At 72.1% G+C, this 461373-nt stretch carries 371 protein-coding genes, 6 tRNA genes, 3 rRNA genes, 4 pseudogenes and 2 riboswitches (2 of these 386 running past the window's edge); of the genes and pseudogenes, 129 read left to right on the top strand and 255 right to left on the bottom strand.

Annotated features, from left to right (window positions below):
• Positions 1 to 230, top strand: partial view of a DUF3093 domain-containing protein gene (locus tag F7Q99_RS19110; RefSeq protein ID WP_407697803.1) — the 3' portion only. Its footprint begins 220 nt before the window's first position; only the last 230 of its 450 coding nucleotides appear in the window; its start codon lies beyond the left edge, outside the window; the stop codon is at positions 228 to 230.
• A 202-nt stretch (positions 231 to 432) separates the two neighbouring features.
• Here the strand turns inward: F7Q99_RS19110 and F7Q99_RS19105 are convergent, their stop codons facing one another.
• The 4 genes from F7Q99_RS19105 to F7Q99_RS19090 form a co-directional block, all read right to left on the bottom strand.
• Complete coding sequence (locus F7Q99_RS19105) at positions 433 to 732, bottom strand: DUF4193 domain-containing protein (protein ID WP_030285479.1); 300 nt, start codon at positions 730 to 732, stop codon at positions 433 to 435.
• Between the two features lie 550 nt (positions 733 to 1282).
• Positions 1283 to 2263 carry an acyl-ACP desaturase gene (locus F7Q99_RS19100; protein WP_326846864.1) on the bottom strand — a complete coding sequence of 327 codons (981 nt, stop codon included), beginning with the start codon at positions 2261 to 2263 and terminating at the stop codon, positions 1283 to 1285.
• 250 nt (positions 2264 to 2513) lie between these two features.
• Entirely contained in the window at positions 2514 to 3806 is a 1293-nt protein-coding gene (locus F7Q99_RS19095) for a sensor histidine kinase (RefSeq protein ID WP_153463037.1), read from the bottom strand.
• Positions 3807 to 3869: 63 nt separating this feature from the next.
• Positions 3870 to 4523: a response regulator transcription factor gene (locus F7Q99_RS19090; RefSeq protein WP_030057689.1), complete on the bottom strand. Its 654-nt coding sequence runs from the start codon at positions 4521 to 4523 to the stop codon at positions 3870 to 3872.
• 440 nt (positions 4524 to 4963) lie between these two features.
• Here F7Q99_RS19090 and F7Q99_RS19085 point away from each other — a divergent pair, with 440 nt between their 5' ends.
• Positions 4964 to 5149 carry a hypothetical protein gene (locus F7Q99_RS19085; protein ID WP_153463035.1) on the top strand — a complete coding sequence of 62 codons (186 nt, stop codon included), beginning with the start codon at positions 4964 to 4966 and terminating at the stop codon, positions 5147 to 5149.
• Positions 5150 to 5282: 133 nt separating this feature from the next.
• On the opposite strand, the gene F7Q99_RS19080 is transcribed toward F7Q99_RS19085, so the two are convergent.
• Both F7Q99_RS19080 and F7Q99_RS19075 read right to left on the bottom strand, forming a co-directional pair.
• Positions 5283 to 6101 carry an inositol monophosphatase family protein gene (locus F7Q99_RS19080; protein WP_326846863.1) on the bottom strand — a complete coding sequence of 273 codons (819 nt, stop codon included), beginning with the start codon at positions 6099 to 6101 and terminating at the stop codon, positions 5283 to 5285.
• Positions 6102 to 6126: 25 nt separating this feature from the next.
• Entirely contained in the window at positions 6127 to 7269 is a 1143-nt protein-coding gene (locus F7Q99_RS19075) for a ferrochelatase (protein ID WP_153463033.1), read from the bottom strand.
• A 130-nt stretch (positions 7270 to 7399) separates the two neighbouring features.
• Between F7Q99_RS19075 and F7Q99_RS19070 the strand changes: the two genes are divergently transcribed.
• The 3 genes from F7Q99_RS19070 to sepH all read left to right on the top strand — a co-directional run bounded on the left by F7Q99_RS19070 (position 7400) and on the right by sepH (position 11728).
• A complete protein-coding gene (locus F7Q99_RS19070; protein WP_326846862.1) occupies positions 7400 to 8656 on the top strand; it encodes an MFS transporter in 1257 nt (418 codons plus the stop codon).
• A gap of 138 nt (positions 8657 to 8794) precedes the next feature.
• On the top strand, positions 8795 to 10117 hold the full coding sequence (locus F7Q99_RS19065; RefSeq protein ID WP_153463031.1) for a D-arabinono-1,4-lactone oxidase: 1323 nt from the start codon (positions 8795 to 8797) through the stop codon (positions 10115 to 10117).
• A 537-nt stretch (positions 10118 to 10654) separates the two neighbouring features.
• Positions 10655 to 11728 (top strand): septation protein SepH, encoded by a 1074-nt coding sequence (gene sepH, locus F7Q99_RS19060; protein ID WP_326846861.1) that lies wholly within the window; start codon positions 10655 to 10657, stop codon positions 11726 to 11728.
• 57 nt (positions 11729 to 11785) lie between these two features.
• Here the strand turns inward: sepH and F7Q99_RS19055 are convergent, their stop codons facing one another.
• Complete coding sequence (locus F7Q99_RS19055; protein ID WP_153463027.1) at positions 11786 to 12661, bottom strand: sulfurtransferase; 876 nt, start codon at positions 12659 to 12661, stop codon at positions 11786 to 11788.
• A gap of 161 nt (positions 12662 to 12822) precedes the next feature.
• Between F7Q99_RS19055 and F7Q99_RS19050 the strand changes: the two genes are divergently transcribed.
• Positions 12823 to 13566, top strand: coding sequence for a VOC family protein (locus F7Q99_RS19050; RefSeq protein ID WP_326847231.1), 744 nt, complete (start codon positions 12823 to 12825; stop codon positions 13564 to 13566).
• On the opposite strand, the gene F7Q99_RS19045 is transcribed toward F7Q99_RS19050, so the two are convergent.
• The 4 genes from F7Q99_RS19045 to F7Q99_RS19030 all read right to left on the bottom strand — a co-directional run bounded on the left by F7Q99_RS19045 (position 13563) and on the right by F7Q99_RS19030 (position 19168).
• The gene (locus F7Q99_RS19045) at positions 13563 to 14219 is read right to left on the bottom strand and encodes a thymidine kinase (RefSeq protein WP_153463023.1); all 657 of its coding nucleotides are present in this window, start codon (positions 14217 to 14219) and stop codon (positions 13563 to 13565) included. The two genes, F7Q99_RS19050 and F7Q99_RS19045, sit on opposite strands and share 4 nt — an antisense overlap.
• 95 nt (positions 14220 to 14314) lie before the next feature.
• A complete protein-coding gene (locus F7Q99_RS19040) occupies positions 14315 to 15502 on the bottom strand; it encodes an alkaline phosphatase family protein (protein WP_153463020.1) in 1188 nt (395 codons plus the stop codon).
• 109 nt (positions 15503 to 15611) lie between these two features.
• Positions 15612 to 16208 (bottom strand): DUF5998 family protein, encoded by a 597-nt coding sequence (locus tag F7Q99_RS19035; protein WP_153463018.1) that lies wholly within the window; start codon positions 16206 to 16208, stop codon positions 15612 to 15614.
• Between the two features lie 92 nt (positions 16209 to 16300).
• Positions 16301 to 19168 carry a GNAT family N-acetyltransferase gene (locus F7Q99_RS19030; protein ID WP_326846860.1) on the bottom strand — a complete coding sequence of 956 codons (2868 nt, stop codon included), beginning with the start codon at positions 19166 to 19168 and terminating at the stop codon, positions 16301 to 16303.
• 178 nt (positions 19169 to 19346) lie between these two features.
• Here F7Q99_RS19030 and F7Q99_RS19025 point away from each other — a divergent pair, with 178 nt between their 5' ends.
• Positions 19347 to 19628 (top strand): HPr family phosphocarrier protein, encoded by a 282-nt coding sequence (locus tag F7Q99_RS19025; RefSeq protein ID WP_153463014.1) that lies wholly within the window; start codon positions 19347 to 19349, stop codon positions 19626 to 19628.
• A 58-nt stretch (positions 19629 to 19686) separates the two neighbouring features.
• On the opposite strand, the gene F7Q99_RS19020 is transcribed toward F7Q99_RS19025, so the two are convergent.
• The 3 genes from F7Q99_RS19020 to F7Q99_RS19010 all read right to left on the bottom strand — a co-directional run bounded on the left by F7Q99_RS19020 (position 19687) and on the right by F7Q99_RS19010 (position 23915).
• Positions 19687 to 20880: an RtcB family protein gene (locus tag F7Q99_RS19020; protein WP_153463013.1), complete on the bottom strand. Its 1194-nt coding sequence runs from the start codon at positions 20878 to 20880 to the stop codon at positions 19687 to 19689.
• Positions 20881 to 21186: 306 nt separating this feature from the next.
• Positions 21187 to 22554 (bottom strand): M16 family metallopeptidase, encoded by a 1368-nt coding sequence (locus F7Q99_RS19015; RefSeq protein WP_153466381.1) that lies wholly within the window; start codon positions 22552 to 22554, stop codon positions 21187 to 21189.
• A gap of 20 nt (positions 22555 to 22574) precedes the next feature.
• Positions 22575 to 23915: a M16 family metallopeptidase gene (locus tag F7Q99_RS19010; RefSeq protein WP_153463011.1), complete on the bottom strand. Its 1341-nt coding sequence runs from the start codon at positions 23913 to 23915 to the stop codon at positions 22575 to 22577.
• Positions 23916 to 24177: 262 nt separating this feature from the next.
• Between F7Q99_RS19010 and F7Q99_RS19005 the strand changes: the two genes are divergently transcribed.
• Positions 24178 to 26628, top strand: coding sequence for a DNA gyrase/topoisomerase IV subunit A (locus tag F7Q99_RS19005; protein WP_153463008.1), 2451 nt, complete (start codon positions 24178 to 24180; stop codon positions 26626 to 26628).
• Between the two features lie 84 nt (positions 26629 to 26712).
• Entirely contained in the window at positions 26713 to 27615 is a 903-nt protein-coding gene (locus F7Q99_RS19000; protein WP_326846859.1) for a sucrase ferredoxin, read from the top strand.
• A gap of 74 nt (positions 27616 to 27689) precedes the next feature.
• Here F7Q99_RS19000 and F7Q99_RS18995 read toward each other — a convergent pair whose 3' ends face one another.
• From F7Q99_RS18995 to F7Q99_RS18985, 3 genes are read right to left on the bottom strand one after another with little or no spacing between them, the layout of a single operon-like run.
• Positions 27690 to 28748, bottom strand: a complete 1059-nt coding sequence (locus F7Q99_RS18995; protein WP_153463006.1) for an ABC transporter substrate-binding protein — start codon at positions 28746 to 28748, stop codon at positions 27690 to 27692.
• Positions 28749 to 28781: 33 nt separating this feature from the next.
• The gene (locus F7Q99_RS18990; RefSeq protein WP_326846858.1) at positions 28782 to 29657 is read right to left on the bottom strand and encodes an ABC transporter permease; all 876 of its coding nucleotides are present in this window, start codon (positions 29655 to 29657) and stop codon (positions 28782 to 28784) included.
• Positions 29647 to 30456, bottom strand: a complete 810-nt coding sequence (locus F7Q99_RS18985; RefSeq protein ID WP_153463004.1) for an ABC transporter ATP-binding protein — start codon at positions 30454 to 30456, stop codon at positions 29647 to 29649. The genes F7Q99_RS18990 and F7Q99_RS18985 overlap by 11 nt, the downstream gene beginning before the upstream one ends.
• A 309-nt stretch (positions 30457 to 30765) precedes the next feature.
• Between F7Q99_RS18985 and F7Q99_RS18980 the strand changes: the two genes are divergently transcribed.
• The gene (locus F7Q99_RS18980; protein WP_153463002.1) at positions 30766 to 32361 is read left to right on the top strand and encodes an ATP-binding protein; all 1596 of its coding nucleotides are present in this window, start codon (positions 30766 to 30768) and stop codon (positions 32359 to 32361) included.
• Positions 32361 to 33050 (top strand): response regulator, encoded by a 690-nt coding sequence (locus tag F7Q99_RS18975; protein WP_153463000.1) that lies wholly within the window; start codon positions 32361 to 32363, stop codon positions 33048 to 33050. Before F7Q99_RS18980 ends, F7Q99_RS18975 begins: the two co-directional genes overlap by 1 nt.
• A gap of 90 nt (positions 33051 to 33140) precedes the next feature.
• Here the strand turns inward: F7Q99_RS18975 and F7Q99_RS18970 are convergent, their stop codons facing one another.
• The 6 genes and pseudogenes from F7Q99_RS18970 to F7Q99_RS18945 form a co-directional block, all read right to left on the bottom strand.
• Positions 33141 to 34835 carry a solute symporter family protein gene (locus F7Q99_RS18970; RefSeq protein WP_230210259.1) on the bottom strand — a complete coding sequence of 565 codons (1695 nt, stop codon included), beginning with the start codon at positions 34833 to 34835 and terminating at the stop codon, positions 33141 to 33143.
• Positions 34832 to 35353, bottom strand: coding sequence for a DUF485 domain-containing protein (locus tag F7Q99_RS18965; RefSeq protein ID WP_326846857.1), 522 nt, complete (start codon positions 35351 to 35353; stop codon positions 34832 to 34834). Before F7Q99_RS18965 ends, F7Q99_RS18970 begins: the two co-directional genes overlap by 4 nt.
• A 125-nt stretch (positions 35354 to 35478) precedes the next feature.
• The gene (locus tag F7Q99_RS18960; protein WP_153462998.1) at positions 35479 to 36171 is read right to left on the bottom strand and encodes a response regulator transcription factor; all 693 of its coding nucleotides are present in this window, start codon (positions 36169 to 36171) and stop codon (positions 35479 to 35481) included.
• Positions 36168 to 37328, bottom strand: coding sequence for a sensor histidine kinase (locus F7Q99_RS18955; protein ID WP_326846856.1), 1161 nt, complete (start codon positions 37326 to 37328; stop codon positions 36168 to 36170). The genes F7Q99_RS18960 and F7Q99_RS18955 overlap by 4 nt, the downstream gene beginning before the upstream one ends.
• Before the next feature lie 44 nt (positions 37329 to 37372).
• Entirely contained in the window at positions 37373 to 37858 is a 486-nt protein-coding gene (locus F7Q99_RS18950) for a CcdC protein domain-containing protein (RefSeq protein ID WP_153462996.1), read from the bottom strand.
• A gap of 154 nt (positions 37859 to 38012) precedes the next feature.
• Positions 38013 to 40123, bottom strand: a pseudogene (locus F7Q99_RS18945) (DNA gyrase/topoisomerase IV subunit B).
• A 538-nt stretch (positions 40124 to 40661) separates the two neighbouring features.
• Between F7Q99_RS18945 and F7Q99_RS18940 the strand changes: the two are divergent.
• Positions 40662 to 40892 carry a DUF7455 domain-containing protein gene (locus tag F7Q99_RS18940; protein WP_326846855.1) on the top strand — a complete coding sequence of 77 codons (231 nt, stop codon included), beginning with the start codon at positions 40662 to 40664 and terminating at the stop codon, positions 40890 to 40892.
• A gap of 193 nt (positions 40893 to 41085) precedes the next feature.
• Here the strand turns inward: F7Q99_RS18940 and F7Q99_RS18935 are convergent, their stop codons facing one another.
• The 7 genes from F7Q99_RS18935 to F7Q99_RS18905 all read right to left on the bottom strand — a co-directional run bounded on the left by F7Q99_RS18935 (position 41086) and on the right by F7Q99_RS18905 (position 50786).
• Positions 41086 to 41898 carry a S1 family peptidase gene (locus tag F7Q99_RS18935; protein WP_407697863.1) on the bottom strand — a complete coding sequence of 271 codons (813 nt, stop codon included), beginning with the start codon at positions 41896 to 41898 and terminating at the stop codon, positions 41086 to 41088.
• 299 nt (positions 41899 to 42197) lie between these two features.
• Complete coding sequence (locus F7Q99_RS18930; RefSeq protein ID WP_153462994.1) at positions 42198 to 43856, bottom strand: RNA polymerase sigma factor; 1659 nt, start codon at positions 43854 to 43856, stop codon at positions 42198 to 42200.
• 435 nt (positions 43857 to 44291) lie between these two features.
• Positions 44292 to 45224 (bottom strand): FadR/GntR family transcriptional regulator, encoded by a 933-nt coding sequence (locus F7Q99_RS18925; RefSeq protein ID WP_326846853.1) that lies wholly within the window; start codon positions 45222 to 45224, stop codon positions 44292 to 44294.
• Positions 45225 to 45369: 145 nt separating this feature from the next.
• Positions 45370 to 46275: a hypothetical protein gene (locus F7Q99_RS18920; RefSeq protein ID WP_153462990.1), complete on the bottom strand. Its 906-nt coding sequence runs from the start codon at positions 46273 to 46275 to the stop codon at positions 45370 to 45372.
• Between the two features lie 3 nt (positions 46276 to 46278).
• The gene (locus F7Q99_RS18915; protein ID WP_153462988.1) at positions 46279 to 47565 is read right to left on the bottom strand and encodes an ATP-binding cassette domain-containing protein; all 1287 of its coding nucleotides are present in this window, start codon (positions 47563 to 47565) and stop codon (positions 46279 to 46281) included.
• A 217-nt stretch (positions 47566 to 47782) separates the two neighbouring features.
• Positions 47783 to 48541, bottom strand: coding sequence for an NUDIX hydrolase (locus tag F7Q99_RS18910; RefSeq protein WP_153462986.1), 759 nt, complete (start codon positions 48539 to 48541; stop codon positions 47783 to 47785).
• Positions 48542 to 48662: 121 nt separating this feature from the next.
• Positions 48663 to 50786, bottom strand: a complete 2124-nt coding sequence (locus F7Q99_RS18905) for an amylo-alpha-1,6-glucosidase (protein WP_230210743.1) — start codon at positions 50784 to 50786, stop codon at positions 48663 to 48665.
• Positions 50787 to 51482: 696 nt separating this feature from the next.
• On the opposite strand from F7Q99_RS18905, the gene F7Q99_RS18900 reads away from it, so the two are divergent.
• Positions 51483 to 52796: an alpha/beta fold hydrolase gene (locus F7Q99_RS18900; RefSeq protein WP_153462984.1), complete on the top strand. Its 1314-nt coding sequence runs from the start codon at positions 51483 to 51485 to the stop codon at positions 52794 to 52796.
• Positions 52797 to 52839: 43 nt separating this feature from the next.
• Here the strand turns inward: F7Q99_RS18900 and F7Q99_RS18895 are convergent, their stop codons facing one another.
• On the bottom strand, positions 52840 to 54303 hold the full coding sequence (locus tag F7Q99_RS18895) for a DUF4192 domain-containing protein (RefSeq protein WP_153462982.1): 1464 nt from the start codon (positions 54301 to 54303) through the stop codon (positions 52840 to 52842).
• Positions 54304 to 54532: 229 nt separating this feature from the next.
• Here F7Q99_RS18895 and F7Q99_RS18890 point away from each other — a divergent pair, with 229 nt between their 5' ends.
• Together F7Q99_RS18890 and F7Q99_RS18885 are read left to right on the top strand one after the other, a co-directional pair.
• Positions 54533 to 56731, top strand: a complete 2199-nt coding sequence (locus F7Q99_RS18890) for a RecQ family ATP-dependent DNA helicase (RefSeq protein WP_153462980.1) — start codon at positions 54533 to 54535, stop codon at positions 56729 to 56731.
• 378 nt (positions 56732 to 57109) lie between these two features.
• Positions 57110 to 57781 (top strand): hypothetical protein, encoded by a 672-nt coding sequence (locus F7Q99_RS18885; RefSeq protein WP_326846852.1) that lies wholly within the window; start codon positions 57110 to 57112, stop codon positions 57779 to 57781.
• A 154-nt stretch (positions 57782 to 57935) separates the two neighbouring features.
• Here F7Q99_RS18885 and F7Q99_RS18880 read toward each other — a convergent pair whose 3' ends face one another.
• From F7Q99_RS18880 to F7Q99_RS18870, 3 genes are all read right to left on the bottom strand, one after another.
• Entirely contained in the window at positions 57936 to 58619 is a 684-nt protein-coding gene (locus tag F7Q99_RS18880) for a hypothetical protein (protein WP_153462978.1), read from the bottom strand.
• Between the two features lie 100 nt (positions 58620 to 58719).
• On the bottom strand, positions 58720 to 59418 hold the full coding sequence (locus F7Q99_RS18875; RefSeq protein ID WP_153462976.1) for a ribonuclease HII: 699 nt from the start codon (positions 59416 to 59418) through the stop codon (positions 58720 to 58722).
• A 190-nt stretch (positions 59419 to 59608) separates the two neighbouring features.
• On the bottom strand, positions 59609 to 60208 hold the full coding sequence (locus tag F7Q99_RS18870; protein ID WP_326846851.1) for a TetR-like C-terminal domain-containing protein: 600 nt from the start codon (positions 60206 to 60208) through the stop codon (positions 59609 to 59611).
• Positions 60209 to 60551: 343 nt separating this feature from the next.
• Between F7Q99_RS18870 and F7Q99_RS18865 the strand changes: the two genes are divergently transcribed.
• On the top strand, positions 60552 to 62105 hold the full coding sequence (locus tag F7Q99_RS18865) for an MFS transporter (RefSeq protein WP_407697802.1): 1554 nt from the start codon (positions 60552 to 60554) through the stop codon (positions 62103 to 62105).
• A 131-nt stretch (positions 62106 to 62236) separates the two neighbouring features.
• Here F7Q99_RS18865 and F7Q99_RS18860 read toward each other — a convergent pair whose 3' ends face one another.
• The 13 genes from F7Q99_RS18860 to nrdR form a co-directional block, all read right to left on the bottom strand.
• Entirely contained in the window at positions 62237 to 63814 is a 1578-nt protein-coding gene (locus F7Q99_RS18860; protein ID WP_153462974.1) for a DUF4153 domain-containing protein, read from the bottom strand.
• 182 nt (positions 63815 to 63996) lie between these two features.
• Positions 63997 to 64929, bottom strand: coding sequence for a carbohydrate ABC transporter permease (locus F7Q99_RS18855; protein ID WP_153462972.1), 933 nt, complete (start codon positions 64927 to 64929; stop codon positions 63997 to 63999).
• Entirely contained in the window at positions 64926 to 65948 is a 1023-nt protein-coding gene (locus F7Q99_RS18850) for a carbohydrate ABC transporter permease (protein ID WP_153462970.1), read from the bottom strand. The genes F7Q99_RS18855 and F7Q99_RS18850 overlap by 4 nt, the downstream gene beginning before the upstream one ends.
• Positions 65949 to 66083: 135 nt before the next feature.
• Positions 66084 to 67472: an ABC transporter substrate-binding protein gene (locus F7Q99_RS18845; RefSeq protein WP_230210258.1), complete on the bottom strand. Its 1389-nt coding sequence runs from the start codon at positions 67470 to 67472 to the stop codon at positions 66084 to 66086.
• Positions 67473 to 67728: 256 nt separating this feature from the next.
• A complete protein-coding gene (locus tag F7Q99_RS18840) occupies positions 67729 to 68943 on the bottom strand; it encodes a cytochrome P450 family protein (protein WP_153462966.1) in 1215 nt (404 codons plus the stop codon).
• 36 nt (positions 68944 to 68979) lie between these two features.
• Positions 68980 to 70224, bottom strand: a complete 1245-nt coding sequence (locus F7Q99_RS18835) for a cytochrome P450 (protein WP_326846850.1) — start codon at positions 70222 to 70224, stop codon at positions 68980 to 68982.
• Positions 70221 to 70904, bottom strand: coding sequence for a GTP-binding protein (locus F7Q99_RS18830; protein ID WP_153462964.1), 684 nt, complete (start codon positions 70902 to 70904; stop codon positions 70221 to 70223). The genes F7Q99_RS18835 and F7Q99_RS18830 overlap by 4 nt, the downstream gene beginning before the upstream one ends.
• Entirely contained in the window at positions 70885 to 71253 is a 369-nt protein-coding gene (locus F7Q99_RS18825; RefSeq protein WP_153462962.1) for a DUF742 domain-containing protein, read from the bottom strand. The genes F7Q99_RS18830 and F7Q99_RS18825 overlap by 20 nt, the downstream gene beginning before the upstream one ends.
• Entirely contained in the window at positions 71250 to 71693 is a 444-nt protein-coding gene (locus F7Q99_RS18820; RefSeq protein ID WP_153462960.1) for a roadblock/LC7 domain-containing protein, read from the bottom strand. Before F7Q99_RS18820 ends, F7Q99_RS18825 begins: the two co-directional genes overlap by 4 nt.
• Entirely contained in the window at positions 71690 to 73366 is a 1677-nt protein-coding gene (locus F7Q99_RS18815) for an ATP-binding protein (RefSeq protein ID WP_230210257.1), read from the bottom strand. Before F7Q99_RS18815 ends, F7Q99_RS18820 begins: the two co-directional genes overlap by 4 nt.
• A 270-nt stretch (positions 73367 to 73636) precedes the next feature.
• Positions 73637 to 74404 (bottom strand): SDR family oxidoreductase, encoded by a 768-nt coding sequence (locus tag F7Q99_RS18810; RefSeq protein WP_153462958.1) that lies wholly within the window; start codon positions 74402 to 74404, stop codon positions 73637 to 73639.
• 165 nt (positions 74405 to 74569) lie between these two features.
• Positions 74570 to 77482, bottom strand: coding sequence for a vitamin B12-dependent ribonucleotide reductase (locus F7Q99_RS18805; protein WP_326846849.1), 2913 nt, complete (start codon positions 77480 to 77482; stop codon positions 74570 to 74572).
• 212 nt (positions 77483 to 77694) lie between these two features.
• Positions 77695 to 78192, bottom strand: coding sequence for a transcriptional regulator NrdR (gene nrdR, locus F7Q99_RS18800; RefSeq protein WP_326846848.1), 498 nt, complete (start codon positions 78190 to 78192; stop codon positions 77695 to 77697).
• Between the two features lie 561 nt (positions 78193 to 78753).
• On the opposite strand from nrdR, the gene lexA reads away from it, so the two are divergent.
• Positions 78754 to 79416 carry a transcriptional repressor LexA gene (gene lexA, locus F7Q99_RS18795; RefSeq protein WP_230210740.1) on the top strand — a complete coding sequence of 221 codons (663 nt, stop codon included), beginning with the start codon at positions 78754 to 78756 and terminating at the stop codon, positions 79414 to 79416.
• Positions 79417 to 79491: 75 nt separating this feature from the next.
• On the opposite strand, the gene F7Q99_RS18790 is transcribed toward lexA, so the two are convergent.
• The 5 genes from F7Q99_RS18790 to F7Q99_RS18770 are packed head-to-tail and all read right to left on the bottom strand — an operon-like array spanning position 79492 to position 87220.
• On the bottom strand, positions 79492 to 81642 hold the full coding sequence (locus F7Q99_RS18790; RefSeq protein WP_153462956.1) for an ATP-dependent DNA helicase: 2151 nt from the start codon (positions 81640 to 81642) through the stop codon (positions 79492 to 79494).
• A 12-nt stretch (positions 81643 to 81654) separates the two neighbouring features.
• Positions 81655 to 83478, bottom strand: coding sequence for an IucA/IucC family protein (locus F7Q99_RS18785; protein ID WP_326846847.1), 1824 nt, complete (start codon positions 83476 to 83478; stop codon positions 81655 to 81657).
• Positions 83456 to 84844, bottom strand: a complete 1389-nt coding sequence (locus F7Q99_RS18780) for a lysine N(6)-hydroxylase/L-ornithine N(5)-oxygenase family protein (RefSeq protein ID WP_326846846.1) — start codon at positions 84842 to 84844, stop codon at positions 83456 to 83458. The genes F7Q99_RS18785 and F7Q99_RS18780 overlap by 23 nt, the downstream gene beginning before the upstream one ends.
• Positions 84845 to 84854: 10 nt before the next feature.
• On the bottom strand, positions 84855 to 85529 hold the full coding sequence (locus F7Q99_RS18775; protein ID WP_230210738.1) for a GNAT family N-acetyltransferase: 675 nt from the start codon (positions 85527 to 85529) through the stop codon (positions 84855 to 84857).
• Positions 85421 to 87220: an IucA/IucC family protein gene (locus tag F7Q99_RS18770; RefSeq protein WP_153462952.1), complete on the bottom strand. Its 1800-nt coding sequence runs from the start codon at positions 87218 to 87220 to the stop codon at positions 85421 to 85423. Before F7Q99_RS18770 ends, F7Q99_RS18775 begins: the two co-directional genes overlap by 109 nt.
• 399 nt (positions 87221 to 87619) lie before the next feature.
• Here F7Q99_RS18770 and F7Q99_RS18765 point away from each other — a divergent pair, with 399 nt between their 5' ends.
• Together F7Q99_RS18765 and F7Q99_RS18760 are read left to right on the top strand one after the other, a co-directional pair.
• Entirely contained in the window at positions 87620 to 88804 is a 1185-nt protein-coding gene (locus F7Q99_RS18765; RefSeq protein ID WP_153462950.1) for a trypsin-like serine peptidase, read from the top strand.
• Positions 88805 to 88850: 46 nt separating this feature from the next.
• Complete coding sequence (locus F7Q99_RS18760; RefSeq protein ID WP_153462948.1) at positions 88851 to 89984, top strand: trypsin-like serine peptidase; 1134 nt, start codon at positions 88851 to 88853, stop codon at positions 89982 to 89984.
• A gap of 60 nt (positions 89985 to 90044) precedes the next feature.
• Here the strand turns inward: F7Q99_RS18760 and hflX are convergent, their stop codons facing one another.
• The 5 genes from hflX to miaA all read right to left on the bottom strand — a co-directional run bounded on the left by hflX (position 90045) and on the right by miaA (position 96755).
• Positions 90045 to 91547 (bottom strand): GTPase HflX, encoded by a 1503-nt coding sequence (gene hflX, locus F7Q99_RS18755; RefSeq protein ID WP_153462946.1) that lies wholly within the window; start codon positions 91545 to 91547, stop codon positions 90045 to 90047.
• A 48-nt stretch (positions 91548 to 91595) separates the two neighbouring features.
• Entirely contained in the window at positions 91596 to 93923 is a 2328-nt protein-coding gene (locus F7Q99_RS18750) for a RelA/SpoT family protein (RefSeq protein ID WP_153462944.1), read from the bottom strand.
• Between the two features lie 170 nt (positions 93924 to 94093).
• On the bottom strand, positions 94094 to 95002 hold the full coding sequence (gene dapF, locus F7Q99_RS18745) for a diaminopimelate epimerase (protein ID WP_326846845.1): 909 nt from the start codon (positions 95000 to 95002) through the stop codon (positions 94094 to 94096).
• 44 nt (positions 95003 to 95046) lie between these two features.
• Positions 95047 to 95556: a hypothetical protein gene (locus tag F7Q99_RS18740; protein ID WP_195911107.1), complete on the bottom strand. Its 510-nt coding sequence runs from the start codon at positions 95554 to 95556 to the stop codon at positions 95047 to 95049.
• A gap of 254 nt (positions 95557 to 95810) precedes the next feature.
• On the bottom strand, positions 95811 to 96755 hold the full coding sequence (gene miaA, locus F7Q99_RS18735) for a tRNA (adenosine(37)-N6)-dimethylallyltransferase MiaA (RefSeq protein WP_326846844.1): 945 nt from the start codon (positions 96753 to 96755) through the stop codon (positions 95811 to 95813).
• A 187-nt stretch (positions 96756 to 96942) separates the two neighbouring features.
• On the opposite strand from miaA, the gene F7Q99_RS18730 reads away from it, so the two are divergent.
• Complete coding sequence (locus F7Q99_RS18730; RefSeq protein ID WP_153462939.1) at positions 96943 to 97200, top strand: antitoxin; 258 nt, start codon at positions 96943 to 96945, stop codon at positions 97198 to 97200.
• Positions 97201 to 97215: 15 nt separating this feature from the next.
• On the opposite strand, the gene F7Q99_RS18725 is transcribed toward F7Q99_RS18730, so the two are convergent.
• Both F7Q99_RS18725 and miaB read right to left on the bottom strand, forming a co-directional pair.
• Positions 97216 to 97914 (bottom strand): class III extradiol ring-cleavage dioxygenase family protein, encoded by a 699-nt coding sequence (locus F7Q99_RS18725; protein WP_153462937.1) that lies wholly within the window; start codon positions 97912 to 97914, stop codon positions 97216 to 97218.
• Positions 97915 to 97990: 76 nt separating this feature from the next.
• Positions 97991 to 99502: a tRNA (N6-isopentenyl adenosine(37)-C2)-methylthiotransferase MiaB gene (miaB, locus tag F7Q99_RS18720; RefSeq protein WP_326846843.1), complete on the bottom strand. Its 1512-nt coding sequence runs from the start codon at positions 99500 to 99502 to the stop codon at positions 97991 to 97993.
• Positions 99503 to 99588: 86 nt separating this feature from the next.
• Here miaB and F7Q99_RS18715 point away from each other — a divergent pair, with 86 nt between their 5' ends.
• Positions 99589 to 100608: a TAXI family TRAP transporter solute-binding subunit gene (locus F7Q99_RS18715; RefSeq protein WP_153462935.1), complete on the top strand. Its 1020-nt coding sequence runs from the start codon at positions 99589 to 99591 to the stop codon at positions 100606 to 100608.
• 41 nt (positions 100609 to 100649) lie between these two features.
• On the opposite strand, the gene F7Q99_RS18710 is transcribed toward F7Q99_RS18715, so the two are convergent.
• Positions 100650 to 102077: a sensor histidine kinase gene (locus F7Q99_RS18710; protein WP_326846842.1), complete on the bottom strand. Its 1428-nt coding sequence runs from the start codon at positions 102075 to 102077 to the stop codon at positions 100650 to 100652.
• Positions 102078 to 102083: 6 nt separating this feature from the next.
• The gene (locus tag F7Q99_RS18705) at positions 102084 to 102839 is read right to left on the bottom strand and encodes a response regulator transcription factor (RefSeq protein ID WP_153462933.1); all 756 of its coding nucleotides are present in this window, start codon (positions 102837 to 102839) and stop codon (positions 102084 to 102086) included.
• A gap of 474 nt (positions 102840 to 103313) precedes the next feature.
• Between F7Q99_RS18705 and F7Q99_RS18700 the strand changes: the two genes are divergently transcribed.
• From F7Q99_RS18700 to F7Q99_RS18680, 5 genes are all read left to right on the top strand, one after another.
• On the top strand, positions 103314 to 104042 hold the full coding sequence (locus tag F7Q99_RS18700; RefSeq protein ID WP_230210734.1) for an amino acid ABC transporter ATP-binding protein: 729 nt from the start codon (positions 103314 to 103316) through the stop codon (positions 104040 to 104042).
• A 122-nt stretch (positions 104043 to 104164) separates the two neighbouring features.
• A complete protein-coding gene (locus F7Q99_RS18695) occupies positions 104165 to 105064 on the top strand; it encodes a glutamate ABC transporter substrate-binding protein (RefSeq protein WP_153462929.1) in 900 nt (299 codons plus the stop codon).
• Between the two features lie 51 nt (positions 105065 to 105115).
• Positions 105116 to 105766, top strand: coding sequence for an amino acid ABC transporter permease (locus F7Q99_RS18690; RefSeq protein ID WP_153462927.1), 651 nt, complete (start codon positions 105116 to 105118; stop codon positions 105764 to 105766).
• A complete protein-coding gene (locus tag F7Q99_RS18685) occupies positions 105763 to 106614 on the top strand; it encodes an amino acid ABC transporter permease (RefSeq protein ID WP_153462925.1) in 852 nt (283 codons plus the stop codon). Before F7Q99_RS18690 ends, F7Q99_RS18685 begins: the two co-directional genes overlap by 4 nt.
• A gap of 122 nt (positions 106615 to 106736) precedes the next feature.
• On the top strand, positions 106737 to 108467 hold the full coding sequence (locus F7Q99_RS18680; RefSeq protein WP_153462923.1) for an FAD-dependent monooxygenase: 1731 nt from the start codon (positions 106737 to 106739) through the stop codon (positions 108465 to 108467).
• A 417-nt stretch (positions 108468 to 108884) separates the two neighbouring features.
• Here the strand turns inward: F7Q99_RS18680 and recX are convergent, their stop codons facing one another.
• From recX to F7Q99_RS18660, 4 genes are all read right to left on the bottom strand, one after another.
• Positions 108885 to 109922 (bottom strand): recombination regulator RecX, encoded by a 1038-nt coding sequence (recX, locus tag F7Q99_RS18675; RefSeq protein ID WP_407697801.1) that lies wholly within the window; start codon positions 109920 to 109922, stop codon positions 108885 to 108887.
• A 4-nt stretch (positions 109923 to 109926) separates the two neighbouring features.
• Complete coding sequence (gene recA / locus F7Q99_RS18670) at positions 109927 to 111042, bottom strand: recombinase RecA (protein WP_153462921.1); 1116 nt, start codon at positions 111040 to 111042, stop codon at positions 109927 to 109929.
• Positions 111043 to 111252: 210 nt separating this feature from the next.
• Complete coding sequence (locus F7Q99_RS18665; RefSeq protein WP_153462919.1) at positions 111253 to 111447, bottom strand: DUF3046 domain-containing protein; 195 nt, start codon at positions 111445 to 111447, stop codon at positions 111253 to 111255.
• A gap of 86 nt (positions 111448 to 111533) precedes the next feature.
• A complete protein-coding gene (locus tag F7Q99_RS18660; protein WP_153462917.1) occupies positions 111534 to 113063 on the bottom strand; it encodes a S8 family serine peptidase in 1530 nt (509 codons plus the stop codon).
• 164 nt (positions 113064 to 113227) lie between these two features.
• Here F7Q99_RS18660 and F7Q99_RS18655 point away from each other — a divergent pair, with 164 nt between their 5' ends.
• Positions 113228 to 117949 carry an ATP-dependent helicase gene (locus tag F7Q99_RS18655; RefSeq protein WP_153462915.1) on the top strand — a complete coding sequence of 1574 codons (4722 nt, stop codon included), beginning with the start codon at positions 113228 to 113230 and terminating at the stop codon, positions 117947 to 117949.
• 142 nt (positions 117950 to 118091) lie between these two features.
• On the opposite strand, the gene F7Q99_RS18650 is transcribed toward F7Q99_RS18655, so the two are convergent.
• The 9 genes from F7Q99_RS18650 to F7Q99_RS18610 form a co-directional block, all read right to left on the bottom strand.
• Positions 118092 to 118394 carry a hypothetical protein gene (locus F7Q99_RS18650; RefSeq protein ID WP_326846841.1) on the bottom strand — a complete coding sequence of 101 codons (303 nt, stop codon included), beginning with the start codon at positions 118392 to 118394 and terminating at the stop codon, positions 118092 to 118094.
• Between the two features lie 54 nt (positions 118395 to 118448).
• Positions 118449 to 118817, bottom strand: a complete 369-nt coding sequence (locus F7Q99_RS18645; RefSeq protein WP_030290911.1) for a helix-turn-helix domain-containing protein — start codon at positions 118815 to 118817, stop codon at positions 118449 to 118451.
• Positions 118818 to 119120: 303 nt separating this feature from the next.
• Positions 119121 to 119615, bottom strand: coding sequence for a CinA family protein (locus tag F7Q99_RS18640; RefSeq protein ID WP_326846840.1), 495 nt, complete (start codon positions 119613 to 119615; stop codon positions 119121 to 119123).
• Positions 119616 to 119629: 14 nt separating this feature from the next.
• Entirely contained in the window at positions 119630 to 120268 is a 639-nt protein-coding gene (gene pgsA, locus F7Q99_RS18635; RefSeq protein WP_153462913.1) for a CDP-diacylglycerol--glycerol-3-phosphate 3-phosphatidyltransferase, read from the bottom strand.
• Entirely contained in the window at positions 120265 to 121773 is a 1509-nt protein-coding gene (rimO, locus tag F7Q99_RS18630; protein WP_153462911.1) for a 30S ribosomal protein S12 methylthiotransferase RimO, read from the bottom strand. Before rimO ends, pgsA begins: the two co-directional genes overlap by 4 nt.
• 107 nt (positions 121774 to 121880) lie before the next feature.
• Complete coding sequence (locus F7Q99_RS18625; RefSeq protein ID WP_326846839.1) at positions 121881 to 122738, bottom strand: helix-turn-helix domain-containing protein; 858 nt, start codon at positions 122736 to 122738, stop codon at positions 121881 to 121883.
• 261 nt (positions 122739 to 122999) lie between these two features.
• The gene (locus F7Q99_RS18620) at positions 123000 to 125711 is read right to left on the bottom strand and encodes a DNA translocase FtsK (protein ID WP_153462909.1); all 2712 of its coding nucleotides are present in this window, start codon (positions 125709 to 125711) and stop codon (positions 123000 to 123002) included.
• Between the two features lie 146 nt (positions 125712 to 125857).
• A complete protein-coding gene (locus F7Q99_RS18615) occupies positions 125858 to 126493 on the bottom strand; it encodes a response regulator (protein ID WP_153462907.1) in 636 nt (211 codons plus the stop codon).
• Between the two features lie 289 nt (positions 126494 to 126782).
• Positions 126783 to 131465: a HAMP domain-containing protein gene (locus F7Q99_RS18610; protein WP_456114934.1), complete on the bottom strand. Its 4683-nt coding sequence runs from the start codon at positions 131463 to 131465 to the stop codon at positions 126783 to 126785.
• A gap of 413 nt (positions 131466 to 131878) precedes the next feature.
• Between F7Q99_RS18610 and F7Q99_RS18605 the strand changes: the two genes are divergently transcribed.
• Both F7Q99_RS18605 and F7Q99_RS18600 read left to right on the top strand, forming a co-directional pair.
• Complete coding sequence (locus F7Q99_RS18605; RefSeq protein WP_326846838.1) at positions 131879 to 134437, top strand: SpoIIE family protein phosphatase; 2559 nt, start codon at positions 131879 to 131881, stop codon at positions 134435 to 134437.
• Between the two features lie 316 nt (positions 134438 to 134753).
• The gene (locus F7Q99_RS18600; protein WP_326846837.1) at positions 134754 to 135317 is read left to right on the top strand and encodes an acetate uptake transporter; all 564 of its coding nucleotides are present in this window, start codon (positions 134754 to 134756) and stop codon (positions 135315 to 135317) included.
• On the opposite strand, the gene F7Q99_RS18595 is transcribed toward F7Q99_RS18600, so the two are convergent.
• The 4 genes from F7Q99_RS18595 to F7Q99_RS18580 form a co-directional block, all read right to left on the bottom strand.
• On the bottom strand, positions 135310 to 136185 hold the full coding sequence (locus F7Q99_RS18595; protein WP_153462903.1) for a phosphatase PAP2 family protein: 876 nt from the start codon (positions 136183 to 136185) through the stop codon (positions 135310 to 135312). The genes F7Q99_RS18600 and F7Q99_RS18595 overlap by 8 nt on opposite strands.
• Positions 136186 to 136282: 97 nt before the next feature.
• Positions 136283 to 136399, bottom strand: a 5S ribosomal RNA gene (gene rrf, locus F7Q99_RS18590).
• Positions 136400 to 136471: 72 nt separating this feature from the next.
• Positions 136472 to 139591: ribosomal RNA gene (locus F7Q99_RS18585) — 23S ribosomal RNA — on the bottom strand.
• Between the two features lie 277 nt (positions 139592 to 139868).
• Positions 139869 to 141392 (bottom strand): 16S ribosomal RNA (locus F7Q99_RS18580).
• Together the 16S, 23S and 5S rRNA genes form the textbook arrangement of a ribosomal RNA operon.
• 708 nt (positions 141393 to 142100) lie before the next feature.
• Here F7Q99_RS18580 and F7Q99_RS18575 point away from each other — a divergent pair.
• From F7Q99_RS18575 to F7Q99_RS18565, 3 genes are all read left to right on the top strand, one after another.
• On the top strand, positions 142101 to 142886 hold the full coding sequence (locus F7Q99_RS18575; RefSeq protein WP_153462901.1) for a hypothetical protein: 786 nt from the start codon (positions 142101 to 142103) through the stop codon (positions 142884 to 142886).
• Positions 142883 to 143647 (top strand): DUF4166 domain-containing protein, encoded by a 765-nt coding sequence (locus F7Q99_RS18570; protein WP_153462899.1) that lies wholly within the window; start codon positions 142883 to 142885, stop codon positions 143645 to 143647. The genes F7Q99_RS18575 and F7Q99_RS18570 overlap by 4 nt, the downstream gene beginning before the upstream one ends.
• 117 nt (positions 143648 to 143764) lie before the next feature.
• Positions 143765 to 144409, top strand: coding sequence for a TetR/AcrR family transcriptional regulator (locus tag F7Q99_RS18565; RefSeq protein ID WP_153462897.1), 645 nt, complete (start codon positions 143765 to 143767; stop codon positions 144407 to 144409).
• Positions 144410 to 144533: 124 nt separating this feature from the next.
• Here F7Q99_RS18565 and F7Q99_RS18560 read toward each other — a convergent pair whose 3' ends face one another.
• The 3 genes from F7Q99_RS18560 to F7Q99_RS18550 form a co-directional block, all read right to left on the bottom strand.
• Positions 144534 to 146057, bottom strand: a complete 1524-nt coding sequence (locus tag F7Q99_RS18560) for a CoA-acylating methylmalonate-semialdehyde dehydrogenase (RefSeq protein ID WP_153462895.1) — start codon at positions 146055 to 146057, stop codon at positions 144534 to 144536.
• Positions 146058 to 146290: 233 nt separating this feature from the next.
• On the bottom strand, positions 146291 to 147070 hold the full coding sequence (locus tag F7Q99_RS18555) for a hypothetical protein (RefSeq protein WP_153462886.1): 780 nt from the start codon (positions 147068 to 147070) through the stop codon (positions 146291 to 146293).
• Positions 147071 to 147130: 60 nt separating this feature from the next.
• Positions 147131 to 147562 carry a hypothetical protein gene (locus F7Q99_RS18550; protein WP_153462884.1) on the bottom strand — a complete coding sequence of 144 codons (432 nt, stop codon included), beginning with the start codon at positions 147560 to 147562 and terminating at the stop codon, positions 147131 to 147133.
• Positions 147563 to 147782: 220 nt separating this feature from the next.
• Between F7Q99_RS18550 and F7Q99_RS18545 the strand changes: the two genes are divergently transcribed.
• Positions 147783 to 149435, top strand: coding sequence for a PucR family transcriptional regulator ligand-binding domain-containing protein (locus tag F7Q99_RS18545; RefSeq protein ID WP_153466356.1), 1653 nt, complete (start codon positions 147783 to 147785; stop codon positions 149433 to 149435).
• Between the two features lie 78 nt (positions 149436 to 149513).
• On the opposite strand, the gene F7Q99_RS18540 is transcribed toward F7Q99_RS18545, so the two are convergent.
• Together F7Q99_RS18540 and F7Q99_RS18535 are read right to left on the bottom strand one after the other, a co-directional pair.
• Positions 149514 to 150872 (bottom strand): aspartate aminotransferase family protein, encoded by a 1359-nt coding sequence (locus F7Q99_RS18540; RefSeq protein ID WP_153462882.1) that lies wholly within the window; start codon positions 150870 to 150872, stop codon positions 149514 to 149516.
• Between the two features lie 140 nt (positions 150873 to 151012).
• A complete protein-coding gene (locus tag F7Q99_RS18535) occupies positions 151013 to 152458 on the bottom strand; it encodes a gamma-aminobutyraldehyde dehydrogenase (RefSeq protein ID WP_326846836.1) in 1446 nt (481 codons plus the stop codon).
• A 300-nt stretch (positions 152459 to 152758) separates the two neighbouring features.
• Between F7Q99_RS18535 and F7Q99_RS18530 the strand changes: the two genes are divergently transcribed.
• The 4 genes from F7Q99_RS18530 (at position 152759) to F7Q99_RS18515 (ending at position 156769) form a co-directional block, all read left to right on the top strand.
• Positions 152759 to 153232, top strand: coding sequence for an Lrp/AsnC family transcriptional regulator (locus F7Q99_RS18530; RefSeq protein ID WP_030243538.1), 474 nt, complete (start codon positions 152759 to 152761; stop codon positions 153230 to 153232).
• Entirely contained in the window at positions 153229 to 154623 is a 1395-nt protein-coding gene (locus F7Q99_RS18525; RefSeq protein WP_153462880.1) for an aspartate aminotransferase family protein, read from the top strand. Before F7Q99_RS18530 ends, F7Q99_RS18525 begins: the two co-directional genes overlap by 4 nt.
• Positions 154624 to 154834: 211 nt before the next feature.
• Positions 154835 to 155590 (top strand): ABC transporter ATP-binding protein, encoded by a 756-nt coding sequence (locus F7Q99_RS18520; RefSeq protein ID WP_153462878.1) that lies wholly within the window; start codon positions 154835 to 154837, stop codon positions 155588 to 155590.
• 27 nt (positions 155591 to 155617) lie between these two features.
• A complete protein-coding gene (locus F7Q99_RS18515; protein WP_153462876.1) occupies positions 155618 to 156769 on the top strand; it encodes a hypothetical protein in 1152 nt (383 codons plus the stop codon).
• A 4-nt stretch (positions 156770 to 156773) separates the two neighbouring features.
• Here F7Q99_RS18515 and rlmN read toward each other — a convergent pair whose 3' ends face one another.
• The 6 genes from rlmN to rpsB all read right to left on the bottom strand — a co-directional run bounded on the left by rlmN (position 156774) and on the right by rpsB (position 162938).
• Positions 156774 to 157874, bottom strand: coding sequence for a 23S rRNA (adenine(2503)-C(2))-methyltransferase RlmN (gene rlmN, locus F7Q99_RS18510; protein WP_153462874.1), 1101 nt, complete (start codon positions 157872 to 157874; stop codon positions 156774 to 156776).
• 90 nt (positions 157875 to 157964) lie between these two features.
• Positions 157965 to 159446, bottom strand: a complete 1482-nt coding sequence (locus F7Q99_RS18505; protein ID WP_407697800.1) for a phosphatidate cytidylyltransferase — start codon at positions 159444 to 159446, stop codon at positions 157965 to 157967.
• Positions 159446 to 160003 carry a ribosome recycling factor gene (frr, locus tag F7Q99_RS18500; protein ID WP_326846835.1) on the bottom strand — a complete coding sequence of 186 codons (558 nt, stop codon included), beginning with the start codon at positions 160001 to 160003 and terminating at the stop codon, positions 159446 to 159448. The genes F7Q99_RS18505 and frr overlap by 1 nt, the downstream gene beginning before the upstream one ends.
• A 98-nt stretch (positions 160004 to 160101) precedes the next feature.
• Entirely contained in the window at positions 160102 to 160866 is a 765-nt protein-coding gene (pyrH, locus tag F7Q99_RS18495; protein ID WP_153462872.1) for a UMP kinase, read from the bottom strand.
• 260 nt (positions 160867 to 161126) lie between these two features.
• Complete coding sequence (tsf, locus tag F7Q99_RS18490) at positions 161127 to 161966, bottom strand: translation elongation factor Ts (protein ID WP_153462870.1); 840 nt, start codon at positions 161964 to 161966, stop codon at positions 161127 to 161129.
• 129 nt (positions 161967 to 162095) lie between these two features.
• Positions 162096 to 162938: a 30S ribosomal protein S2 gene (rpsB, locus tag F7Q99_RS18485; protein WP_153462868.1), complete on the bottom strand. Its 843-nt coding sequence runs from the start codon at positions 162936 to 162938 to the stop codon at positions 162096 to 162098.
• Between the two features lie 554 nt (positions 162939 to 163492).
• Here rpsB and F7Q99_RS18480 point away from each other — a divergent pair.
• Positions 163493 to 163975, top strand: a pseudogene (locus tag F7Q99_RS18480) (peptidoglycan DD-metalloendopeptidase family protein); the annotation flags it as partial.
• Positions 163976 to 164110: 135 nt separating this feature from the next.
• Here F7Q99_RS18480 and F7Q99_RS18475 read toward each other — a convergent pair.
• The 18 genes from F7Q99_RS18475 to proS form a co-directional block, all read right to left on the bottom strand.
• Positions 164111 to 164698 carry a TetR/AcrR family transcriptional regulator gene (locus tag F7Q99_RS18475; RefSeq protein ID WP_326847228.1) on the bottom strand — a complete coding sequence of 196 codons (588 nt, stop codon included), beginning with the start codon at positions 164696 to 164698 and terminating at the stop codon, positions 164111 to 164113.
• Positions 164699 to 164774: 76 nt separating this feature from the next.
• On the bottom strand, positions 164775 to 165659 hold the full coding sequence (whiG, locus tag F7Q99_RS18470; protein ID WP_326846834.1) for an RNA polymerase sigma factor WhiG: 885 nt from the start codon (positions 165657 to 165659) through the stop codon (positions 164775 to 164777).
• Between the two features lie 567 nt (positions 165660 to 166226).
• Positions 166227 to 167384: a DNA-processing protein DprA gene (dprA, locus tag F7Q99_RS18465; protein WP_153466352.1), complete on the bottom strand. Its 1158-nt coding sequence runs from the start codon at positions 167382 to 167384 to the stop codon at positions 166227 to 166229.
• A gap of 8 nt (positions 167385 to 167392) precedes the next feature.
• Positions 167393 to 169153, bottom strand: a complete 1761-nt coding sequence (locus F7Q99_RS18460; protein ID WP_153462864.1) for a YifB family Mg chelatase-like AAA ATPase — start codon at positions 169151 to 169153, stop codon at positions 167393 to 167395.
• Position 169154: 1 nt separating this feature from the next.
• A complete protein-coding gene (locus F7Q99_RS18455) occupies positions 169155 to 169634 on the bottom strand; it encodes a YraN family protein (RefSeq protein ID WP_407697799.1) in 480 nt (159 codons plus the stop codon).
• A gap of 159 nt (positions 169635 to 169793) precedes the next feature.
• Positions 169794 to 170120 carry a DUF2469 domain-containing protein gene (locus tag F7Q99_RS18450; protein WP_148642766.1) on the bottom strand — a complete coding sequence of 109 codons (327 nt, stop codon included), beginning with the start codon at positions 170118 to 170120 and terminating at the stop codon, positions 169794 to 169796.
• Between the two features lie 55 nt (positions 170121 to 170175).
• Positions 170176 to 170649, bottom strand: coding sequence for an NUDIX hydrolase (locus F7Q99_RS18445; RefSeq protein ID WP_153462862.1), 474 nt, complete (start codon positions 170647 to 170649; stop codon positions 170176 to 170178).
• Positions 170650 to 170761: 112 nt separating this feature from the next.
• The gene (gene lepB, locus F7Q99_RS18440) at positions 170762 to 171445 is read right to left on the bottom strand and encodes a signal peptidase I (protein ID WP_326846832.1); all 684 of its coding nucleotides are present in this window, start codon (positions 171443 to 171445) and stop codon (positions 170762 to 170764) included.
• A 217-nt stretch (positions 171446 to 171662) separates the two neighbouring features.
• On the bottom strand, positions 171663 to 172664 hold the full coding sequence (lepB, locus tag F7Q99_RS18435; RefSeq protein ID WP_326846831.1) for a signal peptidase I: 1002 nt from the start codon (positions 172662 to 172664) through the stop codon (positions 171663 to 171665).
• Between the two features lie 239 nt (positions 172665 to 172903).
• The gene (lepB, locus tag F7Q99_RS18430; protein WP_326846830.1) at positions 172904 to 173749 is read right to left on the bottom strand and encodes a signal peptidase I; all 846 of its coding nucleotides are present in this window, start codon (positions 173747 to 173749) and stop codon (positions 172904 to 172906) included.
• A 58-nt stretch (positions 173750 to 173807) separates the two neighbouring features.
• Positions 173808 to 174614 carry a signal peptidase I gene (gene lepB, locus F7Q99_RS18425; RefSeq protein ID WP_326847227.1) on the bottom strand — a complete coding sequence of 269 codons (807 nt, stop codon included), beginning with the start codon at positions 174612 to 174614 and terminating at the stop codon, positions 173808 to 173810.
• A 168-nt stretch (positions 174615 to 174782) separates the two neighbouring features.
• Positions 174783 to 175133, bottom strand: a complete 351-nt coding sequence (gene rplS / locus F7Q99_RS18420) for a 50S ribosomal protein L19 (protein WP_030306736.1) — start codon at positions 175131 to 175133, stop codon at positions 174783 to 174785.
• A gap of 154 nt (positions 175134 to 175287) precedes the next feature.
• A complete protein-coding gene (trmD, locus tag F7Q99_RS18415) occupies positions 175288 to 176106 on the bottom strand; it encodes a tRNA (guanosine(37)-N1)-methyltransferase TrmD (protein ID WP_153466349.1) in 819 nt (272 codons plus the stop codon).
• 125 nt (positions 176107 to 176231) lie between these two features.
• Positions 176232 to 176807 carry a ribosome maturation factor RimM gene (rimM, locus tag F7Q99_RS18410; protein WP_326846829.1) on the bottom strand — a complete coding sequence of 192 codons (576 nt, stop codon included), beginning with the start codon at positions 176805 to 176807 and terminating at the stop codon, positions 176232 to 176234.
• 163 nt (positions 176808 to 176970) lie between these two features.
• Positions 176971 to 177210 carry an RNA-binding protein gene (locus F7Q99_RS18405; RefSeq protein ID WP_188301732.1) on the bottom strand — a complete coding sequence of 80 codons (240 nt, stop codon included), beginning with the start codon at positions 177208 to 177210 and terminating at the stop codon, positions 176971 to 176973.
• A 2-nt stretch (positions 177211 to 177212) separates the two neighbouring features.
• On the bottom strand, positions 177213 to 177641 hold the full coding sequence (gene rpsP / locus F7Q99_RS18400; RefSeq protein ID WP_326846828.1) for a 30S ribosomal protein S16: 429 nt from the start codon (positions 177639 to 177641) through the stop codon (positions 177213 to 177215).
• 459 nt (positions 177642 to 178100) lie between these two features.
• Complete coding sequence (locus tag F7Q99_RS18395; RefSeq protein WP_280685330.1) at positions 178101 to 178679, bottom strand: hypothetical protein; 579 nt, start codon at positions 178677 to 178679, stop codon at positions 178101 to 178103.
• A 475-nt stretch (positions 178680 to 179154) separates the two neighbouring features.
• Positions 179155 to 180567 (bottom strand): proline--tRNA ligase, encoded by a 1413-nt coding sequence (gene proS / locus F7Q99_RS18390; protein WP_153462854.1) that lies wholly within the window; start codon positions 180565 to 180567, stop codon positions 179155 to 179157.
• 452 nt (positions 180568 to 181019) lie between these two features.
• Here proS and F7Q99_RS18385 point away from each other — a divergent pair, with 452 nt between their 5' ends.
• Positions 181020 to 181742 carry a class I SAM-dependent methyltransferase gene (locus F7Q99_RS18385; protein WP_153462852.1) on the top strand — a complete coding sequence of 241 codons (723 nt, stop codon included), beginning with the start codon at positions 181020 to 181022 and terminating at the stop codon, positions 181740 to 181742.
• Between the two features lie 129 nt (positions 181743 to 181871).
• Here the strand turns inward: F7Q99_RS18385 and F7Q99_RS18380 are convergent, their stop codons facing one another.
• From F7Q99_RS18380 to nsdA, 6 genes are all read right to left on the bottom strand, one after another.
• Entirely contained in the window at positions 181872 to 182417 is a 546-nt protein-coding gene (locus tag F7Q99_RS18380) for a GNAT family N-acetyltransferase (RefSeq protein ID WP_153462850.1), read from the bottom strand.
• A 110-nt stretch (positions 182418 to 182527) separates the two neighbouring features.
• Positions 182528 to 184093: a signal recognition particle protein gene (ffh, locus tag F7Q99_RS18375; RefSeq protein ID WP_326847226.1), complete on the bottom strand. Its 1566-nt coding sequence runs from the start codon at positions 184091 to 184093 to the stop codon at positions 182528 to 182530.
• Between the two features lie 100 nt (positions 184094 to 184193).
• Positions 184194 to 186641 carry a [protein-PII] uridylyltransferase gene (locus tag F7Q99_RS18370; protein WP_153462846.1) on the bottom strand — a complete coding sequence of 816 codons (2448 nt, stop codon included), beginning with the start codon at positions 186639 to 186641 and terminating at the stop codon, positions 184194 to 184196.
• Between the two features lie 136 nt (positions 186642 to 186777).
• Entirely contained in the window at positions 186778 to 187116 is a 339-nt protein-coding gene (locus F7Q99_RS18365) for a P-II family nitrogen regulator (protein WP_153462844.1), read from the bottom strand.
• Positions 187116 to 188480, bottom strand: coding sequence for an ammonium transporter (locus F7Q99_RS18360; RefSeq protein WP_153462837.1), 1365 nt, complete (start codon positions 188478 to 188480; stop codon positions 187116 to 187118). Before F7Q99_RS18360 ends, F7Q99_RS18365 begins: the two co-directional genes overlap by 1 nt.
• A gap of 289 nt (positions 188481 to 188769) precedes the next feature.
• Positions 188770 to 190224 carry a transcriptional repressor NsdA gene (gene nsdA / locus F7Q99_RS18355; protein ID WP_153462835.1) on the bottom strand — a complete coding sequence of 485 codons (1455 nt, stop codon included), beginning with the start codon at positions 190222 to 190224 and terminating at the stop codon, positions 188770 to 188772.
• Between the two features lie 629 nt (positions 190225 to 190853).
• Between nsdA and F7Q99_RS18350 the strand changes: the two genes are divergently transcribed.
• Complete coding sequence (locus F7Q99_RS18350) at positions 190854 to 191531, top strand: bifunctional DNA primase/polymerase (protein ID WP_153462833.1); 678 nt, start codon at positions 190854 to 190856, stop codon at positions 191529 to 191531.
• A 120-nt stretch (positions 191532 to 191651) separates the two neighbouring features.
• On the opposite strand, the gene ftsY is transcribed toward F7Q99_RS18350, so the two are convergent.
• The 5 genes from ftsY to F7Q99_RS18325 all read right to left on the bottom strand — a co-directional run bounded on the left by ftsY (position 191652) and on the right by F7Q99_RS18325 (position 199117).
• Entirely contained in the window at positions 191652 to 192878 is a 1227-nt protein-coding gene (gene ftsY / locus F7Q99_RS18345; protein ID WP_153462831.1) for a signal recognition particle-docking protein FtsY, read from the bottom strand.
• 47 nt (positions 192879 to 192925) lie between these two features.
• Complete coding sequence (gene smc / locus F7Q99_RS18340; protein ID WP_326846827.1) at positions 192926 to 196573, bottom strand: chromosome segregation protein SMC; 3648 nt, start codon at positions 196571 to 196573, stop codon at positions 192926 to 192928.
• A 179-nt stretch (positions 196574 to 196752) separates the two neighbouring features.
• On the bottom strand, positions 196753 to 196956 hold the full coding sequence (locus F7Q99_RS18335; protein WP_045702518.1) for a hypothetical protein: 204 nt from the start codon (positions 196954 to 196956) through the stop codon (positions 196753 to 196755).
• Between the two features lie 400 nt (positions 196957 to 197356).
• Positions 197357 to 197656 carry an acylphosphatase gene (locus tag F7Q99_RS18330; protein ID WP_153462829.1) on the bottom strand — a complete coding sequence of 100 codons (300 nt, stop codon included), beginning with the start codon at positions 197654 to 197656 and terminating at the stop codon, positions 197357 to 197359.
• Between the two features lie 111 nt (positions 197657 to 197767).
• Positions 197768 to 199117 carry a DUF4381 domain-containing protein gene (locus F7Q99_RS18325; protein WP_153462827.1) on the bottom strand — a complete coding sequence of 450 codons (1350 nt, stop codon included), beginning with the start codon at positions 199115 to 199117 and terminating at the stop codon, positions 197768 to 197770.
• Positions 199118 to 199429: 312 nt separating this feature from the next.
• Between F7Q99_RS18325 and F7Q99_RS18320 the strand changes: the two genes are divergently transcribed.
• The gene (locus F7Q99_RS18320) at positions 199430 to 200350 is read left to right on the top strand and encodes a hypothetical protein (RefSeq protein WP_326846826.1); all 921 of its coding nucleotides are present in this window, start codon (positions 199430 to 199432) and stop codon (positions 200348 to 200350) included.
• Between the two features lie 9 nt (positions 200351 to 200359).
• Here the strand turns inward: F7Q99_RS18320 and mutM are convergent, their stop codons facing one another.
• The 10 genes from mutM to F7Q99_RS18270 all read right to left on the bottom strand — a co-directional run bounded on the left by mutM (position 200360) and on the right by F7Q99_RS18270 (position 210317).
• Complete coding sequence (gene mutM / locus F7Q99_RS18315; RefSeq protein ID WP_326846825.1) at positions 200360 to 201250, bottom strand: bifunctional DNA-formamidopyrimidine glycosylase/DNA-(apurinic or apyrimidinic site) lyase; 891 nt, start codon at positions 201248 to 201250, stop codon at positions 200360 to 200362.
• Between the two features lie 51 nt (positions 201251 to 201301).
• The gene (rnc, locus tag F7Q99_RS18310; RefSeq protein WP_153462824.1) at positions 201302 to 202090 is read right to left on the bottom strand and encodes a ribonuclease III; all 789 of its coding nucleotides are present in this window, start codon (positions 202088 to 202090) and stop codon (positions 201302 to 201304) included.
• Between the two features lie 20 nt (positions 202091 to 202110).
• Positions 202111 to 202284, bottom strand: a complete 174-nt coding sequence (rpmF, locus tag F7Q99_RS18305; RefSeq protein WP_030275709.1) for a 50S ribosomal protein L32 — start codon at positions 202282 to 202284, stop codon at positions 202111 to 202113.
• Positions 202285 to 202286: 2 nt separating this feature from the next.
• Complete coding sequence (locus tag F7Q99_RS18300) at positions 202287 to 202931, bottom strand: YceD family protein (RefSeq protein WP_153462822.1); 645 nt, start codon at positions 202929 to 202931, stop codon at positions 202287 to 202289.
• 160 nt (positions 202932 to 203091) lie between these two features.
• The gene (locus tag F7Q99_RS18295; RefSeq protein ID WP_153462820.1) at positions 203092 to 204276 is read right to left on the bottom strand and encodes an ATP synthase F0 subunit B; all 1185 of its coding nucleotides are present in this window, start codon (positions 204274 to 204276) and stop codon (positions 203092 to 203094) included.
• Between the two features lie 196 nt (positions 204277 to 204472).
• Entirely contained in the window at positions 204473 to 204964 is a 492-nt protein-coding gene (coaD, locus tag F7Q99_RS18290) for a pantetheine-phosphate adenylyltransferase (protein ID WP_153462818.1), read from the bottom strand.
• A gap of 53 nt (positions 204965 to 205017) precedes the next feature.
• On the bottom strand, positions 205018 to 205602 hold the full coding sequence (gene rsmD / locus F7Q99_RS18285) for a 16S rRNA (guanine(966)-N(2))-methyltransferase RsmD (protein ID WP_153462816.1): 585 nt from the start codon (positions 205600 to 205602) through the stop codon (positions 205018 to 205020).
• Positions 205603 to 205702: 100 nt separating this feature from the next.
• Positions 205703 to 206236 (bottom strand): hypothetical protein, encoded by a 534-nt coding sequence (locus F7Q99_RS18280; protein ID WP_153462814.1) that lies wholly within the window; start codon positions 206234 to 206236, stop codon positions 205703 to 205705.
• A gap of 104 nt (positions 206237 to 206340) precedes the next feature.
• Positions 206341 to 208569, bottom strand: a complete 2229-nt coding sequence (gene recG / locus F7Q99_RS18275; protein ID WP_153462812.1) for an ATP-dependent DNA helicase RecG — start codon at positions 208567 to 208569, stop codon at positions 206341 to 206343.
• A gap of 65 nt (positions 208570 to 208634) precedes the next feature.
• Positions 208635 to 210317, bottom strand: coding sequence for a DAK2 domain-containing protein (locus tag F7Q99_RS18270; RefSeq protein ID WP_153462810.1), 1683 nt, complete (start codon positions 210315 to 210317; stop codon positions 208635 to 208637).
• Between the two features lie 250 nt (positions 210318 to 210567).
• On the opposite strand from F7Q99_RS18270, the gene rpmB reads away from it, so the two are divergent.
• On the top strand, positions 210568 to 210753 hold the full coding sequence (gene rpmB / locus F7Q99_RS18265) for a 50S ribosomal protein L28 (RefSeq protein ID WP_035846000.1): 186 nt from the start codon (positions 210568 to 210570) through the stop codon (positions 210751 to 210753).
• Positions 210754 to 210895: 142 nt separating this feature from the next.
• Here the strand turns inward: rpmB and thiD are convergent, their stop codons facing one another.
• The 3 genes from thiD to F7Q99_RS18250 all read right to left on the bottom strand — a co-directional run bounded on the left by thiD (position 210896) and on the right by F7Q99_RS18250 (position 213943).
• Complete coding sequence (gene thiD, locus F7Q99_RS18260) at positions 210896 to 211723, bottom strand: bifunctional hydroxymethylpyrimidine kinase/phosphomethylpyrimidine kinase (protein WP_153462808.1); 828 nt, start codon at positions 211721 to 211723, stop codon at positions 210896 to 210898.
• 24 nt (positions 211724 to 211747) lie between these two features.
• Entirely contained in the window at positions 211748 to 212773 is a 1026-nt protein-coding gene (locus F7Q99_RS18255) for an ATP-dependent 6-phosphofructokinase (protein ID WP_153462806.1), read from the bottom strand.
• 204 nt (positions 212774 to 212977) lie between these two features.
• Positions 212978 to 213943 (bottom strand): thiamine-phosphate kinase, encoded by a 966-nt coding sequence (locus tag F7Q99_RS18250; RefSeq protein WP_153462804.1) that lies wholly within the window; start codon positions 213941 to 213943, stop codon positions 212978 to 212980.
• A 213-nt stretch (positions 213944 to 214156) separates the two neighbouring features.
• Here F7Q99_RS18250 and F7Q99_RS18245 point away from each other — a divergent pair, with 213 nt between their 5' ends.
• Positions 214157 to 214390 carry an Lrp/AsnC family transcriptional regulator gene (locus tag F7Q99_RS18245; RefSeq protein ID WP_218205768.1) on the top strand — a complete coding sequence of 78 codons (234 nt, stop codon included), beginning with the start codon at positions 214157 to 214159 and terminating at the stop codon, positions 214388 to 214390.
• A gap of 20 nt (positions 214391 to 214410) precedes the next feature.
• A complete protein-coding gene (locus F7Q99_RS18240; RefSeq protein WP_195911104.1) occupies positions 214411 to 214929 on the top strand; it encodes a DUF3515 domain-containing protein in 519 nt (172 codons plus the stop codon).
• 61 nt (positions 214930 to 214990) lie between these two features.
• Here the strand turns inward: F7Q99_RS18240 and F7Q99_RS18235 are convergent, their stop codons facing one another.
• From F7Q99_RS18235 to F7Q99_RS18225, 3 genes are all read right to left on the bottom strand, one after another.
• Positions 214991 to 216136 carry a D-alanine--D-alanine ligase family protein gene (locus F7Q99_RS18235; RefSeq protein ID WP_153462800.1) on the bottom strand — a complete coding sequence of 382 codons (1146 nt, stop codon included), beginning with the start codon at positions 216134 to 216136 and terminating at the stop codon, positions 214991 to 214993.
• A 73-nt stretch (positions 216137 to 216209) separates the two neighbouring features.
• On the bottom strand, positions 216210 to 217211 hold the full coding sequence (locus F7Q99_RS18230; protein ID WP_326846823.1) for an NAD(P)H-dependent glycerol-3-phosphate dehydrogenase: 1002 nt from the start codon (positions 217209 to 217211) through the stop codon (positions 216210 to 216212).
• Entirely contained in the window at positions 217208 to 218035 is an 828-nt protein-coding gene (locus F7Q99_RS18225) for a lysophospholipid acyltransferase family protein (RefSeq protein WP_326846822.1), read from the bottom strand. Before F7Q99_RS18225 ends, F7Q99_RS18230 begins: the two co-directional genes overlap by 4 nt.
• Positions 218036 to 218263: 228 nt before the next feature.
• On the opposite strand from F7Q99_RS18225, the gene cofC reads away from it, so the two are divergent.
• Positions 218264 to 218947: a 2-phospho-L-lactate guanylyltransferase gene (gene cofC / locus F7Q99_RS18220; RefSeq protein WP_153462798.1), complete on the top strand. Its 684-nt coding sequence runs from the start codon at positions 218264 to 218266 to the stop codon at positions 218945 to 218947.
• An 84-nt stretch (positions 218948 to 219031) separates the two neighbouring features.
• Positions 219032 to 219253 carry a hypothetical protein gene (locus tag F7Q99_RS18215; protein WP_153462796.1) on the top strand — a complete coding sequence of 74 codons (222 nt, stop codon included), beginning with the start codon at positions 219032 to 219034 and terminating at the stop codon, positions 219251 to 219253.
• A 166-nt stretch (positions 219254 to 219419) separates the two neighbouring features.
• Here the strand turns inward: F7Q99_RS18215 and F7Q99_RS18210 are convergent, their stop codons facing one another.
• The 4 genes from F7Q99_RS18210 to leuC form a co-directional block, all read right to left on the bottom strand.
• Positions 219420 to 220130 (bottom strand): HU family DNA-binding protein, encoded by a 711-nt coding sequence (locus F7Q99_RS18210; RefSeq protein ID WP_326846821.1) that lies wholly within the window; start codon positions 220128 to 220130, stop codon positions 219420 to 219422.
• A 133-nt stretch (positions 220131 to 220263) separates the two neighbouring features.
• The gene (locus F7Q99_RS18205; RefSeq protein WP_153462794.1) at positions 220264 to 220611 is read right to left on the bottom strand and encodes an SCO5555 family protein; all 348 of its coding nucleotides are present in this window, start codon (positions 220609 to 220611) and stop codon (positions 220264 to 220266) included.
• 182 nt (positions 220612 to 220793) lie between these two features.
• Positions 220794 to 221390: a 3-isopropylmalate dehydratase small subunit gene (gene leuD / locus F7Q99_RS18200; RefSeq protein WP_153462792.1), complete on the bottom strand. Its 597-nt coding sequence runs from the start codon at positions 221388 to 221390 to the stop codon at positions 220794 to 220796.
• A gap of 3 nt (positions 221391 to 221393) precedes the next feature.
• Positions 221394 to 222833, bottom strand: a complete 1440-nt coding sequence (gene leuC / locus F7Q99_RS18195) for a 3-isopropylmalate dehydratase large subunit (RefSeq protein WP_153462790.1) — start codon at positions 222831 to 222833, stop codon at positions 221394 to 221396.
• A 231-nt stretch (positions 222834 to 223064) separates the two neighbouring features.
• Here leuC and F7Q99_RS18190 point away from each other — a divergent pair, with 231 nt between their 5' ends.
• Positions 223065 to 223778 (top strand): IclR family transcriptional regulator, encoded by a 714-nt coding sequence (locus tag F7Q99_RS18190; RefSeq protein WP_030246527.1) that lies wholly within the window; start codon positions 223065 to 223067, stop codon positions 223776 to 223778.
• Positions 223779 to 223949: 171 nt separating this feature from the next.
• Here the strand turns inward: F7Q99_RS18190 and F7Q99_RS18185 are convergent.
• The 8 genes from F7Q99_RS18185 to F7Q99_RS18150 all read right to left on the bottom strand — a co-directional run bounded on the left by F7Q99_RS18185 (position 223950) and on the right by F7Q99_RS18150 (position 227428).
• Positions 223950 to 224024 (bottom strand) — tRNA-Gln (locus F7Q99_RS18185).
• Between the two features lie 44 nt (positions 224025 to 224068).
• Positions 224069 to 224144 (bottom strand) — tRNA-Glu (locus tag F7Q99_RS18180).
• 27 nt (positions 224145 to 224171) lie between these two features.
• Positions 224172 to 224244, bottom strand: a tRNA-Glu gene (locus F7Q99_RS18175).
• A gap of 27 nt (positions 224245 to 224271) precedes the next feature.
• Positions 224272 to 224344: transfer RNA gene (locus F7Q99_RS18170), tRNA-Glu, on the bottom strand.
• 39 nt (positions 224345 to 224383) lie between these two features.
• Positions 224384 to 224455: transfer RNA gene (locus F7Q99_RS18165), tRNA-Gln, on the bottom strand.
• A 237-nt stretch (positions 224456 to 224692) separates the two neighbouring features.
• Positions 224693 to 226192, bottom strand: coding sequence for a glutamate--tRNA ligase (gene gltX, locus F7Q99_RS18160; RefSeq protein WP_326846820.1), 1500 nt, complete (start codon positions 226190 to 226192; stop codon positions 224693 to 224695).
• Complete coding sequence (locus F7Q99_RS18155; protein WP_326846819.1) at positions 226185 to 226985, bottom strand: fumarylacetoacetate hydrolase family protein; 801 nt, start codon at positions 226983 to 226985, stop codon at positions 226185 to 226187. The genes gltX and F7Q99_RS18155 overlap by 8 nt, the downstream gene beginning before the upstream one ends.
• A 221-nt stretch (positions 226986 to 227206) precedes the next feature.
• Entirely contained in the window at positions 227207 to 227428 is a 222-nt protein-coding gene (locus F7Q99_RS18150) for a hypothetical protein (RefSeq protein ID WP_153462786.1), read from the bottom strand.
• Between the two features lie 642 nt (positions 227429 to 228070).
• Between F7Q99_RS18150 and F7Q99_RS42615 the strand changes: the two genes are divergently transcribed.
• The 8 genes from F7Q99_RS42615 to F7Q99_RS18110 all read left to right on the top strand — a co-directional run bounded on the left by F7Q99_RS42615 (position 228071) and on the right by F7Q99_RS18110 (position 238749).
• Positions 228071 to 231628, top strand: a complete 3558-nt coding sequence (locus F7Q99_RS42615; protein ID WP_326846818.1) for a sensor histidine kinase — start codon at positions 228071 to 228073, stop codon at positions 231626 to 231628.
• 10 nt (positions 231629 to 231638) lie between these two features.
• Positions 231639 to 232052: a roadblock/LC7 domain-containing protein gene (locus tag F7Q99_RS18140; protein WP_030057391.1), complete on the top strand. Its 414-nt coding sequence runs from the start codon at positions 231639 to 231641 to the stop codon at positions 232050 to 232052.
• A gap of 164 nt (positions 232053 to 232216) precedes the next feature.
• Positions 232217 to 232642, top strand: a complete 426-nt coding sequence (locus tag F7Q99_RS18135) for a DUF742 domain-containing protein (protein ID WP_153462784.1) — start codon at positions 232217 to 232219, stop codon at positions 232640 to 232642.
• A complete protein-coding gene (locus tag F7Q99_RS18130) occupies positions 232623 to 233201 on the top strand; it encodes a GTP-binding protein (RefSeq protein WP_326846817.1) in 579 nt (192 codons plus the stop codon). The genes F7Q99_RS18135 and F7Q99_RS18130 overlap by 20 nt, the downstream gene beginning before the upstream one ends.
• A gap of 414 nt (positions 233202 to 233615) precedes the next feature.
• Positions 233616 to 236933: a sensor histidine kinase gene (locus tag F7Q99_RS18125; RefSeq protein ID WP_326846816.1), complete on the top strand. Its 3318-nt coding sequence runs from the start codon at positions 233616 to 233618 to the stop codon at positions 236931 to 236933.
• Positions 236934 to 236943: 10 nt separating this feature from the next.
• Positions 236944 to 237357, top strand: coding sequence for a roadblock/LC7 domain-containing protein (locus tag F7Q99_RS18120; protein ID WP_097236138.1), 414 nt, complete (start codon positions 236944 to 236946; stop codon positions 237355 to 237357).
• A 161-nt stretch (positions 237358 to 237518) separates the two neighbouring features.
• Positions 237519 to 238184, top strand: a complete 666-nt coding sequence (locus tag F7Q99_RS43180; protein WP_326846815.1) for a DUF742 domain-containing protein — start codon at positions 237519 to 237521, stop codon at positions 238182 to 238184.
• Complete coding sequence (locus F7Q99_RS18110) at positions 238165 to 238749, top strand: GTP-binding protein (protein ID WP_326846814.1); 585 nt, start codon at positions 238165 to 238167, stop codon at positions 238747 to 238749. The genes F7Q99_RS43180 and F7Q99_RS18110 overlap by 20 nt, the downstream gene beginning before the upstream one ends.
• A 67-nt stretch (positions 238750 to 238816) precedes the next feature.
• Here F7Q99_RS18110 and cimA read toward each other — a convergent pair whose 3' ends face one another.
• From cimA to F7Q99_RS18090, 4 genes are all read right to left on the bottom strand, one after another.
• On the bottom strand, positions 238817 to 240421 hold the full coding sequence (gene cimA, locus F7Q99_RS18105) for a citramalate synthase (protein WP_153462780.1): 1605 nt from the start codon (positions 240419 to 240421) through the stop codon (positions 238817 to 238819).
• A gap of 440 nt (positions 240422 to 240861) precedes the next feature.
• The gene (locus F7Q99_RS18100; RefSeq protein WP_153462778.1) at positions 240862 to 241974 is read right to left on the bottom strand and encodes a branched-chain amino acid aminotransferase; all 1113 of its coding nucleotides are present in this window, start codon (positions 241972 to 241974) and stop codon (positions 240862 to 240864) included.
• Positions 241975 to 242225: 251 nt separating this feature from the next.
• On the bottom strand, positions 242226 to 243290 hold the full coding sequence (locus tag F7Q99_RS18095; RefSeq protein WP_153462776.1) for a 3-isopropylmalate dehydrogenase: 1065 nt from the start codon (positions 243288 to 243290) through the stop codon (positions 242226 to 242228).
• Positions 243291 to 243349: 59 nt separating this feature from the next.
• The gene (locus F7Q99_RS18090) at positions 243350 to 243913 is read right to left on the bottom strand and encodes a Uma2 family endonuclease (protein WP_153462774.1); all 564 of its coding nucleotides are present in this window, start codon (positions 243911 to 243913) and stop codon (positions 243350 to 243352) included.
• 156 nt (positions 243914 to 244069) lie between these two features.
• On the opposite strand from F7Q99_RS18090, the gene F7Q99_RS18085 reads away from it, so the two are divergent.
• Positions 244070 to 246556: a YfhO family protein gene (locus tag F7Q99_RS18085; protein WP_153462772.1), complete on the top strand. Its 2487-nt coding sequence runs from the start codon at positions 244070 to 244072 to the stop codon at positions 246554 to 246556.
• A 211-nt stretch (positions 246557 to 246767) separates the two neighbouring features.
• Here the strand turns inward: F7Q99_RS18085 and F7Q99_RS18080 are convergent, their stop codons facing one another.
• From F7Q99_RS18080 to F7Q99_RS17990, 19 genes and pseudogenes are all read right to left on the bottom strand, one after another.
• A complete protein-coding gene (locus tag F7Q99_RS18080) occupies positions 246768 to 246929 on the bottom strand; it encodes a hypothetical protein (protein ID WP_153462770.1) in 162 nt (53 codons plus the stop codon).
• Positions 246930 to 247260: 331 nt separating this feature from the next.
• Positions 247261 to 248844: a phosphoglycerate dehydrogenase gene (gene serA / locus F7Q99_RS18075; RefSeq protein ID WP_326847224.1), complete on the bottom strand. Its 1584-nt coding sequence runs from the start codon at positions 248842 to 248844 to the stop codon at positions 247261 to 247263.
• Positions 248845 to 249098: 254 nt separating this feature from the next.
• Positions 249099 to 250097, bottom strand: a complete 999-nt coding sequence (gene ilvC / locus F7Q99_RS18070; RefSeq protein ID WP_326846813.1) for a ketol-acid reductoisomerase — start codon at positions 250095 to 250097, stop codon at positions 249099 to 249101.
• Positions 250098 to 250248: 151 nt separating this feature from the next.
• Entirely contained in the window at positions 250249 to 250773 is a 525-nt protein-coding gene (ilvN, locus tag F7Q99_RS18065) for an acetolactate synthase small subunit (protein WP_097236150.1), read from the bottom strand.
• Between the two features lie 29 nt (positions 250774 to 250802).
• Positions 250803 to 252656, bottom strand: a complete 1854-nt coding sequence (locus F7Q99_RS18060; RefSeq protein WP_153462767.1) for an acetolactate synthase large subunit — start codon at positions 252654 to 252656, stop codon at positions 250803 to 250805.
• A gap of 329 nt (positions 252657 to 252985) precedes the next feature.
• On the bottom strand, positions 252986 to 256015 hold the full coding sequence (locus F7Q99_RS18055) for a putative bifunctional diguanylate cyclase/phosphodiesterase (protein ID WP_407697798.1): 3030 nt from the start codon (positions 256013 to 256015) through the stop codon (positions 252986 to 252988).
• Positions 256016 to 256409: 394 nt separating this feature from the next.
• The gene (locus tag F7Q99_RS18050; protein ID WP_230210255.1) at positions 256410 to 259475 is read right to left on the bottom strand and encodes a helix-turn-helix transcriptional regulator; all 3066 of its coding nucleotides are present in this window, start codon (positions 259473 to 259475) and stop codon (positions 256410 to 256412) included.
• A gap of 134 nt (positions 259476 to 259609) precedes the next feature.
• Positions 259610 to 259768 (bottom strand): hypothetical protein, encoded by a 159-nt coding sequence (locus F7Q99_RS18045; RefSeq protein ID WP_153462763.1) that lies wholly within the window; start codon positions 259766 to 259768, stop codon positions 259610 to 259612.
• 234 nt (positions 259769 to 260002) lie between these two features.
• A complete protein-coding gene (gatB, locus tag F7Q99_RS18040; RefSeq protein ID WP_153466335.1) occupies positions 260003 to 261502 on the bottom strand; it encodes an Asp-tRNA(Asn)/Glu-tRNA(Gln) amidotransferase subunit GatB in 1500 nt (499 codons plus the stop codon).
• Positions 261503 to 261588: 86 nt separating this feature from the next.
• Entirely contained in the window at positions 261589 to 261828 is a 240-nt protein-coding gene (locus F7Q99_RS18035) for a hypothetical protein (protein WP_326846812.1), read from the bottom strand.
• On the bottom strand, positions 261825 to 263333 hold the full coding sequence (gene gatA, locus F7Q99_RS18030; RefSeq protein ID WP_153462761.1) for an Asp-tRNA(Asn)/Glu-tRNA(Gln) amidotransferase subunit GatA: 1509 nt from the start codon (positions 263331 to 263333) through the stop codon (positions 261825 to 261827). The genes F7Q99_RS18035 and gatA overlap by 4 nt, the downstream gene beginning before the upstream one ends.
• Positions 263334 to 263338: 5 nt before the next feature.
• A complete protein-coding gene (gene gatC, locus F7Q99_RS18025) occupies positions 263339 to 263635 on the bottom strand; it encodes an Asp-tRNA(Asn)/Glu-tRNA(Gln) amidotransferase subunit GatC (RefSeq protein WP_045302923.1) in 297 nt (98 codons plus the stop codon).
• Between the two features lie 165 nt (positions 263636 to 263800).
• A pseudogene (locus tag F7Q99_RS18020) lies at positions 263801 to 265522 on the bottom strand (putative bifunctional diguanylate cyclase/phosphodiesterase); the annotation flags it as partial.
• Between the two features lie 375 nt (positions 265523 to 265897).
• Positions 265898 to 268165, bottom strand: coding sequence for an NAD-dependent DNA ligase LigA (ligA, locus tag F7Q99_RS18015; protein ID WP_326847223.1), 2268 nt, complete (start codon positions 268163 to 268165; stop codon positions 265898 to 265900).
• Between the two features lie 21 nt (positions 268166 to 268186).
• Positions 268187 to 269197: a methionine synthase gene (locus tag F7Q99_RS18010; RefSeq protein ID WP_326846811.1), complete on the bottom strand. Its 1011-nt coding sequence runs from the start codon at positions 269195 to 269197 to the stop codon at positions 268187 to 268189.
• Positions 269198 to 269286: 89 nt separating this feature from the next.
• Complete coding sequence (locus tag F7Q99_RS18005; RefSeq protein WP_153462757.1) at positions 269287 to 269976, bottom strand: SDR family oxidoreductase; 690 nt, start codon at positions 269974 to 269976, stop codon at positions 269287 to 269289.
• A 13-nt stretch (positions 269977 to 269989) separates the two neighbouring features.
• Complete coding sequence (locus F7Q99_RS18000) at positions 269990 to 270514, bottom strand: LOG family protein (RefSeq protein ID WP_153462755.1); 525 nt, start codon at positions 270512 to 270514, stop codon at positions 269990 to 269992.
• A 120-nt stretch (positions 270515 to 270634) separates the two neighbouring features.
• Entirely contained in the window at positions 270635 to 271777 is a 1143-nt protein-coding gene (gene mnmA / locus F7Q99_RS17995) for a tRNA 2-thiouridine(34) synthase MnmA (RefSeq protein WP_153462753.1), read from the bottom strand.
• A gap of 82 nt (positions 271778 to 271859) precedes the next feature.
• On the bottom strand, positions 271860 to 273041 hold the full coding sequence (locus F7Q99_RS17990; protein WP_153462751.1) for a cysteine desulfurase family protein: 1182 nt from the start codon (positions 273039 to 273041) through the stop codon (positions 271860 to 271862).
• A gap of 183 nt (positions 273042 to 273224) precedes the next feature.
• Between F7Q99_RS17990 and F7Q99_RS17985 the strand changes: the two genes are divergently transcribed.
• On the top strand, positions 273225 to 274001 hold the full coding sequence (locus F7Q99_RS17985) for an IclR family transcriptional regulator (protein WP_153462749.1): 777 nt from the start codon (positions 273225 to 273227) through the stop codon (positions 273999 to 274001).
• Here F7Q99_RS17985 and F7Q99_RS17980 read toward each other — a convergent pair.
• Positions 273907 to 274566, bottom strand: a complete 660-nt coding sequence (locus F7Q99_RS17980) for a trimeric intracellular cation channel family protein (protein ID WP_326846810.1) — start codon at positions 274564 to 274566, stop codon at positions 273907 to 273909. The genes F7Q99_RS17985 and F7Q99_RS17980 overlap by 95 nt on opposite strands.
• Before the next feature lie 92 nt (positions 274567 to 274658).
• Between F7Q99_RS17980 and F7Q99_RS17975 the strand changes: the two genes are divergently transcribed.
• Complete coding sequence (locus F7Q99_RS17975) at positions 274659 to 275996, top strand: acyltransferase family protein (RefSeq protein WP_153462747.1); 1338 nt, start codon at positions 274659 to 274661, stop codon at positions 275994 to 275996.
• Between the two features lie 68 nt (positions 275997 to 276064).
• Here the strand turns inward: F7Q99_RS17975 and F7Q99_RS17970 are convergent, their stop codons facing one another.
• The 7 genes from F7Q99_RS17970 to F7Q99_RS17940 form a co-directional block, all read right to left on the bottom strand.
• The gene (locus F7Q99_RS17970; protein WP_153462745.1) at positions 276065 to 277162 is read right to left on the bottom strand and encodes an ABC transporter ATP-binding protein; all 1098 of its coding nucleotides are present in this window, start codon (positions 277160 to 277162) and stop codon (positions 276065 to 276067) included.
• A 34-nt stretch (positions 277163 to 277196) separates the two neighbouring features.
• On the bottom strand, positions 277197 to 278267 hold the full coding sequence (locus F7Q99_RS17965) for an ABC transporter ATP-binding protein (protein WP_326846809.1): 1071 nt from the start codon (positions 278265 to 278267) through the stop codon (positions 277197 to 277199).
• Positions 278264 to 279274, bottom strand: a complete 1011-nt coding sequence (locus tag F7Q99_RS17960; protein WP_326846808.1) for an ABC transporter permease — start codon at positions 279272 to 279274, stop codon at positions 278264 to 278266. The genes F7Q99_RS17965 and F7Q99_RS17960 overlap by 4 nt, the downstream gene beginning before the upstream one ends.
• Positions 279275 to 279372: 98 nt before the next feature.
• Positions 279373 to 281127, bottom strand: a complete 1755-nt coding sequence (locus tag F7Q99_RS17955; RefSeq protein ID WP_153462743.1) for an ABC transporter substrate-binding protein — start codon at positions 281125 to 281127, stop codon at positions 279373 to 279375.
• Between the two features lie 54 nt (positions 281128 to 281181).
• Positions 281182 to 282177: an ABC transporter permease gene (locus tag F7Q99_RS17950; protein WP_153462741.1), complete on the bottom strand. Its 996-nt coding sequence runs from the start codon at positions 282175 to 282177 to the stop codon at positions 281182 to 281184.
• Positions 282178 to 282615: 438 nt separating this feature from the next.
• Positions 282616 to 283548, bottom strand: coding sequence for an enhanced serine sensitivity protein SseB C-terminal domain-containing protein (locus F7Q99_RS17945; RefSeq protein ID WP_153462739.1), 933 nt, complete (start codon positions 283546 to 283548; stop codon positions 282616 to 282618).
• A 117-nt stretch (positions 283549 to 283665) separates the two neighbouring features.
• On the bottom strand, positions 283666 to 284457 hold the full coding sequence (locus F7Q99_RS17940) for an enhanced serine sensitivity protein SseB C-terminal domain-containing protein (protein ID WP_326846807.1): 792 nt from the start codon (positions 284455 to 284457) through the stop codon (positions 283666 to 283668).
• 223 nt (positions 284458 to 284680) lie between these two features.
• Positions 284681 to 284786: riboswitch (glycine riboswitch) on the top strand.
• Between the two features lie 231 nt (positions 284787 to 285017).
• Here F7Q99_RS17940 and gcvT point away from each other — a divergent pair.
• From gcvT to F7Q99_RS17915, 5 genes are all read left to right on the top strand, one after another.
• Positions 285018 to 286139 carry a glycine cleavage system aminomethyltransferase GcvT gene (gcvT, locus tag F7Q99_RS17935; protein ID WP_153462735.1) on the top strand — a complete coding sequence of 374 codons (1122 nt, stop codon included), beginning with the start codon at positions 285018 to 285020 and terminating at the stop codon, positions 286137 to 286139.
• 98 nt (positions 286140 to 286237) lie between these two features.
• Complete coding sequence (gene gcvH, locus F7Q99_RS17930) at positions 286238 to 286618, top strand: glycine cleavage system protein GcvH (RefSeq protein WP_153462733.1); 381 nt, start codon at positions 286238 to 286240, stop codon at positions 286616 to 286618.
• Positions 286619 to 286747: 129 nt separating this feature from the next.
• Entirely contained in the window at positions 286748 to 288016 is a 1269-nt protein-coding gene (gene glyA / locus F7Q99_RS17925; protein WP_153462731.1) for a serine hydroxymethyltransferase, read from the top strand.
• A gap of 156 nt (positions 288017 to 288172) precedes the next feature.
• Complete coding sequence (locus F7Q99_RS17920) at positions 288173 to 289540, top strand: L-serine ammonia-lyase (RefSeq protein ID WP_326846806.1); 1368 nt, start codon at positions 288173 to 288175, stop codon at positions 289538 to 289540.
• A gap of 480 nt (positions 289541 to 290020) precedes the next feature.
• Positions 290021 to 290854, top strand: a complete 834-nt coding sequence (locus tag F7Q99_RS17915; RefSeq protein WP_153462729.1) for a hypothetical protein — start codon at positions 290021 to 290023, stop codon at positions 290852 to 290854.
• Positions 290855 to 290872: 18 nt separating this feature from the next.
• Here the strand turns inward: F7Q99_RS17915 and F7Q99_RS17910 are convergent, their stop codons facing one another.
• The 5 genes and pseudogenes from F7Q99_RS17910 to F7Q99_RS17895 form a co-directional block, all read right to left on the bottom strand.
• Positions 290873 to 291697 carry a hypothetical protein gene (locus F7Q99_RS17910; protein WP_153462727.1) on the bottom strand — a complete coding sequence of 275 codons (825 nt, stop codon included), beginning with the start codon at positions 291695 to 291697 and terminating at the stop codon, positions 290873 to 290875.
• Between the two features lie 66 nt (positions 291698 to 291763).
• Positions 291764 to 292225 carry a nuclear transport factor 2 family protein gene (locus F7Q99_RS17905; protein WP_153462725.1) on the bottom strand — a complete coding sequence of 154 codons (462 nt, stop codon included), beginning with the start codon at positions 292223 to 292225 and terminating at the stop codon, positions 291764 to 291766.
• A gap of 548 nt (positions 292226 to 292773) precedes the next feature.
• A complete protein-coding gene (locus F7Q99_RS41220; RefSeq protein ID WP_326846805.1) occupies positions 292774 to 293349 on the bottom strand; it encodes an EamA family transporter in 576 nt (191 codons plus the stop codon).
• A 25-nt stretch (positions 293350 to 293374) separates the two neighbouring features.
• A pseudogene (locus F7Q99_RS43670) lies at positions 293375 to 293614 on the bottom strand (EamA family transporter); the annotation flags it as partial.
• Positions 293615 to 294150: 536 nt separating this feature from the next.
• Positions 294151 to 294549 (bottom strand): ATP-binding protein, encoded by a 399-nt coding sequence (locus F7Q99_RS17895; protein ID WP_153462723.1) that lies wholly within the window; start codon positions 294547 to 294549, stop codon positions 294151 to 294153.
• 193 nt (positions 294550 to 294742) lie between these two features.
• Here F7Q99_RS17895 and F7Q99_RS17890 point away from each other — a divergent pair, with 193 nt between their 5' ends.
• The 3 genes from F7Q99_RS17890 to F7Q99_RS17880 all read left to right on the top strand — a co-directional run bounded on the left by F7Q99_RS17890 (position 294743) and on the right by F7Q99_RS17880 (position 296800).
• Positions 294743 to 295555, top strand: coding sequence for a helix-turn-helix domain-containing protein (locus tag F7Q99_RS17890; RefSeq protein ID WP_153462721.1), 813 nt, complete (start codon positions 294743 to 294745; stop codon positions 295553 to 295555).
• Complete coding sequence (locus tag F7Q99_RS17885; protein ID WP_153462719.1) at positions 295552 to 295740, top strand: DUF397 domain-containing protein; 189 nt, start codon at positions 295552 to 295554, stop codon at positions 295738 to 295740. The genes F7Q99_RS17890 and F7Q99_RS17885 overlap by 4 nt, the downstream gene beginning before the upstream one ends.
• 208 nt (positions 295741 to 295948) lie before the next feature.
• Entirely contained in the window at positions 295949 to 296800 is an 852-nt protein-coding gene (locus F7Q99_RS17880; protein WP_195911102.1) for a hypothetical protein, read from the top strand.
• Between the two features lie 354 nt (positions 296801 to 297154).
• On the opposite strand, the gene F7Q99_RS17875 is transcribed toward F7Q99_RS17880, so the two are convergent.
• The 4 genes from F7Q99_RS17875 to F7Q99_RS17860 form a co-directional block, all read right to left on the bottom strand.
• Complete coding sequence (locus F7Q99_RS17875; protein WP_230210254.1) at positions 297155 to 297700, bottom strand: ATP-binding protein; 546 nt, start codon at positions 297698 to 297700, stop codon at positions 297155 to 297157.
• 218 nt (positions 297701 to 297918) lie between these two features.
• Positions 297919 to 299130 carry a L,D-transpeptidase gene (locus tag F7Q99_RS17870; protein WP_326846804.1) on the bottom strand — a complete coding sequence of 404 codons (1212 nt, stop codon included), beginning with the start codon at positions 299128 to 299130 and terminating at the stop codon, positions 297919 to 297921.
• A gap of 240 nt (positions 299131 to 299370) precedes the next feature.
• Positions 299371 to 300663 (bottom strand): L,D-transpeptidase, encoded by a 1293-nt coding sequence (locus tag F7Q99_RS17865; protein ID WP_326846803.1) that lies wholly within the window; start codon positions 300661 to 300663, stop codon positions 299371 to 299373.
• A gap of 193 nt (positions 300664 to 300856) precedes the next feature.
• Positions 300857 to 302098, bottom strand: a complete 1242-nt coding sequence (locus F7Q99_RS17860) for a L,D-transpeptidase (RefSeq protein ID WP_153462713.1) — start codon at positions 302096 to 302098, stop codon at positions 300857 to 300859.
• Positions 302099 to 302360: 262 nt separating this feature from the next.
• Between F7Q99_RS17860 and glgX the strand changes: the two genes are divergently transcribed.
• The 3 genes from glgX (at position 302361) to F7Q99_RS17845 (ending at position 308386) form a co-directional block, all read left to right on the top strand.
• A complete protein-coding gene (gene glgX / locus F7Q99_RS17855) occupies positions 302361 to 304586 on the top strand; it encodes a glycogen debranching protein GlgX (protein WP_153462711.1) in 2226 nt (741 codons plus the stop codon).
• Between the two features lie 117 nt (positions 304587 to 304703).
• Positions 304704 to 306533 carry an ABC transporter ATP-binding protein gene (locus F7Q99_RS17850; protein ID WP_195911101.1) on the top strand — a complete coding sequence of 610 codons (1830 nt, stop codon included), beginning with the start codon at positions 304704 to 304706 and terminating at the stop codon, positions 306531 to 306533.
• Positions 306530 to 308386, top strand: coding sequence for an ABC transporter ATP-binding protein (locus tag F7Q99_RS17845; protein ID WP_153462707.1), 1857 nt, complete (start codon positions 306530 to 306532; stop codon positions 308384 to 308386). Before F7Q99_RS17850 ends, F7Q99_RS17845 begins: the two co-directional genes overlap by 4 nt.
• Before the next feature lie 24 nt (positions 308387 to 308410).
• On the opposite strand, the gene glgP is transcribed toward F7Q99_RS17845, so the two are convergent.
• A complete protein-coding gene (gene glgP / locus F7Q99_RS17840) occupies positions 308411 to 311089 on the bottom strand; it encodes an alpha-glucan family phosphorylase (RefSeq protein ID WP_326846801.1) in 2679 nt (892 codons plus the stop codon).
• Between the two features lie 1078 nt (positions 311090 to 312167).
• On the opposite strand from glgP, the gene F7Q99_RS17835 reads away from it, so the two are divergent.
• From F7Q99_RS17835 to F7Q99_RS17795, 9 genes are all read left to right on the top strand, one after another.
• Positions 312168 to 314123 (top strand): alpha-1,4-glucan--maltose-1-phosphate maltosyltransferase, encoded by a 1956-nt coding sequence (locus F7Q99_RS17835; protein WP_326847222.1) that lies wholly within the window; start codon positions 312168 to 312170, stop codon positions 314121 to 314123.
• Entirely contained in the window at positions 314120 to 315844 is a 1725-nt protein-coding gene (gene treS, locus F7Q99_RS17830; RefSeq protein WP_326846800.1) for a maltose alpha-D-glucosyltransferase, read from the top strand. The genes F7Q99_RS17835 and treS overlap by 4 nt, the downstream gene beginning before the upstream one ends.
• Before the next feature lie 242 nt (positions 315845 to 316086).
• Entirely contained in the window at positions 316087 to 317577 is a 1491-nt protein-coding gene (locus tag F7Q99_RS17825; RefSeq protein ID WP_195911100.1) for a maltokinase N-terminal cap-like domain-containing protein, read from the top strand.
• A 61-nt stretch (positions 317578 to 317638) separates the two neighbouring features.
• On the top strand, positions 317639 to 319942 hold the full coding sequence (gene glgB / locus F7Q99_RS17820; protein WP_326846799.1) for a 1,4-alpha-glucan branching protein GlgB: 2304 nt from the start codon (positions 317639 to 317641) through the stop codon (positions 319940 to 319942).
• Between the two features lie 217 nt (positions 319943 to 320159).
• Positions 320160 to 322319 carry a phosphate acetyltransferase gene (gene pta / locus F7Q99_RS17815; RefSeq protein WP_326846798.1) on the top strand — a complete coding sequence of 720 codons (2160 nt, stop codon included), beginning with the start codon at positions 320160 to 320162 and terminating at the stop codon, positions 322317 to 322319.
• Positions 322316 to 323593, top strand: coding sequence for an acetate kinase (locus F7Q99_RS17810; RefSeq protein ID WP_153462701.1), 1278 nt, complete (start codon positions 322316 to 322318; stop codon positions 323591 to 323593). Before pta ends, F7Q99_RS17810 begins: the two co-directional genes overlap by 4 nt.
• Before the next feature lie 94 nt (positions 323594 to 323687).
• Positions 323688 to 325115, top strand: a complete 1428-nt coding sequence (gene pyk / locus F7Q99_RS17805; protein ID WP_153462699.1) for a pyruvate kinase — start codon at positions 323688 to 323690, stop codon at positions 325113 to 325115.
• Positions 325116 to 325752: 637 nt separating this feature from the next.
• On the top strand, positions 325753 to 326163 hold the full coding sequence (locus F7Q99_RS17800; protein WP_153462697.1) for a hypothetical protein: 411 nt from the start codon (positions 325753 to 325755) through the stop codon (positions 326161 to 326163).
• A 60-nt stretch (positions 326164 to 326223) separates the two neighbouring features.
• Positions 326224 to 326490 carry a hypothetical protein gene (locus F7Q99_RS17795; RefSeq protein WP_153462695.1) on the top strand — a complete coding sequence of 89 codons (267 nt, stop codon included), beginning with the start codon at positions 326224 to 326226 and terminating at the stop codon, positions 326488 to 326490.
• Positions 326491 to 326617: 127 nt separating this feature from the next.
• Here F7Q99_RS17795 and F7Q99_RS17790 read toward each other — a convergent pair whose 3' ends face one another.
• The 3 genes from F7Q99_RS17790 to F7Q99_RS17780 form a co-directional block, all read right to left on the bottom strand.
• Positions 326618 to 327199 (bottom strand): DUF6114 domain-containing protein, encoded by a 582-nt coding sequence (locus F7Q99_RS17790; protein ID WP_153462693.1) that lies wholly within the window; start codon positions 327197 to 327199, stop codon positions 326618 to 326620.
• A gap of 133 nt (positions 327200 to 327332) precedes the next feature.
• Positions 327333 to 328004 (bottom strand): DUF6230 family protein, encoded by a 672-nt coding sequence (locus F7Q99_RS17785; RefSeq protein ID WP_153462692.1) that lies wholly within the window; start codon positions 328002 to 328004, stop codon positions 327333 to 327335.
• A gap of 735 nt (positions 328005 to 328739) precedes the next feature.
• Positions 328740 to 329732, bottom strand: coding sequence for a tetratricopeptide repeat protein (locus tag F7Q99_RS17780; RefSeq protein ID WP_153462690.1), 993 nt, complete (start codon positions 329730 to 329732; stop codon positions 328740 to 328742).
• A 389-nt stretch (positions 329733 to 330121) separates the two neighbouring features.
• Here F7Q99_RS17780 and F7Q99_RS17775 point away from each other — a divergent pair, with 389 nt between their 5' ends.
• Positions 330122 to 330751 carry a TetR/AcrR family transcriptional regulator gene (locus F7Q99_RS17775; RefSeq protein ID WP_326846797.1) on the top strand — a complete coding sequence of 210 codons (630 nt, stop codon included), beginning with the start codon at positions 330122 to 330124 and terminating at the stop codon, positions 330749 to 330751.
• Positions 330752 to 330821: 70 nt separating this feature from the next.
• On the opposite strand, the gene F7Q99_RS17770 is transcribed toward F7Q99_RS17775, so the two are convergent.
• The 3 genes from F7Q99_RS17770 to F7Q99_RS17760 all read right to left on the bottom strand — a co-directional run bounded on the left by F7Q99_RS17770 (position 330822) and on the right by F7Q99_RS17760 (position 333631).
• Entirely contained in the window at positions 330822 to 332507 is a 1686-nt protein-coding gene (locus F7Q99_RS17770; RefSeq protein WP_153462687.1) for an acyl-CoA mutase large subunit family protein, read from the bottom strand.
• 166 nt (positions 332508 to 332673) lie between these two features.
• On the bottom strand, positions 332674 to 333015 hold the full coding sequence (locus F7Q99_RS17765) for a DUF3817 domain-containing protein (RefSeq protein ID WP_153462685.1): 342 nt from the start codon (positions 333013 to 333015) through the stop codon (positions 332674 to 332676).
• A gap of 76 nt (positions 333016 to 333091) precedes the next feature.
• Positions 333092 to 333631: a MarR family winged helix-turn-helix transcriptional regulator gene (locus tag F7Q99_RS17760; RefSeq protein ID WP_326846796.1), complete on the bottom strand. Its 540-nt coding sequence runs from the start codon at positions 333629 to 333631 to the stop codon at positions 333092 to 333094.
• A 491-nt stretch (positions 333632 to 334122) separates the two neighbouring features.
• Between F7Q99_RS17760 and F7Q99_RS17755 the strand changes: the two genes are divergently transcribed.
• Positions 334123 to 335760, top strand: a complete 1638-nt coding sequence (locus F7Q99_RS17755; RefSeq protein ID WP_326846795.1) for a M4 family metallopeptidase — start codon at positions 334123 to 334125, stop codon at positions 335758 to 335760.
• Positions 335761 to 335891: 131 nt separating this feature from the next.
• On the opposite strand, the gene F7Q99_RS17750 is transcribed toward F7Q99_RS17755, so the two are convergent.
• Positions 335892 to 336203, bottom strand: coding sequence for a DUF3817 domain-containing protein (locus tag F7Q99_RS17750; protein ID WP_407697797.1), 312 nt, complete (start codon positions 336201 to 336203; stop codon positions 335892 to 335894).
• A gap of 266 nt (positions 336204 to 336469) precedes the next feature.
• Here F7Q99_RS17750 and F7Q99_RS17745 point away from each other — a divergent pair, with 266 nt between their 5' ends.
• The 5 genes from F7Q99_RS17745 to F7Q99_RS17725 all read left to right on the top strand — a co-directional run bounded on the left by F7Q99_RS17745 (position 336470) and on the right by F7Q99_RS17725 (position 340145).
• Complete coding sequence (locus F7Q99_RS17745) at positions 336470 to 337267, top strand: DUF2127 domain-containing protein (RefSeq protein ID WP_153462678.1); 798 nt, start codon at positions 336470 to 336472, stop codon at positions 337265 to 337267.
• A 102-nt stretch (positions 337268 to 337369) separates the two neighbouring features.
• Entirely contained in the window at positions 337370 to 338008 is a 639-nt protein-coding gene (locus tag F7Q99_RS17740; protein ID WP_326846794.1) for an AIM24 family protein, read from the top strand.
• Positions 338008 to 338658 carry an AIM24 family protein gene (locus tag F7Q99_RS17735; protein WP_153462676.1) on the top strand — a complete coding sequence of 217 codons (651 nt, stop codon included), beginning with the start codon at positions 338008 to 338010 and terminating at the stop codon, positions 338656 to 338658. Before F7Q99_RS17740 ends, F7Q99_RS17735 begins: the two co-directional genes overlap by 1 nt.
• A gap of 92 nt (positions 338659 to 338750) precedes the next feature.
• Positions 338751 to 339590, top strand: a complete 840-nt coding sequence (locus F7Q99_RS17730; RefSeq protein ID WP_153466319.1) for an AIM24 family protein — start codon at positions 338751 to 338753, stop codon at positions 339588 to 339590.
• A gap of 39 nt (positions 339591 to 339629) precedes the next feature.
• A complete protein-coding gene (locus tag F7Q99_RS17725) occupies positions 339630 to 340145 on the top strand; it encodes a MarR family winged helix-turn-helix transcriptional regulator (RefSeq protein WP_153462674.1) in 516 nt (171 codons plus the stop codon).
• A gap of 50 nt (positions 340146 to 340195) precedes the next feature.
• Here the strand turns inward: F7Q99_RS17725 and meaB are convergent, their stop codons facing one another.
• Together meaB and F7Q99_RS17715 are read right to left on the bottom strand one after the other, a co-directional pair.
• On the bottom strand, positions 340196 to 341152 hold the full coding sequence (meaB, locus tag F7Q99_RS17720) for a methylmalonyl Co-A mutase-associated GTPase MeaB (protein ID WP_153462672.1): 957 nt from the start codon (positions 341150 to 341152) through the stop codon (positions 340196 to 340198).
• 80 nt (positions 341153 to 341232) lie between these two features.
• Positions 341233 to 342426 carry an acetyl-CoA C-acetyltransferase gene (locus tag F7Q99_RS17715; RefSeq protein WP_153462670.1) on the bottom strand — a complete coding sequence of 398 codons (1194 nt, stop codon included), beginning with the start codon at positions 342424 to 342426 and terminating at the stop codon, positions 341233 to 341235.
• Between the two features lie 267 nt (positions 342427 to 342693).
• Between F7Q99_RS17715 and mce the strand changes: the two genes are divergently transcribed.
• The 3 genes from mce to F7Q99_RS17700 all read left to right on the top strand — a co-directional run bounded on the left by mce (position 342694) and on the right by F7Q99_RS17700 (position 349216).
• The gene (mce, locus tag F7Q99_RS17710; RefSeq protein WP_326846793.1) at positions 342694 to 343137 is read left to right on the top strand and encodes a methylmalonyl-CoA epimerase; all 444 of its coding nucleotides are present in this window, start codon (positions 342694 to 342696) and stop codon (positions 343135 to 343137) included.
• Between the two features lie 482 nt (positions 343138 to 343619).
• On the top strand, positions 343620 to 348179 hold the full coding sequence (locus F7Q99_RS17705; RefSeq protein WP_153462668.1) for a hypothetical protein: 4560 nt from the start codon (positions 343620 to 343622) through the stop codon (positions 348177 to 348179).
• 107 nt (positions 348180 to 348286) lie between these two features.
• Positions 348287 to 349216 (top strand): coiled-coil domain-containing protein, encoded by a 930-nt coding sequence (locus tag F7Q99_RS17700; RefSeq protein ID WP_153462666.1) that lies wholly within the window; start codon positions 348287 to 348289, stop codon positions 349214 to 349216.
• Between the two features lie 80 nt (positions 349217 to 349296).
• Here the strand turns inward: F7Q99_RS17700 and F7Q99_RS17695 are convergent, their stop codons facing one another.
• Positions 349297 to 349608 (bottom strand): hypothetical protein, encoded by a 312-nt coding sequence (locus F7Q99_RS17695; RefSeq protein ID WP_153462664.1) that lies wholly within the window; start codon positions 349606 to 349608, stop codon positions 349297 to 349299.
• Positions 349605 to 350402 carry an alpha/beta fold hydrolase gene (locus F7Q99_RS17690; protein WP_153462662.1) on the bottom strand — a complete coding sequence of 266 codons (798 nt, stop codon included), beginning with the start codon at positions 350400 to 350402 and terminating at the stop codon, positions 349605 to 349607. The genes F7Q99_RS17695 and F7Q99_RS17690 overlap by 4 nt, the downstream gene beginning before the upstream one ends.
• A gap of 92 nt (positions 350403 to 350494) precedes the next feature.
• Here F7Q99_RS17690 and F7Q99_RS17685 point away from each other — a divergent pair, with 92 nt between their 5' ends.
• Together F7Q99_RS17685 and F7Q99_RS17680 are read left to right on the top strand one after the other, a co-directional pair.
• Positions 350495 to 351502, top strand: coding sequence for an ABC transporter ATP-binding protein (locus F7Q99_RS17685; protein WP_153462660.1), 1008 nt, complete (start codon positions 350495 to 350497; stop codon positions 351500 to 351502).
• A gap of 1 nt (position 351503) precedes the next feature.
• Positions 351504 to 352271, top strand: coding sequence for an ABC transporter permease subunit (locus F7Q99_RS17680; protein WP_153462658.1), 768 nt, complete (start codon positions 351504 to 351506; stop codon positions 352269 to 352271).
• A 39-nt stretch (positions 352272 to 352310) separates the two neighbouring features.
• Here the strand turns inward: F7Q99_RS17680 and F7Q99_RS17675 are convergent, their stop codons facing one another.
• Entirely contained in the window at positions 352311 to 352631 is a 321-nt protein-coding gene (locus tag F7Q99_RS17675) for an ATP/GTP-binding protein (RefSeq protein ID WP_326846792.1), read from the bottom strand.
• Positions 352632 to 353021: 390 nt separating this feature from the next.
• On the opposite strand from F7Q99_RS17675, the gene F7Q99_RS17670 reads away from it, so the two are divergent.
• Positions 353022 to 354170 carry an LLM class flavin-dependent oxidoreductase gene (locus F7Q99_RS17670; RefSeq protein WP_326847220.1) on the top strand — a complete coding sequence of 383 codons (1149 nt, stop codon included), beginning with the start codon at positions 353022 to 353024 and terminating at the stop codon, positions 354168 to 354170.
• A gap of 68 nt (positions 354171 to 354238) precedes the next feature.
• Here the strand turns inward: F7Q99_RS17670 and F7Q99_RS17665 are convergent, their stop codons facing one another.
• Positions 354239 to 354631, bottom strand: a complete 393-nt coding sequence (locus F7Q99_RS17665) for an SCO5389 family protein (protein WP_153462654.1) — start codon at positions 354629 to 354631, stop codon at positions 354239 to 354241.
• A gap of 480 nt (positions 354632 to 355111) precedes the next feature.
• Here F7Q99_RS17665 and nucS point away from each other — a divergent pair, with 480 nt between their 5' ends.
• A complete protein-coding gene (nucS, locus tag F7Q99_RS17660) occupies positions 355112 to 355771 on the top strand; it encodes an endonuclease NucS (RefSeq protein WP_030057515.1) in 660 nt (219 codons plus the stop codon).
• Between the two features lie 4 nt (positions 355772 to 355775).
• Here nucS and F7Q99_RS17655 read toward each other — a convergent pair whose 3' ends face one another.
• The 5 genes from F7Q99_RS17655 to F7Q99_RS17635 form a co-directional block, all read right to left on the bottom strand.
• Positions 355776 to 358076 (bottom strand): ATP-binding protein, encoded by a 2301-nt coding sequence (locus F7Q99_RS17655; protein ID WP_153462650.1) that lies wholly within the window; start codon positions 358074 to 358076, stop codon positions 355776 to 355778.
• A 193-nt stretch (positions 358077 to 358269) separates the two neighbouring features.
• Complete coding sequence (locus tag F7Q99_RS17650; protein WP_153462648.1) at positions 358270 to 358593, bottom strand: STAS domain-containing protein; 324 nt, start codon at positions 358591 to 358593, stop codon at positions 358270 to 358272.
• 382 nt (positions 358594 to 358975) lie between these two features.
• A complete protein-coding gene (locus tag F7Q99_RS17645; RefSeq protein WP_153462646.1) occupies positions 358976 to 359845 on the bottom strand; it encodes a 3-hydroxyacyl-CoA dehydrogenase family protein in 870 nt (289 codons plus the stop codon).
• Positions 359846 to 360092: 247 nt separating this feature from the next.
• Entirely contained in the window at positions 360093 to 360743 is a 651-nt protein-coding gene (locus F7Q99_RS17640) for a response regulator (protein ID WP_153462644.1), read from the bottom strand.
• Positions 360740 to 361951 (bottom strand): sensor histidine kinase, encoded by a 1212-nt coding sequence (locus F7Q99_RS17635; protein ID WP_153462642.1) that lies wholly within the window; start codon positions 361949 to 361951, stop codon positions 360740 to 360742. Before F7Q99_RS17635 ends, F7Q99_RS17640 begins: the two co-directional genes overlap by 4 nt.
• A 148-nt stretch (positions 361952 to 362099) precedes the next feature.
• On the opposite strand from F7Q99_RS17635, the gene F7Q99_RS17630 reads away from it, so the two are divergent.
• A complete protein-coding gene (locus F7Q99_RS17630) occupies positions 362100 to 362684 on the top strand; it encodes a hypothetical protein (RefSeq protein ID WP_326846790.1) in 585 nt (194 codons plus the stop codon).
• Here F7Q99_RS17630 and F7Q99_RS17625 read toward each other — a convergent pair.
• The 26 genes from F7Q99_RS17625 to F7Q99_RS17500 form a co-directional block, all read right to left on the bottom strand.
• A complete protein-coding gene (locus F7Q99_RS17625) occupies positions 362681 to 363253 on the bottom strand; it encodes a cob(I)yrinic acid a,c-diamide adenosyltransferase (RefSeq protein ID WP_153462640.1) in 573 nt (190 codons plus the stop codon). The two genes, F7Q99_RS17630 and F7Q99_RS17625, sit on opposite strands and share 4 nt — an antisense overlap.
• Before the next feature lie 21 nt (positions 363254 to 363274).
• Entirely contained in the window at positions 363275 to 363775 is a 501-nt protein-coding gene (locus tag F7Q99_RS17620; protein ID WP_153462638.1) for a DUF2550 domain-containing protein, read from the bottom strand.
• 148 nt (positions 363776 to 363923) lie between these two features.
• On the bottom strand, positions 363924 to 364307 hold the full coding sequence (locus F7Q99_RS17615; RefSeq protein WP_153462636.1) for a F0F1 ATP synthase subunit epsilon: 384 nt from the start codon (positions 364305 to 364307) through the stop codon (positions 363924 to 363926).
• Positions 364308 to 364491: 184 nt separating this feature from the next.
• On the bottom strand, positions 364492 to 365937 hold the full coding sequence (gene atpD, locus F7Q99_RS17610) for a F0F1 ATP synthase subunit beta (RefSeq protein WP_153462634.1): 1446 nt from the start codon (positions 365935 to 365937) through the stop codon (positions 364492 to 364494).
• A gap of 2 nt (positions 365938 to 365939) precedes the next feature.
• Positions 365940 to 366854 (bottom strand): F0F1 ATP synthase subunit gamma, encoded by a 915-nt coding sequence (locus F7Q99_RS17605; protein WP_153462632.1) that lies wholly within the window; start codon positions 366852 to 366854, stop codon positions 365940 to 365942.
• Positions 366855 to 366886: 32 nt separating this feature from the next.
• On the bottom strand, positions 366887 to 368461 hold the full coding sequence (atpA, locus tag F7Q99_RS17600; RefSeq protein ID WP_153462630.1) for a F0F1 ATP synthase subunit alpha: 1575 nt from the start codon (positions 368459 to 368461) through the stop codon (positions 366887 to 366889).
• Between the two features lie 156 nt (positions 368462 to 368617).
• Positions 368618 to 369433, bottom strand: a complete 816-nt coding sequence (locus F7Q99_RS17595; protein ID WP_326846789.1) for a F0F1 ATP synthase subunit delta — start codon at positions 369431 to 369433, stop codon at positions 368618 to 368620.
• Entirely contained in the window at positions 369430 to 369990 is a 561-nt protein-coding gene (locus F7Q99_RS17590; RefSeq protein WP_153462628.1) for a F0F1 ATP synthase subunit B, read from the bottom strand. Before F7Q99_RS17590 ends, F7Q99_RS17595 begins: the two co-directional genes overlap by 4 nt.
• 36 nt (positions 369991 to 370026) lie before the next feature.
• Positions 370027 to 370263: an ATP synthase F0 subunit C gene (atpE, locus tag F7Q99_RS17585; RefSeq protein ID WP_153462626.1), complete on the bottom strand. Its 237-nt coding sequence runs from the start codon at positions 370261 to 370263 to the stop codon at positions 370027 to 370029.
• A 90-nt stretch (positions 370264 to 370353) separates the two neighbouring features.
• On the bottom strand, positions 370354 to 371169 hold the full coding sequence (atpB, locus tag F7Q99_RS17580; protein ID WP_326846788.1) for a F0F1 ATP synthase subunit A: 816 nt from the start codon (positions 371167 to 371169) through the stop codon (positions 370354 to 370356).
• Positions 371170 to 371453: 284 nt separating this feature from the next.
• Positions 371454 to 371897 carry a hypothetical protein gene (locus F7Q99_RS17575; protein WP_153462625.1) on the bottom strand — a complete coding sequence of 148 codons (444 nt, stop codon included), beginning with the start codon at positions 371895 to 371897 and terminating at the stop codon, positions 371454 to 371456.
• 305 nt (positions 371898 to 372202) lie between these two features.
• A complete protein-coding gene (locus F7Q99_RS17570) occupies positions 372203 to 373483 on the bottom strand; it encodes an MraY family glycosyltransferase (protein WP_326846787.1) in 1281 nt (426 codons plus the stop codon).
• 171 nt (positions 373484 to 373654) lie between these two features.
• Positions 373655 to 374935 carry a serine hydroxymethyltransferase gene (locus F7Q99_RS17565; protein WP_153462623.1) on the bottom strand — a complete coding sequence of 427 codons (1281 nt, stop codon included), beginning with the start codon at positions 374933 to 374935 and terminating at the stop codon, positions 373655 to 373657.
• A 118-nt stretch (positions 374936 to 375053) separates the two neighbouring features.
• Entirely contained in the window at positions 375054 to 375731 is a 678-nt protein-coding gene (locus F7Q99_RS17560; protein ID WP_407697796.1) for an arsenate reductase/protein-tyrosine-phosphatase family protein, read from the bottom strand.
• The gene (locus F7Q99_RS17555) at positions 375728 to 376375 is read right to left on the bottom strand and encodes an L-threonylcarbamoyladenylate synthase (protein WP_153462621.1); all 648 of its coding nucleotides are present in this window, start codon (positions 376373 to 376375) and stop codon (positions 375728 to 375730) included. The genes F7Q99_RS17560 and F7Q99_RS17555 overlap by 4 nt, the downstream gene beginning before the upstream one ends.
• A 93-nt stretch (positions 376376 to 376468) precedes the next feature.
• On the bottom strand, positions 376469 to 377335 hold the full coding sequence (gene prmC / locus F7Q99_RS17550) for a peptide chain release factor N(5)-glutamine methyltransferase (RefSeq protein WP_153462618.1): 867 nt from the start codon (positions 377333 to 377335) through the stop codon (positions 376469 to 376471).
• 61 nt (positions 377336 to 377396) lie between these two features.
• Positions 377397 to 378473: a peptide chain release factor 1 gene (gene prfA, locus F7Q99_RS17545; RefSeq protein ID WP_153462616.1), complete on the bottom strand. Its 1077-nt coding sequence runs from the start codon at positions 378471 to 378473 to the stop codon at positions 377397 to 377399.
• Between the two features lie 111 nt (positions 378474 to 378584).
• Positions 378585 to 378806: a 50S ribosomal protein L31 gene (gene rpmE, locus F7Q99_RS17540; RefSeq protein WP_153462614.1), complete on the bottom strand. Its 222-nt coding sequence runs from the start codon at positions 378804 to 378806 to the stop codon at positions 378585 to 378587.
• 138 nt (positions 378807 to 378944) lie between these two features.
• Complete coding sequence (locus F7Q99_RS17535; RefSeq protein ID WP_153462612.1) at positions 378945 to 380045, bottom strand: LCP family protein; 1101 nt, start codon at positions 380043 to 380045, stop codon at positions 378945 to 378947.
• Between the two features lie 124 nt (positions 380046 to 380169).
• A complete protein-coding gene (gene rho / locus F7Q99_RS17530) occupies positions 380170 to 382248 on the bottom strand; it encodes a transcription termination factor Rho (RefSeq protein WP_326846786.1) in 2079 nt (692 codons plus the stop codon).
• A gap of 588 nt (positions 382249 to 382836) precedes the next feature.
• Positions 382837 to 383775 (bottom strand): homoserine kinase, encoded by a 939-nt coding sequence (gene thrB / locus F7Q99_RS17525; protein WP_153462610.1) that lies wholly within the window; start codon positions 383773 to 383775, stop codon positions 382837 to 382839.
• 396 nt (positions 383776 to 384171) lie between these two features.
• Positions 384172 to 385317, bottom strand: coding sequence for a threonine synthase (gene thrC / locus F7Q99_RS17520; RefSeq protein WP_153462608.1), 1146 nt, complete (start codon positions 385315 to 385317; stop codon positions 384172 to 384174).
• A gap of 9 nt (positions 385318 to 385326) precedes the next feature.
• Positions 385327 to 386619: a homoserine dehydrogenase gene (locus F7Q99_RS17515; RefSeq protein ID WP_153462606.1), complete on the bottom strand. Its 1293-nt coding sequence runs from the start codon at positions 386617 to 386619 to the stop codon at positions 385327 to 385329.
• A 138-nt stretch (positions 386620 to 386757) separates the two neighbouring features.
• A complete protein-coding gene (gene lysA, locus F7Q99_RS17510; protein WP_153462604.1) occupies positions 386758 to 388149 on the bottom strand; it encodes a diaminopimelate decarboxylase in 1392 nt (463 codons plus the stop codon).
• 89 nt (positions 388150 to 388238) lie between these two features.
• On the bottom strand, positions 388239 to 389900 hold the full coding sequence (gene argS / locus F7Q99_RS17505; protein ID WP_326846785.1) for an arginine--tRNA ligase: 1662 nt from the start codon (positions 389898 to 389900) through the stop codon (positions 388239 to 388241).
• Positions 389901 to 389984: 84 nt separating this feature from the next.
• A complete protein-coding gene (locus tag F7Q99_RS17500) occupies positions 389985 to 390413 on the bottom strand; it encodes a response regulator (RefSeq protein WP_153462602.1) in 429 nt (142 codons plus the stop codon).
• A 174-nt stretch (positions 390414 to 390587) separates the two neighbouring features.
• Here F7Q99_RS17500 and F7Q99_RS17495 point away from each other — a divergent pair.
• Positions 390588 to 390659: transfer RNA gene (locus F7Q99_RS17495), tRNA-Arg, on the top strand.
• Positions 390660 to 390802: 143 nt separating this feature from the next.
• Here the strand turns inward: F7Q99_RS17495 and F7Q99_RS17490 are convergent.
• From F7Q99_RS17490 to F7Q99_RS17475, 4 genes are all read right to left on the bottom strand, one after another.
• Complete coding sequence (locus F7Q99_RS17490) at positions 390803 to 391780, bottom strand: trypsin-like serine peptidase (protein WP_153462600.1); 978 nt, start codon at positions 391778 to 391780, stop codon at positions 390803 to 390805.
• 121 nt (positions 391781 to 391901) lie between these two features.
• Positions 391902 to 392816: a carbohydrate kinase family protein gene (locus F7Q99_RS17485; protein WP_326846784.1), complete on the bottom strand. Its 915-nt coding sequence runs from the start codon at positions 392814 to 392816 to the stop codon at positions 391902 to 391904.
• An 81-nt stretch (positions 392817 to 392897) separates the two neighbouring features.
• Positions 392898 to 394454 (bottom strand): MFS transporter, encoded by a 1557-nt coding sequence (locus F7Q99_RS17480; protein WP_326846783.1) that lies wholly within the window; start codon positions 394452 to 394454, stop codon positions 392898 to 392900.
• A 205-nt stretch (positions 394455 to 394659) separates the two neighbouring features.
• Entirely contained in the window at positions 394660 to 396366 is a 1707-nt protein-coding gene (locus F7Q99_RS17475) for a DUF885 domain-containing protein (protein WP_153462598.1), read from the bottom strand.
• Positions 396367 to 396528: 162 nt separating this feature from the next.
• Between F7Q99_RS17475 and F7Q99_RS17470 the strand changes: the two genes are divergently transcribed.
• Entirely contained in the window at positions 396529 to 397281 is a 753-nt protein-coding gene (locus F7Q99_RS17470; protein WP_153462596.1) for a TetR/AcrR family transcriptional regulator, read from the top strand.
• A gap of 52 nt (positions 397282 to 397333) precedes the next feature.
• Here F7Q99_RS17470 and F7Q99_RS17465 read toward each other — a convergent pair whose 3' ends face one another.
• Entirely contained in the window at positions 397334 to 398188 is an 855-nt protein-coding gene (locus tag F7Q99_RS17465; protein ID WP_153462594.1) for a fumarylacetoacetate hydrolase family protein, read from the bottom strand.
• A 257-nt stretch (positions 398189 to 398445) separates the two neighbouring features.
• Between F7Q99_RS17465 and F7Q99_RS17460 the strand changes: the two genes are divergently transcribed.
• Positions 398446 to 399144: an MBL fold metallo-hydrolase gene (locus F7Q99_RS17460; protein ID WP_153462592.1), complete on the top strand. Its 699-nt coding sequence runs from the start codon at positions 398446 to 398448 to the stop codon at positions 399142 to 399144.
• On the opposite strand, the gene F7Q99_RS17455 is transcribed toward F7Q99_RS17460, so the two are convergent.
• A complete protein-coding gene (locus F7Q99_RS17455; RefSeq protein ID WP_153462590.1) occupies positions 399100 to 400344 on the bottom strand; it encodes a serine/threonine-protein kinase in 1245 nt (414 codons plus the stop codon). The two genes, F7Q99_RS17460 and F7Q99_RS17455, sit on opposite strands and share 45 nt — an antisense overlap.
• A gap of 229 nt (positions 400345 to 400573) precedes the next feature.
• On the opposite strand from F7Q99_RS17455, the gene F7Q99_RS17450 reads away from it, so the two are divergent.
• Positions 400574 to 402871: an FdhF/YdeP family oxidoreductase gene (locus F7Q99_RS17450; RefSeq protein WP_153462588.1), complete on the top strand. Its 2298-nt coding sequence runs from the start codon at positions 400574 to 400576 to the stop codon at positions 402869 to 402871.
• 73 nt (positions 402872 to 402944) lie between these two features.
• Here F7Q99_RS17450 and F7Q99_RS17445 read toward each other — a convergent pair whose 3' ends face one another.
• Positions 402945 to 404576 (bottom strand): NlpC/P60 family protein, encoded by a 1632-nt coding sequence (locus F7Q99_RS17445; RefSeq protein ID WP_153462586.1) that lies wholly within the window; start codon positions 404574 to 404576, stop codon positions 402945 to 402947.
• A 347-nt stretch (positions 404577 to 404923) separates the two neighbouring features.
• On the opposite strand from F7Q99_RS17445, the gene F7Q99_RS17440 reads away from it, so the two are divergent.
• Positions 404924 to 406105: an inorganic phosphate transporter gene (locus F7Q99_RS17440; RefSeq protein WP_153462584.1), complete on the top strand. Its 1182-nt coding sequence runs from the start codon at positions 404924 to 404926 to the stop codon at positions 406103 to 406105.
• 26 nt (positions 406106 to 406131) lie between these two features.
• On the top strand, positions 406132 to 406380 hold the full coding sequence (locus F7Q99_RS17435; RefSeq protein ID WP_153462582.1) for a hypothetical protein: 249 nt from the start codon (positions 406132 to 406134) through the stop codon (positions 406378 to 406380).
• Between the two features lie 75 nt (positions 406381 to 406455).
• Here F7Q99_RS17435 and F7Q99_RS17430 read toward each other — a convergent pair whose 3' ends face one another.
• Positions 406456 to 408009 (bottom strand): MDR family MFS transporter, encoded by a 1554-nt coding sequence (locus F7Q99_RS17430; protein WP_230210252.1) that lies wholly within the window; start codon positions 408007 to 408009, stop codon positions 406456 to 406458.
• A 149-nt stretch (positions 408010 to 408158) separates the two neighbouring features.
• Positions 408159 to 408617: a MarR family winged helix-turn-helix transcriptional regulator gene (locus tag F7Q99_RS17425; protein ID WP_326846782.1), complete on the bottom strand. Its 459-nt coding sequence runs from the start codon at positions 408615 to 408617 to the stop codon at positions 408159 to 408161.
• 146 nt (positions 408618 to 408763) lie between these two features.
• Here F7Q99_RS17425 and F7Q99_RS17420 point away from each other — a divergent pair, with 146 nt between their 5' ends.
• Positions 408764 to 409801: an ABC transporter permease gene (locus F7Q99_RS17420; protein WP_230210251.1), complete on the top strand. Its 1038-nt coding sequence runs from the start codon at positions 408764 to 408766 to the stop codon at positions 409799 to 409801.
• 54 nt (positions 409802 to 409855) lie between these two features.
• Here the strand turns inward: F7Q99_RS17420 and F7Q99_RS17415 are convergent, their stop codons facing one another.
• The 4 genes from F7Q99_RS17415 to F7Q99_RS17400 form a co-directional block, all read right to left on the bottom strand.
• Complete coding sequence (locus F7Q99_RS17415) at positions 409856 to 411100, bottom strand: ROK family transcriptional regulator (RefSeq protein WP_230210250.1); 1245 nt, start codon at positions 411098 to 411100, stop codon at positions 409856 to 409858.
• Positions 411097 to 411660, bottom strand: coding sequence for a GtrA family protein (locus F7Q99_RS17410; RefSeq protein WP_153462578.1), 564 nt, complete (start codon positions 411658 to 411660; stop codon positions 411097 to 411099). The genes F7Q99_RS17415 and F7Q99_RS17410 overlap by 4 nt, the downstream gene beginning before the upstream one ends.
• An 85-nt stretch (positions 411661 to 411745) precedes the next feature.
• Entirely contained in the window at positions 411746 to 414154 is a 2409-nt protein-coding gene (gene lon, locus F7Q99_RS17405) for an endopeptidase La (protein ID WP_153462576.1), read from the bottom strand.
• Between the two features lie 133 nt (positions 414155 to 414287).
• Positions 414288 to 415082, bottom strand: a complete 795-nt coding sequence (locus tag F7Q99_RS17400; RefSeq protein WP_153462574.1) for a rhomboid-like protein — start codon at positions 415080 to 415082, stop codon at positions 414288 to 414290.
• A 559-nt stretch (positions 415083 to 415641) separates the two neighbouring features.
• Here F7Q99_RS17400 and F7Q99_RS17395 point away from each other — a divergent pair.
• From F7Q99_RS17395 to F7Q99_RS17375, 5 genes are all read left to right on the top strand, one after another.
• Entirely contained in the window at positions 415642 to 416379 is a 738-nt protein-coding gene (locus F7Q99_RS17395) for a response regulator transcription factor (protein WP_326846781.1), read from the top strand.
• Between the two features lie 94 nt (positions 416380 to 416473).
• The gene (locus F7Q99_RS17390) at positions 416474 to 417604 is read left to right on the top strand and encodes a sensor histidine kinase (protein WP_153462572.1); all 1131 of its coding nucleotides are present in this window, start codon (positions 416474 to 416476) and stop codon (positions 417602 to 417604) included.
• A 318-nt stretch (positions 417605 to 417922) separates the two neighbouring features.
• On the top strand, positions 417923 to 421669 hold the full coding sequence (locus tag F7Q99_RS17385) for a multifunctional oxoglutarate decarboxylase/oxoglutarate dehydrogenase thiamine pyrophosphate-binding subunit/dihydrolipoyllysine-residue succinyltransferase subunit (protein WP_326846780.1): 3747 nt from the start codon (positions 417923 to 417925) through the stop codon (positions 421667 to 421669).
• 253 nt (positions 421670 to 421922) lie between these two features.
• A complete protein-coding gene (locus F7Q99_RS17380) occupies positions 421923 to 423935 on the top strand; it encodes a serine/threonine-protein kinase (RefSeq protein WP_153462571.1) in 2013 nt (670 codons plus the stop codon).
• Between the two features lie 32 nt (positions 423936 to 423967).
• The gene (locus F7Q99_RS17375; RefSeq protein WP_030057990.1) at positions 423968 to 424147 is read left to right on the top strand and encodes a DUF6104 family protein; all 180 of its coding nucleotides are present in this window, start codon (positions 423968 to 423970) and stop codon (positions 424145 to 424147) included.
• A gap of 75 nt (positions 424148 to 424222) precedes the next feature.
• Here F7Q99_RS17375 and F7Q99_RS17370 read toward each other — a convergent pair whose 3' ends face one another.
• Complete coding sequence (locus F7Q99_RS17370) at positions 424223 to 425446, bottom strand: IS30 family transposase (RefSeq protein WP_153460101.1); 1224 nt, start codon at positions 425444 to 425446, stop codon at positions 424223 to 424225.
• 227 nt (positions 425447 to 425673) lie between these two features.
• Between F7Q99_RS17370 and F7Q99_RS17365 the strand changes: the two genes are divergently transcribed.
• Complete coding sequence (locus F7Q99_RS17365) at positions 425674 to 426597, top strand: DUF4097 family beta strand repeat-containing protein (protein WP_153462569.1); 924 nt, start codon at positions 425674 to 425676, stop codon at positions 426595 to 426597.
• 1 nt (position 426598) lies between these two features.
• The gene (locus F7Q99_RS17360) at positions 426599 to 427633 is read left to right on the top strand and encodes a PadR family transcriptional regulator (protein WP_153462567.1); all 1035 of its coding nucleotides are present in this window, start codon (positions 426599 to 426601) and stop codon (positions 427631 to 427633) included.
• A 129-nt stretch (positions 427634 to 427762) separates the two neighbouring features.
• Here F7Q99_RS17360 and F7Q99_RS17355 read toward each other — a convergent pair whose 3' ends face one another.
• Both F7Q99_RS17355 and F7Q99_RS17350 read right to left on the bottom strand, forming a co-directional pair.
• Positions 427763 to 428725: a zinc-binding dehydrogenase gene (locus F7Q99_RS17355; RefSeq protein WP_153462565.1), complete on the bottom strand. Its 963-nt coding sequence runs from the start codon at positions 428723 to 428725 to the stop codon at positions 427763 to 427765.
• A 106-nt stretch (positions 428726 to 428831) separates the two neighbouring features.
• Positions 428832 to 430028 carry an NAD(P)-dependent malic enzyme gene (locus tag F7Q99_RS17350; protein ID WP_326846779.1) on the bottom strand — a complete coding sequence of 399 codons (1197 nt, stop codon included), beginning with the start codon at positions 430026 to 430028 and terminating at the stop codon, positions 428832 to 428834.
• Between the two features lie 584 nt (positions 430029 to 430612).
• Here F7Q99_RS17350 and F7Q99_RS17345 point away from each other — a divergent pair.
• From F7Q99_RS17345 to F7Q99_RS17325, 5 genes are all read left to right on the top strand, one after another.
• Positions 430613 to 431539, top strand: a complete 927-nt coding sequence (locus tag F7Q99_RS17345) for an ABC transporter substrate-binding protein (protein WP_153462563.1) — start codon at positions 430613 to 430615, stop codon at positions 431537 to 431539.
• Between the two features lie 420 nt (positions 431540 to 431959).
• Positions 431960 to 432886, top strand: coding sequence for an ABC transporter substrate-binding protein (locus F7Q99_RS17340; protein ID WP_153462561.1), 927 nt, complete (start codon positions 431960 to 431962; stop codon positions 432884 to 432886).
• A 34-nt stretch (positions 432887 to 432920) separates the two neighbouring features.
• Positions 432921 to 433895, top strand: coding sequence for an amino acid ABC transporter permease (locus F7Q99_RS17335; RefSeq protein WP_326846778.1), 975 nt, complete (start codon positions 432921 to 432923; stop codon positions 433893 to 433895).
• A 47-nt stretch (positions 433896 to 433942) separates the two neighbouring features.
• On the top strand, positions 433943 to 434695 hold the full coding sequence (locus tag F7Q99_RS17330; RefSeq protein ID WP_153466303.1) for an amino acid ABC transporter ATP-binding protein: 753 nt from the start codon (positions 433943 to 433945) through the stop codon (positions 434693 to 434695).
• Positions 434696 to 434852: 157 nt separating this feature from the next.
• Positions 434853 to 435443, top strand: coding sequence for a CGNR zinc finger domain-containing protein (locus tag F7Q99_RS17325; RefSeq protein ID WP_326846776.1), 591 nt, complete (start codon positions 434853 to 434855; stop codon positions 435441 to 435443).
• 36 nt (positions 435444 to 435479) lie between these two features.
• Here the strand turns inward: F7Q99_RS17325 and sodX are convergent, their stop codons facing one another.
• Complete coding sequence (gene sodX, locus F7Q99_RS17320) at positions 435480 to 435845, bottom strand: nickel-type superoxide dismutase maturation protease (protein ID WP_153466302.1); 366 nt, start codon at positions 435843 to 435845, stop codon at positions 435480 to 435482.
• Between the two features lie 258 nt (positions 435846 to 436103).
• Between sodX and sodN the strand changes: the two genes are divergently transcribed.
• The 5 genes from sodN to F7Q99_RS17295 all read left to right on the top strand — a co-directional run bounded on the left by sodN (position 436104) and on the right by F7Q99_RS17295 (position 439309).
• Entirely contained in the window at positions 436104 to 436499 is a 396-nt protein-coding gene (gene sodN / locus F7Q99_RS17315) for a superoxide dismutase, Ni (protein WP_153462557.1), read from the top strand.
• A 121-nt stretch (positions 436500 to 436620) separates the two neighbouring features.
• Positions 436621 to 437004, top strand: a complete 384-nt coding sequence (locus F7Q99_RS17310) for a nuclear transport factor 2 family protein (RefSeq protein ID WP_153466301.1) — start codon at positions 436621 to 436623, stop codon at positions 437002 to 437004.
• Between the two features lie 10 nt (positions 437005 to 437014).
• On the top strand, positions 437015 to 437491 hold the full coding sequence (locus tag F7Q99_RS17305) for a GNAT family N-acetyltransferase (RefSeq protein ID WP_153462555.1): 477 nt from the start codon (positions 437015 to 437017) through the stop codon (positions 437489 to 437491).
• Between the two features lie 242 nt (positions 437492 to 437733).
• Positions 437734 to 438144 carry an ATP-binding protein gene (locus F7Q99_RS17300; protein WP_326846774.1) on the top strand — a complete coding sequence of 137 codons (411 nt, stop codon included), beginning with the start codon at positions 437734 to 437736 and terminating at the stop codon, positions 438142 to 438144.
• 169 nt (positions 438145 to 438313) lie between these two features.
• Positions 438314 to 439309, top strand: coding sequence for an RNA polymerase sigma factor SigF (locus F7Q99_RS17295; protein ID WP_326846773.1), 996 nt, complete (start codon positions 438314 to 438316; stop codon positions 439307 to 439309).
• A gap of 46 nt (positions 439310 to 439355) precedes the next feature.
• Here the strand turns inward: F7Q99_RS17295 and F7Q99_RS17290 are convergent, their stop codons facing one another.
• Complete coding sequence (locus tag F7Q99_RS17290; protein WP_153462551.1) at positions 439356 to 439775, bottom strand: hypothetical protein; 420 nt, start codon at positions 439773 to 439775, stop codon at positions 439356 to 439358.
• 50 nt (positions 439776 to 439825) lie between these two features.
• Between F7Q99_RS17290 and F7Q99_RS17285 the strand changes: the two genes are divergently transcribed.
• On the top strand, positions 439826 to 440797 hold the full coding sequence (locus F7Q99_RS17285) for a diacylglycerol/lipid kinase family protein (protein WP_153462549.1): 972 nt from the start codon (positions 439826 to 439828) through the stop codon (positions 440795 to 440797).
• Between the two features lie 370 nt (positions 440798 to 441167).
• Positions 441168 to 441419: a WhiB family transcriptional regulator gene (locus F7Q99_RS17280; RefSeq protein WP_014138019.1), complete on the top strand. Its 252-nt coding sequence runs from the start codon at positions 441168 to 441170 to the stop codon at positions 441417 to 441419.
• A 446-nt stretch (positions 441420 to 441865) separates the two neighbouring features.
• On the opposite strand, the gene F7Q99_RS17275 is transcribed toward F7Q99_RS17280, so the two are convergent.
• From F7Q99_RS17275 to F7Q99_RS17250, 6 genes are all read right to left on the bottom strand, one after another.
• Positions 441866 to 443386 (bottom strand): sensor histidine kinase, encoded by a 1521-nt coding sequence (locus tag F7Q99_RS17275; RefSeq protein WP_326846772.1) that lies wholly within the window; start codon positions 443384 to 443386, stop codon positions 441866 to 441868.
• 438 nt (positions 443387 to 443824) lie between these two features.
• Entirely contained in the window at positions 443825 to 444883 is a 1059-nt protein-coding gene (locus tag F7Q99_RS17270) for an SIS domain-containing protein (RefSeq protein WP_153462547.1), read from the bottom strand.
• A 191-nt stretch (positions 444884 to 445074) separates the two neighbouring features.
• On the bottom strand, positions 445075 to 446628 hold the full coding sequence (locus F7Q99_RS17265) for a glycoside hydrolase family 3 protein (protein ID WP_326846771.1): 1554 nt from the start codon (positions 446626 to 446628) through the stop codon (positions 445075 to 445077).
• A 5-nt stretch (positions 446629 to 446633) separates the two neighbouring features.
• Entirely contained in the window at positions 446634 to 447464 is an 831-nt protein-coding gene (locus F7Q99_RS17260) for a carbohydrate ABC transporter permease (RefSeq protein WP_326846770.1), read from the bottom strand.
• A complete protein-coding gene (locus F7Q99_RS17255) occupies positions 447461 to 448465 on the bottom strand; it encodes a carbohydrate ABC transporter permease (protein WP_153466296.1) in 1005 nt (334 codons plus the stop codon). Before F7Q99_RS17255 ends, F7Q99_RS17260 begins: the two co-directional genes overlap by 4 nt.
• 111 nt (positions 448466 to 448576) lie before the next feature.
• On the bottom strand, positions 448577 to 449863 hold the full coding sequence (locus F7Q99_RS17250) for an extracellular solute-binding protein (protein ID WP_326846769.1): 1287 nt from the start codon (positions 449861 to 449863) through the stop codon (positions 448577 to 448579).
• Between the two features lie 338 nt (positions 449864 to 450201).
• Here F7Q99_RS17250 and F7Q99_RS17245 point away from each other — a divergent pair, with 338 nt between their 5' ends.
• From F7Q99_RS17245 to F7Q99_RS17200, 10 genes are all read left to right on the top strand, one after another.
• Entirely contained in the window at positions 450202 to 450993 is a 792-nt protein-coding gene (locus F7Q99_RS17245) for a GntR family transcriptional regulator (RefSeq protein ID WP_153462545.1), read from the top strand.
• 260 nt (positions 450994 to 451253) lie between these two features.
• The gene (locus tag F7Q99_RS17240) at positions 451254 to 451553 is read left to right on the top strand and encodes a DUF3311 domain-containing protein (RefSeq protein WP_326846768.1); all 300 of its coding nucleotides are present in this window, start codon (positions 451254 to 451256) and stop codon (positions 451551 to 451553) included.
• Positions 451550 to 453163 (top strand): monocarboxylate uptake permease MctP, encoded by a 1614-nt coding sequence (gene mctP, locus F7Q99_RS17235; protein ID WP_153462543.1) that lies wholly within the window; start codon positions 451550 to 451552, stop codon positions 453161 to 453163. The genes F7Q99_RS17240 and mctP overlap by 4 nt, the downstream gene beginning before the upstream one ends.
• A 156-nt stretch (positions 453164 to 453319) precedes the next feature.
• On the top strand, positions 453320 to 454102 hold the full coding sequence (locus F7Q99_RS17230; protein WP_153462541.1) for a histidine phosphatase family protein: 783 nt from the start codon (positions 453320 to 453322) through the stop codon (positions 454100 to 454102).
• 93 nt (positions 454103 to 454195) lie between these two features.
• Positions 454196 to 454690, top strand: coding sequence for a GNAT family N-acetyltransferase (locus tag F7Q99_RS17225; RefSeq protein WP_153462539.1), 495 nt, complete (start codon positions 454196 to 454198; stop codon positions 454688 to 454690).
• A gap of 53 nt (positions 454691 to 454743) precedes the next feature.
• Positions 454744 to 455859: a DUF2510 domain-containing protein gene (locus tag F7Q99_RS17220; RefSeq protein ID WP_153462537.1), complete on the top strand. Its 1116-nt coding sequence runs from the start codon at positions 454744 to 454746 to the stop codon at positions 455857 to 455859.
• A gap of 264 nt (positions 455860 to 456123) precedes the next feature.
• Positions 456124 to 458184, top strand: coding sequence for a glycosyltransferase family 2 protein (locus F7Q99_RS17215; RefSeq protein WP_326846767.1), 2061 nt, complete (start codon positions 456124 to 456126; stop codon positions 458182 to 458184).
• Positions 458184 to 459515 carry a glycoside hydrolase family 26 protein gene (locus F7Q99_RS17210; RefSeq protein ID WP_153462535.1) on the top strand — a complete coding sequence of 444 codons (1332 nt, stop codon included), beginning with the start codon at positions 458184 to 458186 and terminating at the stop codon, positions 459513 to 459515. Before F7Q99_RS17215 ends, F7Q99_RS17210 begins: the two co-directional genes overlap by 1 nt.
• Positions 459516 to 459577: 62 nt before the next feature.
• Complete coding sequence (locus F7Q99_RS17205) at positions 459578 to 460810, top strand: ricin-type beta-trefoil lectin domain protein (protein ID WP_153462533.1); 1233 nt, start codon at positions 459578 to 459580, stop codon at positions 460808 to 460810.
• Between the two features lie 78 nt (positions 460811 to 460888).
• Positions 460889 to 461018: riboswitch (cobalamin riboswitch) on the top strand.
• A 261-nt stretch (positions 461019 to 461279) separates the two neighbouring features.
• Positions 461280 to 461373, top strand: the start of a protein-coding gene (locus F7Q99_RS17200) for a ribonucleoside-diphosphate reductase subunit alpha (RefSeq protein WP_230210705.1). It continues 2240 nt past the right edge of the window; only the first 94 of its 2334 coding nucleotides appear in the window; it begins with the start codon at positions 461280 to 461282; its stop codon lies off the right edge, out of view.

Raw genomic sequence — 461373 nt, 5'->3', positions numbered from 1 at the left:
TGGACGCCCTGGGCGCCGCGCACGCGCTGAGCCCGGCCGAGGCGGTCGCCTGGCGCGGGCCGAAGTCCGACGCGCGGGCCTTCATGCTGCTGCGCAGCTACGTCCCGACGGCGCTGCGCGTCGAGGTGACCGACCCGACCGACCCGACGCCGTACCTCTATCTGTCGACGCGCTCGCCGATGAAGCTGGCGGAGGCGCTGGAGGAGGCCCGGCGCGGCGCCCGGGCGTAGCACCCCAGGACAGGGACATACGAAGAGGGACGGTTCCGCTGCTGCGGGACCGTCCCTACGACTTTGTCCTGCCCGGACCTGCCGGTGCCGTCCGCCCGGACGGCCACCGGACCTGCCGTCCGGCTCCGCTGCCCGGAGCCGGAAGGGGCGGGGTGCCGGTCCCGCGTGAGCCGCGGGCGCCGGGCCATGTCCGCCGCGGTGCTCAGGCGCCGCAGTCCCGGCAGATCGGGTTGCCGTTCTTCTCGCTGTAGAGCTGGCTGCGGTGGTGCACCAGGAAGCAGCTCATGCACGTGAACTCGTCGGCCTGCTTCGGCAGCACCCGGACGGCGAGCTCCTCGTTCGAGAGGTCGGCGCCGGGGAGCTCCATGCCCTCGGCCGCATCGAACTCGTCGACGTCGACAGAGCTTCCGCCCTTGTCGTTCCGTCGAGCCTTGAGTTCCTCGATGCTGTCCTCGTTGAGCTCGTCGTCGGTCTTGCGTGGGGTGTCGTAGTCCGTTGCCATTTTTCGCTCTCCCCCTCCGGGTTGTGCGGTGTGCGGTATCTCCAGCGCACGTAACGCATGGGGGGCCGGTCTTGTGCCCGACCCGAGGCGGAGATTTTGCCTTACTTCAAGCCCTGTTACTCAATCGACACTCAGCCAGGGGTCCGTTGGGGTGATCCGCCGGGGTGTGGGAGGCCTCACGCTGGGCCATCTCCGGCCTCGGTCGGGTCCTGCTCGACGGCCACTCACAGTGAGCGTAGGCCGTACCGGTACCTGCCATGTCCCTTGCCCGCCAAGGGGTCGGGTCAATCCCATGGGCGGCCCCAGGGCAGGGTTCCGGTCACGGACGGCAATCGAACCCATCGCGAAGATCATCACTCTCCGGGATCGGCCCACGTCACGGAGCGACACGGTGTGAGCTTGCTCACGTTCGGAATCTTCCGGGACAAATCGCGGAAAATCTACCCAGCCCGGTCGGGCGGCCGCCGGGCCCCGGGGCGGTCCCCCGCCCACGCGCCCCCGGAGCGGCGACGCCGCGGCGGACGGCCGCCCCGAGGGCATGCCAGGCGTGCTAGGCGCTCTTGCGCGCGGCCCGGCGGGCCAGCATCGCGGCCTGCCGCTCCTCGAACTTGCGGGCCTGCCCGTCCAGCTCGTCCAGGAAGACGCCGAGCTCGTCCTGGGCCATCAGGCCCTCCGCGCCGAGGCCGTCGATCTCCATCACCCGCAGGTGCCGCAGCACCGGCTGGAGCACGTCGTCGTGGTGGATGCGCAGGTTATACACCCCGCCGAGGGCGATCTGGGCGGCCGCGCGCTCGAAGCCGGGGATGCCGTGGCCGGGCATCCGGAAGTTGGTGACCACGTCGGCGATGGCCCGCATGGCCTGGTCGGGGGCGATCTCCAGGGCGGCCTTGAGCAGGTTCCGGTAGAAGACCATGTGCAGGTTCTCGTCGTTGGCGATCTTCGCCAGCATCTGCTCGCAGAGCGGGTCGCCGGCGTACTTGCCGGTGTTGCGGTGCGCGATGCGGGTGGCGAGCTCCTGGAACGCCACGTACGCGACGGAGTGCAGCATGCTGTGCGCGTTGTCGGACTCGAAGCCCTCGGACATGTGCGACATCCGGGCCCGCTCCAGCTCGACCGGGTCGACGGCCCGGGTGGCGAGCAGGAAGTCGCGGATGGCTATGCCGTGCCGGCCCTCCTCGGCGGTCCAGCGGTGCACCCAGGTGCCCCAGGCGCCCTCGCGGCCGAACATGCTCGCGATCTCGTGGTGGTAGCTGGGCAGGTTGTCCTCGGTGAGCAGGTTGACCACGAGCGAGACCCGGCCGAGCGGGGTCACCTGGGACTGCTCCACCGCCCAGGCCTCGCCGCCGAGCACGCCGTCGAAGTCGCGGCCCCGGCTCCACGGGACGTACTCGTGCGGCATCCACTCCTTGGCCACGCCTAGGTGGCGGTCGAGCTCCTTCTCCACGACCTCTTCGAGGGCCAGGATCAGCCGCGTGTCGGTCCAGGCGCTCGATCCGAGCGAGGTGCTGCGCTGCGCGGGGGCGATGGTCACGGGTCTTGCTCCAGGGGGACGGCACGCTCGGGGACGGGCGCGTTGGGCGGGAAGTCGGCGGACGCACGGACGGACGCACTTACGGTTGCGTAGGTTACGACACCGTAAGTTGCCGGGCCAGGAAAAGACAAGCCGCCCCCGCCAGGCCTTATGTCGTCTTGACGGCCTGGCGGGGGCGGCTGGAAACGGTCGCTCACGGAGGGCGACGGCGCGGCCGCGCGGTGGGCCCCGGAGCGGCCCGCGGGCGGGGTCAGGGGCCGGGGATGCGGACCCGCATGGTGAGGCCGCCACCGGGACGCGGAGTGGCCTCGATGGCGCCTCCGTGGGCGCGGACCACCGAGCGGACGATGGACAGGCCGAGCCCGACCCCCTTGTCGCTACGGGTGCGGTCGGCGCCCTTGATCCGGCGGAACGGCTCGAAGATGTGCTCCAGCTCGTACTGGGGCACCACCGGGCCGGTGTTGGAGACGACCAGCTCGCCGCCGCCCGGCACCTCGGCGGTGGTCAGCTCGACCCAGCCGCCCGGGGTGTTGTAGCGGACGGCGTTCTGCAGCAGGTTGAGCGCGAGCCGCTCCAGCAGCACGCCGTTGCCCGCGACCACGGTCGGATAGAGCGTGGAGCGCAGCTCGACCTCGCGTCGACCGGCCTCGGCGCGGGTCTGTTCCAGCGCCCTGGTGGCGACCTCGGAGAGCTCCACCGGGCGGCGCTCGGTCAGCTCGTTCTCGCTCCGCGCGAGCAGCAGCAGGCCCTCGACCAGCTGCTCGCTGCGCTCGTTGGTGGCCAGCAGGGTCTTGCCGAGCTGCTGGAGGTCGGGTGAGGCCTCGGGGTCGGAGAGCTGGACCTCCAGCAGCGTGCGGTTGATCGCCAGGGGTGTCCGCAGCTCGTGCGAGGCGTTGGCGACGAAGCGGCGCTGGGAGTCGAACGAGCGGTCCAGCCGGTCGAGCATGTCGTCGAAGGTGTCGGCGAGTTCCTTGAGCTCGTCGTCCGGCCCGTCCAGCTCGATCCTCCGGTGCAGGTCGGAGGAGGCGACGTCGCGCGCGGTGCGGGTGATCCGGCCGAGCGGGCGCAGCACCCGGCCGGCCATCGCGTAGCCGGCCGCGAAGGCGATCACGGCGAGACAGACGAGCATGGTGAGCGACTTGCGCAGCAGGGTGTTGAGCGCGGTGTGGGAGCGCGCGAGGTAGTCGCTGGTCAGGCCCTGGTTGAACTGCCCGCTGTTCACCTGGACTCCGTCGACCGTGATGTAGCCCGAGAAGTCGAACTTGCGCGGTGCGAGGGTCTGTACGGAGTCCTGGAAGAAGACGTACATCAGCAGCAGCAGGACGACGCCGGCCATCAGGAACATGCCGCCGTAGAGCAGGGTGAGCCGCATGCGGATGGTGGGGCGGAAGGGCAGCCAGGCGAGCATGCCGTCGCCGGGGGTGTGGTGCGCGGGCTGGTGCAGCCGCGGCGCACGCGGCGGGTGGGCGGGCTTGGGCGGTAGGGCGCGCGGGCCGCCGGCGGGCGCACCGGAGGGCCCGCCGGCCGGGGGCGGGGTGGTCATGACGGTCCTCTCGGGGCGTCCGCCGGAGCGGGCGCGGTGCGGGAATCCGGGGGCGGATTCCGGTCAGATCCGGTAGCCGGAGCCCGGGACGGTAACGATCACCGGCGGGTCGCCGAGCTTGCGGCGCAGCGTCATCACGGTGACGCGCACAACGTTGGTGAACGGGTCGGTGTGCTCGTCCCAGGCCTTCTCCAGGAGTTGCTCGGCGGAGACGACGGCGCCGCCGGCCCGCATCAGCACCTCCAGGACGGCGAACTCCTTGGGCGCGAGCTGGACGGTGCGTCCGTCGCGGATCACCTCGCGGCGGCCCGGGTCGAGCGAGATGCCGGCGCGCTCCAGGACGGGCGGCAGCGGGATGGTCGCGCGGCGGCCCAGCGCCCTTACCCGGGCGACGAGTTCGCTGAAGGCGAACGGCTTCGGAAGGTAGTCGTCCGCGCCGATCTCCAGGCCCTCGACGCGGTCGCTGATGTCGCCGGAGGCGGTCAGCATGATCACCCGGGTCGCCAGGCCCTGCTCGACCACCTTGCGGCAGACGTCGTCGCCGTGGACCAGCGGCAGGTCGCGGTCCAGCACCACGACGTCGTAGTCGTTGACCGCGATGCGCTGGAGCGCGGCCTCCCCGTCGTACACCACGTCGACGGCCATCGCCTCGCGGCGCAGGCCGGTGGCGACGGCCTCGGCGAGCAGCTGCTCGTCCTCGACGACGAGAACCCGCACGGTCGTTGTCCCTTCTCAAGGCCGGCCCCGGAAGCGGACGCGCGGCTCCGACGGTGCCTCCATCCTGCCTGGTCCTTCGGTAAAGCAGCGATAAACTGCCGCCCGGGCACGCTCGGGTGGGGGCCGCGGGTCGCCGTTCGTGTCCTGACCAGTCCGGTTGGACTGTGACACGGGCAACTTTCTCGCACGGGCAGGTTTCCCGGCGCCCGGGGTGGGGAGGACAGCTGCACACCCGCGATCTGGCTGTTGGCCGATCGCACCCACCCGCCGTGCGTTCATCCGCGCCGGCCCTGGGGCTGGGACGTCACCGGGAGCGGCCAAGGCCGTCTCCGCGCCCGACCGGAGCAGCAGACCCGCCGGCTCGGGCGCTTCCGTCGACCGGACCACCACAGGGCGGAGAGCGCACGACCGTGCACGTCCGACACAGTAAGGGGGCCCGTATGGACGCCTTCAAGGCCGGAATCCTGCAGCGCATAGCCAACGCCGAGCAGGATCTGCACCGCGCGATCGAGGCCGGGGACGACTACCTCGCCGAGGTGGAGCAGTCCGAGCTGGACGACCTCCGCCGACTCGCCGCCGAGCACGGCGTGGACACCACGCTGGAGCGCCACCGCACCGCCGCGTGACGCGCCGAGCCGCCTGACCCGACGCCGGTCCTCCGGCACCAGCGGCCCTGAGGGGGCCGTGCGAAACCCCAAGCCCTGGCATCCCGTGCATGCCAGGGCTCTTCGTTTGCCCGTGATCCGGGGGTGACCCCGCTCAGTCCGCCCAGGCGCGCAGCGCGGCCAGGCGTTCCTGGAGCGGCTCGTACACACCGGGGACGGCGGCGACGGTCAGTTCGCCGTCCGGGCCGTGCCCGGGCCGGCCGCCGATCAGGGCTCCGGCCTCGGCGGCGATCAGGCAGCCCGCGGCCCGGTCCCAGGCTGCCAGGCCGCGCTCGTAGTAGCCGTCCAGCCGCCCGGCGGCGACGTCGCACAGGTCCACCGCGGCGGCGCCGCCCCGGCGGACGTCCCGCACCTCGGGCATCAGGGCCAGCAGCACCTCGGCCTGCCGGACCCGTACCGTCTGGACGTAGTTGAAGCCGGTGCCGATCAGCGCCTGCCCCCACGGCGGGGCCGGGCGCGCCGAGATCGGCCGGCCGTCCAGGCGGGCGCCCCGGCCGAGGACGGCGTGGAACAACTCGCCGCGCGCCGGGGCGTACACCACGCCGACGGCCGCCCGGCCGTCCACCTCGGCGGCCACGCTCACCGCCCAGGACGGCAGTCCGTACAGGTAGTTGACGGTGCCGTCGAGCGGGTCGACGACCCAGCGCACCCCGCTGGTGCCGGGGCGCTCGGCGCCCTCCTCGCCGAGGTAGGCGTCCTGCGGGCGGCGCTCGGTGATCAGTTCCAGGACCAGCTTCTCGGAGGCGATGTCCATCTCGGTGACCACGTCGACCGGGCTGCTCTTGGTGCCGGCCACGCCCAGGTCGACGGGCCGGCCGTCGCGCAGCAGGGCGCCGGCCCGGCGGGCCGCGTCCAGGGCCACGTCGAGCAGGTCGTCGAGCAGCCGGTCGTCGGGCAGGGCGGGGCTGGGCACGGGGTTCTCCTCCGGTACGGGTCAGTCAGCGCTCGGCGGCGGCCGGGCGGGGGGCGCGCGGGTTGGGGCAGCAGGCCACCGCGCACACGTCGTGGCTGGGGCCGAGCGCCCCGAGGGCGCAGCGGGCGACGGGCTCGCCGCGCTCGGTGGCGGCCCGCTCCAGGACCAGCTCGCGCACGGCGGCGGTGAACCGCGGGTCGGCGCCGACGGTGGCGGCCCGGGCGACCGGCAGACCGAGGTCGGCGGCCTTGGCGACGGCCTCGGTGTCGAGGTCGTACTTGACCTCCATGTGGTCGGAGACGAAGCCGATCGGGACCATCACGACGGCCGGTGCACCGTCGGCGTGCTGGGCCTCCAGGTGGTCGCAGATGTCCGGTTCCAGCCACGGGATGTGCGGGGCGCCGCTGCGGCTCTGGAAGACCAGCTCCCACGGCCGGTCGGCGACCCCGGTGCGCTCGGCGACCGCCTCGGCGATCAGCTGGGCGACGTCCAGGTGCTGGGCGACGTAGGCGCCGCCCGGCCGGCCGCGGGCCGGGTCGTCCGGGGCCCCGGAGGTCTCGGCCATCGCGTCCGGGATGGAGTGGGTGGTGAACGCCAGCCGCGCACCGGCCCGCACCTCGGCGGGCAGCTCCGCCAGGGCGGCGACGGTGGCGTCGATCATCGGCTCGACGAAGCCGGGGTGGTTGTAGAAGTGCCGCAGCTTGTCGACCCGCAGCTCGGGGTGGCCCTCCTCGGCGAGGGTGGCGAGCGCGTCGGCCAGGTTCTCGCGGTACTGGCGGCAGCCGGAGTAGCCGGCGTAGGCGCTGGTGGCGAGGACGGCGATCCGGCGGTGCCCGTCGGCGGCCATCTCGCGCAGGGTGTCGACCAGGTAGGGCGCCCAGTTCCGGTTGCCCCAGTAGACCGGCAGGTCCAGGCCGTGCTCGGCGAAGTCCTTGCGCAGCGCGGCCAGCAGCTGACGGTTCTGCTCGTTGATCGGGCTCACGCCGCCGAACAGGAAGTAGTGCTTGCCCACCTCCTTCAGGCGTTGCTGCGGGATTCCCCGGCCGCGGGTGACGTTCTCCAGGAACGGCACGACGTCCTCGGGGGCCTCGGGTCCGCCGAAGGACAGCAGCAGGAGGGCGTCGTAGGGGGCGGCGCCGGTGAGGGAGGGTTTGCGCGCGTCGGACATGGCACCGATCCTGCCATTGAGGGGCGGTATGCCGTCGGCGGGGCGGCGCGGGTGTCCGGAAAATACCGTTTGCCAACGCACGTAAGCTGTGTTCACCAGCCATGTTCCTTACGCCCCACGGAGCTCCCCCGTGCTGTCCAGCTACCGCCAGATCTTCGCCGCCCCCGGCACGCTGGCCTTCTCCTCCGCCGGCTTCATGGCCCGCCTGCCGATCTCCATGGCGGGCATAGGCATCGTGACCATGCTCTCCCAGCTGAGAGGGTCGTACGGGGTGGCGGGTGCGGTCTCGGCGACGCTGGCACTGGCCGCCGCCGCGCTCGGGCCGGCGGTCTCCTGGCTGGTCGACCGGCACGGGCAGCGCCGCGTCGCCCTCCCCGCCGCCGCGCTCACCGTCGCCGCCGCGGCCGGACTGCTGCTCTGCGCCCACTTCGGCGCGCCGTCCTGGACGCTGTTCCTGTTCGCCGTCGGGATGGGCGTGATGCCCAGCGCCGGCGCCATGGTCCGCGCCCGCTGGGCCCACCTGTACCGGGAGGACCCGGCCAAGCTGCACACGGCCTACTCGTTCGAGGCGGTGGTCGACGAGTTCTGCTTCATCGTCGGCCCCATCCTCGTCATCGGCCTGGCCACCAACCTCTTCCCCGAGTCCGGGGCGCTCGCGGCCGTCATCGCGCTCACCGTCGGCATCGTCCTGTTCACCGCCCAGCGCCGCACCGAGCCGCCGGTCCACCCGGCCGCGGCCCGCAGCGGCGGCAGCGCCATCCTCAACGGCGGCCTGGTCGTCCTGGTGCTCACCTTCATCGCCACCGGCGCGATCTTCGGCTCCGTCGAGATCGTCACCGTCGCCTTCGCCGACGCCCAGGGCCACAAGGGGCTCGCCAGCTTCGTCCTCGCCGTCTGGGCGCTCGGCTCCGGCCTCGCCGGCATCGTCTACGGCACGCTCAAGCCCACGAACCCGCTGGCCACCCGGTTCTTCGCGGGCGTGGTGATGATGGCGCTCACCATGGTCCCGATCCTGCTCGTCGCCGGCGGCATGCACGGCATCGGCGGGCTGGTCGCGGCCGGCGCCGCCCTGCTGTTCGCCGGCGTCGCCATCTCCCCCACCCTGATCTCCGCGATGGCCCTGGTCGAACGACTCGTCCCAGCCGCCCAGCTCACCGAGGGCATGGCCTGGACCACGACCGGGCTCGCCCTCGGCGTGGCCTTCGGCTCCTCGGCCGGCGGCTGGGTGGTCGACGCCTCCGGTGCCGCCGCCGGCTACTGGGTGCCGCTGGTCGCCGGGGTCTTCGGCGTCCTCGTCGCCCTGGTCGGGCTGCCCCGCCTGCGGGCCGGCGTCCCCGCCACCGAGCCCCACGAGCCCGCCGCGCAACCGGTAGACCTCGAACGGTGAACTGACTACTCTCCTCCCTACTCGCGGGCCTACCCGCGGGTAGAGGGGCGCGCGCCCCCCTAGGACAGGCCCCACGGGCGGCCCCACCGCCCCGGACCCCCGCCGACCCCGTTCGGCCACGGAGCAGGAGGCAGCACGATGCCCCAGGCCAGTACCGCGACCCGCACCCGCTGGACCAACTGGGCCGGCAACCAGAGCGCCCACCCCGCCCGGGTGGCCACGCCCGGCACCGCGGAGGAACTGGCCAAGGAAATCCTGCGCGCCGCCGACCAGGGCCGCACCGTCAAGGCCGTCGGCTCCGGTCACTCGTTCACCTCGATCGCCTCCGCCGGCGACGGCGTCCAGATCCGCCCCCACGCGTTCACCGCCGTCCGCGAGATCGACCGCGCGGCCGGCACCGTCACCGTCGAGTCCGGCCTCCCGCTCCACCGGCTCAACCGGCTCCTCGCCGCCGAGGGCCTCTCCCTCACCAACATGGGCGACATCGAGGTCCAGACCGTGGCCGGCGCCACCAGCACCGGCACCCACGGCACCGGCCGCGACTCCGGCTCGCTCGCCGCCCAGATCCGCGCCCTGGAGATCGTCCTCGCCGACGGCACCGTCCGGCGCTGCTCCCCGACCGAGCACCCCCGGCTCTTCGAGGGCGCCCGGCTCGGCCTCGGTGCGCTCGGCGTGATCACCGCGCTCACCTTCGCCGTCGAACCGGCCTTCCTGCTCACCGCACACGAACAGCCGATGCGCTTCGACGAGGTGCTCGAACGCCTCGACGACCTCACCGCCGTCAACGAGCACTTCGAGTTCTACTGGTTCCCGCACACCGACCGCTGCTCCACCAAGCGCAACAACCGCAGCCAGGGCCCGGCCGCCCCGCTTCCCCGCTTCAAGGAGTGGCTGGAGGACGATTTCCTCTCCAACACCGTCTGGGAGGGCGCCTGCCGGGTCGGCCGCCGCTTCCCCGGCAGCATTCCCGCCATCGCCTCGCTGGCCAGCCGCGCCTGGTCCGACCGCAGCTACACCGACGCCTCGCACAGGGTGTTCACCAGCGCGCGCAAGGTCCGCTTCGTCGAGATGGAGTACGCGGTGCCGCGCGCGGCCGTCGCCGACGTGCTGCGCGAGCTGAAAGCGCTGATCGAACGATCCGACTGGCGGATCAGCTTCCCGGTGGAGGTCCGCTTCGCCCCCGCCGACGACCTCTGGCTCTCCACCGCCTCCGGCCGCGACAGCGCCTACCTCGCCGTCCACCTCTACCGGGGCACCCGCGACCAGGGCTACTTCACCGGCGTCGAACAGCTGATGACCGCTCACCAGGGCCGCCCGCACTGGGGCAAGCTCCACACCCGCGACGCCGAGTACCTCGCCGGTGTCTACCCGCACTTCGGCGACTTCACCGCGCTGCGCGACGAGGTCGATCCGCAGCGCGTCTTCGGCAATCCCTATCTGCGCCGGGTGCTCGGGGACTGATCCGCCGTCCGCTCCGGCATCAACATCCCCCGGTTCATACGACTGTTCTTCAAACACGACACTCCCCCCTTGCCCAAAGAAGGACACAAGGGACGAAAATGCGGCTCTCCGCTCCCGTTTTATGTGAAGATGATCACCGTTCATCCGGCGGCGATCCGCCATTGGGGGCGCGTGCTCTTGAGATTCCCGTGAATCGCGGGAGACTTGAGCGGCGAGCCGCCCCTTCGGATGCCACGAATGGAGTACTGTTCGTAAAGCCTGAGCCTTGGGTCGACTTGTCGACTGCGCCTTCACCGGCAGACTGACGAAGAGCCACGACACAGGCACGCACGGCGACGCCCTTCCCGGATCGTCGCGAGCACTCCGCGTGCGGGGACGGCGGGACACCGAGGCGCGACGTCGACGGATGGCGTGGCAAAAAGGCAACCGTGCCACAGTGGCGTGCCCGGGCGTAATCCCGACACGCCGGGGAACTCAGCAAGGTTGTGGCCAGTCGCGAGCGGGCAGGCCACACTCAGTACGGGAGCAGCGACGCAGGTGACGTCGGCAGGCACCACCCGGGAGGTAACCGTGCCCGAACTGCGGGTTGTGGCCGTCAGCAACGACGGCACACGGCTGGTGCTCAAAGCTGCCGACAGCACGGAGTACACCCTCCCCATCGACGAGCGGCTGCGCGCCGCCATCCGCGGCGACCGGCCGCGCCTCGGCCAGATCGAGATCGAGGTCGAGAGCCACCTGCGCCCCCGGGACATCCAGGCGCGGATACGAGCCGGTGCCTCCGCCGAGGAGGTCGCGCAGGCCGCCGGCATCTCCGTCGACCGGGTCCGCCGCTTCGAGGGGCCGGTCCTCGCCGAGCGCGCCTTCATGGCCGAACGCGCCCGAAAGACCGCCATCCGCCGCAACGGCGAATCCACCGGCCCGCAGCTCGGCGAGGCCGTCGCCGAGCGGCTCGCGCTGCGCGGGGCCGAGAAGGACACCGAACGCTGGGACTCCTGGCGGCGCGACGACGGCACCTGGGAGGTCATCCTCTCCTACCGGGCCGACGGCGAGGGCCGCAGCGCCTCCTGGACGTACGACCCGCCCCGGCGCCTGGTCCAGCCCAACGACGACGAGGCCCGCGCGCTGATCGGCGAGAACGTCGAGCGCGAGGAGGAGTCGGTCTTCCCGTTCATCCCGCGGATCGCCCGGCTCCCCCAGGACCGGCCGCCCCGCCCGATGATCGACCGGCCCTCCGCCGACCGCATCATGTCGGCCCGCGAGGTCCGCGAGTCGCGCGAGGCCACCGCCGAGGGCCGGGACTCGCTGACCAGCCTGCTCGACGTGGTCCCCGCCTTCCGCGGCGACCTCGCCATCGGACCCAACGCGATCGAGCCGGTGCCCGCCGAGGTCGCGGAGGAGGGCGAGGAGCCGGCCGCCGCGGCACCCGCCGTGGGCGCGGGCTCGGCGTACGCGGACATCCTGATGCCGCGCGCCGTCGCCCCGCACCGCGAGCGCCTGGTCGGCACCACCGACCGGCAGGCCGAGGCGGACGGCGTCCGGCCCGGCCGCCGGGCCACCGTGCCCAGCTGGGACGAGATCGTCTTCGGCAGCCGGCGCAAGAAGCAGGAGTAGTCAGAGGTGACGAAGGGGCGGGAGGCCCGGCCTCCCGCCCCGTCGCCGTGCCCGGGCTCAGCCCGGCTGGTCGGTCACCGCCACCGGGCGGGTCTCGTCGCTCGACCACTCGCTCCACGACCCCGCGTACAGCGTGGCCGGGAGGCCCGCCACCTCAAGCGCCAGGATCTGGTGCGCCGCCGTCACACCCGACCCGCAGTACACGGCCGTCTCCGTCTCACCCGCGCCCAGCGCACGGAACCGCGCGGCCAGCTCCTCGGTCGGCCGGAACCGCCCGTCCGGGCCGACGTTCTCGGCGGTCGGCGCCGACACCGCGCCCGGGATGTGCCCGGCCCGCGGGTCCACCGGCTCCGTCTCACCGCGGTACCGCTCCCCCGCCCGGGCGTCCAGCAGCAGACCGCTGCGCGCCCACGCCGCCGCGCCGTCCGCGTCAACCACCGGCAGCTGACCCGGGACCGGCTTGAAGTCTCCCGCCTCCGGCGCCGGCACCTCGGCCGTCACCGGCAGCCCGGCCGCCAGCCACGCCGCGTACCCGCCGTCCAGCACCCGGACCTCCCGGTGCCCGGCCCAGCGCAGCAGCCACCACGCCCGGGCCGCCGACAGCGACGGCCCGCCGTCGTACACCACGACCGGGCGGTCGGCAGCGACGCCGAAGCGGCGCATCGCCGCACCGAACACCTCCGGATCCGGCAGCGGATGGCGACCACCCCGCCCCGGGGCACCGGGCGGGGCCGCGAGATCCCGGTCCAGGTCGACGAAGTGGGCGCCGGGCAGATGCCCCGCCGCGTACTCCTCGGCCGCGGTCGGGCCGGACGTGGCCGCGCCCACGAGCCGGTAGCGCACGTCCAGCAGCACCGGCGGACGCGCGCAGGCGAGCGCCTCCCGCAGCTTGGCCGCGGAGATCAGCGGGGAAGCGTCGTTGTAGGTGGTCATGGCGGACATTCTCGCGCAGCGCTCCCGAACCGCCGCTCTTTGTGCGGTCTTTGCCGGATTTTCCGCGCGGCCCGAGGGTTCGGCACGCGCCGGAGTGGAAGCATCACCCTGCGCACACCCCGTGCGCCCAACCGCCCCCGAGGAGGCGCGCATTGCCCGCGGTGACACTCCGGCTGGCCCAGGGCACGCCGTGCTGGGTCAGCCTGCTGACCGACGACCTGGCCGGCGCCCGCGCGTTCTACGGCGACCTGGTCGGCTGGACCTACTCCCCCGGCCCCACTCAACTCGGCGACTACGTCCGGGCCGAACTCGACGGGGAACCGGTCGCCGGTCTCGGCGTCTCCACCGCCACCGGCTTCCCGGTGCAGTGGACCACCTACTTCGCCGTGGACAGCGCCGACCACACCGCCCAGCTGGTCCGCGCATGCGGCGGCACCGTCGCCGTCGGACCGCTCCAGGCCGAACGCGCCGGGCGGATGGCCATCGTCGCCGACGTCTCCGGCGCCGTCTTCGGCCTCTGGCAGGGCGAGGAGCTCACCGGCCGCGAGGCCGTCCCCGAACCCGGCGAACTGGCCTGGGCCGAACTGCTCACCCCCGACGCGGAAGGCGCCTCCGCCTTCTACGGCGCGGTCCTCAACCGGCCGGTCCGGCCCACGGACAGCGATGAATCCGCACTGCTGGTGGACGGGCGCCCGGTCGCCGGCATCCGGCACGGCGCCGAACTGCGCGGCCACCCGCCCCGCTGGCAGGTCCACTTCGCCGTACGCGACGCCGACCTGACGGCCCGTCGCGCCGCCGACCTGGGCGGCCGCGTCCTGGTCGAACCGCACGACACCGCCCGCGGCCGCGCCGCCCGGCTGGCCGACCCGCAGGGCGGGCACTTCTCCGTGCTCGAAACGCCCTAGGCCTGCTGCTCCTCGAAGGGCAGGACGTCCGGAGAGAGCACCGAGGCGCCGGAGGTCGCCGAGGTCAACCGGCGGCGGTGATGCCGACGGCACAGCACCTCGTAGCCGACCTCGTCCTCGTTCACCGAGATGTCACCCACCACGACCTGCGCGCCCTCGACCACCATCACGCCGCCGACCGTCCGCGCGTTGTGGGTGGCCCGCGCGCCGCACCAGCACAGCGCCTCCACCTGGAGCACCTCGACCCGGTCGGCCAGCTCGATCAGCCGCTGCGAACCCGGGAACAGTCGGGTGCGGAAATCCGTGGTGATGCCGAACGTGTAGACGTCGATCTCCAGTTCGTCCACCACGCGGGCCAGCTGGTCGACCTGCTCGGCGGCGAAGAACTGGGCCTCGTCGCAGATCAGGTAGTCCACCCGGCCGCCCGCCGAGAGCAGGTGCACCACATGGGTGTGGAAGTCGAAGTCGTCGGTCACCTCGACCGCGTTCGCACGCAGGCCCAGCCGGCTGGAGATGGTGGCCGCGCCGGCCCGGTCGTTCCGGGTCAGGATGATCCCCTGCCGGCCGCGGGCCGCGTGGTTGTGGTCCATCTGCAGCGCCAGCGTCGACTTGCCGCAGTCCATCGTGCCCGAGAAGAACACCAGTTCAGCCATGAGTGGAGCAAGGGCCTTTCACATCAGGGGAGTTCGAGCACAGAAGAATCGGCGGCGGGGCCTTCGTGCACACGTCGAGCAGGCGCGCACCACGCTCAGGCACGCACTTCGAGCAGCGGCACGAACTGCTCGACCGGGGTCATCGAACCGTGCAGGCCGACCATCGCCGACTCACCCGGCTCGTTCCGGGAGGCGATGATCGCCACATCGTCCCGGGCCGCGGCGACCACGTCGCCGATCCGCCGGTACACCCGCTCGTCCACGGCCGGGCCGAACCAGCCCGCCGCGATCGCCTCGTCCCGGGTCGCCACCCACATCCGGTCGCCCAGCACCTCGCTCCAGACCGTGTACACGTCGGCCGCCGCCCCCGGCACCGCGTACACGTGCCGGGCCCGGCCCTCGCCGCCCAGCAGGGCCACGCCAGCGCCCAGCTCCCAGTCCTCGTCGAAGTCGATCCGGTCCTCCGGCGCGATGTCGATCATGCCGTGGTCGGCCGTCACGTACATCGCCGAGCGCGGCGGCAGCTGCTCGGCCAGCCGCCGGGCCAGCCGGTCCACCGCGTCCAGCGTCATCCGCCACTCGTCCGAGTCGACCCCGAAGCGGTGGCCCGCGCCGTCCAGCTCGCTGACGTACGTGTACACCAGCGCCCGGTCGTGCTCGGCCAGCCAGGCGGCGGCCTGGTCCATCCGCTCCTCGCCCGTGGTCCGGCCCAGGAACGTGCCACCGGACAGCGCCACCCGCGTCAGCGGCGTCTGTGCGAACAGCGGGGACGAGACCTGCGCCGTCGCCACCCCGGCGGCGTGCGTGCGCTCGAAGACCGTCGGGTACGGCTGCCAGGCCGCCGGGTCCGTCGGCGGCTGCCAGCGCAGCTGGTTCATCAGATAACCGGCGTCGGGGACCGCCACCGTGTATCCGGCCAGACCGTGCAGCCCCGGCGGAGTGCCCGTGCCGACCGAGGCCAGCGAGGTCGCCGTGGTCGACGGGAAGCCGGCGGTCAGCGGGCGGCCGGTGCCGCCCAGCGAACTCCCCGCCAGCGAGGACAGGAACGGCGCGTACTCGGGATGCCGCAGCAGCAGCTCCCAGCCGAGACCGTCGACCAGGAAGACCACCACCCGGTCCGCCGGGGCGATCGGCAGCGTCGCGGCGAAGCCCTCGACGCCCAGCCCCGCCGCCACCGAGGGCAGCAGGTCGCAGAGCGAACCGCTGCCGTACGCGGGCGCGGGGGCCGTGGCGGGATCGAGGATCTCGAAGGCGTCGTAGCCGTCGGAAGGTGCGAAAGACATGAATCCGGTTTCGTGGCGGTCGTCGGAGGGCGTCAGTGGGGGCGGTCGTCGGCGGTAGCGGTCGTCAACGGAGGCGCTCAGGAGCGGCGGTGCCCGGGAGCCGTGACGCTCAGGCTCGCGGACCGTTGCTGATCGTCGCGTCCGACAGCGCCCGGGCGAACACCAGCGCCTGCGCGACCGTCTCCGGACCGTCACCGGCCTCGCTCACCCGCAGTGACAGATCGTCAGCCGTCGCCGAACCGGTGTATCCGTGATCCGCCTCACAGTTCGGGTCCGAGCAGCCCGCCGGCTCCAGGTCCAGCCGCTGCACCGCGCCCCAGCCGATCGTCAGCACCACCTCGCGCGGCAGCGTGCCCGGCGTGTACGTCTCCGGGTTCGCCACCATCCGGCTCACCACGACCGAGCCGATCCGGTCCAGCCGGACACTCTCCGTCGACGTCGTCGCGAACGGCACCGACGGGCTGCCCGCGTCGCCGGACTGCTCGTCCGTGTGGCTCACCACGAACCGGGTCGGGGTCAGCACCAGCACCGTGACGTGCCGGCGCACCTCGTTCGCGTCGAACGTCGTCTCCTGGTGCACCAGGTAGGAGCCGATCGGCTCCGGGCCCACCGCGGACTCCACCGCCTCGGACACCAGGGCCGGGTAGTAGCCGCTGCGCTCGATCGCCGAACGCAGGTCCTGAGTGGTGGTACCGGTCTTCGCCATAACTCCATCCTGGCATGGTCCGCCGACGAAGCGGGCGGTGCGGCGCCGAGCTTCGGACAACAGCGCCCACGGGCAGGCGCAACCAAGGAAGGTTACAGGGTGCTCATGGCGCGCGGGCCCAGATCGCTGCGGACGGGAAGCGGCGCGATCCGCACGCGCGCCCCCAGGATCGCCAGCCCGTGCGGTGCGACGACCACCGGTTCGAGATCCACCGACGCCACCTCCGGCACGTCGTCCACCAGCTGCGACACCCGCAGCAGCAGCACCTCCAGCGCGTCCGTGTCCACCGCCTCCGCGCCCCGCCAGCCGAACAGCAGCGGAGCCGCCCGGACCTCCCGGATCAGCCCCGCGACGTCCTGATCGGTGGCCGGAACCAGCCGGTGCGCGACATCGCCCAGCAGTTCGGCCGGCGCTCCGGCCAGGCCGAAGGACAGGATCGCGCCCACCGCCGGGTCCACCGTCGCACCGATCACCGTGTCCACCCCGCGCGGGGCCAGCCGCTGCACCACCAGCTCGGCCTGCGCCGCACCGCCGAGCAGCGCGTCCAGCTCGCGGTGGGCGCGGCGCAGGCCCGGCTCGCCGGTCAGGTCCAGCCGGACGCTGCCCAGGTCCGGGCGGTGGCGCAGGTGCGGGGCCGTCGCCTTGAGGGCCACCGGGTAACCGAGCGTGGCAGCTGCCGCGACGGCCGTCGCCTCGTCCGGCGCGGGCAGCGTCGGCGACACGTCGATCCCGTAGTGGGCCAGCAGCTCGCGGGCCTGTGCGTCCGGCAGGGTGATCCGGGCGCCGCCTGGCTGGGTGCGGATCAGGAGCGAGCGGCGCGTGGCACCTCGAACGAGGGTGGTGGTGGGCGACGGGCGGGAGGCCGCGGCACGGGCGCTCAGCGCCGCCTCGACCAGGGCGCGGGCGCCGGGCTCGTCGATCCGGTCCAGCTCGGGGACACGGGCCGTCTCCTCGGCCTCGGCCATCCGGCGGCGCCACTGCGCGTAGTGAACGGCGTGCGCGAGGGCGTGCACCGCCCGCTCGGGCGCCGCGAACGCGGGGATGCCGCCCGGGCGCAGCCGGGCCGGCAGGTCGGTCAGCGCCAGGTGGGCCAGCAGCAGCGGCTTACCCAACTCCCGTGCCCGCTCTCCGGCTTCGAGCAGGGCGGCGGCGATCTCCGGATCGTCCGAGCCCATCTCCGGATCGTCCGAGCCGGTCAGCCGGCCGCCCATGAACGCGTGCGCGGACGTGCCGATCGGCGGGATCGCCACCGCGATCACCGCGTCCACCGCGGGGTCGCCGAGCGCCACGTCCAGGGCGATCCGGAAGTTCTCGCCGGTCGCCGCGGTGCTCAGGTCGACGGGGGTGCGTGGGCGCAGGCCCGCGCTCAGGCAGGCGTCGTACGTCAGAAGGCCGAGCGAGTCCGAGTTGCCGACCACCGCGACCCGGTCCCCGGGCGGCAGCGGCTGGAGGCCGAGCAGCTCGCCGGTGTCGTACAGCTCCGTGATCGTCTCCACCCGGATGACCCCGGCCTGCTGGAACAGCGCGTCCACCGTCGCGTCGCTCAGCCCGGTGGCAGTGCCCGGGACGGCGTGGCCGGGCGGCAGGCTGCCGGTGTGGCGGGCGCCCTTCACCACGACGATCGGCTTCACCGCGGCCAGGCGGCGGGCGATCCTGGTGAACTTGCGCGGGTTGCCGAAGGACTCCAGGTAGAGCAGCACCACCTCGGTCGCGTCGTCCTCCGCCCAGTACTGCAGGAAGTCGTTGCCGGAGACGTCCGCCCGGTTGCCGACCGAGGCGAACGAGGAGACGCCCAGACCCCGGCGGTGGGCGGCCTCCAGCAGCGCCACCCCGATCGCGCCGGACTGGCAGAAGATCCCGAAGCCGCCGCGCCGGGGCAGGTGCGGCGCGAGCGAGGCGTTCAGCGGGAGACCGGGGTCGGTGTTGATCAGGCCGAACGCGTTCGGACCGATCACCCGCATCCCGGCCGCGCGCGCCTGGCGGACCAGCGCCCGCTGCCGGTCGCGGCCCTCCGCGCCGGTCTCGGCGTACCCGGCGGTCACCACCACCAGGCCCTGCACCCCGTGCGCACCGCACTCGGCGACGGCCGCGGGCACGGCACCCTCGGGGACGGCGATCACCGCCAGATCCACCGGGCCCGGGACGTCCAGGATCGAGCGGTGCACCGGAACGCCGTCCAGCTCGGTGCCGGGCGGGGCGTTGCGGTTCACCGCGTGGACGGGACGCGTGCTGTCGAAACTCCCCAGCAGGTCGCGCAGGATCGCCCGGCCGACGGTCTGCGGATTGCGCGAGACGCCGATCACCGCCACCGAGCGCGGAGTGAGCAGCCGCTGGACCGAACGTGCCTCCGCACGGTGTTCGCGCGCCCGCATCACGGCCAGCGAGCGGGCGGTCGGTTCGAGGTCGAACTCCAGGTGCACCACGCCGTCGGCGAAGCTGCGGCGCTGGGTGTAGCCAGCGTCGGTGAAGACCTTCACCATCTTCCGGTTCTCCGGCAGCACCTCCGCCTGGAACCGGCGGATCCCGCGCTCCTGCGCCACCGCCGCGATGTGCTCCAGCAGCGCCGACGCGACCCCGCGGCCCTGGTGGGCGTCCTGCACCAGGAACGCCACTTCGGCGTCGGTGCCGGTGTCGGACGGGCGGCCCTCGGCGTCGATCCGGTCGTAGCGGACGGTCGCGATGAAGCGGTCGCGGATGACGACGGCCAGCGCGACCCGGTTCACGAAGTCGTGGTGGGTGAAGCGGCGGACGTCCTTCTCGGACAGCTTCGGGTACGGCGCGAAGAAGCGGAAGTACTTGGACTGGTCGGAGACCTGCTCGTAGAACTCCACCAGCCGCGCGGCGTCGGCGGGCGTGATCGGCCGGATCCGGGCCGTGCCGCCGTCGCGCAGCAGGATGTCGGCCTCCCAGTGCTGCGGATAGTCCGGTTGCTCGGGGTGCGCTACCGCGGAGTCGTCCACATTCGTCAGGTTATCCGGCGGCGGGCCGCATCGCGCCGGGCCTTATGGCCCGGAAAGAAACAATCACAAGTCCCGAACGCGGCGCCTCGGAGGGGTGACCCGCATGCAACACTGGTCTAGACAACATGGCCGCTTCCCGAGCACGGCCGTGACCAGCTTCACCGGAAAGGCACGTCTCATGGCCGAGCGCCGCGTCACCATCGGTTGGGCCGAGGGCCTGCACGCCCGTCCCGCCTCCGTCTTCGTCCGGGCCGTCGCGGCGACCGGCGTGCCGATCACCATCGCCCGGCCCGGCGGCAACCCGGTGAACGCCGCCTCCATGCTCGGCCTCCTCGCCCTGGGCGCCCAGGGCGGCGACGAGGTCATCCTCGCCTCCGACGCCGACAACGCCGACGACGCCCTCGACCGCCTCGCCAAGCTCGTCCAGGAAGGCCTCGACGAGCTCCCCGCCGCCGCCTGAGCGAGCTCGATCAACCGACAGGGGTGCACCGCCGAGCGGTGCACCCCTGTCGGCATGATCAGCCCTTCACGCAGACGACCTGCTTGAGGTGCGCGACCACCTCGACGAGGTCCTTCTGCTGTTCGATGACCTTCTCGATGGACTTGTAGGCGCCCGGGATCTCGTCCACGACACCGCTGTCCTTGCGGCACTCCACGCCCTTGGTCTGCTCGACCAGGTCGTTCGTGGTGAACCGCTTCTTCGCGGCGTTGCGGCTCATCTTGCGGCCGGCGCCGTGCGAGGCGGAATTGAACGCCGCCTTGTTGCCGAGACCGCGGACGATGTACGAACCGGTGCCCATCGAGCCCGGAATGATCCCGTAGTCGCCGTTGCCGGCCCGGATCGCGCCCTTGCGGGTCACGAGCAGGTCGACGCCGTCGTAGCTTTCCTCCGCCACATAGTTGTGGTGGCAGCTGATGACCTCGTCGAAGGTGACCTTCGCCTTGGCGAACTCGCGGCGGACGACGTTCTGGAAAAGGGCCATCATCACCGCGCGGTTGTGCTTGGCGTACTCCTGCGCCCAGAACAGGTCCTGGCGGTATGCCGCCATCTGCGGCGTGTCCGCGATGAAGACAGCGAGATCCCGGTCCACCAGGCCCTGGTTGTGCGGCAGCGAGCGAGCGACGTCCATGTGGTGCTCCGCCAGCTCCTTGCCGATGTTGCGCGATCCGGAATGCAACATCAGCCAAACAGAACCGGTCTCATCGATGCACAGCTCGCAGAAGTGGTTGCCGGATCCGAGCGTTCCCATCTGCTGCATGGCCCGCTCGCGGCGCCACTTCACCTCCGACGCGACTCCGTCGAACCGCTGCCAGAAGTCGTCCCAGCCGGCCGTCTGGAAGCCGTGGAGCTTGCGCGGGTCGACGGGGTCGGTGTGGAGGCCGCGGCCGACGGGGATGGCCTGCTCGATCTTGGAGCGGAGGCGGGACAGGTCGTCGGGGAGGTCCTTGGCGGTGAGGGAGGTCTTCACCGCGCTCATTCCGCAGCCGATGTCCACGCCGACCGCCGCCGGGCAGACGGCGCCCTTCATGGCGATGACGGAGCCGACGGTCGCGCCCTTGCCCAGGTGGACGTCGGGCATCACGGCGAGGCCGTGCAGCCACGGCAGCGAGCTGATGTTGCGCAGCTGCTGCATGGCCTGGCCCTCGACGGTGGCCGGGTCGGTCCACATCCGGATCGGGACCCGGATACCGGGCACCTCGGTGTACGACATGGGTGTTCGACCTCCAAGGTCGGTTGGTTCACAGGGAGTTGCCGCGCGAAGAGAATCCCGGCGTGGCTCGGGGAAGACCGGAAGGGCTCAGGCGCCCAGGGCATAGAGGGAGAGCGGCCTTGGGGAGCGTCGTCGTATGGTTCGCTCGACCCGCATGGTGACCGCCTCCCTTCACTCGTCGGAGTTCGTACGTGTGTGCCGGGGGATATCTATCCACGGAACACGTCGGGCCCGCAACGGATTTAAAAACGCGACAGGCCCGGAGGAGCGGGTGCTCCACCGGGCCGTGCCGGGAAACCGAATGGATCAGGCCGTGACGACCGTGACCTCGCCGATCCCCAACGCGCGCACGTCGGCCTCGATCACGGCGGCGTCGCCGACCAGCACGGTGACCAGGCGGTCCGGCGGGAAGGCGGCGACGACGGCCTCGGTGGCCTCGGCGGTGGGCAGTTCGGCGAGCCGGCGGTAGACCTCGGCCTGGTAGTCGTCGGCCAGCTGCTGCTCGACCTGGTCGGCGAGGGTGCCGGCGACCGAGCCCGCGGTCTCGTACTTCAGCGGGGCGACGCCCACCAGGAACTGGACGGCCTCGTCCCGTTCGGCGTCGGTGAGGCCCTCGGCGGCGAGGGTGCGCAGGATCGTCCAGGTGTCGGCGAGCGCGGGGGCGGTGGAGGCGGTGTCCACCGAGCCGCTGATGGCGAGCAGCGAGCGCCCGCTGCCGTGGGCGGCGGAGCGCAGCGGCTGGGCGAAGGCGCGGACGCCGTAGGTGTAGCCCTTCTCCTCGCGCAGGACGCGGTCGAGGCGGGAGGTGAGGGTGCCGCCGAGGCAGTAGGTGCCGAGGATCTGGGCGGCCCAGGAGGGGTCGTGGCGGTCGGGGCCGACGCGGCCGATGAGGAGCTGGGTCTGAACGGAGCCGGGGCGGTCGACGATGAGGACCCGGCCGCGGTCGTCGGCGGTGACGGGAGCGTGGACGGACGCCTCGGCGGAGGAGCCGCTCCAGGTGCCGAGGGTGCTCTCCAGGAGGGCGGGCAGGTCGGTGCCGGTGAGGTCGCCGACGACGACGACGGTGGTGGTGGCGGGGCGGACGTGGGCGTCGTAGAAGGCCTTGACGGCGGCCCGGTCGATGGACTTGACCGTGTCGGCGGTGCCGCTGCGGGGGCGGGAGAGGCGGTCGGTGGCCTCGAAGAGTTCGGCGTAGAGGGCCTTGGCGGCGCGCCGGGCGGGGTTGGCCTGTTCGTGGACGATCTCGTCGAGGCGGTTGGCGACGAGGCGCTCGATCTCGTCCTCGGGGAAGGCGGGGGCGCGCAGGGCGTCGGCGAGGAGGGCGAGTCCGCGCTGGAGGCGGGAGGCGGGGACCTCCAGGGAGACGCGGATGCACGGGTGGTCGGCGTGGGCGTCGAGGGTGGCGCCGGCGCGCTCGAGTTCGGCGGCGAACTCCTCGGCGGTGAGGGTGTCGGTGCCTTCGCTGAGGGCGCGGGCGAGGATGGCGGCGACGCCGTCGAGGCCGTCGGGTTCGGCGGCGAGGGTGGCGTCGAGGAGGACCTCGACGGCGACGAGCTGCTGGCCGGGCCGGTGGCAGTGCAGGACGGTGATGCCGTTGCCGAGGGCGGCGCGCTCGGGGGAGGGGAAGGCCCACGGGCTGGGGGTGCCGGGCTCGGGCTGGGGGTGGAACGTCATGGCGGGGACGTAGTCGGTGCTCATACGGCAGCGCCCTCCTCATCGGTGGCGGCGGAAGCGTCGGTCTCGGCGGCGGTGGGCTCGTAGACGAGGACGGCCCGGTTGTCGGGGTGGAGCCGGGCCTCGGCGACGGCCCGGACCTCCTCGGCGGTGATGTCGAGGACCTTGGGGAGGGCGTCGTTGAGCAGCTTGGGGTCGCCGAACAGGACGGCGAAGCGGCAGAGTTCGTCGGCGCGGCCGGCGACGGTGGTGAGCCGGTCGAGCCATTCGCGCTCGATCTGGGCCTGGGCGCGTTCGAGTTCGGCGGGGGTGGGGCCCTCGGCGGCGAAGCGGGCGAGTTCCTCGTCGACGGCGGTGTCGATCTGCGCGATGGTGGCGTCGCCGGAGGTCTTGACGTCGAGCCAGCCGAGGCTGGGGGCGCCGGCGAGGCGCAGCAGGCCGAAGCCGGCGGCGACGGCGGTGCGGTCGCGGCGGACGAGCCGGTTGTAGAGGCGGCTGGACTCGCCGCTGCCGAGGATGGTGAGGGCGAGGTCGGCGGCGTCGGCTTCGCGGGTGCCGTCGTGCGGGAGCCGGTAGGCGGCCATCAGGGCGCGGGAGGGGACGTCCTCGCGGACCTCCTCGCGGAGTTCGCGGCCGATGGTGTCGGGGAGTTCGCCGGAGCGTGGGGGCCGCTTGCCGTCGTGCGCGGGGATGCTGCCGAAGTACTTCTCGACCCAGGCGATGGTCTGCTCGGGGTCGATGTCGCCGACGACGGAGAGGACGGCGTTGTTGGGGGCGTAGTAGGTGCGGAAGAAGGTGCGGGCGTCCTCGAGGGTGGCGGCGTCGAGGTCGGCCATGGAGCCGATGGGGGTGTGGTGGTAGGGGTGGCCGTCGGGGAAGGAGAGCCCGGTGAGCTTCTCGAAGGCGGTGCCGTAGGGGACGTTGTCGTAGCGCTGGCGGCGCTCGTTCTTGACGACGTCGCGCTGGTTCTCCATGGACGTCTCGTCGAGGGCGGCGAGCAGCGAGCCCATGCGGTCGGCCTCCAGCCAGAGGGCGAGCTCCAGCTGGTGGGTGGGCATGGTCTCGAAGTAGTTGGTGCGCTCGAAGCTGGTGGTGCCGTTGAGCGAGCCGCCGGCGCCCTGGACGAGTTCGAAGTGGCCGTTGTTGGAGACGTTGGCGGAGCCCTGGAACATGAGGTGCTCGAAGAGGTGGGCGAGTCCGGTGCGGCCCTTGACCTCGTGCCGGGAGCCCACGTCGTACCAGAGGCAGACTGCGGCGACCGGGGTGAGGTGGTCCTCGGAGAGGACGACGCGCAGGCCGTTGGCCAGGCGGTGCTCGGTGATGGCGATGCCTCGGCTGGAGGCGGGGGCCGGGTTGGCCATGCGCTCGGGTCCTTCCCGTCGTCGATGTCGGGGGTTCGTGTGGCGTCCCCCATTGTGGTGCAACGCGCGGGAGCCGTGGATGTGTCCGCGCGGACGGGGCGTTCGCCAGGGGCGGAAGAGGGCCGCTGGCCGGGAGTGTCGGCGCGAGGGTCCACAATGGGGGCGCCGCACCCTGCTCGACGGGGCCGGCGGCTGGACGACAGAGACAGCGACAGAGACAGTCCGAGACACAGCAAGCGAGACGTAAGGGAGCCCCGCCGCGATGGCCCGCCGCAGTTCGCAGACCCCGCCGCCCGGAGACTTCGAGGAGCGGATCCTCGACGTCGACGTCGTGGACGAGATGCAGGGCTCCTTCCTGGAGTACGCCTACTCGGTGATCTACTCGCGTGCGTTGCCGGACGCGCGGGACGGTCTGAAGCCGGTGCACCGCCGGATCCTCTACCAGGCCAACGAGATGGGCCTGCGGCCGGAGCGCGCGCATGTGAAGTGCGCCCGTCTGGTGGGCGACGTGATGGGTCGACTGCACCCGCACGGGGACGCGTCGATCTACGACTCGGTCGTCCGGATGGCGCAGCCGTTCTCGATGCGGTTGCCGCTGATCGACGGGCACGGGAACTTCGGTTCGCTGGGCAACGACGACCCGCCGGCGGCGATGCGTTATACGGAGTCGCGGCTGACGGCGGCGTCGATGGCGCTGGTGGAGTCGATCCACGAGGACACCGTCGACTTCGGGCCGAACTACGACGGCAGTGAGCAGGAGCCGCTGGCGCTGCCAGCCGCGTTCCCGAACCTGCTGGTGAACGGCGCGACGGGCATCGCGGTGGGCATGGCGACGAACATGCCGCCGCACAACCTGTCCGAGGTGGTGGCGGCGGCCCGGCACCTGATCAAGCACCCGAACGCGGATCTGGACACGCTGATGCGGTTCGTGCCCGGTCCGGACCTGCCGACGGGCGGGCGGATCGTGGGTCTGTCGGGGATCCGGGACGCGTACGAGTCGGGCCGGGGCACGTTCAAGATCCGGGCGACGACGACGATCGAGGCTGTGACGGCGCGCCGCAAGGGCATCGTGGTGACGGAGCTGCCGTACAACGTCGGCCCGGAGAAGGTCATCTCGAAGATCAAGGACCTGGTCAACGCGAAGAAGTTGCAGGGCATCGCGGACGTCAAGGACCTGACCGACCGCGAGCACGGGCTGCGGCTGGTGATCGAGGTGAAGAACGGCTTCGTGCCGGAGGCGCTGCTGGAGCAGCTCTACAAGCTGACGCCGATGGAGGAGACCTTCGGCATCAACAACGTGGCGCTGGTGGACGGCCAGCCGCTGACGCTGGGCCTGAAGGAGCTGCTGGAGGTCTACGTCGACCACCGGTTCTCGGTGGTGCGCAGGCGCAGCGACTTCCGCCGGCGCAAGCGCCAGGAGCGGCTGCACCTGGTCGAGGGCCTGCTGGTGGCGCTGCTCGACATCGACGAGGTCATCGCGATCATCCGGTCGAGCGACAACGCGGGGCAGGCGAAGGAGCGCCTGATGGAGCGCTTCTCGCTGTCGGAGACGCAGACGGCGTACATCCTGGACACGCCGCTGCGGCGGCTGACCCGGTTCGACCGGGTGGAGCTGGAGCAGGAGCAGGCGAAGCTGACCGCGGAGATCGCGGAGCTGACCGAGATCCTGGAGTCGGACACGCGGCTGCGCAGTGTGGTGTCGTCCGAACTGGGCGCGGTGGCGAAGCAGTTCGGGACGGAGCGGCGGACGGTGCTGCTGGAGGCGGGAGCGGTGCCGTCGGCGGCGCTGTCGGTGCCGCTGGAGGTGGCGGACGATCCGTGCCGGGTGCTGCTGTCGTCGACGGGTCTGCTGGCGCGGACGGCGGACGGGGAGCCGTTCGAGGTGTCGGAGCGGCGGTCGAAGCACGACGTGATCGTGTCGGCGGTGCCGGCGACGGCGCGGGCGGACGTGGGTGTGGTGACGTCGGCGGGCCGGGTGCTGCGGCTGCCGGTGATCGATCTGCCGGCGCTGCCGCCGACGCCGTCGCCGACGCTGGCGGGCGGGGCCGCGGTGGGCGAGTTCCTGCGACTGGAGGCGGGTGAGCGGGTGCTGGCGCTGACGACGCTGGACGAGTCGTCGCCGGGGCTGGCGCTGGGCACGGTGCAGGGTGTCGTGAAGCGGGTGGTGCCGGAGTGGCCGGCGAACAAGGACGAGTTCGAGGTGATCGCCCTCAAGGAGGGTGACGAGCTGGTGGGCGCGGTGGAACTGCGCACCGGCGAGGAGGACTTGGTCTTCGTCACCTCGGACGCGCAGTTGCTGCGCTACCCGGCGGGCCAGGTGCGTCCGCAGGGCCGCCCGGCGGGTGGCATGGCGGGCATCAAGCTGTCCGACGGCGCCCGGGTGCTGTCGTTCACGGCGGTGGATCCGGCGGTGGACGCCGTGGTGGTGACGGTGGCGGGTGCCTCGGGCACGCTGACGGGCGCGGAGCAGACGACGTGGAAGGTCACGCCGTTCGAGCAGTATCCGCGCAAGGGCCGGGCGACGGGCGGTGTCCGCTGCCAGCGGTTCCTGCGCGGTGAGGACGCTCTGACGTTCGCCTGGGCGGGCGCGGCTCCGGCGCTGGCGGCGACGGCCAAGGGCGCTCCGGTGGACCTGCCGGAGCGGGATCCGCGCCGGGACGGTTCGGGCTCGCCGGTGACGACGCCGATCGCGGTGGTCGCGGGCCCGGCGTAGCCGTGAACCGAGGAGGGGTACCCGCAGGGTGCCCCTCCTCGGTCGTTCCGGGGCACGGCGGCAGGTGAGGGTAGCCTTGCCCGCGTGAGCACCTGTACGACGTTGTCGCGTGAACTGTCGGAGCCGTTGGCCGCCACCGCGGCCGTGGCCACCACGTGGCTGCTGGTGGAGCAGAACGGGCCGTGGGGCGCGAAGGCGGTCGGCGAGAGTCATCTGGACCCGGCGGTGGGGCGGGCGCTGGAGGCGGCCGCGGCGGGGACGGGTGTGCGGGTGGCACTGATCCGGCGGCCGGGGCGGCACGCGGACTGCCCGCCGACGGCACGGCACGAGGTGATCGTGGCGCACGCGGTGCCGGGTCGCGGCTGGGTGCGCCGGGCGGAGGTGGCTGATCCGGCGGAGCTGCTGGGGCTGGACTTCGCGGCGCTGGGCGTCGGTGACCACGGCGGCTTCGGGGCGGAGCACGTCGGCGGCCCGGTGGCGCTGGTGTGCACGAACGGGCGGCGGGACCGCTGCTGTGCGCTGCTGGGCCGTCCACTGGCGGCGGAGCTGGCGGCGGCCGGGCACAGCGAGGTGTGGGAGGTGACGCACCTGGGCGGGCACCGCTTCTCCCCCACGATGCTGGTGCTGCCGTACGGCTACGCGTACGGGCGGTTGACGCCGGAGACGGCCAAGGAGGTGCTGGCGGCGACGGCGGCCGGGCACATGGTGCCGGAGTGGTCGCGGGGCTGCTCGGGCTGGGAGCGTCCGGGTCAGGCGGCCGAGCACGCGGTGCGGCTGGCCATCGGGGAGACCAGGGTGGGCGCGCTGACGCTGACGCTGCGGCCGGACGGCGAGGGCCGTTGGCTGGTCTCGGTGCTGCACGAGGACGGCAGAGCCTGGGAGGTCGACGTGATCGAGGGCGCGAGCGAGCCGCCGCGTCCGGAGAGCTGCGGGAAGGCGGCGGGCAGGCCGTCGCGGATGGACGTGCTGTCCGTCCGGGGGGTCTGACGGTCCGGGCGCGTCGTGCGCGAGCGGGCCCGCGCCCGTGGGGGTGAGCGCGGGACCGCCGTACCGGGGCCGGATCAGCCGGCGGCCTTGCCGACGAACTCGGTGGTGTAGGTGCGGGAGAGGTCGATCGTGCCCTCCTTGCCCTTGACGTCCGGGTGGAAGGCGGCGAGCACCGCGAGGACGGTCTTCGGGCCGTCGGCGGGCATCACGCCGTCGGTGGTGAACATCGGCAGGGTCGCCTTGATCGCGGCCGCGTACTGCCCGGCGCCGCCCTGCGCGTAGTCGGCGGGCATCTTCGCGGCGATCTCCTCGGGGCTGTGCGTGGACATCCACTTGAGGGTCTTCACGAAGGCGTTGGCGAGCTTCTGGGTGGTGTCCTTGTTCTTCTCCACCCAGTCGGTGTTCATGTAGAGCGAGGACGAGGGGTAGAGCCCGCCGAGCGCCTGGCGCGAGCCCTCGGGGGTGCGCATGTCGTAGAGGATCTTGCCGAGGCCCTTGTCGAGGACGTTGGCGACGGTCGGGTCGGTGGTCATCCCGGCGTCGATGCTGCCCTGCTGGAGCGCGGCGACGAAGGTCTGGCCGGCGCCGACCGCGATCGGGCTGAACTCGCTGACGGCGGTGCCGTTCTTGACGGCGAGGTACTTGGTGAGGAAGTCGGTCGAGGAGCCGAGGCTGGTGACGCCGAGCTTCCTTCCCTTGAAGTCGGCGCCGGACCTGACGGCGTCGGCCTGCTTGGTGGAGACGATCTCGACCTCGCCGGGGGCCTGCGAGAACTGCACCACGGACTGGACGTTCTTGCCCTTGGCCTGGAGGTCGATGGTGTGGTCGTAGAAGCCGACGGCGCCCTGGACGTCCCCGGCGAGCAGCGCGGTGGTCGCGTTGACGCCGGCGGGCTCGCTCATCAGCTCGACGTTGACGCCGGCCTCGGCGAAGAAACCGAGCTGCTGGGTGAGCATCGCGGGCAGGTAGATGACCTTGTCCAGGCCGCCGACCATGATCTTGACCTTGGGCCCGTCGACCTGCCGGCCGGCCGGGGCGACGGCGCCGTGGGTGGACTGGGCGGCGTCGTTGGCACAGGCGGAGAGCGGGAGGAGCAGGACGGCGGCGAGGGCGGCTGCGGCGGATCTGCGCATGGGTGGGGGTACCTCTCTACTACGGGTTCGGGTTCAGCGGCCGTCGCCCGCGTCGGCGGGCTTCCAGCGGAACAGCTTCTTCTCGGCGAAGGTCAGCAGCCCCTCGGTGAGCAGCGCGACGACGGCGAGGATGGTCATGGCGGCGTACACGCCGGCCGCGTTGAAGGTGCCCTGGGCGGCGGCGACGAGCAGGCCGAGGCCCTTGGTGGCGCCGATGTACTCGCCGACGATGGCGCCGATCAGCGCGAAGCCGAAGCTGACGTGCAGGCTGGTGAAGATCCAAGTGGTGGCGGCGGGGATGACCACCTGGAGGGTGACCTTGCGGTTGTCCGCGCCGAGGATGCGGGCATTGGCGACGAGGTTGCGGTCCACCTCGCGGGCACCCTGGAAGGCGTTGAAGAACACCGGGAAGAACACCAGCACGACGGCGGAGGCGACCTTGGAGGCCGGGCCGAGGCCGAACCAGATCAGGAAGATCGGGGCGAGGACGATGCGCGGAATGGCGTTGAGCACCTTGATGTAGGGCCCGAACACGTCGGCCAGGAACCGGATCCGGCCCAGCGCGATGCCGAGCAGGACACCACCGGTGACGCCGATCACCCAGCCGGTGAGGGCCTCGTAGAGGGTGTAGCCAATCTGCTCGCCGAGCGAGCCCTGCGCGGTGCCGTGGGTGACCCACTGCCAGATCTGGTCCCAGATCCTCGACGGCTGCGAGAAGTTGAACGGGTCGACGACGCCGGTGCGGGCGCAGACCTCCCAGAGCCCGAGGAAGCCGAGCAGGACCGCGATCCGGGCGCCGAGGACGCCCAACTTCCGGTTGCGGGCGGCCCGTTCGCGGGCCTCGGTACGGGTGGCGGGGGCGGCCGCCGGGGGCTTGCCGGCGACGGCCGGCGCGGTCTCAGGCGGCACGACCCGCTCCTCTCTCCCTGGTGATGCGGACCTCTTCGCCGAGCGAGGTCCAGATCTCGCGGTACAGCTCGACGAACCTCGGCTCCAGCCGGACGGCCTCCACGGTGCGCGGTCGCGGCAGGTCGACGGTGAAGATCTCCTTGACGGTGGCCGGTCCGGCGGTCATGACGACGACCCGGTCGGCGAGCGCGATGGCCTCGTCGAGGTCGTGGGTGACGAAGACGACCGACGAGCCCGTGCCGGCCCACAGCTCCATCAGCTGGTCGGACATCAGTGCGCGGGTCTGCACGTCCAGTGCCGAGAACGGCTCGTCCATCAGCAGGATGTCCGGGTCGTTGACGAAGGTCTGGGCGAGCGCGACGCGCTTGCGCATACCGCCGGACAGCTGGTGCGGGTAGCGGTCCTCGAAGGCGCCGAGGCCGACCCGGCCCAGCCAGTCCCGGGCGCGCTGCCTGGCCTCGGCGGCGGGCACTCCGCGGAAGCGGGGGCCGGCCATGACGTTGGACAGGACGGTGCGCCAGGGGAAGACGGCATCCTGCTGGAAGACGAAGCCGACCTTGGGGCTGATCCCGCGGACCGGCTCGCCGTACACCCGGACCTCGCCCTCGGTAGGCTCCTCCAGGCCGCTGACCAGGGTCAGCGTGGTGGACTTGCCACAGCCGGTCGGTCCGACGACGGCGACGAACTCGCCCTGGGCCACGCTCAGATGGAGATCGCGGACGGCGGTGTGCAGGGCCCCGGACGGGGTGCGGAACCGTTTGGTGGCGCCGGTCAGCTCGATCGCCGGCGTGGTGCTCATGCCCCCGCCTCCCGCCTGCGGTGTCCCGACCGCTCGGCGGGTGCCTCGCAGGATCGGCACTTCGTGATGATCGGCTCGCTGCGCTCGCTCATGGTGACCTCCGGGTCTGTGCTTGCCCAGGAAGGTAGGAGCGGGCCCGGCCCCGGCGGGAGGCTTCTCGGCGTACTGCGGCTTCTCCGCGTTGAGGGCTGTTCTGCTCGTTTTGCTTCCGCTACAACTGCGGGGACGCGGCTGACAGAAACACGCGGGAAACGTAGGGTGTCCCGACCCCCGCCCGCATGGACCCGAAGCCGCCGAGAGGAGGCCCGGATGAAGCTGCCCCGCTGGCCCCGCCGGGTCTTCGCGCAGCTGCTGCTGAGCCAGACCGTCGTCACCGTCGGTGTCACCGCGGTGACCGCCGGGCTGTTCCTGGCTCCGGTCAGCAGCGAGCTGGACCACGACGCGATGCAGCGCGCGCTGTCGATCGCCCAGGCCACCGCCACCGACGAGGTGATCGCCCGGGCTGCCGAGACCCGCGACTCGGCGACCGCGCAGCGCAACGCCGAGCAGATCCGGCTGGCCACCGGCGCCAGCTTCGTCGTGGTCACCGACCTGGACGGGATCCGGCTCTCGCACACCGATCCGGGCCGGATCGGCCACCGAGTCAGCACCGACCCGGAGCCCGCGCTCAGCGGGCGCAGCGTGACCGCGATCCAGGAGGGCACGCTGGGGCGCACCGCACGCGGCAAGGTGCCGCTGCGGGTCGCGGACGGCCGGATCGTCGGCGAGGTGTCGGTGGGCATCAGCGACGACTCGATCCGCCGCCGCCTGCTGAAGATGCTGACCGGGATCCTGCTGTGCGCGGGCGCCGGCCTGGCCGCGGGGACGGTCGCCACGCTCGCCCTGGCCCGACGGTTGAAGCGCCGCACGCACAACATCGCGCTGGCCGACATCTCGGCGCTGCTCGTGGAGCGGGAGGCGATGCTGCACGGCATCCGCGAGGGCATGGTGGCGCTGGACGAACGCGGCCGGATCCGGCTGGCGAACGACGAGGCGGTCAGGCTGCTGAGCCTGCCCGAGGGCTGCACCGGCCGTCCGATCGACGCGGTGCTGCCGCCGGGGCGGCTCGCGGACGTACTGACCGGGCGGATCACCGGAGCCGACCTGCCGGCCGTCCGCGACGACCGGGTGCTGGTGGTGAACCGCATGACCACGGCCGAGGGCGGCGCGGTCGTGACGCTGCGCGACCGCACCGAACTGGAGTCGCTGGTGCGGGAGCTCGACACCACCCGCAGCCTGACCGAGGCGCTGCGGGCGCAGGACCACGAGCATGCCAACCGGATGCACACGCTGCTGGGCCTGCTGGAGCTGGGCCGGCACGAGCAGGCAGTGGCGTTCATCTCGGAGCAGTCCGGTTCGCACGCGGCGGTCGCGGCGCGGATCGCCGAGCAGGTACAGGACCCGCACGTGGCGGCGCTGCTGGCGGGCAAGTCGGCGGTGGCGGGCGAGCGCGGGGTGCGCCTGCTGCTGGCCCCGGCGGCACACCTGCCGGATGCGGTGGTGGACGCGCGGGCACTGGTGACGGTGCTCGGCAATCTGATCGACAACGCGGTGGACGCGGTGGCGCCGGGCGGGGGCGGCCGGGTGGAGGTGACGCTGGCGGCGGCCGGCTCCACGCTGCTGGTGGAGGTCGCGGACAGCGGCCCGGGCGTGCCGGAGGAGCTGCGCGAGCAGGTCTTCGAGGAGGGGTGGACCAGCAAGGACGCGCCCGCGCACCGGCCGCGCGGGCTCGGGCTGGCGATGGTGCGGCGGCTGGTCGAGCGCACCGGCGGCCGGATCGTGCTCGACGCGGGGCCGCTGGGCGGCGCCCGGTTCACGGTCGAGCTGCCGGAGGCCCTGCTCACCCAGCGACTCGTGGAGGCGTGATGATCGACGTACTCGTGGTGGACGACGACTTCCGGGTCGCGGACGTGCACGCCGCCTACGTGGCCAAGGTGCCGGGGTTCCGGGTGACGGGCACGGCACACTCGGCCGGTGAGGCGCTGGCCACGCTGGAGCGCCGCCCGGTCGACCTGCTGCTGCTCGACCACCACCTGCCGGACGAGACGGGCCTCGCCCTGGTACGCCGCCTGCGGGAGCGGCAGGTACCGTGCGACGTGATGATGGTGACGGCTGCCCGGGACGTGTCGACGGTGCACGCGGCGATGCAGCACGGCGCGCTCCAGTACCTCGTCAAGCCGTTCACGTTCGCCGGGCTGCGGGAGAAGCTCGTCGCGTACGCGCAGCTGCGGCACGCACTGGCCGCACCGGCCCGGGAGGCGGGCCAGGACGAGGTGGACCGGCTGTTCGCCACACTGCGCAGCGCCGTCTCCCCGGCCGGTCCGCTGCCGAAGGGCCACTCCGCGCCGACCACCGACCTGGTGCTGGGCGTGCTGCGGAAGGCGGGCCGTCCGCTGTCGGCGCAGGAGGTGGCGGACGCCACCGGGCTGAGCCGGTCGACGGCGCAGCGCTATCTCAAGCAGCTGGAGCGCGACAGCCGGCTGCGGCTGACGCTGCGCTACGGCGACACCGGTCGGCCGGAGCACCGGTACGGGCTGGCCACGCGCGGCCGGTGAACCACGGCCGGTGAACCCGCTGAACCACGGCCGCTGGACATGGGGGAACCCCGGCGGCCCCAGGCCCGCCGGGGTTCCCCGGGGCACGGCTCAGACCGCGCCCGCACCGGTGAGGGCGCGCACCTCCAGCTCGGCGAAGCGATCCGCGTCGGCCGGTTCGGGCGAGATGAGCGTCCCGATCCAGCCGGCCAGGAAGCCGAGCGGGATGGAGATGATGCCGGGGTTCTCCAGCGGGAACCAGTGGAAGTCGACGCCGGGGAAGAGCGCCTCCTTGGTACCGGACACGACGGGTGAGAAGGTCACCAGCACGATGGCCGGGATCAGTCCGCCGTACACCGACCAGATCGCGCCGCGGGCGGTGAACCGCCGCCAGAACAGGCTGTACAGCAGCACCGGCAGGTTCGCGGACGCGGCCACCGCGAAGGCCAGGCCGACCAGGAAGGCGACGTTCAGGTGCTGTGCGTAGAGGCTGATCACGATCGCCGCCGCGCCGATGCCGACGGCGGCGATCCGGGCGACGACGACCTCCTGCTGCTCGCTGACGTCTCCCTCGCCCGAGAGCCGGGAGGCCGGGGCTGCATCGGCGCGCCGACGCCGGCGCCGCGGCCGGCCGCGCCAGACACCGGCCCAGATGTCGTGGGCGAAGGCGGCCGAGGAAGCCAGGGTGAGCCCGGCGACGACGGCGAGGATGGTGGCGAAGGCGATCGCGGAGATCAGCGCGAACAGCACCACCCCGCCGGTGCTGCCGTTGCCGCCGCCAAGCACCAGGGCCAGCAGCGGAACGGCGGTGTTCCCCGCCGAGTTGGCGTGCCGGACCTCCGCCGAACCGATCAGCGCGGTCGCGCCGAGGCCCAGCGCGATCGCCATCAGGTAGAAGCCGCCGACCAGGCCGATCGCCCACACCGTGGAACGGCGGGCGGCCCGGGCGGTGGGCACCGTGTAGAAGCGGGACAGGATGTGCGGCAGACCTGCGGTGCCGAGCACGAGGGCGAGACCCAGGCTGAAGAAGTCGAGCCGGCTGGTGAGGGTCGTGCCGTACTTGAGCCCGGGTTCGAGGTAGCGCTGCCCGGCGCCGCTGTGCTGGGCGGCCTGGCGCACGAGTTCGCCGAGGTCGCCGTGGAAGCGCACCATCAGCAGCACGGTGAGCACCACCGAGCCCACGACGAGCAGGAACGCCTTGACGATCTGGATCCAGGTGGTGGCCCGCATGCCGCCGACCGTGACGTAGACGATCATCAGGCCGCCGACCGCGATGATGCTCCAGGTCCGGGCCTGCACGCTGTTGGTGCCGAGCAGCAGGGCGATCAGCGAGCCCGCACCGACCATCTGGGCGACCAGGTAGAGCAGGGTGACGACGACGCTGGCGCCGCCGGCCGCGGCCCGGACGCTACGACGGCGCAGCCGCAGCGCGAGCACGTCGGCGAGGGTGTACCGGCCGGCGTTGCGGACGAGTTCGGCGACCAGCATCAGGACCACCAGCCAGGCGACCAGGAAGCCGATGCTGTACAGCACGCCGTCGTAGCCGTAGAGGGCGATCAGCCCGGCGACGCCGAGGAAGGAGGCGGCGGAGAGGTAGTCGCCGGAGAGTGCGAAGCCGTTCTGCAACGGGGTGAAGTCCCGGCCGCCGGCGTAGAAGTCCTCGGCGGCGCTGCCACGGCGGCCGACCAGCACGGTGATCCCGAGGGTGACCAGGACGACGACGGCGAAGAGCACGATCGCGAGGTCGTGGTGGTCGCCGGTGGGGGCGACGGGGGGCGGGGTGGCTGTTGTCATCGAGGTCGTCATCGCAGCTGGTCCTGGGTGTCCCAGCGCAGGCCCCGGGCGGCGCGGTCGCGCTTGGTGCGGGCGTTGCGGGCGTAGAGCCAGGTGAGCAGGAAGGTGGAGGCGAACTGCAGCAGGCTGAGCAGCCAGGCGACGTTGAGCGGGCCGGCCACCGGGGTGCGCATCAGGCCGGGCGCGGCGGCCTGGGCGGCGACGTACGTCAGGTACCAGCCGAGGAAGGCGAAGCTGGCCGGGAAGACGAACGCCCGGTAGCTGCGGCGGATCTCCTGGAAGACCTCGCTGCGCTGGACGGCCCGGTACACCTCGGTACTGTCGGCGGCTTGCGCGGTGGGAGCGGGCACTGCGAGGACAGCGGGGACGACGGCCGCGACGGGCGCGGGCTGAGCCGGTACCAACTGCTCCGTCCGGACGGGGGCCGACGGGACGGCCTCGATCCCCTGGACGGCGGAGGTGGCGACCGGTGCGGCCCACCAGTCGAATTGCTGCCCCTGCTCGGGACTGCTTGTTTGCTGCTGTGGCACTGCTGCTCCTGAACCGGAGGGCACTCTGACCCGAACCATCATGGGGGCCCCTGAGCAGCGTCTTTGGCCATTGCAGATACGTTCACTCGATGAGGGGGTCGATCATCCGACGGACATTCATCCGACTACTGCTGCGTACCGGTGATTCCGTGTCGGAAGGCGTACGCGACGGCCTGCGCGCGGTCCCGCACGCCGGTCTTCGCGAACAGGTTGTTGATGTGCGTCTTCACGGTGGCCGGGCTGACGAACAGCCGCTGGGCGATCTCGGTGTTGGAGAACCCCTCGGCGATCAGCGCCAGCACCTCCGCCTCGCGGGCGGTCAACCCGTCGGGCAGCTCCCGCGGCCGGGCGGACGCGGTCGGCTGCTCGGGCGGGGCTGCGGATGGCGTCTCCGACAGCCTTTCCAGCAGCCGGAGTTGGACCTGGGGCGAGAGCCCGGCCGCGCCCGAGCGCACGTCCGCGATGGCCCGGGCGATCTCCTCGCCCCCGGCGTCCTTGGTGAGGTAGCCGCGCGCCCCGGCCTGGAGCGCCGGGAACAGCGAGTCGTCGTCGGCGAAGGTCGTGAGCACCACGACCTCGGTCTCCGGGTGCGCCGCCCGGATCCGCCGGGTCGCCTCGACGCCGTCGCAGCGCGGCATCCGCAGGTCCATGAGCACCACGTCGGGGCGATGCCGCTCCACGAGGGCAACGGCCTCCTCCCCGTCCGCCGCCGCGCCGACCACCTCGATCCCGGGCAGCAGCCCGAGCAGCATCACGATGCCCTCGCGCACCACCGTCTGGTCGTCCGCGACCAGCACTCTGGTCGACTCACCGGTCATGCCGGCACCCGCAGCAGCACGCGCCACCCTCCGTCCTCCGGGCCCGCCAGCAGGGTGCCGCCGAGCAGTTCCGCGCGTTCGCGCATCCCGAGCAGACCGTACCCGCTGCCGCTGGCCGCCAGCTCCCCGGGCGCTTCGCCGCGCGGCGCCCGGGTGTTGCTCACCTCCAGCTCCACCGCGCCCGGCAGGTACCGCAGTTCGATGGCGCACCGGGCACCTGGCGCGTGCTTGCGGACGTTCGTCACCGCCTCCTGCGCGGTGCGCCGCACCGCCAGCGCGGCCTCGGCGGCGATCGGCCGGGCCGCGCCGGTGACGGTGAGCGCGGCCCGTTCGCGCCCGGTCAGCTCGACCAGGAAGTCTCCCACCGGGGTGAGTTCGCCGCGCAGCGCGGACAGCGCCTGCCGGGTCTCGGCGAGGCCGTCCTGGGCCATCCGCCGCGCGGCGACGACCCGTTCGCGGATCTGCTCGCGGTCGGTGCCGGCGTCCAGCATCAGCCGGGCCGCCTCCAGGTGGACGAGCTGCGCGGAGAGGCTGTGGGCGAGCACGTCGTGGATCTCCCGGGCGATCCTGGCCCGTTCGGCGAGCGCCACGCTCTCCGCCTCGGCGGCCCGGGCGGCGCGTTCCTGGGCGAGCAGCCGGCGGGCGGTGCCGCGCGCCTCGATGTCCAGCCGCAGCAGGAAGCCCAGCAGCGTGAGCCCGCCGACCGATGAGACGATGCTCAGCCAACTCGCCCAGCTGACCGCGGTGTAGGAGCCCAGCGCCGCCGCCGCGACGGCCAGGGCGGGTGCGGGCGGCAGCCGGACCAACGCGGTCACGGCCAGCCCGAACCAGGTGAAGTCGGCCAGCGGGTAGGCCTGGCCCCAGTCGGCCAGCCAGGCGACACCGAGCAGCGCGGCGGCTGTGACGAGCGAGGACGCCAGCCGCTGTTCCCGCGTGGCGCGCAGGTACAGGGTGCTCAGCCCCACCACGGCGACCAGTCCGGTGGCGACGGCCGCGACCGCCCAGCCGTGGTAACGGCCGTCGGAGAACGTCCCCCAGGTGACGGTGACGAGCAGCACGATCCGCCCGAGCAGGGTGAGGACCCGGCGCGGCCGGCTCTCGGCGTCGCGCTCCAGCCCCTCGCGGGACGGCCAGCGGGTCCAGTACCACCCGGTCACGGGTGCCTCCTCGGCGATCTCGAACGTGGACGGCCGAAGTCCGGTCAGCCGATCGCGGTGGCCTGCCGGGGCAGCTCCATGGTTCGCGCCCTCCAGTTCACCACGAGCGACCGGGTCAGCAGCAGGACCGCGAGGCTGAGGAGCAGCGCGCTGCCCGCCTGGTGGACGTGCAGGACCGTGCCGAGGCCGTACAGGCCGACCCGGACGGCGATCATGCCGGACCAGGCGGCCACGGTGGCCTTGGTGCCCTTGGCCCACACCGAGCCGTCCGCGGCCTGCCAGAGCCGGACGGTCCAGCCCCAGACGGACCCCATGGCGAGCACCGCCACCAGCCCGCAGGCGAGCAGGGCGGCGGAGACCGCCGTGTGCTGGTGGTCGATGAGCTGCGGGTCGCGCAGGGCGAGCACACCGAGGATGAGCGGCAGCAGCCAGAAACGGCGTTCGGTGTCGAGGCGCCGGGCCCGCATCTGGCGCTGCGCCACCAGGGCCATCACCACGAGGATGACAACGACGTTGACGAGGGCGGTCATCGGACTCTCCGTCCCGACGGGAAGCTTGGGCTGACCTCTCCGACGCTACGGATCCGGCGCCGCCCGGTGATCGGAGCCGGGGTGGACCGGGGGTGGAGGCGCAGCCGCGAGGGCCCTCCACCCGTGGGTGGAGGGCCCTCGCGGCAGCAGAGCGTCAGGCGTCGATGCGCGAACGGTCCAGGGTGGCCGCCGAGTCCACGATGAACTCCTTGCGCGGGGCGACGTCGTTGCCCATCAGCAGGTCGAAGATCTTCTCGGCCTGTTCCAGGTCGCCCAGGTTGATCCGGCGCAGGGTGCGGTGGCGCGGGTCCATGGTGGTCTCGGCCAGCTGGTCCGCGTCCATCTCGCCCAGACCCTTGTACCGCTGCACCGGCTCCTTCCAGCGCATGCCCTTGCCCTGGAACTCCAGCAGGGTGGAGCGCAGTTCGGCGTCGGAGTAGGTGTAGTGGTACTTCTCCTGGCCGCGCTTGGGGTTGGTGAGCTCGATCCGGTGCAGCGGCGGCACCGCGGCGAACACCCGGCCCTGCTCGACCATCGGCCGCATGTAGCGGTGGAAGAGGGTGAGCAGCAGGGTGCGGATGTGCGAGCCGTCGACGTCGGCGTCGGCCATGAAGATGACCCGGCCGTAGCGGGCCTGGTCGATGTCGAAGGTGCGGCCCGAACCGGCCCCTATCACCTGGATGATCGCGGCGCACTCGGCGTTCTTGAGCATGTCGCTCACCGAGGCCTTCTGCACGTTCAGGATCTTGCCGCGGATCGGCAGCAGCGCCTGGAACTCGGAGTTGCGGGCGAGCTTGGCGGTGCCGAGCGCGGAGTCGCCCTCGACGATGAAGAGTTCGCTGCGGTCCACGTCGTCGCTGCGGCAGTCGGCCAGCTTGGCCGGCAGCGAGCTGGTCTCCAGCGCGGTCTTGCGGCGCTGGGCCTCCTTGTGCTGGCGGGCGGCGACCCGGGTGCGGGCCGCGGCGACGACCTTCTCCAGCACGGCCCGGGCCTGGAGCTTGTGGTCCTTCTTGGCCGAGGTGAGGAAGGCCTTGAGCTCCTTGGCAACGACGGCGGCGACGATCCGGTTGGCCGCCGAGGTGCCGAGGACCTCCTTGGTCTGGCCCTCGAACTGCGGCTCGGCGAGCCGGACGGTGACCACCGCGGTGAGGCCCTCGGTGGCGTCGTCCTTGGTGACGTCGTCCTCGGCGACGCGCAGCAGCTTGCTGGCGCGCAGCACCTCGTTGAGGGTCTTGGCGAGCGAGCGCTCGAAGCCGGTGATGTGGGTGCCGCCCTTGGGGTGGCGATGATGTTGACGAAGGAACGCAGGGTGGTGTCGTAACCGGCGCCCCAGCGCAGCGCGATGTCCACCCCGAGGTGGCGGGTGACCTCGGTGGGCGTCATGTGGCCGAGGTCGTCCAGGACGGGCACGGTCTCCTTGAAGGTGCCCTCGCCGCGCAGCCGCAGCACGTCGCAGACCGGCTTGTCGGGCGCCAGGAACTCGCAGAACTCGGCGATGCCGCCGTCGTAGTGGAAGACCGCCTCGTCGATCTGCTCGCTCTCGGTGAGGCGTTCGTCACGGACGACGATGGTCAGGCCGGGCACCAGGAAGGCGGTCTGCCGGGCCCGGTTGTGCAGGTTCTCCAGGGAGAGCTTGGCGTCCTTGAGGAAGATCTGCCGGTCGGCCCAGTAGCGGATGCGGGTGCCGGTACGGGTCTTCGGCACCTTGCGGGCCTTGGTCAGGCCGCTGGCGGGCTCGAAGGGCGCGTCGGGGCTGGTCTCGGTGAAGATGCCGGGAGTGCCGCGGCGGAAGCTGATCGTGTGGGTGTGGCCGCCGCGGTCGACCTCGACGTCCAGCCGGGCGGACAGGGCGTTGACGACGGAGGCGCCGACGCCGTGCAGGCCGCCGGAGGCCGCGTAGGACCCGCCGCCGAACTTGCCACCGGCGTGCAGCTTGGTCATCACGACCTCGACGCCGGACAGCTTGGTCTTGGGCTCGACGTCCACCGGGATGCCGCGCCCGTTGTCGCGGACCTCGACCGAGGAGTCGGCGTGCAGGACGACCTCGATGCGGTCGCAGTAGCCGCCCAGCGCCTCGTCGACGGAGTTGTCGATGATCTCCCAGAGGCAGTGCATCAGGCCACGGCTGTCCGTCGAGCCGATGTACATGCCCGGGCGCTTGCGGACCGCCTCCAGGCCCTCCAGGACGAGCAGGTGCCGAGCGGTGTAGTTGGAACCGTCGTCGCCGGCCAGCAGTGCGGACGGCACGGTCGTTTCGGCACTCACGCGGCACTCTCCTCGGTGAAGTTCTGTCTCATGGGTCACATCCGGACGCGTCCGGATCTTCCGCCAGTGCAGCACGCCGCACCGACAGCCGTCTCCCAGCGTGTGCACTCCCCTCCGCTGGGTGTGCAGCACGGCGGGCCGGTCCCGCGCAGCTTGTACGCGCTGCGCGAACAAGGGCTGGGCCGGAGTTCGGGGCGCCGGGGCGCCATCTCCTCCCGGTACCACCGGCCCTGGCGGATCGTGGGGCCCGGCGCAGGCTCCGGAACTGCCGTTATGCAGGCTACCGGGGCCTGGGACGGGGCTTATGCTCCAACCCGGCAGAGGATTATGCTACGCGGACCTCGCACCCGATCCCGATCGGGCGTTCGAGCCGCGGGCGGATCCCGGGATCTGGTACGCATGAACCAGTGGCCCCCGGGGCACGTCCTCATCAACACAGCAGAATCCTCAAAGAAGAAAAGCCACGAGCGGGAACGTTTTCGGCCTGGTTGGATGTTGACCCTGGTACGACAGCTCGTCGAGCTAGAGAAGAGGCGACGTGACTACTGTTCTGACACCTGCGAGCCCGCTCACCGCGGCTGACCGCTGCGACCGTTGCGGCGCCCAGGCCTACCTGCGCGTCGTGCTCGCCAGCGGCGGAGAGCTGCTCTTCTGCGCCCACCACGGCCGGAAGTTCGAGCCCGAGCTCAAGAAGATCGCCGTGGAGATACAGGACGAGAGCGGCCGCCTGACCAGCACCACCGCGACGGCCAGCGACGACGAGCGCTGATCCCGGGCGCCACCAGCAGCCAGCGTCGAGCTGTGTCCGGTCGCACACCGTGCGCGACCGGTGAGCCGGGCGATCGACCCTTCGGGGTCGGTCGCCCGGCTCTGCGTGTTCTCAGGGGAGTTCGTCCCGACGTGACGTCAGAACGTGACCGGGCGGTCACAGCCGACCTGTCCGACGCCTTGAGGGCCGGGGCTCACAGCACCGGGCGCACCACGTCCGCGACGGCGGCGAGCCTGGTGTACACGCCCGGGTGGGCCGGATCCGCGCAGCCCGTTCCCCACGACACCAGGCCGGCCAGTCGCCCGCCGACGACCAGCGGGCCGCCGCTGTCCCCCTGGCAGGAGTCCCTGCCGCCCTTCTCCTCGCCCGCGCAGACCATGCCCCGGGCGTCGAACTTCCCGTCCGGCCCGCCCGGGTAGGCGCGTGCACAGGTCTGGTCCGCGACGATCGGCACGTCCACACCGCGCAGCACGGGCGAGTAGTCACCCCGCCCGGTGGCGTCGCCCCAGCCGTACACCTGCGCCCTGGTTCCGGCCGCGTACGGCTCGGTCTCACCCTGGCCGACCAGACCGATCACCGGCCGGGAGCCCTGCGGCTCCGCGAGGGTGAGCACCGCGACGTCGTTCATGTTGGCGGCGAAGTTGTACTCGGGGTGGATCCAGATCGCCTGGACGGGCACCTCGCGGCCGGCCGAGCCGCGCAGGTCGTCCCGGCCCACGATCGCCTTGAGGCCCGGCCGGTCCACCCGGATGCCCTTGGCCTCGTCGTAGAGGCAGTGCGCGGCCGTCACCACCTTGGTCGGGGCGACCAGCGCCCCACCGCAGAACTGGCCGGAGCGGCCGCTGCCGAACTGCTGGCGGCTGCTGAGGGCCACCACCCACGGGTGGTCGGCGGTACTCGCGAGGGTGCCGCCGACGATCCGGTGCCGCGGCGCGGCCGCGTCGGCAGGTGCGGCTGCGCCGAGCGCGACCAGCGGGAGGGGGACGACGGGCAGCAGCGCCAGCACGGCGGCCCGGCGGCGACGGCCGGGCCGGGCGACGGCGGCCGGGCGTGCCGGGGGCGGGGCGGCTGTCGGCAGGTCCGCGCGGTCCGGGTTGGGCAGCACCGTGTCTCCAGTTGGCTCGGCAGCAGGCAACCGGCACAGCGTAGGTGACCAACTACGCTGTGCGACCGCTTCCCGCCGCATCGCCACCCGGACGAGCGACAACCGCCACCCGGACGCTGACACGCCCGGACACAGACGGCAGAGAAGGCCCGGAGCCGTGGGGCTCCGGGCCTTCTGTGCGACTGTCCGCCGTAACCGGATCAGTCCAGGTAGTCGCGCAGCACCTGGGACCGCGACGGGTGGCGCAGCTTCGACATGGTCTTCGACTCGATCTGGCGGATGCGCTCACGGGTGACCCCGTACACCTTGCCGATCTCGTCGAGCGTCTTCGGCTGACCGTCCGTCAGGCCGAAGCGCATCGAGACCACACCGGCCTCGCGCTCGGACAGGGTGTCCAGCACCGAGTGCAGCTGCTCCTGGAGCAGGGTGAAGGAGACCGCGTCGGCCGGAACGACCGCCTCGGAGTCCTCGATCAGGTCACCGAACTCGCTGTCGCCGTCCTCGCCCAGCGGGGTGTGCAGCGAGATCGGCTCGCGGCCGTACTTCTGGACCTCGATGACCTTCTCGGGGGTCATGTCGAGCTCCTTGGCCAGCTCCTCCGGGGTGGGCTCGCGGCCCAGGTCCTGGAGCATCTGGCGCTGGACGCGGGCCAGCTTGTTGATGACCTCGACCATGTGCACCGGGATACGGATGGTGCGGGCCTGGTCGGCCATCGCGCGGGTGATCGCCTGGCGGATCCACCACGTGGCGTAGGTGGAGAACTTGTAGCCCTTGGTGTAGTCGAACTTCTCGACCGCACGGATCAGACCGAGGTTGCCCTCCTGGATCAGGTCCAGGAAGAGCATGCCGCGGCCGGTGTAGCGCTTGGCCAGCGAGACCACCAGACGGAGGTTGGCCTCCAGCAGGTGGTTCTTGGCGCGGCGGCCGTCCTCGGCGATGATCTCCAGCTCGCGCTTGAGCTTCGGGGCGAGCTTGTCGGCGGCGGAGAGCTTGTCCTCGGCGAACAGGCCGGCCTCGATGCGCTTGGCGAGCTCGACCTCCTGCTCGGCGTTGAGCAGCGGGACCTTGCCGATCTGCTTCAGGTAGTCCTTGACCGGGTCGGCGGTGGCACCGGCGACGGCGACCTGCTGGGCCGGCGCGTCGTCCTCGTCGTCGTCGGAGAGGACGAAGCCCTCCGACTCCTCCTCCGGGCCGGCCTCGGTCTCGGCACCGGCCTTGTCACCGGGCAGGGCCGCGTCGTCGAGCAGCTCCTCCTCGCCGAGCAGCTCCTCCTCGCCGCCCTTGGCGGCCTTGGCGGTGGTGGTCTTCTTGGCGGCGGTCTTCTTGGCGGGTGCGGCCTTCTTGGCCACGGCCTTCTTGGCGGGAGCCGCCTTCTTCGCCGGCGCCGCCTTCACCTCGGCGACGACCGTGGTCGTCTCGCCGGCGGTGATGTCGGCGGACACCGTGGGGGCCGGCGCGGCGGCGGCAGCCGCCACGGCCGGGGCCGCGACGGGCGCGCCGGGCGCGATGCGCACGGGCGGCTTGGTCGGGGCCGCCGGGGCGGCCGGGGTCCGGGTGGTGACAGCCTTGGTGGCGGTGCGCTTGGCGGGGCTCTTGGCAGCAACGCTCTTGCGCTTGGCGCCGGCCGGCTCGGCCGCGCTGACCATGAGGTCCACCCCCTCCTCGATCAGCACCTGATTGAGGCTGCGCATGACGTTCTTCCACTTGGTGACCGGGATCTGGTCCGCCTCGAACGCCTGGCGCACGTCGTCACCGGCGATCTGCCCCTGGGCCTTGCCCCGCTCGATGAGCGCCAGCAGAGCCGCGGACTCGGCGATCTCGGGGGGAAGCGAACGGGATGTGCTGGCCGACACGAACAACCTCTCGGACGATGAGTGGACTCGAACCCGTACCGGCCGCCCGAGCGGGCGGGGAAGGAGATCGCACGCCGGGCGCGCGGTGTCGATTCCGACCGACTCGGGCTTGAGGACTGGGTTTGCAGGACGGCAGCAGCGCCGCGGACCAACACAGCCGTCTGGCGTGCTGGAGTATTCCGGAGCTGCTTCCGCTCAGGACACATCGCTGCTACTCGTCAAGTGTTACGCATGGCCTTCGTGTCGCGGGTCACACCGCTCGGCGCCCGCGGCCCGAGGGCCGGCATCCATCATCGCGCACTCGCGCCGAAACCGGCCGGCATGCCCATGACGAGCCGCATCGAGGAGCGCTGCGGACGGCCTGATCCGACAGGACGGCCCTCCCGCCGCACCGGGTGGTGCAGCCGGAGGGCCGTGGGCCGGCGGGGCGAACCAGACCGCTCAGTGCTCCCGGGGGGCCGGGACGGACGGCTCGATCTCGGGGTGGACGGTGAGCAGCGCCCGCATCGCGACCTCGCCCGCGGTGCCGTCGCCGGTGCCGAGCGCGTCCACCAGTCGCGCGTGCAGACTGACCGAGGCCTCGGAGGGCCGCTCGCACGAGGTCGCCGGGCCGCCCGACACCTGGAGCGCGCAGGAGACGATCCCGGACAGGTGCTCCAGCATCCGGTTGCCGGCCATCTGCAGGACCAGCCCGTGCAGCTCGGCGTCGGCCCGGGTGTAGGTGGAGAGGTCGGCCTGGGCGGCGGCGTGGCTCATGATCTCGACCAGCTCGACCAGCCGCTGCTGGACGTCCTCCCGGCCGTGGCCGGCGGCCAGCCGGGCGGCCAGCGGCTCGATCGCCCAGCGCAGCTCGAACAGCTCCCGGCGCTGCTCGTCCCGCTGCGGGCCGAAGGCGCGCCACTCGATGATGTCCGGGTCCAGCAGGTTCCAGTCGCCGACCGGGCGGACCCGGGTGCCGACGTTCGGCCGGGCGCTGACCAGGCCCTTGGCCTCCAGCACGCGCAGCGACTCGCGCACGACGGTGCGGGAGACCTCGAACCGCTGGCCGATCTCCTCGGGCACCAGCGGGCGGTCGGCACCGAGGTCGCCGGAGACGATCATCTGGCCGAGCTGCTGGACCAGCTGGCCGTGCAGACCGCGACCGCGGCTGCTGGTGGTCTTGCGGCCGACCCGGGCGAGCTCGGACTCGGCACCCTCCCAGCGGGGCGCCGGCGGGGTCGGCCGGTCGGCGTACGAGAAGCGGTCGAGGTCGCCGGGGCCGTGGATGGGCCCTTCGGCGGAACGGGCGGGGGTCATCGTGGGGTGCGCAAGGGTACTCACAGGTCCTTTGTCGGCGATCGGCAGGCGCAGCTTGAGAATTCTCGTGAAAAGCACACGAAAGGGTGATCGACCGTGACTGGATGATTGACTTCTTATCAGGAAGAACCACGCATTACGGTCACGCCGGTCGATCTTGGTGGTTCGGGACGGTGCCCGTCCGTCAGGACCGGGCGTCAGGACCGGGCGTCAGGACCGGGCGTCACAGCGCACGGCGGCGGGCCTGCACCAGCAAGGCCACCAGCAGCAGGACGGCGGCCGGCGCCGCCACCGTGGCAAGCAGGGCCGGATCGGTCAGCGCGGCACCCCCGGGCACCGCCCGCCGGTCCCCGCCGTACACCCATCCGTACGCCCACTCGACACCGGACTGGAACGGCAGCAGCTCGGCCGCCCGGGTCGGCCACGGCGTGCCGGTCTGCCGCAGCAGCAGTGCCACGCCCGACTCCAGCAGCGGCGGCAGCGCGCACAGCACCAGCACCCCGGCCGCGGCGCTGCGGGTCACCGACGCCGTCAGCACCCCGGTCCAGCCCGCCACCACGGTCAGCACGACGAAGGCCAGCAGTGCGGCCGGCACCCCGTGCCCCGCAGCCAGTGCCACCGGGGCGAACGCGCCCGGCAGATCGGCGAGTCCGGACAGCCCGGCGCCGGCCAGAACCCCGGACACCCCACCCGACAGCGCGGACGGCTGCCACCAGGCCGCCACCGTCACCCCGGCCGGCAGCGCGAGGTGCACGGCCACCGTGTCGAACAGCAAGGTGGTCAGCGCCAACGCCCCCGCCACCGGGCCGATCACCAGCAGCTTGGCCAGCAGCAGCCGCACCCGGCGCGAGTACGACACGTGCGAGGCCGGCAGCCCCGGGTTGCGCACCTCGTGCCCGTACGAGAGGGCGCCCAGCACACCGGCCCCGAGCGCCGCGAAGGGCAGCGGCACCAGCGGGACGGCGGCGGTCAGCAGCCGCACCCCCGCCGGACCGGCCAGCGGGCCCGCGGGCGTCTGGCTCGCCAGGACGGCGGCCGCGGCGGCGTCGCACAGCAGCACGGCGGCGAGAAGCAGCCAGGTGGAGCGGAGGCCGCGCAGTCGGCGCAGCTCGTAGGCCAGAACACGCACGGTTCACTCGCTCCGGTGGTCGTCGGGGGTCGCGGGGGCGGCGGCCGGGGCCGCGTTCGGCATGAGGCGGCCGAGGCTGCCGAGACGCATGGTGTCGTCGGCCAGGAGGTCGTCGGAGGCCGGTCGGCGCGAGGCGACAGGACCGTCGCGGAAGAGGCGGTCCACGGCCACCGTCGGGGTGGCGTCCGCGCTGCCGTAGGGCTCGGGTTCGACGACGGCGAGCGCGGAGAGTGCGGTTGCGGCGGAGAGGACGGGCAGGGTCCTTGCGGGCAGGGTGCCGTCCTCCTGCGGTCTGGGGACGACAGGCTCGACCGGCGCTCCAGCCCGGTCAACGCCCCGCTCCGGGGCCGGCTGCACATACACCCTGACGTGGCCGGAGCGACCCGAGGAGACCGGTAGGGCGGCCGTCGGCGCGGGCTGCTCGACCACCCGGTCGGCCAGCTCGTGCAGCAAGATGCCGTGGCGGTAGGCGAGTTCACCGATCTCGCTGCGGCCGACGCCCACCACCGCGAGGCCGGCGCCGCCGTCCCGGCGCACCTGGGCGCCCTGGCTGACCAGCACATCGGCGAGCCGTGCCATCTGCGGTCCGCGGACGGACACTTCGGGGCAGAGCCGGGTGCGGCGGAACTCCGCCACGTGCTGGTCGGCCACCATCCTGCCCCGGTCCAGCGTGATCACGCGGTCGGCCAGCTGCGCCGCCTCCTGCGGGGTACGGGTGGTCACCAGAACCGTCCCGCCCGCGACGCCGAAGGAGCGCAGGAAGCAGTGGAACCACTCGACGTTGCGCGGTGACAGGCCCTCGGTCGGCGCGTCCAGGACCAGCGTGCCGGGGTCGCCGAGGAGGGCGGCGGCCAGCGCCAGCCGCCGGTGCATGCCCGGTGAGAAGGCGCGCAGCCGCTGCCCGGCGACGGCCGCCAGCCGGGTCTGTTCCAGCAGATCGTCGGCCCGCCGGGCGGGCACGCCGACGGCCGCCGCGAGCATCCGCAGGTGGCTGCGCGCCTTGCGCCCAGGGTGTCCGGCCAGGGCGGCCGGGCCCTCTCCCGGGGCGGGCAGCAGCACGCCGACCTCGCGTTCGGGGCGGCGCAGGCGGCGATAGGTGCGGCCGTCGAAGAGCGTGACGCCCTGGCCGCGTTCGAGCTCGAGCATCAGGCGCAGCGCGGTGGACTTGCCGGCGCCCTCGGGGCCGAGCAGCGCCGTCACCATGCCGGGCCGAGCGTCGAAGGTCAGGTCCAGCACGGCGGGCGGGGCGCCCTTGCCGCGGACCTTGGTCAGTCCGGTGATCTGGATCATCGCTGCCTGCTCCCATGCCCTCGGCCGCCTGCTCCACGCGGAACGGGACCGTGCCCGCACGGCCCCGCGCCAGCACACTAGGGGGCGGTGACGGAGATTCCGGGCATTACGGGAGCGGCACGGGCCCGGCGGCCGCCCACCTCACCCGATCAGGGGACAATCCGATCCTGCGATTCGGGGTTTCGTGGGTTCTGCCGAGTTCGTGAGCTTCGCGGGGTCAGGACTCCGGGCGCAGCATGGGCGGGTTGAGGACGGTCGCGCCGCCCGCCGTGAAGAGCTGTGCCGGGCGCCCTCCCTGACGGGTCGTCGTACCGCCGGAGGGCAGCAGGAAGCCGGGGGTGCCGGTGACCTTGCGGTGGAAGTTCCGCGGATCCAGGGCCACGCCCCAGACCGCCTCGTAGACCCGGCGCAGCTCGCCGACGGTGAACTCGGTCGGACAGAAGGCGGTGGCGAGCGAGGAGTACTCGATCTTGGAGCGGGCGCGTTCCACGCCGTCGGCGAGGATCAGGCCGTGGTCGAAGGCGAGCGGGACGCCGTCGGCCGGGGCCTGGCCGAGCAGTTCGGCGACCGGCGCCCAGCGGGCACTGCTGGCGTCGCCGCCCGCGCGGGGTGTCGGCAAGTCGGGGGCGAGGACGAGGTAGGCGACGCTGACCACCCGCATCCGGGGATCGCGTTGCGGGTGCCCGTACGTGGCGAGCTGCTCCAGGTGGGCGCCGGCCGCCCCCGGCCCGGCCGCGTCGTGGCCGGGCGCGGAGTGCGCTCGCAGCCCCGTCTCCTCGGCCAGTTCCCGGGAGGCCGCCTCGGCCAGCCCCTCGTCCGGCCGGACGAACCCTCCGGGCAGCGCCCAGTACCCCTGGAACGGCGGCTCGCCTCGTCTGACCAGCAGCGCACACAGCGCGTGGTCGCGCACCGTCAGCACCACCAGGTCTACCGTGACAGCGAACGGGGGAAAGGCCGACGGGTCATAGCGCGACATGGTGACGATCATAGTCGTCTCTCTGACGATAAGCACAGACCCGTGTACGAGCAGTGCCTCAGCGTAGCCGGGGGCGGAGCCTGGGCAGGCCCGGCCGGGCAGGGTCCACCCCGGGAGGGGGTCAGCGGGCGACCAGCTGGAGGGCGGCGGGGGCCTCCTCGACCATGGCCACGCCGATGCGGCTCACCCGGACGGAGAACGGTTCTCCGGCGACGCGAAGGCCGGTCAGTTCCAGCTCGCCGAGGGGTGCGGTGCTGGCCGCGCGGACCAGGACCCGGCCGCCCGGGACGTCGGGACGGATACCGGCGAGGGCGAAGACGGCGTGCACGGCGCCGGCCGCCGAGACCGCCGCCGGGCGGCAGGCGGCCGGATGCGGGACGGGTGGGCAGCCGGGGGCGCGCTGCTCGCCCGCGTACATCTCGGGCAGTCGCCCGTCGAAGTGGGTGGCCGCGGCGAGCAGGCCCTCCAGCAGGGTGCCGGCCTCGTTCTCGTGGCCGGCCGCGGCGAGGCCGGCGATCGCGAGTGCGGTCTCGTGCACCCGCACCGCGCCTCCGCGGTGGCCGAGCGGGTTGAAGCGCGGCGACTTGGCGCTGAGCGTGCGCAGGCCCCAGCCGCTGTCCAGCTCCGGTGCGACCAGCCGCTGGGCGAGCAGCCGGGTCTGTTCGCGGTCGAGAAGGCTCTCGTGCCGGCCGCCCTCGCCGGCCAGCCCGGTGTCGAGCAGGTGGACGAGCGAGGAGGTGACGGTCGGGAGCGGCTGGCCGCCCGGGGCGAGGCCGGCGGCGGGCCGGCCGCCGGAGAGGTCGTCGACCCAGAACCGTGCGCGGAATTGCCCGCGCAGCTCGGCGGCCCAGTCGCGCCACTCCTCGGCGCCGGGGCGGCCGAAGGCCTCCAGCAGCTCGGCGCCGTGGAGGGCGGCGCGGTGTGCCTGGGCCTGGACCTCGGCGCGGGCGGCCACCGGATGGGCGGCGCGGTCCTCCGCCGGGCGGCTCAGGTCGGTGACGAAGCCGTCGGCCAAGCCCTCGCGGAGGGCGGCGAGGGCCCGCTCGGCAGCCGGGAGCAGGTCGGCGACCTCGTTGTGGGGCAGGCCCCAGCGCCAGGCCTCGGCCAGCACCGTGACGAACAGGAGGGTGGCCTCGGTGGCGGTGCAGGTGGGCGGCAGCTCGGGACCGCCGTGCCGGAGGGCGCCGGGCAGCAGGCCCCCGATGCGGCCCGGGGCAGCGGTGAGCTGCTGACGGCGGGCCAGCGCCCGGAGGGTGCCGGCTGCGAGCCGGGTGCCGAGCGGCAGCGTCAGGCGGGCAGCCCAGAGCGCGTCGGCCGGGGCGAGGCCGAAGCGCCAGGGCGCGCCGGAGGCCGGGTAGAGGTCGGTCGGGCGGTCCGGATCGGCGAACAGCAGCCCGCCGAGGGCGTCGAGGGAGCGGGTGACCAGCATCGCGGCCCGGGCGTCGTCGCTGCGGACCTCCGGTTCGGACCAGGGCAGCGGCACGCCTGTGCCCCGTCCGCCCGGCGGGCGCGGGCCGGGGCTGGTGCTCTCCAGTTCGGCGCGCAGCTCGACCGACCAGCGGGCACCGGGCTGCACCTCCAGGTCCCAGCGCAGCACCCCGGCGCCGGCCAGGACGGCGTGCGGCGACGGCTTGGCGCCGACCACCGCGGTGTGCGCCGGACCTGCCCAGCGCAGGCCGGCCGACTGCACCTGGCCCGGCAGGTCCGGCGGGCGGTGCCCGGCGGCGATCTCGGCCACCGGGCCCAGGTCGGTGCCGAGGGCGATCTCCAGTGGCAGCCGGGCGGGACGGGTGCCGGTGTTGCGCACGATCACCGTCTCCACGCCGTCCGCGTGACGCAGCCGTTCGACGGTGAGCGCCGGGTCCGGGTCGAGGTCGCCGGGGAGGCGGACGGCGCCGAGGAAGCGGGCCTGGGCCGTGCTGGTCAGGGTGCCCTGGAGCGGCAGCGGTTCCATGCCGCCGAGGCGCAGCTCCATTCTGGCCAGCACCCGGACGCCGTTGCGGTAGAAGCCGTGCAGCCCGTGGCCGCGCAGCTGACCGTCCGGTCCGGAGGCGGCCATCGCGGGGGCGTTGACGCAGAGCACCTCGTGATGGACGGCGACGGGCTGCGGCCGCAGCGGAGCAGCGGGCCGGCCCGGCCCGCCGGGTGTGCCCGCGGGTCCGCCCGCCGGGACCTGGTCGGAACGGCCGACCGGTCGCGGCGCGCCGACCACGCTCTCGGCCGGCATGGCCTGTGGTGGCCTCATGGCGGTCACCGGGCTCTCCTCCCCTTGGCGGTCCGGTGGCCGGGTCTGGCCGGTGGGCCGCGAACATGCTCGATCGCGTGCTGATGCTGCCGGGCCGACGGGGTGTCCCGTCGGCGGGTGTGCCGTTTCCGGCCGCACCTGGCGGGTCGTGCCACGCGGTGCGCGGCACCGGGCCGGTACCGGCGCGCCACGCCCTCGTGCCGGGCACGCCGCTGTGCCAGGCCCGTCGTCAGGTCCTGCGCCCCGGCAGGCCGGTGACGCCCCCTCTCCCCGCGGCCGCCTCCCCGTGCCGGCCACTCTCGCCCTGAGTGCCAGTGCGGCACCGTTCCTCGGGCGGTCGGCGCGGCGCCGAACCGTCCGCCGGGCGGGCACAGGCCCCCCAGGGGGTGAACGCCGCACACCGGCCGCAGGTCACGCCCCGCGCGAAACCCCGGGCTCCGGCGCGCTGGCCGGGCGGGCGCTCGTACGGGCTTCGTCCAACCGCCGTCGCCGACCGCTCGCCGTTCGGGCCCGGTCCCAGGGCGAACCGCGTGGTCCGGGCGTCGGCCTGTCCCGGGCGCGCCGCGGGGCGGACGGCGACCGTCGAACCGGTGCTCGACCGCCGCCAGGATACGGTGCGGGGGTCGCGGCGCCCGCACCAGGTGACCCCTTGAACGGCGACGTGACCGCTGTGACCAGCAGAGACCGAGGAGTTGCATGTCCACCGCCAGCCGGCTGCCCGGGATTGTCACGACCGACCACGTCTTCCAGCTCCCCCTCGACCACGCCGCCCCGCAGGGCGAGCAGATCGAGGTGTACGCCCGCGAGGTGGTGGCTGCCGGCCGTGAGCGGGACGATCTGCCCTGGCTGCTCTTCCTCCAGGGCGGGCCTGGCGGCAAGGCGGCCCGCCCGCTCGGCCGGGACGCCTGGCTGGACCGCGCCCTGGACGACTACCGGGTGCTCCTGCTCGACCAGCGCGGCACCGGGCGCTCCACGCCCGCGACCCGGCAGACCCTCGCCCGGCGCGGCGGCGCCGGGGAACAGGCGGACTACCTGGCGCACTTCCGCGCGGACTCGATCGTGCGCGACGCCGAGCTGATCCGCCACCGGCTGCTCGGATGGGACCGGCGCTGGAGCGTGCTCGGCCAGAGCTTCGGCGGCTTCTGCACCCTCACCTACCTCTCGATCGCCCCCGACGGCCTGACCGAGGCCTTCATCACCGGCGGCCTGTCCGGCCTCCGCAGCTCGGCGGACGACGTCTACCGCGCCGCCTACCCACGGGTGGTCCGCAAGAACGAGGGCCACTACGCCTGGTTCCCGCAGGACGTCGAAGCGGTGCGGCGGATCGCCGCGCACCTCGCCGCCACCCCGGCAACCCTGCCCGACGGCGGCCTGCTCACCGTCGAGGCGTTCCAGGCGCTGGGGATGATGCTCGGCGGCGGCAGCGGTTCCGGCGCCCTGCACCACCTCCTGGAGGAGGCCTGGGTCGAGGGACCGGACGGGCCCGAGCTCTCCGACACGTTCCGATACGGCGTCCAGGCCAAGCTCTCCTTCGCGGAGGGCCCGCTGTACGCGGTGCTGCACGAGTCGATCTACGGCCAGCGGTCGGTGGACCAGGGCGGGACCACGTGGTCGGCCGAGCGGATCCGCGCGGAGTTCCCGGAGTTCGACGCCCGGGCGGCGCTGGAGACGGGCGCGCCGGTGCTGTTCACCGGGGAGATGATCTACCCCTGGATGTTCGACACCGACCCGGCGCTGCGCCCGCTGAAGGAGACCGCGGACCTGCTCGCCGCCCGGAGTGACTGGCCCGACCTGTACGACGCGGAGCGGCTGGCCGCCAACGAGGTGCCCGTCGTGGCGGCCGTGTACCACGACGACATGTACGTGGACACCGCCGACTCGCTGGAGACCGCCCGCGCGGTGCGCGGCCTGCGGACCTGGATCACCAACGAGTGGGAGCACGACGGCCTGCGGGTGAGCGGCGGCAAGGTGCTCGACCGCCTGATCAGGATGGCTCGCGGCGAGGTGTAGCAACGCCGCGCCCCGGGGTGGCCGAGGCGGTCGACCGAGGACGTCAGCGCGCATGGCGGGCTCCCCGGGCTGACCGCCGGGTACACCGGTGGCGCGGGGCCGCCGCCGACCCGCACGACCACGCTCGCCCCAGCCGCAGGCCGCCCGCGGACCGCTCGCCCGGCCGGCAGCCCGGCGCCGGGAGGAGGGCGACCGGCCCGGGGCCGCCCGGCTCCGGCACACCCTCGGCGGGGCTGACCGGACCGCCGTCCGCGGGCACCGTGCCTGCGGCCGAGGCCGCCCGGCGGGCGCGGCGGCGGCGCCTGGCCACCGCCGTGCCGGCCGATCCGCCGGACGCCCCACCGGGACCGGGCCCGGGGACCGGGCCGGGGCGCTCCTCGGCGGCCGGCTCGGGAGCCACCGCGGACGGCCGCGCCTCGCGCCGCTGCCGCTGGCCCTCGACGGCCGCGAGCAGCGCCTCCGGCGTCATTCCGTCGTTGAGCGACTCGTGGAGCAGATCGGCCAGCAGGTAGCACGGGTCGAGATCGAGGGCGCGGCCGAGGACGACCCGGGCCGTCGCGGTGTCCCCGGCCACCCAGGAGGCCCAGGCCAGCAGTGTGAGCGGGGCCACCGCACAGCTCTCGTACGGCGGCACGGCCCGCCGGGCGAGAAAGCGCCAGAGCCGCTCGGCGGGCGCCAGCTCGGCGGGCCGGACGAACTCGGCGCCGCGGTCCCTGGTGGACCGGTCGCGCAGGGCGAGCAGCAGCCGCGCCGTCCGGTCCTCGTCCAGCTCGCACACACCGGCCGCGAACTCGGCGAAGGCCTGGTCGAGCAGATCGATCCCCGGCTCCGGCAGCTCGGCCGCCTCAGCCCGGGCGATCGCCGCACGCTGGGCGTCCGCGCTGGGCGACCCGATCGGTGCCAGCCCCGCGATGATCGCCTTGCGACTGCCGCGCGGGGCGAGACCCGCGAAGGTCGCCGCCGCGGCGGCCGGCCCTGGGGCGGGGGCGCGCCGGATCGAGTTGCCCGCCGGATCGCAGCACCCCTGGCGGCGGCAGAGGAATGACCACCAGCGGCCGTCCGAGACGCACAGCGACTCCTTGACCGGCACGCTGCGGCGGGCGAACGCGGCCCGGAGGCCGTCGGCCAGCGGCCGCAGGCCGTCCAGGACCGGCGGCCCGTGCTCCGAGGCGGGATCCTGGCAGAGGTAGAGGAGCACCTGGAGCGGGCGGCTGTCGCGCCGCTCGGACAGGTCTACCAGCAGGGCGGCCGTCTCCTCCGCCGCAGCCGGCCACAGCGCGGGCGAGGCGGGGATGTCCGCCCGGATCACCCCGCCCTGGTGCAGGTCAGGGCCATGCAGTCCGACGGCGACGATGCTGTCGTCGGGGAAGAAGCCCATCAGATAGGGCAGCAACTCGGCCATGTCGGCCGGACCGCGCATGATGACCGGCCGGTGGCCGGAGGCCGGGCCGAGGGACAGGATGACAGGCTCGTTGTTCATGGCGCTGTCGTTGTTCGTGGCGTTCATGACCGGAAGAGTGCCGCACTCCGAAATCCGCACCGGTTTTTTCTTTTTTCCTGTGGATAACTCCGCCCCCGGCTTTCCCTTACCTCATTCGGCGCACGCCATCGCCACTCCCCCGGAGGATATTTGACGGCCGTTCAACAGAAGAGCGGATGACCTACACCTGCACTCCGCCTGGCCGCGCCACCTCGGCATTCGCCCCTTGTCGGCGGCACGGGGTTACATGGACGCCATGCAGCAGCCCGAGATCCACACCACCGCCACCGCCGCCGACCGAGCCGAGGTCCGGGCGCGGGCCGAGGCCGTCCTGCGCGAGCTGGCCGGGCCCGGCGCCGTCCTGCGCGACGACCAGTGGACGGCCATCGAGGCGCTGGTGGTCGACCACCGCCGCGCCCTGGTCGTGCAGCGCACCGGCTGGGGGAAGTCCGCCGTCTACTTCATCGCCACCGCTCTGCTCCGCGCCCGGGGCGCCGGGCCGACGGTGATCGTCTCGCCGCTGCTCGCCCTGATGCGCAACCAGGTCGAGTCGGCGGCCCGGGCCGGCATCCACGCCCGCACCATCAACTCGGCCAACACCGACGAGTGGGACGAGATCCAGGCCGAGGTCTCGGCCGGGAAGGTGGACATCCTGCTGGTCAGCCCGGAGCGGCTGAACAACCCCGACTTCCGCGACCAGGTGCTCCCCAAGCTCGCCGCCTCCACCGGCCTGCTGGTGGTCGACGAGGCGCACTGCATCTCCGACTGGGGCCACGACTTCCGGCCCGACTACCGCCGTCTGCGCACCATGCTCGCCGACCTCCCTTCCGGGGTCCCGGTGCTGGCCACCACCGCCACGGCCAACGCCCGGGTCACCGCCGACGTCGCCGAGCAGCTCGGCACCGGCACCACCGACGAGCACGCCCTGGTGCTGCGCGGCCCGCTCGACCGGGAGAGCCTCACCCTCGGCGTGCTCGCCCTCCCCGACCCGGCGCACCGGCTCGCCTGGCTGGCCGACCACCTCGACCGGCTGCCGGGCTCGGGCATCATCTACACCCTGACGGTGGCGGCGGCCGAGGAGGTGACGGCGTTCCTGCGCGAGCGCGGCTTCGTGGTGGCCTCCTACTCCGGCCGCACCGAGGACGCCGAGCGCCGCACCGCCGAGGCCGATCTGCTGGCGAACCGGGTCAAGGCGCTGGTCGCCACCTCCGCCCTGGGCATGGGCTTCGACAAGCCCGACCTCGGCTTCGTGGCGCACCTGGGCTCGCCCAGCTCCCCGATCGCCTATTACCAGCAGGTCGGCCGGGCCGGCCGCGGCGTCGACCGGGCCGAGGTACTGCTGCTGCCCGGTCGCGAGGACGAGGCGATCTGGCGCTACTTCGCGTCACTGGCCTTCCCCCCGGAGGAGCAGGTCCGTCGCACGATCGACGCGCTGGCCGAGGCCGGCCGGCCGCTCTCCACGGCCGCGCTGGAGCCCCGGGTGGACCTGCGCCGCACCCGGCTGGAGACCATGCTCAAGGTGCTCGACGTGGACGGCGCGGTCCGGCGGGTCAAGGGCGGTTGGACGGCCACCGGGCAGAGCTGGGAGTACGACACCGCCCGTTACGCCAAGGTCGCGGAATCCCGCGAGGCGGAGCAGCGGGCGATGCGCGAGTACGCGACGGCCACCGGCTGCCGGATGGAGTTCCTGCGGCGGCAGCTGGACGACGAGCAGGCCGCGCCGTGTGGCCGGTGCGACAACTGCGCGGGGCCGCTGCACACTCCGGAGGTCTCCGCCGCCACGCTGGAGGCCGCCCGCGCCGCGCTCGGCCGCCCCGGGGTCGGCTTCGAGCCGCGGCGGCTCTGGCCGACCGGCATGGACTCACTGGGCGTGCCGCTCAAGGGCCGGATCCCGGCCGGCGAGCAGGCCGAGACCGGTCGGGCGCTCGGCCGGTTGTCCGACATCGGGTGGGGCACCCGGCTGCGCACCCTGCTCGCCGAACAGGCCCCGGACGTCCCCGTCCCCGGCGAGGCGGTGGACGCACTGGTGACCGTGCTCGCCGACTGGGCCCGCGGCCCGGGCGGATGGGCCGGCCCCGCCACGGCGGACGGCACCCGGCTGGACCGTCCGGTCGGCGTCGTGGCCATGGCCTCCTCGACCCGCCCCCAGCTGGTCGGCAGCCTCGCCGCACGGATCGCCGAGATCGGGCGGCTGCCGCTGCTCGGGCGGATCGAGTACGCGGACGGCCGGCCCCCGCACGGGGCCCGCAGCAACAGCGCCCAGCGGCTGCACTCGGTGGCCGACGCTCTGGTCCTGCCGCCGGAGCTCGTGGAGGCGGTGGCCGCCGCGAGCGGTCCGCTGCTGTTGGTGGACGACCTGGTCGACTCGGGGTGGACGGTCACCGTCGCCGCGCGGCTGCTTCGCCGGGCCGGGGCGAGCGCGGTGCTGCCACTGGTGCTGGCCGTACAGGGCTGAGCCGCCGGACGGCGGCACTGTCGACACACGGGAATGACTTCACCCGAATGGCCTAAAGGAGGGGTCGAGCACAACAGCGGCGAACGCGTGTGACCACAGTGACAGGAGAGGCGAAGAGAGGAGTGGTGACATTGCCGAACACGGTTCATCGGCCGTTTACGCGAGCCCTGGCCGGTATGCGGGGCTGCCTGAGTGGCGCTTGTGCAGCCGTGGAATATATCCGGCAGAACGTCGGCTTTCGGGCGGCGTTCATCATTTCATCGTTGCCGCTCCGCCCTCGATACCACGAGAATTGGCGCGTACCCGAAACCCGGTCCGGTGGACCCCGCCTTCGGCGTACGCAGGTACCCGCGTGCGTGCGGGTCGGGAAGGAGGATTGTGATCAACGGTATCGGCCGAGGTCAGTCTCCCCTCGCCCGGAGTTCGGCGCCCAGACGGCTGCTGGACCTGGAGACCTGGACCGCCTCGGGGATCCCGTTGCTACGCGATCCGCGCGACTTCGTCCTGGAACTGCACCAGCGCCATCTGCCCCAGCCGGGCACGATCGTGGTCGCGGTCCTCGACGCACTGCACCAGGTGAGCGCCTCGGCCTCGTTCACGCCCTGGCCGCGCGACACCGACGGCTGGCAGCACCGGAACGCCCTGCTCGCGCACCTGCGCCGGATCACCCCGCACGACCTGCGCCGGCCCGAACCGAGCCGCACGGCTGTACTGCTGCGCTGCCGCGAGGGCGCCCCGGGTTGGAGCGAGCAGGACGGGGCCTGGATGTGGGCGCTGCGCGACGCGGCCGCCCTGCACGGGCTGCGCTGCGGCTCCTACATCGGGCTGACCCCGGCGGGCTGGCAGATCCTCGGGGACGGGCGGAGCGGGCGCCACCCGCACGCGGGTTCATGGGCGGACGGGCCGGTCCACACCGTGACGGAGCTGCCGCCTCGCTCGACCGCGGATGCACCGAGCGGCCGGCGCGCACTTCGCCAGGCGCCCGAACGGTCCTGGGCTCCGGCCCGGGTCGCCGACATCGCGCCGGCCCGGCGCACCGGCACCCGCTGAGCCTGCCGGGCCCCTGTGTGGCCCGCGCAGGCCCGGGCACCGGGGCACCAGGGCACCAGGGCACCAGGGCACCAGGGCACCAGGGCAGGGTACGACGGTCCCGGGCCCCGGGCCCGGCACCGAACGGCGCCGGGCCCGGGCAGGACGGCTGATCTCAGGCGCTCACCGGACGGCCGGACGCCGCTCCAGCGGCCCTCCCGGCGGCGGGGCCGGCGTCACCGCAGACCACGAGCAGCACGGTCGCACGGCCCAGCGCCTCCGTGTACGCCTCGGCGGCGCGGGCGGGCGGTCCGCCGTTGGCCACCAGGACGACCACCTCGCGGCGAGCCGGGCGGGTCAGCGCGGCGTCCGCGTAGAACACGTCCGCGCCCTCGACGAGTTGCGCCCAGTAGCGCTCCTCGCCGAAGGAGAGCTCGTGCTGCTGCCAGGGGTGTGCCTTGCCGACCGTCAGCACCAGGATCTCGCCCGGGTTGCGGCCCGCGTCGAGCAGCTGGTCGACCACCTCGTCGGCGCGCTCCAGCGCCTCCGCCGGGGTGGCCGCGACCCGCCGGACCTCGACCTGCGGCGCGGCAGGCACCGGGCGGCGCGGCGCGGGACCGGGCTTGGGGACCGGCCGCTGCTGCGGACCGGGCCGGTCGGCGCGCGGCGGCACCGGTCGCGGCGGCGCGGGACGCGGGCCGGGCACCGGGGCGGGCGCGGCGACGGTGGTGGATGCGTTGGGCGCGCCGCCGGTGGCAGTAGGCGTGCGAAGGGCTTGTGCGTCCGACTCTCGGGGGAAGGGAACGCCGGGGCCCGGGAGGCTCTCGTGAATCTCCGGCTCCTCGGGGAAGACAGGCATACCCGGATATCTATCAAACGCCGGTCGAACGCGCACGGCCGCCCCACCCATTGGGCAGCACAGCCTCGCCGGGCCCACCGGGACAATTACAGACGGACCGTCAGAAACCAAGTGTCAACTGTTCGTCGGCGGAGTCTTCGACTGCCTGCAGGCCAGGCCGGACCCGCTTCAGATGCCGCCACTTCGGCAGTGCGTCCAAGTACGCCCAGGAGAGCCGGTGCAGATCGGTGGGGCCGAACTCCTCCAGCGCGGCGCGGTGCACCGGGGAGGGGTAGCCCGCGTTGTCGGCGAAGCCGTACGCGGGGTGCTGCTCGCCCAGTTCGGCCATCAGCCCGTCGCGGTGGACCTTGGCGAGCACCGAGGCGGCGGAGACGCAGACGCAGGACTGGTCCCCCTTGATCACCGTGCGCACCCGCCAGGGTCCGCCGAGGTAGTCGTGCTTGCCGTCCAGGATCACCGCGTCGGGTTCGACCGGCAGCGCCTCCAGCGCGCGGACGGCAGCCAGACGCAGCGCGGCGGTCATGCCGAGCTCGTCGCACTCCTGTGGCGTGGCGTGGCCGAGCGCGTACGCGGTGACCCAGTTGGCGAGGACCGGGGCGAGCGCGCGGCGGCGCAGTTCGGTGAGCAGCTTGGAGTCGGTGAGCCCCTCCGGCGGCCTGCGCAGGCCGGTGACGGCCGCGCCGACGGTGACCGGGCCGGCCCAGGCACCGCGCCCCACCTCGTCCAGACCGACGACGATCTTGGCGCCGGCCCGGCGGAGCGAGCGTTCGACGGAGTGCGTCGGCGGGACGATGGGCATCACGGTTTCCGTTCAGCTGGGGCAGCCTCCAGCCTAGCCCGCCGCCGATATGCCCGAATCCGAGGTACCCGGAAGCCGAGAACGCGAAGTGGAGGCACCCGGCACCGGAGACACCCGGAGTCGAAAGACCGGTACCGAGACGCCCGAACCCGGGACGCCCGGAGCCGCCCCGACCCTTCACAGGGGCGACTCACGCCCGGATCAGCGGCACCAACACGTCGTCGACCATCCGGGCCGCGTAGTCGGGCGCCATGTTCTCCCGGCCGGAGATCTTCACCTGGTAGAGGAACATCGCGGGGACGACGTCCGCGACCATCGGGGTGGCGGCGTCGGCGCGGACGTCGCCGCGCTCGGCGCCACGGCGGAGGATGTCCAGGATGGTGTCCTTGGTCGGCTCGATCACCCGCTGCACGATGAAGTCCTTGAACACCTCGGCCTGTTGGTGGGAGAGCTCGCCCATCAGCGCGTGCAGGGCGCTGCCCGCGCGGGAGTTCATCGCATCCGCGAACACCTCGATGAGCTGCAGCAATTCACCACGGGCGGACCCGAGGTCTGGGATGCCGTTGGGGCGTGGGAGAGTGGAGTCCAGGGCGTCGATGACGAGTTCGACCTTGGATGCCCAGCGCCGGTAGAGCGCGGCCTTCCCGGTCCGCGCCGCAGCGGCGACACCTTCCATCGTCAGCCGCGCGTAGCCGCCGGAGGTGAGCTGGTCGAGCGTGGCCGCGAAGATCGCGTTCTCCAACTCCTTCCCTCGGCGCCGCACCGGCCGGGTCAGGACCTCGGTGGCCACACGGACCGGGCACAGGGCCGCCGACCCCGAGGCCGTCCGCGACGGCGGCGGGGCCGATCCCAGCACCTCCTCGGCCTGTCCGGCAGACCAACCGCCCGACCGATCCACCGGCCGCCCGGCAGCCTGACCGACCGACCGATCCACCGACCGGTCCAGCACCTGGCGTCGCATCGACTGATCCATTCTCACCAACCTTAAGGAACGCTTGCGTTCACAAATAGCCCAGGATATCGTCCAGCCTAGTGAACGATCCCGTTCCTTCCCAGCCTGCGCCACGTCGCAGGATCACACCGGACCCGAGGTCCACAGCACACGAAGCACATAGCCAGCAGGGGGCACGATCGTGGCTATCTCCGACACGCTCAGCAAGAACTCACCACCACGAGGGGGGAAGGACCGGGGCAAGAACATCACCCTGGCCGTCATCGCGGCCACGCAGCTCATGGTGGTGCTCGACGCGACCATCGTGAACATCGCGTTGCCGCACATCCAGAACGCGCTCAACTTCTCGACCACCGACCTGTCATGGGTCATCAACGCCTACACGCTGACCTTCGGCGGTCTGCTGCTGCTCGGCGGTCGCGCGGGTGACATCCTCGGCCGCCGCCGGGTGTTCATCGCCGGCACCCTGCTGTTCGGTCTGGCCTCACTGCTGGGCGGCTTCGCCCAGGACAGCACTCTGCTGCTGGCCGCCCGCGCTCTCCAGGGCATAGGCGGCGCGATCTGTTCCCCGACGGCCTTCGCCCTGATCGCCACCAACTTCGAGGAAGGGCCGGAACGCAACAAGGCGTTCGGCGTGTTCTCGGCGGTGGCCGGCTCGGGCGCCGCGATCGGCCTGCTGGCCGGCGGTCTGCTCACCGAGTACCTGAACTGGCGCTGGGTCTTCTTCGTCAACGTGCCGATCGCGGTGCTGATCGCGATCGCCGCGCCGCGCTACATCGCCGAGTCCGAGCGCCACGAGGGCCGCTTCGACCTGCCCGGCGCCTTCACGTCGACGCTGGGCCTGGTCGGCCTGGTCTATGGGTTCATCCGGGCCGCCAACCCCGACTACGGCTGGTCGGACACCCTCACGCTCGGCTCCTTCGCGGCCGGCGCGCTCCTGCTCGCCGCGTTCTTCGTGATCGAGAACCGGACGGACGAGCCGATCACCCCGCTGCACCTGTTCGCCGACCGCAACCGCACCGGCGGCCTCGTGATGATGCTCTGCATAGCCGCGGCCATGTTCGGCATCTTCTTCTACGTCGTGCTCTTCGTGCAGGGCCCGCTGGGCTACAGCCCGCTGAAGGCCGGCGTGTCGTTCCTGCCGATCAGCGTGTCGATCATCATCGCCGCGCAGATCGCGTCCAGCCTCCAGGCCAAGTACGGCCCGAAGCCCTTCATGGCGGGCGGCGCGCTGCTGGTCACCGCCGGCCTGAGCTGGCTGACCCAGATGAGCAAGGACAGCGGCTACGTCGACGGAGTGCTCGGCCCCACGGTGGTGTTCGGCTTCGGCATGGGTCTGATCTTCGTCCCGGTGATGCTGCTGTCCGTCGCGGGCGTCCCCGGCGAGGAGACCGGCGCCGCGTCCGGCCTGCTCAACTCGATGCAGCAGATCGGTGGTTCGCTCGGCCTGTCGATCCTGACGACGGTCTTCGCCCACTACGCCACCGCCGAGTCCAAGGTGCAGCTGCCGAAGTTCATGGCCTCGGCCACGCCGGACCAGCTGGCCCATCTGCAGGAGAAGCACGAGTTCCCGCAGGGCACCGACGCCGCCAACTCGGTCCTCACCGAGGGCATTTCGCACGGCTTCATCGTGGGCGCCGCGCTCGCGGCGGTCGCGCTGCTGGTCGCGATCTTCGCGATCAAGGCCAAGGCCGGCGACCTGCCGTCGGAGTCCTCCGGCGTCGCGATGCACTGACCTGCCCGGAAGGGCACTGACCTACCCGGGAAAGCTGACCTACCCGGGAAAGCTGACCTACCCGGGAAAGAAGCGGGCCGGCCGGGAGCAGTACGCTCCCGGCCGGCCCGGCCCCGTTCATTCACCGGCAGTCAGAACAACGTCAGGTCCAGCCCCGCCTGCTCGCAGGCGTTCCTGCCCCCGCCGCCGCTGTCGGCCAGCGGACGCGCGGCCAGGATCTCCCGGGCCCGGGCGGCAGAACGGCTGGTCGCGTACCAGGGCTCGGAGTGGCGCTCCAGGTCGGTGCGGATCAGCTGGAGCGCGCACGTCCGTTGGACGTCCGGCAGCCGGTCCAGGGCGGGGACGGCGTCCGGCGAGAGGTCACGGACGTTGCGCAGGTCGATCCGGTGCGTGCGCTCGAAGCGGGCGACGTTCTGCTCGGCGATCATCGCGTCCGGCCCCATCAGCCCGTACACCGCCGCGGTGAGCGCGGCGCTGAGCACCACGACACGCGGCAGCCAGCCGGCAGTGGGGGTCAGCCCGGCGGTGATCAGTAGGGCGAACACGACGCCGAGCCAGATCTCGACGACGAGCACCCAGAGCCGCAGCCGGGTGAGCCCGGAGGCGTCCACGTAGAACCACATCCGGACGAGCGCCGAGACGACCACGACCAGGGCGAGCACGCAGAGCGTGCCGAGCAGGATTCGCGCCACGCGGCGGTCGGCGGGGGTGGCGCGCGGGGCCCAGCGCTTGGCGACCGCCACCACGACCAGGGTCAGCACCGTGATCACGGACAGCTGCCAGAAGCCCTGCCGGGCGTACTCGGAGCGGCTCATCCCGGTGTTCCGCAGGACGGCGTCCGCGCCACCGAGCACCACGACGGCCTGGATCACCGCGAAGGCGCCGAACATCAGGTCGAGCGCGACCAGCGGCAGCGCCCACTCCAGCCGGCCGCGGGCCCGGCCGGGCCGGACGACCGTACGGTCCCAGCGGCGCGGGCCGGCGGCGACGTGCGCGAAGCCGAGCGCGGTGAGCAGCCCGACCGCGAAGAGGATGGCGCGCACCGGAAGCCGGTCGAGGTCCACGCGGGGGCTCAGGCTGTTCAGGACGTCCGCCATGGCGGCGTCGGCGCTGGCGAACAGCCAGCCGAACACGGTCAGCAGGACGGCGGCGACCGCGACCGCCCTGAGCACCGGCACGATCCGGCCCCGGCCGGGCAGGCTGCGCCCGTGCAGGCCGTCCAGGGCCCAGAGCACACCCGGCCCGAGCTGCCAGAGGATGCCCGGCAGGGCGAGCAGGACGCCGGGCCAGCGGCGGCCCCCGTGCAGGGCGAGCGAGGCCAGGGCCAGCGCCCAGGCCGTTGAGAGCACCACCGGCCAGCCCGCCTCCCACAGGGCCGGTACGGCGAGCAGGGCCAGCGCGAGCGCGCTCCACAGGACTGGCCAGGGCCGGATCCGGCGGCCCGCCGCGCGGGCGGCGAGACCGGCCGCGAAGGCCGCGGTAGCCCCGCAGATGAGCAGGTTGACGCCGACGCCGTCGCCCAGCAGCCAGGCCGTCAGGAGTCCGGCGAGCAGCGCCGCGAGGACGATCCGGGGGGTGGCGCCGGCCTTGCCGTCGGGATCGCTGGGCCGCAGCCACGAGAAGGGCGAGGGCGAGGGTACGCCCTGTGTCCGGTACGGGCCGGGTACGGATGGCGGATCGGCCGGGGCGGAGCTGGACAGGCCGGACATGAGTCCCCCTCTGTGGTCGGTGGGCATGCGGAAGCCGCCCTTGGGGCAGTCCGCCGGCAAGCGCGGGGCGCTGCGACTGCAACCGACTGTAGACCATTCTGAACCTGTTCAAAACTTTGTTCTGAACAGGTTCAGTTCCTGGTCACTGTGCTCTGTGCTGCTCTGTGCCGCCCCCGGCGCCGTCAGCCCTTCACCGACCCGGCCAGCAGCCCCCGCACGAAGTACCGCTGCAGGCTGAAGAAGACGATCAGCGGGACGACGATCGACAGGAACGCCCCCGCCGTGAGCAGCTCCCAGCGCCCGCCGAACGACCCGGCCAGCTGCGCCAGCCGGACCGTCATCGGCGCCACCTCGGGCGTGCCGCCGGCGAAGGTCAGCGCCACCAGCAGGTCGTTCCAGACCCACAGGAACTGGAAGATCGCGAACGACGCCAGCGCCGGGGTGCACAGCGGCAGCACGATCGAACGGAAGATCTTGAAGTGCGAGGCGCCGTCCACCACCGCCGCCTCCATCAGGTCGCGCGGCAGCTGGGCGATGAAGTTGTGCAGCAGGAACACCGCCAGCGGCAGCGCGAACATCGTGTGCGCCAGCCAGACCGGCGCGTAGCTGCCCTTCAGGTCCACCGGCGGGATCAGCGTCAACGAGCCCAGGTGCGCGCCGCCGGAGAACAGCCGCAGCAGCGGGATCAGCGCCATCTGGATCGGCACCACCTGGAGCGCGAACACCACGAAGAACACCGTGTCGCTGCCCCGGAACTTCACCCAGGCCAGCCCGTACGCCGCCATCGCCGCCAGCACCAGCGGGAACAGGGTCGCGGGGATGCTGATCGCCAGCGAGTTGACCAGGAACGGCATCAGGCCGGTGGAGACGCCGGAGCCGCCCTCGAACAGCACCGTGTGGTAGTTGCCGAGGCCGAGGTCCGGGTGCAGGAAGGCGTTCCACCAGCCGTCCGCCGTCACGTCCTGCTTGGGCCGCAGCGACGTCACCAGCAGGCCCAGGGTCGGGATCGTCCACAGCACGGTCACCGCGATCACGAAGACCGAGGCGAGCGGGCTGCTGAACGCCTTCCGGACGGGGTTGCCCTGGCGCGCGCTCCCGGTGGTCGGCACGCTCATCGGACCCCACGCTCCTTCCGCAGCTGGACGATGTTGTAGGCCACCAGCGGCAGCACCGCGAGGAAGAGGATCACCGCGAGCGCGCCGCCCCGCCCGGTGTTGAACTGCACGAAGGACTGCGAGTACATCTCGTTGGCCAGCACCTGCGTGCCGAAGTTGCCGCCGGTCATGGTGCGGACGATGTCGAAGGCCTTCAGCGTGGTGATCATGACGGTGGTCAGCACCACCACCACCGTCGTGCGGATCATCGGCACGGTGACGTACCAGAACAGCCGCACCCCGCCGGCGCCGTCCAGCCGGGCCGCCTCGGTCACCTCGTCCGGGATCGCCTTGATCGCCGCCGACAGCACCACCATCGCGAAGCCCGTCTGCACCCAGACCATGACCGCCATCAGCAGGAAGGTGTTCAGCGGCTGGGAGAGCATCCAGTTCGGCGGATCGTCCCAGCCCAGCGCGACGGCCAGCTGGCTGAGCAGGCCGATCTGCGACTGGCCCGGCCCGCGCGACTCGTAGACGAACTTGAAGATGATCGAGGCGCCGACCAGCGAGATCGCCATCGGCATGAAGATCAGTGACTTGTACACCGCCTGGCCGCGCATCCGGTCCACCAGCAGCGCCAGCACCAGGCCCAGGCCGGTGGCCGCCAGCGGCGCGATCACCAGCCAGAGCAGCGTGTTGACCAGCACCTCCTGCACCGATTCGGTGGTGAAGGCCCAGCCGTAGTTCTCGCCGCCGACGAAGCGGGTGCCGTCGTCGTTCCGCAGGCTCAGATAGACGGTGCGCAGCAGCGGCACGACCAGGCCGACCAGGAGCAGCAGCACGGCCGGGCCGAGGAACACGGCGATGGCGAGCGGGCGGGCCAGGCGGCCCCGGGCGCGGCCGGCCACGAAGAAGACCAGCAGCAGGATGGCGAGGAAGCCCGCGACGGCCCCGAAGCTATTGCCGAACTTGATCACCGCGTCGCCCCACGCGCCGCCGGCGAGCGCGGCGGCCGAAGACGGGGTGTCGGGTACGGACATGGCTGTGCGTCCCTCCTGGTGGCGGTGGGAAGGGGGCGGGCGGTGCGGGTGGGTGGCCCCGCACCGCCCTCGACAGGTGGCCCTGGTGGCGCCTGGTCGGCCCGGCGGCTACCGCGGTTACAGCAGCCGGGGCGGCTACTGCGGCCAGGCGGCGTCGATGTCGGCGGCGGTCTTCTGGATCGACTGGCCCTCGGCGAACCAGGCGGTCAGCGACTTCCACTCCTGCCCGGAGCCGACCGCGGCCGGCATCATGTCGGAGGCGTCGAAGCGGAAGGTCGCGCCCGGGTCGGTCAGCGCGTCCGCCGACAGCCTGTCGATCGGGTCCGTGTACAGGCTCTTGTCCACGCCCTGGTTGGCCGAGACCCAGCCGGTCGCGGTCCTCACCCGGCTGCTCGCCCACTCCGAGCTGGAGAGGTAGTTCTGCACCGCCTGCACCTCGGGCCGGCTCGCGAACGCGGTCAGGAACTCGCCGCCGCCCTCGACCGGGCTGGGGATGGCCGGGTTCACCGCGGGCAGGTGGAAGGCGAAGATGTCGCCGTCCGGGCCGATCCTGGTGTCCTTGGGCCACTGCGCCTTGTAGAAGGACGCCTGCTGGAGCATGAGGCACTTGCCGGTGAGGAGCGGCGCGCCGGCGTCCTGGAAGGTGGTGGTGGCGATCGACTTGACGTCGCCGTAACCGCCGTTCACCCAGGCCGGGTTCTGCATCCAGTCGGCGACGGTCCTCATCGCCGTGGTGATCTTCTCGTCGGAGAACTTCACCCGGTGGCCGACCCACTGGTCGTACACCTCGCCGCCGTACGTGCCCAGCACCACCTCCTCCAGCCAGTCGGTGGCCGGCCAGCCGGTGGCCGTACCGGAGGCGATGCCGCCGCACCACGGCTTGGCGGCGCCCGCCCTGGCGATCCGCTCGCTGAGCGCCATCAGGTCGGCCCAGGTCTTCGGCACCTCGTAGCCGGCCGCCTTGAAGGACTTCGGCGAGTACCAGACCAGCGACTTCATGTTGGCGCTCATCGGGGCCGCGTAGAAGGTGCCGTTGACCGAGCCGTAGGTCTTCCAGACCGGGCTCCACCGGTCCTGGTTGGCGACCGTCCCGGCCGGCGGCTTCACGACCTTGCCGCTCTTCACCATCTGCGCCAGCAGGCCCGGCTGCGGGATGATCGCGAAATCCGGGGTGTTGCCGCCGGCCACCCGGACCGGCAGCTGCGACTCGAAGTCGTTCGAGCCCTCGTAGCTGATCCTGATGCCGGTGCACCTGCTGAACTCCGCCCAGGACTTCTCCAGGTTGTCCGACTCCGGGCTCAGGATCGAGGCGAACATCGTCACCGTGGTTCCCGAATGTCCGGCGTACGGCTGGTACTTGGCGCAGTCACCGGACAGCGACTGACCTCCGCCGCCCCCGCCGTCGCCCGAACCGCCGGAGCTGTTCGAGCAGGCCGCGGTCAGCGCCAGCGCCGCCAGCAGCGCGGGCACGGCGATCAGGCGGCGGCGGGAACTTCTGGACGACACGGTTGGGTTGAGGGTCAATGTGGTCCTCCTCGCCATGGCGTACTGCCGGGCTGTGGACTGAACGACATTGCGCTGTGCCGGAGATGGACTGTCATCGGGCATGGACGGCGGGCCGATCCGACGACGGTAACCCAGCCGCCGGTCGCCGCCAAGGTCCCCGTTCGACCTTCATCGGCCAGTGTCCTGGCCGTAACCCCCGCACACCCGGAATGTCCACCGAGCACGCCACCGGCCCCCGCCCGACGCGAACAGGGGCCAGCGAATTGACCGACCGTCAGTAGAGCCGGACCGGCAGCTCCCGCAGACTGTTGACCACCAGGGACGGGCTCGGCCGCAGCTCCGAGTCCGGCACCGCCAGCGACAGCCCCGGGAACCGCTCGAACAGCGCCGGCAGCGCGATCCCCGCCTCCAGCCGGGCCAGCGGCGACCCCGGGCAGACGTGCGGGCCGTGCCCGAAGGACAGGTGGCGGGTCGGGTCCCGGGTGATGTCGAACAGTTCCGCCGTGACCCCGTGCTGCGCCGGGTCCCGCCCGATCGCGTTGTAAGAGATCAGCACCGGCTCGCCCCTGGGGATCACCGTGTCGCCGACCGGGATGTCCTCCGCGGCGAAACGGAACAGGAAGTTGCTGGTCGGCGGGGTCCAGCGGAGCGACTCCTCCACCACCGCGTCCCAGGACACCTTCCCCGACCGCACCAGCTGCAACTGGTCCGGGTGGGCCAGCAGCGCCCGGACGGCGTTGCCGATCAGGTTCACCGTGGTCTCGTGCCCCGCCGCGATGATCACCCGCAGGGTGGCCCCGGCCTCCGCGTCGGTCAGCGCCCCGCCCTCGGTGTCGGCCGCCAGCAGCACGCTCGCCAGATCCTCACCGGGCGCCGAACGGCGCTGCGCCACCAGGTCGTTGACGAGGGTGTTCAGGCCGGCGATGGTCGCCTGGATGCCCGCCGGGTCGGGCTTGATGCCGAAGAACCGCTCGTACAGGTCGCGCAGCACGTCGTGGTCCGACTCCGGCACGCCCAGCAGGGAGCAGATCACCGTCATCGGCAGCGGGAAGGCGAACGCCGTCTTCAGGTCCACCACCGGCTCGCCCGCGGCCAGCGCGTCCAGCAGCCGGTGGGTGATCTCCTCGACGCGCGGGCGCATCAGCTCGACCCGGCGCGGGGTGAACGCCTGCGCCACCAGGGCGCGCAGCCGGCGGTGCTCGGCGCCGTCCGTGGTCACCATGCTCGGGCCGGGCACCGCCAGGCCGATCAGCGGCCAGGTCTTCGGGATCTCCCCGCGCCGGTAGGCCGCCCAGTGCGCGGGGTCCTTCACCAGCCGCGCGTCGGTGAGCAGATCGCGCGCGGCCGCGTGCCGGGTCACCGCCCACGCCGCGACCCCGCCGGGCAGCTCCACCGGCACCGCCGGGCCGGCGGCGCGCAGCAGGGCGCCCTCGGCGGCGTTGTCGCGGGCCAGCGGGTCGAGGGCGATCGGGGCCGGAGCAGCGGTCATCGGCAACTCTCCTTCGTGCGGCGGGATCCGGGGACGTCAGGCCGACAGGCCCGGGGTGAACGAGACGGGCAACGCCACCAGCCCGCGCACCCAGGCCGACGGCCGCCACACCAGCGCGTGCTCGGCCACCGCGAGCCGCAGGTCCGGCAGGCGGTCCAGCAGCACCTCGATCGCGGTGGTGGCGATCACCTCAGCCGCCTCCTGGGCGGGGAACGGGCAGCCGTGCTCGCCGTACGAGTAGCTCATGTGCGCCCGGTTGCCCTCGGCCGGACGGCCGTCCGGGCGGCGCACCAGCGGGTCACCGTTCGCCCCGGCGAAGCCCAGCAGGACCATGTCCCCGGCGGCGATCCGCTGGCCGCCGAGCTGGGTGTCCCGGGTGGCCCAGCGGCCGGCGAAGATCTGGACCGGAGTGTCCTCCCAGAGCGCCTCGTTGAGCGCCTGGCCGACACTGCGCCGGCCCCCGGCGAGCGAGGCGGAGAACCGCTCGTCGGTGAGCATCAGCCGCAGCGCGTTGGAGATCCAGTACGAGCACGGCTGGTGGCCGGAGATCAGCAGCACCCGCAGGTCGCGCATGATCTCGTCGTGGTCGAGACCCGCCGGGTGGGCCAGCATCCGCGAGGCCACGTCCTCGCCCGGGTACTCGGCCTTCGACCGGACCACGTCGAGCATCAGCTCCAGCAGCCGCTGGGCCGAGGCCGGCGCGCCCGGGCCGCCGTCCAGCATGCTGAGCACCGCGTCGACCAGCTCCGGCGCCCGCTCCTCGTCCAGACCGAGCACCCGGCAGAGCACCAGCAGCGGCATCAGGTGGGCGTACTCGGCCACCAGATCGGCCTCGCCGCGCCCGGCGAACCCGTCGATCAGCCGGTCGGCGATCTCCTCGCCGTGCTTGCGCAGCTCGTACGGGTCGATGCCGGCCAGCGCGTCGGTGACCGCCCGGGAACGGCGGACGTGCTCCTCGCCCTCGGTGTACAGCATCGACGGCACGGGGGCCATCATCGGCTTCAGCGGCCAGTCGGCGGGCACGGAGTCCCACAGGCGCCAGCGGCTGGAGTCGCGGCCGAACAGCTGCGGCTGGCCGGTCACGAGCTGGAGTTCGCGGTAGCCGATGACCAGCCAGGCGGGGACGCCGCCGGCCAGCTCGACCGGCGCGACCGGGCCGTGGGCGGCGCGCAGCTCGCGGTAGAGCTGGGCCGGGTCGGTCTGGAAGCGCGGCCCGTACAGCGGAGTGGCGGCGGCGTGCGCCGGGCAGCCCGGGGGCGGGGTGACGGCGGGCTCGGTCACGGGGTGCTCTCCTCGTACTCCAGGGTCACGGGGGCCTGCGGCGCCTCGGGGGCCGTTCGGGCCTCGGGGAGGGCGGCGGCTTCGGCCTCCGCGAGGGCGGTCAGGTGCCGGACCAGCTCGATCAGCACCCGCTTGCCGGACTCCCGGTCCCGGGCGTCGCAGTCCACCAGCGGCACCTCGGCGGACAGGTCGAGGGCCTCGCGGACCTGGTCCAGCGTGTGCGTCGGCTCGCCGAAGTTGTTGCGGGCCACGATGAACGGGGTGCCGTGGTGCTCCAGCCGGTCGATGGCGTACCAGGAGTCCTCCAGCCGGCGGGTGTCCACCAGGACGACCGCGCCGAGCGCGCCGCTGAACAGGCGGTCCCAGAGGAACCAGAAACGTTCCTGACCGGGCGCGCCGAACAGGTACAGCACCTGGCTTTCGGAGAGCGTGATGCGACCGAAGTCGAACGCGACCGTGGTGGAGCGCTTGCCCCAGGCGCCGGCCGGGTCGATGCCCTCCCCCGCCTTGGTCATGACCTCCTCGGTGTTCAGCGGACGGATCTCGCTCACCGAGCCGACCAGGGTGGTCTTGCCCACCCCGAAGCCGCCGACCACGACGATCTTCAGCGCGTTGTCGGCGGTCGCCCGCAGCGGGGTGCGCCCGGCGGCGGGCGGGAGATCAGAGCCGTTGGAGGCCATGCAGCACCTGCTTCAGCGTGTCGAGATCGGGCAACCGGGCCTTGGTCGGCGCGAACCGGGGGTGGCGGGCGGTGATCGCCCCGGTCTCCAGCAGATCGCCGAGCAGGATCTTCACCACCGAGACCGGCAGCGCCAGTTCCGCGGCGACCTCCACGACGGCGGTCGGGGCTTCGCACATCCGCAGGATGCGGACGTGCTCCGACTGCATGCCCGGCGCCGGCTCCCGCTCGGCGACGAGCAGGGTGACCAGGTCGAAGGCGTTCTCCGGGGAGCGGCTGCGGCCCCGGGTGATCGTGTAGAGGCGGTCCGGGTCGTCGTCCCGACCCGGCAGGACCGGCCCGGCGTTCATGCCCGGGCGCTCTCTTGCGGCGACGCGTCCGTGTCCTCGGCCTCACCTCGGGCCGGAGCACTGAGGTGGACGCCGATCTGCTCGATCAGGCCGTGCATGTTGTGGCCGACCACGCCGACGTCCGCGTCGTCGTCCGTCACCACGGCCAGGTGCGCGCCCTCGCCGGCCGCCACGATGCACAGGATGCCGCCGTGGAACTCGGTCATCGACTGCCGGACGCCACCGCTGCCGTCGCCAAACTCGATCGAGGCTCCGTGCGCCAGGCTCTGCAGGCCGGAGGCGATGGCGGCCAGCTGGTCGGCCTGGTCGGTGCCGAGGCCGGCGGTGTGGCAGAGCTTGAGGCCGTCGGCGGAGAGCACCAGGGCGTGCCGGGTGCCGGGGGTGGCGGCCAGCAGGTTCTCCAACAGCCAGTCGAGGTCACGGTCGGTGGCGCTGCTCATCGGGAGTCCTTCTCGGTGACGGGGGAAGCGTCGGGTGTGGTGTCGGTGTCCGTGGTCGGGGCGGGTTCCGCGGAGGTTGCTGCCTGCTGGGCGGCCCGGCGGAAGGCGCCGAAGCGGGCTGCGGCGGTGCTCGGCGAGTCGGAGCGGACGGGCTTCGCGGTCGGCACCGCCGCCGGGGTGGCGGCGGTGAGCGTCTGCCCGCGGCGGCGCTGCGGCAGGCCGCTGTCGGTGACCCGGGCGGACGCGGGGACTGGGGCTGGGGCGGGGACAAAGGGCGCGGCCGGTGCCGGGACCGCCGGGGCGGAGGGCGCGGACGGCAGCGGGGCGGGCGCCGGGCGTGCGGAGGTGAGCGCGGGGCGCGCCGTCTCCGCAACGGGCGTCTCAACCGGGGTCGGCGCCGGAGTGGCGTGCGTGATCAGCTGCTGCGGAATCAGCATCACCACCCCCGTGCCCCCGCGCGCCGACGGCCGGAACGAGATCTGCAGCCCGTGCTTGCGCGCCAGCACGCCGACCACCGCGAGGCCCAGCCGCGTCCCGGCCGAGAGCGTGGTGAGGTCCAGGGGCTCGGCGGAGACGGCCCGTTCGGCCCGGCGCAGCCAACTGTCGCCCAGCCCCAGCCCGCTGTCCTCGACGGTGATCGCCAGCCCGGCCGACACCTCCTCGACGTAGACGTGCACCTCGGCCGGCGGGGCGGAGAAGTTGGTGGCGTTGTCCAGCAGTTCGGCCAGCGCGTGCATCACGCCCTCGGCGGCGAACCCGGCGACCGCCGCCGTGCTCGCGTTGTGCAACCGCACCCGCTGGTAGGCGCCGATCCGGCCGAGCGCACCGCGCAGCACCGACTCCACCGCGATCGGTTTGGCCCAGCGACGGCCCGACCGGGCGCCGGTGAGCACCGCGATGCTGTCGGCCATCCGGCCCGCCTGGGCGGTCGAGTGGTCCAGCCGCAGCAGGTCGCCGAGGACCTCCTCGTCGTCCCGGTGCTGCATCTCGCGCAGCTCGGCGTGCATGCTCGTGGCCAGCGCCTGTACGCGCCCGGCGGCGGTCGCGCACACCGCGAGCGCGGCGGCCCGCAGCCGTTCGCCCCGGCCGACCTCCTCCGCGACGGCGCGCAGCAGCGCGCGCTGGGGGTGCGTACGGTGGGCGGCCAGCGCGCTGTCCACGGTGGCGCCGCCGCGCAGCTTCTTCACCACCTCGGGCAGGACGTCGTCGGCGAGCCGGTCCAGCTCGGCGCGCCCGGCCTCGACCGCCGCCCGGACGGCCGCGGACTCGGCCCGCTCGTCGTCGAGCTCGGCGCGCAGCCGGGCCAGCTCGGCCTGCGCCGCGTCCCGCTCGGTCTCGGCGGCGGCGGCGCGCTTCTTGGCCGCCGTCTCGGCCTGTCGCGCGGCGCCGGCCACGACCAGCGCCATCGTCGACTCCTCCTGCTTCGCGGCGAGGTCCTCGGCCAGCCGGCGGGAGCGCTCGGTGCCGCCCGCCGCGAGGCCGACCGCGATCAGCCAGAGGACGGTGACCGCGCCGACGGCGACGGCGGTCATCGGCTGGCGTGCGTCCAGCGCCCGGCTGATCCCGACCGGGGCGGCGGCCACCGCCAGCAGGACGGCCGCGGCCGTCAGGGCGCCGGTGCGCAGCGCGGGCCGTCGGCGCTGACCGCCGTCGGGGCTGGTGGCTTCTCTCATCGGTGCGGTCCTCGACAACGGCGGGCGGCGGCCGACGGCGGTGGAAGCCGCCGACGGTGGTTCGGTCACATACGGGACCGCCCGGCGACGTCGTGAAACGTCTCCGGGCGGCTGAACGGTTCACGCTTTCGGCCGATCATATCGATTCAGACATTGGCCTCAACCAACCAGTTGACGGTCAATCTTGTTCATTCACATGGCACACACCGATTGGCGACGCCCCCGACGCACTGTCGGACGCCCTTCAGGTCCGTCCAGCCCTGGTGGACATCACCGGTCGCCGAAGCGCTCCGCCAAGGCCTCCTCGAAGGTCCCCCGCCCCACCGCCCGCTCCGGCGTGAGGTTCCCGCCCGCCCGCAGCGCCCGGACCGCCGCCCCCGGCAACCTCACCGGCACCAGCATCCGCCGTCGGCCCGCCGCCCGTAGATACGCCTCCGCCAGTTCCCGGTAGGTCCGCACCCGCGGCCCGCCGACCTCCGGCGCGTACCCTGCGGGCGCTCCCCCGGCGAGCTCCACCAGGTGCTCCGCGACCTCCGGCGCGTCCACCGGCTGGAACCGCACCCCGGACAGCACAGGGAACACCGGCAGCTTCGCCGAGACACCGAAGATCGTCAGCAGCAGATCGTGGAACTGCGTCGCCCGCAGCACCGTCCACCCCAGCCCCGACTTCCGGACCACCCGCTCGCACGCGTCCTTCGTGCGGTAGTACGGGATCGGCACCCGGTCCACCCCGACGATCGACACGTACACCAGATGCCGCACCCCCGCCCGTTCCGCGGCCTCCACCAGATTCTTCACCCCGACCAGGTCCTTTTTCCCCGTCGAGGTCGCGCAGTCGATCACCACCTCCACCCCGGCCACCGCCGCCCCGAGGCCTTCTCCGGTCACCAGATCCCCGACCACCCACGCGACCCCGTCCCCACCACTCCGCTCCCGCCGGCTCAACCCCCGCACCGGCACCCCCCGCGCGACCAACAGCCGCACCACCTCGCGCCCCAACGTCCCCGTGGCCCCGGTCACCAGCACCGTCCCCGTCATCACCACTCCACTCCTCTCGAAGAAGCCGTACACCCCCTGGACCGCCCACCACCCCCACCTGTGACATCGGCACCCCGGGAACGCGAAAGGCGGGGCGAGGACCGTGAAGTCCTCGCCCCGCCTCAGGTTTTCACCTCATCGGGTGGAAACCGGGGTCGAGCGTTGTCAGCTGCAGCCGCTGGTGGAGCCGCAGCCCTCGCAGAGGTAGCAACTGCCGGCGCGGCGCATCTTGGTGCCGCAGGAGAAGCAGAGCGGGGCGTCGGCGTTGAGGCCGAGCTGGATCTCCAGCAGCTCCGTGGAGTTGTGGGCCTGCGCCGGGGCGGCCTTGGGGGCCTTGGGCGCCTTGGGGGCGGGCGCCGGCGCGGCGATCACCGGGGCGGACTGGGCGAGCGACTCGGTGTCCAGCTCCTCGACCTCCAGGGGCTCGTAGGAGCCCGTCTCCAGGTGGCGCTGGCGCTCCTCGACGGAGTGGATGCCGAGCGCCGAGCGGGTCTCGAACGGCAGGAAGTCCAGCGCCAGGCGGCGGAAGATGTAGTCGACGATCGACTGCGCCATCCGCACGTCCGGGTCGTCCGTCAGACCGGCCGGCTCGAAGCGCATGTTGGTGAACTTCGAGACGTACGTCTCCAGCGGCACGCCGTACTGCAGGCCGACCGAGACGGCGATGGAGAAGGCGTCCATCATGCCCGCGAGCGTCGAGCCCTGCTTGGACATCTTGAGGAAGACCTCGCCGAGGCCGTCGTCCGGGTAGGAGTTGGCGGTCATGTAGCCCTCGGCGCCACCGACCGTGAAGGAGGTGGTGATGCCCGGGCGGCCCTTGGGCAGGCGCTTGCGGACCGGTCGGTACTCGACGACCTTCTCGACCGCGGCGGCCGCCGGGGCCTGCACGGCCTTGGCCTCGGAGCTCTCGGAGGACTTGGTCTTCGCGGAGAGCGGCTGGCCGACCTTGCAGTTGTCGCGGTAGATGGCGAGCGCCTTCACGCCGAGCTTCCAGGCCTGGAAGTAGATCTCCTCGACCTCTTCCACGGTGGCGCTCTCGGGCATGTTCACCGTCTTGGAGATGGCGCCCGAGATCCAGGGCTGGATCGCCGACATCATCCGCACGTGGCCCATCGGCGAGATGGAACGCTCGCCCATCGCGCAGTCGAACACCTCGTAGTGCTCGGCCCGAAGACCCGGCGCGTCGACGACGTTGCCGTGCTCGCCGATGTGGGCGACGATCGCCTCGATCTGCTCGTCCTGGTAGCCGAGGCGCCCCAGGGCGCGCGGCACGGTGCCGTTGACGATCTGCATCGAGCCGCCGCCGACGAGCTTCTTGAACTTCACCAGGGCGAGGTCGGGCTCGACGCCGGTGGTGTCGCAGTCCATCATCAGGCCAATGGTGCCGGTGGGGGCGAGCACCGAGGCCTGGGCGTTGCGGAAACCGTTCTGCGCGCCGATGCGCAGCACGTCCTGCCAGGTCTCGTTGGCCGCGGTCCAGACCGGGGCGTCCAGGTCGTCGACGGGGACGGCGGCGAGCGACGCGTCCGCGTGCTGCCGCATGACCTTCTGGTGCGGGGCCGCGTTGCGGGCGTAGCCGTCGTACGGGCCGACGACGCCGGCGAGTTCGGCGCCGCGGCGGTAGGCGGTGCCGGTCATCAGGGAGGTGATGGCGCCGGCGAGCGCGCGGCCGCCCTCGCTGTCGTAGGCGTGGCCGGTGGCCATCAGCAGGGCGCCGAGGTTGGCGTAGCCGATGCCGAGCTGGCGGAAGGCACGGGTGGTCTCGCCGATCTTCTCGGTCGGGAAGTCGGCGAAGCAGATGGAGATGTCCATCGCGGTGATGACCAGCTCGACGACCTTGGCGAAGGTGGCGGCGTCGAAGCCCGTTCCGCTGTCGGACGCAGTGTCGTCGCGCAGGAACTTCATCAGGTTCAGCGAGGCGAGGTTGCAGCTGGAGTTGTCCAGGTGCATGTACTCGGAGCAGGGGTTGGACGCGTTGATGCGGCCGGACTCCGGGCAGGTGTGCCAGTGGTTGATGGTGGAGTCGTACTGGATGCCGGGGTCGGCGCAGGCCCAGGCGGCCTCGGCCATCTTGCGGAACAGCTTCTTGGCGTCGACGGTCTCGATGACCTCGCCGGTGAGGCGGGCGCGCAGGCCGAATTCGGTGCCGTTCTCGACGGCGGTCATGAATTCGTCGGAGACGCGGACGGAGTTGTTGGCGTTCTGGTACTGGACGGACGCGATGTCGTCGCCGCCGAGGTCCATGTCGAAGCCCGCGTCGCGCAGGGCGCGGATCTTCTCCTCCTCCTTCACCTTGGTCTCGATGAAGGCCTCGACGTCGGGGTGGTCGACGTCCAGCACGACCATCTTGGCGGCACGGCGGGTGGCGCCGCCGGACTTGATGGTGCCGGCGGAGGCGTCGGCGCCGCGCATGAAGGAGACCGGGCCGGAGGCGTTGCCGCCGGAGGACAGCAGTTCCTTCGACGAGCGGATCCGGGAGAGGTTGAGGCCGGCGCCGGAGCCGCCCTTGAAGATCATGCCCTCTTCCTTGTACCAGTCGAGGATCGACTCCATGGAGTCGTCGACGGCCAGGATGAAGCAGGCGCTGACCTGCTGGGGCTGCTTGGTGCCGACGTTGAACCAGACCGGCGAGTTGAAGCTGAACACCTGGTGGAGGAGGGCGTGCGTCAGCTCGTGCTCGAAGATCTCGGCGTCGTCCGGAGTGGCGAAGTAGCCGTTCTTCTCACCGGCGGCGCGGTAGGTGAGCACCACGCGGTCGATGATCTGCCGCAGGCTCCACTCGCGCTGCGGGGTGCCGACGGCGCCGCGGAAGTACTTGGACGTGACGATGTTGACGGCGTTGACCGACCAGAAGTCGGGGAACTCGACGCCGCGCTGCTCGAAGTTGATCGACCCGTCACGCCAGTTGGTCATGACGACGTCGCGCCGCTCCCAGCGGACCTCGTCGTACGGGTGCACGCCCGGAGTGGTGTAGATGCGCTCGATCCGCAGACCGCCCTTGGGGGCCTTGCCCGCACCCTTGGCCGCGGCCTTGTCGGACTTCGACCCGCGTGCGGAACCGCTCGTGGTGTCTGTCACTTCTTCCTCCTCCTGGGCAAACGCCCGAAGCGCCCCGAAAAGTCCGGGCACCGCTGGTTCGTTCTTCCGGTGTGCGGGCAGCCCGAGACCTCGCCTGCTTGCGCACGGTTTGTTGTGTTCTGCGCCCCGTTTACGGGCACGCCTCGGCCCCGGAGGGCCCGATGTTGTGGTTGTGGTGCAGCTGGGCCCGTGGGGGCCGGTGCCGGCGCCGCCTAGGGCGCGGCCGCGGGAACGGGCACGCAGGTGCCGTCCGCCTCGGGGGCGGGCCGTCCGGTGCGGATCTCCGCGATGGCGGCCTCGAAGTCTTCCAGTCCGTCGTACGCCTGGTACACGCTGGCGAAGCGCAGGTAGGCGACCACGTCGAGTTCCTTGAGCGGGCCGAGTATGGCCAGCCCGACGTCGTGGGTGGTCAGCTCGGCGTTGCCGGTGGCCCGCACGCACTCCTCGACCCGCTGACCGAGCAGGGCGAGGGCGTCCTCGGTGACCGGGCGGCCCTGGCAGGCCTTGCGGACGCCGGAGATGACCTTCTCCCGGGAGAACGGTTCGGTGACCCCACTGCGCTTGATGACCATCAGCGCGGCCGTCTCCACGGTGGTGAAGCGGCGGCCGCAGTCCGGGCACTGCCGACGACGGCGGATCGAGCTGCCGTCCTCGGTGGTCCGGCTGTCGACGACGCGGCTGTCGGAGTGCCGGCAGAAGGGGCAGTGCACCTGAGGATCCCTCCCTGGCAGGACGTGCGGACGGTTGAGTCTATGCGATGCGACCCCGGCCTCGGCAAGCTGATCATGCGCCGTAACCACTAGTACTGGGCCCGGAGAGGAGAGTAGCCACTACATGTAGGTCTACGGGGGGAGGCGGCACCCCTGGCGTGTCGACGCGGATTACAGTGCGGAAGTCGGGATTCGATCGAACATTTAATCGATGTACAGCAAAGCCTTGATCGAGTCACCCAACTCCCGAATAATTCACTCGAACGTGTGTTTGGCGCAACCTTTCGATAGGAGGTGCGTTGGGCTGGAAAAGGGAGAGGACAGCCGTCGAGAGGGGCCGCCGTGAACACCATCGAAAGCAACACCATCCCGGTGCAGGAACACTCCCAGTTCAAGGTGGGGCAGCGCACCACGAATCAGCAGAGCGTGGACATCAGCATGGACCGTAGCGAAGACCACCGCCTCTCCGGCCCGGCCGTTTCCAGCACGAGCCGCGTTCCCGACCAGCCGATCGAGCACTCCCCCGCCCTCGACGACGCCCACTCGGCGCCCACCAGGGCGATGCCCGGCCGCCCCCCCGGCATCCGGACCGACGAGGCCGGGCTGACCGAGCGCCAGCGCCGCGTGATCGAGGTCATCCGGGATTCCGTCCAGCGCCGGGGCTACCCGCCGTCCATGCGTGAGATCGGCCAGGCCGTCGGCCTGTCCAGCACCTCCTCGGTCGCCCACCAGCTGATGGCTCTGGAGCGCAAAGGCTTCCTCCGCCGGGACCCTCACCGCCCGCGCGCCTACGAGGTCCGCGGCGTCGAGGTGGCGCGCCCGAACACCGCCGAGACGGCCGGCCGCCCGTCCACCTCCTACGTGCCGCTGGTCGGCCGGATCGCCGCCGGCGGGCCTATCCTGGCCGAGCAGACGGTGGAGGACGTCTTCCCGCTGCCGCGCCAACTGGTCGGCGAGGGCGAGCTGTTCGCGCTCACCGTGCGCGGTGACTCGATGATCGAGGCGGCCATCTGCGACGGCGACTGGGTCACCGTGCGCCGCCAGCCGGTCGCCGAGAACGGCGACATCGTGGCCGCGATGATCGACGGCGAGGCCACCGTCAAGCGACTCAAGCGCGAGGACGGCCACATCTGGCTGATGCCGCACAACCCGGCGTACGAGCCGATCAACGGCGACAACGCGACCATCCTGGGCAAGGTCGTGGCGGTCCTGCGCCGCCTCTGACGCACTCCCACGGCATCACCGGAAAGGGGCTCCACCGCGACGGCGCGGGGAGCCCCTCCGGCGTCTCCGGGGAACTCAGCCCCGCTTCACCACCGGCCGGACCGGCGGCGCCGAGGCGTCGATCGCCGCCAGCGAGCGGCGCACCTGGTTGCGGTCCGTGGTGTACCAGAACTCCGGCATCGAGGTGCGGAAGAAGCCTCCGTACCGCTTGGTCGCCACCCGCGGGTCGAGCACCGCCACGATGCCCCGGTCGTCGGCCGCGCGGACCAGTCGGCCCGCGCCCTGTGCCATCAGCAGCGCCGCGTGCGTCGCCGCGACCGCCATGAAGCCGTTCCCGCCGCGCTGTTCGACGTCCTTCTGGCGGGCGCTCATCAGCGGGTCGTCCGGCCGCGGAAACGGGATGCGGTCCATGACCACCAGTTGGCAGGCCGAGCCGGGCACGTCCACGCCCTGCCAGAGCGAGAGCGTGCCGAACAGGCAGGTGCTCGCGTCCGAGGCGAACTCGCGGATCAACTCGCCCAGCGTCTCCTCCCCCTGGAGCAGGATCCGGTTGTCGAGCCGCTCCCGCATCGCCTCGGCCGCCGCCTGGGCGCCGCGCATCGAGGAGAACAGGCCGAGGGTCCGCCCACCGGCCGCGCCGATCAGCTCGGCCAACTCGTCGAGCATGTCCGGCCGTTCGGGATCGCGGCCGGGCTCGGAGAGGTGCTTGGCGACGTACAGGATGCCCTGCTTGGGGTACTTGAACGGCGATCCGACGTCGATGCCCCGCCAGAACGGCACCGGATCTTCCCCGCCGGAGCCTTCCTCGAGACCCGGCTCCGGGTTGTCGCCGGCCGTGCGCTCGTCCGGCAGCCGGGCCTCCGCGGGCAGGCCGACGGAGGCGGCCACACCGTTGAAGTCCCCGCCGAGCTTGAGCGTGGCCGAGGTGAGGACGACCGAGCGCTCCTTGTAGAGGCCCTCGCGCAGCAGCCCGGAGACGCTCAGCGGCGCGACCCGCAGCGAGGCGGTGCCCAGGCCGAACCGGTCGCTGCGCTCGATCCAGACCACGTCGTACTCGGAGCCCTCCAGCAGCCGCTCGGCGGTCTCGTGCAGCGTCTCGGCCGAAGCCATCGCCTGCTTGCGCACCGCGTCCTCGTCGGTGAGCCCCTTGTCCCTGGTCTCGCCGAGCGAGGTGATCACCTGCCGGGCGGCGTCCCGGATCGCGGTGACGGCGTACCCCAGGTACTCGGGCAGCTCCTCGACCCGGCCGGGCTGGGCCGTCTCCATCAGGCCGTGGTAGTTCTCGGCGGCGGCCTGCAGTGCGTCGACGGCCTTCTCGTTGGCGAGCCGGGCGGCCCGCTTGACCGCCCGGTTGACCGCGCCGACGGTCAGCTCGGCGGTGGCCGCCCCGGTGACCCGGTTGACCAGCTCGTGCGCCTCGTCCACGATCAGCAGCCCGTGCTCGGGCAGCACCGGCGCGCCCTCGATCGCGTCGATCGCGAGCATCGCGTGGTTGGTGACCACGACGTCCGCCAGCTTGGCCCGCTCCCGGGCCTGCTCGGCGAAGCAGTCCTGCCCGTAGGCGCAGCGGGTGGCGCCCAGGCACTCCTTGGAGGTGACCGACAGCTGGGCCCAGGCCCGGTCGGAGACGCCGGGGCTGAGGTCGTCGCGGTCGCCGGTGTCCGTCTCGTCGGCCCAGTCGCGCAGCCGCATCACCTCCTTCCCGAGCTTGCTGGCCGGCCCGCCGAGCGCCTCGGCCGCGTCGAACAGGCCCTCGCCCTCGTCGCTCGGCGTGCCCTCGTGGGCCCGGTGCAGGCACAGGTAGTTGGAGCGGCCCTTGAGCATCGCGAACAGCGGGCGGCGGCGCAGCACCGGGTGCAGCGCCTCGACGGTGCGCGGCAAGTCCCGCTCGACCAGCTGGCGTTGCAGCGCCAGGGTGGCGGTGGCGACCACCACGCGGTCCCCGTGGGCGAGTGCGGGCACCAGGTAGGCGAGGGACTTTCCGGTGCCGGTGCCGGCCTGGACGAGCAGGTGCTCGTTGTGGTCGACGGCGTCGGCGACGGCCTCGGCCATCCGCACCTGGCCGGGCCGCTCCACGCCGCCGACGGCCGCCACGGCGGCGTGCAGCAGCTCGGGGATGCGGGCGCGCGGGACCGCGACGGCTTCCTCGCCGTCTGAGTCGACGTCCGTGTCGACGTCGGTGTCGGCGTCCTCGCCGGGGAGCTGGGTTCGGGAGTCGTTCGTCATGACACTCCCACCCTACGGGGCGGGGGTGACAATCCGGTCCCGTCGCCCGGGAAGTTCCGCGTCGAGGGCGACCAGGGCGTTGGGGATGGTCCCGTGCCGGGCGGCGTGCGGGCGGTGCGGGCGGTCCTGGTAGCCGTCGAGGAGCAGCCGGTTGCGGTTGAGGCAGAGCCGGTCGATCCGCGGCCGGAACAGGTCGAACAGCTCGAAGCGCTCGCGCAGCTCGGGGAAGCGCTCCTGGTGGCGGCGGATCTCGGCGCGCAGCAGGGTCCAGAACTCGGCCTCGGGCAGCCCGGTCTGCGCCTCCAGCAGCGGGGCGAGGTAGCGGAACACGCCGATGAACAGCCCGGAGTGCAGGAACTGGCAGAGCCCCTGCGGGGGCTCGCGCAGCAGGACGTCGTCGACCTCGGCGGGCAGGCCGCGCAGTTCGGGCAGGTCCTGGTCGCTGAGGTTGACGTCGTCGACGAAGTCCTTGACCGCGAGCCGGGCCGGGGCGTCGTGCTCGTCGAAGACGACGACGGCGTTCTCGCCGTGCGGGGAGAAAACCAGCCCGTACCGGTAGAGGAAGTGCAGCAGCGGCGGCAGCATGGCGGCGAACAGCCGGCGGGTCCACGCGGCCGGGGTGAGCCCGGAGCGGGCGATCAGCTCGGCGGCGAGGGCGCGGCCGTCGGAGCCGGTCTGCAGCAGGGCCGCCAGGGTGCGGGCGCGTTCGCCGCCGGTCAGGAAGGGCCCGAGCGGCTCGCGCCAGATCGCACCGAGGAGTTCCTTGTACTGGTAGGGCACCTCGGGCAGGTCGCGGTAGAGCGGGTGGTCGACGGTGACGGAGGCGATCTCGCCGAGCAGGATCACCCGGCACTCGTCGCGCAGGAACGGGTCGGCGTCGCGCAGGCCGTGGATCCAGGCGGTGACGGCGGGCGCGGCGAGGGTGCGTTCGGTGGGCAGGCCGCGCCAGACCAGGGTGTTGAGGATCGACAGCGGCAGTTTGACGGTGCAGCGCTCGGGGCGGGCGGTGTTGAAGAAGGAGCGGATGGACTGCTGGGGCAGCCGTGGGGCGCCGTCGGAAGGCAGCGGGACGATCTCGCCGGAGGCGATCCAGGGCGCGAAGAGCGGGACGACCGTCTCGTCCCACTGCCAGGGGTGGACGGGCAGCAGCAGGTAGTCGTCGGCGTCCGGGCCGAGGGCGGCACGCAGGGCGCCGGGGTCGTCGAGCTCGCGCGCGTACAGCTGCTCGGGGCGCTCCAGCCCGGGGACGCCCCGGTACTGGGCGAGCCGCCGGTGGACGGCGATCCAGGGCAGCGGGCGCGCGGTCCGCGCCTCCGGGGTCCAGCGGGCGGCGTCGGTGGCGGAGAAGCCGATCCGGCCCTTGTTGGGGACGATCCAGGGGTGGCCGCCCTGCCGGCCCTCCAGCCCGGGGTGGTCGAGGTCGGCGAGTTCGGCGGCGGTGAGGGCGGTGGCGAGCTGGTGGGCGTCGGCGGTCAGGGTGGCGGTGAGTTCGCGGATCAGGTGGCCGGTGGTCTCGCCGCGCAGGCCGAGGGTGTGCCGGGCGTACGTGAGGAAGCGCAGCGGGTCGAGGCCGTCCGGGCGGGAGCAGCGGACGGAGTCCGGGTCGACCCGCCAGCTGCCGTAGGCGCTGCGGCGGGCGGTGAAGCGGTACTCGGTCTCGGGCAGCCGGAGCAGGTACTCGCCGTCGGTGGCGGCGGGGGCGGGGGTGAACAGTTCCTCGTAGGCGAACTCGGCGAGCATCTTGGCCAGCAGCGTGCGGCCCGCCCGCTGCCAGTGGCCGGCGGTGAGCTGCGGCGGCAGGTAGAGCGGCGGTTCAGCGGCCGGCTGTTGCGGCACGGGTCAGCTCCTGGGGGCGGGGGATGGTGGGTGTTGCGATGGCGGCGCGGGGCGGCGCGAAGCCCGTCCAGGCGGTGCGGGTGGGCAGCCGGTGGACGGTCCGGCCGGTGACGGCGTTGAGGATGACGGCGGCGCGGTGGGCGCCGAGGCCGAGGTCCGGGGTGCCGACGCCGTGGGTGTGCAGTTCGGCGTTCTGGACGTAGAGGCCGCCGGTGAGTTGGGGGCGGGTGGCGACGCGGTGGTCGAGGTCGACGCGGTAGCGGCCGGCCGCGTCCCAGTCGATGAGGTGGGCGAGCGGTTCGAGCGCCGCGGGGCGGGCGGCCCGGTAGCCGGTGGCGAGCACCACGGCGTCGGTGCGCACGAGGTGCTCGGCGCCGGAGTCGGCGTGCCGGCAGTGCAGCTCGATGCCGCCGCGGGGGCCCGGCCGGGCGTCGGTCACGGCGGTGCCGGGAGTGATCTCGACCGGTGCGGTGTCGATCGGGCGGCCGATGGTGCGCTCGTACAGGTGGTCGTGGATCTCGGCGAGGGTCTCGGCACTGGCGGCCTTGTGCAGCTGCCACTGGGCGGCAACCAGGGTGTCCCGGACGGGCTCGGGCAGGCTGTGGAAGTAGCGGGTGTAGTCAGGGGTGAAGTGCTCCAGGCCGAGCTTGGAGTACTCCATGGGCGCGAGCGCGCGGGTGCGGGTGAGCCAGCGCAGCCGGACGCCGTCGCCGTCGTGCCGCCGGAGGAGGTCGAGGAGGACCTCGGCGCCGGACTGCCCGCTGCCGACCACGGTGATGTCGCGGGCGCCGGCGAGGTCGCCGCGGCGGTCGAGGTAGTCGGCGGAGTGGAAGGCCCGCGGGTGGCCGTCGAGGACGGCGAAGGCCTCGGGCAGGACGGGCCGGGTGCCGACGCCGAGCGCCAGGTTGCGGGCATGCACGTGGCTGCGCCGGCCGGTCGCGGTGTCGGTCAACTCGGCGCGGAAGAGGCCCTGTTGCCAGTGGAGGGCGGTGACCTCGGTGCCGAACCGGCAGTTGCCGAGCCGCTCGGCGGCCCAGCGGCAGTAGTGGTCGTACTCGCGGCGCGGCAGCTGGAAGCGCTCGGCGAAGTAGAACGGGAAGAGCCGGTCCCGGTCGCGCAGGTAGTTGAGGAACGACCACGGATTGGTCGGGTCGACCAGGGAGACCAGGTCGGCCAGGAACGGCACCTGCATCCGGGCCCCGTCCACCAGCATGCCGGGGTGCCAGCGGAACTCCGGGCGCTGGTCGCAGAAGAGCGTCCGCAGGCCGGGGACGGGCTCGGCGAGCGCGGCGAGCGAGAGGTTGAACGGGCCGATGCCGACGCCGAGCAGGTCGTACGGCGCCGGCGGGGCTGCTGGGGTGTCCACGGCGGATGTCCTAGGCGGGGTGAGGGAGGCGGGCGCGGACCATCAGGGCGGCGCGCTTGTCGGGCAGGTCGAGTTCGCCGGCCGCCCGGAACCCGGCCCGTTCGAAGGCCCGGACCGAGCGGAGGTTGCGGACGTCGGGTTCGGCGACCACCCGCTCGCAGCGCGGCCGCTGCCGCAGGATCCGCTCGGCGAGGGCGGCCAGCAGGACGGCGCCGAGTCCCCGGCCCCGGCTTCCGACGGGGCCGAGCAGCAGGTGGACGCCGGTGTCGTGGGGCCGGGCCGGGTAGTGCCGGGCGAGCGGGTCGAGGTCGGCGCGGTAGACCTCCCAGTAGCTCATCGGGGTGCCGTCGAGCAGGCCGAGGCAGGGCAGACTGCGGCCGTCGCCGTCGAGTTGGGCCCGGACGTGCCGTTCGGTGACGGCGGGCGGCCCGGCGAGCTCCCAGAAGGCGGCGATCTCGGGGTCGTTCATCCACCCGGCGAGCAGCTCGAGGTCGGCGGGCAGCCGGACCGGGCGGAGCCGGAACTCGCCGGCCCGGGCGGGGATGGCGCCCCACCCGGCCACGTCGTCCACCATCGTCACGCGTCCGCCAGCGGGTTGGGGATGTCCACGTACACGGACTGGGTGGCGACCGGGCCGACCAGCTCGTCCAGACCGTTGATCCGGGTGAGCAGGTTGGCCTTGCAGGGCAGGGAGGGCGCGTCGAGCAGCAGCGCGGGCAGCGCCGAGCCGGTGGCCGCCACCTGCGGGCCGGCGAGGAACCGGCGCAGCGCCGCGAGGAGCACGGCCTCGTCGGCGAGCCCCTGGGAGCCGAACGCGCCGATCAGGCCGAGGACGTGGTTGATGCCGAGGTAGTAGGCGAAGTGGTGGTCGATCACCTGGTCGGGGAGGAAGGTGTCGCTGTGCTCGCCGAGCCCGGGCAGCCGGGCGGTGAGCCGTTCGGCGGCGCTCTCCCGGTAGTAGTAGCCCTGGTTGTCGCGGTAGCGCCCGCCGCTCGGCCAGCCCTCGGCGTCGAGCAGGACGAGGCTGTTCTGCTGGTGCGCCTCCAGGGCGATGCCCGCTCGGCCGTCCAGCCAGAGGACGGGCAGCACGACGGCGTGCAGGTAGCGCAGGAACCACTCCGCGGCGACGGTGCGCGGCGGGCGGCCGCAGCGGGCGGCGAGCGCCCGCAGCGTGTCGCCGAGCCGGGACGGCACGGTGTCGCCGGTGCCGAGCGGCTGTTCGGCGACCAGCCCGGCGACGCAGAGTGCGCGGTCGGCGGGGGCGAAGGGCTGGGCGCGCAGCACGGTATCCAGGCCGCCGGGGTCGCCGAGGCCGGGGTGGTCGACACCGATCCAGGCCGGGTCGCGGACGATGTCGAAGCCGGGGTGGGCGGCCCGCCACTCGGCGGCGAGGCCGTTCTCCAGCAGCCGGTGCATCTCCAGGCCGCGGTGGAGCTCCTTGCGCAGGTTCTCCCGGCGGGAGTTGGTGATCCGCAGGCCGAGCGAGAGCTTGAGCATCCACGGGGTGCCGGGCCGGTAGACGGTGCGCACCGAGGAGGTGGGGTGCCAGGGTTCGCCGGCCGGCCCGAGGTCGTGCAGGAGTCCTTCGGCGAGCAGGGCGGCGACGGCGGGGCGGTGCGCGAGTTCGCGGGCCTGCCAGGGGTGGAGCGGCAGGGCGGCGGTACCGGGCGGCAGCGGGGTGCGGGCGCCGAGCAGGCCGGCGGTGATCCGCTCGGCGCTCTCGGGGAGGGCGGAGCCGGCGGCCAGCAGCTCGCGGTCGACGCCGTACCAGTGGAGCTGGAAGGAGCCGTGCAGTTCGGGCGAGTAGGCGGCGCTCTGGGCGGGGCCGAGGCCGTCGCGGCTCTTGGGGGTGGGGTGCAGCGGGTGGCCGAGCAGCAGGGACTGTTCGGCGGCGAGGAAGTGCGAGCCCTCCGGCCCGCCGGGGGCGGCGGCGGTGCGGCGGTGCGCGAGGATCTCGGCGGTGCGGACGACCGAGTCGGCGACCCGGGCCGCGAGGTCGGCGACCTGACCGGGGTCGGGGCGGTCGGCGGCCGCGGCGGCGAGCAGGGCGGCGGCGGTGACAGCGTCGACCGGCGCGTCGGCGGCGCCCTCGCCGGCGCCGAGGACGGCGGGGCCGAAGCGGTGCCAGCCGGCGGGCGACCAGTAGCGGACGGGCGCCGAGAGCCGGGCTGCGCCGCCGAGGACGGCGATCCGCAGCCGCCCGTCCGGGCCGGGGCGGGCGCCGGTCTCGCGCGCCCAGCAGCGCAACAGGGCTTCCAGCGCGGCCTGTTCGGCGGCGACGGCGGGGTCCGGGTGCAGCAGCGGGTCGGGCCCGTACGGCCGGTCCGCGGGCAGCAGCGGGTCGGGCGGGGCTCCGGTGAGGGCGGCGGTGCTCAAGGCTGCTCCTTGGGGCGCGTGGGGTGCGGACGAGCGCGGGTGGCGGAGAGGTTCGGCGGGCGCTCGCCCCGTCGCGTCAGGTAAGGGTTACCTATCCCTGATGGGTGATCACAAGGACGGCTCACTCGTCTGAGTGAAGATCGGGGATTGTTCACCACCCGGGAGGAAGGCGCCTGTTGTGCCAACGAGCCGGCCTCGGGTTCGTCACAGGTCGATGACCTCCGGTCAGGTCCGCAACCCGGGGGGCGGCCGGTGCCGTCCTGCTGAGCGGTGAAAGACTCCGGAGCGGCCTGCCGCCGCACCGGCACGCCCGTCCGAGCACCGAGCCGACCGAGCACCGACTCGACCGGGTCTCGACCGCGTTACCGATCTGACCGAGCAACAGGGGGAAGAGCACAGATGTCATCGATCCACCGGTCCGCCCTGGCCGCCGCCCTCGTCGCGGGAGCCCTGTTCGCGGTGAGCGCCTGCGGCCCGGACGGCCCGGCGGGCGGCGACAAGGGCGGCACCGCCGCGCCGCCGCCCGCCTCCGCGAGCGCGACGGCCGGCGCGGGCGGCGGGGGCGTGATCGGCGGGATCACCCTGCCCTCGGGCATCCCGACCAGCCTGCTGGAGGGCCTGCCCAAGACCTGGGACGACCTGAAGAAGTGGAAGTTCGAGGACTGGGACACGTGGGCGTCCAAGCACGTCTTCAACAACCCTGTCGTGAAGGACTTCTGGAACCCGGACAACATGGGCGACTCCAAGCCGGCCGATCCTGCCCCGCCCACCGCCAAGCCGGCCGCCGACAACGGCGTGACCGACCCCGAGCCGCCGGTGGTCAAGGCCACGCCCGTGTCCCGCCCCTACACCAAGCAGCCCTCCGGCAAGGTGTTCTTCAGCGCCCAGGGCGGCCGGGGCAACTGCTCGGCGACGGTGATCACCGACCTGCAGCACCCGGGCAAGAGCAACCTGGTCTGGACGGCCGGCCACTGCGTGCACGAGGGCAAGGGCGGCAACTACTTCAAGGACCTCGTGTTCGTCCCCGCCTACAACAACTCGGGCGCCTCCAGCGGCGGCAAGAAGGCGCCGCTGTCCGAGCTGGCCCCGCTCGGCACCTGGTGGGCCGACCTCGTCACCACCTCGCCGCAGTGGATGGTCGAGGGCGGCGGCAGCGGGGACGCCGCCAGCCAGTACGACTTCGCCGTCATGCGGGTGCACAACCAGAACGACACCGGCAAGTCGCTGGAGGAGACGGTCGGTTCGGCCGTCCCGGTCTGGTTCGACGCGCCGCGCGACAGGCTGTCCGTCTCGGCGATCGGCTACCCGCTCTACAAGCCGTTCGACGGCCAGGAGTTGTACAAGTGCGACGGCGGCAGGCCGACCCGGCTGTCGTTCGACCCGAAGCGGCCGTCGATGCTCACGATCGGCTGCAACATGACCCAGGGCTCCAGCGGCGGCGGCTGGTTCGCCACCATGCCGGACGGGAAGACGGCCCTGGTCAGCAACACCTCGATCGGCACCCAGGAGCACACCTCGCTGAGCGGCCCGTACCTGGAGACGGTCGCCAGGAACGCGCTGGACTGGATCTCCAGGAAGCAGTGACCGCGTTCACCGACGCGACGGGAGATTCGACGGGGGACGATGCAGCATGCCGTACACCAGCCGCGGGCGCGTGCCGCGGCGCCGGGCCGCTGTGGCCGGCGCCGCGGTGCTCGCCGCACTCGCCCTGACCACGACCGCCTGCGGCCCGGGCCACGCCGGCGGCGGCAAGGCCGCGAGCGCGCCCGCCCCCGTCGTGAAGCCGGCGCCGCCGACCGGCCCGGACGACCTGGCGAACTGGAAGCTGGAGGACTGGGCCCGGTTCGTCTCGGACAACGCCTTCAGCAACGAGGTGGCGGAGGGCTTCTGGTCCATCGCCAGGATGGAGGGCGCCAAGGGCCGGCCCACCCCGGAGTACTCCCACGCCGCCGCCCAGAGCGGCGTCCAGCAGGACGCTCCCCCGGCCGCCGTCCGGGCCGAACCGCAGCCGCACCCGTACAGCCCGGCCACGGCCGTGGTCGGCAGGATCTTCATGACCACGCCCGAGGGCGACGCGGCCTGCTCCGGCACGGTGGTCTCCGACCCGGTCAACCCGGGCCGCAGCAACCTCGTCTACACCGCCGCGCACTGCCTGCACGACGGCAAGGGCGGCGGCTGGCTGAAGAACATCGCGTTCGTGCCCGGCTTCAACCGCGACGGCCAGGCCGTCCGCGGCAAGCCGTACAGCGAGCAGCAGGTCTCCCCGTACGGCCGTTGGACGGCGGTGCGCGCGCTGGTCTCGCCGACCTGGGTCAAGGAGAGCGGCGGCGGCGCCCACGACCAGTACGACTACGGGATCGTCCGAGTGCGCAGCGAGAGCGGCTCCGGCAAGTCCCTGGAGGAGACGGTCGGCGGCTCGGTCCCGGTCTGGTTCAACGCCCCGCGCGACCAGATCAGTTCGGCGTCCTCGTACGGCTACCCGGCCGAGCGGCCGTTCGACGGCATGCAGTTGGACCACTGCGACTCGGCGATCCCGCCGAGCAGACTTTCCTTCGACCGGACCCGCCCGCCGATGTACGTGATCGGCTGCACCATGACCGGCGGCTCCAGCGGCGGCGGCTGGTTCATCACCAAGGACGGCAAGCCGAACCTGATCAGCGTCACCTCGATCGGCAACCGCAACCCGTCCGAGGACCTGGCGGGCCCCTCCCTCCAGGACCAGGCGAAGCAGGCCTTCGAGTACTTCAGCAAGAACGTGAAGTAGCCCGCGAAACGCGGAAGGACCCTGGACGAGTCCGGGGCCCTTCCGCGGCCGTGAGGTCTTTCAGCCCTGCAGCGCCACCGCGTAGCGCTCCAGCTCGGAGGCCAGTTCGGCGGGGACCTTGGCGTGCAGCAGCGTGCCCTCGCCGGTGTGCTCGGTGGAGAGCAGCTCGCCCTCCGCGTGCACCCGGGAGACCAGCCCGCCCTGAGTGTAGGGCACCAGGGCCCGCACCTCGACGGCCGGGCGCGGCAGTTCGTCGTCGATGAGCTTCAGCAGCTCCTCGATGCCCGCGCCGCTGCGGGCCGACACCACGATGGCGTGCGGCTCGCGGCGCAGCAGGCGCTGCAGCACGTGCGGGTCGGCGGCGTCCGCCTTGTTGATCACCACGATCTCGGGGACGTTCTGCGCGTCGACCGAGACGATGACCTCGCGGACCGCGGCCAGCTGCGTCTCCGGCTCGGGGTGCGAGCCGTCGACCACGTGCAGGATCAGGTCCGCGTCGGCGACCTCCTCCATGGTCGAGCGGAAGGCCTCGACCAGGTGGTGCGGCAGGTGCCGGACGAAACCGACGGTGTCGGCCAGGGTGTAGACCCGCCCGCTCGGCGTCTGCGCCCGGCGCACGGTCGGGTCCAGGGTGGCGAACAGCGCGTTCTCCACCAGCACGCCCGCACCGGTGAGCCGGTTGAGCAGGGAGGACTTGCCGGCGTTGGTGTACCCGGCGATGGCCACGGACGGCACCTGGTGGCGCCTGCGCTCCTGGCGCTTGGTGTCGCGGCCCTTCTTCATCTCGGCGATCTCCCTGCGGAGCTTCGCCATCTTCTCGCGGATCCGGCGCCGGTCGGTCTCGATCTTGGTCTCACCGGGACCACGGGTGGCCATACCGCCGCCGGACGAGCCGGAGCCACCGCCACCCATCTGCCGGGAGAGCGACTGACCCCAGCCGCGCAGGCGCGGCAGCATGTACTGCATCTGCGCGAGCGAGACCTGCGCCTTGCCCTCGCGGGACTTGGCGTGCTGGGCGAAGATGTCCAGGATCAGGGCCGTCCGGTCGACGACCTTGACCTTGACCACGTCCTCGAGGTGGATCAGCTGGCCGGGGGTGAGCTCACCGTCGCAGACCACGGTGTCGGCGCCGGTGGAGGCGACGATGTCGCGCAGCTCCTGGGCCTTGCCGGAACCGATGTAGGTCGCGGCGTCGGGCTTGTCGCGGCGCTGGATGACGCCGTCCAGGACCTGGGAGCCGGCCGTCTCGGCGAGCGCGGCGAGCTCGGCCATCGAGTTCTCCGCCTCCTCCAGCGTGCCGTCGGTCCAGACGCCGACGAGCACCACGCGCTCCAGGCGGAGCTGGCGGTACTCGACCTCGGTGACGTCCTCGAGCTCGGTGGAGAGGCCGACGACACGGCGCAGGGCGGCACGCTCACTGCGGTCGTACTGGTCTCCGTCGTAGTGGTGGCCGAGGTCCTCGTCGATGGCCGCGAGGTCCTCGTCCATGAGGGCTCCCGCCCGCAGACCGTCGATGCGGCGCGGGGCGTCGGCGTGGTCGCGGGTGTCGAACGTGGAGGTCATTCTGTCCTTTGGTCGAAGGCTGATCACCCCGGCTAGCTACCCCTCGTGCTACTCCTCCGAGGGGCCGCGGACGCCACCAGGGCTCCTGTGCCCTGTGAACGCCGCGGACCGGCCGTGCATTCCCCATGATGGTCGCACGCCCGGCGCGGGCCGGTCACCCCCATTTCCCCCGTGCTGCCGGGCGTCGCCGCCCTCGGGGGCGTGCGGGCGGCTCACGTCGTAGACGCCGGAGACCTTGAGCATCGCCCGCATCAGCCCGGGCAGGGCGCCCGGGGCGGGCAGCTCGACGGTGTAGGTGTGCCGGACGCGCAGCTCCTGCGGCGGCTCGACCTCGGCCGAGACGATGCCGACGCCCGCGGCGGAGATCGCCGCGGTGAGGTCGGCGAGCAGCCGGGGCCGGTTCAGCGCCTCGGCCCGCAGGGTGGCCCGGTAGCCGTCGGCCGGGGTGCCGTCCGGCTGCCAGCACACCTCCAGCTCGCCGCGCCCGTCGGCCCGCATCCGCTCCCCCGCAGGGCAGCCGGTGCGGTGCACGGCGACGGCGCCGCCGCGGATCGGGTAGCCGGCCACCTCGTCCGGGGGCACCGGGGTGCAGCAGCGGGCCAGCCGGACCGGCGCCCCGGGCCGCCCGGCCACCGCGACGGGGGCGGCCCGGCGCTCGGCGGTGCGGTGCGCGGGCGGGGCGGGCTGCCCCGCGGACGGGCCGGTGCGGACCACCGGCAGCCGGGCGGGGTGGTCGGCGAGCCAGCGCTCGATGGCCAGCCGGGCGGCCGGGGTGCGGACGTGTGCCAGCCACTCGGGCGCGGGCCCGGAGGGCTCGGCGGCGCGCGGCCCGGCCCCGGCGGGCACGGTCTCGGTGAGCACGGCCAGCAGGTCGCCGTCCTGGAGGACGGTGGACAGCGCGGTGAGCCGGCCGTTGACGCGGGCGCCGATGCACCGGTGGCCGGTCTCCTCGCCCAGCAGGTAGGCGGCGTCCACGCAGGTGGCGCCGGCCCGCAGCTGGAGTGTTTCACCGCTCTCCGTCACCACGGTGATCTCGCGGTCGCCGGCCAGGTCGGCGGTGAGCGCGGACCAGAAGGCGTCCGGGTCGGGCGTCTCCTGCTGCCACTCCAGCAGCCGGCTGAGCCAGCCGGGCCGGGCCGGGTCGGTGCGGTCCAGCTCGTCGGTGTCCTGGACGGCTCCGGGCGGCTCGGGGTCGCCGAGCGCGACCACCCCGGTCTCGGCCACCTCGTGCATCCGCCGGGTGCGCACCAGCACCTCGACGACCGCGCCGCCCTCCAGCGCGACGGCGGTGTGCAGCGACTGGTAGAGGTTGAACTTGGGGGCGGCGACGAAGTCCTTGAACTCGCCGGGCAGCGGCGTCCAGCAGGTGTGCAGCTCGCCGAGGACGGCGTAGCAGTCGGCGTTCTCCTCGACGACCACCAGCAGGCGCCCGAAGTCGGCCGGCTGCGGCCCCTGCGGCCGCCCGTCCCGGCCGCGCGCGGCGGCCCGTTTGACCAGCACCCGGTGCAGCGAGACGCAGTGCCGGGGCCGGACGGTGACCTCGGCAGCCACCCCGGTCTCGGCCAGCTGGCGGGCCAGCAGCCGAGCGAACGGGTCCAGCAGGGCGTCCGGTTCGGCCTCGTGACCGGCCATCAGGGCGCGGGTGAGGGCGTGCTCCTCGGGGTGCAGGGTGGCGAAGACGATGTCCTCCAGCTCCGCCTTGAGCACCTGGATGCCGAGCCGTTCGGCCAGCGGGATCAGCACGTCCTGGGTGACCTTGGCGATCCGCACCTGACTGGCCGGCTTCATGTGCCGGATGGTGCGCATGTTGTGCAGCCGGTCGGCGAGCTTGATCACCATGACGCGGACGTCGTCCCCGGTGGCGACCAGCATCTTGCGGAAGGTCTCGGCCTCGGCGGCAGCGCCGAAGTCGACCTTCTCCAGTTTCGTCACCCCGTCGACCAGGTAGGCGACTTCGGGTCCGAACCCGGCGCTCACCTGATCCAGCGTCAACTCGGTGTCCTCGACGGTGTCGTGGAGCAGCGAGGCGACCAACGTGGTCGTCCCGGCGCCGAGTTGGGCCAGGATCATGGTGACGGCCAGCGGGTGGGTGATGTACGGCTCGCCGCTCTTGCGCTTCTGCCCGCGGTGGCTGGCCTCGGCGAGCCGGTACGCCCGCGCGAGCAGGCCGAGGTCGGCCTGCGGATGGTGCTCGCGGTGGACCCGGACGAGGGGTTCGAGCGCGTCCGGCACGGGCGGCCGGCCGGTGGCCAGTAACGCGGCCCGCCCGGCCCGGCCGAGCGCGGCCCGGCCGAGTCCGCCGAGGGGCCGCCGGGCCCCGGCTTGCCGTGCGCTCGTCGGCTGCCCCGTCAGGGGCTGCCCGGCGTCGATGGTCATCGCACCTCCCGGCAGCGTCACCGGATGCGTTGCCACCCCTCCCAGGGGCGATCGGCCCGGTGGTCCATGCTACCGAGGAGAGCACGTTCCGCGACGCGATGCTTCCCACCCGTGACCGGTATCACCCGATCGGGGGGATTCACCGCCGGACGAAATGGGCAAACGGGCCGTCAACCGGTCAGCTCCGCCCACCACCGGGCGTCGATCTCGCCGGCGGCCACGATCACCGCGGGGCCGGTCTTCTCCACCCGGCCGTCGGGGTGTTCGGTGATCACCAGTCGCCCGCCCGGCACGTCCACGGTGTAGGTGGCGGCCTCGCCGGTGACCGCCGGGTCCGCGCCGTCCCTGCGGATGGCGGCCACCGCGACGGCACAGGTGCCGGTGCCGCAGGAGCGGGTCTCGCCGGAGCCGCGCTCGTACACCCGCATGGCGACGTGCCGCGGCCCGCGGTCCACCACGAACTCGACGTTGACGCCCTCCGGGTAGGCGCCCTCCGGGCCGACGAGCGGCGCGCGGAACAGGTCTCCCGCGTGGTCCAGGCTCTCGACGAAGGCCACCGCGTGCGGGTTGCCCATGTTGACGTTCAGTGCGGGCCAGCGGCGCTCGCCGACCGCGACCTCGATGCCGTCCGGCCCGGGCAGCCGCGCGCGCCCCATGTCCACGGTCACCTCGCCGGGCGTACCGTCCTCGGCGTCCTCGGCGACCCACACCGTCCGCACCCCGGCCCGGGTGGCGACGGCCAGCTCGCCGGCCTTGGCGAGGCCGGCCTCGACCAGGTAGCGGGCGAAGACCCGGACGCCGTTGCCGCACATCTCGGCGATGCTGCCGTCGGAGTTGCGGTAGTCCATGAACCACTCGGCCCGGTCGGCCTGGTCCGCGGCCGCCGGGTCGTTGGCCGAACGCACCACCCGCAGCAGCCCGTCCCCGCCGATGCCGGCCCGGCGGTCGCACAGCGCGGCGACGGCCTCCGGGCCGATCGCCAGCAGGCCGTCCGGGTCCGGGATGATGACGAAGTCGTTCTGGGTGCCGTGTCCCTTGGAGAAGCGGACACCGGCCGGCTGCGGGGAGGATGCGCTCACATCCCCGATGGTACTGAGCCGCTGCGGCTCCCCGCCGGACGGCCCTACCGCAGGTGGGCGACCCGCCAGACGGCGAGCGCGCAGGCGGCCAGCGCGATCAGGGTGTAGACCGCGATCGCCTTCCACGCGGCCCGCCGTCCGGAGCCCCGGCGCGGCAGGCCCGGCCACTTGTACCCGGCGTGGCGGGCGGCCATCGCGCCCCAGCCGACGGAGGCGGCGGTCAGCAGCAGTCCGAGCATCCCGACCATGGTCGCCCGCGCCCCGGCCGAGCCGAAGGCGAGCGGGAAGGCGAACATCAGCGAGCCGAGCGTGCCCAGCAGTGCGATCGGCAGCGTCTGCCACCACCGGAGGCGGCGACGCGGACGGATCTCCCGCTCGTGCACCGCGCCCGCGGGGCTGCGGGTGTCCAGGGTCGGCAGCGCGACCGCGTACGAGGTGGGCGCGTCCAGTCCGGCCAGCACGGGCAGGTCGCCGAGCGTGGACTCGTCGAACTCGTCGGCCGGTGCGGTGACGCTCCCGCTCTGGCCGGGCTCGGGGCCGGTACCCGTCGACACGCGGCCTCCCCTGACAGTTCGACACGAGCGGACTCGCGGCCGGTACGGTCGGCCCAGTCGGGTCGACCCTCATGACATCGATGATGGCATGTCCAGAGGGGCGTTCAGGGCCTGACCGGCGTCGTCGGGTGATCCGTGGCCATCACGTGATCGGGCCGTGACCGCCGGTTGGTCCTGCACGCCCACCTGCGTGCGCAGGTGCACCGCCGGATTGGCCGGATCCCGCCCACGGCGCCCGGCCTGCTGACGGTCGATCAGCTCGGGCCGGTTCCTCGGATCAGTTCGAGGGAACGTTCCAGCAGCTCGACCGGGTCGGTGCCGGCCGGCCGGGAGAGCCAGTGGATCCGGTCGTCCCGGCGGAACCAGGACTCCTGGCGGCGGGCGAAGCGCTTGGTGGCCCGGACGGTCTCGGCCCGCGCCTCGTCCTCCGTGCACTCACCGGCGAAGTGGTCCAGCACTTGCTGGTAGCCGAGCGCCCGGGAGGCGGTCTTCCCCTCGCGCAGCCCGAGCTTCTCCAGCTCCCGCACCTCGTCGAGCAGTCCGGCCTCCCACATCCGGTCCACCCGCAGCGTGATCCGCTCGTCCAGTTCGGGGCGCGGCACCGCGACGCCGATCTGCACCGCGTCGTAGACGGCCGTGTTGCTCGGCAGGTTGGCGGTGAACGGCTGCCCGGTGATCTCGATGACCTCCAGCGCCCGGACGATCCGCCGCCCGTTGCTGGTCAGGATCGCCTCGGCCGCCGCCGGGTCCAGCTCGGCAAGTCGCCCGTGCAGCACGTACGGGCCGGCCTGCGCCAGCTCCTCCTCCAGCCGGGCCCGGACCGCCGGATCGGTGCCGGGGAACTCCATCTCGTCGATCGCCGCCCGGACGTACAGCCCGGAGCCGCCGACCAGGACGGGGGTGCGCCCGGCGGCGAGCAGCCGGTCCATCTCGGCCCGGGCCAGCCGCTGGTACTCGGCGACGCTGGCGGCCTCGGTGACGTCCCAGACGTCCAGCAGGTGGTGCGGGATGCCGCCGCGCTCGGCCGGGGTGAGCTTGGCGGTGCCGATGTCCATGCCCCGATAGAGCTGCATCGAGTCGGTGTTGATCACCTCGCCGCCGAGGCTGCGGGCGAGGGCGACGGCCAGGTCGGACTTGCCGGCGGCGGTCGCCCCGACGATCGACACGACACGGGGCTGGACGGTACGGGAGCTGCTCACCGCTCCAGTCTCGCAAACCGGCGCCGCACCGGTGACCGGGCTGCCACCCGCCGCCCGGCGCGCGACGATATGACTGTTTCCAGCCATTGCCACACGTGAGCGCGGTTGCGAACGGTTCGGCCGTCGCGGACGTTGTGCAGTCAGGACGCGGACGTTGTGCGGACGGGGACGGAAGGATGAGATCGCCATGGGTCTGATGGACAACCTCAAGGGCAAGGCCGAGGAGCTCAAGGAGAAGGCCGGCGAACTCGCCGGCAAGCACAGCGAGCAGATCGATCACATGGTGGACAGGGCCGGCGGCGCGATCGACAAGGCCACCAAGGGCAAGTACAGCGAGAAGATCGAGCACGGCGCCAGCAAGGCCAAGGGCGCGGTCGACGACTTCGCCCACAAGCCCAAGCCGGGCGAGGAGGGCGCCGGCGGCGGCCCGGCCCCGCAGGCCTGAGACTCGGCCTGCCGCTCAGCTCCAGGAGGCCACGAAGTACCCGACGCCGTACGGGGCGTCCTGGTAGCCGAGCCGCGCGGTGAGTCCGGCGCCCTCCGCCGCACCGGCCAGGACCTGCCAGGGCGCCCGGCCCTCGGCCTTCAGCTCGGCGGCCAGCCCGGCGTCCAGCGCGGCCAGGGCCGCCAGGTCGGCCGAGCCCAGGGCCGCCGCCAGCGCGGCGTCGAAGCCCTCCGCGCGATCGTCCAGGTAGCCGGGCGCCTTCACCGAGCGGCAGGCGCTGCCGTCGCCGAGCACCAGCAGGCCGACCCGGTCGGCCAGCCCGGCCAGACCCTGGCCGAGGCCGAGCATCCGGTCGGCGGGGGCGTCCACGGGCACCGCACACGCGTGCGTCGGCAGCGTCACCCCGGCCCGCTCCAGCAGCCAGGCGCCGACGGTCAGCGACGGCGCCAGCTGCGGGCCCTCGACCCGGCCGCCGGGCAGCTTGGCCACCAACGGCACCCCGTAGCGGTGGAAGGAGCCGGCCCCGCCCTCGGTCCACACCTCGGCCGCCGGCCCGGTGCCGACCACCACGACCAGCTGCGGCCCGGCCGCGACCAGCGTCGCCAGCGCCTCGTCGCAGGCGGCTCGCAGCGCGTCCAGCTCGGCCGCCGCCCCGGCGGCGACCTCGGGGACGAGCAGCGGCGGACACGGGCACACGGCGGCGGCTACCAGCATGTGGATCACTCTAACCAAGAAGAACGGCGGCCCGGCGGGACGTGAAGTCCCGCCGGGCCGCCGTTCGCGGTGGGCGTCAGTCGCCGCAGCAGCCGCCCGCCGGGGCGGCGAGGGGCAGCGACGCCGGGGCGCCGATGCCCGGCAGGCCGAGCATCACCCCGGCCGGCTTGGCGGCGGGCTTGGCCTGGCGCTTCTCCCAGGCGTCACCGGCCCGGGTGCGGCGCACCGAGAGCACCGGGCCTTCGGCCAGCAGGTGGTGCGGGGCGGCGTAGGTGATCTCGACGGTCACCATGTCGCCCGGGCGCACCGGCTCGGCCGGCTTGGTGAAGTGGACCAGCCGGTTGTCGGGCGCGCGGCCGGACAGGCGGTCGGTCTTGTCGTCCTTCTTGCCCTCGCCCTCGGCGACCAGGATCTCCAGGGTGCGGCCGACCTGCTTCTTGTTCTCCTCCCAGGAGATCTCCTCCTGGAGGGCGATCAGCCGGTCGTAGCGGGCCTGCACGACGGCCTTCGGCACCTGCTCCTCCATCTCCGCGGCCGGGGTGCCGGGGCGCTTGGAGTACTGGAAGGTGAAGGCGTTGGTGAAGCGGGCCTCGCGGACGACGTGCATCGTCTCCTCGAAGTCCTCCTCGGTCTCGCCGGGGAAGCCCACGATGATGTCGGTGGAGATGGCCGCGTCCGGCATGGCCTCGCGGACCTTCCGGATGATCCCGAGGAAACGCTCCTGCCGGTACGAGCGGCGCATCGCCTTGAGGATGCGGTCGGAGCCGGACTGCAGCGGCATGTGCAGCTGGTGCATCACGGTCGGCGTCTCGGCCATGGCGGCGATCACGTCGTCGGTGAAGTCGCGCGGGTGCGGCGAGGTGAAGCGGATCCGCTCCAGGCCCTCGATCTGGCCGGCGGCGCGCAGCAGCTTGGAGAAGGCCTCGCGGTCGCCCAGGTCGGAGCCGTAGGCGTTGACGTTCTGGCCGAGCAGGGTCACCTCGATGACGCCCTCGTCCACCAGCGCCTCGATCTCGGCGAGGACGTCGCCGGGGCGGCGGTCCTCCTCCTTGCCGCGCAGCGCGGGCACGATGCAGAAGGTGCAGGTGTTGTTGCAGCCGACCGAGATGGCGACCCAGGCGGCGTACGCGGACTCACGGCGGGTCGGCAGCGTGGAGGGGAAGGTCTCCAGCGACTCCAGGATCTCGACCTGGGCCTTCTTCTCGACCGCGGCCCGCTCCAGCAGTGCCGGCAGGTGGCCGATGTTGTGGGTGCCGAACACCACGTCGACCCAGGGGGCCTTCTGCACGATGGTGTCGCGGTCCTTCTGGGCCAGGCAGCCGCCGACGGCGATCTGCATGCCCTTGTGGCGGCTCTTGACCGGCGCCAGCTGGCCGAGGTTGCCGTACAGCTTGTTGTCGGCGTTCTCGCGCACCGCGCAGGTGTTGAACACGACCAGGTCCGGGTCGCCGTCCTGCCCGGCCTTGACGTAGCCCGCGTCCTCCAGCAGCCCGGACAGCCGCTCGGAGTCGTGGACGTTCATCTGACAGCCGTACGTGACGACCTTGTAGCTCTTCAATCCGCTCTCAAATCCGCTCTCACCGCTCACCAGACCAGGGTACGGGCACCCGCGAAGCGCTTTTTGCCCGCCCGCGTCCCCTCCCGTTCGGCCGAGGCGCCTGGCAGTATCCCTGCATGGCCCCCACGACTCCTCCACGACTCTGCGCCGCGCTCCGCGCCGCGGCCCGCAGCCCGCTGTGGCGGACGGTCCTGGTGCTGGTGCTGCTGGTGGCGGGGCTCGGCGGCTGGTGGCTGTCGGCCGGCCGCTCGCCCGGCTACCCGCGCGGGGAGACGCGCTTCGCGACCGGTGTGCCGCGCGGGGTCTACGACCGCTACGGGCAGCTGCTGCAGACGCACGTCGCCAGGTCGATGCCGGGGGTGCGGCTGCGGCTGGACAACACCCAGGGCTCGGTCGACAACCTCCAGCGGGTGGCCGGCGGGCAGGACCAGTTCGCGATCGCCACCGCCGATGCCGTCGCCGACTACCAGGGGCCCGGAAAGGACCGGCTGCGGGCGATCGCACGGCTGTACGACGACTACCTCCAGCTGATCGTCCCGGCCTCCTCGCCGGTGAACCACACGGCCGACCTCAGGGGGCTGCGGGTGGACATGGGCCTCCCGCAGTCCGGGGTGAACCTGGTGACCAGGCGGCTGCTGATCGCGGCCGGCCTGGACCCGGAGCACGACGTCAAGCCGTCCAATCTCGGCATCGGCGAGGCCGCCGACGAGCTGCGCAGAGGCAACCTGGACGCCTTCTTCTGGTCCGGCGGGCTGCCCACCAGCGCGCTCACCGACCTCTCCGACCACCTCCGGATCAAGGTCGTGCCGCTGGGCGACCTCGCCGAGCAGCTCCACAAGGCAGAGGGCGGCGGCACCGACGCCTACCGGGCGGCCACCATGCCCAAGGGCACCTACCCGAACGCCGAGCCCAGGGACGCCGTCGCCACGGTGGCCGTGCCCAACCTGCTGATCACCAGGGACGACGTGGACCCGGCCCTGGTCCAGGGCATGACCCAGGCGGTGATCGACAGCCGCGACCAGATCGGCGCCCAGGTCCACGCCGCCCAGCTGGTCGACCTGCGCACCGCCGTCTACACCGACCCGCTCCCGCTCCACGAGGGCGCGATGCGCTACTACCGCTCGGTGAAGCCCTAGGTCAGAGGCCCTGGTCAGAGGCCTGGTCACTCGCCACGCGGTCACTCGCTCCCCGGCCGCGGTACCGCGAGGGTCACCGCGAGGCCGGTCGGCTTGACCGGGGCGAAGCCGAGCGAACCGCCGCCGGCCATCAGCAGGGTGCGGGCGATCGAGAGACCGAGCCCGGAGCCGTCCACGTTCTGGTGCCGCGTGCTGCGCCAGAACCGGTCGCCGACCCGGGACAGCTCGTCCTCGGTGAGGCCGGGCCCGGCGTCCGTGACGGTCACCGCGACTTGCGCGTGCCGTACCGCGACCCGCAGCCGCACCCGGCTGCCCTCCGGGCTGAACTTGAGCGCGTTGTCCAGCACGGCGTCCAGCGCCGAGCCGAAGCCGATCGAGTCCGCCATGCCGAGCGCGAGCACCGGCCCGTCCCAGCGCAGCTCTATGCCGCGCTGCTCGGCGACCGGCCGCCAGGCGTCCACCCGGGCCAGGGTGAGGGCGGCGAGGTCGGTCGGCTCGGGTTCGGGGCGGGCGTGCTCGGCGGTGGCGAGCCCGAGCAGGTCGTCCAGGACCCGGGCCAGCCGGGCGCCCTCCTCGCGGACGCCGCCCAGCTCCTCCTCGTGCCCCTCGGGCAGCTCCAGGCCGAGCACCTCGACCCGCAGCAGCAGCGCCGCGAGCGGGTTGCGCAGCTGGTGCGAGGCGTCCGCGACGAACGCCTTCTGCTGGTCCATGGCGAGCACCACGTGGTCGGCCATCTCGTTGAACGAGTGGGCCAGCCGCTGGAGCTCGGGCGGGCCGCCGCCGGGGGCGACCCGGGCGGCCATCCGGCCGGTGGCGATGTCGTGGGTGGCCCGGTCGAGGGTGCGGACCGGGCGCAGCACCCACTCGGTGAGCCGGACGGCGAGCAGCACGGCGACGATCATGGCGGCGGCCTCGCCGGCTCCGATCACCAGCCAGCTGTGCAGGATCCGGGTGCGCAGCGCCCCGGTCGGGGATTCGCTGAGCACCACGGCGACGACGTCGCCGTCGCGCACGACCGGAGTGGCGACGGTGATGGTGCGGTCGTCGCTCCACGGCCAGACCTGCGGCGGGTTGTGGCTGCGCCGGCCGTCCAGCGCCTCCTGGAAGGCCTGCGCGCCGGAGCCGCCGGCCGGTACCTGCCAGTTCCTGGGGGCGGCGGAGATCGGCATGCCGTCGCGCTGGAAGATGCCCAGCCGCACGCCGTACAGGTCGTGGTAGCGGGCGACCTCGGCGTCGATGGCGTTGCGGCGGCTGAGGTCGCCGGGGGCGGGCCCCGGCTCGCCCTTGCGCGCGGAGTCCGAGGTGCCGGAGGTGGGCAGGTCCTGGGCGAAGCGGGCGGCGTCGTCGAGCCGGTCGACGACGACCTTGGTCTGCTGGGCCGCCGCGACCGCCGCCGCGAGCGGCAGCCCGAGGGCGGCCAGGACGCAGACCATCAGGGCGAGCAGGATGCCGAGGAGGCGGGTGCGCACGTACGGTCAGTGCTCCGCGGCGGCGGGCGGGGGCGTCTCCGCGGCGGGGGCCGGGCAGTCGGGGATCAGCCGGTAGCCGACGCCGCGGACGGCCTCGACCAGGCCGGGCAGCGCGAGCTTGTTGCGCAGCGAGCCGATGTGGACCTCCAGGGTGCGGCCGTTGCCCTCCCAGCCGCTGCGCCAGACCTCGCTGAAGATCTGCTCACGGCGGTAGACCACGCCGGGGCTCTGGGCGAGCAGGGCGAGAAGGTCGAACTCCTTGCGGGTGAGCGGCACGTCGCGGCCGTCCACGCTGACCCGGCGGCGCTCCCGGTCGATCCGGATGCCGCGGGACTCCAGCGGGCCGCGCTGCTGCGGGACGGCGTCGGGCGCGGCCACCGAGACCGAGGCGGGGACGGCGCCGCGGCGCGCGACGGCGTGTATGCGGGCGAGCAGTTCGCCCATGTCGTACGGCTTGGTGACGTAGTCGTCGGCGCCGAGGTTGAGGCCGTGGATCCGGGAGCGGATGTCGGCGCGGGCGGTGACCATGATCACCGGGACGCCGCTGCCGGCCCGGATCCGGCTGCACACCTCGAAGCCGTCACGGTCGGGCAGCCCGAGGTCGAGCAGCACCACCCGGTACGGCTCGTTGCCGTCCGGCACCAGCGCGTCCAGGGCCTCGTGCCCGCTGCGGGCGTGTCTGACCTGGAACCCGTGTCGTCCCAGCACCGCGACCAGCGCGGCGGCCACGCGTTCGTCGTCCTCGACGAGCAGCAGTCGCATGTCTCCTCCTTTCCCGTGCCCCGACGTCTCCCAGGGGCTCCCGGCGCGTCCCCGGAAGGTGATCACCGGGCCCGCTCGGTCGGGTCCCGGTCCTGCGCAGTATGGGCCAGCGGGCGGCCCGGCGCCAGGCTCGGTCGTGACGCGGACGCTCCGGGACGCGCCTCGGACGCTCCGAGAAGGCAAGGCCGGGCTGGGGATGCCCGCTGTCACCGTGCCCTGATCGCGGCCGGACGAACAGTGTGCGCGCGCCGTGTGGCCGTTTCGTGATGCTCAAGTTCCGCTCAGATCGGCTGACGAGGCATCGTCACGGCTCCTAAGGTCGGCCCACCGGGGGCTGCGGCTCCGCCGGCCGCGGCCCCCGGATCACGTACCACCATTGCCGCCCAAGGGAGTTCACGCTTCTCGGGCCGACACGAGGGAGCAGGCGCGATGACCGAGAATCCGGTCGATGACTCCACCCCCGCAGCCGCTCCGCTGGTCGTGCTGAACGGTGTGAACAAGCACTACGGCGCGCTGCACGTGCTGCAGGACATCGATCTGCGGATCGCGCAGGGCGAGGTGGTGGTGCTGATCGGGCCGTCCGGCTCGGGCAAGTCGACCCTGTGCCGGACGATCAACCGGCTGGAGACCATCGACTCCGGCACGATCACCATCGACGGCCGCCCGCTGCCCGCCGAGGGCAAGGAGCTGGCCCGGCTGCGCGCCGAGGTCGGCATGGTGTTCCAGAGCTTCAACCTGTTCGCGCACAAGACCGTGCTGGAGAACGTGGTCATCGGCCAGGTCAAGGTGCGCAAGGTCGCCCGCCCGCAGGCCGAGAAGACCGCCCGGGAACTGCTGGAGCGGGTCGGCGTCGGCGCGCAGGCGGACAAGTACCCGGCCCAGCTCTCCGGTGGCCAGCAGCAGCGCGTGGCGATCGCCCGCGCGCTGGCGATGAAGCCGAAGGTGATGCTCTTCGACGAGCCCACCTCGGCCCTCGACCCGGAGATGGTCAACGAGGTGCTGGAGGTCATGCGCCAACTGGCCGCCGACGGCATGACGATGGTCGTGGTCACCCACGAGATGGGCTTCGCCCGCTCCGCCGCCAACCGCGTCCTGTTCATGGCCGACGGAAAGATCGTCGAGCAGAACACCCCCGACGCCTTCTTCACCGCGCCGCGCTCCGAGCGCGCCAAGGACTTCCTCTCGAAGATCCTGCACCACTGACCGCTTCGAGTTGACGTGCGGCCGGCCCCGGCAACGGCGCCGGCCGGCCCGCCCGTGTGCCAAACTTCCAGCCGCCAGAGCCCGGTTGACCCCGTGGCCCAGCCCCCAGGAGAACAACCCTCATGAGGACTCGTCGCACCCTCGCCGTCGCGCTCTGTGCCGTCGCACTCACCGCCACCGCCGCCTGCGGCAAGGACGGCTCGCCCGACGCCGCCGCGAGCCCGAGCAACGCTCCGGCGCTGCCGACCTACACGGTCAAGACCGACGTCAAGGTCGACTCGGCGGTGCTGGCCGAGGCCAAGAAGCGCGGCCAGCTGATCATCGGCGCCAAGGCCGACCAGCCGTTCCTCGGCTGGGAGGACGTCGCCAGCGGCGACCGCAGCGGCTTCGACATCGAGATCGCCAAGATGATCGCCGCCGACCTCGGCTTCACCCCGCAGCAGATCAAGTGGCAGACGCTGGTTTCCTCGCAGCGCGAGCCGGCCATCTCCAAGGGCCAGATCGACTTCTACGTCGGCACCTACAGCATCAACGACGAGCGCAAGAAGACGGTCTCCTTCGCCGGCCCGTACTACATCGCCGGCCAGGACCTGCTGGTGAAGGCCGACAACAAGGACATCACCGGCAAGGACTCGGTCGCGGGCAAGAACGTCTGCACCGCCACGGGCTCGACCTCCATCAAGAACATCCAGCAGTACAACCCGAAGATCACGCAGTTCGACACCTACTCGGCCTGCGTCGAGAAGCTGCTGTCCGGCGAGGTCGACGCCGTCACCACCGACGACGCCATCCTCAAGGGCTACGCCTCCAAGTACGCGCCCAAGCTCAAGGTGGTCGGCCAGCCGTTCACCACGGAGAAGTACGGCGTCGGCCTCAACAAGGACGACGCGGCCCTGCGCAACGCCATCAACGACGCCATCAAGGCCCACCAGGACAACGGCGACTGGAAGAAGGCGTACGACGCGACCCTCGGCCTCTCCGGCTCCGCGGCGCCCGCCGTTCCGGCCCTCGAGAAGTACTGATCCATCCGCTGACCGACGACTCTGACCTACTACTGAGAGGAGGGCCGCCACATGGGGTTCCTGTTCGAGGACGACAACTTCGCGCTGTTCCGCGACGGTTTCCTGCAGACGATCGAGCTGAGCGCGCTCAGCGCTCTGCTCGCCCTGCTGCTGGGCACCCTGCTGGCGGCCTTCCGGGTCTCCCCCGCGCCGGTGCTGCGCGCGTTCGGCACCGCCTGGGTGACGATCTTCCGCAACACCCCGCTGACGCTGCTGTTCTTCGCCGTCGAGTTCGGGCTGCCCGCGCTCGGCGTGCACTTCGAGCACCTCACCTTCGCGACGCTGGCGCTCGGCGGGTACACCGCCTCGTTCGTCTGCGAGGTGCTGCGCTCGGGCATCAACACCGTGCCGCTCGGCCAGGCCGAGGCCGCCCGCAGCCTCGGCATGACCTTCGGCCAGACGCTGACCCTGGTCGTCCTGCCGCAGGCCGCCCGGACCGTGCTGGCGCCGATGAGCAGCGTGTTCATAGCCCTGCCGAGGAACTCGGCGATCGCCGGCGCGTTCAGCATCGGCGAGCTGTACAGCGCGCAGCAGACCTTCTCCGACCGCGGCTACTCGATCTTCTCGATCTTCTTCTGGGTGGCCTGCGCCTACCTGGTGATCAGCGCGACGGTCGCCACGCTGTTCCGCTTCCTGGAATCCCGACTGGCGGTGGCCCGATGAGCACCCTGTTCTCCCGTGCCTCGACGGCCAGCGTCCTCTACGACGCCCCCGGCCCGAAGGCCCGCGCCCGGTACCGGCTGTTCGGGGTGCTGTCGCTGATCGCGATCGCCGGCCTGATCTGGTACGCCATCACGATGCTGACCGACAACGGCCAGTTCGACGCCGGGCTCTGGGACGTCTTCCAGTACAACACCATCCAGCAGCGGATCCTGGACGGCCTCATCTCCACCCTGGAGGCCTTCGGGCTGGCGGCACTGTTCTCGCTCACGCTGGGCGCGCTGCTCGCCGCCGGGCAGCTCTCCGACCACAAGCCGGTGCGCTGGGTGTGCGTCTCCTTCGTCCAGTTCTTCCGGGCGATGCCGCTGCTGATCCTGATCGTCGCGCTCTACTACGCGTTCTTCGCCAAAGAGCCGATGTGGGCGCTGGTGCTCGGCCTCACCCTCTACAACGGCTCGGTCCAGGCCGAGATCATCCGCAGTGGCGTCAACGCCGTCCCGCGCGGCCAGGGCGAGGCGGCGTACGCACTCGGCATGCGCAAGACCCAGGTGATGGCCGGCATCCTGGTGCCGCAGGCCGTCCGCTCGATGCTGCCGACGATGATCGGCCAGCTGGTCGTCACCCTGAAGGACACCTCGCTCGGCTTCATCATCACCTACCACGAGCTGCTGTTCGTCGGTAAGGCGATCGCGAGCCAGCCTATGAACGCCGCGGGCTTCCCCTACATCCCCGTGGTCCTGATCATCGGTCCGATCTACGTCGCGATGTGCCTCCTCCTCACCGCGCTCGCCCGGTGGATCGAAGCACGTGGCCGCCGCGGCGCGAACCGGCGCACTTCAGCTTCTGCTTGACGGACACGCAGGTGAACTGTTGCATAGCTGTTCGTGACACCTCCCGGGAGCATCCACGCGGCATATGCGGCAGCGGTACCTGACGCCGGCCCGTCGGCCGGTTCGCGCCCGGAGGTCCCGGCATGGACCCGGTGATCGTGGTCGGGGCCGGACCGGTCGGTCTGGCCCTGGCCCTCGCGCTGGCCCGGCACGAGGTGCCGACCGTCGTCCTGGACGAGGGCTCCGGGCTCTGCCCCGAGGGCCCTCGCAGTGTCGTCCTCGGGGCCGACACCACCGCCTTCCTCACCCGGATCGGATACCCCCGGGCCGTCTCCGACTCCGCCCTGTGGGACTCCTTCGCCATCTGGCGGCGCCGTCAGGAGGTGCTGCGGATCGACCTCACCGACTCCCCCACCTTCCACCTGCCCCAGCACCGCCTCCAGCGCGGGCTGCGCGACGCGCTCACCGGTACCCCGCTGGTCAAGCTGGTCCCGCTGAGCCGGGTCACCGAGCTCGAACAGGACCACGACGGCGTCAGCGTCCGCACCCACAACCCGCAGGACGGCACCACCACCTGGTGGCGCGGCAGCCACCTGGTCGGCTGCGACGGCGCCCGCTCCACCGTCCGCAAGCTCCTGAAGATCCGCTTCCCCGGGCGCCCCGCCGTCGACCGCAACGCCGTCGCCACCGTACGGGTCGACCTGCCCTTCGACGAGGCCCGGCTGCACCGCGAACCCCCGTGGCGGGGCGACCGCGAGGCTTCCGCCCGCCCGCTTCCGGACGGCGTCTGGCGACTCGACTGGCGGCTGCCCCCCGGCCGCCCCGCCCCCACCGAAACGGTCGACCCGCACGCCACCTGGCCCGGCATCGTCACCGGCGACACCCTGCTCACCCGGGTCACCGCCACCCTCACCGGCTGGTGCGGCGAACTCCCCCGCTTCGAACTGCTCGCCGCCGCCGACCACACCGCCCAGCAGCGCCTCGCCGCCCGCTTCCGCAGCGGCCGCTGCTTCCTCGCCGGCGACGCCGCCCACCTGCACGGCGCGCTCGGCATGCAGAACCTCGCGGACGGGCTGCGCGACGCCGACAACCTCGCCTGGCGGCTCGCCCTCGCCTGGCACCTCCCCCCGGGCGCCGGCGGCCCCCGGCCCGGCGGCTCCCTGCTGGACGGCTACGAGTCCGAACGCCGCGGCGCGGTCGGCGCCCGGCTGCGGGCCGTCGACCAGGCCATGCCGCTGCTGCGCCCGCTGCGCGGCTGGCAGCAGACCCGGCGCTCGCTGCTCGTCGGCGGCTTCCGCAAGCACGCCCCGCTGCTCGCCGACGGCCAGCTCGGCACCGGCCGCTTCGGCGGCGCGCCCGCCTACCCGGCCGCGCCCTCGAGCGTCCCCGGCCGGGTGCCGGTACAGCGCAGTGCACGCGGCACCACCTCGCTCAGCGAGCTGCTGCCCGCCACCGCCCCCGGCGTGCTCGTCCCGGACCTGCCGGTGCTCTCCGCCGACGGCACCCCTGACCACCTGCACGCCCGGCTCGGCGCCACCTTCCTCCTGCTGCTGGTCGCCCCCGGCACCGCCGTCTGGTCCGCCGAGCACTGGCTGGGCGCCGGGCTGATGCCCCGGCTCGCCGAGGTCGCCGCCGCGCTCCCGGTGCCGGCCGAGGTGCTGGTCACCGAGGAGTACCCGGACGCCGGGCCGCACACCGTGCTGCTGATCCGGCCGGACGGGCACCTGGTCGGCGTCACCCAGGGCGCCGCCGCCGATGACCTGCTGGCGCTCGCCGACCGCGCCCGGGGCGGCCCGGCTCCGCTCACCGGCGGCCCCGAACCAGAACCGGAACCAGCCGTTCCTGCCGAACCGATGGACTCCCCCCGGGCGTAGCTACCGCGCCACCGCGGTGACCCGGCTCTCCCGGACCACCGTGACCCGGATCCCCGCGGGTAGGTCAGCTCCTCGGAGACCTGCCGGGCGACCTCGCGCGCGATCAGCTGCGCCCCGAGATCGTCCACCACCTCCGGCCGCACCATCACCCGCACCTCGCGCCCGACCTGCATCGCGTACACCTCGGCCACGCCCTCGTGCGAGCGGGCGATCTCCTCCAGCCGCTCCAGCCTGCGCACGTGTACCTCCAGCGACTCCCGGCGCGCTCCCGGCCGCCCGCCCGAGCAGGCGTCGGCCGCCTGGGTCAGCACCGCCTCCACGGTGCGCGGCTCCACCTCGTTGTGGTGGGCGGCGATCGCGTGCACCACCTAGGGGGACTCGGGGGACTCGCCGTGCGGCCGGGCGAAGTCCGCGTCCTCACTCCTCGGTCTCCGCCGCGCCCTCTTCGTCGATGGCCGTGCGGACCACCCGGAACGCCAGTCCCTCGGAGTAGCCGCGCCGGGCGAGCATGCCGACCAGTCGCCGCATCCGAGCCTGCGGGTCCAGCCCCCGAGTGCTCCGGAGCTTCCGTTCCACCAGCGCCTGGGCGGCCTCGGTCTCGTCGTCGTGGTCGAGCTGGGCGACGGCCTGTTCGACCAGGTCGGCAGCCACACCCTTGGTGCGGAGCTCCTGGGCGAGCGCCCGCCGGGACAGGCCCCGGACGGCGTGCCGGGACTCCACCCAGGCCGCGGCGAAGGCCGCGTCGTCGATCAGGCCGACCTCTTCGAGCCGGGTGAGCACCCCGTCGGCGACGTCCTCCGGGATCTCCCGCTTGCGCAAGGCGTCGGCGAGCTGTTTGCGGGTCTTGGCGGCGCCGGTGAGCAGCCGCAGGCAGATGTCGCGGGCGCGGGCCTCGGGATCGGCCGACTCCTCGGCCGCGGCCCGCTTCGACTCCCGCGCCGGCGCGGCATCGCCGTCCTGCGCACCCCGCCGGGACGCACGAGAACGGCCGGCGCCGTCCCGGCTCCGACGCGCGCCCGTACGAGTGGCGGCGCCCGTACGGTTGGCGGGGGTGAAGGCGGCCGTACCCCCGTGAGCGGCCGCCTCCGCCCCATCCGTTTCGGTGGCTGGCAAGGACTCCTCGGCGGCCAGCGCCGAGCGGCGCCGCCGTCGGCCGGTGGGCAGCTCGGACGCGGACAGCAGCCCGAGCCCGTCGGCCGGGCCTTCCGCCGGACCCGGTCCGGGCGCCGCGCCGCGCACCGCCCGGGCCGGCGCCGGGTCGAACTCCGGGTCCGGGCCGGATGCCCAACGCGCCGCCGCCCGCAGCTCCCGCCGCGACCGCGCCCGGGCCGGTGCGGCCACCGGCGGCTCCGGATCCGGCTCCTCCGCCACGGCGGCGAACCAGTCCGGCGGGCCGTAGTCGTCGTCCTGCGGACCCGCCGGGATGCCGTCACCCACCTCGTTGTGCTGCGTCAACGGCTCAGGCCTTGGCGGCGGCCGCCGCCTTCTTCGCCGCGGCCGTCTTGGTGGCGGTCGCGGTGATCGGCTTGGCGGCGCCGTCCGCAGCGGGGGTGGCCTCACCCTCGGCCGGCTCCTCGGTCTTCGGGCCGATGCCCAGCTTGCCCTTGATCTTCCGCTCGATCTCGTCGGCGAGCTGCGGGTTGTCCCGCAGGAAGTTGCGGGCGTTCTCCTTGCCCTGGCCGAGCTGGTCGCCCTCGTAGGTGTACCAGGCGCCCGACTTGCGGATGAAGCCGTGCTCGACGCCCATGTCGATCAGGCCGCCCTCGCGGCTGATCCCGACGCCGTAGAGGATGTCGAACTCGGCCTGCTTGAACGGCGCGGCGACCTTGTTCTTGACCACCTTGACGCGGGTGCGGTTACCGACGGCCTCGGTGCCGTCCTTCAGGGTCTCGATCCGGCGGATGTCCAGGCGGACCGAGGCGTAGAACTTCAGCGCCCGGCCACCGGTCGTGGTCTCCGGCGAGCCGAACATGACGCCGATCTTCTCGCGCAGCTGGTTGATGAAGACGGCGGTGGTGTTCGACTGGTTCAGCGCACCGGCGATCTTGCGCAGCGCCTGGCTCATCAGGCGGGCCTGCAGACCGACGTGCGAGTCGCCCATCTCGCCCTCGATCTCGGCGCGCGGGACGAGCGCCGCGACCGAGTCGATGATCACCAGGTCGATCGCGCCGGAGCGGATCAGCATGTCGGTGATCTCCAGAGCCTGCTCACCGGTGTCCGGCTGGCTGACCAGCAGGGCGTCGGTGTCCACGCCGAGCTTCTTGGCGTACTCCGGGTCGAGCGCGTGCTCCGCGTCGACGAAGGCCACGGTGCCGCCCGCCCGCTGGGCGTTGGCCGCCAGGTGCAGGGTCAGCGTGGTCTTGCCGGAGGACTCGGGGCCGTAGATCTCGATCACTCGGCCGCGCGGGATGCCGCCGACCCCGAGGGCGACGTCCAGGGCGGTGGACCCGGTGGAGATCACGTCGATCGGCTCGTTGGCCTTCTCACCGAGGCGCATCACCGAGCCCTTGCCGAACTGCCGCTCGATCTGGGCGAGTGCGGTCTCAAGGGCCTTCTCGCGGTCCGTACCTGCCATGGCTTCCACCCTCGGGTTCTGTGCTGTGCGCTTCATCGTCCTCGACGCTAGCGCGTCCCACCGACAAACGAGCCCGGCCGGGCTATGCCTGTGGAAAACTACTCGCCGGAGAGTACAAAGAACACTTGTTCGATTCAAGCCTCGCACGTTCGCACGTCGGACGGGCATGGTCCGGGGCGGGCCCGGCGGCGCCGTTCGGCGGGGCGTCGTTCAGCGCAGCAACGCCGAAACCCCCTGGGTCTCGCAGACCACCCGCCAGACGTCCTTGGCCTCCCAGCCCGCGTCCAGCGCCTGCCGCACGGTCCGCCCGCCGAGCTCGCTCATCACGTGGTCGGAGGCGAAGGACTCCGCGTACGCCTCCCCGAAGTGCGCGTACATCCGTCGCCAGAACTCCGTCAGCCTCATGCCGTCCAGTATCCCGGACCGCCCGCCGGGCGCCTGAGCCCGCCGAGCCTGCTGTGCCCGCCAGTCGGGCCTCCCGCCGCGGCGGGCTACTTCGGCAGCGCCAGCATCCCCGCCCCGAAGTACTGCCGGTCCCCGCACGCGTACGGCCCGGGCGGGCACGCGGCGTCGGCCGCGGAGGCGAGCAGTGCGGAGAGCCGGGCGGAGTCGTAGTCCGGGTGCAGCGCGGCGGCCACCGCGACCGCGCCGGTGACGTGCGCGGCCGCCATCGAGGTGCCGGCGAGCGCCGCGTACTGCCCGCCGGGCCAGTCGGAGACGATCGCGCCCTGCGGGCCGCCGTCCGGGTCCCCGCCCGGGGCGGCCAGCGAGATCCGGCCGCGCCCGTAGTTGGAGTACGCGGACGGGTGGCCGTCCCGGTTGACGGCGGTGACGGTGACGACGCCGGGCAGTTCGCCGGGCAGCCGGATGCACTCGGTGCCCAGGTACCGGGACTGCGCGGGGCCGGAGACCCGGTCGTTGGGGCTGCGCTCGTCGGTCCTGGCCGCCCCGAGGTCCTGCCCGTCGTTGCCCGCCGAGGCGACCACGACGGCGCCCTTGCGCTGGGCGTAGGCGACGGCCCGGCCGACGGCGGCGATCAGTGCGGCCTGGTCGCGGTCCTCCGGGCAGTTGTACTTCCACGGGTCGGCGAAGTAGCTGTTGTTGATCGCCCTGGCGCCGTGGTCGGCGGCCCAGAGCAGGCCGCAGACGATGTTCTCGGTGTAGTACTGGCCGAGCGGCCCGAGCAGCCGGACGGCGGCGATCCGTACGCCGGGCGCGACCCCGGTGACGCCGTGGCCGTCCCGCACGGCGCCGACGATTCCGGCGACGTGGGTGCCGTGTCCGCTGTCGCCCACCCCGGAGTCGGGCCGCCAGGCGCCGGTGCGGGGGTCGGGGCGGCCGTCGGCGCAGGAGGCCGAGGCCTTGGGGTCGACGGCGGTGCGCAGGTCGGGGTGGGTGTCGTCGACGCCGGAGTCGAGCACCGCGACGAGCACCTTGCGCAGCGCCGCCGGGGCCGGCCCGGCGGCGGGCCCGGGCGTGCGGGACGCGTCGCCCGCGCCGGCGCCGGACGCTCCGAGCATGGCGAGGTTCCAGGGGTCCCGCTCGGCCGGGTCGGGCACGGTGACGGTGGTGCCGCCCTCCTGCCGGTCGGCGCTGCTGCGGCCGACGCGGTCGGTGCCCGCGGCGAAGTCCCCTGCGCCGTCCAGCGCGCGGGGCGGGCCGACCACCGGCGCGGTGCGGGTGGCACCCACCGCGGCGATCCCGGGCCGGGCGCGCAGCCGGTCCGCGAAGCCGCCGGTCGCGTACGCGAGCACGGCTCCGATCTGCGGATAGTCCTGGACCACCTGCCCGCCGGCCGCCCGGGCCTCGGCTCCGGCCCTGGCGGCGCCGGCCGCGTCGTCCTGCTGGGCCAGAACCAGGTAGCTCAGGTAGGATCGGCCGGTCCCGGACACGTGCGGGACGGCGCCGCCGACCACGAGCGCGGTGAGCAGCAGCGCGAACAGCACCCGCACGGGCCCGCGTACCCTGCGACGGCGGACGGCCCGGGCGGGACGGGGGCCGGCCGGATACACCTGCGCCATCGCACGGTCTCCGCTCGTCGGTCCCGGTGGTCACGGGTTGATCACAGCTCTGAATCATCACGATATGAGCGGATTGTCTGTTTTGCCCCTTTAATTACACCCGCCCCTTGACCACACCGCCCGACCGCCGCCCCGTTGTCAGTCCCACCCGGCACCATGGGGGCATGGCGCCCCAGCAGCAGACCCCGCCGCCCGCCGACCCGCTCGCCGGATTCGCCCCGGCCACGCGGGCCTGGTTCACGGGCGCCTTCTCCGCGCCCACCACCGCCCAGTCCGAGGCCTGGCGCGCCATCGGGCGGGAGACCGACGTCCTGGTCGTCGCCCCCACCGGCTCCGGCAAGACGCTCGCCGCCTTCCTCTCCGCCCTCGACCGGCTCAGCAGCACCCCGCCGCCCGCCGAGCCCAAGCGCCGCTGCCGGGTCCTCTACATCTCGCCGCTCAAGGCCCTGGCCGTGGACGTCGAGCGGAACCTGCGCGCCCCACTGGCCGGCCTGCACCAGGCCTCCGTCCGGCTCGGCCTGCCCGAACCCGACGTCCAGGTCGGCATCCGCTCCGGCGACACCCCCGCCGCCGACCGCCGGCGCTTCGCCGCCCACCCGCCGGACATCCTGATCACCACCCCCGAGTCGCTGTTCCTGCTGCTCACCTCCGCCTCCCGGGAGGCGCTGCGCGGCATCGACACGGTGATCCTCGACGAGGTGCACGCGGTCGCCGGCACCAAGCGCGGCGCCCACCTCGCGCTCAGCCTGGAGCGGCTGGACGAACTGCTGGACCGCCCGGCCCGCCGGATCGGCCTGTCCGCCACCGTCCGCCCGGTCGAGGAGGTGGCCCGCTTCCTCAGCCCGCAGCGCGGCGCCGTCGTCGTCCAGCCCGCCGCCGCCAAGGAGTTCGACCTCTCGGTGGTGGTCCCCGTCCCCGACCTGGACGACCTGCCCGCCGCCCCGGCCACCGACGGCGACCCGCAGCAACCGGGGGCCCGCCAGGCCGGGGGAGCCTCGATCTGGCCGCACGTCGAGGAGCGGATCGTCGACCTGGTCCAGGCGCACCGCTCGACCATCGTCTTCGCCAACTCCCGCCGCCTCGCCGAGCGACTGTGCAACCGGCTGAACGAGATCGCCCACGAGCGCGCCACCGGCACCGCCGCCCCCGAGGCCCACGCCCCCGCCCAGCTGATGGGCGGCTCGGGCGCGGCCAAGGGCGTCCCGCCAGTCCTCGCCAGGGCCCACCACGGTTCCGTCTCCAAGGAGCAGCGCGCCCTCGTCGAGGAGGAGTTGAAGGCCGGCCGGCTGCCCGCCGTGGTCGCCACCTCCAGCCTGGAGCTGGGCATCGACATGGGCGCCGTCGAGCTGGTCGTGCAGGTCGAGTCCCCGCCCTCGGTCGCCTCCGGCCTCCAGCGGGTCGGCCGGGCCGGGCACCAGGTCGGCGCCGTCTCCACCGGCGTCGTCTTCCCCAAGTACCGCGGGGACCTCGTGCAGTCCGCCGTCGTCACCGAGCGGATGCGGTCCGGCCGGATCGAGGCGCTGCGGATCCCGCGCAATCCGCTGGACGTGCTCGCCCAGCAGCTCGTCGCCATGACGGCGCTGGACACCTGGCAGGTGGACGAGCTGCTCACCGTGGTCCGCCGCGCCGCGCCCTTCGCCGGCCTCCCGCAGTCCGCCTTCGACGCGGTGCTCGACATGCTGGCCGGCCGCTACCCCTCCGACGCCTTCGCCGAGTTGCGCCCCCGCCTGGTCTGGGACCGCGTGGCCGGCACCGTCAGCGGCCGCCCCGGCGCCCAGCGTCTCGCCGTCACCTCCGGCGGCACCATCCCCGACCGCGGCCTGTTCGGCGTCTTCATCGTCGGCACGACCGAGTCCGATGCGAAGTCGGGCAAGAAGGGCGGTGGCGGGCGACGGGTCGGCGAGCTCGACGAGGAGATGGTCTACGAGTCCCGCGTGGGCGACGTGTTCACCCTCGGCACCACCTCCTGGCGGATCGAGGAGATCACCCACGACAAGGTGCTCGTCACCCCCGCCCCCGGCATCCCCGGCCGGCTCCCGTTCTGGAAGGGCGACACCCTCGGCCGCCCGCTCGAACTCGGCCGCGCCCTCGGCGCGTTCACCCGCGAACTGGGCGCCCTCACGCCGGAGGCCGCCACCGCCCGCCTCCGCGCCGCCGGCCTGGACGACTGGGCCGCCGACAACCTGCTCGACTACCTCGCCGAACAGCGCGCCGCCTGCGGCCACCTCCCGGACGACCGCACCATCGTCGTCGAGCGCTTCCGCGACGAGCTCGGCGACTGGCGGATCGTCATCCACTCCCCCTTCGGCGCCCAGGTGCACGCCCCCTGGGCACTCGCCCTCGGCGCCCGGCTGCGCGAGAAGCACGGCCTCGACCCGCAGGTCATGCACGCCGACGACGGCATCGTGCTCCGCCTGCCCGACGCCGATCTCCTCGACTTCCCCACCGTGCACTCCCAGCAGTCGAGTTCGGACGACGCCCCGGTCGGCGCCGACGCCGCGCTGTTCGAACCAGGCGAGATCGAGCAGCTCGTCACCGACCAGGTCGGCGGCTCCGCCCTGTTCGCCTCCCGCTTCCGCGAGTGCGCCGGCCGCGCCCTGCTGCTCCCGCGCCGCAGCCCCGGCCGCCGCACCCCGCTCTGGCAGCAGCGCCAGCGCGCCGCACAGCTGCTCGAAGTCGCCTCCGAGTACGGCTCGTTCCCGATCGTCCTGGAGGCCGTCCGGGAGTGCCTGCAGGACGTCTTCGACGTGCCCGGTCTGGTCGAGCTGATGGGCGACCTCGAATCCCGCGCCGTCCGCCTGGTCGAGGTCACCACCCCCGAGCCCTCACCCTTCGCGCGCTCACTGCTGTTCGGCTACGTCGCCCAGTTCCTCTACGAGGGCGACTCCCCGCTCGCCGAGCGCCGCGCCGCCGCCCTCTCGCTCGACTCCCGGCTGCTGTCCGAACTCCTCGGCCAGGCCGAGCTGCGCGAACTGCTCGACCCGCAGGTGCTCGCCGAGTTGGAGGCCGAGCTCCAGCGCCTCACCCCCGAGCGCCGGATCAAGGACGCCGAGGGTGTCGCCGACGCGCTGCGCCTGCTCGGCCCGCTCACCGAGGCCGAACTCACCGCCCGCGGCGCCGAACCGCTCTGGGCCCTGGAGCTGGAAGCCGCCCGTCGGGTGATCCAGGTCAGGATCGCCGGCGAGCAGCGCTGGGCCGCCGTCGAGGACGCCGGGCGGCTGCGCGACGCCCTCGGCACCCCGCTGCCGGTCGGCGTCCCGGAGGCCTTCACCGAGCCGGTCAAGGATCCGCTGGGCGACCTGCTCGCCCGGCACGCCCGCACCCACGGCCCGTTCACGGCCGCCGAGGCGGCCGCCCGGTACGGTCTCGGCACCGCCGTCGTCGCCGGCGTCCTGCACCGGCTCACCGCCGCCGGCCGCCTCGTCCAGGGCGAGTTCAGGCCTGTCGAAGGGCACACCGCCACCGTCGAATGGTGCGACGCCGAAGTCCTGCGCCGGCTGCGCCGCCGGTCGCTGGCCGCCCTGCGCCAGGAGGTCGAGCCCGTCCCTCCGCGCGCCCTGGCCGCCTTCCTCCCGCAGTGGCAGCACCTCGCCGGCCACCGCCTGCGCGGCCCGGACGGCCTGCTCCGGGTGGTCGAACAGCTCCAGGGCACCGCGCTGCCCGCCTCCGCGCTGGAGAAGCTGATCCTCCCGGCCCGGCTCACCGACTACTCCCCCGGCCTGCTGGACGAGCTGATGGCGGCCGGCGAGCTCGGCTGGTGCGGGGCCGGCGCGCTGCCCGGCAAGGACGGCTGGATCAGCCTGCACCTCGCCGAGAACGCCCACCTGCTGCGCCCCGAGCCCGTCCCGCCCGCCGTCACCCCGCTGCACAGCGCCCTGATGGCGGCCCTCACCGGCGGCTACGGCCTGTTCTTCCGCCAGCTGGTCGAACGGCTCCGCGCCGACGGCGACGAGACCCCGGAGCCGGAGATCGTGGACGCCCTGTGGGACCTCGTCTGGGCCGGCTACGTCAGCAACGACACCCTCGCCCCGCTGCGCGCCCTGCTCGGCTCCGGCCGGACGGCGGGCGCCACCGCCCACCGCGCCCCCCGGGCCACCCCGCGCGGCCGCTACGGCGGTGCCGGCCGCGCCTTCGGCCGGATCGGCGGTGCCCTGCGCAGCGGCCCGCCGACGGTGGCCGGGCGCTGGTCTCTGCTGCCCGCCTTCGCCGCGGACCCGACGGTCCGGGCCACCGCCCAGGCGCAGAGCCTACTGGACCGGCACGGCCTGCTGACCCGGGGCACGGTGGCGGCGGAGCGGGTGCCGGGCGGCTTCGCCGGGGTGTACCGGGTGCTCGCCGCGATGGAGGAGCGCGGCCGGGCCCGCCGGGGCTACTTCGTCGAGGGCCTGGGCGGCGCCCAGTTCGCCATGGAGGGCGCCGCCGACCGGCTGCGGTCGGTCAACGGGCGGCTGGAGCGGGCCCGAGCCGCCGAGTGGCCGGCCGCCCCGGCCGCCGAGCCGCCGCAGGTCCTGGTGCTGGCCGCGGCCGACCCGGCGAACGCCTACGGCGCAGCCCTGCCGTGGCCCGAGCCCCCGGCCGCCCCCGGCGCCAGGGAGGCCAAGGCGCACCGGCCCGGCCGCAAGGCGGGCGCCCTGGTGGTGCTGGTGGACGGCGAGCTGGCCCTGTACATCGAGCGCGGCGGCAAGTCCCTGCTGGCCTGGCCGGAGGACGAGGCCACCCGGGTGCTGGCCGCCTCCGCCCTGGCCACCGCCGTCCGCGAGGGCGCACTCGGCAGCGTCACCGTCGAACGGGCCAACGGCGAGCCCGCGCTGGGCTCGGCACTCGGCGCCGCCCTGGAGGAGGCCGGCTTCCACGCCACCCCGCGCGGCCTGCGCCTGCGCCCGTGAGACGCGTGAGCTCGTGAAGCCCTCAAGGCCCATACCGGGCGTCAAGGCCCGTGCCGGCCATCGAGTTCCTGCGGGCCGCGGAGACGCCGAAGGCCGTGGGGGCGGTCACCAGAACCCGAGTCGCCGTCCCCACGGCCTTCGTTCACGTCTGTTCACCGATCGGCGGCGGCTGCGCCTCCGCCCGGCCCGCGGCCTCACCGGCCCGGCGGCGGGCCGGTCCGGTCGCACTGCGGTCGGCGTGCACCGGAATGAGACCGAGTCCCCAGCCGCCGGCCGCGAGCAGTCCGAGCACCGCGCCGTCGGCCGGCTGCCCGCGAACCGCCAGGAGCCACCAGGCGAGCCCGGCCGACAGGGCCACCAGGACCCAGCAGGCCGGCCACGGCACCAGGCGCCGCAGCCGAAGCCGTATTCGGGCCACCGTGCGCGCCGTCGCGACTTTCCGCACGACCGCCCTCCTTCGCTCGCCCCGGGAACCAGGAGCCCGGGAGTCGAGGCCGGATCAGGCGGCGACCACGTCCATCGCGGCGGCCTTGGGCGACATGTTCGCCCGGTCGGCGCCGGGGGCGGGCAGCGGTACCGGTTCGAGCACCGGCCTCAGCAGATCACCTTCCGAGAGGGTGGCCATCGCCGCAAGTTCGGCGAGCGACAGTTCGTCGCTGACCTCGCGCATGACCTCGGACATCCGGACGTCGAGTGCGTCGCAGATGGCGGAGAGCAGCTCGGAAGAGGCCTCCTTCTGTCCCCGCTCGACCTCGGAGAGGTACCCGAGCGAAACCCTGGCGGCCGCCGACACCTCGCGGAGTGTGCGGCCCTGGCGCTGGCGCTGCCGACGCAGTACATCGCCCAGTAGGCGACGGAGCAGGATCATCGGTGCCTCCCTCCTCGGACTGCGGATCGAGATGTCACGCCCCCACCGTACCGCCTTGCCCGCTTCGCGTGCGGGGACCCTGGTCGTGTTCACTCTGGGCTGCAAGGCTGTCCCCCTCCTCGTTCCGGTGTCGTACCCGGGTCCGCGGGCCCCTCGTGGTACCCGTCGCGGGCCACCCGGCCACCGTCACGCAACTCGTTCGCCACCTGGTTTCTGCCCAACCAGGTCCTTGGATGTAACACGATCCTCCAGCCGTGCCGTGCCCGCGCGCCATTTCGGCAGATCTCGGTCCGGCGGAGATCCTTACGGGCGATCGTTCCAACGCGCCGGAAGTCGGCCGACGAGCAGCTCCAGAGCGGCGGTCACGGCCCCGTGACGGATTGTGGCACGCTCCCCGGACAGTCGGGGCGAAGTGACCAGAGTTCCCCACGGACCGGCGACCGCGAGGTGTACGGTGCCCACCGACTGCCCGTCCTGCGGCTCCGGCCCGGCCACCCCGGTCGTCGCGAGCCCGTACGTGGCCCCCAGCAGCCGTCGCACGCCCTCGGCCATCTGCCCGGCCACCACCGGGTGCACCGGCCCGTGGACGGCCAGCAGTCCCTCGTCCACCCCGAGCACCGAGGCCTTCAGCTCGGTCGCGTACGCCGTCACCGAGCCCCGGAAGGTCGCGGACGCCCCGGGGACGTCCACCAGCGCCGCCGCCAGCAGCCCGCCGGTCAGCGACTCGGCGACGGCCACCGTGCTGCCTTCCCAACGCAGCGCGGCGTGTGCCCGTACCGCCAGTTCGTAGTCGGTCACCCCGCCCCCCTCGTTCACCGGCCCGCGCGCTCCGCGTCCATCCCCTCGCGGCGCAGGCGCAGCGCCTGGCCGACGTAGTCCAGCGCGGTGCCGACGGTCAGCAGGACCGCCAGGCCCATCAGCACGGCGCGCGCGGTGGCGAGCCAGCCGGTCAGCTCCAGCACGTACATGCCGACCGCGATGCCCTGGGTCAGGGTCTTGAGCTTGCCGCCCCGGCTGGCGGGGATGACGCCGTAGCGGATCACCCAGAAGCGCATCAGGGTGATGCCGAGTTCGCGGGAGAGGATCACCACGGTGACCCACCAGGGCAGGTCCCCCAGCACCGAGAGGCCGATCAGTGCCGAGCCCATGATCGCCTTGTCGGCGATAGGGTCGGCGATCTTGCCGAAGTCGGTGACCAGGCCCTTGCGCCGGGCCAGCTCGCCGTCGAACAGGTCGGTGATCATCGCGATGGCGAAGGAGGCCCAGGCCACCGAGCGCCACTTGGGGTCGTGCCCGCCGCCCGCGAACAGCAGCGCCACGAAGACCGGCACCAGCAGCAGCCGGAGCATGGTGAGCAGGTTGGCGATGTTCCAGACACCCGGCGCCGGCGGAACCGCGGCGGCCGGTCTGTCCGGGTGGGCCGCGGCCGGGGCGCTGGGCCCCTTGGTCATTCCCCGGCTCCCGGAGCCTCGGTCCGCGAAGCACCGGACAGTCGCACCTGCTCCAGCGCCTCGGCGATCAGGTCGACGCCCTCGCTGGCCACCACCCGGGCCCGGTAGAACTGCCCGATCTCGGGGTTCTCGACGCCGGTGAGGGTGGTCAGGCCGTCCGTCTCCGGCGCCTGGTGGGCGGCCCGGCCCTCGACCACGTCGTCCTCGACGGACTCGATCAGCACCTCGACCTCGGTGCCGATCCGCTGCTCGGCGCGCTGGGCGGTCATCTCCTCGGCGAGCCGGCTGAGCCGGTCCAGCCGGTCGGCGACGACGTCCTCGGGCAGCTTGCCGTCGTAGGTCGCGGCCTCGGTGCCGTCCTCGTCCGAGTAGCCGAAGACGCCGATCGCGTCCAGCCCGGCGTGCGTGACGAAGCGCTCCAGCTCGGCGAAGTCCTCCTCGGTCTCGCCGGGGAAGCCGACGATGAAGTTGGACCGGGCGCCGGCCTGCGGGGCCTTGTCGCGGATGGTCTTCAGCAGTTCCAGGAACTGGTCGGTGGAGCCGAAGCGGCGCATCCGGCGCAGCACGGCGGGCGCCGAGTGCTGGAAGGACAGGTCGAAGTAGGGCACGACGTCGGTGGTGCCGGTCATCGCGTCGATCAGGCCGGGGCGCATCTCGGCCGGCTGGAGGTAGGAGACCCGGAGCCGCTCGATGCCGTCGATAGCGGAGATCTCGCCGAGCAGCGTCTCCAGCAGCCGGATGTCGCCGAGGTCCTTGCCGTACGAGGTGTTGTTCTCGCTGACCAGCACGACCTCACGGACGCCCTGCTCGGCCAGCCAGCGGGCCTCCTGCAGCACGTCGGAGGGGCGGCGGGAGATGAACGAGCCGCGGAACGCCGGGATGGCGCAGAAGGAACACCGCCGGTCGCAGCCGGAGGCGAGCTTGACCGAGGCGACCGGGCTGTCGTCCAGCCGCTTGCGCAGCGTGCGCGGGCCGGAGGCGGGCGCGACGCCCTCGGGCAGGTCGACGATCGGCTCGGCGGGGGTCTCGGCGGCGCCGTGGCCGGGCAGCGCGACGGCCTCGGCGGCGGACTGCCGCTCGGCCGGGCTGATCGGTAGCAGCTTGCGGCGGTCACGCGGGATGTGCGGGGCGTGGTGGCCGCCGGAGAGGATGGTCTGCAGGCGGTCGGAGATGTCCGCGTAGTCGTCGAAGCCGAGCACGCCGTCCGCCTCGGGCAGCGCGTCGGCGAGCTCCTTGCCGTACCGCTCGGCCATGCAGCCGACCGCGACGACGGCCTGGGTGCGCCCATGTCCCTTGAGGTCGTTGGCCTCAAGCAGGGCGTCCACGGAGTCCTTCTTGGCGGCCTCGACGAAGCCGCAGGTGTTGACGACGGCGACGTCGGCTTCGGCGGCGTCGTCGACGAGCAACCAGCCGTCGGCTTCCAGTCGCCCGGCGAGTTCCTCGGAGTCCACCTCGTTGCGGGCGCATCCGAGCGTGACAAGGGCGACAGTGCGGCGTTCAGGCATAGGCCCAAGATTAACGCGCGGCTCCCGATGCCGTTCGCCCCGGAGGCCGCGCGCCCGGCCCGGTGGACCTCCGCCGGGCCGCCGGACCCGTTGCACCACCGCTGTGGTCAGCCCGCCTGCGGGTCGCCGGGGGTGTACGTGACGTGCACCACCTGGCCGTCCTTGCCGAGGAGGCCGAGGTCCTTGCCGTTGACGTACGCGTGCACGGCCCCGCCGTTTCCGAGCACCAGCTTGATCTGCTTGGGGTCGGTGAAGGTCTGGTCCTGGCCGTCGCTGATGTTGTTCTGGAACAGCGACTTGCCGTTGCCGTCCATCGCCGAGACCCAGCTGGTGCCCTCGGCGACCAGCTTCACGGTGACCTTGTCGGCCGGGACGGCGGCGATCGCGGCGGCGCTCGGCGCGGGGGCCGGCGGCTGCACGGAGGGCGAGGGCGCGACGGCGAGCGAGCCGGTGCCGGAGCCGCTGGGCAGCGGGGCGCTGGCGGAGCCGGTCGTGCTGTGGCCGCCCTTGCCGCTGACCAGGTTGAAGCCGATCAGGGCGACCACCGCGACGATCGCGGCGACCATGGCGGCGGCCCAGTTCGGCCGGCCGCGACCGGGCACCTTGATCGGGCCGCTGTCGATCAGCTGGGTCGGCCGCTTGGAGGCCGGCGAGCCGCCGTGCGCGGCGTCGTACCGGGCGACCAGCGCCTCGCCGTCCGCGCCGACCGCACGGGCGATCGAGCGGATGTGGCCGCGGGCGTAGAAGTCGCCGCCGCAGCGGCCGAAGTCGTCCTCCTCGATGGCATGCACGATCGGCACCCGGACACGGGTCGCCGTACTCACCTGGTCCACCGTGAGCCCGGCGTCGATCCGGGCGGTGGACAGCACCCGGCCGATGCTCGGGGCATCGGCCGCCTGCACCGCGTCGCCCGGCTGGGCGGGCGACGGCGCGTTCTCGCGGTCGGGGGACTTGCCGATGGTCACGGGGCACGCCTTTCGAGCGGATGGCCACCTGCTGGGGAACAGTCTAGGGGCGTTGGCGGATCGTTTCTCAACCGGAGCAGGCCCGAATGCGCGCACCCGCCCCGGCCGGGGCCGGCCCCCGCTGACCGGTCGTCAACGGGGTCGCGCAGGAGCAGCAGACAGCCCGCTTTCCGGCCTGTGACGCGGTGTACGGACGGCCGGTTCCCCGCTTGGCGCCTACCCTCCTCCAAACGAGTGACACCTCGTTCGGGGCACGGGTCGTCAGCCCCGCAGGGCGATCAGCACACCGTCCAGCTCGTCCGGCTTCACCAGGACGTCGCGTGCCTTGGAGCCCTCGCTGGGGCCGACGATCCCGCGCGACTCCATCAGGTCCATCAGCCGGCCCGCCTTGGCGAAGCCGACCCGGAGCTTGCGCTGGAGCATCGAGGTCGAGCCGAACTGGGTGGAGACCACCAGCTCGGCGGCCTGGATCAGCAGGTCGAGGTCGTCGCCGATCTCCTCGTCGATCTCCTTCTTCGGCCCGCCCCCGGCCATCACGTCGTCCCGGTAGACGGCGGCCAGCTGGTCCTTGCAGTGCTGCACCACCGCGGCGATCTCCGCCTCGGTGACGAACGCGCCCTGCATGCGGATCGGCTTGCTGGCGCCCATCGGCAGGAAGAGCGCGTCGCCCTTGCCGATCAGCTTCTCCGCGCCGGGCTGGTCCAGGATGACCCGGGAGTCGGCCATCGCGGAGGTCGCGAAGGCCAGCCGGGACGGCACGTTGGCCTTGATCAGACCGGTGACCACGTCCACCGACGGCCGCTGGGTGGCCAGCACCAGGTGGATGCCGGCCGCGCGGGCCAGCTGGGTGATCCGGACCACCGAGTCCTCGACGTCCCGCGGCGCGACCATCATGAGGTCGGCCAGCTCGTCGACGATCACCAGCAGGTACGGGTACGGGGTCAGCTCGCGTTCGCTGCCGAGCGGCGGGGTGATCCTGCCGGCCCGCACCGCCGCGTTGAAGTCGTCCACGTGCCGGAAGCCGAACGCCGCGAGGTCGTCGTAGCGCATGTCCATCTCGCGCACCACCCACTGGAGGGCCTCGGCGGCCTTCTTGGGATTGGTGATGATCGGCGTGATCAGGTGCGGGATGCCCTCGTACGCGGTCAGCTCGACCCGCTTGGGGTCGACCAGCACCATCCGGACCTCGTCCGGGGTGGCCCGGGCGAGCACCGAGGTGATCAGGCAGTTGATGCAGGACGACTTGCCCGCGCCGGTCGCGCCGGCCACCAGGATGTGCGGCATCTTGGCGAGGTTGGCCATCACGGTGTGGCCCTCGACGTCCTTGCCCATGCCGACGACCATCGGGTGCGTGTCCTCGGCGGCCGTGCGCGAGCGCAGCAGGTCGCCGAGGTTGACCATCTCGCGGTCCCGGTTGGGGATCTCGATGCCGACCGCGGACTTGCCCGGGATCGGGCTGATGATCCGTACGTCCGGGCTGGCCACCGCGTACGCGATGTTCTTGGCGAGCGCGGTGATCCGCTCCACCTTGACGGCCGGGCCGAGCTCGACCTCGTAGCGGGTGACCGTCGGGCCCCGGGTGAAGCCGGTGACCCTGGCGTCCACCTTGAACTCGGCGAAGGTGCCGGTGAGCTGGGCCACCACCTCGTCGTTGAGGGCGCTGCGGGCCTTGGCCGGGCCGCCGCGCTCCAGCAGGTCGAGCGGGGGCAGCGCGTAGGTGATGTCGCCGGCGAGCTGGAGCTGTTCCATCCGCACCGGGGCCGGGCCGTGCTCCTCGGGCGCGCCCGGTCCGCCGCTGCGGGCCGCCGGGACGGCGGGCTCCTCCGGCGGGGCGGTGCGGTCCTGCACCTGGTGCATCATGTTCGCCACCGCGGAGGAGGCGGGCACGCCGTAGACCAGCGCGCCGTCCAGGTCGGCGGCGGCACCGGCGGCGAGGTCGCGGGTGGCGTACGGGTCGACCGGCTCCTTGTCCAGGGAGACCCGGACGGCCTCCGGCCGGTCCTCGGCCGCGTCGTGCGCGGCAGCGGACTGCTCGCCGGCGGACTGCTTGCGCCGGCGGCGGCGCCGGCGGGCGGCGATCTCGTCGCCCGGGTCGTCGGCGTCCACGGTGAACGGCAGCGCCGTCGGGTCGGCGTCCTCCGGCGGCTCGGTGGACAGCCCGCGCTCCGGCGTACGCCCCCCGCGCAGCTCGTCGTCCGGCCCCGGCTCGACCACGCCGAGCCGGATGCCGACCGCCCGCAGCCGCTCGGGGATGCGGTTGACCGGAGTGGCGGTGACCACCAGCAGGCCGAAGAAGGCCAGGAGCAGAAGCAGAGGCACCGCGAGCGCCGGGCCCGCGGCAGCCATCATCGGGGTCGACACGGCCCAGCCGATGATGCCGCCGGCCGACCTTATCCGGGTCGCGCCGCTGCCCATCATGGGTGCGCCGCAGCCGATGTGGACCAGGCCGAGGACGCCGACCACCAGCGCGCTCAGGCCGATCACGATCCGGCCGTTGGCCTCCGGCAGCTCCGGGTGGCGCCAGAGCCGGATCGCCATCCCGCCCAGCAGGAACGGCACCAGTACGTCGAGCCGCCCGAACAGCCCGGACACGACGGCGGTGGCCGCCTCACCGAGCCAGCCCTGCGGGCTGAACCAGGTGCCCGCGGCGGTGACCAGGGCGAGCGCGAACAGCAACAGACCCAGACCGTCCTTGCGGTGGGCCGGGTGGAGGTTCTTGGCGCCGTCGCCGAAGCTCCGGAAGACGGCGGCGATGCTGTTCGCCAGACCGATCCAGACGGCCCGGACGGCGCGGAAGAGTATCGGCCTGGGCGGCGGTGGCGGAGCCGGCTTGGCCGCCGCCTTCTTCGCCGGAGCCGCCTTCTTGGCCGGCGCCTTCTTCGCGGGCTGCTTGCCCGGGGCCTTCGCCGCGGCCTTCTTGGACGGTCCCGGGCTCGGGTTGCGTGCCGCGCTTCCGGGCGTGCGTGTGGCCATGGGTCAGCAGCCTACCGGGGCCGACCACCTGTGCACATGCGCCCGTGGCGGGGTACCGGGACGTGTCGCAGACACACCGTCACGCTGACCCGGCCTCACCCGGACGCCCCGGAATTTCACCCTGACGAGTGAGCCCGCAGCAGTCCCTACGGGGTGCCCGGGCGCAGCGCTTCCAGAGCCCGGCGCAGCCCGGCCAGCTTGCGCTCCAGGTGCGCCGCGGTGGCGGCCACCCCGGCGTCGGCGCTGCCGTCCAGTTGCTTGCCCAGCGCCTCGGCCTGCTCCTCGACCGCCGCCAGCCGGGCGGACAGCTCGCCGAGCAGCCCCCCGCCTAGCGCCGGCTCGCCGCCGCCCGCCTCCAGCTGGAGCCGCAGCAGCGCGGCCTGCTCCTTCAGCTGGCAGTTCTTCACGTACAGGTCGACGAAGACGGAGACCTTGGCGCGCAGCACCCACGGGTCGAAGGGCTTGGAGATGTAGTCGACGGCCCCGGCCGCGTAGCCGCGGAAGGTGTGGTGCGGGCCGTGGTTGATCGCGGTGAGGAAGATGATCGGGATGTCCCGGGTGCGCTCGCGGCGCTTGATGTGGGCGGCGGTCTCGAAGCCGTCCATCCCGGGCATCTGGACGTCCAGCAGGATCACCGCGAAGTCGTCGGTCAGCAGCGCCTTGAGCGCCTCCTCGCCGGACGCGGCACGCACCAGCGTCTGGTCGAGGGCCGACAGGATCGCCTCCAGTGCCAGCAGGTTCTCCGGCCGGTCGTCGACCAGGAGGATCTTCGCCTTCTGCATCGGGGCCCGCCCTCCTGTCGCCTGCCTGCCCGGTGAAGGCACTCGCGTACTGCCCACCGCTACCCCGGTCATGCTAGCCGCACCCCCTCGCCCGGCACATCGCTCCGTCGGGACTCGGTTCGGAGCGGCGCGCAGTCAGTGCTCCGGCGTACGCTCAGCAGCGAGTTGCCGTCCGGTCACTGTTCGCAACGACCGGTGACCCTACCGGGTTCCCGGGCCTCCCCGCCAGCAGACCGGCTCGCCGGCCGGCGCGCACCCCGGAGCCCGGCCCGGGGTGCGCGCCCGCCGCTCAGGCGCGATCCGTCTTCAGCCACTCGTGCATCACGGACAGCAGGTGGTCGGTCTCCACCGGCTTGGTGATGTGGTCGGTGGCGCCCGCCGCCAGGGACTTCTCGCGGTCGCCCTTCATCGCCTTGGCGGTCAGCGCGATGATCGGCAGGCCGGCGAACTGGGGCATCCGGCGGATCGCCTCGGTGGTCGCGTAGCCGTCCATCTCCGGCATCATGATGTCCATCAGGACCAGCGCCACGTGCTCGTGCTGTTCCAGCATCTCGATGCCCTCGCGGCCGTTCTCGGCGTACAGGACGGTCAGGCCGTGCTGTTCCAGGACGCTGGTGAGGGCGAAGACGTTGCGGACGTCGTCGTCCACGATCAGCACCTGCTGGCCGTCGAAGCGCGTGTCGGTGCGGCCGGGGCGCAGCGGGATCGGCTCGGCCGGGCGCCCCTCGGCGAGGAGCTCGGGGGCGGCGGCGCGCCGGCGCTCGACCGCGCCGCGGCGGCGCTCCTCGGCGAGTTCGCGGACCTCCTGCGCCCAGTGGTCGGCCGGGTTCTCGCCGACCGGGACGGGCACGCCCACCGGGGTCACGCCGACCGAGGCGCGCAGCGCCTGGGCGGTCGGCGCGGCCTGGCGGTCGGCGGGGCGCTCGGCGGAAGCGGCGTCCGGCGCCTCGGCGTGCAGCGGCAGGTAGAGGGTGAAGGTCGAGCCCTTGCCCAGCTCGCTCTCGGCGTGGATCTCGCCGCCGAGCAGCCGGGCGATCTCCCGGCTGATGGACAGGCCGAGGCCGGTGCCGCCGTACTTGCGGCTGGTGGTGCCGTCGGCCTGCTTGAACGCCTCGAAGATCTCCCGCAGCTTGTTGCCGGGGATGCCGATGCCGGTGTCGGAGACCGAGAAGGCGATCAGCCGGTCGTCCGGGTCCGTGATCGAGCCGGTCTCCAGCAGCTGCTCGCGCACGTGCTGCGGCGTCTCCGGGCCGGCGGGGCGGATCGAGAAGTCGACGGCGCCCGCGTCGGTGAACTTGACCGCGTTGGAGATCAGGTTGCGCAGCACCTGCTGGAGCCGCTGCTCGTCGGTGTGCAGGGTGACCGGCAGGGTGGGCGAGACCCGGACGGCGAAGTCCAGGTTCTTGTCCAGCGCTACCGGCTGGAAGGTGGCCTCGACGTAGTCGACCAGCTGGACCAGGGCGATCCGGGCCGGGCGGACGTCCATCTTGCCGGCTTCGACCTTGGAGAGGTCGAGGATGTCGTTGATCAGCTGGAGCAGGTCGGAGCCGGCGCCGTGGATGGTGTCGGCGAACTCGACCTGCTTGGGCGAGAGGTTGCCCTCGTTGTTGTCGGAGAGCAGCTTGGCCAGGATCAGCAACGAGTTGAGCGGAGTGCGCAGCTCGTGCGACATGTTGGCGAGGAACTCGCTCTTGTAGCGGGAGGCCAGGGCGAGCTGTTCGGCGCGCTCCTCCAGGACCTGCCGGGCCTCCTCGATCTCGCTGTTCTTGATCTCGATGTCGCGGTTCTGCTGGGCGAGTTGTTCGGCCTTCTCCTGCAACTCCTCGTTGGTGCGCTCCAGTTCCTCCTGGCGCGCCTCCAGCTCGGCGGAACGCATCGAGAGTTCGGCGGTGAGTCGCTGGGACTCCAGCAGCAGGCCCTCGGTCTTGGTGTTGACGCTGATGGTGTTGACGGTCACGCCGATCAGGTCGGCGATCTGGTTGAGGAAGTCCAGGGCGACGGTGGTGAAGGAGCTGAAGGTGGCCAGCTCGATGACGCCGAGCAGCCGGCCCTCGAACAGCACCGGCAGCACCACGATGTGGGCGGGCGAGGCCTCGCCGAGGCCCGAGGCGATCTTGAGGTACCCGGGCGGCGCCTCCTTGAGGATGATCGCCCGCTTCTCGACCGCGGCCTGGCCGATCAGCGACTCGCCGGGCCGGAAGGTGGTCGGCATGGCGCGCCGCTGGTAGCCGTAACTGCCGATCAGGCGCAGCACGGTGTCGTTCTCGTCGTCGTCCTCGGTGATCAGCTCGGCGGTGCGGCCGGCCGGCTGGGCGAGGAAGAACGCGCCGTGCTGGGCGGAGACCACCGGGGTCAGCTCGGTCATGATCAGCGAGGCGACGGCCTCCAGGTCCCGGCGGCCCTGGAGCAGGCCGGAGATCCGGGCCAGGTTGGTCTTGAGCCAGTCCTGCTCCTGGTTGGTGCGGGTGGTCTCGCGCAGGTTGGCGATCATCTGGTTGATGTTGTCCTTGAGCTCGTCGAGCTCCCCCGCGGCGTCCACGTCGATCCGCAGGCTCAGGTCGCCCCTGGTCACCGCGGTGGCGACCTGGGCGATCGCGCGCACCTGCCGGGTCAGGTTGTTGGCCAGCTCGTTCACCGACTCGGTGAGGTCCTGCCAGGTGCCGTCCACGCCGGGCACGCGGGCCTGGCCGCCGAGGCGTCCGTCGGTGCCCACCTCGCGGGCGACCCGGGTGACCTCGTCGGCGAAGGCGGACAGCTGGTCGACCATGGTGTTGATGCTGGTCTTGAGCTGGAGGATCTCGCCGCGCGCGTCCACGTCGATCTTCTGCGAGAGGTCTCCGCGGGCCACCGCCGTGATCACCAGCGCGATGTTGCGCACCTGGCCGGTGAGGTTGTTGGCCATCAGGTTGACGTTGTCGGTCAGGTCCTTCCAGATGCCGGCCACGCCGGGCACGCTCGCCTGGCCGCCCAGCGTGCCGTCGGTGCCGACCTCGCGGGCGACCCGGGTCACCTCCACGGCGAAGGAGGAGAGCTGGTCGACCATGGTGTTGAGGGTGCCGGCGAGCGCCGCGACCTCGCCCTGCGCCTCGATGGTGATCTTCTTGGAGAGGTCGCCGCGGGCCACCGCGCTGGCGACCTCGGCGATGTTGCGCACTTGGCCGGTCAGGTTGGACGCCATGAAGTTGACGTTGTCGGTCAGGTCCTTCCAGATGCCCGACACCCCGCGCACCCGGGCCTGACCGCCCAGGATGCCCTCGGTGCCCACCTCGCGGGCGACCCGGGTGACCTCGTCGGCGAACGCCGACAGCTGATCGACCATGGTGTTGACGGTGGTCACCAGCTCCAGGATCTCGCCCCGGGCGTCGACGGTGATCTTCTTCGAGACGTCGCCGCGCGCGACCGCGGTCGTCACCTCGGCGATGTTGCGGACCTGGCTGGTCAGGTTGTTGGCCATCAGGTTGACGGAGTTGGTCAGGTCCTTCCAGGTGCCGGACACCCCCGGCACGCTCGCCTGGCCGCCGAGGATGCCCTCGGTGCCGACGTCCCGGGCGACCCTGGTCACCTCGTCCGCGAAGGAGGAGAGCTGGTCCACCATCGTGTTGATGGTGTTCTTCAGCTCCAGGATCTCCCCGCGCGCGTCCACCTGGATCTTCTGCGACAGGTCGCCCTTGGCGACCGCGGTCGTCACCTGGGCGATGTTCCGCACCTGATCGGTGAGGTTGTTCGCCATGAAGTTGACGTTGTCGGTCAGGTCGCGCCACACCCCGGCCGCGCCGGGCACCTGCGCCTGACCGCCGAGCCGTCCCTCGGTGCCCACCTGCCGGGCCACTCTGGTCACCTGCTCGGCGAAGCCGGACAGCTGGTCCACCATCGTGTTGATGGTGTTCTTCAGCTCCAGCATCTCGCCGCGCGCGTCCACCTCGATCTTCTGCGAGAGGTCCCCGCGCGCGACCGCGGTGGTCACCTGGGCGATGTTGCGGACCTGGCCGGTCAGGTTGTCGGCCATGAAGTTCACCGAGTCGGTCAGGTCCCGCCAGACCCCGGCCACGCCCGGCACCTGCGCCTGACCGCCCAGGCGGCCCTCGGTGCCGACGTCCCTGGCCACCCCGGTGACCTGCGCGGCGAAGCCGTTGAGCTGGTCCACCATCGTGTTGACGGTGTTCTTCAACTCCAGCATCTCGCCGGCCACCTCGACGGTGACCTTGCGGGAGAGGTCGCCCTTCGCCACGGCGGTGGTCACCTGGGCGATGTTGCGCACCTGCGCGGTGAGCCGCCCGGCCATGGTGTTGACCGAGTCCGCGAGGTCCTTCCAACTCCCCGACACGCTGCGGACCTTGGCCTGGCCGCCCAGCTTGCCCTCGGTGCCCACCTCACGGGCCACCCGGGTCACCTCGTCGGTGAACTCCGAGAGCTGGTCCACCAGTCCGTTGACGGTCCGCCCGATCTTCAGGTACTCACCGCGCAGCGGGTGGCTCACCCCGTTGCTGTGCAGCGAACGCAGCTCCATCTTCTGGTCCAGGTCGCCCTCGGCGATCGAGGTGAGCACTCGCCCGACCTCGGCCATCGGGCGGGCCAGATCGTCGATCAGCGCATTGCAGTTGTCGACCGCCGCCATCCAGGCGCCCTCGCCCGCGCCGGTCTCCAGCCGCTCGTTCAGCCGCCCTTCGCGGCCCACCGCCCGCCGGACCCGGGCCAGTTCACCCGTCAGGTGCTGGTTGCGCTCGGCGACCTCGTTGAACACCGCGGCGATCTCCGCCAGCGGCCCGTCGCCCGGAAGCGTCAGCCGGCGCCGGAAGTTGCCGTCGCGCATCGCCGTCAACGCCGACAGCAGCTTGCGCAGTTCGGCCGGCTCCGCGCCCCGGCCGTGGTTCGCTCGCCGGCCGGCCGCGCTCCGCGGCGCGGCCCCGGAGCGCCCGCCGCGCTGAGCGGGCGGCGTCGTACCGGGTGTTGCGTCCTTGGTGGCCGAACTCAACGGGCCCCTCCCACATCGTGAACTGTCCGGTGACCGTCCGTGCCCCGGTGGGCCCGGACCCGGGCACCGGCCCGGCTGGGCTGCACACCGGCCGCCCCTCGCGGCGCCCGGTACCCGCATCGACCGTACTGCTCCGACCGACCGTCGCGGACCCCCCAGTCTGGCAGCACTGGCGTCGGGTATACGGCCGGTTGCACAGGGTTGTTACCGCCTCTCCCGAAACAGGTGGGCAGAATCACCCTCAGGTGCCTGTTTCGGCGCCCCGCCCCCACGGGGAACCAAGCGGAAAGTAGGGTGGAGCGCTGCACCGGGCCACGACCCGACCCAGCGCCGCCGCTCACCGGGCCGGCGCGCACGGGGAGTCGGCGCCGCGCACGGACAGCCAGCCAGAGCAGCAGAGGAGACGTGGCAACGTGGTCACCGCGCGCGCAGCCGCCACCTTCGACCCGGACGGCCGGTCGGCAGCCGCCGCCCGCGGCTTCGTCCGGGACGCGCTGCTCGGCTGGGGCCTGCCCGAGGTCGTCGACGACGCCGTCGTCCTGGTCTCCGAACTGGTCACCAACGCCGTCGTGCACGCCGGCACCGCCGCCGAGGTCTGCTGCCTGCGCGAGGAGGAGACCGTCCGGATCGAGGTCACCGACCACCACCCCGAACGCGGCCTGCCCGCCTTCACCGACGTCCCCACCACCTCCTCCGACCACTACGCCGACCCCGACGGCGAGGGCGGCCGCGGCCTGCTGATGTGCTCCGCGCTGGCCGAGCGCTGGGGCGTCGAGTACGCGGCCGGCCGCAAGACCGTCTGGTTCCGGCTCGCCCTGCCCGTCCCGGTCGCCGGCACCCGCTACGCCGTCCCCGCCACCCCCGGCAGCGACCTGCCCAGCGGCCCCGGCCCGGTGCACGTCGCCGTCGTCCAGCTCGACGACGACGGCCGCGTCCTCGCCTGGAACCCGGACGCCGAGGCGCTCTTCCAGTACGCCGCCGACACCGTCCTCGGCCGCCCCTGGGCGGACCTCGCCGTCTGGCCCGACGCCCCCGCCCGCGGCCTCGGACTCGCCGAGACGCTGCGCCTCGCCCGCTGGGAGGGCGGCTTCGCCGTCCGCCGCGCCGACGCCCGCACCGTCGAGGTGTACGGCGTCCAGGTCCGCGTCCGCGACACCGAGGGCGTCCCCTCCACCCTCTGCCTGCTCGTCCTCGAACCCGACCGCGCGGTGCTCCGCGCCCCCGCCCGCGCCCTGCCCGGCGAACGCTCCGACCAGGCGGGCCCCCGGCTCGACCTGCTGGCCGGCCCGGTCGCCACCGACGACCTCGACACCCTGCTCCAGCGCACCGTCGAACGTGCCCGCGACCTGCTCGACGCCGACGCCGCGTACCTGCTCCTCACCACCGACGACGAGACCGAGTTCGAGGTCCGCGCCGCCACCGGCCTCACCACCGGGTACCGCCGCCACGCCCGCTTCCCGGTCGAGAGCGGCAACCGCTACGACTCCGCCCGGCTGCCCTCCGTCCACGAGGACCTGACCGCCCGTCCGACCGGCCTGCCCCTGCTCGACGGCAGCGGCCTGCGCTCCCTCCTCACCGTCCCGCTCAAGGTCGAGGGCCGCCTGATCGGCTCGCTCGGCATCGCCACCGCCGCCCCCGGCCGCTACGACAACGAGGACGCGCTGCGCCTGCAGTTCGCCGCCGACCGGGTCGCGCTCGCCATCGAGAGCACCCGCCTCACCGAGCTCGAACGGCTGCGCCGCGGCTCGCTGTCCTTCCTCGTCGAGGCCTCCGACCTGCTCGCCGGCACCCTCGAACACGAGCAGACCCTCGCCCTGATGGCCCAGATGGCCGTCCCCACCCTCGCCTCCTGGTGCGCCGTCTACACCAAGGGCGACCACGGCACCGTGCCCGGCCTCGCCTTCGTCCTGCACGAGGACGAGGACCGGATCGACCCGTTGCGCGCGCTGCTCGACAAGACCGCCGTCCCGGAGGCCGCCCCCGCCCACAGCGTCCGCTTCTGGCCCGCGCCCGCCGAGACCGCCGCCGGCGGCCTCACCGACAGCCCCGAACTCTCCGGCCTGCTAGGCGAGACGGTCGTCCTGCCGCTCACCGCTCGCAACCGCGTCATCGGCCTGCTGGCCCTCGGCACCCCGGCGGGCGTCCGGTTCCGGCAGGAGATCCTCGAACTCGCCGAGGACCTGTCCCGCCGGGCCGCGCTCGCCCTCGACAACTCCCGGCTGTACTCCGAGCGCACCGCCACCAGCCAGGCCCTGCAGCGCAGCCTGCTCCCGCCCGACCTGCCCGAGATCCCCGGCGTCGAGGTGGACGTCTACTACCAGGCCGCCGGCGAGGGCAACGAGGTCGGCGGCGACTTCTACGACCTGTTCACCATCCGCGAGGGCACCTACGGCTTCGCCATCGGCGACGTCTGCGGCACCGGCCCCGAGGCCGCCTCCGTCACCGGCCTCGCCCGCCACTCGCTGCGGCTGCTCGCCCGCGAGGGCCTGGACGCCGCGCAGGTCCTCAGCCGGCTCAACGCGGCCATCCTGGACGAGGGTTCGCGCAGCCGCTTCCTCACCCTGCTCTACGGCGAACTGACGCCCCGACCGGACGGCAGCACCGAACTGTCCCTGGTCTGTGCCGGCCACCCGCTGCCGCTGCGGCTGCGCACCGACGGCCAGGTCGACCGCGCCGCCACCCCGCAGCCCCTGCTGGGCGTCATGGACGACCTCGACCTCACCGCCGAACAGCTGGTGCTCGCCCCCGGCGAGGTCCTGCTCTGCGTCACCGACGGCGTCACCGAACGCCGCGAGGGTCGGCGGATGCTGGGGGACGACGGCCTCGCCGAGGTCCTCACCGGTTGCACCGGCCTCACGGCCGGAGCCGTCGCCATGCGCGTGCAGCGCGCCGTCGAGCGCTTCGCCCCGGAACCGCCGTCCGACGACATGGCCATCCTGACCCTGCGGGTGCCGGCTCAGCGCACGGGCTGAGCGGATCTGAGCACATCCGACCAACCAAGGCCAACCGTGAGCGTTCCGCAGCTGACGGTGTCACAAATTGTACGATTCACAAGGGTACAAGCGGGTCGGGCCGGGTACACCGATCTCACCGGGGAATCCCTCGGCGGGGACACGACCGACGGCTCTCCCGTCGGCCCTTCATTCGGCCCCTCGGCCCGTCACCTCTGACCGCAGCCCGCGCACGCTCCAGCCGTGTGCCCTGGGCGCGGTCGCGCGCATTCATCCCATCGGACCCCACCATGCGTTGACCGCGCCCTGCGCGCGCCCAGAGTGAAAGGAGCCTCCGGTGAGCAACGACGCTACCGGGGCAACGAACGCCCGCTCCACCGGAGCCGACGCGGGTAACCTCGGCTACCTCGCACTCGGCCTGACACTGCTCGCCTACGGCCTGCTCTCCACCGGCGTCCTCAAGGGCACCGGGATCGGGGACGCGGCACATCTCGCCCACGTCGTCGGCGGAATCACCCTGTTCGTCGCGGGCCTCTGGCAGCTCCGCGGCGGCGACGGCTTCACCGGCACCGCCTTCACCAGCCTCGGCGCCTTCTGGGCGACCTGGTCGGTGACCGGCGGAGCGAGCAAGAACGCCGCCGGGCTGTTCCTGCTGCTGTGGGCCCTGCTCGCCCTCAGCCTCACCGCGGCAGGCTGGGGCGCGGGGCTGTTCAGTAGAGCCGTCTACGGCCTGTTCACGCTCTCCCTGATCCTGTCCGCCATCGCCGCGTTCGGCAACTACAGCGGCCTCGCCAAGTTCGCGGGCTGGGTCGCGGCCGTCTCCGGGCTCGCCGCCTGGTACTGGGCCACCTCCAGGCTGAGCAACGGCGCCTGGGGCCGGATCGCCCTGCCGGTCAAGTGACCTGCTTCGAGTGATCCGACGAAGTCCGGCGGGGTCGGACCGCTCCCGCGTCGGCGTCCGTGGCGACGTCGGTGTCGACGGAGGAGGTCCGGCCCCGTCGACGTGCCGCCAACGCCAGGACGGCGTACGCGAAGAGCAGGATCGTGAGCGCGACGATGCCGTCCGCCCAGAAGTGGTTGGCGGTCACCACGACCACCGCGACGGTCAGCACCGGATGCAGCACCATCACCCACCGAAACGGGCTCGGCGACACCCGGATCACCGCGACCGCCGCCAGCACACACCACGCCACGTGCACCGACGGCATCGCCGACAGCTGGTCCGCCACCACCACACCGCCGACCGCACCCCCGTACACCGACTGCCCGTACTCCGCGGCCACGTCGACGAACCCGTTCTGCGGCAGCATCCGGGGCGGCGCCACCGGAATGAACTGCACGAGCAGGCAGACCGCGGTCGTGATCACCACGGTGTTGCGCACCCACGCGTAACGCTCGCGATGGCGCAGGAACACCCAGAGCAGCACGGCCAGCATCACGGCGAAGTGCATGGCGGCGTAGTAGTAGTTCGCCAGCCTCACGAGCACCGGATACGGCCTGACGGCCGCCTGCCAGGACGCCTCGTCCGGCAACCCGATCGCCAGCTCCGTCCGATGGATCCAGCTGGCACGGTCCAGCGCGTGGTCGGTGCTCATCACCGACAGATGGCCCACCAGCTGCCAGAGCGCGAACAGCGCCAACAGCGTGCCGGCCTCGCGCAGCAGCGCCGACAGCAACGGCTTCCGAACCCGGGCAGCCACGTACGCACCGCCGTAGAGAGCGACCGCGGTGCCCCCGGCGGACTGCCAGGTAAGGGTCAGGTTCTGCAAGCGGATCGTGCCTCTCCACCGACGCCGGTTCGTGTTGGCAGAGGGTAACGCAAAAAGACCCCCTCCCGGCGTGGGAGGGGGTCTTTTTGGAATGATTGTTCGGCGGCGTCCTACTCTCCCACAGGGTCCCCCCTGCAGTACCATCGGCGCTGTAAGGCTTAGCTTCCGGGTTCGGAATGTAACCGGGCGTTTCCCTCACGCTATGACCACCGAAACACTATGAAACTGTCCGACCCGCCGACAGGGCAGTCGTTGTTTCAGAACAACACAGTGGACGCGAGCAACTGAGGACAAGCCCTCGGCCTATTAGTACCGGTCAACTCCACCCCTCACAGGGCTTCCATATCCGGCCTATCAACCCAGTCGTCTACTGGGAGCCTTACCCTCTCAAGGAGGTGGGAGTGCTCATCTCGAAGCAGGCTTCCCGCTTAGATGCTTTCAGCGGTTATCCCTCCCGAACGTAGCCAACCAGCCATGCCCTTGGCAGAACAACTGGCACACCAGAGGTTCGTCCGTCCCGGTCCTCTCGTACTAGGGACAGCCCTTCTCAACACTCCTACGCGCACAGCGGATAGGGACCGAACTGTCTCACGACGTTCTAAACCCAGCTCGCGTACCGCTTTAATGGGCGAACAGCCCAACCCTTGGGACCTACTCCAGCCCCAGGATGCGACGAGCCGACATCGAGGTGCCAAACCATCCCGTCGATATGGACTCTTGGGGAAGATCAGCCTGTTATCCCCGGGGTACCTTTTATCCGTTGAGCGACGGCGCTTCCACAAGCCACCGCCGGATCACTAGTCCCTACTTTCGTACCTGCTCGACCCGTCAGTCTCACAGTCAAGCTCCCTTGTGCACTTACACTCAACACCTGATTGCCAACCAGGCTGAGGGAACCTTTGGGCGCCTCCGTTACCCTTTAGGAGGCAACCGCCCCAGTTAAACTACCCACCAGACACTGTCCCTGATCCGGATCACGGACCCAGGTTAGACATCCAGCACGACCAGAGTGGTATTTCAACGACGACTCCACAACAACTGGCGTTGCCGCTTCACAGTCTCCCACCTATCCTACACAAGCCGAACCGAACACCAATATCAAGCTATAGTAAAGGTCCCGGGGTCTTTCCGTCCTGCTGCGCGAAACGAGCATCTTTACTCGTAATGCAATTTCACCGGGCCTATGGTTGAGACAGTCGAGAAGTCGTTACGCCATTCGTGCAGGTCGGAACTTACCCGACAAGGAATTTCGCTACCTTAGGATGGTTATAGTTACCACCGCCGTTTACTGGCGCTTAAGTTCTCAGCTTCGCCCCACCGAAATGGAGCTAACCGGTCCCCTTAACGTTCCAGCACCGGGCAGGCGTCAGTCCGTATACATCGCCTTACGGCTTCGCACGGACCTGTGTTTTTAGTAAACAGTCGCTTCTCGCTGGTCTCTGCGGCCACCCCCAGCTCAAGCAGCAAGTGCTATCACCAGGAATGGCCCCCCTTCTCCCGAAGTTACGGGGGCATTTTGCCGAGTTCCTTAACCATAGTTCACCCGAACGCCTCGGTATTCTCTACCTGACCACCTGAGTCGGTTTGGGGTACGGGCCGCCATGAAACTCGCTAGAGGCTTTTCTCGACAGCATAGGATCATCCACTTCACCACAATCGGCTCGGCATCAGGTCTCAGACTATATGCAGGGCGGATTTGCCTACCCTGCGTCCTACACCCTTACCCCGGGACAACCACCGCCCGGGCTGGACTACCTTCCTGCGTCACCCCATCGCTCACCTACTACAGACTTGGATCAGCGGCTCCACCACTCCCCTTCACCCGAAGGATCCAGGACGGCTTCACGGCCTTAGCATCACCTGGTTCAGCGTTGGCGCTTCAAAGCGGGTACGGGAATATCAACCCGTTGTCCATCGACTACGCCTGTCGGCCTCGCCTTAGGTCCCGACTTACCCTGGGCAGATCAGCTTGACCCAGGAACCCTTGGTCAATCGGCGCAAGAGTTTCCCACTCTTGTATCGCTACTCATGCCTGCATTCTCACTCGTATACCGTCCACGACTGGTTTCCACCGCCGCTTCACCCGGCACACGACGCTCCCCTACCCATCACAGCCCCCGTTAGGAGTATTGCTGCAATGACACGACTTCGGTGATGTGCTTGAGCCCCGCTACATTGTCGGCGCGGAATCACTTGACCAGTGAGCTATTACGCACTCTTTCAAGGGTGGCTGCTTCTAAGCCAACCTCCTGGTTGTCTCTGCGACTCCACATCCTTTCCCACTTAGCACACGCTTAGGGACCTTAGTCGGTGTTCTGGGCTGTTTCCCTCTCGACCATGGAGCTTATCCCCCACAGTCTCACTGCCACGCTCTCACTTACCGGCATTCGGAGTTTGGCTAAGGTCAGTAACCCGGTAAGGCCCATCGCCTATCCAGTGCTCTACCTCCGGCAAGAAACACGTGACGCTGCACCTAAATGCATTTCGGGGAGAACCAGCTATCACGGAGTTTGATTGGCCTTTCACCCCTAACCACAGGTCATCCCCCAGGTTTTCAACCCTGGTGGGTTCGGTCCTCCACACGGTCTTACCCGCGCTTCAACCTGCCCATGGCTAGATCACTCCGCTTCGGGTCTTGGGCATGCAACTCAAACGCCCTATTCGGACTCGCTTTCGCTACGGCTACCCCACACGGGTTAACCTCGCTACACACCGCAAACTCGCAGGCTCATTCTTCAAAAGGCACGCAGTCACGGCCCACCAGCAAGCTGGCGAACGACGCTCCCACGGCTTGTAGGCACACGGTTTCAGGTACTATTTCACTCCGCTCCCGCGGTACTTTTCACCATTCCCTCACGGTACTATCCGCTATCGGTCACTAGGGAATATTTAGGCTTAGCGGGTGGTCCCGCCAGATTCACACGGGATTTCTCGGGCCCCGTGCTACTTGGGAGATGAGCAAGCAAGCCGTACAGATTTCGTCTACGGGGGTCTTACCCTCTACGCCGAACCTTTCGCATGTCCTTCGACTACCCATACGGTTTCTGACTCGCCCAGCCGCCGGCAGACGACTGAAGCTCATTCCCACAACCCCGCATTGGCAACCCCTGCCGGGTCTCACACCAAAACGGTTTAGCCTCATCCAGTTTCGCTCGCCACTACTCCCGGAATCACGGTTGTTTTCTCTTCCTGCGGGTACTGAGATGTTTCACTTCCCCGCGTTCCCTCCACACTGCCTATGTGTTCAGCAGCGGGTGACAGCCCATGACGACTGCCGGGTTTCCCCATTCGGACACCCCCGGATCAAAGCTCGGTTGACAGCTCCCCGGGGCCTATCGCGGCCTCCCACGTCCTTCATCGGTTCCTAGTGCCAAGGCATCCACCGTGCGCCCTTAAAAACTTGGCCACAGATGCTCGCGTCCACTGTGCAGTTCTCAAACAACGACCAGTCACCCACCCTCAACAACCCAACCGGGCTGCCTCAAGTGAGGCCGGCAACCACTGAGACAACGTTTCCGTTCCCTCAGGACCCAACAACGTGCCCGACACAGCCGATCCCAGACCGCGTTCCACGCCCGAAGGCAGTACTAACGTCCAATCTCTCACTGCGCCGAATAGTCAACGTTCCACCCATGAGCAACCGTGCAGGACACTCGCCTGCAACCGGCATAAATGCTCCTTAGAAAGGAGGTGATCCAGCCGCACCTTCCGGTACGGCTACCTTGTTACGACTTCGTCCCAATCGCTGGTCCCACCTTCGACGGCTCCTCCCCTTACGGGTTAGGCCACCGGCTTCGGGTGTTACCGACTTTCGTGACGTGACGGGCGGTGTGTACAAGGCCCGGGAACGTATTCACCGCAGCATGCTGATCTGCGATTACTAGCAACTCCAACTTCATGGGGTCGAGTTGCAGACCCCAATCCGAACTGAGGCCGGCTTTTTGGGATTCGCTCCGCCTCACGGCATCGCAGCCCTTTGTACCGACCATTGTAGCACGTGTGCAGCCCAAGACATAAGGGGCATGATGATTTGACGTCGTCCCCACCTTCCTCCGAGTTGACCCCGGCAGTCTCCTGTGAGTCCCCATCACCCCGAAAGGCATGCTGGCAACACAGAACAAGGGTTGCGCTCGTTGCGGGACTTAACCCAACATCTCACGACACGAGCTGACGACAACCATGCACCACCTGTATACCGACCACAAGGGGGACCGTGTCTCCACGGTTTTCCGGCATATGTCAAGCCTTGGTAAGGTTCTTCGCGTTGCGTCGAATTAAGCCACATGCTCCGCTGCTTGTGCGGGCCCCCGTCAATTCCTTTGAGTTTTAGCCTTGCGGCCGTACTCCCCAGGCGGGGAACTTAATGCGTTAGCTGCGGCACCGACGACGTGGAATGTCGCCAACACCTAGTTCCCAACGTTTACGGCGTGGACTACCAGGGTATCTAATCCTGTTCGCTCCCCACGCTTTCGCTCCTCAGCGTCAGTAATGGCCCAGAGATCCGCCTTCGCCACCGGTGTTCCTCCTGATATCTGCGCATTTCACCGCTACACCAGGAATTCCGATCTCCCCTACCACACTCTAGCCTGCCCGTATCGAATGCAGACCCGGGGTTAAGCCCCGGGCTTTCACATCCGACGCGACAGGCCGCCTACGAGCTCTTTACGCCCAATAATTCCGGACAACGCTCGCACCCTACGTATTACCGCGGCTGCTGGCACGTAGTTAGCCGGTGCTTCTTCTGCAGGTACCGTCACTTGCGCTTCTTCCCTGCTGAAAGAGGTTTACAACCCGAAGGCCGTCATCCCTCACGCGGCGTCGCTGCATCAGGCTTTCGCCCATTGTGCAATATTCCCCACTGCTGCCTCCCGTAGGAGTCTGGGCCGTGTCTCAGTCCCAGTGTGGCCGGTCGCCCTCTCAGGCCGGCTACCCGTCGTCGCCTTGGTAGGCCATTACCCCACCAACAAGCTGATAGGCCGCGGGCTCATCCTGCACCGCCGGAGCTTTCCACCAACCCCCATGCGGAGGAAGGTCATATCCGGTATTAGACCCCGTTTCCAGGGCTTGTCCCAGAGTGCAGGGCAGATTGCCCACGTGTTACTCACCCGTTCGCCACTGATCCACCCCGAAGGGCTTCACCGTTCGACTTGCATGTGTTAAGCACGCCGCCAGCGTTCGTCCTGAGCCAGGATCAAACTCTCCGTGAATGTTTACCCACAGCGCTCAATTAAAAGCGCCGGGTCGACACCCGCGTTGAGCGGCACGGCAACCACCGGAATAGGGCGGCCCCGCGCACTGCGTCCTCGCTAGTGTTTATTTCAAAAGGAATCTCCAACCCCGATCAGACGACCGAGGCCGGGGATGTCAACATATCTGGCGTTGACTTTTGGCACGCTGTTGAGTTCTCAAGGAACGGGCACTTCCTTCAGGCCGCCTTCCAGCGGGCCCTCTGGGCGCTTCGTTCTTTCGTGTTTCCAGCTTATCAGATGTTTTCCGCTCCGTTTTCCAGGGCTTCGTCATCCAACTCGCCGGTGCCTTCCAGGACTTGACGCCCCGTCCGACGTTTCAAACTCTAGCCGATCCCCGCTCCGAAAAGCGAATCCAGCCACAATCCATATAAACGGACACGCCAAAACAGACCCGGGCCGCAAAGCCAAAAAGGCAGGACGCGACCCAGCCCGAACTGGGAAGTGGTGTTTCGAAGGATTGGCCGCCCCGGGACCGTCCACACAAACGCGTGTCCGGTGCTCCCTGCCGAGCGACTAGGGAACACTACGCCGATCAGCCGGCCGATGCAAACACCCCGGGATCGCCGGCCGTCCCACAAGACCTCTTGAGCGACTGCTCAAAAGTCTGCCATCATGCCGCCATCGCACTTGAGCAGTCGCTCAAACGCTCACCTCGGGGGGACAGTCATGCCTGCTCGCCGGCGGTCGGCCAGGCCGATCTACGTCGAGGCTCGGATCCGCGCACCGATGGACGTGCTCTGGGAACTCACCCAGAACCCGGAGTCGCACGAACGCTGGGACGCCCGGTTCACCCGCATCCGCTACGCGGAGGACGTGGGGGACACGTCGGACGGACGTGGCGTGGTCCGGTTCCGGTACTGGCTGGGCCTGCCCGGTGGGCCGGCCCTCACCGGCACCGGGGTCACCACCGCAGAGCGGCACCGGCCGGACGGCTCCCGGATCAGCGCCCTGCGGTTCGCTGCCGGCGGCGGGCTGTCGCCGCTTCAGGAGGGCTCGGGGTACTGGCGGTACACCCCGGTCGGCTCCCCTACCGACGAATCCGTCCTCTTCGCCACGGGCTACGACTACCGGGGCTGGCGCTTCCCTGGCGGGGCGTGGCTGGACCGCTGGTTCGTGCGGCCCTTCGTCGGCTGGCTCACGGCCTGGTCCTTCGACTGCCTCCGGCTGTGGGCCGAACACGGCGTGCCACCCGAACGTTCCCGGCGCCGCGCCGTCGGCGAGGTGGCCATCCGACTCGGTTGCTCCGCCGTGATCGGCGCCTTGGCCTACACCGTGACGGACGGCCGAGCCGGTGTCATCGCCGGAGCCGGCTGCGCGGTCCTCGTTCTCCTCCTCTCGCTCCTCGCCCCACCGTCCGCGCTCACCCCGGCGGCCCGGCGCTGTGCCAGACGGCCGGACCGCACCCGTCCCGCCCGTCCACCCCGACTGCTCGACACCCTGGAGACCCCATGACCACCACCGTGGAACCGCTGCCCGCCACCACCACCTCCACCGTCCCCGCCCGTGCCAGCGCCACAGGCGGCACCGGCAGCGGCCGGTCGATCTTCCGGGAGGCCATGGGCTCCGACTTCGACCGTCTGCACCCTCAGCTGCAGCGTCGGTTCGGCTTCTCCAGTGAGGACGGCATCGCCTGTATCGGCACCGGGCGGATGGAGCGCATCCGCCGGGGGGCCGACTGGCTGGCACCGTTCCTGAGGATCGGCAGCCGCCAGAACATCCTCTTCCCGGAGCAGGGAAGGAACGTGCCCTTCACCATCGCCAACTACGCCTACCGGGACGGCTTCGGTCGCGAGACCGTCACCTTCGTGCGGACCTTCCAGTTCACCCGGCCCCGCCGCTTCGACGCGACCATGATCGGTTCGCACGACCGGCCGGGTACGGTCGTCGACTTCCTGGGCACGCATCAGCACCTCGCGGTCGACCTCCACCCCCAGGTGACGGCCCGGGGCGGCCTGGTGATCTCCTCGGGAGAGCAGCGGCTCACCGGGCTCCCGGGCTCGCCGCGCTGGCCGTCGGTGCTGACCGGCCGGGCGGACCTGCACGAGTGGTTCGACGACGAGGCCGGCCGGTTCCGCATCCAGGTCCGGGTGACCAACCCGCTGGTCGGCCTGGTGATGGGGTACCAGGGCTGGTTCACCGCCGAGTATCCGCTGGTCGGTGCCGAGGGGATCCCGAACCACGTCCGCCCGGTCCGGGAGTCGGCCCGCGCATGAGCATCGGGACATCGTGAGCAGACGGAACCTCGTGAGCACCGGGAAGCCCCGAACGGGACGGGTCCCGTGAACGAGGGGAAGGCCGGGCGCCGACGCGGGGCCGATACGCTGCCCCGCATGAGCGATACACGCGAGCGGCTGATGGAGGCTGCCATCAGCGTGCTCAAACGGCAGGGAATCGCCGCCGTCTCCGCGCGCAGCATCGCCGGCGAAGCCGGGGCCAACCAGGCGCTGGTGTTCTACCACTTCAAGACGGTGGAGGGACTGCTGGCGGCGGCCGCGCTGCGCGAGACGGCGCAGCGGCTGGAGCAGTACCGGCCGCACTTCGCGGCGGCGGGCTCCCTGCGCGAACTGCTGAGCCTCGGGCAGCGGCTGCATGAGAAGGAGCGCGCCAACGGGAACGTCGCCGTGCTCGGGCAGTTCCTGGCGGGTTCGACCGGACAACCACAGCTCGCCGAGGCGTCGGCCGATGCCCTGCGGATGTGGACGGAGGAGATCGAACGGGTGTTGGACCGGCTCTTCGCCGATCACCCGCTCGCCGAGTTCCTCGACCTCCCCGGGCTGGCCCGCGCCGTGACCGGGGCGTTCGTCGGTCTGGAGCTCTACGAGGGCGTGGACCCGCAGGCGGCGGACGCGGCGTTCACGGCCCTGGACCGGCTGGGCGTGCTGGTCGAGGTGGTGGACGGCCTCGGGCCTGTGGTGTCCCGGGCGGTCCGGGCCAAGGTACGGCGCGAGGTGGGCCGCAACGGCGCGATCGTCTGAGCCCACGCACCACGGACGGCACGCCCACACACGACGCACCACAGAAGTGGAAGCACGACGGCCGGACCTCCAAGGGGTAGAGGTCCGGCCGTCGGCTCCGGGGGCGGGGCTCCGGAGCCCAGGCTCAGCTGTGGGTCGGGAACCCGAGGTTGATGCCGCCGTGCGAGGGGTCGAGCCAGCGCTGGGTGACGGCCTTGCCGCGGGTGAAGAAGTGGACGCCGTCCGGGCCGTACGCGTGGGCGTCGCCGAACAGGGAGGCCTTCCACCCGCCGAAGGAGTAGTAGGCGACCGGGACCGGGATCGGCACGTTGATGCCGACCATGCCCACCTCGACCTCGAACTGGAAGCGCCGGGCCGCGCCGCCGTCGTTGGTGAAGACGGCGGTGCCGTTGCCGTACGGGTTGGCGTTGATCAGGGCGACGCCCTCCTCGAAGGAGGCGACGCGGACGACGGAGAGGATCGGGCCGAAGATCTCGTCGTTGTAGACGGACATGCCGGGCTTCACGTGGTCGAACAGCGTGGGGCCGAGCCAGAAGCCGTCCGCGGTCGGGGCGCCGTTCCTGTCCTCGGTGGTGATCGGGTGCTTGCGGCCGTCGACGGCGAGCTCGGCGCCGTCGACGAGGCCGGACTCGACGTAGGAGGTGACCTTGTCCCGGTGCTGTCCGGTGACCAGCGGGCCCATCTCGGAGTCGCCGTTGCAGCCGGGGCCGACCTTGAGGGCGGCGATCCGCTGCTTGATCCTGTCGACCAGCTCGTCACCGATCGGGTCGACCGCGACCAGGACGGAGACGGCCATGCAACGCTCACCGGCCGCGCCGAAGCCGGCGTTGACGGCGGCGTCGGCCGCGAGGTCGAGGTCGGCGTCGGGCAGCACAAGCATGTGGTTCTTGGCGCCGCCCAGGGCCTGCACGCGCTTGCCGTAGCGGGTGCCGGTCTCGTAGACGTAGCGGGCGATCGGGGTGGAGCCGACGAAGCTGACGGACTTGATGTCCGGGTGCTCCAGCAGGCGGTCGACGGCCACCTTGTCGCCGTGCACGACGTTGAAGACGCCGGCTGGCAGCCCGGCCTCCTTCCACAGCCCGGCGAGGAAGTTGGCGGCGGACGGGTCCTTCTCCGACGGCTTCAGCACGACCGTGTTGCCGGCCGCGATGGCGATCGCGAAGAACCACATCGGCACCATGGCCGGGAAGTTGAACGGCGAGATGACCGCGACCGGCCCGAGCGGCTGGCGGATCGAGTAGACGTCGATGCCGCTGGACGCCTGCTCGGTGAATCCGCCCTTGAGCTGCTGCGGAATGCCGCACGCGTACTCGACGACCTCCAGGCCGCGGGCGATCTCACCGAGCGCGTCGGAGTGGACCTTGCCGTGCTCGGACACGATGATCTCGGCCAGCTCGTCGCGGCGGGCGTTGAGCAGCTCGCGGAAGGCGAAGAGCACCGAGGTGCGCCTGGCGATCGAGGCGGTGCGCCAGTCCGCGAAGGCCGAGGCGGCGGCGGCCACCGCCTGGTCGACCTCGGCGGTCCCGGCGAAGTCGACCTGTCCGCTGACCTGGCCGGTCGCCGGGTCGAAGATGTCGCCGCGACGGGGAGCCGCGCCGGCGGTGGCGACCGGCTCGCCGTCGATCCAGTGAATGATGTGCTTGCTCAAGGTCCGTCTGCCTCCGAAGTCCCGGGCGGCGTCCTGCCGCCGGTCCCTTGTCCGGCGCCGCCCGCGGGTGGGCCGGGCGACGGGAATCACGGGTCTACCGCGCTCATCCCCCAGTCTGGTGGCCGTCGTGCCCGGCCTCAACGAACAGGCTGACGGGGATCCGGGATTCAGCCTTACAGGTCGTCCGGTCGCTCGGCCGAATGCCCGACATGAACCCCGGCACGGACCCCGGCTCAGTCCTCGGTGGCTTCCAGGTACGGATCGTGCAGACCGTCGGGCGCCTCCTGCGTCTCCAGCAGGTCCAACCGCAGATCCTGTGCCCATGCGAGCGCCCAGCGCTTCAGCTCGTCCACCGCGTCCGCCGCGACGCCCCGGCCGCGGAACCGGCCGTCCGCCGCCTCGGCCAGCGTCTCCAGCCGGTCGGCGAGCGCCGCGGGCTGGAAGTCGGCGTCCAACGAGCAGGCCAGCGCGATGAGTTCACCCTCCCGGTAGCAGCCGGTGAGGGCGTGCACGTCGATCAGGTCGCGCGGCATGCCCCGGTCGACGAGCAGCGCCGTGGTGAGCGCGGCCGCGTCCTGCAGCGCGACGACCGGCAGCGTCACCGCGGGCTCCCCCGGCGCGGGCGCGCCGAGGCGGAGCCGGACCGGGCGGTGGCCGAGTGGCTCCTTGCGGAGCTCGACCGAGTGCGTCCGCCCGCCGAGCGCGAGCCGGACGGCGAGCTGCTCCAGCCGCGGTGTGCCGGGCCGCTCGGCCGCCTCACCGCCGGCCGCGCGGTAGGCGTCGGCCAGCACGGCGGCGACCTCCGGCAGCTCGGTGTCCGGCAGGTCGGTGCCGCCGGCCACCAGGGTGAGACCGTCCTGGGCGCAGGCCGCCACGCCGTGGGCGCGCAGCGCGTGCCCGCCGGCCAACGCGAGCCCGTACCGGTCGCAGACGGGCGCGGCCAGTTCGGCGAGCCGCAGCTGGGCCGGGCCCGGGCGGAGGGACGGGTCGAGGGCGTCCGGGGCGGTGGTCACACCTCCAGTCTCCCGCGTCGGCCCGCCCGCCGCGCCATCGGCCACGGCCCGGCCCTGGCCTCACCAGTCGCTGAGCCCGGCGGCGGCCTCGTGCAGGGCGAGCTCCAGCAGCACCGGGTCGCTGAGCCGTCCGGATCCGTCCGGCGGGACGAGCCAGCGCACCCCGCGGCTGCTGCGCTCGGGGTGGGGGACGACGATCCAGGTGCCCTTCCCCGCGCACCGCACCCCGGTGCCGACCCAGCGGGCGGCGGTGCCGACCGGGACGAGGAAGCCGACGTGCTCGTCCCCGAAGTCCGTCAGGACCGGGCCGCGGACGTCGGCGTCCAGGATGTCCACGGCCGGGCGGCCGAGCCGCCCGGGCACCGAGAGGACGTCCCAGCCGCGGCCGGCCGGCAGCAGCATCAGGCCCAGTCCGGTGCGTTCCCACTGTTCCCGGAACGCCTCCGGGTCGGGCGCCACCTGGGCGAGCCAGTACAGTCCGGTGCTCTCCATGTCCGTCCCCGCTTCTCGGTGTTCGTGCCGGTCGTCGCACGGCGGGTACTGAGACCCGCCGTCACCGTGGAGAGGCGGACGGCGAGCCTCTCTTACACGGGTATCGGGGACACGACCGATTCCGACGCGGGATTCGGTTCGGACAGGGCGACAGGTCGTCATCGCGTTGGATGATTTACCTGACACTCTGGTCCCCCTGATGACCTCGGAGGCCCTCGCGATGCTCCCCACCGTCGCTCGTGTGCTCGATCTGGAGGTGATGCGGCGCGGCCTGCCCCAGGTCGTCGCCGGCGCCGACCATCTGGAGCGGCCGGTCCGCTGGGTCCACGTGAGCGAGCTGCCCGACGTCGCCGGGATGCTGCGGGGCGGGGAGCTGGTGCTGACCACCGGCATCGCGCTGCCCGAGGACCGCGAGGGGCTGGCCCGGTACGTGCGTGACCTGGACGAGGTCGGTGTGGCCGGTCTGGTCGTCGAGTTCGGCCGGCGCTACGTCGACTCGCTACCCCGCGCCCTGGTGCACGCCGCCGAACAGCGCGGCCTGCCGCTGATCACGCTCCGCCGCGAACTGCGCTTCGTCGCCGTCACCGAGGCCGTGCACGCCCTCGTGGTCAACGCCCAACTGGACCAGCTGCGCGCCTCCGAGGCCGTCCACCAGGTCTTCAACGAGCTGGTGGTCGAGGGCGCCGAGCCTCCCGAGGTGATCCGCCAGGTCGCTCTGATGGCGGGCGCGCCGGTGGTGCTGGAGAACCTGGCCCACCAGGTGCTCGCCCACGACACCGCCGGGCGCCCGGAGGCCGAGCTGCTGGAGGACTGGGAGCGCCGCTCGCGTGGCGTCCGCCCGCCCGGCCGCACCGGCTACGACCCGCGCAGCGGCTGGCTGGTGACCACGGTCGGCGCCCGCGGCCAGGACTGGGGCAGGCTGGTGCTCGTCCAGGAACCGGGCCCGCTGCCCGAGGGCGAGGCGCACCCGCACACCATGCTGCTGGAGCGCGGCGCGTCCGCCCTGGCGCTCAACCGGCTGGTAGTGCGCGACCGGGAGAGCCTGGAGCGGCAGACCCACCGCACCCTGCTGTCCGGGATCCTCACCCACGCGCTGACCGTCTCCGAGGCGGCCCTGCGCGCCCAGGCGCTCGGCGTCCCGCTGGAGGGCCGCCGGCTGGTCGGCGTGGTGCTGCGGCAGCGCCGCGGGCCGATCCCGGCCGCGCTGGAGGCGCAGGCCCGGCTGCGCGACTTCACCGAGCTGGCCGCCGACGCCGTCCGGGCCTGCCGGCTCTCCGCCCTGGTCGGCGCGCTGGACGACGAGGGCGTCGGCGTCCTGATCGCGCTCGGCACCCAGCAGGACGAGCACGCCGCGCTGGACGCGTTCTCGGCCGCGCTGCGCCGGATGTCGGCCGAGGCCGAGCACGAGTCCGGCTCCGTTCCGGCGCCGGTCGTCGCGGTCGGCTCCTCGGTCGGCTCGGTCCGGGACGCCCGGCGCACCCTGCTGGAGGCCACCCAGGTCGCCGACGCGGCACTGCACGACGCGCCCGGCGGCCGGACCGCGTCGTACTACCGGCTGCCCGACGTCCGGCTGCGCGGCCTGCTGCACCTGCTGCGCGACGACGCCCGGCTGCAGACCTACGTGGAGCGCGAACTTGGTCCGCTGCTCGCCCACGACGCCGAGCACAACGGGCAGTTGGTGCAGATGCTGCGGACCTACCTGGAGCAGGGCCGGAACAAGTCCGCGGCCGCCGACGCCGCGCACCTGTCCCGGCCGTCCTTCTACGACCGCCTGCACAAGGTCGAGCGGATCCTCGGCGTCGACCTCGACCAGGTCGAGTCCTGCCTCTCCCTGCACGTCGCCCTGCTCGCCCTCGACGCCGTCCGCCGCTAGCGGCCTCGTACCCGGCGGGGCGCGCCGGGGCGCCACCGCTGTGATCGGTGGCGCCCCGGGGCCGTTCCGGACGGTACGTCAGACGGTGTGCGCGTCGGCGAGCGACAGCGCCTCGTCGAGCACCGCGAGGCCGGCCTTGGCCTCCTCCTCGGAGACGGTGCACGGCGGAACGGCGTGGAAGCGGTTCATGTTGATGAACGGCCAGAGCCCGCGCTGCTTGCAGGCGGCGGCCAGTTCGGCCATCGGCGCGTTGGCGGCGCCGGCGGCGTTGTACGGGACAAGCGGCTCGCGGGTCTCGCGGTTCTTCACCAGGTCGAGCGCCCAGAACACGCCGAGACCGCGGACCTCGCCGATCGAGGGGTGCCGCTCGGCCAGCTCGCGCAGGCCGGGGCCGAGCACGGTCTCCCCGATGTGCCTGGCGTGTTCGACGATGCCCTCGTCCGCCATGGCGTTGATGGTGGCGACGGCCGAGGCGCAGGCGAGCGGGTGGCCGGAGTAGGTGAGCCCGCCGGGGTACGGCCGCTCGTCGAAGCGGGCGGCGATCTCGGCACTGATCGCCACGCCGCCGAGCGGGACGTAACCGGAGTTGACGCCCTTGGCGAAGGTCAGCAGGTCCGGGGTGACGTCCCAGTGGTCGACGGCGAACCACTCACCGGCGCGGCCGAAGCCGGCCATCACCTCGTCGAGGATGAACACGATGCCGTACTTGTCGCAGATCTCCCGGACGCCGGCGAGGTAGCCGGGCGGCGGGATCAGGACGCCCGCGGTGCCGACCACGGTCTCCAGGATGATCGCCGCGATGGTGCCCGGGCCCTCGAACGCGATCACCTGCTCCAGGTGCTCCAGCGCACGCTCGCACTCCTGCGCGTCGTTCTCTGCATGGAAGTTGGAGCGGTAGGTGTACGGACCCCAGAAGTGCACCACGCCGGAGACGCCGGTGTCGTTGGGCCAGCGGCGCGGGTCGCCAGTGAGGGCGATCGCGTTGGCGGTGGCGCCGTGGTACGAGCGGTAGGTGGACATGATCTTCTGCCGGCCGGTGTGCAGCCGGGCCAGCCGGATGGCGTTCTCGTTGGCCTCGGCGCCGCCGTTGGTGAAGAAGATCTTGTCGAGGTCGCCCGGGGTGCGCTCGGCGATCAGCCGGGCGGCCTCGCTGCGGGACTCGACCGCGAAGCCGGGGGCGACGGTGCAGAGCTTGGCCGCCTGCTCCTGGATCGCGGCGACCACCTTCGGGTGCTGGTGCCCGATGTTGGTGTTCACCAGCTGCGAGGAGAAGTCGAGGTAGCGGTTGCCGTCGTAGTCCCAGAAGTACGAGCCCTCGGCGCCGGCCACCGCGAGGGGGTCGATCAGCGCCTGGGCGGACCACGAGTGGAAGACGTGCGCGCGGTCGACGGCCTTGATGGCCTGGCCGGCGGCTGAGTCAGCGGTGGGGATGCTCATGCGGCAAGGCTATGGAGTCCCGTGCCCGAAGTGCAGGTTCATCGTGTCAGCCGGTCACGCGAACGGCCGACAGGGTGCAAAGAGAGGGCCCGGGTCGAAAGGACCCGGGCCCATTGTCAGTTCAGACGGTCAGACGTTCGTCAGATGGCCGTCATGACGTGCTTCACGCGGGTGTAGTCCTCGAAGCCGTAGGAGGACAGGTCCTTGCCGTAGCCGGACTTCTTGAAGCCACCGTGCGGCATCTCGGCCACCAGCGGGATGTGGGTGTTGATCCACACGCAGCCGAAGTCCAGGCGGCGCGACATCCGCATGGCGCGGGCGTGGTCCTTGGTCCACACCGAGGAGGCCAGCGCGTACTCGACGCCGTTGGCGTACTCGACGGCCTGGTCCTCGTCGGTGAACTTCTGCACGGTGATGACCGGGCCGAAGACCTCGTTCTGGATGATCTCGTCGTCCTGACGGAGGCCGGAGACGACGGTCGGGGCGTAGAAGTAGCCCTTGTCGCCGACCTGGTGGCCACCGGCCTCGACCTTGGCGTGGGCGGGCAGCCGCTCGATGAAGCCGACGACCTGCTTCAGCTGGTTGGCGTTGTTCAGCGGGCCGTACAGCACGTCCTCGTCGTCCACGCCGCCGGTCCTGGTCTCGGCCGCGGCCTTGGCCAGCGCCTCGACGAACGCGTCGTGGATCGACTCGTGCACCAGCACGCGGGTGGCGGCGGTGCAGTCCTGGCCGGCGTTGAAGAAGCCGGCCACCGAGATGCCCTCGACGGCCTCGGCGATGTCGGCGTCCTCGAAGACCACGACCGGGGCCTTGCCGCCCAGCTCCAGGTGGACGCGCTTGACGTCCTTGGAGGCCGACTCGGCGACCTGGATGCCGGCCCGGACCGAACCGGTGATGGAGGCCATCGCCGGGGTCCGGTGCTCGACCATCAGACGGCCGGACTCGCGGTCACCGCAGATCACGTTGAAGACGCCGGCCGGCAGCTCCAGCTCCTTGAGGATGCCGCCGATGATCTCGGCCAGCAACACGGTGGAGGCCGGGGTCGTGTCCGAGGGCTTCAGGACGACGGTGTTGCCCGCCGCGATCGCCGGGGCGAACTTCCAGACGGCCATCATCATCGGGTAGTTCCACGGCGCGACCTGGGCGCAGACGCCGACCGGCTCGCGGCGGATGATCGAGGTCATCCCGTCCATGTACTCACCGGCGGCCTTGCCCTCCAGCAGGCGGGCGGCACCGGCGAAGAACCGGATCTGGTCCACCATCGGGCCGATCTCCTCGGAGAGGGTCAGCGCGCGGGGCTTGCCGGTGTTGCGCACCTCGGCGTCGACGATCTCGTCGGCGCGGGCCTCGACCGCGTCGGCGATCTTGAGGAGCAGCTTCTGGCGGGTGCTCGGGGTGGCGTCGCGCCAGACCGGGAACGCGGCGGCGGCCGAGGCCATGGCGGCGTCCACGTCGGCCGCGCCGGACAGCGGGGACGTCGCGTAGACCTCGCCGGTGGTGGGGTCGACGATGTCGAGCGTGCGGCCGTCGGCCGCGTCGACGAACTCACCGTTGATGTAGTTGCGAAGCGTGCGAAGGTCGCTCACGGAGTCTCTCCTCGGTCTGGGCCTGCGGCGTTGCAGATTCCGGCGCCATGGTACGTCGGCGGGTCCGCCGCACGAAGGGCGCCGAGTGGCCGGGCCCGAAGCGGCGCGGTCCACTGGTGGGGGGAACGCGCGCTGCGCTCCGGAGCCGCGCGCGTACCGTGCCAGGGTAGCCGCTTCGCTGCCGTTATCGACAGACCAGACACGCTCACGCGATGAAATCCGTACGCGATTTCCAGGATCGCGACGAAATCAGCAGATTCCGCGCTTGCGAACACGGGAACGATCAGGCACAGTGACGGCGTGGCCAACCGCGACCGGAACGCCAGCGTTCCCCTCGACGCCGCCTCCAAGGCGATCATCGAGCAGCTCCAGGAGGACGGGCGCCGCCCGTACGCCGCCATCGGCAAGGCCGTCGGCCTGTCCGAGGCAGCCGTACGACAGCGGGTCCAGAAGCTGCTCGACCAGGGCGTGATGCAGATCGTCGCCGTCACCGACCCGCTCACCGTCGGATTCACCCGTCAGGCGATGGTCGGGATCCGCGTCGAGGGTGACATCGAGCCCGTCGCCGACGCGCTGGCCGCCCTCGACGAGGTCGACTACGTCGTCTGCACCGCAGGCTCGTTCGACCTCCTGGCCGAACTGGTCTGCGAGGACGACGAGCACCTGCTCGAACTGATCAACAAGCGCATCCGCGCGCTTCCCGGCGTGCGGAGCACCGAGAGCTTCGTTTACCTGAAGCTCCGGAAACAGACCTACACCTGGGGCACCCGATGACAGCCGACCCGGCGCAGAAGGACCTTTCCAAGACCGCCTACGACCACCTGTGGATGCACTTCACCCGCATGTCGTCGTACGAGAACTCCCCCGTGCCGACGATCGTCAAGGGCGAGGGCACCTACATCTGGGACGACAAGGGCCGGAAGTACATCGACGGCCTCGCCGGCCTGTTCGTCGTGCAGGCCGGTCACGGCCGCACCGAGCTCGCCGAGGTGGCCGCCAAGCAGGCCAAGGAACTCGCGTTCTTCCCGATCTGGAGCTACGCGCACCCCAAGGCCGTCGAGCTGGCCGAGCGCCTGGCCAACTACGCCCCGGGCGACCTGAACAAGGTCTTCTTCTCCACCGGCGGCGGCGAGGCCGTCGAGACCGCCTGGAAGCTGGCCAAGCAGTACTTCAAGCTGACCGGCAAGCCGACCAAGTACAAGGTCATCTCCCGCGCCATCGCCTACCACGGCACCCCGCAGGGCGCCCTGTCGATCACCGGCCTGCCGGGCCTGAAGGCCCCCTTCGAGCCGCTGGTGCCGGGCACCCACAAGGCTCCGAACACCAACATCTACCGCGCCCCGCACTACCTCGAGGGCCCGGACGGCACCGTCGACCCCGAGGCCTACGGCCGCTGGTGCGCCGACCAGGTCGAGGAGGCGATCCTCTTCGAGGGCCCCGAGACCGTCGCCGCCGTCTTCGTCGAGCCGGTGCAGAACGCCGGCGGCTGCTTCCCGCCGCCGCCCGGCTACTTCCAGCGTCTGCGCGAGATCTGCGACCGCCACGACGTGCTGCTGGTCTCGGACGAGGTCATCTGCGCCTTCGGCCGCCTCGGCACCATGTTCGGCGCCGACAAGTTCGGCTACGTGCCGGACATGATCACCTGCGCCAAGGGCATGACCTCGGGCTACTCCCCGATCGGCGCCACGATCATCTCGGACCGCATCGCCGAGCCGTTCTACAAGGGCGACAACACCTTCCTGCACGGCTACACCTTCGCCGGCCACCCGGTGTCCTCCGCCGTCGCGCTGGCCAACCTCGACATCTTCGAGCGCGAGGGCCTGAACCAGCACGTGCTCGACAACGAGTCGCGCTTCCTCGCCACCCTGAGCAAGCTGCGCGACCTGCCGATCGTCGGCGACGTCCGCGGCAACGGGTACTTCTACGGCATCGAGCTCGTCAAGGACAAGGCCACCAAGGAGACCTTCAACGACGAGGAGACCGAGCGCGTGCTCTACGGCTTCCTGTCGAAGGCCCTCTTCGACAACGGCCTGTACTGCCGCGCCGACGACCGCGGCGACCCGGTCGTCCAGCTGGCCCCGCCGCTGATCTCCGACCAGAAGACCTTCGACGAGATCGAGCAGATCCTGCGGACCAGCCTCACCGACGCGTGGGCGAAGCTCTGATCACCTGATCGTCCTTCTCCACCCTCCGCCGAAGGGCGGTCCCGCTCCCCGCGGGACCGCCCTTCGGTGTTCCGGTGACGTACCCCCACGGAAACATGCCGGATTGAGGGTGATTTGCCCGCGATGGCCCAGTGCGCCGCAACCGCACAAGGTCCCGATCGTTCTAATCTGACGACTGTCATATCCCTGCGGCCACCCAGGATGGAACCTCATGTCAGCGGCCCCGCCCGACAACGACGTGCTGTGGGCCCGAGGGATCGTCAAGTCCCATCAGGGCACCCCCGCTCTGCGCGGCATCTCGATCGGCGTGCGCGAGGGCGAGGTACTCGCCGTCACCGGCCCGCGCGGCTCCGGCAAGAGCACCCTGCTCGGCTGCCTCTCCGCCCACCTCCCGGTCGACGAGGGCGAGGTCTGGTTCAACAGCGCGCCCGTGCACACCCTCACCCGGGCCGGCCGCGAACGGCTGCGCCGCGACCGTTTCGGCTTCGTCGGCTCCGAACCCCACCTGGTGCCCGAACTGACGGCCCGGGAGAACGTCGCCCTGCCGCTGCTGCTCGCCGGCGCCGGCAACAAGGCCGCGTACACCGCCGCCGACGAGTGGCTGAACCGCCTCGACGTCGGCGAGATCGCCCGGCAGCGCCCCGACCGGCTGGTCCAGAGCCAGCGCCAGCGGATCGCCGTCGCCCGCGCGCTCGCCCCGCTGCCGTCCGTCGTCTTCGCCGACGAACCCACCGCGCCGCTCCACCGCGAGGCCGCCGACCAGGTCCTGCGGATACTGACCAGCGCGGCCCGCTCCCACCAGCTCACTCTCGTCCTGGCCACCCACGACCCCGAGCTCGTCCGGTTCGCGGACCGCGCCGTCGCCCTCGTCGACGGACGGCTCACCGCCCCCGCCGCCCCCGTACCGCGCGGCACCGCCGCACCGGGGACGGCCGGTGCGTCCGCCGTCTCGGCCACCCGCCGCTGACGTCGCCGAGCCGCTGAAAGAGTCGACGTGTTCTATCTCCGTCTGGCCCGGGGCTACCGGGTGCCCGACCTCGGCCGCTGGCTGCTCACCGCCCTCGCCTCCGCCGTGGTCGCCGCCTTCCTGCTGCGCTCCCTCGGCCGGGCGCTGAGCGACCAGCCCGGCGGCGCCGATCCGCTCGTCCGGCTGCTCTGGTGCCTGCCCCCGCTGGCCGCCGTCGCCTGGTTCGCCGCCGTCGCCGCCCGAGCCGTGCCCGCCCGGCGGCCCGAGCGGATCGCCGGCCTCACGGCCGCCGGGGCCGGCTCCGCCCGGATCCGAACCCTGATCGCCGGCGAGATCGCCCTCGCCTGCACCCTCGGCAGCGTGCTCACCCTGCTGGCCTTCCTGGTGCTGCGCAACGACATCGCCGGGCCCTCGCTCGCCCCCGACCTCGGCATGGGCGTGCCGCTGCCGACCGTCGCCCCCGTCGCCCTGCTCGCCCTGGTGCCGCTCACCGCCGGGATCGCCGCCGCCTGCGCGGTGCCCGTCGCCGGGACCATGCCCGGCGGCCGGCCCACCACCCGCACCGGCTTCGGCCCGTTCCGGATCGCCCTGCCGATCGGCCTGGCCGTGGTCGGCCTCGCCCTCGAACTCCTCGCCCTGCGGCCCGGCGCCGCCGCGGACGGCCGCCCGGTCCACCTGCCGGCCGGACTCGGCAGCACCAGCGTCGCCGCGTTCGGCGGCTGGGCCGCGAGCGCCCTCGGCCTCGCCCTGCTCACCGGCCCGCTGCTGTCCTGGACCGGGCGGGTGCTCGCCCTCGGCCGGCCCACCCCGCTGCGGCTGCTGGCCGGCCGCGGCCTCACCGCGCAGGCCCGCCGGCTCGGCACGCCGCTGGCCGTCCTGACCCTCGTCGTCGCGGTGGTGCTCACCACCATCCGCTACTGGATCGGCACCCCCGACAGCGCCGACGTGCTGCCCGCCGTCGAGGCCTGCCTGGTGCTCGGCTGCACGGCGGCGGCCGTCGCGGCCCGGCTGGCGGAGGTCCGCACCGACCGCCGTGACGTCACCGACGCACTGCTGCGCCTCGGCGCCTCGCCCCGGCTGCTCGTCGGCGCGGTCGCGCTGCGCACGCTCGCGGTAGGCACGACGCTGCTGGTCACCGGCGGGGCGACGGCCGCGCTGGCCGCCGCCGGACTGCGGTAGGGCCCTAACCCGCTGCGGCGAGCTGGCCGCAGGCGCCGTCGATCTCCTGGCCGCGGGTGTCGCGGACAGTCGTCGGCACGCCGTGCGCCTGGAGCCTGCGGACGAACTCGCGCTCGTCCTCGGGCCGGGAGGCGGTCCACTTGGAACCCGGGGTCGGGTTCAGCGGGATCAGGTTGACGTGCACCCGCTGGTTCTTGATCAGCCGGCCGAGCAGGTCCGCCCGCCACGCCTGGTCGTTGATGTCCTTGATCAGCGCGTACTCGATGGAGATGCGGCGGCCGGACTTCTCCGCGTAGTTCCACGCCGCGTCCAGCACCTCGGCGACCTTCCACCGGGTGTTCACCGGCACCAGCTCGTCGCGCAGCTCGTCGTCCGGGGCGTGCAGCGACAGCGCGAGGCGGCAGCTGAGGCCCTCGTCGGCGAGCCGGTTCATCGCCGGGACCAGGCCGACGGTGGACACGGTGATACCGCGCTGGGACAGGCCGAAGCCGTCCGGCGCCGGGTCGGTCAGCCGGCGGATCGCGGCCAGCACCCGGTTGTAGTTGGCCAGCGGCTCGCCCATGCCCATGAACACCACATTGGACAGCCGCGCCTCCCCGCCCGGGATCTCGCCGGCCTTGAGCGCGCGCATCCCGGCGGCGATCTGCTCGACGATCTCGGCGGTCGACAGGTTGCGGGTCAGACCGGCCTGACCGGTCGCGCAGAACGGGCAGTTCATGCCGCAGCCGGCCTGCGAACTGATGCACATGGTGACCCGGTCCGGGTAGCGCATCAGCACCGACTCGACGAGGGTGCCGTCGAACAGCTTCCACAGCGTCTTGCGGGTGGTGTCGTCGTCGCACGAGACGTGCCGGACCACCGACATCAGCTCGGGCAGCAGGCTCTCGGTGAGCTTCTCCCGGCTGGCGGCGGGGATGTCCGTCCAGCTCGCCGGGTCGTTCGACATCCGGCCGAAGTAGTGGTTGGAGAGCTGCTTCGCGCGGAACGGCTGCTCGCCCAGCTCGGCGACGGCCTCCTTGCGCTCGGCGGGGCTGAGGTCGGCGAGGTGTCGCGGGGGCTTGGCGCCGCGCGGCGCGACAAAGGTGAGTTCTCCGGGCTTAGGCATGGTTGTTCCAGTGTCGCAGACGCCCGGGGCGGGCCGGACACGTCGAAGGGGCCCCGGACGTCCGGGGCCCCTTCGACGTGTGCGGGTCCGTCAGCTGCCGACGAAGGCCGCCAGAAGCAGCCAGACCACCGGGGCGGTCGGCAGGAGCGAGTCCAGCCGGTCCATAATCCCGCCGTGGCCGGGCAGCAGCGTGCCCATGTCCTTGATGCCGAGGTCGCGCTTGATCATCGACTCGCCCAGGTCGCCCAGGGTCGCGGTGACCGCCGCGCAGCCGCCCAGGATCAGACCCTGCCACCAGCTGCCGTTGTCGATGATCAGCTGCATCAGCAGGGCGCCGGCCAGCATGGACAGGCCGACGCCGCCGGCCAGGCCCTCCCGGGTCTTGCCCGGGCTGATCGTGGGGGCCAGCTTGTTCCTGCCGAACTTGTAGCCCACGGCGTAGGCGCCGGTGTCGCTGCAGATCGTGACGATCAGGAAGAGCACGATCCGCTGCGGGCCGTCGTCCGCCGCCAGCATCATCGCCACGAAGGTGGCCAGGAACGGCACGTAGAAGGCGGTGAACACGCCCGCCGTTATGTCCCGCAGGTAGTTCTCCGGCGGCTCGGCCATCCGCGAGACCATCACCGCCAGCCCGGTCAGCGCGAGCGAGGCCGCGGCCCACTGGACCCCGGCCCAGTAGCCGGTGGCGATCATGGCGATGCCGCCGGCGAGCAGCGGGACCAGTGGCACCTTGATCTGCTTGCGCTCGGACAGCCGGCTGGTCAGCTCCCAGATGCCCACCGCCACCGCGGCCATCACGACGACCAGGAACAGCGCCTTCACCACGAACAGCGAGGCGATGATCACCGCGCCGAGACCGACCCCCACCCCTATCGCGGCCTGGAGGTTACGGCCGCCGCGCTGCTTGCGCGGCTGGGGCTGCGGGTCGGGCTGGGCCACGGGTGTCTCCTGCCCTGGGTGGGACGACGGCACGAAGTGGGGCTGCCCGGCCGCCAGGTGGTTCGGCGGCGCGGGATGCACCGGAGCCCCCGGGTACGGCAGGGCGCCGTGGCCGGGGGCGGGAGTGTGGTCGACGTCGCCGGTGACCGCGCGGAGCACGAATGTCTCCGACGTGCCAGGCGCCGCCGTCTCGGGCTGCTCGTCCCGGAACAGCGGACCGCTCAGCCGGCCCGCCTCCCGCGCCGGGCCGGAACCGGGGCCTGCGGCCGGATCGGCCGCCGGAACGGCAGCCGCGCCCGCGGCCGGGTCGCCGAACGGGCCCGGATCGGCCGCCACGGGAGGCATGACCTGAGTCTCCTCCGCGTCGCCGCCCCAGTACCCCGGAGGCTGCGGCGCGTGACCCGTTTGATGGCCGTGGTCACCCGGGACGGCGCCCGGCACACCCGGGAAGGCGGGCTGGCCGTCCGGGTGGCCGGGGTGGCCCTGGGCCTGCGGCGGCGCCGCCTGCTCGCCGTACCCCGGCGCCGGATGGAACGGCTGCCGGGGTGCCTGCGGCTGCGGCGCCGGGCGGTAGGGCTGGTACTGCTGGTCGGATGGGCCCCAGTAGCCAGGGGCGTCAGGGGCGTCGTTCATCAGACTTCGAGCAGCTCGGCTTCCTTGTGCTTGAGCAGCTCGTCGACGGCGGCCACGTACTTGGCCGTGGTGTCGTCGAGCTCCTTCTCGGCACGACGGCCCTCGTCCTCGCCGACCTCGCCGTCCTTGACCAGCTTGTCGATGGCGTCCTTCGCCTTGCGGCGCACCGAACGGATCGAGACCTTGGCGTCCTCGCCCTTGCCACGGGCGACCTTGATGAACTCCCGGCGGCGCTCCTCGGTGAGCTCGGGCAGGACCACCCGGATGATGGAGCCGTCGTTGGACGGGTTGACGCCCAGGTCCGAGTCGCGGATCGCCTGCTCGATCGCCTTGAGCGCGGTCTTGTCGAACGGCGAGACGACCGCCATCCGGGGCTCCGGCACCGAGAACGAGGCCAGCTGGTTGATCGGCGTCACGGCACCGTAGTACTCCGCGACGATCTTGGCGAACATCGCCGGGTGCGCGCGGCCGGTGCGGATGGCGGCGAAGTCGTCCTTGGCGACCGCGACGGCCTTCTCCATCTTCTCCTCGGCCTCGAGGAGGGTCTCTTCGATCACTGTGATCTCCCTGTCCGGTTCATCTGCTGTTGTCCCGACCGGTGTCGGCGTGCGGGCCGGTCACGGCGCCGACGCCGTCCCGTACGGCTGGTTGCTGCTCAGGCCCGGACAGAATCCTGGCTGATGAGTGTGCCGATCTTCTCACTCTTCACCGCGCGCGCGATATTGCCCTCCGCCAGCAGCTCGAAGACCAGCATCGGAAGGTTGTTGTCCTTGCACAGCGTGATGGCGGTGAGGTCGGCGACCTTCAGGTCGCGCGCGATGACCTCGGAGTACTCCAGCGCATCGAACTTGACCGCGTCCGGGTTGGTCCGGGGGTCGGAGTCGTAGACGCCGTCCACACCGTTCTTGCCCATCAGCAGGACGTCCGCGTGGATCTCCAGCGCGCGCTGGACGGCCGTGGTGTCGGTGGAGAAGTACGGCATGCCCATACCGGCGCCGAAGATCACCACACGGCCCTTCTCCAGGTGCCGGACGGCCCGCAGCGGCAGGTACGGCTCGGCGACCTGGCCCATGGTGATCGCGGTCTGGACCCGGGTCTCGATGCCCTCCTTGACCAGGAAGTCCTGGAGTGCGAGGCAGTTCATCACGGTGCCGAGCATGCCCATGTAGTCGGAGCGGGCCCGGTCCATGCCGCGGACCTGGAGCTCCGCGCCCCGGAAGAAGTTACCGCCGCCGATGACCACCGCGACCTCGGTGCCGGCGCGCACGACCGTGGCGATCTCCCGGGCGATCGCGTGAACGACGTCCGGGTCGACGCCGAGCCCGCCGCCGCCGGCGAAGGCTTCACCGGACAGCTTCAGCAGCACCCGGCGGCGCGAGCCGTCCTTGGGTTCCTGCGCGGTCTCCTGCGTCTCCTGCATGGACTTCTCCTTTTGCACCTACTGGTTCACAGACGCGGGAGTGCGGATACCCGGTCTGCGCGTACACGCGAGGAGGCCACTGCCGCGGGAACCGGTACGGTGTCCTGCACGGCAATGGCCTCCTCGTCGTTCATGGTGCCGACGTGGCCCGCCCATAGACGGTTGGCGCTGGGTGAGCCCGTTCGGCGTTCCGCCCGCCCGGGTCAGCGGGCGGGGGCGGTTCCCAGCGTAAGCGCGCCGGGGACCAGGTGGAACGTGGCTCAGGCGCCGACGCGGAAGCGGGCGAAGCGCTTGAGGGCGACGCCGTTCTCCTCGAGGACCTTGGCGACGGTCTTCTTGTTGTCCTTCGCGAAGGCCTGCTCCAGGACGGAGTTCTCCTTCACGAAGCCGGTGACGCGACCCTCGACGATCTTCGGCAGGGCGGCCTCCGGCTTGCCCTCCTCGCGAGCGGTGGCCTCGGCGACGCGACGCTCGTTCTCGATGTCCTCGGCCGGGATGTCCTCGCGGGACAGGTACTTCGGCGCGAAGGCGGCGATGTGCTGCGCGACGTCCTTGGCGACCTCGGCGTTCTCCTTGTCCAGCTCGACCAGGACGCCGACGGCCGGCGGCAGGTCGGGGCTGGTCTTGTGCAGGTAGACCGCGACGAAGCCGTCACCGTCGAACTGGGCGAAGCGACGGAAGACGATCTTCTCGCCCAGGGTCGCGTTGGCCTCGTCGACGAACTGCTGGACGGTCTTGCCGGCCTCGATCTCGGAAGCCAGGGCGGCGTCCAGGTCGGCCGGGGCGGTCTTGGCCACGTGGGCGGCGATGGCGTCGGCAACCTCGACGAACTTGTCACCCTTGGCGACGAAGTCGGTCTCGCAGTTCAGCTCGACCAGAACGCCGGACTTCTTGTCCTCGGCGATCAGCGCGGCGACGGCGCCGTTGGAGGCGTCGCGGCCCTCGCGCTTGGCAACGCCCTTCTGGCCCTTGATGCGCAGGAGCTCGACGGCCTTCTCGACGTTGCCCTCGGCCTCGTCCAGGGCCTTCTTGCAGTCCATCATGCCGGCGCCGGTGAGCTCACGGAGCTTCTTGACGTCCGCGGCGGTGAAGTTCGCCATGGTGTGAATCTCTTCTCGCGTCTCGCGTGTCTGCGTGGAGTTGCGCCGGGACCGATGGTTCGGTCCCGGCACGGGAGAGAGGGGCACCTACCGGTGTCGTACCGGCGGGCGCCCCTCACCCTTGGTACGTCAGGCCTGCTCGGCCGGGGCCTCGGTGGCCGGAGCCTCGGCGGCGGCGGGGGCCTCCTCGGCCTTCTTCTCGCCCTCGAGGATGTCCTTCTCCCAGTCGGCCAGCGGCTGGTCGGCGCCCGGCTCGGCCTTGGCGTCGCCCTTGGCGACACCGGCGCGGGCCTTCAGGCCCTCGGCCACGGCGTCGGCGATCACACGGGTCAGCAGGGTGACGGAGCGGATCGCGTCGTCGTTGCCCGGGATCTTGTAGTCGACCTCGTCAGGGTCACAGTTGGTGTCGAGGATGGCGACGACCGGGATGTTGAGCTTCCGGGCCTCGCCGACCGCGATGTGCTCCTTCTTGGTGTCCACGATCCACACGGCGCTGGGAACGCGCTGCATGTCGCGGATACCGCCGAGGGTCTTCTCCAGCTTGTCGTGCTCGCGCTGGAGGACCAGGAGCTCCTTCTTGGTGAGGCCGGAGCCGGCCACGTCCGAGAAGTCCAGCTCGCCGAGCTCCTTCAGGCGCTGCAGGCGCTTGTAGACGGTCGAGAAGTTGGTCAGCATGCCGCCGAGCCAGCGCTGGTTCACGTAGGGCATGCCCACGCGGGTGGCCTGCTCGGCGATGGCCTCCTGGGCCTGCTTCTTCGTGCCGACGAAGAGGACGCTGCCGCCGTGGGCAACGGTCTCCTTGATGAACTCGAAGGCGCGGTCGATGTAGTTCAGCGACTGCAGGAGGTCGATGATGTAGATGCCGTTGCGCTCGGTGATGATGAAGCGCTTCATCTTCGGGTTCCAGCGGCGGGTCTGGTGACCGAAGTGGACGCCGCTCTCCAGCAGCTCCCGCATCGTGACGACGGCCATAGCCGTGCTCCTCAGGTGTTACGGCCCGGCTGCCGCGCAGCCGACGTCGGTTCGCGCGGTGGCGCTCCCCGTTCGGCGACTGTGTTCGGCCGGGTCAGGCTCGGTTTGTCCGTGGCGGCCAGGTGACAGCCACGCCTGACGCCCCGAACGTGCCGAGCCGCTTCCACCCGCTCGGTCCCGGACCGGGGCGGGCTCGGCGGACCGAGCGGCACTCGCACCTGGCGGGGGCGGCGGCAGAGCCGCATCCGTCCACCGGTGGCGGGGCGTGCGAAGTCGACCCGGCGAGACCGGGTCGCGTGTGAAGTGTACGGGAAGCGCCGAGCGGGGGGCGACTCCACAGCTGGCGGAGGCGGGTGGAGGGCCTTGGCCCGAGGGGGCGGGAGGGGGTGGAAGGGCCCGTGTGCGTACTGGCGGACCGGGCCGCGGCTTCTTGCACACGGATCGCGACGCTCGTACACCCGTATGAGGGATGGCGCTTGTCCACAGGGGCGGTTTGTCCACAGGAATCCCGATGGGGGTGGTGCGCGCGTATCGCGGCCGGGAGTCTCGGGCGCATGACTGCTCGCGCCGGGGCTCGGGGGATGTTCGCCGTGGTGGTGCTCGCCGTGGTGCTGCTGGCGGTGCTCGCCCTCGCGGGCGCCTCTGGCGCCTGGGGCGCGTCCGCTGATGCGCTCTCCGGTGCTGGTGACGGTCCCGGCACAGTTGGCAGTTCCGGAACCGGCGGCGGACGGGCGTGGCCGGTGGGCGGGCCCGGCGGAGTGCTCGGGCGGTTCGAGGCGCCGCCGAAACCGTGGGCCGCCGGGCACCGGGGAGTCGACCTGGCCGCCGCCATCGGGGTGGAGGTGCGGGCGGCAAGCCCGGGGGTGGTCGCGTTCGCCGGCCTGGTGGCGGGGCGTCCGGTCGTCACCGTCACGCACCCTGGCTCGGGGACGCCTCCGCTGCGGACCACGTACCTGCCGGTCATCGGCAGCGCGCCTGTGGGCAGCACGGTTGTCGCCGGGCAGATGATCGGGCGGCTTGCCCCGGACGGGCGGCACTGTGCCGGGCAGGACTGCCTGCACTGGGGGCTCCTGCGCGGCGACCGGTACCTCGACCCGCTCGCCCTGTTCGGTGCGGGCACAGCGCGGCTGCTGCCGCTGGGCAGGGCCGGGCGGCCCGGCGGGTCCAGTGGGTCAGGTGCGGCTGAGACCGTGCAGGGCCATGGCAACAGCGGCGTCGGCGATCAGTTCGGGACTGTCGGCCGCGACTCCGTGTGTGGTTCCGCCGGCAGCCAACTGCTCGCCGTGGCGGACGGCCGCCTCCACGATCCCCTGCAACAGGGCCGCCGTGAGCCGCGGCTGGATGTGGCCCAGGTCCTCCAGTGCCTGGACCACCAGGCCGACCAGCGTCCCGTGCGCCGCCCGGATCCGCTCGCGCGCGGCCTCGTCGAGCTCCAGCGCCGAGATCGCCACGACCGCCCGGTGGCGCGGATCCGCGGCGAGCACCAGCTGGCCCCGGACATACGCCTCGATCCGGCCGGCCGCCGTGTCGCAACTCTCCATTCCGGCCTCGATCTCGGCCGCCCAGAGCGGGAGGTCCACCTCGCAGAGCGCCTCGACCACCGCGGCCCGGGAGCGGAAGTACTCGTAGACCGACGAGCGCGCCAGCCCGGTGCGCGCCGCGAGGGCGGGGAAGGTCAGCGCCTCCATGCCCCCGTCGGTGAGCAGGGTGCGGGCAGCGTCGAGTAGGGCTGCCCGCTGCAGCTGGCGATGCTCGGCCACCGTGGCCGCTCGGATCTTCGGCACGGTCCCACTGTACGGAGCCCTACACGCGGCCGATACGGCGCCGCGCATCGCTCTATCGGATGTCCGACAGCTTGGCCCGCAGCTGTAGGACGGACTTGGTGTGGATCTGGCTCACCCGACTCTCCGTCACCCCCAGGACCTGCCCGATCTCGGCGAGGGTCAGGCCCTCGTAGTAGTAGAGCGTCACCACGGTCTTCTCGCGCTCCGGGAGGGTGTTGACCGCCTGCGCCAGCAGCCTGCGCAACTCGCGGTCCTCGGCCACCTCGACCGGATTGTCGGCGCCGTGGTCCTCCAGCGTGTCCATCAGGCTCAGCCGGTCGCCGCCCTCCCCCACCGGGTGCAGCAGTTCGTCGAGCGCCACCACGTTCGCGAGGGACAGCTGGCTGAAGATGGCGTGCAGATCCTCGATCGCGATGCCCATCTCCGCCGCGACCTCCGGCTCGTGCGGGGTCCGGCGCAGCCGGGCCTCCAGCGCCGCGTACGTCCGCTCGACCGCCTTGGCCTTCTGCCGCACCGAGCGCGGGATCCAGTCCAGTGCGCGCAGTTCGTCAATGATCGCGCCGCGGATGCGGCTGATCGCGTAGGTCTCGAACTTGATGGCGCGGTCGATGTCGAACTTCTCGATCGCGTCGATCAACCCGAAGACACCGGAGGAGACGAAGTCGGCCTGCTCGACGTTGGACGGCAGACCGACTCCGACGCGTCCCGCCACGTACTTGACGAGCGGCGAGTAGTGCAGGATCAGCTGCTCCCGCAGCCGCTGGTCGCCGGTCTCCTTGTAGCAGCGCCAGAGTTCTTCGAGCGCGCTGCGCGCGTGGCCGCCTGGCTCGGCCCGGCGCCGGGGCGCGGGTGTGGAGGTTGTCCCGGACGCGGACGCGGACGCTGGTGCTGGTGCTGGTGCGGACGCCGCCTCGGGCGGCGAGACGGGCGGGGGCACCGCGTCGGGCGCCTCCACGGCTACGCGTACGCCGGTCCCGCCGGGCGACTCGCCGGCGGGTGCCCCGGCCCCCGCTCCCGGCTGGACCCTGACGTCGTCGCTCCCGACACCGGCATCGGCCCCGGCGCCGACGGCTCCGCGGACGGCGTCGTCGACGCCGCCAGCCGCGTCGGCCGGCTGGCCAGGTACTGACGTCGACCGACCGCCCTGCCGCGACAGGCCACCCATCGCCCCCGTCGCCTTGGGCGGGAACTCGGGCACGGGGCGCCGCTCGGTGCGCGGTCCCCCCGAGGACCGGGCGCCACCGGTCACTCTGTGTCCGGGAATGTGTGTGGGCATGCGTTGCTCTGCGCCGTTCTGCCGAGTCGTGTGCTGATAGGGAAGGCATGTGGAGCGTAGCGTGACCGACTCGCTGCAATGCGCTACCGCCACTCAGTCGTCCCTCGATCCGGTGGCGACCGCGCCGGCGGATTCGGACGGCCGTGGCGGACGGACCGGACCAGCAGGTCAGCCGGTCCGTCACCCGTCTTCGCTTCCGTCAGCGCATGTGTTCACCCGTTCACGCCGTCACCTCCTCCGCACGATTCGCCAGTGCGCACCGTGCCGCTCCACATAGCCGAGCGAGACCAACTCGTAGAGCCGCTGGAGCACTTCGTCCGGCGGGAGGCCGGACTTCCGGGCCAGCCGCTCGACCGGCGCGCCTTCGGGCGCAGCCGGTACGGCCTCCAGCACCCGGGCCACGGCCGGCTCCAGCAGATCCCGCGGCAACACCGGTCCGGCCCGTTCCGGCGCCAGGTCGTCCCCGATCGACCCGATCAGCTCGGTGATCTCGGCCGCTTCGGTGACCAGCGTGGCGCCGCTGCGGATCAGGGCGTGCACCCCGGCCGAGAGCTCCGAAGTGACCGGGCCGGCCACGCCCATGGTGTGCCGATTGAGGTCGCGCGCCCGTCTGGCTGTGCTGAGTGCGCCGCTGCGCACGGCCGCCTCGACCACCACGGTGCCCCGGGTGAGCGCCGCGATGACTCGGTTGCGCAGCACGAAACGAAAGCGGTTCGGGTGCTCGCCCGGCGGGAGTTCACTGAGCAGCAGCCCTTGGACACCGATCCGCCGGATCAGTTCGACGTTGCCCTTCGGGTAGGCCACGTCGACCCCGCAGGCGAGCACCCCGATGGTCATCCCGCCCACGGCCAGCGCCCCACGATGGGCGGCTGCGTCGATTCCGTACGCCGCCCCCGAGACCACCACCCAACCGCGCTCGGCGAGTTGGGCCGACAACTCCCCCGCGACGTGCGCGCCGTACGCCGTGCAGGCACGGGAACCCACCACGGCCACTGAGCGGAGGGCGAGCAGGCGCAGCGAGCCCGTGCCGGTGGTCCAGAGCCCGATCGGCCGTCCGTCGCCCAGATCGTCCAGCTGGCTGGGCCATTCCGTGTCCCCCGGAATGATGAAGCGTCCACCGACCAGACGTACCCGTTCCAGGTCTTCTGCAGGGTCCAGGCCGGGGAGTCTGGCCTGGTAGCCGGCGAGCCGGGGCGTGTCGAGCCCGGGGTGGTCGGGCACTGCGCCGTCCCGGATCGCCTGGACCACGTCGGCGGCGGTGAGTTGGCGTAGCCAGCGGCCGATCACCGCGTCCCCCGGTTCGCTCAGCCGGCTGAGCAGCGCCCGGGCGAGGCGCTCCGGTTCGGGCTCGCTGGGCACTACAAGCGGCTGCTGAAGGTCCGCCATAATCCGGTTCACGTGTCACCGTCCTCGTTCGCGAGGTCGTGGTCGGGAGTTCCGGCCCGCTGGGCGCCGCCAGAGCGGGGGCGGCCGCCAGGCCCGTCGATCCGGTCAGGCGTATCCTCGCCCTGTCCGCTTCGCTGGGCAGGAATGTCCCCGAGCCGGCTGAAGGCGCGTCCGGTCAGCGGGAGTCCGTGCTCGACGCCGGTGCGCAGGACGAGTGCGGTGCGCAGGTCCCGTTGGTCCGGGCGGTCCCGGCCCGCGAGGTCGGCGACCGTCCAGGCGACCCGGAGCACCCGGTCCAGGCCACGGGCGGTCAGCAGACCCCGTTCCAACTGGCGCGCGGCGTCGGTCAGTGCGCCGGGTGCGAGCTGCCAGCGCGTCCGCAGTTCGTGGCCCGGCACCTCCGCGTTGGTCCGCCACGGGGTATTGGCCAGTCGGGCCGCCGCCCGTTCTCGCGCGGCCAGCACCCGGGCCGCGACGGTCTCAGTGTTCTCCGCAGTGCTGTCCCGCTCCATCAACTCGACCCGTGTCACCGGAGCGACCTGGACCTGAAGATCGACCCGGTCGAGCAGCGGCCCGGACAGCCGCCCCTGGTAGCGGCTGACCATCGCCGGGGTGCAGTCGCACCCCTCACCCCGCCGCGAATGTCTGCCACAGGGGCAGGGATTGGCGGCCAGGCAGAGCAGGAACCTGGCCGGCAGCCGCAGCGATCCGGCCGAGCGCGCGATCACCACCTCGCCCGACTCCAGTGGCTGGCGCAGCGCGTCCAGTACCCGGACGGGGAACTCCGGCGCCTCGTCCAGGAACAGCACGCCCCGATGGGCCAGCGAGACCGCGCCCGGCCGGGGCAGGCCGCTGCCGCCGCCGACGATCGCCGGCATCGTCGTGGAGTGGTGCGGTGCGCAGTAGGGCGCGCGGTCGATCAGCGGGCGGCCGGCCGGGAGCAGCCCCGCCACCGAGTGCACGGCCGTGACCTCCAGCGCCTCCTTCTGCGTGAGTGGGGGCAGCAGCGAGGGCAGCCGTTCCGCCAGCATGGTCTTGCCCGCACCTGGCGGCCCCTTCAGGTACAGGTGGTGTCCGCCGGCGGCGGCGATCTCCAGGGCTCGCCGGGCCTCGTACTGGCCGGCCACGTCGGCCATGTCGAGGCGCGCCGCCTTGTCGTCGGGCAGGCCCCGAACGCCCGCGCTCGGCAGCATCAGCCCAGCAATCAGGGGATCCGGGCGGCCCCCGATCGGGTCGGGCGGCTCCTCCGGCACGGGCACACCGGAGAGGACGGCGAGCAGCTGGCGCAGGCTGCGGACACCGATCACCTTCACCCCGGGGACGAGCGAGGCCTCGGCCGCGGTCTGCTCCGCGACCACGACCCGCTCGTAGCCGGCGTCGGCAGCGGCCAGCACCGACGGCAGCACCCCGCGGACCGGCCGCACCCGGCCGTCCAATCCCAGCTCTCCGATGATCAGCAGGTCGGCGATGGTCGACGGGTCCAGCCGTTCTGCTGCGGCCAGGACCGCGCAGGCCACGGCGACGTCGAAGCCGCTGCCGCTCTTGGGCACCGAGGCGGGGCTGAGGCCGACTGTCAGCTTGCGCTGCGGCCAGGCCTCACCGCTGTTCACGACGGCAGCGCGCACCCGGTCGCGGGCCTCGGACAGCGCCTTGTCGGGCAGGCCGACCAGGGTGAACGCGGCCACCCCGGGCTCCAGATCGGCCTGGACCTCGACGATCACTCCGTCGACGCCGACCAGCGCGACGGAACAGGTACGGGCGAAGGCCATCTCAGACCACCCCTCGCAGGTGGTCCACCAGCGCCGCGCCCCGGAGCCGGTTGGTGACGGCCACCAGGTCGATCCGGACGCCGCCGGGCGGGTCGGGCGCCCACTGCGGATCCGCCGGCCCGGGGTCGTACTCGGGCCCGGCCAGCTGGGCGAAGTGCCCGGGCCAGCGCTCGGCCATCCAGCGCTCGGCCAGGCGGTGCAACCGGGCGGCCTTGGCCTGGTCGATGGCCTCGGTGGGCTGCTGGAAGCTCCGCTCGGAGCGGGTCTTCACCTCGCAGACCGCCACGGTGTCGCCGTCGAGGGCGACGATGTCCAGCTCGCCCTCGACACAGCGCCAGTTGCGGTCCAGGATGCGGAGCCCGTCCTCGGTGAGGCGGCGGGCGGCGACCCGCTCCCCGTAGCGGCCGAGGCTGTTCTTGCTCTGCTTGACCGGCCCGTCCTCGCGGGCCTTCTGCACGGTCGTGTTCTGCACGGTGACCACCTCCGCCGTGGAGGTTGCATCGCCGTGTGGGACGAGACCAGGTAATTCCCTTTTCCTGTGGACAACTCGAACCTGTGGATAACTGTCGTCACCCGCAGGAGTGAGAATCCCCGACCACGCGAAATTCCTCTGGACAGCGAGGGACCGGGCGGTCCAACGTCAGTTCCCGAAGCCGGAGTCGTCCGAGGGGAGCTCCAGATCGCTCTTCGCGAGTTCCTCGATGTTCACGTCCTTGAAGGTCAGCACCCGGACCTTGCGGACGAACCGAGCCGGCCGGTACATGTCCCAGACCCACGCATCCGCCATCGACACCTCGAAGAAGACCTCGCCCTGGACCGAGTGCACCTGCAGCTCGTAGTCGTTGGTGAGGTAGAAACGTCGCTCGGTTTCGATCACGTACTTGAACAGGCCGACGACGTCCCGGTACTCCCGGTAGAGCTTGAGCTCCATCTCGGTCTCGTACTTCTCGAGATCTTCGGCACTCATCCAGGCGTCCCCTCAACTTGTCGCGTCCACCCATTGTGGACCACAGCACCCACGCTCAGAGCCGTACCGGAGTGACCGGCGGGCCCTCCGCCAGCAGCCGCTCCAGGAACTCGGCCAGTCCGACCGGGTAGACCGTCTCGGCGGTCTCCCTCAGCTCCTCGACCGTCCACCAGCGTGCCGCGAGCAGCTGGGCGTGCTCGTCCCCGCCCATCCCCGAATGGTCCAGGCCCGTGTCCCCGGTCCGGGCCAGATGAAACCACTGCTCCTGCTCGTAGCGCTGTCCCTGAAAGGAGAACGACACCGTGCCGTACCCCACCAAGGGCCCCAGCTCCACGTCCCGCAAGCCGGTCTCCTCCGCGAGCTCCCGCGCGGCGGCCTCGCGTACGTCCTCTCCGGGCTCCAAGCCGCCCCCGGGGGTGAACCACCACGTCACGCCCGGCACCGCCGGGTCGGCGCCCAGGAAGAGAAGGATGCGGTCCAGCCCGTCGAGCAGCAGGATCCGCGCCGCCCTGCGACGCTGTGCCGTCATGGCAGCTCTCCACGCTCCTTCCGTTCGCATCGGTGGCAGTACCGATCCTGCCACCCGGCGCGTCCGTCCGGGGCGATGTTCGGAAGAGCGGCCCGGCCTGCGGCGATCGTGCTCAGGATGCGCGCCCCCGGCGGAGCCTGCGAGCCAGGCCCGCCATCCCACCCACCGCCGAGGTCACGACGATCAGGGCTGCGCCGGCCACGGTGGCGACGGCAGCCGGCACCAGCGGCCCCGGCTCGCCGGCCCGCGGGCCGGGGATCCCGTCGAAGGCGCCGGTCCGGCCGAGCTCGCCCATCCGGCCGAACGGCATCACGGTGGCCTCGATCCTGGCCTCCACCTCATCGGCCGGAACGGTCCCGCCGTCGACCTCCAGGTGGGTACGGGAGTCGAGAGAGGCCAGCCGGTTGTCACCGAGCAGGAACAGCCGGCCGGGCGGCACCGTGGCACTGAAGGTGGGGCCCTGCGGGCCCTGCGCCGCGAGGTAGGGCTCGTCCACCGGCTTGCCGTTCACGGTCAGCCGGCGGTCGTCCCCGGTGGTCGCCACGGTGTCCCCGCCCACCGCGACGACTCGCTTCACCATGAGCTCGTCACCCCAGGCCTGGTCCTTGAAGACCACGACGTCGCCGCGGCCGACGGAGCCGCCGTCGGTCTTCCGGGCGAGCACCTTGTCCCCGATCTGCAGCGTGGGGGACATCGAGGCCGTGGGGATGTTGTAGGGCCGGTAGCCGATCGCGATGACGGCGAAGCCGCCGACCAGAAGCAAAAGGCCGAGCGCGATAGCGACTCCCTGCAGCACGGCGGCAAGCCGATGACCCGACCGGGCCGGCGCCGACGGACGGCCGGCCGTCTGTTCCACGACACTGCTCATCGACACCGTCCACCTATGACCGACCGGGGCACGCCCCGGGTGCGCCGGAGGCACAGGCGGAAAACCCGACGGGCCGTGGCACGTCCGAGCAGATTACTCGTCGGTACCACGGCCCGCGCAAGAGCTGGGGACGACCTGGTGGAGCTCAGGATTCCTTCCGGCCGTCCGCCCGGTCCCGCACCCGGCGCACCAGCGGGAGCAGCCCGACCGCGCCCACCGCGCCGGCCGCCGGCGGCACCAGCGGCACGGCCGCCGCCAGGCCCTTCTGGTCGAAGGTGCTCGGCACCGGCAGCGTCGCCCAGCGGTCGATCGGCCAGGCCACAAGGAACGCGCGCCCGATCACGTCGTCCACCGGGACGGTTCCGCCGCCGGGCTGGTCCATGTGGAAGCGGGAGTCCAGCGAGTCACCGCGGTGGTCGCCCATCACCCAGATCCGCCCCTGTGGCACCTTCACCGGACCGAAGGACTGCTGGCAGGGGGTGTTTCCCGGGTAGATGTACGGCTCGTTGAGCGCCACACCGTTGACCTTGACCGGCCCTCCGGCCTGGCACTCGACGGTGTCCCCGCCGATCCCGATGACCCGCTTGATCAGGTCCTTCTCGTTGGCCGACGGCATCAGGCCGACGAAGCTGAGGACGTCCTGGACGCCCCGGAGGAAGGAGTTGCTGCTCTGCTGGACGGGCTCGTCGTTTAGCCAGCCGCCCGGGTCGCGGAACACCACGACCTCGCCGCGCTCGGGTTCGGCCCCGAACCACGGGGTCAGCTTGTCCACCAATACACGGTCGCCGACCTGAAGCGTGTTCTGCATCGACTCGGACGGAATGGAGAACGCCTGGACGAAGAAGGTCTTGATCACCAGCGCGAGGACCAGAGCGATGCCGATCAGGATCGGCAGTTCCTTCCAGAACGATCGCGGCTTCTTGTCCTTGCCGGGAGCCTCCGCCCCCGACTCGTCTGCCGGCCCGTTCCCGCCCGGGGCCTCCTCCGGGGAGCCGTCCGTCCCGTCGCCCGGCTCGTCGGCGGACTGGGCCGCCGCGTCCTCGACCGAGGCCGAGGGCACTGCGGACTCGGCGGACCGGGCCGCCCGGCTGCCGGAGCCCTCGGGCTCTCCGGCGCCTGAGCGGGCGCCGATCACCAAATCCCCCACAACATCTCCTCCCTGCTGTGCGGACGCCCGCGCGCCCGCGCTCACAGTGCCGCACAGCGGGCACCACTTTCACCACGACCATGAACGCCTCAGGGCTGCCCATCGCGGGCGCTCCTGACACGAGCACAGCCTTCGGCAGCCGACCGGGATCCCGGCCGCACCTGCACTTCTCTATCACTCCAAGGCATCCGGCTCGCGGTCCCACGCGCGCGACCCGGAGGGTCGGCGGTCGGTGAGACCTACTCCGGAAGCCGGCCCGGCCTGCGAACGACGAGCGGAAGGATGCCCAACACCCCCATAACGAGCGGAGGTTCCGTGGGAACCGGCCCAACGGCCACCGAATTCGGCGCGGCTCCGCTGCTCTGCGGAGCACGTGCCAACGAGGAGAGTGAACTCGGCACGTCAAGTTGATGGAAGCGGTCCAGCGGCCAGGCGATCACGAAGGCCCGGCCGACCACGCCGCTCAGGGGGATCGTGCCCTGCCCCGGATTCCCCATGTGGAAGCGGGAGTCGGCGGACACGTCACGGTGGTCGCCCATGACCCAGAGCCGCCCTTGCGGCACCTTCACCTTGAAGGGTTGCCGGGACGGCGGGTTCCCGGGCGAGAGGTACGGCTCGTTCACCGGGGTGCCGTTGACGCTGAGCCGTCCCTGCGCGTCGCAGCACTCCACGGTGTCCCCGCCGACACCGATGACCCGCTTGATCAGATCCTGCTCGCTGTCGGACGGCAGCAGCCCGACGAAGGTGAGAACCTGCTTGGCCCCGCTCAGGATCGGACCGTCGTTGGACGGCTTGCGATCGTTCTCCAGCCAGCCGCCCGGGTCCTTGAAAACCACGACCTCGCCGCGCTGCGGCTCGCTGCCGAACCAGGGGGTGAACTTGTCCACCAGTACCCGGTCCCCGACCTGAATGGTCTGCTCCATCGAGCCCGAGGGAATCACGAACACCTGGATCACGAAGGTCTTCAGCACCAGCGCCACAAGCAGCGCGACCAGGATGATCAGGGGGAACTCGCGTAGCAGCGAACGCCTGCGACGGCGGGCCGCCCGCCGGGCGGTGCGACGACGCTCGGCCCGGCCGCGCACTGGTGCCGGCGCAACCGACTCCGCCTGATCCGGGGCCGGGCGGTCGGCCAGCCGGCCTCTACCTCTGGTCCCCATGACCACCCGTCCCCGCTGTCGCGGCGAAGGCCGAAGGCCGGTCCACGGTGGTCCAGTGCGCGATCGGGTAAACCACCCAGTCCGCCCGTCCGATCACCCTGCTCTCGGGCACGAAACCGCCGCCGGGCTCACCGAGGTGATCGCGCGAGTCGCGGGAGGCGCCGCGGTGGTCCCCCATCACCCACAGCTTGCCGACCGGCACCACCACGTCGAAGGCCACGCTCGACGGCTCGTCCCCCGGAGCCAGGTAGGAGGACTCGTCGATCGGCACCCCATTGACGGTGATCCGCCCGCCGGAGCCGGTGCTGGTAACCCGGTCACCGCCGACACCGATCACGCGCTTGACGTAGACCGTGTTCCCGGCAGGGGCCAGCCCGAGGTCCCGGCCGAGCGATCGCAGCCCGTCCCAGAACCCGGCCGGCTCGTCCGGCTCCGGCAGGAAGGAGCCCGTCCCGTCGAAGACCACGACGTCGCCGCGCTGAGGGTGGCCGCCGAAGGTGTAGGCCAGCTTGTTCGCGATCAGCCGGTCCCCCGGGCGCAGGGTGTCCTCCATCGACCCGGACGGCACTGCGAACGGGCGCGCCACGAAGGCGTTCACCAGGAGCAGGCTGAGCAGACAGATACCGGCCAGCAGCAGGAGGTCGCGCGAGTGGGACCGGCCCGGCTCCTCGTTGTCCGGGGCGGTCTCGGACGCAGACTCAGCGCTGGCCTCCGCAGCGGGCTCGGACTCGGCCTCCCGATCACCCTCCGGCGCGGAACCCCGATCGCCGTCCGGAGCACCTTGCGGCATACCCCCGGAAAGGACCGCGGACCGCGACAGCGCGCCCGCACCGGTGGGTGCGGGACTGCCGTCGCGGTCCGCGGGTGGTTCATGCGTGCTCATCGGGGGCTGAGCTTACCGTGTGGCAGCGGCGCCCCCGAGAGCGCTCCGATCCCCGGCGAGGCCGGGGCCGGCGGATCAGCGGTCGCGCTTCTCCTTGATCTTCGCGGCCTTGCCGCGGAGGTCACGCAGGTAGTACAGCTTGGCGCGGCGAACCGCACCGCGGGTCACGACCTCGATCTTCTCGACGACCGGGGTGTGCACCGGGAAGGTGCGCTCCACGCCGACGTTGAAGCTGACCTTGCGGACGGTGAAGGTCTCACCGATGCCCGCACCGTGGCGGCGGATGACGACGCCCTGGAAGACCTGGACACGGGAGCGGTTGCCCTCGATGACCCGGACGTGAACCTTCAGGGTGTCACCGGCACGGAAGGCCGGGATGTCGCTACGCAGCGAGGCCGCGTCGACAGCAGCGAGCTTGTTGCTCATGTTGCTCTCCATCGCAGGCGCCACGGGCCGCCCACGGAAGTTCGTCACAATGGGGTCTGCTGCGGGCCGCATCGGCTGACGGCGATCCCCCCGTGGCGGGGGCGCCGGTCCACGTGACCCCTAGGGAAGGAGCCCAGCGACAGACAGCAGCGGCCTATTCTTCCACATCGTCGGCCACGGACAGAAATCGGCCGAGTTGCTCGTCCCAGGCCAGGCCGAGGATGGAGAGCGCCTCCCGGTCCTTCTTGTCGAAGGCGCCGTACTGCCAACGCTCCACCAGGTCGGGCCGGTTCGCCAGCGTGCGGGCGAAGGCCTGCTCCCGACGCCAGCGCGCGATCCGGCCGTGGTTGCCACTGAGCAGGACGTCCGGCACGGTCCGACCGCGCCACTCGGCGGGCTTGGTGTAGACCGGGCCCTCCAGCAGGTCGGCCATCGCGCCGGGGGCGAAGGAGTCGTCCCGGTGGGATTCGGCGTTGCCGAGCACACCGGGCAGCAGCCGGGCGATCGCCTCGACCATCACCAGCACCGCGACCTCGCCGCCGGCCAGCACGTAGTCGCCGATCGAGGCCTCGACCACCGGCATCCGGGTGGCCGCCTCCTCGATCACCCGCCGGTCGATGCCCTCGTACCGGGCGGGGGTGAACGCCAGCCAGGGGCGGCCGGCCAGCTCCTGGGCCAATTCCTGGGTGAACGGGCGCCCACTGGGGGTGGGCACCACCAGCGTGGGCACCTCACCCTCGGGCCCGCCGGCGACCACCGCGTCCAGGGCCTCGCCCCACGGCTCGGGCTTCATCACCATGCCGGGGCCGCCACCGTACGGGCTGTCGTCCACCGTCCGGTGCACGTCGTACGTCCACTCGCGCAGGTCGTGGACGTGCACGTCCAGCTGGCCGCGGGCGCGGGCCTTGCCGACCAGCGAGATGTTCAGCGGCTCCAGGTACTCCGGGAAGATCGTGACGACATCGATCCGCATCCCGCTCTGCACGCCTTCAACGCTCCGCACGTCCTCGGCGGTCTTCACGCCCTCGACGGTCTGTGCACCCTCGACGGTCTGTGCACCCTCGACGGGCTGCGCGGTCTCGGCAGTCTCCTCGACGGTCACTCGGAGTCCTCCTCGTCCGCCGCGTCCGCCTCGGCGGACGCGCTGCGGGCGACCTCGGCCTGCTCGAGGTCGATCAGCCCGGCCGGCGGGGTGATCACGGCGCGCTGGTTCTCCAGGTCGATGGTCGGCACGATCTGGCTGACGAAGGGCACCAGCACCTCCGTCCCGTCGGACTTCTTCACGGTGAGCAGGTCCTGGTACGGCAGGTGGACGACCTCGGTCAGCTCGCCGACCAGGGTGCCGTCGAGCAGCACCACGTCCAGACCGATCAGCTGGTGGTCGTAGTACTCCTCCGGGTCCTCGGGGCGCTCGTCCGGGTCGACCTCGGAGATCAGCAGGGTGCCCCGGAGCGCCTCCGCCGCATTGCGGTCCTTGACGCCGGCGAAGCGCAGCAGCAGCCGCCCGCTGTGCACCCGGCCGGACTCGACGGTCAGCGGGCCGGTCGACGCGGGGTCGGTGAGCAGGACGGCACCCGGGCCGAGCCGGAGCTCCGGCTCGTCGGTGCGGACCTCGACGCTGACGTCCCCCCTGATGCCGTGGGCGCGGCCGATCCTGCCGACGACGAGCTGCACGGTGATCGTTCTCCTGGAGTTCCTGAGCGAAACGGGATGCGAAGACGGATTGAGAAGGCGGATTGCGAAGACTGAATGTGAAAGAGGCGATGCGAAAAAGGCCGACCGGGACGCATGGCGTCCCGGTCGGCCCCAAGCCCTGACGGCTGAACGAGCAGCTGCGTCAGCGAATGTTGTCCACGTCGACCAGGTCGACCCGGACGTTGCGACCGCCCAGGGCGCCGACCACGGTGCGCAGCGCGCGCGCCGTACGGCCGCCCCGGCCGATCACCTTGCCGAGGTCATCGGGGTGTACGCGCACCTCGATGGTGTTGCCCCGACGCAGGTTGCGCGAGCGCACCTGCACGTCGTCGGGGTGCTCGACGATGCCCTTCACCAGGTGGTCGAGGGCGTCCTCGATCACGATCAGGCCTCGGCGGCGGCGTCGGCCTCAGCCTCGGCCTTGTCCGACTTCTTGGCCTTCGGGGTGATGGCGACACCAGTGGTGGCGTCCTCGAAGCCGGCGACGGCCTTGGCGAACAGGTGCGAGTAGTCCTCGACCTTCGGCTCGGCGACCTTCAGCGGCGCCGGGGCCGGCAGGCCCTTGAACTTCTGCCAGTCGCCGGTCAGCTTGAGGATGGCGAGCACCGGCTCGGTCGGCTGGGCGCCGACGGACAGCCAGTACTGGGCACGGTCGCTGTCGACCTCGATCTTCGAGGGGTTGTAGGTCGGCTGGTAGATGCCGATCTCCTCGATCGCGCGACCGTCACGCTTGGTGCGGGCGTCGGCGACGACGATGCGGTAGTGCGGGGAGCGAATCTTGCCGAGACGCTTGAGCTTGATCTTGACTGCCACGGGAGTGGATTCTCCTGGTGTTGACGTGGGTGAGCAGCCTCGCCATCGCGTGGGGTTGCGGAGCGGGCCGGTCATGGGACACGCCAGCCGTAGGAGAGAGGGGTCCTGCTCGGCTGCCGAGTACTCAGCTGTCCATTCTGCCATACCGGCGCGAACCGCCTTCACCCGGCTATGAGCCTCGGGGCAGCGCCACGGGGCAGCGCCACGGGGCAGAGCCACGGCACAGAGCCACGGCACAGAGTCGCGAGACAGGGCCAAGGGTCACTGCCACGGAGGAAGCCGCGGACCCACCACGTCCAGGGCCGGACCGGGAGCCCCCGCTCCCGGTCAGCCCACCGACTCGTTCATCGTGCTCCCGGCCGAATCAGCTGCCCGCACAGCCACCGGCCGGTCGTTGCCGATCGCCCCCGGGTGCAACCGGGTATTCCCGGGCGTTCCCGGATACCCCCGGTCTCCCGGTTACGCGATCTTGAACGGCTGCTGGCACGCGCCGCAGACGATGGACGCCTGCGCGAGCACCGACGGCACGACCCGGACGTTCCGCCCGCAGCCGCAGACCGCCTTGACCCGGACGCCGCCCCCAGAGGAGCCGTGCCGGGCGGCCGGGCCGCGGAAGGCGCGCGTCGCACCGTCGCCGGCCACCGCCTCCTGGTGCGCGCCGAGGGCGCGGTCCAGGCGCTCGATGGTCTCGGCGTACCGCTCCTGCGTCTCCTTGAGCATGGTCACCTGGGAGAAGCCGCTGCTCGCGTGCGGCTCGACCGGGTGCGCCAGGCCGAGCTCGGAGGCGAGCATCAGGAAGCGCCGGTTGTGGTAGCGGCCGGCCCGCGAGGTGTCCCGGATGTCCCGGGCCGCGGCCAGACCGTGGGCAGCCTCGTGGAGGAGCCGCTCGAAACCGAGCCGCGTGCCACAGGCCGAGGAGGACTCGCCGATCAGGGCCTCGGGCGAGGCCAGGTCGGGGAGGTCCTGGTGATGGGCCTGGATGTCGCTCCAGGCGGCGGCCAGTTCGGCCGCGAGGACGAGGGGCTGTGTCGTGCTCACGCTAGACCAACGATGGAGTGCGAGCCGATGTTCCGCGCGTTCCGGTTCCCGGGGAATTCCCAGGGAACTCTCAGGAATGCATGGTCGCGCGCGAATTGCGCGTTCCGGATCTGACGCAAGACCAACCCCCTGCCGGTTTCGGCCCGCGCCGCTCGGCGGGCCTGGTGAATTCGTCCGAAGGCGGGCTGTCGCCCCAGGACGTACGGCCCGTGGTCCTGTCGAGTTTGACAGGGCCACGGGCCGTACACGGTACCGCTATTCCGTTAATACCGGCAGTTGACCGGCCAGTAGGGATGTTGCGAGTCCGGACCGTCCTGCCAGAGTTACCGGATTCTTACCACCCGCATTCCGGGCAAATCTCGCCGGTAACGGTCATTACCTACTGGTAGCCCGGTAGCCATACCGGTGCCCGACATCAGGCATCAGGCTTCAGGTATCAGTGGTTGGTCGCTATCAGTACGCTCGCGGATCGCTATCAGTACGACCGCGCGACGATCGCGATATTGCCTTCCTGGTCGTCCGCCTGCGGCACCGAACCGTCGGCGGCGACGATGCAGCGCACCGTGACGCCCTGCTCGGCCAGCTTGGCCTCGCCCTCCGGGCCGAGGTCGGCCCAGGCGATCCGGCCCCAGCCGGTGGCGGCGGCCTCGACGGCCTCGTCGAGGGTCTTGACGTCGACCGTGCGGGCCTCGCGGCGCTCGCGGGACTGGCGCAGCAGCAGCGCCTGGTCTTCCTCCAGGATGCCCGGGAGCAGGTCGGCCAGGGCGTCGATGGAGACCGGCTCCTTGCCGCCCGGGATGCGGCGGGCCAGCATCGCGGTGCCGTTCTCCAGGTCGCGCGGGCCGACCTCGATACGCAACGGCACGCCCTTGAGCTCCCAGTCGACGGCGCGGCGGCCGAACGGGGTGTCGGTGCGATCGTCGACGACCACCCGGATGCCGACGGCCTCCAGCCGGGCGCCGATCTCGCGGACCTTGGCGATCACCGCGTCGTCGCCCTTGATGGCGAGGACGACGGCCTGGACGGCGGCCAGGCGCGGGGGCACCCGCAGGCCGTTGTCGTCGCCGTGGGACATGATCAGGCCGCCCACCATGCGCGTCGAGACGCCCCAGGAGGTCTGCCAGACGTGCTCGCGCTCGGCGCCCTGGAGCTGGTACGTGGTGTTGAACGCCTTGGCGAAGTTCTGGCCCAGCTCGTGGCTGGTGCCCATCTGCAGCGCCTTGCCGTCGCCCATCATGCCCTCCAGGGTGAGGGTGTTGATGGCGCCGGCGAAGCGCTCCTTGGCGGTCTTGCGGCCGAGCACGACGTCGATGCCGAGCACGTTGGTCATGAAGTCGCCGTAGACCTGGGTGTGGATCATCGCGGCGTAGTCGCGGGCGTCCTCGTAGGTGGCGTGGGCGGTGTGGCCCTCCTGCCAGAGGAACTCGGTGGTGCGCAGGAAGACGCGCGGGCGCAGCTCCCAACGGACGACGTTGGCCCACTGGTTGATCAGCAGGGGCAGGTCGCGGTGGCTCTGCACCCACTTCGAGAAGTACTCGTTGATGATCGTCTCGGAGGTGGGCCGGACGACGACCGGCTCCTCCAGCTGCTTGCCGCCGCCGTGGGTGACCACCGCGAGCTCGGGGGCGAAGCCCTCGACGTGCTCGGCCTCCTTGGTCAGGTAGGACTGCGGGATGAACATCGGGAAGTAGGCGTTCTGCGCGCCGGCCTTCTTGATCCGCGCGTCCATCTCCTGCTGCATCCGCTCCCACAGGCCGTAGCCGTACGGTCGGATGACCATGGTGCCGCGCACCGGACCGTTGTCGGCCAGCTCGGCCTTGTTGATGAGGTCCTGGTACCAGCGCGGGAAGTCTTCCGCCTGAGGGGTGAGAACGGGTGCCTTAGCCATGGCCCGAATGGTACGGGGAGCGGCCCCCTGACTTCGAATCGGTATCACACCTGTGGCCGGTGGCAGAACGGTCCGGCCCTGGACGGTTCCCGCCCCATCCGGCCCCGACTCCAGGCCCCGTCCAAGTGGACCGCCCCCGCCCCCATCCGGACGACGGGTCCCGCCCGCAGCAGGGGGACGGCTCCCGCCGGCAGCAGGGGGCGCACGACCGAGACACGCGCACACCACCCTGCACCCCTCTGGACGCCGCGCCCGAGCCGCTGTTCGCTGGAGTGGGGCGGGACTTTGGGGGAGCCGTAGCAGCACACCGAAGGACCGGATGGGAGGCCGTGATGGCTTCAGCTCGGACGACCGGCACGACCGTACGACCAACAGGCGTACGGTCGCACCACCCTCAGCCCGGCGGCGCGCGGCCCGCGCGGGCGCGCGACTGGGCGGAGATCCAGGAACGCATGCTGGTACCGCTCTACGAGGCGGTCTACGACCGGCTGGAGGTCGGTCCGGCGAGCAGCGTGCTGGGCCTGGGCTGCCGGTCCGGACTGGCCCTGCTGCTCGCGGCCGGGCGGGGTGCCCAGGTCGCCGGACAGGAGCCGCGGGACGAGCTGCGCGAGCTGGCCCGCGGCCGTCGGCTCCGGGTGTGCGCGGGGGCCCGCCCGGCCACCGCCGTCCCCCGCTCGGCCCATTCGCTGGTGACCGTTTTCGAGCAGCTCCCCGGGTCTGCGGAGCCACGCCCGGTCGTCGCCGAGGCGGCCCGTCTCACCCTGCCCGGCGGGCACGTGGTGGTGGCCGCCTGGGGCCCGCAGGAGCGCTGCGAGAGCGCCGCGGTGCTGGACGTGGCCCGCCGGATGGCCGGCCGCACCACCGCGCGCGACCCGTTCGAGCTGAGCGCACCGGGCGCCCTGGAGGACCTGATCGCCGCGGCCGGCCTGCGCCCGGCCGGCAGCGGGCGGGTGAGCTGCCCGTTCGCCTACCCGGACCTGGACAGCGCGGTGCGCGGGCTGCTCTCCACCGGCCTGTTCGATGGCGCCGAGGACTTCTCCGGCGCCCCGCTGGTGGCCAAGGAACTGGAGGAGGTGTTGCAGCCGTATCTGCGCGCGGACGGCTCGGTCCGGATGGAGAACGTCTTCCGCTATCTGATCGCCGAGCGGCCTCGCCGAGCCGAACGGCCGCGCTGAGCTGCCCCGCGGTTCCGAACGACGGAGACGGCGGCGGAACGCCCTCGGGCCGCCAGGGGACTGGTCGGGAGTCCGGCGCAGCGCCCGACAGACCCCCGGCAGGGCCCCTGGCGGCCCTCTGGCAGGCTGCTACGCCGCCCCCGAGCCCGGCCACTCCTCCGCGGTCAGTGCGAACCGCTCGTGGTCCCGCCAGGCGCCCTGCAGGAACAGCATCCGCGGGGTGAAGCCCTCGTGCCGGAAGCCCAGCCGCTTCGCCAGCGCGATCGACCGCTCGTTGTCCGGCTGCACGTTGATCTCCAGCCGGTGCAGGCCCAGCCCGCCCGCCGTCTGCGGGGCGAAGCAGCGGTCCAGCACCAGCCGCAGGCCCTCGGTCATCCGCCCGGTGCCGGCGAACGGCAGGTACGAGTCGTAGCCGAGGGCGGCGTTGCAGAAACGTCCCATCACGATGTTGGCGACGTTCACCTTGCCGACCAGCCCGTCGGTCTCCCGATCGACGATCAGGAACGTGCGCAGGCCCGCTCCCTGGCGCTCCAGCAGCTCCGGCAGCCCGTCCGGCTCGACCGGGTTCCACCGCCCGATGTGATCGGCGGACCGTCGGACCGCCTCGGCGTACGCAACCTCGTCCTCGGCCCGCGGGGCCCTGATCATCACTCGCACGCCAACATCATCAGACATGGCAGCATCATCGGACATGCGATCGGCCCGCCGCCCGGAGAATCCGGACGACGGGCCGACCACGCGCCGAGCGACGACCTGTAGCACTGCCTACAGATCCACGGCAGGACCTACAGCAGGTCCTTGAACTCCTTCGGCAGCTCGAAGTCGGCCGGCCCCTTGCCCGCGCCGAGGCCGAACGCGCCGCCGTCGGCCGGCGCCTCGCCGCCGCCCGCGCCGAGCGCGCGACGCTGGGCGGCCGCGGCCTCCTCCTGTGCGCGCTTCAGCGGGTTGCCGCTCTTTCGCTTGCCCTTCGCCTGCGGGGCCTTCTTGGCGGACTTCTTCGCGCCGCCGCCCATGCCCGGGATCCCCGGCATGCCGGGCATGCCCTTGCCGGAGGCCATCGCGGACATCATCTTGCGGGCGTCGAAGAACCGCTCGACCAGGTTCTTGACCTCGCCGACCTGGACGCCCGAACCCTTGGCGATACGCGCCCGGCGGGAGCCGTTGATCAGCTCCGGCTCGGCGCGCTCGGCCGGGGTCATCGACTTGATGATCGCGCCGACGCGGTTGACGTCCTTGTCGTCGATGTTGTTGATCTGCTCGCGGATCTGGCCCATCCCGGGCAGCATGCCGAGCAGCTTGGAGATCGAGCCCATCTTCTGGACCTGCTCCAGCTGCGACAGGAAGTCGTCCAGGGTGAACGCCTTCGGGCCGCCGCGCAGCTTGGCGGCGATCTTCTCGGCCTCGGCCTTCGAGAAGGTGTCCTCGGCCTTCTCGATCAGCGTGAGGAGGTCACCCATGCCGAGGATGCGCGAGGCCATCCGCTCCGGGTGGAAGGCGTCGAAGTCGTCGACCTTCTCACCGTTCGAGGCGAACATGATCTGCCGGCCGGTGACGTGCGCGACCGACAGTGCGGCACCACCGCGGGCGTCGCCGTCGAGCTTGGAGAGTACGACACCGGTGAAGTCGACGCCGTCGAGGAAGGCCTGCGCGGTGGTGACCGCGTCCTGGCCGATCATCGCGTCGACGACGAACAGGACCTCGTCCGGGTTGACCGCGGCACGGATGTCCGCGGCCTGCTGCATCAGCTCGGCGTCGATGCCGAGACGGCCGGCGGTGTCGACGATGACGACGTCGTACTGCTTCTGCCGGGCGTACTCGATCGAGTCCTTGGCGACCTGCACCGGGTCGCCGACGCCGTTGCCCGGCTGCGGGCCGTAGAAGGCCACGCCGGCCCGGTCGGCGACGACCTGGAGCTGGTTGACGGCGTTGGGGCGCTGGAGGTCGCAGGCGACCAGCAGCGGGGTGTGCTTCTGCTTCTTCAGCCAGTACCCGAGCTTGCCGGCGAGGGTGGTCTTACCGGCACCCTGCAGACCGGCGAGCATGATCACCGTCGGGCCGTTCTTGGCGAACTTCACCCGACGGGTCTCGCCACCGAGGATCGTGATCAGTTCCTCGTTGACGATCTTGATGATCTGCTGCGCGGGGTTCAGCGCGCCCGAGACCTCGACGCCGAGCGCCCGCTCCTTGACCTGCTTGATGAAGGCCCGGACGACCGGCAGCGCGACGTCCGCCTCCAGCAGCGCGATGCGGATCTCGCGGGCGGTGGCGTCGATGTCCGCCTCGCTGAGGCGGCCCTTGCCACGAAGGTTCTTGAACGTCGCTGCGAGGCGATCGGAAAGGGTGTCGAACACGTCGTCGCGGGTCCTCTGCGGCATCGGTATCGGTACGGTCGTCGCCCCCAAGGGTATCCGGCCGTCCCGGGTTGGTCTCCACCCCCGCCGTCACCGCCGCTCAGCCGAGCGCCGCCCGGACCGCCGCCGCCACCTCCCCGGCCCGCTGGGCGGCGAGCGGGCGGCCCTCCGCGTCGGTCAGGTAGAAGGAGTCGACGGCGTCCGCGCCGAGCGTGGAGACGTGCGCGGTGCGCACCCGGACCCCGGACTCGTCCAGCGCCCGGCCGATCCGGTGCAGCAGCCCGGGGGCGTCGTGCGCGCGGACCTCCAGCACGGTCGCGGTCGCCGAGGCCACCGCGGGCGCGACCGCGACCAGCGGCGGCGGGGTGGGGATGCCCCGGCGGCGCGGGGCGGCGGCGTCCCGCTCGGCGAGCCGGCGCGCGACGTCCAGCGAGCCGTCCAGCGCCCGCCGCACGTCGGCCCGCAGCCGGGCGGCCTCCGGCAGCTCGCCGAACTCGGCGGCCACCCGCCAGCACAGCAGCAGCACCGGCCCCGCGCCGATCGGGTCCAGCTCGCGCAGACTCGCCGAACGGACGGCCAGCCGGTGCAGCGCGAGCACCCCGGCGACCGTGCCGAGCAGCCCCGGCTGGTCCGGGACGGCCAGCGTCAGCTCGACGCCCATCGGCTCGGCGCCCGGCTCGGCGCTCGGATCCGCCGCGCCGGTCTGGGCCGTCAGCGCGAGCGCCGGACCACCGCTCCGGGCGGCCTCGATCGCGAGCCGTTCCTGCTCGGCCGTCGGTGCCGCCTCGGCCGGGGCCGCCGGGCCGCCGGCCAGCTGGGCGGCGGCCCGGGCCACCAGGCCGTCCACCAGCGAGGCCCGCCAGCCGCTCCACGCGGCCGGGCCGGTAGCCAGCGCGTCGGCCTCGGTGAGCGCGTGCAGCAGCTCCAGCCGCGGCAGCGTGGTGACCACCTTGGTGATCGCCTCGACGGTGGCCGGGTCGTCCGGGTCGCGCCGGGTGGCGGTGTCGATCAGGGTCAGGTGGTGGCGGACCAGCACCGCCAGGGTCTCGGTGTCCTCCGGGTCGAAGCCCATCCGGACGGCGACGTCCCGGACGATCACCTCGCCGGCCTCGCTGTGGTCGCCGGGCCAGCCCTTGCCGATGTCGTGCAGCAGCGCGGCGACCAGGAGCAGGTCGGGCCGGGCCACCCGGCGGGTCATCGCGGCGGCCCGCACCGCCGTCTCCACCAGGTGCCGGTCCACCGTCCAGCGGTGCACGGCGTTGCGCTGCGGGCGGCAGCGGACCCGCTCCCAGTCCGGCAGCAGCCGCGTGACCAGGCCCTCAGCCTCCAGCGCCTCCCACACCGGGATGCCCGCCTCGCCCGCGCCGAGCAAGGTGACCAGCTGCTCGCGCGCCTCGTCCGGCCAGGGCACCGGCAGCGGACGGCACTCCGCGGCCAGCCGGCGCACCGTCGCGTAAGAGACGGTCAGCCCGTTCTGCGCGGCGGCGGCGGCGGCGCGCAGCGGCAGCACCGGGTCGGCGGCCGGGCGGGCGCCCTGGGCGAGCACCGCCTCGCCGTCCTGCTCGACCACGCCCTCGGCGAGCGGGCGGCGCTCGACCGCGCCGCGGGCCACCGCGCCCGCGCCGCGCCCGGCGCCGGTGAAGGTGCCTCCGAACGGAAACGCCAGCCGGCCCACCCGGCGGCCCCGGCCGGCCCGGGCGGCGAGCACCCGGTCCACGGCCCGCCAGGTGACGTCGCTGGCGTAGGCGATGGTCCGCGCGGCCTCGTACACCTGGCGCAACAGGGCGTCGGCGTCCAGCACGCCGAGCCGTTCGGCGACCTGGTCCTGGTCCTGGAGGCTCAGCCGCTCGGTGGCCCGGCCGGTGGCCAGGTGCAGTGCGTCACGGACGTCGGCGAGCCGCAGCGCGGCGGCATCGAGGCCGTCCCGCGGGGCGTCGGCGAGCCAGGTCGCGGCGACGGCGTTGAGCGCGACGACGTCGCGCAGGCCGCCGCGGGCTTCCTTGAGGTCGGGTTCCAGCAGGAAGGACAGCTCGCCGTGCCGCTCGGCCCGCTCACGGCCGAGCTCGCGCAGTTCGGGCAGCCGGGCGGGGGCGCTCGCCCGCCAGTCGGCGAGGACGGCCGAGCGCAGTGCCGCGGTGAGCGACGCGTCCCCGGCGATGTGGCGGGCGTCCAGCAGGCCGAGCTGGGCCTTGAGGTCGGCGGCGGCGACGGCCCGCGCCTCGGCGACGGTGCGCACCGAGTGGTCGAGCGCGGCGCCCGAGTCCCAGACCGGGTACCAGATCCGCTCGGGCAGGTCCCGGTCGAGCGGTCCGTCGTGCAGCAGCAGGACGTCGAGATCGCTACGCGGGGCCAGTTCGCCGCGCCCGTAACCGCCGACGGCGACCAGAGCGACTCCGGCGGGGGCGCCGGCGGCCGTGAGCAGGCCGGCCAGCCAGTCGTCGGTGAGGTCGGCGAGTGCGGTGCGACGGGTGCGGCCGCCCGGACCGGGGGCGGCGAGCAGCGCGGCCCGGGCGGCGCCGTGGTCGGAAGGACTGGTCTCGGTGGTCATGCGGGGTCCCGTCCGTCGTGCGGTTGAGCGGGGTGGCGCCGGTGGTCCGCGGGCGGGCGGCCGGGCGCCGATACGCCGCCGGCGGACCTGCGACCCCTGGGGATCGCAGGCCCGCCTGCGGTGCGTCGGAACGAGCTCAGAGGGCGTCCGGCCCGCGCTCGCCGGTGCGGACCCGGACGGCGGTGTCGACCGGGATGCTCCACACCTTGCCGTCGCCGATCTTGCCGGTCCGGGCGGCCTTCACCAGGACGTTGATCAGCTCGTCGGCGTCGTCGTCCTCGACCAGGACCTCGATTCTGATCTTCGGCACGAGGTCCACGGTGTACTCGGCGCCGCGGTAGACCTCGGTGTGGCCGCGCTGGCGGCCGTATCCGCTGGCCTCGGTGACGGTCAGGCCGTGCACCCCGAAGGACTGCAGGGCGGCCTTGACCTCGTCCAGGCGGTACGGCTTGATCACTGCGGTGATGAGCTTCATCAGGCGTCGACCTCGGTCTTCTCGGCCGCCTTCTCGGCGGTCCTGGTGGCAACGGGCTCGGCGGTGGCCGGAGCGCTGGCGGCCGGGGCCAGGAGGGCCCGGGCCAGACCGGCGCCCACCGCGCTGAAATCGTAGGCGGACTCGGCGTGTTCGGCCTGGTCGATGCCGGCCACCTCGACATCCTCGGCGACCCGGAAGCCGACCGTCTTGTCGATCGCCTTGGCCAGCAGCCAGGAGAGGACGAAGGAGTACACCGCGACCACCGCCACGCCCATCGCCTGCTTGCCGAGCTGGTCCAGGCCGCCGCCGTAGAACAGGCCCTTGGCGGTCTGGCCGACCCCGCCGGTGGCGAACAGGCCGATCAGCAGCGAGCCGATCGCACCGCCGACCGCGTGCACGCCGACCACGTCGAGCGAGTCGTCGAAGCCGAAGCGGTACTTGAGGCTGACGGCGGCGGCGCAGACCGCACCCGCGATCAGGCCGATCGCCACGGCGCCGAGCGGGCTGACCGAGCCGCAGGCCGGGGTGATGGCGACCAGGCCGGCCACCGCGCCGGAGGCGGCGCCCAGGGTGGTGAAGGCACCGTGCTTCAGCTTCTCGAAGATGAGCCAGCCGACCAGCGCGGCGGCGGTCGCCACCTGGGTGTTGACGACGGCCATCGCGGCGACGCCGTTGGCGGCCAGTGCCGAGCCGGCGTTGAAGCCGAACCAGCCGAACCACAGCAGGCCGGAGCCGAGCATCACCAGCGGCAGGCTGTGCGGGCGCATCGGGTCCTTCTTGAAGCCGACCCGCTTGCCCAGCACCAGGCAGAGCGCGAGGCCCGCCACACCGGCGTTGATGTGCACGGCCGTTCCGCCGGCGAAGTCGATCACGCCGTTGCGGTCGCCCAGCCAGCCGCCGTTGCCGCCGTCGACGAAGAACACCCAGTGCGCGACCGGGAAGTAGACGATGGTCACCCAGAGCGCGACGAACAGGCCCCAGGCCGCGAACTTGGCGCGGTCCGCGATGGCGCCGCTGATGAGCGCCGGGGTGATGATCGCGAACATCAGCTGGAAGGCGGAGAAGGCGGTGACCGGGATCGAGCCGGTCAGGTCGTTCAGGCCGATGCCGCGCATCCCGAGGAAGTCGAGGTTGCCGATCAGACCGGCGCCCGCGTCGGGCCCGAAGCTGAGCGAGTACCCGTAGAGGACCCAGAGCACGCTGACGATGCCGAGCGAGAGGAAGCTCATCGCCAGCATGTTCAGTGTGCTCTTGGCCCTGACCATGCCCCCGTAGAAGAAGGCCAGGCCCGGGGTCATCACCATGACCAGGGCCGCACTGATGAGCACGAAGGCGGTGTCGCCCGCGCTGAAGCCGTCCGGCATCGGCGTCTCCTCTGCGTGAAAGCCGCTCCACCACCCGGGTACCTGTCCCGTGCCACCCGGGGTGTCGGCGATGAAGAGGAGAGTGCCGAAGGCTGGTTTCGGCCAGTGCGGCCGGTTGTTTCGCGGTCGTGACGCGTGCGACGTGCGGGTTACACCTGCGTGAACCGCGGCCCTGCCGAGCCCCCGGATGGGCTACCGTGCCGCCGCACGCCACCCGGGGTGCCGCAACGGCCACCGGCCGTGGCGGCGGCGGCCGGCACGGTCGGTCGAGGGGCGCGTAGCCGGGGCGTCAGACCACCGAGACGTACTCCGGGATGTCCTGGACGACCCTTTCCTTCAGCCGGGCGACGGCGTCCACGCCCCGGAACCGGGCCGCCGCGGCCTCCGTGGTCTTGCGCACCCGGGAGTTCAGCCGCTCCGAGCGGACCTTGGCGGCGATGTCCACCGCCTGCTCGGCCATCACCACGGCCTGCTCCGCCTCCTTCTGCAGCAGGTGCACGCTGGCCATGCCGATCAGGTTGAAGGCGTACGAGCGCACGTGGTCGCCGTCCCGGCGGAACAGGTCCACCGCGCGCTCCATGACCGGCGCGGACATCGAGGCGTACAGCTCGGCGTTGTCGGAGTGGTAGGCGAGGTCGCGGTAGGAGTGCGCGTTCTCGGCGTTCAGCTCGGCCGGGGAGAAGAACTTCAGCCAGTCCGGGTCCCCGTCCCCCTCGCGGATGTCGGTGAAGGTGTCCTCGGCCAGCCGGATCGCCCGGGCGCAGCGGTTCACCTCGCCGATGGTGGCGTAGGCGCGCGCCTCCATCGCGTACAGCAGGGACTGCTGGCGCGGGGTGGCGGTGTCGCGGCTGCCGTACTGCGCGAGGTGGATCAGCTCCAGGGCGTCCTCGCCCCGGTTGAGGTGGATCATCTGGCGGCTCATGTCGGTGAGGATCAGCGCGCCGAACGGGCGGTCGCCGGCCTCCTTGGCGGCATGCAGCGCCAGAACGTAGTACTTCTGCGCGCTCGGGTGCATGCCGACGTCGTAGGACATCCAGCCGGCCAGGTGGGCGAGTTCGGCGGTGAGCCGGAACAGCCGCTTGGTGGTGTGCTCGTTGTACGTCTCCTGGAGCAGGTCGGTGACCTCGTGCAGCTGGCCGACGACGGCCTTGCGGCGCAGCCCGCCACCGTTCTGCGCGTCCCACTGGCGGAACATGACCGTGGTCTGCTCCAGCAGTTCGAGCTCGGGCTCGGAGAGCCGGCCGGTGAACGCCTCGCCGCCGTTGGCCGCGGTGAGGATGGGGGTGGGGACGCCGGTCGGGCCGGGGGCGAGCCAGCGCTGCATCGGCTCGATCAGCGCGGCGCCCGCGGTCAGGGCGAGCGAGGTGCCGAGGAAGCCGCGCCGGTTGAGCATCAGGTCGCTGCGGGAGTAGTCGCTGATCAGCTGGACGGTCTGCGGCGCGCTCCACGGCAGGTCGATGCCGCCGCCGACGGTGGAGACCGGGATCGCGGCGCGCAGCCCGAGGTCCTCGACCGAGACGACGGAGCCGAAGCGCTCGGAGAACAGCTCCGACATGATCTTCGGGATCGGCTCGCGGGGCTGCTCGCCGTCGAGCCAGCGGCGCACGCGGGAGGTGTCGGTGGAGACGTGGTGGGCGCCGATCTGCCGGGCCCGGCGGTTGACCTGCCGGGCCAACTCCCCCTTGGACCAGCCGCTGCGGACGAACCACGTGGTCAGCTTCTCGTTGGGTTGCTTCTCTGCCATGGGAACGTCCCCATCCCGCCCGGCCCCTGCGGGGCCCCGATCGTGACCGCCCGACGGTTGCGGGCTCTTGCCGACGTGCCTGTGGTGCTCGTGGTGCTGCTGCTCGTTGGTGCTGCTTCCGTACCGCCGTGTCGTACTGGCGTGCCATCGTCGCGGACGGGGTGTCACATCCTTCAACTCCCCCTGCTCCGACGGCCCGAAGCCGACTCCCCGGCGACGTCCGCGTGCTGAACGTAGTGCCCCGCGCGGCGGCCGTGGGAGCGCCCCTGGCGAAACGCCACCTTTCGCCACCCCCAGGAGTGAACCGAAGCCAGGGGGCACACGCTTCACTGAGTACGTCGCGACGGTCCGGCATATGCGAGCCGCCAAGCCCGCGCGCAACCCCGCCAGTCCCCGGCAACCACCACAGTCACCGGCGAGTTCGCCGTCGACCTGGTCGACGGCCGCCTCGCGCACAACGACGATCCTGCATCGGCACAGCCGCCACAAGGCGGCGCCCGAGGCACGCCACCACAACAGGCGCACGCCACGCGCTGCGCGCCGCCACCGCACCACGCACAACGCAACGGACAATCAACACAAAGTCACGATCCCGTAACCATCGGCAACGAGAACCTGTTGGGGGAGGCATGGACAACCTGTTCGGCGAACTTCGACTGGGGTACCTGCGGCTGGCACCGCGGGGCGCACGCCGCCGCACCAAGGTCACCGCGTCCCGGGCCGCCGCGGAGTACACCGGCCGCTGGGGCTGGGCGGTCGTCGTCGGCGGCCCGGCCGGTACCGGCTCCGCCACGGCCCCGTGCCACTGCGGCTCCGCCCGCTGCGCCGCCCCCGGTCTGCACCCGGTGCCCGGCGGCCGCGGCGCGGGCCGCACCGCCGACGCCGAGGGCTCCGTCCTGTTCCCCACCGGCCGCGCGTTCGACGTCCTGGACGTCCCCGAGCAGGCCGGCCTCCAGGCACTGGTCCGGCTGGAGCGGATGGGCACCCAGGTCGGCCCGGTGCTGGCCACGCCCACCGGCCGGCTGCAGTTCCTGGTCGCCGCCGGCACCGCCCGCCGGCTGCCCGACCTGCTGTACCGGATGGGCTGGGACGACGCTGCACTGGACCTGACCTGCCACGGCGAGGGCGGCTACGTCGCCGCCCCGCCCACCGTGCTCGCCGGCCTCGGCCCGGTCCGCTGGCTGCGCCGCCCCACCCGCGACAACGCCGGCTGCCCGCCCGAGGCCCGGCTGCTGCTCGGCACCCTCGCCTACGCCTGCCACCGCAGCCGGGAGCGCACCGCCGAACCGGCCTGGCTGGCCTCCTGAGCCGCTTCGGCTCGGGACGTCCACACGCCCGGGACGGCCACACGCGCTCAGGCTTGGCCATACGCGAAGGGCCCGCCCCTCGCGGAGCGGACCCTTCACCCGACGGGGAGACCGGGAGACTCAGTCCCCGATCAGCGCGTCCACGAACGCACCCGGCTCGAACGGCGCCAGGTCGTCCGCGCCCTCGCCGAGACCGATCAGCTTGACCGGCACGCCCAGCTCGCGCTGGACCGCGACGACGATGCCGCCCTTGGCGGTGCCGTCCAGCTTGGTCAGCACGATGCCGGTGATGTCGACCACCTCGGCGAACACCCTGGCCTGGACCAGGCCGTTCTGGCCGGTGGTGGCGTCCAGCACCAGCAGTACCTCGTCCACCGGACCGTGCTTCTCGACGACCCGCTTGACCTTGCCCAGCTCGTCCATCAGGCCGGTCTTGGTGTGCAGCCGGCCGGCGGTGTCCACCAGCACGGTGTCGGCGTTCTCGGCGATGCCCTCCTTGACCGCGTCGAAGGCGACCGAGGCCGGGTCGCCGCCCTCGGGGCCGCGCACGGTCCGCGCGCCGACCCGCTCGCCCCAGGTCTGGAGCTGGTCCGCGGCGGCGGCGCGGAAGGTGTCGGCCGCGCCGAGCACCACCTTGCGGCCGTCGGCGACCAGGACGCGGGCCAGCTTGCCGGTCGTGGTGGTCTTGCCGACGCCGTTGACGCCGACGACCAGGACCACCGCCGGGCCCTCCTCGTGCTTGGTGGAGCGGACGGTGCGGTCGGAGTCCTTGCCGATCAGCTCGACCAGTTCCTCGCGCAGCAGCGTGCGGAGCTCCTCGGGGGTGCGGGTGCCGAGCACCTTCACCCGGGTGCGCAGCCGCTCGACCAGCTCCTGGGTGGGGGTGACGCCGACGTCGGCGGTCAGGAGGGTGTCCTCGATCTCCTCCCAGGTGTCCTCGTCCAGGTGCTCGCGGGAGAGCAGCGAGAGCAGGCCCTTGCCGAGCGAGGTCTGCGAGCGGGAGAGCCGGGAGCGCAGCCTGACCAGCCGGCCGGCGGTGGGCTCGGGGACCTCGATGGCGGGCGCCACCTCGGCCTCGACGGCCTCGACCTCGACGGCCTCGACCGCCTCGGAGACCTCGGGAGCCTCGGGAAGCGCCACCTCCTCGACGGTGCGCCGGGGCTCCTCGGTCGGCGGCGCGGCCTCCTCGCCGACCTGGGGCTCGCGCGGGGTGGTCGGCGGCGCCGTGATGACCGGCGCCTGCGACTTCGGGGGCAGTTGCTGGCGTCGTCTGCCGGAAACGACGAGGCCCGCGATCGCAGCGAGGACGATCACGGCGATGACTACGGCAAGAATCACGTATTCCATAACCGCTCCAGTATCCGCGACCGGGGCCCGAATGAGCCGCAGCCGTACTACACCGGTGCGGTACGGTCCGCCTCCGGCCGCTCACGCTGTTGTCCCCCGGCCCGCAGGCGCTGGCTGATCACCTGTGAGATGCCGTCGCCCTTCATGGTCACGCCGTACAGGGCGTCCGCGGACTCCATGGTCAGCTTCTGGTGGGTGATCACGATCAGCTGGGAGCTCTCCCGCAGCTCCTCCATGATCGCGATCAGCCGGCGCAGGTTGGTCTCGTCCAGCGCCGCCTCGACCTCGTCCATCACGTAGAAGGGGCTGGGCCGCGCCTTGAAGATCGCCACGAGCAGCGCCACCGCGGTCAGCGAGCGCTCGCCGCCCGACAGCAGCGACAGCCGCTTGACCTTCTTGCCCGGCGGGCGGGCCTCCACCTCGAGGCCGGTGGTGAGCATGTTGTCGGGGTCGGTCAGCACCAGCCGGCCTTCACCGCCCGGGAAGAGCCGGGCGAAGACGCCCTCGAACTGGGCCGCGGTGTCGTGGTAGGCGGAGGTGAACAGCTGCTCGACCCGCTCGTCCACGTCCCGGACGATGTCCAGCAGGTCGCGCCGGCTGCGCTTGAGGTCGTCCAGCTGCTCGCCGAGGAACTGGTGGCGCTCCTCCAGCGCGGCGAACTCCTCCAGCGCCAGCGGGTTGACCTTGCCGAGCTGCTGGTAGGCCTTCTCGGCCGCCCGGAGCCGCTTCTCCTGCTCGGCCCGGTCGTACGGGTACGGCTCGCCCGGCTCCCGGCCCTCCTCCCCGGTGCCATCAGCGGCCGACGCCGCGGGGGCCGGCGGGACGAGCTGGTCCGGTCCGTACGAGGCGAGCAGTTCGCCGCCGTCGATGCCGAACTCCTCCAGCGCCCGGGCCTCCAGCTGCTCGATCCGCAGCCGCTTCTCGGCCCGCAGCACCTCGTCCCGGTGGCCGGCGTCGACCAGCTTGTCCAGCTCTTCCTTGAGGCCGCGGCCGTGCTCGCGGTGTGCCCGGAGCTCGGTCTCGCGCTCGCCGCGCTCCTGTTCGACGGCGGCCCGCCCGGCGTCCGCGCGGGCCAGTGACACCTCCAGGCAGGCCAGCAGCTGCCGGGCGCCCGCCGCGACGGCGTTCGCCACGGCGGCGTCGTGCTGGGCGCGCCGGCGGCGCTCGGCGGCCCGGGCTCGCGCCTCGCGCTCGGCACGGGCGGCCCGGTCCAGCTGGTCGGCCCGGCCCGCGAGCGCGCGGACCCGCTCCTCGTGGGTGCGCACCGCGAGCCGCGCCTCCAGCTCTGCCTGCCGGGCGGCCGAGGCGCCCTCGGCCAGCCGCTGCTGCTCGGCCGGGTCCGGCTCGTCCTCCCCGGCCTCGGCGGACTCCTCGGCCGCGGCGAGGCGTTCGGCCAGTTCCTCGGCGGTGGCGAGCAGTTGGGCCAGACCCTCCTCGGCGCGCGCGGCGGCGGCCGACAGCCGTTCGGCCTCGCCGGCGGCGGCGCGGGCCTGCCCGCCGAGGCGGCCGAGCGTGCCGGCCACCTGGGCCCTTTCCTTCTCCGTCTGTCGCCGCTGGACGGCGAGTTGCTCCAGTGCGGCGGCCGACTCCCGGCGCTGCTCGGTGAGTTCGGCCAGCCGCTCGGCCGACTCGGCGCAGCGGACGGCCAGTTCGTCGATCGCCCGGGCCGTCTCGTCCACCGCGGCCTGGGTCTCCAGCAGGCTCGGCGCGCCGCCGGAGCCGCCCTGGGCGAAGCCCGCGCCGAGCCTGTCCCCGTCGGCGGTGACAGCGCTCAGCCCAGGGTGCGCGCCGATCAGCCGCAGGGCGTCGTCGAGGGTGGCGACGACCGCCACCCCGGCGAGCAGGCTTCGCGCGGCGGCGAGCAACTCGGCCGGGCCGTCCACCAGTTCACCGGCCCAGCGGGCCTCTGCGGGCAACTCCGCAGCTGGCAGCTCCGCACCGGTCAACTCCTCAGCGGGCGCGCCGGGTTCGGGCGCACCGGCGATCAGCAGCGCGGCCCGGCCGGCATCCTCGGCGCGCAGCAGCCGCAGCGCCGCGGCGGCGGAGTCCGGCGAGTCGACGGCCACCGCGTCGGCCGCCGCACCGAGGGCCGCCGCGACGGCGACCTCGTGGCCCGGTTCGACCCGCAGCAGCTCGGCGGCCGGCCCGAGCAGTCCGGCCAGCTTCTCCCCCGCCGCGAGCAGTGCGCCGCTGCCGTCCTTGCGGCGCAGCCCGAGCGCCAGTGCCTCGTGCCGCGCGGTGAGCCCGGCCCGCTCGCGCTCGGCGGCCCCGGCCGCCTCCCGGGCGGCCGCGAGGTCCCGCTCGACGGCGGCGAGGCGTTCCCGGGCCTCGTCGTGGGCGGCGTCGGCCCGTTCGTCGTCCCCGGCGAGGCCGTCGACCTGCTCCTGCAACTGCTCGAACTCGCTCCGGGCAGCCTCGGCGCGCAGCAGTGCCTCGTCCCTGGCCTCCGTGAGCCGCCCGATCTCGGCCTCGGCCGAGGCGGCCCTGGAGCGGGCCGCCGCCGCCTGCCCCTGCAGCCGGGCGAGCCCTTCCCTGCGGTCCGCGATGGCCCGGGCGGCGTCCCGCAGCCGGCGTTCCTCGGCGGCCAGGTCGCGCTCCAGCTCGCCCTTGCGCTCGACCGCCTCGGCCAGCGCGTACCGGGCCTCGTCCAGCGCCTCGGCCAGCGCGGCCTCCTCCTCCCGGACCCGTTCGGCCTCCCGCTCCAGGTCCTCGGGGTCGCGCCCGCGCCGCTCCTCGGCCTGTCCTCCGGCGGCGGCGTGCCGGGCCCGCGCCTCGGCCAGTCCGACGGTGCCGCGGGTGCGCTCGGCGAGCGCGGAGAGCCGGTACCAGGTCTGCCGGGCGGTCTCCAGGCCGGGGCCGAGCTGCTCGACCTGCGCCTCCAGGACGGCCTCGCGCTGCACCGCGCGCGCGAGCTCCTGTTCGACGGTGGTGCGGCGCAGCCGCAGCGCCAGTTCGTCGGCGACCTCGGCCTCGACGGCCTTGCGGAGGGTGAGCAGGTCGTCGGCGAGCAGCCGCAGCCGGGCGTCGCGCAGGTCGGCCTGGATGCCGGCGGCCCGGCGGGCGATCCTGGCCTGCCGGCCGAGCGGTCCGAGCTGGCGGCGCAGTTCGGCGACCAGGTCCTGGACGCGGTTGAGATTGGCCTGCATGGCGTCCAGCTTCCGCAGCGCCTTCTCCTTGCGCCTGCGGTGCTTGAGCACGCCGGCCGCCTCCTCGATGAAGGCCCGGCGGCCCATCGGGTCGGCGTGCAGGACGGAGTCGAGCTGGCCCTGGCCGACGATGACGTGCATCTCACGGCCGATGCCGGAGTCGGAGAGGAGCTCCTGGATGTCGAGCAGCCGGCAGGTCTGGCCGTTGAGCGCGTACTCGCTGCCGCCGTTGCGGAACATCGTCCGGGTGATGGTCACCTCGGCGTACTCGATCGGCAGGGCGCCGTCGGTGTTGTCGATGGTGAGGCTGACCTCGGCGCGGCCGAGCGGGGCGCGCCCGCTGGTCCCGGCGAAGATGACGTCCTCCATCTTGCCGCCGCGCAGCGATTTGGCGCCCTGCTCGCCCATGACCCAGGACAGCGCGTCGACGACGTTGGACTTGCCGGAGCCGTTCGGGCCGACCACGCAGGTGATGCCGGGCTCGAAGCGCAGTGTGGTGCTGGAGGCGAAGGACTTGAACCCGCGCAGCGTCAGACTCTTCAGGTGCACGCGGCCGGTCTCCTCATCGCTCGCGACAGGCCCCGACGGCGACTGTATCCCCCGCGAGCGGCGCGGGCCGGACCCGGACACGACGAAGGGACGCCACAACGGGGCGTCCCTTGCATGCTGCGTCCCTTTCGGGGCGGCTCAGTGCACAGCGGCGTCGACCTGCGAGGATCGGGCGGGACTCAGGTGAGAGCCGGCTCCCGCTGATCCAGATCGATGCTGTTGAGCAGCGAGTGCTCGTCAGCGACAGCGGTGAGCGCGTCGTTCTCAGCCTGCATCCGGAGAAGCTCGGCTTCAAGGTCCTGGACGCGCTGCTGGAGCCGTCGCATCTCGGAGAGCATTCGCGGGTCGGGGCCGCCGACGTACCCGAGAAGCGCCTTTGCCATGATGAATGGTCCTCCACGCTGAGTGACCGAACCGGAACGGTACAGGTCTAGGGGGAAGGGGGACGCACGCGCGGCGCGCACCCGGAGTGCTGGCTGGGCACTACGGCACAACCACCGTGAGCTGGGCTCGCGACGGCATGCGCCTGCCGGGAAAACGCGGTCGTGTGCGCGGGCTTCCAGCGTCTCACCAAAGACGGTACGGGTCAACACGATCACCGCACGCTACCGCGCCCCTGTCACCTGCCTGGCGGAGTCGTCACGCCGGGGGTCTCGGGCCGGGTCCACCACCTACTCGTGGATCATCATTCGATGCGGAGTCAACCACGAGTCTGCCCGGATGGCAACCGTATGACACCGCCGATTGCGGATCTTTTCGCCGGGCACCCGTCGGGGCCCGGGCTCAGCGGATCTCGAAGCCGTCGTAGCCGGCGCCGACGGCGGTCCAGATCTCGGTCACACCGGTCACGCTGCCGGGCGTGTCGGGGCCGCGGAGCAGGTCGAGCAGCAGCTCGCAGTCGCCGGCCAGGCCCTCGGCCACCACCTGGACCCGGCCGTCGCCGAGGTTGCTGGCGTAGCCGGTCAGGCCGATCTCCAGCGCCCGTGCCCTGGTCCACCAGCGGAAGCCGACCTGCTGGACCTTCCCCCGGACCCAGGCGGTCACCCGGATCGGTTCCTCACTGTGGGCGTCGCGACCGTGCATGCCCCGACCCTAGCCGCCCGTGGACCCGGTCACAGATCCGGGCAGCAGTGCGGCCCCGCCGGATGGTCCGGCGGGGCCGCAGGGCGATCGTCAGATCATCGGGTCAGCGGCTCACCAGTCGCCGCCACCACCGCCGAAGTCGCCGCCACCGCTCCAGTCGCTGCCGCTGAAGTCCGCGGCGTTGAAGTCGGCGCCGGTGTAGTCGCCGCCCTCGTACTGGTCCTGGTAGCCACCGTGACCGCCATGGCCGCCGTACTCCATCGGCGCCGCGGCGTAGGCCGGGGTGCTGAGCATCGAGCCGAGCGCGGTGCCGACCAGCAGGCCCGGCAGCAGGCCCCCGCCGAAGCTGCTGTAGTACCCGCCCGCGTACGGCGCGTAGGCCGGGCCGGCGTTCCAGTACGGCTGCGGGCCGTACTCGGTGTCGACGGTGCGGACCGCCGGGTCGAGACCGGCCGCGACCCGGTCGGCGTCGGCCTGGCAGACCGGGACGGAGCGGGCGGCGCCGCCGGCCGGGGCCCAGTCGACGTCCTTGACGGACGGGCCGTGCCGCGGGTCCATGAAGCACGGGGGGCGGCGCTCGGGCAGGGGCCGCTTCTCCCGTCGGGCGGCCAGGGTAGCCAGCTGGAACCGGCCGTCCTCGATCGCCTCGGTGACCTGCTTGACGTCCTCGGGCTTCTTGGCCTCGTCCATCAGCCGCTTGGACTTCTCGTACGAGTCCAGCGCGCTGCTGTAGTCGGCGCGCTGGGCGTCGTCGGCGTCCGCCGCACGCGGGTTGAAGTCGAGCCGCTCCAGCTCGGTGCCGAAGGCGGTGATGTCCTCGTCGACGACTCGGCGCAGCTGCTCCAGCTCGGCACGGGCCTTCTCCTCCTTGCGCTTCTTGGCGCGGCGGAAGAGGAAGAAGACGCCGGCGCCGGCCAGGGCCACCAGCACCACCGGGATGACCACCCAGGCGATCGAAGTGCTGTGGTTGACCCCGGTGCCCTTGGTCTGCGGGGCGGCCTGGTCGACGAAGTCGTTCAGGGTGGCGTTGATGTCACCCTTGTCGGCGCGAGCGACGGCGCCCCCGATCCGGTCCGCGACGCCGACGCCCATCGCGCCGCGGTCGGAGCGGGCCATGAAGCCGCTGGTGCCCCGCCAGACGCCGTAGACGCCGTCGATGCCCACCAGGGTGCGCAGGTCCGTCAGGACGGTGTCCTTGTTGGCGGCGTCGGGGACGACCGCGATGAAGATCGGCTTGTCGGCCTTCTCGATCTTCTTGGTCAGAGCGTCCGCCTGGGCCTGGCTGAAGCGGTCCAGCATCTGCGGGGCGACGTAGACCTGCCCCTTCTTCAGGGTGGCGGCGGCGTCGCTCAGCCCGCCGGCGGCCGACGCCGCCGGAGCCAGCAGGAGCAGCAGCCCGAGCAGCGCCGCCACGACGGCGAGCGGCCCGGTGCCCCGGGAACGTCGAGCAAGGGTTCTCATAACCCCCGACGCTACCGCGCCCGGCGCCGGAGCACGGCATACCCTTCGCATACTGGTTATGACAGGACTCCCCGCCGTCCGCCGGGGCCGCTCCCCTCCGCGGGGATGAGGTTTCCCCCAGTCGTCCCTGAACCGGGTGGCCGGCGGGAACCGCGGCAGGCGTCCGGACGTACGTTCCGGCGGGCCCGGCGTGGTCGAGGGGTGTGCCGACCGTACCGTGCGGGCGGGCATAGTGGTCCCGGACCACTCGTCCCATTACCTGTTTTTGACCGCTTCTCCCTCCTGACCCCTTACTCCTGATCGGAGCACTCGGTGATCATCGGCCTCGTCACCGCCGTGGCGGCATCCGCCTGCTACGGCACCGGCTCGGTCCTGCAGGCCGTCGGATCCCGCCGTTCCGCCCGGGAGGAGGCGGCCAGGGGCGCCACCACCGCCATCACCGAGCACGGCGGGCCGAGCCTGTCCTCGACCGCGAAGGCCGCCGTCACCTGGGAGTTCATCCTCGGCACGGTGCTCGACCTGGTCGGCTTCCTGCTCGGCGCGCTGGCCGCCCGGCTGCTGCCGCTGTTCCTCTCCCAGACCATCATCAGCGCCAACCTGGTGATCACCGCGGTGCTGAGCATCAAGCTGCTCGGCATCAGGCTCAAGCAGCTGGAGTGGGCGTCCATCGGCGTGCTCTGCTCGGCGCTGGTGATGCTGGCCGTCGCGGCCGGGCCCGAGGGCGGCCACGACGCGGACATGTCCTTCCACTGGTGGCTGCTGATCGTCACCACCGTGCTGCTGGTCGGCGGCAGCCTGCTGGTGCGGCGGATGGGCTCGAAGGGCGCGATCGTCGCCGGCCTGCTCTCCGGCCTCGGCTTCGGGGGCCTCGGCATCGGCGTGCGCATCCTCAACGGCATCGACCCGTTCGAACTCGGCAGTCTGCTCTCCGACCCGGCCCTGTACGCGATCCTGATCGGCGGCCTGGGCGGCATGTACGTGCACACGGTGGCGCTGCAGATCGGCTCGGTGAACGGAGCGACGGCCGCCCTGGTGGTCGGCGAGACGGTGCTGCCCGGCGTGGTCGGCGTGCTGTGGCTCGGCGACTCCTCCAAGGCCGGTCTGGGCTGGCTCGGCGTGGTCGGCTTCCTGCTCGCGGTGGTCTCCGCCGTGGGCGTCGCGTACTTCGGCCAGGACACCCACGGGGCCCTCGGCGACGCCGCCGAGGGCAGGCCCGAACTGGCCCACCGCTAGCGGGCGTTGTCAGTCCCCGCTGCGGGCCCGCGGCACGCGCTGGCAGCGGGGGCAGAAGTAGCTGGAGCGGTTCGTCCAGGCGGCCCGCCGGATCGGGGTGCCGCAGCGGCGGCAGGGCTCGTGCTCGCGGCCGTAGGCGTCGAGGTCCCGGGAGAAGTAGCCGCTCTCGCCGTTCACGTTGACGTACAGGCTGTCGAAGCTGGTACCGCCGACGGCCAGCGCCGCGGTCATCACGTCCCGGGCGTTGGCCAGCAGGGCGGCGGCCAGCGGGCGGGTGAGCGTGGCGGTCGGGCGGTCGTAGTGCAGCCGGGAGCGCCACAGCGCCTCGTCGGCGTAGATGTTGCCGACGCCGCTGATCAGCGTCTGGTCGAGCAGCGCGCGCTTGACGGTCGTGCGCCTGGCCCGCAGCGCGGCCACGAAGGCGGCGTCGTCGAAGCGTGGGTCGAGCGGGTCGCGGGCGATGTGGGCGATGGAGACCGGCGTCCCCTCCGGGTCGTTCTCGGCCTCCTCGACGGCGAGGCCGCCGAAGGTCCGCTGGTCGACGAAGCGCAGTTCGCGCCCGCCGTCGGTGAACCGCAGCCGCACCCGCAGGTGCGTCTCGTCGGGCACCGACGGGTCCTGGACGAGGAGTTGGCCGCTCATCCCGAGATGGCCGATCAGCGAGAATCCGCCGAACTCCGGCGTCGCGCCCGACCCGGCCAGCGGCACCCACAGGTACTTGCCGCGGCGCTGCGCGGTGCCGAGCGTGGTGCCGGTCAGCCGGGCGGTGAAGTCGGCCGCGCCGGCGGGCTGGCGGCGCACCGCGCGCGGGTGCAGCACCTGGACGTCGGCGACCGTCCGCCCGGCGACCCAGTTCGCCAGGCCACGGCGGACGACCTCGACCTCGGGAAGTTCGGGCACGGGAACAGGCCTCCTGCGGACAAGGATCAGCAGGGAAAGGCTACTGCTCGCTCACGCCCCGGCGGGCAGCCGGTCGGCGTACTTCTCCTTGATCGCCCGCCAGGCGCTCTCGGCGGCCTTCTGCTCGGCTTCCTTCTTCGAGCGGCCGACGCCGCTGCCGAAGTCCTCGCCGGCCACCCGGGCCGCCGCGGTGAAGGTCTTCTCGTGGTCCGGACCGGACTCCATGACCACGTACTCGGGCACCCCGATGCCCACCGAGGCGGTGAGCTCCTGGAGGCTGGTCTTCCAGTCCAGGCCTGCGCCCAGCTGAGAGGACTCCTCGATCAGCGGGTCGAACAGCCGGTGGACGAACTCGGTGGCCGCGTCCAGGCCCCGGTCCAGGTAGACGGCCCCGATGACGGCCTCGACCGTGTCGGCGAGGATCGACGACTTGTCCCGGCCGCCGGTACCCTCCTCGCCCTTGCCGAGGCGGATGAACGCGCCGAGGTCCAGGCCCCGGCCGACGTCCGCGAGCGCGCGGGAGTTGACCACCGCGGCGCGCAGTTTGGCGAGCGTGCCCTCCGGGACGTCCGGGTGGACGCGGTAGAGGGTGTCGGTCACCACCAGGCCCAGCACCGAGTCGCCGAGGAATTCCAGGCGCTCGTTGGTGGGCAGACCCCCGTTCTCGTACGCGTACGAGCGGTGGGTCAGGGCACGTACCAGAAGGGCGCGCTCAAGCGTGTACCCGAGGCGCCCTTCCAGGACGTCGTATTCGGTCGAAGCCGGCCCGCCGGCCCTGCCACCGCCCGAAGAACCCTTCGGGGCGGAGGACGCCTTGCGGGTGGAGTTACCGTCCGACATCGATCCGTGCACCCCGCCGATCAGACCGAGAGGACCTGGCGACGGTTGTACGTGCCGCAGCTCGGGCACGCGATGTGCGCCAGCTTCGGCTCGTGGCAGCGGTCGCACGCCACGAGGGCCGGGGCGACGGCCTTCCAGTTGGACCGGCGGTGGCGCGTGTTGCTGCGCGACATCTTCCGCTTCGGAACAGCCACGGCTACTTCTCCTGGTTCTCGGCGAGACCCTCACGGGTGTCGCTGTTCTTGATTCCGTCACCCTCGTCGCCGTGGGCGGCGGAGAGTCCCTGCAGAGCCGCCCACCTGGGGTCGGCGGCGTCGTGGTGGTGCGCCGGGTCGTCGCTCAGGCGTGCCCCGCACTCGGAGCACAGGCCCAGGCAGTCTTCCTGGCACACCGGCTGCAGCGGCAGTGCGAGCACCACCGCGTCACGCAGCACCGGCCGGAGGTCGAAGTAATCGCCCTCCAGACGGTAAGTCTCTTCTTCCGAGTCCTCGTCGAGGTCCTCGGCCCCGGCGGTCCGGGCGCGGTGACGCTCGTCGGACTCCGGGTAGTAGTACAGCTCCTGGAAGTCCACGTCGATGTCGAAGTCGACGGGCTCCAGGCACCGGACGCACTCGCCCTCGACGTGGGTCTCGGCGGTGCCGGTGACCAGCACGCCCTCGACCACGGACTCCAGGCGGAGGTCCAGGTCGATCGGGCTCTTCTCCGGGACGCCGATCACATCGATGATCCCCAGGCCCTCGGGGGCCTCAAGGGTGCGGGAGACCTTGCGCATGGCGCCCGGACGACGGCCCAGCTCGTGCGTGTCGAACACGAGGGGGTCGCGGTGGTCGAGGCGGTTCAAGGTGTCCTGACTTCCATGGGAAAACGATTGCGGTGGCGTGCTCGCCGGGCGATGCGCGGGCAAGCCGACAGCCCGACACGGAGAGGCCGGAGTGGTCAGACTACCGGAGTCTCCCGCCAGGCCCAACTTCGGTCCCGGAGGAACCCCCCGGGACCGGCGCTCAGCGCCCGCCGAGCTCCCGCAGCCTGGTCATGTCGATCATGCTGGTGTCGAAGAAGCTCGTCTCGTCCAGCCCGTGCTGCTGCGGCACGGCCGGCGGCGTGGCGGGCTGCTGCGGGTAGCCTCCCGCGGCCTGCCCCCACGTGTCGTACTGCTGCCCGTCGTAGCCCTGCTGCTGGTAGCCGTAGTCACCGTGCTGCTGGCCCGCGTAGTCCGGCTGCTGCTGTGGGTAGGCGCCGGTGGCGTCGTGCTGCTGCTGGTGGCCCCACTGGGCGCCGTACGGGTCGCCCTGGGCGGCCGCGTCGAAGCCGGCGCCGTACACCTCGGCGTACTGGCCGCCGGGCTGCTGGGCCGCGTACTGGTCGCCGCCGGCGGCCTGCCAGCCGGCCGCGGCCGGGGTCTGGTCCGGCCAGGTCTGCTGCTGCGGCACGTCCTCGCGGTACCAGGCGATGTCGTCGCCGTCGGCGTCGCCGGCGAAGCCCGCCGCCACCGCCTCGGCCCGCTCCTTGGCCTGCTGCGCCTCGTCGGCGGCGGCCAGGTAGGCGCCCAGCTCGTCGATCGGCCGCTTGCCGAGCAGCTTGTCGCGGCCCTTGCCGACGGCGTCCAGGGTCGCGCTGAGGACGTTCTCCAGCGTCGCGAGCTTCACATCGACGTACTCGTCGACCTCGGGGCTCGGGCTGACCTGCTGCGGCTGGAACTCCTCGCCGTCGGTCTCGCCCTCGTACTCGGCCTCGAAGACGCCGGAGTCGCCGCGCAGCTTGGTCCGGCCGCGGCCGACGGCGCCGAGCGTCTTGGTCAGCACCACCTCGAAGTTGGCGAGCTTGCTGTCCACGTAGTCGTCGGCCTCGGCCCGCTTGGTCTCCACCTCGGCGCGTGCCTCGGCGAGGATCCGGTCGGCCTCGGCCTGGGCCCGGCGGACCACCTCGGTGTCGGAGATCAGCGAGCCGCGCTCGGCGTGCGCGCCCTGGATGATCCGGTCGGCCTCGGCCTGGGCACCGGCCACCACCTGCTCGTGGTCGGCCATCATCGACTGGGCCTGGGCCAGTTCGGCGGGCAGCGCCGTCTTGAGGTCGTTGAGCAGGCCGATCAGCTCGGCACGGTTCACCACGCAGGAAGCCGACATCGGCATCGAGCGGGCGTTCTCGACCGCCGCGACGATCTCGTCGACCTTGTTCTGCACGTCCACGGGGCTTCGTCTTTCCGTGTGCCGCCGACGGTCCGGCGGAGGCAGGCCCGGCGCGGTGGACCTCACCGCAGGGCAGGGATACAGACTGTACGACCACTGCGGGGCGGGGTCACAACGCCCGGCCAGGACCAGGCCTCCGGGGACGCCAAGGAAAGCTGACGAACCGTGACGAACCGGCAGAAACGGACAACCGGTGCTACTGCTGGGCCTTGCGCTCCGCGATCCGCTCGACCAGCCGGCGGTGCACCACCTCGGGCAGCAGGTGCGAGACGTCGCCCCCGTACGAGGCGACCTCCTTGACCAGCGTGGAGGACAGGAAGCTGTACGTCGGCGAGGTCGGCACGAAGAGCGTCTCGACGCCCGTCAGCCCGTGGTTCATCTGGGCCATCTGCAGCTCGTAGTCGAAGTCGCTGACGGCGCGCAGCCCCTTGACGATCGCCGGGATCCCGCGGTCCCGGCAGAAGTCCACCAGCAGGCCGAGGTGCGACTCGACCACGATGTTCCCGTAGGGCGCCGTGACCTCCTCGATCAGGGCGATCCGCTCCTCGATGGTGAACATGCCCTGCTTGTTCCGGTTGACCGCCACCGCGACGTGCACCACGTCGTACAGCTTCGAGGCCCGCTCGATGATGTCGAGATGACCGTTGGTGATCGGGTCGAACGATCCGGGGCAGACGGCGCGGCGCATGGCGTGGATGCTCCCTCGTGGGGTGACGGGTGCTGCGGGCCTCCTCGGCCCGGTCAGGGGTGTTGGCGGGCCTCGGCGGCGGCGCGACCGTACCAGAGCGTGCCCTCGCCGTAGCGGCGGGAGCGCAGCACCTCGAAGCCCTCGGGCCAGCCGAACTCGCCGCCGCGGGTGCTGCGCTCCACGGTGACGAGTGCGTCCTCCGCGAGCCAGCCCCCGGCCAGGAGTGTGATCAGCATCTCGCGCACCTCGTCGTCCGTGACGACGTACGGCGGGTCGAGGAAGACCAGGTCGTACGGGGTCTGCGGGGGCGGCCCGGCGATCACCTTCTCGGCCCTGGCGGCCTTCAGCTCCGCGCCGGGCAGACCGATCGTCCGGACGTTCTCGCGGATCACCCGGGCCGCCTGGCCGTCCGCCTCGACCAGGAGGACGTGCTCGGCGCCGCGGGACAGCGCCTCCAGGCCGACCGCGCCCGATCCGCCGAACAGGTCGAGCATCCGGGCCCCGTGCAAGGTGCCGCGCAGCGCCTCCAGGGTGGAGAACATCGCCTCACGGGCCTTGTCGGAGGTCGGGCGGGTGCCCCGGCCTGGCGGTACGGCCAGCCGGCGGCCGCCGGCCGCCCCGGCGATCACGCGGGTCATGGTGGTGGGAGGTCCTTTCGTCGCTGCCCGACCACGCTATACGGCGCCGCGCCCGTGGGCCCCCACCGGTGGATCGGCGGGGCCCACGGGGCTCACGGTCTCAGCTCGCCTCGGCGCCCGCGGACTGGGCCGGGACGGCGGCACCGAGCAGGGCCGGCGAGGCGTACCGGGACCACGACAGGCAGCCGTCGGGCGGGCAGAACTCGGGGCGGCGCGGGTCGTGCCCGAGCTCGCGCAGCTTGGTGCGGACGGAGTCGGGCGTACGGCCGAAGCGGGCGGCGATCCGGGCGACGGTCTCGCCGTCGTGGAACCGCCGGACCAGCTCCTCCTCGTGCTGCGGCACCCAGGGGGCGCCGTGGCCGGGGTACAGCTCGCGCAGCACGTCACGGTCGGGGATGGGCTCGGCGACGTCGGCGACGATCGCCAGCGCCCGCAGCGCGCGGTTGAGCGCGATCCGCAGCGAGGCGACGTCCTCGACCGGCAGGCGGAGCTTGCCCGAGGCGAGCGGCGCGGCGGCCGCCCCCTCGCGCCAGCCGGTCAGGGTGAGGGTGACCTCGCGGTCGTCGTCGCTGGCGAGTTCGATCCGGAAGACCTTGTCGCCGAGCGGGAGCTCGTTGAGATGACGGAATGCCATGGCAGGACCCCCAAGTGTCGCGCCAGGTACGCACCTTGAGGGTGCGTCCTGAACACCTTCATTCTCTCGCGGGGGTCTGACAATCCGGGGTCCGTGAGGGCCCCTCAGCCCTTCTCCATGTAGGCCGCCCGGTCCTCGTCGAGCAGGCTCTCCAGCGCGGTGCGTAGCTCCGGGTGTCCGGCCAGGTCCGGGTCCTCGGCGACCAGCCGGGTGGCCTCGGCCCGGGCGGTGACGATGACCTCCTCGTCCTCCAGCACCGAGAGCACCTTGAGCGAGGACTTCACGCCGGACTGCGCCTGGCCCAGCACGTCGCCCTCGCGGCGCTGTTCGAGGTCGATCCGGGACAGCTCGAAGCCGTCCAGCGTGGCGGCCACCGCGTCCAGCCGGGCCCGGGCGGCGCTGCCCGCGGGCATGTCGGTGACCAGCAGGCACAGACCCGCCGCGCTGCCGCGGCCGACCCGGCCGCGCAGCTGGTGCAGCTGGGAGACGCCGAAGCGGTCGGCGTCCATGATGACCATCGCGGTGGAGTTGGGGACGTTGACGCCGACCTCGATGACGGTGGTGGCGACCAGGACGTCCACCTCGCCGGCCGCGAACCGGCGCATCACCTCGTCCTTGGCGTCCGGGGCGAGCCGGCCGTGCAGGATCTCCACCCGCAGGCCGTCCAGCGGGCCCTTGACCAGCTTCTCGGCCGTCTCCACCACCGAGAGCGGGGGCCGCCGTTCGTCGCTCTCGGCGCCGAGGTCGGCGATGTCCTCCAGGTCCTCCTCGCTCGCCCGGCGCTTCTTCTTCGGATCGCCCTTCGAAGGGGCGGCGGGCTCCTCGTCCCCGATCCGGGGGCAGACCACGTAGGCCTGGTGGCCCTTGGCGACCTCCTCGCGGACCCGTTCCCAGGCCCGGGTGAGGAAGTTGGGCTTCTCCACCGCGGGGACGACGTGGGTGGAGATCGGCGAGCGGCCGGCCGGCAGCTGGTCCAGGACGGAGGTCTCCAGGTCCCCGAAGACGGTCATCGCGACGGTGCGCGGGATCGGGGTGGCGGTCATCACCAGCAGGTGCGGCGGCTGCTCGCCCTTGGCGCGCAGTGCGTCGCGCTGCTCGACGCCGAAGCGGTGCTGCTCGTCGACCACGACCAGGCCGAGGTCCTGGAACTGGACCTTGTCCTCGATCAGCGCGTGGGTGCCGATGGCGATGCCGGCGTCCCCGCAGGCCATGTCGAGCAGGGCCTGGCGGCGGGCCGGGACGCCCATCGAGCCGGTGAGCAGCACCACCCGGGTGCCGAGGTCGGAGCCGCCGAGCATGCCGCCCTCGGCGAGGTCGCCCATCATCTCGACGATCGAGCGGTGGTGCTGCTGGGCGAGCACCTCGGTGGGCGCGAGCAGGACGGCCTGGCCGCCCGCGTCGACCACGGCGAGCATGGCACGCAGCGCGACCAGGGTCTTGCCGGAGCCGACCTCGCCCTGGAGCAGCCGGTGCATCGGGTGCTCGCCGGCCAGGTCGGCGGTGATCTCGGCGGACACCTTCTGCTGCCCCTCGGTGAGGGTGAACGGCAGGCGGGCGTCGAAGGCGTCCAGCAGGCCGCCTTCACGGGCCTTGCGCGGGACGGCGGGCAGCGCGGACTCGGCGGCCCGGCGCCGGGCGAGGGCGACCTGGAGGACGAAGGCCTCGTCCCAGCGCAGCCGGCTCTGGGCGCGCTCGCGGTCGGCCTGGCTGCGCGGGCGGTGGATCAGTTCCAGGGCCTCGGGCAGCGGGATCAGCCCGTGCCGCTCGCGCAGTTCGGCGGGCAGCGGTTCGCCGACGTCGGCCAGGTGCTTGGTGAGGGCGGTCTCGATGCAGATCGACAGCTTCCAGCTGGGCATCTGGGCGCTGGCGCCGTAGACCGGGATGAGCCGGCCCGCGAACTGCCGGGCGGCGTCGGAGTCGGAGTCCTCGTCGAGCAGCTGGTAGTCGGGCGAGACGAGCTGGCGGGTGCGGTTGAAGACGCCGACCTTGCCCGCGAACAGGCCCTGGGCGCCGGCCCTGAGCTCCTTCTGCCGCCAGCCCTGGTTGAAGAAGACCAGCGAGAGCCGGCTGCGGCCGTCGGTGACGACGACCTCCAGCCGGTCGCCCTTGCGGCCCCGGAACGGGATCAGGGTGACCTTCTCGATCCGGGCCAGCACGGTGACGTGCTCGTCGATCTCCAGCTCGTCCAGGCTGGTGAGCTGGCCGCGTTCGACGTAGCGGCGCGGGTAGTGGTGCAGCAGGTCCCCGACCGTGCGCAGCTTGAGACTGTCGGCGAGCACCTTCGCGGTGCGGTCGCCGACGAGCTTGGTCAGTGGTTCGTCGAGAGCGCCCATCAGGCCCCTGTTTACACCACGGGACCGACAAACCGGGTCTCACACCGGGCGGGAACGGGCGCGGCTCACTCCACCCCGATGAGCAGCGGAGCGGACTCCTGCCCGCCGTGGAAGACCACCGCGTCGACCTCGGGCCGGTGGTGGCGGGCGTGCGCGATCAGGTGGTCGGCGAGCGCCTCGTCGGAGCCGTCGCCGAGGATCAGGGTGACGAGTTCGCCGCCCGCGCCGAGCATCCGGTCCAGCACGCTCGCCCCGACCTCGGCGAGCCCGGCGCCGATCACCGCGACGTCGCCGTCGATCAGGCCGAGCACGTCCCCGGCCTGGCAGACCCCGGCCATCGTCCAGGACTCCCCCTCGGCGACGGCGAGTTCGGCGTACCGGGTGGCCCCGGCGGCGGAGGTCATGGCGACCACGTCCTCGTCGAAGCGGCGCCCCGTCTCGTGTACCGCGAGCGCCGCCAGCCCCTGCACCGGCGAGCGGGTGGGCAGGACGGCGATCCGCACGCCCTCCTCGCGGAGCTGGTCGGCGGCGGCCCCGGCGGCGGCGCGCAGTTCGGGGTCGTTGAGCAGCAGCACGACCTCGCGCGCGGCCGACCGGCGGACGGCGGCGGCGAGTTCGGCGCTGGCCGGCGCGCGGTCCGGGTCGGCCCGGAGCACGACGGCGCCGGCCTGTTCGCAGAGTTCGGCGAGGCCCTCGCCGCACACCACGGAGAGCACCGCGCGGGCCCGCTCCTCGCGTTCGCCGGACTCGGCGGCGGTACCGGCCCGGGCGGCGGCCTCGGCGAAGTGGGTGATCCGGATCTGGTGCGGCCGCCCGGCCACGACCCCGGCCTCCACCGCGGCGCCCGCGTCGTCCACGTGGACGTGCACGTTCCACAGGCCGTCGCCGCCGCCGATCACGAGCGAGTCGCCGAGCCCGCCGAGCCGCTCGCGCAGTGCGGGCAGGGCGTCGTCGGGCGCGTCCAGCAGGTAGATGACCTCGAAGGCGGGGTGGCCGGGGCCGGGCGGCCGGGCGTGCACCTCGCAGCTCTCGACGGCCCGGACGTCCCCGCGCAGGGCGACCGGGCCCATCGGCTGCTGCCCGGTGACGGCGTCGGCGAGCGCGCCGAGGACGGCCACCAGTCCGCGCCCGCCGGCGTCCACGACACCGTTCTCGGCCAGGACGGCGAGCTGTTCGGGGGTGTGGCGCAGTGCGTCCCGGGCGGCCCGGTAGGCGGTGTCGGCGACCTGCGCGAGCCCGTCCCCGGCCCGGACGGCCTCCCGGGCGGCGACCCGGGCGACGGTCAGCAGCGTGCCCTCGACCGGTTCGGCGACGGCCTGGTACGCGGACTCGGCGGCCCGCTGCAGGGCGGCCCGCAGCTGGTCGGCGCCGCCGCCCTCGGCGAGCGTCTCGGCGGTGCCGCGCAGCCACTGGGCGAGGATCACCCCGGAGTTGCCGCGGGCGCCGACCAGCGCACCGCGGGCCATCGCCCGGACCGCGTCGGCCAGGCCCGGCGCCGGTTCGGCGGAGGGGTCGGCGAAGCGGCTCTCCACCTCGGCGGCGGCGGACTCGACGGTCAGGTAGAGGTTGGTGCCGGTGTCGCCGTCCGGGACGGGGAAGACGTTGAGCGCGTCGATCTCCTCGCGCGCCTGGCCGAGCGCGCGCAGGGCGAGCTGGCACCAGGTGCGCACGGCCGGGGCGTCGAGCGTGTGCAGCACCAGGTCTCCTCCGGATGGAACGCCGCGGCGGCCTGAGGGGCAGCAGCACATTCAGGGCAGCGACGAGGGGTGATACCGGCAGGTTATCGGGGGCCGGGAGGGGCCGCCCGGACCGGCGACCGGAGCACTCACCCGGCCGGTCATGGTAGTTTCGTTGAACGGGAGCAAGCGTTGTATGCTCTTCCGGTTGCCTGGAACAGTTCCGGGCTCACCCTTTGGTCCGCTCCGGTTCACGTGAGTGTCCCGGTGGCCCTTCGGGTTTTCGAACGTAAGTGATTTCTGAAGTCTTGGAGTGACTCCTGTGGCTGCCAACTGCGACGTCTGCGGCAAGGGGCCGGGCTTCGGCAACAACATCTCCCACTCGCACCGCCGTACCCGCCGTCGTTGGAACCCCAACATCCAGACGGTGCGCGCTGTGATCGGGCGGACGCCGAAGCGGCTCAACGTCTGCACCTCGTGCATCAAGGCCGGTAAGGTCTCGCGCTGACGCGCAGATCGGCATGCCGGTCCTCCAGCGATGCCGGTTCATCCTCGGATGGACCGGCATCGCTGTTTTCCGGACTCATCTGACCGGCATCGTCCGGACCGACATCGTGATGGGCGGGCCCTCGGGCCCGCCCACACGTGTTTCAGCGCCAGCGCCAGGCGTGGTCGACCGGGCCGATCCCGGAGCCGAGCGCGAAGCCGCCGGCGATCGCACCGGTGATGTACTCCTTGGCCGAGCCGACCGCCTCCGGCAGCGACTCGCCCTTGGCCAGCCCGGCGGCGATCGAGCTGGCCAGGGTGCAGCCGGTGCCGTGGGTGTGCCGGTTGTCGTAGCGCGGCGCCCGGTACCAGTGCTCCTCGTCCGGCCCGCCGTAGAGCAGGTCGGCGGCCTCGCCCTCCAGGTGGCCGCCCTTGACCAGCACCCAGCGCGGCCCGAGGTCGAGCAGCGCCTTGGCGGCGTCCAGCATCTGCCCCTCGCCGTCGACGGTGCGGCCGGTGAGCTGGGTCACCTCGTGCAGGTTGGGCGTGGCGAGGGTGGCGACCGGCAGCAGCTTCTCGCGGACGGTGGCGACCGCCTCGGCGGCGAGCAGCGGGTCCCCGTGCTTGGAGACGCCGACCGGGTCGACGACCACCGGGGCGTCCAGCCCGGCCAGCAGCTCGGAGACGGTCTCGACGAGCTCGACGGAGGCGAGCATGCCGGTCTTCACGGCCTGCACGCCGATGTCGTCCACCACGCTGCGGAACTGCGCCCGGACGGCCTCGGCGGGCAGTTCCCAGTAGCCCTGGACGCCGAGCGAGTTCTGTGCGGTGACGGCGGTGATCACGCTCATGCCGTGGACGCCGAGGGCGAGCATCGCCTTGAGGTCGGCCTGGATGCCGGCGCCGCCGCCGGAGTCGGAGCCGGCGATCGTGAGCACGCGCGGAGGAGCCACGCGGGGAGGAGCCACACGGGCATTAGCAGTCGAAACCATGTGGTCAACCTACCTCCGCGCGTTTCAGAGCACGGCTTCCGATTCCGCCCAGCGGTCCGCCGGCACGGTCTTGAGCCGGGTCACCGCGTCGGCGATCGGCACCAGCTCGACGGCGTTGCGGCGCAGCGCGGTGAAGTGTCCGAACGCACCCTTGTGCACGGCCTCCACCGCGTGCCAGCCGAAGCGGGTGGCGAGCACCCGGTCCCGGGCGGTCGGGGTGCCACCGCGCTGGGTATGGCCGAGGATGACCGGGCGGGCCTCCTTGCCGAGCAGGTTCTCCAGCTCGTGGGCGAGCCGGTTGCCGATGCCGCCGAAGGTGCGGTGCCCGAACCGGTCGACGTCGCCGTGGTCGAAGCGCATGGTGCCGGGCAGCGGGGCGGCGCCCTCGGCGACGGCGATGATGGCGAACTTCTTGCCGCGCGCGAAGCGGTCCTCGACCATCCGGGCCACCGCCTCGATGTCGAAGGGCTTCTCCGGGATCAGGACGCCGTGCGCACCGCCGGCCATGCCCGCGGCGAGGGTGATCCAGCCGGTGTGACGGCCCATCAACTCGACGACCATGACGCGCTGGTGGGACTCGGCGGTGGTCTTCAGCCGGTCGATCGCCTCGGTCGCGACGTGTACCGCGGTATCGAAGCCGAAGGTGACGTCGGTCGCGTCGATGTCGTTGTCGATGGTCTTCGGCACCCCGACCACCGGCAGTCCGGCGTCGCTGAACAGCTTGGCGGCGGTCAGCGTGCCCTCGCCGCCGATCGCGATCAGCGCGTCGATGCCGATGTCCCGGGCGAGCGTCTGGGCGTTCTCCACCGCCCAGGCGATCCGGTCGCGCTGCACCCGGGCCGAGCCGAGGATGGTGCCGCCGAGGGTGAGCAGGCCGGTGACGTCGTCGTGCGAGACCGGGCGGGTGCGGCCCTCGATCAGGCCGAGGAAGCCGTCCAGGATGCCGACGATCTCGTCGCCGTGCACATCGGTGCCCCGGTGCACCACGGAGCGGATCACCGCGTTGAGGCCGGGGCAGTCGCCGCCGCTCGTCAGAACACCGATGCGCATGGTGGTGTGCTCTTCCGCTCGCAGTGGGTCGGACCACCCGCGCCGGACGGGCGGGCGGGCTCGGTTCTCCGCAAGCCTACGCACAACCACCCTGCGAAGCCCGTCCGCCGCACACGCGGAGCGTCACGGGCCGTACCGGTGTCCGCTCCCCATCCGCCGTACGCCGTAGGTCACTCGGGGGCTCACCCCGGTCTCACGAGGGGCTCACTCGGCGAAGTGGTCCCAGCCGCCGACGCGGTCCCAGGGCGCGCCGTCGACCGTCACCCGGCCGCTGCGGGTACCCCGCGGACGGCCGGTCACCTCGCCCACCACCCGCCAGCGGGCGGGGAGTTGGACCCCGCGCGGGAAGGTCGCCACGATCGCGTGGTCCTCGCCGCCGGAGAGCACCCAGACCAGCGGTTCCACCCCGACCGCCTGCCCGATGTCGGCCATCTGCGCCGGGACGTCGAAGTCGGCGGCCTTCAGGTCGATGTCCACCTGGCTGGCCCGGGCCACGTGGCCGAGGTCGGCGACCAGCCCGTCGCTCACGTCGATCATCGAGGTGGCGCCCAACTCGGCGGCGGCCGGGCCCGCGTGGTACGGCGGCTCGGGGCGGCGGTGCGCCTCGACGAAGGCGCGCGGCGAGCGGAACCCGCGCTGCAGGACCGTCAGTCCGGCGGCCGACCAGCCGAGCCAGCCGGTCACCGCGACCACGTCGCCGACCTGCGCGCCGGCGCGCGTCACGGCCGCGCGCCCCTGGAGGTCCCCGAGCGCCGTGATGGCCAGCGTGACGGTGTCGCCGCGCACCACGTCGCCGCCGACCACGGTCGCCCCGGCCACCTGGCACTCGTCGCGCAGCCCGTCCATCAGCTCGGTGGCCCAGGTGGTGGGCAGGTCCGCGGGGGCGACCAGGCCGAGCAGCAGCGCGGTCGGCACCGCGCCCATCGCTGCCACGTCGGCGAGGTTCTGGGCGGCGGCCTTGCGGCCCACGTCGTAGGCGGTGGACCAGTCCCGGCGGAAGTGCCGGTTCTCGATCAGGACGTCCGTGGTGGCCACCACCCGGCCGTCGGGCGCCTTCACCACCGCGGCGTCGTCACCCGGGCCGAGGTCGACCGCGTCGGTGAGCGGTACCCGGGCGGTCAGTTCCCTGATGAGACCGAACTCGCCGAGCTCGCCCACGGTCCCCTGCATCTGCCGTCCTCTCGCGTTTCCATCAGAACTCGTGCCGCATGTCGCGCTCCCCCGCGCAGCGTACGCCCTCCGCGGGTGCAGAGGTCTCCCCTCCCCGGCCCCCTGCGCGGTAGCGTGGTGATCAGACTGCCGGTGAGCCCGCTTCCCACCCTCGACGCCTGACCGGGCGATCACGGCGGCGTCCCCCGTAACCGGCCGCCGGGAGGTCCCCCCGTGGTACAGGCATACATCCTGATCCAGACCGAGGTCGGCAAGGCCACCGCCGTGGCCGAGTCGATCTCCAAGATCCCGGGCGTGCTGACGGCCGAGGACGTCACCGGCCCGTACGACGTGATCGTCCGGGCCGAGGCCGACACCGTGGACGACCTCGGCCGCCTGGTCGTGGCCAAGGTCCAGCAGGTCGAGGGCATCACCCGCACCCTCACCTGTCCGGTGGTCCACCTGTAAGGCCCGGCTACCATCGGCGGGTGGCCAGAGAACTCCGCGTCCCCCGCGCCCTGGCGGCGCTGCCCGCCCCGGTCCGCTGGCTCGCCCTGCCCGTCGCGCTGACCTGCACCGTCGTGGTGCTGCTCGGCAGTTGGAGCGCGTCCGACGACGGCGTCGAGGTGCCGCAGCCGACCGGCAAGGCGGCGGGCTACTGCCGGAAGCTGGCCGCCGCCCTGCCGCAGGAGCTGCTCGGGCACGCCCGCAGGGACCCGTCGCCCGCGTCGCCGTACGTGGCCGCGTGGGGCACCACGTCCCGTACGGTGCTGCGCTGCGGCGTCGACCGCCCGGACGAGCTGAACGGCGAGCACGCGATGGACTGGTCCCCGACCGTCGACGACGTCACCTGGTGGTCGCAGAAGCTCACCGACGGCGGCTACCGCTTCGTGACGACCCAGCGCAGCGCCTACGTCGAGGTGACCGTCCCGGCCGGTGCCGCGGCGAACCCCTTCGACCCGGCCGCCGCCCTGACCGGCGCGGTCAAGGCGAACATCCCCGGCTGAGCGTGACGTACGGAGGGCGGGCCGGGAAGCTCCCGGCCCGCCCTCCGTCGTCCGCGTGCGACTACCGCAGGCCGGTCGAGCGGCGCAGCGCAGCCTGGAGCAGCCGGTCGATCAGCTCCGGGTAGGACAGCCCGGTGGCCTCCCACATCTTCGGGTAGGCCGAGATCGGGGTGAAGCCGGGCATGGTGTTGATCTCGTTGATCATCCAGGTGCCGTCCTCCAGCAGGAAGAAGTCCACCCGGGCCAGGCCCTCGCAGCCGAGCGCCTCGAACGCGGCGACCGCCTGGCGGCGGATCTCGGCGGTCTGCTCCTCGTCGAGCTTCGCCGGGATCTGCACCTCGGAGGAGTCGATGTACTTGGCCTCGAAGTCGTAGAACTCGTAGCCGCCGCCGACCATGATCTCGCCGGGCACGCTGGCCCGCGGGCCGTCCTCGAACTCCAGCACGCCGCACTCGATCTCGCGGCCGGTGACGCCCGCCTCGATGATCAGCTTGGGGTCGTGCCGGCGGGCCTCCTCGATCGCTGCGTCGAGGTCGGCCAGGTCCTTGACCTTGGTGATGCCCATGCTGGAACCGGCCCGGCACGGCTTCACGAACAGCGGCAGACCGAGCTCGGCGGCCCGCTCGCGCACCGCGGCGCGGCCGTCCTCGGTCTCCCACTCGCGCGGCCGGACGATGGTGTACCGGCCGACGCCCAGGCCGTGCGAGGCCAGGATCCGCTTGGTGAACTCCTTGTCCATGCCGACCGCGCTGGCGAGCACGCCGTTGCCGACGTACGGCACTCCGGACAGCTCCAGCAGGCCCTGCAGGGTGCCGTCCTCGCCCCAGGGGCCGTGCAGCAGCGGGAACACCACGTCGACCTCGCCGAGGGCCTTGGGGGCGCTTCCCGGCTCGCTCAGGAGCACCTCGCGGTTGCCCGGGTCGACCGGCAGCGCGACCTGGCCTTCGACGGACTCGGCGACGTGCGCCACGTCCGGCAGCCTGCCGTCGGTGATGGCCATCCGGGCCGGCTCGTCGCTGGTCAGCGCCCAGCGGCCCTCGTGCGTGATGCCGATCGGCAGCACGTCGTACGTGTCGCGGTCGATCGCCCTGAGCACACTGCCCGCGGTGGATACCGAGATGGCGTGCTCGGAGCTGCGGCCGCCGAAGACCAGCGCGACGCGCGGCTTGCGGGCGGACGGGTTCGGGGAGGTCTGTTCGATGCTCATATCGGGTTTGAGACTACCGTGCGACGTGTTTCGGGAAAGTCAACCGCCCCGCGGGCCGCCCCGGACGCCCGTGTCACCGGCGCTCCGCCTTCGCGGACCGCGACATCAGCGTCTGGAGCGCCTCCTGGGTCGGCCGGCCGTTGTGCACGACGTCCACCACGGCCTCGACGATGGGCATGTCGACGCCGTTGCGCCGGGCCAGGTCGAGCACCGACTCGCAGGACTTGACGCCCTCCGCGGTCTGCCGGGTTGCCGCGATGGTCTCGGCGAGCGACATGCCGCGGCCCAGGTTCATGCCGAAGGTGTTGTTGCGCGACAGCGGCGAGGAGCAGGTGGCGACCAGGTCGCCCATCCCGGCGAGCCCGGCGAAGGTGTGCGGGTCGGCGCCGAGCACCTCGCCGAGCCGGGTGGTCTCGGCCAGCCCGCGGGTGATCAGCGTGGCCTTGGTGTTGTCGCCGAGCCCCATGCCGGCGGCCATGCCGACCGCCAGGCCGATCACGTTCTTGACCGCGCCGCCCAGTTCGCAGCCGACCACGTCGGTGTTGGTGTACGGGCGGAAGTACGGCGTGTGGCAGGCCGCCTGGAGCCGCTTGGCGACCGCCTCGTCGACGCAGGCGACGACACTCGCGGCGGGCTGCCGATTGGCGATCTCCCTGGCCAGGTTGGGCCCGCTGACCACCGCGACCCGCTCCGGGCCGACCTTGGTGACCTCGTCGATCACCTCGCTCATCCGCTTGGCGGTACCGAGTTCGATGCCCTTCATGAGGCTGACCAGGACGGTCTGCGGCTCGATCAGCGGCGCCCAGGCGGCCAGGTTGTCACGCAGCGTCTGCGAGGGCACCACCAGCACCGCGAAGTCGGCGCCGGCCAGCGCCTCGGCGGGGTCGGTGGTGGCCCGGACGGACTCCGGCAGCCGCACGCCCGGCAGGTAGTCCGGGTTCTCGTGCGTCGTGTTGACGGCGTCCACCAGCTCCTGGCGGCGGGCCCACAGCGTCACCTGGCTGCCGGCGTCCGCCAGCACCATCGCGAACGCGGTGCCCCACGAGCCGGCCCCCATCACGGCACACCGGGTCACTGCGCGGCCTCCTCGGTGTCGTCGACGCCGCCCTTGGCGCGACGGCGCTCCGCCAGCGCCGCGGCGGCCCGCTCGCGGGCGGCCTTGCGCATGTCGTAGCGCTCGGCGGGCGGCTGCTCGCCGCGGATGTCGGCCAGCACGGCGGTGATCGCCGCCATGATGTCCTCGGTGGCGTCGGTGAGCACCTGGCCGGTGAGCTCCTGGCCCCGGTACTTGCTCAGGTCCACCGGCGGCCCGGCCGCGACGACCACCCGGTGGCGCGGGAACAGGTTGAACTTGCCCTTCCCGTAACCGGGTCGGCCGTACGGCGGGATGATCTCGTGGGCGCCCCAGTGCGCGACCGGGATGACCGGCGCGCCGGTCATCAGCGCGACCCGGGCGACCCCGCTCTTGCCGGTCATCGGCCACAGGTCCGGATCCCGGGTGAGGGTGCCCTCGGGGTAGAACTGCACGCACTGGCCGTTGTTGACGGCGTCGATCGCGGCCCGGAAAGCCTGCGCGGCGTCCGTCGACTCGCGGAACACGGGAATCTGGCCGGTCTTTCGCAGCATGAATCCGATGAAGGGAATCGAGAACAGCGAGGACTTGCCGAGAATGCGCGGCGGACGACCGCTGTTGTACTGCCAGTGCGCGTAGATCACCGGGTCGATGATCGAATTGTGGTTCACCGCGGCGATGAAGCCCCCCTCCTTCGGAAGGTGCTCCCAGCCCCGCCAGTCGGGCTTCACCAGCGCGGTCGTCACCGGCTTCACCAGCACGGCCGCGAAGCGGTACCAGATGCCGTAGTCGGCGTTGCCGAACTGGGCGTACGAGCGGCGGGCCACCCCAGGTCCTCCTCATCCCATGCGGCACGTGGGGTGCCGCGGTCATTGCCTCCCGGTGCCGCGCACCGGCTGCCCGGTGCCCGGGCCCGGGCGCGGAACAGTTTCGCCCGCCCGCTCACCGGCTGTCGAGCGACCCGGCCAGCAGGCGGGGCGGTCGTGATCAAACGCACGTCCGCACAGCTCGGACGGCCTGGCGAGGGCTCCGGGACCGGCGCCACAATGACGCCGATGACCCAGGACACCGTACGCCCCAGCAGGCCCGTCGCGCCCGCCGCACCCACCGCCGGCTGGTCGCTGGTACTGCCGCTCAAGCCGCTAGCCCTGGCCAAGAGCCGGCTCGCCCCGTACGCCGGGCCGCACCGCGCGGACCTGGCCCTCTCGTTCGCGCTCGACACCGTCACGGCCGCCCTCGCGACCCCGCAGGTCGCCCGCGTCCTGGTGGTCACCCGGGACGCCGCGGCCGGCGCCCGGCTGGCCGCGCTCGGCGCCGTGGTGGTCGCCGACGAGCCCGGCGGCGGCCTCAACCCGGCACTGGCGCACGGCGCGTCGGCCGCGCTGGCACTCGCCCCGGACGCGCCGGTGGCCGCCCTCTCGGCGGACCTGCCGGCGCTGCGCCCGGCCGAACTGGCCCGGGTGCTGGGCGCGGTGCCACCACGGGCCCGGGCCTTCCTGCCGGACTCCCCCGGCCTCGGCACGACCCTGCTCGCCAGCACCCCCGGGCGCCCGCTCGCCCCCGCCTTCGGGGACGGCTCGCGGGCCCGGCACGCGGCCGGCGGGGCGCTCGAACTGCGCTTGGCGGACGTGGAGTCGGTGCGCCGGGACGTCGACACCGGCCCGGACCTCGGCGAGGCCCTGGCGCTCGGCGTCGGCCCGTACACCAGCGCCCTGTTCGCCCGGCTCGGGCGCTCCTGACGGACAAGCTGGCGGACGGACGGCCGACGGACGCCCCGTGAGACGGCACCCGGGACTGTCGGTCCAGCTCGCTATGCTGCTGACATGCAGGCCACCGCGTTCACCTTCGACCCCGACACCCGGGCCGGTTCCGTGCTGCTCGACGACGGGACCCCGGTGCCGTTCGACGCGGCCGCCTTCGACGCCGGCGGCCTGCGGCTGCTGCGCCCCGGCCAGCGGGTGCGGATCCGCACCGAGGGCAGCGGCGAGGCCCGCCGGGTGGTCTTCGTGACGCTGCAGACGTTCCCCGACCCGGCCGAGGCCTGAACGGCCACCGGCCCTCTCGAAACAGGCGGCCGGTGACCGTCCGGCGCCGAATGCCGACCAAGCGCCCGGAAATCGAAAGAGCCGTGGCGACCCGTTCTCCGCGATTCGCGGAACGGGGTGCGCCACGGCTCTCTCTCGAAGCCGTCCGAGGGACTGCTGCGCGGGACTACTTGGCGGTGGTCTTGCGCGCGGTGGTCTTGCGGGTGGTGGTCTTCTTCGCCGGAGCCGTCTTCTTGGCCGTGGTGGTCGCCTTCTTGGCGGCGGCGGTGGTCTTCTTGGCGGCGGCGGTGGTGGTCGCCTTCTTGGCGGCGGCGGCCGTCTTCTTGGTCGCGGCGGCCGTGGTCTTCTTGGCGGCAGCGGCGGTGGTCTTCTTGGTGGCGGTCGCCTTCTTCGCGGCGGTGGCCGTGGTCTTCTTGGCGGCAGCCGTGGTGGCCGTCTTCTTGGCGGCGGCCTTCTTGGCGGCCGGAGCGGCGGCAGCGGCCGTGGCGGCACGCTTGGTGGCGGCGCGCTTGGCGGCCGGGGTGGCGGCGACGCCGGCCTTGCCCGGGGTGAGGGAGCCCTTGGGGGCCTTCTTCACCGAGGGGCCTTCCTTCGGCAGCTTCTTGCTGCCGCTGACCAGGTCCTTGAAGCCCTGGCCCGGGCGGAAGCGGGGCACCGAGGTCTTCTTGACCTTGACGCGCTCGCCGGTCTGCGGGTTGCGAGCGAAGCGCGCGGAGCGCTCCACCTTCTCGAAGGTGCCGAAACCGGTGACCGAGACCCGGTCACCGGCCACAACGGCACGGACCATGGTGTCGAGCACTGCGTCGACGGCCTCTGCGGCAGCCTTGCGACCGCCCAGCTGCTCGGCCACCGCTTCGACAAGCTGAGCCTTGTTCACGTCTTCCCCTTCGGAAACGGGCGCCGGATGATTCCATCCGTTCTTTTCGCACGTTAGGTATGTATCTGCGGACTTTCAATTACCAAACGCGCGAATCACCCTAGTGTCGCAATGGATTTGCGCGTCGGCGACCTCAGTCGCGGGGCGGGTGCCCCGCGTCGAGGTCATGTACAAAGCGACTCAACCGCCTTGCCGCCTCCGGAAGATCGCGCTTGGCGGTCTCGGTGACGATGAGGAGTTGACGGGTGAGAGCGGTCTTTGCATCGGCAGACACGTTCAGCGCATGCACGCGGTCGTGAGCTTGCTTCAACCGCTCGGCCACAAGCGCGTAGAGCGCTGTGACTTCCGGGTCGTCCGGCCCCTCAGCAGGTGCGGAGGCGACGTCCACCCGCTCGTCAATTCGGCGTTCGGATCCCCGGCCCGTGGACTCCGGTGCCGCGGGTTCGCCGCCCGCGTACGGAGGTTCATGGTGCCGGTGCATGCACTGATTGTGCCATCTACCCGCAGTTGTGCATGCGCGGGGCCCTCTCCGGCAAAGCCAAATGGGCAATCGGGGGTGGGTCGACGGCCCTAACTCGTGCTCCGGAACGACGGATGACCCGCCCCCCCGAGAGGGAGACGGGCCATCCGGCGGATCGTCAGAATGCTTGTTCCGAAGGGATCTCAGGCGACCGGCTGGGTGCGGGGCTTGAACGAGGGGCGGGTCGCCTCGAAGGCCGCGATGTCGGCCTCGTTCTGCAGCGTGATACTGATGTCGTCCAGCCCGTTCAGCAGCCTCCAGCGGACGTTGTCGTCCAGCTCGAAGGAGGCGGTGAGGCCCTCGGCCCGGACCTCGCGGGCCTCCAGGTCGACGGTGATCTCGGCCGCGGGGTCACTCTCGGTGAGCACCCAGAGCTGTTCCACCGTCTCCTGCGGCAGGACGACGGTCAGCAGGCCGTTCTTGAGGGAGTTCCCCCGGAAGATGTCGGCGAAGCGCGACGAGATGACCGCGTGGAAGCCGTAGTTCTGGAGCGCCCAGACGGCGTGCTCGCGGGAGGAGCCGGTGCCGAACTCGGGGCCGGCCACCAGGACCGTGGCGCCCTGCCGCTCCGGCTGGTTGAGGATGAACGACTCGTCCTTGCGCCAGGCCTCGAACAGCCCGTCCTCGAACCCGGAGCGGGTGACCTTCTTCAGCCAGTGGGCCGGGATGATCTGGTCGGTGTCGACGTTGCTGCGGCGCAGCGGGACGGCCCGGCCGGTGTGGGTGGTGAACTTCTCCATGGCTCAGGCCTCCACGGTGACGTCGGTGTGCGCCAGGTCGGACGGATTCAGGTCGGCGGGAGAGGCGAGGCGCCCCAGGACGGCGGTCGCCGCCGCGACCTGCGGGGAGACCAGGTGGGTGCGGCCGCCCTTGCCCTGCCGGCCCTCGAAGTTGCGGTTCGAGGTGGAGGCGCAGCGCTCGCCGGGGGCGAGCTGGTCGGGGTTCATGCCCAGACACATCGAGCAGCCCGCGTGGCGCCACTCGGCACCGGCCGCGGTGAAGACCTTGTCCAGGCCCTCCTCGACGGCCTGCAGGGCGACCCGTACCGAGCCGGGGACCACCAGCATCCGTACGCCGTCGGCGATCCGGCGGCCCTCCAGGACGGCGGCGGCGGCCCGAAGGTCCTCGATCCGACCGTTGGTGCAGGAGCCGACGAAGACGGCGTCGACGTTCACCTCGCGCAGCGGGGTGCCGGCCTCCAGCCCCATGTACTTCAGGGCGTTCTCGGCGGCCAGGCGCTCCTGCGGGTCGGCGAAGTCCTCGGGGTGCGGCACGTTGGAGCCCAGCGGGGCGCCCTGGCCGGGGTTGGTGCCCCAGGTGACGAACGGGGTCAGCTCGTTCGCGTCGATGAAGATCTCGTGGTCGAAGACCGCGTCCTCGTCGGTGACCAGGGTCCGCCAGTACGCGACGGCGGCGTCCCAGTCCTCGCCCTGCGGGGCGTGCGGACGGCCGGCGAGGTACTCGAAGGTGGTCTCGTCCGGGGCGATCATGCCGGCCCGGGCGCCCGCCTCGATGGACATGTTGCAGATGGTCATCCGGGCCTCCACCGACAGGCTCCGGATCGCCGAACCGCGGTACTCCAGGACGTAACCCTGGCCGCCGCCGGTACCGATCCTCGCGATGACGGCCAGGATCAGGTCCTTGGCGGTGACGCCCTCGGGCAGCTCGCCCTCGACCGTGACGGCCATGGTCCGGAACGGCGCCAGCGGCAGCGTCTGGGTGGCCAGCACGTGTTCGACCTGGCTGGTGCCGATGCCGAACGCCAGCGCGCCGAAGGCGCCGTGGGTGGAGGTGTGGGAGTCGCCGCAGACCACGGTCATGCCGGGCTGGGTCAGGCCGAGCTGCGGGCCGACCACGTGCACGACGCCCTGCTCGACGTCGCCCAGCGAGTGGATCCGGACGCCGAACTCGGCGGCGTTGCGGCGCAGCGTCTCCAGCTGGACCTTGGACACCGGGTCGGCGATCGGCTTGTCGATGTCCAGGGTCGGGGTGTTGTGATCCTCGGTGGCGATCGTCAGATCGGTGCGGCGGACCTTCCGGCCGGCCAGCCGGAGGCCGTCGAAGGCCTGCGGGCTGGTCACCTCGTGGAGCAGGTGCAGGTCGATGAAGAGCAGGTCCGGCTCGCCCTCCGCGCGCCGCACGACGTGGTCGTCCCAGACCTTCTCTGCGAGTGTCCGTCCCATCGGATTCCCTCCAGCCGGCCGCGTTGCCGGCCTTCTCGTGTCATCGAGGTCAAAGCTTTCGCCGCCCTGTGCGGAGCGCGTCGCGCGACCTGCACGCCGGATCGGTGTCCACGATGCGGACGCTCTGCCGAGGCCGCATCCTGGGTGTCTCCCGGGCTGCTGCATCCAGAGTGGCGCTTTTCGCGGAAGATTGAACTTGCGTCTCGCGGAATGAGACTGCAGTCTTAGGGCATGGACAACACTAGCGGCGTCGGCGTTCTCGACAAGGCCGCTCTGGTGCTGAGCGCACTGGAGTCGGGCCCCGCCACGTTGGCGGGGCTGGTCGCCGCCACCGGTCTGGCACGCCCCACGGCCCACAGACTCGCCGTCGCACTGGAACACCACCGTCTGGTCACCAGGGACATGCAGGGGCGCTTCATCCTCGGCCCCCGTCTCTCCGAACTCTCCGCCGCGGCGGGCGAGGACCGGCTGCTCGCCACCGCGGGCCCGGTCCTGACCCACCTGCGCGACGTCACCGGCGAGAGCGCACAGCTCTACCGCCGGCAGGGCGAGATGCGGATCTGCGTAGCCGCCGCCGAGCGGCTCTCCGGCCTGCGGGACACCGTCCCGGTCGGCAGCACCCTGCCGATGAAGGCCGGCTCGGCCGCCCAGGTCCTGCTGGCCTGGGAGGAGCCCGAGCGGCTGCACCGCGGCCTCCAGGGCGCCCGCTTCACCGCCACCGCGCTGAGCGGCGTCCGGCGGCGCGGCTGGGCCCAGTCGATCGGCGAGCGGGAGCCGGGCGTCGCGTCCGTCTCCGCGCCGGTCCGCGGCCCCTCCAACCGCGTGGTGGCCGCCGTCTCGGTCTCCGGCCCGATCGAGCGGCTGACCCGCCACCCGGGCCGCCTGCACGCCCAGGCCATCATCGAAGCCGCGAACCGGCTCACCGAGGCCCTGCGCCGCAGCTGATCACCCGACGTACCGAAAAGGGCCCCGCTCGACGTCGAGCGGGGCCCTTCGGGCATTTCCGGGGGCGGTCCCGGCCTGCCGCATTGGGCACCGCCCGGAAAGAACCGTGCCGGACCGGTGAGAACTGTCCCGGAAATGCGAAAAGACCCCGGAAACCGGGGCCTTCTTTTCTGGCTGGGGTACCAGGACTCGAACCTAGACTAAATGAACCAGAATCACTCGTGCTGCCAATTACACCATACCCCAACACAAAGCAAGGGCCGATGGGCGAGCCCATCGGCTTCCTGCTCTGGTACCCCCGACCGGATTCGAACCGGCGCTACTGCCGTGAGAGGGCAGCGTGCTAGGCCGCTACACAACGGGGGCTTTCCAGGCGATCCCTTGCGGGATCAGTACCCCCGACCGGATTCGAACCGGCGCTACTGCCGTGAGAGGGCAGCGTGCTAGGCCGCTACACAACGGGGGCTTTCCAGGCGATCCCTTGCGGGATCAGTACCCCCGACCGGATTCGAACCGGCGCTACTGCCGTGAGAGGGCAGCGTGCTAGGCCGCTACACAACGGGGGCTTGATCTTCACTTGTCCTGCGGTACTGAATCGTACTGCGCTGGGGTACCAGGACTCGAACCTAGACTAACTGAACCAGAATCAGTCGTGCTGCCAATTACACCATACCCCACCAGAGTTGAACCCTTGGGAGCTCTTCTCAGGCGTTGCGCCTCTCGTTCGGTCCCGGCGGGGGGCTTTCGCTCCCTCGTCCGTTCCCTCCCGGGCGGCGCAGAAAGAACATTACCCGACGTCTGCCCTGGCTCCAAAATCGATAACCCCAGGCAGCGGCCAGGAGGCCGGCGGACGGCCTCCGGGTACGCCGCGGGCCCGGCGCGAAGCCGGGCCCGCGGCCTGCTCAGCGGCCCGTTCAGGCGGCCGGCAGGGCGTCCAGGGCGGAGCGCAGCCGGCGCAGCGTCTCGGGGCGGCCGAGCAACTCCATCGACTCGAACAGCGGCGGCGAGACCCGGCGGCCGGTGACGGCCACCCGCAGCGGCGTGAAGGCGAACTTGGGCTTGATGCCCAGCCCGTCCACCAGCGCCTCGCGCAGCGCGGCCTGGATCGGCTCCGGGCTGAAGTCCGCGAGCGTCTCCAGGGCCTTGATGCTGGCCTCAAGCACCGGGCGGGCGTCCGCCGTCAGCGCCTTGGCGGCGTCGTCCGGGTCGACCGTGAAGTCGGCCGGGTCGACGAACAGGAAGCCGGCCATGTTCACGATCTCGCCGAGCACGACCATCCGCTCCTGGGTGAGCGGCGCGATCCTGGCCAGCAGGTCGAGCTGCTCGGCGGTCGGCTCGGCCGGCAGCAGGCCGGGGGCCTGCAGGTACGGCACCAGGCGGCGGACGAAGTCCTCCGGGGCCAGCCGGCGCACGTGCTCGGCGTTGATCGCCTCGCACTTCTTCAGGTCGAAGCGGGCCGGGTTGGAGTTCACCTTGGCGATGTCGAACGCCGCGACCAGCTCGTCCATGTCGAAGATGTCGCGGTCCTCGGCGAGCGACCAGCCCAGCAGCGACAGGTAGTTGAGCAGGCCCTCGCGGATGAAGCCGCGCTCGCGGTACAGGTTGAGCGAGGCCTGCGGGTCACGCTTGGAGAGCTTCTTGTTGCCCTCGCCCATCACGTACGGCAGGTGGCCGAAGCGCGGGGTGGTGCCGTTGCCGACGCCGATCTCGGCGAGCGCCGCGTACAGCGCGATCTGCCGCGGGGTGGAGGAGAGCAGGTCCTCGCCGCGCAGCACGTGGGTGATGCCCATCAGGGCGTCGTCCACCGGGTTCACCAGGGTGTACAGCGGGGCGCCGTTGGCCCGGACGATGCCGTAGTCCGGCACGTTCTCCGGCTCGAAGGTGAGCGTGCCGCGCACCAGGTCGTCGAAGGCGATGGTGCGGTCGGGCATCCGGAAGCGCAGGATCGGCTCGCGCTTCTCCAGCTTGAAGACGGCGATCTGGTCGTCCGTCAGGTCCCGGCAGTGGCCGTCGTAGCCGGAGGGCTTGCCGGCGGCGCGGGCGGCCTCGCGGCGGGCGTCCAGCTCCTCGGTGCTGCAGTAGCAGTGGTAGGCGTGGCCGGCCTCGTGCAGGCGGCGGGCGACGTCGGCGTAGACGTCCATCCGCTGCGACTGGCGGTACGGCGCGTGCGGGCCGCCGACCTCCGGGCCCTCGTCCCAGTCGAAGCCGAGCCAGCGCATGGCGTCGAGCAGCTGGTCGTACGACTCCTCGGAGTCGCGGGCCGCGTCGGTGTCCTCGATCCGGAAGACCAGCGTGCCGCCGTTGTGGCGGGCGAAGGCCCAGTTGAACAGGGCGGTGCGGACCAGGCCCACGTGCGGGTTCCCGGTCGGGGACGGACAGAAGCGAACCCGGACGGCCGGGTCAGTGTTAGCCACGCTTGATCACCTTGTTGGTGAGAGTGCCGATGCCTTCGATGGAGACGGCGACCTCGTCGCCGACGTTGAGCGGGCCCACCCCAGCGGGTGTGCCGGTGAGGATGACGTCGCCGGGCAGCAGCGTCATGGCCTCGGAGATGTGGACGATCAGCTCGGCGACCGAGCGGACCATCAGGGAGGTGCGCCCGGTCTGGCGGAGCTCGCCGTTGACGGTGCAGGTGACGGCGAGGTCGCTCGGGTCGAGGTCGGTCTCGATCCACGGGCCGAGCGGGCACGCGGTGTCGAAGCCCTTGGCCCGGGCCCACTGGCCCTCGCGCTGCTGGACGTCGCGGGCGGTCACGTCGTTGGCGCAGGTGTAGCCGAGGATCACCTCGGGCACCCGGTCCAGCGGGACCTCGCGGCACATCCGGCCGATGACCACGGCGAGTTCGGCCTCGTGCTGGACGTCCGAGGAGAACGGCGGGTACGCGATGCTCTCGGTCGGGCCGATCACCGCGGTGGACGGCTTGAAGAAGGTGAGCGGGACGTCCGGGACGTCGTTGCCCAGTTCGGCCGCGTGCGCCGCGTAGTTGCGGCCGACCGCCACGATCTTGTTCGGGAGCATCGGGCTGAGCAGCCGGACGTCCTGGAGGCGGTAGCTCTCGCCGGTCGGTTGCGGCTGACCGAACGGGTGACCGGCCAGCGCGTGGACGACCATCGACTCGGGCTGGGCGGGGTCTCCCTCCACCACGCCGAAGGAGACGCTGCCGGCGGCAGGGCTCCCCTCCCGGACGGAAAACCTGGCAATGCGCACGGCTGGGCTACCCCTCGCTTCGTCGGCCGCCCGGGGCGCCCCCGGGCGCTGTGGGCGCCTCGCCCTCCGCGGGCGCGGCCCCGTCAATCGTCGTCCCAGGCTATCGCGTGAGCCCTCGCCCGACCGCTTTGCCCCTGTTCGGTGCGGTTGCGTCAGGACGGCACACGAAGGGCGCCGTGACCGGTGCGGTCACGGCGCCCTGGTGCGGAGCGCGGGTGGGGTCAGTCCTGTGCGACGGCGACCACGGGGGCGACCATCAGCTGGGTGCGGCGCGGGTTGGCGGTGTTGGTCGGCAGCTCGGTCGCGTAGGTGACGGCGTCCTCGGCCTTGCGGGCGCCGGGGATCTTGCTGAAGTCCTCGACCGAGGCCAGCGTGGTCCGGCGCGGGTTCGCCGTGGAGCGGCAGGACAGCGTGGACGTGGTGGCCTTCTTCGTCTGGGACATCGAGTCAGCACCTCATGGTCGCGGCCGGGCGCGTCGCGGGGGCGTCGGCACCGGCCTGAGTGATTCCGAGTGATTCGGAGGGATTCTGGGCAGGCTGATCGGGGCCGTGCTCCGGATGCAGCCCAGATTACGAGATCTCTTTCCACAGGGACCGTGACCAAAGCTACACATTGGGCTGTGATTTTGCTCACGAATCACCGAACAAATCGCCGATATCCGACATTTCATCGCACCCGACTTTCCTGACATTGCACCCATAACGGACATTCCAGCAGGTCTGCGAATCTTTTCGATCTAGGGACCGGTTGGCATGTATCCGGCGAGTGTCCGAAAAAGGCGGTATTCCGGTCCGGTTACCGCACAGTCAGTGAAACCGCGCACGCGGTCGGTAGTGTCGAGCGGCGAGTCCCGGCGGCCCTTGTTGGGATTCCCCGGCTGTGCTGGAATGCCACGGACCGTGGGTAGGGAGCAGTCCACCCCGGTGACCCGCTCTCCCGGACCGGCCGGGGTGCGGATGGAAACTCGACACCGTCCAGTCCGCGGCGACGCGGCGGGACGCCCGGTCCAGAGGTTGCGACGCCAGTGCAGGGACGTTTCAAAAGGGGTAGCGGCGCCGCGGGTAACCCGGAGTCGCGCGAGCCTGTGGCAGCCCCCCACCAGGCGGCGGCCCCCGGCGGCCCGGCGGAGCCGGTGGTGCCCGAGGCACCCGGCCGCCCCGAGGACGACGGCCAGGACCGCAAGTCGACCCGGGACAAGCTCAAGAAGACCCTGACCAGGCGCCGCGCCACCGGTATGAACCGGTTCGCGATGCGCAACTGGCGCATCCGCACGCGCCTGATCGCGCTGCTCGCCCTCCCCGTCCTGGTCTCCCTGGTCCTCGGTGGCCTGCGCATCCAGAGCTCGATGCAGAACTCGCAGCAGCTCGCGCAGATGGCCAACCTGTCCGACCTGGCCAAGAAGGCGACCAACCTCGCGGACGCCCTGCAGACCGAGCGGGACATCAGCGCCGGCCCGATCACCGCGCACCCGAACGACCCGCTGGACGACGACATCGTCGCCGCCCGCCACGCCACCGACGAGCTGAGCCGCACCTTCACCACGTCCTCGGACAAGTTCGAGAACCTCGAACTCTCCGGCGGCAAGGCGCTGCTCTTCCAGATCCGCAAGGACCTGAACTCGATCTCCGACGCGCGCAACTCGCCGTACCAGAACAACCAGAACATCCAGTCGACGATCACCGCCTACGACGTGATCATCCGCGACCTGCTGTCCATCACCCAGGACATCGCGCTCGCGTCGAACAACAAGGACCTGGTCGTCTCGACCCGCGCGCTCCAGCAGTTCTCGCTGGCCAAGAACGCCACCTCGCAGCAGCGCGCCCTGATCTCCGCCGCGCTCGCCAACCCGAGCAAGCCCGACCTCAGCCTGAGCGACGAGTCCTTCGGCATCCGCCTGCGCACCGCCTACGACAACTCACTCACCAGCTTCAACAACATCTACACCGCGCACGACCTGGACAACCTGCGCGGACAGCTGAGCTACAACAACGTCGTCGCCGAGGCCGACCGCTACTCGCGCTCGATCCTCCAGCAGAGCGGTATCCGCCAGACCGACCCGGTCACGTACAAGGACTGGTACGAGAAGTCCACGGCCAAGATCAAGGCCGAGCAGCGGATCGAGTCCAAGCTCCTGGAGAACCTCGACGGCAAGGCCCAGGACCTCCAGTCCCAGGCCGACACCGACGCCCTGATCATCGCCGCCGCCGTCGCCCTGGTGCTGCTCGTCGCCCTCGGTGGCGCCGGTCTGATCGCCCGCTCGATGGTGCGCTCGCTGACCCGTCTGCAGGCTGCGGCCGAGGACGTCGCCGAGCGGCGACTGCCCGAGCTCGTCAAGACGCTCTCCGAGAACGACCCGCACGACGTCGACGTCACCGTCGAGCCCGTCGCCGTCGACTCCACCGACGAGATCGGCCACGTGGCCCACGCCTTCGACATGGTGCACAGCGAGGCCGTCCGCCTCGCCGCCGAGCAGGCCCTCCTCCGCGGCAACATCAACGCGATGTTCACCAACCTCTCGCGCCGCAGCCAGGGCCTCATCCAGCGCCAGCTGTCGCTCATCTCCGAGCTGGAGAGCCGCGAGGCCGACCCGGACCAGCTGGCCAACCTCTTCAAGCTGGACCACCTCGCGACCCGTATGCGCCGCAACGGCGAAAACCTCCTCGTCCTCGCCGGTGAGGACCCGGGCCGCCGCTGGACCCGTCCGGTCCCGCTGGTCGACGTGCTCCGCGCCGCCGCGTCCGAGGTGGAGCAGTACGAGCGCATCGAGCTCGCCACCGTGCCGTCGGCCGAGGTCGCCGGCCGCGTCGTCAACGACCTCGTCCACCTGCTCGCCGAGCTGCTGGAGAACGCCACCTCGTTCTCCAGCCCGCAGACCCGCGTCCGGGTCACCGGCCACTCGCTGCCCGACGGCCGCGTGCTGGTCGAGATCCACGACACCGGCATCGGCCTGAGCCCCGACGACCTCGCCGACATCAACGAGCGCCTCGCCAACCCGCCGACGGTGGACGTGTCCGTCTCCCGCCGCATGGGCCTCTTCGTGGTCGGCCGCCTGTCCCTGCGACACGGCATCCGCATCCAGCTGCGCCCCAGCGACTCCGGCGGCACCACCGCGCTCGTCATGCTGCCGGTGGACGTCACCAACACCGCCGACCGCCGCGGCGCTGGCCGCCCCGGCCCCGCGCAGGCCAAGCAGCAGCGCGGGGTCGCCCCGACGCCGCGCCAGCAGCGCCAGGTGCCGGCCGGTCCGAACGGCGGCCCGGTCGCGCTCGGCCAGGGCCCGGCCGGCGGCGCCCCGCAGGGCCGTCCGCAGCTCGGCAAGGGCGGCCCCGCCGCTCCGGCCGCGCCCGGCGGGCGGGCCGGCGGCCTGCCGACCCGTCAGGTCGGCAAGTCGCTCCACGAGAACCCCGTCGTCCCGCAGGGTCAGCAGCCCCAGCGGACCCAGCAGCAGCCTCAGCAGCCCCAGCCTCAGCAGTCCCAGCAGGGCGGCCTGCCGCAGCGCAGCCCGGGCCGCCAGGGCCCGCCGCAGGGCGTCCCCGGCGTCGGCGGCCAGCCCCGCCGCCGCCAGCCCGGTGCCGGCCAGCCCGCCGGGCCGCAGGCCGCGCCCGGCCGCGCCGGCCAGGAACGGCCGCGCCCCGGTGGCGAGCAGCCGCAGCACGGCCGTCCGGGTGCACCGGGTGTGCCCCCGCAGGGCGCGCGCCCTGGCAACCGCCCCCAGGACGGGCTGCCGCAGCGCCGCCAGCCGGGCCGCCCGGTCCCGCAGGGGCAGCAGGGCCCCGGTGGCCAGGGCCCGCAGGCACCCCAGGGACAGCAGGGACCGCAGGGACCGCAGGGTCCGCAGGGTCCGCGCCGCCAGCAGCGCCCGGGCCCGAACGCGCCGCAGCTGCCGCCGCAGCAGCAGGCCCAGCAGCTGCCGCCGGCCGAGCCGGCGCCGGTGGAGAGCACCCAGGAGATGGCCCGGCCGCGCTTCGAGGCCAGCCAGATCGACCCGCGCGACCCGCTCGGCCTCGGCCTGGTGGAGCCGGTGCTGCCGGACGTGCCGAACCCGGCCCGCCCGGAGGTCCGGCAGGAGGCTCCGCGCCACGAGCAGGTCCGCCAGGAGCCGATGGCGCTGCCGATCGGCCCGTCCGACGGCGGTCCCGCGCAGCAGCCCTGGTACGGCGACGAGGCCTCGCAGCAGGCCCGGCCGCACGGGTACCAGCCGCAGCGCCCGGGCACCTCGGCGCCGGAGCTCCAGCAGCCGGCCCCGCAGGCCCAGGCCCAGCAGGCCCAGCAGCAGCCCGAGTCCGCCGCCGACGCCCCGTGGCGTCCGTCCGCGAACGACGAGCGCTGGCGCCGCGCCGAGCAGATCCGGGAGCCCTCGACCAACGGCGTCACGATGTCCGGCCTCCCGCGGCGGACCCCGCAGGCCAACCTGGTCTCCGGCACCGCCGAGTCCGCCCCGCTGACCGGTCCCCAGGTCTCCCGCAGCCCCGAGGAGGTGCGCGGCCGGCTGACCAACCTGCGCCGCGGCATCCAGCAGGGCCGCCGGGCCGGTGCCGAGCAGGCCAACCACGCCGGGTTCCAGCATGGTGCCCAGCAGCCCGGATTCGATAGTTTCGGTGGCCGGACCGACGGCAACGGCGCAGATCACCAGGAGCGTTGAGTTGAACCAGATGAGCCAGGCCGCACAGAACCTGAACTGGCTGATCACCAATTTCGTGGACAACACCCCCGGGGTGTCCCACACCGTGGTGGTCTCCGCGGACGGCCTTCTCCTGTGCATGTCCGAAGGCTTCCCGCGCGACCGCGCCGACCAGCTCGCCGCCGTCGCCTCCGGCCTCACCTCCCTCACCTCCGGCGCCAGCCGGATCTTCGAGGGCGGCGAGGTCAACCAGACCGTCGTCGAGATGGAACGCGGCTTCCTGTTCCTCATGGCCGTCAGCGACGGCTCCGCCCTCGCCGTCCTGGCCTCCCCCGACTCCGACATCGGCCTCGTCGGCTACGAGATGGCCCTGCTCGTCGACCGCGCCGGCGCCGTCCTCACCCCCGCACTTCGCGCGGAACTCCAGGGCAGTCTCCTGCACTGACCCGGAGCCCGAGCGGATCCACCCACCGTCCCACCTCCCCGCCGGGTCCGACCCGACCGGCCCCGGCGTCCGACCCTCAGCTACCCTCGGGCAGCTGATCTCGCCTCAGCTGGCATCGTCCCAGCTGGAACCGGCTGCTCAAGGCTGCAGCACAAGGAGGACCCATGACCCCGCCTACGACACCCGCCGGCCCGTACGGCAACGGGTACGGCAGCGGATACGGCGGGCAGCAGTCCGACGGCTACGAGCAGCAGCCGCTGGTCCGCCCGTACGCGATGACGGGCGGCCGCACCCGGCCCCGCTACCAGCTCGCCATCGAGGCCCTGATCTCGACCACCGGCTCGCCCGAGCGGACCGGTGGGCTGCTGCCCGAGCACGCCCGGATCGTCAGCCTCTGCCGTGAGGTCAAGTCCATCGCGGAGATCTCCGCACTGGCCGGCGTGCCGCTCGGTGTCGCCCGCATCCTCGTGGCCGACCTGGCCGAGGCCGGCCTCGTCGCCATCCACCAGCCCGCCGCTGCGGGCGAGTCGGGCGGAACGCCCGACGTCACGCTGCTCGAAAGGGTCCTCAGTGGACTTCGCAAGCTCTAACGGACCCGCCCGCGCCACGACGTCAGCGAAGATCGTCGTGGCGGGCGGCTTCGGTGTCGGCAAGACCACGCTCGTCGGCGCCGTCTCCGAGATCAACCCCCTGCGCACCGAAGCCGTCATGACCTCGGCCTCCGCCGGCATCGACGACATCAGCAAGGTCTCCGGCAAGACGACCACCACCGTCGCCATGGACTTCGGCCGCATCACCCTCGACGAAGACCTCATCCTGTACCTCTTCGGCACCCCCGGACAGGACCGCTTCTGGTTCATGTGGGACGACCTCGTCCGCGGCGCCATCGGAGCCGTCGTCCTCGTCGACACCCGACGCCTCGCCGACTGCTTCCCCGCCCTCGACTACTTCGAGAACAGCGGACTGCCCTTCGTCGTCGCCCTCAACGGCTTCGACGGACACCAGCCCCACACCGCCGACGAGGTCCGCGAAGCCCTCCAACTCGGCCCCGACACCCCCGTCATCACCCTCGACGCCCGGCGCCGCGACAGCGCCAAGAGCGCCCTCATCACCCTCGTCGAGCACGCCCTCCTCGCCCGACTGCGGTGACGGGGCGGCGAGTTCGTGAGTGACCCCTCGCCACGGCCGCCCGTCGGCAACCCGACGGGCGGCCGTGGCACATCCGCCTACCGGCTGGTGTCCGCCAGGGGCATCGCGCAAGACCCGCGCATCAGCGGTGGATAACAGTTCGGTAGGCATTTTGTGATCAACAGTGACGCTGCGTGGCGGATTCACGTCACTCAGCGCCAGAAGACCACGGTTTTGTGCCGTCATGTCGGTGAATGTCCAGATTGTGCCGACGCGGGCGGCATTCGACGGCTGTTTGTCCCCCATCCCTGCACGTGCTGAAATTCCAGCTACTCCCGAAGCTCGTTCCGCGGCTCACCCGGCAGCGGACCAGGCCCCCCGGGGGTAGCGCTGGATTGATCCATGGCCGGCTGTCGGCCGAGAGGTAGTTGTCGAGTGAGGCGTAAGCAGCAACCCGCCCCGCAGCGGCGCTCCGAGCCCCGCCAGAGCGAGCCGAACCGTACCGCAACGGGCCCGGCCGGATTCTCCGCGTTCACGCCCGCCGAGGAACGGCCACAGGTCGCGCCGCCCCCGAACCCCCCGGCGGCCTCCACGGAGCGCCGTGGCAGCACTCCCGCGGTCGCCGACGACTCCAGCCGGTACGACTTCCTCCGCCCGCGCAACTGGCGCGTGCCGACCCGTCTGATCGCGATTCTGCTGATCCCGGTCATCATCAGTCTGGTCTTCGGCGGCCTCCGCGTGAACACCTCGGTCGACGGCTACATCAAGGCCTCGCGCGCCGAGAAGAACGCCGAGCTCGCCAAGGCGGCCACCGAGCTCGCCGAGGCGCTCGAGAACGAGCGCGACGACACCCTGATACCCCTGATCACCAAGCAGGATCCGGACGGCAAGGTCGCCAAGCGCCGCAGCGAGACCGACGCCGCGCTGAAGGCGTACAACGCCGCCTACGAGGCCTCCGACAAGTCCGGTGAGCTCCCCCGCCGCCACGAGGCCTTCCAGCAGCTCGTGGTCAGCCTGCCGCACCTGCGCACCAACGCGTACGGCCCCGAGCTGTTCGCCAGCGCGACCGCCAGCGCCTACTCGGTGATGTTCGCGCCGCTGCTGGCCTTCGACAACTCGGTCGGCTCGGGCTCCTCCAACGCCACCAGCAAGGGCCGCGCGATCTACGCGATGTCGCTGGCCAAGGCCTCCGCCTCGACCCAGCGCGCGCTCATGCTGCACCTGCTGGTCGGTATCTCCGCGGGTGTCACGAGCCGCCACGAGAACACCGACATGATCCAGACGATCCTGATCTCGGAGAAGCTGGAGCAGGTCTCGCTCGCCGAGTTCAACACCGGTGGAGCGCCCGAGGACGTCAAGAAGTACGCCGATGCGCAGGTCGCCCTGGCCACCGCCCAGGAGAAGACCGCGAACAAGATGCCCAACGGCTCCGTGCCGAGCATGCAGCAGCTGCTGAACATCGGCGCCGCGTACAGCCAGGCCGCCGCCGACGGGCAGACCAAGGGCAAGGCCACCGCCGACGCGGCCTTCAAGGAGGCCAAGGACGCCGGTCTCACCCCGGAGAACTGGACCCAGGCGTCCGCCACCCACATCCAGGCCCTGCGCACCACCGAAGTCCAGCTGCTGAACGACGTCCTCACCGACTCGCGCAACCTCAAGGACAACGCGCTCTACGACGCCATCCTCAACACGGTCATCGTCGTCGCCGCGCTCATCCTGGCCGGTCTGCTCACCGGGTACGTCGCCCGCTCGATGATCCTCGGCATGCGCACCCTGCGCAGCGCCGCCCTGGAGATCGCCGACCACCGTCTGCCGGACCTGGTCGAGAAGCTCTCCAAGACCGACCCCGACCGGGTCGACACCTCCGTCGCCCCGATCCCGCTGCACGGCAAGGACGAGATCGGCGAAGTCGCCCGGGCCTTCGACCAGGTCCACCAGCAGGCCGTCTCGCTCGCCGCCGAGCAGGCCCTGCTGCGAGGCAACGTCAACGCGATCTTCACCAACCTGTCGCGCCGCAGCCAGGGCCTCATCCAGCGCCAGCTGGCGCTGATCACCGACCTGGAGAACAACGAGGCCGACCCGGACCAGCTGGAGAACCTCTTCAAGCTGGACCACCTGGCCACCCGTATGCGCCGCAACGGTGAGAACCTGCTCGTCCTCGCGGGCGAGGAGGCCGGCCGCCGCTGGAACACCCCGGTCCCGCTGGTCGACGTGCTCCGCGCCGCCGCGTCCGAGGTGGAGCAGTACGAGCGCGTCGAGCTCTCCGGCATCCCGGAGGTCGAGGTCGTCGGCGCCGCCGTGACCGACCTCGTCCACCTGCTCGCCGAGCTCCTGGAGAACGCCACCTCATTCTCCAGCCCGCAGACCCGGGTGCTGGTCAACGCGACCCGCCTGCCGGACGGCCGCGTGCTGGTCGAGATCCACGACAAGGGCATCGGCCTCACCGCCGACGACTTCGCCGAGATCAACGAGAAGCTGGCCGAGCCGCCCACGGTCGACGCCACCATCTCCCGCCGCATGGGCCTCTTCGTGGTCGGCCGGCTCTCCCAGCGGCACGACATCCGCGTCCAGCTCCGCCCCTCCGGCGAGTCGGCCGGTACGACCTCGCTGGTCATGCTCCCGCCGTTCGTCACCCAGGCCGGATCCGCGCCGGAGCCCGAGGAGCAGTTCACCGTCTCCCGGATCTTCGCCGAGCAGGAGCCGACCTCCGAGTGGGCCCCCGACGGCCACCGCAGCGCCGCCGAACTGGGCTTCGACGACCACCTCACCGGCAACGCCGGCTCCACCGGCTTCAGCCCGGCCCTGGAGTCCGTCCAGCGCTCGCAGCGCCTGGACCAGGTCCGCCGCGCCGCCCTGGAGTCCTCCGACGGGCCGGTGCTGGACGCCGAGGTCGAGGAGGAGTACCCGCAGCAGGGCTACGACCAGTACGCCCCGCAGGGCTACCAGCAGCCCTACGCCGACGACCAGTACGGCTACGCGCAGGACGGCTACGGCCAGGACGCGTACGGCCAGTACCCGCAGCAGGGCGGCTACGACCAGTCCGGCTATGCCGACGAGCAGTACGGCCACCAGGACTACCAGGGCCAGGACTACCAGGGCTACGACGGCTACGCCGACGACCAGTACGGCCACCAGGCCGAGGACGCCCCGGCGGGCCACCCGTACGCCCCCGAGCAGCCCGCGCTGCCCGCCGCCGAGACCACCCTGCCGTCCGGGCTGCCGCAGCGCCGCCCCGGCCAGCAGCTGGCGGGCGGCGGCTCGGGTGCGCACTCCACGCCGGCCGGCTCGTCCACCGGTGAGACCCCGAACTGGTTCGCCGGCGCCAAGGACACCTCGGCGTCAACCGAGCCGCGCGGACACGACGTGTCCGCGCTGGGCGGCTACGGCCCGACCGGCCCGACCGCCAACACCGCCTGGCAGTCGCCGAACGACGGCGCCTGGCAGCGGGCCGAGCAGCTGCGCGAGCCGTCGTCCGGGGGCACCACCTCGGCCGGTCTCCCGCGCCGGGTGCCCAAGCAGAACCTGGTCGCCGGCAACGCCAAGCCCACTCCGCAGGACGGGCCGCAGGTCTCCCGCAGCCCCGAGGAGGTCCGTGGCCGCCTCACCAACCTGCGCCGTGGTGTGGAGCAGGGCCGCACAGCCGGGAACACCGGAAGTTTCCGGATCGACCCCGATCAGGTAGACCAGTCCGGCAACGGACAGCAGAACCGCAGCACCGATCTCTTCGGCGGCTCGAACCACCAGGAGCGTTGAGTTGACTCAGATGAGCCAGGCCGCACAGAACCTGAACTGGCTGATCACCAATTTCGTGGACAACACCCCCGGGGTGTCCCACACCGTGGTGGTCTCCGCGGACGGCCTTCTCCTGTGCATGTCCGAAGGCTTCCCGCGCGACCGCGCCGACCAGCTCGCCGCCGTCGCCTCCGGCCTCACCTCCCTCACCTCCGGCGCCAGCCGGATCTTCGAGGGCGGCGAGGTCAACCAGACCGTCGTCGAGATGGAACGCGGCTTCCTGTTCCTCATGGCCATCAGCGACGGCTCCGCCCTCGCCGTCCTGGCCTCCCCCGACTCCGACATCGGCCTCGTCGGCTACGAGATGGCCCTGCTCGTCGACCGCGCCGGCGCCGTCCTCACCCCCGCACTTCGCGCGGAACTCCAGGGCAGTCTCCTGCACTGACGGTTCGTCGGATACCGTCCTGGTATTCGAAGTACCTCCGCGTCCGTCCCGGGCCCGCTTCGGCGGGCTCGGGTTCGGACGTTGTACGGCCTTCGCACCACCGGCTCCGGACTCGCGCCGGAGCTCGCACCGCACCGCCGCACCCTGTGAGGAGAGGAACCGTGACACCGCCCGATGACCGCAGCGGCCAGTACGGCGTTCCGTACCCTGGCACAGGCCATGACGCCTTCGGAGAACCCGGCGTCGGCCACGGTCAGCAGTACGGCCGGCCGCAGCCGCTCGGCCAGGAGTACGGCCAGCCGTACGGCCAGGCCCAGCCCCCGTACGGCCAGCCGACGCAGCAGTACGGCCAGTACGGCCAGCCGCAGCCCTCGTTCGACGCGCCCCCGCCCGGCTACCCGGTACCGCAGGCCGACCCCGGCACCGCGCCCGGCTACCAGCCGGCCCAGGATCCCGGGCACGTCGAGGAGTTCGAGGACGAGCAGGACTCCGGCCCGCTGATCCGGCCGTTCGCGATGACCGGCGGTCGCACCCGCCCGCGGTACGAACTCGCGCTGGAGGCACTCGTCTCCGCCGACGTCGACCCGCAGCGCCTGGCGACCCTGCTCCCCGAGCACCAGCGGATCTGCACGCTGTGCACGGAGGTCAAATCCGTCGCAGAGGTGTCGGCGCTCCTCTCCCTTCCGCTGGGAGTCGCCCGCATCCTCGTGGCCGACCTGGCCGAGGCCGGCCTGGTCGCCATCCACCAGCCCGCTTCCGGCGAGTCCGGAAACCAGCCCGACGTCACGCTGCTCGAAAGGGTCCTCAGTGGACTTCGCAAGCTCTAACGCGGCCGCCCCCACCCGCGCAACCACCTCCGCGAAGATCGTCGTGGCGGGCGGCTTCGGTGTCGGCAAGACCACGCTCGTCGGCGCCGTCTCCGAGATCAACCCCCTGCGCACCGAAGCCGTCATGACCTCGGCCTCCGCCGGCATCGACGACATCAGCAAGGTCTCCGGCAAGACGACCACCACCGTCGCCATGGACTTCGGCCGCATCACCCTCGACGAAGACCTCATCCTCTACCTCTTCGGCACCCCCGGACAGGACCGCTTCTGGTTCATGTGGGACGACCTCGTCCGCGGCGCCATCGGAGCCGTCGTCCTCGTCGACACCCGACGCCTCGCCGACTGCTTCCCCGCCCTCGACTACTTCGAGAACAGCGGACTGCCCTTCGTCGTCGCCCTCAACGGCTTCGACGGACACCAGCCCCACACCGCCGACGAGGTCCGCGAAGCCCTCCAACTCGGCCCCGACACCCCCGTCATCACCCTCGACGCCCGGCGCCGCGACAGCGCCAAGAGCGCCCTCATCACCCTCGTCGAGCACGCCCTCCTCGCCCGACTGCGGTGACGAACACGACTGTGGCCCATGGACCTTCACGCGGAGGTCCATGGGCCACGGGCATGTTGAGGCCCGGTTACTCCGCCGGCTCCAGCCCGGCGCGGATCAGCCCGTAGGTGTACGCGTCCTCCAGCGCCAGCCAGGACGCGGCGACCACGTTGTCGGCCACGCCGACGGTGGACCAGGTGGACGTGCCGTCGGTGGACTCGATCAGCACCCGGGTCTTGGAGCCGGTGCCGTGCTGGCCCTCCAGGATGCGGACCTTGTAGTCCACCAGCTCCAGCTCGGCCAGCTGCGGGTAGGTCCGCTCCAGCGCGGTGCGCAGCGCCTGGTCCAGCGCGTTCACCGGGCCGTTGCCCTCGCCGGTGGCGATCCGGCGCTCGCCCTTGGCCCACACCTTGACCGTCGCCTCGTTGCCGGTGAAGCCGTTCGGGCCCTGCTCGCTGATGGTCCGCCAGGACTCCAGGGTGTAGAAGCGGTCCCGGCTGCCGCGCACCTCGTCGCGGAGCAGCAGCTCGAAGGAGGCGTCGGCGGACTCGTAGGTGTAGCCGAGGTTCTCCTGCTCCTTGACCTTGGCGACCACCCGGCCGGCCAGGTCGCGGTCGGTGGAGAGGTCGTAGCCGAGCTCCCTGCCCTTGAGCTCGACGGACGCCCGGCCGGCCATGTCGGAGACCAGCATCCGCATGGTGTTGCCGACCAGTTCGGGGTCGATGTGCTGGTAGAGGTCCGGGTCCACCTTGATCGCGGAGGCGTGCAGGCCCGCCTTGTGCGCGAAGGCGGAGTAGCCGACGTACGGCTGGTGGGTGGACGGGGCGAGGTTGACCAGTTCGGCGATGGCGTGCGAGATGCGGGTCATCTCGGCGAGCCGGCCCTCGGGCAGCACCCGGCGGTCGTACTTGATCTCCAGCGCGCCGACCACCGGGAACAGGTTGGCGTTGCCGACCCGCTCGCCGTAGCCGTTCGCGGTGCACTGCACGTGGGTGGCGCCGGCCTCCACCGCGGCCAGGGTGTTGGCCACCGCGCAGCCGGTGTCGTCCTGGGCGTGGATGCCCAGCCGGGCGCCCGTCCGGGCGAGGACGTCGGCGACGATCTCGCGCACACCGGACGGCAGCATCCCGCCGTTGGTGTCGCACAGCACCACCACGTCCGCCCCGGCCTCGTGCGCGGCGCGGACGACGGCGAGCGCGTACTCCCGGTTGGCCTTGTAGCCGTCGAAGAAGTGCTCGCAGTCGATGAACACCTGCCGCCCCTGCGCCCGCAGGAACTCGACGCTGTCCCGGATCATCTCCAGGTTCTCGTCCAGCGTGGTGCGCAGCGCCAGCTCCACGTGCCGGTCGTGCGACTTCGCGACGAGGGTGACCACCGGGGCGCCGGAGGTGACCAGGGCGGCCAGCTGCGGGTCTTCGGCGGCCCGGCCGCCGGCCCTGCGGGTGGCGCCGAAGGCGACGAGCCGGGCGTGCCGGAGGTCGAGTTCGGCGGCGGCGCGGGCGAAGAACTCGGTGTCGCGCGGGTTCGCCCCGGGCCAGCCGCCCTCGATGAAGCCCACCCCGAAGTCGTCCAGGTGCCGGGCGATGGCCAGCTTGTCGGCCACCGTGAGGTTGATGCCCTCCCGCTGCGCGCCGTCGCGCAGGGTGGTGTCGAACACGTGGAAGCTGTCGTCGGTACGGCTGACCTCGGTCATGGCCCTGGGTTCTCCGTTCGGGGAGGTTCGTACTGCTCTGCCGGTTTTGTCGTTCCGGCTCCACTGTCCAGCATCCCGCGCGCGGCCCCGGTGTCCCTGGGCCCTTCGTGGGGGCTCCCGGCCGGTCCGAGGGCTGTGCTCAATGGGGCGTTGCCCAAAAAGCGAAAAGACCCCTCGCGGGTGCGAGAGGTCTGCGCGCGGGTCTGGACGCTGGTGGTCGCTCCGCATCGGGTCCTGCGGAAGCGGTCACTGCGGACCGGCGCGCCTGCTGCTAATAATCAGCGACAGCGAGGACACGTTCGCAGTCTGGCACACCCTCCACGATCCGGCCTGCGCGTCTCGCGATGCGGGACGAGTCCGAACGGACGGCCGGCCACACCGGATCACGCACGTCCGGGCGCCCCGCTGCCGCAGGGCGCCCGGACGAGGTGGCGTGGGGATCAGACGATCTTGTGCAGCCAGCCGTGGGTGTCGGCGGCCTGGCCGCCCTGGATGGCCAGCAGCGCCTTGCGCAGCTCCATGGTGATCGCGCCCGGCTCGCCGGTGCCGACCGTCCAGTCGCCGCCGCGGGACTTGACCGAGCCGACCGGGGTGATGACGGCGGCGGTGCCGCAGGCGAAGACCTCGGTCAGGGAGCCGTCCGCGTTGCCCTGCTTCCACTCCTCGGTGGAGATCTTCCGCTCCTCGACGGCGTAGCCGAGGTCGGAAGCCAGGGTCAGCAGCGAGTCACGGGTGATGCCGGGCAGCAGGGCGCCGGACAGCTCCGGGGTGACGATCTTCGCGTCCTCGCCCTCGCCGAACACGAAGTACAGGTTCATGCCGCCCATCTCCTCGATCCACCGGTGCTCGGCAGCGTCGAGCCAGACGACCTGGTCGCAGCCCTTGGCGGCGGCCTCGGCCTGGGCGACCAGCGAGGCGGCGTAGTTGCCGGCGCACTTGGCGGCGCCGGTGCCGCCCGGCGCGGCCCGGACGTAGTCCTCGGAGAGCCAGACCGAGACCGGCTTGACGCCACCGGGGAAGTAGGCGCCGGCCGGCGAGGCGATGATCATGAAGAGGTAGGAGTTGGCCGGGCGGACACCCAGACCGACCTCGGTGGCGAACATGAACGGCCGCAGGTAGAGGCTCTGCTCCGGCTCGTTCGGCACCCAGGCCTGCTCCTGCTGGACCAGCAGCTCGACGGCCTCGACGAAGGTCTCGATCGGCAGCTCCGGCATCGCCAGCCGGCGGGCCGAGGCCTGGAAGCGGGCGGCGTTGGCCTCCGGACGGAAGGTGGAGATGGAACCGTCGGTCTGGCGGTAGGCCTTCAGGCCCTCGAAGATCGCCTGGCCGTAGTGCAGGGTCATGTTCGCCGGGTCGATCTCCAGCGGCGCGTACGGCGTCAGCTGGGCGTCGTGCCAGCCGCGGCCCTCGGTCCAGCGGATGGTGACCATGTGGTCGGTGAAGACGCGTCCGAAGCCGGGGTTGGTCAGCCGGGCCTCGCGCTCCGCGTCGGAGAGCGGGTGAGCGGAGGGCTTGAGGTCGAACGTGATGGGCGCCTGGGTGGGCGTGCTCATGGCTGTGTGTCCTTCACCGTGGGGTTGGTCCGGGCCGCCACCACCGACTGAACGTTACGGCGAACGAACGCCCGAACGAACGCACAACGGCACGGCCCACTGTCGATACTCGCATCCAGAGGGCCGTGCCGAACAGTTGCCTGCTTCTTGGGAAGCTGCAAGCTGCTGTTATGCGGTCCGGCCCGTCGGCCGGAATCCGCTTTTGGGGATCCGGCCCGCTAGCCGGACCCCCGCTTCTCGGATCCGGCCCGCTAGCCGGATACTCGCGCGGCGAGCGCGTCGCCGACCTGGGAGGTGCTGCGGGTGCCGGAGCGCTCGGCGAGGTCCGCGGCGACGGCGGCCTCGACCTTGGCGGCCTCGGCGGCGAAGCCCAGGTGGTCCAGCAGCATGGCGACCGACAGCACCGTGGCGGTCGGGTCGGCCTTGCCCTGGCCCGCGATGTCCGGCGCCGAGCCGTGCACCGGCTCGAACATCGACGGGAACTCGCCGCTCGGGTTGATGTTGCCGCTCGCGGCCAGGCCGATCCCACCGGTCACGGCGGCGGCCAGGTCCGTCAGGATGTCGCCGAACAGGTTGTCCGTGACGATGACGTCGAAGCGCTCCGGCTGCGTGACGAAGAAGATCGTCGCCGCGTCGACGTGCAGGTAGTCGGTGGTGACCTCCGGGAACTCCCGGCCGACCTCCGCGAAGATCCGCGTCCACAGGTGACCGGCGTGCACCAGCACGTTGTTCTTGTGGACCAGGGTCAGCTTCTTGCGCGGACGCGCCTGGGCCCGGCGGTAGGCGTCCCGCACCACGCGCTCGATGCCGTACGCGGTGTTCAGGCTGACCTCGGTGGCCACCTCCTGCGGGGTCCCGGTGCGCAGCGTGCCGCCGTTGCCGACGTACGGGCCCTCGGTGCCCTCGCGGACGACCACGAAGTCGATGTCGCGTCGTGTCGTGGACGCGCCGTCGGACTCGGTACCGGCGAGCGGGGACTTCACCCCGGGGAACAGCCGGCCCGGCCGCAGGTTGATGTGGTGGTCGAAGGCGAACCGCAGCTTGAGCAGCAGCCCCCGCTCCAGCACGCCCGACGGCACGCTCGGGTCCCCGATCGCGCCGAGCAGGATCGCGTCGTGCCCCTTGAGCTCCGCCAGCACGCCGTCCGGCAGCGTCTCCCCGGTCCGGTGGTAGCGCCGGGCCCCGAGGTCGTACTCGGTGCTCTCCAGCTTCACGTCGGCGGGAAGCACGGCCCCCAGAACCTTGAGCCCTTCGGCCACCACTTCCTGGCCGATGCCGTCACCGGGAACAACTGCGAGACGAATCGTGCGAGACATACTCGGACCCTACTCCGGTGTCCCAGAGGCTGACACCTCACGTCCACCATCCGGACGCGTCAGGTCAGGTCGATCTCGACCGGGAACGGCTGGTCGACCTTCAACTGCTTGTGGTAGATCCCGGTTGGAAAGTACCTGCTGGACGCAGGATCCAGCTCGAACGTGTAGACGACAGGGCGGCCCTCGTCGCATTCGACACGCCAGAAGTGACGAATGCCGGCGGCAGCGTACTTGCGCGGCTTGATCTCGCGGTCACGTTCGCGCGATTCCTCCGAGACGACTTCAACGGCGAGCAGCACGTGCTCAGCAGAGAACGTCGTCTGGAGATAGCCGGTATCCGATTCCTCGTGGACCACGAGAATGTCCGGCTCCGGGCGATTCCGGCGATCCAGCGTGATCGTCATCTCCGGCCACACCTCCCAGCCGACCGGAAGCGCCGTCTCCAACCCTCGCTCCAGCAGGCGCTTCGCCCTCACATGGAACTTCGTCTGCGGACTCACGAAGATCAGGCTCCCGTCGAGCAGCTCGGTGTGCGGCGGGAGATCAGGCAGCCGGTCCAGGTCCTCTGCGGTGTAGCCACCAGCAGGGGGCCGAATCCAGTCGGGGTACGGCGCGATGCTCATGGTTCCTCCCATACGGGCATCCTGGCGGCCCTCTCAGGCTACTCGGCAACGCCTCCTCGGACGCCACTCATTCGAGGGAGCGCGAGTGGCCGGGGATGCGCCGGGGGCGCGCTTACTGTGGCGAGGTTCGGGATTCCTCGTGGAACGGGGCGCGGCGTGAGGGCTGGGTGGCGGCGGGAGGCGGCGGCCTGCGGGGGTGCGGCCGGGCTGGCGATGGGCGGGTACGCGCTGGCGGCGGGGCTGCGGGGGGCGTGGCCGGCCGGGGCGGACGAGGTGGCGCTGCCGTTCCACGCCCACCTGTGGGACCTGCTGCACGGGCGCGCCGCCGGGGACCTGCTGTTCAACTGGAACAGCGGGTACGGCGTCCCGTTCCTGGCCGACTTCTTCGCCTACCTGATGAACCCGTTCTCCTGGCCGACCGTGCTCCTCCCCCGCGACCAGGGCCACCTCGCGGTCTTCCTCGTCGCCCTCGCCAGCATCGGCCTCGGCACCGCCCTCATGGCGCACCTGCTCGGCCGGCTGCACCCCGGTCCGCCGTGGCTGCGGGCCCTCGCCGCCGTCGGGTACGGGCTCTGCGCCTGGGTGCTGAGCGTGGGCGGGTCGGCGCCGATGTGGCTCTGGGGCCTGGTCTCGCTGCCGCTGCTCGGCCTGGCCGCCGACTGGTGCCTGCACGAACGCCGCTGGGTGGCCGGCACGCTCTGCGTCACCCTGGCCTGGGCCGGCAACCTGTACACCGCCGCGATGGCCACCATCACGGCCGGCCTGCTCCTCGCCGTCCGCCTGTTCGCCACCCCGCGGCCGTTCCGCCTGCGGGTCCGGGTGACCGGGCGGGCCGTCACCATGACCACCGCCGGGCTGCTGCTCGTCTCCCCCGTCCTGTTCGTCGCGGTGCGGGCCGCGCAGACCGCCCAGCCGGAGTCGCCGGTGCAGCCGCTCGGCCCGCCCGGGCTCGACGGGCACCTGGCCCAGCTGCTGCCCGGCACGCACGGCGGCCATCCGCTGCCGGACGTCGCGATCGGCCTGCTGGGGCTGCTGCTGGTGTGCGGGCTGCCGTTCAACGGGCGGGTGCGGGTGCGCGAGCGGGCGGTGTGGTGCGGCGTGCTGGCGCTGGTGGTGCTGAGCTTCGTCTGGACGCCGACGGTGCTGGTCTGGCACGGCCTGGCGATCCCGGCCGGCGGGCCGTACCGGGCGGCGTTCGCCCTGAGCGGGCTGCTGGTACTGGCCGGCTGGGTGTCGCTGGCGCACCGGCCGGACCTCGTCACCCTGCTCGGCGGGGCCGCCGTGGTCGCGGTGATCGCCGGGCTCGCGGCGGGCCGGCACTCCGTCCGGGCGTCCGCCTGGGTGCTGCTGACGGTCGGCGGGGCAGTGCTGCTGGCCGCGCTCTGGGCCCTGGACCGGTGGCACGCCGAGGGGCGCGCCGGCGCGATCGCCACCTGGGTGCTGGGCGGCGCTGTGCTCGGCAACGCCGTCTGGTCCGGGTACGCGGCGCTGACCCCCGCCCCGGACGGGACGGGCTCCAGAGCCGCCACGAGGGCCGCGCACGCGGCCGTCCGGGCGGCGACGGACTGGCCCGCCGGCCGCAGCGACCCCGGCCCGCACGCGTTCACCACGAACGACCCGCTGCTGCTCGACGGCCAGGGCGGCGGCTACTTCAGCGGCTACCTGCCGACCGTCGCCGCCCTGCTCCTGCACGACCTCGGCGCGGGCTGGACGGCCGGCGGGCGGCAGACGTACAGCGTCACCGACCCGGTCGGGCAGGCCTTGTTCGCCGTCCGCGCCCACCTCGCCGACGGGCCGCCGCCGGACGGCTTCACCCCCGGCCGGGCCGCCGCCCCGCCCCTGGTCACCGTGCTGCCGGCGGGCAGCACGCCGGACACCTCCTCGGTGTGGTCGCGGCAGGAGGCGCTGCTCGGCAGCACGGTGTACGACGTTCCGGAGCCCGTCCCGGCGGGCGGCCCGGCGCCGACCCTGCACGGCAGCAGTGGCTGGTCGCTCCCGGGCGGCGGCGAGGCGACGGCCTTCACCGCGGCGTGCACACCCGGCGGGACGGCGTTCTTCCACGGGGTCTGGTACCGGGGCACGGTGAGCGGCCTCGGCGCCACCTACGTCAGCGACGGCGAGCAGCCGACCACCGCCGTGCCGATCCACCGGCTGGGAACGGTCCCGGCCGACGGGCTGGTCCGGGTGACGCTGCGGTCCGACGCCGCGAGCCAGATCCCGGCCCGCCCGATCGGCTGCCTGCGGCCGGGAGCCCTGGAGGCCGCCGTGGCCCGCCTCACCGCGACCGGCGCCACCCGGGTCACGGCCGGCGGCCACACCCTGGCCGCCGCCCTTCCCCAGGGCTCGACGGGCACGGCGTTGCTGTCCGTCCCCGCCACCGAGGGCTGGACGTGTGCGGCCGGCGGACGCTCCACGGCCCCGACCCCGGTCCTCGGGATGATCGGCATCCCGCTGGGCACGGGCACGGACCGCATCGCCTGTTCCTTCCGCCCACCAGGCCTCACCGAGGGCCTGACCGTCGCCTCCACCACCGCCGCTGCCCTCGGTCTGGTAGCCCTCCTCGCCCGGCTCGCCCGCCGCCGGCCACCGCACGGCCCACGCCGCACCCGCCGCGAGGCCGCCCGAGCAGTGGCCGCCGGCTGACGGACCACATCCAGGCGACGCCCGAGCAGAGGAACCGACAACCCGTCAGCGCCCCGCAGAACGCGACCGAGGGGCGGCCCACCGCGCCGGCGGACCGCCCCTTCTTGGGGAAGTAACTCCCATCAGGCAAACGCTACTTGCACTCTCCGGGGTGACCCCGCATCAGCCCTGACGGCCGATCCGGCAGAGGAACGCCCCCGGCCGGCGCCCGTCAGTGGTGACCGGTCACGCCACCGTTGTCGCGGCGGTCCAGCGAGCGCTGCAGCGCGGCGGCGGCGAAGGAGTTCCGCTCGGCGGCCCGGCGGCGGCGCAGGGCGCGGACGGGGGTGGCGGCGGGGGCGGGGGTGGCGTGACGGTCGGCGGTGGTGGGCATACCGGGCTCCTTGGAAGCGGCGCGCAGAAGCACGACGTGGTGAGGGGAAATCCAGGGGTGTCGCGCAGCACACCGCGGGAAGCGTGGCGGTGGGCGACTTGGACGGCGCGCGGAGAGCAGGGATCGCCTGCCCGTGAGAGCGCACGCACACACGGGCCGCGCGCCCTGGCTACAGGGGCGGCACACCGTATGGCTCTTCCACGGTACGGCCCCGGCCCGGCCGTGTCTGCACGAATACTTGGATTTCCTACTATCTGAGACGGGAGGCACGCAGCAGGGCCCGGACCACCGTTCGAACGGTGGTCCGGGCCCTGTGAGGGAAGGACCGGGCTCAGGCGCCCAGGTCGACCGAGCGCGCGAAGCGGGCGCCGATCTCGGCGGCGATCGCCGACAGCACGTCCTGCGGGATCTGGCTGTCCACGGTGATGGAGGCGAGCGCGCCGCCGCCGTCCCGGGCGACCTGCATGCCGGCGATGTTGATGCCGGCGTCGCCGAGGTGCTTGCCGAGGACGCCGACCACGCCCGGGCGGTCCTCGTACTTGAAGAAGGCCATGTGGTCGGTGAGCGCGACGTCCACGTCGAAGGCGTCCACGCCGACGATCTTCTGGGTCTGCTTCGGGCCGGAGAGCGTGCCGGAGATGGCGATCTCCTCGCCGTTCGAGAGCGTGCCGCGGACGGTGATCACGTTGCGGTGCTCGGGGCTCTCGCTGGAGGTGGTCAGGCGCACCTCGACGCCGCGCTCCTGGGCGAACAGCGGGGCGTTGACGTAGGACACCGTCTCCGCCACCACGTCCTCGAACACGCCCTTCAGCGCGGACAGTTCGAGCACCTTGACGTCGTGCTGGGTGATCTCGCCGCGGACCTCGACGTCGAGCCGGACGGCCACCTCACCGGCCAGCGCGGTGAAGATCCGGCCGAGCTTCTCGGCGAGCGGCAGGCCCGGGCGGACGTCCTCGGCGATCACGCCGCCCTGGACGTTGACGGCGTCCGGCACCAGCTCGCCGGCCAGCGCGAGGCGCACGGACCTGGCGACCGCGATGCCGGCCTTCTCCTGAGCCTCGTCGGTGGAGGCGCCCAGGTGCGGGGTGGCGACCACGTTGTCGAAGGCGAACAGCGGGGAGTCGGTGCACGGCTCCTTGGCGTACACGTCGAGGCCGGCGCCGGCCACCCGGCCGTCGCGCAGGGCGCTGGCGAGCGCGGCCTCGTCCACGATGCCGCCGCGGGCGGCGTTGACGATGCGCACGGTCGGCTTGACCTTGTGCAGCGCCTCGTCGCCGATCAGGCCGATGGTCTCCGGGGTCTTGGGGAGGTGGACGGTGATGAAGTCCGAGACCGCCAGCAGCTCTTCCAGCGAGACCAGCTTGACGCCCATCTGCGCGGCACGGGCGGCCTGGATGTAGGGGTCGTACGCGACGATCTTCATGCCGAAGGCGGACATCCGCTGGGCGACCAGGACGCCGATCCGGCCGAGGCCGACGACGCCGAGGACCTTCTCGCTCAGCTCGACGCCGGTGTACTTGTTGCGCTTCCACTCGCCGTCCTTGAGCGCGGCGTTGGCCGGCGCGATGTTGCGGGCGACGGAGATCAGCAGGCCGCAGGCGAGTTCGGCGGCGGTGACGATGTTGGAGGTCGGCGCGTTGACGACCATGACGCCGGCCTTGGTGGCGGCCGCGACGTCCACGTTGTCGAGGCCGACGCCGGCCCGGGCGACGACCCTGAGCTTGCGGGCGGCGGCCAGCGCCTCGGCGTCGACCTTGGTGGCCGAACGGATCAGGATCGCGTCGACGTCGGCGATCGCGGTCAGCAGCTCGGTGCGGTCCGCGCCGTTGCAGTGGCGGATTTCGAAGTCGGGGCCGAGGGCGTCGACGGTGGCCGGCGACAGCTCTTCGGCGATCAGTACGACGCCGGCTTTCACAGTGGTAGCAGTGCTCACGACAGTGTGTCCTTAACTGTCCGGTTCCCCCGGCACGTGGGTGGCGTGGAAGGCACGGGGAAAGGTGGCATGCCGCGTAGGTAGACGCACGACGCTGTGGGCCTGACGCGCACTCGGAAGTGTATCGACGGGCAGGGTACGAAGGTGCTCCCGTCCGGCGAAATCACCCGGACGGGAGCAGCCTACTTGTACAACGGCCCTGTGAAATAAGGGCGGGGGCGAAGCCCCGGGACGGCTCAGGCCTTCTCGTCGACCCAGCTCATCAGCGACCGCAGCTTCTTGCCGGTGGTCTCCAGCAGGTGGTCCTCGTCGGCCTTCTTGTACTCGTTGTACTTGGGCAGACCGGCCTTGTACTCGGCGATCCAGGTGTTGGCGAAGGTGCCGTCCTGGATCTCGGCGAGGACCTTCTTCATCTCGGCCTTGGTGGCGTCGGTGATGATGCGCGGGCCGGTGACGTAGTCGCCCCACTCGGCGGTCTCGGAGACCGACCAGCGCATCTTCTCCAGGCCGCCCTCGTACATCAGGTCGACGATGAGCTTCAGCTCGTGCAGGCACTCGAAGTAGGCGATCTCCGGCTGGTAGCCGGCCTCGACCAGGGTCTCGAACCCGGCCTTCACCAGGGCGGCGGTGCCACCGCAGAGGACGGCCTGCTCGCCGAACAGGTCGGTCTCGGTCTCCTCGGTGAAGGTGGTCTTGATGACGCCGGCCTTGGTGGCGCCGAGGCCCTTGGCGTAGGACAGCGCGAGGGCGAAGGCGTTGCCCGAGGCGTCCTGCTCGACCGCGACGATCGCGGGGACGCCGCGGCCCTCCTCGTACTGGCGGCGGACCAGGTGGCCCGGGCCCTTCGGGGCGACCATGCAGACGTCGACGTCCGCCGGGGGCTTGATGAAGCCGTAGCGGATGTTCAGGCCGTGGCCGAAGAACAGGGCGTCGCCGGCCTTCAGGTGCGGGGCGATGTCGGCCTCGTAGACGTCGGCCTGGATCGGGTCCGGCACCAGGATCATGATGACGTCGGCCTCGGCCGCGGCCTCGGCCGGGGTGACGACGCGCAGGCCGGCCTCCTCCGCCTTGGCGCGGGACTTGGACTCCGGCTTCAGGCCGACCCGGACGTCGGCGCCGGAGTCGCGCAGGGACAGCGCGTGGGCGTGGCCCTGGCTGCCGTAGCCGATGACCGCGACCTTGCGGCCCTGGATGATGGACAGGTCGGCGTCGTCTTCGTAGAACAGCTCGGCCACGGGGGCACATCTCCTTGCGTGATGGTTGCCGGGTTCGCGGTACCTACCGTAGGCGCACCCGGCGGGGGTGTGGGCAGTGCTTCAGTTGGTGAGATCCGGGCGTGTCGCGCGTCTCCGCAACGGTGGACGCGCGACGGAGTGGGTCCCGGGGTCAGGCGCTGCGGTCGAGGGCGCGCAGCGAACGGTCCGTGATCGACCGGGCGCCGCGCCCGATCGCGACCAGGCCGGACTGGACGAGCTCCTTGATGCCGTACGGCTCCAGCATCCGGAGCATGGCCTCCAGCTTGTCCGAGCTGCCGGTCGCCTCGATGGTCACCGCCTCGGGCGACACGTCGACGGTCTTGGCACGGAACAGCTGGACGATCTCGACGATCTGCGACCGGGTCTCGTTGTCGGCGCGGACCTTCACCAGGACCAGTTCCCGCTGGATCGCAGCGGCCTGGTCGAGTTCGACGATCTTTATCACGTTCACGAGCTTGTTGAGCTGCTTGGTGACCTGTTCCAGCGGGAGGTCCTCGACGTTGACCACGATCGTCATCCGGGACACGTCCGGGTGCTCGGTCGGGCCGACGGCGAGGGAGTCGATGTTGAAGCCCCGACGGGAGAACAGCGCGGCGATGCGGGCGAGCACGCCGGGCTTGTTCTCGACCAGGACGGAGAGGGTGTGCTTGGACATGAAGTTCCTCAGTCGCTCTGGATGGGGGCCTAGTCGAGATCGTCGCCGAAGTCGGGGCGGACGCCCCGGGCGAACTGGATCTCGTCGTTGCTGGTGCCGGCCGCGACCATCGGCCAGACCATGGCGTCCTGGTGGACGATGAAGTCGATGACGACCGGGCGGTCGTTGATCTCCATCGCCTGCTTGATCACCGCGTCCAGGTCCTCGGGCCGCTCGCAGCGCAGGCCGACGCAGCCCATCGCCTCGGACAGCAGGACGAAGTCGGGGATCCGGGTGCCCTGGGCCGGCGGCTCGATGCCGTCGTGGTCGGGGCCGGAGTGCAGCACGGTGTTGGAGTAGCGCTGGTTGTAGAACAGCGTCTGCCACTGGCGGACCATGCCCAGCGAGCCGTTGTTGATGACCGCGACCTTGATCGGGATGCCGTTCAGGGCGCAGGTGACCAGCTCCTGGTTGGTCATCTGGAAGCAGCCGTCGCCGTCGATCGCCCAGACCGAGGCCTCCGGGCGGCCGGCCTTGGCGCCCATCGCGGCCGGGACGGCGTAGCCCATCGTGCCGGCGCCGCCGGAGTTGAGCCAGGTGCCCGGCTTCTCGAACCGGATGAACTGCGAGCTCCACATCTGGTGCTGGCCGACGCCCGCGGCGTAGATCGCGTCCGAGCCGACCAGCCGGCCGATCCGCTCGATGACCTGCTGCGGCGACAGCTCTCCGGCCGGAGCCGACTCGTAGCCCAGCGGATAGGTCCGCTTCCACTCGTCGAGCTTCTCCCACCACTCGGCGTAGTCGCCCTTGTGGCCGGCGTCGAACTCGGCCTGGACGGCGACGATCAGGTCGGCCAGCACCTCGCGGGCGTCGCCGACGATCGGCACGTCGGCCGGGCGGTTCTTGCCGATCTCGGCCGGGTCGATGTCGGCGTGGACGACCTTGGCGTACGGGGCGAAGCCGTCCAGCTTGCCGGTGACCCGGTCGTCGAAGCGGGCGCCGAGGGTGAACAGCAGGTCCGCCTTCTGCAGCGCGGTGACCGCCGGGACGGAGCCGTGCATGCCGGGCATGCCGAGGTGCTGCGGGTGGCTGTCGGGGAAGGCGCCGAGCGCCATCAGGGTGGTGACGACCGGGGCGCCGGTCAGCTCGGCCAGGATCCGCAGTTCGGCGGTGGCGTGCGCCTTGATCACGCCGCCGCCGACGTACAGCACCGGGCGCTTCGCGCCGACCAGCATCTTCGCGGCCTCGCGGATCTGCTTGGCGTGCGGCTTGGTGACCGGGCGGTAGCCGGGCAGCGAGGTCTCGACCGGCCAGCGGAAGGTGGTGGTCGCCTGCAGGGCGTCCTTGGCGATGTCGACCAGGACCGGGCCGGGGCGGCCGGTGGCGGCGATGTGGAACGCCTCGGCGATCACCCGGGGGATCTCCGCGGGGTCGGTGACCAGGTAGTTGTGCTTGGTGATCGGCATCGTGATGCCGCAGATGTCCGCCTCCTGGAAGGCGTCGGTGCCGATCGCCTTGGAGGTGACCTGGCCGGTGATGGCGACGATCGGCACGGAGTCCATGTAGGCGTCGGCGATCGGGGTCACCAGGTTGGTGGCGCCGGGGCCAGAGGTGGCCATGCAGACCCCGACCTTGCCGGTGGCCTGGGCGTACCCGGTGGCGGCGTGGCCGGCGCCCTGCTCGTGGCGGACCAGGATGTGGCGCACCTTGACCGAGTCCATCAGCGGGTCGTACGCGGGAAGGATGGCCCCGCCCGGGATGCCGAAGACGGTGTCCGCGCCTACGGCCTCCAGCGAGCGGATGAGCGACTGGGCGCCGGTCATGGTCTCGACGACGTGCTGGGTAGCGGGAGCGTGGGCGGCCGGGGTGTCCCCGCGGCGGGGGGATGCGGCGTGCTCAGTCATCTGCCTGTCTCTTCTCGGGTTTTGCCGGCCCAGTGGTGCGGGCCCCGTGCTGCGAGGGTGGGGTCCCGGTCCGGGCCGATCGCCGGCTCTGCCTCAATCGTCCCGCTTTTCCCGATTCGGTGGGGTATGCGGGTCGGCCGGGGCCAGGGGTCTTGCGGTGGTGGAACAGCGTCAGTGCAACAAAAAACCCCTCGTGCCCAGGGCATGCGAGGGGTGGCGCGTCGGTCTGTCACAAGCGGGGCCTGCAGGCCCGCTCAGCCGACGCGCCCGCCAAGTACGAGAATTCGGGTGCGCATGGCATCGACCTTCCTCCCGCGCGGGGGCACGTGTCAAGCAGGTGGGATCACCGTCTCGCCATGCGGACCGACCCCTGGACCTGGCACGGAACGGTGTTCGGGCAGGTCGGAGGCACCGTGGTGACGTACGACACGTCCTCCGGCGGCGTCCCCGCGACCACCCGGGCGAGTGTCCCCGGCCAGGTGCGCGCGGCGGGCCGAGAGCGGGCCGAGGAGTCTCGGCAGCGGGTAGCCGCGGCGCACCAGCGCGCGGCGCAGCCGGGTCTCGTCGAGCGGCGGGGCGAAGGCCGAGCCCTGGCCCTGGCGGCAGCCCAGCTCCTGGAGCGCGACGATCTGGCGGGGCAGGTCCACCCCCTCGGCTCCGGTGATCAGGCCGAGGTCGCGGCCGAGCCGCAGGGCGTGCCCGGCGAGGGTGCGGCTGAGCACCGACTCGCCGAGGTCCTGGACGAGCGCGCGGTCCAGCTTGAGCCCGTCGAACGGGAGGCGGGCGAGGGCGCCCAGCGAGCCGCTGCCGGCGCCGTAGCCGGCCAGCACGGTGGAGACCCCGAGCCGGCGCAACGCGGCCAGGCGGCGGCCGAGTTCGTCGGCCAGCGATTCCGGGCCCATCCGGGCCACTTCGATCACCAGCTCGCCGGCCGGCAGCCGGCTGTCGCGCAGGGCCGCCGCCACCGTCTCGTAGAGGCCGGGAGCGCACAGCCGTTCGGCGGAGAGCCGGACCGCGACGGGCACCGGGACGGGCGCCGAGCAGGCCGCGGCCGGCAGGCCGCGCCGGGCGGCGGCGGCCGTCACCGCCTCGTGGATCAGCCAGCGGGAGAACCGGGTGGCCGCGTCGCCGTACTCGGCCGAGCGCAGGAACTCGGCGGGGGTGAGCAGCAGGCCCTTCGCCGAGCGCCAGCGGGCCTGCGCCTCGACGCTGGTCACCGCGCCGCTGACGAGGTCCACCACGGGCTGGTGGAGCAGGGTGAAGCCGCCCTCGCGGACGGCGACCCGCAGCCGCTCCTCCAGTTCGGTGCGGCGTTCCAGGTCGGCCCGCATGGCGGGGCTGTAGAGCACCACCCGGCCCTTGCCCTCGGACTTGGCCCGGTACATCGCGAGATCGGCGTTGCGCATCAGTTCGTCGGCGGCCGCGCGCGGGTCGGCGGCCGGGCCGCGCTCGGAGGTGCCGAAGGCGATGCCGATGCTGGCGGCGACGCCGAGTTCGGCGCCGCCGATCCAGTACGGCTCGGAGACGGCGATCCGCAGCCGTTCGGCGAGTTCCTGGACCTGGAGGCGGCCGAGCGGTCCGCAGACCAGCGCGGCGAACTCGTCGCCGCCGAACCGCGCGACGGTGTCCCCGCAGCGGACGGCGCCCTGGAGCCGGCGGGCGGCCTGCACCAGCAGCTCGTCGCCGACCTGGTGGCCGGCGGTGTCGTTGACCGCCTTGAAGCCGTCCAGGTCGAGGAAGAGCACGGCGATCCCGACGCCCTGGCTCCCCCGGTCGCCCTGCTGGCCGCGCGCGCCGAGGGCGGTGCGCAGCCGCTGGGCGAACAGCGCCCGGTTGGGCAGGTCGGTGAGCGGGTCGTGGAAGGCGTTGTGCTGCAACTGGGCCTGCAGCATGACGCGTTCGGTGACGTCCCGGCTGTTGAGGATCAGGCCGTCGCGGTGCCGGCTGACGGTGGACTCGACGTGCAGCCACTCCCCGCCGCCGGAGCTGATCCGGCACTCGACCCGGGCGGACGGCTCGGCGGTGCCCGGCGAGCGGTGCGCGGTGAGCCGGACCCGGGCGAGGTAGCGGCGCACCTCGGCGAGCACCCGGTCGACGTCCTCGGGGTGGACGAGGTCCAGGAGGTTGCCGCCGACCAGCTCCTCCGGGTCCCGACCGTAGACGCCGAGCGCCGCCGGGGAGACGTACGAGAGCACCCCGCTGGCGCCGGCGATCATGATGACGTCGCTGGAGCCCTGCACCAGGGAGCGGAAGTGCGCCTCCTTGTGGGCGAGTTCCTGGGCGAGGGAGAGGTTGTCGAGCAGCATCACGCCCTGCCGCAGGATCAGCGCGAGGCCGACGGTGCAGGCCGCGGCGGCCACCACCCGGTCGAGCGGGCGCCCGCCGAGCGCGTTGTAGAGGATGCCGGCGGTGCAGACCGCGGCGGCCGCGTACGGGGTGAGCGCGCTGAAGGTGGTGGCCACCCGGCGGCGCGGCAGGCCGCCGGCCGAGGGGTGCTCGCGCAGCGGGCGGCGCCGGCGCGGCGACCACGGCGCCCACGCGAGCAACAGGCTGCCGCAGAACCAGCCGGCGTCGAGGAGTTCGCCGGAGTGGTAGCTGCTGCGCAGCTCCGGGGAGGTGAACAGGGCGTCGCAGATCACCGTGACGGCGAGCCCCATCATCGCGGTGTGCACGGCGGCCCGGTTGCACTCCCGGCCGCCGAAGCGCAGCCCGACCACCAGGCTGACCAGCAGGATATCCAGCACCGGGTAGGCCAGGTTGAGGGCCAGGCGCAGCGGTGAGCCGCCCTCTCCGGCGGCGATCCGGCCGAGCGCGAGGCTCCAGCTGAGCGTGAACAACGAGCCGGCGATCAGCCAGCCGTCCAGCAGCAGGCAGAGCCAGCCGGCGGCGGAGCGCGGGCGTTTGGCGAGCACCAGGACGCCGGTGATGGAGAGCGGGGCGAACAGCAGGAAGGCGGGTTCGGCGAGCGAGTCCTGCGGCAGCGGGGAGCGCAGGACCAGTTCATACCAGCCCCAGGTGGCGTTGCCGAAGGCGACCATGAGCGAGGAGAGACCGAACAGCAGCCAGGCCGGGCGGGCGTGCCCGCCGACCGTGCAGCCGTACACCAGGCAGGACAGCGCCGCCCCGAGGGCCGCCGCCGCGAGCCCGAAGTCGCCCATGAAGATGGAGACTTGGCGCGATCCCCAGCCCGTGGCGGCGCCCAGGGCGTAGGCGAGGCAGAGGGCGCCGAGGGCGAGGGCGGGCAGCGCGCGGCTCTCCCGGAGCCGGCGCAGCGGACCGCTCCGCACGGCGGCGGGCGTGTCGGCGGCCGACGCGTCCGGCTGTCCGGTTCCGGGCAGCACCGTATCGGTGGAGCTCACTCGGCCTCTCCCCCTCCGACCCGGGGCCTGGCGCCCCGGCCAAGGGCCACCGGCCGCGCGCCCCTTGGCCGTACGCGGTGGCCTGGCATCCCGTCAGGACGGCGGCCCAGGGGGTGGGCGGCCTTCCGGTCGCCGCACCGTACCGATGTTCCCAATCGGGACCCTACACCAAATCCGTCACTCAATGACACACACACTGAACTTAGAGTAATGGTGCGAGGGGAGAAAAATGCACCCGATCCCGGCGGATCGGCCCGGTTGGCGGCGGCGCACGGGCAGGGGCACACGCGGCGCGCACGGGAGCACGCGACGGCGCCCGGCCGCCGGGCCCCGTTCGGGCGGCCGTCACGGCAGCCTGGGCGGCGGGCGTGACGGCGGCCCTCGGCGGGCGGGGTCAGCCGAGGGCCGGGGCCAGATCGTCCGGGAACAGCCGCAGCCGGTGGGCCAGCGCCCCCGCCTCGCCGCGCCCGGTGACCGCGAGCTTGCCGAGGATGTTGGACACGTGCACGCTTGCGGTTTTCGGAGAGATGTACAGCTCCTCGGCGATCTGCCGGTTCGTCCAGCCCCGCGCGAGCAACCGGAGCACGTCCCGCTCACGGGGGGTGAGGCCGAGGGACTCCCCGGCCGTCGGGGCCGCCGCCGTCGGGGCGTCGGCCGGGCGCGGCGAAGCAGTGGTCAGCGCCAGCCCGGCCCGATCGGCCAGGCCCGCGATGTCCGCCAGCAGCGGGCGGTCCCCCCGCGCCTCGGCCAGCTCCCGTGCCTCGCGCAGCAGTTCGGCCGCCGCCTCGCGCCGCCCGGCCCGCACCTCGGCCTCGCCGGCCCGCAGCAGGGCGAGCGCCAGCGGGTACGGCAGGCCGACCGGCCGCAACAGGGCGACGGCGGCGGCCCACTGCTCGGGCGTGTCGGCGCCCTCGGCGCGGGCGAGTTCGCCCTCCAGCAGCCCGGCCCAGCCGTGGTGCAGCGGCGCCTTGGGAGTCAGCTGGGCGGCCGTCGCGGCGATCCTGGCCAGCACCTCGGCCCGTCCGGCCGCGGCCTCCGGCAGGCCGCGGATGTCCGCCTCGGCCCCGGCCGCCTCGGTCAACAGCGGGTACAGGTCGGCCTCGTCGCCGATGCGCTGCTCGTCCGCCAGGGCGGCGAGCAGTTCGGCCCGGGCCTCCAGCGGCCGCCCGCTCAGGACCGCGATCCGCACGGCCAGCCGGCTGATCGGCACGGAGTGCTGGAGCTGGCCGACCCGGTTGGCCGAGCGGGCCTGCGCCAGCAGCGCCGCCGCGGTGGCCAGGTCCCCTTGCAGCAGGGCGAGTTCGCCGCGCATCCGGTCCAGGAACTCCGCGTGGGTACCGGCCGTGCTGCTGACCTCGCAGGTGGCGAGCACCTCGGCGGCCTCCCCGACCCGCCCGAGGTCGGTCAGCGCCTCGACGAGGTTGCCGGTCAGGATGGTGCCGATGTTGCGCAGCAGGCCGTTGCCGTCCGCGTACTCCAGGCCCTCGCGGGCCAGCGCCGTCGCCTCCTCGGCCCGGCCCAGCCCGCGCTGCATGCTGGCGAGGTTGTTGAGGCCGCGCAGCAGCACGTCCGGCGTGCCGATCCGGCGGGAGGCCTCGACGGCGGCGGCCAGTTCGGCCACCCCGGCCTCGGCGTCGCCCTGGAGGTCGTAGCGCAGGCCGCCGAGCGTCATCCGGGCGTGCTGCTCGACGGAGTGCGCGCCGACCTCGTGGGCGATCCGGATCGCCCGCTCGGCGAGCTCGATGTGCTCGGCGCCGGGCTGCTTGAGCATCGCCACGCCGGCGCCGAGCGCGAACACCTCGGCCTGCACGGCGGACGGCGGCAGGTGCTCGACCAGCCGGTGCGCGTGGGCGATCTCCTCGTCGTCGCCGGAGCGGCGCAGGTGGCCGAGCATCCGGGCCCGGTTGATCCTGAACCAGGCGGCGCGCACCGGGTCGGTCGTCTCGTCGACCAGCTTCAGCCCGCGCTTGGCGAGGCTCAGCCCGCGCTCGCGGTCGCCGCAGCGCCGGGCCGCGACCACCGCCTCGGCCAGCACGTCGATCAGCTGGATCCGGCCGCAGTCCTCGCCCTGGGAGACGACGTCGCACGAGCCGGGCGGGTAGGTCTCGGCCCAGTCGTACGGGCGCAGGGTGTGCGCGAGGACGTCCTCGGAGACCATGTCCCAGAGTTCCAGGGCCCGTTCGAGCATGCGCAGCTGCTCGGCGAAGGCGTTGCGGCGGCGGGCGGCCCTGGCGGCGTCCAGCGCGGTCGGCAGGGCGCGGGCCGGATCGTGCGCGTGGTACCAGTAGTTGGCGAGCCGCGCGGGCAGGGCGTCACACGGGACGAGGTGCGGCTGCGCCTCGACGGCGAGCGCGAACTTGCGGTTGATCCGGTGCCGTTCGCCGGGCAGCAGGTCGTCGGAGACGGCCTCGCGGACGAGCGCGTGCCGGAAGCGGTACCCCTCGCCGTCGTTGTCCGGGCGCAGGATGTTGGCGCCGACGGCCGTCCGCAGCGCCTCGATCAGCTCCTCCTCGTCCGCCATGAGGTCCTCCAGGACGGCGGCGAGCAGGGCGTGTTCGACGTGCGAGCCGCCCTCGGCGGCGATCCGCACCACGCGCTGGGCGTCCTCGTCCAGGCTCTCCACCCGGACGAGCAGGATGTCGCGCAGCGAGTCGGTGAGTCCGGCCCCGCAGCCGTCCTGGAGTGCGGTGGCCAGCTCCTCGACGAAGAACGGGTTGCCCTCGGAGCGGCGGTGGATGCGGTCGACCAGCTGCCGGTCGGGGGCGGCGGTGCCGAGGATGCCGGCCAGCTGGGCGGCGACCTCGCGGCGGCCGAACCGCTCCAGCTCCAGCCGCTGGACGGTGCGCAGCCGGTCGAGCTCGGCGAGGAAGGGGCGCAGCGGATGCCGGCGGTGCAGGTCGTCGGTGCGGTAGGTGGCGACCAGCAGCACCCGGGCCCGGTGCAGGGTGCGGACCAGGTAGGCGAAGAGTTCGCGGGTGGAGCGGTCGGACCAGTGCAGGTCCTCGACGGCGAGGACGAGGGTACGGTCCGCGCCGAGCCGTTCGAACAGTCTCGCGGTGTGCTCGAACAGCCGGGCCCGGCCGTACTCGTCGTTGGGTTCGCCGTCAGCCTCGCCGAACTCGGGCAGCAGCCGGGCGAGATGGCCCTCGCTGCCGGCCGCGGCGGCCTCCAGCTCGGCGCCGAGCGCGCGGTGCAGCCGGCGCAGCGCGCCCGCCAGCGGCGCGTAGGGCAGCCCTTCGGCGCCGACCTCCAGACAGCTGCCGAGGGTGGTGACCACGCCCCCGCCGCGGGCGGCCCGCTCCAGGAACTCCTCCAGCAGCCGGGTCTTGCCGACGCCGGCCTCGCCGCCGACCAGGACGGTCTGCGGGCTGCCGGAGCCGGCCCGGCGCAGCGCGTCCGCGAGTGCGGTGATCTCGGTGCCGCGGCCGACGAAGACGGGACTCACCGATATCTGCTGCATGGAGGCGAGCATGCCATAGCCGGACCGGCCGGGCCGAGGGGATATCTCCCCCGGCGAACGCCCGGAGGGGGAGGCGCTCCCCTGTGGCGCCTCCCCCTCCGGAGTCCTTGCGGCACCCGCGTGGTGCCGGTCCGTCAGCATTCGGTCTTCCGCGCCGCGCGCCGCTGGAAGCGGGCGGCGACCGGACGCCGCTCGGCACGCCGGGCGTCCCTGGCCTCGCGCACCAGGCGCTGGTGCTCGGCGCGGGCCTGGAGTTCGTGGACCTGCTGCTGGATGAGCTCGTACTCGATCACGGTGTTTCCCCTCGTTCCGGGTCTCTCTCGTTCGCTGGGTAAAGACTCCTCTCCCAGACGGGGGTGCCACATCGGAAGCCTGACCGATCTTCGGGGCGCCGGATGCCTTAGACGGCGGCTCCGGAGACGGCAAAGGCCCGGCTCCACCCGAATATGAGGGTGGAACCGGGCCTTAGACCTTACTTAGAGAGCCTTAGATGCCTAAGACGCCTTAGGAATCCCGGGTGAACCGCCTCAGGCGGAGACGCCCAGCTTCTCCAGGATCAAATCCTTCACGCGGGCCGCGTCGGCCTGGCCGCGGGTGGCCTTCATGACCGCGCCGACCAGCGCGCCCACGGCCGCGACCTTGCCGTCGCGGATCTTGGCGGCGATCGCCTCGTTGTCGGCGATGGCCTGGTCGACGGCGGCGCCGAGCGCGGAGTCGTCCGAGACGACGGCCAGGCCGCGCTTCTCGACGACCTCGTCCGGCTCGCCCTCGCCGGCCAGCACGGCCTCGATGACCTGGCGGGCCAGCTTGTCGTTCAGCTTGCCCTCGGCGACCAGCGCGGCGACCCGGGCGACCTGCGCCGGGGTGATCGGCTGCTCGCTGAGCTCGGTGCCGGTCTCGTTGGCGCGGCGGGCCAGCTCGCCCATCCACCACTTGCGGGCCTGGTCGGCCGGGGCACCGGCGGCGATGGTCTCCTGGATCGGCTCGACCGCACCGGCGTTGAGCACGGCCTGCATGTCCTTGTCGGACAGGCCCCACTCCGCCTGCAGGCGGGCACGGCGCACGCGCGGCAGCTCGGGCAGCCCGGCGCGCAGCTCCTCGACCCACTCGCGGGAGGGGGCGATCGGCACCAGGTCCGGCTCGGGGAAGTAGCGGTAGTCCTCCGCCTCCTCCTTGATCCGGCCCGAGGTGGTGCTGCCGTTCTCCTCGTGGAAGTGGCGGGTCTCCTGGACGATGGTGCCGCCGTCGGTCAGCACGGTGGCGTGGCGCTGGATCTCGAACCGGGTGGCCCGCTCCACGCTGCGCAGCGAGTTGACGTTCTTGGTCTCCGAACGGGTGCCGAACTTCTCGGTGCCGTTGGGGCGCAGCGACACGTTGACGTCGCAGCGCATCTGGCCCTTGTCCATCCGGGCCTCGGAGACGCCCAGCGCCCGGATCAGCTCGCGCAGCTCGGTGACGTACGCCTTGGCGACCTCGGGGGCGCGCGCCCCGGCGCCGACGATCGGCTTGGTGACGATCTCGATCAGCGGGATGCCCGCGCGGTTGTAGTCGAGCAGCGAGTACTCGGCGCCGTGGATACGGCCGGTCGCGCCGCCGACGTGGGTGGACTTGCCGGTGTCCTCCTCCATGTGGGCGCGCTCGATCTCCACGCGGAAGGTCGAGCCGTCCTCCAGCTGCACGTCGAGGTAGCCGTTGAAGGCGATCGGCTCGTCGTACTGCGAGGTCTGGAAGTTCTTGGGCATGTCCGGGTAGAAGTAGTTCTTCCGCGCGAACCGGCACCACTCGGCGATCTCGCAGTTCAGCGCCAGGCCGATCTTGACGGCCGACTCCACTCCGGTCGCGTTGACCACCGGCAGCGAGCCGGGCAGGCCCAGGCAGGTCGGGCAGGTCTGGCTGTTCGGCTCGGCACCCAGCTCGGTCGAGCAACCGCAGAACATCTTGGTCTTGGTACCCAGTTCGACGTGGACCTCAAGGCCCATCACCGGGTCGTACGACGCGAGAGCGTCCTCGTAGGAGACCAGGTTCATGACGCTCACAGCGTCCCCTTCACTAAAAGACTTGGGAGGTACGGGCCCGGCCGCCGCTCGCGCGGGGCCGGGCCGGGGCGCTCAGCTCAGCCCAGCAGCACGTCGTCGGAGCCGAGCTGACGCAGCTCGCGCACCAGCAGGGCGGTGCCGGTGACCAGCGCGGCGGCGCCGACCAGGGCGTTGACCAGCTTGAGGGTGTCGCTCTCCTCGCGGGCCTTCCGGACGTCCTTGACGATGGAGATCGCGCCGAAGGCGCTGGTCCCGATGGACAGCCAGAGGCCTGGCTTGGAGTGCTTCCACCCCTTGGCCTTCTCGATCTTGCTCACAGTGCCGGTGCCTCCTCCAGCAGGGTGTGCCCCCACTTGTCGTTGAGTGCGGCCTCGACGGCGCCGCCCACGCGGTACAGGCGGTCGTCCGCCATCGCGGGTGCGATGATCTGCAGGCCGACCGGGAGATTGTCCTCCGGGGCCAGGCCGACCGGCAGCGACATGGCCGCGTTGCCCGCGAGGTTCGACGGAATCGTGCACAGGTCGGCCAGGTACATCGCCATCGGGTCGTCGGCGCGCTCGCCGATCGGGAAGGCGGTGGTCGGCGTGGTCGGCGAGACCAGGACGTCCACACCGGCGAAGGCGGCGTCGAAGTCGCGCGAGATGAGCGTGCGGACCTTCTGCGCCGAGCCGTAGTAGGCGTCGTAGTAGCCCGAGGACAGCGCGTACGTGCCGAGCATGATGCGGCGCTTCACCTCGGGGCCGAAGCCGGCCTCGCGGGTGAGGGCGGTGACCTGCTCGGCGGACGCGATGCCGTCGTCGCCGACCCGCAGGCCGTAGCGCATGGCGTCGAAGCGGGCCAGGTTGGAGGAGCACTCGCTGGGCGCGATCAGGTAGTACGCCGGCAGCGCCAGGGTGAAGGACGGGCAGGACACCTCGACGACCTCGGCGCCCAGCTCGCGCAGCAGCTCCACCGACTCGTTGAAGCGCTGCATCACACCGGCCTGGTAGCCCTCGCCGGCGAACTCCTTGACGACACCGATCCGCATGCCGCGGATGTCGCGCATCTTCGCGGCCTCGACCACGGCCGGGACGGGCGCGTCGATCGAGGTGGAGTCCAGCGGGTCGTGCCCGGCGATGGCCTCGTGCAGCAGCGCCGCGTCCAGCACGGTGCGGGCGCACGGGCCGCCCTGGTCCAGCGAGGACGAGAAGGCGACCAGGCCGAAGCGGGAGACCGCGCCGTAGGTCGGCTTGACGCCGACGGTGCCGGTGACGGCGCCGGGCTGGCGGATCGAGCCGCCGGTGTCGGTGCCGATCGCCAGCGGGGCCTCGAAGGCGGCCAGCGCGGCGGCCGAGCCGCCGCCGGAGCCGCCGGGGATGCGGGTGAGGTCCCACGGGTTGCCGGTCGGGCCGTAGGCGGAGTTCTCGGTGGAGGAGCCCATCGCGAACTCGTCCATGTTGGTCTTGCCGAGGATGACCACGCCGGCGTCCTTGAGACGCGCGGTCAGGGTGGCGTCGTACGGCGGGATCCAGCCTTCGAGGATCTTGGAGCCGCAGGTGGTCGGCACGCCCTTGGTGGTGAAGACGTCCTTCAGTGCGAGCGGGACGCCGGCCAGCGGGCCCAGTTCCTCGCCCTTGGCGCGCTTCTCGTCGACGGCCCGGGCGGCGTTCAGCGCGCCCTCCGTGTCGACGTGCAGGAAGGCGTTGACCTTCTTGTCGACGGCCTCGATGCGGTCCAGGTGCGCCTGCGCGACCTCGACGGCGGACACCTCGCCCTTGGCGATGGCGCTCGCGGTCTGCGCGGCGTCCCACTTGATGATCGGAGTGCGGGTCAGGTCGGTCATCTCGGTCAGTCCTCCCCGAGGATCTGCGGCACACGGAAACGCTGCTCCTCGGCGGCCGGCGCGCCGGAGAGCGCCTGGTCCGGGGTGAGCGACGGCCGCACCTCGTCCGCGCGCATGACGTTGGTCAGCGGCAGCGGGTGGGAGGTCGGCGGGACGTCCTGTCCGGCGACCTCGGAAACGCGGGCGACCGCGCCGATGATCACGTCGAGCTGCTCGGCGAAGTGGTCCAGCTCTTCGGCCTGCAACTCAAGACGCGACAGCCGAGCGAGGTGGGCGACCTCCTCGCGCGTGATGCCAGGCATGCAGCGATCCTCAGGGTGAGTTCTGGTGAGGCCCGGCGCTGCCTGCGGGCGGCGCCGGGCCCGGGGCAGGAGCAGCCGGCTCGGCGCTCCCGTCCTCGTGGTCTTTGGACCCCATCCTATGGGGCGCGGCCCGGCCACCGACCAACGGTTAACCGGCGTCGGCCGTCACTGTGGCCTGCTCCGGGCCCAACTCTGCGTCCCCGGCGCCTTGATCTCCATCTGCGCGGCCTGCACCGCCTGGGCCCGCTGCACCGCCCGGATGGCCGGAGGCAGCACGGGTGGGAGCGTCGACGGCAGCACCGGCGGGATCGCGGGCGGCATGACCGGCTTGATGACGGGCGGTAGCTGGGGCGCCAGCGCGGCCAGCCGCTCCACCGGCGGGGCGCCGGTGCGGTGCACCCGCAGCCAGGCGGTGGCCTGCTCGGGCGGCAGCGCGGCCGACACCAGCCAGCCCTGGACGGCGTCCACGCCCATGCAGTGCAGCCGCTCCCAGGTCTCGTCGTCCTCGACACCCTCCGCCACCACCGTCAGGCCCAGCGAGTGCGCGAGCTCCACCGAGCAGCGGACCACCGCCGCGTCGTGGTCGTCGGCGACCATCCGGGAGACGAAGGAGCGGTCGATCTTCAGCTCGCCGACCGGCAGGCTGCGCAGCCGCACCAGCGAGGAGTGGCCGGTGCCGAAGTCGTCCAGGGACATCCCGACGCCGTAGCCGCGCAGCTCGGCGAGGGTGTCGGCGGCCCGCCGGGAGTCGTCCAGCAGCAGCCGCTCGGTGATCTCCAGCTGGAGCGCGTGGGCCGGCACCTGGTGGCGCACGAGGTGCCCGGCGACCCGCTGCGCGAACCCGGGGTTGAGCACGTCGCGCGGCGAGACGTTCACCGCGACCTGTACCTGGAGGCCCTGGTCGCGCCAGTACGCGAGCTGGCCGACCGCCGCCTCCAGCACGTAGTCGGTCAGCCGCGGCATCAGGCCGCTGGACTCGGCGAGGCCGACGAACTCGTCGGGCGACACCTTTCCCTGGCCGGGCCGCTCCCAGCGCAGCAGCGCCTCCAGGCCGACCACCCGGCCGTCGAAGGCCACCTTCGGCTGGTAGTGCAGCTGCACCTCGCCGGTCTCCAGGGCCCGCCGCAGGTCGCCGAGCAGCCCTATCCGGTACGGCGTGTCGGCGTCCTGCGCCTCGTCGTACTGCTCGACACCGCTGCGCCCGCGCTGGGCGTGGCCCATCGCGACGTCGGCGCGGCGCAGCAGGGACTCGGCGTCCTGGGCGTGCTGCGGGAAGACGCACACGCCCGCGCTGGCCTCCAGCACGAGCAGCAGCCCGTCCAGCCGGATCGGGGCGGCGAGTTCGGCGATCAGCGCCTTGGCGACGCGCTCCAGGCTGTCCGGGCAGTTGATGCCGGGCAGCAGGACGGCGAACTCGTCGCCGCCCATCCGGGCCACCATCGGGCGGCCCCGGCGGTAGTGCCGGGGCAGGCCGGCGAAGACGTCGTCGATGGACTCCCGGGTGGGGCTGCCGGCCGGGCCGCCGGAGCGCAGGGCGCGGTGCAGCCGGCGGGCGATGTGCACCAGCAGCCGGTCGCCGGCGGTGTGACCGAGGGTGTCGTTGAGCGACCGGAAGCGATCGAGATCGAGCAGGATGAGACCGACGCTGTAGCCGTGCTCGTGCTCGGCGATCGCCTCCTGGGCGGCCAGCAGCAGGGCCTGACGGTTGGGCAGGTCTGTCAGCGGGTCGGTCAGCTGGTCGCGGGCGCGGTCGCGGGCGATCCGCCACGCCGCGACCAGGACGGCCAGCGGCACAGCGAACAGCGGCAGCAGCTCGGGTTCGTAGCGGTAGACCAGGACGGCGAGCGGGATGAGGGGCGCGGCTCCGGCCAGCAGCACGCCGAGCAGCAGGACCGCACCCGCCATCCCCTGCGGCGGGCGTGTGGGCGCGCCGCCGGTCGTACGATCCATAAGCCCTGTCCTCCGTCGGGCCCGCCCCGTCAGGCCGCCTTACGGTGAGGCACCGTGCCGGTACCGACAGCTGCCGGGCATGGAGCGACCCCGTGGCGCACCGGCTCAGCCGGTGCCCCCACCCCTGCTGACACTCTGTTGCGCTCCAGGGTATGCCGGGCTCCACCCGGTGGGCAGACTTTCGGACAACCGGAAATACGCCACCGCGCCCGGGTGTCGCACGGTGACCCCCATGCCCGCTTCCACGGCACGACACCCGGTGACGTCGCATCAGGACGATAACAAGGCGGATCCGGCCGGCCGCCGCTCGGGTCAGCCCTCGGCGGGAGCCTCCTCGGCCTCGTCCAGGCCCAGGTGGGCGCGGGCCGCGGCCGGCCCGTCGGCGAGCAGCACGGCGAAACCCGCGTCGTCCAGGATCGGCACGCCGAGCTGCACGGCCTTGTCGTACTTGGACCCGGGATTGTCGCCGACGACCACGAAGTGGGTCTTCTTCGACACCGAACCGGTCACCTTCGCTCCGCGCGAGGTCAGCGCCTCCTTGGCGCCGTCCCGGGTGTGCCCGGCCAGCGTGCCGGTGACCACCACGGTCAGGCCCTCCAGCGGGCGCTCCGCCTCCTCCTCGTCCGCGGGCTCCTCGGTGAAGCGGACGCCGGCCTCGCGCCACTTCTCCAGGATCTCCCGGTGCCACTCCTCCTCGTACCACTCCTTGATCGAGCGGGCGATGGTCGGACCGACGCCCTCGACCGCCGCCAGCTCCTCCTCGCTCGCCGTGAAGATCCGGTCCAGGTCGCGGAACTCGCGCGCCAACTCCTGGGCCGCGACCGGCCCGACGTGCCGGATGGACAGGCCGTTGACGAAGCGCCACAGCGGCCGCTCCTTCGCCTGGCCGAGGTTGTCGAGCAGCGCTCCGAGCGACTTCTTCGGCTCGCCCTTCGTGGTGGCGAAGAAGAAGACCTCCTTCTCCTTGCCCGTCCGGTCGTCCAGCTTGGGCATGCCCGTCTTCGGGTCGCGGACCAGTACCTTGATCGGCAGCAGCTGCTCCTCAGTCAGGCCGAAGACGTCACCCTCGTTCCGCACCGGTGCCTCGGCCGGCTCCAGCGGCTGGGTCAGCGCGGTGGCCGCGACGTAGCCGAGCCCCTCGACGTCCAGGCAGGACCGCCCGCCGAGGAAGGCGATCCGCTCGCGGATCTGGGCCGGGCAGAACTGCGCGTTCGGGCAGCGCAGATCGATGTCGCCCTCGGCCATCGGGCGCAGCTCGCTGCCGCACTCCGCGCAGTGCGAGGGCATCACGAACTCCCGCTCGGTGCCGTCCCGCAGGTCGTAGACCGGGCCGAGGATCTCCGGGATGACGTCGCCGGCCTTGCGCAGCACCACGGTGTCGCCGAGTAGGACGTCCTTGGCCTTGACGATCTGCTGGTTGTGCAGCGTCGCGTACTGGACCATCGAGCCTGCCACCTTCACCGGCTCCGCAAGCACCGCGTACGGGGTGGCCCGGCCGGTGCGGCCGATGCCGACCTTGATCTCGGCGAGCTTGCCGGTGACCTCCTCCGGCGGGTACTTCCACGCGATCGCCCAGCGCGGGGACTTGGAGGTGGCGCCCAGTCGGCCCTGCAGCGCGATCTCGTCCACCTTGACGACGACGCCGTCGATCTCGTGCTCGACCGAGTGCCGCTGCTCGCCGTAGTGCTTGATGAACGCCCGCACCTCGTCCAGCGTCCCGACCACCTTGTTGTGCCTTGCGGTGGGCAGGCCCCAGTCGTGCAGCAACCGGTAGGCGTGCGACTGCTTGTCGATGTCGAAGCCCGACCGGGCACCGATGCCGTGCACCACCATGTGCAGCGGGCGGGAGGCGGTGACGTGCGGGTCCTTCTGGCGCAGCGAACCGGCGGCGGCGTTGCGGGGGTTCATGAAGAGCCGGATCATCGCCCGGGGCCGCTTGCCCTCCTTGGCGCGCTCCTCGTTCTCCTGCCGGCGGCGCTCGTTCTCCTCCGCGAACGAGGCGTTGAGCGCGTCGAAGGCCTCGGTCGGGAAGTAGACCTCGCCGCGGATCTCCACCAGCCGGGGGATGTTGTCGCCCTTGAGCTGGTGCGGGATCTCCTTGATGGTGCGGACGTTGGCCGTGATGTCCTCGCCGACCCGGCCGTCACCGCGGGTCGCCGCCTGCACCAACTGGCCGTTCTCGTAGGTGAGGTTGACGGCCAGGCCGTCCACCTTGAGCTCGCACAGGTAGTGGTACTCGATGCCGTGCAGCTCGGTGGCGACGCGATCGGCCCAGGCGGCGAGCTCGTCGTCGTCCATGGCGTTGTCGAGGCTGAGCAGCCGCTCGCGGTGCTCGACTTCGGCGAACTGTGCGGTGGGGGCGCCGCCGACCCGCTGGGTCGGCGAGTCCGGGGTCGCCAGGGCCGGGTGCTCGGCCTCCAGCGCCTCCAGCTCGCGCATCAGGGCGTCGAACTCGGCGTCGCTGATGACCGGCGCGTCCTGCTCGTAGTAGCGGGCGCGGTGGTCGGTGATCTCCTGCGCCAGCTCGGCGTGCCGCCTGCGCACCTGCGCCGGGACGTCCTCCCAGCCCTCGACAGCCACCACCGCAAGCCTCCTACGTTCTCATTCCGGGTTGTCCACCAGGCTCTGCGCCGCCCGCGCCGCAAGCGACAGCGCCTTGCGCGCGTACGCCGGGGAGGCCCCGGCCAGCCCGCAGGTCGGCGTCACCAGCACGCGGCGGCCCAGCAGCTCCGGGGCGAACCCGAGCCTGCGCCACAAGGTCCTGACACCCTGGACACTACCGGCCGGGTCGGACACCGCCTGGTCAGCGGAGGGCACGACACCGGCGAGGATCATCGTGCCCGCCTCGACCGCCTCGCCGAGGTCGTCGTCCGCGCGCTCGGTCAGCAACGAGAAGTCCAGCGAGACGCCCGCCACCCCGGCCCGGCGCAGCAGCGGGACCGGGACGTCCGGCGCGCAGCAGTGCACGATCACCGGGGCGTCCAGGGCCCGGACCACCTCGCGCAGCACCTCCTCGGCGGCCTGCCGGTCGACGGCGCGAAGCCGCTGGAAGCCGCTGGCCGTCTTCACCGAGCCGGCCAACACCGCGGGCAGCGAGGGCTCGTCGAGCTGGAGCACGATCTCCGCGCCGGGCACCCGCTTGCGGACCTCGGCGAGGTGGCGGCGCAGGCCCTCGGTGAGCGAGCCGGCGATGTCCCGGCAGGCGCCGCGGTCGGCGAGGGCCTTCTCGCCGTGCCTGAGCTCGATGGAGGCGGCCAGCGTCCACGGCCCGACGGCCTGGATCTTGAGCGCGCCCTGGTAGCCCTGGGTGAACTCCTCCAGCGCGTCCAGGTCCTCGCCGAGCCAGGAGTGGGCCCGCCGGGTGTCGCGGCCGGGCCGGTCGGCGAAGCGCCAGCCGCTCGGCTCGGTCTGCGCGAACAGCTCGACGAGGAGGCCGGCGCTGCGGCCGATCATGTCGGCGCCCGGGCCGCGGGCGGGCAGTTCTGGCAGGAACGGCAGGTGCTCCAGTGCCCCGGTGGAGGTCCTGGCGGCCTCCCGCGCGTCGGTGCCGGGCAGCGAGCCGACGCCGGTGGCGGCGCCGTGCAGGTCGGGGAAGGGGTGTCCGGTGCTCACCCGTCCGAGCCTAGTGCGCGGCGCCGCCCGCGTTTCAGCGCCCCGTCGGTGCCCCGTCGGTGCCCCGTGAGTGCGCCGTCAGTGTCCGGTCATTGCCCCGGGCGGACGGTGATGTCGGTGATCTCCGCGTCGCGGGAGGCGTCGAGGGCGGTGAGGATCGCCTTCGCGACCGACTCGGGCTCGATCCAGCGGGCGGCGTCGTACTCCTTGCCCTCCTGCTGGTGCACCTTGACCTGCATCGGGGTGGCGGTGCGGCCGGGGTAGACGGAGGTGACCCGCACGCCGTTCGCGTGCTCCTCCTGGCGCAGCGAGTCGGCGAGCGCCTTGAGGCCGTGCTTGCTGGCCGCGTACGCCGACCAGTTGGCGTGGGCTGTGAGGCCGGCGCCGGAGTTGACGAAGAGCACGTGCCCCTTGGCGAGGCGCAGCGAGGGCAGCAGCAGGCGGGTCAGCTCGGCGGGCGCCGCCAGGTTGACGGTGAGCTGCTCCAGCCAGGCCTTGACCGGCAGGTCGCCGACGGTGCCGAGCTCGACGACGCCCGCGACGTGCAGCAGCGAGTCCAGCTCGACGGGCAGCCGCTGGTGCCCGAAGGCCCAGGAGAGCTTGGCCGGGTCCGACAGGTCCCCGACCAGGGTGCGGGCGCCGGGGAACCGCTCGCGCAGTTCGGCGGCGCGGCGGGCGTCACGGGCCAGCAGCCAGAGGTCGTCCCCCCGCTCGGCGAGGTGCTCGGCGACGACGGCGCCGATGCCGGAGCCCGCGCCGGTTATGAGATGTGCAGCCATGGTCCCGATCCTCTCAGGCCTTGAGCTGTTCGAAGACCTGTTCCGGAGTCTCGGCGAAGGTGATCAGCTCACCGAGCGCGCGGGGCAGGAACCCCTCGGCGTCCATCCGCTCCAGCTGGGTGCGCAGGCCGGTGTAGAAGCCCTCGGTGTCCAGGACGACGACCGGCTTGTCGTGCAGGCCGTGCTTCTTGAGCTCCAGCACCTCGGTGACCTCGTCCAGGGTGCCCAGCCCGCCGACCAGGACGACGATCGCGTCCGCCCGGGCCGCCAGCTCCGCCTTGCGCTCCGCGAGGTCGCGGGTCATGACGAGCTCGTCGGCGCCCCGGTACCCCTTGTGCTTCAGCAGCTCGACCATGATCCCGACCAGCTTCCCGCCGGCCGCCTTCACCTCGTCGGCGAGCAGCCCCATCAGCCCGGCATCGGACCCACCCCACACCAGGGTGTGCCCGCCCTCGCCGAGGAGCCGGGCGAACTCGGCGGCGGGAGCGGTGTAGCGGGCATCGAGCGAGTACGCGGAGCAGAAGACACATATGTTCATAGTGCGAACTGGTCTATCACGCCCGGCTGCTCCCACTCCCCGGAATTACGCCCCGGCCACGGCTACGACGGGCACCGCGCAGGAGCAGTGGGCGTGGCCGGACGGCCCCACCCACCCGGTTCAGACGCTGCCCTGAACCGCCGGGCGCTCCGTCGTCGCGATGGTGGCCGAGCCGACCACCCTGGTGCCGTCGTACAGCACCACGGCCTGGCCGGGGGCGATCCCGCGCGCCGGGCTGTCCAGCCGGACGTGCAGCTCGCCGTCGACCACGGACGCGGAGACGGGCACCTCCTCGCCGTGGGCGCGCAGTTGGGCGGTGTACCGGCCGTCGGCGAGCGGCTCGGTGCCGCACCAGCGCGGGCGGATCGCGGTCAGCCCGGTCACATCCAGGCCCTCGACCGGGCCGACCGTGACGGTGTTGTTCACCGGGGAGATGTCGAGCACGTAGCGGGGCTTGCCGTCCGGTGCCGGGCGCCCGATCCGCAGGCCCTTGCGCTGGCCGATGGTGAAGCCGTACGCACCGTCGTGCTCGCCGAGCTTGGTGCCGTCGACGTCGAGGATGTCGCCGGTGGCGGTGCCGAGGTGCTTGGCCAGGAAGCCCTGGGTGTCGCCGTCGGCGATGAAGCAGATGTCGTGGCTGTCCGGCTTCTTGGCGACGGCCAGGCCCCGGCGCTCGGCCTCCTCGCGGATGACGTCCTTGGTGGTGTCGCCGAGCGGGAAGAGGGAGTGGGCGAGCTGGTCGGCGTCGAGCACGCCGAGCACGTAGGACTGGTCCTTGGCGGCGTCCACCGCCCGGTGCAGCTCGCGGCGGCCGTCCGGCAGGTCGACGATCCGCGCGTAGTGGCCGGTGCAGACGGCGTCGAAGCCGAGCGCGATCGCCTTGTCCAGCAGCGCGGCGAACTTGATCTTCTCGTTGCAACGCAGGCAGGGGTTGGGGGTGCGGCCGGCCGCGTACTCGGCGACGAAGTCGTCGATCACGTCCTCGCGGAAGCGCTCGGCGAGGTCCCACACGTAGAAGGGGATGCCGATCACGTCGGCGGCGCGGCGGGCGTCCCGGGAGTCCTCGATGGTGCAGCAGCCGCGGGCACCGGTGCGGAAGGACTGCGGGTTCGCGGACAGCGCCAGGTGGACGCCGGTCACCTCGTGCCCCGCTTCGGCGGCGCGGGCGGCGGCGACGGCGGAGTCGACACCGCCGGACATCGCCGCGAGCACACGCAGACGGCCGGTGGACGGAGCGGTCGGGGCACCCGGGAAGTCAGTCATGATGCCACCAAGCGTACGGGCTGCCCCACCTGTTCCCCGAGCCGATATCACCGCCCCGAGCCGATGGGGCCCCGAGCCGGTGTCAGCGCCGCACGGACGCCAGCCCCGCGTTGCGCGCCCGCTGGACGGCTGGGGCGATGGCCTTCGCGAGGGCGGTGACGTCCTCGCGCACCGAGGTGTGGCCGAGCGAGAAGCGCAGCGAGGCGCGCGCCAGCAGCGGATCGGCGCCCATCGCGAGCAGCACGTGGCTGGGCTGCGGGACGCCAGCCGAGCAGGCCGAGCCGGTGGAGCACTCGATGCCCTGGGCGTCGAGCAGCATCAGCAGCGCGTCGCCCTCGCAGCCGGGGAACGAGAAGTGCGCGTTGGCGGGCAGCCTGCCCCCGGGCGAAGGGTCGCCGTTGAGCACCGCGTCCGGTACGGCGTCCAGCACCGAGGCGATCAGCTCGTCCCGCAGCGCGCCGAGCGTCACCGCGTGCTCGGCCTGCCGCTCGGCCGCGATGGCCGCGGCGGCGGCGAACCCGGCGGCGGCGGGCGCGTCGAGGGTGCCGGAGCGGACGTCGCGCTCCTGGCCGCCGCCGTGCAGCAGCGGGACGGGCGTGGCACCGCGCGAGAGCAGCAGCGCGCCGATGCCGAACGGGCCGCCGATCTTGTGCCCGGTGACGGTGACCGCGGTGAGCCCCGACTCGGCGAAGGAGACCGGGATCTGACCGAGCGCCTGCACCGCGTCGGCGTGCATCGGGATGCCGTACTCGGCCGCCACCGCGGCGAGTTCGGTGACCGGCTGCACGGTGCCGACCTCGTTGTTCGCCCACATCACGGTGACCAGCGCGACGGTGGCCGGATCCCGCTCGATCGCCTCGCGCAGCGCCTGCGGGTGCACCCGGCCGAGGTGGTCGACCGGCAGGTACTCGACGGCGGCGCCCTCGTGCTCCGAGAGCCAGTGCACCGCGTCGAGGACCGCGTGGTGCTCGACGGGGCTGCACAGCACCCGGGTACGCGCCGGGTCGGCGTCCCGCCGGGCCCAGTACAGGCCCTTGACGGCGAGGTTGTCGGACTCGGTGCCGCCGCCGGTGAGCACGATCTCGCTGGGCCGGGCGCCGAGCGAGTCGGCCAGCGACTCGCGGGCCTCCTCGACCACCCGGCGGGCCCGGCGGCCGGCGGCGTGCAGGGAGGAGGCGTTGCCGACGACCCCCAGGTGCGCCGTCATCGCGGCGATCGCCTCGGGCAGCATCGGCGTGGTCGCCGCATGGTCCAGGTATGGCATAACCATCCGATTGTAGAGGGCCCTTGCCCGCGGCGTTCCGGCCTGCGCACCGTTCCGGCCACCTCGTGTACGCGCTCCCCTCGTGCAACGCGGCCGGCCGGCGGCGTCCGGCACTGGTTTGTACCACTTCGTGGTCCACCGGTTAGCCTGACGATCAGTTGTCATCGGATCTCGGGGGGCGCCATGGCGCAGTCGGTCGACCGTGCTCTCACCCTGCTCGGCTCGCTCGGCGACGGGCCGGTGACCCTGGACCAGGCCGCAACCAGCATCGGCGTCCACAAGTCCACCGCACTGCGGCTGTTGCGCACCCTGGAGGCGCAAGGCTTCGCCCAGCGCCAGCCGGACCTGCGCTACCGGCTCGGCGGCCGGCTGCTGTCGCTGGCCCACCGGGCGCTGGAGGAGATCGACGTCCGGCAGGTGGCCGCGCCGTACCTGGCAGACCTCAACGCGCGCTGCGGCTACACCGTCCAGCTGGCCGTCCTCCACGACGGCGAGGTGCTCTACGTGGACGAGGTCGCCGGGCACTGGGCGGCCCGGCCGTCCCGGATCGGGCGCCGCGCCCCGGCCACCGGGACGGCCATCGGCCGGGTGCTGCTCGCCGGGCTGCCCGAGGACGGCACCCGCGAGGGCGCGCTGCCCGCCGAGCTGGCCGCGGTGCGCCGCCGGGGCTGGGCGGCCGAGTCGGCCGAGCACCGGGAGCCGGTGACCTGCGTGGCCGCGCCGGTGGCCGGCAGCGGCGGGCGGACGGTCGCGGCCTGCGCGGTGAGCGCCCCGGTGAGCCAGGTGCGGCCGGCCGAGCTGACCCGGATGGTGCCCGAGCTGCTGTGCACCGCCGAGGCGATCTCGCTGGCGTACGGCGGCTCGCCTACTCCTCGCTGGTGCGAGAACCGTTGCGGTGCCAGGCCCGCGGGGCACGCCAGCCGAACCTCAGCGCGAGCATCCGCAGGACGAACGCGGTGAGCGCGGCGGCGGTGCCGGTGGCCCCGGTCAGCCGGTCGGCGCCGATCAGCGCCGCTACCAGCCCGGCGCCGACCAGCGCGGGCACGGCGTAGATCTCCCGGTCCCAGCGCAGCAACGACGGGATCTCCCCGGCCAGCACGTCCCGGATCACGCCGCCACCGGCCGCGGTCACCATGCCGAGCGCGACGGCCGCCACCGCGCCGAGCCCGTAGTCGTGCGCCTTGGCGGTGCCGGTGACGCAGAACAGCCCGAGCCCGAGCGCGTCCAGCGTCTGCACCGCCCGGTTGATCCGCTCGACCTCCGGGTGCAGGAAGAACACCACGAGCCCGGCTGCCAGCGGGGTCACGAAGTACCCCAGATTGGTGAAGGCGGCGACCGGTGTCGCCCCGATCACCAGGTCGCGCATCACCCCGCCGCCGAGTGCGGTGACCTCGGCCAGCACGCAGATCCCGAAGATGTCCATGTTCTTGCGGACGGCGAGCAGGCCCCCGGAGAGGGCGAAGACGAAGATACCGACGAGGTCCAGCGACTGCTGCACGTCGGAGGGGAAGATCTGCGAGGTCACCGTCCCTTTTGTACCCGATGTGCCGGACCGTCCTCGTACCGCCCCCGCTGTCCGGGCTCGGCTTGTCTGTCCGACTCGGTTAGCCTCCCCGTGTGAAACCCAGCACCGCCGCCCCCGCCCCGTCCAGACTCGGCTGGCTCGATGCGCTGCGCGGCCTCGCTGCGCTGGCCGTCGCCATGCACCACTTCGGTCTGGTCAACCTGATCCCGCACGCCGCGAGGGAGCCGCACTACCTGGACCTCGGCCTCTTCGGCGTGATGCTGTTCTTCCTGGTGAGCGGGTACATCATCCCCGCCTCGCTGGAGCGGCGCGGCGACGTCCGGGCGTTCTGGGCCGGGCGCTTCTTCCGGATCTACCCGGCGGTGGCCGTGACGGTCGTCGTGAGCCTGCTGATCCTGCCCCGTGACTTCGCGGTCGTGCAGGGGTTCGCCTTCGACCACCCGCTGCTGTCGCTCGCGGCCAACGGGCTGATGCTCCAGGACATGATGGGCCTGCCCAGCGCCATCGGCGTCCTGTGGTCGCTCACCTACGAGATGATCTTCTACTACTTCGTGACGGCCCTGTTCGTCCTGGGGTGGCACCGGCGCAGCGCACCGATCGCGATCGGCTTCGCGGCGTTCGCCCTCGTCCTCGGCTCCTGGCTGGCGGTGGGCACCCTCTCCACCGACCTGACGTCGATCCGGCACCTGGTGACGGCCTGCGGGATCGTCGTCCTGATGGCGATGGTGTGCATCGGCACCGCTCGACCGGACCTCGTCCGCTGGGGCGCACTGCTGCTCGGCGGCCTCGGCCTGACCCTGATCCTGCTGAACAGCCGGTCCAGCGCCTTCGAGACCATGATGATCTTCGCCACCATGTTCGCCGGCACCGTGCTCTACCGGCTGGAGCACGGCCAGATCGACCGCCTCCCGGCCATCCTGTGCTGCGTGTTCGTCACCGTCTGCGGGGTCGCGTCGGGCTACTTCTACGACCGCGGTACGACGACGTGGAAGACGTGGACGGACTCGTGGATGGCGTTCTCGTTCGCGTACCTGGCCGCGTGGGCGGTGTTCGCGGTCGGCATGCTGCTGCGCCGGCGCCGCTTCCCGCGCTGGCTCAGCGGGCTCGGCGCGATCAGTTTCTCGGTCTACCTGCTGCACGGCCCGCTCGACTTCTTCACGGGCTGGCAGCTGTCGGGCCACGCCCCGCTCGTCGGCTGGAAGGAGCGGGGTCTGCTTCTCGTCGCCTACCTGGCCGCCCTGGTGGTGCTCGCCTACCTCAGCTACCGCCTGGTCGAGATCCCGTTCCAGAACCTGGGCCGCACGGTGATGAAGGCCGTGAACCGCCGCTTCCCGGCGCCCGCCGCGCCGCGGCCGAGGGTCGACGGCCGGGCCGAGCCGCCCGCCGAAGCCGCTGCCCGGTCGGCGCCGGTGCTGTCCGGCCAGGACTGACGCCCCCAGAAAAGGGAAAGGCCGCCCGCCCCGGAGAGTCGGGGCGGGCGGCCTTCGTCGTGGGAGCCCTACGGCTTCGCGTCCACCGGAGCGTCGACCGACGCGGCACCAGAGGCGTTCTCCGGAGCGTTCTCCGGGAAGTGGCACGCGACCTGGTGGCCGGTCTTGAGAGCGGCCAGCGGCGGCTCCTGGGCGGCGCAGATCTCCTGCGCCTTCCAGCAGCGGGTGCGGAAGCGGCAGCCGCTGGGCGGGTTGATCGGCGAGGGGACGTCGCCCTTGAGCAGGATCCGCTCGCGGCCGTCCCGTTGGCGGCGTCGCGGGTCCGGCACCGGCACCGCGGACATCAGCGCGTTGGTGTACGGGTGCATCGGGCTGTTGTAGAGCGAGTCCCGGTCGGCGATCTCGACGATCTTGCCGAGGTACATCACCGCGACCCGGTCCGAGACGTGCCGGACCACCGAGAGGTCGTGCGCGATGATCAGGTAGGTCAGGCCGAGTTCCCGCTGGAGGTCGTCCAGCAGGTTGACCACCTGCGCCTGGATGGAGACGTCGAGGGCGGAGACCGGCTCGTCCGCGACGATCATCTTGGGCCGCAGGGCGAGCGCCCGCGCGATGCCGATGCGCTGGCGCTGGCCGCCGGAGAACTCGTGCGGGTAGCGGTTGTAGTGCTCGGGGCTGAGCCCGCACAGTTCCAGCAGATCCTGGACGGCCTTCTTGATCCCGCCCTCCGGCACCGCGCCCTGGAGCTTGAACGGCGCGCCGACGATGGTGCCGACGGTGTGCCGCGGGTTGAGCGAGGAGTACGGGTCCTGGAAGATCATCTGGATGTCGCGGCGCATCGGCCGCATCGCGCCGACGCCCAGGTGCGTGATGTCGGTGCCCTCGAACTCGATGGTCCCGCCGGTCGGTTCGTCGAGCCGCGTGACCAACCGGCCCATGGTCGACTTGCCGCAGCCGGACTCGCCGACGACGCCCAGCGTCTCCCCGGCGTTGACGGTGAAGTCGATGCCGTCGACGGCCCGGACCGCGCCGGTCTGGCGCCGCAGCAGCCCGCTGCGGATCGGGAAGTGCCGGGTCAGACCGGCCACCTTGAGCAGCGGCTCGCGGTCGGAAGCGGGCGAGGGAGAGGGGATCGCCGCCGCCTCGGTCGCCTGAGTGTCCGTCATCGGTTCTCTCCAGAATGGTGGTACGAGGCCGGGCTCACAGCCGGGGCGCGATCTCTTCGGTGAAGATGCGGTGCCGGTCGGCCGCCGCGAGGTGGCAGGCCGCGTGGTGCCCGGGCGAGGCCTCGGCCAGCACCGGGACCTCACCGGTGGAGCGCCCGCCGGTCAGCTCGGCGTACGGGCAGCGCGGGTGGAAGGCGCAGCCGGTCGGCACGTTGATCAGGCTGGGCGGGGTGCCCTTGACCGGGACGAGCCGGTCCTGGAGCTCCCGGTCGAGGCGCGGCATGGAGCCCAACAGGCCCCAGGTGTAGGGGTGTTCCGGCGCGTCGAAGAGGGTGTCGGCCGGGCCGCGCTCGACGCACTTGCCGCCGTACATGACCAGGATGTCGTCGGCGAGCTCGGCGACCACCCCGAGGTCGTGGGTGATGATGATGACGGCCGAGCCGAACTCCTCCTGGAGGTCGCGGATGAGGTCCAGGATCTGCGCCTGGACGGTGACGTCCAGGGCGGTGGTGGGCTCGTCGGCGATCAGCAGGGAGGGGTCGTTGACCAGGGCCATGGCGATCATCGCGCGCTGGCGCATACCGCCGGAGAACTGGTGCGGGTAGTCGTCGACCCGGCGGTCGGGCTGCGGGATGCCGACCCGGTCGAGCATCTCGACGGCGCGGGCGCGGGCCTGCTTCTTGGACGCCTCCGGGTGGTGCACCCGGTACGCCTCGACGATCTGCGCGCCGACCGTGTAGTACGGGTGCATCGCGGTCAGCGGGTCCTGGAAGATCATCGCCATCTCGCGGCCGCGCAGCTGGCGCACCCGGTCGGGCCCGGCCGCGATCAGGTCCTCGCCGTTCAGCCGGATCTCGCCGCTGATCCGGGCCCGCTTGGAGCGGTGCAGGCCCATGATGCCGAGCGAGGTGACGGACTTCCCGGAGCCGGACTCGCCGACGATGCCGAGGGTCCGGCCCTTGTGCAGGTCGAAGCTGACCCCGTCCACCGAGCGGACCAGGCCGTCGTCGGTGTCGAAGTGGATCCGCAGGTCGCGGACGGAGAGGAACGGGTCGCCGGCCGGGGTCGTTGCGGCGGGCGCCGTGGTGTTCTGGAGCTCGGTCACGAGAGCCTCACCCGGGGGTCGACGAGGGCGTACAGGAGGTCGACCACGAGGTTGCAGACGACGACGAAGAAGGCGGCGAGCAGGGTGACGCCGAGGATCTTGGGCAGGTCGTTGTCGCTGATCGCGGAGACCGCGAAGAAGCCGACGCCCTGCAGCGAGAACACCTGCTCGGTGATCAGCGCACCGCCGAGCAGCAGACCGAGGTCCATGCCGAAGATGGTGACGACGGGGGTGAGCGCGGAGCGCAGCCCGTGCTTGACGACGACCTTGCGCTCGATCAGGCCCTTGGCCCGGGCGGTGCGGATGTAGTCCTCGCTCATGGTCTCCAGCATCCCGGCGCGGGTGAGCCGGGCGTAGAGCGCGGAGTAGAGGAAGGCCAGCGAGATCCAGGGGAGGATCAGGTTGCGGGCCCACATCAGCGGGTCGTCGGTGAAGTTGACGTAGTGCAGGTTGTCCAGGATCGGCCACTCGTAGCTGAACAGCGTGAGCAGCAGCGCGCCGGTGAAGAAGACCGGCAGCGAGACGCCGGCGAGGGCGACGCCCATGGAGAGGCGGTCGAAGATCGACCGCGGCTTGAGGGCCGAGACAACGCCGGTGGCGACGCCGGAGAGCAGCCAGAGCACGGCCGCGCCGGCGGCGAGCGAGACGGTCACCGGGATCCGGCTGGTCAGCTCGGGCCAGACCTCAAGGTGGTTCTTGAAGGAGTAGCCGAAGCAGGGCACGTGGCAGGTGGCCGGTTCCGGCCCGAACTTGTACTCGGCGCCGCCGACCAGCGCCTTCAGGAAGTTCCAGTACTGCGTGTACAGCGGCTGGTCGAGACCGAGGTTCTGCTTGACCGCCGCGATCGCCTCGGGCGAGGGGTTCTTCCCGATGTACTGCGCGGCCAGCTGGTCGGTGGTCTCGCCGGCGATGCGCGGGAGCAGGAAGAAGATCGCGAAGGTGACCGCGCTGACGACCAGCAGCAGTACCACGGCCGCGAAGATCCTGCGGATGATGTAGGCAAACACAGTTGGGCGGCTCCGGCGGCCCGCCGCCGTCCGGGATCTTCCGGACGGCGGCGGGCGCCGCTGCCTTCACCTGCCTTCAGGGATGCGGAGCCAGGCTCTTACTTGGTGGTGCCGATGTTCAGGTAGTCGTACTCACCCGAGAAGGCCGGCGTGGAACCGAGGTTGGTGGCGCTGTCCGGGCGGTACAGGAAGACCTTGAAGTAGGTCAGCGGGACGTAGGCCGCCTGCTCCATGACCTTCTTGTCGATGTCGCCGTAGATCTTCTCGCGGGCCGCCTTGTCGGGGTTGACTGCGGCGTCGTCGAGCAGCTTGTTGACCGCGGGGTCGTTCAGCTGGGCGAGGTTGCTGTTGCCGGAGGCCTTGATCGCGCGGCCGTCGACGATCTGCTGCAGGAAGCCGTAGCCGGTCGGCCAGTCGGCGCCCCACTGCATCATCATCAGACCGATGTTGTGGTCCTGGGTGAACTGCGGCGCGCCGGCGCTGTCGGTCAGGTACTTGCCCTGCGGGTACTGCTGGATCTCGACGTTGATGCCGACCTTCTTCAGCGCGGCCTGGATCGAGGTGGCCGCGGCGACCTCGGTGGAGCGCTCGGTGCGGGCCGAGATCACGGTGCTGAAGCCGTCCGGCTTGCCGCAGGCCTTCAGGGCGTCCTTGGCCTTGCCCTCGTCGCCCTTGTTGTCCTTGGTCTCGTACTGGTTGAAGTCCTGGTGGCCCGGGATGTCCGGGGGAAGGACGGTGTTGGCGATCTGGCCGCGGATCGGGCCGCCCTCGGCGGTCTGCACCGAGACCTTGTCGATCGCGAACTGGACGGCCTTGCGGCACTCGACGTTGTCGAACGGCGCGACCTTGGTGTTGATCGCCATGTAGACCAGGCGGCCGCCGTAGGCGTTGTCGGTCTTGGCCTTGAGCTTCTCGTCGCGCAGGATCTGCGCCTGGGTCTGCGGGTCGACGCCGCCGCCCACCAGGTCGACCTGGGCGTTGCCGGCCATCAGGTCCTTGTCGATGGTGGCCTGGTCGATGTTCATCTTGAGCACGATCTTCTCCGGCAGCTGCTTCCGGATCGGGTCGGTGCTCTTGTCCCAGTTGGTGTTCGGCACCAGGACGGCCTGCTTGCCGTCCTCGTAGGACTCGAACTTGTAGGTGCCCGAGGACACGACGTGCTTGACGTAGTCGGCACCGGTGTCCTTGGCCTGCGGGACCGGCGCGGTCTGCGGGGCGCTGACCAGGTAGTCGAAGTCGGCGAAGGGGTGCTTCAGGTGGAAGACGACGGTGGTGTCGTCCGGCGTCTCGATCGACTTGAGGTCGCCGGCCTTGTCCTTGTACGGGCCCTCGTACGGCGTCGGGTTGTCGACCAGCAGGTCGTGGAAGTACGTCGGGCCGTTGGAGTTCACGTCCGGCGCGAAGTTGGAGCGCTCGACGGCGTACTTGACGTCCTTGGAGGTGATCGGGCTGCCGTCGTCGTACTTCAGGCCCGCGCGGAGCTTGTACGTCCAGGTCAGGCCGTCCGCACTGGGCTGGCCCATGGACTCGGCGAGGTCCGGGACGAGCTTGTTGCCGTCCTCGCCCGCGGCCGGGTTGAAGGTGGTCAGCGGACGGGCGTACAGGCGCGAGAAGTTGTAGATGTACGCGTAGTACGTGTTGCCCGGGTCGAGCGAGTCCGGCGTGCCCTTCATCTCGTAGGTGACCGTCCCGCCCTTCTTGTCCGAGGCGTTGACGATGTTCTTGGTGGCGGCGTTGGCGCCGGCGCCGGAGGACGAGGAGTCGCCGCTCTTCGACGAACTGGAGCAGCCGGTGACGACCAGGACCGCGGCGGCTGCCGCCGCGGTCAGGGCGACGGTACGGGACCTACGCATGGGTGAGATCAACCCCTTGAGGAAGTGGAGAGGGTGGAGGATCCTGACGCAGGGTCAGTTGCTCTTGGGATCGAGGGCGTCACGGAGCCCGTCGCCGAGCAGGTTGAAGGCGAGCACGGTGAGGAAGATCGCCACACCGGGGACCACCATGTACTGGGGGTCCACCTGGTAGTACTTGATCGCGTCCTGGAGCATGCCGCCCCAGGAGGCCTGCGGGGGCTGGATGCCGACGCCGAGGAAGCTGAGGCCGGCCTCGAAGAGGATGTTGGTCGGGATCAGCAGGGTCGAGTAGACCAGGATCGGACCGACCAGGTTCGGCAGCAGTTCCTTGAACAGGATGAACGGGCCGCGGGCGCCGAGGCTGCGGGCCGCGTGGACGAACTCCCGCTCGCGCAGCGAGAGCGTCTGTCCGCGCACGATCCGGCCCATGTAGGGCCAGTTGAAGAAGCCGATCACGAAGATCAGCACCATGATGTGCAGCGGGAGGCCGTGCAGGCCGAACGCGCCGCCCTGGAGCGAGGTCGAGATCGCGATGGCGAAGAGCAGCAGCGGGAACGCCAGGAAGACGTCCATGATCCGGCTGATCACCGTGTCCACCCAGCCGCCGTAGTAGCCGGCCATCACGCCGAGCACGGTGCCGATGGTGTTGGACAGCACGGTCGCGCCGAAGGCGACCAGCAGGGAGACCCAGGAGCCCTCGATGACGCGGGAGAGCAGGTCGCGGCCCTGCAGGGGGTCGACGCCGAGCGGGTGGTCCGCGCTCATGCCGCCCCAGTCCCCGATCGGCAGGCCGCCGAGGTCGGCGTCCAGGATGTCCGGATCCTGGTGGAGGGCGTTGGGGTCGAGCCCGAAGAGGCCCTCGATCGGCTTGGCCAGCACGGCGAGCAGGATCAGCAGGATCACCACGACGCCGCCGGCGACGGCGGCCTTGTCCCGCTTGAAGCGGGTCCAGGCGATCTGGCCGAGGGAGCGGCCCTCGATCTTCTTGGCCGGGGTCACGGAGGCGGGGGCCTCCGGCTCGTTCCCGGCGGTTGCTATGGGTGCGGTCATGGTCAGTTGGGTCCCCTCGCCGACGGTGGCCGGCCCACGGGCGCCGGTCGCCGGTTCGGCGGTAACGGCTGCGGACGTGCGGAGGTGCTTAGGAGCGGGTGATCGCGGCAGTACGTCGTGCACAGGTACTGCCACCACGCGGGAGCGTCGCGTGGACAAAGCGGGTCGGCGTGCGCGTTCACCTTCGTGGGGTTCCAGTACGCGCGGTGCGTTGCGCAGAACTCTCTGCCATCTGAACTGGCTTGCGCCAGCCCTGACAACCGACAGATGCCCAACTGTGATCTGTGCGCAATGCACTTCCCGATCTTCCGCACGGCCCTCTTCACATGGCCGCGAGGACCATGTCAAGATCCCTTTCGGACCGGCCGAGGATGTCCGGGAAGCACCGAAGCCGACCTGATGCGTGATCAAGTCGGCTTCGGAAAAGGGTTTCGGGGCTCAGCGCCCGGGGTATCCGGGCCACGGCTGCTGGGACGCCTGGGACTGCCCGTGCCAGCCCTGTGCGGGCGGCTGGGTGCCGTAGTACCCCGACTGCGGGGCATAGTGGCCCGGCGGGGGCACCGGCGGGTAGGCGCCCGTCGGCCGGCCGAGACCGGCCGCCTCCCGGTCGTAGAACGGCCGCGTCCTGGCCCGCATCCACAGCGCCACCGGGTCGTACTCGTCCGCCATCGCCACCGTGGACACCGCGAGCCCCTCCGGGGCCACCGCGATCGCCCGCTGCATCAGCGCCCGGACCGCCTCCACGGCTGGCGGCGAACTCTCGTACAGGTCCAGGCCGATCGCCAGGTACGGTTCGCCCACGGACGGCTGCACCCAGGCCCGGCGCAGCGCCCGGACCGCGCGCACCTCGCTGGCCTGGCGCTCCAGCAGCGCGAAGAACTGCGGGGCCTGCACCTGCGGTTCGCTCAGCTTCAGCGGACCGGCCGGCAGCCGGTCCAGACCCGCCGCGATCCGCCGCAGGTCCGCCCAGGGCACGCCGACACCGCCGCCGGGGGCGTGCGGGTTCAGCCACAGGCCCCAGCGGGTCCGGTACAGCGAGGCGGCGATCTCCCGCCCGGAGATCACCTCGTGGGCCCGCGCCCAGCCGGAGGCGGCCAGTTGCTCGGGCGAGGTGACGGCCGGCGCGTAGCCGTGGCCGCTGATCTCCATGTTCCCGTACTGGGCGTCCGGGCTGCCCGGCGTGCCGTGCCACAGCAGCATCCAGACCTGGCCGTCGGCCAGCGCGTGCAGCAGTCGCTCGTACGCCTCGTAGCGCTCCGGCGCGACCTCGCGCAGCGCGCGCTCCAGCGCTCCCGGATCCGCGCCGGGGCGCCCGGCCGGTGCCTGGCCCCATGGCCCCGATGCACCGCCGGCTACCGCTCCCGCACTCATGCGCCCACCTCGCTGCGCCTCTTTCCTCACCCTGCCGCCGACCCTCGGCCGTCTGCACGCACCCTATGGCGCGGCACCGGCCACCGCCACGGCGACGTGCCTACGAACGAATCCGGCTCACACCCGCGCGTAGAAAGGCAGTACCCGGGTGAGCAGCCACTCGACCACCGGATCGTCGGCGAGGTCGAGCAGCACGAGGTGGACGCCACCGGGCAGCGGCGCGGTTCCCAGCGCGCGGCCGAGCGCCTCGTTCACCGCGGCCGGGTCGGCCGGGGCGGCCGGATCGAGCTGGACGCCCACGAACATCACGGTCGGTTCGCCCTCGATGCTGGCGAGCGCCCGGCGCGCGGTCAGCACCCCGGGCAGGGCCGACAGTTCGGCCCTGCAGGCGGCCAGGAAGTGCTCCGGGTCCTCGCCCGGCACCGGCTCGCGCAGCGCCACCCGGCCGCCGGTCGGGCCGGCCGAGTCCTCGGTCTGGTCCCAGCGATCGTCGCGCGGCCCGCGGCGCAGCTCGGCCACGCCCCGCGGCGGCACCGGGATGCCCACCGCCGCCTCGGGGTTGACGGCGATGCCGACGCCGAGCGGCAGCCCCCGGGCGAACTCCCAGACCGGCGCGATCGCGAACGCCATCCCCGGCGCCTGCTGGAGGAACACCTCCTGCGAGGAGAACACCGGCACGTACGGGTCACCGGCCAGCTCGATGGTCGGCAGGTCCAGCGACTGCCCCTGCGGGTCGCCTCCGGCCGGCAGCGGGACCCACACCCGGCTGCGGGCCAGCACCTCGATGACCCGCGGGGTCGCGCCCGGGTCGCCGAACGCGGCGGTGAGCACCTGCTCCAGCTCGTTGGCCGGCCACGCGCCGCCCGGCGGCGCCGACTCCGGGCCGCCCGACCCCTGCTGCTGCTCCACCGGGTACCCCATGCGCCCCTGAACCGCCCTCTGCCGGTCGGCCGCCCTCTGCTGCGCCGACGCGGAGCAGTCTAGGGCTCGTGTTCGCCTGTGTGTCGGGTGACCGTTCGGTAGGGGCGGCGGGTGACAAGGGTCCCCCTCCCGTCGTCGGCTCGGACGTGCCATGATGTGCGCGTCCGACGGCGTCGTGCCCAGTCGGCCCCACAACTCCATACCGGCCGCTCGAACCCGCGCGGGAGAGCCCGGAGTGCCCCGTCTGGCGGCACAGCCGGCGCCGAAGGAGCAAGTCCTCCCCGGAATCTCTCAGGCACCCCTACCGCACGGGTTAGGCACATCTGGAAAGCGGCGCACGGCCCTGTCGCGCGCCCACCCACGGTGCAAGCCGCCATGCTGTCCTGAAAGCTGGAAACAGCCACGGGCCGCGGCGCGGTGAAGCTCTCAGGTTCGACGACAGATGGGGAGACCCACGCCGCCGCATGCCCGCGCGCAGGGTCGGCCCCCGAGCGGGACCGGTTCCGGCGCGTGCACCCCTGAGTGCCCAGACCGAGGAGTTCCAGGCCATGTCGTCCCTCCGCCTCACCGCGCTCGACGCGCTTCACCGCGCCCTCGGCGCCACCATGACCGACTTCGCCGGCTGGGACATGCCGCTGCGCTACGGCAGCGAGCGCGAGGAGCACCTCGCCGTCCGCACCCAGGCCGGCCTGTTCGACCTCTCCCACATGGGCGAGATCACCGTCACCGGCCCGCAGGCCGGCGAGATGCTGGACCACGCGCTGGTCGGCTTCGTCTCCGCGCTCGGCGTGCTGCGCGCCCGCTACACCATGATCTGCGCCGAGGACGGCGGCATCCTGGACGACCTGATCGTCTACCGCCTGCGCGAGGACGCCTTCCTGGTCGTCGCCAACGCCTCCAACGCCCAGCGGGTGCTGGACGAGCTGATCGCCCGTGCCAAGGGCTTCGACGCCGTCGTCACCGACGACCGCGACACCTACGCGCTCGTCGCCGTCCAGGGCCCGGAGTCCACGGCGATCCTCGCCAAGACCACCGAGGCCGACCTGCCCGGCCTGAAGTACTACGCGATCCTCCCGGCCCAGGTGGCCGGCCGCGACGTGCTGCTCGCCCGCACCGGCTACACCGGCGAGGACGGCTTCGAGATCTTCTGCAACCCGGGCGACGCCGAGGCCGTCTGGCAGGCGCTGACCGCGGCCGGCGAGGGCCACGGCCTGGTGCCGTGCGGCCTGTCCTGCCGCGACACGCTGCGCCTGGAGGCGGGCATGCCGCTGTACGGGCACGAGCTCTCCACCGACCTGACCCCGTTCGACGCCGGCCTCGGCCGGGTCGTCCGCTTCGACAAGACCACCAACGAGGGCGCGTTCGTCGGCCGCAAGGCGCTGGAGAAGGCCGCCGCCGAGGCCGAGGCCAACCCGCCGCGCGTGCTGGTCGGCCTGGTCTCCGAGGGCAAGCGCGTCCCGCGCGCCGAGTACACCGTGGTCTCCGCCGACGGCGCCCCGATCGGCCGGATCACCTCGGGCGCGCCCTCCCCGACCCTGGGCCAGCCGATCGCGATGGCCTACGTGGACGCGGCGCACGCCGCCCCCGGCACGACCGTCGCGGTGGACGTGCGCGGCAAGCACGAGCCGGTCCAGGTCGTCGCGCTGCCGTTCTACAAGCGCGCTCGCTGAGGCTCTTCCCGGGCCCGTTTCCCCGTAGACCCACGTCGAAGCCGTCCGCGCGGCGGCCCGCTTCGTCGTACCCGCTTCCCATCCTGGAGAATGACGCCATGAGCAACCCCCAGCACCTGCAGTACACCAAGGAGCACGAGTGGCTGACCGCCGCCGAGGACGGTGTCTCGACGGTCGGCATCACCAAGCACGCCGCCGACGCCCTCGGTGACATCGTCTACGTGCAGCTGCCCGAGGTCGGCGACGACGTGACCGCCGGCGAGACCTGCGGCGAGCTGGAGTCCACCAAGTCGGTCAGCGACCTGTACTCCCCGGTGACCGGCAAGGTCGTCGAGGTCAACCAGGACGTCCTGGACGACAACAGCCTGGTCAACAGCGCCCCGTTCGAGGCCGGCTGGCTGTTCAAGGTCCAGGTCGAGTCCACGGACGAGCTGCTCAGCGCCGACGAGTACGACGCCCTCACCAACCCCCAGGGCTGACCCGCTGGTGACGGGGCGGGCCGCAGTGCGGCTGCCCGTCCCGCCCCGCCCCCACCCGCCGTCCGTCACCGTCCTTCCGAGGACCGAGCTGCGCGGCGACCCCTTTCCTCCTCCCGGGAAGACCACACCATGACGGTTCTGAACCAGTCCCTGCACTCCCTCGACCCGGAGATCGCCGCCGCGGTCGACGCCGAGCTGCACCGCCAGCAGACCACCCTGGAGATGATCGCCTCCGAGAACTTCGCCCCGGTGGCGGTCATGGAGGCCCAGGGCTCGGTGCTCACCAACAAGTACGCCGAGGGCTACCCCGGCCGCCGCTACTACGGCGGCTGCGAGCACGTCGACGTCGTCGAGCAGATCGCGATCGACCGCATCAAGGCCCTGTTCGGCGCCGAGCACGCCAACGTCCAGCCGCACTCCGGCGCGCAGGCCAACGCCGCCGCGATGTTCGCGCTGATCCAGCCGGGCGACACGATCCTGGGCCTGAACCTGGCCCACGGCGGCCACCTGACCCACGGCATGAAGATCAACTTCTCCGGCAAGCTCTACAACGTGGTCGCGTACCACGTGGACGAGAAGAGCGGCCAGGTCGACATGGCCGAGGTCGAGCGCCTCGCCAAGGAGCACCAGCCGAAGCTGATCATCGCCGGCTGGTCCGCCTACCCGCGCCAGCTGGACTTCGCCGAGTTCCGCCGGGTCGCCGACGAGGTCGGCGCACTGCTGATGGTGGACATGGCGCACTTCGCCGGTCTGGTCGCCGCAGGCCTGCACCCCAACCCGGTGCCGTTCGCGGACGTGGTCACCACCACCACCCACAAGACCCTGGGCGGCCCGCGCGGCGGCGTCATCCTGTGCAAGGCCGAGCACGCCAAGAAGATCAACTCCGCGGTGTTCCCCGGCCAGCAGGGCGGGCCGCTGGAGCACGTGATCGCCGGCAAGGCGGTCGCCTTCAAGGTCGCCGCGTCCGAGGAGTTCAAGGAGCGCCAGCAGCGCACCCTGGACGGCGCCAGGATCCTCGCCGAGCGCCTCCTCCAGGCCGACGTCGCCGAGGCCGGCGTCTCGGTGCTGTCCGGCGGCACCGACGTGCACCTGGTCCTGGTCGACCTGCGCAACAGCCAGCTCGACGGCCAGCAGGCCGAGGACCGCCTCCACGAGGTCGGCATCACGGTCAACCGCAACGCCATCCCGAACGACCCGCGCCCGCCGATGATCACCTCCGGCCTGCGCATCGGCACCCCGGCCCTCGCCACCCGCGGCTTCCAGGCCGAGGACTTCCGCGAGGTCGCCGACATCATCGCCGAGGCGCTCAAGCCCGCCTTCGACGAGGGCATCGCCACCGCGCTGAAGGCCCGCGCCACCGCGCTGGCCGAGAAGTACCCGCTCTACCCGAACCTCTGACCTGAGGGGGTGGGTGACCGGCCTCACGCCGGCCGGCCGCCCGTCGATTCCGGGGCACCGCGCACACTGGTACGTGCGCGCGGTGCCCCGTCCCGTGCTGCACCGTCCGAAAAGCAGCGCCTGTCCTCCACGAGCACCAGACAAGGACGTCCCCCCGTGGCCATCAGCGTCTTCGACCTCTTCTCCATCGGCATCGGCCCGTCGAGCTCCCACACCGTCGGCCCGATGCGCGCCGCCCGGATGTTCGCCCGCCGGCTGCGGTCCGAAGGCCTGCTGGCCGAGGTGGCGAGCGTCCGTGCCGAGCTGTACGGCTCGCTCGGCGCCACCGGCCACGGCCACGGCACCCCGAAGGCCGTCCTGCTGGGCCTGGAGAACAACTCCCCGCGCACCGTCGACGTCGACCAGGCCGACAAGGACGTCGAGCGGATCACCGCCGAGAAGCGGATCAGACTGCTCGGCGAGCACCCGATCGACTTCGACCCCGACAGCCAGCTGGTCCTGCACCGCCGCCGCTCGCTGCCCTACCACGCCAACGGCATGACCCTCTGGGCGCACGCGGCGGACGGCTCCACGCTGCTGGAGAAGACGTACTACTCCGTCGGCGGCGGCTTCGTCGTCGACGAGGACGCGATAGGCGCGGAGCGGGTCAAGCCCGACGACACCGCGCTGCGCTACCCCTTCCGCACCGGCGAGGAGCTGCTCCGGCTCACCCGGGAGACCGGGCTGTCGATCTCCGGCCTGATGCTGGAGAACGAGAAGGCCTGGCGCAGCGAGGAGGAGATCCGGACCGGGCTGCTGGAGATCTGGCAGGTCATGCAGGAGTGCGTGCGGGCCGGCATGTCCCGCGAGGGCATCCTGCCCGGCGGCCTCAAGGTCCGCCGCCGTGCCGCCGCCGCGGCCCGCGCGCTGCGCGCCGAGGGCATCGGCCCGGCGAACGCGATGGAGTGGGTGACCCTCTACGCGATGGCGGTCAACGAGGAGAACGCCTCCGGGCGCCGGGTGGTCACCGCACCGACGAACGGCGCGGCCGGGATCATTCCCGCCGTTCTGCACTACTACCTGAACTTCATCCCGGGCGCCGACGAGGACGGCATCGTCCGCTTCCTGCTCGCGGCCGGGGCCATCGGCATGCTCTTCAAGGAGAACGCCTCCATCTCCGGCGCCGAGGTCGGCTGCCAGGGCGAGGTCGGCTCGGCCTGCTCCATGGCCGCCGGCGGTCTCGCCGAGGTCCTCGGCGGCACCCCCGAGCAGGTCGAGAACGCCGCCGAGATAGGCATCGAGCACAACCTCGGCCTCACCTGCGACCCGGTCGGCGGCCTGGTCCAGATCCCGTGCATCGAGCGCAACGGCATGGCCTCCGTGAAGGCCGTCACCGCCGCCCGCATGGCGCTGCGCGGCGACGGCCGGCACCACGTCTCCCTCGACAAGGCGATCAAGACCATGAAGGAGACCGGGGCCGACATGAAGATCAAGTACAAGGAGACCTCGCGCGGCGGCCTCGCCGTGAACGTCATCGAGTGCTGATCGCCGCTTCGGCTTCTCGCCTTTGATTTCGGCTTCTCGCCTGTGAGGGAGCCCCCGGACGGGACGTCGTCCGGGGGCTCCCGCGTTCCCTCGGACGGGCGGGCTGTACGGTACGCGGGTGCGAAAGGCTTTGGGGCTTGCGGTGATCAGAGCGGTCGCGGATTTGATCTTGCTCGGCGGGTGGCCGATGCTGACGATCCTCCTGGCCGTGGCTGCGACGGTGATCGCCGTGTACGCGGTGCGCCACTCCCGAAGCGAGTAGTCTCCGGGCTTGCCTCTGCGCTCGCGCGGGCTGAACGGGCGGGTGTGACGGAGGACGGACCGAGAGCGGGGACAGTCGTGAACACGGAGTGGGACGCCGAGCACCAGCGGTGGGTGACCCGGGCACCCGGGCCGGGGTCGCAGCCATGGGCACAGCCGGGGGCGCAGGCATGGGCGCAGCCGGGGGCCGGGGCGCCGCAGCCCCCGATGACGCCGCCGATGACGCCACCCCCGATCGCGCCGCCGCTGTTCGGGCCCAGGGCTCCGAAGCCACCGAAGACGCCGAAGCCGCAGCGGCAGCCGCAGGCACAGGCACAGGCACAGGCGCAGGCCCCGGCACAGGCACAGGCACAGGCGCCCGGGAAGCTGGGGCCGCGGGCGGTCGCGCTGGCGGCGGTGGCCGGGGTGGTCATCGGCGGGATCGCGGGGGTCGGTGGCTGGTACCTGCTGTCGCACCAGGACGGCAAGAAGAAGCCGGTGGTCGCCGCGTCCGTCTCGGGCACGCCGTCAGCCTCGATATCGTCCTCGACCTCCCCGTCCCCCTCGCCGTCGGCGACGCCCTCCCTCACACCGACGCCCACGCCGTCCGCCACCGGGCCGCACGTCACGCTCGTTCAGGATCCCGCGGGGTTCAGCCTCCTCGTGCCCGACGGCTGGCAGCGGGAGGCCAAGAACACGTCCGTCTTCTACAAGTCCCCCGACGGCAACGGCCTGCTCCAGGTGTTCCCGATGACTGCCGGCACCACCCCGTACGACCACGCCGTCGCCACCGACGCCAACCTGGCCGCGGACCAGGCGAACCACCCCGGCTACCGCCGGATCCGCCTGGAACAGGCCTCCGGCAGCGTCGAGTTGGAGTACGCCTACAACCTGCCGGGCGGCGGCGTCCGCCGGGCGGTCGACCACATCCTGGTCGTCCCGGACAGCCAGCCCTACGCCCTCCTCGTGGCCGGCCCCGAGGCGAGCTGGCCCACCCCGCTCAAGGGCGTCCTGCAGTCCGTGGTGAGCTCGTTCTGCCTGACCGGCCACTGCCCGGCCCCCACCGCCCAGTGAGGGCCGGGCGTTCGGAGCTCACTTGTTCTTCGAGTCGAAGATCTCCTCGGGCTTGGGCCGTTCGACCTGGAGCGGCGCGCCGAAGCCGCTGAAGGTGTACGTGGTCGCGGGCCGCGCCCCCGTGGAGGGGGCGAACTCGACCTTGACCGGGTACGGGGCGCCCTCGGCCGCGACCGAGACGGTCGAGACGCCCGCGTACCCGGTCGAGCGCAGGATCACCACCGGCGTACCGTCGACCGTGCCCGTCCCGGCCCGGACGACCTTCATGGTCTTGTAGCCCGGCGCCTCGCTCCAGATCAGGTCCAGCGCACCCTGCTCCGTGCAGTCGTCCCGGTACTCCTTCCGCACCGCCTCGTCGTCGGGCCGGACGGGCTGCCACTTGAGCATCATGGCGACCACGGCCTCCATGTTCTCGTCGGACGTGCCGCCGCGGTTGGCCTCCACCCACTCCCGGTCGGTGTGGGACCAGCTCTCGTTCCCGATGGCGCGGAAGAAGATCTTGCCGTGGGCGTAGCCGGATTCACCCGCGCAGTTGCCCTGCCGGTCGTAGGAGACCGCCTGGCTCCAGACCCGCACCTGCTCGGTGTGCGGCTTGTCCACCCGCAGCGTCACCGTCGCCGCACCGGCCAGCGCCTCCCTCGCCTTCTTCGCGAGTTCGAGCGCACCGGTGTCCTCGCTCGGCGTCGCGGAGCCAGGTATCGGTGAACTCCCCACCGCCGTAGGCGTGTTCGCGTCCGCCGACGTGTCCTTCGCGGCGTCACAGCCCGCCAGCGACACGGCCGCCAGAACGGCCAGCCCGGCCGGCACCCACCCGGTGAAGCGCACAGGATCCCCCCTGTTCATGATCAGAACGATCACCCTCTCACAGGACGTCCACCGGACTCACCGGAATTCGGCACGGCCGCCGGGTCAGGCGGTCCCCTCCAGGCTGGCCGCGACGGCACTCAGCCGGCCCATCGCGTGGGCGACGCCGAGGCCGTCCATGTAGTCGCAGACGTGGACGATCCGCCCCTCGCGGACTCGGATCACCAGCAGGCCCGGCACGCGGAACGGCTTGCCGGTCGTGGCCACCGTCCCGATCACGACCTGCTCGACGGTGATCACCTCGGCGTCGGCGCTCTGGTGGACGGCGACCTCGCGGATCTCCTGCGGCTGCGCGGGGCTCGCACCCCAGCTGCGGCGGTAGCCCGCGCGGACCTCCTCGCGCCCCTGGTAGCGCTCGGGCACGCCGGGGAAGAGGAACGGGAAATCGTGCACGGCGTCCACCGCGTAGAGGTCGGCCAGGGCGTCGGCATCCTTGTCGAGCATCGCCTGTCGGTAGCGGGCCAGGATGTCGAGCGGGCCGAGGTCCGCCGGGGTGGTGTTCGACATGGGGCGAGCTCCGTTTCATGAGACCGATGGGACGTCAGAAACATTGCACAGCTGCCGACTTGTTCCCCCAGTGCCCGGCGCCCTAGCGCAGGCTGCGAACTCGTCGGCCCTGCGACGGCCTCTCGACAGGCGCCCGGCTCAGGCCAGCCCTCGGCCAGCCCAGCCCCTGGGGGCAAGAATTATGTAGACCGGTCTACATTCCTGAGGCTGAGGCGCGCTCGTCCGCCCCGCCTGCCCGCGCAGAAAGTCGATCCAGCCGAGTTCCTGCGCGCGCCGATCTCTCCACAAGGCAACCTATGTAGACCGGTCGACCTATGTAGACCAGTCGGTATATTTCCGTTCGTCTCGGCGGTGCGGCCTGCCCGCTACCCCTCGCCGGGCTCCTCACCCTGCACAGATCGCGTCACCCCCCTGAAGATGAACGCGCAGGAAGTCGGCCAGGCCGACTTCCTGCGCGGTAGGGACCGACCGCTACTTGCCCGCCGCGTGCCAGAGGCATTCGCTTCGACGACCGCGGACCCTCGTCGCCTTGCAACAACCAGGCGCTCTCAGCAACGTGTCGGCAGGGCGAGGAACGCCAGACCCGCGGCGAGCACGGCGAGGCCGAACCAGGAGGCGACAGGAAGACGTTCGCCGACGACGGCGACGCCGAGGATGGCGGCTACGGCTGGTTCGGCGAGGGTGAGGGTGGTGGCGGTCTGCGCGGTGGTGTGGCGGAGGCCGTGGCCGAAGAGGCGGTAGGCGAGGAAGGTCGTGATCACGGCGAGGTGAAGGACGACGGACGTGCCGCGGAGGGTGAGCAGCCACCGGTCGTCGCTGAGGAGCAGGACGGGAAGGACGAGCAGCGCGGCCCCGCCGAACATCGCGCCCATCACGCCGCCGGACGGGTGCCCGTGGGCGATCAGGTTGCCGCCGACGAGGGAGTAAGCGGCGTAGGAGAGACCGGCGAGCGCTGCGAGCAGGACGCCGAGGAGATCCACGGGCGTGGCGCCGCCGGCGAGTTCGGGTCCGAGGACGAGGATCGTGCAGCCGAGGACGGCCGTGGTGGTGGCGACGGCCCAGCGGACGGTCGGCCGGGCCCTGGCGGGTGAGCCAGGCGAGCAGGCCCGTGAAGACCGGCGCACTGCCCAGCGCGATCACGGTGGCCACGGCCACGCCGGTCCGGGTCACGGCCGGGTAGAAGGTGACCGGGTAACCGGCCACCGCCACCGCCCCCAGGGCGAGCAGCCACCGTTCACGGCGGGTGCACGCGCGGGGCAGGGCGCGGGCGGTGCCGGTGGAGAGGAAGAGGATGAGCCCGCCGAGGACGAGTCCGGCGGCGCCGATGGCTGCTGAGCGTGCCCCGGCGGGGGCGAGGGAACTGGCGGTCCCGGTGGTGCCCCACAGCACGGCGGCGACCAGGATCTGAAGCGGCCCGTTGAGCGGGCTGGGAGCCTTGGGGGTGGCGGGAAGCGAGCGGGCAGGCGTGAGGGTGCGGTTCGGCACAGTCGTGAACTTCCGTCGTCGAAGACCGTCGTGGGAACTGGTTTCGAGAACGGGCGCACGCAGCAGACCTCTGGCGGCGGGAAAGCCGGCCAGGGTCGCGGGGTCAAGCCACCAGCGCGCGCCCGATCAGGCGCAGAGCGGTGGCAGAACGACGTGCCAGTACAAGTTCACGGGCCGATCGTACCTGGACTCTGCGCAGGAAGTCGGTGTGGCCGACTTCCTACGCAGCTCAACCCGCCCCCGGGCAAATATGTAGACCGACCTACATATTTGCTCCCAAGGGCTCCGCACGGCACCTCAGGACGCCTCGCACAGGAAGTCGGACCCGCCGACTTCCTGTGCAGCCCGGCGCCCCACACTGCTGCTGGCGAATCGGTAGACCGACCTACATATTTCTCCCCGCCAGCCCGCGGCATGCACGCTTGAGGTTCGGCGCTTCCTCAGGACCACGGCACGGGCGAAGGAAGGACGAGTTCGAACCAGACGGTTTTGCCAATGTAGCCCTCCCCGCGGGGGTGGGCGCCCCAGGAGGTGGCGAGGGCGGCGACGAGTTCGAGGCCGCGGCCGGACTCGTCGTCCGGAGCGGCGTGACGGGGGACGGGGAGATCGGGCCTCGCGTCGGACACCTCGACGCGGAAGAGGGTGGGGCTGGGCAGGAGGAGGCGGACGCCGATGAGGCGGTCGCGCGGGGCTCGGGCGTGATGGCAGGAGTTGGTGACCAGTTCACTGAGGAGGAGCGCGGCGATCTCCGTGGACTCGTCCGGGACCTGCCACTCGAAGGCCTGCCGGAGCAGCTGCACGCGGGCACGCCCGGGGGTGCGGGGGTGACGGGGAGACATCCACTCGACGGTCGGGACGGGCTGAGTAATCATCAACGTCCTTGGAGAGAAAGGGAAGGCTTCACTCACAAGGGCTGAGTTCGGCCAGTTCACTCTTCAAGGGTCGGGATCCAGGCATACCCTCAGTAGTCACACCGTTGGTACAGCGTGAGCTTCGACCGCTGCTTGACCAGGGACGACGAGGGGGTCCGGGATGACCACGCCCAAGCAGAACCCGATGGCCTGGAAGTACTGCGGCGATCAGATCAAGCGCTGGCGGGAGCAGGCCGGGGTCACGCGCGAGCAGTTGAGCACGGCGGCGAGCTACGACTACGAGAGCGTGCGGTCGATGGAGGCGGGGAGGAGGAAGCCGTCACTCCAACTTCTCACTGTTGCCGATGAGTTGTGCAATGCGAGGGGGATGCTGCTCGGGGCGGTGGACTACTTGAAGCCGGAGAAGTTCCCGTCCTACTCGCAGGGGTTCACGGACGCCGAGGTCGAGGCCATTGCGATCCACTCGTACGACGCTCTGCTCATTCCTGGCCTACTCCAGACCGAGGAGTACGCCAGAGAACTGATCAGCCACTCATACCCGCCACTGGATGACGAGACCATTGAGGCTCGCGTGGCCAGTCGGATCCAGCGGCAGGAGAAGCTGCGCCGCTCGCCCACCGTGATGTTCGGATTCGTCATCTACGAGGCAGCGTTCCGCGCGCTCGTCGGCAATGCGGGAGTTATGAAGCGGCAGCTTGAACACCTGCTCAACATCGGCAAACTGCGAAACGTCACCATCCAGGTACTGCCCGCCGACCGTGTGGCTTATGTGGCGCTGGAGGGTCCGATGGTTCTGCTCGAAACCCCAGAGCACGAGCAACTCGCTTACATTGAAGGACAGTACGCAGGGGTCCTGCATGCCGACATCGAGAAGGTGAGTGTCCTCGTACAGCGCCATGGCATGATCCGCTCGCAGGCCCTCAGCATTGAGGAGTCGGAATCGTTCATCAGAGCACTGGCGGAGGAGCTATGAAGTGGTTCAAGTCCAGCTACAGCGATACGCAGGGCGGTAACTGCGTCGAGGTGGCCTACTCCCGCCCCACCGTCCACGTCCGGGACTCCAAGGACAAGGCCGGCCCGACCCTCAGCTTCTCGCCCGAAGCGTGGGCGGCGTTCGTCGCGTTTGCGCCCGAAGCTCAAGCCTCTGCGGTCGAGTGACCTCCTAGAGGAATGGGTGGGTAACCACCTTCCAACCACCCATGCGCGCAGCAGATATGACTAATAGTTACCACTTCACCACGGCGCGTTCCGCCGTGTAGCGTGCGCACTAACAAATCAACCCCCGCCGGTGCGCCAACACCGAACGGGGGTCTGACCTGCACGATCGAAGGAAGTCGATCCTGTGGCTACCCACGACTTTACTCCCATGGCCGCGCCCGGGTACGGAAAGAAGTCCGCTCCGGGGCAACTTCCCCAAGCCGACAGCGACTTCGCGCACCTCCCGGCCCGCGAGGCGTACCTCGCCAGCCTCATCGACCGGCTGCCCGACGGCGCCGCCATGGACGTCAAGACGCTCGCCGCCGGCCAGCCCCACTACGGGCAGATGGCCGTCCGTACGGCCCTCAACAAGCTCTCCGCCGCCGGCCACCTCCGCCGGGTCCGCGAACGCGTCGGCGCCGACCGTACGCAGTGGGTGTTCCGGACCTACTTCTCCCGGACGCCTCGCAGCGACACCTGGTGGGCCGAGTTCCTCACCACCGGCGAGTCCTCGACGTCAACGGAAATCGCACCCGATCCCCCCAAGGAGCGAACCCACTCCCCGGCCTACACAGCCCTCGCGGGCCTCGGGCTCGCTGACGCCCGCCTCGCGCTCTCGGCCGCCGACTGCGAGGCCCTCGAACCGCTTGCCGCCGAGTGGCTCGCGCGCGGCACCTCACCCGCCCTGTTCACGGCGACCCTCGTCGCGGGCCTCCCGCCGGGCGTCCACTGCCCGGCCGCCTTCACCCGCCGCCGTCTGCTCGACAAGATGCCCCCGGAACGCCAGCAGGCCACCCGCATCGCGGAGTGCACCGACTGCCGCACCCCCTGCGCCGCGCACGCCCTTCTGGGCGGCCTCTGCCGTGCGTGTCGAAGCGACCCCCGAACCCCGCCCCCGAAGGCCCGCCTCTCCCCCTCCGCCGTGCACACCTATGCCACCCAGGTACGCAAAGTGATCGGCACCTACACCCCGGCCCGCCGTGCAAACTCCCTCACCCCGGGCAACGCCACCGGGGCGTAGAGCAGCCCGTCGAGGCTCAGCCATCGGATCATGAATATTCACGGGTGTCAGCGTTAACCTATGCAAATTCCCAAGGTTAAGTAGGTTACAAACCTTTCAATCCAAGCTGACCGATTTGCCCGCATGCTGAGATCCGTGCGATAGTCGAAGCAACCCGATGACGGCCGCCACAGAGCGCCGCCCCGGGCACCCAGAACTTCGACTGGCCCGACCTGGCACAGTCGACGCCCATCGCGCGGCACGCACCCCCTTGGCCGGCGCGATGACTTGCAGGGGCCCCCATCCGCCGGACCGCGGCGCTGTCGGGGGCCCTGCGTGTATTCCCAGGCGGGCGGGCGCGGGAGTCCGGAAGAATCAGTGGAGTTCGCGGATCTTCAGCTCGAACCAGACGCCCTTGCCCCGCGGCAGCAGATCGGCGCCCCAGCGGTCGGACAGGTCGTCGACGATCCGCAGGCCGCGCCCCCGTTCGTTGACGGGCCGCGGCTCGGCCATGATCATGCAGGGCAGCGCCCGCGAGGAGTCGCGGACCTCGACGCGCACCCAGCCCGGCTTGCGGCTGACCTGGAGGCCGATGGTGCGGCCGGCGGCGTGGCGCACCGCGTTGGACACGAGCTCGCTGGTGAGTAACTCCCCGGCCTCCAGGTGCTGGTGGAGGTCCCAGGACTCCAGGACGGACAGCACCAGGCGGCGGGCCACCGGGCCGGACTCCGGCCGGGACGGCAGCCGGACCTCGCTCGGGACGGTCTGGTCGCACAGCCGGCCGAAGTACATCTCCTCCAGCTCCGAGGAGCTGAGCCGCTCGAGGACCGAGAGCGCGCACTGGACGTCGATCCAGGACGCCTCGGCGACCGTTCCGGCTCCGGGAACTGATGACTGATCTGTTTCGCCCCAACCCGCCATGCGACCCATCATTGCGGAACGCAAGCAGGCGCGTACGGACAATGAGCAAACGATCACCCCCGAACCGGCATATGCCCCGTGCAACACGTGTGCGAGACAACCGCAGGACAGGCGCAGGGCAGGCGCAGGGCAGGCGCAGAACAAGCGCGCGACAGGGGCACGAAGACGGCAGAACCCGGGCTCGACGTCCGTCAGGCCCGGGTTCCGCGAAGGTGCTCCTACCAGGCGCTCCCGGTCAGGTTCCAGCCACTCAGACCGTTGGACGGGTCGAGGGTCTCGCTCTTGGTGGAGTTCTTCACGACGACGATGTCGCCGACGAGCGAGCCGTCGTAGAACTTCCCCATGGAGGTGGAGTCGCCGCCGCCCTTGACGTCCTTGAGGCCCACGCAGCCGTGGCTGACGTTGTCCTCGCCGAAGGCGTCGGACCAGTAGTTGCCGTGCACGTAGGTGCCGGAGTCGGTGAGCCGCATGGAGTGCGGCACCTCGAGGTCGTACGGCGAGCCGGTCATGCCGGGCAGGGTGCTGGACTGCATCCGCACCACGCCCTCCTTGGACATGATGACCATGGTGCCGTTCCAGGTCGGGTGCTCGGGCGAGCCGGAGGTGATGTCGATGTCGGAGCTCTGGCCGTCCCGGACGACGGTCATCTTGTGCGTCTTGGCGTCAACCGTCGAGACCTGGGATCGCCCGATCGTGAAGGGCTCGTCCCGGTCGGTGCCGTACACCCCGGGGGCGATCTCGACGCTCTTGAGGCGGTAGTGGACGGTCACCTTGGTGCCCGGCTTCCAGTACTCGGACGGGCGGAAGTCGAGCCGGCGGTCGCCGAACCAGTGGCCCTTCACCTCGGTGCCGTTGTTGGTCTCGAAGCTGATCCCCTTGACCACGGCGTCCCGGTTCTTGACGTCCTTGCTGAAGTTCACCGAGACGATCATGCCGACGCCGTAGGTGGCGTTGTCGTCCACGTTGTCGGCGGCCTTGGCGAGCGCCTCCGGCGTCAGCGTCGTGAAGCTGCTGTCGGCCGTCGCGACGACGCCGTTGGTGTCCGCGGCCATCGCGCTGACCTGGTAGGCGGTGCCGACCGACAGGCCGGACGACGGGGTCCACGTGGAACCGTCGGCGGCGATCGTGCCGGGTATCTCCTTGCCGGACTTGTCGCTCACCTTGACGGTGGTGAGCTTGCCGCCGGTCGCCCCGATCTTCAGCGCGTTCGGCGCGACGTCCACCGAGCCGGACTTCGGCTCGATGTTGACCACGGCCTGCGACACCTTCGGCGCCGTGCTCGCGGCGCCGGACGCACCGGCCGAGGCCGTGCTGCCGGCACCGGCCCCCAGGTCGGCCTTGGCTCCGCTGCCGTCGCCGTTGCAGGCGGCCGTCAGCACCATCATCCCGCCGACCAGACCGGCGGCCACCACCCTGCGTATCGACCTCACGTCGATCCCCTCCCTCTGAAACCCCGCGGACCCCCCGGGAAACCCGCGGACCCTGACCAATACACGCGCTGACCACCGGAAAGGTTGCGCCATTCGAGGGGCATCCTGCCCCGAAAACCCGGGCGGCCCGACCCCAACGGGTGAGGATCGGACCGCTCGACCAGATAGATCCTAGGAACCGGGACTAGCGGGACTACCAGCGGGTAGGCCCTACGGGTTCAACCGGTCCGCCCGCGCGTCCTACCAGTTCGCCCAGGCCACGTTCCAGCCGCCCAGCCCGTTGGAGGGCGAGACCGGCTTCTCCTTCGTGTTCACGATCTTGACGACGTCGCCGACCATCGAGTCGTTGAAGAACTTGCCCGCGACGGACGCGTCGCTGCCGCCCTTCTCGTCCGCCATCGAGATGCAGCCGTGGCTGGCGTTGGACTTCCCGAACGGGGCGGGGTTGGCCCAGTAGTTGCCGTGCACGAAGGTGCCGGAGGTGGTCAGCCGCATCGCGTGCGGCACGTCCTGGATGTCGTACTCGCCGCCGAGACCGACGGTCTGCGAGTTCATCCGGGTGACCTTCTCCTTGGACATGATCACCATCGTGCCGCCCCAGGACGGCGTCGCGTCCGCGCCCAGCGTGACCGGCACGGTGGTGCTCTTGCCGTCCCGCTCGATCGTCATCTGGTGCGCCTTGGCGTCCGCGGTGGAGACCATCGAACGGCCGATGGTGAACGGCTCGTCCTTGTCCACGTCGCCGTAGACGCCCGGCGAGACCTCGACGCTCTTCAGCCGGTACTTGATCGTGGCCTTGGTGCCCGGCTTCCAGTACTCGGCCGGACGGAAGTCCAGTCGCCGGTCGCCGAACCAGTGGCCCTTCACCTCGGTGCCGTTGTTCGTCTCGAAGGCGATCGCCTTGGCGACGGCGTCCTTGTTCTTGATGTCCCGGGTGAACTCCACCGAGACGATCATGCCGACGCCGTAGGTGGCGCCGTCCTGGATGTTGTCGTTGGTGGAGACCTTCTTCTCCGGCGTCAGCGTGGTGAACGTGGTCGTGGACGCGGCCACCAGGCCCTCGGCGTCCTTGGCCTGCGCGTTCACCTTGTACGCCATGCCCACCGCGAGGCTCGCGGCCGGCTTCCAGCCGGTGCCGTCCGGGGTGATCGCGCCCTCGACCGGCTTGCCGTTCTTGTCGGTCACCTCGACCGAGCTGAGCTTGCCCTTGGAGACGGACACCGCCAGCCCGTTCGGCGCGACGTCCTGGGCGCCGTCCTTCGCCGAGACGGCCACCACGGCGGCCGAGGTCTTCGGCGCGCCCGACGTGCCCTGCGCGCCGGAGGGCGCCGCGGTCCCGCCCGCAGCCGCCGTCGCCGCCGCGGTGCTGTCGCCCCCGGCGTTGTCGCCGCCGGTCTTGTCGTCGTTGCAGGCCGCGGTGAGCAGCAGCACCCCGCCCATGGCCAACGCCACCGCACCCCTGCGCCCGAAGCCCCTGCTACCGAAGCGGCTGGTGGTACGTATCGCGGCGCCGGCCGCCTTCCCCGTGCTCACGGTTTCTCCCCTCCCGGTGTCCACTCTCTTGACGCGCTGAGTGCCCCCACGAGTTGCACCGGACGCCGATCTTTCGCGCCATGGCTCGGCGCGCCGGAGCAGGATAACCGGGGGGTCCGGGTGAATCCCGAGGGGAGGTGGGTGAAGCGGGGGTGGACCGCCGGTGAAGACGCACCGGCAGGATCGCCGGGGACTACCGGGACGGGCCGAGCGCGCTGCCCGCCACCCACTGCTCCCACGGCACGTTCCAGCCGTTGAGGCCGTTCTCCGGCGGCACGAAGTCCCCGCGGGAGGCCTTCACCTCCAGCACGTCCCCCGGGATGGTGTGCTCGAACAGCCAGCCCGCCGGGGTGTCCCGGCTCGCGCCGCCCTTGGCGTCGGCCAGGCCGACGCAGCCGTGGCTGGTGTTCGCGGTGCCGAACACCCCCGGGTCCGCCCAGTAGTTGCCGTGCACGAAGGTGCCGGAGGCGGTGAGCCGCATCGCGTGCGGGACGTCCTTGATGTCGTACTCGTCGCCCATGCCGACGGTCTGCGAGTTCATCCGCGTCACCTTGTACTTCTCCGAGACCACCATCACCCCGCGGTAGGTCGAGTGGTCGGAGCTGCCGCCGGACACCTTCAGCACCTTCACCACCCTGCCGCCCTGGCCGGCCCGGACGGTCAGGGCGTGCGCGTCCAGGTCCACCGTGGACACCTGGGCCCGGCCGATCGTGAAGTGCAGTTCCTTGGTCTGGGTGCCGAACTCGCCCGGCGCGCCCTGCACGTCCTTCAGCCGCAGCGCCACCGTCACCCTGGTGCCGGCCGCCCAGTAGTGCTCCGGGCGCACGTCCAGCCGCTGGTTGCCGAACCAGTGCGCGGCCACCGGGACGGGCGGGTCGGCGCTCACCCGGACGGCCTTCTCGACCGCCGCCCGGTCGGTGATCGGGCGGCTGAAGCGCAGCGAGACCGGCATGCCGACGCCGACCGTCGAGCCGTCCTCGGGCGTGAAGAAGGCCACGAAGGTGTGCGCGCGGGCGACCGTCGAGAACGCCGTGTGCTGGGCCGCCTTCTGGCCCTGGTCGTCCTCGGCGACGGCGTCCAGGGCGTACGCGGTGCCGAGCGGCAGCAGGCCGTCGGGCGTCCAGGCGGCGCCGTCCTCGGTGATGGTGCCGGGGACCTCGGCGCCCTTGGCGTCGGCGAGGCGGACGGAGACCAGCCTGCCCTGAGCCACGGTCACCCGGACCGGGCCCTCCGGGGGAACGTCCTGGGCGCCGTCGGCCGGGAGGGCGGTGAGGACCGCCCGGGACGGCGGCGGGGGCGGGGTGTTCACGCCGGACGAAGCGGCGTCCTCGGCCGGGACTGCCGGGGAACCCCCGCCACCGCACCCCGTGAGCACGGCGAGGCACCAGGCCGCCGCCGCGGCCCGTCGCGCCCAAACCCGTCCTTGGCGCCGCATTCCGGGCCTCCCACTGTTCACGTCGAATACCCGGAACAACGAGGACGATCCGGGCCGGACACGGCAGCAGGGGGTGGGACACCGCACGAGGAGGGCCGGGGGGCGCAGGACGGGAGCCCCGGACCATCGAGCGGGGCACGGCAGGAGGGGCAGCGCGGAGTCCATCCGCCGGTAAGCCCCCGTTCAGCCGCTTCCGATCAGCACAAACCGGGAAAGCTGAAGTGAACGGGTCCGGGACACCCCGTCCAGGGAGGGCACAGCCATGGCGTCAGGGCAGGAGCTGGAAGCCGGAGTGCGGGCGCGCGGCGGGGCCACCGCCGAGCCACCGTGGCCCGGCAGCTGGCAGCCGCTCGGCGCCCGCTTCCGGACCGACCAACTCGGCGGCCCCGGAACCAACTTCGCGCTCTGGGCGGCCGGCGCCGAGGCCGTCGACCTCTGTCTGTTCGACGAGGCGGGCCAGGAGAGCAGGCACCGCCTCACCGAGCAGGACTTCCAGATCTGGCACGGCTTCCTCCCCGGTGTCCGCCCCGGCACCCGGTACGGCTTCCGGGTGCACGGCCGCTGGGACCCGTGGACGGGCGCCCGCTGGAACCCGGCCAAGCTGCTGCTCGACCCGTACGCCCGTGCCGTCGACGGCTGTTACACCTCGCACGACGCCGTCAGCGGCGCCGTGCGCAACTGGCCGGAGGCGGACGTCGCCGACACCGTCCGGGACAACCGCGACTCGTCCCGGTACGTGCCCAGGTCGGTCGTCGTCCACGATGACGACGACTGGTACGACGACCACCGCCCGAAGACGCCGTGGGCCGAGACGGTGCTCTACGAACTGCACGTCCGCGGCTTCACCATGCGCCACCCCGACATCCCGCCCGACCTGCGCGGCACCTACGCGGGCCTGGCCCACCCGGCCGCCATCGCCCACCTGACCCGCCTCGGCGTGACCGCCGTCGAGCTGCTGCCGGTCCATCAGTACGCCAGTGAGGACCACCTCCAGGCACGCGGCCTCGTCAACTACTGGGGCTACAACACCGTCGGCTACTTCGCCCCGCACGCCGGCTACTCGGCCTCGGGCTCGCGCGGCGGCCAGGTCGGCGAGTTCAAGCGGATGGTCCGTGCCCTGCACGCCGCCGGGATCGAGGTGATCCTCGACGTGGTGTTCAACCACACCGCCGAAGGCTCCGAGCTCGGACCGACGCTCTCCCTGCGCGGCATCGACAACGCCGCCTACTACCGCCTCGCCCCGCACCGCCCGCGCGGCTACGCCGACTACACCGGCTGCGGCAACACCCTGGACACCCGCCGCCCGCAGGTGATCCGGCTCGTCACCGACTCGCTCCGCTACTGGGCCACCGAGATGGGAGTGGACGGCTTCCGCTTCGACCTCGCCGCCGCCCTCGCCCGCGGCGGCCCGGCGGGCGACGCCGTCGACATGGAGCACCCGTTCCTCGCGGCGGTCTCGCAGGACCCGCTCCTCAGCCGCGTGAAGCTGATCGCCGAGCCGTGGGACGTCGGACCGGGCGGCTACCAGGTCGGCGGCTTCCCGCCGCTGTGGGCGGAGTGGAACGACAAGTACCGGGACACCGTCCGGGACTTCTGGCGCGGCGCCCGCCCGGACGTCCGCGAGCTGGGCTACCGGCTCTCCGGCTCCTCCGACCTCTACCAGCGCGGCGGCCGCCGCCCGTACGCCTCCGTCAACTACGTCACCGCGCACGACGGATTCACGCTCCGTGACCTCGTCTCGTACGACCGCAAGCACAACGAGGCCAACGGCGAGGCCAACCGGGACGGCACCGACGACAACCGTTCCTGGAACCACGGCGCCGAGGGCGAGACCGCCGACCCGGCCGTCAACGCGCTGCGGCTGCGCCAACTGCGCAACCTGATGGCCACCTTGCTGCTCTCCGCCGGCGTCCCGATGATCACCGCCGGGGACGAGTTCGGCCGCACCCAGGGCGGCAACAACAACGCCTACTGCCAGGACAACGAGGTCAGCTGGCTGGACTGGTCCCTGCTGGACGAACCCGGCTGGCGGGAGCTGTGCGAGCTGACCGCCCGGCTGGTCCGGCTGCGCCGCGCCCACCCGGTGCTGCGGCAGCGGGCGTTCTTCTCCGGCCGCGCCGCCACCCCCGGCGGCCAGCCGGACCTCGCCTGGTTCACGCCGCTCGGCAAGGAGATGACCGAGGCCGACTGGTTCTCCCCGACGGCCTGCCTCGGCATGCTGCTCTCCGGCACCGCGATGTCCGAACGGGACGAGGCCGGGCGCCCGTTGCGGGACGACAGCTTCCTGCTCCTGCTCAACGCCGGTTACGAGCCCGTCGTGTTCACCCTGCCCGGTGAACCCTGGGCCGCCCCGGAGGCCCCGTACGAGACACTCGTCGATACGGCCGCCACGGCCACGGGCGGGCCGCAGCCGCGAGGGGCCGTCGTGCTGGGCGGGCGTTCGCTGCACCTGCTGCGGGCACCCGCTCCGGATCCGCGGACGGAGTGACCGCCAGGCGCCGGCGCCCGACCTCGGCGTTCTCCGATGGCCGGTTCTCGTCAGCCGGCACGGCAGGGGCGAAAAACCGGATGAGATATGACGGAGCCTCAGCCTACTCTCACGACGATGGCCGAGAACAGACAAGACCACGCCTCCGCGACCGGGCACCGCTCCACGGTCCGCTCCCTGCTGCGCCTGCGGCCCTACGCCCGTGCCGTCCGCCGCCAGCTGACCGTCTCGGTGACGGCCGCCGTGCTCGCCATGATGAGCGTCCTCGCCGTGCCCGTGGTCCTCGGCCGGATCGTCGACGGGCCGCTCGCCGAGCACGACCTGGCCGGGCTCTGGCCGCTCGCCGGCCTGCTGCTGCTCCTCGGCCTGGTCGAGGCCGCCCTGTTCTACACCCGCCGGGTGGTCCTGGCCCGCCCGCTGGCCGGGCTGGAGACCGCCATGCGCGGCGACCTCTTCGCCAAGCTCCAGCGGCTGCCGGTCTCCTTCCACGACCGGTGGGGATCCGGCCAGCTGCTCTCCCGGGCCACCGCCGACATGTACACCATGCGGCTGTTCCTGGCCTTCCCGCTGGTCTTCCTGATCGTGAACTCGGTGATGTTCCTGGCCGGCACGGTCGTGATGTTCACGCAGGACTGGCGGCTCGCCCTGATCGTCCTGATGCCCGCCGCACCGCTGTTCGTGCTCACTCGCCGCTTCGAGGCCGGCTACTCCGGCGCCTCCCGGCTCGCCCAGGACCAGAACGGCGACCTCGCCACCGTCGTCGAGGAGTCCATCCTCGGCATCCGCGTCCTCAAGGCCTTCGGCCGCCACCGCTCGATGGCCGAGCGCTTCCGGGCGCAGTCCCACCTGCTGCGCCGCACCGAACTGCGCAAGGCCCACCTGCTCGCCAACCTGTGGGCCGTCATCGTCGGCCTGCCCGAGATCGCCCTCGGCTGCGCGCTCGCCGTCGGCGCCTACCTGGTCGCGCACGACGAGCTGAGCGCCGGCACCCTGGTCGCCTTCCTCTCCACCGCGCTCGCGCTGCGCTGGCCGGTCGAGTCCCTCGGCTGGCTGCTCGCCTACGCCAACGAGGCCGCCACCGCGACCGACCGCTTCTTCGAGGTGCTGGACGAGCCGGAACCCGCGGACCAGGCCGAGCCCGCCTCGCCGGACACCGCCACCGCCACCGCCACCGCCCTCGGAACGACCGACGGCATCCGCTTCACCGGCGTCCGCTTCCGCTACCCCGACGCCCCCGACGACACCCCCGACCTGCTGTGCGGCATCGACCTGCACATCCGCAGCGGCGAGACGATGGCCCTGGTCGGCGCCACCGGCAGCGGCAAGACCACGCTCACCGCGCTGCTCCCCCGGCTGTACGAGGCCACCGCCGGCACCATCACCCTGGACGGCCGGGACATCCGCGAACTGCCGCGCGAACGGCTGCGCGAACTCGTCGCCGTGGCCTTCGAGGAGCCGACCCTGTTCTCCGCCACCGTCCGGGAGAACGTCCTGATGGGTGCCCCGGGCGCGGGCGACGACCAGCTGCTCGCCGCGCTCGCCACCGCCCAGGCCGGCTTCGTCGAGAAGCTCCCGGCCGGGGTCGATACCGAGGTCGGCGAGCAGGGCCTCAGCCTCTCCGGCGGCCAGCGCCAGCGCCTGGCCCTGGCCCGCGCGGTCGTCGGCGACCCCGCCTTCCTCGTGCTCGACGACCCGCTCTCCGCGCTCGACGTGCACACCGAGGCCCTGGTCGAACGGGCGCTGCGCGAGGTCCTCGGCTCCACCACCGCCCTGGTGGTCGCCCACCGCCCCAGCACCGTGCTGCTCGCCGACCGGGTCGCGGTGCTCGCGGACGGCCGGATCGAGGCCGTCGGCACCCACCAGGAGCTGCTGCACAGCTCGGCGCACTACCGCGAACTCATGTCGGGCGAGGCCGCCCTCGTACCCGAGGGGAGCACCACCCGATGACCACCACGATCGAGCCCGCCGGCTCCTCCGCCCAGGACGCGCCGGACGCGCTCGAGGAGGAACTGCCCCCGCCCCCGGCCGACGAGGAGGACATCCCCGTCCCGCCCGGTGCACCCCGGGCGCTGCTGCGCTCGCTGCTCGGCCCGCACCGGGCCCGGATCACCGTGGCGATGCTGGTGATCCTCGTCCAGCAGGCCGCCCTGCAGTCCGGCCCGCTGCTGGTCGCGGTCGCGATGGACCGCGGCATCCCGGCGCTGCGCGAGCACGACGCCGGCCCGCTGATCTCGGTGATCGCCGCCTACCTGGGCTGCTCGCTGCTCAGCCCGCTGCTCCAGTGGGTGTTCATCAAGGTCAGCGCCCGGATCAACCAGGACATCCTGCTGGACCTGCGCGGCCGGATCTTCCGGCACGCCCAGCGGCTCAGCCTGGACTTCCACGAGCGCTACACCTCCGGCCGGATCATCTCCCGCGCCACCAGCGACATCGACGCGCTGCGCGAGCTGCTCTCCGAGGGGCTCCAGGAGCTGCTGACCGTCTTCCTGTCGGTCTGCTACATCTCGGTGCTGCTGCTGGTGCTGGACTGGCGGCTCGGCCTGGCCTCGCTGGCCTCGCTCCTGCCGCTGGGCCTGATCGCCCACTCCTTCCGCACCCGCTCGCGCCGGGTCTACCGCCGCTCGCGGACCTCGGCCGCCTCGATGATCGTCCGCTTCACCGAGACGATGAACGGCATCCGCCCGGTGCAGGCCTTCCGCCGCGAGAAGGCCAACGACGCCGCCTTCGCCGTGGTCAACCGGCAGTCCGCCACCGCGACCGCGGACGGCTTCCTGGAGCTCGCCCGCTACGTCGGCCTCTCCCGCACCACCGCCAACGTCTGGACCACCGGCGTGGTGCTGCTGGGCGCCTACCTGGTCGCGGACGGCACGGTGGAGCTGGGCGTGCTCACCGCCTTCACGCTCTACCTGCGCCGGCTGTACGACCCGATCGACCAGCTGGCGATGTTCCTGAACAGCTACCAGTCGGCCGCCGCCGCGCTGGAGAAGATCGCCGGCCTGCTCGCCCACGAGCCGACCGTCGCCGAGCCGGCCGAGCCCGCCGAGCTGCCGGAGCCGGCCGGCCGGGGCCGGGAGGTCCGCTTCGAGCGGACCCGCTTCGCCTACCGCACCGGCAAGGAGGTGCTGCCGCCGTTCGACCTGCTGATCCCGGCCGGCCAGACGGTGGCCGTGGTCGGCGCGACCGGCGCGGGCAAGTCGACGGTCGCCAAGCTGCTGGCCCGCTTCTACGACCCGACGGACGGCCGGATCCGGCTCGACGGCGTCGACCTGCGCGACCTCGCCACCCCCGAACTGCGGCGCGGGGTCTGCATGGTGACTCAGGAGTCCTTCCTGTTCTCCGGCACCGTCGCCGAGAACATCGCGATCGGCCGCCCCGGCGCCACCCGCACGGAGGTCGAGCAGGCCACCCGGGACATCGGCGCGTACGAGTTCATCGCCGCGCTCCCGGACGGCTTCGACACCGACGTGCGCAAGCGCGGCGGCCGGATCTCCGCCGGGCAGCGCCAGCTGGTCGCCTTCGCCCGCGCCCTGCTGGCGGACCCGGCGGTGCTGATCCTGGACGAGGCGACCAGCTCGCTGGACGTCCCCGGCGAGCAGGCCGTCCAGCGGGCGATGCGCACCGTACTGGCCGGACGGACGGCCGTGATCATCGCGCACCGGCTCTCCACCGTGGAGATCGCCGACCGCGTCCTGGTGATGGACCAGGGCCAGATCGTCGAGGACGGCACCCCGCGGGAGCTGATCGACGGCGCCGGACGCTTCGCCGAGCTGCACCGGGCCTGGCGGGACAGCCTGGTCTGACCCGGGCCGTCCCGCCGGGCCCGGTCACCGCAGCAGGCCCGCGTCCATCCCGGCCGACTCGGCGGGCAGGGCGACCAGCCCCGGCTCCGCCGGGGAGGCCAGCCGCGGGTGGGCCGGCAGCACCCGGACGGTGTAGCCGAACGGGCCGGTCCGGCAGAGCTCCAGCGAGCCCTCGTACCGGGTCCGCCCGTCCAGGTCCGGGCCGCCGACCGGCTTGAGCGCCAGCAGGCAGGCGTCCGAGATGCCGTCCGACTCGTCGACCCGGCCGGACACCACCTGCACCTCGACGTCGCCCGGCTCCAGCGCGCCGAGCGCGACCTGCACCCGCAGCGCCAGCGAGCTGCCCAGCTCCTGCGCCTCGTCCGGGCAGTCCGCCTCGACGTGCTCGACCCGGACGGCCGGCCAGGCCTCCCGGACCCTCGCCTTCCAGGCCGCCAGCTCCCGGGCGCCGCGGTGACGCCCGGCCGCCAGCTCCCGCTGGGCGAGGGCCGCCGGGGTGTACAGCCGGTCGACGTACTCGCGGACCATCCGGCCGGCCAGCACCTTGGGGCCGAGGGTGACCAGGGTGTGCCGGACCATGGCGATCCAGCGGTGCGGCAGCCCGTCCGCGTCCCGGTCGTAGAAGCGGGCGGCGACCTGCTCCTCGATCAGGTCGTACAGCGCGGCGGCCTCGATGTCGTCGCGCCGCTCGGCCTCGCAGCTCTCCGGGTCGAGCACGCCGCTGCTCTCGTCGGCGGTGGGGATCGCCCAGCCGTTCTGGCCGTCGTGCCACTCGTCCCACCAGCCGTCCAGGATGGACAGGTTGAGGCAGCCGTTGAGCGCGGCCTTCATCCCGGAGGTGCCGCAGGCCTCCAGCGGGCGCAGCGGGTTGTTCAGCCAGACGTCACAGCCCGGGTAGAGGAGCCGGGCCATCGCCATGTCGTAGTCCGGCAGGAAGACGATCCGGTGCCGGACGGCCGGGTCGTCGGCGAAGGCGACCATCTGCTGGATCAGCCGCTTGCCGCCGTCGTCGGCCGGGTGGGCCTTGCCGGCGACGACGATCTGCACCGGCCGGGTGGGGTGCAGCAGCAGCGCGCGCAGCCGCTGCGGGTCGCGCAGCATCAGGGTGAGCCGCTTGTACGAGGGCACCCGGCGGGCGAAGCCGATGGTGAGCACGTCGGGGTCGAGCACCGAGGAGACCCAGCCGAGCTCGGCCTCGCCGGCGCCGCGCTGGCGCCAGGCGGTGCGCAGCCGGCGGCGGGCCTCGTCGACGAGCTGGGCGCGCAGGCTGCGGCGCAGGTCCCAGATCTCGGTGTCGCCGATCCTCTCCAGCCCGGTCCAGCGCGTGGCGTCGCCGGTGGTCATGGCGTCCTCGGCGCGGTCGGCGCCGATCTCGGCGGCGCCGAGCCGGACGACGGAGGGGTCGATCCAGGTGGCGGCGTGGACGCCGTTGGTGACCGAGGTGATCGGCACCTCGGAGGGGTCGAAACCGGGCCAGAGGCCGTTGAACATGGAGCGGCTGACCTCGCCGTGCAGGGTGGAGACCCCGTTGGCGCGCTGGGCCAGGCGCAGGCCCATGGCGGCCATGTTGAAGAGCTTCGGGTCTCCGCCGCGCCAGGTCTCGGCGCCGAGCGCGAGCACCGGTTCGACCGGGACGCCGGGCAGCGCGGCGTCGCCGCCGAAGTGCCGGGCGACCAGCTCGCGGTCGAAGCGGTCGATGCCGGCCGGGACGGGGGTGTGGGTGGTGAAGAGCGTGCCGGCCCGGACGGCTTCCAGGGCGGCGGCGAAGTCGAGGCCGGCGGTGTCGGTTTCGACCGGGCCGGCGGCGACCAGTTCGCGGATGCGCTCGACGCCGAGGAAGCCGGCGTGGCCCTCGTTGGTGTGGAAGACCTCGGGGGCGGGGTGGCCGGTGAGCCGGCAGTAGGCGCGGACGGCGCGGACGCCGCCGATGCCGAGCAGCATCTCCTGGAGCAGCCGGTGCTCGCTGCCGCCGCCGTAGAGCCGGTCGGTGACGTCGCGTTCGGCGGGCGAGTTGGCTTCCGTGTCGGAGTCGAGGAGCAGCAGCGGGACCCGTCCGACCTGGGCCTTCCAGATGTTCGCGGCGAGGGTCCGGCCGCCGGGCAGGGCCAGGTCGATCCGGCAGGGGGTGCCGTCACTCTCCCGGAGCAGGCTGACCGCGAGTTCGTCCGGATCGAGCAGCGGGTAGCGCTCCTGCTGCCAGCCGTCCCGGTCGAGGGACTGCCGGAAGTAGCCGTGCCGGTAGAACAGCCCCACGCCGATGACCGGCACGCCGAGGTCGCTGGCGGCCTTGAGGTGGTCGCCGGCCAGGATGCCGAGCCCGCCGGAGTACTGGGGCAGTGCGGCGGCGATGCCGTACTCGGGGGAGAAGTAGGCGATGGCGGCGGGCAGGGGGGCGTCGCCGCCCTCCTGGGCCTGGTACCAGCGCGGGCCGGTCAGGTACTCGCGCAGGTCGTCGGCGAGGTCGCCGAGTCTGCGCAGGAACCGCCGGTCGACGGCGAGTGCGGCGAGCCGGGCCGCCGGGACCTGCCCGAGCAGCCGCACCGGGTCCTCGCCGGTCGCGGCCCAGACCTCCGGGTCCACGGACCGGAAGAGGTCCCGGGTCTCGGGGTGCCAGGACCAGCGCAGGTTGAGGGCCAGCTCGTGCAGCGGCTGGAGTTGTTCGGGCAGGACGGTGCGGACGGTGAATCTGCGGATTGCCTTCACGGCGTGAAGCGTAGCCCCGACGGCTGTCATGACAGTGGGTCAAGTGGGCTATTGGGCATCCGTTCGGCCTATTGATGAGATCGCATTCGGCGCATTGGTCTGTACGGGGGGCGCGCGAGGCGCACGTTTCGGGGGATCGCGCTACCAATGCGTGAACACCGCGGAACAGATCCATTTCCGACGGCTCATCCGCTCCGGACAAAGCTCGAAACTCCGGCCGTACCGCTGCGAAAGTCTTGTCCTCAGTGCGACTATGAACCAAGGTCGTTGATGCTGTGGGGAGTCCGGCGACGGGTGGCGTCCCCCGTGAAGCAGCACGTCCGAATCCTTTTCGCGTTGATCGTTCCTCATCTTCTTAGCCCATTCGGCGCTCACCGCGCACCGACGCGTGTCCTCGCACTCGGCCAGCTCGTTCACGGGTAAACCGGGTCGCCCAGGGGCGTACCCCCGGAGGCGTGCGCCGGGACGCGCGCGGGCTCCGGGGCGTCCCGCCGCGGGGTCGGCGGGCGCCGGGCAGGTTGCCGGGGACGACGGCGCGGGCAGGCTTCCGGTCGCACGTCCTCCCCACCCAGCAGTCCTCCCGGTACTCCCCTGGCCCGCCCCGGCGCCCGCGGGAGCTGCCGCCGATCTCGGGCAGGAGTTTGGCATGCACGGCGACACGCGGGACCAGTCCACACCGGTGGCCGACACCCTCGACGCAGCGGTCGCGGAATCCGCCGGACGGATGGATTCTGACACTCGGACAGACCCGGCGATGCCGGCTCCCAGGACGTCCGGGGCGGTCCGTGCCCGACGCTCCGAAACCGAGTCCTCCGAAGCGGCCCCACAACCCGGGGCCGAGGAGAACCGGACCGCGACACCGCGCAGGCGCACCACCACCACGCGCCGCACCGCCGCCGGCGCGTCGGCCGCCACCAAGGCCGCCGCGCCCAAGGCCGCCACCGCGAAGGCCGCCACTGCGAAGGCTGACGCACCGAAGGCCGCCACCGCGAAGGCCGACGCCGCGCCGCGCAAGACGCCCGCCCGCAAGACGCCCGCCCGCAAGCCCGCCGCCCGCAAGACGACAGAGAGCGACACCGTGATCGGCCGCATCCCCGTCCTGGACGTCAGTCCCCTCGTAGACGCCGGCCGACGCCCGGCCAAGGCCGTCGTCGGCGAGACCTTCCTGGTCACCGCCACGGTGTTCCGCGAGGGCCACGACGCCGTCAACGCCAACGTGGTGCTGCGCGACCCGCGCGGCCGCAGCGGCCCGTGGACCCCGATGCGCGAGCTCGCCGAGGGCACCGACCGCTGGGGCGCGTACGTCACCCCGACCGCGCCCGGGCGCTGGTCGTACCTGGTCGAGGCGTGGAGCGACCCGGTCGCCACCTGGCGCAGGACCGCGTCGGTGAAGCTGCCCGCCGGGATCGACACCGCGCTGGTCCTGGAGGAGGGCGCCCGGCTGCTGGAGCAGGCCGCTAACGGCGTGCCGAAGAAGGAGGGCCGCGCCCACGTGCTGGCCGCCGTCGACGCGCTGCGCGACCCCGGCCTGCCGCCGCTGTCCCGGCTGGCCGCCGCGATCGCCCCCGAGGTGCTGGACCTGCTGGCCCGTTACCCGCTGCGCGAGCTGGTCAGCGCCTCCCGTCCGCTGCCGCTCCAGGTGGACCGCGAGCGCGCCCTGTTCGGCTCCTGGTACGAGTTCTTCCCCCGTTCGGAGGGCGCCGTGGTCGACCCGGGCGGCGTCGAGCCGCCGCGCTCGGGCACCCTGCGCACCGCCGCCGAGCGGCTGCCGGCGATCGCCGCGATGGGCTTCGACGTGGTCTACCTGCCGCCCGTTCACCCGATCGGGCGCGCCTACCGCAAGGGTCCGGACAACACCCTGACGGCCGGTCCGCACGACGTCGGCTCACCCTGGGCGATCGGCTCCCCCGAGGGCGGCCACGACACCGTCCACCCGGACCTCGGCACCATCGAGGACTTCGACCACTTCGTCGCCGAGGCCCAGGCGCTGCACCTGGAGGTGGCGCTCGACTTCGCCCTCCAGTGCTCCCCCGACCACCCGTGGGTGAACAAGCACCCGGAATGGTTCAACCATCGCTCCGACGGCACCATCGCGTACGCCGAGAACCCTCCGAAGAAGTACCAGGACATCTACCCGATCAACTTCGACCAGGACATGGAGGGAATCGTCAAGGAAACCATCCGTATCCTCCGTTTCTGGATGTCCCACGGGGTGCGGATCTTCCGGGTCGACAACCCGCACACCAAGCCGGTGGTGTTCTGGGAGAACGTGCTGGCCGACATCGCCCGCACCGACCCGGACGTCGTGTTCCTGTCGGAGGCTTTCACCCGGCCCGCGATGATGCACACCCTCGGGAAGATCGGTTTCCACCAGTCGTACACGTACTTCACCTGGCGCACCACCAAACCGGAACTCACCGAGTACCTCACCGAACTCACCGGTGACACCGCCTCCTACATGCGGCCCAACTTCTTCGTCAACACCCCGGACATCCTGCACGCCTACCTCCAGCAAGGCGGCCGGGCCGCGTTCGCCGTCCGCGCCGTGCTCGCCGCCACCCTCTCCCCCAGCTACGGCGTCTACGCCGGCTACGAGCTGTACGAGAACGAGCCGGCCCACCCGGGCTCCGAGGAGTACCTGCACTCGGAGAAGTACGAGCTGCGCCCGCGCGACTGGAACCGCACCGACACCCTCGCCCCGCTGCTCACCGTGCTGAACCGGCTGCGCCGGCGCCACCCCGCCCTGCGGCAGCTGCGCGACCTGCGCTTCCACCCCACCGACAACGACCAGGTGATCGCCTACTCCAAGACCGCGACCACCCCCGAGGGACTGACCGACCAGGTGATCACGGTGGTCAACCTCGACCCGCACCGCGTCCAGGAGGCCACCGTCTCGCTCGAGGGCGACGGCCCGTACGTGGTGCACGACGAGCTCACCGGCGCCATCTACACGTGGGGCCGGCACAACTACGTCCGGCTCGATCCCTCAGCCGAGCCGGCTCACCTCCTCACGGTTCGGAGGAACCCAGCGTGACAGTGAACGAGCCCGTCCCCGACACCTTCCCCGAGACCTCGAAGAAGAACCTGGACCCCGAGTGGTTCAAGCGTGCGGTCTTCTACGAGGTGCTGGTGCGGTCCTTCCAGGACAGCAACGGCGACGGGGTCGGGGACCTCAAGGGGCTCACGGCCAAGCTCGACTACCTCCAGTGGCTCGGGATCGACTGCCTCTGGCTCCCGCCGTTCTTCGCCTCGCCGCTGCGCGACGGCGGGTACGACGTGGCCGACTACAAGTCGGTGCTGCCCGAGTTCGGCGACCTCGCCGACTTCATGGAGTTCGTGGACGCCGCGCACGCCCGCGGCATGCGCGTGATCATCGACTTCGTCATGAACCACACCAGCGACCAGCACCCGTGGTTCCAGGCCTCCCGGGAGGACCCGGACGGCCCGTACGGCGACTTCTACATGTGGGCCGACGACGACAAGCAGTACCCGGACGCCCGGATCATCTTCGTCGACACCGAGACCTCCAACTGGACGTACGACCCGGTCCGCAAGCAGTACTACTGGCACCGGTTCTTCTCCCACCAGCCGGACCTCAACTACGACAACCCCCGCGTCCAGGACGAGATGATCGCCGGGCTGCGGTTCTGGCTCGACCTCGGCATCGACGGCTTCCGGCTGGACGCGGTGCCCTACCTGTTCGCCCGCGAGGGCACCAACTGCGAGAACCTGACGGAGACGCACGAGTTCCTCAAGCGGGTCCGCAAGGAGATCGACGCCAACTACCCCGACACCGTCCTGCTCGCCGAGGCCAACCAGTGGCCCGAAGACGTCGTCGACTACTTCGGCGACTTCGCCGCGGGCGGCGACGAGTGCCACATGGCGTTCCACTTCCCGGTGATGCCGCGGATCTTCATGGCGGTGCGGCGGGAGTCCCGCTACCCCGTCTCGGAGATCCTGGCCAAGACCCCGCACATCCCCAGCGGCTGCCAATGGGGCATCTTCCTGCGCAACCACGACGAGCTGACCCTGGAGATGGTCACCGACGAGGAGCGCGACTACATGTACGCGGAGTACGCCAAGGACCCCCGGATGCGCGCCAACGTGGGCATCCGCCGCCGGCTCGCCCCGCTGCTGGAGAACGACCGCAACCAGATCGAGCTGTTCACCGCCCTGCTGCTCTCCCTGCCCGGCTCACCGGTCCTCTACTACGGGGACGAGATCGGCATGGGCGACAACATCTGGCTCGGCGACCGCGACGGCGTCCGCACCCCGATGCAGTGGACCCCGGACAGGAACGCGGGTTTCTCCTCCGCCGACCCGGGCAGGCTCAGTCTGCCGCCCATCATGGACCCGGTGTACGGCTATCAGGTGACCAACGTCGAGGCGCAGCAGAGCAGTTCGAGTTCGCTGCTGCACTGGACGCGTCGCATGATCGAGATCCGCAAGCTCAACCCGGCGTTCGGCCTCGGCACGTACACCGAACTGCCCTCCAGCAACCCCGCGGTGCTGGCCTTCGTGCGCGAGCACGAGGGGGACCTGGTCATGTGCGTGAACAACTTCTCGCGGTTCGCGCAGCCGACCGAACTGGACCTGCGGCGGTACGGCGGGCGGTACCCGGTCGAGCTGATCGGCGGGGTGCGCTTCCCCTCGATCGGAGAGTGGCCGTACCTGCTCACCCTGGCCGGCCACGGCTTCTACTGGTTCCAGCTCCGGCAGCCCCCGCGACTGAGCGGGACCAGGCGCTCGAAGTAACGATCCACCGGGCGCCGGCCCCGACCGCACCACCAGACCCTCCGGGGGCGCGAGTTGAACCCCGCGCCCCCGGAGTTCTCCGCACCACCGCGTACGGAGAACAGCCCAACGGCCACCCACACGAAGGCGTGACACCCGAGCCCCGCTCGCGTGCCGCCACCGCCGCGCCGCAGAAATCCGGAAGACTGACGGACCCGGCCAGACCCGTCGGGCAGTCGGCCCGCTTCCGGGGAAAGGGAGTCATGTCCGAAACCTCCCGTTCTCAAGCCCACGTGCAGCACGACACCCCGGCCGGCCCCGCCACGCCGGCGGGGCCACGGAGCACCGGGGTCCGGAGAACCGCCCTGGGGGTCAGCGAACTCGTCCAGGCGTCCCTTCCGCTCATCGCCCAGTGGCTCCCCACGCAGCGCTGGTACGCCGGAAAGGGACGGCCCATCACCGGGCTCACCCCGGTGGTCGGAACTCCGCTGCAGGTCGGCGACCCGGCCCTGCTGCACCTCCTGCTGCGGGTCGAGCACGCCACCACGGCCGGCGCCCCGCACGGGGACGTCTACCAGCTCCTCCTCGGCATCCGCTCGGAGGGCCCCGCCGACATCGAGCCCACCGCCGTCCTCGGCCGGCTCAGCCAGGGCCCGTACGACGGCGCGACGCTCTACGACGCGGTGCACGACCCGGAGCTCACCGGGCGGCTGCTGGAACACCTGGCCACCGGCGACCGCTTCGGCTCGCTCGCCTTCCGCCGCACCCCCGGCTCCGGCCTGCCCACCAACATCCCCGGGCGCGCCTCCACCGCCGAGCAGTCCAACAGCTCGGTCATCTACGGCACCTCCTACATCCTCAAGCTGTTCCGCCGCATCCACCCCGGCACCAACCCCGACCTCGAGCTCTCGCTCGCCCTCTCCCGGGCCGGCTCCACCCGCATCCCCCGGGTCGCCGCCTGGTTCGAGAGCCGGATGGAACGCGCCGAACCCGCCACCCTCGGCCTGCTCCAGCGCTACCTGCCGGACGCCGAGGACGGCTGGGAACTCGCCCTCGACCAGGTCGGCCGGCTCAAGGGCGACCCCTCCCCCGGAAACTTCGCCATCGAGGCGCACCGGCTCGGCCGGGCCACCGCCGAGGTGCACCGGGTGCTCGCCCGCTCGATGCCGGTCGCCCGGCTCGACCGCACCCAGACCCGGCAGCTCGCCACCGCCATGGCCGACCGACTCGACAGCGCGGTAGCCGCCGTCCCCGGGCTGCTGCGCTACCGGGCCGCGCTGCGCACCGCCTTCCAGCAGCTCGCCGACGCCCACCCGGACGGGCTGCCGGTCCAGCGCATCCACGGCGACCTGCACCTCGGGCAGGCCATGCGCACCCCGCACGGCTGGGTGCTGCTGGACTTCGAGGGCGAGCCGGCCAAGTCCGTCAACGAGCGCCGCGAACCGCAGCCCGCCCTGCGCGACGTCGCCGCGATGCTCCGCTCCTTCGACTACGCGGCCGCACACCTGCTGGCCGGCGGCCCGGTCGACCCGGAGCTCGCCCACCTCGCCGCCGCCTGGGCGCAGCGCAACCGCACCGCCTTCTGCGCCGGGTACACCGCCGGGGGCGGCGTGGACCCGGCGGCCTCGCCGGAGCTGATGCGGGCACTGGAGATCGACAAGGCGGTCTACGAGGTGGTGTACGAGGCCCGGCACCGTCCGAGCTGGCTGCCGATCCCGCTGGCCGCGATCAACCGGCTCGCCCTGACCGTCTGATCCCGCTTTCCCCGTACCGCCAGCCAGGAGTTCGCCCACCCCGCCGCAGGAGGACCCAGCCGTGACGCCGCTCGACCCGACCGGCCGCACCACCCGCCCCGTACCGGCCACCTTCACGGCCGGTACGGACAACCCCCAGCGCGAACCCGCGGAGGCCGGGGCCGCAGCCCCGCTGCGGCTGCCCGAGGCTCCGCTGCCGCCCGCCGAGGTGGACCGGCTGGTCGGCGGGCAGCACCACGACCCGCACGCCCTGCTCGGCGCCCACCCCGTCAACGGCGGCACCGCGATCCGGGTGCTGCGCCCGTTCGCCGAGCGAGTGGTCGTCGAGACAGCCGAAGGCCCGGCCGAACTCACCCACCAGCAGGGCGGGTTGTTCACCGGCCTGCTGGCCGGCGACGAACTGCCCGGCTACACGCTGCTGGTGACCTACCCCGGCGGCGAACCGCTGCTCCAGCACGACGGCTACCGCACCCCGCCCACCCTCGGCGAGCTCGACCTGCACCTGATCTCCGAGGGCCGGCACGAGCAGCTGTGGCGGGCGCTCGGCTCGCACGTGCGCACCGTCGACGGCGTGGCCGGCACCGCCTTCGCGGTCTGGGCGCCGAATGCCGTCGGGGTCCGGCTGATCGGCGACTTCAACCACTGGGACGGCACCGGGCACCCGATGCGCTCGCTCGGCTCCTCCGGCATCTGGGAGCTGTTCGTCCCCGGCCTCGCCGAGGGCACCCTGTACAAGTACGAGATCCACACCCGGCAGGGCTGGGTGCTCGACAAGGCCGACCCGCTCGCCCGCGCCGCCCAGTGCCCGCCCGGCACCGCCTCCATGGTCACCTCCTCCGCGTACCGCTGGGACGACGGCGAGTGGATGGCCCGCCGCGCCCGCGCCGCGCACCACCGGTCACCCATGTCGGTGTACGAGCTGCACCTGCCGTCCTGGCGGCCCGACCTCACCGGCTACCGCGCGATCGCCGAGGAACTGCCCCGTTACCTCAAGGAGTTGAACTTCACCCACGTGGAGTTCATGCCCGTCATGGAGCACCCCTTCGGCGGCTCCTGGGGCTACCAGGTGTCCGGCTACTACGCGCCCACCGCGCGGCTCGGCAGCCCCGACGACTTCCGGTACCTGGTGGACACTCTCCACCAGCACGGCATCGGCGTGATCGTCGACTGGGTGCCCGCCCACTTCCCCAAGGACGACTTCGCCCTCGCCCGCTTCGACGGCGAGGCGCTCTACGAGCCCGCCGACCCGCTGCGCGCCGAGCACCCCGACTGGGGCACCCTGGAGTTCGACTACGGGCGCAAGGAGGTGCGGAACTTCCTGGTCGCCAACGCGGTGTACTGGTGCGAGGAGTTCCACATCGACGGCCTGCGGGTGGACGCCGTCGCCTCGATGCTCTACCTCGACTACTCCCGCGAGGGCCGCGCCTGGTCGCCCAACCAGCACGGCGGCCGGGAGAACCTGGACGCGGCCTCGTTCCTCCAGGAGATGAACGCCACCGTCTACCGCCGCTGCCCCGGCGCCATCACCATCGCCGAGGAGTCCACCGCCTGGGACGGCGTCACCCGCCCCACCGACCGCGGCGGCCTCGGCTTCGGCCTCAAGTGGAACATGGGCTGGATGCACGACTCGCTGGTCTACATGTCCAAGGAGCCGGTGCACCGCAAGTACCACCACAACGAGATCACCTTCTCGATGGTGTACGCCTACTCCGAGAACTACATCCTGCCGATCTCCCATGACGAGGTCGTGCACGGCAAGCAGGCGCTCGTCGCCAAGATGCCCGGCGACTGGTGGCAGCAGCGTGCCAACCACCGCGCCTACCTCGGCTTCATGTGGTCCCACCCCGGCAAGCAACTCCTGTTCATGGGGCAGGAGTTCGCCCAGGGAGCGGAGTGGCACCACGAGCAGGGCCCGCAGTGGTGGGTGCTCGACGAGCAGTGGCCGGCCCATGAGGAGCACCTCGGCGTCCGCCGCCTCGTCCGCGACCTCAACCGCCACTACCGCGACACCCCCGCGCTCTGGGAGCGCGACACCACCCCCGACGGCTTCCGCTGGCTCGACGGCGGCGCCCGCGACGACAACCTCCTCGCGTACGTCCGCCACGCCGCCGACGGCAGCCCGCTCGTCGCGGTCTGCAACTTCTCCCCCGTCGTCCGGCACGGCCACCGGGTCGGCCTGCCCGCCCTCGGCGGCCGCGACCAGCTCTGGGAGGAAGTGCTCAACACCGACGCCGAGACGTACGGCGGCAGCGGCATCGGCAACTCCCACCCGGTCAAGGCCGACGCGGTCGCCTCGAACGGCCAGCCCCGCTCCGCCGAACTGATCCTCCCCCCACTCGCCACCATCTGGCTCCGCCCGGCCTGAGCCGCCGCTGCGCACGGGCACCGAACGGCGGCACCGGGACGTCCGACGTCCCGGTGCCGCCGTTCGCCGTACGTGGTCGAGCCGGCCCGATCGGACTTCCACGAGTGACCTTCGTCCCTTGCCTCGCCCGGGCCCTTCTGCTCGCGGACATGTGTTCGCGGTGCGAAGGTATGGTCGATGTGACCACTGTCCGAGACGACGGGACGGAGACACCCACGTGGCGCGCAGCGTGTACGTGACCGGGATCGACCGGGGGGACGGCCGGCAGGCGGTCGAGCTCGGGGTCATGGAACTGCTCACCCGCCAGGTGGACCGGGTCGGGGTGTTCCGTCCGCTGGTGCACGCGCACGCGCCCGACGGGACACCTCCCGGCCGTCAAGCCGGGGAAGAGCCGGGCTCGGACCACGTCGTCGAACTGCTGCGCAGCCGGTACCGGATCGACCTGCCCGCGGCCGAGCTGTACGGGCTGACGTACGAGGAGGCCGCCGCGCTCCAGGCGGCGCACGGGCAGGACGAGCTGGTGTCCGTCCTCGTCGACCGGTTCCGGGCGGTGGAGCGGCGCTGCGAGGCGGTGCTGGTGCTCGGCACCGACTTCGCGGACACCAACATCCCGGACGAGCTGGCCTTCAACGCCCGGCTGGCGAACGAGTTCGGCGCCGCCGTGCTGCCGGTGGTCGGCGGGCACGCCGGGGACCCGGAGGCCGTGATCGCCGAGGTCCGCAACGCCCACCGGGCGTACACCGACCTCGGCTGCGAGACCCTGGCGATGATCGCCAACCGGGTCGCGCCCGGCGCCAAGCAGCGGATCCAGCGCAAGCTCACCGAGAAGCTGCCGATCCCCGCCTACGTCATCCCCGAGGAGCCGGCGCTGGCCGCGCCGACCGTCGCCCAGCTGGTCGAGGCGACCGGCGCCGAGGTGCTGCTCGGGGACGCGGCCGGCCTCGCCCGGGACGTCCGCGGCTTCGTCTTCGGCGGCGCCATGGTGCCGACCTTCCTGGAGGCGCTGACCGAGGGCGCCCTCGTCGTCACCCCCGGGGACCGTGCCGACCTGGTGATCGGCGCGCTCGCCGCGCACGCCGCCGGCGCCCCGCCGATCGCCGGCCTGCTGCTGACGCTCGGTCAGCACCCCGGCCCGAACGTGATGGCGCTGGCCGCCCGGCTCGCCCCCGGCACCCCGGTCGCGGTCGTCCCCGAGGGCAGCTGGCCGACCGCCGCCACCCTGACCCACCTGGAGGGCAAGCTCACCCCGGCCAGCCCGCGGAAGGCCGAGATCGCCCTCGGCCTGTTCGAACTGCACGTCGACACCGCCGAGTTGACCACCCGGATCGAGGTCGGCCGGTCCGAGCGGGTCACCCCGATGATGTTCGAGCACGAGCTGCTGGAACGGGCCCGGGCGAACCGCCGGCACGTCGTGCTGCCCGAGGGCGCCGAGGAGCGGGTGCTGCGCGCGGCCGAGATCCTGCTGCGCCGCAACATCTGCGACCTCACCCTGCTCGGTGAGGCCGACGCCGTGCGCCGCAAGGCCGCGAGCCTCGGCATCGACCTCCCGCAGGAAACCCCGGGCGCCGACCGCGCCCAGGTCCGGATCGTCGACCCGACCACCAGCCCGCTGCGCCGCCAGTTCGCCGAGCTGTACGCGCGGCTGCGCGGCCACAAGGGCATGACCGTCGAGCTGGCGCTGGACGTCGTCACCGACGTCTCCTATTTCGGCACCCTGATGGTCCAGGAGGGCATCGCCGACGGCATGGTCTCCGGCGCGGTGCACTCCACCGCCGCCACCATCCGGCCCGCCTTCGAGGTGATCAAGACCTCGCCGGGCGCGGCCATCGTGTCGAGCGTCTTCTTCATGTGCCTGGCCGACCGGGTGCTGGTGTACGGCGACTGCGCCGTCAACCCGGACCCGGACGCCCAGCAGCTGGCCGACATCGCGATCCAGTCCGCCGCCACCGCCGCCCAGTTCGGCGTGGAGCCGCGGGTCGCGATGCTCTCCTACTCGACCGGCACCTCCGGCTCCGGCGCGGACGTCGACAAGGTCCGCAAGGCCACCGAGCTGGTCCGCGAGCTGCGGCCGGACCTCCTGGTCGAGGGCCCGATCCAGTACGACGCGGCGGTGGACGAGCACGTCGCGGCCACCAAGCTGCCGGGCTCACCGGTGGCCGGCCGGGCGACCGTGCTGATCTTCCCGGACCTCAACACCGGCAACAACACCTACAAGGCGGTCCAGCGCTCGGCCGGCGCGGTGGCGGTCGGCCCGGTCCTCCAGGGCCTGCGCAAGCCCGTCAACGACCTCTCGCGCGGGGCGCTCGTGCAGGACATCGTCAACACCGTCGCGATCACCGCGATCCAGTCGCAGGACCGCAAGGAGCCGTCGGCATGAGTGAAGGTACGCGCGTTCTAGTCCTCAACGCCGGCTCCTCGTCGGTCAAGTACCAGCTCATCGACATGCTGGACGGCGCCCACCTGGCCTCCGGGCTGGTCGAGCGGATCGGCGAGCCGAGCGGTCGGCTGGTGCACACCCCGCACACCGGCGAGAGGCACGAGACGGTCCAGGCCTTCCCCGACCACTCGGCCGCGCTGAAGGCCGTCGCCGAGGAGCTGGCCGCCGAAGGCCTCGGGCTGGACTCCCCCGAGCTGGCCGCGATCGGCCACCGGGTGGTGCACGGCGGCATGCGGTTCACCGAGCCGACCGTGATCACCGACGAGGTGCTCCGCGAGATCCGCCGGCTGATCCCGGTCGCGCCGCTGCACAACCCGGCGAACATCACCGGCATCGAGGTGGCCCGCACGCTTCGCCCGGACCTGCCGCAGGTGGCCGTCTTCGACACCGCCTTCCACGCCTCGATGCCCGAGTACGCGGCCCGGTACGCGATCGACAAGGCCGTCGCGGACGAGCACCGGGTGCGCCGCTACGGCTTCCACGGCACCTCGCACCAGTACGTCTCGCGGGCCACCGCCCGGCTGCTCGGCAGGGACCCTGCCGAGGTGAACGTGATCGTGCTGCACCTGGGCAACGGCGCCTCCGCCTCGGCGGTCAGCGGCGGCCGGTGCGTGGACACCTCGATGGGCCTGACCCCGCTGGAGGGCCTGGTCATGGGCACCCGCTCCGGCGACATCGACGCCGGTGTGGTGTTCCACCTGCACCGGGTCGGCGGGCTGTCCATCGACGAGATCGACGACCTGCTCAACCGCCGCAGCGGGCTGCGCGGCCTGTGCGGCGACAACGACATGCGCGAGATCATGCGCCGCGCGGAGGAGGGCGACGCGGACGCCGGGCTCGCCTTCGACTCCTACATCCACCGGCTGCGCAAGTACATCGGCGGCTACTACGCGGTGCTCGGCCGGGTGGACGCGATCGTGTTCACCGCGGGTGTCGGCGAGAACGCGGCGGCGGTGCGCGCGGCGGCCACGGCCGGGCTGGAGGAGCTGGGCATCGAGGTGGACCCCGAGCTGAACTCGGTGCGCACCGGCGAGCCCCGGATCATCTCGCCCGAGTACGCCCGGGTGGCGGTCGCGGTGGTGCCCACGGACGAGGAACTGGAGATCGCCCGGCAGGCCTTCGCCCTGGTGCACCGGCAGCAACGGGAGCGCGAGGAGTCAGGGGCATCCAAGGAGTCCGGGGCGCCGGCGAAGTCGAGCGGGTCCACGGACTGACACCCCGTCGTCTCACTCCGCGGAATCATTCGTCGGCGATTCCTCACGATTCGGGCCGAATGCGCGTATAACGCGAACGGATAGACTGACGGATATGCGCCGAGCGAAAATTGTCTGCACCCTGGGTCCGGCGACGGACTCCTACGAACAGCTGAAGGCCATCGTCGAGGCGGGCATGAACGTCGCCCGACTGAACATGAGCCACGGCACTCACGCGGACCACGAGGAGCGGTACCACAAGGTCCGCCAGGTCTCGGAGGACACCGGCAAGGCCATCGGCGTCCTTGCCGACCTCCAGGGTCCCAAGATCCGTCTGGCGACCTTCGCCAACGGTCCGGTGACCGTCGACAACGGCGACGAGTTCACCATCACCACCGAGGACGTCCCCGGTGACCAGCACATCTGCGGTACCACCTACAAGGGCCTGCCCGGCGACGTCAAGCCCGGCGACCCGATCCTGATCAACGACGGCGTCATCGCCCTGGAGGTCGTCAGCGTCGACGGCCCGCGGGTGAAGACCGTGGTGGTCGAGGGCGGCGTGCTCTCGAACAACAAGGGCATCAACCTGCCCGGCGCGGCCGTTAACGTGCCCGCCCTGTCCGAGAAGGACAAGGAGGACCTGCGCTTCGCGCTCCGCCTGGGCGTCGACATGATCGCCCTCTCCTTCGTCCGCAACGCGGACGACATCAAGGACGTCCACGAGGTCATGGACGAGGTCGGCATCCGCGTGCCGGTCATCGCCAAGATCGAGAAGCCGCAGGCCGTCGAGGCCATGGAGGAGATCGTCCTCGCCTTCGACGCCATCATGGTCGCCCGCGGCGACCTGGCCGTCGAGTACCCGCTGGAGCGGGTGCCGCTGGTCCAGAAGCAGCTGATCACGCTGGCCCGCCGCAACGCCAAGCCGGTCATCGTCGCCACCCAGATGATGGAGTCGATGATCCATGCCTCGCGCCCCACCCGCGCCGAGGTCTCCGACGTCGCCAACGCCATCCTGGACGGCGCCGACGCGGTCATGCTGTCGGCCGAGTCGAGCGTCGGCAAGTACCCGGTCGAGACGGTCCGCACCATGAGCCGGATCTGCCAGAAGGCCGAGGAGGAGCTGGTCTCCCAGGGCCTCCAGCCGCTCAACCCGGGCCGCAAGCCGCGCACCCAGGGCGGCTCGGTCGCCCGTGCCGCGTGCGAGCTGGGCGACTTCCTGAACGGCAAGGCGCTGATCGCGTTCACCAAGTCCGGTGACACGGCGCGCCGGCTGTCCCGGTACCGCTCGCCGATCCCGGTGATCGCCTTCACCCCGGACTCCGCGACCCGCAACCAGCTCTCGCTGAGCTGGGGCGTCGAGTCGTACGTCACCGAGCAGGTGGCCACCACCGACGCGATGGTCGCGCAGGTCGACCGCGAGCTGCTGAAGATGGGCCGGCTGAGCCAGGGCGACACCGTCATCGTCACCGCCGGTGTCCCGGTCGGCATCCCCGGCACGACCAACATGGTCCAGGTGCACCACCTGGGGACGCACAGCGAGTGAGCAACCGCCGGTAGAACGCCCGTGGGGCGGCTCCTCCCGAACGGAGGGCCGCCCCACGGGCGTTCCGGCGCCTGCGTGCCTGCGCCGTTCGTCGCTGCTACGTGTCGCGGCTACTTGTCGCTGTAGGGCGCGTTGTCGTTGAACATGTGCATCCCGGGGATGTGCAGGGTGCCGCCGAACTGGCCGGGCCTGCTTGGCGGTGACCCCGGTCAGCTCCAGGTCCAGCGGGATCGGGACGGAGCCGATCAGGTCGTACAGCCAGCGCGGCAGCGTGTCCGGGGTGAGGGTGATCTCGCCCAGGTCGATCGGGATCGGCAGGCCGAGCACCTTGGACAGGTGTCCGGTCAGGCGCTCCACGTACATGGTGACCGGGCCGTTGCGCATGGTCGAGGTCGAGCCCGGGGCGCCCTGGACGTGGAAGGTCACGCCGTTGCCCTCAAGAGTCGACATGTCGAGGTTCTCGATGTCCACGCTGGAGACCACGAACTTCAGCACCCGCTTGGTGCCGGTCGGGGTCTTCACGTCGTAGACGCCGTGGAAGGCGGAGCCGTACAGGCCGAGGCGGCTGGTCTGCAGTGTCCAGTTCTGCTGCGGGACGACGTGCTCGCCGGGCGCCGCGGCGGCGGTGAGGTTGCGGGTGTCCACCGCGCAGTTCGCGTCGGCGGACGGCGAGGCCGACGCGGACGGGGACGCCGAGGCGGAGGGCGTGGCGGTGCCGGAGGCACCCCCGGAGGGCGTCGGCTTCGGGGTCGTCTTGCCGGTCGCGGACGGCTTCGGGGCCTGGACCACCGGGACGCCACCGGAAGGCTGCGCGGACGGCAGGGCCGGAGCCTGCGGCGGCTGCGCGGGCTGGGCCGGGGTGCCGACCCGCGGGGCGGGGACGGCGGGCGCCGGGGTGATCGCCGGGGCGGGGGTGGCACCCGGGGTCGCGGACGGCGTCGCGGTCGGCGAACTGCCGGGGTTCAGCAGGTTGTTGATGCCACCGACGATGTCGTCGATCAGGCCCGTCTGGGACGCCTTGGCAGTCCCGGTCGGGTTGCCCTGGTAGACCGCGCTCGCAGCGCTTCCGGCGCCGTTCGCGGCGGAACGGACGGCCGGCGGCGCAGTGGTGACGGGCGTCGGGGCGACGGTCGGCACCTTGGTGGGCGCGGACGGCAGCGGGGCGGGCACGGTGGTCGGCGCCTGCGTCGGCACGCTCGGCGGGCCCGCCGTCGGCACCGTGGTGGGCGCCGCGGACGGCCCGGGCGGCGGCACCGGCAGCTCGCTCTTGGGGACCGGCGTCTCCTCCACCGGCGTGACGTCCGGGACGACCGCCGGGGCGGTGCCGCACGGCTTGCCCGCCGAGGACTCGGCCACCGCCGGGTTCGGCGTGTAGGCGGCGGCCATCAGCAGCGCGGTCGGCACGGCGGCCATCGCCAGCGCCCGGCCTCTCAGCCGGACCCGGACGGGCGTGCGCGGCGCCGCGTGCCGGCCGGAGCGCTGCGACTGCTCGTCCGGCGTGCTCACCGCGCCTCCTCGGGGTCCGCGGCGGCGGCCTGCTCCTTCGGCTCGGCCTGGGCGGGCAGCTTGGCGGTGGGCGCTTCGGCGGCGGCAGTCTCGGCAACGGCGCTCTCGGCAACAGCGGCCTCGGCGACGGCGCTCTCGGCCGCGACCGACTCGGCCACCGCGGCCTCCGGCTCCGGCAGCGGCGCCCAGGAGACCAGCAGCCCGCCGCCGATCAGGCCCGGCAGCAGCGCCATGCCGAAGCCGGCCAGGTTGGACATCGGGATCGAGACCAGCGTCAGCAGGATGGTCGCGATGCCCGCGAAGACCCGGACGGCCGGCTGGAACCACCCGGTGAGCCCGAGGATCATCATCAGGAGCCCGATGAGCAGCGAGCCGGCGCCCGCCGTCGTCGACATCGCGATGGTCACGCTGCCGAGCGCGAGGTGCGCGTAGGGGAAGTACAGGATCGGGACGCCGGCGATCATGGCCAGCAGGCCGCCCCAGAAGGGCCTGGTGCGGCGGAACACGCGGAAGTGCCGCCAGAGCCACCCGATCGGATTCTGGTGACCGGTCCGGGTTTCGACCGTTGCGCTGGACATGGTGCAGCTCCTCGATGTCTCTACGAGGGGAAGAACAATTGGCAGGAGGCCGGGAACAGCGGTTTTCCCGCCGCCCCCGGCCTGCGAAGACCCGTCACTCGGGCGTGCCGGTCGGCACGCCGTCAGGCGAGACTCAGAAGCACTCGTTGCCCGGGCCGTCGCCCTGCTTGAGCGACAGGTGGAGGCCGGAGAGCTCGAAGTTGCCGGCCGAGGTGGCGCGCGCGGTCTGCTGGACACCGTCCAGCACGGCCTTGTCGGCGGACTGGGCGAAGCCCATGCCGCCGGTCGGCAGGCCGTTGTTCTTGGTCGCCGCCGCAACAAGCGGGTGAGGCGTCCAGCCCTGGGTGGCCTCGCCCTTGAGGGTGGAGGCGTCCTGGCCGATGTTGATCCTGGTGAAGGTCGCGTCGGCCTTCAGGTCCTCCAGGTCGATGAGCAGCTTGTCGGCGTGCACCGGCTTGCTGCCCGGGCCGCCGGCGTTCAGCTGGAGGGTGATCTTGCCCAGACCGAACCCGGACAGGTCGGTCACCACGGACTGGCACAGGTTGGTGATGTCCGCCTTGTCGAAGGCCGAGACGGCGACCGGGTGCTTCGCACCGTTGGCCTCGATGTCGACGGTGCCGAACTGGGCGAAGTTGGTGCCCTCCAGGTGGTCCGTCCTCACCTTGAACTGCTGGCCGGAGATGCTGAACGAGGCGGCGAGCGCGCTGTTGGCAATGGAGAAGCCCACCGCGGCGGTGGCCGCGATGCTCGGCACCATCACCAGGGCGAAGCGCTTCCAGCGGGTCTTGCCGTAGGTCTTGGACATGCGAGTCCTCCTTCTGGGACGTACATCTCCGGCTCCCCGGGCGGCGCCTCCCGCGCCGGTGGGGGCCTGGGATGGGAGAGAGCTACGTCCTCGGTAGCGGAGAACGCCGTGGGCGTCGTCGGACGCGGGAGCGGCCTGCGTACAGCGGCACTCCCGTCCCTCCGCCGGCCGTCCTTGTGGGGCGGCGGGCAGGACCGACGACATCGGCGATCACCCCCGAGCGACAACCAGCGACCGCGCAGGGGTGCGCGGCCGTGTCGAAGGACAGGAACCGCCGTGGGACCGCGGATACCCCCCTGCCCTCCCTACCGCCGGCCGGGGCCGGCGGATCGCCCGGTGGGGATCCCTCGCTCCTCGTGGCCGACCGGCTGCCGGGTGGTGGAGTGGGGGACCGGGCGTGGCCGATCGTGCTTGAATCCCGGGCGAAGCACAAGAGGTTGCTTACTGACGGGTAATCCAACACCCGGTGGCGTCGATCATGGAATCCGCCCGATATGCACTGTGCGTGACATCTTGAAGGAAACGTGACGACGAAATTTGCAGGAAACACCGTCGAAACACCCGTGGGTGGTCACACTTGGTGACCACCCACGGATGAAATCAAGATTTGGTAAACCTGTGTCCGGTTGACCGGATTGTCGTCAAATCACCAGCGACACCGCAGGTCATCCGCCGTGCCAGGGACACGGCCGGAGGCACAGCCCGGGACACGACGGGACCCGTCACGCGGTCGGATCAGAACAGCACGCGCGCCAGCGCCGCACGGGCCTGCGCCACCCGCGGGTCCTCCGCCCCGATCACCTCGAACAGTTCCAGCAGGCGCAGCCGGGCGGCGTCCCGGTCCTCGCCCGCCGTCCGGCCGACGGTGTCCACCAGGCGCCCGAAGGCGTCCTCGACGTGGCCGCCCACCAGGTCCAGGTCGGCGGCCTGGAGCTGCACCTCGACGTTCTTCGGGTCGGCCGCGGCCGCCGCCCGGACGGTCTGCAGGTCCAGCCCCTCGATCCGGCGCAGCAGTTCGGCCTGGGCCAGGCCGAGCTTCGCCTCGGTGTTGCCCGGCTGGTCGGCCAGCACGTTCTTGTAGGCCTGGATGGCGCCGCCGAGGTCGCCGCGGTCCAGCGCGTCGTGCGCGGCCGCCAGCGCCGGGTCCTCGAAGCGGTTCGGGGCGCCGCCCGCCTCGCCGGCCGGGGCCACCGCGCCGCCGGCGATGCCGAAGCGCTGCTCGGCGACGAGGATCAGCTGGTCCAGCACCTTGCGGACGTTGGCCGCGCTCTCGGCGCCCTGGAACAGCGGCACCAGCTGGCCGGCCACGACGGCCATCACGGCCGGGATGCCCTGGATGCCGAACTGCTGGGACAGCAGCGGGTTGGCGTCGACGTCGATCTTGGCGAGCACGAACTGGCCGGCGTACTCCTCGGCCAGGCCCTCCAGGATCGGGCTGAGCTGCTTGCACGGGCCGCACCACTCGGCCCAGAAGTCGATGACGACCGGCACCTCGGTGGAGCGCTGGACGACCTCGGTCTCGAAGGTGTCCTCGGTGACGTCGATGACGAGCTGATAGCCGGGCTCGGCGGGAGCGACGCCGGCCGCCTCCGCGGCGGCGGCCTGGCGGGCCCGCTCGGCCCGCGCCTGCTCGGCCTTCTGGGCTGCCTCGCCGGCCGCCTTCACTGCGGCGAGGTCGACCGCACCACGCAGGGCGGAGCTGTTCTGACGCGAATTCCGTGGCTGCATGGCACCATCCTCCCCCGTCCGCGCCGCCTGCGGGCACCAACCTCGGGAATGTCGCCCCGCGCGGGCTGCGCGGGCGCGGGTTCCCGGGCACTGCGCCCCTCTTCCCGGAGTCCCCGGCGAGCCCCCAGGTAGCCATGAACCGTTCGGTGCGGATCCCCACCCGCACCCGCGCCGCTCCCGTCCCACGGGTCGCGGCGCCTGGTTGTCACTGCTTTCGCTACGAGTCGTAGCGTAACTGGACCCGGTGCCCCGGCCGCAAGTCCGCCTCGCACTTCCAGGACGTGACCTGTCCCACTTTCCCGGGTGGCCCGGCTGTCCGAAGAGCCGGACAGTCGCTACCGTTACCAGCCCCAGCCAAGTTACCAACAAGTAAACTGCAAGGAGGCCAGGTGTCGGCCGCCCAGCCCCCCGTGACCCCGGCCAAGGGGCGCCCGCGCAGCGTCGCCGCCGACCTCGCGATCCTCGACGCCACCCGCGAGACACTCGCCGAACTCGGCTGGGGCGGGCTCACCATGGGCCACGTCGCGACCCGCGCCAAGGTCGCCAAGACCACCCTCTACCGCCGCTGGCCGTCCAAGAACGAGCTCGTGGTGGACGCGGTCGCCAGCCTCTTCGACGAACTCGTCATGCCCGACCTCGGCAGCCTGCGCGCCGACATCGAGGCCGTGGTGGGCCAGTTCGCCGACCTGCTGGCCCGGCCCGAGACCCAGGCCGCACTGCTCGCCCTGTTCGCCGAGGGCACCCGCGACCGGCAGCTGCGCCGGCGCATCCGGGAGGCCATCGTCGACCCGCAGAAGCGGCTGGTCCGGCAGGGCCGGGCGGCGGCCCAGGCGCGCGGCGAACTCGCCCCGGACACCGACCCGGTGACCGCCGCCGAGGAGATCGACATCATCTTCGACACCATCGCCGGGACGGTCGAGCACCGCGTCCTGGTCAGCGGCGAGCCGATAACCCCCGAGTGGGCCCGCCGCTTCAGCAGCCTGCTGCTGGGCCCCTTCCCGAGCCTGGTCAGCGGTTGACGGCATGCCGCGGCCGCCCCGTACGAGATCCGTACGGGGCGGCCGCGGTAGTGACGGGCCCTGAAGGGCCTCAGAAGGCCGCCGTCTCCTGGTAGGTGCCCCACTCCTGGCGCAGCGCGTTGCAGATCTCGCCCAGGGTCGCCTCGGCGCGCACCGCGTCCAGCATCGGCGGGATCATCGACTCGCCCGAGCGCGCGGCCGCCAGCATGGCGTCCAGCCCGGCGCGCACCGCCGCCTCGTCCCGGGCCGCCTTGCGGTCGCCCAGGACGCGCACCTGCTCGCGCTCCACTTCGTGGCTGACCCGCAGGATCTCCAGCTCGGGGGTGACGCTGCGCGGGTGGCAGTTGACGCCGACCACGCGCTTCTCGCCCTTCTCCACACCCTGCTGGTACTGGAAGGCCGCCTCGGCGATCTCGCCGGTGAACCAGCCCTCCTCGATCCCGCGCAGGATGCCGGAGGTGATCGGGCCGATCTCGTGGTCCTCGCGGCCCTTGTCCAGGATCCGCTGGAAGATCGCCTCGGCCTGCTGCTCGATCCGGTCGGTCAGCGCCTCGACGTACCAGGAACCGCCCAGCGGGTCGGCCACGTTGGCGACGCCGGTCTCCTCCATCAGCACCTGCTGGGTGCGCAGGGCGATCTCGGCGGCCTGCTCGGAGGGCAGCGCGAGGGTCTCGTCGAGGGCGTTGGTGTGCAGCGAGTTGGTGCCGCCGAGCACCGCGGACAGCGCCTCCACGGCGGTGCGGACCACGTTGTTGTACGGCTGCTGCGCGGTGAGCGAGACGCCGGCGGTCTGGGTGTGGAAGCGCAGCCACTGCGCCTTGTCGGTCTTCGCGCCGAAGCGGTCGCGCATCCAGCGGGCCCAGATCCGGCGCGCGGCGCGGAACTTGGCGATCTCCTCGAAGAAGTCCAGGTGAGCGTCGAAGAAGAAGGAGAGGCCCGGCGCGAAGACGTCCACGTCCAGGCCGCGGGACAGGCCCAGCTCGACGTAGGCGAAGCCGTCCGCGAGCGTGTACGCCAGCTCCTGCGCGGCCGTCGCCCCCGCCTCCCGGATGTGGTAGCCGGAGACGGACAGCGGCTTGTACGCGGGGATGCCCTGCGCGCAGTACGCCATCAGGTCGCCGATCAGGCGCAGGTGCGGCTCGGGCGCGAAGAGCCACTCCTTCTGGGCGATGTACTCCTTGAAGATGTCCGTCTGCAGGGTGCCGTTGAGCACTGCCGGGTCCACGCCCTGGCGCTCGGCGGCGACCAGGTACATGCAGAAGATCGGGACGGCCGGGCCGCTGATCGTCATCGAGGTGGTGACCTCGCCGAGCGGGATGCCCTTGAACAGCACCTCCATGTCGGCGGCCGAGTCGATGGCCACGCCGCAGTGGCCGACCTCGCCGAGCGACTTGGGGTCGTCGGAGTCGTAGCCCATGAGGGTCGGCATGTCGAAGGCGACCGAGAGGCCGCCGCCGCCCGCCTCCAGGATCATCCGGTAGCGCTCGTTGGTCTGCTGCGCGTTGCCGAACCCGGCGAACTGGCGGATGGTCCAGGTGCGCCCCCGGTAGCCGGTGGGGTGCAGCCCGCGGGTGAACGGGTACTCGCCCGGCCAGCCGATCCGCTCGAAGCCCTCGTACGCCTGCCCGGCCAGCGGGCCGTACACCGGCGCGACCTCGTCGCCGGAGAGGGTGGTGAAGTCCGCGTCGCGCTTGCGGGCGGCGTCGTACCGCTGCTGCCAGCGCTGCCGTCCGCGCTCGATCTCCTCGGCGTCCATGACCCGAACTCCGCTCCGTACGGCCGCCACGGAACGGGACGGCACAGCTGTTAGGACGTCCTACTAATTTACTCGGACGTCCTAGTAGTTGTCGACGGATGTCGGGCCGACACGACGAGGGCCCTCCTCCCCGGGCGGGGAAGAGGGCCCTCGAAGACTGCTGCGATCAGACGCCGGCGGGCTGGCGGGCGTCGGTGCCCGCCGAGAGCAGCTCCGCGGCCTCGCGGGCCACCCGGCGCTCGAAGACGAAGGAGGCGAACGGGATGCAGCCGGCCGCCAGGGTCAGGACCATCCGGCCGAGCGGCCACTTCAGCTTCTGCCCCAGCAGGAAGGTCACCACGAAGTACCCGATGTAGAGGTAGCCGTGCAGCATCGCGACGTACGTGGTCAGGTCCTCGGCCGTGCCGAAGCCGTACTTCGCGACCATGAAGCCGCAGAACACCAGCAGCGCCACACCGGTCGCAACGGCCAGGCCCCGGTACCAGCCCAGCAGGGGGGTCGCCTTCATACTCTTCATCGCCTCGCTCGGCAGGATCGGCCGGTACGTCCGGATCTGCGCACCGCTCCCATGAGGGTAGCCGTCCTCACGGGCGCTCCCGCGCCGCCCCCTCACCCGTCTGCTCGGTGAAGTCGCCGGCGGCGATCCGCAGCGGCCGGAGCAGCTCGAACACCTGGCGGCACTGCTCGGCGTCGTACTCCTCCAGCCCGAACTCCATCGCCATGAGCTCCCGGGTGGCCTCCTCGACCACCTCGCGCCCGTGGGCGGTGATCGAGGCGAGCACCCCGCGGCCGTCCAGCGGGTTGGGGCGGCGGGCGACCAGGTCGGCCCGCTCCAGCCGGTCGACGGTGTTGGTGACGCTGGTCGGGTGGACCATGAGCCGCTCGCCGATCTTGGAGAGGGACAGCTCGCCGGTCCGGCTGAAGGTGAGCAGCACCAGCGCCTCGTAGCGGGCGAAGGTCAGCCCGTACGGCTTGAGCACCGCGTCGACCCGGGAGAGCAGGATCTGGTGGGCGCGCATGATCGAGGTGATCGCCGCCATCGAGGGGGCGCCGCCCCAGCGGCGGGTCCACAGCTCGTCGGCGCGGGCGATCGGGTCGAAGTCGAGAGCGAGGGGCTTGGCCACCCGCTTACCGTACCGGCGCAACGGTCGTGTGCTACCAGCTGTCCTGATGGTGGACAAGCGCGACGCGTGGCGGGATCCCGCCATTCGGGCGGCCAGGTCCATACCAGGACATTGCGGCGGTGTGAACGGCCGCCAGCTGACGACCCTCAAGCGGCGGTTGACGACGGATTCGCCGTTCAGCCCAGTACCAGGCCTCGATTCGAGCGGTAACCCGCTGAAAGGCGGGGTGATTTGACCGTTTTGTCGGTACGCTCACCATCCCCCGATCTGGCGGGACTTGGCCAATTCATGAACAAGACCTGTCATTTCGTTTGCTCGATTGTCATGCTTTCCGCCAACCCCGTCCGGCGGCCACCACCCCCACCCCGGTGACCGCCGACGACCGCACGGGGTTACCCAGCACGTCAGCGTCCGTTCCGCCCCAAGGTGCCGGCCCGGCCCCCGGAACGCGGCGCGACCGCGCACACGCGGTTTCCCGGAAGGACTCGTACGTGAAGCGAAAGCTCGCGGCCGTCGCCGTACTCTCCGCCACCGCCCTCCTCACCGGCGTCGTCCAGGTGAGCACCGCGGCCCAGGCCGCCCCGACGCCGGCCCTCCAGGCGCAGGCCGCCGAGCAGCACGCCGCGGCGCTCGCCGTCGCCGGCGGTCAGTCCGGCCCGCTCGCCAAGGCGCTCGCGCTCGGCGACAAGGAGGAACTGGTCGTCAAGGACGCGGTCGTCGACGCCGACGGCACCCGCCACCTCCGCTTCGAGCGCACCTTCGCCGGCCTGCCCGTGCTCGGCGGCGACCTGGTGGTCCACCAGAGCGCCGGCGGCGCGGTCGAGTCGGTCGACAAGGCGCTGGCGGCGCAGATCGACGTGCCGAGCCTCACTCCGAAGATCCCCGCCGACCAGGCCGCCGCGCAGGCGTCCGGCGCCGTGCAGTCGACCGTGGGCATCGCCGCCGACAAGGACGAGTCCCCGCTGACGGCCGTGCACGGCACCGGCAAGGCCGAGCTGGTGGTCTGGGCCTCCGACGGCAGCCCGCGCCTCGCGTACCGGACCACCGTCGAGGGCGTCCGCGCCGACGGCACCCCGAGCAGCCAGCTGCTGGTCACCGACGCGGCCTCCGGCGAGGTGCTGTCCACCCACGAGCAGGTGCAGACCGCCTCCGGCAGCGGCACCGGCGTCTTCGTCGGCAACGTCCCGCTGACCACCACCCAGGCCAGCGGCACCTACCAGCTGAAGGACGGCACCCGCGGCGGTCAGTCCACCGTCGACTACAAGCACCGCACCTCGGGCTCGGGCAGCCTCTACACCAGCACGACCGACACCTTCGGCAACGGCAGCGCCTCCAACGGCGCGTCGGCCGCGACGGACGCCCAGTACGGCGCGGCGGCCACCTGGGACTTCTACAAGAACACGTTCGGCCGCAACGGCATCAAGAACAACGGCGTCGGCGCGACCAGCCGGGTCCACTACGGCAACAACTACGTCAACGCCTTCTGGAGCGACTCCTGCTTCTGCATGTCGTACGGCGACGGCGCGGGCAACACCCACCCGCTCACCGAGATCGACGTGGCCGGCCACGAGATGACCCACGGCGTCACCTCCGCCACCGCTGGCCTCAACTACTCGGGTGAGTCCGGCGGCCTCAACGAGGCCACTTCGGACATCTTCGGCACGATGGTCGAGTTCTACGCCAACCTGCCCTCGAACCCGCCGAACTACTGGATCGGCGAGCTCATCAACCTCAACGGCAACGGCACGCCGCTGCGCTACATGGACAAGCCCAGCAAGGACGGCTCCTCGGCCGACTCCTGGTCGCCGAGCGTCGGCAACCTGGACGTCCACTACTCGTCCGGCGTCGCCAACCACTTCTTCTATCTGCTGTCCGAGGGCAGCGGCGCGAAGACCATCAACGGCTTCAGCTACAACAGCCCGACGGCCAACGGCTCGACGCTCACCGGCATCGGCCGGGACAAGGCCGCGAAGATCTGGTACCGCGCGCTGACCGTCTACTTCACCTCCACCACCAACTACGCGGGAGCCCGCACCGGCACCCTGAAGGCGGCGGCTGACCTGTACGGCTCGGGCAGCGCCGAGTACAACGCGGTCGCGGCCGCGTGGAGCGGCGTCAACGTCAACTGACGGCCGGCGTCAACTCACGGTCGGCGTCAACTCACGTGAGGCACAGCCACCCCCGGAAACGGCGACAGGCTGCCGCGGCCCTTGGGAGAGGGAGCCGCGGCAGCCTGTCGGCCGTCTGCGGGGGATCCGGTTCAGGCGGTGGCCGGCGCCGGCTCGCCGCGCTCCTCCTTGCCGAGCATCCGCTCGGCGATGAAACCGCCCGTCGGCACCACCGCGAGGACGAACAGCAGGACGCCCCGCTTGGCGTCCCACTTCCGCACCTGCCAGGCCTGGATCCAGAAGACGACGTACAGGATGAACAGGATCCCGTGGACCATGCCCATCACCGGGACGGCGTCGAAACTGGTGGTCCGCTTCAGCACGGAGCAGATCAGCAGCAGGACGAACGAGACCCCTTCGGGGCCGGAGACCAGGCGCAGGCGGTGGACGGCGCTGCTGTTCACGATCGATACCTCAATGCGGGGGGTTGGGGATCCGGGAGCCGGAGATCGCTTGTGAAGCGGCTCACAAGCCTTCCGGCCATTATCACCGAGCCCGCGCCCGAGACCGCGGCCGGGGTGTCGGACCTCACAGCCGGCGTGCTCGATGTCACAGCTGTGCCCCGGATTCCGGCGGGGCGCGGCATCACGTCACCCGCAGCCCCTATCCTGCTGCCCGCGCGCTCAGCGAACCGGGCGCCGTACGCATCGCACCACGGGGGTAGCCACCGATGTTCAAGCGGGACTGGGACCGCAGGACCTGCGCCAAGCGCGGCCACGTCACCTACGCGCCGACCGAGCCGGAGCTGGCCGCCCGGCTGCACGCCGCCACCGCCGTCGGCGACGCCTGGCGCTGCCTGCGCTGCGGGGACTTCGCACTCGGCGCCCCGCACGGCTCCGGCCCGGCCGACAACGCGCCGCTGGTGCCCCGCGGAAAGGCCCTGCGCGACCTCTTCATCCTGCGTTTCCTCGCCGTCGAGCGGGTGCTGCGCGGGATCCTGATCCTGATCGTCGCCTGGGGCGTCTGGAAGTTCTCCAACAGCCAGGACGCGGTGCACCGGGTCTTCGACGAGAACCTGACGGTCTTCAGGCCGGTCACCGAGCACTTCCACTGGGACCTCGAACACTCCCCGATCGTCGACACGATCCGGAAGACCTTCGACTACAAGAAGAGCACCCTGCTGATCGTGGCGGGCGCGCTGGTCGCCTACGCGCTGATCGAGATCGTCGAGGCGGTCGGCCTCTGGCTGGGCCGGCGCTGGGCCGAGTACCTGACCGTCGTCGCCACCGCGGCCTTCCTGCCGCTGGAGGGCTACGAGTTGAGCGAGCACGTCAGCGCGGTGAAGATCTGCACGCTGATCCTGAACATCGCGGCGGTGCTCTGGATCATGCTCTCCAAGCGGCTGTTCGGCCTGCGCGGCGGTGTGGTCGCCTTCGAGGCGGAGCGCCACTCGGCCTCGCTGCTGGAGGTCGAGCAGGCGGCCGGCACCGTGCCGCCCCCGGCGCACGGGGCGCACGCCCGGGCGTGACGGCGGCCGGACCGGTTCGGGCCCGGCACTTGTGTCGCAGGCCCGTACCAGTCCGGCCGTGCCCTCTCCCCCGGCCGCGGCCGCTCCGGATACATTGCGGCCGTGGCACAGTTCAGACTCCAGGGGTCCCGGGTGCTCGCCGTCGAACTGGCGGGCGACGCCGTGAAGGCCAGAAACGGCTCGATGGTCGCGTACACCGGCCAGATGAGCTTCAAGAAGCTGACCGGCGGCGGCGACGGCCTGCGCGGCATGGTCACCCGCCGGCTGACCGGCGAACAGATGACGGTGATGGAGGTGAAAGGGCAGGGCACCTGCTACTTCGCCGACAAGGCCACCGAGATCAACCTCGTCCGGCTGAACGGCGAGACGCTGTACGTCGAGGCGGACAACCTGCTCTGCACCGAGGCCACCCTGCGCACCGGAACCACCTTCACCGGGCTGAACGGCGTCTCCTCCGGCAACGGCCTGTTCACCACCAAGGTGGAGGGCCACGGCTGGGCCGCCGTCACCTCGAACGGGCCCGCCGTCGTCCTGCGGGTCGGCGGGGACATGCCGCTGCGGGTGGACCCGGGCGCGTACGTGGCGCACACCGGCAACCTGCACCGCAGCCTGAAGTCCGGGGCGGGCTGGACCACGGTGATCGGCGAGGGCGGCGGCGAGGCCGTCCAGGTGGAGTTCACCGGCGAGGGCCTGGTGTACGTGCAGCCGTCGGAGAAGATCACCATCGGAGGTGACGTCTGATGGGCTTCACCAGGATCAACGGCAAGATGGTCGAGGCACGGGTGGTGCCCGGGCAGCGGCTGTTCAGCCAGCGCGGCGCGATGCTCGCCTACACCGGGGACGTCCGCTTCACCCCCAACATCACCGGCGGGCAGGGCGGCGTGATGTCCATGATCGGCCGCCGGGTGGCGAACGAGGACGCCCCGCTGATGACGGTCGAGGGCCAGGGCAGCGTGCTGTTCGGCCACGGCGGCCACCACGTGCACGTGGTCGACCTGGCCGGGGACACCCTGTACGTCGAGGCGGACCGCCTCCTGGCCTTCGAGGGCTCGCTCCAGCAGTCCACCATGTTCATGGGCTCGCAGGGCGGGGTGATGGGCATCGTCCGCGGCCAGGTCACCGGCCAGGGGCTGTTCACCACCCGGCTCGACGGGCACGGCTCGGTCGCGGTGATGGCGCACGGCGGCGTCTTCGAGCTGCCGATCACGCCGGGACAGCCGGTGCACGTCGACCCGCAGGCCTATGTCGCGCACCGCGGCCAGGTCCAGAACAAGCTGTCCAGCGCGCTGGGTTGGCGCGAGATGATCGGCCGCGGCTCCGGCGAGGCGTTCCAGCTGGAGCTGTCCGGGCAGGGCGCGGTGTACGTCCAGGCGAGCGAGGAGAAGCTCTGATGTCCTACCCGCCGCAGCCGCCGTACGGGCCGTCCCCCTACGGGCAGTCGCCGCACGACCAGCCGACCCAGACCGGCTTCGCCGTGCCGACGATGCTCACCCAACTCGACTTCGCCGTACCCGTTCCGGCCGCGCACGAGGGCTCCGGCCCGGTGGTGTACGACGCGCACAACCTGCCGGTCGACGACAACGTCAACCCGTACACGTTCTCGGTCGACCTCAACGGCTCGTACTTCCTGCAGAAGGGCAAGATGATCGCCTACTACGGCGACATCACCTTCCAGGGCGTCGGCGCCGGCGTCATCGACCGCGTGCTCGGGCAGCACTTCAACTCGCCCATGCACGCGGCGGACTGGGTGGTCGCCCGGGGCCGCGGAAAGCTGCTTCTCGCCGACCGCGCCTTCGACCTCAACTCCTACGACCTGGACGACGGCAATCTGACCGTCCGCTCGGGCAACCTGCTCGCCTTCGACCCGGCGCTGCGGCTCAAGCAGTCGATCATCCCGGGTTTCCTGACGCTGATCGGCACCGGCAGGTTCGTCGCCGCCTCCAACGGCCCGGTGCACTTCGTCGACCCGCCGGTCCGGGTGGACCCGCAGGCCCTGGTCGGCTGGGCGGACTGCCCGGCGCCGTGCCACCACTACGACCACGAGTACCTGCACGGCGTGATCGGCGGCATCCGGCGGCTGACCGGACTGGGCGGGGCGTCCGGCGAGGAGCACCAGTTCGAGTTCATCGGCGCCGGCCAGGTGCTGCTGCAGTCCACCGAGGTCCTGATGGCCGAGCGCGCGGTGGGCCAGGTGGGCGCCGAGCCGGGCGTGCCGGGCGTGCCGCCCCAGCCGGGCACGGGCCACGGCGGGCAGGGCGGGGGCGGCCTCGACGTGCCCGGGCTCGGTAACCTGGGCGACCTCGGGCGGCGTTTCGGCCTGTAAATTCGTACAAGATTGAACTAAATCGAGTATGCTGAGCCCATGGATACGCACCCCACGGACACCGCGGACACCCCTCCGTCGCCGGCCGAGGAGGACACTCCCTGGCTGACCGCCAGGGAGCAGCGGATGTGGCGCGCCCATCTGGAGGTCGCCAAGCTGCTGGAATACCAGCTCAGCCGCGAACTCCAGCCGCACAGCCTGGCGATCAACGACTACGAGATCCTCGTCGTCCTCTCCGAGGCGCCCGAGCACCGGATGCGGATGACCGACCTGGCGACCGCCACCCTGCAGTCCAAGAGCCGGCTCTCGCACCAGATCACGCGGATGGAGAACGCCGGGCTGGTGCTCCGTCAGGAGTGCCCGGGCGACCGCCGCGGCCTCTACGCCCACCTCACCGAGCAGGGCTGGGAGACCATGCAGCGGGTCGCGCCCGACCACGTGCGCAGCGTCCGGGCGCACTTCATCGACCGCTTCACCCCGGAGCAACTGGACGCGATGTACGACGCGCTGGCGCCGATCGCCGAGCACCTGCGCGGCCTGCGAGGGCGCGCGTAGACACGGCGAAGGGCCGACCCCCGGGGGGGGTCGGCCCTTCACTGTCGTGCTCAGCCCCGGGTGAGCCCGGCCACCAGTTCGTCGGCGGCGCCGTACGGGTCCAGCTCGCCCGCCACCACGCGCTCGGCCAGCCCGGCCAGGTGCCGGTCCCCGTGCAGGTCGCCGATCCGCGCGCGCAGCTCGGCCAGCGCGATCGCCTCGATCTCGTCGGCGGCCCGGCGTCGGCGGCGCACCGCCAGCTCGCCGTGCTCCTCCAGCCAGGCGCGGTGCTTCTCGAGCGCCTCGACCACCTCGTCCACGCCCTCGCCGCGGGCCGCGACGGTCTTGACGATCGGCGGGCGCCAGTCCCCCGGCTCGCGGGCCTCGCCGAGGCCGAGCATGTGGTTCAGCTCCCGGGCGGTGGCGTCGGCGCCGTCCCGGTCGGCCTTGTTGACCACGAACAGGTCGCCGATCTCCAGGATCCCGGCCTTGGCGGCCTGGATGCCGTCGCCCATCCCGGGGGCGAGCAGCACCACGGTGGTGTCGGCCTGGGCGGCGATCTCCACCTCGGACTGGCCGACACCGACGGTCTCCACGAGGATCACGTCGCAGCCGGCCGCGTCCAGGACCCGCAGGGCCTGCGGCGCCGCCCAGGAGAGCCCGCCGAGGTGGCCGCGGGTGGCCATCGAACGGATGAACACCTCCGGGTCGGTGGCGTGGTCCTGCATCCGGACCCGGTCGCCGAGCAGGGCGCCGCCGGAGAACGGCGAGGACGGGTCGACGGCCAGCACCCCGACCCGCTTGCCCAGCCGCCGGTAGGCGGAGACCAGTGCCGAGGTGGAGGTGGACTTGCCGACCCCGGGCGAACCGGTGAGGCCGATCGTGTAGGCCTGCCCGGTGTACGGGGCGAGCGCGGCCATCACCTCGCGCAGCTCCGGGGCGGCGTTCTCGACCAGCGTGATCAGCCGGGCGACGGCGCGCGGACGGCCTTGCCGGGCCTGTTCGACCAGCGTGGCGACATCGATCATCGGGTGCTCCTAGCGCGGATGCCGACGGGGCTGCGGACCGGCTTGTGGCGGTCCGCAGCCCCGAAGAGTAGGTCAGCTGATCAGGCCTTCGGAACCCGCACGATCAGCGCGTCGCCCTGGCCGCCGCCGCCGCACAGCGCCGCCGCACCGACGCCGCCGCCGCGCCGCTGGAGCTCCAGCGCCAGGTGCAGCACCACGCGGGCGCCGGACATGCCGATCGGGTGGCCGAGCGCGATCGCGCCGCCGTTGACGTTGACGATGTCCGAGGAGACGCCCAGGTCCTTCATCGACTGGTACGCGACGGCCGCGAACGCCTCGTTGATCTCGATCAGGTCGAGGTCGGCGACGGTCAGGCCGTCCTTGGCCAGCGCGTGCTTGATCGCGTTGGACGGCTGGGACTGCAGCGAGTTGTCCGGGCCGGCCACGTTGCCGTGCGCGCCGATCTCGGCGATCCAGGTCAGGCCCAGCTCCTCGGCCTTGGCCTTGCTCATCACGACCACGGCGGCCGCGCCGTCGGAGATCTGCGAGGAGGTGCCGGCGGTGATCGTGCCGTCCTTGGCGAAGGCCGGGCGCAGCTTGGCCAGGCCCTCGACGGTGGTGTCCGCGCGGATGCCCTCGTCCTGACCGAACAGGACCGGCTCGCCCTTGCGCTGCGGGATCGCGACCGGGACGATCTCGGCGTCGAAGACGCCGTCGGCCTGGGCCTTGGCGGCGCGCTGGTGGGAGACGGCGGCGATCTCGTCCTGGACCTCGCGGGCGATGCCGAGGCGGGCGTTGTGCTTCTCGGTGGACTCGCCCATCGGGATGTTCTCGTAGGCGTCGGTGAGGCCGTCGTGCGCCATGGCGTCCAGCAGCTCGACGGCGCCGTACTTGTAGCCCTCGCGCGACTTCGGCAGCAGGTGCGGGGCGTTGGTCATCGACTCCTGGCCGCCGGCCACCACGATGTCGAACTCGCCGGCGCGGATCAGCTGGTCGGCCAGCGCGATGGCGTCCAGGCCGGAGAGGCAGACCTTGTTGACGGTCAGCGCCGGGACGTTCATCGGGATGCCGGCCCTGACGGCCGCCTGGCGGGCCGGGATCTGGCCGGCGCCGGCCTGGAGCACCTGGCCCATGATCACGTACTGGACCTGGTCCCCGGTGATCCCGGCCCGCTCCAGCGCGCCCTTGATGGCGAAGCCGCCGAGGTCGGCGCCGGAGAAGCCCTTGAGGGAGCCGAGCAGGCGGCCCATAGGGGTCCGCGCACCCGCAACGATCACGGAGGTGGTGTTGGTCATGGGACGGGCCCCTTCGCACGTCGTGGCCAGGTGAGGATGCCGCTCAATGTACTGACCTGTTACCCGCCCGTCACCGGACCTACGGTGTGATCGAGCGCACTGGCACCATCCAGTCAACACCGTGTCAACGCGGTCCGGGCCCACCCGGCCGTGTGAGCAGGCTCGCACGTCCGACGCTGGCGCCCTTCGAGCGGCATGCGCTGCACTGGTGCCACCTTCATTTCCCGAAGTTCCCCGACACCCGCAACCCGCCCACCGGAGGCCGCCGTGCTGACCCGTATCGACCACATCGGCATCGCCTGCCGAGACCTCGACAAGACGGTCGAGTTCTACCGCGCCACCTACGGCTTCGAGGTGTTCCACAGCGAGGTCAACGAGGAGCAGGGCGTCCGCGAGGCCATGCTCAAGATCAACGACACCGGGGACGGCGGCGCCTCCTACCTCCAGCTGCTGGAGCCCACCCGGCCCGACTCGACCGTCGCCAAGTGGCTGGAGAAGAACGGCGAGGGCGTGCACCACATCGCCTTCGGCACCGCCGACGTGGACGGCGACGCGGAGGCGATCCGGTCCAAGGGCGTCCGTGTCCTCTACGAGCAGCCGCGGATCGGCTCGATGGGCTCGCGGATCACCTTCCTGCACCCCAAGGACTGCGGTGGCGTGCTGACCGAGCTGGTCACCTCCGCCGAACCGGGCGCTCACGAGGAGCACTGAGGCCCCCGGGGGTGCCGCTCGCCCCGGGCGGCGCCCCATGACTCGTCAGTAACCTCGCCGGGCAACCCGGAAAACCCCCACGCGGCCATTCCCCCGCACTGCGCTCCCACTACAATGCCCAGGTGCGCGAAGACTCCGGGGCACGGAGGCGACGGGCACGGCCGATGACAGGCCTGTCCGCCCTCCGGCGGCGGCCCGTCGCAGGGGAGTCCACTACGCGGGCACGGCTGAACAGTCGCAAGACGGATCTGTCACCATTCTCCACAAGGCAAGAGTTCGCCCAGGAGTCCACCCGGACGGGGGAACGCGGCACCGCCGCGCTTCCGCGCCCAGGACTCCGACGACCGCGGCGGGCGGCCCCGGCTTGACGGGGGGCGTTCAGCGACTGCGGATGCAAGGACCAGTCGGACCGGAACCCGGACAACGGGAGCCCGGGACCGGCCGGGTCGAGGACGCGACCAGGAGATGGATGGGACCGCGGAGTGCGGGGCAACGACCGCTACGAGGTTGACGATCACCTCTCCCAGTTCGAGGCCGAGATGGGTCGGACTCGAAAGGAGCGGGACAAGGCAGTCGAACATGCCGAGGACCTCGCCTACCAGGTGGAGGTGCTCCGGGCGAAGCTGCACGAGTCCCGTCGCATGCTCGCCCAGCCGCGCGCCTTCGACGCCGTCTCCGGCCAGGCCGAGCAGATGCTCCGCACCGCCGAGATGCAGGCCCAGCAGCTGCGCGCCGACGCCGAACGCCAGCTGCGCGAATCCCAGGCCGCCACCCAGCGGATCATGGCCGAGGCCGCCGAGCGCACCGCCCGGCTGGAGGCAGAGCTGACCGCTCGCCGCCGCCAGCTGGAGGACGAGCTCGCCGAGCTGCGCCGCAGCGCCGAGCAGCACGTCAGCGGCTGGGCCGAACAGACCCGGGCCGGCAGCGAGCAGGAGGCCCAGCGGCTGCTCCAGGAGGCCCGCGCCGAGGCCGAGCGGATGGTCGCCGCCGCCCGCGCCGAGGCCGTCGCCCTCGCCGACCAGGCCCGCGCCCAGACCGCCGCCGACGTGGACGCCGCCCGCGGCGAGGCCCACGCCGCCGCCGAGGCCGCCCTCAAGAAGGCCCAGAACGACGCCGAGCGCCTGCTGCGCGCCGCGTCCGAACACGCCCAGCAGGCCGGCGCCCAGGCCGCCGCCGACGTGGACGCCGCCCGCGGCCAGGCCCAGCAGGAGCTCGCGCACGCCCACGCCGCCGCCGAGCAGCAGCTCGCCGTCGCGCACGCCGAGATCGGCCGGCTCAAGGAGCAGGCCGCCGCCGAGCAGGCCCGCGCCGAGCAGCAGCTCGCGCACGCGCAGGCCGAGATAGAGCGGCTGCGCGCCGAGGCGATCGCCGAGGCCGAGCGCACCCGCCGGGAGGCCGCCGAGCTGCGAGCCCAGGCCGAGCAGGCCGCCGAGCAGCTCCAGGCCGACGCCGAGGCCGCCGCCGAGCGCAAGGTCGCCGACGGCGAGGCCGCCAGCGAGCAGCGCTCGCAGACCGCCCGGGCCGAGGTCGCCCGGATGGTCGCCCAGGCCACCAAGGAGTCCGAGAAGATCCGCGCCGAGGCCGAGGCGATCCGCGCGGGTGCCGCCAACAAGCAGGCCGAGGCGGACGCCGCCAGGGCTGCCGCGGCCGAGGAGAGCGAGCGGCTGCGGGCCACCGCCGAGTCGGTCGCCGCCGAACTGCGGGCCGAGGCCGAGGCCGCGATCGCCGAGCTGCGCGCGCAGGCCGAGCGGGACCTCGCCGACCTGCGGGCGCAGGCCGAGGCCGAGGCCCAGCGGCTGCGCAGCGAGGCCGAGGAGGAGGGCCGGGCGGCCGGCGCCAAGGACGCCACCGTTCACCTCGCCAAGGCCGCCAAGACCGCCGAGGAGGTGCTCGGCCGGGCCAACCAGGACGCCGAGACCGCCCGCAAGGAGGCGGCAGCCGAGGCCGAGCGGATCCGTGCCGAGGCCGCCGCCGAGGCGCAGCGCCTGCGCGAGCAGGCCCAGGCCGCCGTCGAGCAGGCCCAGAACGCCGCCCTGGACGACGCCGCCGCGATCCGCGAGCAGATCGAGCGGATGCAGGACGAGGCGGCCCGGCTGCGCGCCGAGGCCGAGGAGCTGCGCGCCCAGGCCGCCGCCGAGGCCGACCGCGTCCGCGGCGAGGCCCGCCGCCAGGCCGTCGTGCAGATCGAGGAGTCGGCGAAGAACGCCGAGGAGCTGCTCACCAAGGCCAAGGCCGACGCGGACGAGCTGCGGGCCGGCGCCGCCGGGGAGATCGAGCGGCTGCGCGAGCAGGCCCAGGAGCAGGCCGCCGAGACCCAGGGCCGGGCCGAGCAGACCCTGGACCGGGCCCGCACCGAGGCCCGGAAGATCGTCTCCGCCGCCGAGCAGCAGGGCCAGGACGCCCTCGCCGGCGCCAGGGCCGCGGCCGCCGAGAACCGCGCCGCCGCCGAACGCGAGACCGCCGAACTCCGGCGCGAAGCAGCCGAGTTCGACCAGCGGGTGCGAGCCGAGGCGGGCGCCGCCGCGGACGCCCTGCAGGCCGACGTCCAGGCCGAGGCGAGCGCCGTCCGTGACGCCGCCGTGGCCGAGGCCGAGCGCGTGCGCACCGAGGCCGACACCGAGGCCGCGCGCACCCGGGGCGAGGCCGAGGCTGCCGCCGCCGCGCTGCGCGAGGAGAGCCTGCGCGAGCGCGAGGCTGCCGCCGCCGGGCTGCTGCGTGAGCGCGAGGAGACCGCCGAGCAGCTGGCCGCCGCCCGGACCGCCCGCGAGCAGGCCGAGCAGGCCGCTGCCGAGCTCACCAAGCGCACCGCCGCCGAGACGGCCGCCGCCCGCGAGGCCGCCGAGGCGTACGCCGACCGCGTCCGCACCGAAGCCGAGCAGACCGCCACCGACCTCGCCGAACGCACCGCCACCGAGACCGCCGCCGTGCGCGCGCAGGCCGAGCAGGCTGCCGCCGAACTCACCGAGCGCACCGCCGCCGAGACGGCCGCCGCCCGCGAGGCCGCCGAGGCGTACGCCGACCGCGTCCGCACCGAAGCCGAGCAGACCGCCACCGACCTCGCCGAACGCACCGCCACCGAAACGGCGGCCCTGCGCACCGAGGCCGAGGAGCTGCTGGAGTCCGCCCGGACCACCGCCGAGCAGCAGCAGGCCGAGGCCGCCCGGGCTGCCGAGGAGGTGCGCGAGAAGGCCGCCGCCGAGCTGGCGCTGGCGAACGAGCAGGCCGAGACGGTCCGCGCCGAGGCCGGCCGCGAGCTGTCCGAGGCCCGCGCCACCGCCGACACCATCCGCGCCGAGGCCACCGCCGTCCTGGAGCAGGCCCGGACCGACGGCGAGGAGCTGGTCGCCGCGGCCAGGGCCGAGGGCGCCGTCCTGGTCGAGACCGCCGAGGACGAGGCCGCCGAGGTCCGCCAGTCGGTGGCCGGTATGCACGAGGCCGCCTCCCAGCAGATCGCCGAGCTGAAGGCCGCCGCCGAGCGCGAGGCCGCCGAGGTCCGCGAGCAGGCCGAGCAGGCCGCCGCCGACCTGCGCGCCGAAGCCGAGCGGGAGACCACCGAGCAGCGCGAACTCGCCGACCGCGAGACCGCCGACCTGCGTGCCCGCACCGCCGCCGAGACGGCCGCCCTGCGCGAGCAGACCGAGCTGGAACTGGCCGCCGAGCGCGAGGCCGCCGAAGCCGAACTCGGCCGGGAGCGCGCCGAGGCCCAGGCCTACGACGAGCAGCTGCGCGCCGAGGCCGACGCCGAGCTGCGCACCGCCCGGGAGGCCGCCGACCAGCTGCGCACCGACGCCGAGGCGCAGGCGGCCCGGACGGTCGCCGACGCCGAGGAGCGGTCCGCCGCCCTGGTCGCCGACGCCGAGGAGCTCGCCGCCACGCTGCGCTCCGAGGCCGAGGAGTACGCGCTCGCCACCCGCACCCTCGCGGACGAGTACGACGCCGCCACCCGCTCCCGCGCCGACGCCTACGACGCGGAGATCCGGGAGGCCGCCGAGCAGTTCGACAAGGCCACCCGCGAGCAGGCCAAGTCCGTCCTGGAGAAGGCCTTCGCCGACGCCGAGTCGCTCGGCGAAGACGCCCAGACCACCGCGCTGGCCACCACCGCCGCCGCCGAGGAGCAGGCGGACGCGATGGTCGCCGCCGCCCGCAAGGAGGCCGACCGGCTGGTCGCCGCCGGCGAGGCGGCCGCCTCGGGCGAGGTGGAGAAGGGCCGCGCCGACGCCGACGCGCTGCTCGCCGAGGCCCGCCGGGACGCCACCGCGATCCGCGAGCGCGCCGAGGAGCTGCGCGAGCGCACCGACGCCGAGGTGGAGGCGCTGCACGAGCGGGCCCGCAAGGAGAACGCGGCGGCCATGAAGTCGGCCGGCGAGCGCGTGGACGCGCTGGTGACGGCCGCTCAGGAGCAGCTCACCGAGGCCGAGGAGCAGGCGGTCGCCACCGTCGCCGAGGCCGAGGAGCGGGCGGCGGCCCTGGTCGCCGCCGCCGAGGAGCGGGCCAACGAGCTGACGTCGGAGGCGTCCGCCGAGGCCAGCAAGGTCCGGCTCTCCGCCGTCCGCAAGGCCGAGGGCCTGCTGAAGGAGGCGGAGACCAAGCTCGCCACGTCGACCGACCGCGCCGAGGCGCTCATCGAGAAGGCCGAGGCGAAGCTGCAGTCGTCGCAGGACGAGGCGGAGGAGCGGCTGGAGAACGCCTCCGCCGAGGCGGAGAAGCGGCTGCAGGCCGCCGACCGCACGGCGCAGGAGAAGGTCGAGGCCGCCAAGGCGGAGGCCGAGCGGCTGCTCGACGAGGCGCGCACCGAGGCGGAGCGGGTCACCACCGAGGGCCGGCGCGAGCTCGACGAACTGGTGCGCCGTCGCAAGGACATCAACACCGAGATCTCCAGGGTCCAGGACGTGCTGTCCGCACTGGAGGCGTTCGAGGCGCCGTCACCGGTCGCACAGGCTAACGGGGGAAAGAGCAAGAAGGACGGGGGTGCCAAGGCCGGTGCCGGAGTTGGCGCCCCCCGATCGGGCGGCAATCGTTCCAAGAGCGCACCACCCGATTGAGCGGACATTGTCCGCGAGACATCGGCATTTCGCCGTCGACACTCCGGTACCGTGTCAGGATTCCCTCAACCACCTCAGCGGTTTGACGACAGGAAGCCCAGAACCCCATGAGCGACAGTCACTCCCCTCACGGCTTCGACCTGGTGCGCCGTGGGTACGAGCGCGCCCAGGTCGACGAGCGGATCACCAAGCTGGTGGCCGACCGTGACAGTGCCTTGACCCGGATCAGTGCGCTGGAGAAGCGCATCGAGGAGCTCCACCTGGAAACCCAGACCGCCCAGGCGGCGGTCACCGAGGCGGAGCCCTCGTACGCCGGTCTCGGCGCCCGGGTCGAGAAGATCCTGCGCCTCGCCGAGGAGGAGGCCAAGGACCTGCGCGACGAGGCGCACCGCGCCGCCGAGCAGCACCGCGAGCTGGCCGAGGCCGCCGCGCAGCAGATCCGCACCGAGGCCGAGAACTACGCCAAGGACCGCAAGGCCAAGGCGGAGGACGAGGGCATGCGGATCGTCGACAAGGCGAAGAGCGACAGCGCCCAGCTGCGCGCCGAGGCCAACAAGGACGCCCAGAACAAGCGCGAGGAGGCGGACGCCCTCTTCGAGGACACCCGCACCAAGGCCGCCCAGGCCGCGCTGGAGTTCGAGACCAACCTGGCCAAGCGCCGCGAGCAGTCCGAGCGCGACCTGGCGGCCCGTCAGGCCAAGGCGGAGAAGCGCCTCGCCGAGATCGAGCACCGGGCCGAGCAGCTGCGCCTGGAGGCCGAGAAGCTGCGCACCGACGCCGAGCGCCGCGCCCGCCAGACCGTCGAGACGGCCCAGCGCCAGTCCGAGGACATCGTGGCGGACGCCAACGCCAAGGCGGACCGCATCCGCAGCGAATCCGAGCGCGAGCTGGCGGCGCTGACCAACCGCCGCGACAGCATCAACGCCCAGCTGACCAACGTCCGCGAGATGCTGGCGACGCTGACCGGCGCGGCCGTGGCCGCCGCCTCGCTGCCGAACGACGACACCATGGGCGTGCCCGCCCAGCAGTCGCGCTGACGCCGCCTCACGTCAGGCCCTCACCCGACCGGGTGAGGGCCTGACGCGTTTCACCCCTCATCATCTCGGATGGATCCGTATCACCTCGGGTACGCCCCGTCGGGCCGCTGGTACCCGCTGCTGAGCTGGTTGCCCTCGTCGTCCGAGACCGTGCCGAACCACGAGGTGCACCAGACGGAGACGGAATCCGGCCAGTACTGCACCTCGAACGGGTGGCCGGACCCGTGGTCGCCGTAGGAGGTGACGATGAAGGTCTCCCCCGGGCGCATCCAGTAGTCCTCGCCGAGCGGTTCCAGGGTCAGTTCGAGCAGCCCCTCGCCGCGGTTGGTCACGGGCATCCGGCCGGTCACCTCCAGGGCGGAGAAGTCCCAGCCGGCCGCGTCGTCCGTCATCCGGCCGCCACCCGGGCGAGCAGCTTGCGGACGGCGGTGTCGAACGCCTCCGGCGCCTCCAGGGCACTCAGGTGTCCCACGCCGGGGATGACGGTCAGTTCGGCGTCCGGTCGCAGCCGGGCCATCAGCTCGGCCTCCTCGACGGCGACCAGGGCGTCCTCGGCGCCCGCGACGATCGCCACCGGCACCCGCAGCCCGGCCAGTACGTCCTGCGCGTCCGGCCGGGCCGCCATGGCCCGCTGCGCCCAGGCGACGGCGGCCGGCGGCGCCGCGGCGACCAGCGCCTGCACCCGCTCCACCAGGTGCTGCGAGTCCGGCCCGAGCTGGCCGGCCGCCACCTGCTCGTCGAGCAGCAGCTGGACGCTGTTCCGGGCGAGGACCGCGGCGGCGATCCGTTCCCGGTTGGTGCGGACGGCGTCGGTGTCGGCGGTGGCCCGGGTGTTGGCCAGCAGCAGGCCGGCCAGCCGGTCCGGGTGGCGGCGGGCGAGGGCCAGCGCCACGTAACCGCCCATGGAGATCCCGCCGACCACCGCGCGCTCGATCCCGGCCGCGTCCAGCAGCAGAGCGAGGTCGTCGGCGACCAGGTCCAGGGAGGGCTCGTCGGTGCCCAGCGCGGTGCCGCCGAAGCCCCGCTGGTCGGGGGCGAGCACCCGGGCCTCGTCCCCGGTCCGGCCGGGCAGCGCGTCCAGTTGGGCGGACCACATCGCGGCGTTCAGCGGGAAGGCGTGCAACAGCAGTAGGGGCGTTCCGGTGCCGCTCTCGCGCACCGACAATGCTGAGGGGGACTGGGTCATGGGCCCACCGTATTCCGGCGCGCCCGGCGGGCCCACTCGGCGGGCCCCGATATCCGCTTTGTCCTAGCCTGACAGCGAGTAAGGGAGCGCGAATGATCGAGTTGCACGACCTGACCAAACGCTACGGCAAGACGCTCGCGGTGGACCGGCTCAGCTTCCGTGTCCCCCAAGGGGTCGTCACCGGCTTCCTCGGCCCCAACGGCGCGGGCAAGTCCACCACGATGCGCATGATCCTCGACCTCGACCGCCCGACCGGTGGCCGGGTCACCATCGACGGCAAGAGATACGGGCAGCTCAGCGAGCCGCTCAAGTACATCGGCGCCCTGCTGGAGGCCAAGGCCGTCCACCCCGGCCGCACCGCCCGCGACCACCTGCTGTGGCTCGCCCAGAGCAACCGCATCCCCGAGCGCCGGGTCGACGAGGTGCTCGCCCTGGTCGGCCTCACCCCGGTCGCCCGCAAGCGGGCCCGCGGCTTCTCGCTCGGCATGGGCCAGCGCCTGGGCATCGCCTCGGCGCTGCTCGGCGACCCGGAGATCGTCATGTTCGACGAGCCGGTCAACGGTCTGGACCCGGAGGGCATCCTCTGGATCCGCACCCTCATGAAGCGGCTCGCCACCGAGGGCCGCACCGTCTTCGTCTCCTCGCACCTGATGAGCGAGATGGCCGTCACCGCCGACCACCTGGTCGTCATCGGCCGCGGCCGGCTGCTCGCCGACATGCCGATGCCCGAGTTCATCAGGCGCAACGCCCGCTCCGCGGTGCGGCTTCGCACCCCGCAGCCCGAGCGCCTGCTCGACGTCCTGGCCGGCGCCGGGATCCGCCACGAGGCCGGGCCGGGCGGCTCCTACGAGGTGGTCGACGGCGACCTCGCCGAACTCGGCGAACTGGCCGCCGCCCACAACCTCGTGCTGCACGAACTCAGCCCCCAGCAGGCCTCGTTGGAGGAGGCGTTCATGCAGATGACTGCCGACTCGGTGGAGTACCACGCCGGGGCCGGGCCGGGCCGGGACGCGGCCGGCGCCCCCGGCCCCTGGGGGGCCGACTGGAAGGCGGGCGGCGCCCGCCGGCCCGCGGCGGCACAGCAGCAGGAGGAGAACTGAGATGGCGTCCTTCCCGGCGATCCTGCGCTCCGAGTGGACGAAGATCCGCAGCGTCCGCTCGACGATCTGGACGCTGGCCCTGACCTTCGTCGTCACGGTCGGCCTCGGCGCGCTGCTGTCCCTGCTCACCAACAACAACTTCACCGAGTTCCGGCGGGGCGAGCGGACCCCGTTCGACGCCACCGGCACCGCCTTCGCCGGCATCCGGCTCGGCGAGCTCGCGATCATCGTCTTCGGCGTGCTGGCGATCGGCAACGAGTACAGCAGCGGGCTGATCCGGGCCAGCCTGGCCGCCGTCCCGCAGCGCGGCACCCTCCTGACCGGCAAGGCCGTCGTGCTCGGCGCCCTGGCCCTCGCGGCCTCCGTGGTCACCGCGTTCACCACGTTCTTCGTCGGCCAGGCGATGCTCGGCTCGCACCGCACCGACATCGGCGAACCGCACGTGCTGCGCGCGGTGTTCGGCGCGGCGCTGTACCTGACGATGCTCTGCCTGTTCTCGGCCGGCGTCACCGCGATGCTGCGCAACCAGACGCTGGCCCTGGGCGTGCTGGTGCCGTTCTTCTTCCTGCTCTCGCCGATCCTCTCGGTGGTGCCGAAGGTCAAGACGCTGGCCCACTACTTCCCGGACTACGCGGGCTCGCGAATGCTGCTCGTGTACGAGGAGCCGAGCCAGCCGTACGGCCCGTGGCCCGGCTTCGCGATCTGCCTCACCTGGACCCTGGCCGCCCTGGTCGGCGGCGCGCTGGTGCTCAAGAACCGTGACGCGTAGGGGCGTTGGCCCCCGGTCCGGGCCTCGGTAGCGCGGACCTCAGTAACGCGGAGCGCCGCGGCCTCGCAGGACGTTGGAGGCCCGGCGCTCCCGCGCTCCCCAGCACGCGCGGTGCCAGTGCCGCCGGTCGTCCACCCCCGCGCCGTGCATCGGCCAGGCCACCACGTGGCCGACCCCGGGCGGGATCTCCTGGTCGCAGCCCGGGCACCGGTAGTACCGCCCGGCCGTCCCGGCGACCGTCTGGACCACCCAGTCGTCGCCCTGGTAGCTCTCGGTGCGGCGCAGCGAACCGCCCAGCGGGGCGGCCGGTTCGGCCTCGCGGTCGGCGGCGCTCTTGATCCGGTTGCGGCGGGGCGACACGGCGGACTACCTCTCTCCGGGCGGCTCGGGACCGCTCCAGCCTACGGCCGGGCGCCACCCTCGGGCCCGCCTCCGCCCCGAGGACGGGCCCCGACGGCACTATCACGACATCGGGGAGCAATTCGGCGTTTCCGCCGAGATCCACCCGATCTCTCCGGAAATTCGTGGTTCGGCGTGCCATTGGCACATGACATCCGATACCCACAAGGGGAACAGGCGGGGCCCGCGAACCCTGCGCGCACCCGAGGAGGCCCCAGGATGACCAAGACCAGCACCCGCGCCGAGACCCGCCGGCCCGTCGGCGTCCGGCCGCCCGCTCCGGGCCCGGCGCCCGGCACGCCACTGACCGCGCCTCAGCGAGCTGCCGTGGTCCCGGCCGGCACGGCACCGGTGCGGGTCGGCGCCTTCCTGCTCTCCGCGCAGTTCCCCGGGCAGAGCCACGGCGAGGCGCTGGACCGTACGGTGCGGGCCGCCGTCGAGGCCGAGCGGGCCGGGCTGGACGCCGTCTGGCTGGCCGAGCACCACTTCGTCCCGTACGGGGTCTGCCCGAACGCGGCCACGCTCGCGGCGCTGCTCCTCGGCCGGACCCGCCGGATCGGCGTCGGCACCGCGGTCAGCGTGCTCTCCACCAACCACCCGGTGGCGCTCGGCGAGCAGGCCGCGCTGCTGCACCTCACCTCCGGCGGGCGCTTCACGCTCGGGGTGGGCCGCGGCGGCCCCTGGATCGACCTGGACGTGTTCGGCAGCGGCGTGGACGCCTTCGAGAACGGCTTCCCGGAACGGCTGGACCTGCTGCTGCGCTGGCTGCGCGGCACCCGCGTCGGCGCGGACGGGCCACAGTTCAGCTTCCCCGAGGTGGCCGTGGTCCCCCAGGCCACCGAGCCGGCCCGCCGGCCCGAGCTGGCCGCCTGGCTGGGCCTGGGCGAGAAGAGCGGGCTGCCGCGGTTCCCGCGTCAGCGCCAGGACGTCGACGGCCTCGGGGAGGAACCGGTTTCCGGCGGCCGCCCGTCGGCGGGCCCGCCGGTGGTCGTCGCGTGCACCTCGCCGGGCGGGGTCAGGCTCGCCGCCGAACGCGGCCTGCCGATGCTGCTCGGCATGCACTCGGGCGACGACGACAAGGCGCACATGCTGGAGCTGTACCGGAGCGCCTGGCTGGCCGCCGGGCGCAGCGAGGAGCAGCTCCACCGGGTCTCGGGGCAGCACGTCGCGGCCGGCGTGGCCCAGGTCGACGACCGCACCTCGGCGGCCCGCGCCACCCTGCTGCGGGCGATGCCCGACTGGTTCGAGTACGGGCTCGGCGCGCACCGGACGGTGGACGGCCGGGCGCGTTCGATGCGCGACCCGCGTCAGTACACCGAACTCCTCTGCGACCTGCACGCGGTGGGCACGCCCCGGGCATGCGCCGACCGGCTGCTGGCCACCGCCGAACGGACCGGCATCCGCCGCTTCGCGCTGCTCGCCGAGGGCAGCGGCAACCGCGAAGCGACCCTGCACAACATCGCCCGGCTCGGCTCCGAGGTGCTCCCGCAGCTGAGCTGATCGTGCCCGGGCCGCCCCTCCCCCCGCACCGGGAGATGGACGGCTCGGCGACGGTCCGGGCCCGCCGGTCAGCAGTCCCGGAACTCCGGGGACTGGTTGAGCAGCTGCGCCCGGACGGAGGTGAAGCGCTCGTACCGCGCCTCGTTCTTGTCGGACGGCAGGAACACCGCCACCCGGTGGCAGTTCTGGAACGCCAGCCGGACGCCGAAGTGCCGCTGCAGGGCACCCCGGATCGCGTCGCTGGCCAGCGCGCGCAGGAGCTGGCCGCGGGCCTGCTCGCTGGGCGGGGGTACCTGGTTGTCGGCGAAGTCGGTGCCGTCGACCTTGGTCTGTGCGACCAGGGAGCTGATCAGCTCCCAGGCGTACGGCAGGGAGACGCGGACGCAGTCGACGAATTCCCGCTCGTCGACCTCGCCCCGCTCGGCCTTCTCGAGCAGGGCCGGTGAGACGTCGAGCGACATGGATTCTCCTCTCGCGGTCCACCCGCGCGGCGCCCGGGTGGTCATGCGTAGTCCAAGCTCAGAATGAGGGTGGGTGAAAATCGCGCGTGATGTCCGGAACACCGGTGTGCGGCTGTTTCCGGCACCGTACGGAGGCGGGAGCGCCACCGGACGTGACGTCGTGGGCACTCACCGCTCGGAACAGCGTGGCAGCCGACGGCGGGCCAGGCAGGTCATTCCTCTGGATTGCTCCGGGAATACGCCTGTTCGCAACAGATTGGCCTGATCCCGTCGGATCGTTCACCTGAAGTCTCCGTCCCCGTTGACAGCTCCCCCCGCAAGCATGCAGTCACACACCGTAGCGACCCATGGGCATGACCGCCAGAGCGCACATCGCGGTCACGAAATCGCCGAACCTCCATGTTCGCGGGGTTCGCGGTTTCTTCACCCGATCGTCGCGGAATCGCATCAACTGGCCCCGGTGGGCTAGCGTGGTCGACCGTGCGTCTCGTAATTGCCCGCTGCTCAGTCGACTATGCCGGTCGGCTCTCCGCCCATCTGCCCTCCGCCACCAGGCTCATCCTGGTCAAGGCCGACGGCAGCGTCAGCATCCACGCCGACGACCGCGCCTACAAGCCGCTCAACTGGATGTCCCCGCCGTGCGCCCTCAAGGAGGCCGACGGGGTCTGGACGGTGGAGAACAAGGCCGGCGAGAAGCTCATCATCACACTGGAGGAGGTGCTGCACGACTCCTCCCACGAGCTCGGGGTGGACCCGGGCCTGATCAAGGACGGCGTCGAGGCGCACCTCCAGGAGCTCCTGGCGGACCGGATGGAGGTGCTCGGCGCCGGCTGGTCGCTGATCCGCCGCGAGTACCCGACCGCGATCGGCCCTGTCGACATCCTGTGCCGCGACTCGGACGGCGCCACGGTCGCCGTCGAGATCAAGCGGCGCGGCGAGATCGACGGCGTCGAGCAGCTCACCCGCTACCTCGAACTCCTCAACCGGGACCCGCTGTTGGCCCCGGTGAAGGGCGTCTTCGCCGCGCAGGAGATCAAGCCCCAGGCCCGCGTGCTGGCCACCGACCGGGGCATCGGCTGCGTGGTGCTGGACTACGACGAGCTGCGCGGCATCGACGACGACAAGCTGAAGCTGTTCTGACGGCTCACGGACCGGGCGGCTTGGCCGTTCCCGAGGACGACGACGTCGCAGTGGCGGACGGCGTCGCGGTGGCGGTGGCAGTCGCCGACGCCGACTGCGTCGGGGTACCACTCGGCCCCGGCCGGGTCGGCTGCGGCGGCTGCGGCTGCTGGGGCCCCGGCTGCGGGGCCGGCGGCTGCGGCTGGCCCGGCGCGGGCTGCGGCGGCTGCGGCTCCTGCGGGGCGTCCGACTCGGTCGCGCCGGGCGAGCGGCTCGGCTTCCTCGTCGCCGACGCCGACGCCGACGCGGACGGCGAGTGCGTCGCACTGCCGCTCGCCGAGGGCGCCGGGCTGGTCCCGTCCGCCGTCGGGCTGCTGCCGGGTGCGTCCGCGCCGCCCGTGGCCGTCGAGGACGCGCCGGGGTGCGGCAGCGGGAGCTGGCCGTTCGGGACGGTTCCGCCGTTGTCGAGCTGACCGTGCGGGTCGTTGGCCTTGTGCTCCCCGGGCCCGGTGACGCTCATCGCCACCGCCGAGCCGAGCACCCCGAGCGTGAGCACGACCGTGGAGGCGAGGAGCACCCGGCGCCGCTTCCCGGTCCCGGACCGCAGGCTCGACGGCACCTTGGCGGCGATCTTGCGGATGACCGGCCCGCGGGCGGCCGACGAGGCGGCCGCGGCGCCCGGCAGTTGGCGGCCGTCCGCGCGCAGCAGGTCGAGCATCCGGCGCGCGGACGCGACCCCGCGCTGCTCGCCGACGGTGGCCCGCAGGGTGAGCGCGGTCTCCAGTTCGGCGATCGCCCGGGACGGCTCCCGGACGCAGATCGCGTAGACGCCCAGCTCGTGGTGGAACCAGGCCTCGTCGGCCTTGGCACCGGTCCGCCGGGCGGCCTCCAGCCCGAGCTGCAGCGCCCGCTCCCAGGCCGCCCAGCGCAGCGACAGCGCCAGCGCCGGCGCGGCGGCCCGGGCCAGCCGGACGACCGCCTCGTGCCGGCCGGCGGTGCGGTCGGCCAGCAGGACGCCGATCACCACCTCCGCCTCGGCCGCGATCTGCGGCAGCGACACCGAGCTGTGCGCCACCCACCAGGCGAAGTGCTGCGCGGCGCCGTCGATGCAGTCGCGGGCCGGCCAGTGCGGGGCGAGGAGTTCGAGCGCGCCGGCGGTGAGCCGGTGGTGGCCGCCGATGGACACCGCGAGCCCGGCGTCGGCGAGTTCGGCGAGCGCGCTCTCGCCCTGGCCGACGTCGATCAGGGCGGGCAGGTGCGGCGCGGTCGGGCACTCGCCGCCGAGCGCCACGGCGAGCCGCAGCACGGCCTGCGCGGGCTCGCTCAGCCCCTCGGCGAGCCGGACCGCGGGCGAGGCCGTCTCGGCGACGGACGGCAGCGGGACGGTCCGGCGCAGCGCGTTCTCCCGGACGGCCGGGTCGGGGTCCTGGACCGGCTCCTTGACGGCGCCGAAGACGTCCCGCCGGTCCTCCTCGGCGGCGACCAGCGCGTCCACCGCGACGTCCCGCTGGCGCAGCAGCGCGGCGGCCTGGACGAAGCGCAGCGGGAGGCCCTCGGACTCGAACCAGAGGTCGACCGCCCAGGCCTTCTCGGCGGCGTCCAGGGGCCGCCCGGCCAGCCGGGCGGCGAGCGCGAGGCAGGCGCCGCGGGAGAGCCCGCCGACCGCGTGGTCCTGGAGCCGGGAGCCGTCGGGCAGCGCCGGGCTGCCGGGCGCGACGGAGATCAGGAAGGCGCAGCCGGGCGCGGCGGCGAGCAGCTCCTCCAGTTCGGCGCCGGCCGGCTCGGCACCGTCGATGACGACGATCGCGGCGACCTCGGCGAGGTGCGCGGCCAGCCGGCCCGGGTCGGGGCGGTAGCCGGGGGCGTGGTGGGTGGCCGCGAAGAGCTCCTGGAGCAGGTCGGCGGCGGTGCGGTGGTGGCCGCAGAGCTGGACGACGCCGCCGGGGGCGAGGTCGGCGGCGGCCTCGGCGACGGCCGACAGCAGGGCGCTGCGGCCGGAGCCTGCCGGGCCGACCAGGCGTATCGAGCGGCGTTCGGTGAGCAGGCCGAGGAGTTCGGCGATGTCGGCCTCGCGGTCGAGCAGCGGCAGGTCGGCGGGCCCGGCGCCGAGGGCGAGCGGTCCGACCGCCCGTTCGACGCCGCCGACCGGTCCGCGGGCGGGCTCGCTGCGCTCGATCCGGCGCGGGCGGGGGCGCCACTCCTCGGGGCAGGGGCGGGCCTCGGAGCCGTCCGGGGCGCCGACGCCGACCAGCAGGCCGCCGCAGACCAGCTCGCCCCCGCGGGTGCGGACGGCCTCCTGCCGGAAGTCACCGGATGGCTGTGCCACGTTCTGCTCCGCATCGTGCTCGGCCGCCGGCGCCCCGCGCCGGCCGGCTGACGTCTCGGTCGCGGCCGCGTGCGGGTTGGGGCACCTCCCGGCTGAAGGCTGGGGGAGGCTGAGCCCGCCTCCGGCGGCCGTGTTCTGACGGGAGACTCTCGCACATCCGGCCCCGCGTGTGCAGCGGGGTCCCGTGTGAAGGTCAGAGGATGAAGCCGTGTGCCTCGGCGACGCCGCCGTCGACGGCGAGGATGCGGTGCAGCTTGGTGGCCACCAGCAGGCGCTGGAGCTGGGCCGGGACCGAGCGCAGCACCAGCCGGCGGCCGATCCGGCCGGCCCGGCGGTGGGTGCCCATGATCACGCCGAGGCCGGTGGCGTCCCAGAACTCCAGCCGGGCGAGGTCGAGCACGAGGTCGCCGAGGCCGGTGTCGACGGCCTGGTGCAGCCGGGCCCGCGCGTCGGCGGCGGTGCGCACGTCGAGGCGGCCCTCGATGGCCAGCGCCGTGTGGTCGCCGGTGATGCGCATGCTCTCCTCCTTCGCCTCGCCGACTGGTTCGGGGTGTCGTTCCGCCCCGGGCCGTGCCGGGTTCGGGGGTGGCGGGGGTGTCGTCCGGGCGGGCCGTGGCCCCGCGCCCGGATCCAGCCGGAATGCCGGGTTCCCCCTCATCTGACAGCGAACCAGTACCGCGGGTTGCCGGTTCCGGTCAGATCTGAAGCAACTTCACTCGTCCGAGGGAATATACGCAGGAACTCTCCACACCTACGCTCGATTACCGCCCAAATCACCCGTCGGCGGCACCCGGCGTGAGGAAACTCACCCGCCCTCGGAGGGACGGGCCGTACGATGCTCCGATCGCACGGCCCGTCCGGTCCTTCGGCTCCGTCGGCTCATTCGCCCCGGCAGGGGGTCACTTGCCCTCGTACGGGTAGAAGCCGCGGCCGCTCTTGCGGCCGAGGTCGCCGGCGGTGACCATGCGGGCCATGATCTCCGGGGCGGCGAACTTCTCGTCCTGGGTCTCGGCGTAGATGTTGCGGGCGGCGTGCAGCAGGATGTCCACGCCGGTCAGGTCGGCGGTCTCCAGCGGGCCCATCGGGTGGCCGAAGCCGAGCCGGCAGGCGGTGTCGATGTCCTCGGCGGTGGCGACGCCCGACTCGTACAGCTTGGCGGCCTCGACGACCAGCGCGGTGATCAGGCGGGTGGTGACGAAGCCGGCGACGTCGCGGTTGACCACCACGACCTCCTTGCCGACGCCCTCGGCGAAGGCGCGGGCGGCGGCCAGCGTCTCGTCGCTGGTCTTGTAGCCGCGGACCAGCTCGACCAGCTTCATCAGCGGCACCGGCGAGAAGAAGTGCACGCCGACGACCGACTCCGGGCGCTGGGTGGCGGCGGCGATCCGGGTGATCGGGATGGCGGAGGTGTTGGAGGCGAGCACCGCGCCGTCCTTGGCGAGCTTGTCGAGCTCCCGGAAGACGCCCTCCTTGACCTCCAGCTTCTCGAACACGGCCTCGACCACGATGTCGGCCTCGGAGACGGCGCCCAGGTCGGTGGTGGTGGTGATCCGGCCGAGCGCGGCCTCGGCGTCCTCGGCGCTCATCCTGCCCTTGGCGACGAACTTCTCGTACGAGGCACGGATGCCCGCGAGGCCGCGCTGCAGCGCCTCCTCGGTGACGTCCCGCAGCACCACCGGGTGGCCCGCCTGCGCGGACACCTGGGCGATGCCGGCGCCCATCAGGCCGGCACCGATCACGGCGATCTGCTTGCTGGACGCATTGCTCATGGCTGGGTCTCCCGATGCCGTCGCCGCCCTGCGGGCGGGCCCTGAAGGCGGCTCAGGGCAGGGGTCTCCGCCACAGCGAGCCGCGTCGCTCAATTGTCCCGCCTCGCTGGCGCTCGGCGGTCGCTTTCGCGAAGCGCGCCACCATGTCGGTTCACTCGCTCCGCTCGCTCTCGGCGGGACTCTAGTGCCCAATCCTCCCTGGCAGTAGCAATCGAGAGTGTGATCTGCAACCGACCTGGTCAGACGATCAGACCGTCATCCCGAGGTCCTGCGCCAGGATCGCCGCCTGCACCCGGCTGCGCAGCCGCAGCTTCGCCAGGATCCGGCTGACGTGCGTCTTGGTCGTCGCCTCCGCCATCTCCAGCCGGGCCGCGATCTCCCCGTTCGACAGCCCGCCCCCGAGGCAGGCGAGCACCTCCCGCTCGCGCGGGGTGAGCCCGGCCACCGCCTCGCGGGTGTCCGGCCCGACCGCCCGGTCCGGCCGGGCGAAGGTGCCGATCAGCCGCCTGGTCACCGAGGGCGCCAGCATGCCGTCCCCGCGCGCCACCGTCCGGATGCCCTCGACCAGGGTGTCCGCCTCCAGGTCCTTGAGCAGGAACCCGGCCGCGCCCGCCCGCAGCGCGCCGTAGACGTACTCGTCCAGGTCGAAGGTGGTCAGGACGAGCACCTGGGCGGCTCCGGCGGCCACCACCTCGCGGGTCGCCGAGACGCCGTCCAGCCGCGGCATCTGCACGTCCATCAGCACGACGTCCGGCCGCAGCTCCAGCGCCAGGCGGACGGCCTCCTCGCCGTCGGCGGCCTGCCCGACCACCTCGACGTCCGGCTCGGCCCGCAGGATCATCACCAGCGCCGCCCGCACCGCCGCCTGGTCCTCGGCCACCAGCACCCGGATCGTCATGCCCGCCCCTCGCTCTTCTGTGCGTGCGGCAGCACCGCGCGCACGCTCCAGCTCCCGTCCCGCGGCCCGGCCTCGAAGCTGCCGCCGAGCAGCCCGGCCCTTTCCGCCATGCCCACCAGTCCGGCCCGCGCGCCGGGCAGTTCACGGCCCGCCCCCGCGCGGTACGGGCTGTCGACGGCGATCCGCAGTTCGGCGGGCCGGAAGTCCAGCCGCAGCGTCACCAGCCCTGGCCCGGAGTGCTTGAGCGCGTTGGTCAGCGACTCCTGCACGATCCGGTAGGCGGCCAGCCCGACCGGCACCGGCACCTCGCCGCGCTCGCCCTGCTCGGTGAGGTCGAAGGCCAGTCCGACGTCCCGGCCGGCCGCCCGTGCCTTGGTCAGCAGGGCGTCCACCGCGGCCAGGTCGGGCGCCGCGTAGGACTCGTCGGCCTCTCCCCCGCCGCTGTCCCGCAGCAGTCCGATCATGCGACGCATTTCGGCCAAACCCTGGACGCTGTTCTCCCGGATCACCGCCAGTGCCTCCACCAGCGGGTCGTCCTCGGCCCGCCGCTGCCGGCGGGCGACGGACTGCGCGCCGGTGGCGTGGATCGCGATCGCCGACAGGTGGTTAGCCACCACGTCGTGCAACTCCCGTGCCATCCTTGCCCGTTCGGCGACGACGGCCTCGCGCCGGTCCATCTCCGAGAGCAGCGCGGTCTGTTCGGCGCGCAGCCGCTCGGTCTCCGCCTCCTGCCGGTGCTTGCGCACCACGTCGCCGGTCCACACCGGCGCGAGGAAGACCAGCGAACTGACCACCGCCACCAGCAGCGCGGACGGCGTTCCCGCATAGATCGCCGTCAGCGTGGACAGCACCAGCACAGTGGCCCCGCCGGTCAGGTGCAGGATGCGCGACATCCGGCGGCTGCCGTAGATCACCGCCGCGTACAGCAGGTCGGTGTACATGATCAGGGTCGCCAGCAGGCTGCCCGCGAACAGGCTCGCCACGAACGCCAGGCCGCCGACCGACACCGCCAGCACCGGCCGGGTCCGCCGGACCGGCTCCAGCGCCGCCATCACCAGCATCGGCGCCAGGACCGCCCACAGCGGCACGTGGTCGGGGCGGTCGTACACCTTGAAGGCGACGAGCACCGCCCCGCCGAGCAGCCCGCAGAGGGCGATCAGCCGGTCCTGCGAGCGCGGGGTGAGGGAAAGTCGGAGCACGCCCACCATCTCACCATCCCGGGAGCATGCCCCGGCTCCGGTGCGCGGAGGAGACGCCTACATCGAAAGATGCAGCCCGGGACGGCACCGGGCGACGACGACACCGGAGCGCGCCCGCGCGAGCCTGGTGACACCGCCGACCGCCCGGGAGCTTCACGTGATCGTCACCCTCGTCGTCGCAGCCGAGATCTCCTTCTGGATCCTGCTCGGCCTCGGCCTCGCCGCCCGCTACCTGCTGCGCTGGCGCCGGACCAGCACCGTGCTGCTGATCGGCCTCCCGGTGGTGGACCTCACGCTCTACGCCCTCACCGTCCTCGACCTGCGCGGCGGCGCCACCGCGAGCTGGACGCACGCTCTCGCCGCGAGCTACGCCGGCTTCTCGATCGGGTACGGGCCCTCGCTGGTCCGCTGGGCCGACCGGCACTTCCTGCACCGCTTCGCCGGCGGTCCGAAGCCCCTGCCCTCCCCCAAGTACGGCCCGGAGCGGACCAGGTACGAGTGGCAGGTCTGCGGCCGGACGGTGGTCTCGGCGGCGATCACGCTGAGCCTGATCACCCTGCTCGTCCCGCTCTCCGCGGGCACCGCCCACTTCGGCACCTTCACGCAGTGGTACCTCAAGCTGGGCATCGCCGCCGTGGTCAACGTGATCGTCGCCGCCTGCTACTCGATCTGGCCCAAGGAGCCGCCGGCCGGCGTCCTCGTCGAGGACGGCCGGGTCGTCGAGAAGGCCGGCCGGGCCTAGCGGTTCTCGCCCGGCACCCAGAGCACGTCGCCGCGCTCCTTGTTGGCCGCCCGGGCAAGGATGAACAGCAGGTCGGAGAGCCGGTTGAGGTACTTGGCGGTCAGCGGGTTGACGGTGTCGCCGTGCATGTCGATCGCCGCCCAGGTTGCGCGCTCGGCCCGCCGCACGACCGTGCAGGCCAGGTGCAGGTAGGCCGCGCCGGGCGTACCGCCGGGCAGGATGAAGCTGCGGAGCTTCTCCAGCTGCTCCAGGTAGTGGTCGCAGTCCCCCTCCAGCCGGTCGATGTACGACTGTAGGACCCGCAGCGGCGGGTAGGCGGGGTTCTCGACCACCGGTGTGGAGAGGTCCGCGCCGACGTCGAACAGGTCGTTCTGGATCCGGGTGAGCACCGCGACGACGTCCTCCGGCAGCGCTCCGGCGGCGATGGCCACCCCGATCGCCGCGTTCGCCTCGTTGGCGTCGGCGTACGCGATCAGCCGCGGATCGGTCTTGGTGGTCCGGCTCATGTCGCCGAGCGCGGTGGTGCCGTCGTCGCCGGTACGGGTGTAGATGCGCGTCAGATTGACCATGCGGCCAGCGTAGCTGGCACGTTAGGCGACGTTAACCCTCTGACCTGGAGGCGCCGCCTCCAGCCAGGCGAGGAACCCGGTGAGCGCGTCCTCGCTCATCGCCAGCTCCAGCGGGTCCCCGTTGTGCAGGCAGCGCAGCACCACCGAGCCGGAGAGCAGCGCCAGTTCCTCCTGGCCCTCCGGGTAGCGCCGGCCGAGCACCTCGATCTCGCGGCGCGGCAGCACCTTGCGTGGGCGGGGGGCGTACGAGAAGACGCGGAACCACTCGATCGAGTCACCGCTGTACCGGCCGATACCAAAAACCCACCCCTTGCCGTCGGTCTGGGGGACCGGGGCCGAGGTGGGTTTGCCGTTCTCGTCGAGGTCGGGCTGCGTCGAGGCGTCGGCGGGCATTTTGAGCCGGTAGCTGCAGTCGAACGTGCCGCCGACCCGCTGGATGAGGCGGCGGCGCACCGCGAACGCCACCAGGCCGATCACACCCAGCGCCACGACCGCCGCACACACCACAAGCGCGAGGACCATGCTCACCTACCTCCTCGCTACCCGCGTTCCCCGTATCGGTCGTATCAAGCGACCGCGTTGACCTACCAACTGAGACGACAGTCCCGGGGTCACGCTCACGCGTCCCCGGGACCGTCGGTCGACCCCGCTAAACCAGGGTCCGGCGCACTCAGGCGTGGGCCTTGAGGCCGCGCGCCGCGAACAGACGCACCTCGGCGCGCCGCTCGGCGTGCGCGTCCAGGTCCGACTTGGCCTTCTCCAGTGCGCGCTCGGCACGCGCGACGTCGATCTCGTCCGCCAGCTCGGCGATCTCCGCGAGCAGAGAAAGCTTGTTGTCGGCGAAGGAGATGAAGCCGCCGTGCACCGCGGCGATCACGGTTCCGCCGTCCACCGTGCGGATGGTGACCGGACCGGTCTCCAGCACGCTCAGCACCGGGGTGTGACCCGGCATGATGCCGGTGTCACCGGAGGCCGTACGGGCGACGACGATGGTGGCCGCACCGGACCACACCTTGCGGTCGGCTGCGACCAGCTCGACGTGCAGCTCAGCCAACGTGGGCTCCTAGGCTCATGCAACCCCCGATTACTCGGGAGTTTCGGTAAGAATAACGGCCCCGCGCCCCCGGCATGAAACCGGCGGCACGGATTTGACCGGAATCACAGCCGATGCGACGCGAGGGGTGGTCCCCAGGCTCGGGGGCCACCCCTCACGGTCACTCAGCTGCTACCGGCCGCGATTACTTCTTCGCCAGCTCGGCGGCGTTCTTCTCGAGGTCCTCGATGCCACCGCACATGAAGAAGGCCTGCTCCGGAACGGCGTCGTACTTGCCGTCCGCGATCGCGTTGAAGGCCTCGATGGTCTCCGACAGCGGCACGGTCGAACCGTCGACACCGGTGAACTGCTTCGCCACGTAGGTGTTCTGCGAGAGGAAGCGCTCGATGCGACGGGCGCGGTGCACCGTGATCTTGTCTTCCTCGGACAGCTCGTCGATACCGAGGATCGCGATGATGTCCTGGAGGTCCTTGTACTTCTGCAGGATCCCCTTGATACGGACGGCCGTGTCGTAGTGGTTCTGCGCGATGTACCGCGGGTCGAGGATGCGGGACGTGGAGTCCAGCGGGTCGACGGCCGGGTAGATGCCCTTCTCCGAGATCGGACGCGACAGAACGGTGGTCGCGTCCAGGTGGGCGAAGGTGGTGGCCGGGGCCGGGTCGGTCAGGTCGTCCGCGGGGACGTAGATCGCCTGCATCGAGGTGATCGAGTGACCGCGGGTCGAGGTGATGCGCTCCTGCAGGAGGCCCATCTCGTCGGCCAGGTTCGGCTGGTAACCCACCGCGGAGGGCATGCGGCCGAGCAGGGTCGACACCTCGGAACCGGCCTGGGTGAACCGGAAGATGTTGTCGATGAAGAGGAGCACGTCCTGCTTCTCGACGTCACGGAAGTACTCCGCCATGGTCAGCGCGGAGAGCGCGACGCGCAGACGGGTGCCCGGCGGCTCGTCCATCTGGCCGAAGACCAGCGCGGTCTTGTCCAGAACGCCCGAGTCCACCATCTCGTGGATGAGGTCGTTGCCCTCACGGGTGCGCTCGCCGACGCCGGCGAACACCGACACACCACCGAAGTTCTCGGCGACGCGGTAGATCATCTCCTGGATGAGAACGGTCTTGCCGACACCGGCACCACCGAACAGACCGATCTTGCCACCGGTGACGTACGGGGTGAGGAGGTCGATGACCTTGATGCCGGTCTCGAACATCTCGGTCTTCGACTCGAGGTCCGCGAAGTTCGGGGCCTTGCGGTGGATCGGCCACCGGACCTCGACCTGCGACTCGAACTCGGCCTTGTCGACGTTCAGCACCTCACCGAGGGCGTTGAACACCTTGCCCTTGGTGATCTGGCCGACCGGGACGGAGATCGCCGAACCGGTGTCGGAGACCTGCGCGCCACGGACCAGGCCGTCGGTCGGCTGCATCGAGATGCCGCGGACCAGGCCGTCGCCGAGGTGCTGGGCGACCTCGAGGGTGAGGGTCTTCTTGCCCGAGCCGTCGGGGTTGTCCACCTCGACGTGCAGGGCGTTGAACATGTCGGGAATAGCGTCGACGGGGAACTCCACGTCGACGACCGGGCCGATGACCCGCGCGACGCGGCCCGTCGCCGTGGTCGGCTCAACAGTGGTGGTCATACTCATTCGCTCCCGCGGCTAGCGTCGGCGAGGGCGTTGGCGCCGCCGACGATCTCGCTGATTTCCTGGGTGATCTCGGCCTGACGGGCCGAGTTGGCAAGCCGCGTGAGCGACTTGATGAGCTCGCCGGCGTTGTCCGTCGCGCTCTTCATCGCGCGCCGACGGGCGGCGTGCTCGGAGGCGGCCGACTGCAGCAGCGCGTTGTAGATCCGGCTCTCGACGTACCGCGGCAGCAGCGCGTCGAGGACGCCCTCCGCCGACGGCTCGAAGTCGTACAGCGGGAAGATCTCGTGCTTCGCCTTCGACTCGTCGCTGAGCTCGACCTCGTCGAGCTTCAGCGGCAGCAGCCGGGCGTCCACCGCGGTCTGCGTCAGCATCGACTCGAACTTCGTCGAGATCAGGTGCAGCTCGTCCACGCCGCCCGTCTCGGCCGTGAAGGCCTCGATCAGGTCGGCCGCCACGAACTTCGCGTCGCCGTAGGTCGGCTTGTCGGAGAAGCCGGTCCACGACTTCTCGACCGCGAGGTCGCGGAAGGTGTAGTACGAGACGCCCTTGCGACCGACGATGTACGTCACCACGTCCTTGCCCTCTTCGCGGAGCTTCGCGCTGAGCGCGAGAGCCTGCTTGATGGCGTTGGTCGAGTAGCCGCCCGCCAGGCCGCGGTCCGCCGTGATCAGCAGGACGGCGGCACGCGAGGCGTTCGGGTTCTCGGTGGTGAGCGGGTGCTTGGCGTTGGACCGGGTGGCCACCGCCGTCACCGCCCGGGTGAGCTCATCGGCGTACGGAGTGGAGGCGGCCACCGCGCGCTGCGCCTTGACGATGCGCGACGCGGAGATCATCTCCATCGCCTTGGTGATCTTCTTCGTCGCGGTGACAGAGCGGATCCGGCGCTTGTAGACCCGAAGCTGTGCTCCCATGGGTCGTTACGTCCTTTCCCTCGCTACCGGACTCAGGCCTGCTCGCCGAGGAGCTTGCCGTCGGCGGTGGTGAAGCCCGGCTTGAAGGCGGCGATCGCGCTGGTGAGGGCGTCGATGGTGCCGTCCTCCAGCTTGCTGGTCTCGACGATGCCGGCCAGCAGGTCCTTGTGCTGCAGGCGCAGGTGGTCGAGGAACTCGCGCTCGAAGCGGCGGATGTCCGCGACCGGGACGTCGTCCAGCTTGCCGGTGGTGCCGGCCCAGATGGAGACGACCTGCTCCTCGACCGGGAACGGCTGGTACTGGCCCTGCTTCAGCAGCTCGACCATGCGCGCACCGCGCTCCAGCTGGGCCTTCGAGGCCGGGTCCAGGTCGGAACCGAAGGCGGCGAACGCCTCCAGCTCGCGGTACTGGGCCAGGTCCAGGCGCAGGCGGCCGGCGACCGACTTCATGGCCTTGATCTGGGCCGAGCCACCGACGCGGGAGACCGAGATACCGACGTTCACGGCCGGGCGGATGCCGGCGTTGAACAGGTCGGACTCCAGGAAGCACTGGCCGTCGGTGATGGAGATGACGTTGGTCGGGATGTACGCCGAGACGTCGTTGGCCTTGGTCTCGATGATCGGCAGACCGGTCATCGAGCCGGCGCCCAGCTCGTCGGAGAGCTTGGCGCAGCGCTCCAGCAGGCGGGAGTGCAGGTAGAAGACGTCACCCGGGTAGGCCTCGCGGCCCGGCGGGCGGCGCAGCAGCAGGGAGACGGAGCGGTAGGCCTCGGCCTGCTTCGACAGGTCGTCGAAGATGATCAGGACGTGCTTGCCGTCGTACATCCACTCCTGGCCGATGGCCGAACCGGTGTACGGGGCGAGGTACTTGAAGCCGGCCGGGTCGGAGGCGGGAGCGGCCACGATGGTGGTGTACTCCAGCGCGCCGGCCTCCTCCAGGGCGCCGCGGACGGACGCGATGGTGGAGCCCTTCTGGCCGACGGCGACGTAGATGCAGCGGACCTGCTTCTTCGGGTCGCCCGAGCGCCAGTTGTCGCGCTGGTTGATGATCGTGTCGATCGCCACGGCGGTCTTGCCGGTCTGGCGGTCACCGATGATCAGCTGACGCTGGCCACGGCCGATCGGGGTCATGGCGTCGATGGCCTTGATGCCGGTCTGCATCGGCTCGTGGACCGACTTGCGGACCATGACGCCGGGGGCCTGCAGCTCCAGGGCGCGGCGGCCGGTGGAGGCGATCTCGCCCAGACCGTCGATCGGGTTGCCCAGCGGGTCCACGACGCGGCCGAGGTAGCCGTCGCCGACCGGAACCGAGAGGACCTCGCCGGTGCGGCGCACGGTCTGGCCCTCTTCGATGCCGCCGAACTCACCGAGGATGACGACACCGATCTCGCGGGTGTCGAGGTTCAGCGCGAGGCCGAGCGTGCCGTCCTCGAACTTCAGCAGCTCGTTCGCCATGACCGAGGGCAGACCCTCGACATGGGCGATGCCGTCCGCCGCGTCAGTGACCGTGCCGACCTCTTCCACAGAAGCGGCGTCCGGCTGGTACGACTGGACAAAGTCGGCCAGCGCGTCCCGGATCTCCTCCGGACGGATCGTAAGCTCCGCCATCAGGCTTCCCTGCTCTCCTAGTTTGCGATCCTCGGCCCGCCATTGAGGGCCGCAAGTATTCGACTCTCGGCCGGGTCTGCCGAACCGGCCGTCCGATGTGCCGGCTCCTGGGGGAGCCGGTTTCCCGACCGAGGGTCGGATGTACTGCTTCGGTGCTCAGCCTTCGAGCGACTGGCGAGCGCCTTCGAGGCGGCTCGACACGGTGCCGTCGATGATCTCGTCGCCGATCTGCACCCGGACACCACCGACGACCTCGGGGTCGACGTCGATGTTCAGGTGGATCTGGCGGCCGTACATCCGGCCCAGAGCACCGGACAGGCGCTCCTTCTGGGTGTCCGACAGCGGCACCGCGGTGGTGACCAGAGCCACCACGCGGCCACGGCGCGCGGCGGCGAGCTTCGAGTAGGACTCCAGGCCCTGCTCCAGGCTACGGCCACGCGGAGCGTTCACGAGGGCCGTGACCAGCCGGACGGTGCCCGCGTTGGCGCGGCCGCCGAGCAGCTTCTTGATCAGCTCCGCCTTGACGACGGCGCCGGCCTTCGGCTCGGTCAGCGCGGCGCGCAGCTCGTGCGAGCCGCTCACCACCCGGCCGAACCGGAACAGCTCGTCCTCGACGTCGTCCAGGACGCCGGCCTTGTCGGCGGCGATGACCTCGGCGTACGCGGCGAGCTGCTCGGTCGCGTCGACCAGGTCGCGCGAGCCGGACCAGCGCGAGCGGACCAGGCCGGACACCAGGTCCACGGTCTCGCCGGAGACCTGGCCGGTCAGCAGCGAGGAGACCAGCTGGGCCTTGTCCTGGCCCGACCGGGACGGGTCGGTCAGGACGCGGCGCAGCGACACCTCACGGTCCAGCAGGGCCGTGACGGCGGTGAGCTCCTCGGCGAGCTTGACCGCGTCCACCGAGGTGGAGTCGGTCAGGCTCTCCAGGTTCTGCCGCCCGGCGGCGAGGGCCTCGCGGCTCGCGCCGATCACTTGGCCGCACCCTGAGCAACGGCGGCCTTGGCCTCCAGCTCGTCCAGGAAGCGGTCGATCACGCCGCTCTGCCGAGCGTGGTCCTCCAGGGACTCACCCACGATGCGGGAGGCCAGCTGGGAGGCCAGCGAACCCACGTCCTGGCGCAGGGCGGCAGTCGCCTGCTTCTTGTCGGCCTCGATCTGGGCGTGGCCGGCCGCGACGATGGCCTCGCGCTGACGCTGGCCCTCCTCGCGCATCTCGGCGAGCTGGGCGGCACCCTGCTCGCGAGCCTGCTCGACGATGCGGGCAGCCTCGTGACGGGCCTCGCTGAGCTCGGCGCGGTACTGCTCGAGCAGGGCCTGGGCCTCAGCCTGAGCCGCCTCGGCGCGCTCCATGCCGCCCTCGATGGCGTCCCGGCGCTCCGACAGCACCTTCTCGATGCTGGGGAGGAGCTTCTTGCCGAGCAGACCGAAGACGATGAAGAAGCAGAGCAGGCCGATGATCACCTCGGGCCACGCGGGGAGGAGAGGGTTCATCTTCTCCTCGGCCGCGAACTGAAGCGCGGTGGTGTTCATGTCTGGACCTTCCTCAGAAAGGGTCTACCGGCGGGATTACTTGTTGCCGAAGACGAACGGCATGACGATGCCGATGAGGGCGAGCGCCTCGGTCAGCGCGAAGCCGATGAACATGTTGGAACGGATGAGACCGGCAGCCTCGGGCTGGCGGGCCATGGCCTGGACACCGTTACCGAAGATCAGACCGACGCCGATGCCGGGGCCGATGGCGGCGAGGCCGTAGCCGATGGAGGCGACGGAACCGTAGACGTTGCCCTCAGCGAGCATGCTCATTGCGATTGTCCTTTGAAGGGGTGGTGAACCGGTGGTGATTGGCCACCGGGCGATCCGGGAGGTGGTTCACGGGAGGCCAGGGCCTCGGGCTCAGTGCGCCTCTTCCAGGGCACCGGCGATGTAGCTGCTGGCCAGCATCACGAAGATGTAGGCCTGCAGGAACTGGACCAGCAGCTCGAAGGCGGTCAGCGCGACGGCGACGACGAACGAGGCCGAGCCGTAGAGCGCGCCCAGGGTCGGGCTGAGCAGGTACCAGGAGGCGATGGAGAACATCACGATCAGCAGGTGGCCGGCGAACATGTTCGCGAAGGCTCGGACCGCGAGCGTGAAGGGGCGCACGAAGATGTTCGAGAAGAACTCGATCGGCACCAGGATGAACATGACCCAGCCGGGGATGCCCGACGGCCAGCAGAGGTTCTTCAGACCGCCGACGAAGCCGTGCTTCTTGAAGGTCAGCCCCATGTAGGTGATCCACACGACGCCGGCGAGGCCGGCCGGGAACGCGATCGCGGCCGTCACCGGGAACTGGGCGAACGGGATGATCGACATGATGTTCATCAGCCAGATGAAGAAGAACATCGAGACCAGCATCGGGACGTACTTCTCGCCCTTCTTGCCGATCGTCTCCAGCACGATGGAGCGCTTGACGAAGTCGTAGCCGATCTCGGCGACGAGCTGCATCTTGCCGGGGACCAGGCGCGGCTTGGCGAAGGCGGCCCAGAAGAAGACGACGACAAGCACTGCGACGATCATCGACAGCAGCATCGGCTTGTTGAAGTAGAAGCTGCCGATCGTGAAGATCGGCTTGAAGTCGAACTCGTTCAGACCCGGCGCCGGGAAGCCGCAGCCAGCGTCCCCGAAGTGGCAACTGCCTGAGGCGAGGAACGTGAGCTGATCAGCACTCACCACGGACTCCTTCGTCGTGACGCATGGTTACGGCAACCTCGGTGTGTCGGCGTGGCCTGCGACCACGGAGCGGCACTGGAACTTGATGGGTTTCTCGCGGACCCCGCGTGACGGTGCGCTGCACGACTGCGGGATCATCGAAGACTGCGCGGATCCGGGGGGCGATCCGTCCGCTGTCCGGACAGACCTGGCCTCTTCCCGTACTCCGTTGTTGCGACGGACGATAGCAGCCCGTCAGTGCGGCATAAACACCGCCCCCCTCGTTGGGGGACGGTTGGACGTCGTCACTGTTGACGCCCCGAGTCCGAGGGTTTGTCGCCCTTGTTTTCGGAGGCGTCGGGGTCGACGTAGAAGGTCTTGGCCTTGAGCGCGCCGCGCACCTGGAAGCCCGTCCAGATCAGCGCGCAGCCCAGCAGGGTGAAGGCGAACGCCTGCCGGTTGAACAGTTCGGTGTTCTTGAAGACCGCGAGGACGATGCCGACCAGCAGGATCTGCGTGGTGTACACCAGCAGTGCCGCGGCCATCATGATGTGCGGATTCGACCTGGTCAGCCGGTCGAGCGCGACCTGGCCCGAGCTGAAGAAGGCCATCACGAGCAGCGCGCCGATGAGGGCGCCGAGCAGCCCCTTCCCACCGGCGACGGCGAAGGAGATCGCCATGGCGATGATCCCGGCGGCCGCAGTGGGAATCGCGGCGCCTCGGAGGATCCGGGCGTCGGTGGACGGCATGTCGGCAGCTCCGGCGGCATGTCGATGTGGCAAGGAACAGGGGTACGCGACGTACGTGGTGGGTGACACCGGACCGAGGGGCCGCCGCCGGGCCGCCCGCTGGAGCGGCGGGCCCGTCGAGGGAGACCGACCGAGGACGGAGGTCCTCCACCTGTCAGGTCTTTCGGCGTGTTCTCGGTACTCGTGAACGGTATCACAAACTATTTGATGAGAGCTTTACCATGATTGTGTGGCACCTGTCACACCGACGGCCCAACGGTGCCGCCGTACGGGTGAACGGGCTTGAGGTCCCGTCAACTCCCTTGCTACCGGCGGCGGCTGGCGTGACCGTGATCGTCGAGCGTCGAGGAGTCACGGCTGGCTTCACCCAGAAGTTGCTTGTCCTTCGCCGACAGTTCAGCCATCGGGGCCGAGGGCTGGCGCCGGCGGTACCGCGGCGGGACGAAGGACTGCACGGCCCGCGGGGCGCGCGGGCGGAACCGCGGGGTGAGCAGCACCACCAGGCCGACCAGGCAGAGCCCGACCAGCGTCAGCACCACCGTGCGGCCGGTGTTGGTGACCGAGAAGGCCACCGTGCCGAAGGCGATCAGCGCGGCCCAGAAGTACATGATCAGCACAGCGCGGCTGTGCGAGTGTCCGACCTGGAGCAGCCGGTGGTGCAGGTGGCGCTTGTCCGCGGCGAACGGCGACTGGCCGGCCCAGGTGCGGCGGACCACGGCGAGCAGCAGGTCGGCCAGCGGCAGCGCGATGACCGTCAGGGGCAGCAGCAGCGGGATGTAGATCGGCACCAACTCGTGCACCGTGGCGGTCTGCGAACCGGTCTCGCTGGTGACCAGGTCGGGGTCGACCCGGCCGGTGATGGAGATCGCGGCGACGGCCAGCATGAGGCCCAGCATCATCGAGCCGGAGTCGCCCATGAAGATCCGCGCCGGGTGCATGTTGTGTGCCAGGAAGCCCAGGCACATGCCGATGAGCAGCACGCTGAACAGCACGGCGGGCGCCGCGTCGGTGATCGTGTAGCCGTACCAGAGCCGGTAGGAGTACAGGAAGAAGGCCATCGCGGCGATGCAGACCATGCCGCCCGCGAGGCCGTCGAGGCCGTCGATGAAGTTCACCGCGTTGACCATGACGACGACCAGGGTGACCGAGATGACCATGCCCTGGGTGGGGCTGACCGCGACCGCGCCGACACCGGGCACCGGCAGGGTGATCACCGTGACGCCCTGCCACACCATCACACCGGCGGCGATCATCTGGCCGCCGAGCTTCACCAGGGCGTCCACGCCCCACTTGTCGTCGAGCACGCCGAGCAGCCACATGATCCCGGCGCCGGACAGCAGCGCGCGGATGTCGGTGCCCTGGGAGAACACCTTGCTCAGGTTGTCCAGCTGCGAGGCGACCAGGATGCCCGCGCACAGCCCGCCGAACATGGCGATGCCGCCGAGGCGCGGGGTGGGCTCGCGGTGCACGTCACGGGCGCGGACCGGCGGCATGGCGCCCGCCGCGATCGCGAACTTCCGGACCGGGCCGGTCAGCAGGTAGGTGACGGCCGCGGTGCAGAACAGAACCAGCAGATACTCACGCACCACTGGCCTCCTGCATCACTGTCCAACGGGAGGGTACCGGAGGTACTCCCGCGCCTGTCCGGGGTTCGAGGTGCGTCGCCACGGCACACACCTTATTGAGTCCGACGCCTGCGGCGCGCATCGCGGTTCGCCTTACCGGGTAGACAACCGGGTTATCGGGAGTGAGATGGCTCATCCGATCTCGGCGAAGGCCGCCGCCAGCTCCCGGACCCGCTCCCCCACCCGTGCGGCCGGACTCCCGGTGAGCAACTGCCCGATCAGCCCGGCGATCTCCGCCAGCTCCGGCTCGCCCATCCCCTGCGTGGTCACCGTGCCGGTGCCGAGCCGGATCCCGGAGGCCTCGGACGGCGGCGCCGGGTCATACGGCAGCGCGCACTTGCCCAGCATCATCCCGGCCGCCGCGCAGCGCTGCTCGGCCTCGGCGCCGGAGACGCCGAGCGGGCTCACGTCCGCCGTCACCAGGTGGGTGTCCGTACCGCCGGTCAGCGGGCGCATTCCGGCCTCTGCGAGCCCTGCCGCCAGCGCTCGCGCCCCGGCCACCGTCCGCTGCGCGTACACCCGGTAGGCGGGCGTCGCCGCCTCGGCCAGGGCCACCGCCTTGCCGGCCACCTCGTTCATCGCAGCCCCGCCCTGGCTGAACGGGAACACCGCCCGGTCGATCCGCTCCGCCAGCTCCGCGGTGGACAGCAGCAGGCCCCCACGCGGGCCGCGCAGCAGCTTGTGGGTGGCCGCCACCGTGACGTCCGCGTACGGCACCGGGGAGGGCGCCACACCGGCCGCGATCAGACCGGTGGTCTGCGCGGCGGAGGCGATCAGGTAGGCGTCCACCTCGTCGGCGATCTCCCGGAAGGCGGCCCAGTCCGGGTGCCGGGGGTGGGAGATCGATCCCGCCACGATGGCCTTCGGGCGGTAGCGCCGGGCCAGCTCGCGCACCTGGTCGAGGTCGATCAGGCCGTCGCTCTCGCGCACCCCGTAGCCGGTGAACGCGAACCAGCGGCCGGAGAAGTTCGCCCGCGAGCCGCAGCTGAGGTGGCCGCCATGCTCCAGCGACATCGCGAGGACGCCGTCGCCGGGCCGCAGCAGCGCCGCGTACGCCGCCAGCATCGCCGAAGTCGCCGACCGGGGCTGGACGTTGGCGTGCGGGGCGGCGAACAGCTCGCGGGCCCGGTCGATCGCCAGCAGCTCGGCGGCGTCGGCCAGTGCGCAGCCGGTGTGGTGCCGGCGGCCCGGGTAGCCCTCGGCGTACTTGTCGATCAGCGGGCCGCCCAGCGCCGCCAGGACGGCCGGGCTGGTCAGGTTCTCCCCGGCCAGCAGCTGGATCGTCTCCGCCCGCCGTTCGGCCTCGGCGGCCAGCAGGTCGGCGATCTGCGGATCCGCCCGGTGCAGCGCCTCCGACGCCCGGGGGCGCCCCCTCGTCGCGGTCGAGCCGGTCTCGGCGTCGGTGACGGTCATGGCGGGGCTCCCGGGCGCTACGGGGTGAGGTCCCTCCAGCGTAGGACCGGCCCGGCCGAGCGGCTCGCCGACGCGGGGCCGGTCCACCCGGGCGGGCGCCTGGGGCCGTCCTCGGGCCCTAACGACGGGCGGGCACCCCGGTGAGGGCGGTGACCACCGGGTCGACGGCGTGGAATATCTCCTCGCCGCAGTTGCGGAACATGCCGATCGGCGCCCCGTACGGGTCGACCAGCTCGTCGGACTCCGGCGTGGCGGCCAGCAGCCAGCCGCGCAGCGCCGCGGCCGCCCTGACCAGCGCGCGGGCACGCTCGGTGACGTCCGCGCCGCGGCGCGGGTCGGGCAGGGTGCTCGGGTCTATCGTCCGCACCAGGCGGGTGAACTCCTTCAGCGTGAAGGTGCGCAGCCCCGCCTCGTGGCCCATCGAGATCACCTGGGCGCGGTGGTCCAGCGTCGCGGTGAGCACCAGGTCGGCCTCGACCACGTGCTCGTCGAGCAGCTCCCGGCCGGTGAAGCCGCCGCTGTCGGCGCCGTACTCGTCGAGCACGGTCGCCGCGTGCTCCTCCATCGGCGCGCCCTCGTGGCCCCACGTCCCGGCGCTCTCCACCAGGATCCGCCCGGCCACCCGCGGGCTGAGCCGGGTGTCCAGCTCGCGCCGGGTCAGCCGCTCGGCGATCGGCGAGCGGCAGATGTTGCCGGTGCAGACGAAGAGGATCCGGAAGTGGTCCAGCGGCCTGGGGCCCACGCTCAGGTACGGCGCGATGCCGGGCCCGGCATGGAGCGAGGCGGTGGGCGTCAACTTCCGGCCTCCAGGTCGGGGACGACCTCCCTCAGCTGCTCGACGCTGATCGCGCCGGCCCGCAGCAGGACCGGGACCTTGCCCGTGACGTCGACGATGGACGAGGCGGTCGCGTGGTCGGCCTGCCCGCCGTCCAGGTAGACCGAGATGGCGTCGCCGAGCTGCGCCTGCGCCTCGTCGCAGGTGGCCGGGGACGGGCCGCCGGTCTTGTTGGCGCTGGAGACGGCGAGCGGGCCGGTGGCGTTCAGCAGCTCGATGGCGACCGGGTGCAGCGGCATCCGGACGGCGACGGTGCCGCGGGTCTCGCCGAGGTCCCAGCGCAGCGAGGGCTGGTGCCGGGCGACCAGGGTCAGGCCGCCGGGCCAGAAGGCGTCGACCAGCTCCCAGGCCTGTTCGGAGAAGTCGGTGACCAGGCCGTGCAGGGTGGTCGGGGAGCCGACCAGGACGGGCGAGGGCATGTTGCGGCCGCGGCCCTTGGCGGCCAGCAGGGCGGCGACGGCCTCGGGCGAGAAGGCGTCCGCGCCGACGCCGTACAGGGTGTCGGTGGGCAGCACGACGAGTTCGCCGCGGCGGATGGCCGAGGCGGCCTCGCGCAGGCCGGTGGCGCGGTCCCCGGTGTCGGCACAGTCGTAGCGGCGGCTCATCGGTGCGGTCCCCTTCCGGAATGGCTCATGGCGTTCACGGCGCGGCCCTGCGCGCCGTCGTGCTGCGCTGACTGTTCCCGGCGCCCCCGCCGGTCACAGGGAGGCCCTTCGGGCCGTCGTGAAGCGCGGCCGGTTGTTCAGGTCGCGGTGGTCGGCGGCGTCCGTCCAGCCGTGTTCCTCGTTGAAGATCCACGGCACCTGGCCGCCCTGCTGGTCGGCGTGCTCGATCACCACCGCGCCGCCCGGGCGCAGCAGCCGGGCGGCCACGCGCTCGATGCCGCGGATGGTGTCCAGGCCGTCCTCGCCGGAGAACAGTGACATGTGCGGGTCGTGGTCGCGGGCCTCCGGCGCGACGTACTCCCACTCGGTGAGCGGGATGTACGGCGGGTTGGAGATCACCAGGTCGAAGCGGCCGTTCCAGGAGCGGTCGTCCTCGAAGGCCTTGGTGGCGTCGCCGGCGTGCAGGGTGATCCGGGCGCGGTCGGGGCTGGCCTCGATGTTGCGCCGGGTGTACTCCAGCGCGCCCTCGTCGAGTTCGAAGGCGTGCACGGTCGAGCGCGGCAGCTCCTGGGCGAGGGCGAGCGCGATGGCGCCGGAGCCGGAGCAGAGGTCGACGACCAGCGGCTCGGCGACGTCCATGTCGCGCACGGCGTCTATGGCCCACTCGACGACCGTCTCGGTCTCCGGCCGGGGCACGAACACCCCGGGGCCGACCTCCAGCTCCAGGTAGCGGAAGAACGCCCGCCCGGTGATGTGCTGGAGCGGCTCGCGCGCCTCGCGGCGCGAGACGGCCTCCCAGTAGCGGGCGTCGAAGTCGGCGTCCTTCACCGTGTGCAGCTGGCTGCGCTTGACGTTGTGGACGTAGGCGGCGAGCTCCTCCGCGTCGAAGCGCGGCGACGGCACGCCGGCCGCGGCCAACCGCTGGGTGGCCTGGGCCACCTCGGCGAGCAGCAGGTTCATCCGTACGACCTCTTGTTTCTGCGCTCCGGCTGCGGGGTTGTCCGGTGCTGGGGCGCCGGTCTCAGTTCTGTTGGGCCGCGGCGAGCTTGGCCGCCGCGTCCGCGTCGACGCAGGACTGGATCACCGCGTTCAGGTCGCCGTCCAGGACCTGGTCCAGGTTGTACGACTTGAAGCCCGTGCGGTGGTCCGAGATGCGGTTCTCGGGGTAGTTGTACGTCCGGATCCGCTCGGAGCGGTCCACCGTACGAACCTGGCTGCGGCGCGCGTCCGAGGCCTCCCGCTCGGCCTCCTCCTGCGCGGCGGCGAGCAGCCGCGAACGCAGGATGCGCATCGCCTGCTCCTTGTTCTGCAGCTGGCTCTTCTCGTTCTGGCAGGACGCCACGATACCGGTCGGCAGGTGGGTGATCCGGACCGCGGAGTCGGTGGTGTTGACCGACTGGCCGCCGGGGCCGGAGGAGCGGTAGACGTCGACGCGCAGGTCGTTGGCGTGGATCTCGACCTCGACCTCCTCCGCCTCGGGGGTGACGAGCACGCCCGCCGCGGAGGTGTGGATGCGGCCCTGGGACTCGGTGGCGGGGACGCGCTGCACGCGGTGCACGCCGCCCTCGTACTTCAGCCGGGCCCAGACGCCCTGGCCGGGCTCCGTGCTGCCCTTGGTCTTCACGGCCACCGAGACGTCCTTGTAGCCGCCGAGGTCGGACTCGTTGAAGTCGATGATCTCGGTCTTCCAGCCGATCCGCTCGGCGTAGCGCAGGTACATCCGGAGCAGGTCGCCGGCGAACAGCGCGGACTCCTCGCCGCCCTCGCCCGCCTTGATCTCCAGGATGACGTCCTTGTCGTCGCTGGGGTCGCGCGGGACGAGCAGCAGCCGCAGCTCCTCGGTCAGATCCTCGCGGCGGGCCTCGGAGGCCTTCGCCTCGGCGAGGAACTCGGGGTCCTCGGCGGCGAGTTCACGCGCGGCCTCGATGTCCTCGCCGGCCTGCCGCCACTCCCGGTAGACCCGGGTGATCGGGGTCAGCTCGGCGTACCGCTTGGCCAGCTTGCGGGCGTTGGCCTGGTCGGCGTGGACGGACGGGTCGGCCAGCCTCGTTTCGAGGTCGGCGTGCTCGACGAGGAGCTCTTCGACTGCCTCGAACATGGGGTGGCCTTCTTCCGGGAGATCGGATGGTGTGAGGGGACGCGAACGGCGCCGGCCCCCAGCGCCCCCGGAACGAGTACGGGGGCGCCGGGAACCGGCGCCGAGGGAGCGCTAGGCCTTCGCGCTGTGCTGCTTGCCGAAGCGGGCCTCGAAGCGGGCCACGCGGCCACCGGTGTCGAGGATCTTCTGCTTGCCGGTGTAGAACGGGTGGCACTGCGAGCAGACCTCGGCGCGGATCTCGCCGCTGGTCTCGGTCGAGCGGGTCACGAACTCGGCGCCGCAGGTGCAGGTCACACGGGTGACCACGTACTCGGGGTGAACGTTGGGCTTCAAGGGGTTCTCCTAGTTTTCGGGAGGGCACCGGGTCGGCGGCTGGAGTGCCGCACGTGAACCGGGACCGACGGACCAGTCTGCCAGGACCGGCCGCATCTTCCCAAACCGGGTGGTGTTCCGGGATATTCCGGGCCGCCCTCAGCGCTTGGCGGAGGCCGTCGCCGGGGCCGTCGGGGCGGCCGTGGGGGACGCCTGGGCGGGGTTCGCGGGCTGGGTCGCGACGATCGCCTGCGGGATCGCCCGGTCGGCCTTGAGCGCCGCCCAGACCTGGTCCGCCTGCGGCTGCTGCTCGACGACGCGGTTGGGGTCGCCGGGGGCGGTGACCACCGGCAGGGTCACCATGCCGAGCTGGTCCGGCCCGATCCCCTTGAGCTCCTGCGCCAGCCCCACCAGCGCGTCCACCGAGGCGAGCGCCGAGTCGGTGGTGAGGCTGCGGGTCATGGTGTCGCCGACCGACCAGAGCTCGACGGGGTTGGCGAACAGGCCGATCCCGCCGGCCTGCCGCAGCAGCGACTTCACCATCTGCTTCTGCAGCTCGATCCGGCCGAGGTCGCTGCCGTCGCCGACGCCGTGCCGGGTGCGGACGAAGGCGAGCGCCTGCTGCCCGTTGAGGTGGTGCTCGCCGGGCGGGAGGTCGAGCCCGCTGTCCCGGTCGTGGATGGCCACCGTCGTGGTCACGGTGGCCCCTCCCATCGCGTCGACGACCCGGGCGAAGCCGGCGAAGTCGACCTGGACGTAGTGGTCCATCCGCAGCCCGGTCAGCTGCTCGGTGGTCTTCACCGCGCAGGCCGCGCCGCCGACCTCGAAGGCGCTGTTGTACATGGCGCGCTTGACGCCCGGCACGGGCCTGCCGCCCGCGTCGGTGCAGCCGGGCCTGGCGACCAGCGTGTCGCGCGGGATCGAGACGACGTCGGCGTGCGAGTGGTCCCGGCTGACGTGCACCACCATCGCGGTGTCGGAGCGGGCGCTGCCACCGGTGTCGCCGCCGGCCAGGTCGCCGTTCTCGCCGGAGCGCGAATCCGAGCCCAGGACGAGGATGTTGAACGAGCCGTCGGTGGCGGCCGGCGGCCGGGCGCCGCCGAGGCGGGCGTCGATGTCGACGCTCTTGATGTTGCCGTTGAGCCGGAAGTACGCGTAGACGGCCGCGCCTGCGCCGAGAACGACGAGCGCGGCGAACGCGCAGGCGGCCACGCGCAGGACCTTGCGGCGGTTCCTCGGGATCCTCGTCTGCTCGGCCATTGCTCCAGAATAAATCGGACAAGCCCTCCCAAAGGACTCGGGATGTCCCGACTCCGGAACGGAAGGAACCCCGGACCGCTCGCGCGATCCGGGGTTCCGTGCCGTTCGGGCCGTCCCGCTACGGTCAGTCGCCGGAGCCGGGGGTCGTCTTGGCGATCTGCATCAGGAACTCGGCGTTGCTCTTGGTCTGCTTCATCTTGTCCAGCAGGAGCTCGATCGCCTGCTGCGAGTCGAGCGCGTGCAGCACCCGGCGCAGCTTCCAGACGATGCCCAACTCCTCGCTGCCGAGCAGGATCTCCTCCTTGCGGGTGCTGGAGGCGTCCACGTCGACGGCCGGGAAGATGCGCTTGTCCGAGAGCTTCCGGTCGAGCTTGAGCTCCATGTTGCCGGTGCCCTTGAACTCCTCGAAGATCACCTCGTCCATGCGCGAGCCGGTCTCGACCAGCGCGGTGGCCAGGATGGTCAGCGAGCCGCCGTTCTCGATGTTGCGCGCGGCGCCGAAGAACTTCTTCGGCGGGTACAGCGCGGTCGAGTCGACACCACCGGACAGGATGCGGCCGGAGGCCGGCGCCGCCAGGTTGTAGGCGCGGCCGAGGCGGGTGATCGAGTCCAGCAGGATCACCACGTCGTGGCCCAGCTCCACCAGGCGCTTGGCGCGCTCGATGGCGAGCTCGGCGACGGTGGTGTGGTCCTCCGCCGGGCGGTCGAAGGTCGAGGAGATGACCTCGCCCTTCACCGACCGCTGCATGTCGGTGACCTCCTCCGGACGCTCGTCGACCAGGACGACCATCAGGTGGCACTCGGGGTTGTTGTGGGTGATCGCGTTGGCGACCGCCTGCAGCACCATCGTCTTGCCGGTCTTCGGCGGCGCGACGATCAGACCGCGCTGGCCCTTGCCGATCGGCGACACCAGGTCGATGATCCGGGTCGTCAGCACGCCCGGGTCGGTCTCCAGGCGCAGCCGCTCCTGCGGGTACAGCGGGGTCAGCTTGTTGAACTCGGGACGGCCGCGGCCGCTGTCCGGGTCCATGCCGTTGACGGAGTCCAGCCGCACCATGGCGTTGAACTTCTCGCGGCGCTCGCCCTCGCGGGGCTGGCGCACCGCACCGGTGATGGCGTCACCCTTGCGCAGGCCGTTCTTGCGGACCTGGGCGAGCGAGACGTAGACGTCGTTCTGGCCCGGCAGGTAGCCGGAGGTGCGCACGAACGCGTAGTTGTCGAGGATGTCGAGGATGCCCGCGACCGGGATCAGGACGTCGTCCTCGCCGATCTGCGGCTCGGGGGCGCCGGTCTCGAAGCCCTCGCGGCGGCCGCGGCCCCGGCGGTCGCGGTAGCGGCCGCGGCGGCCGCGGCGGCCGTCGCCGAACTCGTCGTCCTCGTAGCCGCCCTGCTGGGCGGCCTGCGGCTGCGCCTGCTGGCGGGTCTGCTGGCCGTCGCCCTGGGCGCCCTGCTGCTGGCCCTGCTGGGTCTGGCGATCGGTCCGCTCGCGGCGGTTGCGACGGTCGCGGCGCGACTCGCGCGCCTCGCCGTCCTGGCCGGCCTGGGCCTCGCCCTCCTGACGCTCGCCGGCCTCGCGGCGGTCGCCGGTCTCACGGCGGTCGCGGCGGTCGCGGCGGTCGCGGCGGGACTCGGTACGGCCCTCCTCGCGGCCCTCGACGACGCGGGCCTCGGCCGGGCGGGTCTCGGCCTGCTTGGCCTCGGCCACGACGACGGCGGCCGGCTCGGCGGCGGCCTCGGCGGTGGGCGCGCCGGCGGCCGAGGTGGCACGGCGGCGGGTGCGCTCGGTACGGGCGGGCGCGGCGGTCTCGGCGGCGGCCTGGACCGGGATCTCGATCTGGGCCTGCGCCTCGGCGGCCGGGGCCGCGGCGGCAGCGGCGGCCTTGGTGCGGCGGGCCGGCTTCTCGACCGGGGCCTCGGCGTCCGCCTTGGCGGCGGCGCGCTTGGCGGCCGGGGCGCCACCGGCGGCGAGCAGCGGGTCGCCGCCGCTCTTCTCCTTGATGGTCTCGATCAGCTGGCTCTTGCGCATGCGTCCGGTACCGGTGATGCCCAGGTCCGCGGCGAGCTTCTGCAGCTCGGCCAGGACCATGCCGTCCAGGCCCGCGGCGGCGGAGCGGCGGCGCCGCGCCGGGGCAGCGGGGGCGGCGGCTGCGTCCGACGCGTCGGCGTCCGGGCGCGCGCCCATCAGATCGGTGGTGTCGCTCACTAAGGGTCCTTCCCTGGAGCGGACGTCGGCCTGTCTGGCTCGGCGACCGGTTGTGCTGTCCTGACCAACGCTCGACTGCGTCGGTCCGAGGCGGTGATCCCTCGAATGGCGGAAGCCGTCGAGGGAGAGCTGCGAGGTGCGGTGCATGAAGCACGGTGGTGCGAGTGGCGCGGTGGGCCGGTCGTGTGCCGACCTCCCCTGAGGGCGTACCCCCACGCTGCCTGCGAATCCCGGGCCCCCGTCGCGTGACGGTGGCCCGCGCTCCGCCCGTCCTGGCCTCCAGGTGGGAGGCCGCGGGTGGGAGTCAGGTGCCGTCACGGCTTCGGGATGCGGCCGCAAGTCGCGCAGGCAGGCTGCGTACGCGCTGCGGTGGGCTCCCGGAGAATCGTCGCCCCGGATATCGCCGGGACTCCGCGGCAGCGGAGTGCTGGGATCGGGACGCGGCGCACCGAGCCCCGGAGGGCACCTGGTGCAGCAATGAGGTTAACACTACCGACCCCCTCACACATTCCCCAGCCTTGCGCTTGCCAATCGTGTCCGGACCGCCCGGCTGCCGCCGGGCCCGGCCGAACCGCCCGAACGTGCTGCTCAGACGTCCAGCGGGAGCACCGTGGCACCGGTGCGGTCGAGCTCCAGACGGTGCGCGGCGAACGCCGGGTCGCCGCCGTGGCCGTGGTGCCCGGCGAAGGAGAGCACCTTGTCGGCGTTCGCCTCGTCGGTGAGCGCGAGGACGGTCGGGCCGGCCCCGGAGATCACCGCGGGGATGCCCTCCGCCCGCAGCGCGCCCACCAGGGCGGCGCTGTCCGGCATCGCGGAGGAGCGGTAGTCCTGGTGCAGCCGGTCCTCGGTGGCGGCCAGCAGCAGCTCGGGCCGCCGGGTCAGCGCCTCGACCAGCAGCGCGGCACGGCCCGCGTTCACGGCGGCGTCGGCCAGCGGGACGGTCTTCGGCAGCAGGCCGCGGGCGGTCTCGGTGAGCACCTCCTCGGCGGGCACGAACACCACCGGGACGACCCGCTCGGACGGCTCCAGGGCGATCGCCTTGGCCGACTCCTCGTCGGTCCAGGCGACGGTGAAGTTGCCGCGCAGGCAGGCCGCGACGTTGTCGGGGTGGCCCTCCAGCTCGGAGGCGAGGGCCAGCAGCGCGTCGTCGTCCAGCGCGGACGGACCGCCGATGGTGACGGCGCGGGCGGCCACGATGCCGGCGCAGATGGCGGCCGACGAGGAGCCCAGGCCGCGGCCGTGCGGTATCCGGTTGGCGCAGACCACTTCGAGGCCGCGCGGCTGGCCGCCGAGCCGGTCGAAGGCGGCGCGCATCGAGCGGACCACGAGGTGGCGCTCGTCGCGCGCCAGCGTGTCGGCGCCCTCGCCGGCGATGTCGACCGAGAGACCGGAGTCGGCGACCCGGACGACCACGTCGTCGTACAGACCCAGCGCGAGTCCGAAGGCGTCGAAGCCCGGGCCGAGGTTGGCGCTGGTCGCGGGAACCCGGACCCGGACGGCGGCGGCACGGAACGCAGGACCGGCCATGCGGTGGACTCTCCTGGGGAAATCGGGCGGCGCGAAGCGCGTCGGTGCGAGGGTGGGGAGGCGGGCCGCGGGGCCCCGTCCGGGGCGGGCGGTCACAGTCGTTGGTGCGGCCCGCACGAGGCCGGACCCGGGGCATGTGCCACACGGCCGGACCCAGAGTATCGAAGAGAGGTTCCCCAGTGGTACACCCCACGGGCCTTCGATCTGGTGTGTTGCCGCTTCTGGCCGGAATGCACACCCCTCCCTGTGAAAGAGAGCGGTGGAATCGGATCGGAATGCGAAGCGGAATTGACACCAAAGTGTCATCGAGAACTTTGACGGACCGACCCCCGAAAGGGTCGGCCCGTCGAAGCGTCAGGCCCCGTCGCCAGTACGGCACGACGGCGGGCGTGACGGTCAGTCGAGCAGGCCGAGGTGGCGGGCCGCCGCCTCCGGGTCGATCGGGACGACCTGCGGCTGCGGCGCGCCGGCCACCGCCCAGTCCGGGTCCTTGAGGCCGTTGCCGGTCACGGTGCAGACGATCCGCTGGCCCGGGTCGACCAGGCCGGCCTCCGCCTTGGCCAGCAGGCCGGCCACCGAGGCTGCCGAGGCGGGCTCCACGAAGACGCCCTCCTGTGCGGCCAACAGCCGGTAGGCGGCGAGGATCTGACGGTCAGTCACCTTGTCGATGAGGCCGCCCGACTCGTCCCGCGCGGCGAGCGCGAAGTCCCAGGAGGCCGGGTTGCCGATCCGGATCGCGGTGGCGATGGTCTGCGGCTTGAGCACCGGGGCGCCGTCCACGATCGGCGCGGAGCCGGCGGCCTGGAAGCCCCACATCCGCGGGGTTCGGGTGGCCAGGCGGGGAAGCAGGCGGGGCGAGCCGTCCCGGTCGGGAACGGCGGCCGGCGCCGACCGGGCGTATTCGCGGTAACCCTTCCAGTACGCGGTGATGTTGCCCGCGTTGCCGACCGGAAGGACGTGGATGTCCGGGGCGTCGCCGAGCATGTCGACGATCTCGAACGCGGCGGTCTTCTGGCCCTCGATGCGCACCGGGTTCACCGAGTTCACCAGCGCCACCGGGTACTTCTCGGACAGTTCACGCGCGAGGGTGAGGCAGTCGTCGAAGTTCCCGTCCACCTGGAGGATCCGGGCGCCGTGCACCAGCGCCTGGCCCATCTTGCCCAGGGCGATCTTGCCCTGCGGGACCAGCACCGCCGACACCATGCCGGCCCGCACCGCGTACGCGGCGGCCGAGGCCGAAGTGTTGCCGGTGGAGGCGCAGATGACGGCCTGCGCGCCCTCCTCCTTGGCCTTGGAGATGGCCATCGTCATCCCGCGGTCCTTGAAGGAGCCGGTCGGGTTGGCGCCCTCGACCTTCAGGTAGACCTCGCAGCCGGTGCGCTCGGACAGCACCTGGGCGGGGACCAGCGGCGTGCCGCCTTCGAGCAGGGTGACCACCGGGGTGGAGTCGGTGACCGGCAGGCGGTCGCGGTACTCCTCGATCAGGCCGCGCCACTGGTGGGTGCGCGCGCCTGCGACGACGTTCTCGGCAACGGCGTTCATGGCTGTTCCTTACTCCCCTTCGACCCGCATGATGCTGGCCACGTCCCGCACGCTGTCCAGCGCGCGAAGCTTGTCGACCGTCGCCGACAGGGCGGCGTCGGTGGCACGGTGGGTGACCACGACGAGCGAGGCGTCGCCGTCCCGGCCCTGCTGGCGCACGGTGTCGATCGACACCCCGTGCTCGGCGAACACGGACGCCACCTGGGCGAGCACACCCGCGCGGTCGTCCACGTCCAGGCTGACGTGGTAGCGGGTGACCACCTCGTCCATCGGCTTGGCCGGGAGCTGCGTGTACACCGAGTCACCGGGGCCGGTGGCCTCGGCGAGCTTGTTGCGGCACACCGCGACCAGGTCGCCGAGCACCGCCGAGGCGGTCGGCGAGCCGCCCGCGCCCGGGCCGTAGAACATCAGCCGCCCGGCCGCCTCGGCCTCGACGAACACCGCGTTGTACGCCTCGCGGACGGAGGCCAGCGGGTGCGACAGCGGGATCATCGCCGGGTGCACCCGGGCGGTCACGGACTCGCCGTCCGCCGCCCGCTCGCAGATCGCGAGCAGCTTGACCACGCAGCCCATCTCCTTGGCGGAGGCGATGTCGGCGGCGGTCACCTCGGTGATGCCCTCGCGGTAGACGTCCGCCGCGGTGACCTCGGTGTGGAAGGCGATCCCGGCCAGGATCGCGGCCTTCGCGGCGGCGTCGAAGCCCTCGACGTCGGCGGTCGGGTCCGCCTCGGCGTAGCCGAGCGCGGTGGCCTCCTCCAGCGCCTCCGAGTAGCCGGCGCCGGTGGTGTCCATCTTGTCGAGGATGAAGTTGGTGGTGCCGTTGACGATGCCCAGCACCCGGTTCACCTTGTCCCCGGCGAGGGACTCGCGCAGCGGGCGCAGCAGCGGGATCGCGCCCGCCACCGCGGCCTCGTAGTACAGGTCCACCCCAGCCGCCGCGGCGGCGGCGTGCAGCTCGGTGCCGTCCTGGGCGAGCAGCGCCTTGTTGGCGCTGACCACCGAGGCACCCTGCTCGAACGCCGACAGGATGAGGTGTTTGGACGGCTCGATGCCGCCCACGACCTCGACGACCACGTCGATGTCGCCCCGGTTGATCAGGGCCTCGGCGTCGGTGGTGATCAGGTGCTCGGGCACGCCGGGGCGGACCCGGCCGGCGCGGCGGACCGCGATGCCGGCGAGCTCGACCGGGGCACCGATGCGCGCGGCGAGGTCGTCGGCCGTCGTCGTCATGATGCGCGCCACCTCGGAGCCCACCACACCACAACCCAGCAACGCCACCTTCAGCGGGCGCGTACGCATCATCCGACTCCGCTCTGCATTCATCGTGCTTCGGTAATTCCGGCGGTTTTCCACGGGCCGCCGGGAACTTCGGTCCGTACCAGTCTCGGCGACTTTCCGCACGGATCTACGGCCGTTCCATGATCTGAGACGAGAATTTCGTCATCCGATATCCAGACGCAGGAGATCCTCCTCCGTCTCACGGCGGACGATCACCCGCGCCGCGCCGTCCCTGACGGCCACCACGGGCGGCCGCAGGGCGTGGTTGTAGTTGCTCGCCATCGAGCGGCAGTACGCGCCGGTGGCGGGCACCGCGATCAGGTCGCCGGCGGCCAGGTCGGCCGGCAGGAAGGCGTCCCGGACCACGATGTCGCCGGACTCGCAGTGCTTGCCGACCACGCGGACCAGCATCGGCGCGGCGTCGCTGCGGCGCGACACCAGGGCCACCGAGTACTCGGCGTCGTACAGCGCGGTGCGGATGTTGTCGGACATGCCGCCGTCCACGCTGACGTAGGTGCGCAGGCCCTCAAGCGGCTTCACCGTGCCGACCTCGTACAGCGTGAACGCCGTCGGGCCGACGATCGCCCGGCCCGGCTCCACGCTCAGCCGGGGGGTGTTCAGGTTCGCGGCGACGCACTCGCGGCGGACGATCTCGGCCAGCGCGACGGCGATCTCGGCCGGCTCGCGCGGGTCGTCCTCGCTGGTGTACGCGATGCCGAGGCCGCCGCCGAGGTCGATCTCGGGCAGCTCGACGCCGTGCTCGTCGCGGATCTGCGCCAGCAGGCCGACCACCCGGCGGGCGGCCACCTCGAAGCCGGCGGTGTCGAAGATCTGCGAGCCGATGTGCGAGTGGATGCCGCGCAGCTCCAGGCTGTCGTGGCCGAGCACCCGGCGCACCGCCTCGGCGGCGGCGCCCCCGGTCAGGGAAAGCCCGAACTTCTGGTCCTCGTGCGCGGTCGCGATGAACTCGTGGGTGTGCGCCTCGACGCCCACCGTGATCCGGATCAGCACGGGCTGGCGGACGCCCTGGCGGGCGGCGATCGCGGCCAGCCGCTCGATCTCCTCGTAGGAGTCGACGACGATGTGCCCGACGCCGGTCTTCACCGCGCTCTCCAGCTCGTCCACCGACTTGTTGTTGCCGTGCAGCGCGATCCGCTCCGGCGGCATCCCGGCGGCCAGCGCCACCGCAAGCTCGCCGGGACTGCACACGTCGAGGTTCAGGCCCTCCTCGTGCAGCCAGCGCACCACGGCCTTGGAGAGGAACGCCTTGCCGGCGTAGTAGACGTCCGCGTCGGCGCCGAAGGCGTCCCGCCAGGCGCGCGCCCGGGTGCGGAAGTCCTCCTCGTCGAGCACGTAGGCGGGCGTGCCGAACTCGGCCGCCAGCCGGCGGACGTCGAGCCCGCCGACGGTGGCCACGCCCTCGGCGTCGCGGGCGACGGTGCGCGACCAGACCTTGGGGTCGAGGGCGTTCAGGTCGGCCGGCGGGGCCTGGTAGTGGCCCTCGGGCAGCACGTCGCCGTGGCGGGGGCCTGCGGGGTGTGCGGAACGGCTCATCTGCGTAGTCCTTCGAGACCTATGGCGAGGGGCGGCGACGGTCCCCGTTGACCGTCAGCCGCCCCCGCTGCGCGCTTGGGGGGTGGTGCTTACATCCGCTCGGGCGCCGTGACGCCCAGGAGCGTCAGGCCGTTGGCGAGGACCGTGCGCGTGGCGTCGGCCAGCCAGAGCCGGGCGCGCGTGAGGTCCGTGGCCTCCTCGTCGCCCCGGGGCAGGATGCGGCAGTTGTCGTAGAAACGGTGGTACTTGGCCGCCAGCTCCTCCAGGTATGTGGCGACCCGGTGCGGCTCGCGCAGCTCGCCGGCCGAGGCCAGCACGCGCGGGAACTCGCCGAGGTGGCCGAGCAGTTCGGACTCCCACTCGGTGCCCAGCAGCTCCGGTTTGAAGTCCTCGGCCGCGCCGCGCGTGATGCCCTGCTCGTCGGCGTTGCGCTGCACCGCGCACATCCGGGAGTGGGCGTACTGGACGTAGTAGACCCGGTTCTCGTTGGTCTGGCTGGTCAGGATGTCGATGTCGAGCGTGATGGTGGAGTCCGTGGAGGACCGGGCCAGGGTGTAGCGGGCCGCGTCCACGCCGATCCACTCGATGACGTCGTCGATCGTGATGATGTTGCCGGCCCGCTTGGACATGCGGACCTCTTCGCCGTCGCGAAGCATCTTCACGAACTGGCCGATCCGGACCTCGATGTTGTGGTTCATGTCGTCGCCGGCGCAGGCCGAGATGGCCTTGAGGCGGTTGACGTAGCCGTGGTGGTCGGCGCCCAGCATGTAGAGCGCGACCTCGGTGCCGCGGTCGCGCTTGGACAGGTAGTAGGCGGCGTCGGCGGCGAAGTAGGTGGTGTCGCCGTCGGCCTTGATCAGGACGCGGTCCTTGTCGTCGCCGAAGTCGGTGGTGCGCAGGAAGACCGCGCCGTCCTGCTCGAAGACGTGGCCCTGCTCGCGCAGCCGGTCGATGGCCTTCCCGACGGCGCCGGAGTCGTGCAGCGACTTCTCCGAGAACCAGACGTCGAAGTGGGTGCCGAACTCGTCCATCGAGCGCTTGATCTCGGCCACCATGAGCTTCAGGCCCTCGGTGCGGAAGACCTGGAGCTGCTCGGCCTCGGACAGGTCGAGCAGGCCGGGGACGGCGTCGGTGATCGCCTTGGCGATGTCGACGATGTACTCGCCGACGTACCCGCCCTCGGGCACCTCGCGGCCGTTCGCGGCGGCCTGCAGCGAGGCGGCGAACTTGGTGATCTGCACGCCGGCGTCGTTGAGGTAGTACTCGGTGGTGACGTCGGCGCCGCAGGCCCGCAGCACGCGCGCCAGCGAGTCGCCGACAGCCGCCCAGCGGACGCCGCCGATGTGGATCGGGCCGGTCGGGTTGGCGGAGACGAACTCCAGGTTGATCTTCAGGCCCTTGAGGTCCTGGTTGCGGCCGTAGGCGTCGCCCGCCTCGACGATCGTGCGGGCCAGCGCGCCCTGGGTGGCGGTGTCCAGGGTGATGTTCAGGAAGCCCGGACCGGCGATGTCGACCTTGGCGACGCCGGTGATCCCTCGCAGGCGGTCGGCCAGCGTCTCGGCGACGGCTCGCGGCGGCCTGCCGGCCGCCTTGGCGAGCTGGAGGGCCACGTTGGTCGCGTAGTCGCCGTGGTCCCGGTTCTTGGGACGCTCGACCGTCACGTGCTCGGGCACGGCGACGGTCAGCTCGCCCGCCTCGACGGCGGCGCGCACGGCGGCCTGGACTGCCTGGGAAAGCTCTGCGGGGGTCACGACGCCAAGCGTAGGCGAGACGGGGTGCCCGCTCGCCACTCGGTTTACCGGTTGAGACGGCCGTCCGCCGCGTCGGCGGGGATGTCAGCCGCGATCGGTCCGATCTGTTCGCTCAGGGCGAAAGCCGCCGGGCATCCCGTCCATCGCCATCAGCCGCCGCACCAGCGCCACCAGGTCGGCCGGGTCGAAGGGCTTGCCCAGGTACCCGTCCACGCCGACCGCCTCCCCCAGGTCCAGGTCGGCCGGCGTGCAGGCGCTCACTATCGCGATCGGCAGCCGGCTCGTGCCCGGGGTCGCGCGCAGCCGCGCCGCCGTCCGCAGGCCGTCCAGCCGGGGCATCACCACGTCCAGCGTCACCACGTCCGGCTTCACCCGGCGGACCACCTCCAGGCACTCGGCGCCGTCGGCGGCGGTCACCACCTCGAAGCCCTCGAGCTCCAGGTTGACCCTGATCAGCTGGCGGATCGCCTCGCTGTCGTCCACCACGAGGACCCGCCCGGACACTCCCGACATCTCACCGAGGGTATCGGCGCCTCCACCGCCCCGTCCGGCCTTTCCCGACTTCCGCCCCCGCCCTCGCCCCCGCCCCCACGAAGGGCCCCACGCGAAACCCGTGCACGGACCGCACCCGAAGCCTGGTAGTGTTCATCACGTCGAAAGCGGAAGCGGACGGCGAAACAGCAGCAGGCCCCCGTAGCTCAGGGGATAGAGCACCGCCCTCCGGAGGCGGGTGCGTAGGTTCGAATCCTACCGGGGGCACTTCGCGAGAAGTGCAACTGAGGCCCAGGTCAGTGGAGTTGATCCACGGTCTGGGCCTTCGTCATGTTCCGGGCCGGCTCGGCGTCGCGCTGCCGGGGAGACGCCGCCCCCGGCCGCCGGGCGGGCGGCCGGGGGCGGCGGGTTCAGGAGGCGGCGGCCTCGGTCTGGGAGAAGAGGGCCGCGATCGTGTGGTCGAAGTAGGCGCTGTAGGACACGTCGTCCGTTTCGCCGCCCTGCTGGTAGCCGCCGATGGCGCCGACCACGTCGCCGGTCGCGGTGTTGATCCACGGGCCGCCGCTGGTACCGGCCGGGTAGCCGGGGCAGCTGATGACGCGCTGGTAGGAGCTCTGCCTGCCGCTGGTGTTGGTGCAGAGGTTCGGGGACTCGGAGTCCGCGGCGTAGCCGTAGAGGCGGATGGTGGCGTCGAAGGGCTCGTCGACGCCGAGGCGGTTGCCGCCGACCACGTCCTCGACCTTGCGGCCGTTGCTGGGGGCCGTCTCCAGGAACGCGAAGTCCTCGTCCTGGTCGGCCCGCTGGGACCAGCCGGTGGTGGTGTGGATCGCGGTGACCTGCCAGGTGCCGAACGGGGTCCGGCCGTCGCGGTAGCCCGGCGCGAAGGTGACGGTGTCCGTGGTGTTGAGGCAGTGCGCGGCGGTCAGCAGCAGGTTGCGGGTGGGACTGTGCACCACGCTGGCGGTGCAGAAGTGGTTGCCGGCCGGGACGGAGCCGGTGAACAGCACGCCCACGGTGACCGATTCGGGAGTCACAGGGGCGGTCGCGGTGGCGCTCGGGGCCGTCGAGGGGGTGCTCGGCGTGGCGGTGGGCGTGGGCGAGGGCGTCGCGTCTTCCGTCGACGGCGGGCTGCTCGACTGCGCGGAGGGCACGACCGGCGAGGTCGACACGGGCGCGGCGGACGGCACGGCAGCCGGGGGCGAGGCGGCGGGCGGCGACGCGGAGGCGGTCGGCGAGGCACGGGACGGACTGCTGGCGGCCGTCGCCTCGGACGGGCTCAGCGAGTGCATGCCGGTCACCACGGCGGCCACCGTGACGGCCGAGAACGCGGTGAACAGGGTCGGGGCCAGAAGCCGGCGTCGCGGGGTGGGGCGGCGGTGCTGGCCCATGCGCGTCTCTCCTGCCTTGGGGGCGGCAACGTTCGGTCAACGACTATGACGCCTCCGGCTGGAAATGTTGTTATCCGCGACTTGGATCTGCATGAGAAAACCGCTGCCGGGCGGCGGACGGCTACAGGTCCTCGGGCCCGATGAAGGCGGTGTGCGTCCCGGCGGCGGTGCACGCGAACGCCCCGGCGGCCGAGCCGGCCCGGGCGCAGTCCAGCGGCGCGCGGCCCCGGAACCACGCGTACAGGAAGCCGGAGACGAAGGCGTCCCCGGCGCCGTTGCTGTCCACCACCGGGCGGCCCGGGTCGACGGCCGGGAGGTGGTGGGCCGCGCGGGCGCCCCGGTCGAGATCGTCCCTCGTGAGCAGGTGGCAGCCCTCGGCGCCCGCGGTGGCGACGACGACCTCGGCCCGGCCCTCGGCGAGGATCGTGCGCATCAGCTCCTCGTGGCGGCCCCGGCAGCCGGCGACGGACAGGAACACCAGGTCGGAGTTGACCGCGTAGTCGCGGTGGTGCGGGTTGCGGCCGTCCCAGTCGTGCAGGTCGGTGGAGGTGGTGCGGCCGAGCCGGTGCAGGTCGCCGTACATGTCGCGGTTGACGCCGGTGATGGAGAGGTGGACGTGCCGGCTGCGCTCGGCGTACGGGAGGTAGAAGGCGCGCGGCAGCCGCAGGTCGGCGGGGTGGCGGCCGTCGAAGAAGGAGAAGCGGCGGCCGGCGGCGTCCACCAGGTTGACCCCGCGTGGGGTGCCGTGCGGGCTCACCAGGTGGGCGAAGTGCAGGCCGTGGCGCCGGTAGGCGGCGCGGATCAGATCGCCCTGCGGGTCGTCGCCGAGGAAGTCGAGGAAGGCGGTCCGCAGCCCGAGGTGGTGGGCGCCGAGGGCGACGCCGTTGCCGGTGTGGCCGACGTAGTCGTGGACCGGCCCGACGTACTGCGAGTCGCCGGGCGGGATCTCCAGCCGGTCCACGCGGACGACGGTGTCCACGCCGGCGCCGCCGACGACGAGCAGGTCGAACTCGAGCGGCACGGACTCGGCCAGCACGGCGGCGCCTCCTTGATCCCCGGACGGTGGCCAGGAGTCAAGCAGGCGCCGGAGGTTGACTGCAAGACCTTGCGGAAACTTTCAGGTCGCCCGCTGCCGCTCCGCCTGGGCGACGGCGCTCTCGACCGGAGCCCCGGCCGCCGCGCCCTCGGCCACGGCCTCGGCGCCGCCCGGGACGCCCGCCGCCTCACCGGGCGCCGGACGGTGGTCGATCATCAGGAACGCGATCAGCGACGCCAGCATCAGGATGCCCATCGCCACCCACGTCGCGACCACGTAGCCGTGCACCGCGCCCTGGGCCCGCACCGCCGGGTCGGCGGCGATCCGGGTGGACAGGTACGTCGCGGTGGCGCTCGCCGCGACCGTGTTCAGCAGCGCCGTACCGAACGAACCACCCACCTGCTGAGCCGAGTTGATGGTGGCCGAGGCGGCGCCGGCCTCGTTCGGGGCGACGCCGAGGGTGGCGAGGCTCATCGAGGGCATGAACACCAGGCCCATGCCGAAGCCGAGCAGCAGCTCCGCCGGCAGCACCATGCCGGCCCACGGGCTGTCCACCTTCATCTGGGTCAGCCAGGCCATGCCGCCCGCGGCGAGCAGCAGTCCCGGGCCGATCAGGTTCCGGGACGGCACCCTGGTCATCAACCGCGCCGCGAAGCCCGTCGAACTGATGACGATGGCGGCCGTCATGGGCAGGAAGGACACGCCTGACAGCACCGGCGAGAAGTGCTTGATCTCCTGCAGGTAGTAGGTCAGGAACAGGAACAGGCCGAACATGCCGACCATGGCCAGCCCGACCGACAGGGCTCCGCCGCCGCGGTTGCGCTCACCGACGATGTGCATCGGCAGCAGCGCGTGGTCGGTGTGCTTCTCCACCAGGACGAAGATCGCGAGCAGGGCCACGCCGACGCCCAGCGAGGTCAGCACGAGCCAGTCGCCCCAGGTCCGGGTCACGGCCTCGGAGGTGCCGAAGACGATGGCGAGCAGGCCGCCGCAGCCGAGCAGCGCACCGGGCAGGTCGAGCTTGACCCGGCGGCCCTTGGCGATGTGGTCGCGGGTGAGCACGGAGTAGGCGGCGAGGGCGGCGCCGACGGCGATCGGGGTGTTGACGAACAGGCACCAGCGCCAGTTCAGGTACTCGGTCAGCAGGCCGCCGGTGATCAGGCCGATCGCGGCGCCGCCGCCGGCGATCGCACCGAAGATCCCGAAGGCCGTACTGCGCTCCTTGGGGTCGGTGAACGTGGTCGAGAGCAGCCCCAGCGCGGACGGGGCGAGCAGCGCGCCGAACGCGCCCTGGAGGGCGCGGGCGCCGAACAGCATCGCGGGCCCGGCCGCGGCGCCGCCGAGGGCGGAGGCGAGGGCGAAGCCCAGCAGGCCGATGGTGAAGACGCGCTTGCGGCCGAAGAGGTCGCCCAGCCGGCCGCCGAGCAGCAGCAGGCCGCCGAAGGCGAGCGTGTAGGCGGTGATCACCCACTGCCGGTTGGCGTCGGAGATGCCCAGGTCCTTCTGGGCCGACGGCAGCGCGATGTTCACGATGGTGATGTCGAGGACGATCATGAGCTGGGCGATGGCGATGACCGCCAGCGCCCACCAGCGGCGACTGTCCGCGGTCCCATGACCGGTGGCGGTTTGCGCAGACACTGGTCGAGCCTTCCGGAGAGGTACGGAGAGGTCACGCAGTCGTCTTCCAGCGAAACGCGCGTGTGGACGAATGGCAAGGAAAAACCTCACCAAATCGACCTTTTCCGGACCAAAGGACCATGGCTTCGGACCAGAGGACCACGACCGGCGGACTACGACAGGGCCCGGGCCCCGGCGAACCGGCACCCGGGCCCCGTCCCGGCCGTCACAGCGCCGACAGCTCCTCGACCAGGTCGTCCAGCCCCAGCGAGCCCTGCGACAGCGCCGCCATGTGCCAGGCCTTGAGGTCGAACTCCTCGCCACGCGCCTCGTGCGCCGCCTTCGCCGCCGCCCGGCCGCGCAGCCAGGCGCGCTCACCCAGCTTGTAGCCGATCGCCTGCCCGGGCATGCCCAGGTAGCGGACCAGCTCGCTGTCCAGGAAGTCGGCGGACAGGCCGCAGTAGCGGCCGAAGAACTCCCGCGCCGCCTCCGGGCTCACCGGCTCGCCCGGCCGGTACGGGGAGTCGGCGGGGAAGTCGAAGCCGGCGTGCATGCCGATGTCGACGATGACCCGCAGCGCCCGCATCATCTGCGCGTTGAGGTAGCCCAGCCGGTGGCCCGCGTCGGTGAGGTAGCCGAGCTCGTCCATCAGGCGCTCGGCGTACAGCGCCCAGCCCTCCAGGTTGGCGCTCACCCCGCCGAGGCTGACCTGGTAGGTGGAGAGCCGGTCGGCGACGTAGTTCCACTGCGCGAGCTGGAGGTGGTGGCCCGGAACGCCCTCGTGGTACCAGGTGGAGACGAGGTCCCAGACCGGGAAGCGCTCCCGGCCGAGCAGCGGCAGCCAGGTCCGCCCGGGGCGGCTGAAGTCCAGCGAGGGGGCCGTGTAGTACGGCGCGGCGGCGCTGCCGGGCGGGGCGATCATCGACTCGACCCGGGTGACCGGCTCGGCGAGGTCGAAGTGGGTGCCCTGGAGGTCGCGGATCGCCTGGTCCATCAGGCCCTGGAGGTACTCACGGGTGGCCTCGGCACCCTCGATGCCCGGACCGTCGGTCTCCAGCCACTTCATCGCCTCCATCGGGCCGGCGCCCGGGCGGACCTTCTCGGCTTCGGCCTCCATCTGGGCCAGCAGGCCGTGGAACTCGCTCCAGGCCCAGGCGTAGGCCTCGTCCAGGTCCAGGTCGGAGCCGGTCCAGTAGCGGACCCAGCGGCCGTAGCGCTCCCGGCCGGTGGTGTCCGGGGTGCCGGCGGCGGCCGGGCCGTAGACGTCGCGCAGCCAGTCGCGCAGGGCGGCCAGGGCCTCGGCGGCGGCGACGGCGTGCGCGGACAGCTCCGCGCGCAGGCCCTCGGGCGCGTCGGCGACGAGCTGACCGAACCAGCCCCCCGGCAGCTCACCCTCCAGCCACTCGCCGAACTGGCCGACCACGGTGGTGACCTGGCGGGGGCCGGACAGCAGTCCGCGCTCGGTGCCCGCCGCCAGGGTCTCCCGGTACTGCGCCAGCGCGACCGGCACCCGGGCCAGGCGGCGGCCGAGCACCGCCCACTGCTCCTCGGTGTCGGTGGCCATCAGGGTGAAGACGTCACGGACGTTGTGCACCGGCGAGGCCAGGTTGCGGACCGCGCGGTAGTTCTCCCCCGCGTCGTGGACGGCGAGTTCGGCGGTCAGCCGCTCGCGCAGCAGCCGGGCGCAGCGGCGCTCGGCCTCTTCCGCAGCCGCTCCGGCCCGCTCCGCCTCGGCGAGTTGCGCCAACGTGCGGCGGGCGAGGTCGGCGATCGCCTCCGCGCCGGCCGGCGAGAGGTCGGGCAGCCGGTCGTCCTCGGGGTTGAGTCCCAGATAGACCGCGGTCAGCGGGTCGAGCTCGGCGAGGGCACGGACGTACCCGTCGGCGATACGGCGCGGGGTGGTGCCGTCGGAGGTGATCAGTTCTTCAACCATTCGGACATCATTTCGCGGCATGGGCCTTTTGCAAGCCCCTGATCCTGCACGGCCGGTGGGCACGAACCCGGTTGAGCCCCCTGCGCGCGCCGCAAACATCCGTTCGGGCGGAACCACGCCCGACAGGATCCGATCGGGCCGACGCCCATTACGCTGGCCGCCATGGAAGCCCGCCCCACCGCAGCCGTCCCGGCGAACGCCCCGGCCGACCCCGACCTCCGCCCCCGCCGCGCCGGCTACCGGCGGCTCCCGGTGCAGCAGCGGCGCGAGCAACTCATCGCGGTGGCACTGGAGTTGTTCGCCGCCCGGCCGCCGGAGGAGGTGAGCCTGGACGACGTCGCCGAGGCCGCCGGGGCCTCCCGGCCGCTGGTCTACCGCTACTTCGCGGGCGGCAAGCAGCAGCTCTACGAGGCCGCGCTGCGCACCGCCGCGGACGAGCTGACCAGCCGGTTCGCCGTCCCGCTCACCGGGACGCCGTCCGAGCAGCTGGCGGCCGTCCTGGACGGCTACTTCGCGTTCGTCGCCGAGCACGACGCCGGCTACTCGGCGCTGCTGCGCGGCGGTTCGGTGGTGGAGACGGCCCGCACCTCGGCGATCGTCGACGACGTCCGGCGGGCGGCGCTGCGGCGCACGCTGCGTCACCTGGGCGTCCGGGAGGCGGGCCCGCGGCTGACCCTGCTGGTGCGGTCGTGGATAGCGGTGGTCGAGGGCGCGTCGCTGAGCTGGCTGGACGAGGGGCGCACGCTGGCGGTGGCCGAGCTGCGCGACTGGCTGGTGGACCAGTTCACGGCGATGGCGGCGGCGACCGCCCTGCACGATCCGCAGACGGCGGAGGTGCTGGCCGCGCTGCTCGCGCTGGACGGCCCGGACGCGCTGCGGGCGGAGCGGCTGCGGGGCGTCCTGTCGGTGCGCTGAGCCGGCGGGGTGAGCCTCCCGACCCCCGTGCCCGGGGCCGGGTGGCGTGCGCTCACGCCTTGCCGAGCACCTGGCGCTGGCGGCCGAGACCGTCGATCTCGATCTCGACGATGTCACCCGAAGTGAGGAACGGCGTACCGGGGCGCCCCAGGGTGACGCCGGCCGGGGTGCCGGTGATGACCACGTCACCGGGCTCCAGCACCATGAACTGGCTGGCGTAGCGGACGAGTTCGAGCACCGGGAAGATCATCTGCCCGGTGTTGCCGTCCTGCCGCAGCTCGCCGTTGACCCAGAGCCGCAGCGGCAGCCGCTGCGGGTCCGCCACCTCGTCGGCGGTGACCAGCCAGGGTCCGAGCGGCGTGAAGGTCTCCGCCGACTTGCCCTTGTCCCACTGGCCGCCCCGCTCGAACTGGAAGGCCCGCTCGGTGACGTCGTTGGCGATCGTGTAGCCCGCGATCACCTCGGCGGCCTCCGCGTGCCCGGCCAGGTAGCGGGCCGTCCGCCCGATCACGACCGCCAACTCGGCCTCGTAGTCGGTCTTCTCGCCGCCGCGCGGCACCAGCACCTCGTCGTACGGGCCGACCACGGTGCAGCTCGGCTTGAGGAAGATCACCGGCTCGTCCGGGATCGCGGCCCCGGCCTCGACCGCGTGGTCGCGGTAGTTGAGCCCGATCCCGACCACCTTGCCCGGCCGGGCCACCGGAGAGCCGACCCTGACCCCGCCGGCGAGGTCCACCACCGGCAGCACGCCCGCGGCCACGTCCCGCGCCAGCTCGGCGGCGTCCAGTCCGGCCAGGAAGGCCCCGTCGATGTCCCGGGCCCGCCCGGACAGGTCGTACGCGGTGCCGTCCCGGCCCAGCACGACCGGGCGCTCGGCACCCGGGGGTCCGACACGGAGGAGCTTCATCGATCCGTCACCACCATTTCGTCGCAGCTCACCGGGCCGGCCGCTCACCGGTCCCGAGTCCGGCAACGAGATATATCAACGGCCCCGACCGGCGAACCAGGGAGTCCCGATGGGCGAGTTCCTCTCAAATCCTCCCGTCGGAAGAACCGCCGAATCGGCGGCCCACACGGTTGACTCCCCTTCGCCGGAGGCGAACACGGGCACGCTCAGGGCGAACACGGGCGTGCGACGCGTGGTGGCGGGCGCAGGATCCGGGCATGGAGATCACGCGGGTACGAACCGAGTTGTACATGATCGCACTGGACTTCGGGACCGCCTACCTGTGGCGGGACGAGGACGGGCTGACGCTGGTCGACACCGGGATCGCCGGGTCGGCGGACGGTATCGAGGAGGGGATCCGGGCGGCCGGGCTGGATCCGGCGGCGCTGCGGTACGTCGTGCTGACGCACCACCACCCCGACCACACCGGGTCGGCCGCGGAGCTCGCGCGGCGCTGGGACGCCGAGGTGGTCGCGCACCGGCTGGACGCGCCGGTGATCCGCGGCGAGCAGGAGCCGCAGCCGCCGATGCTGAGCCCGTTCGAGCAGGAGATCTGGGACGGCCTGCCGCCGATGCCGCCGGCCGAGCCGTGCCCGGTGCACCGCGAGGTCGAGGACGGCGACGTGCTGGACCTCGGCGGCGGTGCGGTGGTCGTCCACGTGCCCGGCCACACCGACGGCAGCATCGCGCTGCACCTGCCCGGGCCCGGGGTGCTGTTCACCGGGGACACCGTCGCCAACGTCGGCGGGCGGACCATGCCCGGGGTGTTCCACACCGACCCGGCCCGGGCCCTCGACTCCTTCCACAGGCTGGCCGAACTGCCCGTCACCACGGCCGTGTTCGGGCACGGCGACCCGATCGCCGAGGGCGCCTCAGCCGCTCTGCGGGCCGCCGCCGAGCAGACCCGCGAGGCTTAGCGGACGGCCCTCGACGGCTGGCACGGCGCCCGGGCCCCCGCGGGAGATCTCGCGGTGCCAGTGGTCGAGGTCGCGCAGCGCGTCGGCACGGGCGTCCGGGGCGTCGGCGAGGACCGGGACCAGCTCGCGCAGCAATGCCACGGCGGCGCCCCGGCTGCCGTCCCGGGCCAGCCAGATCGCCAGGTCGTGGCAGGTGCGCAGGGTTCGGAGGTCGGCCGGGCCGCAGATCCGCGCGAGGTCGCGGATGATCCCCGGCAGCACGGCGACGGCCTGCCCGGGCGCACCGTCCGCGCCGAGCCGCCAGGCCTGGTCGGCGCGCCGGCGCAGCTGCTCCGGGCTGGGGTCGTCGTGGTCGAGCACGCCGGGCCGGACGGCGCGCAGCCGGCGGTGCACCTCGGCGGCGTCGGCGGGCCGGTCGGCGGGGTTCTTGGCGAGCAGTTCGGCGATCAGCTCGCCCAGGGCCGGGTCGGCGGTGCGGACCCCGGCCGGGGTCTCCTCCAGGTGCTTGTACATGTACTCGGCGGCCGACGCGGCGCGGAACGGCCTCCGGCCGGTGCAGAGTTCGTACAGCATGACCCCGAGCGCGTAGAGGTCGGCCCGGCTGTCCGCGCCGGCGCCGGACCAGCACTCGGGGGCCAGGTAGGGCACGGTGCCGACCACGTTGCCGGTCGAGGTGAGCACGGCGGACTGGGTGAGCAGGCGCGCGATGCCGAAGTCCAGCACCTTGGCCTTGCCGGTGTCCTCCGCGATCATGACGTTCTCGGGCTTGATATCGCGGTGGACGACGCCGCAGCGGTGCGCGGCGTCCAGCGCCCGGCACACGTGGCGCGTCCACCGCAGGGCGTCCTCCGAGCTCGGGACGCCGTCCTTGAGGAGGTCGGCGAGCGAGCGGCCCCGGACCAGCTCCATGACCAGGTAGTGGGTCTCCCCGGACGGGGTCGGCACCCGGCCGAAGTCGTGCACGGTGACGATGTGCGGGCTGGCGAGGCCGCCGGCCGTCCGGGCCTCGCGGATGAACCGGCCGACCGCCTCCCCGTCGGCCGCGTGCTCCTCCAGCAGCACCTTGACCGCGACGTTCCGGACGAGCCGCAGGTCGGTGGCCCGCCAGACCACGCCGAACCCGCCCCGGCCGAGCGTCTCCTCCAGCCGGTAGCGGCCGTCGAGTACGTCACCCGCCCGCATGCCTTCCCCCAAGTCCACCGGGTGCGCCCGGTGTTCGCCCGGCGTGCACCGCCGGCGGGGTCACGATAGCGGCGGGGGCGGGCCGGCGGGTGAACAATCGCGGCTCCGGGCGGGGCGTGCCCGGCCGCCCCTTGCCGCCGCCTCGTGCACGGGCGGCCCTCCCCCTCCTTTCCCCCAGGTGGAAGGATGGGGGCGAGCCCCCGCGACGGTGCGGCGGGTTCGACGAACAGAGCCGAGGAGCGCAGTCATGGCCAAGCAGGCCCCGCAGAGCGATCCGGTGCAGGACGCCCCCGAGGTGTCCGCGCCCCAGCACGCGGCGGCCGGGCTGCCCGCGGTCGGGCACAGCCTGCGGATGGCCGCCGAGCAGATGGGCGCCCGCCGGACGATGGCCACCCTGCTCAAGGTGAACCAGCCGAACGGCTTCGACTGCCCCGGCTGCGCTTGGCCGGAACCGGACCGGACGCACACCGCCGAGTTCTGCGAGAACGGCGCCAAGGCCGTCGCCGAGGAGGCCACCGAGCGCCGGATCCACGCCGACTTCTTCGCCGCGCACCCCGTCGCCGAGCTGGCCGACCGCTCCGGCTACTGGCTCGGCCAGCAGGGCCGGCTCACCCAGCCGATGCTGCTCGACGAGGGCGCCACCCACTACGCGCCGATCTCCTGGGACGACGCCTTCGCGCTGATCGCCGAGGAGCTGCGGGCCCTGGACACCCCGGACGGCGCCGCCTTCTACACCTCGGGCCGGACCAGCAACGAGGCCGCCTTCGCCTACCAGCTGTTCGCCCGCCGGCTCGGCACCAACAACCTGCCGGACTGCTCCAACATGTGCCACGAGTCGTCCGGTTCGGCGCTGACCGAGACGCTCGGCGTCGGCAAGGGCAGCGTGAGCCTGAAGGACCTCTACCAGGCCGACCTGATCATCGTGGCCGGCCAGAACCCCGGCACCAACCACCCCCGGATGCTCTCGGCGCTGGAGCGCGCCAAGCGGGCCGGCGCCACGATCGTCAGCGTCAACCCGCTGCCGGAGGCGGGCCTGGAACGGTTCAAGAACCCGCAGCACGCCCGCGGCCTGGTCGGCCACGGCACCAAGCTGACCGACCTGTTCCTGCAGATCCGCCTCGGCGGTGACCTGGCGCTCTTCCGCGCGCTGAACCGGATCGTCCTGGAGCAGGACGGCGTCGACCGCGCGTTCGTCGCCGAGCACTGCCACGGCTTCGAGGAGTTCGAGGCCCAGGTCCGCGAGACCGACCGGGACGCGGTCCTCGCCGCGACCGGCCTGCCGTGGGAGCAGATCGAGGAGCTCGGCCGCCTGGTGCTGGCCTCCAAGAAGATCATCGTCTGCTGGGCGATGGGCCTCACCCAGCACAAGCACGCCGTCCCCACCATCCGCGAGGTGGTCAACTTCCTGCTGCTGCGCGGCAACGTCGGCCGCCCCGGCGCCGGGGTCTGCCCGGTGCGCGGGCACAGCAACGTCCAGGGCGACCGGACGATGGGCATCTTCGAGCGGCCGAGCAAGGCCTTCCTCGACGCGCTGGGCAAGGAGTTCGGCTTCGAACCGCCGCGCGCGCACGGCCTCGACTCGGTGGACACCATCCGCGCGATGCGTGACGGCAGGGTCAAGGTGTTCTTCGCGATGGGCGGCAACTTCGTCGCGGCCACCCCGGACACCGACGTCACCGAGGCCGCGATGCGCCGCTGCCGGCTGAGCGTGCACGTCTCCACCAAGCTCAACCGCTCGCACGTGATCACCGGCGCGCGGGCGCTGATCCTGCCCACCCTCGGCCGTACCGACCGGGACGTCACCAGCCACGGCGCCCAGTTCGTCAGCGTCGAGGACTCGATGGGCCAGGTCCACTCCTCCCGCGGCGGCCTGCCGCCGGCACCCGGCCTGCTCTCCGAGGTCGCGATCATCTGCCGCCTCGCCCGCACCACCCTCGGCGCCGAGGACAGCGTGCCGTGGGAGGACTTCGCCGCCGAGTACGACACCCTGCGGGACCGGATCGCCCGGGTCGTCCCGGGCTTCGAGGACTACAACCAGAAGGTGCGCCGCCCCGGCGGCTTCACCCTCCCGCACGGCCCGCGCGACTCCCGCACCTTCCCCACCGCGACCGGCAAGGCGAACTTCACCGTCAACCCGCTGACCGCCCCCGAGGTCCCGTCGGGCCGCCTGCTGCTCCAGACGCTGCGCTCGCACGACCAGTACAACACCACGATCTACGGCCTCGACGACCGCTACCGCGGCATCAAGGGCGGCCGCCGGGTGGTCCTGGTCAACCCGGCCGACGCCGCCGAACTGGGCCTGGCCGAGGGTGCGTACGTCGACCTGGTGAGCGAGTGGAAGGACGGCGCCGAGCGCCGCGCCCCGCACTTCAAGGTGGTCCACTACCCGGTGGCCCGCGGCGGCGCGGCGGCGTACTACCCCGAGACGAACGTGCTCGTCCCGCTCGACTCCACCGCCGACATCAGCAACACGCCCACGTCGAAGGCGATCGTCGTCCGCTTCGAGCCGGACAGCGGCGCCGCCCCCGCGCACGCGCACTCCTGATCGGGCACCGCGCCCCGGACAGCACGAAGGCCGCCCCACGTCACCGGACGTCGGGCGGCCTTCGCGTACAGCGTCAGGGCAGCAGACCGCCGATGAGCGGGAGCGTCGCCGTGGGGCTGCCCGGCGCCGAGGCGCTCGCGGAGCCCGTACCCGTCGCGGTGGGCGAGACGGTCCCGGTCTTGGCCGGGGTGCCGGTGCCGGTCGGGGTGGGCGTGCCGGTGGGCGTCTGGGTCGCGGTCGAGGTGCCCGTCCCGCCGGGCGTCGGCGTGCCGGTGCCGGACGGCGTGGTCGACGGCGAACCCGTCCCGCTCGGCGAACCCGTCCCGCTGGGCGAGCCCGTGCCGGACGGCGTGCCGGTGCCCGACGGCGTGCCGGTGCCGGACGGCGTCCCCGGCGTGGTCGACGGTGTGCCCGGGGTCGGGGCCGGCGTGCCGGGGGCGGTCGGCGCGCCGTTGGCCGGGACGGGCGGCCGCTGCTCGGCCGGCGTCGGGGCGATCGGGGTGACGGTGTCCCAGCCGGTCGGCAGGTCGGGCACCTTCCAGGCGCCGCCGGCCTCGTCGGCCGCCCCGGACGGGTCGGGCCGGACGGCCCCGAGGATCGGCATCGAGCCGATCGGCGAGACCTTGATCACGGCACCCGGCCGGGGAGCCTGGACGATCAGCCCGCCGCCGATGTACATCGCGACGTGCGTGGCGCCCTGGAAGTAGATGACGAGGTCGCCGGGGCGGATCTGGTTCAGCGGGATGTGCTGGAGCTCCGCCCACTGCTCCTGGCTGGTGCGCGGGATCGGCTTCCCGGCGTGCAGCCAGGCCTGCGAGGTGAGGCCGGAGCAGTCGTAGGCGTCCGGGCCGATGCCACCCCACAGGTAGGGCTTGTTGAGCTGGGCGAGCGCGAACGAGACGGCGGCGCGGCCGGCCAGCGAGGGGGTGCGCTCGCCCTTGCCGAGGGCACCGGAGGCGAGGAGGGCGAGCTGGGCCTCGTCGGCCTTCGCCTTCTCCAGCTTCTCCAGTTCGGCGCGCTGGGCGCCGGTGAGCGAGGAGACCAGCTGCTCGACGGCGGCGAGGTCGGTGGCGACCTTGGCCTTGGCGGCCTCCTGCTGGGCGACCAGCGTCCGGGAGGTGTTGAGGGCGTCCTCGGTCTGCTTCTTCAGCCCGGCGAGCGCGTCGCGGTCGCTCTTGAGCCGGTCAAGGAACTCGGACTGCGAGCGGCTGGCGGCGGCGAGCAGTTCGGCGATGGTGACGGCCTCGTACGGATCCTTGGAGAGCAGCAGTTCGGCGTAGGCGGAGGTGGCGCCGTTGCGGTACTGGGCGGCGGCGAGCTGGGAGGCGACGTCGGTGCCGGCGTCGACCTGCTTCTGCTGGCGGTCCAGCCGGCCCTGGAGGTCGGTCAGCGCGGCCTGCTGCTCGGCGACCTTGGCGACGGCGGCGTTGTACTGCTCGGTGGCGGCCTCGGCGCTCTGGTACAGGTTGTGCAGCTGGTCGAGGAGCGGACCGAGGGTGGCCTTGGCGGCGGCGAGCGGGTCGTCGCCGGGGGTCGCGGTGGGCGCGGTGACACCCGGCCTGCCGGGGTCGGGGGCGGCGTACGCGGCCTGGGTGGCGAGCGGGAGCGCCAGCGCGGCGGCCGCGAGGACGGCTCCGCATCGGAGGGCGGCGCGCACCCACGGTCGTACGTCTGCCGTCTCGGTGCGCTGTCTGGCCCCGCCCATGGGTTCGTCCTCCCCGCCCTGCCCTGTCCCGGGCTCCCCGGATCCTGGGCGATCCTCCCATGGGTTACCCGTCGGAAACAGAGCGCACCAGCGCCGGAAGATGAATTCTGCGTTCATCTCTTGGGCTCGCCTGTGAGACGGGTCACACCAAACCGCACCGAACCGGGACGTTCCTCGCCAATGCCCAGCTCAGTGCGGCCTACTTCACTCCTGCGAAAGCTTTCGGCTACTGTCACGACACCGTCAGAACCACGATTCCCGGCCCAGTTCACCTTCCGTTTACCAAACCTGCCTACGGTCGCGAACGACACCAACGTCCGTGCGACAACTACGACGATTGTTTGGGTATGGAACACATCTCGTTCCTGGTGGCCGTTGTGATCATCACGGCGCTCGCCTTCGACTTCACCAACGGGTTCCACGACACCGCCAACGCGATGGCCACCTCCATCGCGACGGGAGCCCTCCGGCCGAAGGTCGCGGTCGCCATCGCGGCCGTCCTCAACTTCGCGGGCGCGTTCCTGTCCGTGAAGGTCGCCACCACCATCTCCGGCGGCATCGTCAACGAGAAGACGGGCCTCCACCCCGAGATCATCTTCGCCGCCCTGGTCGGCGCGATCCTGTGGAACCTGCTGACCTGGCTGCGCGGTCTGCCGTCCAGCTCCTCGCACGCGCTGTACGGCGGCCTGATCGGCGCCACCGTCGTGGGCGTCGGCATGCACGGCGTCAACTTCGACACCGTGGTCACCAAGATCCTGATCCCGGCGATCGCCTCCCCGTTCGTCGCCGGCCTGGCCTCCTGGGGCGCCACCAAGCTGGCCTACGCGATCACCCGCAAGGGCAACGACGCGGCCACCACCAAGGGCTTCAAGACCGGTCAGGTCTTCTCGTCCTCGCTGATCTCGCTCGCGCACGGCACCAACGACGCCCAGAAGACGATGGGCATCATCACCCTGACCCTGGTCTCGGTCGGCGCCCTGCCGAAGGGCGCGCTGCCCCCCACCTGGGTGATCGTCTCCGCGGGCGCCGCGATCGCGCTCGGCACCTACATGGGCGGCTGGCGGATCATCCGCTCGATGGGCAAGGGCCTGGCGGACATCCAGGCGCCGCAGGGCTTCGCCTCCGAGTCGGCGGCCGCGACCGTCATCCTCACCTCGTCGCACATGGGCTTCGGCCTCTCCACCACGCAGGTCTGCTCCGGCGGCATCATGGGCGCCGGCCTCGGCGGCCCGAAGGCGGAGCTGCGCTGGAGCCTGGTCCGCCGCATGGTCTACACCTGGGGCCTGACCCTGCCGGCCGCGGCCCTGGTCTCCGGCGGCGCGGCGCTGCTGGCCCAGCAGGGCACCTGGGGCGTGGTGCTGGTCGGCGCCGCCCTGGTCACCGGCTCGGGCGCGATGTGGATGATCTCCCGCCGCCAGCCCGTCGACGCGGACAACGTCAACGACGTCACCGCGGTGGAGGCGACCATCCCCGTCGACCTGGGCCCGGCCGCCACCCCCACCCCCGCCTCGACCACGGTCGCGGCCTGAGCGCCGACGGCTGAGGAGCACACACCATGCACATCAAGTGGAACGCCCTGGCCCAGACCGCCGGTTTCAGCTTCGGCATCACCGTCGCCGTGGTCGCGGTCTTCGCGCTCGGCATCCTGGCCCTGTCCCGCCGCGAGTCCGCGCTGACCGCCCGCCAGGGCGAGGCGGCCCCGGCCGCCGGCAGCGGCCGGCTGGCACTGGCCGGCGCGTACGCCTGCTTCGGCGTCTGCGCCGCGGCCGTCGTCTACGGGCTGGTGCTGATCGCCGGACAGTGACGGCGCGCAAGCACGGAACGGGCCGGGAGAGGATCACCTCTCCCGGCCCGTTCGCATGTCCCCGCGATCCCCGCGTCAGCCCTGCTGGTCGGTCTTCAGCGCGGTCTCCCGGATGAACAGCACGGTGACGAAGGCCAGCAGTGCGAACGGCGCGGCGCACAGGAAGACCATGCCGACGCCGTGCCCGAACGCGTCCGTCACCAGCGGGACGACCTGGGCGGGCAGCTTGTGCAGGTCCGGGATGCCGCCGCCGGCGACCGCGCGCCCGGCCGGGATGTGCGCGGCGGCCAGGTTCTCCGCCAGGTAGTGGCCGACCTTGTTCGTCATCAGCGCGCCCAGCGCGGAGACGCCCATCGCGCCGCCCATGGTGCGGAAGAACGTGACGACCGAGCTGGCGGCGCCCAGTTCGTTCCGGGGCACGGTGTTCTGCACCGCGAGCACCAGGTTCTGCATGGTCAGGCCGAGGCCGATGCCGGTGATCGCCATGTAGACCGAGAGCAGCCCGTAGTCGGTGTCGGCGCGGGCGGTGCCGAGCAGGCCGAAGCCGATCGCGAGGAGCAGCGTGCCGCAGACCAGGTAGGCCTTCCACTTGCCGTACCGGGTGATCAGCCGGCCGGCGACGGTGGAGGCGAGCGCCAGGCCGAGGATCATCGGCAGGGTCATCAGGCCCGCCATGGTCGGGGACTTGGCGCGGGCCAGCTGGAAGTACTGGCTGAGGAAGGTGGTCGCGCCGTACATCCCGACGCCGACCAGCACGCTGGCCAGCGCGGCCAGGGCGACGGTGCGGTACCTGAACAGGTCCGGCGGGATGATCGGCTCGGCGGCGCGGCGCTCGATCACCACGGCGAGCGCGCCGAGCAGCAGGCCGCCGCCGACCATGGCCGCGGTCTGCCAGGACAGCCAGGCGTAGTTCTTGCCGGCCAGCGTGATCCAGATCATCAGCAGGCTGACGGCGCCGGTGATGGCCAGCGCGCCGAGGTAGTCGATCCGGACCGTGCGCCTGACCACCGGCAGTTTGAGGGTGCGCTGCACCACGAGGATCGCGGCGAGCGCGAACGGGATGCCGACGTAGAAGCACCAGCGCCAGCCCAGCCACGAGGTGTCCACGATGACACCGCCGATCAGCGGCCCACCGATGGTGGCCAGCGCGAAGACCGCGCCGAAGTAGCCGCTGTACCGGCCACGCTCGCGCGGCGGGACCATCGCGGCCAGGCAGATCTGGGCGAGCGCGGTGACACCGCCTGCGCCGATGCCCTGGAGGGCGCGGCAGGCGATCAGCTCGCCGGTGTTCTGGGAGAGGCCGGCCAGCGCGGAGGAGGCGATGTAGATCGCGAGGGCGATCTGCAGCAGCAGCTTCTTGCTGGCGAGGTCGGAGAGCTTGCCCCAGATCGGGGTGGAGGCGGTGAGGGTGAGCAGCGTCGCGGTGATCACCCACGTGTAGGCGGACTGGCCGCCGTGCAGGTCGGTGAGGATGTGCGGCAGCGCGTTGGAGACGACCGTCGACGAGAGCACGGCCACGAAGAGGCCGAGCAGCAGGCCGGACAGCGCCTCCATCACCTGCCGGTGGGTCATGGGTCGGTCGTCGACGGCGGCGGCTGCGCCGTTCGCGGCCTCGGTGGTCACAGTCATCCGGATCCTCACACTTGGTTGCCTTAGGCAACCATAAGCCCAGATGGTTGACTAAGGCAACTTTCTTCAAGCCGAAGTAAAGCCCGGCCGGAACCCGCACCACACGGGCCCCGCCGGGCTCGCCCGTCACACCGCCCCAGCCTCCCCGGTCACTCCGCCGAGGGCTCCCCGATGACGTCGTTGAAGCGGTGCAGCAGCTCCGCGAAGCGGACCACGTCCTCCTGCGACCAGCCGCCCAGGACCTCGCGCACCCGCCGCATCCGGACATCCCTGGCCGTCAGGTAGCGCCGTCGCCCGTCCTCGGTCAGCGAGACGAACGCGGCCCGCCGGTCCAGCGGATCCGCCTCCCGAGCCACCAGGCCCAGCTCCTCCAGCGCCCGGATCTGCCGGCTCACCGTGGCCTTGCCCACCGCGAAGTGCAGGCCGACGTCCGTCACCCGCACCCGCCCGGCCTGCTCGATGTAGCCGAGCATGCTGTACGCCATCCCCTCCAGCTCCGGGTGCACCCGCCGGGACAGCTCGGCGACCCTGGCCCGGCCGCGCCGGAACATCAGCGCGACCTCGCGCTCCACCGCCAGCAGGGCTTCTTCGTCACTCTCCGCACTCACCGCGCCAGTATCCCGCAGCGGGGACGGCCGGAAAGCGGCGCATGGGCCCGGCGGGATGCGACAGGGCAACTACTTCATGATATGAAGTATTGGTTTCTCGAAGTATCCGTTGTATCCGTATTCACCCGATACGCAAGGAGATGTGGATGGCCGCCCCGGGGCAGGGTTTCGTCGCCGAACTGAAGGGAGCGGTCACGCCGCGCGCGGCGCTGCTGGTGATCGCCGTGCTGCTGCTCCAGATCGGCTTCATCACCTCGTACGTCGGGGCGCTGCACCACCCGACCCCGCACAACCTGTCGATCGCGGTGGTCGCTCCGCCCCAGGTCTCCCCCAAGCTGGTCCAGGCGCTGGACTCGGTGCCGGACGACGCCGTCAAGGCCGTCACCGCGCCGGACGCCGACACCGCCGCCCAGCAGATCAAGGACCAGAAGATCTACGCCGCGCTGGTCGTGAACCCGGCCGGCACCGAGGACACCCTGCTGACCGGCAGCGCCCGCGGCACGTCCGCCGCCCGGGCCGCCGAGACCATCACGGTCGCACTGGAGAAGACCCAGGGCCGCACGGTCAAGGTCGAGGACGTGGCCCCGCTCGCCAAGGGCGACACCAACGGCCTCTCCGCCTTCTACCTGGTCATCGGCTGGTGCGTCGGCGGCTACCTGGTCGCCTCGATCCTCGGCATCAGCGCCGGCTCCAAGCCGGCCAACACCCACCGCGCGGTGATCCGGCTCGGCGTGCTGGCGCTGTACTCGATCGCGGCCGGCGTCCTCGGCACGCTGATCGCCGGGCCGGTCCTGGACGCGCTGCCCGGCTCGCGCATCGGCCTGTCGGCGCTGGGCGCGCTCGTGGTGTTCACGGTCGGCGCCTTCACCATGGCGCTGCAGTGCCTGTTCGACATCATCGGCATCGGCATCGCGGTGCTGGTCTTCGTCGTGCTCGGCAACCCGAGCGCGGGCGGGGTCTACCCCGCGCCGATGATGCCGCCGTTCTGGCGGGCGATCGGCGCGTGGATCCCGAACGGCGCCGGCACCAGCGCGGCCAAGTCGATCGCCTACTTCGGCTCCACCAACCTCGCGATGCCGATCGCGGTGCTCGCCGTGTGGGCCCTGCTCGGCGTCGCGGTCACCTTCCTCGCCGTGCTGCGCGGCCCCCGCTCCGGCGGCCGGGAGCTGGTCGCGGAGGCCTGAGCCCCCGCGCAGGAGCGTCCGTGCCCCCGGCCGACCGCCGGGGGCACGGTCGTGTCAGCCGCCCGCCAGCCGGCCGGGGTCCACGACGATGGCGCGCACCACGCCCACGGCGGCGCCCAGCAGCGGCCCGCGCCGGCCGAGCCGGGAGACCGTCAGCCGGTCGTCCGACCAGGGCCGGACGGTCACCCGGGCGGCCAGCTCGGCCCGCATCGCGGGCAGCAGCCAGGGCGCCAGCTGGGCGTAGCCGCCGCCCAGCACCACCTCGGCCGGGTCCAGCAGGTTGACCGCACCGGAAACCGCGATGCCCAGCGCCGCCCCGGCCCCGGCCAGCGCCTCGCGCACCTCCGCGTCCCCGGCCTCGGCGCGCTCGGCGAGCAGCGCCACCCAGTCGCCCCGGATGCCCTCCAGCCCGGCCGCGCGCAGCACGGCCGTCTCCCCCGCGTACTGCTCCAGGCAGCCGTGTGCGCCGCACACGCAGCGCGGCCCGTCCGGGCGGACGGGCACGTGGCCGAGCTCACCCGCGTAACCGCGCGCGCCGCGCAGCAGCCGGCCGCCGATCACGATCGCCGCCCCGACGCCGGCCTCGGCGGAGACGTGCAGGAAGTGGTCCGAGCCGCCGCCCAGCCAGAGTTCGGCGAGCCCGCCCAGGTTGGCCTCGTTGTCCGCCTCGATCGGCAGCTCGGCCAGGTCCTCCGAGCCGGCCGCGCGCAGTGCCAGCCGCAGCTCGGCCGCGAGCGGGACATCCCGCCAGTCCAGGTTGGCGGCCCGCTGGAGCACCCCGCCGGAGCTGCCGACCAGCCCCGGGACGGCGAGCGCCAGCCCGGCCGGGCGCAGGCCCGCCTCGGCGACGGCCCGGCGCAGCAGTTCGGCCAGGTCCGCCAGGACGGCGGCGGGCGTGCGGCCGCGGTTGCGGATCTCCTGGCGGCGCCAGGCCCGGACCTCGCCGCGCAGGTCCACGGCGCAGGCGCCGAGGTGCTCCACGCCGATCTCGGCGCCGAGGCCGCCGGGGCCGCGCGGGTTGAGACCGAGCGCGGTGCCGGGCCGGCCGACCTTGCCGCTGGGCGTGGCCGGGCCCTCCTCGACCACCAGGCCACCGGTGATCAGCTCCTCGGCGAGCGAGGAGACCGCCGCCCTGGTCAGCCCGGTCTCGGCGGCGACCTCGGCACGGGAGCGCGGGGCGCGCGCGATCACTCCGAGCACCAGGGCCAGGTTGGCCCGGCGCATCCCCTGCTGGCTGGCGGGTCCGGTCCGGACACCGTCCGGCTCGCGCATCGCGGTCACGCCGCTCACCCCGCTCATCTCGCCCTGGGTGTCTCCCGAGACGCCTCATGTGCAGCGTAACCGGGGTCGACGGAGGGCTGCGCCCCGGTGACGGCGGGCTCGGCGAGCCGGGTGAACACCCAGCGCTGCATCGCCCAGAAGCGGAACAGCATGGCGACGAAGGTGCCGACGATCATGCCGCTGAGGAAGTCCGCGACCTCCTGGACGAAGGAGCTGACGTACGGCTCACGCAGGTCCAGGACGTACCGCGAGATCACCAGCGGCACGTCGTTGACGCCGATCGCCACCGCGCTGACCAGGAAGAACAGCAGCGCCTCCCGCTGCCGCCCGCCGGCCCGGAAGGCCCACTGGCGGTTGAGGACGTAGGAGACGACGGTGGCGATCACGGTCGCGACGGTCAGCGCGACCACCGGCTTGTGTGCCAGGACGGTGAACTTCAGCTCGAAGTTGATCACCGTGGTCAGCGCGAAGCAGGTGCCTCCGACCAGCAGGAACTTCACCAGCCTGCGGTGCCGCACCAGGAACGGGCGCAGCCGGGCCGGCACCCTGGCCAGGACGCGCTGAGTGGGGGACGGCATCTCCGCAGTGTCGCACGCGTGATGCCGTCCCCCGGTCAGTCGCCGCCAGTCGCGGTCGCCCGGCGCAATTCCGCCGGAGCGCCCGTCAGGCGGCGACCAGGACCTCGGCCGGCTCCAGGGCCAGCTTGAGGACCTCACGGACGTCCGACACCGGGTGCACGGTGAGCCGCTCCAGCACCTCGGCCGGGACGTCGTCCAGGTCGGCCTCGTTGCGCCTGGGGATGATCACCGTGGTGACACCGGCCCGGTCGGCGGCGAGCAGCTTCTGCTTCACCCCGCCGATCGGCAGCACCCGCCCGGTCAGCGACACCTCGCCCGTCATCGCCACGTCGGTGCGCACCTTGCGGCCGGACAGCAGGGAGGCCAGCGCGGTGGTCATGGTGATGCCGGCGCTCGGCCCGTCCTTGGGGACGGCCCCGGCCGGGACGTGAAGGTGCACGCCGCGGTCGCGCAGCGAGGTGACCGGCAGCTCCAGCTCGGCGCCGCGCGAGCGCAGGAAGGAGAGCGCGATGTGCGCGGACTCCTTCATGACGTCGCCCAGCTGCCCGGTGAGGGTCAGCCCGGTGCCGCCGGTCTCGGCGTCGGCGAGCGAGGCCTCGATGTAGAGGACGTCCCCGCCGGCGCCGGTGACCGCGAGGCCGGTGGCCACGCCGGGGACGGCGGTGCGCCGCTCGGCCGGCTCCTGGGCGGCCTCCGGCACGTGGTGCGGGCGGCCGATCAGGGCGCGCAGGTCGTCCACGCCGATCGCGGCGGGCAGCTCGCGCTCGCCGAGCTCGGCCTGGGCGGCGAGCTTGCGCAGCACCCGGGCGATGGCACGCTCCAGGTTCCGCACGCCGGCCTCGCGGGTGTACTCCCCGGCGAGCCTGCGCAGCGCCGCCTCGTCGACGGTGACCTGCTCGTCGCCGAGCCCGGCCTTCTCCAGCTGGCGCGGGAGCAGGTGGTCGCGGGCGATGACGACCTTCTCGTCCTCGGTGTAGCCGTCCAGCCGGACCAGCTCCATCCGGTCGAGCAGCGGCTCGGGGATGGCCTCCAGCACGTTGGCGGTGGCGAGGAAGACCACGTCGGAGAGGTCGAGCTCGACCTCCAGGTAGTGGTCCCGGAAGGTGTGGTTCTGTGCCGGGTCCAGCACCTCCAGCAGGGCGGCGGCCGGGTCGCCCCGGTAGTCGGAGCCGACCTTGTCGATCTCGTCGAGCAGGACGACCGGGTTCATCGAGCCGGCCTCCTTGATCGCCCGCACGACGCGGCCCGGCAGCGCGCCGACGTAGGTGCGCCGGTGGCCGCGGATCTCGGCCTCGTCCCGGACGCCGCCGAGCGCCACCCGGACGAACGTGCGGCCCATGGCGCGGGCCACGCTCTCGCCGAGCGAGGTCTTGCCGACCCCGGGCGGGCCGACCAGCGCCAGCACCGCGCCTCCCCGGCGCCCGCCGATCAGCCCGAGCCCCTGATCGGCCCGGCGCTTTCGCACCGCCAGGTACTCGACGATGCGGTCCTTCACGTCCGACAGACCCGCGTGGTCGGCGTCCAGCACCGCGCGGGCGCCGGCGATGTCGTACGCGTCCTCGGTGCGCTCGTTCCAGGGCAGCTCCAGGACGGTGTCCAGCCAGGTGCGGATCCAGGAGCCCTCGGGCGACTGCTCGGAAGCGCGCTCCAGTTTGTCGACCTCCTTGAGCGCGGCCTCGCGGACCATCGCAGGCAGGTCGGCGGCCTCGACCCGGGCGCGGTAGTCGCCCTCCTCGTCGGCCGGGTCGCCGTTCAGCTCGGCGAGCTCCTTGCGGACGGCCTCCAGCTGGCGGCGGAGGAGGAACTCCTTCTGCTGCTTGGCCACGCCCTCCTCGACGTCCCTGCGGATGGTGTCGTTGACCTCCTCCTCGGCGAGGTGGTCGCGCAGCAGCGTCAGCGCGTACTCGAGGCGGGCGACCTGGTCGGCCTCCAGCAGCACCTTGAGCTTCTGCTCGGCGGTGACGAAGGGCGCGTAGCCGATGTTGTCGGCGAGCTCGCCGACGCCCTCGATCTGGGCCACCCGGTCGACGATCTGCCAGGCGCCGCGCTTGCGCAGCCACTGGGTGGAGAGCTCCTTGTACTCCTTGACCAGCTCGGCGGCGCGGCCGGCCACCGGGGTGCCCACCGAGGACTCCCGGAACGGCGTGGTCTCCACCCACAGCGCGGCGCCGGGCCCGGTGGTGCCGACGCCGATCCGCACCCGGCGCACGGCGCGGACCAGCGCGGCCGGCTGGCCGACGGTGTTGGGGCCGTCGGCCAGCCGGCCGACCTGTTCGACGGCGGCCAGCGTGCCGGCCGCCGCGTACGAGCCGTCCACCCGCGGAACCAGCAGGACCTGCGGCTTGCCGACGCCGGTGGCCGCGGCGCGGGCGGCCTCGATCGCGGCGCGCACCTCGGTGTCCTTCAGGTCCAGCGGGACGACCATGCCCGGCAGGACGACCTCGTCGTCGAGCGGCAGCACGGGCAGGGTGAGCGGTGTGGACGTCGATGCCATGATCTCTCCCCAGTCAGTGAACTTGAGTCGACCTGACTAAGGCTTGGCGACGGCCGAATGTTCCCCGCCCTGTGTTCGCCGTGAGCGAACAAGAAAGCCTGTGGAACGGTCCGTCAAAAACCACGCGAACGAGTCAGCCCGCGTCCAGCACGGGCGCTCCGCCGGGCGAGGGAGCGGGCGCGGATCCGACCCCCGGCGCCTCGACGGGGGCCGGCCGCAGCCGGCGCCCGGGCCCGCGTCGCAGCCAGCGCCACAGCACTACCCCGGTGAGCACCGCCACCGGGTGGCCCACGGCGGTGACCACGTCGTTCTCGGTGGCGATCTGCTCGGCGATCAGCGCCGCGGCGCCGCCCAGCGCCAGCAGCCGCCCGCGCCGGGAGAGCAGCCCGGCCAGCGCGCCGAGGCTGGCCAGCACGCCGTAGCTGACGCCGATGTCCAGGTAGTCCATGGCCGCGGACTCCAGCCGCCCGGTCTCCACGGCGGTGATCACCACCGCCTGGGACAGCAGCGTCGCCGTGACGTGCCCGATCGCGAACACCGCCGCCGCCCGCCCGGACCCGACCCGGCGTTCCAGCGGGGCGACGGTGAAGGCGAATGCCCACAGGTACGGCATCCACACCTGGCCGGCCACCCAGAAACCGCTGAACAGCAACGCGCGCAAAGGGTGGTGCAGGAGATTGTGACCGTCGGAACTCGAAGCCTCCTGCAGCCGCAGGACGAGATCGGGATCGGCGAGTTTGCCGAAGGTCGTGGTGGCGCCCACCACGGCGAGATAAGCGAGGGCGAAAGGGTTGCGGCGCGGCGTCGGCACCCGGGCCAGCAGCCAGTCGACCACCGCGGTGCGCAGCCCGTACCGGAGCATCCCGAACGGCGGCCCGGCGTACGGCCCCGGCCCGCCCGGTTCGGCACCTCGCCGCAGTCCAGCCATGCCGCCTCCGCTCCACGCCCGCAGCCACCGGCTTCCGTCGCTGCCCAAACGTACCGGCGCGCGCCGGAAATCCCACCCGGCGGGGCGTAGTCGTGATCACGTTACGTCGAGGTTCTGAGAACCAGCTGGGAAAAGCCCGTGAAGACGGCAAACCGGGCGCCCGGCCGGATTCCCGGCGCTGGTCCAGACCTTCTCCCGATTGACCCGTCAGTAGCGGCCCTGACCGGCGACTTGGCGTCAACTCGAATGCATACGTACCGTTACGCCGTGAAAAATCGCCGGGTAAGGTATCGGCCCGTGCCCACTCGTGAGTGGGTCCGAGAGCGGGCCGGAACCTGCCCACGGGCCGGAATCACCCGGTCCACCTGCCGGGAGGCAGCCGCTGTCCGTACGCTGCGAGGCGCGCGGGACCAGCGGGTGGCCGACCTCCGCCCTCCGATCCGCGCACGCGACGGGACGGCGGACCCGGCACACAGTCCACGACGGAACAAGACTACGAGCGGAGCCCCGCCATCCCCACAGGTGGCCGGCCCGCAGCCCTGGGGGCGGTGGCGTGACCGTGACAGAAATTCAGCAGGACAACAGCAACAGCGGCGGCACGGTGAGCAGCCAGCGCAGAGTGCTGGTGGTGGAGGACGAGCCCACGATCGCGGAGTCGATCGCGGCCCGGCTGGGCGCGGAGGGCTTCAAGGTCGCCGTGGCCCACGACGGCCCCGGCGCCGTCGACGGCTTCCACACCTGGCAGCCTGACCTGGTGGTCCTGGACATCATGCTGCCCGGCTTCGACGGCCTCGAGGTGTGCCGCCGGATCCAGGCCCAGCGTCCGGTACCGGTGCTGATGCTCACCGCGCGCGACGACGAGACGGACCTGCTGGTCGGCCTCGGCGTGGGCGCGGACGACTACATGACCAAACCCTTCTCCATGCGCGAACTGGCCGCCCGGGTCAACGTGCTGCTGCGCCGCGTCGAGCGCGCCCAGCAGGCCGCCCGCACGCCCGCGCTCGGCTCGCTGCGCTTCGGCGAGCTGGAGATCGACCACGTGCAGCGCCGGGTCCGGCTCGCCTCGGGCGACGTCCACCTGACGCCGACCGAGTTCGACCTGCTCGCCTGCCTGGCCGCGCAGCCGCGCGCCGTGCTCACCCGCGAGCAGCTGCTGGCCGAGGTCTGGGACTGGACCGACGCGTCCGGCACCCGCACCGTGGACAGCCACGTCAAGGCGCTGCGCCGGAAGATCGGCGCCAGCTGGATCCGTACCGTCCACGGCGTGGGATACGCGCTGGAGGCCCCGCTCTCCTAGCGGCGCCTCGGGCATCGGGCCTCCGGGGGGCCCGTGTCCCGAACCGCCGTGCACACTGCGGGGGGATCCGCACGCGGGGGATCACAGGGGACCAATGACCTTTCCACAGCAACGCAACGGGGACACCGACGGCCCGCGGTCGCAGACACTCGCCGCCCGCGCCGCCCGCCGGGTCTGGGCCGACATCCGGCCGCTCGACCCGGTCCGCTCGATCAAGGGCAAACTCGCCCTGCTCGTGATCGTCTCCGTCTTCCTCGCCACCGGCATGGTGGTGGTGGCGATCCAGTCGGCGACCCAGATCCGCATCATCATGGTCTTCTCCATGATCGCGTCGCTGCTCTTCATGCAGTTCCTCGCGCACGGATTGACCGCCCCCCTGCGCGAGATGACCGCCGCCGCCCGCGCGATGGCCTCCGGCGACTACAGCCGCCGGGTCGAGGTGAACTCGCGCGACGAGATCGGCGAGCTGGCCGCCACGTTCAACCAGATGGCCGCCGATCTGGAGGCCGCCGACCGGCACCGCCGCGAGCTGGTCGCCAACGTCTCGCACGAGCTGCGCACGCCCATCGCCGCACTGCGCGCCGTGCTGGAGAACGTCGTCGACGGCGTCGTCCAGCCCAATCCGGCGACCCTGGAGGCCGCACTGGAGCAGACCGAGCGGCTCGGCCGCCTGGTCACCCACCTGCTCGACCTGTCCAAGATCGACGACGGCGTGGTCGACCTGGACGCCCGCCCCTTCGAGGTGCGCGAGTTCCTGGACGGCGTCCTGCGCGGGGTCACCGTGGACGGCGCGACGGCCGGCGGGGCGTTCTCCCGGCGCGGGGACGTCCGACTGGCCCTGGAGGTCAGCCCGGCCGGCCTGACCGGCATCGCGGACCCGGAGCGGCTCCACCAGGTGGTCGCCAACCTGATCGACAACGCCTGCAAGCACTCCCCGCCCGGCGGCACCGTGACCGTGCGCGCCCGGCCCGACGGCGAGCCCGGTGGCCTGCTGCTGGAGGTCGAGGACGAGGGCCCGGGCATCCCGCCGGCCGACCGCAGCCGGGTCTTCGAGCGGTTCAGCCGCGCCGGCACCGCCACCGCCAAGGGGCCCGGCGCCGACGGCGGCACCGGGCTGGGCCTGGCCATCGCCCGCTGGGCGGTGGACCTGCACGGCGGGCGGATCGCGGTCGCGGAGTCCCCGCGGGGCTGCCGGATCGAGGTCCGGCTGCCCGGTCAGCGCTGAGCGGCGGCGATTTCGTGGGATCGTGCAGCCGTTCGCGCCGGGACTTGTGTCACAGATCCGACACAGACGTATACGAAGATCGTTAGAGGATTCCGTCGAGGTTTTGTCCGATTTCGCCCGGGTATGCGGGCCGATCGGACCTGATCTCTTCCCCTCAGACGCGGCTTTCTAACGCACGTTTTCGGCCAAAGTGCAGGTCAGGACTGTGATCTGGGCGACGCATGAGCCCCGGGGACTGCGCGATCACTGGTCAGGGGCGTAGCCTTAATCCCCGCTGTCCAAACATCCCAAAAGGAAGCGGAAGAGGGCGGTTGCCCCGTGTCGCCACAGTCCCCTGAAACCCCCAACAGCTCGGCAAGCTCCACTGGCTTCGGTCCCAATGAGTGGCTCGTCGACGAGATCTACCAGCAGTACCTCCAGGACCCGAACTCGGTCGACCGAGCCTGGTGGGACTTTTTCGCCGACTACAAGCCCGGTACCGAGGTGACCCCAGTGACCCAGGCCGCGACCCAGGCCGGCCCCACGCCGACCCCTGCCGCTGCCCCCGCGCCCGCCGCAGCTGCTCCGGCCGCGCCCGCCCCCGCCGCACCGGCCGCGCCCGCGCCGGCCCCGGTGGCCGCCGCGCCGCTCGCCGCAGCCCCCGCCGCGCCGCCGGCCCCCAAGGCCGCCGCCCCGGCTCCGGCCGAGCCCGCCGCCGCTGCCGGCCCCGAGCTGGTCCAGCTGCGCGGCCCGGCGAAGGCCGTCGCCAGCAACATGGACGCCTCGCTGGAGGTGCCGACCGCGACCTCGGTCCGCGCCGTGCCCGCGAAGCTGTTGATCGACAACCGCATCGTCATCAACAACCACCTGCAGCGCGCCCGCGGCGGCAAGGTCTCCTTCACGCACCTGATCGGCTACGCCCTGGTCCAGGCCATCAAGGCCCACCCGGGGATGAACCACAGCTACAAGGTGGAGGACGGCAAGGCCTTCCTGGTCAAGCCCGAGCACATCAACCTCGGCCTGGCCATCGACCTGGTCAAGCCCAACGGCGACCGCCAGCTCGTCGTCGCGGCCATCAAGAAGGCCGAGACCCTCGACTTCTTCGGCTTCTGGCAGGCCTACGAGGACATCGTCCGCCGGGCCCGCGCCAACAAGCTGACCATGGACGACTTCACCGGCGTCACGGTCTCGCTGACCAACCCCGGCGGCATCGGCACCGTGCACTCCGTGCCGCGCCTGATGCAGAACCAGGGCACCATCGTCGGCGTCGGCGCCATGGAGTACCCGGCCGAGTTCCAGGGCTCCGCCCCGGAGACCCTGTCCCGCCTCGGCGTCTCCAAGATCATGACGCTGACCTCGACCTACGACCACCGCGTCATCCAGGGCGCGGCGTCCGGCGAGTTCCTGCGCGAGATCCACCGCCTGCTGCTCGGCGAGAACGGCTTCTACGACGAGATCTTCGAGTCGCTTCGGATCCCGTACGAGCCGGTCCGCTGGGCCACCGACGTCGCCACCACCCACGACGACGAGGTCAACAAGACCGCCCGCGTCATGGAGCTGATCCACGCGTACCGCGTGCGCGGCCACCTGATGGCCGACACCGACCCGCTGGAGTACAAGCAGCGCAAGCACCCCGACCTGGACGTCGTCCAGCACGGCCTCACCCTGTGGGACCTGGAGCGCGAGTTCGCGGTCGGCGGCTTCGGCGGCCAGAAGATGATGAAGCTCCGCGACATCCTCGGCCTGCTGCGCAACACCTACTGCCGCACCGTCGGCATCGAGTACATGCACATCCAGGACCCGAAGCAGCGCCGCTGGCTGCAGGACCGTCTGGAGAAGCCGTACACGAAGCCGGAGCGCGAGGAGCAGCTGCGGATCCTGCGCCGCCTGAACTCGGCCGAGGCCTTCGAGACATTCCTGCAGACCAAGTACGTCGGGCAGAAGCGCTTCTCGCTGGAGGGCGGCGAGTCGCTCATCCCGCTGCTGGACGCCACGATCGACTCGGCCGCCGAGCACCGCCTCGACGAGGCCGTCATCGGCATGGCCCACCGCGGCCGCCTGAACGTGCTGGCCAACATCGTCGGCAAGCCGTACGGCAAGATCTTCGGCGAGTTCGAGGGCAACCTCGACCCGAAGTCGATGCACGGCTCCGGCGACGTCAAGTACCACCTGGGCGCCGAGGGCACCTTCACCGGCCTCGACGGCGAGACCATCAAGGTCTCGCTCGCCGCGAACCCCTCCCACCTGGAGGCCGTGGACCCGGTCGTCGAGGGCATCGCCCGCGCCAAGCAGGACATCCTGGACCAGGGCGGCACCACCTTCCCGGTGCTGCCGATCCAGATCCACGGCGACGCGGCCTTCGCCGGCCAGGGCGTCGTCGCGGAGACCCTCAACATGTCGCAGCTGCGCGGCTACCGCACCGGCGGCACCGTGCACATCGTGGTGAACAACCAGGTCGGCTTCACCGCCGCCCCGGCCTCCTCGCGCTCCTCGATGTACTGCACCGACGTGGCCCGCATGATCGAGGCCCCGATCTTCCACGTGAACGGCGACGACCCGGAGGCCGTGGTCCGCGTCGCGCGGCTCGCCTTCGAGTTCCGCCAGGAGTTCCACAAGGACGTGGTGATCGACCTCATCTGCTACCGCCGCCGCGGTCACAACGAGGCCGACAACCCGTCGTTCACCCAGCCGCTGATGTACGACCTGATCGACAAGAAGCGCTCGGTGCGCAAGCTCTACACCGAGGGCCTGATCGGTCGCGGCGACATCACCATGGAAGAGGCGGAGCAGGCGCTCCAGGACTTCCAGGGCCAGCTGGAGAAGGTCTTCGCCGAGGTCCGCGACGCGGCCCAGGCGCCGGCCGGCGCCACCAACGGCAAGCCGGTCGCCGACTTCCCGGTCTCCATCCAGACCGGCATCTCCCAGGAGATGGTCAAGCGGATCGCCGCCTCCCAGGTCAACCACCCGGAGTGGCTGACCGTCCACCCGCGCCTGCTGCCGCAGCTGCAGCGCCGCGCCGCCTCGGTCGAGGACAACACCATCGACTGGGCGATGGGCGAGACCCTCGCCATCGGCTCGCTGCTCATGGAGGGCCACCCGGTCCGCCTGGCCGGCCAGGACAGCCGCCGCGGCACCTTCGGCCAGCGGCACGCCGTCCTGATCGACCGCCAGAGCGGCGAGGACTACACCCCGCTGCAGTACCTCACCGAGGACCAGGCCCGCTACACCGTCTACGACAGCCTGCTGTCGGAGTACGCGGCCATGGGCTTCGAGTACGGCTACTCGCTGACCCGCCCGAACGCGCTGGTCATGTGGGAGGCGCAGTTCGGCGACTTCGTCAACGGCGCGCAGACCATGGTGGACGAGTACATCGCCTCCGCCGAGCAGAAGTGGGGCCAGCACTCCGGCGTCACCCTGCTGCTGCCGCACGGCTACGAGGGCCAGGGCCCGGACCACTCGTCCGCCCGCCCGGAGCGCTTCCTCCAGCTGTGCGCGCAGAACAACATGACGGTCGCCATGCCGACCCTGCCGTCGAACTACTTCCACCTGCTGCGCTGGCAGGCGCACAACCCGCACCACAAGCCGCTGGTCGTCTTCACCCCGAAGTCGATGCTGCGTCTCAAGGCCGCGGCCAGTGCGACCGAGGAGTTCCTGTCCGGCTCGTTCCGCCCGGTCATCGGCGACACCACCGTCGACCCGGCGCAGGTCCGCAAGGTGGTCATCACCGCCGGCAAGTTCTACTACGACCTGGAGGCGGCGCGCACCGAGCGCGGCGTCACCGACACGGCGATCGTCCGGGTCGAGCGGCTCTACCCGCTGCCGGTGGCCGAGCTCCAGGAGGAGCTGGCCCGCTACGGCGACAACGTCCAGTTCGTCTGGGCGCAGGAGGAGCCGGCCAACCAGGGTGCCTGGCCGTTCATCGCGATGAACCTGGTCGACCACCTGCAGGTCGTCATCGGCCGCAGCGCCAACGGCTCGCGGCTGCGCCGCGTCGCCCGGTCGACGGCCTCGTCCCCGGCGGTCGGCTCGGCCAAGCGCCACGCCGCCGAGCAGCAGGCGCTGATCGAAGAGGTCTACGCGATCTGACGCCCTGGCAGCGAACCGTCCGCGGCCCCCGTCCTCCCCGTCAGGGAGGACGGGGGCCGCGCCCGTTGTGGGGCTCGCGGCTTCACGGTGGCGCCATGTCAAGGTCGCAGCTCTGCAACCAACCGGGAACCTCGCTGCACGCCCGCCTGACGGATCGATAGGTTATGCATCGCCAGACCGACGCCCGGGCGCGCCCGTCACCGCACCCGCGGCCGGTCGGATGACCTCACCGCTCTCCCAGGGGGATCACCACATGACCGCCGACACGCCGCGGGACGCTTCCAAGCTCCCTCCGGTCTTCCAGCCGCTGCTCCCGGACGACCCCCGGGAGGTCGGCGGCTACCGGCTCTTCGCCCGGCTGGGGGCCGGCGGGATGGGCCGGGTCTACCTGTCGTACACGCCGGGCGGGCGCCCGGTCGCCCTCAAGGTGGTCCGCCCCGAGTTCGCCGAGGACGGCGAGTTCCGCCGCCGCTTCGCCCAGGAGGTGAGCAACGCCCAGCGGATCCACGGGCTCTACACCGCACAGGTGATCGACTCCGGCGGCCTGGACTCGGACGCCCCCTGGCTGGTCACCGCGTACGTCCCCGGCCCGTCCCTCCAGCAGGTCGTGCGCGAGAACGGCGCCCTGCCGGTGCGCACCGTCCTGCTGCTGATGGGCGGCATCGCCGAGGCGCTGCAGGCGATCCACAGCGTCGAGGTGGTGCACCGCGACCTCAAGCCGGCCAACGTGCTGGTCGCCGGGGACGGCCCGCGGGTGATCGACTTCGGCATCGCCCGGGCCGCCGACGCCACCGCGCTGACCGGCACCGGCTATCGCATCGGCTCCCCCGCCTTCATGTCCCCCGAGCAGGCCCAGGGCCGCGCGGTCACTCCGGCCACCGACGTCTTCGCGCTCGGCGCGCTCGCCGCCTACGTGGCCGGCGGCGCGCCGCCGTTCGGCGACGGCCCGGACACCGCGGTGCTCTACCGGGTGGTGCACGAGGAGCCCGACCTGGAGACCGTCCCGGCCGATCTGCGCGAGCTCGTCCAGCGCTGCCTGGCCAAGTCCCCGGAGGACCGGCCGACGCCCGCCGAGATCATCCAGGTCGCCCGCAACCACCCGGAGGTCGGCGGCCAGCTGCGGTTCGGCGACGACTGGCTTCCGCGCCAGGTCAACACCGAGATCACCCGCCGCTCGGACCTGCCCAAGACCCCGCCCACGCCCGTGCCGGCCCTCCCCTCGACGCCGCCGACCCCGATGCCGGCGGTGCCCGGCACTCCCCCGCCGCCGTCCGGCGCACCGACCCACCCGGCCACGGCCGTGACGCACCAGCCCACCGCCCCCCAGGCGCCCGTGGGCCCCCCGCCCGGCTTCGTGCCGCCGCCGGTCGGCGCGTACGGCGCCCCGCAGCCGCCCACCGAGTCGCCGACCGCCCCGGTGCTCTCCTCGCCGCCCACCGTGCAGCTGCGCAACGAGCCGCCGACCTTCGACACCCCGCCGCCCGGCCCGGTGGTCACCGACGTCCCCGAGCCCGCCAAGCCCGAGCCCAAGGCGAAGAAGGGCGGGGTGTCCTGGAAGGCCCTGCTCGTCGTCGCCCTGGTGATGGCGATCGGCGGCACCGCGGGCGGCGTCTTCCTGATGAAGAAGCTGAACGACGGCAAGTCGAGCAGCAGCAACACGGCCGCCACCCAGTCGGTCAGCCAGTCGCCCGCGCCGCTGCCCACGCAGGGCGCCGTCACCGCCCCGGCCACCGGCAGCAGCCCGTCCGCCGGCAACTCGCCGGTGACGGTCCCGACCGGCAGGCCCAGCACGCCCGGCGCCACCGTCTCGGCGCCCGCCCGGCCCACCGGCTACACGCCGGCGCTCGACAAGGTCTCGCTCTCGATCCCGGGCGCCGAGTACTCCAGCGACGCGTACAAGATCGACCTGACGGCCGGCAAGGTCGTGCCCCGCGGCAACGACCTCAAGTGGGGCTTCGGCGTCGGCAAGGCGCAGTGCTGCGGCGGCCGGGCGGACTCCTTCGCCCCGTACGGCAACGACGCCTCCGACTTCGCGGTGATCAGCGAGGCCAGCGTCACCCCGGAGCAGTGCGCGAGCGCGATCGACTCCCGCCCGGACACCGACCTCAGCTTCAACCGCGTCACCGCGGGCCGGCTGCTGTGCATCCGCGACCGGGTGACCCAGAACATCGCCGTCGCCGCCGTGGAGGTCGCCGACGCGAGCACCGGCGCCGCCAAGGTGACCATCAGCACCTGGCGGGCCAACGGCCAGCCCGGTCTATCCTGACCAGGTCAACCCCCATCCGACCGGAGCGAACCGTGTACTTCACCGACCGAGGCATCGAGGAGCTGGAGAACCGGCGCGGCGACGAGGAGGTCACCTTCGAGTGGCTGGCCGAGCGCCTGCGCGAGTTCGTCGACCTCAACCCCGACTTCGAGATCCCGGTCGAGCGGCTGGCCACCTGGCTGGCCCGGCTCGACGACGAGGACGACGAGTGACGCGGTGAACCGCGGTGGAAGGGCCCGCACGCGCAGGGCGGTTTCTAGTGGTCGTTGCAACACGTGGTCGGTTGTCTAGGCCGCGAGGAGTTTAGCCAGACGCTCGGCTGGGGTTTCCCAGCCGAGCGTTTTGCGTGGGCGGCGGTTGAGCTGGTCGGCGACGGCGGCCAGGTGCTCGGGCGTGTGGACCGACAGGTCGGTGCCCTTGGGGAAGTACTGCCGCAGCAGGCCGTTCGTGTTCTCGTTGGAGCCGCGCTGCCAGGGACTGGCAGGGTCGCAGAAGTAGACCGGGATGTCGGTGGCCAGGCTGAACTCCGCGTGCCTGGCCATCTCGCTGCCCTGGTCCCAGGTCAGGGACCGCTTCAGCTGGACCGGGAGTGTCCGGGCGGTGGCCACTAGGGCGTCGCGGACGGTCTCGGCGGTGTGGTCGCCGGGCAGGTGCAGCAGCATCACGTAGCGGGTCGAACGCTCGACCAGGGTGCCGATCGCGGACTTGTGCTCCTTGCCGAGGATCAGATCGCCCTCCCAGTGGCCGGGGACGGCCCGGTCCTCGGCCTCGGCGGGGCGCTCGCTGATCATGACCATCGGGTCGGTGAAGCGGGAACGCCGGCAGTTGGCCTGCCGCTGGGGCCTGCGGCGGGCCCGGCCTGAGCGCAGGGCACCGGCGAGCTCGCGCCGCAGCTCGCCGCGGCCCTGGACGTAGAGCGCCTGGTAGACGGTCTCGTGGACCACGTGCATCTCCGGCCGGTCGGGGAACTGTCGACGTAGAGCGTGGCAGATCTGCTCCGGGCTCCACTGCTCGTCCAGCATCGCCTGGACGGCGGCGTGCAGCTCGGGGTTCTCGGTGATCTTGCGGGCCTTGGGGCGGGGCCGGCGAGCGTCCGCCCTGGCCTGGGCGGCGTGCGGACGGTAGTGCCACTGCCCGCGAGTGCCCTCGGTGCGGTTGCGGCGGATCTCCCGGCTGATGGTGGACGGACTGCGGCCCAGCTCCGCGGCGATGGCCCGCACGGTGGCCTTCTCCCGCAGCCGGTCGGCGATGTGGATCCGCTCGTCCTCGCTCAGATACCGGGAGACACCGGAAGGCGGCACCACCATGCGAATCGGTGGTGCCGCCTTCTGCCGCTGCTCGGCTCCGCGGCCGTGACGCCACTTCTGGCCGGTCCGGCGGGCGATGCCGACGATCCGGCACGCCTCGGTGTTCGTGTAGCCCTGCTGCATGAGCCGGGAGTATGCCTCCCGTTCCCGGCGCAGCTTCACAGGCCCCTGGGCCGTCCGGTCCTTGCGGATCTCGAAGTCCAATGCATCCCCTGAACTGGGGTGTTGCAACGACTCCTAGAACCCAAGGCTGCCTCCCGGGCCCTTCGCATGTCCCGTAGGGGGTCGTTCCCGGGGCCGGGTCGGGGTCGTATCGGGGCCGCGTCCGGGCCGGTTTCAGGGGCGGAACCGCTTGCAATTCCCGCCACGCGATATATCGTCTTTTGAAGACGAACGCGATACATCGCGATTCACAACGGGAGGCGGCAGAGATGAACCAGTGGACGGTCGACGGACCCGACAGGATCACCATCGACGAGGCGGTGCGCACGCTCAACGTGCGGATCATCGACGGCACGGTGAACGTGGTGGCGGCCGACGGCCCCGCCCGCCTGGAGGTCACCGAGCTCAGGGGCGAGCCGCTGCACGTGACCCTGGTGGACGGTGTCCTGACGGTCACCTACAAGGACGTCAGCAGCTGGGGCGAGGTCGGTGAGTGGATCAAGTCGGCCACCTCGGTCAAGGCCTTCTTCGGCTCGCTCAAGGAGAAGCGCGTCGCCGGGGTCACCCTGACGGTGCCGGCCGCCACCGAGGTCAAGGTGGGCACCGTCTCGGCCGACGCCACCGTCTCCGGCTTCTCCGGGCACGTCTCGGTGCACAGCGCCAGCGGCGACGCCACCCTGGTCGGCCTGACCGGCCGCACCGACGCCAACACCGTCTCCGGCGACGTCGACGCCCAGTCGGTGGCCGGGCAGCTCCGGGTGAACACCGTCTCCGGGCAGCTCACCGTTGTCGCCGGCACCGCCGACCGGGTCCAGGCCAACTCGGTCACCGGCGCGGTCACCCTGGACCTCGACGGCCCGACGACGGCCGACATCAAGGTGAGCACGGTCAGCGGCCCGGTCGCCGTCCGGCTCCCCTCGCTGGCCGATGCCAAGGTCGACGCCGGCTCCACCAGCGGCGACATCTCCAGCACCTTCGACCAGCTCAAGCTGGGCGGCAGCTGGGGCGCCAAGCGGCTGTCCGGCCAGCTGGGCGAGGGCCAGGGCAACCTCGCGGTGACCACCGTCTCCGGCGCCGTCACCGTGCTGCGCCGCCCGGACCCGGAGGACGACGCGCCGGCGGTGGTCCGGGAGCTCCCGGCCGGCCCGGACCTCACCAAGCCGACCGGGCCCGACCTCACCAAGGAGGCGTGAGATGAGCCCCGTCTTCGGCCACGGCCGGCTCCGGCTCTACCTGCTGAAGCTGCTCGACGAGGCCCCGCGGCACGGATACGAGGTCATCCGCCTCCTGGAGGAGCGCTTCCAGGGCCTCTACGCGCCCTCGGCCGGCACGGTCTATCCCCGGCTCGCCAAGCTGGAGCAGGAGGGCCTCGTCACCCACAGCACCGAGGGCGGCCGCAAGGTGTACCGGCTCACCGATGCCGGCCGCGCCGAACTCGCCTCCCGCCAGGGCGAGTTGGACGAGCTGGAGGTGGAGATCCACGACTCGGTTGCCCAGCTCGCCGGGGCGATCCGCGAGGACGTCCGGGACAGCGCCAAGGACCTGCGCGAGGAGCTGTGGAACGCGGCGAAGACGGCCCCCCGCCCGGATCGCGCCGAGGGGGGCGGGGACCCGTGGTCCGGCCCCTGGGGTGACAAGGACTCCTGGCAGCGCGCCAAGGAGGAGTTCGCACAGTTCAAGCGGCAGGCCAAGGAGCAGGCCCAGCGGGCCAAGGAGCAGGAGAAGGCCGCCAAGGCCAAGACGAAGGCCGCCGAGGAGGAGGCCCGCCGGCTGCGCGAGCAGTCCAAGGCGGCCCGGACGGCGGCTCAGCAGGAGGCGCTGCGGATCAAGCGCCGGGTCGAGCAGCAGGTGCGCGAGCACGCGGCGAAGGGCGACTGGCCGACCGGCCTGGCCGAGGGCCTGTCGGAGCTGACCAAGGGCCTGGCCGGGCTGGCCGACGCGGCCCGCTGGGGCCAGCCCTCGGACGAGCCGGCGCCGGTCGAGCACGTCACGGTGACCCGGATCGACCTGGACAAGGAGGAGCCGGCCGCCGCCCCGGCCGACCTGCCGCCGTGGACGGCGACCGACCCGGCCGGGGACCCGGCCCGGGAGCTGGAGCGGCTGCTCGACCGCTTCCGTGACCAGGTCCGCGACGCGGCCCGGGACGGCGGGGTGTCGCCCGAACGGCTGGCCGAGGCCCGCTCGGTGCTGGGCACGGCCGGCGAGCGGCTCAAGCGGCTAATGGCCTGACGGACGGGACGCGGACAGGCCCGGTGCCTCTCGGGGGAGGGCACCGGGCCGTCCCGCATCCGTGTCAGGGATGAGGACGTCCAGAAAGGTGAGGACGTCAGGGGGTGAGGACGTCAGGGGGCCAGGACGTCAGGGGGTGAGGACGATCTTGCCGAAGACGTCGCCCTTGGCGAGCCGCGCGAAGCCCTCGCGGGCCTCGGTGAGCGGCAGCACCGAGTCGATCACCGGCCGGACCCCGGTGGTCGCGCAGAGCGAGAGCAGCCCGGCCAGTTCCTCCTTGGTGCCCATGGTCGAGCCGACCACCTTGAGCTCCAGGAAGAAGATCCGGTTCAGCTCGGTGGCGCTCGGGTTGGGGCCGGAGGTGGCACCGGAGATGACGATGGTGCCGCCCGGACGCAGCGACTTCACCGAGTGCGACCAGGTGGCCGCGCCGACCGTCTCCATCACCGCGTCCACCCGCGAGGGCAGCCGGGCGCCGCTCTCGAAGGCCGCGTCGGCGCCGAGCTCGACGGCCCGCCGGCGCTTGGCCTCGTCCCGGCCGGTGACCCAGACCCGCAGGCCGGCCGCCTTGCCGAGGACGATCAGCGCGGTCGCCACCCCGCCGCCCGCGCCCTGCACCAGGACGGTGTCGCCGGGCTTGACCCCGGCGTTGGTGAACAGCATCCGATAAGCCGTCAGCCAGGCCGTGGGCAGGCAGGCGGCCTCCTCGAAGCTGAGCTCGGCCGGCTTGGGCAGCAGGTTCCAGGTCGGCACGGCCACCCGCTGGGCGAAGGTGCCCTGGTAGCGCTCGGTGAGGATGGACCGCGGCTCGTCCGGCCCCACCCCGTGGCCGGTCTGGCCGATCACCGAGTGGACGACCACCTCGTTGCCGTGCTCGTCGACGCCGGCGGCGTCGCACCCGAGGATCATCGGCAGCTTCTCGGCGGGCAGGCCGACCCCGCGCAGCGACCAGAGGTCGTGATGGTTGAGGCTGGCGGCCTTGACGGTGACCACGCTCCACCCGGGGCGGGCCTGCGGCTCGGGGAGTTCGCCCAACTCCAGTGCGCCGAGCGGGTCGTCGGCGTCGATACGGGCGGCGTAGGCAGCAAACATGGTCCGGACGATAGCCGCGACGGCCGGGGCCGGGAACCACGCGTAAGTGTGACGCGTGTCCCGGCCCCGGCCGCCTACTGTTCGATTGTCGGATCGTCGGCCCGGTTCAGAGCCGCGCCACGCCCTCGGCGCGGGCGGCCTCGGCGACCGCCTTGGCGACTGCCGGGGCGACGCGCTCGTCGAACGGCGAGGGGATGACCTTCTGCGGCGTCAGCTCGTCGGCGACGACCCCGGCCAGCGCCTTGGCCGCGGCCAGCTTCATGCCCTCGGTGATCCGGCTCGCGCGGACCTGCAGGGCGCCGGCGAAGATGCCGGGGAAGGCCAGCACGTTGTTGATCTGGTTCGGGAAGTCGCTGCGCCCGGTGGCGACGACCGCCGCGTACCGGTGCGCGACCTCGGGGTGGATCTCCGGGTTGGGGTTGGCCATCGCGAAGATGAACGCGCCCTCGGCCATGGTCGCGACGACCTCCTCCGCCACGGTGCCGCCGGAGACGCCGATGAAGACGTCGGCGCCGGCCAGCGCGTCGGCCAGCGTGCCCTTGAGGCCGGAGCGGTTGGTCAGCGCCGCGATCTCGGCCTTGACGTCGGTGAGGTCGTCGCGGCCCTCGTACACCACGCCCTTGCGGTCGCAGACTGCGACGTCGCCGATGCCGGCCGCGAGCAGCATCTTGGCGATGGCGATGCCGGCCGCGCCGGCGCCGGAGATGACGGCCCGCAGCGAGTCGATCTCACGGCCGGTCACCTTGGCCGCGTTCCACAGGGCGGCGGTGCTGACGATCGCGGTGCCGTGCTGGTCGTCGTGGAAGACCGGGATGTCCAGGGCGTCCTGGAGCCGGCGCTCGATCTCGAAGCAGCGGGGGGCGGAGATGTCCTCCAGGTTGACGCCGCCGAAGGAGGGCGCCAGCCGGACCACGGTCTCGACGATCTCGTCGACCTCGGTGCAGGCGAGCGCGATCGGCACCGCGTCCACCCCGCCGAACTGCTTGAACAGGATGGCCTTGCCCTCCATCACGGGCAGCGAGGCCTCCGGGCCGATGTCGCCGAGGCCGAGCACCGCGGTGCCGTCGGTGACCACGGCGACCGTGTTGGACTTCCAGGTGTAGTCGTTCACCAGTTCCGGCTGCTCGGCGATGGCCGTGCAGACCCGTGCGACACCGGGGGTGTAGGCGAGGGACAGGTCGTCCGCGTCGCGCACCGGAACGGTCGCCCGGATCTCCATCTTGCCGCCGCGGTGGAGCGCGAAAACGGCGTCGACCGGATCGTCGGTGTCCTGGGTGCTGCTGTGGATGATCTCCGCTGCCACGATGACCTCTTCGTCATTGATCTGGCGAGGACGCGCGGCCGACGGACGAAGCGACCCGTCCGGAAACCGGAAACCGGGTACGCCGAAGCGGACCCGGGCGAGGGTCGGGCGCTGCCGTCGGGCGGCGCCCTCGGGATGAGGGTTTATGGGGTCTTGTCTAGTCCGCGTTGTGCTACCGGGCCGAGCGTAGGTCGGACAAAGGCACCGCACCTGTGCCTTTTCGTCCTCGTCACGTGCAATTCATCGCCGGGCTGTCGCGTCCCGGGGCTCGGCGTCGAAAGCGCCGCGCTCCGGCGGCGGCAGCGGCGATGGCGCACGCACACCCGCAGGAGTGAACGCAGACACGGAGGGGAGCAGGTGTTCCGGATACGGAGCCGCGTGAGGACTTCCGGTCCTGAACACCCCGAGCCTGTCGGGACTCGGCGGTCTGGTTCGAGCGTCCGGGGGTCACCCGGGTACCGAATTCTGACACACCCGCTGCCGGGCCCGGCAGGTAGGGATGACAGGATCGCTTGTCCGCATTTTCGCGCACACCCCCGCGACACCGTGGCGACCGCACATCGCCTCCCACAGGAGCAACCCTCATGCACCACCGAGCCCACCCCCGTCGCCCGGCCCTCGCCGGCATCGCCCTGGCCGCCGCCGGAGCACTGCTGCTGACCGGCTGCAACGACGACGGGCAGACCGCCGCCAAGGACCCGGTCCAGGAGGTCCGCGGCAAGCTGCCGAAGGCCCAGCGCTCGGCGGGGGTGCTGCGGATCGGCATGGACGTCAACTACGCGCCGGTGGAGTTCCACGGCCCCGACGGCAAGCCGGCCGGCCTCGACCCGGAGATCGCCGCGGCGCTCGGGAAGATCCTCGACGTGCGGATCGAGTACGTCGACACCCCGTTCGACAAGCTGGTGCCCGGTCTGCAGGCCAAGCAGTTCGACATGGCGATGTCCGCGATCAGCGACGTCCGCCAGCGGCGCGAGGGCCTGGACGACGCCGGCAAGCAGGTCGACCCGGGCGTCGACTTCGTGGACTACTTCATCGCCGGCACCTCGATCGTCGTCCCGAAGGGCAACCCGAAGGGCATCAAGACCCTCGACGACCTGTGCGGCAAGACCGTCTCGCTCCAGCAGGGCACCACCCAGGACGAGATCGTCACCCGCCAGGTGGCCGTCTGTGCCCGAACCGGCCGTCAGTTGACCGCACGCAAGTTCGACAGCGACGCCAAGGCGCTCGCCGAGGTCGCCTCCGGCGCGGCCGCGGCCGGTGTGAACGACTTCCCGGTGGCCGCCTACGCGGCGAAGACGGCCGACGGCGGCAACCGGTTCGAAGTGACGGGCGCGCAGTCCACGTCCAACCCGTACGGGATCGCGTTCCGCAAGAGCGACACCGAGCTGCGGGACGCCATGGCGAAGGCGGTCGACCAGCTCATCCGCAGCGGCGAGTACGACAAGATCCTCGCGAAGTGGAACGTCAGTGCGGGCGCCGCCCAGAACGCGGTGGTCAACGGCGGCATCTGAACCGCGGGCGGCGGGCCTCCGGGCGCAACGCAGAGAGATCTGCATACTTATACGCAGGGTGACAGGGACAAGGGAATCGTCCGGATAGCGGACAGCGAGGCCCCTCGTTATCCGATTTTGATCTGAATGAGGCCCCCTGACCGTCCCCAGATGGCAGGATTCCCCCATCTCGGATCGAGCTGACCCCTGGTCGAGGCGGTTCGGTCAACGTCCACCTCGGCGGAGGGTGGCGGAAGCAGTACCACGCATGACCCTGGACGGCCCCCCGCCGTCCAGGCCCTGCACCACTTGGCCCGGACCCGTATGACGACGTACAGCGCACCCCGTACAGCGTCATGCGGCGTCGTACGGCCTTGCTGCCCCGGTGTGTCGCCCCCGCGGCGCGCTCCGCCCGACCTCTCCCTCAGGAGGAGATCCCTCATGACCGCCCGTACCCAGCGCACCCGGCTCCTGGCAGCCGGCGCGGTTGCCGCGTCCGTCTCCCTCATCCTGACCGGCTGCGGCAGCAGTAAGTCGTCGACCGGCGGGGGCGCGAGCGCCACCGCCAGCATCAAGCCGGTCACCGCCGATCCGGCCCTGGTCGCCCAGGTACCGGCCGACATCAAGTCCGCGGGCAAGATCGTCGTGGCGTCCGACGCCTCGTACGCGCCCAACGAGTTCCAGGACGCCTCCGGCAAGATCATCGGCATGGACGTCGACCTGGCCAACGCCATCGGCCAGAAGCTCGGCCTCCAGGTCGAGGTCCAGAACTCGCAGTTCACCGCGATCATCCCGGGCATCCAGGCCAACAAGTTCCAGCTGGGCATGAGCTCCTTCACCGACAACAAGGAGCGCGAGGCCACCGTCGACATGGTGACCTACTTCCTCGCGGGCACCAGCGCGGCGGTCAAGAAGGGCAACCCGGACAAGATCGACCCGAACGACCTGTGCGGCAAGAAGATCGCCGTCCAGACCGGCACCACCCAGGCCGACTCCATCAAGGACACCATCACCCCGAACTGCACCAAGGCCGGCAAGCCCGGTGTGCCCAACGACGGCGACAAGTTCGACCTGCAGACCGACGTGACCACGGCCCTGGTCTCCGGCCGCGACCAGGTCATGCTGGCCGACTCGCCGGTCATCGACTACGCGATCAAGCAGACCAACGGCCAGCTGGAGCAGCTCGGCACGGTCGAGGGCAAGGCCCCCTACGGCGTCGTCCTGGTCAAGGGCTCCGCGCTCACCAAGCCGGTCCAGGGCGCCATCCAGTCGCTGATGGACGACGGCACCTACAAGCAGATCCTGGAGAAGTGGGGCGTCCAGGCCGGCGCGATCGACAAGTCCGTGATCAACGGCGCCACCAGCTGACCACTCGCCAGTCCCCCACTCTCCTGAGGTCACTGTGAACGATTCCGATCAGGGGAAGGCGCACCCGGGACGGCCTGAGACCTTCAAGGCCGTCCCGGTCCGCCACCCCGGCCGCTGGGCCGGAGCCATCGTCGTCGCGGTCCTCGCGGCCATGATGCTCCACGCCCTGATCTTCAATCCCGCCTTCCAGTGGGACGTCGTCAACACCTACCTCTTCGACTCGAGCATCCTGCACGGCCTGGGCGTCACCCTGGAGCTCACGGCGCTGTCCATGCTGATGGGCGTGGCGGGCGGCATCATCCTCGCGGTGATGCGGCTGTCGCCGAACCCGCTGCTGTCCGCCACCGCCTGGTTCTACATCTGGGTCTTCCGCGGCACCCCGGTGCTGGTCCAGCTGGTCTTCTGGAACTTCATGGGCGCGCTGTGGGGCACGCTGTCGATCGGCATCCCGTTCGGCCCCGAGTTCTGGTCCGAGAAGACCAACACACTGATCCCGGTCTTCACCGCCGCACTGCTCGGCCTCGGCCTCAACGAGGCCGCGTACATGGCGGAGATCGTCCGCGGCGGCATCCAGTCGGTGGACGAGGGGCAGACCGAGGCGGCCCACGCGCTCGGCATGAGCCGGTTCGCGACCATGCGCCGGATCGTCCTGCCCCAGGCCATGCGGGTGATCATCCCGCCGACCGGCAACGAGACCATCTCCATGCTCAAGACCACCTCGCTGGTCAGCGTCATCGCGCTGGAGGAGCTCTTCCGCGCCGGGCAGAACATCTACTCGCGCACCTTCCAGACCATCCCGCTGCTGATCACCGTCAGCCTCTGGTACCTCTTCCTGACCTCCGTGCTGACCATCGGGCAGTACTACGTCGAGCGGTACTACGCTCGGGGTACGAGCAGGATGCTTCCGCCGACCCCGCTCCAGCGGCTGCGCGGACTGTTCGCCGGCCGGCCCGTGCCGAAGGCCGACCACGACGTGGTTCCGGGGATCGAGGGAGGTGGTCACGTATGACCGATCTGACCAAGACGCCCCACGACACCACCGCGCCCGGCGAGCCGATGGTCAAGGCCGAGGGCGTGCGCAAGTCGTTCGGCCTGCTGGAGGTGCTCAAGGGCATCGACCTGGAGGTCAGGCCCCAGGAGGTGTTCTGCCTGATCGGCCCGTCCGGCTCCGGCAAGTCGACCTTCCTGCGGTGCATCAACCACCTGGAGAAGATCAACGGCGGGCTGCTGTCCGTCGACGGCGAGCTGGTGGGCTACCGCCGCAAGGGCGACAAGATCTACGAGCTCAAGGACCGCGAGGTCGCGCTCAAGCGGCGCGACATCGGCATGGTCTTCCAGCGCTTCAACCTGTTCCCGCACATGACGGCGATAGAGAACATCACCGAGGCGCCGGTGCAGGTCAAGGGCGAGTCCAAGGCCGACGCGCGGGAGCGCGGCATGGCCCTGCTGGAGCGCGTCGGCCTCGCCGACAAGTCGAAGAGCTACCCGTCCCAGCTCTCGGGCGGGCAGCAGCAGCGCGTGGCCATCGCCCGCGCGCTGGCCATGAAGCCCAAGCTGATGCTCTTCGACGAGCCCACCTCGGCGCTCGACCCGGAGCTGGTCGGCGAGGTGCTGGACGTCATGCGCGGCCTCGCCGAGGAGGGGATGACGATGATCGTCGTCACCCATGAGATGGGCTTCGCCCGTGAGGTCGGTGACGCACTGGTGTTCATGGACGGCGGTGTGGTCGTCGAGTCCGGCAACCCCCGCGACGTCCTCACCAACCCGCAGCACGAACGGACCCGGGCCTTTCTGTCCAAGGTCCTCTGAGGTCCGCTGAGGTCCCCTGTGGTCCTCCGAGGTCCTCCTCATGAACCCGTAGCCGATGGCGCCCGGCAGGCCCGTCCTGCCGGGCGCCGTCGTTTTCCCCATTCGGGTAATAGGCTGGAACCAATCAGCCCGTTACCGAATCATTGGAAGGACCGCCGTGGAGCTCGCCTCGTATGCCGATCTCGCCGTTCGGCTGGTGAACACCGAGGAACCCGAGCGCGGCACCGACACGCTAACCTCGGTGGACGCGGTACGCGCCCTGTTCTCCGAGTCCTCGCGCGCCGCCGCCCTGGCCGACGAGTCCGACCTGCCCCGGCTGCGGGCGGTGCGGACCAGGCTGCGCGGGGTCTTCGAAGCCGCAGCCGAGGGCGACGAGGTCCGGGGTGTCGACCTGCTCAACAGCCTGCTGATGGAGTACCCGGTCAGCCCGCTGGTCTCCGGGCACGACTACCTGGACGACGCCGGCCGGCCGCGCTGGCACCTGCACCTGGCCGACAACTCGCCCACCGCCACCGCGCACTTCAGCGCCGTCGCCTGCATGGGCCTGGCCGTGCACCTCACCGAGCTCGGCGCCGACCGGCTCGGCATCTGCCAGGCCGCGCCCTGCCGCAACGCCTACCTCGACACCTCGACCAACCGCTCCCGGCGCTACTGCTCGGACCGCTGCGCCACCCGCGCCAACGTCGCCGCGTACCGGGCCCGCAAGCGCCAGGAGGCCCAGGGGGCGGCGCTCGGCACCCAGGCCTAGCCGGCCCCACCCGGTCCCAACTGTCCTGGCCCGGTCCTAGAGTTCCGCGTCCACCCAGACGCCGAGTCGGCGGGCCAGGCCGGGCACCCGGGCCAGCCCTGTGGTGAGCAGCAGCCGCTCCAGCCGGCGGCCGGGCGCCAGCCAGGCCGGGCGCGGGCGCAGCCGCAGCAGCACCCGTCCGAGCACGAGCTCGTCCGGGACCGCGCCGTAGCTGCGGCTGTCGCTGTCGACCGGCCGGTTGTCGGAGAGCAGCCACCAGCCCTTGGACCGGCGCTCGGCGGCCCGCTTGACGACCAGCAGGTCCTGCTGGAACGGGTGCCGGAAGAGCACCACCGCACCGGGCCGGATCCGCGCGCCGTACCGGACCAGCAGCTGGTCGCCCTCGCGCAGGGTCGGGACCATCGACGGCCCCGCCACGTCGATCAGCCCGAACGGCAGCGCGCCTGCCCGCGCGCCGCGCTCCGGTTGCGTCCTCCGCGCCACGACTCCTCCTCAGGGGCCCACCGCGCCCAGTCTGCCCTACGGACCGTCACCTGTCCGATGTCCGGATTACCCCGGTTCCGGCTCCGCCTTTCGCCCTAGGCCCACCGCCCGATCGCGAAACCCGGAGGACGGAAGGGTAATCTCGCTCGCGGGAAGACGATCTAAGGAAGGACTCCCATGTTCTCTCGTCTGTTTGCACCGCGTGCCACCGCCCACGCCCACTGCGACCTGCCGTGCGGCGTGTACGACCCGGCACAGGCCCGCATCGAGGCCGAGTCGGTCAAGGCCACCCAGGAGAAGTACCAGGCCAACGAGGACCCGCACTTCCGCGCCCGCGCCATCATCATCAAGGAGCAGCGCGCCGAGGCCGTCAAGCACCACATCTCGGTGCTGTGGAGCGACTACTTCAAGGCCCCGCACTTCGAGAAGTACCCGCAGCTGCACAAGCTGATCAACGACACCCTCAAGGCCGCCTCGGCCACCAAGGCGTCCACCGACCCGGCCACCGGCCAGGCCCTGCTGGACCTGATCGCCGAGGTCGACAAGATCTTCTGGGAGACCAAGCAGGCCTGAGCCTGACGCGTCGCCACCCGACCGCCCCCGTCCGCAGCGCCGGACGGGGGCGGTCGTGCGTTCACGTCCGGCGTACGCTCGGAGATGCGAGCCGACGGAACCCGACCGGAGGAGCGAGATGATGACCACCATGGCGGAGCCGGCCGCCTTCGACACCCGCGCACTGCGCGAGGGCATCGAGCGCAGCGACGCCGAGTCCCTGCTCGCGCTGTACGCGGACGACGCCGAACTGCGCATGGTCGACCGCAAGACCCAGCCCAGCCACCCCCTGGTGATGCACGGGCGGGAGGAGATCGGCGCGATGCTGAACGACCTCTACGGGCGCGAGATGACCCACAAGCTGGAGCAGGTGGTGGTGCAGGGCGATCACGTCGCCTTCATGGAGTCCTGTCGCTACCCCGACGGCGTCCGGGTGCTCGTGACGTCGATGGCCGACCTGCGGGACGGTCGGATCGTCGACCAGACCTCGATCCAGGCCTGGGACGAGCCCGGGTCGGCCCAGTAGGCTCGTAGCCATGATCCGCGCAGCTGTCGCCACCGACGTTCCCGTCATCCGCGCCATGATCCGCGAGCTCGCGGAGTACGAGAGGGCCCCGCACGAGGCGGTGGCCACCGAGGAGCAGCTGCACGTCGCGCTGTTCGGCGCCGCCCCGGCGCTGTTCGGCCTGATCGCCGAGGACGACACCACCGGCGAGCCGGTCGGCTTCGCGGTCTGGTTCCTCAACTTCTCCACCTGGCGCGGCACCCACGGGATCTACCTGGAGGACCTGTACGTCCGCCCGCAGGCGCGCGGTGGCGGCCACGGCAAGGCGCTGCTGCTGGAGCTGGCGCGGATCGCCGTCGAGCGCGGCTACTCGCGGGTGGAGTGGTCGGTGCTCGACTGGAACGAGCCCTCGATCAACTTCTACAAGTCGCTCGGTGCGGTGCCGATGGACGAGTGGACGGTCTACCGGCTCACCGGGGACGCCCTCACCGCCGCCGGCGGCAATTGAGCGCCCCTGGCAAGTCCGGCCGGACCTCTGCCACCCTGTGTCGCAATGCCTTACCATGAGTAACTCCCGCACCGGAGTGTGGAGGTACGGAGCAGTGGCGCGAACGCGGCGTCGGCCACCCTTTGAGGGGTAACAACACACACGTACACACGACGGACAGTTGGGCGGAGCAGTTGAGCCAAGCAACAGACAGCGCCGCGGCCACCGGCCCGGAAGCACAGCGCGTCACCCAGGAGGCAAGGGTGTCCCAGATCGACGGCGATCCCGGCGTTCAGGACTTCGTGGAGGTCCGGCTGCCCGCGGCGGGGGCCTACCTCTCCGTGCTGCGAACAGCGACGGCCGGCCTGGCGGCGCGGCTCGACTTCACCCTCGACGAGATCGAGGACCTGCGGATCGCGGTCGACGAGGCCTGTGCCATCCTGCTCCAGCAGGCGGTGCCCGGCTCCGTCCTGTCCTGCGAGTTCCGCCTGGTCGGCGACTCGCTGAAGGTCACCGTCGCCGCCCCGACCACCGACGGGAAGGCGCCCGAGCGGGACACCTTCGCCTGGACCGTGCTCTCCGCGCTGGCCGGCGAGGTGGACTCCTCGGTGGGCGACGACAACACCGTGTCCATCAGCCTGCACAAGAAGCGCGGCGGATCCTCCGCCCACTAGGCGGCGCCCGCGACGCCGAGCAGCAGCACCGCGCAAGGGCCGTCCGTCCGGTCCCCCGACACGGGGCCGGAGCGGGCGGCGCCCGGTACCGCCACCACGCGGTACGACCACAGAGACGAATCCGGGGCCGACGGCCCCGGTGCTCCCGGAACGGAACGGGGGAATGGCCGTGAGTGATCTGGACCGTACCGGCCTCGCGACGGCGGGACCTGCCGTACCGACCCAGGCGAGCGTTCCCGGCCTCGCCGCCAACGACGAAGCGCACCCGAAGGACGCCCACCGGATGAGCCAGCCGACCGAGCCGACGTCTGAGCCGACGCCCGCTTCCCCGACCCCGCCGGACCCGGTGGACCCGGTGGACCGGGACCTTCGCGGCGTGGTGCCCGCCCAGGCCCCGCACCGCACCGGCGCGCCGGACCGGGAGGCGGCCCGGGCGCTGTTCGTCCGGCTGTCCGCGCTGCCCGAGGGCTCGCCCGAGCGCGTCGAGCTGCGCAACCAGCTGGTGCGGATGCACATCCCGCTGGTCGAGCACCTGGCCCGGCGCTTCCGCAACCGCGGCGAGCCGCTGGACGACCTGACCCAGGTCGCGACCATCGGGCTGATCAAGTCGGTGGACCGCTTCGACCACGAGCGCGGGGTCGAGTTCTCGACCTACGCGACGCCGACCATCGTCGGCGAGATCAAGCGGCACTTCCGCGACAAGGGCTGGGCGGTCCGGGTGCCGCGCCGGCTCCAGGAGCTGCGGCTGTCGCTCACCACGGCGACCAGCGAGCTCTCCCAGCGGCACGGCCGCTCCCCCACCGTGCACGAGCTGGCCGAGCACCTGGGCATCTCGGAGGAGGACGTCCTGGAGGGCCTGGAGTCCGCCAACGCGTACTCCACCCTTTCCCTGGACGTCCCGGACAGCGACGACGAGTCGCCGGCCGTGGCGGACACCCTGGGCGCCACCGACGAGGCGCTGGAGGGCGTCGAGTACCGCGAGTCGCTCAAGCCGCTGCTGGCCCAACTGCCGCCCCGGGAGCAGAAGATCCTGGTGCTGCGGTTCTTCCGGAACATGACCCAGTCGCAGATCGCCGCCGAGGTGGGGATCTCGCAGATGCACGTGTCCCGGCTGCTGGCCCGGACGCTGGCCCAGCTGCGGGAGAAGCTGCTGGTGGAGGAGTAGAACTGACGGCCGCTCAGTCGGCGGCCGTACCGGCGGCCCGGTGCGCTCAGCCCTCGTGCTCGGCGTACAGGGCCGCCGTCGACTTCGGGCTCAGCAGGGCGCCGATGCCCACCAGCCCGAGCAGGCCGACCAGCACGCCGACGCCGATCATCGCGCCGCCGCTCTTGACCATGTAGTAGGCGACCGGCAGGCAGATCGAGTTGGTCAGCACGGCCGGGCTGCGGCCCCAGCGGCGCTCGTGCAGCAGCGCCCGGGCGGCCAGGACCGGCAGCACGCCGAGCAGCACGATGACCGCGCCGCCGAACTCGTTCAGGGCGAGCTGCTTGGCCTGGCCGGACAACGCGGACACCATGTCCCAGGCTCCGACGACGGCCAGCGCGACGCCCTCCAGGGCGGTGATGGCGGCGCCCACGGTCAGCGGGACCGGGCGTGCCGGGGGTACGGGTGCGGAGGATTCTGCGGTCACTCCAGCAGGGTAGCCGCCGCCTGGTGCGTACCGACCCGTAGGCTTTCCCTATGCGCGCTCTCCTGGTCGTGAACCAAAAGGCGACCACCACCAGTGGCCGCACCAGGGACGTGCTGATCCACGCCCTGCGCAGCGACCTCAAGCTGGAGGTGGCCGAGACCGAGTACCGGGGCCACGCGCGCGACCTGGCCCGCGAGGCCGCGGAGGACGGCACGGTCGACCTGGTGGTGGCGCTGGGCGGCGACGGCACCGTCAACGAGGTGGTGAACGGGCTGCTGTCGCACGGCCCGGGCGAGAAGGTCCCGCGACTGGCCGTGGTGCCGGGCGGTTCGACCAATGTGTTCGCCCGCGCGCTGGGCCTGCCCAACGACCCGGTGGAGGCCACCGGCGCGCTGCTGAACGCGCTGGAGCACGGGCGCGAGCGGCCGGTCGGCCTGGGCAAGGCGATGACCGACGGGCTGCCGGACCGCTGGTTCACCTTCACCGCCGGCCTCGGCTTCGACGCCGGTGTGGTCGGCCGGGTCGAGGAGCAGCGCCGGGCCGGGCGCCGGTCCACCCACGCCCTGTACGTCGGGCAGGCGATCCGGCACTACATCACCCAGCGTGAGCAGCGCCGTTCCGGCCCGGTCGCCCTGCAGCTGCCGGGCCACGAGGCCGTTCCGGGCCTGGTGCTGGCCATAGTCAGCAACACCGCGCCGTGGACGTTCCTGGGCAACCGCCCGGTGTACCCCTCGCCGCTCGCCTCCTTCGACACGGACCTGGACGTCTTCGGCATCACCCGGATGACGGCGTTCGGCACGGCTCGAACGGTCCGTCAGATCCTGCGGTCGTACACGCCTTCGAGCGACGACGCCCCGCCGGCCGGCCCGGCCGGCAAGCACGTCGTCTCCTATCACGACGTCAGGCACTTCACCTTGGTTTCGCAGGAACCCGTGCCGTTTCAGGTCGACGGGGACCATCTTGGAGACCGGAGTCGCGTCAGTTTCACAGGCGTACGGCGGGCACTGCGTGTGATTGTGTGACTGGAAGCGGGGTTCCCCCTTCTTCTCGAACGCACAAGCCCCCTTCACTCCATGGAAGTACTGGCTGTGAGCTAGGCGACACCGAAGAATCAAAAATTCCTCACTGAAGGGGGTTGTATCCGAGCCCGAGGTTTGCGAACCTCTACATGGCGATCGGGACACATCGCAGCGACGGCAACCTCAGCACCTGGCGGGCGCCGACCGCGGGGCGTCCCTCGAATCGCCGAATCCCTCCCCAGCACAGACCACCCGGGCCCAATGGGCCTTTGGTCTCTTTTGCTCTTGCGGGATTCGTGAAAGCGTTCACATTCACAAAGCCATCGATTATGCCGATCGGGTCACCCCCGCCGGCAGGAGGAGTTGGACGACCATGGACTGGCGCCACCGCGCTGTCTGCCGCGAAGAGGACCCGGAGCTGTTCTTCCCGATCGGGAACACCGGTCCTGCCCTGCTGCAGATCGAGGAAGCCAAGGCCGTGTGCCGCCGTTGTCCGGTCATGGAGCAGTGCCTGCAGTGGGCGCTCGAGACCGGCCAGGACGCCGGCGTCTGGGGCGGTATGAGCGAGGACGAGCGTCGTGCGATGAAGCGCCGTGCCGCCCGCAACCGCGCCCGCACCGCCTGATCACGCGCCGTAGCGCCAGCAGTCACCGCAGTACCGATCAATCCATGATCAAAGGCTTCCCTGCTCCTCCTGGTGAAGCCTTCCGCACAACGGACCTTGCCCAGCGGGGTCCTGCGACACCGGTCCGTCCAGCCACTTGATACTGTTCACTTAGAGCAATACTGTGGAGCTGTGGCGCTCACCGTGTGCAACGCACGGAAGCGGTGTCGCTCACCAAGAGCCCCCGTTCCGGCCGACTCCCCCCGACGGCCGGAACGGGTTGAGAGGCCCTGTCGACCCACCCCCCCCCGGTCGACAGGGCCTCGTTTCTGTTTCCGCCCATGAGTTCGCCCCCCGAGTCCGACCCGAGTCCGACCCGAGGGCCACCCCCGAACGGATCAGGCCCTCGCGGGCTCGCGGAGTGCGCACCCGGCGTATCCGCCGAGCGCGCGCCCCCGCCGCGCGCCTCAGCGCACCGGAATCTCCAGGATCACCTTGGTGCCGCCGTTCGGCCCGGCCACCATGTCGAAGGTGCCGCCCAGCTCGCCGGTGGCCAGGGTGCGCACGATCTGCAGGCCGAGGTTGCCCGCCGACTGCGGGTCGAACCCCTCGGGCATGCCGCGGCCGTCGTCCTGCACCGTGATCAGCAGGTACTCCTCCGGCCGCGCGCCGCCGTTCCAGCTTTCCGACCAGCCCGCCCCGGTGGCCGGCGCGCGCCCGCGCAGCGCGCTGACCTCCAGGTTCCCGGAGGCGGTCGGGCCGAAGGCGTGCTCCAGGGCGTTCTGCAGCAGTTCCGTCAGCACCATCGACAGCGGGGTGGCGACCTCGGCGGAGAGGATGCCGAAACTGCCGGTGCGGCGGGTCGCCACCCGGCCGTCCTGGGACAGCTCCATCACCATCGCCAGCACCCGGTCGGCGATCTCGTCGAAGGCCACCTGCTCGTCCAGCGCCTGGGAGAGCGTCTCGTGCACGATCGCGATCGAACCGACCCGGCGCACCGCCTCGTCCAGCGCGGCCCGGCCGGCCTCCGACTCCATCCGGCGGGACTGCAGCCGCAGCAGGGCCGCGACGGTCTGCAGGTTGTTCTTCACCCGGTGGTGGATCTCCCGGATGGTGGCGTCCTTGGTCATCAGTTCGCGGTCGCGGCGGCGCAGTTCGGTGACGTCACGGCAGAGCACCAGCGAACCGGTCAGCGTGCCCTTGGGCTTCAGCGGGATCGCCCGCAGGGTCACCACTCCCCCCTGCGCCTCCACCTCGGTCTGCCGCGGCGCCCAGCCGCTCGCCAGCTTCACGAGCGCCTCGTGTACGGCCGCGCGGGAGGGCGGGGCGAGGTCGGCGGTGGTGCGGCCGAGGTGGCTGCCGACCATGTCGGTGGTGAGGCCCAGGCGGTGGTAGGCGGAGAGGGCGTTGGGGCTGGCGTAGGTGACGATGCCGTCCGAGTCGACGCGGATCAGGCCGTCGCCGACCCGGGGGGCGGCGTCCATGTCGACCTGCTCGACGCCCGGAAACGGGAAGCTGCCGGCGGCGATCATCTGGGCCAGGTCGGAGGCGCTCTGCAGGTAGGTGAGCTCCAGCCGGCTGGGGGTGCGGACGGTGAGCAGGTTGGTGTTGCGGGCGATCACGCCGAGCACCTTGCCCTCGCGCCGCACCGGGATGGACTCGACCCGGACGGGCACCTCCTCGCGCCACTCCGGGTCGCCCTCGCGCACGATCCGCCCCTCGTCGAAGGCGGCGTCCAGCAGCGGCCGGCGGCCGCGCGGGACGAGGTGGCCGACCATGTCGTCCTGGTAGGACGTCGGGCCGGTGTTGGGCCGCATCTGGGCCACCGAGACGTAGCGGATGCCGTCCCAGGTGGGGATCCACAGCACCAGGTCGGCGAAGGAGAGGTCGGAGAGCAGCTGCCACTCCGAGACCAGGTTGTGGAGCCATTCCACATCGGCGCCGGTGAGGGTGGTGTGGCGGCGGACGAGTTCGTTCAGCGAGGGCACATGGCGAGGGTAGCGCCGCCGGTCCGTCAGGGGCGCGGCGGACCGCTCGGACCGGCGGCGGCCCGGATCGGGCACCCGGCCTGCGGCATCGCCGCCCACCCAAGTTGTCCAGACCAATTTGCCAAGTGGCCTGGACAACCAAGATTGGTCTAGTCCACAATGGAAGAGCACCAAGGAGAGGCCCACCGCGCAACGCCCTGACCGCGCGAGGCCGCTCCTCGGTCGGACGCCGGCGAGCGAGGGCCCCGCACAGCCCTCGGTCGTCCCCGGCGTCCGACGACAGCTCCGGGCTGCGGTGCCGCACGGGTGAGGGTCCCGTGCCGGCGCCGTGGCCCGTAGTGCTTTCCGGGCGCCTGTTCGAGCCATGTCCGCCGCTCAAGAAGCCGGGCCCCCGTCCACAGCCTGTGGACGGGGGCCCGGCTTTCGCGCGCCGGCGCGTCAGTGGGTCTCGGTGACCTTCGCCAGGGCGCGCGGGGCGTCCGGGTCCTGGCCGCGGGCGATGGTGACCTCGTAGGCCAGCAGCTGCAGCGGCAGGATCTCCAGGATCGGCTGGACCTCCTCGGGCACGCCGGCCGGCAGCGCGAAGCCCGCGGAGGCGGAGTCCACCTGCGCCTGCTGGCCGACGACCACCAGGTCCGCGCCACGGCCGCGCAGGCGGTCCAGCACCGGCTGCAGGGCCTCGCCGCCCTTGCCGTCCGGGACGACCGCGATGACCGGCGAGACGTTGTCCACCATGGCCAGCGGGCCGTGCAGCAGGTCGGCGCCGGAGAACGGGGAGGCCGGGATGTAGGTGGTCTCCATCAGCTTCAGCGCCGCCTCGCGGGCGGTCGGGTAGCCGTAGCCGCGCGAGGTGATGACCAGGCGCTGGGCGAAGCGGTACCGCTCGGCCAGGGCCCTCACCTCGGCCTGGCGGGCCAGGATGCCGGCGGCCAGTTCCGGCAACTGCCGGGCGGCCGAGCCGTCGCCGCCACGCAGGCCCTCGACCAGCAGGTAGAGCGCGAGCAGCTCGGCGGTGTAGGTCTTGGTGGCGGGCAGCGCCTTCTCCGGGCCGGCCAGCACGTCGATGTGGAACTCGGAGACCTCGGCCAGCGGCGAGGCGGCGTTGTTGGTGACGGCGAGGGTGATCGCACCGGCCTCGCGGGCGGCCTTGGTGGAGGCCACCAGGTCCGGCGAGCCGCCGGACTGGCTGACCGTGATCACCAGGACGTCGGTGAGGTCCGGCTTGGCACCGTACGCGGTGGTGGTGGACATCGAGGTCAGCCCGGCCGGCTTGCCGAGCAGGATCTCGACCAGGTACTTGGCGTACAGCGCCGCGTTGTCGGACGTGCCGCGCGCGGTGAGCAGCACGAACCGGGGGTTGCGGGCGGCGATCTCGGCCGCGATCTCGCGGATCTTCGGGGCGCCCTCGTCGAGGATGCGCTGGAGGACGGCCGGCTGCTCGGCCATCTCCGCCGCCATGATCCGGCCGGGGACGGAAACAGTCTGCGTGTCGGACATCTGGGTTGCCTCCGATGAGTGGTTCGACCCCGTCCGGGCAGAACTGCCCGACGGGGACCTCTACGGCGGCGAGTCCGCACACTCGCTGCGGGGGTGCCCTGCGGCAATCCTACGGGGGCCGCGGGCCGCCTGCGCGCACCGGGCAGGGGCCGCGCAGGCGGGTCAGGACGCGTTGTCGTCCTCTCGTCGGTTCAGCCGATCGCTCCCGGCTGCCCAGTGAGCACCTCCACGGCCGCCAGCCCGCAGACCCGGGCGGCGCCGTGGGTGGCGATGTGGAGCGCGCCGGCCGGCTCGGACTGGGGCAGCCCCATCTCCACCACGGCGGCGTCCGGCCGGGCCGCGACGAGGCGGCCCAGCACGGCGGACATCCACGCGTGCCGGTGCGCGTCCCGGACGACCAGCACCAGGCGGCGGCCCTCGGCGCCGGCCACCAGCTCGGCGACCAGCGCGTCCAGCCGCTCCGGGCCCGCCTCGGCCGGGCCGACCTCGCGGGTGCGGGTGCCGGGGAAGCGGTCCGCCAGCATGCCCGCCACACCCCACGGGGTGACGTCGCCGACGGCGATGTTCGGCTCGTCCGAGAACGAGGCCACGAACGGGCGTTCGCTCACCGGCAGGACCTCGCGGCCCGGCGCCCGGACCACCTTCAGCGCCCGGCGGGCCGCCCGCAGGCCGACCGCCAGGTCGGGCTCCGGGCGCTCGCCCCGGGCCGGGATCCGGCCCCAGCTGCCGAGCGCCCGTACCCGGTCCGCGGCGTCGGCCAGCCGCTCCTCGGCGAGCCTGCCGGCCCGCACGCCCACCACGATGGCGTCGCGCAGCATCAGCACGGTCTCCTCGTCGGCCAGGCCGCCGCCGACGCAGATCGCGTCCGCACCGGCGGCCAGGGCCAGCACCGTCCCCTCGCCCATGCCGAAGGTGTCGGCGATCGCGCCCATCTCGATCGCGTCGCTGACGATCAGGCCCTGGTAGCCGAGGCCGCCGTCGGCCGGGGCGGCGCGCAGCAGGTCGCGCAGCACGGCCGGGCTGAGCGTGGCGGGCAGCTTCGGGTCGAGCGCCGGGATCATGATGTGGGCCGTCATCACGGCCTTGGTGCCGGCCGCGATCGCCGCCTGGAACGGGACCAGGTCGCGGGCGCGCAGCACGTCCAGGTCGACGTCGATGACCGGCAGGCCGCGATGCGAGTCGACCGCGGTGTCGCCGTGGCCGGGGAAGTGCTTGGAGCAGGCGGCCACGCCGGCCGACTGGAGGCCCTCCACCCAGGCGGCGGTGTGCCGGGCGCACAGCTCGGGGTCGGCGCCGAAGGAGCGTACGCCGATCACCGGGTTGCGCGGGTTGGAGTTGACGTCCGCGGTGGGCGCCCAGTTGTAGTTCACGCCGGCCGCGGCCAGTGCCCGGCCCAGCTCGCGGGCGACGTCCCGGGTCAGCGCCGGGTCGTCGATCGCACCGAGCGCGAGGTTGCCGGGCCAGGACGAGCCGGAGCCCGCCTCCAGCCGGGTGACGTCGCCGCTCTCCTCGTCGATGGCGATCAGGAGGTCGGGGTTCTCGGCGCGCAGCGTCCCGGTGAGCGCGCAGAGCTGGTCGAGGTCGACCACGTTGCGGTCGAACAGTGCGACCGAGCCGAGCCCGGCGGCGAGGTGGCGGCGCAGCCACGGCGGCGGCTCGGTGCCGACGAAGCCGGGTTGCAGGACGGTCAGGGCGTCGCGGTGCAGCCGGTCGCTGTCCGGGGCGGCGGGGACGAGGATGCTCACGTTTCTCAGCCCTTCACGGCGCCGTCGGTCAGGCCGCCGACCGCCTTGCGCTGCAGGAAGACGAACAGGATCAGGATCGGCAGCGCGAACAGGGTGGACGCGGCCATGGTGGCGCCCCAGTCGGTGCCGGCGTTGGTCTGGAACGAGGAGAGCCAGAGCGGCAGGGTCTGCGCCGACTCCTTCTTGCTGAGGATGTTGACCAGCGGGAACTCGTTCCAGGCGGTGATGAAGCCGAACAGCGAGGTCGACATCAGCCCGGGCGCGAGCAGCGGGAAGATCACCTTCGCGAAGGCCTGGGTCCGGGTGCAGCCGTCCACCATGGCCGACTCCTCCAGCTCCTTCGGCACGGCGGCGATGAAGCCGCGCAGCGTCCAGATGGTGAAGGGCAGCACCATCATCAGGTAGAAGGCGGTCAGCGGCACCAGGCTGTTGAGCAGGTCGTTGTCGCGGACGATCAGGTAGGCCGCGATGATCATGACCTCCCACGGCGCCATCTGGGCCGCCATGACGACCAGGACGAAGCCCCTGCGGCCGCGGAACCTCATCCGCGCGACGGCGAACGCGGCCAGGGTGGCGATCACCAGCGAGCCGAGCACCGCACCGGCGGTGACGACCAGGCTGTTGGTGACGTACGTCCAGAAGTGCGGGACGTGGACGGCCCGGTCGAAGTGGGCCCACGTCCCGTCCAGCGGGAGGAACACCGGGTCGCGGCTGACGATGTCCTTGTCCCGCTTGAAGGACGTCGCGACCATCCAGTAGACGGGGAAGAGGAAGAAGACGAACAGGACCGCCGCGATCGCGTTCGGCCAGGTACGTCCGATGAGCGAGCGCCTCACAGCTCGTCCTCCTGCTTCAGGATGATGCGGAAGTAGTACGCCATCAGCGCGCCCAGCATCAGGATGGTGAGGACCGCGATCGCCGATCCGACGCCGAAGCGCTGGGCGCCGAAGCCCTCCAGGAAGGCGTGGACCGGCAGGGTCCGGGTGAGTCCGTCCGGCCCGCCCTTGTTGATCAGGTAGACCTGGGTGAACGCCTTGAACACCCAGATGACTTCGAGGAAGGTCGTGGCCAGGAAGAACGGCTTCATGATCGGGAAGATCACCGAGCCGAAGATCCTGAAGGAGCCGGCGCCGTCCATCCGGGCCGCCTCGTAGAGCTCCCTGGGGATCGTGGTCAGGCCCGCGTACACGTTGAAGGCCACGAACGGGATCGACTGCCAGACGATCAGCAGGATGATCACGAAGAAGGTCGAGTACTCGCCGCTGGTCCACGAGAAGTCGGCCATCGAGTGCCAACCGAGCTTGTCCAGGAACCAGTTGACGACACCGTAGTGCTGGTCGAACAGCCAGGTGTAGACCGTGGTCGCGGCGACCACCGGCATCGCCCAGGCCAGGAGGAGCGAGACGGACAGCGCCAGTCGCATCCAGCGGCCGAGCCGGTCGAGCAGCAGGCCGATCAGCGAGCCGAGCACCATGATCAGGGCGACGTTGACCGCGGTGAAGACCACCGTGCGGAGGGTGATCGTCCAGAACTCGGAGTCGGTGAGCTGCTCGGTGTAGTTGTCGAGGCCGTTCCACTCGGTCAGGTGCTGGATCAGCTGCCGCTTGTTGAGGTTCTGGAACGAGAGCAGAACGGTCTTTAGCAGCGGCCAGCCCAGCAGGGCGACGGTCGCCGCGACGGCCGGTAGCAGCAGCAGGTACGGCGTGAAACGGGACGCCAGGCTCGGCCCGCCCGCTGGTCTGCCGCTCTTCTCCGGGGTGCGCTGGGCACGGGGGGTGGCGACGTCGTCCGCCGGTGCCACCGCGGACTCCCCTGGCTCCGGGGACTGTGTCCGCATCCGTTCCGAATGCACAGCCATGGTTCTCTCTTCCTTACAGCCCGACCACGACGGAAGGCGTCGCCCACCGGCTCCCCGCCGGGAGCTGGTGAGCGACGCCGCTCAACTGCCTTACTGCGTCTGCTTCTGGTTGAGACGCTTCGCGATCTCGTCGTCCGCCTTCTTGGCCGCGGCGGCGTAGTCGCCGGTCAGCGCCGCGGTCAGGAAGTCCTTGATCGGGTTCGGCTCGTTCTCGACGTTGCTCCAGGTCGGAACGTTCGGCGTGATCGCGCCGTTGGCGGAGGCCGGCAGGGCGGCCTTGGCGAAGTCGCCGGTGACCTTGCCGTTCAGCGCGGGCTTGTTCGGGATGGAGCCGGAGGAGGCGACCACGCCCTCGTTCTTCTCGTTGAGGGCGATCTTCAGGAAGCCCTTGGCGAGTTCGGGGTTCTTGGTCTGCTGGGCGATCGCCAGGTTCGAGCCGCCGAGGAAGACGCTGGACGGCTTGTCGGCCGTCTTGCCGGGGAGCGGGAAGTAGCCGATCTTGTCGGCGGCCAGCTCCTCGGGCTTCGGCACCTCCCAGCCGAGGCCGATGATGGTGCCGATGTTGCCCTTGGCGAAGACGTCCTTCTGCTGCGGGGTGGCCTCGTCCTTGTCCTTCGGACCGGTGGTCGAGTAGCCCTGCAGCTTCTTGTAGGTCTCGAAGGCCTTCTGGGCCTCGGGGGACGACAGGCCGCCGGCCCACTTGTCGCCGTCCTTCTTCGCGAGCTTGCCGCCCTCACCGGTCAGCAGGCCGAAGTAGGTGTACCACTCCTGGCCGGGCAGGTAGAGCGGGTCGGTGACGCCCGGGACGGCCTTGACCTTGTCCAGGTCGGCGTAGAACTCGTCCAGGGTCTTCGGCGGGGCGGTGATGCCGGCCTTGGTCCAGATGTCCTTGTTGTAGGTCACCACGCGGTTGGTGAAGTACCACGGGGCGGCGTACTGCTTGCCGTCGAGGACGGAGGACTCGTTCAGGTTGGCGGCCCAGTCCGCGCCGCCCAGGTCGGCCCTGTCCTTGGTGATGTCGAGCAGACCGCCGGTGGCCGCGTAGCCGGCCGTCTGGGTGTTGCCGATCTCCAGGACGTCGACCGAACCCTCGGAGAGGGCGGTGGTGACCTTCTGGCCGATGCCGTTCCACTTCTGGGTCTGGATGTCGAGCTTGGCACCGGGGTAGGCGGCGGCGAAGTCCGCCTTGACGCCGTCCTCCCAGCCCTTGGGCGCGGAGCCGTCCATCAGCCACACGGTGAGGGTCTTGCCGTCGAACTTCCCGGCCGCCGAGGACGAGCCGCCCTTGGCGTCGTCGCCCTTGCCGTCCGAGCCGCAGGCCGCCAGACCGACGACCATTGCCGCGACGCCGACCGCCGCGATGAGCTGACGCTTCACGCCATCCTCCTGAGGGATGCCTGGGTTGCCCCCGTCGGGTGGCGGCGGCAGGCCCACGTGGAGCGGGGGGATCGGTGCCGCGGACCCCCTTCGAACGGGTGGGGGGATTCGTAGTGACCGGCCTAGTGGTGTAGACCAGATGCCTGGAGCTTGGCCTAGACCAATAGGCCTGTCAACGGCTGTCCGACCGATCGGAACCACCCGTTACCAAGCCGACACCGCACATCGTTCATCGCGTGATGAGGTGTTCGTTCCCCAGCCATACATGCAACGATGTGAGCCGTTAACGATGTGGCGGGGCCCGCGAAGGCCCCGCGAGAAGCGGGAGAACACGTCCGATGAGCACCGACGGGGGAACCACCGCCCAGGTCAACGACCCCGAGGTGAACAACCTCCCGACGCAGGCCGGCACCGACCCGACCGCGCGCGTCCCCAAGTACTACGGCCTCAAGCGCCACCTGCTCCAGCTCACCGAGACCCAGCCCGCCGGCACCCCGGTCCCGCCGGAGCGCGCCCTCGCCGCCCAGTTCGACACCTCGCGCACCACCGTCCGCCAGGCGCTCCAGGAACTGGTCGTCGAGGGCCGGCTGGAGCGCATCCAGGGCAAGGGCACCTTCGTCGCCAAGCCCAAGGTCGCCCAGGCCCTCCAGCTCACCTCCTACACCGAGGACATGCGGGCCCAGGGCCTCGAACCCACCTCGCGGCTGATCGAGATCGGTTACATCACCGCCGACGACCGGCTCGCCCCGCTGCTCGACATCAAGCCCGGCGGCCGCGTCCTGCGGATCGAGCGGCTGCGCCTGGCCAACGGCGACCCGATGGCCATCGAGGTCGCCCACCTCTCCGCCAAGCGCTTCCCCGCCCTGCGCCGCAACCTCGCCAAGCACAACTCGCTCTACGCGGCCCTGCGCGAGGTGTACGGCGTCACCGTGGCCGAAGCCGAGGAGACCATCGAGACCACGCTCGCCAACCCCCGCGAGGCCGGCCTGCTCGGCTCCGACCTCGGCCTCCCGATGCTCCAGCTCTCCCGGCACTCGTTCGACGCCGACGGGAACCCGGTCGAGTGGGTGCGCTCCATCTACCGCGGCGACCGCTACAAGTTCATCACCCGTCTCAAGCGGCCCGAGTAGGCCGCACTCCGCACACTGCTTCCGGGCACCCGCGCACGCGCGGTGCCCGTTCGCGTCGTGCGGGGCGCACGCGCGGGCGCGTGCGGCGTCCGGATGACGGGAAGTTCCGTCATTTCCGGTGACATGGATCACGCCATGGTCTAGATTGCGCAGCCGTACTGACTGCCGATCACCGATGGTGCTGCTCGGCGGGCTCGCGGGAGGTGTGCGGCTTCCCGGGGGCTGCGGCGCCGACGTGGACCCTCCGGAGCGGAGCCGCAATGTCGTATGAGCCCGACCTCACCGAACCTGTCATGCCCGAGCCACCGGGAGCGCCCGTCCCGGTCGTGACGCCCGAGCGGGTGCTGGCCGCGCTCGCCCTGCTCGTGCCGATCGTCGCGATGCTGTGGGTGCCCTCGTACGACAAGGCCGACCCGGCGGCGGGCGGGATGCCGTTCTTCTACTGGTACCAGCTGCTCTGGGTGCCGGTGTCGGCCGTCTTCACCGTCGCCGCCTACCTGTTGATCAACCGTGACGAGAAGGCGCGCGCAGCCGCCCGGAAGGCCGGTGGCGCGCGATGAGCAACGTCAACGTTCCGGCCCTCGCCGTGTTCGTGCTGTTCTTCGTCCTCGTCACCGCGATGGGCTTCCTCGCCTCGCGCTGGCGCCGGGCGGACAACGCCCTCCACCTGGACGAGTGGGGACTGGGCGGGCGCAGCTTCGGCACCTGGATCACCTGGTTCCTGCTCGGCGGCGACCTCTACACCGCCTACACCTTCGTCGCCGTTCCGGCGGCGGTGTACGCGACCGGCGCTGCGGGCTTCTTCGCCGTGCCCTACACGATCATCGCGTACCCGCTGGTGTTCCTCTTCCTGCCCCGGCTCTGGTCCGTCTCCCGGGTGCACGGCTACGTCACCCCGGCCGACTTCGTCCGCGGCCGGTACGGTTCCCGACCGCTCTCGCTGGTCGTCGCGCTGACCGGGATCCTCGCCACCATGCCGTACATCGCGCTCCAACTGGTCGGCATCCAGGCGGTGCTGGACGTGCTGGGCGTCGGCGGCGGCGCGAACGCCAACTGGTTCGTCAAGGACCTGCCGCTGTTCATCGCCTTCGGCGTGCTGGCGGCCTACACCTACTCCTCCGGGCTGCGCGCACCGGCGCTGATCGCCTTCGTCAAGGACACCCTGATCTACATCGTGATCATCGTCGCGGTGATCTACATCCCGATCCGGCTCGGCGGGTACGGGCACATCTTCGACGCGGCGGCGCACAAGTTCAGCGCGCCCAAGTCGGCCGGCTCGCTGACCGTCCCGGACAACAAGCAGTGGACGTTCGCGACGCTCGCGCTCGGCTCGGCGATGGCGCTGTTCATGTACCCGCACTCGGTGACCGGCGTGCTGGCCTCCAAGTCCCGCAACACCGTGCGCCGCAACATGGCGATCATGCCGGCGTACTCGCTGATGCTGGGCCTGCTGGCGCTGCTCGGCTTCATGGCGATCGCGGCCGACGTCAGCAAGGGCGACAAGGCGTTCAACGCCCAGCTGTCGGTGCCGCGGCTGTTCGCGGACATGTTCCCGGACTGGTTCACCGGGGTGGCCTTCGCGGCGATCGGGATCGGCGCGCTGGTGCCGGCCGCCATCATGTCGATCGCGGCGGCCAACCTGTTCACCCGCAACGTCTACAAGGAGTACCTGAAGCCGACCGCCACCGCGGCGGACGAGACCCGGGTCGCCAAGCTGGTGTCGCTGCTGGTGAAGGTCGGCGCGCTGGTCTTCGTGCTCGGCATGGACAAGCAGGCCGCGATCAACCTCCAGCTGCTGGGCGGCCTGTGGATCCTGCAGACCTTCGTGGCGATCGTCGGCGGCCTGTTCACCCGCTGGTTCCACCACTGGGCGCTGTTCGCCGGCTGGGCGGCCGGCATGACCTACGGCACCTGGAAGGCGTACGGCATCGCAAGCCCGGCCACCAAGCACTTCGGCGGCAACGCCGCCGAGATCCCCGGCATCGGCGAGACCGGCTACATCGGCCTGACCGCCTTCGTGCTCAACCTGCTGGTCGCGGTGGTGCTCACCCTGGTGCTGCGGGCGGTCAAGGCGCCCGACGGCCCGGACGAGACCAAGCCCGGCGACTACCGCGCCGAAGCCGGCGACGACGAGCTGGAGAACGCGCCGGAGCCCGTAGCGGCGCACTGATTGGCCATGCGCGCGCCCTGTGGTCGTGCCGTCTTCTCCGTGAACACTGGAGAAGGCGGCGCGATCATATGTATGAACGGCCGCGTACGCCGGGCACCACCAGACCGGACCGGACGACCGGCCGGCAACTGATCGACCCACGGGGAGCACGCGGCAATGGCAGAACTCGGCACCACCCTCAACGGACAACACCAGTCCGCCCTGACCCCGCTCACCGCGAACGGCCAGGCGGCGGCCACCCGGCTGCCCTCCGTGCTGATCGCCACCCGGCACGGCGAGTCCACCGCCAACGTCGAGTTCCAGCTGGCCGAGGCCGCCGGCGCGCTCAGCGTGCCGATCAGCTGCCGGGACGCCGACATCCCGCTGTCGCTGCACGGCCGGCAGCAGGCCCGGGCGCTCGGCCGCTGGTGGGCCGCGCTGCCCGGCGCCGACCGCCCGCGCAGCGTCTGGTGCTCGCCGTACGTGCGCACCGCCGAGACCGCCCGGATCGCGATCGCCCAGGCCGCCGGGCTCGGCGCCGTCCCGGTCACGCTCGCGGTGCGCCACGACGAGCGGCTGCGGGACCGGGAGCTGGGCATCCTGGAGATGCTGCCGAAGGCCGCCATCGAGACCAAGTACCCGGAGGAGGCGGCCCGCCGGCGCAAGATGGGCGAGCTGTACTATCGCCCGCCCGGCGGCGAGTCCTGGGCGGACGTCGCGCTGCGGGTGCGCAGCGTGCTGCGGGACGTGTGCGAGGAGGAGGCCGGGCGGCCCGTCCTGCTGGTCGCGCACGACTGCACGGTGCTGATGCTGCGGTACGCGCTGGACCGGCTCACCGAGGAGCGGCTGATCGAGCTGGGACCGGTGCACAACTGCTCGACGAGCCTCTGGCGCGCCCGGGACGGGCGGCTGCGGCCGGCCCACTGGAACGACACCGCCCACCTCGCGGACGAGAACTGACGTGAGTGGTGCGGGTGGAGCGGCGGTCGTCCAGGAAGCCCCCGAAACCCCCGGGCCATCCGGAACCCCTCACGGCTCCGGCACACTGGCCGCATGGACATCGTCATCCGCCGGGCCCACGAGGAGGACCTCGAGGACGCCGGCCGCGTCACCGTCGAGGCCTTCGTCGGCGACGGTCACACCGCGCCCGACAGCCGCTACGTCGAGCTCCTGCGCGACGCCGCCCGCCGGTCCCGGGAGGCCGAGCTCCTCGTCGCGGTCGACACGGCCGGGGGACGGGTCCTGGGCTGTGTGACCCTCGCCGTCGGCGGCACCGAGTGGGCCGACATCGCCACCCCGCGGGAGGGCGAGATCCGGATGCTCGCCACCGCCGCGGCCGCCCGCGGCCGGGGCGTCGGCGAGGCGCTGGTGCGCGCCGCGATGGACCGCAGCCGCGAACTCGGCCTGGCCGGGATGGCGTTCTCCACCCGCCCGGAGATGACCGCCGCCCACCGCGTCTACGAGCGGATCGGCTTCCGCCGCACTCCCGAGCGCGACTGGTCCCCTTACCCGGGCATGGATCTGATGGTGTACTCGCTCGCCTTCTGAAGCCCTGTGACTTGAAATGACCATCCGATCGGGACACTGCTAGGATCCGCCGCATGACGACGGGGAGTGCGCCGAGCGGCTGGTACGACGACCCTTCAGGGCAGCCCAACACACTGCGCTGGTGGGACGGTTCGATCTGGACCGACAAGATTCAGCCTAAGCCCGGGGGTGCGGCCGCGCCCGCGAGCACCTTCCCCGGCCAGGCCGCCCGGAACGCCGCCGCGCCGACGGCCGTCTCCCCGGCCGTCCCGGCTCCGCAGCCCGCGCCCACCGCGCCGGCCCCGCAGCCGGCCACGCCGACGATGGCATCCCTGCCGAACCCGTCCGCCGCGCCGGCCCCGCAGCCCGTGCCGACGCCCACCCCGGCACCGCAGCCGACGCCAACCCCGGCGCCGGCCGCCCCCAAGCCGGTCCCGACCTCGGTGGTCTTCGAGACCGTCGAGCCGAACCGCACCAAGCACCGGGTGCTCCTGGCCGTCGGCGCCGTCGCGCTGTCCCTCGTGATGGCCGGGGGCGGGTACGTCGTCGGCCACAAGACCGCCAAGCCCGGTTCGACGAAGGCCGACTCGACCGCGTCCCCGACGGCCGCCGGCGACCCCAAGAGCCCCAACGGTTTCATGGGCACCGCCCTGACCGGCGGCCAGCCGCTCTCCGGCGGGCGCCAGATCACCGGCCAGGACTCGAAGATGAACTTCATGCTGCCGCAGGACTGGCAGGTCCAGGTCGACGCCAAGGCGCCGAACGAGGTGCGGTACGCGGTCGGCCCGTACGCCTGCGTGGGCCACGGCAGCGGGGCCTGCACGCGCGGCATGGTCGTCCAGAACCTCCGGGTGTTCAACGGCGGCTGGTCCGACCCGAAGTCCCTGGTGCTCGGTATGGGCCAGCTGCTCTACAACGCCCGCTACGGCTCGGACTCGCCGACCCCGCCGGAGCCGGTGAAGCAGTCGGCCGTCAAGATCCAGGGCATGGACGGCTACCTCGCGCTGTGGCACGTCCCGATGTCCAGCTCCTCGTCGGCGCCGGACAGCTACTGCGGCATCCTCGAGGTCACCCCGGCGGCCGGAGCCACCACCGTGCCGGTGCTCCAGATCTGCCTCGACCAGGCGTCGGAGGCCCCGCCGCTGACGCTGATGGACCAGATCGCGAACTCCGTCAAGATCACTCCCTGACGTGGGTTCAGCTCCGCAGGCCCCGCCCTTTTCGGCGGGGCCTGCGGACGTCGTGGCGCCTGCGGACCCCGAACCCCGGCTGTGACCGTTCCACCGCTGCCCGTATGCTGACCGCTTGAACGACTATCAGACCATCCACCTGAGCGGCGCCGGCACGCCGCGACAGCCGTCGACCGACGGCCGGGTGACCAGCGCCGACGGGCGCTGACGGAGCAGGGAACCAGCGGCTTCGCAGCGACGAAGCGGTTGTATGGGGGCTTACCGGTGGACTCCACCAACGAACACGCGGCGAACCGGATCAACCGGGGACGGGGGCGCCACGGGCGCGTACTTCCCCGGGCCCGGCACGAACGGCGGCTCCTTCGCCGGGACCTGCGCAACACCGCGGCCCAGCGCGCGTACGTCGCCTGCGCCGAGACCACGGGCCCGCTGACGGCCGGCGAGGACGGCGCCGCCGTCCGCTACCGCTCGGTCTCCTCACGCGGCGTCAAGTTCGTCATGACCGTGCTGGTCGCCGCCAACGCGCTGGCCGGCCTCGCCTTCGTCGGCTGGCTGCTGCTCCCCGAGCACATCCCCGGATCGGGCGTGGGCTGGTCCCCGGACTGGCGGGTCAATCTGGCCCGGATCTGCTTCTGCGCCGTGGTGACGGTCGAGGTGATCCGGCTGGTCCAGAACCTCGCCGTCTGGGTGTTCGCCTTCCGCGCCAAGGACCCGGTGCCGGTCACCCCGCCGCCCGGCCTGAAGGTCGCCGTGCTGACCACGATCGTGCCCTCCAAGGAGCCGATCGAGATCGTCGAACGGACCCTCCGGGCCATGCTGCGGATCGAGTACGACGGCCAGATCGACGTCTGGATACTCGACGAGGGCGACGACGACCGGGTCAAGGAGATGGCCGCCCGGCTCGGCGTCCACCACTTCAGCCGCAAGGGCCGCCCCGAGTACAACCAGGCCGAGGGCGAGTTCCGGGCCAAGACCAAGTCCGGCAACCACAACTCCTGGCGCGCCGAGCACGAGCACGGCTACGACGTGGTGGCCCAGATGGACCCGGACCACGTGCCGCTGCCCTGCTTCCTGGAGCGCACCCTCGGCTACTTCCACGACCCCGACGTCGCGTTCGTGGTGGCTCCCCAGGTGTACGGCAACATGTACGACAACTGGGTCGCCCACGGCGCCTCCGTGCAGCAGTACCTGTTCTCCGGCCTGGTCGAGCGCGGCGGCAACGGCATGGACGCGCCGCTGCTGATCGGCACCAACCACCTGTACCGCCCCACCGCGTGGCAGCAGATCGGCGGCTACCAGGACTCGATCATCGAGGACCACCTGACCAGCATGCGGATCCAGGCCTCCGTCAACCCGGGGACCGGCCATCGCTGGAAGGGCGTCTACACCCCCGACGTCCTGGCCGTCGGCGAGGGGCCGACCTCCTGGACCGACTACTTCAACCAGCAGAAGCGCTGGGCGTACGGCATCTGGGAGATCCTGCTCAAGAGCCGGCTGCGCTCGGGCATCAAGCTGCGGCTGCGCCAGCGGGTGCTCTACGGCCTGGTCCAGTTCTACTACCCGAGCGTGGCGGTCAACACCGTCCTCGGCAGCCTCGCCACCTCCGTGTACCTGGCCCTCGGCGTCACCTCCATCCACCTCAACAGCACCCACTGGATGGTCCTGTGGGGCGCCAGCATGGGCAGCTGGTTCGTGCTGTGGCTGTGGCTGCGCCGGTTCAACCTGGCCGCACACGAGCGCCGCGAGATCGGCACGGCGGGCATGGGGCTGGCCCTGTTCGCCGGCCCGGTCTACGTCGCGGCCGCGGGCGCCGCGCTGCTGCGCCGCCCGCTCGCCTACGCCGTCACCGCCAAGGGCGACCTGCGCAGCGCCGAGTCGCTGTCGACGTTCCGGCTGCACCTGATGTGGGCGGCCGTCGCGGGCGGGCTGCTCGGGGCGAGCTTCACGCTGCACCACGACATCTGGATCCTGCGGTTCTGGGCCGGGGTCAGCCTGTTCACCGGTGTCGCACCCCTGGTGATCTCCTTCGTCAGCGGACGCCGTGAGGCCCACGTCCAGCAGGCCGCCGCGGCCAGGGCTGCCGAGTACGCCGAGGCGTACGAGGACACCGAGACGTCCGAGGACACCCAGACCGCCACGACCGCCGAGAGCGCCGAGACCGCTGAGGCCTCCGAGACCGCCGAGGCGCCCGAGTCCTCCGTCGCCGGGCACCTGCCGAGCCAGCGGACCAATCCGCAGCAGGCCGAGGAACCCGACGACGACGAGTTCGAGGAACTGCTGGAGCCCGCCCGGGCCGGCGGACGGCCGCAGCAGGGGGCCCGCTGATGCTGCGGATCACCATCCCCCGGATCGCCGCCCTGCTCGCCCTGGTCCTGATGGTCGGGTACACCTTCGTGCTCGCGCCCCGGCTCGCCCGATCCTCCGCCCGCGAGCCGTACACCTTCGCCGGCTCGGCCCCGACCGCGATGCCGAGCTGGCTGACCACAGCCCTGGCCGCGTCCCCGACCGCCACCCCCGCCCCGGCGACGCCGGGCCCGACGACGGCCCCGACGCCCGCCGGTCCGCCCCCGCCGCCGCAGTTCCCGCCGGCCGGCGGCGCGTTCACCGGCATCATGACCAAGACGGGCCCGTACGACCTCGGCCCGCTCGACGAGTTCACGGCCGCCGTGAAGCACCAGCCGAACGTGCTGGAGTTCTCGGTGGGCTGGTGGGACCGCAAGTTCGACCGCCGGGTCTTCGACACGGTGGCCGAGCGCGGCATCATGCCGATGGTCGCCTGGGAGCCGTGGGACTACCACAAGGAAGCGAAAGAGGACAAACTCCGCGGCGAGCAGCCCGAGTACGCCCTCTCCAACATCATCGACGGCAAGTTCGACGACTACATCAGGACCTGGGCCGAGGGCATCAAGGGCCTCGGCTACCCCGTCGCCCTGCGCTTCGCCCACGAGATGAACGGCTACTGGTACCCGTGGTGCGAGCAGGCCAACGGGAACAGGAAAGGCCAGTACATCCAGGCCTGGAAGCACGTCCACGACGTCTTCAAGCAGGCCGGCGCCACCCGGGTGGCCTGGGTGTGGAGCCCCAACGTCGACTACGAGAACGCCACCCCGCTGAACACGCTCTACCCCGGCGACGACTACGTCGACTGGGTCGGCCTGTCCGGCTACTACGGCACGACCGGCGTCGAGAAGTACAAGTCCTTCAACCAGATCTTCGAGCCGACCATCAAGGAACTGCGGGAGTTCACCCAGAAGCCCGTGGTGATCACCGAGACCGGGGCCACCGACACCTCGGGCCTGAAGGCGCAGTGGATCACCGAGATGTTCTCGCAGCTCCCCCAGCACCCCGACATCATCGGCGTGATCTGGTACGAGTCGCGCAAGGAGGTGGACTGGCGGGTGGCCGCCTCCGGCGCCGCCTCCGAGGCGTACGCCGCCGGGGTCTCCGCGCCCCGGTACGGCACGCCGTGGACCGTCCGCTCCGAGCCGGCCCTGGCCGCCGCCCCGCCGGCCCCCACGCCCGCGCCGGCGCCCGACCCCTCGGCCTCTCCCTCCTCCTCGGCCTCCCCGTCGGCCACGGCCACCACCAAGCCCCCCACCAGGAAGCCGACCGCCACGGCCACCCGGTCCAAGTCCGGCTCCCCCTCCGCCGGGTGAGCGCGCCGCCGACCCGGCCGACGGACCGGACGACCACACAGCAGCAGGGAGGCACGAGACCCATGACCGACCCCGCCGTGCCCGCGATCGGGCGCGTGAGCCGGCGCCCGTGGTGGCTGCTCGCGCCGACCGTCGTGATCGCGCTGGTCCTGTGCGCCCTGCTGCTCCCGCGGGACCACCAGGAGCCCGCCAGGGCCGTCCCCGCGGTCACCCCGCTGCCCGCCGCCACCACCGGCGAGATCTGCTCCACCGGGGAGAACCGCTACCCCTCCCAGGCCGTCGACTCCGGCCGCTACCTGATCAACCCCAACGAGTGGAACGCCACCGGCGGCCTGTGCATCAGCAGCACCGACGGCGGCACCGGCTTCCGGGTGACCCGCAGCGGCGTCAACCGCGCCAGCCTGACCGACCCGGACCGCGGCCCCGGCGCCTACCCGCACATCAGCACCCAGCTCCAGCCCGGCACCGGCCCGCTGCCCATCGCCGTGAACAACCTGCGGTACGCGACCAGCAGCTGGCACACCACCCAGGTCGACGGCGGCGTCTACAACGTCTCGTACGACCTCTGGTACAGCAGCGACCGGACCAGCTGCTCCTTCACGGAGAGCGCCGAGCTGATGATCTGGCTGCGCGGCAACGGCAAGACGCCGTTCGGCCAGCAGAACGGCGAACTGCGGGCCGGCGGCACCTCCTACCGCGTGTACGAGGCGCCGAAGAAGAGCAGCCACACCCTGATCACCTACGAGATGGCCACCAGCGCGACCTCCGTCACCGACCTGGACCTGCGGGCCTTCACCCGCGACGCGGTCCAGCGCGGCTATGTCCCGCCCGGTTCGTACCTGTGTGCCGTCCAGGCCGGGTTCGAGATCTGGGAGGGCGGCGCCGGGCTCAGCAGCGACGCGTTCTCGTTCCAGGCCGCCGCCGGCCAGCCCAGCGGCGCGATCACCTCGGCCCTGCCCGGACTCTGCCTGGACAGCCGGGTGGCGGGCGATCCCGCCGCGGTCGGCGCCGGCACCTGTGACGGCTCCCCCGCGCAGGCCTGGACGATGGCGGACGACGGCTCGATCGGCCAGAGCGGGCGCTGCATGGAGGACCCGGACCTCGGCTTCCCCGTCCTCACTACGTGCACCTCCCGCCCCGACCAGCGCTGGCGGGTGACCCCCACGGGCCAGCTCGCGAACCAGGACAGCGGGCGCTGCGTCGATACTCCCGGGGCCGCCTCGGGCGGGGCCGCGCAGGTGCGGATGCGCCCGTGCGATGGCCGCACGGGCCAGGAATGGCACCCCCCGGCCTGAGCAGCCTATCGCACAGGTGCTCGAACAACTGCGCCGCGTGACACTACATGTGGGGCTGCATCGGATTCACGGCACTAGATGTATGCTCATCCCTGCTGTCGACGCAGGGGAACCCGGTGGGAGTCCGGGACTGCCCCGCAGCGGTGTGCGGACGGCTCCACGAGCCGTGCCCGCGAGTCCGAGTACCTGCCGACGGTGTGCCACAGGCCCTCCCGCAGAGGCCGGCAGCACCAGCAGTACCTTCCGGGCCTCGCGGGCGGGCCGGGGATGCCACCGTCGCGCGGACGCCGCTTGCGCCCCGCGCCGTGCGCCCCTGCCCCGGACGGCCCGGTGCCCCGATCACCGCCGCCGATCGCCGCCAGGAGAGAGCGCCTTGACCACCGCTGCCTCAGCAACCCTGCCCGCCCAGGGCTCCGGCTCCGCCCCCGCCGACCCGACGGTCTCCGACCCCGGCGGCGCGCTCCTGCGGATGCTCACCGACCGCAGCGCCGATCTCCCCCAGGTGGACCCCGGCCACGTCGCCGCCGCCGCGCTGCGCGGGCGCCACGCCGGCTCGGACTTCG

This window comes from Streptomyces kaniharaensis (assembly GCF_009569385.1).
Lineage (GTDB): Bacteria > Actinomycetota > Actinomycetes > Streptomycetales > Streptomycetaceae > Kitasatospora > Kitasatospora kaniharaensis.
Note: the sequence above shows the minus strand (reverse complement) of the source record. Positions and strands in the feature narration are given on the sequence as shown.

Excerpts from the sequence above, each read along its gene's own strand:
- F7Q99_RS19105 (WP_030285479.1), bottom strand. The coding sequence starts at position 732 with ATGGCAACGGACTACGACACCCCACGCAAGACCGACGACGAGCTCAAC.
- F7Q99_RS19095 (WP_153463037.1), bottom strand. The coding sequence starts at position 3,806 with ATGACCACCCCGCCCCCGGCCGGCGGGCCCTCCGGTGCGCCCGCCGGC.
- F7Q99_RS19085 (WP_153463035.1), top strand. The coding sequence starts at position 4,964 with ATGGACGCCTTCAAGGCCGGAATCCTGCAGCGCATAGCCAACGCCGAG.
- F7Q99_RS19075 (WP_153463033.1), bottom strand. The coding sequence starts at position 7,269 with ATGTCCGACGCGCGCAAACCCTCCCTCACCGGCGCCGCCCCCTACGAC.
- F7Q99_RS19065 (WP_153463031.1), top strand. The coding sequence starts at position 8,795 with ATGCCCCAGGCCAGTACCGCGACCCGCACCCGCTGGACCAACTGGGCC.
- F7Q99_RS19055 (WP_153463027.1), bottom strand. The coding sequence starts at position 12,661 with ATGACCACCTACAACGACGCTTCCCCGCTGATCTCCGCGGCCAAGCTG.
- F7Q99_RS19045 (WP_153463023.1), bottom strand. The coding sequence starts at position 14,219 with ATGGCTGAACTGGTGTTCTTCTCGGGCACGATGGACTGCGGCAAGTCG.
- F7Q99_RS19040 (WP_153463020.1), bottom strand. The coding sequence starts at position 15,502 with ATGTCTTTCGCACCTTCCGACGGCTACGACGCCTTCGAGATCCTCGAT.
- F7Q99_RS19035 (WP_153463018.1), bottom strand. The coding sequence starts at position 16,208 with ATGGCGAAGACCGGTACCACCACTCAGGACCTGCGTTCGGCGATCGAG.
- F7Q99_RS19025 (WP_153463014.1), top strand. The coding sequence starts at position 19,347 with ATGGCCGAGCGCCGCGTCACCATCGGTTGGGCCGAGGGCCTGCACGCC.
- F7Q99_RS19020 (WP_153463013.1), bottom strand. The coding sequence starts at position 20,880 with ATGTCGTACACCGAGGTGCCCGGTATCCGGGTCCCGATCCGGATGTGG.
- F7Q99_RS19015 (WP_153466381.1), bottom strand. The coding sequence starts at position 22,554 with ATGACGTTCCACCCCCAGCCCGAGCCCGGCACCCCCAGCCCGTGGGCC.
- F7Q99_RS19010 (WP_153463011.1), bottom strand. The coding sequence starts at position 23,915 with ATGGCCAACCCGGCCCCCGCCTCCAGCCGAGGCATCGCCATCACCGAG.
- F7Q99_RS19005 (WP_153463008.1), top strand. The coding sequence starts at position 24,178 with ATGGCCCGCCGCAGTTCGCAGACCCCGCCGCCCGGAGACTTCGAGGAG.
- F7Q99_RS18995 (WP_153463006.1), bottom strand. The coding sequence starts at position 28,748 with ATGCGCAGATCCGCCGCAGCCGCCCTCGCCGCCGTCCTGCTCCTCCCG.
- F7Q99_RS18985 (WP_153463004.1), bottom strand. The coding sequence starts at position 30,456 with ATGAGCACCACGCCGGCGATCGAGCTGACCGGCGCCACCAAACGGTTC.
- F7Q99_RS18980 (WP_153463002.1), top strand. The coding sequence starts at position 30,766 with ATGAAGCTGCCCCGCTGGCCCCGCCGGGTCTTCGCGCAGCTGCTGCTG.
- F7Q99_RS18975 (WP_153463000.1), top strand. The coding sequence starts at position 32,361 with ATGATCGACGTACTCGTGGTGGACGACGACTTCCGGGTCGCGGACGTG.
- F7Q99_RS18970 (WP_230210259.1), bottom strand. The coding sequence starts at position 34,835 with ATGACGACCTCGATGACAACAGCCACCCCGCCCCCCGTCGCCCCCACC.
- F7Q99_RS18960 (WP_153462998.1), bottom strand. The coding sequence starts at position 36,171 with ATGACCGGTGAGTCGACCAGAGTGCTGGTCGCGGACGACCAGACGGTG.
- F7Q99_RS18950 (WP_153462996.1), bottom strand. The coding sequence starts at position 37,858 with ATGACCGCCCTCGTCAACGTCGTTGTCATCCTCGTGGTGATGGCCCTG.
- F7Q99_RS18915 (WP_153462988.1), bottom strand. The coding sequence starts at position 47,565 with ATGATCCAGATCACCGGACTGACCAAGGTCCGCGGCAAGGGCGCCCCG.
- F7Q99_RS18910 (WP_153462986.1), bottom strand. The coding sequence starts at position 48,541 with ATGTCGCGCTATGACCCGTCGGCCTTTCCCCCGTTCGCTGTCACGGTA.
- F7Q99_RS18905 (WP_230210743.1), bottom strand. The coding sequence starts at position 50,786 with ATGAGGCCACCACAGGCCATGCCGGCCGAGAGCGTGGTCGGCGCGCCG.
- F7Q99_RS18900 (WP_153462984.1), top strand. The coding sequence starts at position 51,483 with ATGTCCACCGCCAGCCGGCTGCCCGGGATTGTCACGACCGACCACGTC.
- F7Q99_RS18895 (WP_153462982.1), bottom strand. The coding sequence starts at position 54,303 with ATGAACGCCACGAACAACGACAGCGCCATGAACAACGAGCCTGTCATC.
- F7Q99_RS18890 (WP_153462980.1), top strand. The coding sequence starts at position 54,533 with ATGCAGCAGCCCGAGATCCACACCACCGCCACCGCCGCCGACCGAGCC.
- F7Q99_RS18880 (WP_153462978.1), bottom strand. The coding sequence starts at position 58,619 with ATGCCTGTCTTCCCCGAGGAGCCGGAGATTCACGAGAGCCTCCCGGGC.
- F7Q99_RS18875 (WP_153462976.1), bottom strand. The coding sequence starts at position 59,418 with ATGCCCATCGTCCCGCCGACGCACTCCGTCGAACGCTCGCTCCGCCGG.
- F7Q99_RS18860 (WP_153462974.1), bottom strand. The coding sequence starts at position 63,814 with ATGTCCGGCCTGTCCAGCTCCGCCCCGGCCGATCCGCCATCCGTACCC.
- F7Q99_RS18855 (WP_153462972.1), bottom strand. The coding sequence starts at position 64,929 with ATGAGCGTGCCGACCACCGGGAGCGCGCGCCAGGGCAACCCCGTCCGG.
- F7Q99_RS18850 (WP_153462970.1), bottom strand. The coding sequence starts at position 65,948 with ATGTCCGTACCCGACACCCCGTCTTCGGCCGCCGCGCTCGCCGGCGGC.
- F7Q99_RS18840 (WP_153462966.1), bottom strand. The coding sequence starts at position 68,943 with ATGACCGCTGCTCCGGCCCCGATCGCCCTCGACCCGCTGGCCCGCGAC.
- F7Q99_RS18830 (WP_153462964.1), bottom strand. The coding sequence starts at position 70,904 with ATGGCCTCCAACGGCTCTGATCTCCCGCCCGCCGCCGGGCGCACCCCG.
- F7Q99_RS18825 (WP_153462962.1), bottom strand. The coding sequence starts at position 71,253 with ATGAACGCCGGGCCGGTCCTGCCGGGTCGGGACGACGACCCGGACCGC.
- F7Q99_RS18820 (WP_153462960.1), bottom strand. The coding sequence starts at position 71,693 with ATGAGCAGCGCCACCGACCGTGACCTCGACTGGCTGTTGGAGAACCTG.
- F7Q99_RS18815 (WP_230210257.1), bottom strand. The coding sequence starts at position 73,366 with ATGAGAGAAGCCACCAGCCCCGACGGCGGTCAGCGCCGACGGCCCGCG.
- F7Q99_RS18810 (WP_153462958.1), bottom strand. The coding sequence starts at position 74,404 with ATGACGGGGACGGTGCTGGTGACCGGGGCCACGGGGACGTTGGGGCGC.
- lexA (WP_230210740.1), top strand. The coding sequence starts at position 78,754 with ATGCCCGGCCGCCCCCCCGGCATCCGGACCGACGAGGCCGGGCTGACC.
- F7Q99_RS18790 (WP_153462956.1), bottom strand. The coding sequence starts at position 81,642 with ATGACGAACGACTCCCGAACCCAGCTCCCCGGCGAGGACGCCGACACC.
- F7Q99_RS18765 (WP_153462950.1), top strand. The coding sequence starts at position 87,620 with ATGTCATCGATCCACCGGTCCGCCCTGGCCGCCGCCCTCGTCGCGGGA.
- F7Q99_RS18760 (WP_153462948.1), top strand. The coding sequence starts at position 88,851 with ATGCCGTACACCAGCCGCGGGCGCGTGCCGCGGCGCCGGGCCGCTGTG.
- hflX (WP_153462946.1), bottom strand. The coding sequence starts at position 91,547 with ATGACCTCCACGTTCGACACCCGCGACCACGCCGACGCCCCGCGCCGC.
- F7Q99_RS18750 (WP_153462944.1), bottom strand. The coding sequence starts at position 93,923 with ATGACCATCGACGCCGGGCAGCCCCTGACGGGGCAGCCGACGAGCGCA.
- F7Q99_RS18730 (WP_153462939.1), top strand. The coding sequence starts at position 96,943 with ATGGGTCTGATGGACAACCTCAAGGGCAAGGCCGAGGAGCTCAAGGAG.
- F7Q99_RS18725 (WP_153462937.1), bottom strand. The coding sequence starts at position 97,914 with ATGCTGGTAGCCGCCGCCGTGTGCCCGTGTCCGCCGCTGCTCGTCCCC.
- F7Q99_RS18715 (WP_153462935.1), top strand. The coding sequence starts at position 99,589 with ATGGCCCCCACGACTCCTCCACGACTCTGCGCCGCGCTCCGCGCCGCG.
- F7Q99_RS18705 (WP_153462933.1), bottom strand. The coding sequence starts at position 102,839 with ATGCGACTGCTGCTCGTCGAGGACGACGAACGCGTGGCCGCCGCGCTG.
- F7Q99_RS18695 (WP_153462929.1), top strand. The coding sequence starts at position 104,165 with ATGAGGACTCGTCGCACCCTCGCCGTCGCGCTCTGTGCCGTCGCACTC.
- F7Q99_RS18690 (WP_153462927.1), top strand. The coding sequence starts at position 105,116 with ATGGGGTTCCTGTTCGAGGACGACAACTTCGCGCTGTTCCGCGACGGT.
- F7Q99_RS18685 (WP_153462925.1), top strand. The coding sequence starts at position 105,763 with ATGAGCACCCTGTTCTCCCGTGCCTCGACGGCCAGCGTCCTCTACGAC.
- F7Q99_RS18680 (WP_153462923.1), top strand. The coding sequence starts at position 106,737 with ATGGACCCGGTGATCGTGGTCGGGGCCGGACCGGTCGGTCTGGCCCTG.
- recA (WP_153462921.1), bottom strand. The coding sequence starts at position 111,042 with ATGGCAGGTACGGACCGCGAGAAGGCCCTTGAGACCGCACTCGCCCAG.
- F7Q99_RS18665 (WP_153462919.1), bottom strand. The coding sequence starts at position 111,447 with ATGAGGCTGACGGAGTTCTGGCGACGGATGTACGCGCACTTCGGGGAG.
- F7Q99_RS18660 (WP_153462917.1), bottom strand. The coding sequence starts at position 113,063 with ATGGCGCAGGTGTATCCGGCCGGCCCCCGTCCCGCCCGGGCCGTCCGC.
- F7Q99_RS18655 (WP_153462915.1), top strand. The coding sequence starts at position 113,228 with ATGGCGCCCCAGCAGCAGACCCCGCCGCCCGCCGACCCGCTCGCCGGA.
- F7Q99_RS18645 (WP_030290911.1), bottom strand. The coding sequence starts at position 118,817 with ATGATCCTGCTCCGTCGCCTACTGGGCGATGTACTGCGTCGGCAGCGC.
- pgsA (WP_153462913.1), bottom strand. The coding sequence starts at position 120,268 with ATGACCAAGGGGCCCAGCGCCCCGGCCGCGGCCCACCCGGACAGACCG.
- rimO (WP_153462911.1), bottom strand. The coding sequence starts at position 121,773 with ATGCCTGAACGCCGCACTGTCGCCCTTGTCACGCTCGGATGCGCCCGC.
- F7Q99_RS18620 (WP_153462909.1), bottom strand. The coding sequence starts at position 125,711 with ATGGCCACACGCACGCCCGGAAGCGCGGCACGCAACCCGAGCCCGGGA.
- F7Q99_RS18615 (WP_153462907.1), bottom strand. The coding sequence starts at position 126,493 with ATGCAGAAGGCGAAGATCCTCCTGGTCGACGACCGGCCGGAGAACCTG.
- F7Q99_RS18575 (WP_153462901.1), top strand. The coding sequence starts at position 142,101 with ATGCCTGCTCGCCGGCGGTCGGCCAGGCCGATCTACGTCGAGGCTCGG.
- F7Q99_RS18570 (WP_153462899.1), top strand. The coding sequence starts at position 142,883 with ATGACCACCACCGTGGAACCGCTGCCCGCCACCACCACCTCCACCGTC.
- F7Q99_RS18565 (WP_153462897.1), top strand. The coding sequence starts at position 143,765 with ATGAGCGATACACGCGAGCGGCTGATGGAGGCTGCCATCAGCGTGCTC.
- F7Q99_RS18550 (WP_153462884.1), bottom strand. The coding sequence starts at position 147,562 with ATGGAGAGCACCGGACTGTACTGGCTCGCCCAGGTGGCGCCCGACCCG.
- F7Q99_RS18545 (WP_153466356.1), top strand. The coding sequence starts at position 147,783 with ATGCTCCCCACCGTCGCTCGTGTGCTCGATCTGGAGGTGATGCGGCGC.
- F7Q99_RS18540 (WP_153462882.1), bottom strand. The coding sequence starts at position 150,872 with ATGAGCATCCCCACCGCTGACTCAGCCGCCGGCCAGGCCATCAAGGCC.
- F7Q99_RS18525 (WP_153462880.1), top strand. The coding sequence starts at position 153,229 with ATGACAGCCGACCCGGCGCAGAAGGACCTTTCCAAGACCGCCTACGAC.
- F7Q99_RS18520 (WP_153462878.1), top strand. The coding sequence starts at position 154,835 with ATGTCAGCGGCCCCGCCCGACAACGACGTGCTGTGGGCCCGAGGGATC.
- rlmN (WP_153462874.1), bottom strand. The coding sequence starts at position 157,874 with ATGCCTAAGCCCGGAGAACTCACCTTTGTCGCGCCGCGCGGCGCCAAG.
- F7Q99_RS18505 (WP_407697800.1), bottom strand. The coding sequence starts at position 159,446 with ATGAACGACGCCCCTGACGCCCCTGGCTACTGGGGCCCATCCGACCAG.
- pyrH (WP_153462872.1), bottom strand. The coding sequence starts at position 160,866 with ATGCAGGAGACGCAGGAGACCGCGCAGGAACCCAAGGACGGCTCGCGC.
- tsf (WP_153462870.1), bottom strand. The coding sequence starts at position 161,966 with ATGGCGAACTTCACCGCCGCGGACGTCAAGAAGCTCCGTGAGCTCACC.
- rpsB (WP_153462868.1), bottom strand. The coding sequence starts at position 162,938 with ATGGCCGTCGTCACGATGCGGGAGCTGCTGGAGAGCGGCGTCCACTTC.
- dprA (WP_153466352.1), bottom strand. The coding sequence starts at position 167,384 with ATGGCGGACCTTCAGCAGCCGCTTGTAGTGCCCAGCGAGCCCGAACCG.
- F7Q99_RS18460 (WP_153462864.1), bottom strand. The coding sequence starts at position 169,153 with ATGGCCTTCGCCCGTACCTGTTCCGTCGCGCTGGTCGGCGTCGACGGA.
- F7Q99_RS18450 (WP_148642766.1), bottom strand. The coding sequence starts at position 170,120 with ATGAGTGCCGAAGATCTCGAGAAGTACGAGACCGAGATGGAGCTCAAG.
- F7Q99_RS18445 (WP_153462862.1), bottom strand. The coding sequence starts at position 170,649 with ATGACGGCACAGCGTCGCAGGGCGGCGCGGATCCTGCTGCTCGACGGG.
- lepB (WP_326847227.1), bottom strand. The coding sequence starts at position 174,614 with ATGCCGCAAGGTGCTCCGGACGGCGATCGGGGTTCCGCGCCGGAGGGT.
- rplS (WP_030306736.1), bottom strand. The coding sequence starts at position 175,133 with ATGAGCAACAAGCTCGCTGCTGTCGACGCGGCCTCGCTGCGTAGCGAC.
- trmD (WP_153466349.1), bottom strand. The coding sequence starts at position 176,106 with ATGCGGATCGATGTCGTCACGATCTTCCCGGAGTACCTGGAGCCGCTG.
- proS (WP_153462854.1), bottom strand. The coding sequence starts at position 180,567 with ATGGCTAAGGCACCCGTTCTCACCCCTCAGGCGGAAGACTTCCCGCGC.
- F7Q99_RS18385 (WP_153462852.1), top strand. The coding sequence starts at position 181,020 with ATGCTGGTACCGCTCTACGAGGCGGTCTACGACCGGCTGGAGGTCGGT.
- F7Q99_RS18380 (WP_153462850.1), bottom strand. The coding sequence starts at position 182,417 with ATGTCTGATGATGTTGGCGTGCGAGTGATGATCAGGGCCCCGCGGGCC.
- F7Q99_RS18370 (WP_153462846.1), bottom strand. The coding sequence starts at position 186,641 with ATGACCACCGAGACCAGTCCTTCCGACCACGGCGCCGCCCGGGCCGCG.
- F7Q99_RS18365 (WP_153462844.1), bottom strand. The coding sequence starts at position 187,116 with ATGAAGCTCATCACCGCAGTGATCAAGCCGTACCGCCTGGACGAGGTC.
- F7Q99_RS18360 (WP_153462837.1), bottom strand. The coding sequence starts at position 188,480 with ATGCCGGACGGCTTCAGCGCGGGCGACACCGCCTTCGTGCTCATCAGT.
- nsdA (WP_153462835.1), bottom strand. The coding sequence starts at position 190,224 with ATGGCAGAGAAGCAACCCAACGAGAAGCTGACCACGTGGTTCGTCCGC.
- F7Q99_RS18350 (WP_153462833.1), top strand. The coding sequence starts at position 190,854 with ATGGACAACCTGTTCGGCGAACTTCGACTGGGGTACCTGCGGCTGGCA.
- ftsY (WP_153462831.1), bottom strand. The coding sequence starts at position 192,878 with ATGGAATACGTGATTCTTGCCGTAGTCATCGCCGTGATCGTCCTCGCT.
- F7Q99_RS18335 (WP_045702518.1), bottom strand. The coding sequence starts at position 196,956 with ATGGCAAAGGCGCTTCTCGGGTACGTCGGCGGCCCCGACCCGCGAATG.
- F7Q99_RS18330 (WP_153462829.1), bottom strand. The coding sequence starts at position 197,656 with ATGCACGGTCGCGACGCCCACAGTGAGGAACCGATCCGGGTGACCGCC.
- F7Q99_RS18325 (WP_153462827.1), bottom strand. The coding sequence starts at position 199,117 with ATGAGAACCCTTGCTCGACGTTCCCGGGGCACCGGGCCGCTCGCCGTC.
- rnc (WP_153462824.1), bottom strand. The coding sequence starts at position 202,090 with ATGTCGGACGGTAACTCCACCCGCAAGGCGTCCTCCGCCCCGAAGGGT.
- coaD (WP_153462818.1), bottom strand. The coding sequence starts at position 204,964 with ATGCGCCGCGCCGTCTGCCCCGGATCGTTCGACCCGATCACCAACGGT.
- rsmD (WP_153462816.1), bottom strand. The coding sequence starts at position 205,602 with ATGACCCGCGTGATCGCCGGGGCGGCCGGCGGCCGCCGGCTGGCCGTA.
- F7Q99_RS18280 (WP_153462814.1), bottom strand. The coding sequence starts at position 206,236 with ATGGCATTCCGTCATCTCAACGAGCTCCCGCTCGGCGACAAGGTCTTC.
- recG (WP_153462812.1), bottom strand. The coding sequence starts at position 208,569 with ATGGGCGCTCTCGACGAACCACTGACCAAGCTCGTCGGCGACCGCACC.
- F7Q99_RS18270 (WP_153462810.1), bottom strand. The coding sequence starts at position 210,317 with ATGTGCTGCTGCCCCTCAGGCCGCCGCGGCGTTCCATCCGGAGGAGAC.
- thiD (WP_153462808.1), bottom strand. The coding sequence starts at position 211,723 with ATGGTTTCGACTGCTAATGCCCGTGTGGCTCCTCCCCGCGTGGCTCCT.
- F7Q99_RS18255 (WP_153462806.1), bottom strand. The coding sequence starts at position 212,773 with ATGCGCATCGGTGTTCTGACGAGCGGCGGCGACTGCCCCGGCCTCAAC.
- F7Q99_RS18250 (WP_153462804.1), bottom strand. The coding sequence starts at position 213,943 with ATGCAGGGGACCGTGGGCGAGCTCGGCGAGTTCGGTCTCATCAGGGAA.
- F7Q99_RS18235 (WP_153462800.1), bottom strand. The coding sequence starts at position 216,136 with ATGAGCATCGAACAGACCTCCCCGAACCCGTCCGCCCGCAAGCCGCGC.
- cofC (WP_153462798.1), top strand. The coding sequence starts at position 218,264 with ATGACCCAGGACACCGTACGCCCCAGCAGGCCCGTCGCGCCCGCCGCA.
- F7Q99_RS18215 (WP_153462796.1), top strand. The coding sequence starts at position 219,032 with ATGCAGGCCACCGCGTTCACCTTCGACCCCGACACCCGGGCCGGTTCC.
- F7Q99_RS18205 (WP_153462794.1), bottom strand. The coding sequence starts at position 220,611 with ATGCACCGGCACCATGAACCTCCGTACGCGGGCGGCGAACCCGCGGCA.
- leuD (WP_153462792.1), bottom strand. The coding sequence starts at position 221,390 with ATGGAGAAGTTCACCACCCACACCGGCCGGGCCGTCCCGCTGCGCCGC.
- leuC (WP_153462790.1), bottom strand. The coding sequence starts at position 222,833 with ATGGGACGGACACTCGCAGAGAAGGTCTGGGACGACCACGTCGTGCGG.
- F7Q99_RS18190 (WP_030246527.1), top strand. The coding sequence starts at position 223,065 with ATGGACAACACTAGCGGCGTCGGCGTTCTCGACAAGGCCGCTCTGGTG.
- F7Q99_RS18150 (WP_153462786.1), bottom strand. The coding sequence starts at position 227,428 with ATGTCCCAGACGAAGAAGGCCACCACGTCCACGCTGTCCTGCCGCTCC.
- F7Q99_RS18140 (WP_030057391.1), top strand. The coding sequence starts at position 231,639 with ATGAGCCAGGCCGCACAGAACCTGAACTGGCTGATCACCAATTTCGTG.
- F7Q99_RS18135 (WP_153462784.1), top strand. The coding sequence starts at position 232,217 with ATGACCCCGCCTACGACACCCGCCGGCCCGTACGGCAACGGGTACGGC.
- F7Q99_RS18120 (WP_097236138.1), top strand. The coding sequence starts at position 236,944 with ATGAGCCAGGCCGCACAGAACCTGAACTGGCTGATCACCAATTTCGTG.
- cimA (WP_153462780.1), bottom strand. The coding sequence starts at position 240,421 with ATGACCGAGGTCAGCCGTACCGACGACAGCTTCCACGTGTTCGACACC.
- F7Q99_RS18100 (WP_153462778.1), bottom strand. The coding sequence starts at position 241,974 with ATGAGCACGCCCACCCAGGCGCCCATCACGTTCGACCTCAAGCCCTCC.
- F7Q99_RS18095 (WP_153462776.1), bottom strand. The coding sequence starts at position 243,290 with ATGTCTCGCACGATTCGTCTCGCAGTTGTTCCCGGTGACGGCATCGGC.
- F7Q99_RS18090 (WP_153462774.1), bottom strand. The coding sequence starts at position 243,913 with ATGAGCATCGCGCCGTACCCCGACTGGATTCGGCCCCCTGCTGGTGGC.
- F7Q99_RS18080 (WP_153462770.1), bottom strand. The coding sequence starts at position 246,929 with ATGCCCACCACCGCCGACCGTCACGCCACCCCCGCCCCCGCCGCCACC.
- ilvN (WP_097236150.1), bottom strand. The coding sequence starts at position 250,773 with ATGTCCAAGCACACCCTCTCCGTCCTGGTCGAGAACAAGCCCGGCGTG.
- F7Q99_RS18060 (WP_153462767.1), bottom strand. The coding sequence starts at position 252,656 with ATGACTGAGCACGCCGCATCCCCCCGCCGCGGGGACACCCCGGCCGCC.
- F7Q99_RS18050 (WP_230210255.1), bottom strand. The coding sequence starts at position 259,475 with ATGCAGCAGATATCGGTGAGTCCCGTCTTCGTCGGCCGCGGCACCGAG.
- gatB (WP_153466335.1), bottom strand. The coding sequence starts at position 261,502 with ATGAACCTGGTCTCCTACGAGGACGCTCTCGCGTCGTACGACCCGGTG.
- gatA (WP_153462761.1), bottom strand. The coding sequence starts at position 263,333 with ATGACCGACCTGACCCGCACTCCGATCATCAAGTGGGACGCCGCGCAG.
- gatC (WP_045302923.1), bottom strand. The coding sequence starts at position 263,635 with ATGCCTGGCATCACGCGCGAGGAGGTCGCCCACCTCGCTCGGCTGTCG.
- F7Q99_RS18005 (WP_153462757.1), bottom strand. The coding sequence starts at position 269,976 with ATGGCTGCACATCTCATAACCGGCGCGGGCTCCGGCATCGGCGCCGTC.
- F7Q99_RS18000 (WP_153462755.1), bottom strand. The coding sequence starts at position 270,514 with ATGAACATATGTGTCTTCTGCTCCGCGTACTCGCTCGATGCCCGCTAC.
- mnmA (WP_153462753.1), bottom strand. The coding sequence starts at position 271,777 with ATGACTGACTTCCCGGGTGCCCCGACCGCTCCGTCCACCGGCCGTCTG.
- F7Q99_RS17990 (WP_153462751.1), bottom strand. The coding sequence starts at position 273,041 with ATGCCATACCTGGACCATGCGGCGACCACGCCGATGCTGCCCGAGGCG.
- F7Q99_RS17985 (WP_153462749.1), top strand. The coding sequence starts at position 273,225 with ATGGCGCAGTCGGTCGACCGTGCTCTCACCCTGCTCGGCTCGCTCGGC.
- F7Q99_RS17970 (WP_153462745.1), bottom strand. The coding sequence starts at position 277,162 with ATGACGGACACTCAGGCGACCGAGGCGGCGGCGATCCCCTCTCCCTCG.
- F7Q99_RS17955 (WP_153462743.1), bottom strand. The coding sequence starts at position 281,127 with ATGCGTAGGTCCCGTACCGTCGCCCTGACCGCGGCGGCAGCCGCCGCG.
- F7Q99_RS17950 (WP_153462741.1), bottom strand. The coding sequence starts at position 282,177 with ATGACCGCACCCATAGCAACCGCCGGGAACGAGCCGGAGGCCCCCGCC.
- F7Q99_RS17945 (WP_153462739.1), bottom strand. The coding sequence starts at position 283,548 with ATGAGTGCGGGAGCGGTAGCCGGCGGTGCATCGGGGCCATGGGGCCAG.
- gcvT (WP_153462735.1), top strand. The coding sequence starts at position 285,018 with ATGTCGTCCCTCCGCCTCACCGCGCTCGACGCGCTTCACCGCGCCCTC.
- gcvH (WP_153462733.1), top strand. The coding sequence starts at position 286,238 with ATGAGCAACCCCCAGCACCTGCAGTACACCAAGGAGCACGAGTGGCTG.
- glyA (WP_153462731.1), top strand. The coding sequence starts at position 286,748 with ATGACGGTTCTGAACCAGTCCCTGCACTCCCTCGACCCGGAGATCGCC.
- F7Q99_RS17915 (WP_153462729.1), top strand. The coding sequence starts at position 290,021 with ATGACGCCACCCCCGATCGCGCCGCCGCTGTTCGGGCCCAGGGCTCCG.
- F7Q99_RS17910 (WP_153462727.1), bottom strand. The coding sequence starts at position 291,697 with ATGAACAGGGGGGATCCTGTGCGCTTCACCGGGTGGGTGCCGGCCGGG.
- F7Q99_RS17905 (WP_153462725.1), bottom strand. The coding sequence starts at position 292,225 with ATGTCGAACACCACCCCGGCGGACCTCGGCCCGCTCGACATCCTGGCC.
- F7Q99_RS17895 (WP_153462723.1), bottom strand. The coding sequence starts at position 294,549 with ATGTCTCCCCGTCACCCCCGCACCCCCGGGCGTGCCCGCGTGCAGCTG.
- F7Q99_RS17890 (WP_153462721.1), top strand. The coding sequence starts at position 294,743 with ATGACCACGCCCAAGCAGAACCCGATGGCCTGGAAGTACTGCGGCGAT.
- F7Q99_RS17885 (WP_153462719.1), top strand. The coding sequence starts at position 295,552 with ATGAAGTGGTTCAAGTCCAGCTACAGCGATACGCAGGGCGGTAACTGC.
- F7Q99_RS17880 (WP_195911102.1), top strand. The coding sequence starts at position 295,949 with ATGGCCGCGCCCGGGTACGGAAAGAAGTCCGCTCCGGGGCAACTTCCC.
- F7Q99_RS17875 (WP_230210254.1), bottom strand. The coding sequence starts at position 297,700 with ATGGCGGGTTGGGGCGAAACAGATCAGTCATCAGTTCCCGGAGCCGGA.
- F7Q99_RS17860 (WP_153462713.1), bottom strand. The coding sequence starts at position 302,098 with ATGCGGCGCCAAGGACGGGTTTGGGCGCGACGGGCCGCGGCGGCGGCC.
- glgX (WP_153462711.1), top strand. The coding sequence starts at position 302,361 with ATGGCGTCAGGGCAGGAGCTGGAAGCCGGAGTGCGGGCGCGCGGCGGG.
- F7Q99_RS17850 (WP_195911101.1), top strand. The coding sequence starts at position 304,704 with ATGGCCGAGAACAGACAAGACCACGCCTCCGCGACCGGGCACCGCTCC.
- F7Q99_RS17845 (WP_153462707.1), top strand. The coding sequence starts at position 306,530 with ATGACCACCACGATCGAGCCCGCCGGCTCCTCCGCCCAGGACGCGCCG.
- F7Q99_RS17825 (WP_195911100.1), top strand. The coding sequence starts at position 316,087 with ATGTCCGAAACCTCCCGTTCTCAAGCCCACGTGCAGCACGACACCCCG.
- F7Q99_RS17810 (WP_153462701.1), top strand. The coding sequence starts at position 322,316 with ATGAGTGAAGGTACGCGCGTTCTAGTCCTCAACGCCGGCTCCTCGTCG.
- pyk (WP_153462699.1), top strand. The coding sequence starts at position 323,688 with ATGCGCCGAGCGAAAATTGTCTGCACCCTGGGTCCGGCGACGGACTCC.
- F7Q99_RS17790 (WP_153462693.1), bottom strand. The coding sequence starts at position 327,199 with ATGTCCAGCGCAACGGTCGAAACCCGGACCGGTCACCAGAATCCGATC.
- F7Q99_RS17785 (WP_153462692.1), bottom strand. The coding sequence starts at position 328,004 with ATGTCCAAGACCTACGGCAAGACCCGCTGGAAGCGCTTCGCCCTGGTG.
- F7Q99_RS17780 (WP_153462690.1), bottom strand. The coding sequence starts at position 329,732 with ATGCAGCCACGGAATTCGCGTCAGAACAGCTCCGCCCTGCGTGGTGCG.
- F7Q99_RS17770 (WP_153462687.1), bottom strand. The coding sequence starts at position 332,507 with ATGGACGCCGAGGAGATCGAGCGCGGACGGCAGCGCTGGCAGCAGCGG.
- F7Q99_RS17765 (WP_153462685.1), bottom strand. The coding sequence starts at position 333,015 with ATGAAGGCGACCCCCCTGCTGGGCTGGTACCGGGGCCTGGCCGTTGCG.
- F7Q99_RS17745 (WP_153462678.1), top strand. The coding sequence starts at position 336,470 with ATGTTCAAGCGGGACTGGGACCGCAGGACCTGCGCCAAGCGCGGCCAC.
- F7Q99_RS17735 (WP_153462676.1), top strand. The coding sequence starts at position 338,008 with ATGGGCTTCACCAGGATCAACGGCAAGATGGTCGAGGCACGGGTGGTG.
- F7Q99_RS17730 (WP_153466319.1), top strand. The coding sequence starts at position 338,751 with ATGCTCACCCAACTCGACTTCGCCGTACCCGTTCCGGCCGCGCACGAG.
- F7Q99_RS17725 (WP_153462674.1), top strand. The coding sequence starts at position 339,630 with ATGGATACGCACCCCACGGACACCGCGGACACCCCTCCGTCGCCGGCC.
- meaB (WP_153462672.1), bottom strand. The coding sequence starts at position 341,152 with ATGATCGATGTCGCCACGCTGGTCGAACAGGCCCGGCAAGGCCGTCCG.
- F7Q99_RS17715 (WP_153462670.1), bottom strand. The coding sequence starts at position 342,426 with ATGACCAACACCACCTCCGTGATCGTTGCGGGTGCGCGGACCCCTATG.
- F7Q99_RS17700 (WP_153462666.1), top strand. The coding sequence starts at position 348,287 with ATGAGCGACAGTCACTCCCCTCACGGCTTCGACCTGGTGCGCCGTGGG.
- F7Q99_RS17695 (WP_153462664.1), bottom strand. The coding sequence starts at position 349,608 with ATGACGGACGACGCGGCCGGCTGGGACTTCTCCGCCCTGGAGGTGACC.
- F7Q99_RS17690 (WP_153462662.1), bottom strand. The coding sequence starts at position 350,402 with ATGACCCAGTCCCCCTCAGCATTGTCGGTGCGCGAGAGCGGCACCGGA.
- F7Q99_RS17685 (WP_153462660.1), top strand. The coding sequence starts at position 350,495 with ATGATCGAGTTGCACGACCTGACCAAACGCTACGGCAAGACGCTCGCG.
- F7Q99_RS17680 (WP_153462658.1), top strand. The coding sequence starts at position 351,504 with ATGGCGTCCTTCCCGGCGATCCTGCGCTCCGAGTGGACGAAGATCCGC.
- F7Q99_RS17665 (WP_153462654.1), bottom strand. The coding sequence starts at position 354,631 with ATGTCGCTCGACGTCTCACCGGCCCTGCTCGAGAAGGCCGAGCGGGGC.
- F7Q99_RS17650 (WP_153462648.1), bottom strand. The coding sequence starts at position 358,593 with ATGCGCATCACCGGCGACCACACGGCGCTGGCCATCGAGGGCCGCCTC.
- F7Q99_RS17645 (WP_153462646.1), bottom strand. The coding sequence starts at position 359,845 with ATGAGCAATGCGTCCAGCAAGCAGATCGCCGTGATCGGTGCCGGCCTG.
- F7Q99_RS17640 (WP_153462644.1), bottom strand. The coding sequence starts at position 360,743 with ATGACGATCCGGGTGCTGGTGGCCGAGGACCAGGCGGCGGTGCGGGCG.
- F7Q99_RS17635 (WP_153462642.1), bottom strand. The coding sequence starts at position 361,951 with ATGGTGGGCGTGCTCCGACTTTCCCTCACCCCGCGCTCGCAGGACCGG.
- F7Q99_RS17625 (WP_153462640.1), bottom strand. The coding sequence starts at position 363,253 with ATGGTCAATCTGACGCGCATCTACACCCGTACCGGCGACGACGGCACC.
- F7Q99_RS17620 (WP_153462638.1), bottom strand. The coding sequence starts at position 363,775 with ATGGTCCTCGCGCTTGTGGTGTGTGCGGCGGTCGTGGCGCTGGGTGTG.
- atpD (WP_153462634.1), bottom strand. The coding sequence starts at position 365,937 with ATGACCACCACTGTTGAGCCGACCACGGCGACGGGCCGCGTCGCGCGG.
- F7Q99_RS17605 (WP_153462632.1), bottom strand. The coding sequence starts at position 366,854 with ATGGGAGCACAGCTTCGGGTCTACAAGCGCCGGATCCGCTCTGTCACC.
- atpA (WP_153462630.1), bottom strand. The coding sequence starts at position 368,461 with ATGGCGGAGCTTACGATCCGTCCGGAGGAGATCCGGGACGCGCTGGCC.
- F7Q99_RS17590 (WP_153462628.1), bottom strand. The coding sequence starts at position 369,990 with ATGAACACCACCGCGCTTCAGTTCGCGGCCGAGGAGAAGATGAACCCT.
- atpE (WP_153462626.1), bottom strand. The coding sequence starts at position 370,263 with ATGAGCATGCTCGCTGAGGGCAACGTCTACGGTTCCGTCGCCTCCATC.
- F7Q99_RS17575 (WP_153462625.1), bottom strand. The coding sequence starts at position 371,897 with ATGCCGTCCACCGACGCCCGGATCCTCCGAGGCGCCGCGATTCCCACT.
- F7Q99_RS17565 (WP_153462623.1), bottom strand. The coding sequence starts at position 374,935 with ATGACCGTCACCGACGCCGAGACCGGCTCGACCGCGACGAGGGGGCGC.
- F7Q99_RS17555 (WP_153462621.1), bottom strand. The coding sequence starts at position 376,375 with ATGAGCCGCCGCTACGACTGTGCCGACACCGGGGACCGCGCCACCGGC.
- prmC (WP_153462618.1), bottom strand. The coding sequence starts at position 377,335 with ATGAACCTGCTGCTCGCCGAGGTGGCCCAGGCCACCCAGCGGTTGGCC.
- prfA (WP_153462616.1), bottom strand. The coding sequence starts at position 378,473 with ATGTTCGAGGCAGTCGAAGAGCTCCTCGTCGAGCACGCCGACCTCGAA.
- F7Q99_RS17535 (WP_153462612.1), bottom strand. The coding sequence starts at position 380,045 with ATGGCCGAGCAGACGAGGATCCCGAGGAACCGCCGCAAGGTCCTGCGC.
- thrB (WP_153462610.1), bottom strand. The coding sequence starts at position 383,775 with ATGGCCGGTCCTGCGTTCCGTGCCGCCGCCGTCCGGGTCCGGGTTCCC.
- thrC (WP_153462608.1), bottom strand. The coding sequence starts at position 385,317 with ATGAACGCCGTTGCCGAGAACGTCGTCGCAGGCGCGCGCACCCACCAG.
- F7Q99_RS17515 (WP_153462606.1), bottom strand. The coding sequence starts at position 386,619 with ATGATGCGTACGCGCCCGCTGAAGGTGGCGTTGCTGGGTTGTGGTGTG.
- lysA (WP_153462604.1), bottom strand. The coding sequence starts at position 388,149 with ATGAGCCGTTCCGCACACCCCGCAGGCCCCCGCCACGGCGACGTGCTG.
- F7Q99_RS17500 (WP_153462602.1), bottom strand. The coding sequence starts at position 390,413 with ATGTCGGGAGTGTCCGGGCGGGTCCTCGTGGTGGACGACAGCGAGGCG.
- F7Q99_RS17490 (WP_153462600.1), bottom strand. The coding sequence starts at position 391,780 with ATGGGCCAGCACCGCCGCCCCACCCCGCGACGCCGGCTTCTGGCCCCG.
- F7Q99_RS17475 (WP_153462598.1), bottom strand. The coding sequence starts at position 396,366 with ATGGTTGAAGAACTGATCACCTCCGACGGCACCACCCCGCGCCGTATC.
- F7Q99_RS17470 (WP_153462596.1), top strand. The coding sequence starts at position 396,529 with ATGGAAGCCCGCCCCACCGCAGCCGTCCCGGCGAACGCCCCGGCCGAC.
- F7Q99_RS17465 (WP_153462594.1), bottom strand. The coding sequence starts at position 398,188 with ATGAAGCTCCTCCGTGTCGGACCCCCGGGTGCCGAGCGCCCGGTCGTG.
- F7Q99_RS17460 (WP_153462592.1), top strand. The coding sequence starts at position 398,446 with ATGGAGATCACGCGGGTACGAACCGAGTTGTACATGATCGCACTGGAC.
- F7Q99_RS17450 (WP_153462588.1), top strand. The coding sequence starts at position 400,574 with ATGGCCAAGCAGGCCCCGCAGAGCGATCCGGTGCAGGACGCCCCCGAG.
- F7Q99_RS17445 (WP_153462586.1), bottom strand. The coding sequence starts at position 404,576 with ATGGGCGGGGCCAGACAGCGCACCGAGACGGCAGACGTACGACCGTGG.
- F7Q99_RS17440 (WP_153462584.1), top strand. The coding sequence starts at position 404,924 with ATGGAACACATCTCGTTCCTGGTGGCCGTTGTGATCATCACGGCGCTC.
- F7Q99_RS17435 (WP_153462582.1), top strand. The coding sequence starts at position 406,132 with ATGCACATCAAGTGGAACGCCCTGGCCCAGACCGCCGGTTTCAGCTTC.
- F7Q99_RS17430 (WP_230210252.1), bottom strand. The coding sequence starts at position 408,009 with ATGACTGTGACCACCGAGGCCGCGAACGGCGCAGCCGCCGCCGTCGAC.
- F7Q99_RS17420 (WP_230210251.1), top strand. The coding sequence starts at position 408,764 with ATGGCCGCCCCGGGGCAGGGTTTCGTCGCCGAACTGAAGGGAGCGGTC.
- F7Q99_RS17415 (WP_230210250.1), bottom strand. The coding sequence starts at position 411,100 with ATGAGCGGGGTGAGCGGCGTGACCGCGATGCGCGAGCCGGACGGTGTC.
- F7Q99_RS17410 (WP_153462578.1), bottom strand. The coding sequence starts at position 411,660 with ATGCCGTCCCCCACTCAGCGCGTCCTGGCCAGGGTGCCGGCCCGGCTG.
- lon (WP_153462576.1), bottom strand. The coding sequence starts at position 414,154 with ATGGCATCGACGTCCACACCGCTCACCCTGCCCGTGCTGCCGCTCGAC.
- F7Q99_RS17400 (WP_153462574.1), bottom strand. The coding sequence starts at position 415,082 with ATGGCTGGACTGCGGCGAGGTGCCGAACCGGGCGGGCCGGGGCCGTAC.
- F7Q99_RS17390 (WP_153462572.1), top strand. The coding sequence starts at position 416,474 with ATGACCTTTCCACAGCAACGCAACGGGGACACCGACGGCCCGCGGTCG.
- F7Q99_RS17380 (WP_153462571.1), top strand. The coding sequence starts at position 421,923 with ATGACCGCCGACACGCCGCGGGACGCTTCCAAGCTCCCTCCGGTCTTC.
- F7Q99_RS17365 (WP_153462569.1), top strand. The coding sequence starts at position 425,674 with ATGAACCAGTGGACGGTCGACGGACCCGACAGGATCACCATCGACGAG.
- F7Q99_RS17360 (WP_153462567.1), top strand. The coding sequence starts at position 426,599 with ATGAGCCCCGTCTTCGGCCACGGCCGGCTCCGGCTCTACCTGCTGAAG.
- F7Q99_RS17355 (WP_153462565.1), bottom strand. The coding sequence starts at position 428,725 with ATGTTTGCTGCCTACGCCGCCCGTATCGACGCCGACGACCCGCTCGGC.
- F7Q99_RS17345 (WP_153462563.1), top strand. The coding sequence starts at position 430,613 with ATGCACCACCGAGCCCACCCCCGTCGCCCGGCCCTCGCCGGCATCGCC.
- F7Q99_RS17340 (WP_153462561.1), top strand. The coding sequence starts at position 431,960 with ATGACCGCCCGTACCCAGCGCACCCGGCTCCTGGCAGCCGGCGCGGTT.
- F7Q99_RS17330 (WP_153466303.1), top strand. The coding sequence starts at position 433,943 with ATGGTCAAGGCCGAGGGCGTGCGCAAGTCGTTCGGCCTGCTGGAGGTG.
- sodX (WP_153466302.1), bottom strand. The coding sequence starts at position 435,845 with ATGGTCCCGACCCTGCGCGAGGGCGACCAGCTGCTGGTCCGGTACGGC.
- sodN (WP_153462557.1), top strand. The coding sequence starts at position 436,104 with ATGTTCTCTCGTCTGTTTGCACCGCGTGCCACCGCCCACGCCCACTGC.
- F7Q99_RS17310 (WP_153466301.1), top strand. The coding sequence starts at position 436,621 with ATGACCACCATGGCGGAGCCGGCCGCCTTCGACACCCGCGCACTGCGC.
- F7Q99_RS17305 (WP_153462555.1), top strand. The coding sequence starts at position 437,015 with ATGATCCGCGCAGCTGTCGCCACCGACGTTCCCGTCATCCGCGCCATG.
- F7Q99_RS17285 (WP_153462549.1), top strand. The coding sequence starts at position 439,826 with ATGCGCGCTCTCCTGGTCGTGAACCAAAAGGCGACCACCACCAGTGGC.
- F7Q99_RS17280 (WP_014138019.1), top strand. The coding sequence starts at position 441,168 with ATGGACTGGCGCCACCGCGCTGTCTGCCGCGAAGAGGACCCGGAGCTG.
- F7Q99_RS17270 (WP_153462547.1), bottom strand. The coding sequence starts at position 444,883 with ATGTCCGACACGCAGACTGTTTCCGTCCCCGGCCGGATCATGGCGGCG.
- F7Q99_RS17255 (WP_153466296.1), bottom strand. The coding sequence starts at position 448,465 with ATGCGGACACAGTCCCCGGAGCCAGGGGAGTCCGCGGTGGCACCGGCG.
- F7Q99_RS17245 (WP_153462545.1), top strand. The coding sequence starts at position 450,202 with ATGAGCACCGACGGGGGAACCACCGCCCAGGTCAACGACCCCGAGGTG.
- F7Q99_RS17240 (WP_326846768.1), top strand. The coding sequence starts at position 451,254 with ATGTCGTATGAGCCCGACCTCACCGAACCTGTCATGCCCGAGCCACCG.
- mctP (WP_153462543.1), top strand. The coding sequence starts at position 451,550 with ATGAGCAACGTCAACGTTCCGGCCCTCGCCGTGTTCGTGCTGTTCTTC.
- F7Q99_RS17230 (WP_153462541.1), top strand. The coding sequence starts at position 453,320 with ATGGCAGAACTCGGCACCACCCTCAACGGACAACACCAGTCCGCCCTG.
- F7Q99_RS17225 (WP_153462539.1), top strand. The coding sequence starts at position 454,196 with ATGGACATCGTCATCCGCCGGGCCCACGAGGAGGACCTCGAGGACGCC.
- F7Q99_RS17220 (WP_153462537.1), top strand. The coding sequence starts at position 454,744 with ATGACGACGGGGAGTGCGCCGAGCGGCTGGTACGACGACCCTTCAGGG.
- F7Q99_RS17210 (WP_153462535.1), top strand. The coding sequence starts at position 458,184 with ATGCTGCGGATCACCATCCCCCGGATCGCCGCCCTGCTCGCCCTGGTC.
- F7Q99_RS17205 (WP_153462533.1), top strand. The coding sequence starts at position 459,578 with ATGACCGACCCCGCCGTGCCCGCGATCGGGCGCGTGAGCCGGCGCCCG.